Origin of the sequence: Streptococcus oralis (genome assembly GCF_016127915.1) — a bacterium.
GTDB lineage: Bacteria > Bacillota > Bacilli > Lactobacillales > Streptococcaceae > Streptococcus > Streptococcus oralis_BO.
Map to the genome: position 1 here is coordinate 173014 of NZ_CP066059.1, position 461373 is coordinate 634386.

Here is a 461373-nt window from a genome sequence, read left to right on the forward strand (position 1 = left end):
GCTACTTTTAGTTTATTCGAGTAATTGTGACTATTTTCGTCTGCACAGAAATCCTTTAGAAATTGGTTCCATTGACAAATTGAATGATCATACTTGGTATAATCTGAATTTCCATAATAAACTTTTAGCATATCCTGTATTGTGAAACTCAAATCATTGTCGCTTTTTACTTTTCTCCAAGCAGTAGCCATATCAGCAGTAAATTTAAACGGTGAAACTTCTGTTAAAGTTGAGAAATATTCTCTAAAGTATGCATTAAAAGAGAATCCACATTCAAGTAAGGGAGTATTTAAGGTGAGGACTTCTACTCGTTTCTTATTCCTTTTTATTGATGATTTTTTAATCAAATTCCCCTTAAAGTACTGCTCAATTATATCATTAAGTTCCTGTTTTGTACCTCTATATTCAAGTCCTAATGACTTGCATATCTTTGAAAGTTCATCACGGTACCAGTAGTATTTATTAAACTCAGCAAACGATGCGATTTCGTCAAACTCAGGTCTGCTTTTTATCAAAAAAACACCTCCATAAAAACAGTTTAGTATGATATCTCTAAATAATGGAGTTTTACTCTCTATGTTTTGAGAATTATCCACGTTTCACTAACAAACTCACACATTCGACATGTGGTGCTAGCAAACTTCTATATTGTAGAATGAAAGTGAATGAATCAACATTTAAATAACACTTTTGAACGAAAAGTATACTGTCTTATTCCAAACACCCTAATAAAAATGAGTAAAACTGTTTGAAAGTTATTTCATAGTTTCTTATACAACTTACTACCAATTCTCCCGCTGGGGTTCAATTTTGATATCGCCATAGTTGCTTGGCGAGTACTTGCTGTCATAAATGCTACACCAATCTTTCAAGACTTTCTGGTTGACGACTTCGTCGTAGTAAGAATCCAAGTCCTTTTAAAACACTCTTGACGCTAAAATCATTTAGCGCTTTATAGGATATCGAAGATAGAGTATAGGATTTAACCATTATTTCATCCCTATGAAGAGAGATGTAAGATTTCAACTTACTAAATAGCTCATTATAAAAAGTTTTTTCAATAAATGACTCAAGGAATTTATCACTCATAAATAGAACTCCTACATTATATTTTGTGCATTACTCTTAACATATACTCAAAAGCATGATTCCGTAACCAAATACTAGCTATTTGCAATATCATCTTCAGAATATAGCATTCCTAAAAACTCTTCAAATGTATCTGAAACAAACTCTACACTAGGATGCCATTCGTATGAATCCTCACGCTTCCAATAACATACCTTGGGGTTCTGGGTCCCTTCTCTATAATCTAAACATATAAAATCACCACCGAACAGTGTTGCTACTGGTAATAGTTCTACACCAACAGAATCTGGATCCACACTTAAAATTTCTAGTATTGGACTCCATATAACATCAATATCGTACATTCCTAGGGAATTCTCTTCAAAATCATCTAAAATACAAAGGAATCTTTCTATAACATACTCTTTATCATCACTGATTTTAAAAAGATTCTTTTTAGGAATTATCCCATTATATCTGATTATGAATTCCTTAAAGGAACTCGGTAACTCAATGCACCATTCTTCCTCCTTTTCCTTAACCAATTCAATACTAGGCAAAGGGAGGATTACCGTTCTAATATCTTCCACTTTCTAATTTTTTCCTTTCTTTTTGTATTTAGAATGAATACCACATTCAATATATATTAGCAGCGCTATACAAGAATTACATACACCTCATTAAAAATCAATATCAGAATCATCTTGGTGCATATGCCCAAAGACCCGCTGATCGGCCACCATTATGCAATGTTATATTATGTATGCCATAGGGAACTAGCTCCATTTTTCCTGGTACTTCTGTGTGATGCCAAGTCATCCCTTCTCTAAATCCACCGATCTTTTCATTTAACCACTTAAATTGATCTCTATCAGTCTTCTTCCATAATTCTTTGGGGAGCTGAACAGTTTCTTGCACTAGATTTGCTCCCTCAAAATCTGCAAATCCATACCTCATTCCTTCAGCCGGTGTTACTTTTACTTTAGGTATATAACCTTCCTGTATAGCAAGATTTTTAATTAATTGCTTTTGTCCTTTAGTAATTTTATTGCTATTAACAAAGTTTTTAGACCAGGTCCATTTTTCATTATTATTTACTAATTCAGCATACAATTTAGCATAGTCTGATAAGACATCATCAAAGGATAATTCTCCTTTTCCAAATGCTTCAAATCTCTTATTTTTAGCAATGCCTTCAAAGAAGTCCTTTTCTTTAGCCACATACTCTTTAAAGTTTGATGATTCTCTCGCCAGTCGACTTTGCCTAATATTTTCAAGAATCCGCTCTTTATCAAAGGGCTTCTCTGCCACTCTCACTACATCATCCGAATGTTTGCTAGAAAAGCGCATCACATCACGCAGAGTCTTACTCTCAACGCTGAAGGTAGGCATTGAGCCCATACCTCCCGCAAAGGCAACTGCCTCTTTACGAATGCCGACTGGGATTCGGGTATCTAATAGTTTCTCCCCAAATTTCCCAATGACATTATTGCTCTTCGCTAGGATATTGTCAACCTTTGATCCCCATTTTTCGACATTTGCGAGAATTCTTGCTTTGGTGCTGTTCTTGGCTAACTGAATCATCTCAGCTGCCTTAGCTCCTAACTTGGTCCCCTTAGCCATCTTACCTACAGCTGCTGGGCCGACAAAAAGACTGGCAATCTCAAAGGTCAAGCCTCCTGCATCATAGGCATCCATATGGGTGACCTTATCCCAGAGGGCTTTCCCCGTCTCCTGAGCACGATAAGCTGCCTTATCCGCATAGCTGGCATTGGGATCCTGGCCACGCATAGCTGCTCCTGGATCCGTCAGAGCAGTGTAAGTTCCTACTCCTAACTCCGCAAGGCTAGACAGGTTATCTGCCGTCCCTTGCAAGTCCCGCTTCATCCACTCTGGAGTTCGACCTCCTGTTAAGCGATTGACGCCATCAATACTAGCAATGCCAATGATCTGAGTCAAATCTACAGCTCCGATGGCAGTATCTGAAACCATACTTCCAGCTGAACCAATAAAACCTTCCGCAAACAGGAGTGTATCTTTCAAGTCCTGTGGAATAGGCAGATTTCGTGTTCCCTCAACAACATTGCCCCACCAGGAACCAATCCCATTCGAGCGATCCTTCAGCCAGGCTTGGATGGGGTGATGACGGCGATAAGAAGCTTCTCGCTCAGCGGCTTCTTGTTCTGCCTTGCGTTTAGCAGCCTCAATCGCTTCTGCCTTGGCTTTCGCATACTGCTGATCCATCTCATAAATCGCTTTACCGAGATCTTCATGCGCCACAAAGTTGGTTAAAATAGGATCACTATAACTCAGACTCTTCACTCTTCCAGCAGCCGTCATCTGGCTACTTAAAGCACTAAAAAGTTGCTCCGCACTGCTGGTTGTCGTCATCTTATCAAAGGCATTGACCTTATTCTTCGTATCCTGAACATACTTCCGAGCTGTCTGGGTATTAGTATAGAAGGTGCTGCTTAAGGGAGCACTCAGGTGATAGAGACTCGAAATACCATCATAGATACTCTTGAAATTGGTATCCATCACCTTATGCTTTTCATCGGCTTCATTTAGCTTCTTGACCGCATCATCCAAAGTTTCTTCTGCTAAAACTGCTGTTGCAGAGGTTTCGCCAACAAGATTCTGAAAGTCCGTGATCGTCTTGGAAAACTCAGAACCTAGAAATTCTAAGCCATTCTTTAAGCCAACAATCACGGGGTTATGAACATTATTGATTTCATTCGTAATCGCTTTCCCAACTTCTCCATGCATGGAATTACTGGTGATGATGGCATTCATCCCATTTTTAGCAGTATCCAACTGACTCTGAGCAGTTGCGACCATCTTCATATAGGCCTCTTGGGCTTTCTGAAGTTCCGCAATATCGACATAAAATCCCATTAGCCTTCCTCCTAGTGAACATAAAAAGCGAGGAATCAATATCTATTCTTCAATCTCCAAATTCATTTTCTTCGTCATCCAAGACTACTTCCCCTGAACTTTCCCATTCTTCTTTTGTGATTTCGCCACTTTGATACATGAAGTTTTTATTCAATTCAACTAAAATATCATCAAAGTCATCAAAACAATCGATTATCCCCCTAATTCCAGTTAATAGATTATAGAAAGCAATAGTATAATCTGAATTCTCTGAAGAGGAAATTGTAGTAATGTCTATCTTGTTAAACAATCTTAATCCTTCATAAAAACGATCTTCATATTTTTTTAGAAAGATATTTATCGTATTGTCTATATCTCTGATACTTTCTTCTCTAAGTAGCACACCTTTATTGTTCTCATTAAGAATAGTCAATCGTTTCATTACATCTTTTAACTCTGAACTAATCATTTTAATCTCCTTCCAGAAGCTAAATTAAATTTTTTACTATTAGAAGTCCCATCAAGATTAAGAACATCCTTTACTTTACCTCTTTTATTGAATACCTCAAAATGATCTTTATGCAGACCATCTAAGTACAATTTATCTCCTTTTTTCAAAATATCATCTATATCTTTAGTCACCTCATAAACACTCTGCCCGTCATACTTCTTCTTAGTCTTTCTAAGGCTTCCCACAATCTTTTGTCCAAATTCTGTTTCAAAAAACTCCGACATATTATTGACAGCTTGTGTGACTCTCTCCGCCTTCCCAGAACCACCTAAACCTCTCACAACATCATCCGCATGTTTGCTTGAGAAGTGCATCACATCACGCAGAGTCTTACTCTCAACGCTGAAGGTAGGCATGGTTCCCATACCTCCCGCAAAGGCAACTGCCTCTTTACGAATGCCGACTGGGATTCGAGTATCTAATAATTTCTCGCCAAATTTCCCAATGACATTATTGCTCTTCGCTAGGATATTGTCAACCTTTGAACCCCATTTTTCGACATTTGCGAGAATTCTTGCTTTGGTGCTGTTCTTGGCTAACTGAATCATCTCAGCTGCCTTAGCTCCTAACTTGGTCCCCTTAGCCATCTTACCTACAGCTGCTGGGCCGACAAAAAGACTGGCAATCTCAAAGGTCAAGCCTCCTGCATCATAGGCATCCATATGGGTAACTTTATCCCAGAGGGCTTTTCCGGTCTGCTGAGCACGATAAGCTGCCTTATCCGCATAGCTGGCATTAGGGTCTTGACCGCGCATAGCCGCACCTGGATCCGTCAGAGCAGTATAAGTTCCCACTCCTAACTCCGCAAGGCTAGACAGGTTATCTGCCGTTCCTTGCAAGTCCCGCTTCATCCACTCTGGAGTTTGACCTCCTGTTAAGCGATTGACGCCATCAATACTGGCAATACCAATGATCTGAGTCAAATCTACAGCTCCGATGGTAGTCTCTGAAACCATACTTCCAGCTGCACCAATAAAACCTTCCGCAAACAGGAGTGTATCTTTCATCCCTTGAGGAAGCGGTAGATTCCGTGTTCCCTCAACGACCTATTCACTAATTTTCTACCATACTTAAAAACTCACTAAATGAGTTTGCCAAAAAATAGGCATTCACATCATCAGTAGACGATTCAAATTCATATGTATCATCATAGTAATAAATTCCAGCATTATCATCATTGCTCAGCCAGAACACTATGAAGCCATGTTGAATAGTATCCCCAATAATGATTGAATTTGGGAATAAATCATCCCGATACTCACTAGTCCACTGTTCGATATCTGCATTTTTCATATTCGTTTCAACACCGAACATTACATCAATATTAATTTCTTCACTAATTTGAGAAATTCTTACTAAATTTTTATATTTATAAGCTGTATTTCTACCACCATTTTCTTGTAATAAAAATCTTTTATAATCTTCTGGTAAAACTACTTCAAATTTATTTTCTAATATTGAAATTGCTTCTTCATTGGCGAATCCAAACCTATCAAGCTTCATTGTCATTTTTATTTATTTCCTTTCATAATTGATATACCACCTCGATGAGTAAATTGCCTATGCATAGCCCTATCAACCGCTTGCAACGTTTTTCCATCTTGGTGATGATGCCAAGTATTACCAATACCTGCATCTCCTGCCTTGGAAAAGTCTTTCGACCTTCCCTCAAAGCCACCCTCTATCACAAACTCTTTTTTAACTTGTGGTGGAATACCGTTTTTAAAATCAGGAAATCCATCAATATATTTTATTGTAATACCCTCAGAATTTGTATATACCCAAGTACCGTCTTCAAGTATTTCAATTTTCCCACCTTTATCCATCCATTTTTGTGGTGTCGGAGAGTTTTTAGGTTTAGTTTGTAATAATTCTTTTGTTATATTCTCTGCAGTAAGTTCACCTTTAAAAGTGGCCGTAGCTTTCCCAGAACCACCTAGACCTCTTGCTACATCATCCGCATGTTTACTAAAGAACTGTCTAACCTCACGTAGTGTCTTACTCTCAACGCTGAAGGTAGGCATTGAGCCCATACCTCCCGCAAAGGCAAATGCCTTTTTACGAATGCCAACCGGGATTCGGGTGTCTAATAATTTCTCGCCAAATTTTCCAATGACATTATTGCTCTTCGCTAGGATATTGTCAACCTTTGAACCCCATTTTTCGACATTTGCGAGAATTCTTGCCTTGGTACTGTTCTTGGCTAACTGAATCATCTCAGCTGCCTTAGCTCCGAGTTTCGTGCCCTTAGCCATCTTACCTACAGCTGCTGGACCGACAAAAAGACTGGCAATCTCAAAGGTCAAGCCTCCTGCATCATAGGCATCCATATGGGTAACTTTATCCCAGAGGGCTTTCCCTGTCTCCTGAGCACGATAAGCTGCCTTATCCGCATAACTAGCATTGGGATCCTGACCACGCTGAGCCGCTCCTGGATCCGTCAGAGCAGTGTAAGTTCCTACTCCTAACTCCGCAAGGCTAGACAGGTTATCTGCCGTTCCTTGCAAGTCCCGCTTCATCCACTCTGGAGTTCGACCTCCTGTTAAGCGATTGACGCCATCAATACTAGCAATGCCAATGATCTGAGTCAAATCTACAGCTCCGATGGCAGTATCTGAAACCATACTTCCAGCTGAACCAATAAAACCTTCCGCAAACAGGAGTGTATCTTTCAAGTCCTGTGGAATAGGCAGATTTCGTGTTCCCTCAACAACATCGCCCCACCAGGAACCAATCCCATTCGAGCGATCCTTCAGCCAGGCTTGGACGGGGTGATGACGGCGATAAGAAGCTTCTCGCTCAGCGGCTTCTTGTTCTGCCTTGCGTTTAGCAGCCTCAATCGCTTCTGCCTTGGCTTTCGCATACTGCTGATCCATCTCATAAATCGCTTTACCGAGATCTTCATGCGCCACAAAGTCGGTCAAAATAGGATCACTATAACTCAGACTCTTCACTCTTCCAGCAGCTGCCATCTGGCTACTTAAAGCACTAAAAAGTTGCTCCGTACTGCTGGTTGTCGTCATCTTATCAAAGGCATTGACCTTATTCTTCGTATCTTGAACATACTTCCGGGCTGTCTGGGTATTGGTATAGAAGGTGCTGCTTAAGGGAGCACTCAGACGATAGAGACTCGAAATACCATCATAGATACTCTTGAAATTGGTATCCATCACCTTATGCTTTTCATCGGCTTCATTTAGCTTCTTGACCGCATCATCCAAAGTTTCTTCTGCTAAAACTGCTGTTGCAGAGGTTTCGCCAACAAGATTCTGAAAATCCGTGATCGTCTTGGAGAACTCAGAACCTAGAAATTCTAAGCCATTCTTTAAGCCAACAATCACGGGGTTATGAACATTATTGATTTCATTCGTAATCGCTTTCCCAACTTCTCCATGCATGGAATTACTGGTGATGATGGCATTCATCCCATTTTTAGCGGTATCCAACTGACTCTGAGCAGTTGCGACCATCTTCATATAGGCCTCTTGGGCTTTCTGAAGCTCCGCAATATCGACATAAAATCCCATTAGTCTTCCTCCGTGTTTAAATACGGCTCATAATACCGAACAAAATCCTCACTGCGCATAAAGGCAGTCGATACTTGTTGCTGGGAGAGCTGAGTCGCACGTAAAACATCCTCTGTAAACTGACTTTCCCAGTCGTCACTGTAACCTTCAAAACGAAGTCGCTCAATCATCATGTTACTTACGAAAAAAGCATCCATTCCAGGCATCTCACCCAAGGGCCAGATGCGAGCCAAGTAGTCTACCACATAGTCATCAAATCCTTCTTGAAGAGATGGTACTATAGATTAGTATAAAAAGGAGAAACATCTTTAATGATTTCTTTTGAAAAAGCTGTCTGTAGGGGAAGAATATCAATAGCTTCAGAATACTGCTGATGATTTAAATAATCAACAATAGCAAGACAATCTTTTTCTTCACCATCTACAACGAGCGTTGCTACTGGTTGATTCTCTCTAACAACCATCAATAGGTAGACCGTCCGAACACCCGTATTCTGTTGTAAGAATGAAATTAAAGGAGTTGTCAGCCAAGAATAATCTTTACTTGGAACCCCAAATGATACTTGCTTTTCCGTCGTATTCTGTCCGTAGAATAATGCCGATGGAAGGACTACATTATCAGACATAGGGTTTAGAACAATTCCAGCTATTTGATGATTAGACAGAAGTAACTGTATACAATCAGATAGGCGAACAGATTCCAAAAGAATTGAATTATTATCACTTATAGGCGGCAGTTGCTCTTCTTGACTCGTTAAAATCGGCAGATAAAAATTTTCTGTTCCATCCTGAATATGGAGAATGCGGAACGTCTGCTTATCTATCCATCTTATAGGGGCGAACAGCGTCCATTTCTCCATATCTGAAAGAAGTTTCGACCTATTCTCTTCTGTTCGATTCGATGAAAAATGTTGTAAACTATCTTTTATGTTCATTCTTTTTCAATTCCTTATCTAAATCTTGAAGTAGGTAGATGATTTCTAAATTATAATTAGCAGTTGCATCTATCAACATACGTGCATGATCCTTAAGATGAACATTCGATGGGATAGTTTCTGTTTCCTTTATTGATCTAATAATGGTATAAAGAGTGTTAATTGCTCCTTTCTCCTGTATTTCTGAAGGATACTGTTCATCCATTATTTCTAAAATTTTATTGGCTATCTCTATTGATTTCATACTCATAATCTACTCCTTAATTAGGGACAGTCCTTACATTCACAACCCAATCCTGCGACCATCCCTGTGGTAATAATATTTGGTCCGCACCGCCTTTTAGAACAGTCCCTGATGAAGAAATCTTCTGTGGCGCAACTTTTCCAATACTCAGTTTTTCTCCTTTAGGAATTCGAATCTCTACTTCATACATTCGAGTATTTTTCCATTCGGGAAGTAATGCAGTATCAATCTTCGCTTGAATTCTATTTTTTGCAGGGCTGGAAGTTACAAAACTTCCCTCTTGTTTTGCATTCCCTCCAAATGTACGATAAACAGTTACTTCTTCTGTTGTCACTACCGTCCGATATTGTCCATCCTGAAATGAATCCACAATCCATGATGGAAGGTCAGCCTTCTCTATTATTTTTACACTACCATCAATACCTGTAGGGTATTTAATTTGATTTTCTTTTCTTAAATACTCCCCAAACTTCGAACTTTCCCGTGCAAGTCGACTTTGCCTAATATTTTCAAGAATCCGCTCTTTATCAAAGGGCTTCTCTGCCACTCTCACTACATCATCCGCATGTTTGCTTGAGAAGTGCATCACATCACGCAGAGTCTTACTCTCGACGCTGAAGGTAGGCATTGAGCCCATACCTCCCGCAAAGGCAAATGCCTTTTTACGAATGCCGACTGGGATTCGGGTATCTAATAATTTCTCGCCAAATTTTCCAATGACATTATTGCTCTTCGCAAGAATCTTGTCAACCTTTGAACCCCATTTTTCGACATTTGCGAGAATTCTTGCCTTGGTGCTGTTCTTGGCTAACTGAATCATCTCAGCTGCCTTAGCTCCTAGCTTGGTCCCCTTAGCCATCTTACCTACAGCTGCTGGACCGACAAAAAGACTGGCAATCTCAAAGGTCAAGCCTCCTGCATCATAGGCATCCATATGGGTAACTTTATCCCAGAGGGCTTTCCCTGTCTCCTGAGCACGATAAGCTGCCTTATCCGCATAACTAGCATTGGGATCCTGGCCACGCATAGCTGCTCCTGGATCCGTCAGAGCAGTGTAAGTTCCTACTCCTAACTCCGCAAGGCTAGACAGGTTATCTGCCGTTCCTTGCAAGTCCCGCTTCATCCACTCTGGAGTTCGACCTCCTGTTAAGCGATTGACGCCATCAATACTAGCAATGCCAATGATCTGAGTCAAATCTACAGCTCCGATGGCAGTATCTGAAACCATACTTCCAGCTGAACCAATAAAACCTTCCGCAAACAGGAGTGTATCTTTCAAGTCCTGTGGAATAGGCAGATTTCGTGTTCCCTCAACAACATCGCCCCACCAGGAACCAATCCCATTCGAGCGATCCTTCAGCCAGGCTTGGATGGGGTGATGACGGCGATAAGAAGCTTCTCGCTCAGCGGCTTCTTGTTCTGCCTTGCGTTTAGCAGCCTCAATCGCTTCTGCCTTGGCTTTCGCATACTGCTGATCCATCTCATAAATCGCTTTACCGAGATCTTCATGCGCCACAAAGTTGGTTAAAATAGGATCACTATAACTCAGACTCTTCACTCTTCCAGCAGCCACCATCTGGCTACTTAAAGCACTAAAAAGTTGCTCTGCACTGCTGGTTGTCGTCATCTTATCAAAGGCATTGACCTTATTCTTCGTATCCTGAACATACTTCCGAGCTGTCTGGGTATTAGTATAGAAGGTGCTGCTTAAGGGAGCACTCAGGTGATAGAGACTCGAAATACCATCATAGATACTCTTGAAATTGGTATCCATCACCTTATGCTTTTCATCGGCTTCATTTAGCTTCTTGACCGCATCATCCAAAGTTTCTTCTGCTAAAACTGCTGTTGCAGAGGTTTCGCCAACAAGATTCTGAAAATCCGTGATCGTCTTGGAAAACTCAGAACCTAGAAATTCTAAGCCATTCTTTAAGCCAACAATCACGGGGTTATGAACATTATTGATTTCATTCGTAATCGCTTTCCCAACTTCTCCATGCATGGAATTACTGGTGATGATGGCATTCATCCCATTTTTAGCGGTATCCAACTGACTCTGAGCAGTTGCGACCATCTTCATATAGGCCTCTTGGGCTTTCTGAAGCTCCGCAATATCGACATAAAATCCCATTAGTCTTCCTCCGTGTTTAAATACGGCTCATAATACCGAACAAAATCCTCACTGCGCATAAAGGCAGTCGATACTTGTTGCTGGGAGAGCTGAGTCGCACGTAAAACATCCTCTGTAAACTGACTTTCCCAGTCGTCACTGTAACCTTCAAAACGAAGTCGCTCAATCATCATGTTACTTACGAAAAAAGCATCCATTCCAGGCATCTCACCCAAGGGCCAGATGCGAGCCAAGTAGTCTACCACATAGTCATCAAATCCTTCTTGAAGAGGCATCTTACGGCCTGAAATCGTAACGAGTGGTCCTGGCCCCTCCGCTAAGCTCTTCTGGAGTTCCTCTGGTAAGAGCTCCAAATCTAGCTCAACAACAGAACCTAAAGGATAAATAGGACTGTAGACACTGTCCACAATCCCCATAAAATCCTGTAAATCCGTGATGGAAAATAGTTGATCTAGTTGATTATAATGGATCTGAGCTTCCTGGTTCTCATAATCAAAATGACAAGTAAAAGTTGCACCGAAACTTGGCACATACTCATAGATATCCTCCAGTTTTCTCAGAGCCTTATAGAGTCCCTTCAAAATCTGCGGACGCATTCCTAATTGTTGACCAAGTTGAATCAAAGTATCATCTACTTCGAATGTCTCTCTCGTACGGCTAGTAATAATACTTGTAAAAATCTTATTCTTATCGTATTGAACCATTACTTAAACCTCACATTGGCTGTATTCTTATCAAACTGACCGGCCATAGCTTTATCATCAGCCACAATCTTCTCACCAACCGTAATCATTTGAGAAGTACGCTCCATTTCAAAATCCTTATAATCACTCAGAATTTTTTTCGCTTGTTCTTGAAGGGTCTCAAAAGATTTCATCCGATTCAAGGTAGTTTTTCCAATCTTTGTCACTTGAATGTCTGATACAGATGCGACCTTAGTCCGTGCTGAGGTAACAACACGTTGCCAAGAAGCCGAACTGATTCCTATTTTATCCATCTATCCTACTCCCTAAAAAATAGCTGCCAAGAAGCTTTCAACCGCATTCCAAGCACTTCCAATAGCACCACCTAAATCGCCTAGCTCCAATTTTCGCTTTGCGATCTCTGCATCCAACTTCGCCAAATTCATTTCATGATCATTTTGATGCGTATTCATCGTCGTCGCAATTTTCGATAAAGTCTTATCAAATGTATCACGTCTTGTCCCTTTAAAGGTATCTGTAGAAATAGTTGTAGAGTATTGAGAAACTGTATTGCGGAACTCACTATAGGATTGAATTTGCTTAGAAAGTTCTTTTCTAGCAGATTCTAACTTCTCAATCTCTGCTTTTTTCTTATCGTATGCTTTCTGGTACTGATTCGCCAAACTTTCATAGCGACTCGCTTGCGCTCGATTATAAGCATTACTAGCAAGCCGCTTTTCTTCAAAATCACTCATCTTTATACCTCTTTTGACTAAATCTTACAGTTAATAGAATTATATCAAAAATTCTGATGTTTTACCATAAGGAATGGAAAATAAAAGCAAGTCAAATGACTCGCTTTTATTCACTGATAAGCTTAATACGATAGCCTTCTCGGCTGGTGAAGTAGTTGTACTCATCCACTCCGACAACGGACTCTGTAAAGCTACTCTGGTAAAAATAATAGTATAAAAATGATACTATTTCGTTCTTCCTTTTACCACTTTCTCCTTGTTTTCCTCCAACCACTGTAGATAAAGCTTTGCATAGCGTTCTTCTTCATCGTTACGGTAACCTTCAAATATGACTTCGTCAATATCTTCTTCGTTAAAATAATAAATCTCTTCTGGATTGAGACCGTCTGGAAAAACAGAGCCTGTATAGTCAAAAACAACATCTGTTCCCTCCTGATTAACAATCATTCCACGACCAATAATAACAACTTTCTGGTTACCATCTGCTAGGTAAACAATACTTCCTAATGGTAATAACATTTTATGCCTCCTATGTATTTTTAATAATATGAAATTTAAAACGATTTAAATTATATTGTATTGACATAGCATAGATAAATAAAATTGAATAACCTCCAATAAAGGTAAATAATAGCAGAGTGAGATAATTTGAATTGAAAATCCCAATGAAAAGACACCCTGAGAAAAGCAATATAAAAGTTATTAAATGTTGAATAACCTTAAAAAATGAGGAATTAGATCCTTTCTTATTTTCTTTTATTGTAGCTCGTAATAATAATGCATCCTGAAAATTAAATTTAAGAGTTTTATCCATTCCTAAATTTAAAACTAGAAAAATTAGCAAAGCTCCTATAAAAAATAAAATAAGAATAATTCGCCATGAAGAAAAAATCATGGGATTATTTGCGAATTTTGGAGGAAAGAATAAGAGCCAAAATACCAAAGCAATAGACACAATATCAAATACTTTCCTAAAATTTTCTAACCATATATTAAATGGCTTTACTTCATACTGTTCAACTTGTTCCGTCACATCATAAATTAAGTATTCCGTATTATTATACGCATTAAATCTCCACAAATAATTCCGGATGTCCTTTGGATTAAAATAATCTATTACATAAAGACGGTTATGGACTTCTATTAGATAATAACGGTTATCCAGCCGCCCCACTACACGGGCTACATAGTTAGCTTTTTTCTCCATTATCCAAAAACTCCTTTAATTGCTTTGAGTGGATTGCTAAATGATTTTCCGATATTAGATATTCCTTTTCCTATTCCGTTTAAAAGATCTCCTGCACCATCAACTACAGCTCTAAATGGTTTTACATTTTTATACAGAGCTTTTACACCTACAGAAACAGCAGAACCAACCACAACAGCTCCAACTAGACCAACAACAACTGGAGCTCCAGCCAAAGCTGAACCCACAGCAAGACCGGCTACCCAGCCAGCTGTTCCAGCCGTTAAGCCATAACTAACTGCTCTACCAACATTATGGTATTCTTTATAATGGTCACTTCCTTCTGACCACATTCCTAGAGCAACAAGTCCTCTTCCACCCCATTTAGCAACATTTCCAAGAACTTTACTGGTAGAATTCGGTATTTTTTTCAGCGTGCTAGTTAGCCAATTTCTAATTTTTGAACTATCTTTTATAAATCTTCCTGCGGCATCACGCGGTTGCAAAGTCGCCGCCAGTGAACGACCTATATTTTTAGATTCCTCAATAACTTTCCCTTTAACATGATCCAAAAAAGCTCCTATAGTTTCTTTAGAAAATTCGCTTGGCGTCAAGCCTTCAGCGAAATCTTTCACGGCTTCCTCTAACGTGTAAGTTTGATTTTTTCCTTCCCCTCCATACTCCGCCTTCTTAGTCACCTCCCTCGAAAGAGCCTGCAATTCCTCAATCCCTGCCTTGTCCTTGTCAAATGCAACGCCTGGATGATTCTTCTGGAAGTAAGCCCTTGCTAGACTATCCACTTTCTGGTGATAACGGTTTACCGCCTTCTTGAAATGAGGATTACGATAGATAGCTAGCGCTTCAGGATTACGATAAGGGCTGGCCATGGTAACCGTCCCACTCACCTTCGTTAAGCCCTTATTTTGATTGTTTAAAATCTCATCTAACTCACTTGTGGCCTGCTTGTCATTGAAGGCAGTCAGGCGCTTCTCCGTCTCTGAGAGCGACTGTTTCGACGCCTCAATAGCCCGACTCAACTTATCCTTACTGGGAGCTTTCAGTGAGATCAAGTCAGAAATTTCCGTATAATATTTATTCGTCGCATCCATATCCCGGACAATGGAGGAATGGAGACCATCCACACTCTGCTTCAAGCTAGTTAAGGCCTCACTGTTGATTACAGCTGTTGCGCTTTTCTCACCGACTGTTGATTCAAAGTCAGAAATCAGATTGTCAAACTCAGTATAAAGCAGATTAGAATAATCCACATAACCCTGAAGGAGAGGGAGGTTATAATAGTTCAACTCATGGTTAATCGCAGTCTTGACATCACCACGCAGCGCTTGACTCGAGGCAAGACTCTGCGCAGTCGACTGTGCCTCAGCCAAATCAGACTCGAAAGCTTGGGTCTGCTTATAGAGAAAATCCTTTAAACTTTCCAACTCACTACGCTTGATTTTCATCGTCTAACTCCTCCTGTAATCGTAGATAAAAGTGGGAAGGAATAGCTGTTTTCATTAATATTTCCCGTAATTGACCCACATAGGAACTTTCTTTTTCTGATTCCGCATAACCCTGAGCGATGATTCGTTTGATCATGGTCTTATGAATAGCCATCGGTGGAAGCTCTGCTTGAAGACCAAGAGGCCAGAACTGTGCTAAATAATCCACATAAGCTCCGTCGAAAACGACTTTTCGCCCCATAATCATGACATAAAGTGGCTCATCGCCTAAAAGTGACACTACTAGCTCTTGAGATAACTGCTCCTTATCAATCTCAACCAATGTGCCCAAGGGAAGAATATCGCTATAAACCTTATCAACCCCATCTAAAAAATGGACAAACTCACTTTTAGATAACGTAATCTCTGTCTCGTTCCGACAAATATACACTTCTTTCGGTAAAAAAGTCACTTCAATATCAGCACCAATCCGCGGATGATAAATATAGTTTGGTTTTTTATCCAAAAAAGCTTTTACGATTGCGCCCAATACCTCTGGACGATTTTTTAAAATAAAAGCTATCTGATGTAAAAAATCTGTAGTGGGAAATGCCGTATTACCGTCACAATACTCTTTCCAAATTTGTTCTGCTGTCTTCATTTTAATCGAATCCCATCTTGAAATCCATCTGCTCCTGAACGATCATCCAACAACTTATTCTCAGAAACCCTAAGCATATTAGAGGATTGAGAATTCACATAAGTTCGATATTTTATGACAGATGTATTTAAATTCTGAATGGCTTGATTAAAGTTCTTAAAAGGAGACAAATCTGTATAGGAAAAAGGAAGAGTAGATAGTGGACGAACAGAGGCAACACCCGAATGATAATGTCCGACCTGTCCAGCCCATTCTTCTGTTTGGACATATATTTCTGCTTGACCTGACATACTAGTCCTCCTCCCTATTCAAGCGATGATAGTATTCAATCTGGCTATTCAGACTATTAATTTTGGTCTGGCAATCTTCAATATTCCCATTATATTCTGATATTTTAAAGCGAATACTCTTACGATTCATTTCTGTATCTGTCAACCAAGTTGTAATCGCATCGGAAATTCCTGCTAACGTTTTATTAAAATCTTCCCGACGAGTCCCTTGAAAATCAGTTGTAGAGTGCTTATTCAAATCACTCGCAGAAGTCTTGTTTTTACTAACAACATCCATCTGACTCTGGATACAATCATTCGCAGATTCCAACCGTCTTATCTTATTCTCATAAGTACGTATATCCAAACGAATCCAACGGATTTGTGCATGACAATTCGCAATAGCACTATCGTATCGTCCCATACATAAACTCCTCCACTTTTTCTCTAATTATATCAAAAATTCCAATGTTTTACCATAAGGAATGAAAAATAAAAGCAAGCCAAATGACTCGCTTTTATTCACTGATAAGTTTGATTCGATAACCATCTCGGCTGGTGAAGTAGTTGTACTCATCCACTCCGACAACCGATTCTGTGAAGCTACTCTTGATAGATACAACATTCTGGTCTTGGAAACGAATACCGATACAGCCTGCAGGCACATTGACCTTCAGAATCTTATCCACTTCCATATAGCCGTTAACGATCTGACGAAGCTCACCCATAAAGATGAAGTGGAGCCCAACTGTCCCTCCTTTGTGCAGGAGAGCCTTAAAGGCATCTTCTGTCATCTTAAGATTCATAAGCTTGCTGAGGGCTTGTGCTTCTGGAATCAAGATGTAGATAGGATAATCCAAATCAGCTGGCGTGCGCGCATCCACTTCAGACTGCATATCCATAAAGAAACCAGGGATCTCCTCGCCCACAAATACTTCGTCGAACAGCCCTTCCGACTGATGGTAGTTTCCTGTTGGATCCACCAAGAACTTTTTAATGTGACTAGGCACTTTTTCTAAGCCTGTCAGAAGCGCTGCTTCGCCATATTCTAGCTGTTGCATGGTATCATAGAGAAGCTCAAAGTAGCCGTCTCGTTTTGGCACAAAGCCAACCGGGTGTGTGCTTTCTTTGTCAAAACCAATTGGCAACTCGCCTCTTTGCCACATATCCTGAACTTCCTCGTGATCTTCAAAGAAACTCGTAGAAATATTACTTGGCAACATAGGTACTGCTTCTGGACGTAAGCCTTGCCAGTCCTGATTCATCGATTGGATTTCTGCTGTTAAGTGAGAAAGACGGTCGATATCGTCTTTTCCTTCTATCGGCAGATAGACTTGTAACTCTAGAACTTCTTCCTGTGTCACCTGAGCACGGCCGACAATTTCCTGGCCTGGCAGGGCATCACGTCCCATAACCGTCCGAAGCGCTCCTTCTTCTACTAAGTAAAAGCTCAAAGCATTGGGAATCGTCGAGCTCATCCGTAAACGCAAGCTACTAGCGCTGAGTACGGTTATCAGAGTATAAATACCCAGACTAGCTCCTTCACGTAGGAGCTGGTTGACAGCTGACTCGATGATCTCCTCTAATGGGCTTTCCCGTACTGAGTCATAGCCATCAAAGAAGTTGAGAAGAACAGGGAGTGCTTGACCCGTCTTTTGCTCATACTGTGACAGACTAGACACGCCAGCCTCTGTAAAGAGGGCTTTCCGCTCTTTCATAAGACTATCCAGACGTTTCAGATACTTGAGGAGCTTTTCTTCCTCATCTAGTCGAACCAGATCCGCCACATGTGGCAACTCTCTAATTGGTAAGAGACCATTCGTCCCAAAATCAAAAAGGTTAAACTGAACTTGCTCAGGCGTATTTCTACGAGCCAGATTCATGAGGATAGTTTGAAGAGCTGTTGATTTTCCAAAGCCTGGGGACCCATATAAGACGGTATTGCCTAACTCCTCAATATCAAAGTGGTAGACCTCTTGCTTTTGAGCACTTGGCAGATCCAGCATGCCTAGTGGAATGGAGAGTTGACGTGGGGTTGTCCACTCTGCTTGGCGGTCAATTGCCGCTCCTACTAGCTCCTCTCCAAGAGGTGGTAACCATGGCTTTTCAGGGAGGATGACTTGCAGACGCTCCGTTTCCTTATTGATATAATCAATCACAGCTTCAAGCTCTGTCTCCTGCTCTTGTGTCTCTTCAACCGAGTAATCCCCGTCATTTCCGTCAATCAAGAGTTCGCTCTGCCCTAGTTGATTCACTAACCAAATCCGTTCATCTACTTGATTACCTTCATCACTATAAGGCTGATAATCCGCTCCACTCCATGCTGACTGGAAGAGTTCATAGATTTCATTGTTTCCGACCTGAAGATAAGCACGACCAGGCTGAGTGATACTAGCCGCATCTGGGGTTTTGATAATCTCATTTGAGTCTGAAGGATCGGCAACCTTGAGCGCCAGCTTAAAGCGAGAATTAGACCAGATCTGCTCATCTACCACTCCAGATGGCTTTTGAGTCGCAAGGATCAGGTGAACCCCTAGGGAACGTCCGATACGTGCCGTGGAGACGAGTTCTGCCATAAACTCTGGTTCATTTTGCTTCAACTCCGCAAACTCATCTGAGATCAGGAAAAGATGAGGTAAAGGCTCTGTCGGATAGGTCTTTTTCTCCTCTGGATCGCTAAGTGCCTTCCCTTTTTTATAGAGCTTGGTATAGCCATTGATATGGTTGACACCGAATTTCCCAAAGAGACGCTGACGCTTTTGAAGTTCCGCACGAATACTCTTCAGCGCACGAGCCGTCCCAGCTCCATCCAAGTTAGTAATAGCACCCATCAAGTGAGGCAGCTTGGCAAAGAGATTGGCCATTCCTCCCCCTTTGAAGTCAATCGGAAGAAATCCAACATCTTCTGGCGCAAAGTTAACAGCTAGAGACAGAATATAGCTCTGCACAATCTCAGACTTACCAGAGCCGGTAGTCCCTGCAACTAGTCCGTGTGGACCATGGGCACGCTCATGAAGGTTGAGCAGCACAATATCATCCTTCCCTCGAACACCTAGAGGTACAGCGAGAGACTTAGATGCATCCGCCGCCTGCCAGCGTTTCTCCACATCCAATTCCTCGACCTGCTTAACACCGTAGAGTTCCATAAAGGAAATCGTATCTGGAATCGAGTTTTTCTCCACTTCGATATGATTGAGATTGGCCAAACGGTAAATCGCTTCTTCAAGTTTTCCATTTTGAGGCAGACGATTAGGCTTAAAGTCTTGGTTGACATAGATATGATGATTATTGACGAGCTTGGCTGTCTCTCCATTTTGGTAATCAACCACTGCCGTCACCGTCTCAGGCAACATATTGAGACTTTCCTTACCCCAGATAACCGTCACCCCATACTGGGTCATATCCTCTGCCAGAAATTCATTGAGCCCATGTCCTGACAGCCATGACTCATCCAAAATCGTCAAGACATAGTGCGGCGAGAAGATTTGCTCCTGCTTTTGTTCCCGAACAACCTGACGACGCTTGACTAACATCTGGTAAAAAGAGGTCAAGACCATGTCCCTGGTCTGGTCATCGTGAATAAGTCCCCGTAGATTGAGACTCCGCATTTGCGCATGAGGCAACCAGCGCCATTCTCGCCAGTGATTCTCGTATTCCTCTTGGGAGACCAAGGTCACAAACTCTACATCATGGTAGGAATGGAGCGCCGCAATCTGAAACAATAGTGTTTGAACTGCTACTCGTAAGACAGGAGCTGCTCCCGCTAATCCCAAAGCCTGATCACGTAGAGAGAGAACAATAGGCGCATCCTCTAATTTTATATGCGGTTGTACCAGTTTTTTCTCGACAAAGCGGCTCCAGTCTTCCTTGCGATTGGTTGGTTGAAAACGTAAGGAATAACTAGAATCAATCGCTCCAGTTCCTAAATGAACCTTTAGAAAGTCATCATTTGTCACCATCTTCTCATAAATCCGTGGGTTGTAACTTTCTACTAAATCCACTAATTCATCAACCGATGGAAAATTATATGTCAAGGCTTTCTTTTGTTCCGCCTTTAGACGACTCAATTGGCTTCCTGTCTCTAAGAGATACTCTTGATAATCATCGTTTCTTTTCTGATTCTTCTCTTTGACTTCCTTTTTGTTGGTAAAATAGCTCGATACTGAAAATCCAGCTGTCAAGAGACTGGCACTGGCCATTCCCATCATAAGCAAGGCATTTCCCTGCATAAAGACACTAGAGGCTCCGCTAATCACCACCATTCCAACAGGCGGTACGATCGCACGCCATAGCTCACCACGTCTAAGTTTTTCTTCTGGCGCTGGTGAATTGATTTCCACCTTGTCCTCAGGCTCTTTTAGATAAATGCGTGGACTTCTACGATAATTAGGAAACTCATGTGGGAACTCAGCTTGATAAGGTTCTTCAAACAAATGATCAGATTGGATAGTGTACTGTCCGCTCAAGGGCAGGAAATGGATCTGATGTTCTCGAAATGAGAAAAGAAAGCAGTCCACCACCAAAACATCCCCTACCTGAATAGAGGCATCAACTTCCTCTAGAATTTGTCCATTTAGATAAACCTTAGCTCCATTAGATGATCCAGAGAGATGATAGGTATTCTCCTTAACCTTCAGGTAAAGGAGAGCTTGACTTTCAAGGCAAACATCTGCTTTCTTCTCCTTAGAAAAGAGTAAGTCCAGCTTAGGATAGGTAAAGGAATGGATCTGAATCTGTTCATGTGGAATGGCTACCAGACTTTCCTCCTCCTGACCAGCCCAAGGGATTCCGTCCTTTTCAAGACCACTTTCAGTAATTGAGATATGACTTTCTCCAATATTGATTGAGGAGGCCCTTTCGGTCAACTCTTTGTACTCAAAGCATTCTTTAAACGAAAACACATGCCAAAGAACCTCTTCATCTGACAGCTTTTGACTCCAAGTCGCTTGTTTGCCCTTAGTTGCCATTTTTAGTCTCCTTTGATGTAATATTTGCCTTTGAACTTCCGTTTAATTGTTCCTGTAACTTATCAATTTCTTTTTGATACTTTTCAAGGAGTTCTCGCTTTTTCGCTCCGCTCATCGTACTGTCTGTATTGACCTGATCATAGAGCTTCGTATAAGCATGAAGGATATACTGAATGTCCCCAATATTTTGAGCAATATCAAGTGCTTTTTCAAGTTCCCCACGGCCGATATAGATCCAATAAGAAAGAGTATTCTCACTAGATTTCTGTGACAAGTTTCTAGATACAGCTTCCTTTTGTTCTTGAGTCAGATTGTCTAACTCTAACGAGCTAGCCGCAAGTGTGTACTGGACTCCCTTCGGAAGACTATTTGGAGCTTCTGACTTAAGACCTTCTACCACTGCCGTATAATCCTTAGCAATGTAACTCGTCTCAGCCTGAATGATTTTATCCTGCTTAGGCACCACATAAAAAGCATAAATACCTGTTGCAATCCCCATCGCAACTGTTACAATTGCGAGTCCTAAAGAACCCCATTTAAACAATTGATAGTTCCTTTTCGAGACAAACAGTTTTTCCTTTTGACGCTTCTCTTCTTGAATACGAACCTGCTCACTAATGAGATGGTCTACTTCATCAAAAGTCTCCGCTTTAAAAAGAATTTCCGCAAAAGCATTTTTTACCGTCGTAAGACTATCAATTAACTCTTCAAAGTTGAGCTTAGGTTGTAAAATGAACACAGCTAAAGCCTTATATTGCTTTAACAAGTCCTCTTTCATGAGTGAAAAAGGAACAACACTATCTGTCATCCCTCTATGTCCTAAAAGGACACTTTCCCCGCTTACAAACAGATTATCTGGGTGAATAAAGGGTTTCATAGGCTGATCGACAGTTTCTTTTAAGAATTGTAACTTTTGAAAAAGATGAAGGCGCTCTAAGATTTCTTTATTTTCAACAGCTTCTCGAATCGACTGATAACCTGCTGGAATTTGGTAAGAAAGACGGACGACCTCTTCTGCCTCTTCTTTCACTGCTCCTTGAGCTAAATGTGCCGTGCTTTCTAAAAAAAATCGATACTGCTTCATCCGATTCAGTTGAAATTGATTAGCGGATAACTTAATCTCTAATTCACCAGCCTCTTTCGACCACTTGGATTGGATACTTGTCTCTTGTACTTTCATTTCTTTCTCCCTACAATTTCTAATTGATCTCCGTTTCCTAAAGGAAAGTCCGCTATCTGGTCATCATCATAAAAGACAATTGATTTATTAGTCACTTGAAGATCAAAGTGACTTGGTAGCTCTTGGTTCATCATTGAAAATGACTCACATATCAGCTCTTTTACTCTCTTGAATGAAACCTGTGTTGGAAGTTTCAAATCATATATTTGCTCTCTCCATTTTATACCAACCGTAATTATCTTCATCACACACTCTCCTTCTTAAAACGAAGCACTTTTGAGTACTTCCTACCTAGCCAAACACCTAGATAGGTCACTCCAAGTAGACCTATCCCAAATCCCAAAATAGATAGCCAAGTAGGTAGCGAAGTGTTAGAGGTGCTCTCTCCAGTCAAAATTGTTTCATCTGCTCTATAATCTGCTTGAAACAAGCCACGCGTCACCTTATCCTGACTCTGAAAACTATTCGTATCTTTAGTCCCGGTAAAAAGAGAGGACTGCGCTTGATGAATATTCTCTTGCTGTGCTTTTTGTAGCTGTTTTTCTTTCTTCACACTATCTTCTAAAAATAATTCAGGAATATTCTTAGACTTAGTAGTCTGAGGACTGTTCCCTTGATCATAGATGGTTTGATTATTAATTTCAAAACTTCCATCATCTGCTCGGACATCACCTGAGTTAAGAAAAAGACACAACAATAATAGACTAAAAATGACTTGAACCTTCTTCATAAATCTCCTCCCCCACTTGGTAAAGATAGCTTTATTATACTACAAATCACACCATCTCACAAGAAGACAAAAAGGATCCTTACGGATCCTTACCTTGATTATTTCTTTCTTGTAAAGAGATTAAGACTAACTCCGATTCCTACAAATAATAAGAGTAGAAGAATCGTTACAATGCTTAAGCTACCACCAACCAAGAGATAACTAAAGCCATTTTCAATATTTTGTAACGGAGACATTCGATATAAGAAATTAAGGAAACTTCCTGATTGAGTTGCTACTCCCAAAATAGGAGTTAGTAGGAGATAAAAACCTAAGAGGGATGCGGATACAATATAAGTCGGATACGGAGCTTTCTTCAAGCCGTAAGATAGCATCAAAATCAAACTTGCCATTAACATAAAGCTATAAATGAACCATAAGAATCCATTGGCTGCTGTTGCTACTCCTATTGTAACTCCTGAAAACAAAATCGAACCAACAGCAACTGTTATGATTGTCGGTAAGAAACTTTGAAGTTTCAAGTCCCACTTTTTCGTTGTCAAAAGATCAGTTTCTTCCCTTTCCTGTCTATCTTTAACAAAGCGTCCGATCGTCATAGCTATCACAAAAGAAATAACCGATAACAACAAGGTCATATAATAGGGGATGATGGAAATGTGACTAGCTGCCTGTGTCTTACCTTCTGTAACTTTTGTAGTAATTGGATCGGATAAGAAATTAAACACTTGCTTGTTATCAGCACCTCCACTTTTCGCATTGGCAAGCACCTTTCCAAACTGTTCTGCATAAGAGGTATTTTTCTCAACTGTACCACTTGTTTCCTTCACACTCTGATTCAGACTGGAAAGAACACCATCTGCAGACTTTTGAACCGACTCTGTTGTCTCGTTTAACTGTTGGATTTGTGGTGAGATATCTCGTACCTGAGCAGCTCCATCAGCTGTAGCTTGTGCAGCTTTTTTAGAACTATCTCGTAAGCTATCGTATTGAGACAAAAGTGACTTCACATCTTCTTCCAGCTTAGAGGTATTCATCTTCTCTGGTTGTGGATTTTGATCATTGACAACTGATTCATAAGCAAGTTTCTCAGAATCTTTCCACTGATTATGAGCCTCATCTAAGACCTTCTGCATTTCCCCATACCAGGTATTTAAGGCAGAAGCTTGCTTAACAAGCAAATCTGAGTCTGGGAGAGACTGATACACTTGATGAAGGGTGCCTTCTTTAGGATTCTCTTTTTCACCTAGAATATCTGTCACATCCTTTAATTGCTGATCTACCTGTTTGTATAAATTATCTCCTGCAAGTCGATACTTCGTAACTAAAACATCCGATATTTCTGAAGCCCGTTCATCGTCAGTTAGATTATTGTAGAGACTATATACAGAATCTGGACTAGCCTTTTGTACGAGAGTACCACTTGATAGCGTGCCTGCAAATTGATTGATATCTAAACTTGCCCCTGGTGATGCAAATAAAGTAACGATTTGTTGGGCAGTAAGGTCTAGGTTTTGGAAGTTTTTCAGAATCGCAGGTAAATCCTCAGCCAAAGTGTCATACTTACCATTAAAGACAGATAATTGAGCACTAGCTTGAACTGAACTTCCATCTGTCCAACTATAACCTACTTGGTTATAGGAATTCTTTTTCACATCATCAGATAAATTCCACTTTATCTGACCACTAATCGTGACACTCACCTTTTTAGGAAGTGTCGCATAGCTTGGTTGACTGACTTCTGATGAAGTAGTTGGCGTTGCTGCCGTTCTTTCACTTGTAGAAGTGGAATTTGTAGATGTTGCTGCATCACTTGCACCCGCATTTGAAGTACTTGATCCCCCTGAGCCCGAAGAGGCGACAGGAGTAGTTGACGCCGTTCTTTCATTGACAAATGTGACTTGAATTGTATTTCCTGATACTGCAGCTGTCACATGATAGCCTGTATCTTTTAACTGTTGACGGATAGAGGCTTCAATTGAATCTTTCGTCACACCTTCCAGTTCAAGATTCCCCATCTTTGCATCATCGATGTTCAATTGGACTGTCTGACTACCAGTTGACGGATCAAATTCTAGAGTTTGGTGAATGGGATAGGTCACTGGACTAGTAACAGTAGCCGCTGAGGACAGATACTTAAAGGTTGTATTTTGTCCTAAAGAGCCACCCAACTCGCTACTGTAGTTAGACACAATTTTCAGTGCATTACGATAAGTTGTAGCCTCATCTGATGAGATCAATTTATCTTGCTCTAATTTAGCAATGAGAGCACTCAAATCTCCAGATGAAATCATCGGTAAGTGACTAGCAATTGCCTCAATATACTGCTTAGGGAGTTTGCTTCGATTTTCTGGCTTCGTCATTAAGTTCAAAATAGCCGAGCGAATATCTTTATCAGTAGCTGTCTGATCACTTAAATCCTTAGAGCCATAATAAGTCTCTGCAATGGTCTCCCTGAGTGCTCTAAGCTCCGCTACTTCTTTTTCTAAAGAAGTGATTTGTGCCTCTAAGTTCCCCTTGACCTTACTTTGTGCAGTTTTATACTCCCCCGCCTTAGCCTTGAAATCTGCCATAAAGGAACCGGTTGCCGTATCGGAAGACTGCAATTCTTTTAATTTAGCATTCCCGACAGTGTAAAGGGCATTATACAAGTCAAAATAATGTTTCTGATCATCTGTCCATTGTTTTTCCAAGGTAGCCTTATCTTTTTCAGATTGCTCCTTATATTGGTCGGTTGACTTTTCAAGACGAGTATTAGCTTCTTTTGAAAACTCATTCACAGAGTTTGTTGTAGACTCAAGGGCTTTCCCAGAAACATCTAAAGAGTTGTTGTTCGCTTCCATGCTGCTTGCGACTGATTTAACAAAAGCTTCTTGTTGGGTCTTAAAGAGTTCATTATCCGTCTTCAGACTATTTGCAATGGATTGAGTACTTCTAAATGAATCTGGTAGGGTCGAAAATGGAGCTTGAATATTTGAAATGATGAACGTATTTTGAGACAACTCTGTAGATGCCATCTGATTCACATTCGTCTGTGCATCTGAAAGATTCCGAATGATGCTCGAAAAATACATCCGAACCACCCGTTGGTTAAATCCTTGTAAGACTGTATTAACTTGACTGTGGACAGCCTGATTAGCTTGTTCGTTTTGCCCTTCGCGAATCTGGTAAGAAACAGTGGCTTTTTCTGGAGAAACACTCTCTAAGCTCAACAATTTCTCAGAAAAGTCTGACGGAAGAGTAATAACTGCATCAAACTGACCAGACTTCAATCCTGCTTCAGCCACGCTACGATTAGTTGTCTCCCAGTTATTCTCTGTATCCTGATTAATTAAAGTGACAAAATCCGAGCCTAAATTATAATCAGTATTTTCAAACCTTGCACCTTTATCTTCATTCACAAGCGCATATTGAACCTTAGCAGTTTGCTTGATCTCACTTGAATAGTGAAGGCTCTGATCCTTTAATGCAAAATAAACAAGAGAACCTGATAACAGGGATACGCATGCTACTGCAGTTAAAATTTTTAAGTATCGTTTTTCTTTATGAGGACTATTCATTATTCCCTTTTCCACTTATAACTAGCAAAAAACGACGCCCCTTTCGAAGCACCGTTCACCGATGATTAATTCAAACCAAATGAAGTTGCATCCTGACGGTCACGATCAGCAACAGTATCTGCGTATTGATTCAATTGTGCATGGATACTTTCAAGAAGTTGTTCCATTTGAGTTACGCTTACTGATAATTGTTGGAATTGTTCCAAGTAAGATTGGAAAGCCGCACCCTGCCATTGTCCTTGAAGACGACCATTTGCGCCTGAAACTTTGTTAATGGCATCTTTCAATTGTTCAGAAGCATTGGTATAAGTTTGTGCTTCAGACTTTAACTGTTCTGGGGTCAACGAAATTGCTGGCATATCATTATTCTCCTTTTTTGACTTGGTCATCTTCCCGATAACCTTATAGTCAATATTGTATCACAAACTCGTCAAATTGCAAGTGTTTTTTAGAATTTTGATTCAACTTTATAAATCGATTGAATACTTCCCACTATTTGATGTATGCAATCAAGCATGTCACATCTTTCAATATAGAAATACTAGGTTATAAAGCATTTCATTGTAGACTATTGTATCAATTACTGAACTCCTACTTCCATCGACCATCTTGGTGATATCAAAAAAAGGGGGTGCAAAACAATTCCCACAGACACCCTACCTGCTGGAACATTTTGCACCCCCTCTGCGTATGTGGGAATAAATTTCATACTTTACCACTACCAATCCTACTACATCACTTTAGACTGTTAGATTTATACTTCACTCAAAAATTCAAAAAAAACCGAATATCAAGTCTTTTGTAAACCCTGAAACGGTGGGCTTTATCCCTTTCTCTCCAGCAGTCCTACAACCTCGATATGGTGCGTTTGAGGAAATAGATCCACCGGCTGGATTTTCTTCAATTCATAGCCCAACTCTTGGTAGAGTTTGATATCACGCGCCATGGTTGCAACATTGCAGGAGATATAGGCAATGCGGTCTGCTCCTGTTTGACTACCTGCCTTGATAAAGCTTTCTGTGAGGCCTTTTCTTGGTGGGTCGACTAGGATAGCGGTTGGTTGGATACCTTCCTTGAGCCAATTCTTCATAGCATTTTCAGCTGTATCACATACATAGTGGGCATTAGTGATGCCATTTATACTAGCATTTTTCTGGCTATTCTCCACGGCTTCTGGAATCACTTCAACACCGTAGACTTCCTTTACATGTTTCGCAACAGACAATCCAATCGTTCCAATTCCTGAGTAAGCATCAATCACCACATCATCTCCTTTTAACTCTGCAAAGTCAATGGCTGTTTGATAGAGTTTCTCAGCCATTTCTGTATTGACCTGATAGAAGGCTGGTCCAGATATTTGGAAGTCATTTCCCAACATTTGGTCGGTAATGTAGTCTTGACCATAAAGTGTTCGCCAGTCCTTACCGAAAATAGCATTGGTATTCTGGTCGTTGATATTTTGCACGACAGAGACAATCTCTGGAAATTGCTTGATTAGTTGTTCGATCAATTGGTCAACACGGAAAACTTTCGGACGAGTGGTTACCAAAATGACCATGATTTGTCCTGAATAGTGCCCACGACGCACAACGAGGTTTCGAATCAAGCCAGACTGTTCCTTTTCATCATAAGGTTTCAAATCATAACGACGGAGCAAGTCGCGTAGGGCCACTACTACCTCATCAATCATAGGATCTTGGATAAAGAAATCTTCCAGTGGCATGAGATCATGCGAATTTTTACGGAAAAAACCTGTTTCCAAGACACCATTCACTCGACGAACGGGCACCTGTGCCTTATTTCGGTACTTGACTGGATGTTCCATACCCAGCGTTTCAGCGACCTCTACATCTCTAATGCCAGCAATTTTGTAGAGACTGTCTTTGACTTGCTTGGTTTTAAACTTGAGCTGTTCTGGGTAGGCAAGATGCCCCAAGTCAGCAATTCCTGAACGCAGGTAAGCCAAATCTAAATCTTGGTTACGATGAGGTGATTGAACAAGGTATTCTTCAACTTTCCCAAAGCCAATTTTTTTATTGACTTTAAGGACACGCATAAGAATTTTCTCAGTCGGAAGAGCATTCTCTACAAAAAAGACCAAGCCTTCTACCTTGGCAACTCCTGCCCCTTCATGGGTCAAATCAACAATTTCAACTTCTACAATATCATTTTTCTTTAACATATTCTTCACTTTCTATCGGTCTAAAAAAAGACGGCAACATTTCTGTTACCATCTATTATATCATGAAATGACCTAAGCACCAAAACTCTTGAAGAAGTTGACAATGGCTTGCCAAAGGGAGCTAAAGAAGTTGCCCCCGTCTTCCAGCGCTTTATTGGCATCAAAGTTGAGATTGATATTTTTAAAACTATCTCCAGCTTGGGAAACAATACTTTCCTTGAGGTCATTTAGGGTTTTAGTGAAATCAGCATTGTTCAAAATGTCACTCTTTGAAAGGTTGAGTGCAAAATTGATGATGATATTGACCTGGTTTCCTGTTATAACCTGATCGAGTTTGTAGTTTTTTAGTGTGTCTTCTACAATTTTGCGAACATCTTCTTCTGTCAGATTGCCTTTGGCTTCTTTTGCCTTTGCGATTCCTGCCTTGATATCTGCCAAAGCGACATTGAGTTTATTGGCATCGTAGCCTGACTTGTCCTTGTTTTCAGCATTGATATCTGATAAGGCTTTTAGCTCCTCTTGGGCCAAGTCTTTATTGGCTTGCGGTACTTTAGCACCATTGGCCTCTAACGAGTAGTAAATCCCTGCAAGGGCGCTCTCACCTGTAACTGGAATAGGAGCTGCAACTGTGATTTTGGCATGCTCCACTCCCAGCGTCACTGCTGCGTTACGGTACATATCCTGCGTCACCTTGGTGATATTTTCAGGCGTTTCAATCTTGACCTCTAGAGGCGACTTATCTCCTAGCTTTTGAATCTTAGCTGAAGAATAGAGCTGTAGACTAGCATCATTAGCCACATTCATAATTTTCGAATAGATATCAGGTGTCATAGTTTTGATATCTTTGGTGTCTTTTGATGCGTCATAGCCAAGTTTGCTAAGAGTTTGATTTTTCTGGTCTTCAGATAGAGAAGAACCTAGGACATATTCGGGTTGTACATAGGTTTCATCGATTACTTTTTGAACATCTGTTGCTGCGTGGACACTCGTCATAGCTGTTGCAGCCCACAATATTGCAGCACTTGTTAGAAAGAATTTCTTTCTCATGGGGTATTCCCTCCTTTACCTTTCTAGGGTAATAAAACAATCTTAAAGAAAACTTATAGTGAAAAACACCTGGTCAAACCAGATGTTTAGAAGAAATTAAAGAATTTCATGATATAGAGATTAAAGCGAACCTGTCTCGAGTAGTAATAATTTCCACCATTTTCATAGAGTTCGGCACCGTGAAAGATAGAAATAGGGTTAATATAGGTGTAGGTCTTCCCTGTAGTATTACCAAGGATTGGAGCGACCGTTTCTCGGGAGTAACGCTTGGCTAATGCCAGAGTATTTTCCTTGCCATTTTGAGCGATAAAGTCGATATAGGCAGGTCCAAAATTATAGGCTTGAACGGCGGTCCAGACATCTACTCCTTTGCTCTGTGCCAAATAGAGGTTATCTGTTAGTGTTTGTATCCCTTGGCGAATACTAGAGGCATCGTCATTGATGGTATTGGTAGCGCCACTAGCAGACTCACTAGACTGCATGACATCCCGCTCTTTTCCCTTCGTTTCGGTATAAATCATGGCGAGCACCAACTCTTCATTGGCTGGAGTATCTCTTTCGCTCAAGATTTCTCGAACCATGGGTTGGTAGGTCATGACTTGTTTAACATCCTGATGGATATGATAAGCTTTGTATCCTGCTAAAAGGAAGACTGCTAGCACAAGCACTCTTCTTATAAATTTAAACATTATTTACTTTGAATATCCTCGATATTTTTGATTAAGATAGAATAGGTTCCATTGTCATTTTGGATAAACTCGACCGATTCCGCATCTTGATAGACGTTATTGGGAACGATGAGCTCAATTCCATTTGACAAGGAGAGTTTTTGGTTTTCAAATTTCTTGAGCTGACGACTGGCATCAATCTCATCAAACTGGACTGGTTCTGGTACGGCTTCCTTTACTTGGTCGATAAAGCTCAAACGAGCTGTCAGATTGTTGTCAAAAAGGTCATTAGCCAATTTCTCAGGAGACAACTCATTGTTTTCTTCAAGATTGTTGAAAATCGCTGATTTGACCTTGGATTGGAATTGAAAATCATCTGTGTTAAAAGTCTCAGCAATTCTCTGAGCCGTTTTTTCCAATTCCTTGATGGATTTCTTTGGTGAAATCTTGGGAGCAACGGCTAGGAGATTATCTGAAAAATAGTTCAGGAAAGTCCCATTGTACTTGATCCGTTTCTCGATGAGATGGTACTTGCGACTTTGAAGATTGACCACCAAGGCCTCGTCAGCTCCCGTTCCAAATCCAGGAAGATTATTCTGAGTTAGCTTGATTGGATTATCAACTTCTCCTCCAAGGTGAATCAAGGTTTCCCGCAGGGCAATTCGCAAGAAAGCGAAATGCTCAACGCCTTCTTTAGAAAACTGAACAAAAATCAAGTCATTGGTCTTGAGATTTTCAGAAATGCTAAACTCCTCTTTCCAGAGATTAGCCAGTGTTACTGATGTCTCCAACAAATCATCCGTGATATGATTGAAGAAGGGATTTTCTTCTTCGAAAATCCCAGTCTTAGCTTCATCTGAATACACACGTTCGATTTTTTTGCGCAGGTATTCTTCGATTTTTGGAGTGATATTGAGAAATTTATCCGCTAGAAACAGCTCGGTATCATCTGGGCTGAACTGATGGATAATAGCTTTCTTAATATAAATGTCCATAAAAGTATTAGTCCTCGTATAGTGGGAAGGCATCTGTCAACGCTTTAACTTCACTTCTCACTTCTTCTAAGACAGCTTCATTTTCTGCATTTTTAAGGGTTTTGATAATGAGTTCAGCCACTTTACGGCTTTCTTTTTCACCAAATCCACGCGCAGTGATGGCTGCAGAACCGATACGAATCCCACTTGTCTTGAATGGTGACAAGGTTTCGTAAGGGATTGAGTTTTTATTTAGGGTAATATTAACCTCATCCAGCAAGTTTTGAGCAACTTTTCCGTTCTCTACAACCTTAGTTACATCCACTAGGAAGAGGTGGTTTTCAGTTCCACCGGAGATGATACGGAAATCAGAGTCTTGCAAGAAGACTTCAACCATAGCCTTGCTGTTTTTGATGACATTAGAAGCATATTCCTTAAAGGCTGGATCCAAAACTTCTTTGAAGGAAACTGCCTTAGCCGCCACAACATGCTCTAAAGGACCACCCTGAATACCAGGGAAAATAGCTGAGTTGATTTTCTTAGCTAGGTCCTCATCATTTGTCAAAATCAAACCACCACGAGGTCCACGAAGGGTTTTGTGGGTTGTTGTTGTAGTGATATGAGCGTATGGCACTGGGCTTGGATGAAGACCAGCTGCAACCAAACCAGCGATATGAGCCATGTCAACCATGAGCTTAGCTCCAACAGCATCTGCGATTTCACGGAATTTTGAGAAGTCGATAATTTGAGAATAGGCTGAAGCACCTGCTACGATCAATTTTGGTTTTACTTCTTGGGCTTGTTTTAAGATGGCATCAAAGTCCAAGAGTTCCGTTTCAGGATCCACACTATAAGAAACAAAGTTGTAGGTTTGACCTGAGAAACTAACAGGAGCTCCGTGAGTCAAGTGTCCACCTGCTGCCAAATCCATCCCCATAACGGTATCACCTGGCTCAATCAAGGCCATATAAGCCGCACAGTTGGCTTGGCTTCCTGAGTGAGGTTGGACATTGGCGAATTTAGCACCGAAAATTTCTTTTGCACGTTCAATGGCTAGAGTTTCTACCACGTCTACTACATCAGTTCCACCATAATAACGGCGTCCTGGGTAACCCTCGGCATATTTGTTTGTCAAGATAGACCCTTGAGCTGCCATAACAGCCTTGGAAACCACGTTTTCCGAAGCAATCAACTCAATGTTGTTTTGTTGGCGTTCTTCTTCTTTGGCAATAGCATTCCAGAGATCAGCATCGTATGCTTTAAAATCGTCTTTGTCAAAAATCATAGGTCTTCTCCTTTATAGTGTGACTGGTCCTTTAGTTAGTTTTTACAATAAGTAAAGAAACTAAAAGATGCGAATAAACCGTTTCTGCACTTTATCACAAGTATAACCAACTTTTTCATAAAATGCATGAGCTCCCAGACGATGATCAGCAGAGTTTAAGCGGATAAACCCATAACCCCGTCTTTTTGCTTCTTGATCCAACCCTTGCAGTAAGCTTTTACCGATACCTTGCCCTTGTGCTTTAGGCGAAACCGCTAAACCTAAGATATTAAATCCTGCTTTGGAATAGAGGGATTCATAAACTTCAGCATGGACATATCCAAGTAGGACACGGCTGGCTTCATCCTCATAGCCAAGTAGGAAATGATGGGAATCCTGAGACAGTCTAGCTAGTTGACTAGCTGTGTCCTCTGGACTAAAAGAGTAGCCCAAAGCCTCTTGGTTAATCTCACATATAGCATTCACATCTGTTTCTTGCAAATCTCTTAGCATCTCATTCCTCCTCAAAAGAAATCTCTGGCAACCGAGCAAGAATATCTTCTCGCTTAATAGCCCCTTGGCGTAAGATTTTCACCTTGTCTCCAGACAAATCCAAAATAGTTGAATCCCGTCCAGTTAGAAAAGCGTCGTCCTCCAGACCCAGAACCTCTTGGTCAAAATCCTCTAAAATTTGAGCAAAGGTCACTCCACTTGCCTGACCTGAGATATTGGCAGACGGCCCAATCAAGGGACCTGTCTCTCTAATCAAATCAAGTGTAATGGGGTGACTCGGCATCCGAAATCCAACCGTAGCAAGACCGGAATTGACCCAATAGGGAACTCTGTCATTGGCTTCGAGGATAATGGTCAAGGGACCTGGTAAAAAGGTCTCTACAAGCTTTTGTAGATAAGTTGGCTGATTCTTTGAAAAGTGCAAGATGTCCTCTAGAGAAGCGACATTAAGATTGAGCGCCTTATCTCTAGGACGATGTTTGAGTTGGTAAACATGGTCAACAGCTTTTTCGTCTAAGGCCTTAGAAAAAAGACCATAAACTGTCTCGGTTGGTAGAACAACAGCTCCGCCCTTTTCCAACTCTTGTCTAATCCTGTCCATCATCAACTACAACCATCCTATCTTGACCAAATTGGTCCTTGAGTGTTCGTACCCGTTTTTCAGGAAGATGTTTCCTAAAAAGCGCAGGAACACTTTGACCTTGCTTGTATCCAATTTCAAGGTAAATCTTACCACCATCTGCGAGATAGTCTTTTGCATCTTCCGCAATTCTACGGTAAATAGCTAGGCCATCCTCATCTGCAAAGAGAGCTAGATGAGGTTCTGAATGCAAAACATTCAAACCAACCTCTGACTCATCTTCACGAGAGATATAGGGTGGATTGGATACAATTATATCATATTTTTCAGAAATTTCTGCAAAACAATCCGATTTTTTAAAAAATATATTAAGATTTTGATTTCCAGCATTCTCTGATGCAAGCTGCAAGGCGTCTTGTGAAATATCTGCTGCTGTCACTGACCAATCTGGTCTATTTTTAGCTAATGCAAGAGCTATGGCGCCACTACCTGTTCCAATATCCAGAACCGATAGATTCATCTCAGGATTTTCTGTGAGGATGAGCTCCACCAACTCTTCTGTCTCTGGCCGAGGAATCAAAACCCGCTCATCCACTTTTAACTGTATTCCAAAGAAATCTGCCTGTCCGATGATATACTGAGCTGGTTTGTGAGTTGCTAACTGCTGGTAAATATCTTCTACAAATTGTTTTTCTTCCTCTGTCATCTCTTGCTGGAGGGCAAAGACAAAGTCCGTAAAAGAGAGATTTTTTAAGCTACGATAGACAAAAGAGAGGCTTTCTGCTTCCTCTCCTTGTCTCATCAACTCTTCTTCAAAATCTGAAAATAATTGAGCTAATTTCATTATTTGTTTAATTCTTCTAATTTTTGTGTTTGGTCATAGAGCACCAAGGCATCCACAACTTCATCCAATTTACCAGACAAAATGGTATCTAGTTTTTGGAGGGTCAAGCCGATACGGTGGTCTGTGACACGGTTTTGTGGGAAATTGTAAGTACGGATGCGCTCTGAACGATCCCCAGTACCGATAGTAGACTTACGCTCAGCGTCTTGTTCATCTTGAGCAATCTGAGCAAAATGGTCAGCAACACGCGCACGGATGATTTTCATGGCTTTCTCACGGTTCTTCTGCTGGGTACGTTCTTCCTGCATTTCAACCTTGATATTGGTTGGCAAGTGAACGATACGCACGGCAGTTGCAACCTTATTGACGTTCTGTCCACCAGCACCAGATGCGTGGTAAATGTCAACACGAAGGTCTTTTGGATCAATATCGTATTCTACTTCTTCCACTTCAGGCATGACAAGGACTGTGGCAGTTGAGGTATGAACACGGCCTTGGCTTTCTGTCACAGGGACACGTTGCACACGGTGGGCACCTGATTCGTACTTAAGCTTAGAATATACAGACTGACCCGAAACCATGGCAACCACTTCTTTGAAACCACCGACACCGTTCATAGAAGCTTCCATGACTTCAAAGCGCCATCCTTGGGCTTCTGCATACTTTTGGTACATGGTTAGAAGGTCTCCAGCAAAAAGTGCTGCTTCATCTCCACCAGCTGCTCCACGGATTTCAAGGATGATGTTCTTGTCATCGTTTGGATCCTTTGGAAGGAGCAAGATTTTCAATTTTTCTTCATACTCTTCTTTTTCAGCCTTGGCATCTTTGAGCTCTTGCTTGGCCATTTCTTCCAAGTCCGCATCTCCGCCTGATTCTTTAATCATCTCTTCGGCATCGACGATATTTTGAAGGACTTGTTTGTACTCACGGTAGGCTGTTACGGTGTCACGAGTAGAAGCTTCTTCTTTTGAAAGCTCCATGAAACGCTTGGTGTCTGAAACGACATCAGGGTCACTGAGCAATTCTCCCAGTTCTTCATAACGGTCTTCTACAGCTTGTAGTTGATCATAAATGTTCATTTTTTCTCCTCATTTCTCAATTGTTAAATCATAGATTGCTACTACTTCGTTCTCAAATATTTCCCCAGTTTCTTTAAATCCATAACTGAGGTAACAAGATCTTGCATGTTCATTTTCTGGTTCATAAGACAACCAAAGTTTATTGCCTAAACCTACCGGCGCTGTCCGAACATAGTCTAGCACTTTATCCATAATTGGTTTAAAATATCCTTGGTTTTGAAAATTCTTATCAATCATAAAACGAAATAGTAAATAATTTCCACTACTAATTCCGATCTTTTTATCATAAGCTATCATCACAAAACCTATAATTGCATCATTATCATAAACTGCCAATGGAGCTACAAAATCTCCATTTTTAGTGTAGACATATGCTTCAGCTAAACTAATTGCGTTGGTCGCAATGAATTGTTTTTGATATTCCTTGACATCCAAATTCAAAACATCAAAATAATTTTCCATTGTAACATCTCTTAGTTCAATTGTCATAGTTGTGCTCCTTGTTAGATGTTATCATTGGCGCAAAATAATGTTTTCGGCAGACTGAGATATAGGTTTCATTGCCACCGATTTGAATTTGTTCGCCATCATAGACTGGCACACCATCGTGCGTGCGCAACACCATAGTCGCCTTTTTCTTACAGTATTGACAGATGGTCTTGATTTCGTCGATCTTGTCTGCTAAAAGCAAGAGGTCTTTGGAACCTTCGAACAATTCATTGCGAAAGTCATTCTTCAAACCAAAAGCCATGACAGGTATGTCTAACTCATCCACCACACGAGCTAGGTCATAAACATGGTGACGCTTGAGAAACTGGGCCTCATCGACCAACACACAGTATGGTTTCTCAGGTAAGTCTCGGATATAACCGAAGATATCCGTCGTTTCCTCAATCGCAATGGCTGGGCGTTTCATGCCGATTCGACTCGACACATAGCCGACACCGTCACGCGTATCCAGAGCCGAAGTCATAATCACAACTCCCTTTCCTTGCTCCTCGTAGTTATAGGCCACCTTGAGAATCTCAATCGTCTTACCAGAGTTCATGGTCCCATAACGATAATACAACTGTGCCATGCTATTATTTCACGTCCATTTCTAAATTTTTGCTACATTCTAGTATATCATAATTTTCTGAAGCTTTAAACGGCAAAATGTGGTAAAATAGAAGAAATCAAAAACTAGTGGAGGAAGCTATTATGCCATTTGTACGCATCGATTTATTTGAAGGTCGCACGCTCGAGCAAAAGAAAGCTCTTGCTAAGGAAGTAACGGAAGCTGTTGTCCGCAACACTGGAGCCCCTCAATCAGCCGTTCATGTCATCATCAACGACATGCCAGAAGGAACCTACTTCCCTCAAGGGGAAATGCGCACCAAATAATCCAGCTTAAGCAGAATTGCTTAGGCTTTTTCAATCTCCAAGTAGCATCCATTGAAGAAATAGTCTAATTTTGTTACAATTTGAAGAGATGCTTGGATACCTATCCTAAGAAAAGAAACACAAAAGGAAATAGTATGATTACACGTGAATTTGATACCATTGCGGCTATCTCCACTCCACTAGGTGAAGGGGCCATTGGTATTGTCCGCTTGAGCGGAACAGATAGTTTTGCGATTGCGCAAAAGATTTTTAAAGGAAAAGACTTGAGCAAGGTTTCTAGCCACACTCTTAACTACGGTCACATTATTGACCCGCAGACAGGGAAGGTCATGGACGAAGTTATGGTTGGAGCTATGAAGTCTCCAAAGACCTTCACTCGTGAGGATATTATCGAGATTAACACCCACGGCGGTATTGCGGTAACCAATGAAATTCTCCAACTAACTATTCGTGAAGGAGCTCGGTTGGCAGAACCTGGTGAATTTACCAAGCGCGCCTTTCTAAACGGTCGTGTGGATTTGACACAGGCTGAGGCGGTGATGGACATCATCCGTGCCAAGACAGATAAGGCCATGAATATCGCAGTCAAACAATTGGACGGTTCTCTTTCTGATCTTATCAATAATACCCGCCAAGAAATCCTCAATACGCTTGCCCAAGTAGAGGTCAATATCGACTATCCTGAGTATGACGATGTTGAAGAAGCCACTACTGCAGTCGTCCGTGAGAAAACTATGGAGTTTGAACAATTGCTAACCAATCTCCTTAGAACAGCTCGTCGCGGTAAAATCCTCCGTGAGGGAATTTCAACTGCCATCATCGGTCGTCCCAACGTTGGGAAATCCAGCCTCCTCAACAACCTCTTGCGTGAAGAAAAGGCCATCGTTACAGACATCGCTGGAACCACCCGTGATGTCATCGAAGAATACGTCAACATTAATGGTGTTCCGCTTAAATTGATTGATACAGCTGGTATTCGGGAAACAGATGACATCGTGGAGCAAATCGGTGTCGAGCGTTCGAGAAAAGCCCTCAAGGAAGCTGACTTGGTATTACTAGTGCTAAATGCTAGTGAGCCACTAACAGCACAAGACAGACAACTCTTAGAAATCAGTCAGGATACCAACCGCATTATTCTACTCAATAAAACTGACCTACCAGAAACAATTGAAACTTCGGAACTCCCTGAAGATGTTATCCGTATTTCAGTTCTTAAAAACCAAAATATCGATAAGATTGAAGAGCGTATTAACAACCTCTTCTTTGAAAATGCTGGTTTGGTTGAGCAAGATGCTACTTACTTGTCAAATGCCCGTCATATTTCCTTGATTGAAAAGGCCGTTGAAAGCCTACAGGCTGTTAATGAAGGGCTGGAACTGGGTATGCCAGTTGATCTTCTTCAAGTAGATTTGACCCGTACTTGGGAAATCCTCGGAGAAATCACTGGAGATGCTGCTCCTGATGAACTCATTACCCAACTCTTTAGCCAATTCTGTTTAGGAAAATAAGAAAAATCCATGATCATTCTTGCGGTCATGGATTTTATTATAGTTATTAGTAATCTGGTCTTAAAACACCAGTTACAGTTGCCTTAGTTGCTTCGTAGTCGCCATCTACGACAACTTTGATAATTCGTTTGGCATCTTCTTCTGGTGCTGGAACTAGAGGTAATCGAGTTGGACCAGCTTCAAATCCCATGTAGTTCAAAACTGCTTTAACAGGTGCAGGACTTGGATAAGAGAAGAGAGCATTGACCTTAGGAATGAATTTACGCTGAATAGCTGCAGCTTTCTTCATGTCGCTTTCTGCAATGGCAGTGAACATTTCGTGCATTTCGTCCCCATTTGTATGAGAGGCAACAGAAATAACCCCATCTGCACCAAGGTTCATGGCATGGAAGGCATCTCCATCTTCACCTGTATAAATCAAGAACTCTTCTGGCTTGTGCTCAATCAAGTAAGCCATATTAGCCAAGCTAGTACATTCTTTGACACCAATGATATTTGGATGGTCAGCCAAACGAAGCATGGTTTCTGGAGTTAATTCCACTACTACGCGTCCTGGAATGTTATAAATGATAATAGGTAAATCTGATGCATCCGCAATAGCTTTAAAGTGCTGGTACATCCCTTCTTGAGAAGGTTTGTTGTAGTACGGTACGATAGCAAGTCCAGCAGCGAAGCCACCAAAGTCTGCGACTTCTTTGACAAATTCGATCGAGTCACGTGTATCATTGGTACCTACACCTGCAATCAAAGGAACACGTCCATTGACAATCTTTTGTACAGCCGCAAATAGCTCCAACTCTTCATCGTGGGTCAGAGTCGGACTCTCAGCAGTCGTTCCAGCTAGAAGAATTCCATCTGTGTGATGGGTCAATAAATGCTCAATCAAGGCTGGAATGGCATCAAAGTTGATGGAACCATCCTCATGGAAAGGGGTAATAAAGGCTGTGATGATTTTACACTCTTTTAAATCTTGATAAGACATGAGAAACACCTCTCTATTTCAAAGAAGGAGTTCATATGAACTCCTAAACGATATGACTATTTTAATTCAAATTTCAATTTAGCTGTTGGACGAACCAATCCACGTTCGTGAAGAGTTTCTGCAATCTGAACTGAGTTCCAAGCAGCACCTTTGAGGAGGTTATCTGAAACAACCCACATGTGGATTCCTTTTTCAGCATCCAAGTCTTTACGGATACGACCAACAAAGGTATCACGTGAACCAACTGCATTGATGGCTTGCGGATAGATTTGATGAGCTACATCATCTTCAAGAACTGCACCTGGAAAGGCTGCGATAGCTGCTTTCACTTCTTCGATTGGAGCCACTTCTTTTGTTTCAATGTAAACAGACTCAGAGTGAGCTGACAAGACAGGAATACGCACACATGTTGCAGACACTGCGATGCTATCATCTTCCATGATTTTCTTCGTTTCCTTAGTCATCTTCATCTCTTCGTAAGTGTAATCATTGTCCGTGAAGACATCGATTTGCGGAAGAGCGTTAAAAGCGATAGGATAGTGTTTCTTATCACCACCTGAAGGCAAGATTTCCGCTTGCAAATCACGTGGATTCACACCGTCATTCAAGACTTCACGAAGTTCACGTTGTGTTTCAAGAATCGCTCCCATACCAGCACCTGAAACCGCTTGGTAAGTTGAAACGATGATACGGTCCAAGCCCCATTTTTGACGAACAGGTTCAAGAGCCACCATCATTTGGATTGTGGAACAGTTAGGGCAGGCAATGATTCCATTGTGGGCATCAAGTGCGTGAGCATTGACCTCTGGGACAACCAATGGTACGTCTGGATTTTGACGGAAATAAGATGTGTTATCTACTACTACCGCTCCAGCTTGAACTGCGTATGGTGCATACTTAGCTGATGTCGAACCACCTGCTGAGAAGAGTGCAATATCAACACCTTCAAAGGCTGTCTCAGTTGTTTCTTCAATCGTAATATCTTGGTCTTTAAACTTCAAAGTCTTGCCTGCTGAACGTGCAGAAGCAAGGTAACGAATTTTATCAATAGGAAGTGATGATTCTTCCAACATTTTTATCATCTGAGCTCCGACAGCACCTGTCGCGCCGACTACAGCAACTGTATATCCCATAAATAACCTCTTTCGGAATTTTCTAAAAATTTCTATAATAGATGTATTATACTACTTTTTCCAAAAATTGAAAAGCATTTTTGGGTTATATTTTCTGAAAATTAAAAATCCCTAGTCATTGACCAGGGACTAAGAGGCATCTTCATGTGATGAGCAGGTTCACACAACTCATCAAGGTCCGCTCCTGCGTTATGACCTCCTTATGCTCAATAGTAGTCCGAAGACTACCTATCGACTCATCGCATCTACTATTCTACTAGATAGAGTCACTTTTGTCAACAGCCAAAACGTTTTAACTTCATTTATACATGCAGATAAGAAAAACCTTGGTCTCCCAAGGTCATTTTGTTTCTATCATGCTAATTGCCGGGATTGAACCGGCGACCTCATCCTTACCATGGATGCGCTCTGCCAACTGAGCTAAATCAGCTTACCTAAAAAGTATACTATAGTTCTATGTTCTTGTCAAGCGCTCTCTTTTAATTTTATGGAATGAAAAAAGCTAGATTTAGCAAGAATCCAGCTTATAAACTTCTTATTTTGTTAGATCGATTCGCTGTCCCAGTTTACCAATCAAAATCGCACCTACGATAAGTGATGCAAACTCACCAATTCCAGTAGAGAACCATGTGAAGAAGAAGGGAGCTTCTGTCAAGATATGGAGTTCAGCTGCAATGGTAATCATTGAAATGGAGAAGAGGATTGAAAAGAAGAAATGGTCTTTTCGAATCAATCCGTTAAAGAGGTAATCTTTGCTGTATTTTGCAAAAAGCCATACACCTAGACTAAGGAAAACTAAGGTAGAACCTCCACCAACAAAGACATCTATTGGCCCAAAACTACTAAATAAATTAGCAATCATACATCCAATTGTCACACCGATGATGTATTTAGGATTGTAGAATGCCAAGAAATTCAACATTTCTGAAATACGGAACTGATATGCCCCAAAACTAAGAACATTTATTGGTGGCGTAATAGTCAAAACTACATAGATCGCAGCAACGATAGCAATATCTGCCATGTCACGAACAGTTAATTTTTTCATGTTTTCTCCTTTAACGGTTTCCCGCGTAAAATATGCTTGGTGAAAGAAGCTAAGCACCAAGGGTTGAGATTATCAACCTTTCCAGTATAGCACATTAGCCAGCTTTATGCTATACTAAAATCATGAAAAAACTAATAAAAGCTTTCTTTGATAACGAGATTCTATCCTACCTATTTTTTGGTGGTGCTACTACTCTGGTTTCTATTGTTTCACGTTTGCTTATTTACCATATCAGCCACCAGGAAATCCTCGCTACTGCACTCGCAAATCTTATCGGGATTCTCTTTGCCTTTCTCACAAATGATACAATCGTCTTTAAACAAGAGAGAAGAAATTGGCCGACTCGCCTGGCTAAGTTTTTCTTAGCTCGTCTCTCTACTCTTGGTCTTGACATCCTTTTAACTTATATCTTTGTTACAACCTTTCCTGATCTTATTGGCCAGTTTGTTGAATTTAATATAGATAGGGTTAATACGATTGAAACTATCCTAGCACAAATTTTGATCATCATTTTAAACTATATTTTCAGTAAAATCTATATTTTTAAAGGGGGTAACTGACCACTTTGAGCGTTCAAGTTGCTTTTTGTCACATTTTAGGATATAATAAATTAGAAAATTAGGAAAGGAATTTATGAAAATGTTAAAGGATCTTAAAGAATTCTTGCTTCGTGGTAATGTCGTTGACCTTGCTGTCGGTGTGATCATTGCCTCTGCATTTGGTGCTATCGTTACTTCATTTGTTAATGATATCATCACTCCACTACTATTGAATCCAGCCTTGGAAGCTGCGCAAGTACAAAACATCGCTGAGCTTGCATGGAATGGTGTTACATATGGTAAATTCTTGAGCGCTGTTATCAACTTCCTTGTTGTGGGTACAGTTCTCTTCTTCGTTATCAAAGGTATTGAAAAAGCTCAAAACCTTCGTAAGAAAGAGGAAGTGGTTGAGGAAGCACCTGCTGCTCCAACTGAACTTGAAGTTCTTCAAGAAATCAAAGCTCTTCTTGAGAAAAAATAAAACAGATAAAGGATTTAGCTTAAAGCTAAATCCTTTTTTCTTTACTCTTTTGGTAACTTCCCAGCTTTTTCGAGCATTTTCTTAATTAAGTAAGGCATCTTGACATTTTCACGGCCTTTTTTCTCAATGAGCTTTTTGACAAATTCTGGCATCTGAAGGTCGTCTGTCTCCTCCATGATGTCCTTGGTAGTTGCCGAAGGCGCTAACTCATCGAAGGTTTCTTCTTCTGGGAGAAAAGCTTTAAATTCCTTGTTTTCGCTGTCTCGTACAGTAGCAACTAAAGCGTCAATTAAACGGCTATCCGTATTGGGCATAGGTGGACGATGGTAGGTGACACCTAATTCTTGACACAAATCATAACATTCCACATCATTATCAAACAAGACTTCGATGTGCTCACTGATAAAGCTAATCGGGACAAAAATATAATGCTCTGGATGTTGCTTTTGTTCTCGTAAATATTCTAAGACATCTGGCTTGATCCAAGGAATTCCAATATCGCTTTCGCTCTGCCAAGTATTGGTATACTGGTCGGCTGTTAGGCCGAGTTGTTCAGCAATTAGCTTGCTATTATCGAAAATCTGATTGATATAAGGATCTCCAAAGTCCAAGGCAAAAACGGGGACGCTATGGGCTGAAAAGATTACCTTGAAAGACTCTTCTCCCACATGGTTTCGTAAAATTTTGTTAATCTCATCTGTCCAGAAGTCCAGCAAATGCTGTTGTTGATACCAGTCCTTAATAACTAAAAATCGGATCTGCTGGCTTTCCAAAAACTTTTCATATCCCATGACTGAGTAAAAAGAATAATGAGGTTCCAAAATCAAGCAAATACATTCTTCAACACCATCAGTTTCCATCTGCTTGATCACGTCTGGGATAAAGGGGCGAGAAAATTTGTTGGCAAAGTAGATACCGTACTCCTCCCCTATACGTTCTCTTACTAAAGCAACTTCTTCCCTTGTAATCCGCTGCAAAGGCGTCCCACCGATACGGACATAGTTGTCATAGAGGATCTGAATTTCGTGGTCTTGGGGTCTAACTCCACGACGAATATTTGTAAAGAATTCTGCTACTCCTTCAAAACTAATCTCCTCTGGAGATCCAAAGGTCATCATTAATAGGGCTCTTTTCATGTTATCATCCTTATGATATTGTTTTCACTATCTATTCTATCATGAAAGAAAAAAATAGTAAACGCTTCCGCCGCCTACTATTTTTTTTGTTCTTTTGTTTTTCTATCTCGTCTCATGATTAGGATGATAACGACAAGGAGTAAGACGACGATAATCAGGAGAAGAAAGGCAAGGATATAAATCCAATGCGTTGGAATTCCTTGGTCAAAATAGCGCGTCCCTACTGCTTCTCCACTTTTATCCTGGGATGCTTTTACTGGTGCATCCGTTATTTTAGCTAAGAGGATATGTCGTCCGTTTGTAATGTTAAGGAAACAGGTGCTTAACAAAACAATCTTGTCTGTTGAGGTCAAGGAAACATCTCGCTTGTACTTGGCTTTACTTAGCAGATATTGATAGTAGGCCTGGTGTTCCTCATCGTTAGAACTCAAAGTCCGGTAAATCTCCGTGTCATAGGCATCCACTTCTAAAATCCCAAAAATCTCAAGACCACGTTCTCGACCATTGTAGTAGATAGAGCCATAGCGATGATTTTCAAAAAAATCTTGATTCGCAAATTTTTGAATCTCCCCAAACATAGCTCCAGAAGCCATGGAGTGACCATAAATGATGGTGTTAAAGTCAGTAAAGTTTGGGTTAAAACGATAGTCTAGGAATATAGAGCCTGACACAGTATAATCACCAAAAGCATTGCGGTCAAGGTATTTGACATTGTCCTGACTCTGCAAGAGGGGATAGTCTACCTTGGTCCCATCGAGGCTAATCCAACCACAGACATCCTTGTTGAGGTGCTGCAAGGTTTCAAAGCCCGTACTGCTGGCATCCTTTTCAATGGGATTGTAATGATCATAGTCGCTCGCAAGAGCTCTATCAGCTGTAAAAAGACAGAAAAAAGCTAGAAAGAGGGATAGAATGACCTTTATGGCTTTGCGACTTGTACTTGTTTTCATATTTCCTTCTTTCTCCTTTCTAGCCTTGAAAATAAAAGAGCAAGAGAGGCTGTCCCTTTCTCTTTTATTGGTAGTTTAGTCAGTAATGGTATCTGCTCCTTCTTCCTTTTCTTCTCTTCTACGACGCAAGATCAAGTAGAGGATGATGAGCAAGAAGATCAATAGCAAGAGCAAGATAAACAAGATGATGCACCATATCCACAAAGGAATCGATGAGAGAAATCGTCCGAGCGACGAATCATCAAAGACACTGTAAGGGAATGGTTTTGATTTTTTCGTATGGAAGGTGTTCTTTGGAACTGTATCTGTAATCTTGGCAACTACGATATGTCTCCCATTTGTTACGTCTAGGAAACAGGTACTGAGAAGAATGATATGGTCATTTGGCCCCAGTGTAATATCTCGTTTGTGGATGGCAACCGAGAGTAAGTGATCGATATATTCTTGGCGCCGACCATCTCCATTAATACCTGGATCGTAGATGTTAAAGTCATAGGCGTCCACCTCGAGCATCTCAAAGATCTCAAGACCTTTTTCAACGCCATTATAGTAAATACTACCGTAGCGATGCTGGTCAAAAAATTCCTTATCAGAAAACTTTGCTACATCTCCAAACATAACCCCATTTTCTACATGGTGTCCGTAGATGATGGTATTAAAGTCTTCGAACTTGGATTCATTTCGAGCCTCAAGGAAAATAGCTCCTGTAGCTGCAAATTCTCCTTTTGAGTCCTTGTTCAGGTACTTTTCATTGTCTTTGGCTTGAACTAAGGGATAGTCGATATTGGTGCCATAGACATTGATCCAACCGAGAACCTCTGGATTGACTTGCTGTAGTTTATGAAAGCCAGAAAAACTAGCAAGCTCATCCTTCTCAGTAGTACTCACTGGTTTATAGGCCTCATACTCACTTGATGAAGCCTGAGAATAGACCTGATTGGCATCCCAAAGGGCGTAGAAACCAAAGAGAAAGACTAAAGCTGCCAAGAGGAGCAGGATATGATTCATCAATGCATCTACAGCAAGGACCAGACGCCTAGACAAACTCCTTTTTGGTTTCTCACGCTTGATTTTCATCGGTCAAACCACTTGCTTAAGCTTGTCTGCGTTTTTTAGACAAAACAACAAATCCAGCCAAACCAAGACCAATCATCAAAATGAAAGGAAGGTTGTCAATCAAGAGACCAGTAGGGGTAACGTCTGGTAAGCTATTTGTGATAGTGTTATCGTTTGTTTTTTCACCAACAAGAATGCTGTTTTGAGTGAAATCAACTGAAACTGTACCCGGTTGATTTTTAGATAATCCATTTTCCCAATATACAGCTGAAGCTGTGTAACCTTGAGATCCGGTTTCAACCAATTTATAACGAGTACCTGCTGGGATTGTATCAAACACTAAGGATTGATCGTGGTGTAGTTTAATTATTGTTTCTTTTCCATATTCGAAAGTTTTAGAATCATTACCAATCTTTCCTACAATGGAAGTTTTATCTTCTGTAGATGCTTTTGTGAAAGTAAGCTTGAAAGTGAAGTCTTTCGTTTTATCTGCAGTCGCTCCAGACACAACTTTTTTAATTACTAATGATTTAGCATTAGGATCGTATTTCCCAAGGTGAGGATCATTAGGGTGTGGATCGTTAGGATCTGTTATCTTACCAGCATTTTTACGATAGATATTTGTAAACAAATCATATTTAAACATAGTCCCTTTTTCAGATGGCTTCACTTTAGCAGTAGATCCTGTTGTATCTTGTTTAAAATATACAGAAGATATATACACACCAGTCGTTGATTTATTTTTTACAATAACGTGCATTTCATAGCTACTGTTATCATATGTCATTGAGTCAATTGCAACATCACCTTTTTGCATTGCTGTCCAACCATCATTTTGTTTTTCAGCTACAGTGTAAACATATTCTCCAGCGTGAGTGTAGGTTACATTTGCAAAAATATTTCCAGTGTTTTTCTTAATACTTGTTTCACCAGATACCAAAGTATCTGTTCCTGAATAGGATACTGTTTTATCTGCTATTTGACCGTTTGAGACAGTGACTGTTTCATATGGTACTCCGTTATTCAAGTTACCGCTTTTAGGTGTGAAAGTAAAGGTGAAGCGAGCTAGTGGTGTAGTGATTCCTTCTGCAATATTCAATACCTTGTTAATGGATACTTGTGCACTTGTTTCACCATTGGACATTGCGGTTGCATCAGAGTTTTCATCCGCAAATGTTGGTACTCCTCTCAAGACCGACAAGGCGGTTACAGCTGCAATACTTGCAGTAACTAATTTTTTCAAAAATGTTTTTTTCATGATTATTCCTTTTATTTTTAAATTTCTTTTTTCATAAATTGTCATCAAAAGCCCCGTCGCCTTAGGACTGTTACCACCTTGCCATGGGTATCCTGTATAGGAATGGTTCCAAAAGCACGGCTATCTACAGCCGTTGTTCGATTGTCTCCGAGGACAAATAGTTGTCCTGCTGGGACTTTCATCGGGAAGGTAGCCCCTTCCATATAGAGCAGCGTTTCTTTGTAGATATCCTGCTCTTGTTGAGGAGAACCGTTGATGATGAGACCATTTTCGTTTATATCGATCGTACTTCCTTCGGTTGCAATGACACGCGCCACTCTTTCCTTACCCTTATAACTATAGACGAGCAGATCACCAATCGAATAACGTTTATCCAACCTATAGTAGACAACCAAGTCGCCATCTTTTAAGGCTGGCTTCATGCCATCGTCATTGTATCTCAATAGTCCAAAGACAAAAAAGTAAAGTGTGGCCAGTACAACCCCAACCATCAGAAGCTTACTGACTAAGTAGAGGATATCTCCCCATACACTCGGCGGAGACTTATCCCGATTGACTTGTGTTACTGTTTCCTTGTATTTCTTTTTAAGTAGCATTATTTTCTCCTATGTACCACTAGATAGCCGAGTAGGATTGTAAAGAAGATACCCCCTAGAGGAAGGATTATTCCTAACACGAGTGTACTGCTGAGGAAGTCAACTCCGGTTTCAGGTACATTATTCTTATTATTCGTGACTGTCGCGGACTTATCCCCATCCAGTTTGCCTTCTTGATTTTCATAAGATACCTGATATCCACGAGAAGAGTTTGATTCCTCTTCAATAGTGTAGTGACTATCGAGTGGAAGTCCATCAATTTTTATGGTTTGATCTTTGTTTAGATCTATAGACGCTCGACCATTCGTAAATTGCAGAGGGGTTCTTTTATTATTCACCGTTGCATTATAGGTTCCATTCAATGGACTGTTCTGAGCATCCCTGATGTTAATGGTAATCTTGAAGGATTTTAATAGATTGGCAAATACACCTGTAACCTTTTTTGTAACGGATAAACTTGGAAGCCTGTGATTCGTGACAGTGCTGGTCTCGTCTTTATTCAGATCGCCCTCTTGATTCTCATATGTAACGTGGTAACCATTCGTTGATGCCGCTTCTTCTTCAACCTTGTAATGGGTTCCCCGAGGAAGATAGCTTAGAATACCTTTCCAACGCTTTCGTTTTTCGACACGGATCTCCGCTTCTCCATTCACAACAGTTATCTCGCCAAAAGTTCCATTCAATGGCGTAGAATCAGGAGAGGTTAGTTTTACCTTAATCCTAAACTCTTTGTTCAAGTTACTTTCAGCTTCCAACACTTTCTTAATCGTCAGACTTGGCAATTGTTTATAGATTACCTTAAAGGATGGTTTAGTTTCTGTACCAACATTTTTTATTTCTTTGGTAAAGGCTGGGACGTCCGGTGCAATTAAATCGTATTGATATCCTTTGGCAACTTTTTCAAAGTTCCTCGTTTCATTAAATACGTTTTTACTGACATTCACATTGGTCTTTCGATAGTCTTGATTATCAGAACCACCGTTCTTGTTCTTTTGAACCAGTTTCAGATCAACATCAGTTGGTTGGTTAGCTGTTATAACAGTATTCTTACCCGTCACACCTTGCCATTCAACTTCCACTGGTACCGTTAATGGATCTGAAGGCTTAAAGGTTGGGTTGTCAGAGTATTCTTTGGTCTTGGTTTGAGAGGTGCCTATTCCATAGGAATAGGTGACACTGGCACCTTTATTGGAGTAGAGTTTATTGACATCAGAACCCTCAGCATCACCAGCCTCTATCTTCTTATCACCAGCAATAGCATCTAAGGCATCTTGACTAGATGTAACAGTAAATTTAAGGACATATCTAGCTCCATCTTCTAAGGAATAATTCGGAGAAAATTTAGCCGTAACTTCCACTAATCCTTCTGACGTTGTCTTGGAATCAAAAGTTACTTGATTTTCGGTTAATGTTTCACTACTACCAGCCTTTTCTTTCACTACACGAAACTCTGACGATCCGTTTGGTAATAGCTGGACATACTTAGAAAGAACATCCTTGATAGTCACGTGGTGGACTCCCAGTGGCAGAATCTTATCAGTGATATCTTTGAAACTGTCTTGTAACTGGTCCTCATCATTTGCAGAGAATATTTCATTTGGAATGGAGGCATTATGTTGCCTCATATAATATTGCAGACTGGTAATACTGTCGACATTGTTTGAATAACGAAATTTAATCGAATAGAAACCATCAAGTGTTGGAGCCAAGCTATATGATAGACTATTTAGATTATTATTTAATCTATCCCAAAACCACTGGGGAGCTGTTTCGATATTAGGATCCTCGTTATTGTAGTTATATATAGTGTAACCATTGGCATCGTAGACCATATTCGCAAAGCCATCTGAAAGCAAAATAACGACTTTCTTAGCATTAGATCTTGCACTTCCCATTAACTGGTTGGCCAAGGTTAATCCAGCCCCAATATTGGTCCCGGTACCAATACCTGACTCAGTACCAATGGAATTACCTCCTGCAATACTCATGTTGTATACCGCTGTTTTAGCAGCACGAGCATTGTTACTCCATCCTAAAATCGTGTTAGCATCATCCCATGGTGAAACGCCATCATAGTATTTTGTCATCCGTTCATAGGGCCAGTATGGTCTAAAAAATCTCCATTTATTTCCATCCCAATACTGATCATTCTTTTTATTGTCAATTTTCCCACCAAATCCTACCATAGATAAGCGGTTATTGGAATTGGATAGAATAGTATCAATTAAGCCTTTACGACCATTTGTTCCTCTTAGAGTATTTTTCAATGCGTCAATCCGACTGATCGTCCGTCCATCAAAAGATTGGACATCCTGATTCTGCATACTTCCTGAGAGGTCTGCTACTAAAACAACATCCAAGGGATCCGTTTGGGTCTCCGTTCCCAGTTTGGACGTGATATCCAATGACAACTCATACTTGTCATCCTGTCCTGATATCGGAGTAATTGTTTTATGAAGGGTTGTCTGAGGTTCTGTAGTAGAATCAGCATTTAACAGACTTATCGGAGCACACAAAAAGAGAATAGCTAACAGTGTAACTAAACGGCGCGCAATAATTTGAACTTTCTTAAAATCGAAGCGAATGTTCATTTTATTCTCCTTAACTAGAATGTACTAATATTGTTACTATATCAATCTAGGACATTTACAAGATAATTGTACAATAAAGTTCACGCAGTGTCAATTAATATAGTTAATTTTATATTATGTTAATTAATAAAAGAGTATGATTCTTCTTTGTCTTTCAAACTATTCTATGGTAAAATGAAAAAAGAATAAAAAAATCTCATAAAATATCAATGCATATATTTTATTCTAAAATATCCAAGATTTTATTTGAAAGTCTAATGAATTTGAATTATTATATTTTTTCAAAATTCATGAAATTTTCATAATCGGGCTTTTTTCGAAGTTTGCATTCTATTTTATGATTGTTAAAGGAGTTTTTATGACTTATCCGAACCTTTTAGATCGTTTTTTGACCTACGTTAAGGTTAATACGCGTTCTGATGAACACTCTACTACTACTCCAAGTACGCAAAGTCAGGTAGATTTTGCGACCAATGTTCTTATTCCCGAAATGAAACGTGTCGGTCTGCAAAATGTTTACTACCTTCCAAATGGTTTTGCTATTGGGACCTTACCAGCAAACGCTCCAAACTTGACACGCAAAATTGGCTTCATCTCCCACATGGACACAGCTGACTTTAATGCTGAGGGAGTTAGTCCGCAAGTCATCGAAAATTACGATGGTGGAGTTATCGACTTGGGTGATTCTGGATTTAAACTCGATCCTGCTGATTTCAAGAGTCTGGAGAAATATCCAGGCCAAACACTCATCACAACCGATGGCACGACCTTGCTAGGTGCTGATGACAAGTCTGGGATTGCTGAAATTATGACTGCTATCGAATACCTGACTGCTCATCCCGAAATCAAACACTGTGAGATTCGAGTTGGTTTTGGTCCAGATGAAGAAATCGGTATTGGTGCCAATAAATTTGATGCAGAAGATTTTGACGTTGACTTTGCCTATACTGTTGATGGTGGCCCACTAGGTGAACTTCAGTACGAGACTTTTTCAGCCGCTGCTGCTGAGCTTCATTTCCAAGGGCGCAATGTCCACCCTGGTACTGCAAAAGGTCAGATGGTTAATGCTCTACAGTTAGCAATTGATTTTCATAATCAACTGCCAGAGAACGACCGACCAGAGCTTACAGACGGTTACCAAGGTTTCTATCATCTTATGGATGTGTCAGGTAGTGTCGAGGAGGCGCGTGCAAGCTACATCATCCGTGACTTTGAAAAGGATGCCTTTGAAGCGCGTAAAGCAGCTATGCAAGCCATCGCAGACAAGATGAATCAAGAGATTGGGAATGATCGCGTGACCTTAACTCTGACAGACCAGTACTACAATATGAAGGAAGTCATTGAGAAAGACATGACACCTATTACTATTGCTAAGGCTGTTATGGAAGATTTAGGTATCACGCCTATTATCGAACCAATTCGTGGTGGAACAGATGGCTCTAAGATTTCCTTTATGGGCATTCCAACTCCAAATATCTTTGCTGGTGGTGAAAACATGCATGGACGTTTTGAATACGTCAGCCTTCAGACTATGGAGCGTGCGGTGGATACCATCATTGGCATTGTATCTTATAAAGACTAAAAAAGACGAGGTAGCTCAGCTACTTCGCCTTTCTTTTTATTCATTTTGTTGAGCACTTGGCTCAGACTCACTTTGCGCTTGCTTTTCTGTTGGTTGAGAAGCAGCTGTTTCACTGTCTTTCTCAGACTTAGATTGGCTATCAGTTTCACCTGCTTTTGAACGAAGTTCCTGGTTCAAGCTAATGATTTCTTTAGCTAGAGTGAGGAGACCTTCTTTATCACTGCTTTTGGCTGCAAGTTGATCAAAAAGGGCATCGACACGTTCAAAGTCAGCTTCGGATCCTTTGTTATCCTCTAAGTACTTGTGAAGAGAGAGCAAGACATTATAGAGTTTTTGGTAGATGATCACCGTTTGTGGATCTTGTTCTGCTTCTTTTTTCTCTCGTTGGATAGTCGCTGCAATACGATTTAAAAGATCCTCAAGTTGTGTTTTAGCTTCGTCAAGGTCTGCATTTTCCTTTTCAGTAGCCGCTTTGATATTAGCTGCTTCTTCATCTAGGGATTGTTTGACACCATCTTCTTTGACACGTGCTAGGAGTTGAGCAGCTTTAGTTAGGAGAGCATCCACTTCTTCCTTCTTAACATGGCTAACCCGCTCTTCTGGCATAAAATCACCATAGAGTTCTTTTAGGAATTCATAGATGGCGGTCTTAGCAGTTTGACTATCTACTTTTTCCGTATCTAGAATAGTCTTACCAGCTTTTGTAGAAACGGGTTCTTCTTTGAGAGCTTCTTCTACTTCTAGCTTAGTTTGGTAAATAGTTGGGAATAGCTTGTTCAAGTCGGTTGCTTTGAGGAAAGATTGTGACTGGTAAAGTTCCCATGTCAACTGGGCAACACGGTTCCGAAGTTCTTCTCTCAAACGACCATCAGACACATGTTCATAGAAATACTTGATGTACTCTACTGTTGTAACCCCTGTTCGATCTCGGAAATCTTGCAAGGCCTGCAGTTTTGCTTCAATGGCAGCCAACTCTGTCTCATCTTGTGCTAGTTTTGCTTCTTGCAAATGTACCAAAAGATCTTTCTTAGGCAAGCCATAAGTATCTGTATCCAGTGTATTGATCTTATCTACTAGAACTTGATACTTCTTATCTAAAGGTGAAGTTTCAACTGGTGCCACACTTTGATCCACATGGATATATTGCTTGTCAAAGAGATCCAAGGCTGCTAGGTATCCAGCAGTTGAGTTTGTTGCCAGTTTTTTCATATTTTCGGTGAACTGCCCCAAAGCAAGTTCAACACGTCTCTGCATGATTGGCTGGTCTTTGTAAATATTTCTGCTATCTGCTAACAGTTGATCCACTTTAGATAGAACAGTTCGTTCATCAAAAGCCCCAGGTTGATAGGCTGATTGCAGGGCCGGAATCTTATTTTTCAAAGCCACTTCATAGCCCTTGGTTTGAACCTTGATGTAGTGATTGTGGTCGCCGTGAGGAATCACAAAACTACCATTTTCTACTTGCAAACTATAAGGAGACACCCCATCACGTAGGGCAGTCGTATAAAGTTCATTTAGGAAATCCAGTTCTGGGTTTCCAGTTTGGAGAGGAATACGAACATGTTCTTTTCGAACAGCATAGGGATGGATATGGGTTGGATCATAGGCTTGATCCGGATTTCCAAAGACAAAGAATCCATTTGAAATGCGAATCGCTTCGAGCGGTACTCCGTAGGTCTGTGAGATATACTTGATTTTTTCTTCATCGCTAGCATCTCTTGAGAAACTTTCCACAGTCTTTGCAAGTGGTTGAACGTGCTGCGACTGATGATTTTCTTTCAAGTGATCTTGGGCAGCTTTGATTTGGGCTGCAGTCAAGTCCTTCTTAAAGAAATAATGAGCGTGATCTCCATGAGAAACTACAAACCCTTGCTCATCTTCACTAATAACACGGTCAGCTGCAAAACCATAATCATGTTCTTCACCGTGGTGATGGTCATGATCCTCTCCATCATGGTCATGATCTTCATGGTTGATATCCTGACTTCCATGGTTACCATATTGGTCATGAGGATGATCTGGTTGAGCTGGATGTTCTGCTGGTTTGCTTGGATTTTCCAAAGGTGTTGGCTTCCCACTGTCGCTAGATAAAGGAATCATACGCGCAATCTTTTCTTCCAAGGCAGAAAGTTTTGTATATGGGATGAAATGATAGTGATTTCCGTGAGGAATCGCCACGCCACTCGGCGTTCTACTTGAAATCTTAGCAGGATCAAAAATCAAGCCATCTGATTCAGCATAACGTTGACTCCTTGGAAGAGCATAGAGTTGCTGCAACAGACTCTGTAAGCTCTCTTCTGGATTACTTGGTCTTTCAGCTTCTTGACTCGGATTGCTAGTTTGACTAGTTGTGTTTGGACTCGGACGATAGTCAGTCACACTTGCTTGTTTTCTAGTTCCAGAGAGGTAGGCTTGGGCAGCAGCTAATTCGCTAGCAGACAAGGAGCTCTTTGGAATGTAGTGGTAATGTCCACCATGAGGGACAATATAGGCATCTCCAGTATCCTCTATAATATCAGACGGATTAAAGATGTAGCCATCATCTGTAGTATAACGACCTTGAGATTGCGCAAGCGCCACTGCACTGTTAGAAGTTGGTGCATCGTGAGTATGACCTTGTTTTTGGCGCTCAATTTCGTCCTTCGTACGAATGTTATCAGCATGAGCCGCATCTTTAAGGTAGACATAATACTTACCATCCACCTTGATAATGTAGCCACCTTTGATTTCATTGACAATATCAGCGTCTTTCAGTTGATAATTGACATCTTTCATCAACAGTTCTTCGCTGAAAATCGCGTCAAAAGGAACTTTACCATTGTAATAATGGAAATGATCACCGTGTGAAGTCACATAACCTTGATCGGTAATTTTCACAACAATTTGTTCAGCCTGAATATCTTCTTTTTTGTTAACTTGATCTGGTGTCTGGGTCTCTGTTTTTTGAGAATCTTGCTTCCCGTCGACATAAGACACACGGTTATTATCTTTGTTTCCTTCTACCTGGTGTTGGTTCAATGCATAGATGCAAAGGCTTAGGGAAAGGACAAGAGCCAATCCTGCTGCAAGGTATTTCTTCTTCATTTTTATCATCTCCTCATTATACTTCCTTAACCATAGCGTAGATAGGATAGAAACTGGTCACAATTTTCATCCCTTTACCTGTCTGACTTTCCTTTTGACCACAAGCAGCTAATACTAGAACCAATACACTGATCATCAATACTAAAATCGTTCTCTTTTTCACCATAACTCCTTAACTAGTGTTTAACCATTTAATTAACTAGTAAATAGTTTATCTTTTTTTATTTAATAAGTCAAGATTTTAATCGTCAAAAATTAAATCACTGTTTAGGACTCTTTGATTCATTTTTTAAGACAGTAAACCCCAGCTTTTTTAATAAAGAAAAGGACATTATTCTATCAAAAATAGAACAATATCCTTTCGAATAGATTATAACTAATAAAAATCTTTTAAGGTTTTATTGGTTTTAGTGTCTTAATGTCATACATCACTAATTCACCGTTTTTATTGTAAAACTGAACCCCATCTGGTTGAAAGATTAGAAACTTAGGATCGATTTGGGCAATTTTCGCTAACTTTTCTATATGTTCATTTAAAGTTACTTTATCTAACCCATAGTCTGGTAAATCATCATCATTTTCTTCTTTGGAAATTTCTTTATTTTCTGAAGGAATTTCGTTGTTTGTACCAGTCTCATTCTCCCCTATATTTTTCTTCGGTTGCTCCTCAGTTTTATCTACAGTAGTCTTATTCTTATCACTATTTTCAGTATTGTTTGAATCAGGTTTTAATTCTTCATTAGGATGTGTAGACGTTTCAGTTTTAGATTCCTTTTCTTTCATTCTTTTGGCTATTAAGTCCTGCGCTTGTTTCCATTCTACTTCTGATAAGTCGGATTTAGTGATACTTCTCAATGAACCACCTCCAGCTCTTGGAATACTAAATGATTTGTCTTCCCATACAAAAGTTTCTTTTGCCAATACATCTTTCGGATCAAAAATATAACCATCTGGAGTTGCAAATCGACCTTCTGCTAGAGCTTTCTGAACTTCTTCAGCAGAATGGATAATTTGCCAATTCTGCATTCCAGCGCGTTTTTCAAGAGGAGTCACATTAGCGATAACGGAACCTGAGTCCTCGTGACCCGGCTTAGACCAAACTTCAGGACGAACCTCAGGGTGTTGCATGACATATTTAATAGTCGCAATTTGATCAGGCTCTAACCATGAGTAAGGAACAACATGAATATGATCAATGTGTGGAATAATGAATGAACTTCCAGTATCATAGGTAGTATTCGCTGCATGCATCGGCAAACTTGAGACATCTACAGCTAATCTTGGTTTGATCCCTGTGTCTACTATATCATAACGATAATGATCTCGATCCTTAAGCATGAGTTCTTGTTCAGAAAAAGCAATTTGAGTAAGATCAAGTTCATCTCGAGAGTAGAAGTATTCTTTTCCGTTCTCTTTAAGAACATAGCCTACTTTACCATCTTTAGTCACTTTACCAGTCACTTTTTTTGAATCAAATTTTGGTTTTTCTTTGTTATCCATATTCTCTGAAGGAATAACACTCTCATTAGGTTGGCCTTTTTCCTTCATCCACTTGCTAACTTCATCTAATTCGAACTGTTCTAACTCTCCAAATCCCACATAATGGAAATGATTTCCATGTCTCGCTATAATGCCTGATTTATCAACTGAATAGATAGAATCTTTACTGAATACATATCCATCACTAGTATCGTATGGTTTGCCATCCAGACCTTTACCATAAGCCTTAATTGAATTTCCTAAAAATGTATGCTCAACTGTACTGTTTGTTGACTTTTGAGTATTTACTGGCCTGTTGTTTCCGTTATTTTGTCCTTTTACAGAAATCATTCTCGCAATCTTCTGCTCTAAGTCAGACATTTGAGAATAAGGGATGAAGTGATAATGATCTCCGTGTGGCACTGCAACACCATTCGCAGTTTTTCTTGTAATCTGCGCTGGATCAAAGACAAGTCCATCTGATTCCACGTGTCGTTGACTGAGCGGCAAGGCATAAAGTTGTTTCAAGAGACTAGATACATCTTCACTTGGACTTGCTTGATAACTATTATCCACTTGTGAGCTAACACTTGGAGCCCATCCTCTAATATTTGTCTCAACTTTACTATGATTTATTTGTCCATATGAACTACTATTCGATGCCTCTGATGAGCTACTAGAAGAATTTGTAGACGGACGATAGCCAACTGAGCTTGTTTGGCCACCTTTACCAGATAAGAAGGCTCGAGCAGCAGCTAATTCACTGGCAGACAAGTCACTCTTAGGAATATAGTGGAAGTGATTACCATGAGGAACGATATAAGCATCGCCCGTATCTTCGATGATATCAGATGCATTAAAGATATAACCATCATCTGTTGTATAGCGTCCTTGAGCTCTGGCTACAACTACTGCCTGATCGTTAGAACCTCCTCCGTGATTATTACTATGTTCTTGCTTCTGACGAGTGATTTCTTCTTTTGTTCGAATATTATCCGCATGAGCCGCATCTTTCAGGTAAACATAGTATTTCCCGTCTACCTTAATCACATAACCACCCTTGATTTCATTGACAATATCTGAATCTTTCAACTGATAATTCGGATCTTTCATCAGCAACTCTTCACTGATGATAGCATCATAAGGAACCTTCCCATTGTAATAATGATAGTGGTCACCGTGTGAAGTGACATAGCCTTGATCAGTAATTTTGATGACAATCTGCTCAGCATTTATACCTTCTTTTTTACTGACTTCATCAGGTGTCAAAGTCTCTGCCTTTTGACTCGGTTGTTTACCATCTATATAGGAAACACGATTATTTTCCTTGACTGTTCTAGCTTGATACAGTCCCAACTCGTAAGAACAAACACTTAAAATTAAAGCTGCCGCAGAACCTGCTAGATATTTTTTATTGATTTTCATAATTTCCTCATTTTAATTCTTCTGCTAAAATACTCATATTTTCTTCTAGATTTTCTAAGTAAGTTTTATCATTTTCAGGATCTGCTTCTAAAGGATTGAGTGTCTTTAGGCTAACTCCTGTTGATTTGACCAAGGTCTCAGCGACTTTAGAAGAAGCATTGCTCTCAGTAAAGATGGTTTTAACCTTATAGGTCTTAACGAATTCTTGAATTTCTGTTAGTTGTCTCGGACTTGGCTCTTGTTCAGGGGAAATCCCTGCTATACCAAGTTGTTTCAAACCAAAGCGTTTAGCGAGATAAGAAAAGGCTGTGTGTTGTGTAACAAAAGTCTTTTGACTCGCTTTTTCAAAAATAGGCTGGTATTTCTTAGTCAATTCTTGGGCTTTAGCGATAAAGTTTTTAGCATTTTTTTGATACGTTTCCTTATTGGCACTATCAATCTCCGAAAGTTTGTCAGCGATAATCTGAGCTTCTTCACCTGCTTTTTCTGGATCTAACCAAGTATGTGGATCATAGAGTGTTTTTTCATCGATGCCTTCGCCAGCTTCTACATCTTCTAAACCAGGTACACGCTCCAACGTCATCCCTTCAGAAGCTTCTAAAACCTTAACTTTTGAGTTTTTCAAGTTAGGATCTAGACTTCCCGCCCAAGATTCGAGCGTATGAGAGTGGTAGACAAAGACATCCGCATCATAAATGGCAGCAATATCATTTGCTGACGGTTCAAAGGAGTGAATCCCACTACTTGACTGAATCATCCGTACATCATTCAAGTCTCCCGATACCTCTTTGACCATGGCATAGATTGGGTAAAAGCTTGTTACAATCTTCATTCCTTTTGCTTCTTGATTTTCTTTTTGACTACATGCTCCTAAGACAAGAACCAAGAGACCTGCCATTAATAATAGAAATGTTCTTTTTTTCATCATTACTCCTTAACTAGTATTTAACCGTTTAATTAACTAGTAAATAGTTTATCTTTATTTACACTATATGTCAAGATATTTTACATATTTTCATGAAAAAAATGAGAACTAGAACTTATATTCTGTTCTCATTTTCGATTTTAACTTTTCTAGTTCTCCTATCCTGTTTTTAGGAGCTAGAAAATGCTACTACCTTTACTTACTCTCCTTTAATAAAGCCAATAACTTTTCAGCTTCAGCCATAATGGTATTGTTGTCCTGGGCACCAAATAGCAGGTTATTTTTTAAACCAGTGAGAGTTTCTTTGGCATTTGACTTGATGATGGGGTCTTGAAACTTTGCAAGTAGCTCTTCAGCCTCTCTTAACTTCTCTTCAACCTTTTCAGTCTCAACCTGAGGTTCTTCTGGCTCCTCTGGTGATTCTTCTTCCGATTCCTCTGTTGGTTTTGGAGATTCTGGTTTCTCACTTTGCGGTTTCTCTTCGCGTGGCTTTTCCTCCTCAGGTTTGTCTGTCCGAGGTTTCTCCTCTGATGGATTTTCCGTTTGATTGCTATCAGCTTGACCATTTTGGTTTCTTTGAACATGGTCGCTTGCATTGCCCCAACCACTATCTGAATGCGGACGTTCGTTTGGATGTTCGACATAGTACTTCACAGTCGCAAAGAGATCCTCAAGAGTGTACCACTTAGGTGCCTCATACAGTCCTTCGTCAAACCATTCAAACTTAATGTTATGGTAATGATTATAATGAGGAATAATCAAGCTTCCGTTTTTAACTTCAACGGTATGTTGGAGATTGTATGGCATACGTTCAAGTGGAACCTTCTTAGCTGCTTTCACGCGGTTGTAGATAGCTTCTGCTCCTTTAGCCTCCGTATTTCCTGGATTCTGATGGTCTGTTGAAGGAGGGGTCAAACCTTTCTCTTTAGCATAAGCCTGGGCTGCCGCTCTTTCGGCTTCAGACAAACTATCTTTTTTAATCCAATGGCTATGGGTCATATGTGGAGTTACATAGGCATCCCCCTCATCACTGGTGATATCACGAGAATCAAAGATATAGCCATCTTCTGTTGTATACTTGCCTGCCAACTTGGCTACCTGAATCTCATCATCAGTGTAGGCAATTTGCGCATTTGGTTTTCCTAAACGTTCTGGATGACGAATCGGTGCTAGAAATGCAAGTATATCTTCAACCAACTTAACTTTATCACTGCTTTCATCATTTAAACGTTCCAACAGTTTATCCAAAGCGTCAAAATCAACTTTACGCCCTTTATTATCAAGTAAGTTTTGATGAACTGCTGCTAATAAATCATAAGCCTTATTGTAAAATCCTTGATCACCAGATGAGAGGTTGGTTTTCTTAGCTCCTAGCTTATGAGCTAAACTTTCTTGCTTGGCTAGTTTACCATCAATGGCTGCTGCTGTTTCTGCTGAAAGTTCCTTGGCAGGAATATAACGTGAGATTCCATTCTCCTCAAATACATAGCCATCAGCTACTTTTCTAACCGCCTGTTTGACCAATTTTTCGTCAATTGGATTGCTTGGAGCTGGTTGAGGATTTGGTGCAGGTTGCGGGCTTGGACTAGGTTCCGGAGTCGGTTGTGGACTTGGTTGTTCTGGTCTTGAATCCGGTACCCAATGGTTCGAACGATAGCGAAGTGGGATGATGCGAGCGATTCGTTCTTCCAATTCAGACATCTGTGAATAAGGGATGAAATGGTAATGGTTCCCATGAGGCACAGCAACTCCTCTGGCTGTTCGACTTGTGATTTGTGCCGGGTCAAAAACAAGGCCATCAGATTCTACGTGTCGTCGACTGAGTGGCAAGGCATAAAGTTGTTTCAGAAGGCCATCAATATCCTCATCACTTTGATTGACTTGACTGTTAGTGTTGCTGTTGTTGGTTGTGTTCGTATAGCTATAGCTGTTGCCTTGATTATTATAGGATGGGGTCCATCTATCTACATCGCTGCTAGCACTGTTGTTATTGGTACGGCGATAAGTAGGCGTATTTGATTGACCACTTCTACCAGATAGGAAGGCTTCTGCTGCAGCCAATTCGCTGGCTGATAACTCACTCTTAGGAATGTAATGGTAATGGTTCCCATGAGGGACGATATAAGCATCACCAGTATCCTCAATGATATCAGAGGCATTAAAGATATAACCATCATCTGTGGTGTAGCGTCCCTGTGAACGTGCCAAGGCTACCGCACCATCGTTTGCTGAAGTTCCTCCTTCACGATACTGACTATGTTCTTGTTTTTGCCGATTGATTTCTTCTTTTGTACGGACATTATCCGCATGGGCTGCATCCTTAAGGTAAACATAGTATTTTCCATCTACCTTGATAACATAACCACCCTTGATTTCACTGACAATATCCTCGTCCTTGAGCTGGTAGTTTGGATCCTTCATCAGCAACTCTTCACTGATGATAGCGTCGTAAGGAACCTTGCCATTGTAATAATGATAGTGGTCGCCGTGTGAAGTGACATAGCCCTGGTCTGTTATCTTGATGACGATTTGTTCGGCATTGATACCTTCTTTTTTACTAACCTCATCAGGAGTCAGATTTTCCGTTTTTTGCGCAGCCTGTTTACCATCAACATAAGACACACGGTTATTTTCCTTGACTGTTCTGGCTTGATACAGTCCCAACTCGTAAGAACAAACACTTAAAATTAAAGCTGCCGCAGAACCAGCAAGGTATTTTTTGTTAATTTTCATCGAAACTCTCTTTCTTTTTGATATTCCTAGTTGCAATTCATTTCTAAATTGTAGAAACTCCTCTCTAATACTTAACTGGTTAATAGTTTACTCCTAAATTTGCAACTTGTCAAGAATTTTATGAACTGGTTAAGTATTTTTTATTCTCCACTACTTTTTCAAGATTGGACTTTCTATAAGAAAGATTTTTTTGAAAATTCTTTAAAAAAATCCCTGCAACTGGGTTGCAAGGACTTTTCGATTAATCAAAATTAACGTATTCTTTTTGAAGTTCAAGAACTTCTTCCATTGTTGAGCATTCTGTAAGGGCACGGTTTGCGTACTCTTCCATCTTAGCTGTATCGAGTTTCTTCATCAAGCTACGTGTACGAAGTACTGATGTTGCAGACATAGAGAACTCATCCAAGCCCATTCCGACAAGAAGCGGAACAGCTTGTTGGTCACCAGCCATCTCACCACACATACCAGCCCATTTACCTTCAGCGTGAGCTGCTTTGATAACGTTGTTAATCAAACGTAGGATTGATGGGTTGTATGGTTGGTAAAGGTATGAAACTTGTTCGTTCATACGGTCTGCTGCCATTGTGTATTGGATCAAGTCGTTTGTACCAATTGAGAAGAAGTCAACTTCTTTAGCAAATTGGTCTGCAAGCATTGCTGCTGCTGGGATTTCGATCATGATACCAACTTGGATATTATCCGCAACTGCAACACCTTCAGCAAGAAGATTTGCTTTTTCTTCGTCAAAGACTGCTTTCGCTGCACGGAATTCTTTCAAGAGCGCAACCATTGGGAACATGATACGCAATTGACCGTGAACAGACGCACGAAGAAGGGCACGGATTTGTGTACGGAACATAGCATCTCCAGTCTCAGATATAGAGATACGAAGTGCACGGAATCCAAGGAATGGGTTCATTTCGTGAGGCATATCGAAGTAAGGAAGTTCCTTATCTCCACCGATATCCATTGTACGAACGACAACAGGTTTACCGTTCATTCCTTCAAGTACAGCCTTGTAAGCTTCGTACTGCTCGTCTTCTGTTGGGAAGTCTTGAGAATCCATGTACAAGAACTCTGTACGGTAAAGACCAACAGCTTCAGCACCGTTGGCATTGACACCTTCAACGTCTTTTGGAGTACCGATATTAGCAGCCAATTCAAAGTGTTTACCATCAGCAGTCACTGTTTGAGCATCTTTCAAAAGTGCCCATTCAGCTTTTTGCTTCGCATAAGCTTCACCAGCAGCCTTGAATTCTGCCGCTTGCTCATCAGTTGGGTTGATAATCACTTCACCAGTGATACCGTTAACAGCAAGGATATCACCATCTTTAACAATTTCAGTGATGTTGTTTGTACCTAATACTGCCGCGATTTCAAGTGTACGCGCCATGATAGCTGAGTGGCTTGTACGTCCACCAATGTTGGTTACAAAAGCTTTTACAAAGTTTTTGTCCAATTGAGCTGTATCTGAAGGAGTCAAGTCATGCGCAATCACGATCACTTCTTCATTGATAGAAGCTGGGTTTGGCAATTTTTTACCAAGGAGATTTGCCAATACACGTTTTGTTACGTCGCGGATATCCGCTGCACGTTCTTGCATGTATGGGTTGTCTTCCATGCCTTCAAAGATAGTGATAAACATGTCTGTCACTTCTTTCAGACCTGCTTCTGCATTCACTTTCTTCGCACGGATTGTTTCCTTGATTTGACTGATCATTTCTGGGTCAGCAAGAACCATTAAGTGAGCGTCAAAAACTTGAGCTGCTTCTTCACCGAGCGTACCTACTGCTTTCTCACGAATAACAGAAAGCTCGTCTTGTGATGCTTTTAGAGCGGCATCAAGGCGAGCTTCTTCTGCGTTTGTATCTTCGACTGTAACAGTCTCAAATGACAAATCCGGTTGAACGAGTAGATATGCTTTTGCAACTGCAACACCGTCAGATGCTGCGATTCCTTTAAGCATTTCTGTCATTTTCCTTATGCCAATCCTTCTTTTTCCATAGTTTCAGTGATAGCAACGATTGCGTCGTCAGCATCTGCACCTTCAGCTGAAATTGTAACATCAGCACCTTGGCCAACACCAAGACTCATAACACCCATGATTGATTTAAGGTTTACTGATTTACCTTTGTACTCAAGAGTGATATCTGAAGCAAATTTGCTAGCTGTTTGAACCAACAATGTTGCTGGACGTGCGTGGATACCTGTTTCTGCCACTACGTGGAAATCTTTAGAAGCCATAGTTTGACTCTCCTTTAATTGTTTCTTATTTGGATTATATGTGATAACCCTTACAAGACTGTATTATATCACCTTCTAGATAATTTTTCAAGTATTTTATGGACTTTTACTGAAAATGAACTTGCTTCTTTTTCTATCATACAGGTACTATGGGAAATTTGGGCACTAATTATTAAAAGAATATTACCTTCAACAGTAGAGAATTTATCCAATTTGCTACTTAAAGTAAAATAAGTTTGTAGCCCCTAACAGTAAAAAGGTAGATATATCTAAGTGGTATAAGTAGAACTAAAACTTTGATTGATTCCATTCAAATAAAGTGTCCAACCAATCAAAAACGATATTATGGGCGAGTCTTAAATTATTGACTTGACAATGAGCATCTGCACCGCTTTCGGACTCAAAAACCTGAAGTTTAGTTTGCGGATTTTTAGATTTAAGCGCTTCATAAATTACCTTAGTTTGTCGTTGCAGCTCAGTACCTTCTCCCTTTCCCATTATAAACAGGCAAGGACATTGAATTTTTTGATAATCTACAATCTTTGCATAGTTAAATACATCATCAATAGCACTCTTAAAATCAGAAGTACCAAACTGCCATGCATACTTTTTAAGATTCAAATTTGCTGATTCATTCAAATTTCCAGCTAATTTTAAAATGGCATTTATTAACCAACTAGGTGCTTTCAAACTTGATCCAAATTCTTTTCTGAAAAGTTCTGCAACGTCGTAAATAGGGGTACTAGCAATCCAAGCATGAATTCTTGGATCCTTTTCAACAGCTTGTGCGGTAAAATATCCCCCTCCGCTGACACCATAAATGGCTAAATAATTTAGTTTAGGATTTCTATTTTCCAACCAGTCTATGCATAATGAAATTGGAATAGAGGCATCCACATCAAAGACCAGCCCTCTACTAGGATTGCTCCCTTGACCGGGAAGGTCAACCATTAAAACATTATAATTTCGTATCCATCCAGGATATCCTGCAAAGTAAAATAAATCTTCGCGATAAGTATCACCTCCACCAATCATGATTAGCGTTGGGCAATTATCGCCGCTATGCAGATAATACCCAGGCAAGTAAGAACCCTGATAGGGAATAGTTAATTTTTCAATCGGTGCACCTAGTGAATGAATTGCACTAGAAAACACCTTCTCCATTTGACGAACGGTCGATAAATACTCTTCAGAAAATGGATCGGTAAACTGGATTGCCGAGCGAAGTGAGTAGGTCTGTGCAAGATAATACTGCGCCTTTGTTTGTTCACTCAATCCTGAATTACTTGCTGCTTGTTCAAGATAGTTTACATGCGATAAAAATACATTTTTCCAGTCATCAGGCTTTGGTGAATTACCTAACTTTTGAGCAAGATAATACAGCTCTCCATGAGAGAAGCCAAAAACTTCACCGATTCCTAGCAACCAATTAAAGAAAAAATCCGTATCCCCATTCTTAAAAAATACGCGAGTAGATTGCCGCTTTAAAATAACCTTGTTTTCTTTCACCACGAACCTCCTGATTTGCGTTCTTTCATTTATTAATCCCATTTCCCTAACAACATTATACTATATATATCCACAATATATCCACAGTAAGTATAAGTTTCTAAAGTGAATAACTCTATTCTAATAGTTTTTGCATATTCAACATTTATCTAACTCATCTACTGTCTTTTATGTTTTTTAAATAGTCTACATACCTAAATATCGTAATCGCTATAAACTCTTTTCATAGCTTCATTTTTAAATTTATACCTATCTATAAGTTCTATGGTCACTACTAGTATACCACATAAATCGAATACTTCCCAAAAATTACAGTCATATACTCTCTATCAAGAATACGAAATTCATAATCTATTTGGATGAATGCAGTATAATCCAACATCTTCATTTTAGTTATCTTTTAAATATTTTAACACAAAATATAGGGACATCTTGTGCAGAGAATTTCTTTTTCATTAATATTACAGTTTCTGTTTTGTTAAAGCATTGTCTCAGCTAGACTTATTCCTGTTCTTACGATTTTTGCTATTTTCTTCGTTTTCCTTTCTGATAGCTTGCTGAAAATCTTCTATTTATATTGCCAATATACAGTATGTAGTTTTTTTATTTTGAGAAACTTTGACAGTTCAACGGAAATCAAAATTTATGTTTTCAAAAACACTATATCTTGTGTTTTGATTTCAAAACCGTAACTTTTTAGCACAAGATTTAGTTTAAAAAGTTTGACAAAGTTTTTTTTTCTGATATACTAAGAAAGTAATCTATTTTGAAAGAGGAGTTACGAAAATGGTAACCGTTTATTCTAAAAACAACTGTGTCCAATGTAAGATGACCAAGCGTTTCTTGGACAGCAACAATGTCGCTTATCGTGAGATCAATCTTGACGAGCAACCAGAGTACATCGATCAAGTTAAAGAGCTCGGTTTCAGCGCTGCTCCTGTTATCCAAACACCAACTGAAGTCTTTTCAGGCTTCCAACCAGGAAAACTGAAACAATTAGCATAATCTTAGTACATCATCCAGAAGAGATTGCTTCTAGGGCTAACTTAGAGGCCTTTCTTTTGTAATTAGATAAAGGAAATTTTATGGGATTAAAACATCTTGAGGACGTAACTTACTTCCGTCTCAATAACGAAATCAACCGTCCTGTCAATGGACAAATCATGCTTCATAAAGATAAGGAAGCCTTGGATGCCTTCTTTAAAGAAAATGTAGTTCCAAATACCATGGTTTTTGATTCAATTACTGATAAAATCAACTACCTCATTGAACACAACTACATTGAAACTGCATTTCTTAAGAAATACCGTCCAGAGTTTTTGGAAGAATTGCATCAATTTATCAAGGACCAAAACTTCCAATTCAAATCATTCATGGCTGCCTATAAGTTTTACAACCAGTATGCCTTGAAGACTAATGACGGTGAATATTATCTTGAAAGTATGGAAGACCGTGTCTTCTTTAACGCACTTTACTTTGCAGACGGGGATGAAGCGATTGCGACTGATATTGCCAATGAAATCATCCACCAACGCTACCAACCTGCTACTCCTTCCTTCTTGAATGCTGGTCGTGCTCGTCGTGGGGAGTTGGTATCTTGCTTCTTGATTCAAGTAACCGATGATATGAACTCTATCGGCCGTTCTATCAACTCAGCTCTCCAACTTTCACGTATCGGTGGTGGTGTGGGAATTTCCCTCAGCAACCTTCGTGAAGCTGGAGCTCCTATCAAAGGTTATGAAGGAGCAGCCTCTGGTGTCGTACCAGTTATGAAGCTTTTTGAAGACAGCTTCTCTTACTCAAACCAACTCGGGCAACGTCAAGGTGCTGGGGTTGTCTATCTCAACGTCTTTCACCCAGATATCATCGCTTTCCTTTCCACTAAGAAAGAAAATGCCGATGAAAAAGTTCGTGTTAAGACTCTTTCACTCGGTGTTGTAGTACCCGATAAGTTCTACGAATTGGCTCGTAAAAATGAAGAAATGTACCTCTTCAGCCCGTACTCTGTAGAACTTGAGTATGGTGTGCCATTCAACTACATCGATATCACAGAAAAATACGATGAATTAGTCGCAAATCCAAATATCCGCAAGACAAAAATCAAGGCGCGTGATTTGGAAACTGAAATCTCTAAATTGCAACAAGAATCTGGTTACCCTTATGTAGTCAACATTGATACGGCTAACCGTGCAAATCCTGTTGATGGAAAGATTATCATGAGTAACTTGTGTTCTGAGATTCTTCAAGTTCAAGAACCAAGCTTGATCAACGATGCTCAGGAATTCCTTCAAATGGGAACGGACGTTTCATGTAACCTTGGATCAACAAACGTGGTCAACATGATGGCTTCACCTGACTTTGGTCGTTCTATTCGCGCTATGGTTCGTGCCCTTACTTTCGTTACAGATAGTTCACACATCGTAGCTGTCCCTACTATCGACCACGGAAACAGTTTAGCTCACACCTTTGGTCTTGGTGCTATGGGGCTTCATAGTTACCTTGCCCAACAACTCATCGAATACGGATCTCCTGAGTCAATTGAATTTACAAGCATCTACTTTATGCTTATGAACTACTGGACCTTGGTTGAGTCAAACAATATCGCCCGCGAACGTGGTATCACCTTCCACAACTTTGAAAAATCAGACTATGCTAACGGAAGCTACTTCGACAAGTATGTAACTGGTGAATTTGTTCCAAAATCAGACCGTGTTAAAGAACTCTTCAAAGACGTCTTTATCCCAAGTGCTGCCGACTGGGCTGAACTTCGCGAAAAGGTTCAAGCAGATGGTCTTTACCACCAAAACCGTCTAGCTGTTGCCCCAAATGGTTCTATCAGTTACATCAACGATGTTTCTGCATCTATCCACCCGATTACGCAACGTATTGAAGAACGTCAAGAGAAGAAAATCGGTAAGATCTACTATCCTGCTGCAGGCTTGTCAACAGATACTATCCCTTACTACACTTCTGCTTACGATATGGATATGCGTAAGGTGATTGATGTTTACGCTGCTGCAACAGAGCACGTGGACCAAGGACTTTCACTCACCCTCTTCATGCGTAGTGATATTCCAAAAGGTCTTTACGAATGGAAGAAAGAAAATAAACAAACCACACGTGACTTGTCTATCCTTCGTAACTATGCCTTTAATAAGGGTATCAAGTCTATCTACTACGTCCGTACCTTTACAGACGACGGTGGGGAAGTCGGTGCAAACCAATGTGAAAGCTGTGTGATTTAATTGCAATCTGAGCCAACCAAATTCCCTCAGACTACTGATTAAAGGATTACACTAGAATAAACTTGGACAAGCATCTAAAATACTAGGAAAAATGAAAAGTCGGTCTTCCGACTTTTTGTGCGATACTCTTCTCAGACTATGATAAAATAGAGAAGATTCTATCATCGCATTATTATATACAGAAAGAGATTTCAAATGGAAACTTACTACAAAGCCATTAACTGGAATGCCATCGAAGATGTCATCGACAAATCAACTTGGGAAAAACTGACGGAGCAATTCTGGCTCGACACTCGTATCCCCTTGTCAAATGACCTTGATGACTGGAGAAAACTTTCAAACAAGGAAAAAGACTTAGTAGGAAAAGTCTTTGGTGGTTTGACACTTCTTGATACCATGCAATCTGAAACAGGGGTCCAGGCTCTTCGCGCAGACATCCGTACACCGCATGAGGAAGCTGTTTTCAACAACATCCAATTTATGGAATCTGTCCACGCTAAATCTTATTCATCAATCTTTTCTACCTTGAACACCAAGGCTGAGATTGAAGAAATTTTCGAATGGACTAACACCAACCCTTACCTACAAAGAAAAGCAGAAATTATCAATGAAATCTACCTCAATGGTAGCCCTCTTGAGAAGAAGGTTGCCAGTGTCTTCCTTGAAACTTTCCTCTTCTACTCTGGTTTCTTTACACCACTTTACTATCTCGGAAATAACAAACTTGCCAATGTTGCGGAAATCATCAAACTGATTATCCGTGATGAGTCTGTTCATGGAACCTACATTGGTTACAAGTTCCAACTTGGTTTTAATGAACTACCTGAAGAAGAGCAAGAAAAACTCAAAGAATGGATGTACGACTTGCTCTATACCCTCTATGAGAATGAAGAAGGTTACACTGAAAGTCTCTATGACGGTGTTGGTTGGACTGAAGAAGTTAAAACCTTCCTTCGCTACAATGCTAATAAGGCTCTGATGAATCTTGGACAAGATCCACTCTTCCCAGATTCGGCTGATGATGTCAATCCTATCGTCATGAACGGAATCTCAACTGGAACATCCAATCACGACTTCTTCTCCCAAGTCGGAAATGGTTACCTCCTTGGTGAAGTTGAAGCTATGCAAGACGAGGATTACAACTACGGTTTAGATTAAAAATAAGCTTTAATCCATACTTCTCACAGTTTGTTTAAACAGACTGTGAGATTTTTGTTTTTGTTTTATTTTGTTTTTTTCTATTTGATTGATTGAGCATTTTATGGTAAGATAATAATAGTAGAAATCGAGGTGATAAGGATGCTGAAGCAAGAAAAACTAGATAGTATTCTAGAAGCAGTAAACACAAAAGGCACTATTACTGTAAAAGAGATTATGGAGAGTCTTGATGTGTCAGATATGACAGCTCGCCGCTACTTACAAGAACTAGCAGATAAGGATTTGCTGGTCCGTGTGCATGGTGGGGCTGAAAAACTTCGTACAGGTTCTCTCTTAAACAACGAACGGTCAAACGTTGAAAAACAAGGCTTGCAGATTGCTGAAAAACAAGAAATCAGTCGTTTTGCTGGTCATTTGATTGACGAAGGAGAAACCATTTTTATTGGGCCAGGAACAACCTTAGAATGTTTTGCTCGTGAGCTCCCAATTGATAATATTCGTGTTGTAACAAACAGTCTTCCTGTTTTTCTCATTCTAAACGAACGAAAACTAACAGATTTGATCTTGATTGGCGGAAATTATCGCTCTATCACTGGTGCTTTTGTAGGGACACTCACCTTACAGGATTTGACCAATCTTCAGTTTTCTAAAGCTTTTGTAAGCTGTAATGGTATTAAGGATAAGGCAATTGCTACTTTCAGTGAAGAAGAGGGCGAGGTACAACGAATCGCCTTGAACAATGCCAATAAAAAATACTTACTGGCAGACCACAGCAAGTTTAATAAGTTTGATTTTTACACTTTCTACAATATCTCAGAGATTGATACTATCGTTTCAGATGCCAAACTGAGTCAGGAGACATTTGAAGATCTGTCGAAACAAACAACCATTCTTTTATCAAAACCATAAAAATTCCCCTGCCTTTTGGTGGGGAATTTTTGTTGAATTTTAATCAATAAGCTGTGTCTCAGCTAGTTTCTTGTACCAGTGAGCCGATTTCTTTGGATAGCGCTCCTGGGTCTCAAAATCAACATAGAAGAGGCCGTAACGCTTTTCATAGCCATTTGACCAAGAAAAGACATCCATCAGCGACCAGATAAAGTAGCCTTTGACATTGGCTCCATCAGAGATTGCATCTGCAATCACTTTCATATGTTTCTTAACATAATCAATCCGCCCATCATCGTAAACAGTGTTATCGACGAACTCATCTTTATAACCAAGTCCATTTTCAGTGATGTAAATCTTCTTGTAGTTAGGATAATCTTTCTTCACGCGCATAATTTGATCATACAAACCTTGAGGATAGATAATCCAGTCCCAATCCGTACGTGGCACATAATCTGGAGCTACACGGCGTCCGACTCCCTTAATCTGATATTTAGAGCTTCCTTTTTCACCCTTACCATTGTGGATGATTTCCGTCTCTCCGTCAAAAGCTTGCATCCAATCACTCATATAGTAGTTAATACCGAGGAAGTCGTTCAAATCTTTTGCAGCTTCTAGGACTGCGAAGTCTTCTTCACGTAAATCTAAGCTTCCGCCATTGACTGCTAAGATATGGTTGACACCTTCCATTGTTTCTTCGGAATATCGTCCTAGATAAGTCGCATCCAGAATAAATTTATTGTGAATGATATCTTCTAACTCAGCTGCACGAACATCTGCTGGATTATCTGGATCCAGAGGATACTTAGTAGGCAGTGCATGAACCACACCAATTTCACCCTTATATCCCTTATCCTTGAAAAGTTTTACTGCACGCGCATGCGACACCATCATATTGTGATGAGATTGGAAGACTTTGGCAAGGTCGTACTGAATACCTGGAGGGAATTTCCCAACCAAATACTGGCCATCCCCTATCGGCCCAATTTCATTAAAGGTTGTCCAAAAGTTAACTTCAGGAAATTCTTCAAAACAGAAGGCTGCATAATCCACAAAGTGATTAATGTTTTCTCTATTCAGGAAATCTCCGTTTGAATGAAGTGCTTCTGGCGTGTCAAAGTGATGAAGAGTCACGAAGGGCTCAACATGCCGTTTGTGGCACTCTGCAAATAGATTATGATAGAACTCAACACCCTTGTCATTAACCTTCCCATAACCCGTTGGAAAGATACGTGACCAAGCGATTGAAATACGGATACCATTTACACCATACTCTTCTGCAAGTTTGAGGTCAACTGGGTATTTGTGATAGAAATCACTGGCTGGTTCAGCAGTGTACCAGTAGTTATCTTTGAGGTATTTGTCCCAGGCGACTGGCCCTTTACCATCAGTATGTGTAGCACCTTCTGCTTGGTAGGCTGCTGTTGCCCCGCCAAAAATAAAGTCTTTTGGAAGTGTTTTTGTCATTTGATTCACCTTTCAAGAAATAGAAATGAGATGGGGGTATAGTTGGGAGGAGTTCCTCCATCTCACTTCTTCGCTATTTACATTTTATTCTTCGAACTGCGCTTGAACAAAGGCAAGAGCGCCTTTTCCATCGCGAGTCAATTTAATGTATTGGCCACCTTCTGTCTTAGCAAGTTTGATACCAAGTTTGTCGGTTTCGGCCTTCATGTCTTCAAAGTTTGAAGCAACTTGAGGAGCAAGGATAACCAGATCAAACTCAGGCAACATTTCACGGTGAGCACCATAGCCACCAGCTGCTGCTTTAACAAGAACTTTGTATTCTGCTGCTGCTTTGTTTAGAGCATTTGCAAGGAGACCACTTGTACCTCCTCCTGCACAGAGAACGAGAACATTTGTTTCTTCTGTGATTGTGTTTTGTGCTGCTTCTACACCTGCTTTTTCAAGAATAGCATCTGCTTTGGCAGTATTGAAGTTTGCTGCTACTTTTTCTTTCAATTCATCATTGGCTTTACCAGAACGCTCTTCTTCTAGAATTTGTTCATCATAAACCTTGAGGAATGGATAGTAAATGGCTACGTCAACAAGGATTAACAAAGCAGCAAGTACAAATGACAAGAATTGGAAGTTTGTACCGAGAACAATACCGAGCGGACCTGGTGTTGTCCAAGGAAGGTTGGCAGTAAATGAGTTCATGCCAAGCGTCTCAATAAAGAATTTAAAGATCCATACGTTAGCAATTGGCGCAAAGATAAATGGAATAAAGAAAATCGGGTTCAAAACAAGTGGTGCACCAAACAAGATTGGTTCGTTTACTCCAAAGAATGTTGGTACTACTGACGCGCGTCCGATTGCACGATTTCGTTTCGATTTGGTCAACCACATGAACATGAATGGAACAACCAGTGTCGCACCCGTACCACCCATGGTAACGATAAACATTTGTGTACCAGAAGTAAGAATCTTGTCAGCGTGCATACCTTGTTGGAGAAGGTTCAAGTTGACCTCAGCATTTGCATAGGTAATAGCTGCGATTGCTGGTTCAACGATAGATGGACCATGGATACCAACAAACCAGAAGAAGGCAAAGGCCCCAAAGATAATCGTAATACCTAGATAACCATCAGCGGCAGAGAATAATGGTGCAAAGAATTTACCGATTGATTCTGCTACGCTTACACCAACAAAATGACGAGCTAGTAAATCAAGAGCATAAAGAGAAACCACTGATAGAGTGAATGGAATCACATCTTTAAAGACTTGTGAGATATTTGGTGGAACTTCGTCAGGCATACGAATAGTGACGTTGTTCTTAACACAAACCTTATAGATGGCTACAGTAACAAAGGCAGCAAGGAAGGCTGAAAGCAAACCTTTTGTCCCCAAGAATCCAGTAGCTAGGCCATTTTCGATAGGATCAGCTGCCAACATCAACAAACCAACAATTGCTGCCAACAATGTTGACATATAGTTGATTTGATTGGTTTTCTCCATGCTACGGTTTACTGAGTCGGTCAATGACTTAGCTGTTGTACCAGCTACCAAGAGAGCTAGGATCCCCATTGAATAGCTATAAGGTTTCATTAGGAGATTAACAACATCATCAGACCATTTAAAACCCCATGAGTTAGGAACAAAGGCAATCAAGATAAAGATACTTGAGAAGAGAATAACTGGCATCCCTGCAATGAAACCATCACGAATAGCACGAAGGTAGATATTACGAGACAGTTTTTCAAAGAAAGGCTTTCCTTTCTCGATAAAAGCAATTAGTTTGTTCATTACTTAACTCCTCTCTTGTAAAGTTCGATTAAATGGTGCATCAAATCTTTGAGCAAGATAGTTGTCATCAAGTGATCCTGACCATGCATCATGGTCACACTATAAGCCAAATCCTCACCAGCTGCCTCCTTAGTCAAAAGGCTTGTTTGCGCGTGATGTGCTTCAGCAATGCAAGAACCAGCTTCCTCAACTAAGCTATCCGCTTTCGCGAAATCACCAGCTTCAGCGGCCTTCAAGGCTTCCAATAGTTTTGAACGAGCATCGCCAGCATAGGCTACGATTTCAAAACCTAACAATGTTACTTCTTCTCTATTCATGATAGAATTCTCCTTATGTATTTTTAATTAAATTTTTATGACAATAAACGTTGGATATGTAGAACTAGATAAACTCGTTCACTTTTATACAAATCAAGACCCGTATGTTGCGTAATCACATCATAGATCTTGGAACCAATCTCGAACGCTTTTGGATAGGATTGTTTAATATGATCTTCCATATCCAGAAGTGATTGGTTATCATCTCTAGATCTGTCTAAATAATCCAAGAAATAATTCAAATGAATCATAAAACGATCATAGAAATGATTATTCTCTTTGGTTCGTTGAATTGCATAACCCTTTAGCACTTCTTCGACATTCCTGAGAATTTCTTTCCTCTTATCAATCGACTCAACCACTTGAACTTCATGCTCCCCTTCGGCATTGATGAAATGATAAGCGATCCGAATAATTTCATCCTCAGGGAAATGATCTGTCAACTTCTGACGATAGATTTCAAAGGCTTCCTTTGCGATTTGAAAAGCGACAGGATACTTAGTGGAAATATCTGGCAGATTACTATCCTTGTACCTTCCTTGTGCTAGAGCTTGGTAAGAGCAGTAAATATGATCTGTCAAGGTTACGTAGAGATACTCTTGAATCGGATAATGATATTTCTTTGATAGCTTATCAATAATCTCATAGGTCACTGTGATAAAATCAAGCGGAACATCTTTGAGCAGAGCCATAAAGTTTTCTCTTGACTCCTCGGTCTTCATCCGAAAGATTTTCTCAACCTGATTTTCAGCAATTAAGTCCCCTTTCTTCTTTCCAAATGTAATCCCCTTACCAATTACAATCACTTCTTCTCCTTTGTCATTTCTGACAAGTGAGACGTTGTGATTCATTGGGTTTAGAATTCGATACATGGCAACCTCCTTTTATCTCTTAAAGGTATATGAGTATAAAAAATGACCACAAATGAACTAGAAAATCAGCCGATTTCTAATTCACCTGTGATCATGCCTAATATTACTTAGTAACACTCACCTTGTATTAACTTGTGATTTAAGTATAGCACAAGTAAGTTTTTTTGTAAACCTTTACATTCAACTTTTTTTAAATTTTTTTAGATCAATGTTCCTAAGATTAGGGGGGAAAACTTATACACGTTCAGTCCATGAAGTCGCTGTGGTTTGGAGAACTTTGTTCAGTTCATCAATGTTCTCAAATCCAGTTGTGCGAAGCCATTCACGAGCTGCTGCCTCACCGTCTTTGATGTAGGCTTCAACTGATCCAGCCCAAGTTGCACGTCCACAAAGAACTCCATTGAAGTTTGCACCTGATTCGTGGGCAAAGACAAGGGTTTCTTGGAAGAGTTTGGCTGATACACCCGCACTCAAGTAGATGTAAGGAAGGTTAGTCGCTTCATCTTGTGCTTTAAAGAAGGCTGCAGCTTCTTCGCGTGTATACACGATTTCACCATCGCCAAATCCTTCAACGTATTTGACGTTGACTGGAACTTCCACTTTCAAGACGTCGATGTTGAAGCGTGAGTCTGAGAAGACCTTCATGGCACCGATAACCTTGTGTGGTTTCACTTTGGCGTATTCTGCAGAACCTGCGTCAGCGATTTTTTCATCGTAAGCGAGGATTTCAAGGAAAAACGGAATGTCTTCCGCCACACACTCAGAACCGATGCGTTCGATGTAAGCTTGTTTTTGTTGGTTGAGTTCGTCAGAGCTGTCTACATCATAGTAAAGCAAGAATTTGACAGCATCTGCACCTTGTTCTTTGATGCGTTTGGCAGACCAAACATCCAAACAGTCAGGCAAGCGTTTGGTGCTTGTTGTGTCGTAGCCAGTTTTCTCATAAGCTAGGAGAAGACCAGCATTTGGATCAAGCGCTTTTGTAGCCGGAAGTCCATACTCTGGGTCTAGAAGCATAGAGGATGCGTATTTAGTCAATTCATCCGCTACCAAGACTTTAAGTTCTTCCATTTGAGCCACTGTTGGTTCCTCTGTTTGGTATTGAGCCATGAGGCGTTTTAAAGCACCACGTTGGTCAAAGGCAAGAGCTGAGATAATGCCATTTTCATCTGAAAGTTTTTCTAAGCGTGCACGTTTTTGTTCTGTTAAAGCCATTTTATACCTCTTTTACTATTAATTGATCATATAAAGCTTGATAGTTGGCCATATTGACATGACCTGTCATCTTTTCTTGAGCGTTAAGCATACCAAGGACATTGGCCTTGATGAGGAGTTCTGCATCCGATTCCTTATGAAGAAGTCCTGATGAAATTCCTGCCACAGTAGAATCTCCAGACCCGACAGGATTGACTACCTGAATTCTTGGAATATCTACTTTATAGAAAGTGTCACCATGTTTTGCAAAAGCGCCATTTGCACCAAGTGAAACAATTATCCACTCAATCCCTGCAAATAGAGGCTCTTGTAGAACTTCTTTTAATTCATCCAAATCCTCAGAAACTTCTTTTCCAAGAAGCTGAGACAATTCTTCGTTATTTGGTTTGATTACTGTTGGTTTGTGGGGTGATTCAAGAACTGCCTGAAGGGCAGCACCTGAGCAGTCTAGAACAACTGGTTTGCCTGCGCGATTAGCAAGTTCTACTAAGCTTGCATAGTAGTCAACTGGAAGACCTGCTGGAAGACTACCTGAGATGGCTACTACTTCTACAGTGTCAAGAAGATTTTCGAAATGAGCCAAGAAATCTTGCCCTTCTTGTTCAAGAACTTCGGGACCTTTTTCAAGGATTTCTGTTTGGTTTTCACCGTGTAGAATAGCGATACAGTTACGAGTCTCTCCTTGAATGGAGAAGAAACGTTTCGTTACGTTATTGTCGATATGTTCTACTAAAAACTCACCAAGTTTACCACCGACCAAACCAGTAGCAACAACAGAATCACCAAATTCTGAAAGAACTCGTGTAACATTGAGCCCTTTACCACCAGCTGTCTTGGTCACGTCCACCACACGGTTGACAGTGTCAATTTTCAATTCATCCAAAGGATAAGAAATATCAATGGATGGATTCATTGTGACTGTTAAAATCATGCGTCACCTCTTAGTCGTGGTATTCACCGCGATCCCATTTTTCAAGGAATTCTGTAAAGAAGTTTGCATCTGCTTGATGAGCATTGTGAGTTTCAACGTGCTCAATTTTCGCAATCAATTTTTTGTTTTCTTCTGATGGTTTGTATTCAGCTTTGATGAAAGCTTCAATGATATCGCACATGAGCAATTCACCAGTGATTTTACCACCAAAACCAATAACGTTGGCATTCAATTGTTCTTTTGCATAAAGAGCTGTTGTCATATCACGAACCAAGGCAGAACGAACTCCTGGAACTTTATTTACAGCGTTGTTGATACCAACACCAGTACCACAGATACATACCCCAAGATCAGCTTGACCGCTTGTAACGGCTTCACCAACTTTTTTACCAAAGATTGGGTAGTGAGTACGTGTGTGGTCATATGTACCAAAGTCGATGACTTCATATCCTTTTGATTTCAAAAATTCTGAAACCGCCATTTTTTCATCTGTTACGATGTGGTCACATCCAATTGCAATTCTCATTAGTTATTCCCTCCGATTAATTATATAAATCTAATATCATTTATCCTTACTCAAGAAAAATCAAGATTAGCTTAGGAAGCGAGCTGCAAGCATAACTGAAGTTAGCTAAAGTGAGCTGACGACAGATTATCTTGATTTTTGAAGAGTATTAGCACATTTTGTTCAACATGTCGACCCTGATTTGGTGACGACCACCGTCATATTTGCCGTTAACAAATCCTTTAGCAATATTTTTAGCCAATTCATCACCAACAAGTTGTGCACCCATAGTGATCATACGTGAGTTGTTGTGTCCACGAGTCATATAAGCTGAACGTTCATCTGAAACTTCTGCAGCAACCATTCCTTTAATTTTAGTTGCGACCATAAATGGACCAGCACCATAAGCATCAATCACGATACCAAGATTTTGTTCTTCTTTGTTTACTTCTGCAGCAACAGCAAGAGTCACATCAACAAAGTCTTGACCTTCAGCTGTAACATCCACAACGTGGAAGTTTTCTTTTTCCAAGAAGTCTTTCACAACTTCTTTCAATCTCAAACCTGCAGCATCTGCACCGATAACAATAGACATATTGTATACTCCTTTTTATTTTTCTAGGCTAGTAAAGACTTTTATAGTTAGCAGTTTACCTACAAAAGATTTTCTAGCAGTTTATTGACAAATTTGATTGAATGAGATGAATATCACCTTATCCAAGTCCAGGAAATCAAGTTCCTAGAAACAAACTTTCTCCTCGAAAGAGAATATAACAAGTGATTATTTGTTTGTTGCAAACATCATTTGTTGCTTACAAAACATAATATACTCCTATTTTTATAAAAAGTCAACAGTAAATGTTTGTTTTTTTGTGGTTTTTTAACTAAAATATTTCAATATCAAAGCCAATCTGATCTACTTGACCAGGTTCTAGGAGACGAACATTCTTCTTATCTTCTAAATGATCTCCTTCTTCAAGAGATGTTGACAAGCCAGACCATGGTTCAAAGGCAATGAAAGGTCCCTTATTCAAAGTTGACCAGATGATGAGATTTGAAAACTCTTGGAAATGTACTTTTAATCCCTTCTCATGTTTATGAGAACGAAGGGCAATTGTTCTGGATTGCAACTCATCCAAAGTCACTGCATCTGTGCTAAACAAATCATAGCTAAGGTCTAATTCTTTTTGCCCATCCAACCATGGACTTCTATCTTGGAAGTCTAACATTCCTGTTTCTGGGAAAGGACGGGGAACAGAGCAAGTCTCTTCTTTCTCAAACTCTAAATAGTAATCTTCATAAGTTTCGCCATCTAGCAGAGGACAATTAAATCCTGGATGTCCTCCTATAAAGAATGGCATTACTTTATTAGTTTCTCTATTGAAAACTTTGTATTGAGTACGGACAGTCTTGCCATTCACTAGATAAGTGATTTCAAGGCGGAAATGATAAGGGTAGTTCTGATAAGTATTCTCATCATCTTCAATAGCAAAGGTTACGCTGTTTTCTGTTTGTTCAACTAATTCAAATTCTTTTTTACGGACCAAACCATGACGAGGAATCTTTCCTTTCGTCTCCGTTCCATCTGCGTGACTGTAGAAGGCTGTATCTTCTCTTAAAGAGCCACAGATTGGGAAAAGTACTGGAGCTTGTCCACTCCAGTAAGTGGCATCTCCTTGCCACAGATACTCAATGCCTTCTCGATCCTTGATCGACGACAAGGCGCCACCTAAGGTTTTAAACTGGACCGTTAACTGGTCTGATTTGATTTCAATTACCATAATATTCTCCAACTATTTTTAGATCTTTATATAAAAAACTAGGTTGCCACTCCCAATGTAGGAAATTAACAACCTAGTTTTCACAATTTACATTTTATAGGAGCGAATTATTTAGCATTTGCTGCGTATTCTTCGTTACGTTTGATCATTTGTTTTCTATACCAAGCAAAGATACCTACATAGAATACAAGGAAGACTGCTGCACCAAGGATTGCTTTGATATCACCTGTTGTAGCATTACCGATTGCCCAACCAAATAGTTTTTCAATTGGTCCTTCAAGAGTTGAGTGAGTAATCAATTGAGATTGGTTCACACCTTCTGGGAAGGCACCTACACCTTTAGCAAGTTCTGTTGCGAATGGTGCGATAAGAGTACCAGAAAGAAGGAAGAGAGGCAACAAGAGTGTTCCGAAGATAATCATACGGAGCAATTTACCACGTGTAACAACCAAGAGAGCTGGAGTCACACCCATGGCGATGATACCTGCAAGTGGCAAGATACCATTTCCTACGTTTGAAAGAAGCACAGCTTCTACTAGCATGATTGGTGCAAGTACGTTGGCACAAGCCCAGATTTCAGCACGACCAGCGATGAAAGGCCAGTCAAGACCGATGTTGAATTTACGTCCTTGAAGACGTTTAGTAGCAACGTTTGTAATACCTTGTGAAAGTGGTTCTACAGCTGCGATGAACCAAGATCCGATAAGTGAGAAGAGCTCCAAGCAGACACCGGCAGTCAAACCAAGGCTCAACCAACCTTTAATAACAAGTTCCCAAGATGCTGCTTCTTCTACTCCAGCAACTGGATGTGGAGTTCCCATCAAACCGATAACAATACCAAGGATGAATCCGATGAAGAATTTAGATCCCCAGAAACCGATTTTTTTGTTCAATTTTGCAGCGTCAAAGTCATATTTATCAAGACCAGGCAATATTTTATCAAAGATCTTATCCAAGACCATGATAACTGGGTTCATCATGTAGTTCATGTGAGTTGAAGTCATTGGTGATGAACTTGGTGCGTTAAGAAGATCGTCGAATGTTGGTTTCATCAGGTCAGAGTTGATGATTTTCAAAATACCAACAAGGACAACTGCTGCAGTTGCGATAAAGAGTGAAACCCCTTGGCTTACACCGTTGTTGTCTGCATACCATTTGATCAAAAGACCAGTGATTGACAAGTGCCAGATATCGAAGATATCGACGTCAAGTGTATCTGTTTTCTTCATTGCAAGCATCACAACGTTGACAATCAACATTACAAGCAAGAAGTAAAGTGTCCAAGCAGATCCCCAAGTGATCGTAGCAAGCGGTGCCCAACCAACATCAGTGATGTTCAATTGGATACCAGTGTTTTCAACGAACTTCGCAAGGGATGCTGAGAAAGCTCCGTTGAGCATACCGATGATAGCACCGATACCTGTAAGGGCGATGGCAAGTTTGATACCGCCTTCAAGCGCTTTGGAGAATTTCACTCCAAAAAGTAGGGCCAAAACTGTCAAAATGATCAGCATGATGATAGGGCCACCCATAGCCAAGATAGGTTTGAAGATATCGTTGGCCAGATTGATAATGACATCCATAATAGTTCCTCCCGTTTTTCTAAGTTATATGAATGTTAACAAGATAAAGAATAAATTAGCTTAGTCCATGTTCTTTGATAGCTGCTTCAATATTGTCAAATACTGGAGCACTCATCGCTGGAATACGGAACAAGATTGGTCCAGCTTCAATTACTGGAATACCTGGTTCAAAACCAAGGTCAGTTGCAGCGATTGGTGTGAAGATATCGTAGCCCTTGATAAGGTCTTCATTTACATCTTTCACCATGACTGCATCACAGTGAACATCATAACCACGGTTTGAAAGTTCTTCTTCTAGAGCACTTTTAATTTGGTGACTTGAGTTAACACCTGCACCGCAGGCAGCAAGAATTTTAATCATTTGGATTTCCTCCGATTTTATATTTAAATTGACAAGATTAAGCTGTTGCTTCAGCAATGTAAGCATAAAGTTTTTCTGGTTCGGAAATTTTTGATAAATCTTCCAGATGTCCATTTCCTGTGAAAAAGTCCATCAACTGAGCCAGAATATTTGTTTGACTTGAACTTGAGTTGTTAATGATAAAGAAGAGTAGGGATACTTCTACTTCCTTATCAGGAGCTATCATATTGTGAAAAGTTACTGGTTTTTCTAATCGAACAACCACCACTTTCTCAGCTAGATTATGAACAATATCTGTATGAGGAATCGCTACATTTGGCAAGTCCTTTCCTAGAAATTCCATATCTAAACCAGTTGGAAATGACTTTTCACGCGTGATCAAGGCTTCACGATAGGTTGGAGTGACAATTTCTCGTTCTTCCAACAAGCTTGCTACCTGATCAAAGAGTTGTTCTTGATTATCCGCCTCTAAGCAAAACACCAGGTTTTTGTCAAAGAAATGATCTAATCCCATAACATTTTCCCTTCTTTCAATTATCTTTTATGCTATAAGTATAACACTATATGAAATCGTTGTCAATAATTTTTGTTTTATTTTGTTCATTTTTTTGTAATTTTTGTTTCATTTAAAGAATACAATCAATATCAAACATTCTTGTTATAAAATCCACAAAAAAAGAAGGCCCAAGCCTTCTTCTCTTCCTTACTTAATAGTAGATAAAATCTCTTCTAACTTATGGTAGTCTTTTACACTATCAATTTCATAAATGCTATTTCCTTCTAATTCTTCGACATAGACATCCAATTCTTTGATATTATCCTTAACCATGTTGTCCCAGTAGAGATCAACAAATTCACCACTTTCGTAAGCTTTGTCAATAAAGCCAACAATCTTCTCAGCAGTTGGTGCATCCCAGAATGAAACTCCGCTCAGAATGCGACCAGCCTTGCTGTCAACAATAATGTCTTGAACCTTGTAATCATCACCGTAAACCAAGAACCACTCGTTCGTACAGTCTTCACGATAAACGCTAAAATAGGTAGAACGTTTAAGATCGTTTCGAAACATATTTTTGAAAAGATAGTTATCTGCATCGATGACGTAGCTATTTGCCAAATCTTCTTTTACTAGATAAAGTGAGTAAAAGTTATTGTAATCAGCATACTTGTCGTTAAAGACTAAACGAACACCATATTTTTCTTTTAGGTAGTCAAATTGTTCCTTGAGGTAACCGACAACGATGATAATCTCATCAATTCCTCTCTCTTTCAAAAACTCGATTTGGTATTCTACCAAGGGTTTTTGATTAACCTTAACCAAAGCTTTTGGGGTATTTTCAGTCATAGGGCGCAGACGAGTTCCTAAGCCCGCTGCTAAAATAATCGCTTTCACACGAATCTCCTTTATTCTTTAATAATAATATAAACACCAGCCATAACAATAAGTGAAGTGATGATTGTCAGCATATCTAGCGGTGCACCCAAGAAAATAACTGCAAATAAGACAGTCCAAACTACATAGCTCACATTCAAACCTGTTGCTTTCGCAGGTTGCAAACGATTAATAGCGATATAATAAGCTAAGTAGGAAATCATATCAAAGGCCGCAAAGACAAGCAAGAGGCCGAGTAATTGCCCATCTGCTACTTCTGCAAATGAATGGTGAGAAAAGAGCACAATCACAAGATAGGACAAGAATGAGGTTACTTGTCGGATTAACAAGGCTTCAATTTCACTTAAATCACTTTCCATAGCATAGGAGCTGAGAACACTTTCACTCCCCCAGGCAATGGCACAGATAAGGGCACAAAGAATCCCAATGTAAAACGAGTTAACTTGTTCAACCTTGTAGGTTTGAGCAATAATCGCTGCAATAATCAAGAAAACACCAAATACTGTATTCTTTGAAACCTTGTGTTTCAAAATGAAGAAGGCAAGCAAAACTGAAATTGCTGGGTAAATAGCCGATACAGATGAAGCTAGAGAACTACCAATATATTTAACTGCATAAAGATTGGCCTGCATACCTATAGGTCCTGCTAGCAAAGCACCGATTATAACACTCACATTTCGAATATTTAAGAAAATCGAGAGGCGAACTTTTCCTTCTTTTACCAAAAGAAAAGCTAACAAGATAAAGATACTCAAGAAATCATGAGCGGCAGCCACCACAAAAGGCGAAAGATTTGTAAAAATTGAAAAGATATAAGCACTAATCGTTAGACCTAATCCCCAGAAGATACCTGAGAGCAGACCAAAAGAAACGCCATTTTTATTCTTCATCCTAACCTCCATAATAAGTCAAACCTTCGACAGCTCTTTGGTAACGATTGACACCGTAATCTCCAAAATCAGCCCCTTGAGCTTCTTTGTACACTGTCCACAAACTCCAAATGGTATCTTGCAAGATTTTATAGATACGAATCTTCTCACGTGATACAGGCGTTTTGTCACTTTCATAGTAGGAAAGGAAATCATCTTCCTCTTGCTTTGTAAATTCAGACTCTAAGAAAAGAGCTGCCAAATCCCACATCGGGTCATTCATAGAAGAGTATTCCCAGTCAATCAAATACAAACGACCTTGTGGTGACTCGATAAAGTTTTCTGGTACCAAATCGATATGACAGGACTTTCTATCAACACCCAAATCAGCCAATCTCTTTTCTAGTGAAAATACATCTTTTCTAACAGCTTCATAATTTTCATAAGGAATAGCTCCCTCAATCAAGGATTCATATTTTCTGATTTCCTCAAATGGAGCAAACTCTCCTCTTAATTCTTTCCCTGAAGCATGGATGGTTTGTAAAATTGGTGCAATCTTTTCAAACTTGGACTTAATAGATGTCGAATCTAGAGTTACTGCTGATTCGATGTACTCATTTACTTTGATCCCTGACTCAATATCAAAAAGGTAATTTTTGACATCTAAATCTAAATCCTCTAAAAGTTCAAGATTGTACTTTTCATTTTGACGATTGATGAGTTTTTCAGTCCCTTTACCAAAAAATTTCACAATATACTGTTTGTTGGTTGTTTTGACCAAATAGTTTTGGTTGGTCATGCCTCCCAGCTGTTCAACACTGAGTACTTCCTCTTCATTAGATAGTAAAGAAGAAATTTTTTCTTTGATGAGTTTCTCCACAATTAACCTCCATCTTCTACACTTCCCACTTAAATACTGTTTTGAAAGCAGTATTAAGGTCTGTAGCAAAGACACGGTGAATGTCCTTGATTTCTCTCACAGGCTCTTCAACATAAAGGATATTCTTCAGACGATTCGCAAACTTTTTGACTTCCATCATTTGAATAGCCTTCTCAAAATCGACGCGTCCTGAGCGAGACGAGCCTACTAATAACAATCCTTTTTCCAAAGCATCTCGTGTATTGATATTAACCTTGTATTCACTCACTCCCATCATGAGAATCGTTCCCTGTGGACGAATATAGCGAATCAGGTCATTGATAGCTGGTCCTGTACCATCACCACCGCAACACTCAAATCCATGATCAAAGGTCAAATCCTCTGGGATATTATCCGTGATATAGCACTCTTTTGCAAAAGAGAAGAGCTCCAGTTTTTCCCAATGGCGACCAATCACGATAATCTCTGCTTCTGGTAGAGTGTAATTGATAATATTTGCAACCACAAAGGCCAAACTACCATCTCCGATAACAGCGATGCGCGCTCTCTTGCTATGAGCAAGATGCAGGAAGCGATCCATAGCATGCATGCCAACACTGACAAACTCAGTTATGGCTGCAACTGTGTCCTCAATGTCATTATAAGACACAACACGATCTTTTGGAAGAGAGACAAATTCTCGCATAAAGCCGTCATAGCCACTAGATAGGAAGTAGGTCCCTGTCATGTAGTTCTCGTAGAACTCCTTGTCACTCTGCATAGGCGGTTGATTGGGAATCATAACTACCTTTTGACCAACTTCATAAGTACCAGTTGGATCTGAGATAACAGTTCCACAAGACTCGTGAATCATGGCCATAGGAAGCTTTTTAGCCAATATCTTTGGATCGCGTTTCCCTTGATAGTAACGTTGATCCGCATGACAAACCGCCATATAATTTGGACGAATAAGGATATGATTCTCCTGATCAATGTCTTCTTCTTGATATTTTACATTGATAAACTTTGGTTTGGTCAGTTGATAAATTTGATTAATCATAGCCTTAGTCTTTCTCAATCATGCTTTTCGCGATTTTCAAGTCTGTCACAGTTGTGATTTTAAGATTTGAATATTCCCCTTTAGCTAGGGCAACGTCTTTTCCTTTGATAACAAAAATCTTACATGCATCCGTCAGGATTTCCTTTTCTTGGTCAGATAGGGAACCATACAAATCCATGAAATCCTTGCAGCGGAATGTCTGAGGTGTTTGACCTTGATAGAGGTGAGCACGATTTGGAATATCCGTGATAAACTGACCATTAGTACTTTCAACAATGGTATCAACTGCTTCTACTACTGTGTCAACCGCATCATGATTTTGCGCCAGTTTGATATTGTCCTGAATCATGCGAAGTGTGATAAAAGGACGAACAGAGTCGTGGGTAATCACAATATCTTCTGGAGTGATTGGACGATAGGCATCAATAGCTTCTATAATCTTCTCGATACTGGTATTGCGATCAGCACCACCCTTTGTAATGATGATACGATCCTTGTGGAGAGAAAGATACTTGTCAACTAGGTCCTCAGCGTGTGACACCCAGTCTCCATGAACTCCAACTACAATTTTTTCAATACTTGGTTCCAAAACAAATTTTTCAATTGTGTGGATCAAAATAGGTCGATCACCCAGCTCCAAGAATTGTTTTGGTAAATTACTGATTCCCATGCGTGTGCCAGTTCCTCCGGCTAGGATTCCTGCATAGATCATTTATATTCTCCTTTAGTTTATTCTAAAAAACTCATTACCATCTATTATATCACAATCTGCCTCCATCATGAAGAAAAGACAGAGCGTCATTTAGTCTAATCAACACACCATTTAAGCTAAAAAGTGAACAATGTCTTACTAAATCTGGAAAGAACATAACAAATTAAGAAATATAATTAGGTTATCCTCTATATTCTCTGTTTAACGTTCGGTTAACATAGAGTTCTTTAGAATATAACACAAACCTTAAAAAAAGCTTAAACAAAATTATTTGTTTAGCAAAGAATACTAGGTGTGCATAGTAAATTTCTTAAAAGTTGTTTGAGGGATTCATTATTAAAGCTCATATATCTCATGAATTAAACAAATAATAGACTTTTCCACCTAAAATTGTTAAAATAAAAAGGAAAATAATAGAAAAAGGAAACTATAAACCGCCATGATGAACATGCAAAACATGATGCGCCAAGCACAAAAACTTCAAAAACAAATGGAACAAAGTCAAGCAGAACTCGCTGCCATGGAATTTGTTGGAAAATCTGCTCAAGACCTTGTCCAAGCAACTCTGACTGGAGACAAAAAAGTTGTCAGCATTGACTTCAACCCAGCAGTTGTAGATCCAGAAGATCTCGAAACCCTTTCTGACATGACTGCGCAAGCGATTAACGCAGCACTTGAACAAATTGATGAAACGACTAAGAAGAAACTAGGAGCTTTCGCTGGAAAATTGCCGTTCTGATCCACAAAAAAAGAGAAACATCTGTTTCTCTTTTTTTTTTCTTAGAAATCAAAGAATTCCATTGCTTTCTTTAAAAGTAATTCCGTATATTCCGGATCGTCTTGAGCCATTGTGACTTGTGACTGGACCATTTCAAGATCATCCGTTATCATGCCATCTGCGCCGAGGCGAACGGCTTTATCAAATGCCTCAGAACCATTTACGGTCCAAACATAGAGCCTCTGATCAGTTGTCCAGAGTTTATTGACAAAGTATTCATCCAAAGTTGAGTACTCCATAGTGTAACCAGTTGCCTTGGTTCTTGGGAAGATACTGTTATAAGGCAGAATGAAGTAAACTGGAATTTCAGAATCATAAGTCAACACTTTATCAATCACATGATAGTCTAGTGATTGCATCTGATGTCCATATTTCTTGATAGTCGCCCCATACTTTTCAAGGAAATGGTCCATCATTTGCGGACTATCTTTTTTACTGGTTTTAATCTCAATCAGCAATTTTTGGTTTAAAGCATTTGCACGCTCTAAATAGGCATCAAAGCTTGAAATCTTTGTTTGATAACCATTCTCGTAAATATCTGTATTTGTTAATTCATCCAGAGTCAAATCTTGCGGTGTAGCATTAATACCTGTTAAAGTTTTGAGGTTGGCATCGTGCATCATCACGAACTGACCGTCTTTCGTTTCCTGCACATCCATTTCTATAAGATCTGGTTTTAGTTGAGCTGTTTTTTCTAAAGACTGCACAGTATTTTGAACACCGTTTTTATTACTTACTCCTCTGTGCGAAATCACTAAAGGTGTATTGGTATCCGGAGATTCCAGATAAACGTAGCCTTCTATGGCAAAGATGATGCTTGCACACCCCATGACACCCCATCTCATCAGATGATCTTTCTTTCGCCTTGGCATGATCTCCAACTCCTCTCCTGTAAGGAAGGAAACAAACTTCACTAGGAAATAAGTCAGGGTCATGTAATGGAAATTTTTAATCAAGACAAAATTAATCACACCGAGAATCAAGGACTCTTTTTGAGTTAGATTATCCATCACTGCTTGCGCAAAAAGCAAAGGAATTAACAAACCAAAGAAGAAGAGATACGTTTTAATGATAATGAGTAAGAGATGCCAAGAGAAGAAAAGGACATTTTTCTTTGTCTTTTGGAGACTATATTTCACACTTTCTCTTACGGTCTTTCTTTCAAAGAGAATCTTAGGAAGGGCAAACATAAATCGGACAGAGATGTAGAGAAAGATCCAAGCGGATGCTATGATCATCAGACCTACCAGCCAATGCTTACCTTCCCAATAATTCACAATAAAATCAGGGATAATAATTTTGTTGAGGTAGTAGATTTTTAAAATCTTACGGATGAACGGGAAAAGCAAAGCAATGTAAAAAAAGACAAAGGCCATCTTACAAAAGCTCAATCGCTTAACGAATAGAAAGCTCTGTTGAAATACTTTTCTACTATACTCAATTAAAGTTCTCTTTTCATGATAGAGAAGGTGACGAGCCCCGATAAACAAAAGACAAATCTGGAAATAGGCAACCAAGAGATTGATTGCAATTAAGATGAGAAAGGCTAAACTGATAAAAGGCGAGCCTTGTATAATCGCCCAAAAGTTATTGTAGGAGATAAACAAATAACCAGTTTGTCTCAGAAGGATGCCAGCAATCCATGAATTTAATGGTAGCCAGACAAACTCAACCATCATAAATATCAAGAAAAATAGAAATAAAATCTTATCTAGGTTATAGTATATCTTCCTAAAACCTAGCTTTTTAGGTTTTTCAGGTTTCATAGGCACTCCTAGTCTAAAAATTGGGATAAATCTAAGCCACCAAAAGGATTATTCATCGAAAAACTACTCTGGTCTTCTATTAATAGCTTTCCTTCATCCGATTCCAAAAAAGCTTCGTAAACACGCGCCGTCATGCGGGCGTCTTCTAAACTGTTATGAGACTTCCCGTGAAAGCCTAAAAAATTCGCTACAGTTTGTAATTTAAGATTGGCTATGCCGTGTAGGTCAGAACTACGGCGTTCAAAAGCCTCCTCATATAGATCAACCTTATACTGGTCACGATAATCAATACCATGCTCCAAAAGAATAGGCAAATCACTCTTAGCCGCATTGTAACCAACAATAGGTAAGTCGCCAACAAATGCTTGAAAGTTCTTTAAAACTTGCTCTACTTTTGGCGCATCTTTTAAGGTTTCAGCTGTGATTCCAGTCAAACCATTGATAAAACTCTTTAAAGGGGCTGTAGTATAAACATAAGAATCAAAAGCAGCACATTCTTGTCCATCTTGAAAACGGACTGCTGATACTTGAATTAAATGGGTAACGCCCTCGTGTTGATTGAATTCCAAATCAAAGGCGATATAATCTCTTAATTTTTCCATTATTTACCTCAATTACTACCCAAACTAAACTATAAACAATAAAAGAAGCCATTAGGTTAGTGAGTAACCCAAACAGCTTCTTTATTTTCCTCCAAAAAGACGAGCAAAAAAGCCTTTTTTGGTTGCTTGGACTTCTTCTTTTGCTTGGTCCAACTCGAGTTTCAAGGTTTCTTGATCCTTCATGGCTTGAAGAGTTAACTGTTGCTGTTGGTCCAACTGTTTGTCCTTTTCAGCAATCTGTCGGTCTTTGATACGCATCTGTTCATCTTTTTCTGATAACTGGCGGTCTTTTGCCTTGAGCTGCTCGTACAAACGAAGAATTTCAGCATTTTTCTCATCAACCAAGATTTCCATCAGTTCACGTTGTTTGACATCATCACTGACAGGCTCATCTTCAAAAATTGTTTTTTTATAGATTTCTTCTAGCTTGATCAAGCCACTTCGAGTAACTACAGTTACACCTTTGTCATTCTTTTTCGTGTCCTCTTCTGGAAGTTCTTTGACACGATTGTTGATTGCTTGACGAGATAGTCCTAAGACCTCTGCAATCTCACTGACGGTCATTTCAATACTCATAATATCCTCTGAAACGTTTTCTAGCTTTTCTTTATTTAAATCTTATCATAAGCTAGATAAACTGTCAAATTTCCGCTTAATCCAAGGCCTTTAAAAAGGCTAGTAAGACTTGGGCAGAACGACGTCCAGCTTCGATAATAAACTCATCAAAAGAGACAGAGGCTTCGTGATTGGCATTGTCACTCATAGCACGAATGACTAGGAACGGTAAATTAAGAGACTGAGCCGCTTGTGCAATAGCAGCCCCTTCCATTTCAACTGCTAAAACATCAGGGAAGTGGGATTTGATACTAGCAATCTTATCATCTCCAGCTATAAAACTGTCCCCTGTGGCAATCAAGCCTAGGTGCCATGTCTGCTCTAACTGAAATAAGTTTTCTTTAATCCTAGCGATAAATTTCTTATCTGATTCAAAGTACAGAGGTTGACCAGCCATTTGGCCATAAGCATAACCAAAAGCAGTCACATCCACATCATGATAAGCCAACTTATCCGCAATCACTACATCTCCAACAGCAATCCCTTCAGCAAGAGCACCTGCTGATCCTGTATTGATGATAGCTTCTACCTGAAAATGGTCAGCTAGAATAGCTACACTCATAGCTGACATGACCTTTCCAATCCCACTCTGAACTAGAACGACTTCAGTATTGCCAACAGAGCCTGTGTAGTAGGTATTTCCTAAGACTTGGACTTCTTGAGGTTTATCCAAATTCTGAGTCAAATATACAAGTTCTTCTGGCATGGCAGCAATGATTCCAATTTTCATTTCAAGTCCTTTCAATTACAAGAGTTTCATCGCTAAAATTAACAAAATCAAAAGTAGGATGACTGCAAACAAGATACGATTGAGTTTCGAATTAAAAACATTTCTCTTGGTATTCTCAATGCGGCGACTCTTATGAATCGTTGGTTCTACTTCGATTGTAAGTGTATCTTGACTAAAACCGTGGTCTCTAGAACGTGAATAACCAAGATGTTGTGAAGACGTTGGTAGGATTTTTGTTTCCTCATCATCTTGAAGAGGTGGTCCTGAGATTTTCTCACCACGATTGGCACGTTCAATCATTTCGTCTGTTAATAAAGGTTTTCCCATGGGTTTCTCCTCTATTTCTTTTGTAGTTCCCAGTACTGGATCGCCATAATGGTCTTGGCATCACAGATATGACCTGACTGGATCAGGTTCTTGGCTTCCTCTAGACTTACTTCTAAAACTTCCAAGGTTTCATCATCATCTTGTGGACGAGGATTTTCCACCTTAACCAAATCTCTGGCGAGATAAAGTTTTAGTTTTTCGTTACAAAATCCAATCGCAGAATAGAAATCGTACAACAGTTCTAACTTACCAGTATAGGCAACTTCTTCTTCCAATTCACGAAGGGCCGCCGCCATTGGATCAGCATTTTCACCAAGTTCTAGTTTACCAGCAGGAATCTCATAAGAAACCGCCTCGATAGCCTTTCGGTATTGCTTAACGAGAACGATTTTATCCTCGGCTGTCACAGCTAGTACACAAACAGCTCCATTGTGAAAAATCAAGTCACGTTGGGCAGTCCCCTTTCCTTCTGGTAGTTCCACCTGGTCTTGTACTAGTTTGAAAATAGGACCTTGATAGATTTCCTTCCGACTAATCGTTTTTTCTTCAAATTCCATGACAAACTCCTACTGGTTCTTTGGATGATGAGGTAAGCGTGTTGCGTACTCGTCTTTGTTAACTTGTCGTCCACGGCCGATAGCAATGGCATCAGCAGGAACATTCTTGGTAATGGTTGAACCCGCTCCAACCAGAGAATTATCCCCAAGTTCTACAGGAGCAATAATAGTTGAGTTTGATCCAACAAAGACATTATTGCCAATGACAGTTTTGTATTTATTTTTGCCATCGTAGTTGACTGTAATAGTTCCTGCACCAAAATTAACGTTGCTACCCACTTCACAGTTTCCAATATAAGTCAAATGACCTGCCTTGGTATTTTCACCGATTGAAGAGCCTTTTACTTCAACAAAATTTCCAATGTGAACTTGAGCAGCCAGACTTGAACCTGGACGGATATGGGCATAAGGACCAACTGTCACACCGTCCGCAACACTACTTTCCTCAATCATAGAGTTGGTAATCACAGCTCCAGATCCAATGGTGCTATCTACAATACAAGTTCCATTTGTTAAAATAGTCTCCGCACCAATCTTCGTTTGACCTTTTAAGGTAACGTTGGCTTCGATTTGGACTTCGGGAGCAATCTCAACATCAATATCAACGTAAGTTGCTTCCGGATTAACAAAGCTAACACCATTAACCATGTGCTTTTGATTGATACGGCGACGCATCACTGATTCCGCAGTCGCAAGAGCTACACGGTCATTTACGCCAAGACTTTCATCAAAATCCTTGAGAGTATAGGCACCAACCTTCTCACCCGCATTACGGAAAATACCAATCACGTCAGTAATATAATACTCACCTTGTGCATTGTTAGTGTTGATGTTTTTAAGGGCTTCAAAAAGACGTTCATTGTCAAATACATAAGTTCCTGTATTGATTTCCTTAATTTGCTTTTCAAAGTCTGTAGCATCTTTCTGCTCAACAATACGAAGAACTTCAGCATTATCGTTACGGACAATACGACCATATCCAAAAGGATCAGCTGCTTCAGCTGTTAAAATCGTCGCCACATTTTTGTGATTGATATGGAAATCCAGGAGGTTTTTCAAGCTTTCACCTGTAATCAGAGGAGTATCCCCAGCAATAACCAAGGTGTGGCCGGTACGATTTTGGAGAATAGGCTCTGCCATCATGACAGCATGCCCAGTTCCTAGTTGTTCTGATTGGGTAACAAAGTCTGTCTGGCCAGCCAAGACTTGCTCAACTAGCTCTGCCTTGTGACCAACTACAGTAACTGTTTTTTCAGGTTGAATAGCACCAACACTACGAAAAACATGTTCCAACATCGAAATTCCAGCTACTTTATGAAGTACCTTTGGAAGATCTGATTTCATGCGAGTACCTTTACCCGCTGCTAGAATAATGGCATAATTTGACATAATCTTCTCTTTTCTCTAGAAATTCCCTTATATTATACCATAATTTAGTTTCTTAGGAGTAAACAAACAGAAAAATAGGGAAAAGACGCCCATTTATTCACTTTTGCCGATGTTTTCTTTGATTTTTTTATCTATTTACGTTAAACTATTTAGATATGAGAAAAAAGATTCATCCAGCTATTATTTTTACTTTATTTACTATATTTATAGCTATTTTGATCCTCAATAGACCAACTTATGAAGACCATCCTGTCAAGTCAAAACCCAATGCAGTCCAGGTTGAAAATCAGGCCTTGCATAACCTTGACAAACCTATTATTGACGTCTCTGGCTGGCAAAGACCTGAGGAAATCAACTACGATACCTTATCTCAAAATATTTCTGGTGTTATTGTTCGTGTCCACAATGGGGCTCAACATACTGAAACAAATAATGCCGCCTATGCCAATGGTGTCGATAAAGCCTATATAAGTCATATTTCAGAATTTCAAAAACGCAATGTTCCAGTTGCTGTTTATGCCTATCTAGCAGGTACTAGTAAGGAAGAAATGGAAAAAGCTGCTGAGGTTTTCTACAATGCTGCTTCTCCATACAACCCTAGTTACTATTGGTTAGACGTCGAAGAAAAGACAATGTCTGATATGAACGAAGGTGTTGAAGCTTTTCGAGCTAAACTAGAAGCGCTTGGCGCCAAAAATATCGGAATTTACATCGGTGTTTATTTCATGCAAGAGCATAGTATCAATACAGACAAGTTCACTGCTGTCTGGATTCCATCTTATGGAACGGATTCAGGTTACTTTGAAACCACGCCTAATACAGATTTAGACTATGACCTCCATCAGTATACTTCAAAAGGAAGAATTGCTGGATTTGAACACCATTTAGATATTAATCTTATTTCTACCTTGAAGGAAAAAGAAGAAACCTTCAGAAAACTATTTTTAAGACCATAAAACAAGTGAAAATTGCTCTCTTTTTCACTTGTTTTTTCATTTTCTTCTCGTCTGTGTTATAATTGATAGAATAGAGAAAGAATTTTATGAAATTGAGGATTTTATGATGTTTTCATGGATTGCAAGAGTTATTAAAGGAATAGTCATCGCCTTAGGGTTTATCCTACCTGGAATTTCTGGTGGTGTTCTGGCAGCTATTTTGGGAATTTACGAGCGAATGATTTCTTTTCTGGCTCATCCCTTTAAGGATTTTAAAGCGAATGTCCTATACTTTATCCCAGTAGCAATTGGGATGTTGCTAGGCATTGGTTTGTTTTCTTATCCAATCGAGTATCTGCTACAAAATTACCAAGTCTATGTTTTATGGAATTTTGCTGGAGCTATCATCGGTACAGTGCCTAGCCTCCTTAAAGAATCTACTCGAGAATCTGATCGGGATAAGATTGACCTAGTCTGGTTCTGGACCACCTTTATCCTTTCAGGACTAGGGCTCTACGCGCTAAATTTTGTTGTCGGCTCTCTCAGCGCTAGTTTTGCTAGTTTCATCTTAGCGGGTGCTCTTTTAGCGCTTGGTGTCTTGGTGCCTGGTTTAAGTCCGTCAAATCTACTCTTGATTTTAGGACTGTACGCTCCAATGCTCACTGGTTTTAAAACCTTTGATTTATTTGGAACCTTCCTTCCAATCGGTATTGGTGCAGGTGCAACCCTCATCATTTTTTCAAAATTAATGGACTACGCCTTGAACAACTACCACTCCCGTGTTTATCACTTTATTATTGGGATTGTGCTATCAAGCACTCTCTTGATCTTGATTCCAAATGCTGGAAATGCTGAAAGTATCCAATACAGTGGACTTTCTATTGTGGGCTATGTTCTCATCGCCTTCTTCTTTGCACTTGGCATTTGGCTTGGTATCTGGATGAGTCAATTGGAGGATAAGTATAAATAATGGCAAAGAAAGTTAAGATTAAAAAAACCTTGGTCGAACAAATCTTGACCAAGGCGGGTGTTGACCATACTGGTATTCAAATCAACGCGCTTGAGGGTGAACTTCCTCCGGAATATGATCGAACTCATATCTTTAAAACCTTGGCTCTATTAGGGGACAAAACAGGGCCAATCATCGGAATCGTTCCCATAACAGAACACCTCGCTGAGAAAAAACTAGCAAAGGTTTCTGGTAATAAAAAAGTGAGCATGATTCCTCAAAAAGACCTAGAAAAAACGACAGGCTATATTCATGGGGCTAATAACCCCGTCGGCATTCGCCAAAAACATAATTATCCTATTTTTATTGATCAGACTGCTTTGGATTTAGACCAAATGATTGTCTCTGCTGGAGAAGTCGGGCACAGTATCATCATCCGACCTCAAGACTTAGCCGACTTTGTAAAAGCGGATTTTGCTGATATCTTGGAGGAAATCAACTGATGAAACTCTATTTTGTCCGTCATGGTCGGACTGTCTGGAATCTTGAAGGACGTTTTCAAGGTGCTAGCGGTGATTCTCCCCTTCTGCCAGAGTCCATTGACACACTAAAACAATTAGGGCAGTATCTTAAGGAAATTCCTTTTGATACGATTTATTCTAGTGATTTACCCAGAGCAGTTAAATCTGCTGAAATTATCCAAAGTCAACTCCAGGCCCCTTGTCCTTTAAAGAGCATTCCTGACCTACGTGAATGGCAACTTGGCAAACTAGAGGGATTAAAAATCGCTACGCTCAATGCCATCTACCCACAACAAATCAAGGCCTTTCGCTCTAATCTGGCTCAGTTTGATACGAGGATGTTTGAAGCCGAATCTCTCTACTCTACGACTCAGCGTACTATCCGATTTATCAAATCTCTGAAAGAAAGTCCGGTTAAAAGAGTTCTGATAGTCGGGCATGGAGCAAATCTCACTGCTAGCCTACGTACTCTCTTAGGCTATAAAGAAGCTCATCTCCGCAAAGATGGAGGCTTGTCCAATGCTAGTCTGACAGTTTTAGAGACCGATGATTTTGAAACCTTTACTCTAGAAAAATGGAATGACACTTCCTATCAAGAAAAATAATGGAACTTGATCTTAATAGTCAAGTTCTTTTTAGTTTTCAAAGAATATCCGTGAATTTCTCTGCTATTTATGATAAAATGGGAGTATCGCAAAAAATGACTCATCGTATCAAATTTTGAGTAAAATTAGGAGGAACCCATGTCTACAGAACATATGGAAGAACTAAATGACCAGCAGATCGTTCGCCGTGAAAAAATGGCTGCGCTCCGTGAACAAGGAATCGATCCCTTCGGAAAACGTTTTGAACGTACTGCTAACTCTCAAGAACTAAAAGACAAATTTGCAGAACTTGATAAAGAACAATTACATGAATTAAATGAAACTGCTACTATCGCTGGACGCTTAGTAACCAAACGTGGAAAAGGGAAAGTCGGCTTTGCCCATCTTCAAGACCGAGAAGGTCAAATCCAAATCTACGTTCGTAAAGATGCTGTTGGTGAAGAAAATTACGAAATCTTCAAAAAGGCTGACCTTGGTGACTTCCTTGGTGTCGAAGGAGAAGTCATGCGTACTGATATGGGAGAGCTCTCTATCAAGGCAACTCACATTACACACTTGTCTAAAGCACTTCGCCCACTTCCAGAGAAATTCCACGGTTTGACAGACGTTGAAACGATTTACCGTAAACGTTACCTTGACTTGATTTCTAACCGTGAAAGCTTTGAACGCTTTGTCACTCGTTCAAAAATCATCTCTGAAATCCGTCGTTATCTAGATCAAAAAGGCTTCCTTGAAGTGGAAACACCTGTCCTTCACAACGAAGCTGGTGGTGCTGCTGCTCGTCCATTTATCACTCATCACAATGCACAGAACATTGACATGGTGCTTCGTATCGCGACCGAGCTTCACTTGAAACGTCTTATCGTTGGTGGTATGGAACGTGTCTATGAAATTGGCCGTATCTTCCGTAACGAAGGAATGGACGCCACTCATAACCCTGAATTCACTTCTATCGAAGTTTACCAAGCTTATGCGGACTTCCAAGATATCATGGACTTGACGGAAGGTATTATCCAACACGCTGCTAAATCAGTTAAGGGTGATGGTCCAGTTAACTACCAAGGAACTGAAATCAAGATTAACGAACCATTTAAACGTGTTCACATGGTGGATGCTATCAAAGAAATTACTGGTGTAGATTTCTGGCAAGACATGACTTTCGAGGAAGCTAAAGCTATCGCTGCTGAGAAGAAAGTTCCAGTTGAAAAACATTACACTGAAGTTGGTCACATCATCAATGCCTTCTTTGAAGAATTTGTCGAAGAAACCTTAATCCAACCAACTTTTGTCTACGGACATCCAGTAGCTGTGTCTCCACTCGCTAAGAAAAATCCTGAAGACGACCGCTTTACTGACCGTTTTGAGCTCTTCATCATGACCAAAGAATACGGTAATGCCTTTACTGAGTTAAACGACCCAATCGACCAACTTAGCCGTTTCCAAGCCCAAGCCAAAGCTAAAGAACTTGGTGACGATGAAGCAACAGGTATCGATTACGACTACATTGAAGCTCTTGAATACGGTATGCCACCAACAGGTGGTTTGGGTATCGGTATCGACCGTCTCTGCATGCTCCTCACTGATACAACTACTATCCGTGATGTATTGCTCTTCCCAACAATGAAATAATACTCTTCGAAAATCTCTTCAAACCACGTCAGAGTTACCTTGTCGTATGTATGGTTACTGACTTCGTCAGTTCTATCTACAACCTCAAAGCAGTGCTTTGAGCAGCCTGCGGCTAGCTTCATAGTTTGCTCTTTGATTTTCATTGAGTATAAGCTCTTATCCTCTGGTACTTGCCAGAGGATTTTTCGATACAAAAAGAGACTGAGAAAAAACTCAATCTCTTTTCTTATTCTTGATTTTTAACTTGACTGGTGGCTACATCTTCCCCAAACCATTTCTGGCTGATTTCCTGGAATTTTCCTTCTTGGTATAGTGAGATAAAGGCTTGATTCAGAGCATCTAGCAAAGTTTTATCAGCAGGTCTAACACCCACTGCAAAAGCTTCACTTTCAAATCCAGCTGAAAAGACATTGTAGTCATTTAATATTCCTTCAGACTGGAGATAATAATTGGCATATACCCGGTCAATCAACAAGGCATCAATCCGGTCATTTTTCAAATCAATCAAGGCTTCATTGAAACTTTGGTATTGATTGGCCTTCTGATCTTTCACTCGATTCTTGAGTAGTTCTGGTTGTCCTTCAAAATTCAAATAGCCAGAAGATCCTGCCTGGGCCCCTAAAACTTTGTCAGTCATATCCTGAATTGAGTGGATATTTTGAGACTTTTTAGAGACCAAAACTTGTTGATTTTCCATATAAGGAATGGTAAAAGCAACCTTCTCTTTCCGTTCATTTGTTGCTGTATAGCCATTCCAGATGGCATCAATAGTACCATTTTGTAGTTCGGTTTCTTTCATATCCCAGTCGATGGGTTGAAATTTAATCTGAATTCCTAGCTTCTCAGAAACAGCTTGGGCTAGGTCAATATCAAAACCTGCATACTGGCCATTCTTCTCCTCAAATCCCATGGGAACAAAGGTATTGTCAAAGCCAATAGTAATGCTACCCTGCTTTTGATATTTGGCCCAATTATCCTGATTTGGATCACTTGCCTTCTGAGTACAAGCCGTCAGGAAGAAGCTAAAGAACAGAGCAAGTACAAGGGCAATTTTCTTTCTCTTCATAGGCACCTCATACTCCTACTTTGGATCAACCTTAAGAATCTGATCAGCAATGTTTTCTGCAAACTGAAGATCGTGGGTCACAACAATCTGAGTCATCCCATGCTCTTTATTTTGAAGGATAAGTTTTTCTACTTCTAATCGCAATTCTGGGTCTAAGGCTGATGTAGGCTCATCATATCCAATAATTTCTGGGTTTATCATCATAGCACGCGCTAAGGCCACCCGTTGTTTTTGCCCACCTGAAAGTGAGAATGGAAAGGCATCTGCATGCCCTGCTAACCCAAGTTGTTCTAACAAACCACGCGCCTTCTTCTCAGCAACTTCCTTCTCCATGCTCATGGTTTTTATAGGCGACAGAGTTAAGTTATCTAGAACTGACAAATGCGGAAAGAGTTGAAAATCTTGGAAAACAAATCCCAGAAGATTGCGCTTTTCTAGTTCGTCTATAGCTAGCGATTCGCCGTTATAGTAGATTTCCCCTGAATCGATGGTTTCCAGTCCAGCTAGCATACGTAATAGGGTTGTCTTGCCTCCTCCTGATGGACCTACGATTGCAAGGATTTGCTTTTCAGGAATAGATAGGCTAAAGTTGGTTAAGATTTGTTTGCCAGCAAAGGCTTTGTTGATGTTTCGTAATTCTAACATAGCAATCCTCCTATCTGTAATAACTGTACTTCTTCTCAAGTTTTTTCGCTACAATGGTTACAAGACCAATCATAATCAAATAAATTGCTCCAGCTAAAAACATAGGAACAAGACTGGCATCTCGATTGGCTGCTGTTCGACTAGCTAAAATCAAATCTGAGATCCCAAGGGCATAAACCAAAGAAGTATCCTTGACCAAACTCATAATTTCATTAAAAACACTCGGTAAGACAATCTTTGTCACTTGAGGAAGGATGATATAGCGAACTGTAGCAAAGGGGCTAAATTTTAACACTTTTGCAGCCTCATACTGCCCTTTTGGAATGGTTTCAATCCCACCACGAAAGATTTCAGCAAAGTAGGCTGCATAGTTCAATACAAAAGCAATCACAGCAGCAGGCAAACGATCTAAACGTATCCCAATGCTAGGGAGAACATAGTAAATAAAGATTAATTGCAAGAGCAAGGGAGTCCCTCGCATCACCCAAATATAAAGGTCAATCAGATAATGGAGGGGTTTCCAGCGGACTTGTAAAGCAAAGGCAACGACAATACCTAAAGGAATTGAAAAGATTAAGACCAGAGCAAAGACATGAAGAGTCATACTTGCACCGTTCAATAAACTTGGTAATATCTCAAACATATAAGACATACTGCACCTCCTAAAAATTATTGTTCTCATTATAGCATAAATAAACAATTTAGCAAGAGTTTTTGTAAAAAAATTCTATAATTCTTGAACTATACACCTTTTTCTGAGAAATAAGAGCAAAATATTATCTTAAAGAATTCGGAGAATTATAAGGATTCTAGACAAGAATATAGGTTTAACTTCTAATTCTGAGAGAACAATGATCAAAATTTTTTTATTAAATATCTATAAATATTTCATTGATATAGAACTCTGTTTACTCTCATTCACTTCATACCTCTAGAGAAATAAAAAAGAACCACTTTATAAGGATAGTATCATTTCTACTATCCATACAAGTGACTCTTTGATGATGCCATAGCAAAGGCATCAAGATTTTTCAACTAGATTATTTAACTTTTTTGAAACGGAATAAGAGAATGGAACCAAATGCAAGTACTACTCCTACAACAGTAAACAGCATAGTCATTTCAGATGTACCAGTATTTGGTAGTTCTTTAGTTCCTTCTGGTTGTTTAGGTTTGTTATCAGAAGATCCTGGAGTCTCAGCAGCATAAGTATTTGTGAAGGTTGGATTATTACCTGTAACTGTTGCTACAAGTTGACCTTGACCATTGTCTGCAACTTTTACTGTTACTGTATAAGCATTTTTATCATAAGTTACACCAGTTTCACCACCATCTTTTTCAGTGATTGTGTATGTGTAAGTTCCTGCAGCAGTGTATTCAATCGCTGGGAAAGCAACTGTTCCGTCCGCAGCATTTTTAGCTGTAGCTACAAGTTTGTCGCCTTCTTTCAATGCAAATTCATATTTATCTGCCTCAAGAGTTTTACCATTTAGGACTTTTATAGCAGTAATTGAAGTTGTTGCAGATTTAACAGAATACGAATTTACAAAAACTTTATTGTCATATTTAACACTTGCAAATTTCTCACCATAAACATCTGTTACAGTAACTTCAGCGTTAATAGTCTTATCATCGTAAACAAAACCTGGTTTTTGATCATTAACTTCTTTGATCTGATACTTATAAGTACCCACTGTAGAGAATTTAACGGCTTTAAATTTCACTTTGCCATCTTTATCGTTCTTAACAGTTTCAATAACTGATCCGTTTGGATCAAGCAGTTGGAAGCTAAATTCTTCAGCAGTTAAGCCTTTTCCTTTTAACTGCTTAGAAACTTCAAATGAAACTTCTGTAGAACGTGAACCAGAACTAATACCTTCAGTTGTGGTTAATGGTGCAAAACCTTCTACATCAAAGTTTTCAGTCGAAGTCGTAATTTTAACGTTATTGAAAGCTTTCTTTGTTGTATTATCAACTGGATCGGTGATACGAGTCTTATAAACTACATACAAACCTTGGTTAGTTAGATCACCATTACCATTTGGAGTAATAGTGAAGTGATTAGAATCTTGAACAACAATGTGACTTGGATTCAAAAGAGGATGATGCTCATCCTTACTCCATTCAGTAAAGTAGTAACCTGTAATCTCACTAGCTAATACTTGCCCTTCAGGGATTGTATCTTGAATCGAAACACCTTCATAAGGATTAGCATATTTGTTTACGCGAATATACCAATTAATATAATTTGGATCGTTCTTATCTTGAACTCCCCATTTAGTAAATCCTGTTGGATCCTCATCTGGAACAATACGAGTCAAATTGTATACTCCTGCTCCAGGAATGTCGATTGGATATGATTTATTGAGTTCAACATTATCAGCCCATACAACAGTAAATAATGCCGAAATTTGTTTCTCTTCAGGTAAGTTAGCAAAATAATCTTCGTTACTTACCGTCACAGTCGCTGTATTTGCAGACTTATTTGTCGTTAACTCAGCAACCTTAGTGACTCCATCATTACCAAAGATTTCTGTAGTTGAATCTGATTCAATTTTGAATTCATTTGGCACTTTATAAACCATAAAGTCACCATTCTTCAACGTTGTTGAGTTGTCGAACTTGTAAGTGGTTTGAAGGTAAAATTTCCCTTCACCATACTCTGCACCGTCAACTAACTTATTATTGTTAATTGTCGGTACTGTCGTTAGCGTATAGCTACTAGATGGTAGTTCAGCAGCTTTAACCACATTGCTAGTTCTTAGTACTGGGATAAATACTGAAGCTACTAACAATAGCGCCATGAATGCATGAGAAAGTTTTTTATTAATCTTTTTCACAACATTGCCTCCTTTATTTTTGGGGATAGACTCCCTTATTTATTATTATATATTCTTATATAAATTTGTCAAGTATTTCATAGTAGTTCGATGTTCAAATCATGTCTTTAAGCTCTTATTTAATAGGGTATAACAGACTTTCATCGTTCAACACCTCATCTAAATTATCTATAAGGAATTATAACATTTATATTATATTAGTAAAAAAGAAAAGACCTCTGAGGTCTTTCAAATCATTCATTTAAAGTCATTCGTTTCTGTTAACAAGATGTTACAAAAATTAGAAATCCTTAAAGTGTCTCTAAGAGTTCTTGCATTTGAACATCATCTGGAACGAGTTTTAAATATGTTTCAGCTTGTACTTTGGCTTCTTCAAAATACCCCAATTCACGCAGGAGATAAGTATACTGCTCCAGAAACTCAGGATTATCCTTGAGATCAGACGATAGTTGTTGATAGAGTTCATAGGCCTTATCTAAATCCTCGATTTCCTGGTAAGAACGTGCAATCATCCACTTGGTCAAGAGGTTTTCAGGTTCTTGATTTTGGAGAGCTATAATGTCCTCAAACCTCTCTTGTTCCATATAAATGGTTGCAAGGCGAAGGAATATTTCTTCTGTATCCTCTGCATCTTCTTTGGCAGTAAGAAGAAACTGCTCAGCACCACTAGTATCATGCAATTCATACGAAAACTGTGAAGCAGCTAGCAAGAGCCGAGTTTCAAACGGATTTTTCTCCAAACCTTGTTTAGCAATACGAAGGGCCTCTTCCACCTGATGTTCCTTATGCAAAGCTTGACTGTAGCCATATTCATATCCTTCAAAATCTGGTGAAATGGTATCAATCTGCTTAAAGTAAAGAACAGATTTTTGATACTCTTCTTGGTCAAAGTAAAGACTAGCTAGTTCAAAGGCAGTTTGCTCATCGTATTCTAATTCTAAAGCTTTTTCTAAGAATTCAGTTGCCGCTTCAAACTTACCTAACTGGGCATAAGCGTAGCCAATTCGCTGATAGGTTGAGACACCCGTTTGCTCATAGATAGAGCGATTGTCTAACTGAGCATAGCCCTGAATAGCTTCCTGATAATTTCCCAACTCGCTATCCAACTCAGCCAAACCAAAAACTAATAAGGGATCGTCTGAGTAATTTAAGGCTTCCAGTAACTTTTCACGCGCTACATCTGTCAATCCTTCCAACTGATAGAGGTCAGCCTTCAAGGCCAAGGCCGATACATACCAGTCACTTTCAGGTTTGATTTCCTCAAGGTAAGCAAAGGCTTCTTCAACATTGCCATCCTCGCTAGCAATGCTGGCTAAGTTCAGATTCACTTCTGGAAATTCTGTAACGATATTTTGGTAAATTTCTTTTGCTTGAGGATAAAAGCCAATTCCCTCTAGATAGCTTGCTAGTTCGTAAAGAACTTCACTTGAATCTGTTTCGAGGGCTTTGTGAAAATATTGATCCGCCTTGGTTAAATCCTGTTCATCCAAAGCCTGAAGCATGCGTTGACTATTGTTCACTCTTGATTTCCTCCCCTTCTTCTTCATACAGACCGCTAACTTTTTTATACCAGTTAAAGATAGCTGAGATAACAACCTTGGCAGAAGCATAGACAGGAATTCCCAGCAAGACTCCCCAAATACCAAACATAGAACCTGAAGTTAGGAGAACAAAGAGGACATTGATAGGATGGATGTTTAGCTGACTACCTAAAATAAGCGGAGAAACGAAGCGACCTTCAATCGTTTGTTCAACAATAAAGACAATAATCACTTTCAAAAGCATGACAGGTCCTGCAATCAAGCCCAAAACCAAAGCAGGCAACATCGCTAGAAAACTACCCAGGTAAGGGACTAGATTGAGGATACCAGCCGTAATACCAAGAGTCACAGCATATCTGAGACCAATAATCTTAAAGAAGATAATAAACATAATTGCCACGATAATAGCAACTGTAACCTGCCCTCTAACGTAGTTTGATAACTGCTTATTAACATCTGACAAAACTTGTCCGACAGGTTCTTTTAACTTGTTTGGGATGAATTTAGTCAGGTAATCTCGCAAGCCTTTCCCATCTCTCAAAAGATAAAAGAGCATGAAGGGTACGATAATAACCGCAACAATGACCTGGGAAACGCTACTGATAAAGGCGCTAACCCAGTTAACAGCTTGAGAAGAGATTTTGCTGGCCCACATGGTCGCCTCACTAGAAACATTTGCAAGAACCTGCTCCAACTGTGGTCTAAAATCATCTGGCAAGCGTTTGGTTACAAGGTCATTGATCACCTTATCAGCATCTTCCAGGTATGTCGGCACATTCTTCGCAAAATTTAAGACTTGACGTTGCAGATTAGGAATTGCGACTGCCAGCCCCCAAATGATAAAGAGTCCAATAATAACAAAAACAATACTAATGGCAAGGACACGATTGATCTTGCGCTTCTCCATCCAGTCCACAATTGGATTGAGGAGGTAATAAAGTAAACCAGATAAAATAACTGGCAACATGACAACTCCTAGAAAATCCAAAACTGGTAAAAAGATAAAACTAATCTTACTTAGAATAAAAATATTTAGTCCCAGTAACAAGGTTACTAAAAATACAGTGATGGCTTTATTATCTAAAAACCACTTAAAAAACCAAGATAAGCTAAAATGTTTCTCTTTATGTTCCATAAATACATCCTTTCTGTCGTTCTCTCATTATACCATTTTTAAACTAAAATAACTCTTTTTTAAAGTGCTTACATGAATGAATCTAGTGCTTCATGACTGCCATTTTGTGGTATAATGAACTTATCACTATTAAGAGGTATGGACATGAAAGAAACTGTTTATTTTGGAACTTACACTCGTCGCTTATCTAAAGGGATTTACAAGGCAGATTTTGATACAGAAACAGGCCAGCTTGCAAATCTTGAACTCTTTGCTGCTGAACCAAGTCCGACCTACCTTGCCTTTGACCAACAGCAACACTTATACACCGTAGGGAGCCAGGATGGCTTAGGTGGAATCGCTGCATACAAGACAGATGGCGCTTTGCTAAATCATGTGGTTGAAGAAGGCGCTCCCCATTGTTATGTGGCAGTGGATGAAAAGCGTGGTCTCGTTTATGGGGCCAACTATCATAAAGGTCAAGTTCTGGTTTATAAACGTCAAACGGATGGTAGCCTCATCCAAACGGATCTAGATCAGCATAGCGGACAAGGTCCTCATGAAAACCAAACTTCCCCACATGTACACTTTACAGATCTAACACCTGACCAGTACCTCGTCACCTGTGATCTAGGAACAGATGAGGTAACAACCTATGATGTTAGTCCAGAAGGAAAACTAAATAAACTCTACACTTATCACAGCCAAGCTGGAGCAGGTGCACGCCACATCGTTTTCCACCACCACTATAAGATTGCCTATCTCATCTGCGAACTTAATAGCACTATAGAGGTCTTGATTTATGATGGGGTTGGTGAATTTGAACGAATGCAAGTTATTTCAACCTTACCAGATGGATACGAAGGCTTTAATGCTACTGCTGCAATTCGTCTTTCAAAAGATGGCAAATACCTCTATGCATCCAACCGAGGTCATGATTCCATTGCAGTCTATACAATTCTAGGTGATGGTAGTTTAGAATTATTAGAGATTGTACCAAGCCATGGTAAAAATCCACGTGATTTCGACCTAAGTCCTGATCAAGAGTTTCTCATTGCTGTTCATCAAGATTCTGATAACGCAACCGTCTTTAAGCGCAATCCTAAAAGTGGTCGTCTTGCAGAGCTTTCTAACGACTTCCATGTCCCAGAAGCAGTCTGCATCAACTTTCCACATTAAAAAAAAATGAACTTGAGTTTCAAGTTCATTTTTTATAGTCTATTTCCGACATTGATACGGTTGATAGCACGTTGCAATGCGATTTTTGCACGACGTTCTTGGTCAATCAAATGCTTGTCATGGGCTTCTTCGATTTCTCGTTCAGCGCGAAGTTTCGCACGTTCTGCCCGACTGATGTCAATATCACGAGCACGCTCTGCTGAGTCTGCTACAATGGTAATGATATCATTAGCAATCTCGATAATTCCTCCGTTCACTGCTATCCAGTTCACATGAGTATCATCATCGATACGTTTTACCTTTACTTCATCAACCGCTAGAACCGCAATCATATTTTCATGTCGTGGCAAGATCCCCATCTCACCATCCAGAGTTCGTACCGATACAAAGCTGGCATGGTGATCATAGACGAGGCCATCTGGTGTCACGATCTGGACAGTTAAATGAGCCATAGATCACCTCTTAAAATCCCATTTTCTCAGCCTTAGCAATGACGTCTTCGATTGAACCGACACCACGGAAGGCATCTTCTGGTAACTGGTCATGTTTTCCTTCAAGGATTTCCTTAAAGCCGCGAACTGTTTCCGCTACTGGCACATAAGAACCAGGTTGACCAGTAAATTGTTCGGCAACGTTGAAGTTCTGAGACAAGAAGAACTGAATACGACGGGCACGGGCAACCAAGGTCTTTTCTTCATCAGAAAGTTCATCCATACCAAGGATAGCAATGATATCTTGCAATTCATGGTAACGTTGAAGGACACGTTTAACCTCAGCAGCAACTGCGTAGTGCTCCTCACCAACAATCTCAGGTGCCAAGGCACGAGAGCTTGAAGCAAGTGGGTCAACGGCCGGGTAGATACCCAACTGTACCAACTTACGTTCCAAGTTTGTAGTTGAATCCAAGTGAGCGAAAGCTGTTGCTGGCGCAGGGTCAGTGTAGTCATCCGCTGGCACATAGATAGCCTGGATAGAGGTTACAGAACCCTTCTTAGTTGATGTGATACGTTCTTGTAATTGACCCATTTCCGTAGCAAGTGTTGGTTGGTAACCAACGGCTGAAGGCATCCGACCCAAAAGGGCAGATACTTCTGAACCAGCTTGAGTGAAACGGAAGATATTGTCGATAAAGAGAAGCACATCTTGGCCTTCTACATCACGGAAGTATTCGGCGATTGTCAAACCAGTAAGGGCAACACGCATACGTGCTCCTGGTGGTTCATTCATCTGACCAAATACCATGGCTGTTTTCTCGATAACGCCTGATTCTTTCATTTCCCAGTAAAGGTCGTTCCCCTCACGAGTACGTTCCCCAACACCGGTAAATACTGAAATACCACCGTGTTCTTGGGCAATGTTGTGAATCAATTCTTGGATCAAGACAGTTTTACCAACTCCGGCACCACCGAAAAGTCCAACTTTACCACCTTTTAGGTAAGGGGCAAGAAGGTCGATAACCTTAATCCCTGTTTCCAAGATTTCAGATGAGGTAGACAATTCATCAAAAGTTGGAGCTTTCTTATGAATTGGCTGACGCTCAGCGTCTTCAGCGAAAGGAGCATCCAAGTCAATGGTATCTCCCAAAACGTTGAAGACACGTCCCAAAGTTTCTTTACCTACTGGTACAGAGATTGGACGACCTGTGTCCAAAACTTCCATACCACGAGTTAAACCATCTGTTGATTCCATGGCGATCGTACGGACCATACCATCACCCAACTCCAAGGCTACTTCAAGGACGATTTTTGTTTTTCTTTCGTCATTTTTGTAGACGACAAGTGCATTATTAATCTCAGGAAGTGTTTCCCCAGCTGCAAACAAGACGTCTACAACGGGTCCGATAACCTGAGCAATTTTACCTGAACTCATCTCCTTCTCCTATTCTATATAAGATACTGTCGGTTCCTAGCTCAACTAGGGCCTAAGTTCATTTTGATACGAGGGAGGCAAAGCCTTATTCTAAGGCACTAGCCCCCGCTACGATTTCTGTAATTTCTTGTGTAATCGCCGCCTGTCTAGCACGGTTATACTGGATTGTCAAATCATTGATGACCTTCTTAGCATTATCAGTCGCCGTTTGCATGGCTGTCATACCTGCAGCATTCTCAGCTGTCTTGGCATCGATAATAGCACCGTAAATCATACTTTCTGCAAACTGAGGTAACAACTGCTCTAGAATCTCATCACGACTCGTTTCCAACTCAAATGTCAAGCTATACTCTTCATCCGCTTCATTCGGATCTAAGTCAACGATTGGAAGCATTTGTTCCACACGCATTTGACTAGTGAGAGTATTGACATGATGGTTGTAGCAGACGTACAATTCATCAAAAAGTTCGTTTTGGTACATCTCAATCGTTTTTGAAATAATTTTACGAACTTCATCAAAACTAGGTTGATCTGCCAAGCCACGTAGTTCATAGATTGGCTGAATACCACGAGCCTTAAAGAAATCAGCCCCCATACCACCGATACAGATGATTTCAAAACCTGTACCATCTGGATGGTATTCTTCTTTCAACTCCATAACGGCTTTAAGGATGGAAGCATTATAACCTCCAACCAATCCACGGTCTGAAGTGATAACGATATAACCTGTTTTCTTAACAGGGCGACTAATGAGCATCGGATTGGTTGAACCACCAGATCCGTTACCATGCAGAATATCCGTTAAAAGCTTACGAACTTTCTGAGCGTAAACTTGGAAGTTGCGAGCTGCTTCTTCAGAGCGACCTAGTTTAGCAGCCGACACCATTTGCATGGCATTGGTGATTTGACTCGTATTTTTGGTTGAGGCGATTTTTGTTTTAATATCATTTAGAGATACTGCCATCTGACACCTCTATTCTTATTGGAAGCTGGATTGATTGAGAAACTCTGTAATCGCAGCATCCAAGACTGCTTCTTCTGGCAAGTCTTTTGTTTCACGAATGGTTTCCAAAATCTCTGGATAATGAGCATCAAAGAAAGTATGGAACTCTTCCTCAAAACGAACAATGTCATCTACAGGAATCGTATCTAAGAAACCATGTGTCAAAGCATAGAGAATGGTTACTTGTTTCTCAACAGGTAGTGGTTTATGAACAGGTTGTTTCAATACTTCCACAGTACGACGTCCACGATTTAACTTAGCCTGTGTTGCTGCATCCAAGTCAGATCCAAACTTGGTGAAGGCTTCCAACTCACGGTATGAAGCAAGGTCGATACGAAGTGTACCAGCAACTTTCTTCATGGCTTTAATCTGTGCCGAACCACCTACACGGGATACAGATGAACCCGCATCAATGGCTGGACGAATACCCGCATTGAAGAGACCATCACCAAGGAAGATTTGTCCGTCAGTGATAGAGATCACGTTGGTTGCGATATAGGCAGAGATATCTCCCGCTTGTGTCTCGATAAATGGTAGGGCTGTAATAGATCCACCACCAAGTTCATCAGAAACTTTAGCTGAGCGCTCAAGCAAACGACTGTGAAGGTAGAAAACATCCCCTGGGAAGGCTTCACGACCTGGTGGACGACGAAGCAAGAGGGAAAGTTCACGATAAGCGACCGCTTGTTTTGAAAGATCATCGTAAACGATCAAAACATGCTTGCCTTGGTACATAAATTCTTCCGCCATAGCAACTCCGGCATAAGGAGCTAGGAAGAGCAATGGAGATGGTTGTGAAGCAGAGGCTGTCACAACGATTGTGTAGTCCAAGGCACCGTACTGACGAAGTGTTTCTACTTGCGTACGAACTGTTGATTCTTTTTGTCCAATCGCTACATAGATACAGATCATATCTTGCCCTTTTTGGTTCAAGATAGTATCAATTGCAATAGTTGTTTTCCCTGTCTGACGGTCACCGATAATCAACTCACGTTGACCACGACCAATCGGTACAAGGGCGTCAATAGCTTTCAAACCTGTTTGCAATGGTTCTGATACAGACTTACGTTGCATAACACCAGGAGCTGGCGCTTCTACTGGACGAGTCTTGTCAGTATGGATATCACCAAGACCGTCAACTGGACGACCAAGTGGGTCGACAACACGTCCGATTAGGCTATCCCCCACAGGTACTTCCATGATTTTACCTGTACGGCGAATGGTATCACCCTCACGAATATCTGTAAAGTCTCCAAGGATGATAATCCCAACGTCTGTAGACTCCAAGTTTTGCGCCATCCCATAAGAGCCGTTTTCAAAGATCAACAACTCTCCACTCATGGCATTTTCAAGACCGTGAGCACGCGCAATTCCATCCCCGATATAGGTTACAACACCTGTTTCAGACACATCAAAATTGGGTTTGAAATTTTCAATTTGTTGCTTAATTAAAGCGCTGATTTCTTGTGCGTTAATTGCCAAAAGAACACCACTTTCTATTTCAAATTTTCTTTAACAACTCGAAGTTGTTGTTTTATACTCACATCAATTGTCTTGTGATTAGCAAAAATGACAAAACCACCAATGAGTCCTTCATCAATTTGTTCTTTAATACTCCGTACTTTCAGAGACATTTTTTTCTCTATCAAGGGAAGCAAACGTTCCTTCTGTTCGTCCGTTAAAGGATGAGCTGAAGAAATCGTGACTACAAATTGATTGGTTTCTCTTTCAAGACGATTCAAACAATCAACAATAATATCATAAAAAAGATTTGCTCTGTGATTGTAAATCAGAACCTGAATAAAGTTTTGCATTAAAGGTGAGACAGAGTCTTGAAAGAAACCAACTGTTTTTTCCTTATCAGACTCATCAACTGCCACCTGAGCTAAAAAAGAAGGTAAGCCCGTTTTCTCTGCGACTTGCTTGATTTGATCCAAATCTGAAAAAATCCGGTCCTCTTCTCCTTTTTCAATCACTAATTGGACAAAAGGCATGCTGTACTTTTCAATTACCTTTGCTGTTTTCTTGTCCATTAGGCTTCTCCTAGCTGATCGATATACTGATCAATGAGTTCCTTATGAGCATGACTGTCAAGGTTTTTTGAGATGATTTTACCAGCGAGACTAATCGTCAAATCTGCCACCTCGCCCTTAACACTTTGCAAAGCTTCAGCTTTATTCTGAGCAATTTCTTGATTCGCCTTCTCTTTTAAGCGACCTGCTTCTACTTTAGCATCTGCCAGAATATTTGCTTTACTCTTCTCTGCAGTCTCTTTAGCATTTTCAATGATTGTTTTGGCCTCGTTGCGACTTCCAGCCAATTCATCTTCACGTTTTTGAGCAAGAGTTTCTGCTTTTTGACGAGCTTGTTCAGCTCCATCAATATCAGCAGCAATTTTATTTGCCCTTTCTTCGAAGACACTTGTCAAGTTTGACCACGCATATTTCTTAACTAAGACAATCAAAAGGATAAAAGAGCCAGCGATTAAAATAAAGTTACCAATTAATTCACCTACTGTTACGTGCATCTGTTACTCCTTTCTACTCTTCTCCATCATTTATCTTATTTCCTAAGTACATAGAAGACAACATGGTAAACACATAGGCTTGGATGCAGGAAATAAAGACAGAAAAGGCTGTCCAAGCCAAGTTAGCACCAAAAGCAACTGGATACCAATATAGAGCTTGATGAGATAGAGTGATTAGCAAACTAGCCATCACTTCTCCAGCAAAGATATTTCCGAACACCCGCAAGGCAAGTGATAAAAAGTTGGTAAACTCTTCTAAGATATTCATGGGAGTCATAAAGCCAGGTGTGATATAGGCTTTTAGATATTTTTTAATCCCACGGCGACGAATCCCTTCAATATGGGTCATCAGGATAATTCCAAATGACAAGGCCAAGTCAAACTGGAGATTTGCAGTTGGCGATGTCCAAAGGTTTGTCCCATCTGTAGTTTGAAGTTTCGCCATCAAACCGAGGTTATTTGCCAGTACCATAAATAGAAATAGACAAAGGAAAAAGAGCGAGTAGTCTTTCATGTAGCTTTTACCAATGTTAGGTTCTGTAAATCCAATAACGAAGTCATAGAAATACTCAAGTACATTTTGCTTTCCTTTGGGTTTCAAAGTCATATTGCGACTTGCCCAATAGATAAAGCCAAAAACAACTCCCACAATCAACAAGGTCATGGCTAACATGGTTAAATCAAAGGTAACAGGACCAATATTGATGGTTGGATTGATACTTTCTTCCATCTAGAATCCTCCCTTTTCTTCTCGTTCCATTTGTCTATTTGATGACGAATGAAAAGACGAGGGTAACCAAGAACGTTCCTTCAATAAAGGCAATCCCCATGATCATTAAGCTACGTAATTGTGGGATGATGTCTGGTTGGCGAGCAGCTGATTTGAACAAACCGTTCATCAACATACCTTCTGCAAGAGATACACCCATACAGGCAAGACAAAGACCGAAAAATGTTAAATTCATGATGAATTCTCCTTTTATTTAAAATTTACTTACTTAGTTTAGTCCTAAAATTTTGATTTGTCAACTTTTTACTTACGTTGAAAGCGTTTCATATGATTTATTTCTATTTTTGCTGTTTTTACCCCATTCTATAGGAAGTTTTTCCATTTTAGATTGCGAGTTTTTCTTGATTTTACTCTATTTTCTGAAACAAACTGAAAAATCCAAGTAAGAACTTGGATCGATTCATTTTATTTAAAATAGTAGGAATAGTGTTGTTTACAACCTGGATTAAATGGTGCACTGCAGTAAGGACAAGCCATCTGCTTTTGGTAATCTTGGAAAGTCATTGTCCTCTTACAACCCCCACATAAGATCGGTCGATCCTCAGAAAGCACCAAGGGATAGGGCGAAAACAAATGCGTTTCCATAGCATTGTGGCACTGATAACAAGCATAGTATTTTTTACACTCATAACACTGGAGGGAAACGATGTCCTTTTCACCATGGTAATGAATACATCTGCCTTCATTATCAACTAACAAACCTTGTGCTTGATTCATTCATATTTCCTTCTCTAGGCACGAACTGTAACGCTAGTTCCATCTTCCTTATAAAGATTGATAAGACCTTCCTTGAGAGCGCGGACCATGTCCCCTGCTTGAACAGGTTGTGGAACCTTGATTGTCAAGAGTTCCATTGGATTTGGAGCACGGTCGATTTTATTGCCCTTGGCATCATGAAGATCTTCGATATAAGTCTCAAAATGACGGAAACCTGGTCCATAAAACTCCACTTGATCTCCTTCATTGATAACATTCCGTTGACGAATGGTTGCCGTTTGAGTCGCATCATCGTACGCAACCACTTCAGCGACAAACTTGTATTCAGGAATTTTACGACGAGCGCCAAATAACTGTTCGTTTTCTGTAGGTGTACCATAGTAGAAACCTGTTGCCAGTTCACGCTGAGCAACCTTCCACATCTCGTCTACCAAGTCCTGTTTGATGGCTTCAAATTTCTCGGGACTTTCGAGATAAGCATCTACAGCCGCCTTGTAACAGTTGGTCACAGTTGAAACATAGTGAATAGACTTCATACGGCCTTCAATCTTGAGACTGTCTACACCGTTTTCAATCATATCTGGAATATGGTCAATCATGGACATGTCAACAGCTGACATTGAAAATTCTTCTGGAATTTCACCTTTAAGACTTTTACGTTCTTGACCAAATGGCATGTCGTAGAGGTCGTATTTCCAACGGCAAGACTGTGAACAACCACCACGGTTGGCATCACGCATACTCATGTGGTTTGAGAGCGTACAGCGACCTGAGTAGGAAATACACATGGCTCCATGGACAAAGGCCTCAATTTCTACATCAGTGCGTTTGCGAATCTCTGCCAATTCTTCCATTGAAACTTCACGAGCCAAAACCACGCGAGTTAGACCAAGTTCTTTCCAGAACTCAAGAGTTTCATAGTTGGTCGCACTGGCTTGGGTTGAAAGGTGGATTTCAAGACCTGGTGCTTCGGTTGCTGCAATCATAATCAAAGCCGGATCTGACACAATAACTGCGGCAATCCCGATGTCACGCAACTTGCGGAACCATTCTCCAGCACCAGCTTCGTTTCCTTCGTGCATAACCATGTTAGCAGCCACATAGACCTTGGCACCGTACTTAGCTGCAAACTGGACTCCTTCTTCCATCTGTTCAAAAGTGAAGTTTCCAGCACGGCTACGAAGACCATAGGCTTGCCCACCGATAAAGACTGCGTCCGCACCATATTGAACAGCTACTTTCAGCTTCTCTAAAGTTCCTGCAGGTGATAAAACCTCAGGACGTTTTAATGTTTTTGTCATTTTTTCTCCTATTTGCAATATAAAAGTTTGACGTTTTTCCTTCTCATTTTATAGTAAATAAGCAATAAAATCAAGCCTAGACAGATTGTTTTGACAATTCTAATCTTTTAAGAAAACAAAAAACCAGCCTTTCTAGACTAGTTATTTTCAAGATAAAATTCAAATCGTTCGCCCACGTATTGACTCTTTACATACTCGAAAGCCGTCCCATCTTCAAGATAAGAGACCTGAGTCAAGGCTAAAATGGCATGCCCCTTTTCGACTTCTAGATAGTGAGCAATTTTTTCCTTAGCCAATCTCGCATAAATGGTCTGTTGGGATTTGCCAATCCGGTAGCCATGTTGCTGCAAGGTTTGAAAGAAGTGGCTGGTGATTTCTTCTTTTTTGAAATCCTTAATGAATTTCTCAGGAATGGATGCGACTTCATAGACTAGCGGAACTTGGTCAGCGTAACGCACCCGTTCCATGCGGATAATATTCTCTGTCGGAGTAATCCCTAGCTTTGCGACCTCTTGCTCATTTGGAATGGTTCTTCTGTAAGAAATGAGTTGGCTAGAAGGGACTTTCCCCTGAGATTTGACAATCTCCGTAAAACTAGTCGTTCCCCGCATTTTTTCTTGGACACGAGTGCTAGAGACAAAAGTCCCACTTCCTACACGACGTTCCAAAACTCCTTCCTCAACCAAGAGAGAGATAGCTTGGCGTAATGTCATCCGGCTAACCTGAAACTGTTCAGCTAAATCTCGCTCACTTGGAAGTCTCTCTCCGATTTTCCAATGATGCTCATCTATATCCTTTTTGATCTGATCGTGGATTTTCATATAAGCTGGCAACATGATTCTCACTTCTTTTCTTTATTTTCTCCATTGTACCGTATTTGCTAAGAAAAAGTCAAACTTTGCCTTGTTTAGTTGGTAATTCGCCCCTATTTGTGATAGAATATTGAAAAAGATATTTCTTTTGAGAAAGGAAAAAGATGAGCAACATTTCAACTGATTTGCAAGATGTCGAAAAAATCATCGTGCTGGACTATGGTAGCCAATACAACCAGCTGATTTCACGCCGTATTCGTGAAATTGGTGTTTTTTCAGAGCTAAAAAGTCATAAAATCTCAGCCGCAGAGGTTCGTGCGATTAACCCTGTAGGGATCATCCTCTCTGGTGGACCAAACTCTGTATACGAAGATGGTTCATTTGATATTGACTCAGAAATTTTTGAACTTGGCATTCCAATTTTGGGAATCTGCTATGGTATGCAACTTTTAACTCATAAACTTGGAGGAAAAGTTGTCCCTGCAGGTGATGCTGGTAACCGCGAGTATGGCCAATCACCACTTACCCATACCACTTCTGCCCTCTTTGAAGGAACTCCTGAAGAACAGATTGTTTTGATGAGCCATGGCGATGCTGTAACAGAAATTCCTGCTGATTTTGTTCGTACTGGAACTTCTGCTGACTGTCCTTATGCAGCTATTGAAAATCCAGACAAACATATCTACGGTATCCAATTCCACCCAGAGGTTCGCCATTCTGTCTATGGAAATGATATCCTTCGCAACTTTGCTCTTAATATCTGTAAGGCTAAAGGCGACTGGTCAATGGACAACTTTATCGATATGCAGATCAAGAAAATCCGTGAAACTGTAGGTGACAAGCGTGTTCTTCTCGGTCTATCAGGTGGTGTTGACTCTTCTGTTGTTGGAGTTCTTCTCCAAAAAGCGATCGGTGATCAATTAATCTGTATCTTTGTAGACCACGGTCTTCTCCGTAAAGGGGAAGCTGACCAAGTTATGGACATGCTTGGTGGTAAGTTTGGTTTGAATATCGTCAAAGCAGACGCTGCAAAACGCTTCCTTGACAAACTTGCAGGTGTTTCTGATCCTGAGCAAAAACGTAAAATTATCGGTAACGAATTTGTTTATGTCTTTGATGACGAAGCAAGCAAGCTAAAAGATGTAAAATTCCTTGCTCAAGGAACGCTTTACACTGACGTGATTGAGTCTGGTACAGATACTGCTCAAACCATCAAATCACACCACAATGTTGGTGGTCTTCCAGAAGACATGCAGTTTGAATTAATTGAACCATTGAACACTCTTTATAAAGACGAAGTCCGTGCCCTTGGTACAGAACTTGGTATGCCAGACCACATTGTATGGCGCCAACCATTCCCAGGACCAGGACTTGCTATCCGTGTCATGGGTGAAATCACTGAAGAAAAACTAGAAACTGTTCGTGAGTCTGATGCTATCCTTCGTGAAGAAATCGCTAAAGCTGGTCTTGACCGCGATATCTGGCAATACTTCACTGTCAACACAGGCGTTCGTTCAGTCGGTGTTATGGGTGATGGTCGTACTTATGACTACACCATCGCCATTCGTGCCATCACCTCTATCGATGGTATGACAGCTGACTTTGCCAAGATTCCTTGGGAAGTCCTTCAAAAGATTTCTGTACGGATCGTAAACGAAGTGGACCACGTTAACCGCATCGTCTACGATATTACAAGTAAACCACCAGCAACCGTTGAGTGGGAATAGACCACAATCAAACACAAAAGAACTCTGAATCGGATTCAGAGTTCTTTTTATTAATAAGGAAAGCACTTCTGCTTTCCTTTTTTATTTGCGTTTTTTCTTCGCTTTTTTCATTTTGTTGGCCATGCGTTTCATAGACTGTTTCATAGCAAATTCACCGATTTTACCTTTGAGTCCGCCACCAAACATCTGGCTCATATCTGGCATGCCTGCGCCTCCAAGAGCTGACATATCTGGCATGCCACCTTGTCCCATCATGCCTTCAAGGGCAGACATATCCATTCCTCCCATATTTGGCATATTTTTAGGAAGGTTATTCGGATTAATTCCCATTTGCTTCATCATCTTGTTCATATCCCCAGACATGACACCTTGCATGAGCTGTTTGGCCTGGTTAAAGTCCTTGATAAATTTATTGACTTCAACAAAGGTATTTCCAGAACCTGCAGCGATACGACGGCGACGACTTGGATTTAACAAATCAGGATTTTCACGCTCCTCAGGAGTCATCGAAGACACGATGGCACGTTTACGCGCAATCTGACGTTCATCCACCTTCATGTTTTGAAGTGCTGGATTGTTAGCCATACCTGGAATCATCTTGAGCAAGTCTTCCATTGGTCCCATATTTTGCACCTGATCCAATTGATCAATGAAATCATTGAAATCAAAGGTGTTTTCGCGCATCTTCTCAGCCATTTCAAGAGCTTTTTGCTCATCGTATTCTTGAGAGGCTTTCTCGATCAAGGTCAGCATATCCCCCATACCAAGGATACGGCTAGACATACGGTCTGGGTGGAAGGTTTCAATATCTGTAATCTTTTCACCCGTACCAGTGAACTTGATAGGTTTACCAGTGATGTGGCGAACAGACAAAGCCGCACCACCACGAGTGTCCCCATCAATCTTGGTAAGGATGACACCAGTTACTTCCAACTGAGCATTAAACTCACGGGCAACATTAGCCGCTTCCTGACCGATCATGGCATCAATGACAAGGAGGATTTCGTTTGGTTGAGCCAGTGCTTTAACATCACGAAGCTCATTCATGAGAAGTTCATCGATTTGTAAACGCCCTGCCGTATCAATCAAGACATAGTCGTTGTGATTGGCCTGTGCTTGCTCCAAACCTTGGCGAACAATCTCAACAGCTGGTACTTCTGTTCCAAGCGCAAAGACAGGAACATCAATTTGTTTTCCAAGTGTTTTCAACTGATCGATGGCTGCTGGACGATAGATATCCGCTGCAATCATCAAAGGACGTGCATTTTCTTCCTTCTTGAGTTTATTAGCCAGCTTACCTGCAAAGGTGGTTTTACCAGCCCCTTGCAAACCGACCATCATGATAATGGTTGGAATTTTTGGTGACTTGATAATTTCTGCCGTATCGGAACCTAAAACAGCTGTCAATTCCTCATCAACGATTTTGATAATCTGTTGGGCTGGATTGAGGGTATCAATGACCTCGTGTCCGACTGCACGTTCACGAACCTTCTTGATAAAGTCCTTTACAACAGGCAAAGCAACGTCGGCTTCTAGCAAGGCCAAACGAATCTCTTTGGTTGCTTCCTGGACATCAGCCTCAGAAATTTTTCCTTTTTTACGTAGATTTTTAAAGACGTTCTGTAAACGTTCTGTTAAACTTTCAAATGCCATTTTTTTCTCCTATGTTTCATTAATTCGGTGGAAAACGTCCAAAATCTTGTAAACAAACAAGTTCTTCTGGAGTGACTTCTTTCATTATCTCATTTGGATATCCCCAACAGCTAAATCCCTCTTGAAGAGCTCGAGAGATAGAATCAGACGAGAGGATTTGTAGCCTTGTTGGAAAAGGAGTCTCAGCAGCTAATAGTTTACAGGGTATACCTTTGTAGATGACTATACTCCCCATACTTACTCTCTATTATCAATGCTTGTTAAAATTTCTATCTGCTCCTGCAGAAAGTCATCCTTGGGATAACGCTCCAAGATCTGGTCAAAAATCTGACTTCGGACAATGTAGTCCGAATACATGTGCAGTTTCATCTCATAATCTTCTAGAATCTTTTCCGTACGCTTGATATTATCATAAACAGCCTGACGACTGACACCGAACTCCTCAGCAATCTCAGCAAGACTATAATCATCAGCATAATAGAGTTCAATATAGTTCATCTGCTTGTCTGTCAAAAGCGCCGCATAAAATTCAAAAAGGGCGTTCATACGATTGGTTTTTTCGATTTCCATAACCTTTATTATACCAAAAAAACGATTATACTGCTAGAGTAGAAGCACTTCAAATAGACTAAGAAGAAAAAAAGAACCTTGCAAGGCAAGATTCTTTTAGTGTCTGACTTAAATAATTGTTCTTCTGGGAACTTAATCGAATTAAGCTTCGATTTCTGTAACCATACCTGAACCAACAGTACGTCCACCCTCACGGATAGAGAATGTAGTACCTTGTTCTACGGCGATTGGGTGGATCAACTCAACGTCGATAGTCACGTTATCACCAGGCATTACCATTTCAGTACCTGCTGGAAGTTCGATTGAACCTGTAACGTCAGTAGTACGGAAGTAGAATTGTGGGCGGTAGTTGTTGAAGAATGGAGTGTGACGTCCACCTTCTTCTTTAGTAAGGATGTAGACTTCACCTTTAAATTTAGTGTGTGGGTTGATTGAACCTGGTTTAGCGATAACTTGTCCACGTTCGATTTCGTCACGTTGAATACCACGAAGAAGGACACCTACGTTATCTCCGGCAAGACCTTCATCAAGTTGTTTACGGAACATTTCAACACCAGTAACAACTGCTTTTTGAGTTTCTTCTTTGATACCAACGATTTCGATTTCGTCGTTGACACGAACAGTACCACGGTCGATACGTCCTGAAGCAACTGTACCACGTCCAGTGATTGAGAATACGTCTTCGACTGGAAGAAGCAATGGTTTTTCAGTGTCACGTTCTGGTTCTGGGATGTACTCATCAACAGTGTTCATCAATTCCATGATGATGTCTTCGTATTTAGAGTCACCTTCAAGGGCTTTAAGAGCTGAACCTTGGATAACTGGAAGATCGTCACCTGGGAAGTCGTATTCTGACAAGAGGTCACGGATTTCCATTTCAACCAATTCAAGCAATTCTTCGTCGTCTACCAAGTCAATTTTGTTCATGAAGACGATAAGGTGTTTAACACCAACCTGACGTGAAAGAAGGATGTGCTCACGAGTTTGTGGCATTGGTCCGTCAGTTGAAGCTACTACAAGGATAGCTCCGTCCATTTGAGCGGCACCAGTGATCATGTTTTTAACGTAGTCCGCGTGTCCTGGAGCGTCGATGTGAGCGTAGTGACGTTTTTCAGTTTCGTACTCAACGTGCGCAGTGTTGATAGTGATACCGCGTTCGCGTTCTTCTGGAGCAGCATCGATAGACGCATAGTCTTTTGGTTGGTTAACTGCTGAAGGCAAGCGACGTGCCAATACAGTTGTGATAGCTGCAGTCAAAGTAGTTTTACCGTGGTCAACGTGTCCGATAGTACCAATGTTAACGTGTGGTTTACTACGATCGTATTTTTCTTTTGCCATTTGAGTAAAAGCCTCCAATAAAATATATTTTATAGATAGACAGTAGGCAATACAGTCTAACTTTCCTTACTATTTTATCAAATTTCTGCTAAATTGCAAGTGTTTTACACATATTTTGTGAATTAATCTAAATCTTATCAAATCCTCTTCTTTTGCTTCTTTATGGCAATATGAAATCAAACTTCTCTTTGTTTGGAAGATAATATTTTCATCAAAAAAATCAGGTTTCCCTGATTTTAATTTGATTCTGTTTTTTCCAGTTCCTTAGCTTCTTTATGGTTTTCATACAATTTCGCTAGGAACTTAGTAATTTCTTTAAAAATAGAGTAAGTAGGTACTGCTACGACCATTCCTATAACACCGTAGATATTACTTGACAGTAAGAGGAGCACTAAGATCGTAATCGGGTGTACCTTCATAACTCCTCCAACGATACGTGGATAGAGAACATTTCCATCAATCTGCTGAATAATAAGCATATAAGCAACCGCAATCAACATGCGATGAGGATCCGTGAACACATTCGCAATCACCATTGGAATCAAGCCAATACTTGGACCAACATAAGGAATCAAATTTGCGATTCCAGAGAAAATAGCAAAAACAAGGGCATACTTTAATCCGATAACACTATAGCCAATATAGGCTAAACATCCAATAATAACCGCATCAATCGCAATTCCACTGATATAGCGCGCTATGGTTGTATTGAGATTGGTTAAAAGGCTAGAAAGATTCAATTTGTCATGTTTTAAGACGGTACGTTCCAACATTGGTAGCAATTTATGACCATCCAACAAGAAATAAATCAAGAATACAGGAGTCATAATGAGAATCAGCACCGTACTAAACAAGGCTGAAAGAACGCTTCCTAAACTGTTGCTGACGCTATTAAGGATATTCTGGAGGATATCCACATAGGAGAGATTCAGTTGTTGAATTGTTTGTTGAATATCAATATTTTGGAAGACGGGATTCATGGACAAATCGATGATCAAATCTTGTAGTCTACTATAGATGTTTTGACTAGAAATAATCAAGCTGGTCAACTGATTAATCAAAATCGGCAAGAGATAAACGACCCCTACAACGATAGCACCAATCAAGGCACAAAGAGTGACCAAGACACCAATTAGACGATTGATCTTACATCTCTTTTCTAAGAAAGTCACGACTGGATTTGTAATGTAGTAAAAAAATCCACCAAGTAAAAATGGAATCATAATGGTATTCACAACCGTCACGAAGGGAGTAATGATGGCTCCCATTTCTCTCCAAAGATAGAAAATCAATGTTAACAATAAAATTTCAGCTGTCCAAAAAAATAATTTGTTTCTACGGAACATAGGTATCCTCCTTCTCTCTATTTTACCATATTTCTGAAAAAGATAAGATGGCTTTAGTAAAAAAGCGAGAATATTTTTTTTCTTTATGATAAAATAAAGCTAATATGAAAAAAATAATTTTATCTTTTATGACACTGTTGGTTTTTGGAACAACTTCTACTGTTTCTGCTCAGGAGTTTGATGTTGCTGCTAAACATGCCATTGCCGTCGAGGCTACAACTGGAAAAATCCTCTATGAAAAAGATGCAAATCAGCCTGTAGAAATTGCTTCTATTACCAAACTGGTTACAGTTTATTTGGTCTATGAAGCCTTGGAACAAGGAACTATCAGCCTGTCTACACCTGTTGATATTTCGGACTATCCTTACAAACTTACAACTAATTCTGAGGCGAGTAACGTCCCTATGGAAGCTCGAAATTATACTGTTGAACAACTATTAGAGGCTACAATGGTATCCAGCGCGAACAGTGCTGCGATTGCGCTAGCAGAAAAGATTGCTGGTTCTGAGAAAGACTTTGTAGACAAGATGAGGGCTAAACTTCTTGAATGGGGAATTCAAGATGCAACTATTGTAAACACTACTGGTTTAAATAATGAGACCCTTGGCGATAATATCTATCCTGGTTCAAAGAAAGACGATGAAAACAAGTTGAGTGCCTACGATGTTGCAATCGTCGCTCGTAACCTCATCCGAGATTATCCTCAAGTTTTGGAAATCACCAAAAAGCCAACTTCTACCTTTGCAGGGCTTGAAATCCACTCAACCAACTATATGTTGGAGGGAATGCCTGCCTATCGTGGTGGTATCGATGGACTAAAGACAGGTACTACTGATAAAGCTGGCGCTTCATTCGTTGGAACAACTGTTGAGAAAGGGATGCGTATTATTACGGTTGTTTTGAATGCAGATCAACAAGATACCAACCCTTATGCGCGTTTTACTGCAACTTCTGCACTTTTAGATTATATTTCTGCAAACTTTGCCTTAAAAACTGTCGTTCAGAAAGGTGAAGCCTACAACGATAGTAAAGTAACAGTTCTGGATGGTAAAGAAGATAATGTGACAGCTGTCGCTAAGTCAGATATTTCCATCGTCCAACGCATCGGAAGCGGTACTACACCAGCCCTCCAATTCACACCGAAATCAACATCAGAAATGGCTCCATTGGAAGAAGGCAAGGTTGTTGGTACTCTGACCTATGATGATCAGGATTTGGTCGGCCAGGGCTATCTCACTTCCGACAAACCATCTTTTGAAATGGTTTCTGAAAAGAAAGTAGAAAAAGCCTTCTTTTTGAAGGTTTGGTGGAATCAATTTATCCGCTTTATCAATGAAAAACTATAAAAAAATCGCGAATAATCGCGATTTTTTCTTTATTTCATTTCTTTAAATGCTGCTTCTGCATCAGCGTTGCTAATAGCACCAAATTGGATTTTTCCGATTTTACCTTGACTGTCAATCAAGTATTCCGTTGGAATACTACGAATTTGGTAGGCTTGGAAGGTAGTTGCTTGCGTATCATATAGAACTGGAATATCCTTGTATCCTTGTTCTTGATACCATTTTGGAAAGTCTTGAACTGTTTTTTCACCTTGTAGACCTGGTGCAATGACACTCAATATTTCAAAGTCTCGATCTTGTTTGGCAGCTAATTCCATCAGCTCGGGCATGCTTTTTTTACATGGTCCGCACCAAGAGGCCCAGAATTTCAAATAGACCTTTTTCCCTTTATAGTCTGATAACTTCACTTCTTTACCATCCATAGACTGCAAGGTGAAGTCTGGCGCATCCTTACCAACTGCGATTTGTTGTACTGCAGGTTGTTTTGGACTGCTTGTCTGTTTGGTTTCTTTTTCACCACAGGCAATCAACAAGAATAGAGACATGAGGCTCAATCCAGCAAAAATAACTTTTTTCATTTTTTCTCCTTTTATCCAATTATCCAAGAATTCCTGACAAGGCATTTAATTGCCCTAGCATTAATAATAATCCCATCAAAACAATCAAAGCTCCCCCGATTTTTTTTAGTAGGATCATATGGGGTTTTAATTTACTAAAATAGGGCATAATCCAGCCCGAAGCCAAGGCCAAAACAATGAAAGGAAGGGCCATTCCCAATGTGTAAACTAAGGTTAGTAAGGCTCCTTGCCAAGCACCACTGCCACCTGAAGCTGCTAGGGCCAATACTGAACTTAAGACTGGTCCGATACAAGGGGTCCAACCAAAACTAAAGGTTATCCCAAGTAAAAAGGCTGACAGATAGTGATTAGACTTGGATTGTTTGAAGGTGACTGTCTTTTGAACCTCCAGTTTATTGAAATGCAAGATTTCCATCTGGTGAAGCCCTAAAAGAATAATGACTATGCCCATAGCATAACGAAACCAGTCTGCATAGAGCATGTGCCCTAGGAATCCAGCTCCAAATCCTAAAATAAAGAAAATGAGGGAGATTCCTGCAATAAAGCACAAGGTCCGAATTAAGCCTGACCATGCAACGTCTCTTCCAAAAAAGCGAAAGCTTTTCGAATTTCCCTGATCATCCAGTAAAATACCAGCATAGACAGGTAGCAAAGGAAAGATGCAGGGTGAAAAGAAGGACAGGATACCTGCAAAAAAAACAGATACTAGAAATATAATCGACTCCAACGAATTACCTACTTTCTCAAAATTCTAATCCTATTTTACTACAAAAGGATAAATTTGTAAGAAGTCTGCTACGCTTGTTTATTTTGACTAAATTTGACACAAAAAAAGGAGCTAAGCTCCCTTTTTTTTAATACGTTCCTTCTTCGCCTTGGCTAGTCAAGATAACTGGACCGTCTTTGGTAATCACGAACTGGTGTTCATATTGGCAAGACAGGCCGCCATCTATAGTCTTATGAGCCCAGCCAGTCTTCATATCTGTATCAATTTCCCAGTCTCCAGTATTGATCATGGGTTCAATGGTTAGTACCATTCCTTCACGGAGACGGAGTCCACGGCCTGCAATACCGTAGTTAGGAACCATTGGCTCTTCGTGCATAGTTGGACCAACACCATGACCAACCAAATCACGAACGACACCGTAACCGCGACTTTCAGCGTATTCTTGAATGGCTGCACCGATATCACCGATACGATTGCCAACAACTGCTTGCTCAATTCCTACATACATAGCTTCCTTGGTTACGTCCATAAGGTTTTTCACTTCTTCAGACGGTGTACCAACCGCATAAGCCCAACATGAGTCAGCTAAACCACCAGTATAACTTTGGGTGTATTTTTTCATTTGCTCAACATTGTTGAAGTTGAGTTTAGAGACATTGAGGTCGGATTTGGCAATCGGACCACCCAGTACCATGTCAACCTTGAGCAAATCGCCATCTTTCAAGATGTAATGACGTGGAAAAGCATGAGCTACTTCGTCGTTGAGAGAGCAACAAGTGGCATAGGGGTAATCCATGACAGCACCATCCACACCAATCTGTAAAGGAAGGAAATTCTCCTCTTTACAACGTCGACGAACGTACTCTTCAACTTCCCACATATCCACGCCTGGCTTAATCAAATCACGTAAGCCGATATGGATACTTGCTAGGAAATCACCAGCCTTGTCCATGGCTTCGATTTCACGTGCTGATTTTAAAGTTATCATTTTTTCTCCTAGATTCTAATTAATTTTAACCGTAACATTTGCTTTTGAAACAATCTGATGACCATGATAAATATCATAATCAATAATAGCTGAGCGTCTCGTGTGGTGAATAATACGAGCCTGAATCCGCAGAGTATCATCTATCTGTACAGCCTGCAAGAAATAAATCAACATCTGTTCAATGATGAGATTACGTCCGCTATTGACAACGAGGTCTTGGGTCATATGGTTGAGGATTTCAGCCAAGACTCCATTAGCAAGGACCCCATTTTTCTCCAACATGAAAGGCTCAACAGTAATGACGACTTCATCATGATGATAAGAGAGTTTTTGCCCAATTTGCTCGGAGAAAGTCGGCAAAGCAGAAACTTGGGAACGGCTCATCTTTTCCATTACATCTCGTCGTGTTACGACACCGAGTAGAGTTTGGTTACTTCTGACAACGGGAACCATCTCAAAGTCTTCTGCAATCATTCGTTGACTGACATTGGCAATATTGGTCGCTAATCCTGTTACGAAGATACTTCGTGTCATCACCTTGTCAATCGTTGTACTGGGAGACTTGTCTCCTGCGTCACGCATGGTAACAACCCCAACAACCACTTGGTGTTGGTTAATGACTGGGAAACGACTACTTCTGTTCTTACGGACCAAGTCTAGATAATCTTTGACCGTATCCGTTTCTCTCAAAAAACCATACTCATGACTGGGACGATAGAGCTTTTCGACTGTCAGAATATCGGTTTTGATTTGAACATTTGAGAGGGCTTTGTTAATCATGGTCGCTACTGTAAAAGTGTCATGTTTACTCCTCAGAACTGGAATCCCTTTTTTATTAGCCAACTCAAGAACATCGTCCTGGACATGAAAACCACCCGTAACGAGGACTGCATTTTCATTTTCCAGCGCTAAAAGTTGAATGCGAGTACGGTCACCTACGATCAAAAGACCACCATCATGGAGATAGGACAGGATATTTTGCTCTGTCATAGCCCCAATGGAGAATTTGCTAAACTCTCTCTCCAACCCTTCCTGACCAGCTAAAACTTCAGATGAGGTGACTTCAGCAATTTCAGCATAGGTTAGCCTCTCAATAGCCACTTTCTGGGACTTGACTCGAATGGTTCCACTACGTGGCCGAGTTTCAACGATGCCACGATTTTCAGCTTCTTTGATAGCTCGGTAGGCTGTTCCGTCACTAACACCTAGGTGATTGGAAATACTGCGTACACTAACTCTCTTCCCAATTGGCAACTCTTCCAGATAGGACAAAATTTCCTGGTGTTTACTCATTGAATTCTCCTTTTATGTATCGAAATTCAAGATAGTCCCTCATTTTTCGTGTATAGCGATCACTCCCCTTAAACTGTCGTACGAGGCTAAAGCCCGATTTTAAGGCTACTTTTTGACTAGCTTGATTCTCCAAATGAGTGATAATGGATAATTGTTTTAAACCAAATTCATCAAATGAAAGCTGGCATAGCTTGGTAACCACTTCTGTCATAAAACCTTGTGACCAAGAATCCTTTTTTAAGAAGTAACCAATTTCTGCTTCTTTTTTGATTTCATCGATTTTTTCAAATTTAATAGAGCCAATCATTTCCTGATTTCCTTGGAGACAAATAGCCCAAACCCCTAGAGGATTCTTCATAAAATAGTTAGCAAGGGCGTACTGACTTTCTTCCAAACTTGCTTGACTGGGAAAAATAAACTGTAAATTCTCAGGGTTTGAAGCAATCTCGAAAAACGCTTGACTGTCACTAAAAAAGAAAGGACGCAAATACAAGCGCTCCGTTTCAAAAAAAGAAAACATTGCTAATTTGGTCCAAATATTCATAATCACCTCAACGGCTTAGTCTTCAACGAGTGTAATATCCGCTCCAAGACTACGCAATTTTTCAATAATATCTGAGTAGCCACGAAGGATAAACTCAATATTCGTAATTTCAGTCTGGCCTTGAGCCATCAAGCCAGCGATGACAAGTGCAGCACCAGCTCGCAAGTCTGTAGCCTTTACACTTGCCCCGTGTAACTTACGACCACCGTTATAAATAATGTGATCATTTGTAGTCGTAATATCTGCATCCATTTTCGCTAACTCAAAAACATGATTGACACGTTTCTCATAAATCGTATCAATAATGGTTCCACGACCTTGCGCAGTCAGTAATAGCGGAGTTATAGGCTGTTGCAAATCGGTTGCGAACCCTGGATAGGGAGCTGTTTTGATATTGATGGCCTTCAAACCAGACTGTTCTTCAACGAAGATACTGTCTTCTGAGACCGTCATACGAACGCCCATTTCCTCGAGTTTGGCTATAAAGCCTTCAAGATGCTCATAAAGAACGTTGTTAATACGAATTCCTTTACCAACCGCAGCAGCAAGCGAAATATAAGTCCCAGCTTCAATACGGTCTGGAATGACTTGGTGACGAGTCCCATGAAGTGTCTCAACACCATCAATAATGATAATATCAGTCCCGGCACCACGAATGTGTGCCCCCATGTTGTTCAAAAGGGTAGCCACATCAATGATTTCTGGTTCACGGGCCGCATTTTCAATGACCGTACGTCCCTTTGCTTTGACCGCGGCAATCATAGTGTTAATCGTTGCACCAACGCTAACAGTGTCCATGTAAATACTTGCGCCATGAAGCCCCTTACCTTGGGCAGATAAATTCATATTATCTCCCTCGTAGCTGACCTTAGCACCCATGGCTTCAAAGGCTTTTAAGTGAAGATCAATCGGACGAGGTCCCAGATCACATCCACCAGGAAGTCCAACTGTAGCTTCACCAAAGCGACCTAAAAGACTTCCGTAGAAATAATAAGAAGCACGCAAGCTATTAATCTTGCCATAAGGCATCGGAATGTTTTGAACACCTCTTGGATCAATCTCCAAGACATCATCATAACGCTTAACAGTCGCCCCCATAATTTCCATGATTTCGACAAGACTAGCAACGTCTGAAATATCTGGAACACAATCTAAAGTGACAATATCATCTGATAAGATAATAGCTGGAATAAGCGCTACAACACTATTTTTAGCACCACTAATGGTGATCTCACCTTGCAATGGACGTCCACCATTGATGACAATTTTTCTCATGTTTTACTCTTTCAAAATTTACTAAAAAGGTCTTTTCGTTCTATTATATCATAATTTTCAGTTTTTTCCCATTCCTATTTACTAAATACCATCTCATTTTGATAAAAAAAGACCTATCACTCAAGCTTTTCAACCTGAAATGATAGGTTTTAATGTTAGATTAACGTACTGTACGGATACGCATTGTGTTTGTACGAACAGCTTCGCCAAGTGGCACACCTGCAACGATAACAATATCGTCACCAGATTCTACAAGGCCTGCTTCAACTGCTTTACGTTCAGCGATTTCGAACATATCATCTGTTGATGATGGAGCTTCAGTCAACATTGGGATAACACCCCAGTTCAACATCAATCCACGCTCTGTCAATTCGTCGAATGTCAATGCCAAGATATCAGCATTTGGACGGTATTTAGAAATCAAACGAGCTGTGTGACCAGTCTTAGTAAGGGTAACAACCAATTTGATATTCATTGAGTTAGTAGCGTCTTTAACAGCTGAAGCCATAACTTCTGTCTTAGAGTTTCGTTCGAAAGTATCTGAGTTCAAACGTCCGTATTCGTTAAGAAGAGTTTGTGCATTCTTGTCAATTGTAGCCATTGTTGTTACTGACTCAAGTGGGTATTTACCGTTTGCAGACTCACCTGAAAGCATTGTAGCGTCAGTTCCGTCGATAACAGCGTTAAATACGTCTGATACTTCTGAACGTGTTGCACGTGGTTTTTCAGTCATTGTTTCAAGCATGTTTGTTGCTGTGATAACAACTTTACCTGCTGCGTTCACTTTAGTGATGATCATTTTTTGGTAAACTGGAACCATTTCGAATGGTACTTCGATACCCATGTCACCACGAGCGATCATGATACCGTCAGCAGCTTCAATGATTTCATCCAAGTTATCGATACCTTGTTGGTTTTCGATTTTCGCAAACAATTGAACGTGACCGTTACCAGTTTCTTCACAGATTGCACGAACTTCGTTAACGTCTTTCGCAGTACGTACAAATGAAATTGCGATGAAGTTGATACCTTGTTCCAAACCGAAACGGATATCATCGTTATCGCGTTCAGCAAGAGCTGGGAAAGGAATTTTAGTGTTAGGGATGTTTACACCTTTTTGCTTAGCAATGATACCGTCATTCTCAACTTCAACTTCAAATTCACGAGTTGCATCGTCTTTTGCAACAACGCGAAGACCAAGTTTACCATCGTCAACCAATACTTGACGACCAACTTCAACATCGTCGTAGATATCAAGAGCACCAGCAACGTTCAAAGCAATCACTTCACGAGTTGATTTGATTCCTTGTTTAGTTGCAACACGGATTTTTTCACCAGTTTTGTAAGAGTACTCTTTTGCGTCACCTTCAAACAATTCTGTACGGATTTCAGGTCCTTTAGTATCAAGAAGGAAACCAACTTTTTTACCTGCAAGTTTTTCAGCAAGTTTAACAGTTGCCATACGCTCACCTTGTTCTTGGTGGTCACCGTGTGAGAAGTTGAAACGGAAAGTGTTTGCTCCTGCTTCAATCAGTTTAGCAATGTTTTTAGCTGAAGCTTCAACGTCAAGTTTTTCACCCCAGTATCCGTCTTCACCGAATTTTTTACCACCACGGATTTCAACCGCAGGACCCAAAGTTGCAACGATTTTTACACGTTTGTTCATGATTTTTGTGACTCCTTTATATAATTCGACCTTTTATGGTCATGTTACCAAATTAATGAAAGTTGATTAGGACAAGCTCTTGTTCAAATCAGAAAGTTCAAGATCAGCTTTATGAGGGTTGTTAACAACGATCTTACCATCAGCTGTTAAGCTAAACAAAGCTCCTTCTTCTGCTGTTCCAAGAATTGGATTCTCAACCATTTTCTCGTTACGGATACCAACAGCGACACCACCGATTCCTTGTTTAAGGAGTTTAACAGCGTGTGCACCCATGCGTGATGCTAATACACGGTCACGAGCAGTTGGTGATCCACCACGTTGGATGTGTCCAAGTTCAGTTACACGAAGGTCACTTGTATCCCCAGCTTCTTTTAGTTTTTGACCAAATTCAGCTGCCGACATAACACCTTCTGCCAAAACGATAATGTTGTGTTTTTTACCGTGCTCATAACCAGCTTTGATGCTTGCTACGATTTCTTCCATTTTGAAGCCTTCTTCAGGGATGATGATTTCGTCAGCACCAGTTGCGATACCCGCCCAAAGAGCGATATCACCAGCATTACGTCCCATTACTTCAACAACGAAAGTACGACGGTGACTTGATGATGTATCACGAATCTTATCGATCGCATCCATTGCAGTAGTAACTGCAGTATCAAATCCAATTGTGAAATCAGTACCTACGATATCGTTATCAATAGTTCCTGGAAGTCCGATAGCAGGGAATCCATGCTCAGTCAAGCGCATAGCTCCGTGATAAGAACCGTCTCCACCGATAACTACGACTCCTTCGATACCGTGTTTTTTCAATTGCTCAATCCCTTTAAGTTGGCCTTCAAGTTGTGCAAACTCAGGGTAACGAGCAGAGTGAAGGAAAGTACCACCACGTGAAATGATGTCTCCTACTGAAGCAGCATCAAGTGGATAAATTTCACCGGCAACCATACCTGCATATCCATCGTAGATACCAAAAACTTCCATTCCTTCTGAGATTGCTTGGCGAACTACTGCACGGATGGCAGCATTCATACCAGGGGCGTCTCCACCACTGGTCAAAACAGCAATACGTTTCATTTGGTTTATGCTCCTTTTTCTTTTAACATTCTTACTGATTATACCACATTTAATTGGAAAATTCTTCTATTTTCCGTATTTTTAGCGATAAATCGTTTTCATAGCAATTCCCTCTAATTTTTCCTCTAGAGCAGAATCTTTTTTTACAAAATATTGAGTAGAAACAACCGTTTTTTGTTCCTCTTCATACCTGATAATGACAGGGATTGGGCCTTTGTATTGTTCTAGAATATTTGAAATCTCTTTATCATTTTCATGATTTTTAACTTGAATCCAGAATCGTTCCGCTACTGCTTCTTTCAAATCTTGTGCAATCATTTGCAGACGACCATCTCGAGATTGAACTTTACCATTGATGTAGTAAAATTTCCCTTCGGATAAAATGGAAGCAAATTTTCTATATTGGTCTGAAAATACAGTTACATCCATCCGAGACTTACTATCATGAACCTGTAGAAAGGCCATACTCTCTCCTTTCTTGGTTCGAATCACTTTAATCTTTTGAACTTCAACTAGAAGTGTTGCTTGACTCCCCTCAGTGAGAGTAGCAATGGGTGCCGTTGGATAAAGGGCTTGTTTGGCAAGTGTTTGCAAAGGATGAGCACTGATACCAACCCCGATTAGTTCCTGCTCCTTGTAAAATTTCTCCGCCTCAGTAAAATCATCAGCTTCGGTCCAACTATAATTTGTATCCGCAAAGAGACCTCCCAACTCCTCAACAAAGACAAATAAGTTTGGTAGGTTCACTAAGATTTTCTGACGGTTCTTGTCAAATTCATCAAAAAGCCCTAGTTCAACCAAAGGAGTCAAAAGCGACAGTTTCTTGTAATTCTTGGGAAGACGTGTGACAAAATCTTCAATGCTTAAGAAGGGACGATTTTCAATAATCCAGTAAGACAAATCTCTTGGCATGCCCTTAATGGCTTTTAGACCAAGATAAATTTTCTTCTGAGCAATTTTATCATGATAGGGAATGCTGTTGATTGCTAAAGGAGCTACTTCAAAGCCCATCTGCAATGCATCTACAATGTAATCGCTACTAGAATAATTCAACATAACTTGAAAGAAAATAGCAGGATAATGTGCCTTGAAATAAGCTAGCTGGAAAGCCAGAGCTGAGTAGGCATAGGCGTGGGATCTGTTAAATCCATAGCCTGCAAACTTTTCCATCACTTCAAAAACTTGGTTGGCCTTTTCTTCTGAATGTCCAAGTTTTACTGCACCAGAGATAAAATCTTCCTTCATCAAATGCATCTCTTTAGCGTTTTTCTTACCCATGGCACGTCTGAGGATGTCAGCTTTACCAAGACTGAATCCTCCAAAGCGCTGAGCTACCTGCATGACTTGCTCTTGGTAGAGCACAATGCCATAGGTTGATGACAGAATGTCCTCCAAGGCAGGATCTAGTACCGTCACCTTTTCTTTACCATGCTTCCGAGCCACAAAGTTATCAATATAATCGCTAGCCCCTGGTCTATTGAGGGATGTCGTTGCTACCACTTCTTCAAAGACTTGCGGCTGAACTCGTTTTAAGAGTCGAATGGCGCCAGGTTGTTCAAATTGGAAAATCCCTTTCGTATTTCCAGATGCAAAGAGGGCCAAGGTTTCTTTATCTTCTAGATCAATCTCTTCGATTTTCAAATGAATACCTTCTGACTCGGCTAGTAATTCCTGCATTTTTTGGACAAAAGTTAGGTTACGCAGACCTAAGAAATCCATTTTTAGAAGCCCATTAGCTTCAACACCATGAGCATCATACTGGGTGATCAGCATATCCTCACCGTATTTGAGCGGGATATAGTCTGTCAGATCTTGGTCACTCATAACAACCCCAGCTGCATGGATAGAGGTCTGACGAGGATACCCTTCAATCTTTCGAGCAATCTCAAAAGCTTTTTGATATTCCATTTTGCTATTGATGACCTGCCTAAACTGTAAATTCTTTTCATAGGCCGTCGTTAGCGTATCTCGGAAACTGATTTTTTTCGTAATATTTGTTAATTCGTACTCTGGAACACCATAGCGTTTGAAAACATCACGAATTGCTTGTTTGGCTCCAAAGGTCGAATAAGTGACAATCTGCGCCACATGTTGACTACCATACCGATCACGAACATAGCGAATGAACTCTGGTCTATAGAGGTCAGGAATGTCGATATCGATATCAGGCATGGTGTAGCGCTCACGATTTAAAAAGCGCTCGAAAATCAAGTTCTTTTCAACCGGGTCAATTCCTGTAATATCCAGTGAGTAAGCTACTAGACTACCAACCGCAGAACCGCGCCCCATTCCCATATAGTAGCCTTGGGAACGTCCAAAACGCAACAAATCCCAAACGACTAGGAAATAGTCATCAAAGCCCATATCATGAATCACAGCTAATTCTTCATTCAAACGCTCGCGATAGATAGCTGAGGTTATCCCCTTGTCAATCAAGCCTTGCTCGGCCCTCTCTCTAAGTTCTTCTACCGCTGGTCTTTCAGCATTAAAACGAGGGAGTTTTAAACTTGGATCAAGTTGGTAGCTAACATTCTCTATCAAGCCTTGGAGATTGGCAAGCGCCTGAGGGAAGCGATTTTTAAACCGTGCTTCCAAGTCTGAGGCAGGTAGAAAGATTCCTTGTTGTGAATGCAGATCCACTTCTCTCAGACTGACATTATCCTTGACTGCTGACAAGATTTGTAAAACTTGAATATCTTCTTTTTCAAAAGAATTGACTTGATAGAGTGGAAAAATGGGTCTAGTAAAGGCTTCTTGAGGAGTATCTGGACTGACACCGATAAAATAATCAACCCCCAAATCCAACTGTTCGACCCCATTAAAATAGGGAACAATAATGGCCACATCTTCGAGGTGGGAGGTGAAGTCAGACCAATTTTTCCGTCCAGTCATTTTTAAAGTGGATAACTTCATCAACTCTTGATAACCTTTAGTTGATAGGGCTAGAAAACGTAGAGAAAGATTCTCCTCATCTTTGACCAAGGTCATTTCTAAACCAATTAAAGGTTGAATGCCATGCTTACGAGTTGCTTCTAGAAAATGATAGGCTCCATAAAGATTATCCACATCCATGATAGCAAGGTGAGAATAGCCATAATCTTTAGCTGTATGTACATATTTTTCAACCGAAACCACACTTTCCATAAAACTATAAACAGTCTTGGTGTCGAGCTGTGCAATCATTTCTTCTCCTCCTTGCTTTCTTTTTACTACTATTATACCATTTTAAGTTGGATATTGAAGCAACTCGGACGCTTTCTTTTCAATATCATCAGTTACAAACTTCTTCTCTTCTTACTGTTAAATTCTTCATTTCCCCGAGGAAAGAAATGAAAAATTAATATTATATAATAGTTTTAAATGTAAATTTAGATATATTTATACTAAACGAAGTATAATAAAGATAGGAGTTATATGCAGTTTTACATATAAAAAACTCTAGAAAAAGGCTTACTTCTATGGAATTTATTCAGTATTTTATAATAACTTACCAAATTGATATGCTGGTTTAAGAAATTTATTTCATTTAAGTTTATTTATTCCATTTTTCCCTCTTTTTTGATATAATAAATTTAGTTTGTTTTCAAAGGAGAGAAACATGCGTTTTAATCAATTCAGCTATCAACCAACCACTAGTTCTCAACGATTTGAGGAATTAGAAAATCTTGGTCTAAAGCTGTCACCCCAACTGTCCTTAAAAAGACAGTTTGAAAACTTCATTCGTTGGAGTTTTTTCACTTATTCTAACACGAATTATGCCTTGTCCACATTGGCCGTGGATAAAGAAACAGATTTAGTAACCTTTTTCCAGTCAGACCGTGAGTTAACTGAGGAGATTTTCTACACAGTAGCTTTTCAACTTTTAGGATTTAGCTATCTTATTGACTTTGAGGATGCCGAACAGTTCCGTAAAGAAACTGGTTTTCCTATTGTTTATGGAGATCTCATTGAAAATCTTTATCAGTTACTCAATACGCGAACGAAAAAAGGAAATACGCTCATCGATCAGCTTGTTAGTGATGGACTCATTTCAGAAGATAATCACTACCACTACTTTAACGGTAAGAGCTTGGCAACCTTCTCTACTCATGATGTCATCCGTGAAGTCGTCTATGTCGAGAGCCGTGTGGATACTGATAAAGATGGGCTGCCTGATTTAGTCAAAGTCAGCGTTATTCGCCCACGTTACGATGGTCAAGTACCTACTCTTATGACTGCCAGTCCTTATCACCAAGGGACCAACGACAAAGCCAGTGACAAAGCTCTCTACAAAATGGAGGGAGAGCTTGAGGTCAAACCGCCCCACACCATTGAACTTGAGGAACCTAAGCTAAATTTAGTCGAACCTCATGGTCAAGCAGAAGTCGTCTCAGAAGCTGAAGAAAAGCTATCTCATATCAATAGCTCATACACTCTCAACGACTACTTCCTCCCACGTGGATTTGCCAATCTATATGTTTCGGGTCTTGGAACCAAAGATTCTCAAGGTCTCATGACCAATGGGGACTACCAGCAGATTGAGGCCTATAAAAATGTCATTGATTGGCTCAATGGCCGTTGCCGTGCTTTCACGGACCACACGCGCAATCGTCAAGTCAAGGCTGACTGGTCAAACGGGAAAGTCGCAACAACAGGAATTTCCTATCTCGGCACCATGTCTAATGGTCTCGCCACCACTGGTGTTGATGGCTTGGAAGTGATCATCGCAGAAGCAGGTATTTCCTCTTGGTACAACTACTATCGGGAAAATGGTCTAGTGACCAGCCCAGGTGGTTATCCGGGTGAGGATTTTGACTCACTTGCTGAATTGACCTACTCCCGCAACCTCCAAGCTGGTGACTATATTCGTGGCAATGAAGCTCATCAAGTAGACATAGAAATGGTTAAAGAGAAACTCGATCGCAAAACTGGTGACTACAATCAGTTTTGGCATGACCGCAACTATCTGCTCAATGCTCATAAGGTTCAAGCTGAGGTTGTCTTTACGCATGGTTCCCAGGATTGGAACGTCAAACCTCTTCATGTTTACCAGATGTTTCATGCCCTTCCTAGCCATATAAATAAGCACCTCTTTTTTCATCATGGTGCTCATGTTTATATGAACAACTGGCAGTCGATTGACTTCCGAGAGTCCATGAATGCCTTGTTAAGTAAGAAATTGTTAGGACTTGACTCAGGCTATCAACTTCCGACTGTTATCTGGCAGGACAATACCGAATCGCAAACATGGCAGAGTCTTGATGACTTTGGCAAGCAAGATGAACTGCATACCTTCTCTCTTGGTAATGATGAAAAAGTGATTCAAAACCAGTATGATCAAAAAGATTTTGATCGTTATGGAAAAACTTACCAGACCTTCAACACCGAACTTTACCAAGGAAAAGCTAATCAGATCACCATTGACCTTCCAGTAAGTCAAGACATTCACTTAAATGGGCGAGTGGAGCTGAAGCTTCGTGTCAAATCAAGTACGAACAAGGGCTTATTATCAGCCCAACTGTTAGAACTTGGACAAAAGAAATATCTACAGCCTTATCCAGCTGTTTTAAGTGCTAGAACCATTGATAATGGTCGTTACCACATGTTAGAAAATCTCTGTGAACTGCCATTCAACCCAAGTGCCCAACGTGTCATCACCAAAGGCTACCTTAATCTTCAAAATCGAACCAATCTCTTGACGATTGAAGAAATCCAACCAAATGAATGGGTGGACTTCAAGCTAGAGCTTCAACCAACTATCTACAAACTTAAAGAAGGAGATACTCTCCGTTTGGTTCTCTACACAACAGACTTTGAGATTACAATTCGAGATAATACAGACTATCAGTTGACTATTGATTTAGCACAGTCTAGTCTTATCCTACCTTGTCAAAAGGTATAATCTACCAGACTTTCAATATGGAAGGATTCAAAGGAAAAGTCAATGAATTTGACCATTGAACTTCCTATAACCAAAGTTTTCCACTTGAACAGTCGAATCAAACATAAACTTTGTATCAAATTCAGTTCATCTAAAAGCATTTTAGAACCCCTAGATAGAACTTGGACAAAAGATACTCCCTCTAACCAACATGTGTAACCATTTATCATACACGCTACCAGACCACATGTTGGAAATCTCTGTGAATTACATTTAGAGTAAATTCACAAAACGCCGTGACAAAAAGCTACCCAAATTGAATGATTCACTGTCATTAAAGAACATCAATGTAGATGAACGGATTGCTACCCAGTTTATCTGCACGCAACTAGTGACAAGTTAAAAGAAGGAGAATCTCTCCATCTAGTTCTTTATCTTACTAACTTTGAAATCATCATACGTGACAATACCGCCTACCACCCGACTGACGTTATCGTTCAGTCCACGCTACTGTACCTTGTAAAAGGAGTACTTACTTTATGAACAAATCCGAACACAGACACCAACTTATCCGCGCCCTCGTTTCAAAAAACAAAATCCATACACAAGCTGAATTACAAGCCTTATTAGCGGAAAATGATATCCAAGTTACTCAGGCTACCTTATCACGCGATATCAAAACCATGAACCTTTCAAAAGTGCGCGAAGAGGATAATTCTTATTATGTGCTAAATACAGGCTCTATCTCCAAGTGGGAAAAACGTCTTGAAAACTATATGGAAGACGCTCTTGTTATGCTGCGTCCTGTGCAACACCAGGTTATTTTGAAAACTTTACCCGGTTTAGCCCAATCATTTGGATCTGTAATTGATTCCTTGGCCTTTCCTGATGTCGTTGCAACCCTTTGTGGAGACGATGTCTGCATGATTATCTGTGAAGATGCTGCAAAAGCGCAGGCTTGTTTTGAGAGTCTTAAAAAATATGCGCCGCCATTTTTCTTTAGTGAATAAAACAAATCCCGTGATTAAAAGATCACGGGAATTTTTTATTTCTTTGACTGTGTTTCTTCTTTCTTTGTACGTGCCAATCGAAGATCACGTTTTGGATTGAGACGATTAAACAATTCTTCTAGTTTCTTTTCATTCCACACATCTGCTGCAGAAACAAAATTTCCATCTGCATCTCGGAATGATATCGGTTTATCTCCCATATCAATCTCCTAATCTACAAATTCAAATTCAAATTTACCGATGCGAACCAAGTCGCCATCTTTAGCTCCGCGCGCACGAAGTGCTTCGTCAACCCCCATACCACGAAGCTGACGGGCAAACTTCATGACCGATTCGTCACGGTCAAAGTTGGTCATGTTAAAGAGTTTCATGAGTTTTTCACCAGAAAGTACCCATGTCGCATCATCATCACGACTAATCTCAAAGGCTTTTTCTTCCTCGTCAAAGCCATAGTACGCCTCTTCTTCCATATCGGATTCATCATAAATCGGGAATTCTGGAGTCTTGTCTAACAACTCGGCTGTCGCGTCCAAAAGTGTAGCCAACCCTTGCTTGGTCAATCCAGAAATAGGGAAGATAGCTGGAAGTTCCTCAAACTCGTCGTAGTTTGCTGCCAACTTTTCCTTGAAAGTTTTCAGATTTTCCTGACTTTCAGGCATATCCATCTTATTGGCTACGATGATCTGCGGACGTTCCATGAGACGAAGGTTGTAGGATTCTAATTCCTTATTGATAGCAAGGTAATCCTCATAAGGATCACGTCCTTCGCTAGCTGACATATCGATGACATGGAGGATAACTCGAGTACGTTCGATATGACGAAGAAACTGGGTTCCAAGACCAACCCCTTGACTAGCCCCTTCAATCAAACCTGGAAGGTCAGCTACTGCAAAAGATTCACCTGACTGCGTACGGACCATCCCTAGATTAGGCACAATGGTCGTAAAGTGGTAAGCACCGATTTTTGGCTTAGCTGAAGTGATGACACTAAGCAAAGTTGACTTGCCGACAGATGGGAAACCGACTAGACCAACATCTGCTAAGATTTTCAATTCCAGTTGCAACTCACGTTCTTGCCCTGGTTCTCCATTCTCAGAGATTTCAGGTGCAGGATTTTTGGGAGTGGCAAAACGGATATTCCCACGACCACCTCGACCGCCATGAGCCACGATAAATTCTTGACCATGTTCAATCAAGTCTGTAATGACTTTACCTGTTTCCGCATCACGTACAGTGGTCCCCTGTGGCACGCGAACACGAAGATCTTCCGCACCACGACCGTGCATTCCTTTGGTCATTCCTTTTTCACCGGAATCAGCCTTGAAATGACGGTTATAGCGGAAATCCATCAAGGTACGCAAGCCTTCGTCTACAACGAAAACAATGTTACCGCCACGTCCACCATCACCACCCCAAGGACCGCCATTAGGGACATATTTTTCACGGCGAAAGGCAACCATGCCATCGCCACCATTACCAGCCTTGACCTTAATCTTAGCTGTATCTAAAAACATACTCATATTTTCTTCTCACTTTAAAAAGGCTGGGGAGAACCCAGTCATTAGTTATTGTTTCTATCCTCGTAGCTTGCTTAGAATCTGCTAAAAGCTCCAAGCGCAGTTGCAAAGATACCAGCAAGGGTTACAAACAACATGATGAGCACGACAACAAGCGTCACCTTTTCAAACAAAGTTTTTTTACGTTTTCCGTTATCTCCAAAAGCCATAACTTCTCCTTTTTCTATATAATTCTAATTTAATATTCTGTCGAAACTGGTGCAACCACCCATAAAATGATGTAAGCAAGGATTCCTGCTCCATAACAAAATGCAAGAACACCCCAAACAACACGAACAATTGTTGGGTCAATATCAAAATAATGGGCAACTCCTGCACATACTCCACCAATTTTTTGATCTTTCCCGCTTCTCATTAATTTTTTCATTTTTTCTTCCTCTTATTCTATTATTTGAATTCGTCTCTCCAATAATCTCTGATGCTAGACAATTGTTTTCGAGACGCTCTTAAAATACGCTTGGATTCTTTTACTGGGCTTGTAATAGCCTGTTGAGGTAGATAGAGAATCGTTTTTAAGAAGCGTTGACTGACAGGTTGTCCATCATGTAACTCATGTTCAAAGTTATTTGAGATAATAGCATCAAGGTAAAACTCATGAACTCGTTTCCCAAAATTTTCAGCCGAAATCTCGTACAACTTATTCGCCAACTTTTGTTCAGACATATCAGGAGTAGCGATCAAGGCTTCAAGGATAGCTCCTGCAAGCTCTCGTTCCCCATAGTAGAGGGTCCCAAACATTTTATCATTGATCAGATTTTCAAGATAGGGGTTGCCATGAGCAATAACAGGTGTTCCACTGGCTAGACTTTCTAGATAGGTTAAGCCCTGAGTTTCACTCGTAGAGGCTGAAATAAAGAAATCAGCTGCCTTATAGTACAAGGCTGTTTCACTTGGAGCAATCATACCTGTAAAAATCACATGTTTTTGTATGTTTAATTTCCCTGCTTGTTCTTTCAGACTGTCCAGATAAGGTCCGTCTCCAGCAACAACCAACTTTACCTTGTCTTCTTCTTTCAAAACCTGCGCAAAGGCAGCTAAGACTGCTTGGATATTCTTCTCATAAGAAATACGCGAAAGACTCAGCAGCATTTTCTCACCTTCCTGAATACCTAACTTCGAACGAAGCTCTTGTAAGTTTTCCTCTTTGATCTCAGGTCGTTCAAACTTAGCCAACTCAATTCCAGTTGGGATGACACGCTTTTCAACCTTGACTTTGTATTTAGATAAAAGGTCACGAACAATTTCACTAGGGCAAATCACGCCATCTACATCATGAAGGAAGCCACGCACCAAATATTTCACCATACTCGGACGAATTAGCATGCCCTTAGCAATGTAATGCACATAGTCTTCATACTGAGTATGGTAGGTATGAATAACTGGAATTTTCAATTCTCTCGCAATCCAAATCCCTAACAAACCAAGCGAAAATTCTGTCTGGGTATGAATGATATCGAGTTGATACTGCTTGGCAATTTCAAGCGCCTTTGTAAAACCACGGTAGGCAAATCGTCGATCCTTAAATGCAAAGAAAGGGACACTCGGAATGCGAATAATTTGCCAATCCTCGTATCGGTTTACGTCTTTATCAGTTGTTGTAAAGATAAAAACTGCATGCCCCTGCTTTTCAAGCTCAGTTTTCAAAGTCCGAATACTAGTCGCGACCCCGGAAACCTGAGGGAAATAGGTATCTGTAAATAAACCAATTCGCATAAATTACCTCACTTTTTGCCCAAAGCGGCCTGTTCTCGATAAAATTTTAACCAGATTTCCAACAAATGCTCCTCAGAGTACTCTTTGGAGATCTCGCGAGCTTTTTCTTTCAAGTCTTTTAAGGCTTCAGGATCATTCTTGTATTCTAAGATTGCTTCTCTCATCTCGGAAACATCACTTGTAGCACGATAATTCCCATCAAGAATAACCTTATAGAGATCTAAATCCCTTAGCATAATCGGTGCTTCACAACTAGCTGCCTCTAAGATGGTCATAGGGAATAATTCATTATAACTTGGTAGCAAGAACAGATCCGCCATAGCGTAAAGTTCCCGCATCCGTTCTGGTGACACAATTCCAGGGAAAATAAGATTTTTTGGTGGATTGTCCATAATCTTCTTGTAGCGTTCATAACCATCTGTCATCCCACCAAATGAAAAACCACCTGCCCAGATAAATGTAATTTCTGGCAATTCTTCAGCAAGACGAATAAAATCATCAATTCCTTTACGTTTCTGAACCTGACCCGCACCGATTACGACAAACTGATCTTCCGCGAGATCCATTTCCTTCCGGAGTTGTGCAACTTGTTCAGCTGGTAATGGATGCCATTTTTCTTTGTTTACAAAATTTGGAATATAAGTTACTTTTTCACGCGGAATACCAGCAGCCACTAAATCCTCGATAAACATGGGATTGACCACCACCAAGTGTTCCATTCGATTGTAAAAAGAAAAAACATAGCGTTTGACAATTCCTTTTAGGAAAAATGGAATCTTCAAACTCCCCTCAAGCGTATCAGGCAAAAAATGCACATAGCCAATTTTTCTCCCAGAGCGTTTCTTTTGGAAAGTAGATAAATAATAGGGGAAATCAATGGTATGAAAGTGAGTTACATCCGCTTCTACAGGAAGATTCTCTGTAACAATCAACTGGTCTTTGGCATCACGGTGAAGGAGACTAACCAATTCTCGATAAGCTCCTGACACTCCTTGACCAGCTACTTTTTCACTTGAACTCAGCATATTAATACGCAATTTTTCGTTTTCCATACCTTCCATTATACCATTTTATTTCCAGAAAATCAGCAAAAGAAAGAAGAGACCAAAGGAAAAAGGATAAAATTACCTTATTTTCCAATCGTCTCTCTCATTTTTCTTAGTCTTTATTTAATTCCTAGGGCGATACGCGCGTATCGGCTCATTTTTTCAACCGTCCAAGCTGGATACCAGACCAATTTAACTTCGGTATTGGTTACCTCAGGCACATCTGTCATCGCATCATGTATCTGATCTGTCAAAAGGTCAGCCAGCGGGCAGCCCATAGTTGTCAAGGTCATATCAATTTCAGTGTGACCTGTCTCACCATCAAAACGAATTTCATAAATCAAACCTAGGTTGACAATATCAATCCCCAACTCAGGGTCGATGACTTCTTCCAAAGCATTTAAAATGCGTGTTTTGATCGTTTCAATTTGCTCTTCTGTATAAGCCATGTTCATCCTCACTCTTAATCTTCAATAAAATCACGAAGCGGTTTGCTGCGACTTGGTTGGCGCAATTTTCTCAAAGCCTTGGCCTCGATCTGACGGATACGCTCACGAGTCACGTTAAAGACTTTCCCAACATCTTCAAGAGTACGCATTTTCCCATCATCTAGTCCGAAACGCAAGCGCAAGACGTTTTCTTCACGGTCTGTAAGAGTATCCAAAACTTCATCCAACTGCTCACGCAAAACGATACGAGTTGTGTAGTCTACTGGATTTTCAATCACTTCGTCTTCGATAAAGTCTCCAAGATGGCTATCGTCCTCTTCACCAATTGGTGTTTCAAGCGATACAGGCTCTTGGGCGATTTTCAAGATTTCACGCACCTTGTCAGGTGTCATATCCATACGCTCAGCGATTTGTTCAGGTGTTGGATCTTGCCCCAATTCTTGAAGGAGATTCCGCTGTTCACGGACAAGCTTGTTAATGGTTTCAACCATGTGAACAGGGATACGAATAGTGCGGGCCTGGTCAGCGATGGCACGAGTGATTGCCTGACGAATCCACCAAGTTGCATAAGTTGAGAACTTAAATCCTTTAGAGTAGTCAAACTTATCCACTGCCTTCATCAAGCCCATGTTGCCTTCTTGGATCAAGTCAAGAAATTGCATACCACGCCCTACGTAGCGCTTAGCAATCGAAACCACCAAACGAAGGTTGGCTTCTGCAAGACGTTGTTTGGCTTCGATATCACCTGCTTCAACTGCTAATGCCAATTCTTTTTCCTCTTCATTGGTCAAGAGAGGAACGACCCCGATTTCCTTCAAATACATACGGACAGGGTCATTGACCTTGGCAGAAGTTGAGCCAATCAAGTCCTCATCACTGAGTTCTGGTTCTTCTTCTGCACTAAGAACACGCGCGCTTGGATTTCCTTCGTTATCTGTGATAGAAATTCCAGCATCCTGAATCCGTTGCAAAAGGTCTTCAATGCCGTCTGCATCAAGGGCAAACGGAATAACCAGACTTGAATTGATTTCGTCATCTGTTGCTGTTCCTGTTTTTTTGTGGTTACGGATAAAGTCTGCTACTTGCACATCAAATGTCGTTACTTCTTTTTGTTTTGTTGCCATTATTACTCCATTCTTCTCTTTTGGGAAATCAATCGTTGCAATTCTTCCAAGGCTGTGTCTGTATCTCCTACATGACTAGCTTCCTGCACTTTCTTTTTAATCCTTAAATTGTCCTTGCTGAGGAGGGCACGGTTTCGAGTCGCTTCGACTTCCGCTAGCTCTTGAGGCGACATCTCAACTGGCAAATCCAAGCTAAGCACGTGGTACCAAGCATTTTCAACCTCAGGCGTCTGATGAGAAAGCTCCTCTGAGCCGATTTCTCCCTGCTCACTTAATAATTCGTAAAGAATTTGAAATTCTGGGGTATCAAAGAAAAAATCTTCTCTTAATCGGTAGTCATTTAGAACAACTGGATTCTCAGCCATCCTATAGAGGAGATGCGCCTCTGCTCTCATGACTGCTGTCAGTTGCCGCGTTACAGGTAAACTAATCGCTGCTGTAGGTTGCTCCTCTTTGGATCTTTCCTGTCTTTGAACAATGCGACTTTCATTTACAATCTGCTCCACCTGCTGGTAATCAAAGGAAGGTAGGTTATCCGCCAGAATGTGGATATAAGAATTCTGGGCAGTGATAGACTTTTCTTTGGCGATTAGGGGCGCAATCTTTTCAATGAACTCGATTTGCGCCTGCAAGTTATCACTATTTTCTGGCTTGAGCTGGTGAATATAGAACTCTATAGGACTGATCCGAGTCTTGGTTAAAAGGTAAGCCAGGTCTTCAGCAGAATTCTTTTGTAGATACTCATCTGGGTCCATGGCATCAGGTACTCGAACAACCTCAACTGAGAAGTCTTTTAACTCCTCCAGAGCCTTGGCTGTTGCTGCCTGCCCTGCCTTGTCGCCATCATAGCTGAGAACTATCTTTTTGGTAAAACGTTCGAGATGATCAACATGCTCCTTGCTCAGAGCTGTCCCCATGGAAGCCACAGCATTTTCTATACCAGCACGGTAGGCCGCAATCACATCCATAAAGCCTTCCATCAGGTAGAGCTCTGTAATCTTACCTGTTCCCTTTTTTGCCTTGTCCAAATGATACAATTCGTAACTCTTGTTAAAAATTGCAGTCGAACGACTATTTTTATACTTAGCAGTCTGAGTATCCGTTTCTTGCCAAATACGACCTGAAAAGGCAATAACCTGCCCCTTGTCATTGGTCAATGGAAAGATGATCCGTCCGAAAAAGGTATCATAAAATTGATTACCATCTGACAGGTAAAACAGGCCAGAATCCAATAAATCCTTTTCCTCAAACTTGTCAGCCAAACGTTGATAGAGATAGGTTCTCTCTGCTGGAGCCAGTCCAATCTGGAAGTGCTTCAGAACATCATCTGTCAATCCGCGTTTGTAGAGATAAGCCCTTGCTTCTTCTCCCATCTTAGTCGTCATGAGGATGGCATGGTAAAAACGGGCAGCTTCTTCATGCATATCATATAGAGCTTGATGAGGGGAAGCTTGTTGGGGACGAGACTGAACAGGCATAGCTAGTTGAATACCGACACGCTCTCCTAAGAGCTGAACGGCTTCCATGAAAGACACGCCTTGGTATTCTTCGATAAACTTAAAGACATCTCCTGAACGCCCACATCCAAAACAGTGATAAAACTGCTTGTCTTCCACAACGTTGAAAGAGGGGGTCTTTTCACCATGAAAAGGACAGAGCCCTAAATAGTTCCGTCCAGCCTTCTGTAAAGAAATCACATCACCTATGACTTCCACAATGTTGGCATTGTTTTTGATTTCTTCAATGACTTGCTTGTCAACCATACACAATACCTCCATCTTATCATAGTTTCACGTAAACTAGTATAGCTTATTTCTGAAAAAAAGTAAACCATTTCATACGCTTTCCGTAATTCTCTTTGCCTTATTTTTCTAGATAGAAAGAGGAGATAAAAAACTCAGAAACACTTCCATGTTTCTAAGTTAATCTTCACTATTTTTTGATGAAATACAGGCCCATCTATTCAAATAATTGATAGTAGTCCGAGATCTTCATCTTAGCTTTTTCCTCTTTATTGAGGTCTTGGATGATACGCCCCTCCTTCATGACAAGCAGACGATTTCCATACTTCAGTGCATCTTCCATATGGTGGGTAATCATCAAGGCTGTTAGATGATCCTTGCTAACAAAGTCATCTGTTAATTCCATCAAGGCCACACTTGTTTTTGGGTCAAGGGCTGCTGTGTGTTCATCCAACAAGAGCAACTCTGGTCGCTTTATGGTAGCCATCAAGAGACTCAGTGCCTGACGCTGACCGCCTGAAAGAAACTCAATCGGAGTATCCAGATGCTTTTCAAGCCCATTTCCCACTTTTTCAATGGTAGCCTGAAACTCTTCCCTATGGTTTGAAAGTCTCCTAGGAAGGAGTCCTCTCTTCTCACCACGAAACTTGGCAATCAAGAGATTTTCCGCCACTGTCATACGGGGAGCCGTACCCATCTTAGGATCCTGAAAGACACGAGACAGGTACTTAGCCCGCTTTTCAGGTGAAAAATGCGTCACATCCTCCCCCATGATACGGATACTTCCGCTTGTTAGAGGTAAGGTACCTGCAATAGTGTTAAAAAGCGTTGACTTCCCTGCTCCATTTCCACCTAGGATGGTAATGAAATCATGTTCAAAAATTTCAAGAGAAACATCATTCAGAATGATCTTTTCCTCGTCAAAGCCATTCGTGATGACTTTGGTAGCATTTTTTAATTCTACAATTGCTGTCATTTGCTAAACTTGACTCCTTTCAGGTATTTGCTTTTGAAGGTTGGAATCATGAGGCAAACTGCCAAAATCAAGGCGCTGTATAAACGAAGATAACTTGTATTAAACCCAAGAGCAATCACTCCCCAAACGAGGAACTGATAAGCGATAGAGCCTACAACGATGGTCATGAGTCGCTCTGCCAAGGTCAAACTTTTAAACAAAACCTCACCAATAATCAAGCTAGCAAGCCCTACAACAATCACCCCGATTCCTCGTGAAACATCTGCGTATCCTTCTTGTTGAGCAATTAAGGCCCCTGCAAGGGCGATAATCCCATTTGAGAGAACCAAGCCCATGAGTTCCATACGTCCTGTATTGATACCAAAGCTACGAGCCATATCAGGATTGTCACCTGTAGCGATGTATGCCTGACCTAGTTTGGTATCTAGGAAAAAGAGCATAAGGCCAATAACAAGAGCAACAAAGATAAATCCAGTCAGGAGTTGGTTAAGGTCTGAATCAAAAGGTAAGACATCCTGGATTTGTTTAGTTCCAAGAAGCCCCAGATTGGCACGTCCCATGATCATGAGCATGATGGAATGGCAGGAAGTCATTACTAAAATTCCTGATAAGAGGGTTGGTATTTTTCCTTTGGTACATAAGAGACCTGTTGCCATTCCAGCTAGACAGCCTGCTCCTACCGCAGCCAATGTCGCTAAAAATGGATTGACTCCCTGCGTTATCAAGGTTACAGCTACTGCTCCCCCAAGAGGAAAAGAACCCTCAGTAGTCATATCTGGGAAATTCAAAATTCGAAAAGTCATAAAGATTCCCAAACCTAAAATCGCCCAGACCATCCCCTGAGAAATAATGGATACTATCATAATCTTTCACTCATTTCTTTCTTTAGTAAAAATGGGAGGAGATGTGCCCAGCTCCTCCTTTATCTTTATTCAATCACTTGTCCTGCTTCTTTTAGAACGGACTCAGGAATGGTGATACCAAGTTCCTGCGCTAGTTTTTTGTTAATCACTGACTTACCAGTTGAAAAGACATTAACTGGCGTATCAGCTGGTTTTTCACCTTTCAAAACTTTGGCAATCATCTTACCAGTAGCCACTCCAAGATCGTGTTGGTCAACTACTACAGATGCTAATCCACCTGCTTCTACCATGGCAGTGGCACTTGGGTAGATTGGCTTTTTAGCTGTTTGGTTGCTTGAAACAACTGTTGAGAATGCGGATGCGATGGTGTTGTCAATTGGAACCCAAATCGCATCAACCTTACTTGTCATGACATTAACTGTTGAAGCAATTTCATTGGTTGATGGAACGGCAAATGTTTCGACTGTCAAACCTGCTTTTTCAGCATAAGCCTTGAATTCTTCAACTTGTGATTTTGAGTTATCTTCACTGCTTGAGTAGAGAGCGCCGATTGTTTTGACATTTGGTGTCAAAGTTTTAATCAATTCCACTTGTTGTTCAGCAGGGTTATGGTCTGATACCCCTGTGATGTTGCCACCTGGTTTTTTCAAATCTTTAACCAAGTTAGCACCGATTGGGTCTGTAATAGCAGCCATGATAACAGGTAGGTCTTTTGTAGCACTAGCAAGTCCTTGAGCAGCTGGTGTCGCAATCCCAACAACAACGTCGTTTCCATTTGCTACCAATTGTTTACTCATGGTTGCAACCTTGCTCTGATCGCCTTCAGAGTTCATAAAGTCGATTTTTACTTGGTCGTCCTTATAGCCTTCTTCAGCTAATCCATCTTGAATCCCTTGGTAAATCAAGTCCAAGGATGGGTGACTAACAAATTGAAGGACACCAACCTTAGCAACCTTTTGCTCTTCCTTAGCTACCGGCTTGTTCATAGATGAATAAATCAAGCTGGCCACTACCAATACTGCTAATCCAGCGACAATTCCAATCAAACGTTTATTTTTCATTTTTCTTTCTCCTTAATTCTTTTACCTTAACTTGTTAAATCACATCATCAAGCGATGCCATCGTTTAAATTCCAATATCTTTCCTCCCCATAGAAAAAGTCCTCACACAAAAAACTTGTGTGAGGACGTCGATGCGCGGTGCCACCTCAATTATAGGAAATATTCCTATCGCTCTTTCTCGCAATAACGAGTTGCACTGTAAGGTGTGCTCACCGAATTTTTATGATTTCAAATTCTTAAGTACATTCAGCCCAATTTCATCAATTTCATCTATCTGCTTTCACCAACCACAGACTCTCTAAAAAACTTCAATGATTACTTTCTGAATGTTTAAATTATATCATTTTTCAACTACTTGTCAAGGCTATTTTTAGAATTTTTTAAACAATTCAAAAACTTCCCCTTTATAAAAGAGGAAGTTTGTAGAATATCAGCCTGAATTACGTAAACCAGTTGCAATTCCGTTAATAGTTGTATGGATCAGTTTTTCTTCGTCAGCTGACAATTCGCCGCGACGTTGACGTTTAATCAACTCCAACTGGATGTAGTTAAGGATATTAAAGTAAGGCATACGATAGTTTAGACTGTCTTTTAGGTAAGAGTTTTCTGCCAAGAGTTCATCATAACCTTCGATAGCTAAAATAACGTCCTTAGTCAACTGCCATTCATCTAAAATAGTGTAGTAGATAGCTTGTACTTCTTCGTCTTCACAGAGCTTGGCATATTCAAAAGCAATGTTCATATTAGACTTAGACAAGACCATGTCTACATTGGAAAGTAAAGATTGGAAGAAAGGCCAGTTTTGATACATATCTCGAAGAAACTCGATATTCTTCGGATCTTGATCAATAAATTCTTTAAAGCTTGATCCCACTCCGTACCAGCCAGGGAACATGACACGGCTTTGTGACCATGAGAAGACCCAAGGAATGGCACGTAAACCACCGATTTCAGTGATGGTCTTACGAGCTGCTGGACGCGAACCGATATTGAAGCTTGAAATAGCCTTGATTGGACTTGATTCAAAGAAATAGTCATAGAAATGTTCATTTCCAAAGACCAAATCACGATAGATATCGTAACTACGGTCTACTACTTGGTCCATAATAGCTTCGTAACGATTTGACGTATTGGTATCACTCTTCTTCTTGGTAATCATACGGTTAATGGCTGCAGAAACCAGCATTTCAAGGTTATAATAGGCAGCGTCTTTGTTACCGTATTTGTTTCCGATAACTTCTCCTTGCTCAGTCAGACGGATACGGTCCTTAATAGATTTAAGCGGTTGAGATGTAATGGCTTCATATGTTGGTCCACCACCACGACCCACAGTACCACCACGACCGTGGAAGAAAGTGACTTTAACGCCAAATTCATCCCCGATAGCAGTCAGTTGTTGTTGAGCCTTGTAGAGGGTCCAACATGATGATAAATAACCACCGTCTTTGTTACTATCAGAGTAACCAAGCATGATTTCTTGGTAGTTGTCTTTTGAAGCAATCCATTTTTTAGCCAAAGGAAGAGAGAAATATCTTCTCATAGTCTCTTCTGAGTGATCCAAGTCTTCGATTGTTTCAAAGAGGGGAACAATCTGAACGCGGGCTTTTTGAGCATCTACCAAGCCGACTTCCTTAAGCATAATGGCTAGTTCGAGCATATCAGATACACTTGTTGCGTGAGAAATGATGGTTTGACGGATGACGTTTTCACCTAGTTTGTCCTTCAACTTGCGCGCAGCTTTAAAGATAGATAGTTCTTTTTCAAGCAGTTCTGACTTTTCAGCATGAGTCGCTGAGAGGATACGAGGGTCTTCTTCCAACTCTTTTAAGAGGAGGGCGCATTTTTCGTCTTCAGACAGATCGCTATAGTGGTCGTTGATACCAGCAGATGCAAGCAATTCTGCTACACAGGCTTCATGAACACTAGAGTCTTGGCGCATATCAATAGAAGCAAGGTAGAAACCAAAAATTTCGACAGCTTGCATCAACTCGACAAATTCTCCTGAAATCAGGTATTCCCCTTTGTTCTCAAGGAGAGAGTCGCGAATGGCCAACAAATCTTGATAGAATTCATCTGCAGTGGCATATCTAGGTTGAAGATCCTTGTCTTCAATCAAATAAGCCTTGGTTGCCAGCATCTTAGCTTGGATATCAAAAAGGGCACGACGATAGAGTTCTTTTTCACGGTAAATCGAGTTATCTTGTGACTTCAGCGCCATCTCACGGACCTTGTCGCTGACATTCACGATGCTGGTTGACAGTGAAAATTCACGGTAAAGATTATAAATCTTTTCATCATAGTAGTTCATGATGACTTCGCACTGAGTCAAGGCTGATTTATTGAGGGTTTCCGCTGTTACGAAAGGATTTCCATCACGGTCTCCTCCGATCCACATCCCCATAGTAATTGGTTTTGGATGTTGGAGCTCAATAGCTTGTTCTTTGGCTAATTTTTTATACTCAGCCGTCAAACGGGGAACAGCATTCAGGAAAGAACTTTGGTAATACTCCATCACGTTGGTGATTTCGTTGGTTACTTTCAATTTCTTCTCTCGAATCATGTCCGTTTGCATGATAATTTCAATGTAACGACGGAGATCCGTGTGCCATTTTTCTTTATTAATCAAGCCGAGTTTGACATCACGGTACTTGCGCAAGAGAGTATGGATGTGGTTAGTCAAATCCAGCATACTCTTGCGCTGTACTTGCGTTGGATGGGCAGTCAGGACAGGAACGACATTTAACTTTTCTAAAATTTCGGCTGCATTTTCTTTTTCAGCTACCATCTTAATCGTTGTAGATAGTTTTCCTAGATAGTCTTGGTCCACATTGTTTTGGTGATTGATTTCATAGGCCAAATCCACATCCTCAGAGATATTAATCAAAAGTGGAAGGATAGAGAAATAGCGTGAAATGTAAATCATTTCTTCATTCGAAAGACTGGTCACTAGGTCATTGAGCCCTTGATAATCCTCGCTAGTTGATAATTCCTTCAACTGGATAATCTTTTCAAAGGTTTCTGGCGCCAGCATATTTTTTGTGATATCTTCTAATAGCTCAGTCAGAATCAAGACTTCTTCTTGGACAACTGCTTTATTACTATAGTTTTCTAATTTTTGAAGAGACATATACTTTCCTTTCCATTCAATCCTTACAGACTTTCATCGGTTTGATTCTCGTATTCTCTGATAAGTTTGGCACGTTTTTCGCTGGCATCAATGTTTAGTACAAGCGCGATGGCTACTGATAATACCAGGAGACTGTTCCCACCTTGTGAAAGGAAGGGGAAGGTTACCCCTGTAGAAGGAATCAATCCTGAAATCCCACCGATATTGACAAATACCTGAACAAGGATCATCCCTCCGACACCAATAGCAACCATGGAGTTAAAGGGATCCTTTGCTCGAATACCAACCAAGATGATTCGCAAAATCAAGAAGAAGAGTAAAGCCAAAATCATACTGGCTCCTACGAATCCAAACTCCTCGATAACAATCGAAAAGACGAAATCCGTATGGGCTTCTGGCAGATAACCACGCTTCTCGATAGAATTCCCTAGTCCCAGTCCGAACCAGCCACCATTAACCATGGCATAGTAGGAATTTGCGAGCTGGTGTCCTGCACCCGCCAAGTCATTAAAAGGATTAAAGAAGGCACTAAAACGTTTAGCAACGTAACCAAATACAGGAATTTTAGAGAACTTTTCAACCCCAACAAAGCGAATGACAGACAAGACTAACATTGAGCTCCCTGCCAAGAGAGCCAGAATGGTTGAGAACCAACGATAGGCGATTCCACTTACGGTATACATGATGAGCGCCACCAAGACCAAGATGGTCGCATTTCCCAAGTCTGGAAAAATTCCCAAGCTACCAATCAGAACTAGCAGAACAAAACGCCAGTCGTTAAAAGCTCGAGGTAGCCACTGATTCTGTGTCAAAACCTGGAAGTCATAAACCGCAATCTCATCTTGTTGTTTTGAAAATCGATGTGCCAGGTACCAGATAATGATAATCTTAAGGTACTCAGCAGGCTGAATCGTTACAGGTCCTACAGAGATCCATCCGTATGCTCCATTGACAGGTGTTCCGACCAGTCGCGCCAGAGCTAAAAGAACCATCTCCACAATCATTACGATAAAGATGAGACGTCCGTTTCTTAGGAAACCTAATTTTAATTTATAGATTAAGGCAATCAGAATCAAACTAGCTATCCAGAAGATCCCCTGGTTACGCACCAATTGAAAGGCGCTTTTCCCTTCTTCGATCAAGGTTGCACTCGTTGTCGAGTACACCACAATCAGCCCCAAAATCGATAAAAGGAAGTAAGGAATCAAAATGGAATAGTTTAGTAGGTGCCTTTTGCTAATTTTCATATTTCACCACTCTAATAGGAACAGACGCTTCTGTTCCCAATTCCGTTTTATTTTCTAGTTTTGATTGCTATTATACCACTTTTTCAGAAAGAAAAAAACTCTTATCCTTTAATCCTTCGAATTTTACTCATTTTATAGTATTAGGTATAAAAAAACAAATCTCAAAAGAGATTTGTTTTTTGCCTTCTTAGTTAGATGAAGAACTGCTACTTGAGCTTGAGTCACCACCACCGATGTATTGGGTGAAGATGTTTTGGAATGATTGGTCTTTAACCTTGATGTTTGCTGCTTGCAATTCTTTACCAATTACTCCTTGAACAAAGGCTGAATCATTTTGTTTTTGAGTCAAGATGATGGTCTTCAATTTTTCTTTGTAATCCTCTATATTAGAAGATTTTTCTGTTTTCTTCGTTACTTTGATGATGTAGAACTGACTGCTGTAGGCTTGTGTTCCAGTAGCTGTAATCACATCAGAAACCCCGTTCACATCCAAGGCAAAGGCTGCTTTCTTGACTTGTTCTGGAAGTTCTGTTGAAGCAGAATCAAAAGTGATTTCTCCACCATTTTCTTTTGTTTTGTCGTCGTTAGAGTTGTCTTTTGCCAACTGAGCAAAATCTGCACCTTCTGCTTTAGCTTTCTCAAGTACTTCTTTTGCCTTGTCTTCATTATCCAAACGGATGATTTGAGCTGTTACATCTGGTGTGTAAGACTCAAAAGCTTTTTGGTAGGCTTCGTCTGTCAACTCACTCTCAGCAGCCTTCTTAACTGCCAATTCAACCAATTTGCTAGTACGGATTTGAGCTTTACGAGTCTCAGGTGTCATACCTGCACGTTGAAGCACGCTGTTGTAGCTATCGCCGTATTTCTTTTGTTCTTCAGCAACGGCGTCATCCACATCTTTATCCGTTACCTCTGATCCATATTGTTGTTCAAATACTTTTTGGATGGTCATATTGAGCAAGACTTGTTGTGCAGTTGGATTGTTCTTTACTTCTTCAAAGAATTGATGTTCTGTAATCACATCGCCCTTCATGCTGATCAAATCTTTTCCTTCAGAACTGTTTGAACAAGCTGCAAGTGTTGCTACTGATAAAAGTGTGATGGCTCCTGCCATAAGTTTTTTCTTCATTTTTACTCCTTTTACGGTAAGTGTTACCTTATCTATTTTACTATAATTTCTTAAATTTTTCTGAAAATCATTCGCTCTCAGGAAGCACTACTTCTACTAGATTCTTTCGTAGCATAAGAATACCGTCTCCAAGTGGAACTAGAGTTGCTGTTAGACCTGGATTGTCCAACGTTGCGTCGAAAAGCCTTTGCAAACCACGGTAAATGGTACGTTGACCTCGGCGGACTTCCATGATGTCCTTGGCAACATCTCCTCCTTGGAAAATATCATCCAAGACGACTACTCCACCAACTTCCAAATGTTTAAGGATTTCAGGCAGAAAGACGATGTACTTTGACTTGGCCGAATCCATAAAGACAAAATCATATGTTTCTGTCAAAGTAGATAAAACATCAACAGCATCACCTTCAAGTAAGGTGATTTGCTTACGACTGTCAAACTGGGCAAAGTTTTCCTTGGCAAAGCCTATCATTTCTGGATTACGGTCAATGGTTGTAATCTTGGCATTTGGCGCATGTTCCGCCATCAGGAGGGCAGAAAAGCCAATTGCCGTTCCGATCTCTAGAATATTCTTGGGTTGTATGGTCTCCATGAGAAAACGGAAATAAGCAACTGTCTCATGAGGAATGATTGGAATGTTTTCCTTGCGAGCGAAGGTCTCCAATTCTTTCAAAGAACCTGTCACCTGCTTTTGACGCTGGCGCATGAGTTCTACGATTTCTTCCTTGACGACAGGCCGACGCATATTGTGATTGGCATTTTTACTATAAGACTCTACCATCTTAAGCTAGTCCCAATTTTTCAACAAGGGCTTCAAACTCGTTCAAGCGACGTTCAAAGACTGCAAAAGCGTCGTTAAGATAGTCTTCTTTTTCCATATCCACTCCCGCTTTTCTCATAACATTGAGTGGATAGTCAGACTTACCTGCCTTGAGGTAGTCGATATAGAGGTCACGATCTTCTTGACTTCCATGGACAATCTTCTCAGCCAAGGCTGAAGCAGCTGCAAAACCAGTTGAATATTGATAAACATAGTAGTTATAGTAGAAGTGTGGAATGCGTGCCCACTCATATTGGATCTGAGGATTATCTTCCTTGCTGAGTCCATAATACTCTTGGTTCAAGTCAGCGTAGAGTTTATTTAGGAAATCACTTGTCAAGACTTCTCCATTCTGGTCTGCTTGGTGGATGGCATGTTCAAACTCAGCGAATTGAGTTTGACGGAAGACTGTTCCACGGAAACCATCTAGGAAGTTATTGAGGATAGCAAAGCGTGTTGCGTCGTCTTCTACTTCTTCCAATAATTTCTCCGTCAAGATATTTTCATTAGTAGTTGAGGCAATCTCTGCCAAGAAGATAGAGTAATCTCCATAAACATAAGGCTGAGTTTCACGAGTATAGCTTGAATGCATACTGTGACCTGTTTCATGAACAAGAGTAAAAAGATTATCTAGATTATCCTGCCAGTTGAGAAGCATAAAGGCATTGGTATCATAAGAACCACCAGAGTAGGCACCAGAGCGCTTGCCTTGGTTTTCATAGACATCAATCCAACGCTCACTGAAGGCACGTTTGACACGGCTCAAGTAGTCGTCACCTAAAACTGCCAAAGCTTCTTCTGCCTTTTTCAAGGCTTCTTCGTAGGTAAAGCTGTATTCTACTGAAGATAGTGGTGTGTAGACATCGTACATCTTGAGGTCGGAAATACCCAAGATTTTAGAACGAAGGTTAAGGTATCGATGCAAGAGTGGCAAGTGCTTGCGAACTGCTGCTACTAGATTGTCATAGACACTTTCTGGAACAACATTTGCTGCGAGGGCTGCATGGCGAGCACTCTTATAGTTGCGAACTTTGGCACGGTAGTTTTGCACCTTAACATTTGTCTGCAAGGTCTTAGCATAAGTGTGTTGGAATTGCTCGTAAGTCGCATAGAGGGCTTCATAAGCACCACGGCGCACTTCACGGTTTTTAGACTCCATCAAACGGATGTAAGTACCGTGTGAGAGTTGCACTTCCTTGCCTTCGTCATCAAGCACGTATGGAAAGCTAATATCCGCATTGTCCAAAATAGCGAAGGTTTCACTAGCAGCGCCAAAGATTTCTCCTGCTCCAGCAAGCAATTCTTCCTCACGTTGCGAAAGAACATGGTCTTTCTTTTGCAAAAGCTTGTCAAAAAAGTGCTTGTAAACTCGGAGTTTTGGTTGAGCTTCTAGGAAGGCCGCATACTGCTCTTCGCTAATCTCCATAAACTCAGGTTCATAGAATGAAAAGGCTTGTTCTAACTGACTGTATAGGGTCATTGCCTTAGCATAGTACTCTTGATACTTGGCTTCACGCGTGTCCTGGTCATTTTTCATATGCGCATAGACATAAAGCTTTTCAACTTGGCGTTCCAAGTCGAGTGAGAATTCTGTGATCTCAAGCAAACTGTCTGCGCTGTCCAAGAGATGTCCCTCATACTGAGATGCTGTTTGTACTTTTTCAGTTAAATCTTTCAAGGCTTCTTCCCAAGCCTGGTCTGTTGGGTAGATTGTCGAAAGATCCCATGTATCTTTTTCATTTATTTCATGTCGTTGTAATACCATAAGATTCCTCCATCCTTTCTATTTTACCACATTTTTTGAGAAATATAAGTGATAAAAGGCTGGTGGATAGAGCTTTTAGCGATTATTTTTCGGATTTTTTTGATAGTAAGCCTGAAAATTTCTATAATAGCTAGTCAAATCCGTTTCAATCTGCAAAAAATCACCTGATTCTATCGGCTTGACTTGAGGATACCAGTCGTCTAGTTGACGGTTTAATAGATTGTCTCCTTGCTGATAGGCTGCCTCCTGTTTTTTCATCCAGTAAGGCGTTTGGTAGTACAACTGCTGGCGAATGTAGTGACAAATAGTGGAATCTTGCACAACTGCAAAACGAGGCAGTTTTTGTTTTTGATAAGGAAATCGTAGAATTTCCAAGAGATTTCCTTGGCCATAGGGGAATTCCTTGACCTGAAAATGAAGCTTGCCACGTAGATCCTGATGCAGAAGATATTTCAGTCTCAAAACTTGCTTTTTGAGATCTAGTTCCCAAGCATAGAAACCCATATTTTGACTATAATAGAGAAATCCCCTTTGCAATTGTGTTAATCGCTCTTTTAACCAGAGTTTTTCTCCCAGTAGCCAGATAACCTGATATCCTTGGCTACGGTATCCTTGGCTTCTATCACCTAAAAGCTTTTGAGACAAGGGGCTGCACTGAACCTCCAGAGCTAGTTTCTCATTGACAAGAACATCCGCTATCTGCTGGATCTCGGGAAGAGCGTACTCTAGGGCAACCTGACAGTCTTTCTTGGCCCAGTGATAAAGGGCCTCTTTGTTGCCCAAGTGTTCTGGACTTTCATTCTCGAATATAGCGATGCAATCTCTTAACCTTTCATGGGCAAAGTGCGTTCGAATGCTCTGTCCTTGGCGTAACCGTAGTCCGCCTCCACAGGCTGGACAAGTATAAGCTTGCTTGGTCACATCTTTTTCGAGGGCATTTACCAAATTCCCCTTGGCATCTCTGGCTACAAACATGGACTACCTCCTTTTCTCATTTATTCGAAAAAAAACTAAAAAAGACTGGAATTTCAGCCTTTCATATTACTTTTCTACCTTTTAAACCTCTTAGAGTATTTTTTCAACATGGGAATGAGATTGGGAATCTGCTCACTTCTAATGACCAGCACGCCGTATTCTTGGCAGCGATTGGCATAAGCTGGATTGATTTTTCCAGTACAAACAATCAACTTGAGGCAACTCTCCCCAGCAAAATGATTGGCGTAGACTTCTAGTTCGTTGATGGCTTCAACAGATAAATCTGTCATTTTGCAGGAGATAAAGGTAATCGACCGGCCCTTTCTCAGAATGACATCAATCTCATTTTGAACATTGTCTGCCTCTGGAAAGATACCATTCCAATCAATCTCACCACCTATCATGCACTCATCAAACAACTGAGATTCAAGCGCCAAGAGATAGAGATATACCTCTAAAATATGTCCCTTGTTGCGGCAAAAGACTTGAGCTTCTTGACTTGGAAAGCTGTAGGCTACTCGTTTCTTGTCTTCGCTTTCAATACAAAGCATCCCTGCTTCCACAAGTAAAGGGATGAGGGATTCTGGATAGTGATAATACTTGCCGTTGTTTTCCAGTATTTTTTTGGTCTCAGCATGCAGGTCATTGGTCTTAGCTAGAGAGAAAAATTGGGTCACTTGATACCAGTGGGCAGGATTGGCAATGGCAGAACTGGCTAGTTTTTTGATGGCTGCAATTTGCTGAGCTGAGTGGATAGGGCGTTTTGATTTGAGCATTTTTCCGCCACGCAAGGCGATCAGCTGTTGGATGCTTAGGGTTGGAATGTCTAGGTCTTCTTTTTCTAACTGACCAGCCACCCACTTGTATTGTTTTCCTCGCTCGACATCCATGGCAACGATGGAGAGGTGGCGATCCAAGCCGTATTGATAGAGAGATAAGGCTAGTAGCGAATCCCCACCAAAAACATCAAGAAGAACCTGGTCATAGCCTGCTAGACAATAATCTAACTGGTCTGCTAGTTGTTCTAAGGATAACTGACGAAAGGTCACTCGTTGAATATGAGGTACCTCTTCCATGATAAACTGACGGAGAGAGAGCTTCTCTTCATTGCTTATTTTCGTCAAAGATAGAAAAAGAATCTCGTCACAATCACTGATAAAGGCTTGGCAGACATTCTTTTCCAATACATGCCGATCATACAATTCCACCAAAAGACTCGTCATTCGACCACCTCCATCATAAAGACTTTCTTGCGCTGAGAGTATCGGCAATACAGCCCTACTCCTCAGATTTCCTACTTCTAGTATAGCATAAAATCCTGCTTGCCCCAATCAACCAACGCAAACAAAAACGAATAGAAACCTTGCAAAGTAGTTTCTATTCGCTGGTATAGGTTTGATTTACTTGATCTTTTTAGCTAACATGGTCGCAAAGCGTAGTTGAATACGATTGCCATTTTCATCACGACGGTGCAGATGTCCTGGGTTTTCATTATACTTGACCAATTCCCAATCCTTGTAGTAGTCCGCCAACTCCCCTTCTTTAAAGGTGAATGGGAAATTAACCGAGCAAGGATAATCCTCTGTATCCATGGCACAGACGATAAGATTGTAACCACCGACCGTGGTGTGCTCCTGCATATTTTGGATAATAGCTGGAATGCGGTCCGCTTGTAGGAACATCAGAACAACTGTCGATACGATGAAATCATAGTCTTGTCTAATGCTGGCTGAATTGATATCATAAAGTCCGACAGGCATGTCTAGATCCTCTTGCTCTACGATGCTTTGCAAGATTTCAAGGGACAATTCATTTTGATCAACAGCTGTCACATCAAAACCATTCTGTGCGAGAAAGAGAGAGTTACGGCCTTGACCACAACCCAAATCCAAGGCTCTTCCAGGTTTCACTGTCTGCATAGCCTCTAGGACCTCTGAATGGACTGGATTGGTCTGGTATTTCTTAGGGAAATAATCCTCAGGTTTACAATAAAATTCCAAGTACCATTCTACATCATCAGTGGCAGCCTCTACTCGGTGCCAAGCTTGCGGTTGTGCCATAGGATTGTCAGCTCCTGCCTCAAAGAGGTGCTCAGCTAGAACCTCACCATCTTCAGTCAGCTCAATAAACTTGAGAGCACCCTTCAAGACAGTAATTTTTCCCCAAGTGCCGACTTTAGTATTGTGCTTTTGCTGGACAGCTTCAGGCATGGTTTGTTTATTCCACAAGGGCATCCGTTTATAGGCAATTAATTTTTCCATTTTACTTCCTCTTCTTAACGCTGGTTGACAGCTTTCATCACACGCGCGATGTCGCGGTTTTGTTCACGACGCTTGATCGACTCCCGTTTGTCATAGTCATGTTTCCCTTTAGCAAGTCCTAAAAGAAGCTTGGCATAACCATCTTTGATATAGACTTTAAGGGGAACAAGGGTCATTCCTGTCCCTTTGGTCTCTTGTTCCAAATTTTGAATTTGCTTCTTATGGAGCAGGAGTTTACGACGGCGTTCTGGTTCCTGGTTCCAGATATTACCCTCTTCGTAAGGGGCAATATGAACATTGCTCAGCCAGACTTCCCCATTTTTTACTTGGGCAAAGCCATCCTTGAGATTGATTCGAGCAGCTCGAACGCTCTTGATTTCCGTTCCTGTCAGGACCATTCCTGCCTCTAGCGTATCTACGATTGTATAGTCGTGGTGCGCCTTTTTATTTTGTGCGACGACCTTTCCCTCGCCCTTTGCCATGCTTGGCTCCTTTCTTAGCTACTTCTTTGTAAAAAGGTTTCTTTCCCTTTTTCTTCTTGTCTTTTTGTGAATGCTTGTGCTTATCATTTGAGCGCCCTGATTTTCTCTTGTCTTCCTTCTTGTCTGAACGGCGATTTGAACCACGACCTCTGTCTTTGCGCCCAACTTGTTTCAAGCCTTTTTCGATGACATCAAACTCACTTGGAATATAAGAGAAATCAATCTCACCTGTCATCTTATCCGCTCTTTCTACACGAATACGAATTTGCTGTCCCACACGGAAAGTTATTCCTGATTTCTCTCCACGGAGTGTCAAGTCACGCTCGTTGAAATGATAAAATTCAGGCAAATTGGTAATGTGAATCAAGCCTTCAACTGTATTTGGCAATTCGACAAAGAGACCGAATTTGACAATGCTGGATACAACTGCGTCGTACTCTTCACCCACGTATTCTTCCATGTACTCAGCCTTTTTCATGGCTTCGACTTCACGCTCCGCCTCGATGGCACGACGCTCACGGTTGGAAGACTGGGTTGCAATCTCTGGAATCACTTGTTCAAAATGCTCTGCTATTTCCTTAGAACGGCCGTAATCCCGAATCATTCGATGGACTAGAAGGTCCGGATAACGGCGAATAGGGCTGGTAAAGTGAGTGTAATAATCAGCAGCAAGACCATAGTGACCGTGATTGTGTTCAGAATAGCGAGCCTGCTGCATGGAACGAAGAAGCATCATGGACAATACATCCGCATAGGGTTCTCCCTCAACAGCACGCATGATGTCTTGAAGGGCCTCCTGGCTAATCTCACTGGCAGTCCCATAAATCCGCAAACCAAAGCTTGAAGCATAATCAATAAACTTCTGAACTTTTTCAGCCTTGGGCTCCTCGTGAATCCGATAAATGAAAGGTAGGTCCAGCTTGCTAAAGTGCTCGGCAACCGTTTCATTAGCAATCAACATGAAGGACTCGATCATCCGCTCAGCAACACCACGCTGACGAAGAACGATATCCACAGGCTTACCTTTTTTATCCACCAAGATCTTAGCTTCACTGGTATCAAAATTGAGAGCTCCACGTTTCTCACGCATGCTTTCTAGCCTTTCATGGAGCTTGGCCATGAGTTCGATACTTGGAACAATTTTCTTAAACTCTTGTCTCTTTTCCTCATCGCCAGCTAGGATGTCATTGACAGCGCTATAGGTCATACGAAAACTAGTTTTGATAACTGTTTGTGTAATGGTGTAATTAACCACACGACCATGTTTATCAATCTCCAAAATAGCAGACTGGGTCAAGCGATCTACTTGAGGATTGAGAGAGCAGATACCATTTGACAGACGCTCTGGAAGCATTGGTACCACACGGTCTGTCACATAGACAGAAGTAGCGCGGTTAAGAGCTTCCTTGTCGAGGGCAGAACCCTCGGTCACATAGTAGGAAACATCTGCGATGTGAACTCCGAGTTCGATATTGCCATTTTTTAAAGACTTGATGTGTACTGCGTCGTCCAAGTCCTTGGCATCCGCACCGTCAATGGTAAAGGTGATTTCATCTCTCAGGTCCAGACGCCCTTCCATATCCTTTTGAGACGGAGCTTCTGGTACACTTTCTGCCTCCTTGAGAACAGCTTCTGGAAATTCTGAAACAATATCCATGGATTCCAAGACTTCAAGAACGTCAATCCCAGCATCAGTCGAGTGCCCCACCACGTCCAGCACACTAGCGACAAAGAAATCATGTTTCTTGCTTGGGTATTTATCGATAAAGACCTTAAGAACTTCAGTACCTTCCAACTTGATAGCTGGTTTCTTCACATAGATCGGTTGGCTGATTTTCTGATTTTTCGAACGGATGTAGCCCGCATACTTGGGCTTTTCCTGATCCAGAACGATTTGCCCGACAACTGTCGTCAGGCTATGCTCTAGGATATCGATAATTTTTGCTTCTGCAGCAGTTCCCTTGTTACGGTCAGCGACTTTCTTAATCACGACCTCAACGGTATCACCATCAATGGCATAGTTGACATCGTTTTTTCCTACAAAAAGATCGTCCTCTTCGCCTTCTAGACTGACAAAGCCAAAGCCATTCTTATGGGCATGAAAAATCCCTTTGAGGGTAATTTCATGTTTCTTCTTTTGGTCCAGACATAAACTACCATCATCTTCAAAACGAATCTGGTGCTTTCTTTCCATCAGGGACAGGGTTTTAATCAACTCACGGAAATCCTTGGACCCATCCTTTCCGAGAGCCTGAGCTAGATCATTTACCGTCACTCGCCCCTTCTCTTGCAAATATTCTTTAATTTTATCTTTCATGTTTTCTTTCTAGATTTTTATAATTTTTTTGACTGATAACTTTCTAAGTTTCATTAAAAATAAAATAGGCTAAGACCTAGTCTCGCCCATTTCTTATCTACTTGATAATACTGTCAATGCTAAGGCAATGGCTAGCCAGAAAAAGACTAAAATACCTGTCAAACGTTGCATCACAGCTTCAAAACCACGCGCTTTACTACGTTCAAACAAATCACCTGAACTGGCATCAAATACATTGCTGGATTGGTTCTTAGTTGGTTGCATGAAAATCGCAATCACAATCACAACAGATAATACTAATAAAATGGTTAATAATAGGTTATACATATCAAACTCCTTAAAATCCCTATTATTTTACCATAAATTCTACTTAGATTCAAGATGTAAAGTTACTTTTCTTTCCTTTGGACAATATTTTAACACCTCAATCTTGTCTGGATGGGTTTTGGAGTTCTTACTGGTTAGATAATTCATGCTGCCACAAGAGGAGCATTTGAGATTGATTTTTACTCGCACTAGATTTCCTTTACTTTTAATAATGATCTAAATTGCACTAAGTTACATAAACAACTGAAAGCCACACAGGCTGCTGTCGCATAAAAGACAGCATGGTAGCCCAAATATCCTGCAACTGCGGATCCCGCCATAGGTCCAATCACTCCACCAAGGTAAAAAAAGACTTGATTGAAGGCGAAAATCCGTGAAATACCTGATTTTGGAGTCATTTTGCTAAGAAGGGCATTAACTCCCGGTATGAGAGCGCCCGTTCCCAAACCAAAGAGAAAACGATACAAGCCAAGTTGAAGGGGGCTGGTTGCATGGGCACAAAGAAGGTAAATGATGACGGAATAAATCTGCGCCGCGACCAACAATCTATGATTCCCTACCTTATCGCCAAGTTTTCCTAGAATTCCAGCACTCATCATACTAGAAAATCCCATGCTGGATACAATCAATCCTGATACAAAGAGGAGATTCTCAGTCTGCCCTAAGTCCCGCACATAGAGAGCTAGAATGGGGCCAATTGATTGAGCTGAAAATTGAATGACAAAGCTCGTCAAAAATAGATTCACTAAAAGCCTAGGATACTTGAAAGAAGAAAATACTTCTTTCGTTGGGATAGCCTTCTCCTTAGCCACTGGCTGAAAATCTTCCTTGATAAAGAAAATGGTTAGGATTGCAGCTAAAAATAGGAAAGCGCCTACCAATAAAAAGACATTGCGAATGCCAAAAATTTCAGCAATAAAGCCTCCAACAAAGGGGCCCGTCAGTGTTCCCGCAACTACACCTGTAGATAGAGTCCCCAGAGCCGCTCCAGACTTATCTTTAGGTACCTGACTAGCAATCAAGGCTGTTGCATTGGGGACAAAACCAGTAAATACACCATTGAGCAAGCGCAAAAAGAGTAGCCAATAGATATTTGGCACGAAGGCCAACCCTCCCATAGTGATGGTCATGGCAAGCCCAGCTCGAATCATCATGGGCTTTCGACCGTACTTGTCAGCAAGAATACCCCAGATGGGAGAAACTAGAGCTGCTGAAACAGCGGAAACTGAGATGGCTAATCCAGCATAAAAAGCAACTTGGTCCCCTTCAATTCCCAACTGTTCTACAAAGATAGGCATGAAAGGAACGACTAAGGAAATGCTGGCGCCCGTTAGAAAACTGCCAAACCAGGCGACACGAAGATTCTCTTTCCAACTAATCTCTTGCACAGCTATCGCCTCCTTCAAGTAACTTCACTACTTGAGCCACAAGCTGATCACGACTGCCATTATTATCTAGTATATGACTCGCTAATTTTTTCTTTTCTTCTAAAGACCACTGGGCGGTCAAACGAGACTCTGCTACCTCCTTAGAAAGATGATCCCGTTTCATGAAACGTTCCACCTGAACATCTCGGTCCACATAGACCAGCCATGTCTCATCAAACCAGGCACTGTAGTCCTGTTCAAAAAGTAGGGGAATATCCATGAAAAAAATCGTTTCTGTCTGAGCTAACTGGTCTCTCAGTGCAGCCAATTTCTCACGAATAATCTCTCCTTGGGTTTGTTTAGACCATTCCTGCTCCTCAGGATTTGAAAAGATGAGACTAGCTAGGAGAGGGCGATTGAGTTCTCCATTTTCGAGGATGATTTCCTGCCCAAAGTGCTGAACTAAGAGCTGATAAAGACGACCCCCGGGTTTTTGTAGATCATGGACGACTGCGTCAGCATCGACCACTTGGAAGCCTTTTTGTCTTAGAAAATTTGTCACAGTTGACTTACCAGAAGCAATTCCTCCTGTGATTCCGATGATTTTTCCCATCAGCCCCTCCTTTGACACTGAGGACAAAAATGAGTTCCTCGTCCACCGAGCTGGAATTTCTCAATCACTGTCCCACAGCGGGAACATGCTTGTCCAGTCTTATCATAGACCTGATGGAAGTTCTGCATGGTTCCGTCTTCCCCAAAGGCATTGGTATAGGTCCGAATAGTCGAGCCACCCTTTTCAACTGCCTGTCCCAAAACAGCAATGGTCTGGTCATGAATAGCTGACGCTTCTTCTGCCGTCAAAGTCTGGGAAGGTCTAGCTGGATGGACCTGAGCTCGCCAGAGGACCTCATCCACATAGATATTGCCAAGGCCAGCTACCAAGGTTTGGTCTAGGAGATGGGATTTGATAGGCTTTTTAGACTTGGCTAGGGCAGCTTGAAAGACCTGCAAATCAAAGTCCTGCTCTCTTGGCTCAGGCCCTAGTTTTTTGGAAACAAAGTAGGCATCCAAAAGATCTGGCGCCAAGAGTTCCATGGTACCAAACTTGCGTACATCCTCATATACAAGAGTGCCACCATCTTCAAACAGAATGAAAACATGGGCATGCTTGCGTTCAGAAACCTGATCTGGATAATAAAAATACTTGCCCTCCATCCGCAGATGAGAAATCAATACCTTGTCTGTCAGATAGAAAAGTAAATATTTGCCACGACGCCCCATGGACTCAATTACTTGACCAGGCACTTCCTTTCGAAATTGGTCCAAATCCGTTTTAATCATCTTGGGATAACGAATCTCTACACTCGAAATCTTCTTTCCCAAGATCAATTTTTCTAAGCCACGACGAACCGTTTCAACCTCAGGTAGTTCAGGCATAAGTCCTCCTTCTGTAAAAACAAGAAGCAGGCATGAGCCCACCTCTACTTAATATTCTTTTTCATTATAGCCAAAGTCAGCCAAATCTAGCTTTTTATCACGCCAGTTTTTCTTGACCTTGACCCAAGTTTCTAGAAAGACCTTGTCTCCTAGCATGAGTTCGATATCACGACGGGCCAGGCTACCAATTTTTTTGAGCATGGCGCCACCTTTTCCGATGATAATCCCTTTTTGGCTATCTCGCTCCACCATGATGGTTGCACGGATGTGAACCTTGTCTGTCTCTTCATCCCGTTTCATAGAGTCAACCACTACGGCAACTGAGTGTGGAATCTCTTCACGTGTCAAATGAAGAACCTTCTCACGAATCATTTCTGAAACCAAGAAACGCTCAGGATGATCTGTGATTTGATCAGCTGGGAAATACTGGAAACCTTCCTCTAGATTTTCACTCAAAATATCGATTAGTCGAGAAACGTTATTTCCCTGAAGGGCTGAGATAGGAACAATTTCCTTAAAGTCCATCTGGTTGCGGAAGTCATCAATCTGAGACAAAAGCTGGTCTGGATGAACCTTGTCAATCTTATTCACCACCAGAATCACAGGAACCTTGGCAGCTTTCAGACGCTCGATAATCATGTCGTCGCCCTTACCACGCGCTTCGTCAGCTGGCACCATGAATAGAACAGTATCCACCTCACGCAGGGTACTGTAGGCAGATTCCACCATAAAATCCCCAAGAGCTGTTTTGGGCTTGTGAATTCCTGGTGTGTCGATAAAGACGATTTGCTCCTTATCTGTGGTGTAAATCCCCATGATTTTATTGCGCGTTGTCTGCGCCTTGTCACTCATAATGGCAATCTTTTGCCCCATGACGTGATTTAAAAAGGTTGACTTCCCAACATTGGGACGCCCTAAAATGGCTACAAAGCCTGATTTAAATGTCATAATTTCCTCTTATTGTTTAAAATAGTATATCCCAAATGCGTGGGATAAAGATAAGTGCACCAATCACCGCAGCAAGAAGGGAAACCACAAGCACGGCTCCTGCTGCCATGTCCTTGGCTTTCTTTGCCAACATAGAAAAGTGATAGTGACTGGCTAGATCCACCACATTTTCGATAGCGGAGTTCATAATCTCAAACGCTACTACTAAGAAAATGCTCATTAGGAGAAAGAGCCATTCGATCCGTGACACCTGAAAAGCAAAACCTGCAAGGACGACTACCAGAGCCGTCACTGCATGTTTTCGCATATTGCGTTCGTCCTTGATAGCGGTAAAAATACCTGTCAAAGCAAATTCTAAACTAGATACCAGGTCACGATTTTTCCATTTTCGTTTATTGTCTTGTGAGTCCATAGGCTGTCAAAATTTCTTCTTGTAAACCGAACATCTCCGCTTCTTCTTCCGGAGTGTAGTGATCATAGCCGTTAATGTGTAGAAAGCCGTGTACTGCCAAGAAGCCCATCTCACGCTCAAAGCTGTGACCGTATTCCTCAGCCTGCTCATGCGCTTTATCGATAGAGATAAAAAGCTCCCCAATATAGGCATCAAACTCAGACATCATCTCTGCCAATTCAGGATTTTCAAGCAAATCTTCCTCATCAAAGGAGATATCCAACTCTGGTTTATACTCAAGGCTAATGACATCTGTCGGGCGATCTGTATCACGGTACTCAAGGTTGAGTTCATGGCTACGCTCATTGGTCACAAAAGTAACTGCCATCTCCTTGTCTTCTTTGCCTAATTTTTGGGCAGCAAATTCCAAAATCTCTTGGGTTTGTTGCAAGATTTCTTGTGAAACTTGACCAGTTTCATCTACCATTTCAATATACATGTGCTTCTCGATTCTCTTTACTTGGCTTTATTATACCATATTTCCATGATTTTATTCTACCTTTTTGATATAATACTATGGAATACAATCACAAGGAGAGAACGATGTCATTTGACGGATTTTTTTTACACCACATGGTTGAGGAATTGCGAAGCGAGTTGGTCAATGGTCGCATTCAGAAGATCAATCAACCTTTTGAACAAGAGTTGGTCTTGCAAATCCGCAGCAATCGCCAAAGTCATCGCCTGCTCCTTTCTGCTCATCCCGTTTTTGGACGCATTCAGCTGACTCAAACGACTTTTGAAAATCCAGCCCAACCTTCTACTTTTATCATGGTTTTGAGAAAGTATTTGCAAGGTGCCCTGATTGAGTCAATTGAGCAAGTGGAAAATGACCGTATCGTGGAAATTACCGTTTCCAATAAAAACGAGATTGGAGACCATATCCAGGCTACCTTGATTATCGAAATCATGGGCAAACACAGTAATATTCTCCTCGTAGATAAAAGTAGCCATAAAATCCTCGAAGTCATCAAACACGTCGGCTTTTCACAAAATAGCTACCGCACCTTACTTCCAGGATCTACCTATATCGCTCCGCCGAGTACCGAGTCTCTCAATCCATTTACTGTCAAGGATGAAAAACTCTTTGAAATCCTACAAACACAGGAACTAACAGCAAAAAATCTTCAAAGTCTCTTTCAAGGTCTAGGACGTGATACGGCAAATGAATTGGAAAACATTCTTGTCAGTGATAAACTGTCTACTTTCCGAAACTTCTTCGGGCAAGTAACCAAGCCCTACCTAACGGAGACTTCCTTCAGTCCAGTTCCTTTTGCGAATCGTGTAGGAGAGCCTTTTGCCAGTCTTTCTGATCTTCTGGATACCTACTACAAAGACAAGGCAGAGCGCGATCGCGTCAAACAGCAGGCCAGCGAACTCATTCGCCGCGTTGAAAACGAGCTTCAGAAAAATCGCCACAAACTCAAAAAACAAGAAAAAGAATTACTGGCGACAGACAATGCTGAGGAGTTTCGCCAAAAAGGAGAGTTGCTGACAACTTTCCTCCACCAAGTTCCCAATGACCAAGATCAGGTTGTTTTGGACAATTACTACACCAACCAGCCTATCACCATCACGCTTGATAAGGCCTTGACTCCCAGCCAGAATGCCCAGCGCTACTTTAAACGCTATCAGAAGCTTAAAGAAGCTGTCAAATATCTGACTGAGCTGATTGAAGAAACAAAGTCAACCATTCTCTATCTGGAAAGTGTCGAGACCGTCCTCAACCAAGCTGGACTGGAAGAAATCGCTGAAATCCGTGAAGAATTGATCCAAACAGGCTTCATTAGAAGACGCCAACGTGAAAAAATCCAGAAACGCAAAAAACCAGAACAGTATCTGGCGAGCGATGGCAAAACCATTATCTATGTCGGTCGAAACAATCTTCAAAACGAAGAATTGACCTTTAAAATGGCCCGCAAGGAAGAACTTTGGTTCCATGCCAAGGACATTCCAGGAAGCCATGTCGTCATCTCAGGAAATCTTAATCCTTCTGACGAAGTTAAGACAGATGCAGCGGAGCTAGCTGCCTACTTCTCCAAGGGACGTCTGTCAAATCTGGTGCAGGTTGATATGATAGAAGTCAAAAAACTCAACAAACCAACAGGTGGCAAACCCGGTTTTGTTACTTATACTGGACAAAAGACCCTCCGTGTCACACCAGATCCAGAAAAAATCGCATCCATGAAAAAATCCTGATTTCAAATGAAATCAGGATTTTCTATTACAAATTTACTCTGCAATCAAGGTTTCCAAGCCGACTTTCATCATATCAGTGAAGGTGTTTTGGCGTTCTTCTGCAGTAGTGTCTTCATCAGGATTGACCAAGCTATCAGAAATAGTCATAATAGCGAGTGCATCAACATGGTGTTGGGCAGCAAGATAGTAAAGAGCTGCCGCTTCCATTTCCACAGCCTTAACTCCCCATTTACCAAGCTCGATGTTCTTTTCAAAGTAGTTTGAGTAAAAGACATCTGACGACAAAACGTTCCCAACGTGGGTGGTCATACCGAGTTCTTTGGCGATATGGTAGGCCTTATCTAGCAAATCAAAGCTAGCGATTTGTGGGAAATCGTACTGTGGCCAGTCATTGCGGATGATGTTTGAGTTGGTTGCAGCAGCCTGTGCCAAGACCAATTCACGGACGTGAACATCTTCATTCAAAGAACCAGCAGTTCCCACACGAATCAATTTCTTCACACCGTAGTCCACAATCAACTCACGCGCATAAATCGAAATCGATGGCATCCCCATCCCAGTTCCCATGACAGATACACGGTGACCCTTGTAAGTACCAGTGTAGCCAAACATGTTACGAACCTCGTTAAAACAAACAGCATCTTCAAGGAAGTTCTCCGCAATAAATTTCGCACGAAGAGGATCCCCCGGAAGAAGAATTTTATCAGCAATTTCACCCTGCTGAGCAGCAATATGGATAGACATAGTTAAGATATAAAGGGCGACAGAGAACAAAGTAAAAATAGGAAACTAACGACGCATCGCAGATGCTAGACAGTTTATCTTTTTTACATAGTTCTCCGCCCGTATTCAGTTCAGCGAATACGGTTTACCCATCCTTTCTTTCTTGATTTTAAATTTAAATATTTCGCAGAATAGTTAGCCCGAGTTTGACTATAACTCAGATACTCTGCCTTTCTGTAGTTCCTATTTTACCAATGAATCTAAAAATGCATACAGTTTTGCATTCATTTCGGAATAATCATTTCCACGTAATTCTTCTGGTGTTTGAACAAAAGGTAACTTTTCACTTTGCTCTCTTAATTGCTCTTCACCATCCGCAGCAATCAATAATTCTACTGCTTCTGCATCAAATTCCAAATGAGCCTGAAAGGCATAATGTTTCGGACTGAAGCGAATAATTTGGCGTGGACAACCTTGACTGGTCGCCAAGACGACAGCTTCATCTGTCAGCCCTGGCATATCACCGTGCCAGTGGCCGGTTTCTATGGTTTCTCCGAACAAGCTGACATGAGGATCTGTTAGACCTTGCATCGTCAATGTCACAGGATAAACGCCGATCTCGCGCTCTGGACTATGTTCATACTTCGCACCATAGGCAACAGATAGGAGTTGCGCACCAAGACAGACACCAACAATATAGATATCTGCAGCAATCGCTTCTTTCATAAAAGCAAGCTCAGCCTTTGGATCATAGTATGGGAAGTTTTCTCTATCCTCATCAGGTGATTGAGGACCACCCATAACAATCAGAAAATCAATCCCGTCAATTGTTTCAGGAAGAGGTTCTTTTTCATAAACCTTTGTTGATGTAATGTGATGTCCTCGTTCTAGAGCCCATTTTAGATAAACACCCGGAACCTCAAATGTTTCATGCAGTACAAAGTGTACCTTCATTGTCCTTTCTCCCATCTCTTTCGAACCATGTAAGACATTCCTGCCGCTAGTACAAGCGGTATTGTCAAACTCCAATCCTGACCTGTAAATCCAAGGCTTAGGGCAATAGCCGTCAGAGGAGCTTGTAAGGTCGTCCCTAAAAAGACTGTTGCTCCTAGTAACATTCCTAGAGCTGGATCCAGGTGGACGCCAACTACTGTCAAAAGCAAGGTCACTAAGTAACCAGACCCAATCCCCAAGGCAAATGATGGTGTCAAGGTTCCCCCATAGGTACCATTGCGTAAGAGGAGATAAACCAAAAGCCCCTTCATTGCAAGAGTCAGTGGAAGATAGGGAACCGGCTGGCGAGATAACAAGGCCTGCGCTAGTACCTGACCATTTCCCATAAAGATAGGGAAAAAGGATACAAGGCTCCCCAACACTAGAAAGGCTAGAGGAAGAGCCCAGAGGATCGTCTCATCCTTGCGGCGTTTGCGATTAGCTTGCTTGGCTAAGGATCGAAAAACCAGTGCTAGAGGAGTGACCAATAACGCAATCAGAATAGCTTGTAAGAAACCGCTGACCGACCATGAGACCGCAGATAGGTGATAAATAGCATCCTGACCAACAATGGGCTGAGCCACCCAAGTTGCCAGATAAGTACTAGCCAAAACCATCAAAAAGTTCTGCCAACTATAGGCAAGTCCTAAGGTCTCAAAAACAAACAAGCTACTAGCAAAGGGAACCTGATAAACCGCAGCTAGAGCAGCTCCTGCCCCACAGGCAACCAATACCTTCCGTTCTTTAAGGGCTAGAGAGAACCCCTTTGACAAGCGACCAGCTAGAAGAACCCCGACCTCGCGTGGTGCTCCTTCTTTTCCGACCGATGCACCTGCTCCGACAATCGCAACCTGCATACCTGCATGAAGGAGGTGGGCTAAGAGTGCTGGATTTCTGGCTCCAGCTAGGTCAATTTGCTGGCGAATAGAGAAGATTTTATAGCGCCTTTGCAGGATATACCAGAAGCCAGCTGCCGAGCATCCTGTCATACATATGACTAGGAATCTACGGAGATTCCCAGCTTCTTGGAATAGTTGGAGCAAATCCGAACTAGCTTGGCCAAAAGCCAGCCTTTGCACACCTTCAAGTAGATAATGGCAGGCAATGCCGACTAGCCCAGCCCCTATTCCCAATGATAAGGTGGCTAGAAGTAATCTTAGTCCGTAGGGCAGAGTTTGGAGTCGTGCTTTCATAGGATTACAATTCAGCAAGAATCGCTTTCAGCAAGCCTTTAAAGTCACCTTTGACACGCTCTGTCACTTCCACAACTTCTTCGTGGTTGAGTTCTTCTTGGAAACCTGCAGCATGGTTAGTAATACATGAAATACCGAGAACTTTCAATCCTGAGTGGGCGGCCACAATAACTTCAGGAACAGTGGACATACCAACTGCATCTGCTCCCAATGTCTTATAGGCACGAATTTCTGCAGGTGTTTCATAAGTCGGACCAGTTACACCGATATAGACACCTTCATCAAGCTTGATACCAAGTTTTTTTGCCACTTCATGGGCAGTAGCACGGTATTCTGGTGTGTAGGCTTTAGACATATCTGGGAAACGTGGACCAAAGTCATCCAAGTTTTCACCCATCAATGGATTTTGCCCGGTCATGTTGATATGGTCTGAGATAGCCATCAAAGTACCAGGACCATAGCCAATACCACCAGCTGCATTGGTTACAATGACACCTTCACATCCGAGGACTTTCATTACACGAACTGGGAAAGTCACGACTTCAAGAGGGTTGCCTTCGTAGAAATGGAAGCGACCTTGAAGGGCCAAGACCTTGCGACCTGCAAGTTCACCATATACCAATTTCCCAGCGTGTCCGACTACTGTAGAGCGGCCCCAGTTTGGGATATCTGCATAATCTACTACAACTGGATTTTCGATTTCTTCTGCCAATTCTCCAAGTCCTGATCCAAGGATTAGACCGAACTCAGGTGCTAGTATTCCCTTTTCTTTCAGGAAAGCAGCTGTTTCCTTGATCTTATCTAAAAATGTCATTGTGTGTCTCCTTTATTATTTTTTAGCATTTGACCGATTTTGTCAAAGGTTTTTGCATTGCGAATGGTGATGTGGCGATAAAAAGGCATTTTGAGCAAGTACTTGTGATAGGCAGTTGCATAGTAGGATTCCTCAGAGAATTTCCCCCAGAAAATACCAAGTCTTCCAAAATGAACGATTTCATCTTTCAATTCCAAACTTTCAACTGTCTCAATGACTTGAGCCACATTCAAGCCCTCGGTGTAAAAGAGGACATCCTTTCGTGCCAAATCTTTGGTCCACCATTCAGGCAGATTTTCAAGTTCCGCTTCAAAGTCCTCAAGACTCAGCAAGGAAAAGCTCTGAATAAATGGATAATGGATTTCAAAGAAAGACTCTAACTTTTCAACCAATCGGGCTTTGGAGTCTGTCGAAGTAAAGAAAATATTGCCACTGTTGATGTAGGTTTCAACCTTTTCCAGTCCCAACTCTGTCAGTTCTTGACGAAGTTGCGCCATGACAACTTTATTTTTCCCACCTACATTAATGCCCCGAACAAGTATAGCATATCGCGTCATCTTATACCAATTTATCTAAGAAACTTTCACCAATCATGGCAGTTTCAACACCAAAGTTATCCGCAACTGTTGCTGAGATATCTGCAAAATGCCCAACTGGAATGACACCATTTCCTTTAAAGGCAGGACTGTAAGCTAAAAGTGGAATATATTCACGAGTGTGGTCTGTTCCAGCATAGGTTGGGTCATTTCCATGGTCAGCAGTAATCAAGAGAAGATCATTTTCTCTCATGGCAGCGATAATTTCAGGCAAACGCTCATCGAACTCATGCAAGCAATCACGGTAACCATGAGCATTGCGACGGTGTCCATAAAGGGCATCAAAGTCAACTAAGTTTGTGAAGGAGAATCCTTTTTCAAACTCAGCAAGTCCCATGGTCTTCAATAATGTATCAATTCCATGGCTGTTTGACTTGTTGTGGCCCATGTCATGGTTGATACCAGCGCCGTTAAAGATATCGTTGATTTTACCAACAGCGTACGTATCGATACCAGCTTCGTTCAATTTATCCAAAACAGTTGGTGCAAATGGAGATACTGCCAAGTCACGACGATTTGCTGTACGAGTGAAGTTACCTGGTTCACCAACATATGGACGGGCAATGATACGACCTAAAAGGGCAGGACGCTCAAGGGTAATCGAACGAGCGTATTCACAGATACGGTACAATTCATCCAAAGGAATGATGTCTTCGTGGGCAGCAATCTGCAAAACTGGGTCAGCTGAAGTATAGATAATCAACTCCCCAGTTTCCATTTGACGTGGTCCGAAATCGTCGATAATAGCTGTTCCTGAGTAAGGTTTGTTGGCTTCACGAATGACCTTACGTCCTGAAAATTCTTCGATTTTTGTCAGGATTTCTTCTGGAAATCCGTTCCAGAAAGTATCGAAAGGCTCGGTAATGTTGAGTCCCATGATTTCCCAGTGACCAGTCATGGTATCCTTACCAAGGGAAACTTCTTCCAATTTTGTTGCATATCCTGTTGGATTGCTTTCAGCTGGTACAGTCTTTAGAGGAGTTTCACGAGGAATATTTCCTAGACCGATTTTAGCCATGTTTGGCACATTCAAACCAACTGTTTTAGAAATGTGTCCTAGTGTGTCAGATGCACCATCTGGAACCCCTGCATTGACAAAGTTATTAGCATCTGGAGCAGCACCGATTCCCACAGAATCCAGTACCACCAAGTGAATACGATTAAATTTTGACATAGTCTGTCTCCTTACTATCTTAGTTATCTTGCTTTTGTTGAAGTTAAAATCTGAACCCCGTCTCGTCCAGCAACGATGACCTTATCCACCATTTGGTTGAACAAGCCATGCTCTACGACACCAACGACATGGTCCAATTCTTGCCCGAAAGTAATCGGATCTTCAATGACATCCAAGGCTAGGTCAATGATAAAGTTCTGCATATCGGTCACAAAACGTCGACCGTCTTTTTCACGGAAACTTGGTTTGTAGCCAGCTCGCTCAAACCGACGAAAGACCTGTTCTGCACCATACTGAACCACTTCTACTGGCAATTTAAAAGCACCTAGTTTCTCTACCAGTTTGCTTTCATCTACCACCCAAATATATTCTTTTGAGGGCGTTGCGACAACCTTCTCCATCAGAAGGGCACCACCACCGCCTTTGATCCCGTTAAACTGGCTATCTACTTCATCCGCCCCATCAACCGTCACATCGACAAAGTCTACTTGATCAATCGACTTGAGCGGGATGTTAAGACCTTCAGCCTGTTTACTGGTCACACTGGAAGTCGTTACAGCAGTAATCTGCAAACCTTCTTCCTTGATCCGACGACCTACTTCCTCTACGAAATAGTAGGCAGTTGATCCAGTACCGAGTCCAACAACCATACCATCCTTGACAAACTCAGCAGCCTTGATACCTGCCATCTTTTTCAGATTCTCCACTTAAATACCTCCATTAAAGAGCTATTTTTATTATAACATGTATCCGTTTTTATTTCATGGATACACTGGAAAAACCCGAACATTTTTATTTCGGGTTTTGGTGTCCTATTTAACCATATCAGGATCGTAATCATAGAATCCTGTGTCGAGGAAACGGTTTTTAGGGTGTAACTTGCGCACTTCCTCATCTAACAAGAAGGCTTGGTCATGGCTGAAATTCCCCTCTTGGATCAAGCCACGCGCTTGAATAAAGAGTTTAGCAATTTCTACAAAATTCTGACCAGGTGTGTAGAGCCCCTCTAGCTTCCAGTGAGTGAAACCATGTTCTACTAATTCTGTCAATTTGGTCATCAAATCAAGGTCGTTATTTGCAAAGATGTGGGTACCATGATTATCTTCAAAGATAGAGTAATGGCTCTCAGGGTCACTCGGTTCTGCTAAGAAGAGGTCACGTTTACGTGTCTTTTCATCATCGATGTGCGTGAAGTTATAGTAGTTTTGTAAGAGCGGACGCTTAGAATGGTGAATGACACTAGCTCCATAAACCAACACTTCAGCAGGAATTTCCAAAATCTCAGGCATCTTGAAGAGTTCAGCAGATGGAATTTCACGCGCCAAAACCGCCTCAGATGCGCCAGCCTTTTGACCCCAGAAGTTAATCTGACGACTGCTTGTCACCATGGTTGAAGCATCGTAGATAGTCTTGAAGGAATAGCCATCGCGATTGACTACATAAAAGACACCTGCATCCCCAACTGTGATGTAGTCTGTCTTAATTTCTTCCAAGAAGTCTAGGAAAGGCTTGATACGGTCCATCATATCTTGATGCATGAGGGCATTAACCGCGACAATCAGTTCCTTGCCTGCTTCATGAACCAACTTAGCGATGGTGCGTAAGTCTTCATAACTAAAAGTCGTTGGCAGACGAAGGCCAAAATCTTTCTCACCGACGTAGATACGGTCTACGCCGGCTTCGAGTAACTGTTCAACTTGTTCAATACTTTCAGCAGTTGCTGTAATGATAATCTTTTCCATAAGAAAAATTATACCACATTTCTCAAAAATCAGCTATGGTTACTGAGAGTTTCACAAAAGGTTAAACTGATTTCTATCTTTCCCAATCAAAAAAGTGAACAGTAACTTGTACTATTCACTCTATTTTATGCATGTGTTTCTTCAACTAGGTGGCCATCGTTCATGACATAAATACGGTCAACCTTATCAAGAAGACGAGTATCATGAGTAATCATAACAACTCCTCTACCTTGTTCATGGGCAATGGCAGCCAACATCTCCGTTACTTGGTAGGCACGCTGGGTATCTAGACTGGCTGTCGGCTCATCTGCAAGCACAATGCTTGGATTGTTATAGAGCGCTCTAGCAATCGCCGCACGTTGACGTTCGCCACCCGATAGAGCTTTGGGATAATGATTTTGAACTTTTTCCAAATCCAACAAGTCAAACAGCTCTTTTCGGTCACTTTTACTATTTTCCCCCTTATCCAGTCTGTCAATCAAATCCAGCTGTTCCTTAACCGTTAGAAAAGGAATTAGGTTTGAAGCCTGGAGAATGAAACCAAACTCTCTAAAACGGAGGTCTGTTTTCTCCTTCTCCGTCAAACTGCCTGTTTCCTTCCCCTTTACTAGAATCTTTCCACTCGAAGCTTCCTGTAGTTGTCCTAGAGTTGTTAGAAAGGTTGTCTTGCCAGAGCCAGAAGGCCCAACAATAGCTACGAACTCTCCTGCATTTAGCTGAAAATTTGTCTCATGCAGGGCAACGACTTTCATCTTTCCTTCCCCGTAGGTTTTTGTCACTTGAGTCATTTCAATCAATGCTGTCATACTATTCTCCTTATCATTCTGCAATCGCAGTAATCGGATCCACCTTTAGCAAGCGTGGAAGTGAAATGACACCACCTAGAAGGGCCATCAAGGAAATTACCAAACTTAGGACAGAGTAAGCTATCCAACTCGGATAGAAAAAGAAGGTAGCTGGTAAGACTAAAATCACTCCTCCGATTGCCAGCAAGGCTAAAGCAATCCCCATACCAGCTAGGAGGAAGATTTGACAGAACAGAGACCATACAATGGTTTTGATCTGTATTCCTTGAGCTCGCATTATTCCATAAAGTCCTAGTTTTTGGATGGTAATGATATAGACAAAAATACCCACAATCAAGCCTGTAATGACAATCATAGCAAGAATCATCCCTGAAAATACATTAACCTGAGGTGTGTAACCAGGAATTTTTGATATCATTTTTGGAATGGAAATCTGTTTTAGACCATCGCCAGTCACTTCTATGTCATTTTTCAATACTAAGGCAGAGATGGAACGATTGGCTTTCAAGGTTCCTTGTAAGGTCCAATAAGTTGTCAGACTCGTAAAGACAACAGGCTCGGTGAAAAATTTATTTCCTTGTGTCAGGCCTACGATCTTGTAACTTGCCTCGCTTCCATTGAGCTGAATGGCATCACCTAGCTTCATCCCATAGTTCTCAAAAGACTGATCCACGACAACCTCATCATCTCCTTCAGGATAACGACCCTCCGTCAAACTCGGAGAGATAAAAGAATCCCACTCTTGAGCAAAAATGGAAACATTGACCTTTTCACTACCATCGACTAGATTGGTTACAGCAAACATATAACCCAATGGAGCAGCCTCTTCAGAACTCTTATCCTTGTAGTCCTTTTCAGGAATAAAGGATGCTGTCAAATTATCATTTGCGTAATCGGATAAAACGACACCCGTTGCTTGCCAATTATCAATAGCTGCTCGGTTGTTTCGCACAAGACCAAGAGCTAGACTGGTCATAAAAAAGACCATAAAAGCGATAAGAAAAATGGTAGTTAGAATCAAACTATATCGAAGTTTGTTTCGTACTATTTCTTTGATAGCAAGATACATGCTTATCTCCTTTAACATTTCCCAGAGGTAGTTTAAAAGCCACCCAGACCAATAGACAGAATCTCTGTCCTTCCATCCATTCAAAACAACTCCTACCAATACTCTTCAAAAGTATCCAGGTAGCAACTCAACAAATCATCTTAGGAAAAAGCCTCAGCTTGCTATCAATTTATATAAGTTATCCTTTCCTTTCTCAGTATATTTATAATAGAGAAGGTTAGGTCATCTGTTTTAAGTGTAACATCCATGCTACCATTTTCCCTAGTGGGTGTCAAGAAGAGCTACTTAGAAGATGATAAGAGACTTTAGTAGTTTTGTAACAATTCTGTAATAATTCTCTGCATAAAAAATGATAAAATAGTTATGTATTGTTAAGGAGAGAATCATGTCCGCAAGAAAACTAGAAGCTTATGAGTTTGAACAAGCTCCCGAATCGAAACAAACTCCGCTTTACCAAGATTACACACCTGAAGCCCCAGTCGGCCCTAACCTAAAAGAGATTTTATTTTTTGTAAATATCGCTTGTTTCTGTATTTTTATGGCACTATTTAGTTTTATCTTTTTAGCTATAAAATTAAATACAGCTTTATCCTTTGTCGCTGCTATGGCAACAAGCTTCGCACTTTTACAACTTCAACGAAAGATTATTAAACGAAAACTTTCAAAATAAAGGTTGGTAGTAGTACCAACCTCTTTTCTAGTTATCAAAAAAGACAGTTATCTAACTGTCTTTTTTATTTATTCTTACGTTTTGAAGGAGATTGGATGGCAATCTTAACTTCAAAAATTGTTCCTCTGGGTTTGTTATCTTTTACGCTAATCGTTCCTCGTAAGGCATCTACGATTTGCTTGGCCAAAGAAAGTCCCAAACCAAAGCCACCTTTCTGACGGGTTCTCGCCTTGTCTACACGATAAAATCGGTCAAAGATTTTCTTCTTATCGGCAGCTGAGATTCCAATCCCATTATCTGTTACTGTTAGATAGAGATGGCGATCTGTAGCATGGACCACAAACTCAATCTTGCCATCTTCTTCAGTATACTTGATGGCATTGTCAAATAAGATGGTCATGAGCTGTTTTAGGAGCAACTGATCGGTCATGAAGGGACGATAAATCTGATTTTCATACTCAAAAATACGATCATTTTCAGAAGCAATCAACTCATAGTTAGCAAAGGTCGTCTTAAAGAACTGTGGTGATACTTCTGCTATTTCTGGTTTAATTCCATCATCGCGACGTGCAAGGTTGAGAAGATTGGTCGTGAGGAAGCGCATGTTACGAACTTCTTCAAGACTGGAAGCAATACTTTCGCTGGATTCCATAATCGTTGCCTCTGGTTTGCGAAAGAGATTTTCTAAACGATTTTGTAAAACGGCCAAAGGCGTTCTCAGTTCGTGACTGGCATTTTCGACAAAGGACTTCTGCTTTTGCATACTTTCCAGCAAGGGTTTGACACTGACACGTGCCAAATAAACACTGGCAATTAAAGACAGGAGCCAGAAACTAGCCATGACTACAACAATTAAATGCTCGTGGTTTTGGCTGATTTGCTCGAGCTGGCTGGTATTGATTAAAACCGCCGCATATTTGACATTGCTTGACACGGATGAAGAATTGGTTTCCATCAAGATCATCCGATAGGTTTCTTCCTGACCGTAGCTATTGACAACTTGGATTTGGCGAATATGATTCAACTCTTTCTTGTCCAGTTTGATCTTGTCCAAGCCTAAAAAGCGATTGCCCAGTAAGAGTTGGTTAAAATCCTTGTCAAAGAGCAAGACTTCCGTATTGGAGCTGACATTGGGTTTGATTTCAGCCTTGCTAGCATCCGCTGTTGCTGGTTGAATATCCTTGACTTCCTCAGTTGCCCGATTCAGGGCTAACTGTATAACCGCTTGGGGACTGCTACTAAGGGCTTGGAGTTTTTCATCAACAGAAGTGTAGAGACTCGAGTGCATGACCTGGAGGATAATCAAGGTCATCGCAGAGAAGATCAGGGTGAACACTCCAAAGTTTCGAATGAAATAGCTGAAATCATCTGCATACCATGTTTTTTTTAGTTTATTGAACATCTTTTAAAATATACCCGACACTACGCAAGGTTTGAAGATTTTCAGCAAAGGCTGTTCCCTTCAATTTCTTACGAACTTTTGAGACATAGACTTCTACAACAGAAATCGTCGTATCGCTATCAAACCCCCATAGACGGTCAAAAATTTGCGTCTTGGGAAGAATAACATTTTGGTTTTGAAGGAAATAAACCAATAACTCAAACTCTTTTCCGAGTAGTTCCACAGGCGTGTCTTCCACCTTCACTTCATTCGTTGAAAGGTTGACGACAATATCTCCATAGGTCAAGGTGTTTTCGTTAAACTTACCTGAACGTTTGAGAAGAGCTTGAATCCGCATTTTGAGTTCTTCTAGATAGAAAGGTTTGGTGAGGTAGTCATCCGCTCCCAACTCAAAACCATGTCCCTTGTCATCCAAACTTTCTTTGGCCGTCATGATAAGGACTGGTGTGGTAATTCCTTTTTCGCGCAACTCTTTCAAGACTTGGAAGCCATTTTTTTCAGGTAACATCAGGTCAAGCAAAATCAAATCATAGACGCCACTTTCAGCTTCGTAGAGACCTTCTTCTCCATCAAAAACCTGCATGACATCTGCAAAATCATCTAAAAAGTCAAATACTGAGTTTGACAGACCTAGGTCATCTTCTACTAATAAGATTTTTATCATCAGAAACTCCTCCTTGTTATGATTATTATACCAAAATTGCCTTAAAAAAAACTCAACTCTCTCTCGTTTTCAGATAGAAAGTTGAGTTTTTGTTTACATTTCGAGTGAATTAAGCTTTGGCATATTGGGTTACAACAGCTTCGACTGCTGCTTTCTCACGCTTAATCAAGTCAACACGCGCTGCGATATCTTTGATACCCATACGAATGTTACGGCTAAGAGCAAGGTCAGAGAGTTGTGGCTCAAAGAATTCCTTGTACTCTGCCAAGCGTTGCTCAGTCTTAAATACATGGGCAGGTAGGATAACAAAGCTATCAAAGCTCATATCCCCACCAAGAGCTGCCTTGATCCAATCCCAGTTTTTACGCGCCCATACCCAAACAGTTTCTTGAGTTGTTTGATGATCTAGGAACTGGTAATACCAAGCAGACAAGTCTTGTGGTTTCACCACAAATTTATCCTTCCATGAACTAATCAAGGTTTGGATATTATCAGCATCTGTACTGTAGGCTAGAGCAGCTGCCAACTGGCGTTTGAAGACAGCATCTGTCGCATGAGTGTAGAGGTCCAGATAAGTTGCGACCAAGTCCTTGGTCTCATGGTGTTTCATTTCATTGATAAGAACTTGAGCACGGATGGCTGCTGGAAGTCCTGCAAGGTTCTCCTTGTGAGTTGCAAAGATTTGGCTAGCGACTTGACTAGCTTCTGCATCATTGGAGCGAATCATCATAGAAACGGCCAACTGACGAACCAATTCATCCTCATCTGATTCCCCGTCTTTGGCTTCAAAACCAAGACGGTCATAGTTATGACGAGCCAATTTAGCAATCAGTACTTTGAAGGCTACTTCAGCATCTGTTCCTTCATCGATAAAGCGCTCAAGGGCTGAAATCACTTGAGAAACAGCTGAAACCACAAGGTAGGACTCTTCCTTAGCAAGTTTATCAAGGACTGGGAGCAAGTCTGCATAAGAAATGTGCCCTGCTTCAGCAAGCAGACGACGTTCTTGAACGATTTGCAGTTTGCTTGTATTATCAAGTGTCTCTAGCTCAGCAAGAACGGCATCTAACAAGTCTCCTTGATAGTCTGTAATGTAGTGGGCAGTATTTTCAGTATTGAGGCGAAGTGCTCCTTTGTTTTCAGCAAGAAGAGCGGCATAGCCAGGGATTTCGATACTTTCAGTTTCAAGTGTGTCAGGCAAACCTTTCCAGTTGCTGTTGAGTGGTACAACCCAGAGACGGTTCTTGTCTTCATGCTCACCGATGAAGAATTGTTTTTGCGAAATCTTCAAGACATCATTTTCAACTTTGACAGTGAGAACTGGATAGCCAGGCTGTTCCAACCAAGAATCCATGAAGGCTGCGACATCACGACCTGATGCTTGTCCGAGAGCATTCCAAAGGTCTCGACCGATGGTGTTGCTGTACTGATGTTTTTCAAAGTAGGCATGCAAACCTTCAGCGAAATCAGCATCTCCTAGCCAACGGCGAAGCATGTGCATGAGACGGCTTCCTTTTGCATAGACAATAGCGCCATCAAAGAGCGTATTGATTTCATCTGGGTGTTTGACTTCGACATGGACAGACTGAACGCCATCCGTCGCATCGCGTTTAAGCGCAGCTGGAACTCCACCTGTTTGGAAATCTTCAAAGATATTCCAAGTTGGCTCGATGGCATCCACACAGACGTATTCCATCATGTTAGCGAAGCTTTCATTAAGCCAAAGATCATCCCACCATTTCATAGTCACGAGGTTCCCAAACCATTGGTGAGCAAGCTCGTGGGCGATGACAAGGGCTACCTGTTGACGACTGGCAAAGGTTGAGTTCTCATCCACGACCAAGTAAACTTCACGATAAGTCACTAGACCCCAGTTTTCCATGGCACCTGCTGAGAAGTCAGGAAGGGCGATGTGGAGCGATTGAGGAATTGGATACTTAACTCCGTAGTAATCTTCGTAAAACTCAATCGAACGAACAGCGATATCCAAAGAGAAATCAAGGTTAGATAGTGGATGAGCTTTTGTAGAGTAGACACCAACGAGGGTACCATTTTTAGTTTTAGCGGTCACCCCTTGCAAATCACCAGCTACAAAGGCCAACAAGTAAGATGACATGCGAGGTGTTGTCGCAAACTTCCAGATACCTGTTTCTTTGCGGTTTTCAACATCAATCTCAGGCATGTTTGACAAGGCCACTTCACCTTCGGCTTGATCAAAACGGAGAGCGAGATCAAAGGTTGCTTTAGCTTCAGGCTCATCCACACATGGGAAGGCTTCGCGTGCGAAATGGCTCTCGAACTGGGTAGACAAGACTTCCTTCTTGACACCATCCACTGTGTAATAAGAAGGGTAAATACCTGTCATGTTGTCTGTAATTTTTCCTGAAAAGGCGATGACCAATTCAACTTGACCAGCCTCAGCCAATTCGACATGAAGGGCTTCATTTTCATGATCAACTGTAAATGGACGAGCTTGACCCGCAACTTCTAAAGAAGTGATTTCCAAGTCTTTTTGGTGAAGGGAAATACGGTCACTCTGTGCTTGACCAGTAATGGTCACCTTCCCAGAAAAGGTCTTGGTCTCACGACTCAAGTCTAAAAATAAATCATAATGTTCAGGAACAAATTGGGTAATAAAATGTTCAACTGCTTGCATAGTTTTCTCCTATTCTAAGTTTAAAAGTTTTACTCTTCTTCAAACAAACTTATTATATCATGTTTTGCTTCAGAAAAAAGGATTGGACGGCGATTTCCAAAACTTTCTTCCTTCTGCAGTCTAGAGTGGGTAGACCTTGCGAAATTCTTCCAAAACAACCTTGCTGTCAGGGGTAAAAGTCAGTCCGGCTTCCCTCATCCACTCGGTGAAAAAGTCCTCATGAACCTGGCGCCAATAGGCTAAAGATTTGTCTCCCTCCCCTTCCTTGTAGGCATGGTTAGCAGAAACTTGATGAAAAGGCTGAACGGAAACCTTTGTAATTTCGACAATGCAGACAGCCTGATCTTGACTGTCTAAAATGACATCGAAGGTCCCTTCTTGTGGAAGTGGTTCGTCTTCTAGTGCGTAGAGGTCGTAGGCTGAGGCGGTTGCTGTCTTTTCGCCTTTTAAAACCAAACCTGCCAAGGTATCGGCTTCCACTCCAAAAGCCCAGGCATCTATCTCATCTCCAATCGCGGGGTTAATTTGCTTGTATGCATTCCACATTTCTTGCGGTGTCATGGGTTTCTCCTTTGTAATTTTTTACTTACTTCTTTTACACGTTTGAGGTGGTCTGGATGGTCAATCTCTAAATTAAAAATCTCTGGAATAGAACTGTAGTGGATAATGCATTTGATACCCATCTGATTCATTTTTTGTATAAAAGAATCATTCAGATAGCCTGCTACAGCAAAGTCAATCTTTTTAATCCTTGCTTTATTCTGCATATCTTTTAGCATATCTAACATTATTTGACTTTCCATATCATGCCATTGACTGTTTCTCACAGTCGCAAAAACAAAAGAAGTCAAATCATTCATTCCAACTATAATCTTTGAAATACCCGTTTCCAGTATCCTGTCCAAGTCAAAATAAGCTGACGGTAATTCAATCATTGTGCCGACTTTTCCAGTAAAACCATGCTCACGCAATACTCTAATAGCTTGCTTTAACTGCTCAGAATTATTGACAAAAGGAAAAATAACAGACAGATTGGGATTTGTTTGATAAACTTCTGTAACGACATGTGCCTCAGCCTGAAATTCATCAGGACACGCCAGCAAACGCCTAGTTCCTCTATATCCAAACAAGGGATGATTTTCATCAAAATGCTCTTTAGTCCCCTCTAAACAATTAGCTTCTGTATTTGTTAACTCTGAAAAACGATACCAAACCTCTTCATCTGAGTACAAGGAGCAAATGGTGTCTAGATAATCTTTTACAAATTGCTGACAACTTGATAAGAGAATATTTTGATTGAGCTCTCTCAGTAAGTATTCTCCACGAATCATGCCAACATGATGAAATAGTTGTGGGTAAACTTTTTCAGCAATTTGTTCGCCACTAAGGGCAAGTTGGTTTCTCATTATTCACCTTCCAATTCATGTAGGAAGTCTTGTCCAGTTCCGGAAATCCTAATAATTCAGACTTGACCTTCAAGACTAATGGCGATGCATTTTCTTCTGTGATTTTCTGAATATCTATCCAAATATATCCAAGTGAATCATTCGCACCATCAGAGACAGCTTCCGAAATCGTAACCTGAGGTTCCTTCTCGTTGACCTCAATATCATAAAATGCCATGATATGGTGAACCATAAAATTTTTTAACTCTTCCCTGACGAAAACATCGTAGATTCGAGGATTAGAGTAGCTTCTAACAGTATATCCCGTCTCTTCCATAACTTCTCTAATCAGCGTTTCCGTCAATCCTTCCCCAAGTTGCTGACTACCACCGGGTAAATCATAACGATGTTGATAAGGGCCCCTCGTTTTTTCAATGCAGAGTAACTTCCCATTTTCAAAGCAAACAGCATAGACTCCAAAGTGTTTTTTGATTTCCATCCAACTCCTCCTACTTCAAAGACCAGCCACCATCAATGGTCAGGATTTGTCCTTGCATAGCGCTCGCTTTTCCACTTGCTAAGAAAAGGCTAATCTCTGCTACTTCCTCTGGCTCGATCCAGCGCTTGATTGGCGTTTCACTAGCCACCCAGTCAGCCAATCCACCTGGCTCAAAGTCGGCAGCAGTCATGGCTGTCTTGACTGCCCCTGGAGCAATCCCAAAGATCTGAATACCAGCCTCAGCATAGTCTAGAGCCAACTGCTTGGTAAAGCCAGCTAAGGCGTGCTTAGACGAGGTATAGGCGTGACCACCTCCGCCAGCTAGACTTGAAGCAATCGAACACATATTGATGATGATTCCTTTTTTATTTTCCAACATTTGTGTCAAATAATGCCGAGTCAACTCAACAGGAGTCACGTAGTTGATTTCAAAAATCTCTTGAATTTCCTGCGCTGTTTGATCCAAAAGGGGTTTGTAATCATCCAAAACTCCAGCAGTATTGCACAAGACATCCACCTGAGTACACCAGTCAAAAATTGGCTCCAAGTCCAAGGTCAAATCTCTCTGTAAAAAGTGAAAATCACGCTCTAAGAGTGGATTTTCGCCTTGGTCAACTCCATAAACTTGATAGCCATTCTCTAAAAAGAGTCGTGCTTGAGCCAGACCAATCCCTGAACTTACTCCCGTAATCAATACACGTCTAGTCATACACTTCTACCCAATCCGTCGCCAAAACATCACAAGGTGTCGGGCTCCACATGGAAAAACCTTCCCCTTCTCCAGACACGTTGATTAGGAAATAAGGCGTCACTTCAAGTGCAACCCCGTTTTGTTCGATAGTGTCAAAGAGTTGGACATAGTTTTCAGCCCCTCCCCAACCAGTTCGTACATATTTTTTCTTGGCCTTTAATCCAGGCAGGATCTCTTCAAATGTCATGTTTTTCTCCTTTAATATCAATAATTCTCCCCTTCATTATAACAAAAAAACCGCTTTACAACGGCTTTTTGACTGTGATTTATTTAAATCTGCTTCTACTTACGGCAAATTATTCCCTGCTGCAAGATAAATTTCATACCATTCTTTTCTTGTTAAGCTAAAGTTTGCCGCTTGGCTAACTTCTCTCAAATGCTTAGGATTTGTTGTACCTACGACTGCCTGCATTTTTGCTGGATAACGCAATATCCAAGAAATGGCAATAGTTGAAGGGGTTACTCCATATTTAAAAGCTAGACGATCAAGTACTTGATTCAAAGCTTGAAATTTCTCATTACCAACAAAGTTCCCTTTAAAATACCCGAATTGTAAGACAGACCATGCTTGAATGACCACATCGTGTAATTTGCAATATTCAAAAACGCTGCCATCTCGCATAGTTGCTTGACTATCTTCCATATTAACATGAAAACCTGATTCGAATCCTGGAGTAAAAGCCGCACTCAATTGTAGCTGATTAACAGCTAACGGCTGCTTGACATCTTTTTTAAGCAACTCCATCATCATAGGATTTTGATTAGAAACTCCAAAATCTCGGACCTTACCTTGTTTATAAAGAAGATCAAAGGCTTCTGCTACTTGGTCAGATTCCATCAAAGCATCTGGTCGATGAAGAAGCAAGCTATCTAGATGATCAATCTTCAATCTTTGCAAAATTCCGTCGACTGATTTTATAATATAGTCCTTAGAAAAATCAAAATAGGTAAATTCTTCAATGCGAATGCCACATTTGGACTGAATCCACATCTTTTCTCTTAAATCTGGACGATTTTTTAGGACAATACCTAACAGTTCTTCACAACGACCACGACCATAAATATCAGCCAAGTCAAAAGCATTGATTCCAACAGAAAGTGCTGTTTCCACAAGCTCTTCAACTTCTTTTACAGACTTATCTTTTATTCTCATCATTCCGAGAACAATTTCTGATAATTCTTTGTCATCTTGACCAAGAGTTATGTATCTCATCAAATTTTTCTCCTTCAATTCTAAATTCTTCATTTAATTATAACAAAAAACCGTTTTCCAACGGCTTTTTGACTGTATATCTACTAAATTCATCCTACCACTGCAATCCGGCTTCTCTGATTTCTTTCTTGGAAGCAAATTTACCATTTGGTCTGTGCCATCTTCCGTTTTTATCTCTAAAGTAGCCACCTGAATTTGTTGATTGCGAGTTTGATTCCTGGCTTTCTTCCTGTTCTTGTGCGGCTTGACGAGCTTTTTCCTGCTCTTCTTCTTTTGCTTTCTTTTCAGCTGCTTCTTTTTCTTCAGCCTCTTTCTTGGCTTTTTCCTCAGCTTCCTTCTTAGCCTTTTCTTCAGCTTCTTTTTTAGCTTTTTCTTCTTTGTTTTCAACTGTATTTTTAGCCGTACCGTCCAAGTAATTGATTTCAGCATTAGCTGAAACATTGTCTAAAACGACATGCGTCACTGAATACTGATCAACCTTTTCTTTACTACCACCCAACTTGATCTCCAAGAGTTTGCCATTTTCATCTATTCCCACATACTGCAATTCAATTTGTCTCGGAATTAATTCATCTTTCTGATAGATTGGGGTTACCTTGTAGTCAAGATAATAGTTTGGGTGATTGGCCAACCAAGAGTCCAATCGATTTTCATAGTAAAGCATGCTACTTTGGTTTTGGTCATCTGTTCCAGAATAATTTCCAGCATTTAGCCAGTTAGTCATTGGAACCAGATTCCTCTTTTCATCGTTTAATCCACTAAACTGGTACCCGATCAGATGGCCTCGACTCATCAACCAAGCTTCTTTTTTACCATCACCATAAAAGAATTTATAATTGTGCCATCCAACTGGATCATAAGTCAACTTGGACTCTCTCTTCTCAGTTGGCTCATCGCTGTCCTTAAGTTGAATATGAGCACCCGTTGCGCGTGATTTAGAATCCAATTCCCCAAGTTCTAGTTGTTTCTCATTTTTAAAAGGCAAGAGTCCAGCTTCTTTAAACAACTTCTCATCAAACTTGATTTGCTTCTGTTCAATTTTTTCTTCTGGGACCTTTGATTCCGCCTTATGTCCAGAACAAGCAACTAGTGTTGTGATTGAAAGCAAGGCAATTGAGAAGGATAGTAACTTTTTCATAAAATTCTCCTTTTTTATATAGTAATTAGATTAATATCTCCTATTACATTTTACTATCATTTTGTTAATTGTTCAAGAATAAAGAGACTGTTATTATACTATTTCTCCTCCAATGTTTAAAACAAAAACGATAACCACTTTTTCAGTAGTTACCGTTGATTTCTTTTGATTAGTCTTTCCCACCAAGTCTACTATTGATGGTCATCATGATGCTGGCTATTTTCTCACCCCAGTATGGATCAGAAGCATAGCGAACATTCATTCCGGTTGCTTTATTTCCAAGGTGGTCTCTGCCATAGTCGATGTAGTTCTCACGGATCCACTTGGCGGCTCCAAGGATTCCTTTATCCACATTATCAAAGCTCTTGGCTGAGAGATATGGGCTCGTATCATAAGCAGCAATACCAAAGAAGTTGTTCTTATCTCTGGCAATTTGACTGCGTCCCCAAGCACTTTCAAGGGCACTATGGGCCATCAAGTAAAGGGCATTGACACCGTAGCGTTCCTCAGCTTCTTTGAAAGTCGCTCCTTTACCTGCGAGAGGACTATCCTGCAAGTTCATCATCGAATACAGTTTATCCAATTCAGCTGCACTATAATTACTTGGTTCTCTCAAGTTTTTATAGAGGAAAGGATTTTTAATGGTAAAGCCATCAAAATGCTCTCCATCAGTTGAGTAGTACTTCTTACCAATAACCATGGCAGATGTGTGTGGAGCTACTTTGATACTCGTATAAGGAGAGAGTTCATGGTAGAGGAATTTCCCATCACTAGTATAATGAGGGATAAACTCGCTACCTTCATCTACTGCTGTCAAATCACTTTGATTCATATAGCCAGATAAGCCAGAAATCGAAACTGCAAGTCGGCCACCTTTTCGAGTCGAACTATCCAGTGAAACAATGCTTCCTTGGTTAATGTAACTCAAGATTTCTCCAGATGCACTATAGACATAGGCTGTGATTGGTTTAACTTTGTAATATTTGGTTTTATCCGCAACATGCCATCTACCAGAAGCATCCAAGGTATGACCATCCACAGTCTCATTTTTTGCCATATAACCGCCGGATTTAAGGTAATACCATGATTGGTCGGATGAATCGTAGATTAATTCTTTCTCAGCCATCTTTCCATTTGACTTGAGGTAGAACCAATTGTTCTTGTACCATACCCACTCACTTGCAGCCATATAACCGCCAGATTTGAGATAGTAGTAACCATTATCCCAGAGCCATTCTTTATCAGCATAATTTCCATCAGAGTTAATATAGAACCATGAGTTATAATTCTTATCAAAGAGCCAACCTTTACCTGCTTTTGCTCCACTGCTCGTCACATAGGTGCGGTCAATCCAAGTTTCTGTGGAGAGGTAGCCACCGGATTTGAAATGGTAATCCTTGCCTTTGATCGTTTCCCAGCCTTTTTCAGCATAGGTTCCGTCTGCTTTCAAGTAAAACCACGAGTTATAATTTTTGTCAAAGAGCCATTCGGATTTCAGTTTAGCTCCACTCTTTGCAACATAGAAGCGGTCAATCCAACGTTCAGTAGAAAGATAGCCTCCAAATTTGAAATGGTAATCTTTACCTTTAATCGTTTCCCAGCCTTTTTCGGCATAGCTACCGTCTGCTTTCAAGTAAAACCAAGAATCGTAATTCTTATCAAAGAGCCATTCCGATTTCAGTTTGGCTCCACTCTTTGCAACATAGAAGCGGCCAATCCAGCGCTCGGTAGAAAGATAGCCTCCAAATTTGAAATGGTAGTCCTTTCCATCTATGGTTTGCCAGCCATTTTCAGCATAGGTACCATCTTGTTGAATGTAGAACCAACTGCTATAGTTGTCATCATAAATCCAACCTTGTTTGACCTTATTACCATTTTCTGACAAATAGTTCTTACCAAGCCAAGTACCTCTCAGCATTTTACCTTGAGAATTAACGTAGTACTCGTTTCCACCTTGAGTGACCCACTCATCTTTGGCCATTTTCCCATCTTCTTTAAGGTAATATTTTTCCTGACCTTGTTGAATCCACTCATTTTGAGCTTTTTGACCATCCGACTTGAGATAATACCAGGATTGTTTTTCTTGGTCAAACACCCATTGATTCTTGACCCTAGCACCACTTTCAGCCACATAGTACTGGTTGATCCAAGTTTTTGTGGCTAATTTTCCGGTCTCGTTAAAATAGTAATCCTTACCACCAACAGTCAGCCAGCCGTTTTCTGCACGTTGTCCATCAGCCTTAAGATAAAACCAATTCTGATACGTTTGGTCAAAGATCCACTGGTTGGTTACTTGTTTTCCATCAGCTTTGAGGTAGGTCTTTCCTTTCCAAGTCCCTTCATCTGCTTTAGCTGTTTCTAGTATAGTAAAAAAACACCCCAATAAGCCAGCACTTACTAGGGCCACTTTCCATCGTTTCATTTAAATGCTCCAATAACGTTTTCTAAGCCTTATTGTAACATAGTTAATCGACGGAAATATTACAAATTGATGAAGATTCTGTGTCTTGTTGAGGATAAGGAAGTTCTAGCTTATCTCAGACTGGCTTTGACTTCCTGACGGAGATCTTCCAAGCTGCTAATGCCATATTTATCCATGACTTTTGGTAAATTTTCGATGATATCAGGGCAAGCATAAGGATTGGTAAAGTTAGCTGTTCCAACTCCGATGGCAGACGCTCCAGCCAGATACATTTCTAAAGCAGCTTCTGCCGAATCTACTCCTCCCATTCCAATGATGGGCAGGTCTGTTGTTTGGGCGACTTGACGGATGAGTTTGAGCGCTACTGGAAAGACTGCTGGACCAGACATCCCACCTGTTCCATTGACTAAGATTGGTTTTCTGGTTTTAAGGTCAAAGCGCATACCGACTAGAGTATTGATCATGGTTAAGCCACTTGCCCCTGCATACTCTGCGGCTTTTGCGACGGTGACAATATCTGCTACACTAGGAGTAAGCTTGACATAGACTGGCACATCAGAGGCTTCCACAGCCGCTTTTACCACTTCATAAGCCAAGTCAGGATCTTGCCCAATCAGAAGTCCATGATTGCCGTGATCTACATTCGGGCAGGAGATATTAAGCTCGATAGCTTTTACATTTGCTGCCTTGGAAATTCCTCGAGAAACGGCAGCGTACTCTTGTTTTGAAAAGCCAGCTACATTAGCGATGATAGGAAGATTTGGATATTCTCTTTCCAACCAAGGAAGTTTTTCAGCCAAAACAGCTTCTAAACCAGGATTTTGTAAACCGATTGCATTGAGCATACCAGCAGGTGTCTCAGCTACTCTCGGAGTAGGATTACCAAAACGGGGTTCAAGTGTCGTTGCCTTGATCATAATGGAGCCTAAAAGGTCTAAATCATAGTACTTGGCATACTCTTGACCAAAACCAAAACAGCCTGAGGCTGGGATAATCGGATTCTTCAAATCCAAGCCCGGTAGAGAAACTTGTAAACGATTTGTAGTCATGACTTTCTCCTTATAATACAACTGTTCCTGTTCGGAAAACAGGACCATCTTCACAGACGCGTTGGCTAACCGTCTCACTTTCTGGCACTTTTAGAACGCAGGCATAGCAGGCCCCCATCCCGCAAGCCATACGAGATTCCAGAGATAGATAGGCTCTTGGATGATCATAAAATCTTTGATTGATATACTTCATCATTCCAGGTGCCCCACATGAGTAAACAGCATCAAATGAACTGTCTAAGTCATTGATGACAACCGATACATTTCCCTTAATGCCATAAGAACCATCATCTGTCGTTACAAAAACCTGCCCATATTGGGCCAATTCCTTTTCGAGAATAACAGCATCCTTAGTCGCAAAACCGAGGACTGTCACTACTGTCACCCCACGCGCATGCAATTCCTTGGCTACTTCTAGCAAGGGTGGAACACCAATCCCACCACCAACGAGGAGGACTTGACTCTGATTGTCTAAATCAGACAAGTCAAAACCATTCCCCTGAGGCCCCATCACATCAAGAGTATCTCCCTGCCTTAAGGTTGAGAAAATAGCTGTCCCAGCCCCCTCAACCCGATAAATGAGGTGACACTGCTTGTTTGCCTTGTCGATAGACGAAATTGAAATAGGACGGCGCAAGAGATGGGCATCATCAGGCACGCGCAGATGGAGAAATTGGCCTGCTCGCATGGCTTCAACCATTTCTCCTTCTAGGACTAATTCATAGATTGCTGGCGCAATTTCCTCTTGTACAACCACCTTCATGGTTTCCAAACGAATGGCACCCAAACGTTTCTTACATGTGGGATTCATGATTTTCCTCCTTAAATTTTAAGGGGACCAGATAAAGAAAAGACCTTGCGATTGCAAGGCCTCAGTTGGGTTAGGCTAGAACTCATGCGCACACTTAAAAAGTCCCCACAGAGAGCCCCCCTTATCCCTTTTATCTGACACCTTGTGAGTCTCTCTGGACTCCCCTTAAAGGTTAAATTTGTATTAGTATACTCTTTCAAAGAAAAAAAGTCAAGTAGAAAACGAACATTCTACTTGACTTCGCTGAGTTATTTTTCACGAATGACTTCGACCTTGTAGCCATCAGGATCCTTGACAAAGTAATAGTTTGGTTGAGTTCCTGGAAGTCCATTAGGGGCTGTCACCTCATAGCCTTTAGCGCTATGTTCTTGATGTAGGCCCTCAAGGTCAGGTGTACTGAGGGCGATATGGGCGAAGCCATCTCCTACCACGTAAGGACCGTGATCATAGTTATAGGTCAACTCTAACTCGTAGTCATCACCCTCAAGTCCTAGATAGACAATGGTGAAAGCATGATCTGGAAAATCTTTGCGACGCAATTCTTTAAATCCAAAAGCATCTTGATAAAAGGCGATTGATTTTTCAAGGTTTTCTACTCGCAAGCAAGTGTGTAACATTTTTGAAGCCATTTTCATTACCTCTTTCATTTTAATAGTTCTATTATACCTTTATTCAGGAAAATTTACTAGAAACTTGAACTAGAGTCCTCTTCTCTACTCTTTCATTCTAAGTAGCACTTTTACGATTTTCCTTGCGTATATTGCGAATAAGGAAAAGCATGATAAGGACAAAAAGTCCCTCAAGGAAGTAGAAGGTAAATTCGCTGTTCATGATTAGTAAGTCTTTGTAATGATAGTTATTACCGAAAACTGAATTTGGTGCAAATAGGATTCGCAACAGTCTTCTTAGGAAAATAAAGATCTGCAATCCATAAATCATAAAGACCTTCTTCACACCAATCGTTAAGCCTTGTTCCTTTGTAAAATAGGATAAGGCGATTCCATTTAACAAGAGTATAACCGTTATGGCCAGAGTTTCATTTCGTAGAATCTTTGGATCAAAGATATCTAAACGGCTGTGAATATATGGCAACGTTTGAAAGAGTAGGATCCCCAAGATTGCTGGGAGGAGAATTTTCTTCAGAGACGGTGGAAATCCAGGGCTAAATCTTGTAAAAGACAAGCAAATCACAAGGACTGCAAAAATATGGAAGTAAGCTATTGCAACTCCTGAAATAGTCTGGCTTTGATTTACCAAAGCAGAAAGAAAACCAGCAGAAAGAAAGATACCGATAGGAATCAGCTTATCCAAAGAATAATCCCACTTCAGCCCCTCACTAACTTGGAAACCATCAATGAAGCTGAAAAATGTAATAAACATAAGAGCACCGATGAGACCAAACGGTAAGGATGGAATGACGAGGGTTAATAATAAGATTAGTAGGAACCATGGATGGGGACTGTAGTAGAATTTCCGTTTTTCTCCTCTAGCAGTCACTCCCTCCTCAATCGGTGTTTTCCTCAATTTTAGCATATAGACGTAAAAGAGTGAAAACATACCAGCATGAACCCATGAATTATAACCAGGTCGCTCTATAATACTGAGTAGCAAACTCACAATCGTAAAGAGGCCAGAGAAAATCTGAAGAAACTTATTATTAAATACCTGTCTTTTTTTCCAATCCAAATAAGAGAGCTTGGCCTTTGGATGACAAAGTTCATAGGCATAAGCTGTCATCTCTTCTAGTTTCTGGTCTGTCTCCTCCGTCATCATTTGGGGAGCCATTTTAGAAGTAGGAAATGGTGCTAAAACATATCTCAGGAGCTTGCCATCTGTAAACCGATGGTACTCCTTATAGATCTGTTGAAGTAAAATCGTTAGAATGCGTGGTCTTCCTTTAAAGTAGCTTCTCCACTTTTCCCAATCATTGATATCTTCATCGCTCTTGGTGAGCTTATCCATATAAAGATAACCTTCATTGTACCAGTAATCAAAATTTTCCTTTTTGTCTAGTTCATACTCCTCTACCACTGAAGGGTAGGAATGGATACTCTTCCAGAAATGGAGTTTTTTCAGGTAAGGATTTGATTCCTCATCGCTGTAATGCTCCACAAATTGGAGAACGAGAGCTAACACTTTCGCATTGGTTAAAGGATAGACGTCCACCTTTTCTAATAAATCAAGTAGGAGTGTGTGATCTTTGACTGATTCAAAAAGGTATTGCCAATCACGTAACAGTTTGTACTCGTCTTCATACTGAGCATGGAGCAACTCATAGAAGGCTGCCTCAACTTCATCTGGATTATCTAGAGAGTAGTGACTAAAGTCAACGTTTTCTCCCCGCTCCCCTTTTACTTCCTCTAAGTAATCAGCCAAGTCATTCAAGAGTGGATAATCCTCTTCAAATATGACTTGTCGGTTTTTTTCCAGAATATAGGTTAAAACGGGCACACTCTTGATTATCTGGCGATTTTTATTTACTTGATCTAAGACCATAAAGCTCAGATAGGGGTGCTTGAAAAACTCTATCCAAGAGCTCAATTGATTTGCTTTGTTAAAATCTTGGAGAATTTCTTGGCAAAGTTGATAAGAATAATAGAATTCTTCAGTGGCTTCATGGGCGCTTTCAAGCGAACTGCCTTCCTCTTCTACTATATCTCTTTTAACTTTCCAATACTTCAGTTTATAGTAATATCCCCAGTACTTAAAGTCAGGTATATAATCTTCCAGCAAGGGAATGAGGATAGAGAATTGCTCCGGTTTATTAAAAATATAAACATCCATTTCCTCTAAAACGGATTGAACAATGTCCATATCATACTGATACTGATGAAAGAACTGACGCCATAGATGTTCTTGTTCCTCTTGGTTATAGCCGTCGTTTCCAACAATACTTTCAATCGCATTTCGGATCAGATAGGTTTCTTCATTATAACCGCTAAAGTCAAGAGTAGACCTTGTTGTTCCTTCTTGCCCACGGTTCTCTTCGTCACCAAACGTTTCAAAGTTGAGGGGATTCTTAGCTCTTTCTTCAGAATCTCCATTTAGCTGAACTTCCTCATCATAGTCACTAAAGTCAAGGGTGGACTTTTGCTCATCCTCTTCTGCTTTAAAGGTTTCAAAGTTAAAGGAATTGCTTGTTTTATCAGTTGATTGCTGATAATCACTAAAATCAAGACTAGATCTTTCAGACTCTTCGTTCTCAGTCTTCGTTTCTTCAGTCAAGTTTTCAAAGTTGAGACTTGAGTTAGGTTTTTCATTCGCCTCTTCTTCAAGTTCAGTAGCTTCTTGAGAGTCACTCGCTTTTCTTAGACTATTTTCTGGTCTTGTGTTTCTAGATCTCGCATAAGTCAAGGCTTTTTGGTAAGCTTCAACAATTTCTTGGTAAATTTCTGGTTGGTCTTCTGGGTGATAGAACCGAACCAGTTCAGCATAACGCCTTCTAATAAGCTTGACGTCAGTCGTTGGCTCTATCCCTAAAGTTTCCCATATATTCATAAGGTCTCCTCTTTTACAGTCCTCGCTCTAGGAAGTCTAGATAGTTTGAAAATGATTGATAGAGTTTTGGCAAATGATACACAGATGCTTGACTGACCTCTTCTTCAAATCGTCTAGTTTCAGCCATTAGCTCATCTCTTCTTCTCCCCAAGAGCATACTGTACACGCGATTCGCTTTTTCAATCAAGAAACGATAAACCTCTGTTTCTTGAGCATTGATCTTATAGCGAGTCAACTCTGCTTGCTTAGCCTTGATTTCCTGTTCTGTCAGAGTAACACTATCTTGGAGAATAACATGACTAAAGACTTCCTGTGTTGAATCAATTTTCACTTCGACATCCAAAATTCCATTTAAATCATAGGTAAATCGAACTGTGAAACTTTCATTTACTCTAGTATTAACAGGGACGGGAACTTCTAATTCTCCTAGGAACAGGTTTTGTGATGCCTTCATCATCTCACCTTGATAGACCTTTATCTTGACCTGACTCTGTCCCAATTCAGCCGTATAGTACTGCTCGATGCGTGAAGCAGGTAGGGTAGAATTTCGCTCAATAATCGGTGAAAAACGGTCTCCAACTATCTCAATCCCCAGTGTAAAGGGACAAATATCAGATAGCAGCAAATCTCGTATCTCACCTTGCCGTTCTTTTATTCCTGCTAAAAGGGCACAACCTCTCGCAATCATCCGATCGGGATCATCCGAAACCTGCACCACTTGATTGATACAGTAAGATAAAAAGTCCTGAACCAAGCGGAGTTTCGAAGTCCCCCCAACAAGAACAAAGTTATCAGATGATACATAGCTATAACGTGCATCCATTAAGGCACGGTCCAAAACAGCCTTAACACGAGCCAGCAACGGTTGACAGAGCTCATAAAAACGCTGGTAGCTCAAGTCTAAAGTGTATTCCTGTTCTTGGTCCAGAACCGTCATCTTCACTTCTTCTTTATCATTGAGTTCTAGCTTTGTCTTTTCAGCTTGTACCAGAATTTTGCTATAAAATTCACGGGAAATCGTATCCTTGGTTAATTGATTGGAAACTAAAAATTCCTCAGCAATAGCCGCAGTGAAGTCTTCTCCTCCCAAACGATTGTCCCCTGCAATCGACACGATTTCGACAATATTATCAAAAAGCTCTACAACTGAAATGTCTAGAGTTCCACCACCAAAATCGACTACAATAAAAGATTGATCTTCTTGGTTTACCATAGATCTTTTAGCAAGAGCCGCTGCGGAAGGTTCATTGATAATCCGATCAATCTGAACGCCTGCAAATTTCCCTGCTAGTTTAGTCGCATAGCGTTGAGCATCGTTGAAATAGGCTGGTACACTGACAATCACTTCCTCGACCTTTTCTCCAAGATAGGTCTCTGCATCGTCTACCAACTTTCGAATGATAAAAGAGCTTAATTCTTCAGCCTTATATGCTCGATTTCCTAGCGTCAACTCATGCTTGGTCCCCATAAAACGCTTGAACTGAGAAACCGTCTTGTCTGGATGGGTCACCAAACGTTCCTTGGCAATTTTTCCAACTATGATTTCATCATTGTCATCCAAAGCCACAACAGAAGGAGTCAAATATTCACCAAAAGCATTGGGAATCAGCTTGACCTGGCCATCCTGGTATACCCCTACTAAAGAATTAGTCGTTCCTAAATCAATACCTACTATCATCTTCTTCTAACTCCAAATCTTTTTTAGATATTCCTATTATACAAGAAATATCCTATTTTCTTTAAAAAAATCTGTTATTTACTCTCTAAAATAGAAAATCGTTTAAGGAAAATAAAAAAGTTTCACCCTACTCTTGCGGTAAAAACCACGAGAGTAAGAATGAAACAGTTTGTCATTATTTACCAAGTTTTGCTTTAGCTGCATCTGCAAGAGCTGTGAAAGCTGCTGCATCGTTAACAGCCAAGTCAGCAAGCATTTTACGGTTAACTTCGATTTCAGCCAATTTCAAACCATGCATCAATTGTGAGTATGAAAGTCCGTTCAAACGAGCTGCCGCATTGATACGAGTGATCCACAATTTACGGAAGTCACGTTTTTTCTGACGACGGTCACGGTATGCATAGTAGTAAGAGTTCATTACTTGTTCTTTTGCAGTACGGAACAAGATGTGTTTAGCTCCATAGTAACCTTTTGCTAATTTAAGAATACGTTTACGACGTTTGCGTGATACAACGCCACCTTTAACACGTGCCATGTTTTATTTCCTCCAAATATTTCCTAGAATTGTTTACTTACTGTTAGGCTATTATTTCAAGCGAGTAAGCATTGCTTTGATACGTTTGAAATCTCCTGAGTGCACCATAGATGCTTTACGAAGATGACGACGTTGTTTCTTAGTTTTTCCGTGGAAACGGTGAGAAGTGTAAGCACGGAAACGTTTAAGTCCACCAGAACCTGTACGTTTGAAACGTTTAGCTGATGCGCGGTGTGTTTTTTGTTTTGGCATGATTTTTTCTCCTTTATTTAACTTTCTGACAATTATTTTTTGTCAGTTGCTGGCGCCAACTGCATGAACATTTGGCGTCCATCCATCTTAGCTCGTTGTTCGATGATTGCAATATCTTGTGTTGCTTCAGCAAACTCGGCTAAAACTTTTGCACCAATCTCTTTATGGGTGATCATACGCCCTTTAAAGCGAATGGATACCTTAACTTTATTTCCTTTTTCAAGGAACTTGCGTGCATTGCGAAGTTTTGTGTCAAAGTCACCCTTGTCAATAGTTGGACTCAGACGAACTTCTTTCACAGTAACAACACTTTGTTTTTTCCGTTGTTCTTTTTGCTTTTTCTGATACTCAAATTTGAACTTACCGTAGTCCATAATTTTAGCAACAGGTGGTTTTGCTTGGGGTTGAATCAATACTAAGTCAACATTTGCACTATCAGCCAATGCTTGCGCTTCGCTGAGTGGCTTGATACCTAGCTGTTCTCCCTCAAGACCGATCAAGCGAACTTCACGTACACGAATTTCATCATTGATGAATAAGTCTTGCTTTGCTATGGTTTTCACCTCTTTTTTATTATTAGAGAAAAACAATAGCGGACTCGTAATAATACAAGCCCGCACGTTATGATAGCGTTTCTTAGAAACTTTTCATCCGTAGGGCCAGGCAACTTGATGTCACAAGGCGAGAAGCTCTCACTTCTGCTTTTCTCAACTTTTATATGATACCAAGTTTTCTATCCCTTGTCAAGATAAAAAGTCATTTTTTCGAAAAACTTTCTGTTTTCTTCTTGATTTTTCCGCATCAAAAAGAGAGAACCATTCCGGTTCCCTCCCTGTGTTAGTTTTTTCCTTAGCTTCCCTATAGGAATGCTAAGATCTATTAACAACTTCCTTTTTACGTGAACTTCCCCATCTTTCAATAAATAGAATCCCCACTAACAAAAGGATAATCAGGCAAGGAAGTAAGATCATCCCCATGCTCCAATTTAGATTGACATTATCAATTTGTTTAGGTAATCTTCCAGATAAAATCTCTACTGAACGCAAGTAAGTAAAGGGAATCAGATGGGCAATACTCTGAAGAGGCTGAATCGTTTGAATGCCAAACAATAAGCCAACAATTCCAATGAGTGAAAGAAAGAGGACAGGCATTTTTTGCTTAAAAAAGTAAGCAATCAAATACACAACTTCTACAATGACGATAAAGGCTAAGAAAACTAATAACAAGCCAGGAAATAATACATCTTGTATCTTTCCAATAGTTACCTCTTGATTCGTTAAGCTATAAATCGGGTAGGGATAATCTAACTGCCCAAAACCACCTATCAGACTTCCCACTAGAAAAGAAAAGCCGCTGATTCCGATAAATAGCACGGTTACGTAGCTCACCCCAACTCCCAGAGAGGACATGGCAAATGTCACTTTTGAAAAAGGATATAACTGAGCTGTATCGAGATTATTTTGATATCTTTCTGCGAACAGTTGTGTTAGCATAAAAATAATACCAATCACAAACAAGGTTGGGATGATAGCCTCTAAAATCCAGACAATCTGATCAATCCCGTGGGTCGGATATTCTAAATTGTGGGCTTTTATGTTCAAGGGATACAGGGCTTGGTAAGTCTTTCGTTCGCGGTCAACCGCCATTTTTAAGTCAGAGCTAGAAGTCGGTTCCTTCGATACAATTTCATAACTCTTTTCCTCAGCTTGCCACTGCAAATAGTAGGCTTCTTTCCAGCGTCCTTCTTTTAACAAAGCCAGAATTTCTTTCTTTTGAGTCAAAAGATTTTTTTGTAAGTCTAAATTTTCTTTAGCAAATTGGTATTCCTCCGAGCTGGTGTCAGACATTTGGGAGAGTTTCGCTTCATTTTCATTGATAGCTCTCTCGTTGGCTGCAATACGAGTTTCCAACCGACTCTCCAAGCTGACTGAGTTTGCAGTCCGACTATTGAAATAAAAGGTAACACCGAGTACAGATGCAAATAAAAGTAAGATAATCCAGTTTAAGCGACTTTTGAAAACTTTTTTCAATAAAAATAGACCAACATCTTTCATAAACTAAACCTCTTCTATCTGTCCCTGACGAATGGTTACGATGCGATCGCAAATCTCCACTAACTCCTCTTTGTAGTGGGAACTCAAAAGAACCAGCTGCTCTTGTCTATTGATTTGTGCCAGCCTATCAAAAAACTTCTGTCGATAATACTCATCTAAGCCATTTGTAATCTCATCCATGAGCCAGCATTTCGCCTGACTGAGGAAATACATAGCAATCACTAAGCGTTGCTTCATCCCTAAGGAATACTTGCGGATAGGAAGGCTGATATAGTCAGACATTTCCCAGTAGGCGATTTCATCCCTCAAGTTCAGGTCTGACTTCCAGATGTTTTTTATAAGACGAAGGTAGTCCATCCCACTTAAGTTTCCATCCAGCCATTCAACGCTCTCATAATAAAACAAAGAAGGAGGGGCTGCGATATGTCCACTACTAAGGGGAAGCAACTTGCTAATAGCTCGGAACAGGGTCGTCTTTCCAGAGCCATTGATAGCAAGAAGGCCATAAATCTTACCTTTTTTAAAGGTGAAATCCGCATCTTGCAAGATGACTTGTCGCGTTTTTAAGGTAACATGAGTAAGATTTAACATATTCAGCCCTCCTTTTTCTCACTCTTTAACGATTAATAACCTCCGCTGTAGTAGTTTATGACTTCATAACGATCGTAATTCCAACCACTATCAACTTTATACTCAGAATAGCCTTCATAACGAGACCATGACGGAATCCAAGCATATTGATGGTCGTGATAGTTGGTACTATATTCCCAAACAGTATTCCAATCATACCTGTAACTTTTAGTGACTGTCACAGCAGATACACTGGACTGAAAAAGACCAATAGATAACAAACTAGCTAATAAAGCGACTTTTGCTGATTTTTTCATGGTTTTCACCTCATTAATATATTTACTTTCGAAAGCGCTTTAATTATATCATTTTTCCCTGTATTATGCAACAGATTTTGAGTCTATTTCACTAATATTTAACATTTTTCTTCCTAACGAACACTTTCCATTCGCCAACTATTCCACCCTTTAAAGCGGATAGCCCCTTGCTGGTCAGTTCGGTAAATCTTACTCTTGATGGTTTCTAGTCGAGTCAAGGTTTCCTGATGGGGGAGTTTCGCAAGATTGTTTTTTCCAACTGAGATGAGAGTAATTTCTGGTTTGAGGTTTTCTAGGAAAGCTGGATTGGATGAGGTTTTAGCACCATGCTGGCCTGCTTTCAAGACCTCCACCTCTAGGTCAGGGTATTGCTTCAGCAAGTCTTTCTCTCCCTTCTCTTTCAAATTTCCTGTGAAGAGAAAGTGCTTATCCAAAAGTTTTCCATAAAGAACCAGGGAACCATCACGATCATCATCTCCAATCTGCCTTGGAGATAGGACTTCTAACTGACTCCCAAAAATCGGCAAGTTCTCCCCTACTGTTACACTGCGCACCTTGGTTTGGCTTGCTTCTAATTCTGCTACAAATTCCTTCTGTGTCAGACTTCCTTTTGATACTAAAATCTCCCCAACATGGAAAGCCTTGGTCACCTCTAGTAAATCTCCAACATGCTCCTTGTCTGTATTGGTCAAAATCAGCTGGTCAATCTTGTCTACTCCTCGACTTTTAAGATAGGGAATCAAGGTTCTCTGAGCATTGCTGGTCGTCACCTTTTCTTGCCAAACCCCGATTTTCTTACTAGCTTCTACCTTACCACCAACATCTATGAGAATAGTTTTACTAGTTACATCCCGTAGGAAAATACTTTCTCCTTGCCCAACATCCAGCATGGTAATTTCATTTTCAAGTGGATGCTTGGTCAGGAAAAAGAGACACACAATAAAGAGACTAAATCCTGCTAGTCTTTTAATGTTTTTCCTCATGTCATAGACTAAGGCTAATGAAACTAACAGTAGAATCAACAGCCATGCGTTGGGTTGACCAAAGACCAGAGGCCTGCTTGCCAGCTGCGATACCAAGCGAATGACGCCCTCTAACCACTCAAAGACAAAGTTAAACTGAGTGACTGGGTAAACAAAAGACAGAATGAATAAGATGGACAAAAGCGGTAAGAATACCACATCAAACAGAAAGGAAAAAACAAAGGTCAAAAGAATAGACCAAGGCTGAAATTCTGCAAAATAGAAGGATAGAATGGGCAATATTCCCAAAGAAATGACCAAACTTTCTCTGGCAACAGCCTTGAGCCCCTCCCCTTCTTTGCTTGTCATGGTCAAGATAAAAGCATAGGCGCAGGACAAGACTCCTCCTGCAGTTAGGAAAAAGTTGGGCATAATGATAAAAAGGACAAGGATCGTCAAGGCAAAATTATCCAAACCTTTAACACCATGTTGGGCTAGTAACTTTTGCAAGAGACTGCGAATGACCGAAGCTGAAAATCCTGTCAGACCTGCATAGATAAGGGAAAAGGGATAGGTCAGCCACTTCAACTTTTCTTGGGTCAAGCCCAATCGTAAGAGGAGTTTCTTAAAGGCATCCATAAAGAAGCCCACCTGCATACCCGACAAGGCAAAGAGATGGATAATTCCAAGACTGGAATAGAGCTCATTCATCTCCTCAAAGTCCGTGTCCAAATGTCCTAAAAGAAGACCTGTCATATAGTTGCGCATAGGATCTGGAAAGTGCGTCTTTATCCAAACTACAGCCTTTCGACGTAAACTGGACAGATTTTCTCCTATATCCCAACTGCTAACCTGTTTAAGTGACTGGATGTTCTTGATAGTCAATGTCTGGTAAATCCCTTGAGTCTTTAGATAGGCTTGATAGTCAAATCCACCAAAATTCCTCTGACCTTCAGGCTCTGAAAGTTTTCCTTCTAGTTCTATCTCATGAAGGTCTGTCAAGGCTTGAAATTGCTCTTTCTCCTCCTCGGACTGGAGTTTATAGTAAACTTGGAAGGTGCGGCCGTCAGCCTTGCCCCGAAAGGACAGACTATCTCCATTGACTTTGATAGTATCTGGTAAAATCCGTACCTTCTCAACAGAATCCACTAACTTTTGACTAACTTGTGTCTGTTGCCAATTTTGAAACAGAAACCAAAATCCAAAAACTCCACAAATCGCTAGAACTTTTCCAGCCGATTTCCAAGGAAATTGGAAAAAGAGACAGACAAGCAAAAAAACAAAACCTAGCAGTGCGAGATAGGACGCTCCAAAAATGGCATAGTAAAGCCAGAGTAACAGAAAACTCAGATAGATTAGGGGGATAGGGGAATTCTTAATCCACTGTGACATAATCTTTTAGCTTTTCTATGGTCTTAGCGCCAATACCAGAGACTTTCTTTAATTCATCTACCGACTTGAATTTGCCATTTGCCTCACGATGATCAATAATATCCTGGGCTCGTTTGCCACCCAGTCCCTTGACCTGCTTGAGTTCTTCCAGACTAGCTTTATTGAGGTTGACCTTCTTTTCTTTACTTGTCGAGGGAGTCGTTCCAGAGGCAACCTGCTGACTAGCTGATTCTTCCCCCTTAGTTTGAACATAGACAAGAGCCTCGTCACTGACTTTCTGAGCGAGATTGAGCGACTTACTATCTGCCTCCTCTGTCAAGCCACCAGCTTTCTGAACGGCATCATGAACACGACTGCCTACTGGCAAATCATAAATCCCTGGCGATTTAACGGCACCTTTGACATCCACTGTAATTAGATCTTGTTCAGGAGATTCTTCTTTTTCCTCCTTCTTCACTTCTTTTTCAGACGATGAATCCTTTGAAACGGCTGCAACTTCAGCCTGCAAATTCGTTTCTTTCACAGATGTTTGTGAACTTGGCTTTAGCAGGAAAAAGCCACCTAAGGCCAGACCCAAACAAGCACAGATGACAATGATTTTATACTCTTTGATTTTCTCGATAATTGCTTCCATATTTTCTCCTCTCTTAAGTTATTCGCAAGAGAAAGAAAAAACAGTCGAAAATTTCTTTTCAACTGCTTATTTATTTGCAAAATAGTCTTCCTTAGTCAAGACATAATGAACTCTTGTGACAATTCGACCTGGTTCTTTATTATCCATTCTGGCATATGGTTCTTGGTGGGAAAAGCGCATACCTGATTTCTCCATGACCTTGCCAGATGCGGGATTGTCTTTGTCGTGAAGAGCAGTCAACTTGTTCATTCCAATCTTCTCAAAAGCCAGTTCAATCACGGCACGATTGGCTTCTGTCGTCAATCCTTGATTCCAATACTTTTGGTTGATAATGTAACCAATAGCTGCTTTTTTGAGAATGGGGTCAATCTTGTGCAAATCAATAGTTCCGATAAACTGACCATTGCTTTTTAGTTCGATTCCCCACCGTCCCAAGGGATTGGTTAAGTAGAACTGAGCGATGTTGTTCTTGGTTTCTTCTAAGCTTTGATTTGTTGGAAAAGTGTAGCGTGTCTTTTCTCTGTCTGAAGCATACTCAAACATAGCTTCTGCATCATCCAAGGTTACAGGTCGGAGCAATAAACGCTTCGTTTCTATAGATGGATACTGGGTAAATATCACAAATATTGATTCCATACTTTTCCCTCCATTAGAGCTTGATTCTCACTAGTCTAGCATAAATAAATTTGGATGACAAGTTTTTCTTGATTTTTGAAGCGGTTTCATATACAATAAAACCATCACATTTTTGATTTATGAACCGAAATGTGACAACTAAAACAATCCCGTCAATTGAAAGGTAGGTTATCTCTATGTTAATCGGAATCCCAAAAGAAATTAAAAATAACGAAAACCGCGTTGCCCTAACTCCTGCTGGCGTCCATAGTTTAGTCAGCCGTGGACATCGTGTCCTCATCGAAACAAATGCTGGTCTCGGTTCAGGATTTACTGATGCTGACTATCAAAAGCAAGGAGCTGAGATTGTCGTAACTGCTGCTGAAGCCTGGGCTGCCGAGTTGGTCGTGAAAGTAAAAGAACCACTAGCTTCTGAATATGCTTATTTGCGCGACGATCTTCTCCTCTTCACCTACTTGCACATGGCTGCTGCTCCAGAATTAGCAGATGCTATGCTAGTAGCCAAAACAACAGGAATTGCCTATGAAACTGTCCGTGATAATCAAGGTCAGTTACCACTCCTCGTTCCTATGAGTGAAGTTGCTGGTCGTATGGCGGTTCAAATCGGAGCTCACTTCCTTACCAAACAAGCTGGTGGCTCTGGTGTTCTACTTGGTGGTGTACCAGGTGTTCCAAAAGGAAAAGTAACCATCATCGGTGGCGGTGTCGTCGGGACACATGCTGCCCGCATCGCCCTTGGACTTGGTGCCCAAGTAACTATTTTAGATATCAGTGCTAAACGTCTCTCAGTGTTAGAGGAAATCTTTGGGAACCAAATCCAAACTCTTATGTCAAATTCTTTCAACATTGAGGCAAGCGTGAGAGATGCTGATGTGGTAATTGGAGCGGTTCTCATCCCAGGTGCCAAAGCACCAAAATTGGTGACAGATGAGATGGTCAAACAAATGCGTCCAGGATCTGTCATCGTTGACGTTGCTGTTGACCAAGGTGGTGTTATCGAGACAGCTGACCGTGTGACAACGCACGATGAACCTGTCTATGAAAAACATGGTGTTCTCCACTATGCCGTTGCCAATATTCCTGGTGCGGTCGCCCGTACTTCTACTATCGCCCTAACCAATGTCACTCTTCCTTATATCGAAGCATTGGCTGACAAAGGATTCGCACAAGCAATTGCTGAAGATGAGGGCTTGCGTCAAGGGGTGACCACTTATCAAGGTTACTTGACCAGCCTCCCAGTTGCTCAAGGTCTCGATAAAGATCACACGTCAATCGACGAACTTGTTTAACAACAATCAGTCATTAAATCATAACCACCCGTCTAACGGGTGGTTTGCACTAGGGCTATAAGCCCAAATCACCAGCCAGCGCCTAAAGACGCTGGCTTTCACGTTGTTCAAGCCTTATTGCTCTTGACTCGTCACTTGCCTCTCAAAGAGCCTTTAGTATTACTTACCACTATCCCTAAAGGGATCCTCATATTCTTTTACACTCAATTTATCCAACGCTATATCATGCCTTTCCTGCTCTTGAATATATTTCTTAATTGTGGCTTCATTGAGCCCTACTGTACTTACATAATAACCTTCCGCCCAAAAATGTCGGTTCCCAAACTTATATTTTAGATTGGCGTGCTTATCAAACATCATGAGAGCACTTTTGCCTTTTAAATACCCCATGAAACTTGAAACACTTATCCTTGGTGGAATACTTACTAACATATGTACATGATCAGGCATTAAATGGCCTTCGATAATCTCAACACCTTTATAACTACATAATCGACGAAATATTTCTCCCAAACTGCTTCGATATTGATTATAAATGACTTTTCGTCTATACTTAGGGGTGACACAATGTGATATTTACACATCCACTTTGTGTGTGATAAACTATGTGCCTTTTGTGCCATATTTTTCTCCTTTCGCTTTACAATTGGCTTGAACACCTTTATTGTATCGCGTTTGGAGTTTTTGGTATAACCTTTGACGCGCACCCGCTTAGCGGGTGGTTTATTTGTCTCGCACCTTACGGAGCGAGACAGACTAATAGTCACATAAATCAGAAAAAGAGCAGTTCAAATGGAACTGCTCTTTTTTTGCTATTCTGTCTCTTCCTTCTTTTCTTCATTTTTAACTGGAGCTGGTTCATAAGCTCGGATGATTTGAGCGACAACTGGATGACGAACCACATCCTTAGCTGAAAAATGAACAAAGTCGATTTGGTGAATATTCTTGAGCTTTTCTTGGGCATCAATCAAACCGGACTTAACATTGCGTGGCAGGTCAATCTGGCTGATATCTCCATTGACAATCATCTTCGAATTAAAGCCTAAACGAGTCAGGAACATCTTCATCTGCATGATAGTCGTATTTTGCGCCTCATCGAGAATGACAAAGGCATCGTCCAAGGTCCGTCCACGCATGTAGGCAAGGGGCGCGATTTCTATAATTTCACGCTCCATGAGGCGGGTGGTTTGGTCTTTACCAAGAATCTGATACAAGGCATCGTAAACAGGTCGAAGGTAAGGATCCACCTTCTCCTTGAGATCACCCGGAAGAAATCCAAGACTCTCTCCTGCTTCAACGGCTGGACGAGTAAGGATAATCCGCTTGACCTGCCCACGTTTAAGGGCCGTCACCGCCAAGGTCACTGCAAGAAAGGTCTTCCCTGTCCCTGCAGGCCCGATTCCAAAGGTCACATCATGCTGTTTGACACTGTCCACATAAAGTTTTTGACCCAGTGTTTTGACACGGATAGGCTTCCCTGTATTGTCCTTAATAATTTCTTCTTCGTAAAGGGCGACAAACTTATCGATTTCATCGTTCTTGACCATGCTAATCGCAGTCACCACATCTGGCGTGCCAACCGTCATTCCTCGATTCACCAAGACCATCAAAGCCTGAATAACCTGACGGGCTTCCTCACAGGCAGTCTCTTCGCCCAAAACCTGGACAATCTCCGTACGGGCATGAATCACCACATCGAGCTCTTCTTCCATCAAACGAAGATGGCGCTCATTGGAACCAAAAAGATGAAACAAGTCATCTGGATGACTCAGTTGAATGTCTATTGAATGTTCCTTCAAATAAAGAACCTCTCTAATCCGTTTATTTCTTTTTATTATAGCAAAGAGAACAATAAAATACTAGCCTCATCTCATTGTCTCTAGTGTTCTAAGTATTCTTGCCAGATGGCGTCAAAGTCTCCTAAGTTAAAAGAGAAACTGGCATGTTCCTCCAAAAAGCGACTCACCTCATCAAAATCATCCGTGTGTTTTGGAAAGGCCGACTCTTCAAAAGCGAGGTCTGCCAAGATAGACTTGGGACTGTTACTTTTAGGATTGCGCTCAGTCATGAGCCAAGTGTAAAATGATTTTCTCAATTCTTTCTCCTATCAAGACTTTTTTTGATGACACTTTTCTGATTCTTGAAAATTACTGGACTTAGCCTCTGAAACGTAGTGGTTTATAAAATCCGTTTTCGCATCTGTATAGGCGTCTCGATTGTGTTCAAATTGTTTCCACAAACTTAGTTTTAATTCCTGATACGCTTGGGCGATATCTGGATGCTGGCAGAGATAATCTCTAAAATAAATCTCGTCATGATCTCCCGTCATTCGCAAATGTAAATGAAAAACTTTCTCAGCAAATCCCTGCTCTGTATATCCTTTATTTAGCGAAATCCTGTTAGGACTCTCCGACATCACTAGCCACCCATTCTTCACCAATAAATCCCTAACTCTCGCTAAATCCTCTATTCTACCTACTTCTAACAGAATATCAACGATATTTTTGGCCCAAATATTAGGGATAGCAGTGCTACCGATATGTTCTATTCTTTTAATAACATTTGCACCCAATATTTTTTTCAGATTTGCTTTTTCCGATTCATACCAGTCTTTCCACTCTGACTTGTGCTCTACTAGAAAAATAGGAAAAAGTTGCCAGAGTTCCTCTAAACTCATTTCTTCAAGTTTCTTTTTCATGTCTATAAGACCTAAATCAACTCTGTACCAAACTGGTCTTGCTTGATTTTGCCAGCCTTCATCAAGCCACCGAGTGCTTTCTTGAACTGACCTTTAGAGATACCAAAGGTTGCCTTGATATCCTCAGGAGACGACTTATCATTCAAGGTCATGAAACCGCCATTGCTTTCCAAGTAGGTCAAAATCATCTGAGCATCATTTTCCAACATTTCAAAGGAACGTGGTTTGAGGGATAGGTTCAAGGTACGATCCACTTCACGGAAACCGATGACACGCGCATCTAGCACTTGCCCCAAACGTGGCTCTGCGTAACGTTCACTTGGGTGAATGAAACCAAGCATGTTATTCTCTGGTAGGTAAACAAATGTTCCTGACAGCTTGAGACGGTAAACAATGGCTGGCCAGTTTTGGTTCTGCATGTTGTTGTAGGCAGGACGAGCCAGACGTTGGAAGTCTTCCTGATAAGCCAAGAGTCCCCAGATTCGGTCTTTCTTGTCTACTTCTAGACGAATATAAAGTTTATCGCCCTTCTTGGGCCAGAGCTCTTTTAGTTCAGGTAGGATATCCAGTGACACTACGATTTCCTTGTCAGGAAGTCCTGTATCAACAAAGACACCCAAATCCTTACGCACTTCTGTTACAGTTCCCCAACCAAATTGGTCCTGAGTTGCAGTCACTTCTAGAGTTGTCAAGCGTAATTTTTGCTTCATATCCGTGTAGGCAAAACCTTTGACCGTATCCCCTACTGTATGTTGGCCTTCTTCCTTGGCAAGGGCGTAGGTCTGACCATCCTTTTGTACAAAGTAAAAACGGTCATTTTCATCGATGATGAGTCCAACGATAAAACTTGCAAGATTTGTATTCATATTTCCTTCTTTCGAATAAAACTCAGCCAGCAATGCCAACTGAGTTTTTCTGTTTATTTCTTAGACTTCCAAGATTTCTTTTTCTTTATTGGCAGTCATGTCGTCGATGTGTTTCACAGCATCGTCTGTTACTTTTTGAATATCTTTTTCAAGAGTCTTCAATTCGTCTTCAGTGATTTCTTTTGCTTTTTCTTGCTTTTTAGCTTCGTCCATAGCGTCGCGGCGGATGTTGCGAACAGCCACTTTAGCATTCTCACCGACCTTCTTCACTTCTTTGGCAAGGTCACGACGAGTCTCTTCTGTAAGAGCTGGGATAACCAAGCGGATCACAGAGCCGTCATTAGCTGGTGTGATACCTAGATCAGAAGCGTTCAAGGCACGTTCGACGTCTTTCAATGAAGACTTGTCAAATGGTGTCACTAACAAGACACGCGCTTCTGGAATAGTAATAGAAGCGATTTGGTTAAGAGGAGTTTCGACTCCATAGTACTCTACGTGGATACGGTCTAGCAAGCTCGCGTTGGCACGACCGGCACGGATACCACCAAATTCACGAGCGAGTGATTGGTGAGACTGGGTCATTCTCTCTTTAGCTTTTTCTACAATTGCGTTAGCCATAATTTTCTTATTCCTTTTCTTCGATATTGTTTGAAACTGTTGTTCCGATATTTTCACCAAATACGACACGTTTGATATTGCCTGGTTGGTTCATGTTAAAGACAACCAAGTCAATGTCGTTGTCCATAGAGAGGGTTGAAGCTGTTGAATCCATGATACGAAGACCTTTGTTGATAACATCACGGTGAGTCAATTCTTCAAACTTAACGGCAGTCTTGTCTTTCTTAGGATCAGCATTGTAAACACCATCTACGCCATTTTTAGCCATAAGAATGGCATCCGCTTCGATTTCAGCTGCACGAAGGGCTGCTGTTGTATCTGTTGAGAAGTAAGGTGAACCAATCCCAGCACCAAAGATAACGATACGGCCTTTTTCAAGGTGGCGAAGGGCACGTCCACGTACATAAGGTTCTGCCACTTGTTGCATGGCAATGGCTGTTTGTACACGCGTATCGACACCAACTTGTTGCAATGAATCTGCCATCACAAGAGCATTCATAACAGTCCCAAGCATTCCAGTGTAATCTGCCTGAACGCGGTCCATTCCTGCTTCTGCAGCAGGTTCCCCACGCCAGAGATTTCCTCCACCAATAACAAGGGCAATTTCGATACCTAAGCTATGAACTTCTTGAATCTCTTTTGCGATTGTTTGAACTGTTTGGATATCAATCCCTACGCCACGTTCACCGGCAAGGGCTTCACCTGATAACTTGATTAAAATACGTTTATACTTGGGATTCGCCATTTTTACTCTCCTTTTTTTATCCTACCTATTTTATCACAATTTCTAAGATTTTTATAGTATCATGAGCAATTCTTTCAAAAAAATTAGACAGTTAAAAATTCCTCTAAGTCGGTAAGAGCACGCTCTGCAATTTTTTCATAACGAGCCTTCTTATCACGGATACGCTCGCCATCCAATTCCTTGATAATCCCAAAATTGACATTCATTGGTTGGAAATGTTTGCTATCAGCGTGAGTGATGTAATGAGCTAGACTTCCGATCGCTGTGGTCTCTGGGAAGATAGCTTCACTTTCACCCTTGAAGAGTCGAGCAGCGTTAATACCTGCAACCAAGCCTGAGGCTGCTGACTCAACATAGCCTTCCACACCCGTCATTTGACCAGCAAAGAAGAGGTTGGGTTGTTTCTTAGAACGGTAAGTCTGTTCAAGAAGATTTGGTGAATCCATGTAAGAATTGCGGTGCATGACCCCATAACGGACAAACTCAGCATTTTCAAGACCTGGAATCATTTGGAAAACACGCTTTTGCTCCCCCCATTTGAGGTGGGTTTGGAAACCAACGATATTGTAGAGGCTACCAGCCGCATTGTCCTGACGAAGTTGAACAACTGCATAAGGGGTTTTAAATTCGCCATCACGAGGTCCTGTGTAGTCGTCTGGATACTCCAGACCAACTGGTTTCATAGGACCATAAAGCATGGTTTTAATGCCACGCTTAGCCATGACTTCGATAGGCATACAACCTTCAAAGTACTTTTCTTTTTCAAAGGAATTGAGCGGTGCTTCTTCCGCATTGACCAAGGCTTCATGGAAATCCATAAACTCTTGCTTGGTCATTGGAGCATTGAGGTAGGCCGCCTCTCCCTTGTCATAACGAGACTTGAGATAGACCTTGCTCATATCAATGGTGTTGACATCGATAATCGGCGCCGCCGCGTCGTAGAAATAGAAACCATCGCCGTCATTAAGGGCATGAATCTTTTCAGCTAGGGCATCGCTGGTTAAAGGACCAGTAGCGACAACTGTAATAACATCGGTCGGCAATTCTGTAATTTCATCACGAACCACCTCAATCAAGGGGTGGTTGGCCACTTTCTCAGTCACCATTTGGGAGAAACCGTCACGGTCCACCGCAAGGGCACCGCCCGCAGGAACACGTGTAGCTTCAGCAGATTCCAAGATAACAGAACCCAAGCGACGCATTTCTTCCTTGAGAAGCCCAACTGCATTGGTCAAAGCATCCCCACGTAAGGAATTGGAACAAACCAATTCAGCAAAATTGTCTGTTTTGTGTTGGGGTGTTGACTTGACACCACGCATTTCATAGAGTTTAACTGGAATACCACGTTCTGCGATTTGGTAGGCTGCTTCAGAACCTGCCAAACCTGCTCCGATAACATTGATATAAGATTGAGACATGACACTAATACCTCTTTGGGTGGGACCTAAGTTCATATCAAAACAAGCTACTAGACTGTTTGACACCCACAAATCTTTCTAAATTTTCTTTTACTAGTATAACAAAAAAAGGGAAGAAGGCAAACTTCCCTGTTTAATCATTTTCTTGATTTTCTTCCCAGTCGTGGTAGGCAGCGTAGAGCTGGCTTTTATTCCACTGGTAGAGTTTCGCAACTTCCTTAATGGCTTGATTTTTCTTCATGCCTTGCTGGATACGAGATTGGATTTCTGAAAACAAGTCCTCCTCGTCCTTTTTCTCCACATCCTGACTGGCACCTTCAACGATGAGAAGGCACTCGCCCTTGAGTGGCGTTTCAGCGATGCTTTCTAGCAATTCAGAGATCTTTCCTCTTTGGTATTCTTCATAGATTTTGGTTAATTCTCTAACCAAGACCACCGAGCGGTCACCATAGACTTCTAGCATATTTTCCAGCGTATCGGCCACACGGTGGGGCGATTCATAGAAAATCTGAGTTTCTGGATAATCTTTTTTCAAGTCGAAAAATTGCTTTTGCTGGCCTGATTTTCTCGGTAAGAAACCGTAAAAGATATGTGGCTGTGGCGCCAATCCGCTAGCAATCAAGGCAGAAATCCCTGCAGAGGCACCTGGAACTGTGACAACAGCAATATCTTCTTCGATGGCTGCCTTGACCAAATCATGACCAGGGTCCGAGATGCTAGGTAAACCCGCATCAGAAACCTGAGCAATACTCTGTCCTGCTTTCAGGAAACCAATCAAATCAGGAATTTTTTCCTTGGCATTGTGCTCATGAAAGCTGATTTGCTTGGTCGAAATGTCAAAATGCTTGAGTAAGAGACCCGTATTGCGCGTGTCCTCCGCAGCAATCCAGTCCACCTCTTTCAAGGTCTGAATGGCACGAAAAGTCATATCATCTAGATTGCCAATCGGCGTTGCCACTAGGTAAAGCTTGCCATAGGGAGATTGCCCCTTAAAACTTTTTTGAATCTGCATGCTTACTCCCTGTATAACAACTCGTCACAGAACATACATTCCTCGTCCTGCTCTCGGCGTTGTCCATAAAAATCATTACATACGTGAAACCCGTCTTTATAGATTCGGCGGACGCTTTCACGAACATGCTTGGCCTTAACGGGAGTATCTGCTTCCACCTCACCTAAGCGTTCGCGCAACTTACTATTTTCCAACCGAAGAGCTGTATTTTCCTCTACCAAGCTCTTGAGATTTTTCTTGATGGCTTCCACATCAGCCAAGGTCACCAATAACTGTTGGGAAAAATCGTCCAGCGCATCAAATAATTCTTTCTTATCCATAACCCAGCCCTTTCCTTTCTTTATCCTTCATTGAGTTTATATTTCTTTCAAGACCAGATATTCCATGGCATTTTGAAAGCTGACATTGGCTTGCCACATTTTTCTAGCTTCTAGTAGATTTTGTAAAATCTGTCGAATCCTTACTTGCAAGAGGTCCTGTCCACAGAGAACTTCGAGGATTCGCAAGACCTGATCTTGTTTTTCCTTGTCATCTGCCAAGCCGGCTAATTTCGCAACTTGCAAATAACTCTCTTTTTTCTTAGCTAGTAACCAGGTCAGCAAGCGTTCGCTCTCATCCACCAAGGTCCAAAAACTAGCCTGATTGACCAACTTTTCAGCTTCAGCACGCGATTGACTAAACTGAGCTAAAAGAGTCGCTTTTTTCTTAACGAGACCTGCTTGTTCTAATTGATGGATGAGCTTTTCTTCTTGCTTTTTAAAGTGGAAAATCTGGGTCCGACTACGGATTGTCGGCAAGATTTTTTCCTCATCACTAGTTAAGAAGAAAATATAAACTTCACTCTGAGGTTCTTCGATGACCTTGAGCAGAGAGTTGGCTGCGTTGGGATGCATTTTTTCGGCCTGCTCGATGATAAAGACCTGTTGCTGGCTTTCAATCCCTGCTTGGGAAAACTGAGCCACCAATTCCCGAATGCGTTCTGTCTTGATGACCTGATTGACTGGCTTAATCAAGGTAACATCGGGAAATTCTCCCTGTTCAATCAGCTTGCAGTTTCGGCATTTCTCACATGGTAGAACGCCTACTTTATCCCTACAAAAGAGGCTTTTAGCTAAAAACTGCGCCATTTCCAAGCTTCCAAAGAAACCTGAAAAGAGATAGGCGTGATTGAGCTGGTCTTGTTCTAGGATACGGACAAAGCGGTCAAACTGGTCTGGCTGCCAAGCCTTTAGTTGATCTTGTTTCATTTATCCAAGCCCATTCTGTCAAATAAGACAGCCTTGGTCGTTTCCACAACTTGCTCCAAAGGAAGACTGGCATCAATCTTGACCATGCGATTTCCTTCTTTTTCCAGGAGAGAAAGGTAACCTTGACGAACTTTCTTGTGCAAGTCTAAACCTTCCATGTCCAAACGATTGACCTCACGGTCACTATTAGCAGTAATGCGAGCCAGCCCCTCTTCCACCTCAATGTCAAAATAGAGGGTCAAATCGGGTTTGAGGCCATCTGTCGCAAAGTGATTGAGCCAATCAATGGCATCAATATCCAAGCCACGGCCAAATCCCTGATAAGCAACAGAACTATCGATGAAGCGGTCCATAATGACCAACTTGCCAGCTTCAAGTGCTGGAAGAACTTTTTCCACCAAGTGCTGTCTACGACTGGCAATATAGAGAAGGAGTTCCGTTTTAGGATCCATCTGCGTATGACTTGGGTCCAAAATCACTTGACGAATCTTCTCCCCAATCAAGACTCCACCTGGCTCACGGGTCGTCAGCACCTCTACTCCTTTTTCCTCTAAAATTGGTAGCAGAGCCTCTAAAACACTGGTCTTTCCTGCTCCCTCTGGTCCCTCAAGAGAGACTAAAAATCCTTTTGACATGTCTAACTCATTTCTTTTTTTCTACCTTCTATTCTATCAAAAAAATAGATTTTTGTGACAATCTTTTTGTGTCTTCTCCATTCAATCGACCATAAAAGAGGCTGGGAGTCATCCAACCTCTTATTTACCTAGTTCTTGTGTTCGTTTATAAGCTTGCTGAACTGCGTCCATGACGGTACCTCTAAAGGCATGTTCTTCCAGACTTGCTACACCCGCGATAGTCGAACCTCCTGGGCTGCAAACTTGGTCTTTCAAAACTCCAGGATGTTGCTGGCTTTCCAGAACCATTTGTCCAGCTCCAACTACTGTTTGGGCTGCCATTTTCAAGGCCATTTCTCGTGGCAATCCTGTCTGTACACCCGCATCTGCCAAAGCCTCGATAAAGAGATAGACAAAAGCTGGTCCACAACCTGCGAGACCTGTCGCCGCATCGATTAAGCCATCTCCCAGCTCAACCAAAAGACCAGCCTTGGCTAAAAGCTGACAAAAGAGCTCACTGTCCTCAGCACGACAATTTGCTGACATGGCATAACTAATCACTCCTTGGCCAATAGCCACTGGAGTATTGGGCATGATGCGAATAATCCGATGTTGACTTGACAGAAGACCCGCTAGTTTTTCCAAGGTCAATCCAGCTGCCATAGAAATCAAAAGAAGACTCTCTCGTTTTTCAAGGATGGTCTGGTATTGAGCAAGTAGTTCAGAAAACTGAGCAGGCTTAACTCCTAGAAAGATTACATCTGCTTCTGCAAAAATTTCTTCATTGCTGGAAGCCTGACCACCAAAGTCGGCAATAAAAGCATCTACTTTCGCTTGACTGCGATTGGCAAGGAGAAGGTCATCACCCGTCTTGGCCTGCAGGACAGCCTTAGCCAGACTAGCTCCCATATTCCCCAAACCGATAAATCCAATCTTCATCTCTTACTCCCTTATCTGTCCGTCACCAGTAACCACATACTTGTAGCTGGTTAACTCTTTCAAGCCCATTGGTCCACGCGCGTGCAGTTTCTGAGTAGAAATTCCCATCTCACATCCAAGACCAAACTGCCCACCATCAGTGAAACGCGTTGAGGCATTGACATAAACCGCTGCTGAGTCCACTTGATCTGTAAAGAAAGCCGCAGTTTCAACATTTTCCGTCACAATCGCATCCGAATGATGGGTACTGTGGGCTTCAATATGGGCAACTGCTTCTTCTAAACTGCTCACAATCTTAACTGCTAGGATATAGTCTAAAAACTCGGTGTCAAAGTCTTGTGCCTCGGCTGCTCGACCTGAAACAAACTGACTTGCTGTGCTATCTAGGCGGAATTGAATTGGTTCCAGTCCAGCTTCTTTCCGACTTGTAACCAGCACTTTCTCCAAGCGAGGAAGAAAACGTGCTGCCTTGTCTTCATGAACCAGCAAGACCTCCATGGCATTGCAGACAGAAGGACGACTGGTTTTAGCATTGTTGATGATAGATAGAGCCTTGTCTTCATCGGCATCCTTATCCACATAGACATGAACAATTCCAGTTCCTGTCTCGATAACAGGTACGATAGCATTTTCAACCACAGCATTGATCAAGCCAGCCCCTCCACGAGGAATGAGAAGGTCTAGATAGCCCTTAGCCTTCATCATAGCATAGCTACTTTCTCGACGGGTATCTTCCACCAGTTGAATCACATCAGGATGAATAGTAGTCGTCTCCAAGCCCTTCTTCAAAGCTGTGACAATAGCATGAGCAGTTCGGTAGGCATCCTTCCCACTACGAAGAACGACCGCATTCCCACTCTTGAGAGCCAAAGCAGCCGCATCAGACGTCACATTTGGACGGCTTTCATAGATAATCCCAATAACCCCCATGGCCACACGTTTCTTGGTAATAACCAAGCCATTTTCAAGCTGACTTGTTTCTAGAACTTCACCGATAGGATCTGGTAAAGCAACCACTTCACGAATCCCTCTTGCCATCGCTTCTATACGTCCCTCATCCAAATAAAGACGGTCTAGCATGACATCTGAAATTTTCCCCTTGGCCACTGCCATATCGAGGGCATTGGCCTCTAGAATCTCCTCAGTAGCTGCCAATAACTGATCAGCCATGGCTAGCAAGGCTTGGTTTTTCACTACTTCACTAGCAGTATTGATTGATTTCTTAACAGCTTGTACCTGTTCAAATTGTTCTTGTGTACTTACCATCGTTCACCTCTAAAATTCTGTAAAGAGCAACTGGATTTCAGGAGTGATGGAAATCCAGTCATCACGGTGAATCAAGACTCCCTTAGCTTTTTGAGAACGGAGCATATCTTCTAGGGCTGAGACACCAAATTGGACACGTCCCTTTCCAAGAGATTGACCTGTTTCTTTATCTGCTACTGTGACAATATCATGGTAAGAGAAGTTTCCTTCCACTTCTACCACACCTGATAAAAGGAGACTTTTTCCGTTTTTTGAAAGTGCTTCTGCAGCTCCACCATCTACCCAAATCGTTCCCTGACTTTGAGCATAGAAGGCCAGCCATTGTTTCTGAGTACGAAGTCCCTTCTCTTGCGCAACAAAGAAAGAACCATCCTTTGTCTCCTCCGCTGCCTCAATCAGGGCATCTGATTTCAAGGAGGAGCAAATATAGACTGGCACCCCTGACTCCGTTGCGATTGTAGCCGCCTTGATTTTGGTCAGCATGCCCCCAGTACCGTTTGACGAACCTGCTCCACCAGCCATATCAATAATCTCACGATTGATAGTCTCAATTTTGTCCAAGCGTTTGGCTGTTGGATCTGAGTTGGGATTTCCAGTATAGAGACCGTCCACATCAGTCAAGAGAACCAGGAGATCCGCCTGAACCATCGCCGCTACCTGGGCACTTAGAGTGTCATTGTCCCCAACCTTGAGCTCATCAATGACGACACTGTCATTCTCGTTGATGATGGGAATGGCACCACGATGAAGCAATACAGACAAGGCCTGGTGGGCATTCTTATAGCGACGTTTATCTACAAAATCATCCTGTGTCAGCAAGATTTGTGCAGAAACGATCTGGCGCATGAGGAGGTTGGTTGTATATTCCTCCAACAAAAGTCCCTGACCAACTGCAGCCGAAGCTTGTTTATCTGCAATCTTGGTCGGACGTTTTTTAAAACCCAAAGCTCCAAATCCAGCGGCAACTGCCCCAGATGACACTAAAATCAACTCATGTCCAGCCTCATGCAGCATAGCCAATTGCTGGGTAATTGCCTTTACTTTGCTTCTTGATAAACTCCCGTCTTCATTTGTCAAGGAGGAAGTCCCTACCTTAAAGACGATTCGTTTGTATTTCATATTCTCACTCCGATTCTTCATATTTATCCATTATAACATGAATGCTTTAAAATAGAAAAGACTTGAAATAAAAAGGTTGAGACAGTCATCTCAACTCTTTTATCTATTCTCATTTTTTCGCAATCTTTCCAGCGTTTCTTTAAAAATCTCTGGAATATCTGCTGTGAATTCCAAGGTTTCACCTGTTCTCGGATGGGTAAATCCTAGAGTTTTAGCATGGAGGAATTGTCCATGTCCTTTCAAAGTCTTACGAGGACCATAGACTTCATCACCAGCGACTGGATGGCCAATATAAGCCATATGAACACGGATTTGGTGGGTACGTCCTGTTTCCAGTTGCAACTCCACTAAGCTATAATCACCAAAACGTTCCAAGACGTGAAAACGGGTCACTGCAGGCTTCCCTTTAGCAGTTACAGCCTGTTTCTTACGGTCTTTTTCACTACGACCAATCGGAGCTTCAATCACACCACGATCATTGGGAAGATTGCCATGAACAATCGCCCAGTATTTACGTAGAGACTTCTTATCCTTGAGTTCTTGGGCAAGTGCCAAGTGTGCCTCGTCATTCTTAGCAATCATAAGGAGACCAGACGTGTCCTTGTCAATGCGGTGAACGATACCCGGTCGGAGAACACCATTGATACCTGACAAGTCCTTGATATGGTACATGAGGGCATTGACCAAGGTTCCACTTGTATGACCGGCGCTGGGATGGACCACCATGCCTTGAGGTTTGTTAACAACGGCTACATCCTCATCTTGGTAGATAATCTCGAGCGGCAGATTCTCAGCCACATATTCTAAAACCTCCGGTTCTGGCACATGATAAGTGACCACATCCCCCTCTTGGACAGTGTATTTGGCTTTCTTGGCTTGCCCATTCACCAAGACTTGTCCAGCCTTGATTTGTTCATTCGCGAGACTGCGTGACAATTCTGTCAGGTCCGACAGAGCCTTGTCTAGACGTTGCCCACCAGTTTCAATTTTTATTTCCATTTACTTCCTCTTTAAACATTGCAATCAATAAAACAATGACACCAACTGTCAAATAACTGTCAGCAACATTGAAAATCGCAAAGTTGATAAAGTCTAGGTGAAACATATCCACCACAAAACCTTGACTCATTCTGTCGATAAAGTTGCCCAGACCTCCCGCTATTATCAAAGTCAGTCCAAAAACTAACCAGAGAGAATCCTCCATGTGTTTATGTAGATACCAAATGGCACCTACCATGACGACCAGTGTAATGACAGCAAATAACCACTGCTGATCTTGCAGCATAGAGAAGGCTGCCCCTCTATTTTGCAGGTAGGTCAAGCTAACGAGATTGGGGATCCACGAACGCACTTCACCCAGTGGAATCTGCTGGACAACATAGGCTTTAACCCACTGATCCAGCCCAATCAAAAGCAGTACAATGACTGCTACTATTCCTCTTTTTTTCATGATTTCCTCTTTTGATCAAAATATTCTTGCATAACCTCAACGAAAAGAGTCCCAGCTTGGCTAAGCTCCACTTCTTCCCGTTTGACATAGACCATGCGGTTATCTAGATTATCCTTGAGACAAATGACTGTGATGCCATTAACACTGTCACTATCTAAAAACCCTGAACCTGTCGCATAGGCATCCGTCCGCTCCAAAATACCATTCAAAGTAGCACGGTCCGTCACATTGAACATCTGGGAGCTCGCGCTTGTGTCGACAAAGTTCTCTGAATAGTATAGATACTCATCTTTTTCCTGAGTAAACCGAACCGTTGGCAGATCCGCTAGATCCTCCATTACCAATTCCTCTTTCTGTGCTAAAGGATGCCCTTCACGAAGATAAATGTGAGTCTGGAAAGGAATTAGTTCAATAACTTCTAAACCAAGCTTTTCAACCCGTTGCATGATGCCCTTTTTATTTTGGTTGTTGAGGTAGATAATCCCAATCTCACTGTGTCCTTGCGCCACTTCGTCTAAGATTTGAACTGTAGTAGACTCAAAAATACGAAAGTTCTTATAATCAGGATAACGTTCTGAAAAGGCCGTAATGGTTGGTGGCAAGAAGTCATAGTGCTGACTGGCAATAGAAAATTCATCCTTTTCTTCCTCAGGATTGGCATACTGATTTTGAAAAACATCAAAGCCTTTAACTAACTCCTGCGCTTTCTCATAAAATTCCATACCACGACGGGTTAAGAAAGTCCCCGAACTCGTCCGACGAAAAATCTTAAAGCCTAGCTCTTTTTCCAAATCGCGCACAGAAATAGACAGACTCGGCTGACTAACATACATCTTTTCAGCAGCTTCACGGAAAGTACCACTATTGGCAATGGCCACAACATAGCGTAATTGTTGAATGTTCATCTTTTACCCCCAACTTCTCTATCTGTTCATTATACCATATTTCAGAATTTTTCCAAAAAAGAAAAAAGTACCCATCGCAAGTTTAAATCTAACTATTCTCTATTAAATTCAAAATGGGTATCAAAACAAAAAAACAGGCTCTCCGAAAACTCGGAAAGCCTTATTTAATGCTACTTAGAGCGATTATTTAGCGATTGGGTAAACAGAAACTTGTTTTTTATCGCGACCTTTACGTTCAAAGCGTACTACGCCTTCAACTTTAGCGAACAAAGTATCGTCTCCACCACGTCCAACGTTTACACCTGGATAGATGTGTGTACCACGTTGACGGTAAAGGATTGATCCACCTGTTACAGTTTGTCCGTCAGCTGCTTTAGCTCCAAGACGTTTCGCTTGTGAATCACGTCCGTTTGATGTAGAACCTCCACCTTTTTTGTGGGCGAAAAGTTGCAAGTTGTTAAGAGTCATTTTTAACATAATGTTTTCCTCCGTGTTAGTTTTCTGTGATAACTCTGGTTTGGACGAACTCAGAAGAGTTCTCCGATAAGTTTGCCATACCTAAGAAAAATGATTCGAAGAATAACTGAGTCATTTCTCTCTGGTGTGAAGGAAGATCCGCTGGTATTTCAACCTTTAGATAGCCACCTTCATCTTCGTTTAATTCTAAGATTGGTTCATAGCCTGCAAATTTCTCAATGGAATTGATAAAGTTAATGGCAAGCGTAGAAACCGATGCACACACGACATCTAAGCCGTATTCGCCACTTTCGGCGTGTCCAGTAATTTCCGCACTCCTCAGCTCGCCATCTTCGGCTCTCTCAAAGACTGCTTGTATCATGTGTTCTCCTTAAAATTAAGCGTTGATCGCGTTGATGACAACTTTTGTATATGGTTGACGGTGACCTTGTTTACGGTGGCTACCTTTTTTAGGTTTGTACTTGTAAGTAACAACTTTCTTTTGTTTTCCTTGTTTTTCAACAGTTCCAACTACAGTAGCTCCAGCAACAAGTGGAGTTCCGACAACAGTGTTTTCACCACCAACAAGAACAACTTCGTTAAAAGTAACTTCTTGACCAGCTTCAACGTTCAATTTTTCAACGTAAACTGCTTGACCAACTTCAACTTTAACTTGTTTTCCGCCAGTTTTGATAATTGCGTATGTGCTCATTATGCACCTCCTATGATTTTTAGGGTTTCCCCGTATTTTTGTGAAGACTCGCCTAGCATCGTGGGACGAACCACTTAAAAGAAAATCTCTAAGTATAACAAAGTTTAAATTTTGTATACGACGAGCAAACGATGTTCGTGCGGTTGCACAGGATTGTGCATAGTCAACTCTTCGATTATAGCATATCTTCTTTTTTCTTACAAGTAAAATCAATTAAAATTAAGCTTTTTCTTTCCCTTTTTTTCTCCAAGAAGCAAAAAGCATGCTGAAGTAAAAGATACTCATCATAAGAGGAATACCTAGAATTGTCTTTTCCTGATAATAAATCGTCAAATAAGCTGAAAAAACAACTCCGAAGACAAAACTGCTAAGCAAGCTAACAAAAATCAAGCCCTCTCGCAGAAAAGGCGTATGCTTGGTCCGGAAATAATCTCCAAAAGCTAACATAGTACGTTTGATATTCCCTGTCATAAAAGCATTATTATAGGCAATACCTGACACTTCTCCAAAGGCTGTTGTCACCAGTCCCATACAAAAGGCCAAGGGCGGTACGAGATAGATATTATCAACCGTTCGTGGCACAAAACCTATAATTAGGGACAGGACTGCAAGAGGAATCAAGGACAAAATCGGCTTTTTAACAATTCGTAGTTTTTCCTTATACAATGTCAGTAAAAAGACCCCCATCATAAAAGCTAGCAAGGTCATTACTTTGGCACTGGCATCTGACACATTGTGTTGAATGAGTCCTACTGATAGAAAAACCACATTTCCAGTCTGTCCTGCCACAAGGGTATTTCCTCGCACGATAAAGGTATAGGCATCTACATATCCTGCGCAAAAAGTCAAAAAAAGCGCTAGCCTCTTAGACTGACGTGATATTTTTCTTATTGGTAATAATCTCATTTTCTCCCCCTTTTCATTTTATCTACCTATCTAAATATTGTACCACTTTCTCCAAGAAATGCGTAGTCCATTTGAAAATTTTTACCATCTGTTGGATAGTCCTTCTTTTCTGTGTTATAATGAAGGAAGGATTTAAAATCGGAAAAGGAGTATCCATGCTTAAATTAGGTGTCATCGGAACAGGCGCTATCAGCCATCATTTCATAGAAGCAGCCCATACTAGTGGAGAATACCAACTGGTCGCAGTCTATTCTAGAAAACGAGAAACTGCCGCAACCTTTGCTTCCCACTATCAAAATGTCCAACTGTTTGATCAATTAGAAGACTTCTTTAAGTCTTCCTTTGATGTAGTCTATATTGCTAGTCCAAACTCCTTGCATTTTGCTCAGGCACAAGCTGCCTTGTCTGCGGGTAAGCACGTCATTCTTGAAAAGCCAGCTGTCACTCAGCCACATGAATGGCTAGATTTGAGGCAAACAGCTGAGAAAAATCACTGTTTTATCTTTGAAGCGGCACGAAACTACCACGAGGAAGCTTTTACTACTATCAAAAACTTTTTAGCAGACAAGCAAGTATTGGGAGCTGATTTCAACTATGCCAAGTATTCTTCCAAGATGCCGGACTTGTTGGCTGGGCAGACGCCAAATGTCTTTTCAGACCGTTTTGCTGGCGGAGCTCTTATGGACTTGGGGATTTATCCTCTCTACGCTGCCGTTCGCCTCTTTGGAAAAGCTCAGGACGCGACCTATCAGGCTCAACAGCTTGACAATAGCATTGACCTAAATGGCGATGGTATCCTCTTCTACCCTGACTTTCAAGTTCACATTAAGGCTGGGAAAAACATCACTTCCAATCTTCCTTGCGAGATTTACACAGCAGATGGAACCTTGACCCTTAACACGATTGAGCATGTCAGCTCAGCTATTTTTACCGACCACCAAGGAAATCAAGTTCAACTCCCTATCCAACAGGCTCCTCATACGATGACTGAGGAAGTCGCAACATTTGCACACATGATCCAGCAACCAGACAAGACACGTTACCAGAACTGGCTAGATGATGCAGGCTCTGTTCATGAGCTACTATATACTATGCGCCAGATTGCTGGCATTAGATTTGAGGCAGAAAAATGAAAACCAAACTACCTACTGAATGGCAAGAACTAAGTGACCAACTCGGTTTCCAAGAATTCACCCCCATTCAAACTCAACTATTTGAGCCCATTCTTGCTGGAGAAAACCTCCTAGGAGTGAGCCCAACAGGAACTGGTAAGACCCTCGCTTACCTCCTGCCAAGCCTTCTCAGGCTACAAAAGAAAAAAGCCCAACAACTCTTGATTCTAGCACCAAATACAGAACTTGCTGGACAAATTTTTGATGTGTGTAGAACGTGGGCAGAGGCTATCGGCTTGACTGCTCAGCTCTTCCTATCAGGTTCCAGTCAGAAGCGCCAGATTGAACGCCTTAAAAAAGGACCAGAAATTCTAATTGGAACCCCTGGCCGTATCTTTGAGTTGATTAAATTGAAAAAAATCAAGATGATGAATGTGGAAACCATCATCCTGGATGAATTTGACCAATTGCTCGATGATTCTCAGATTCACTTTGTCGATAAAATCACTCACTACGCACCTCGTGACCACCAACTCATCTACATGAGTGCGACGACCAAGTTTGACCAAGAAAAGATTGCACCAAACACGCGCACCATCGACCTTTCTGACCAAAAGTTAGACAACATCCAACATTGCTATATGCAGGTAGACCAACGTCATCGAGTGGACATGCTACGAAAATTAGCTCATGTAGAGGATTTCCGCGGTCTAGTCTTCTTTAACAGCCTATCAGATCTTGGAAGTGCGGAGGAAAAACTACAGTATCGCGATGTCTTGGCCGTTTCCCTCGCTAGCGATGTCAATGTTAAGTTTCGAAAAGTCATCTTAGAACAGTTCAAAGACAAGCAACTAACTCTGCTCCTTGCAACTGACCTTCTGGCACGTGGGATTGATATTGATAGCCTAGAATGTGTCGTAAACTTTGATGTTCCTAGAGACATGGAAACTTACACTCACCGCGCTGGCCGTACAGGTCGCATGGGCAAAGAGGGCTATGTGATCACTCTCGTAACCCATCCTGAAGAACTTAAAAAACTCAAGAAATTCGCCAGTGTAGGTGAAATTGTTCTAAAAAACCAAGAACTCTATATCAAATAAGGTTGGCATTCGCCAACCTTTTTCTTATCCCCAAGTAATTTCTAATTGATAACTGGCAAAAGGATGTCCCTCTTGGTTTTGCAGTTGATAGGCGAGCTCAATCTTTTGCCCATCCAATTTGTAGTGATTCGTTTGAATGATAAACTCCTGCATCCCCATTGGAGTAGGAATATAGGCCAAACTATCACTATCTTTTAGAAAACGCATGATGGTTTTGGGACTCGAGAAACGGGTCATCACCAGTTCTTGACTATGAAACTTGAGAACCACTTTTTCCTTTTCCTCATTGTAGAAAAGCAGATAGCTATAATCTCCCTTTTCACGCACTTCCACGTTATAGAGCTGGTCAATCACTTCCAACTGTTCATCAAACTGAATTCTATTTCGCATCCGAATCTTCACATCAAATCCTCTTTCTTGTCTCTTGTCCTACTATTTTACCAAAAAGAGCAGGAATTTGCTATAATGGTCATATGAACGAAAAAGTATTCCGTGACCCAGTTCACAACTATATCCATGTCAATAATCAGGTCATCTATGACTTGATCAATACAAAAGAATTTCAACGTCTGCGCCGTATTAAGCAACTAGGAACTTCCAGCTATACTTTCCATGGTGGGGAGCACAGTCGCTTCTCTCACTGTCTAGGAGTCTATGAGATTGCACGACGTATAACGGAGATTTTTGAAGAAAAATATCCTGAAGAATGGGATCCTGCTGAGTCTCTCTTGACCATGACCGCTGCGCTCCTTCATGACCTCGGGCATGGTGCCTACTCCCATACTTTTGAGCATCTCTTTGATACAGATCATGAAGCCATTACCCAGGGAATCATTCAAAGTCCTGAGACAGAGATTCACCAAGTTCTGCTACAAGTGGCACCCGATTTTCCGGAGAAGGTAGCCAGTGTCATCGACCATACCTATCCTAACAAGCAGGTCGTGCAGCTCATTTCTAGCCAGATTGATGCGGACCGCATGGACTATCTCTTGCGCGACTCTTATTTTACAGGAGCATCTTATGGGGAATTTGACCTGACTCGAATCCTCCGAGTGATTCGTCCTGTCGAAAATGGGATCGCCTTTCAGCGCAATGGCATGCACGCTATTGAAGACTATGTCCTCAGTCGCTACCAGATGTATATGCAGGTTTATTTCCACCCAGCAACTCGGGCCATGGAAGTCCTCCTACAGAATCTTCTCAAGCGCGCCAAGGAACTCTATCCTGAAGACAAGGACTTCTTTGCACGCACTTCTCCTCATTTGCTACCTTTTTTTGAAAAGAAAGTTACTCTATCTGACTATCTGGCACTTGATGACGGCGTGATGAATACCTACTTCCAACTCTGGATGACCAGTCCTGACAAGATACTAGCCGACTTGTCGCAACGTTTTGTCAACCGCAAGGTCTTTAAATCCATTACTTTTTCACAAGAAGACCAAGACCAACTCGCAACCATGAGACAACTGGTTGAAGAAATCGGTTTTGATCCAGACTACTATACTGCTATTCATAAGAACTTTGACCTCCCTTATGATATCTATCGTCCCGAATCTGAAAACCCACGGACACAGATTGAGATTCTACAGAAAAATGGAGAACTAGCAGAACTCTCTAGCCTGTCTCCTATCGTCCAATCCCTTGCTGGCAGTCGCCACGGAGATAATCGTTTTTATTTCCCAAAAGAAATGTTGGACCAAAACAGCATCTTCGCAAGCATTACCCAGCAATTTTTACACTTGATTGAGAACGATCATTTTACCCCAAATAAGAACAAATAGAGGAAATGTATGAGTATTAAACTAATTGCCGTCGATATCGATGGTACCCTAGTCAACAGTCAAAAGGAAATCACTCCGGAAGTCTTTTCTGCCATCCAAGATGCCAAACAAGCTGGCGTCAAAGTCGTGATTGCAACAGGTCGTCCCATTGCAGGCGTTGCAAAACTTCTGGACGACTTGCAGTTGAGAGACAAGGGCGACTATGTGGTAACCTTCAACGGTGCCCTTGTCCAAGAGACTGCTACTGGCCATGAGATTATCAGCGAATCCTTGACCTATGAGGATTATCTAGATATGGAATTTCTCAGTCGCAAGCTCGGTGTTCACATGCACGCTATTACCAAGGACGGTATCTATACTGCCAATCGCAATATCGGAAAATACACGGTGCACGAATCAACCCTCGTCAGCATGCCTATTTTCTACCGCACTCCAGAAGAAATGGCTGACAAGGAAATCGTCAAATGTATGTTTATTGATGAACCAGAAATTCTCGACGCTGCGATTGAAAAAATTCCAGCAGAATTTTACGAACGATACTCTATTAACAAATCTGCTCCTTTCTACCTCGAACTCCTTAAAAAGAATGTGGACAAGGGTTCAGCCATCACTCACTTAGCTGAAAAACTAGGATTGACCAAAGATGAAACCATGGCGATCGGTGACGAAGAAAATGACCGCGCCATGCTCGAGGTCGTTGGAAATCCCGTTGTTATGGAAAATGGAAATCCTGAACTCAAAAAAATCGCCAAATACATCACCAAAACAAATGATGAATCCGGCGTTGCCCATGCTATCCGAACGTGGGTACTGTAAAATGCTTAACTATAAAAAATAAACGACACCCCAAAAGGTAGAGATGAAACTCTAACTTCCGGGGTGTTCTTTTTGATTTTTCGCCAAATCATCTAAGTAATCCTAGTCTATCTAGTTCTTTTAGGGCAGATTCTCTTGATGGGTATGGATTTTTATTGATGAAAATTTTTACTGTTTCGACGTGATGATAAAGATCCATGCTAATCTCTTTTAAATTATCAATAAAGACATCAAGTAGTTCCGGTTCAATGTTTTCCAAGGGAGAAGGAAGCTCCTTCTTATTTTCAAACTCAAAAGCTTCTTTAGCAGTCACACCTATTGCATAACTAATGTTGTCCCACAAGAGACCATTCGCTTCATTTTCATCTAACTGCATGTAGATAAATATTCCACTGAAGTCTGTCCCATCATCTAAAAGGCGATAAAGTTCCTCTCCCCTTTTATCTCTATTCTCCAAAAAACTCCAACATGCATCCAAGGCAGTTCGAATTTGAGAATTGTATCGTGTTTTCATACGGTTTACAATTGCTTCAGCAAAAATCAACATAAAATAACTCGTAAGCATATCCTCTCCTGATCTATACTTGAACGAATAGCCTATTCATTCTCATCTGATAAAAATAGTGAACCAAAATAGTTTTTAACGAGCTCATCCTTTAAATATCCTTCTATTTCTGGACCAGTTATTTGTGAAATAAGCTCCCTATTTTCAGCTAGGATTTGTTTGTAACTTGAAGAAAGAGCCTCAAGTATGTCCTCGTCGGCACTTTCAATCGTTTGTGGCAGGTAAACCTCCTCAGAAGCAATATATGAGTAGTGACAAACTAGGACAAAGAAATTAGCGATACAGTTCCATACTAGTGGATTGGTTTTCTTATCCAACACCTGAAATGTCAAGATATCCAGCTCGTCCATATTTTCCAGTCGATTGTATAAAATATCTGGACAAAAACCACTCTCTTTATCAAGTTCCTGTTTAGAAAGTTTTAAGGATTCTACAACAAACTCCTGATATTCTTTCTCACTGACAAGATCTACAAGACCGTATAACAACTCCTGTAGGAAGCACAATAAATTTCTATTATCATTCATCGATTTTCCTTCTATTACTAAAAAACTAACTTGGTAATCCACTGGAAAACGTAGCACTCACTCTTCCTCCTCAAACATCAGGGCATCCAGTTCTTCTCTTTCAGCCACAATCTCTTCAAAGGTGGAAATAAGATTATTTACTATTTCTAAGGTGATAATACCAGTCGAATCCCTCATCGTAACCTTGGTTCCAATGACATTCAACTCATGAATGAGTTCTCGAACCTTTCTTAATCCATCCAAATCTAACATGTCAACTTCGATCACCGTGTCATGATTTTTGATTCTAGATTGGATTAAAGAAAAAGGCAAGGATGAATGGCTTCTTAACAACTTATAGGTCCCTGACTTGTCACCTATAGAATCAATAAAAATAGCTAGCATCACTTCCGCTCCCTTCCTCTCTGGTCGCTACTATATGACATTATACCATACAGGTGAGCTGATTCTTAAGAAACTAAAGAGGGCGTTCCCGTTCCGATTACTGAGTTAGATCTAATTCAGATCGTTGTACAGTTACTTAAATCTTGAGAGTACAAAAACTACGTCCTTAACCAAGAGCACAACGTAACGGTTGTACAGTTACTTAAATCTTGAGAGTACAAAAACTAGACTTTAACCAGTCTTTAATCAACTTGGTTGTACAGTTACTTAAATCTTGAGAGTACAAAAACGAGTGAAGTGAAGCGATTCTTACTTGACCTGTTGTACAGTTACTTAAATCTTGAGAGTACAAAAACATGATGTGAGTCAGATGAAAGAAGACTTAGTTGTACAGTTACTTAAATCTTGAGAGTACAAAAACGGTTTGGATAGTGGTCTGCGCATCACCGTCGTTGTACAGTTACTTAAATCTTGAGAGTACAAAAACTTCCCAAATTGGTTAACTCCGAGAATGATGTTGTACAGTTACTTAAATCTTGAGAGTACAAAAACTGATTGCGTAATGAGAAACCCATGCCTTGTGTTGTACAGTTACTTAAATCTTGAGAGTACAAAAACGCAGTAGCTGGATTGTCTTTCTCTGGATTTGTTGTACAGTTACTTAAATCTTGAGAGTACAAAAACAGGTATAGCCATTCTCTTTCAAAAAGAAGGGTTGTACAGTTACTTAAATCTTGAGAGTACAAAAACCTATTCCTGAAACCAATAACGCCTTTAATTGTTGTACAGTTACTTAAATCTTGAGAGTACAAAAACGTATAGGTATTTCTAGTTTCAAATACCTGAGTTGTACAGTTACTTAAATCTTGAGAGTACAAAAACTAGGGCTATAACCACCTTGAACGCTACCTAGTTGTACAGTTACTTAAATCTTGAGAGTACAAAAACTAGTCAGTTACTTATTATTTTCAATTATGAGTTGTACAGTTACTTAAATCTTGAGAGTACAAAAACAGTGTTAAAGATCTATAATTTCGAAAAATCGTTGTACAGTTACTTAAATCTTGAGAGTACAAAAACTAGACCCGCTTGGTTCCGTTTGGTGTGTCGGTTGTACAGTTACTTAAATCTTGAGAGTACAAAAACAGTGACAGGGGAGACAGACGATAAGTTCGAGTTGTACAGTTACTTAAATCTTGAGAGTACAAAAACAAGGTCAATATCTATGGACTCGAACAATTTGTTGTACAGTTACTTAAATCTTGAGAGTACAAAAACTCGTACACGCCCACGTCAAAGCCAAATTCAGTTGTACAGTTACTTAAATCTTGAGAGTACAAAAACAGAATCAGAAGTCAAAGAACTATGGGAAGAGTTGTACAGTTACTTAAATCTTGAGAGTACAAAAACCTCAAATTCGTCAATTTTAATTTTTGTTCCCCTCAAAAACATTATAAAGCCTTAAATCTCACCCGTCAATACTATTCTTCCAAATATTTCAATAACATAGGATTGATCGATCCAATACAGAATTTTGTTTTCATTTTGTACTGATACAAATTATTCAAAATTTTTAATGCTACTTGATCTTCTACAGATAAACTCATGTGGAGAATGTCCGAGCTAAATAAATAGGATCCAATTTTTCTTAAAGAAGTTAAAAATTCTTGTTCATCAGGTATTTGATTTATTGGATACTGATTGATAAAGCGATCATACATGAATTCTAGCGAATAAAAATGATCAACATAATCAGAAACAATATTGATTTCCTCTAAAACTTCTTTCGTGACATGAAGATAACCTTCATTGGAAGGAAATAAAACAATATATAATGAATCGCTATGATTAGTCAGAAACTCCATTTTCTCGCAACATTCAACAAAATCATTATAGGATAGAAAATCGTCCAAATTTCGTAAGACAAGCAAAAACTTTTCAGAACTGTTTGTCGCCATAATTTCTAACATGGAAAGAAATAATAAAAACTTTATCTTATTGTCTACAAACTCAAAGGATATATTTTTATCATTTGCTCCAAAGTATGGTAAAAAATTTTTTTGAATTAATTGATCAGCATTAAAATATTTTGCTTCGCTATGATAAACGATATCATCAATTTGAAGATTCAACTTCTGATTCAATAGAAGTGAAATCCTATCCAAATTATCATTGATATTTTCAATTTGCTCCATTATCTCAATAGAAGTAATTTTTTTCTTTATATAACCATAAGCTACTGTCCCTTTTTTATATTCCATTTGTTCAATCAAATCATTGATATTGGATATTTGAATAACACTAAATTCTGAACGGGAAAAAACTGTATCATCTATTAGTATTTTAGGCTCATTTTGTTCAAATAGAACCAAATCTTCCTCACTATATTTTTTTCCTCCAAAATACCATAATAGTATCTGCCAAATATAGTACTTTAGTTGCTGATCTTGACCTACAATTTGAGTAAATTGACCAAAACTTAATGAAATATTATCCTTATACGGATGACTAATGTTCATTTTCATATAACTACCAACTTATTATCGCTGACTACTTCTTCTTGCTTTGTTTTTCCACCAATTATTAAAACCATTTCAGAAAATTGTTTCTCTGTTACTGCAAGTAAACGGACATTCCCACTTGGTAAATTACTCTGGCTTAATTTTTTATAGAATTTACTTGCAAAACTTCGATTAGGACAGGTTCGATAATAAACAGAAAACTGCAACATTTCAAAACCATTGGCAATTAAATCTTTCCGAAAGTTACGATAGACCCTTTTTTCTTGATTTGTTTCCATTGGTAAATCAAAAAAACACAATAATCTCAATGCTTCATACCTCATTTCTTTAACTCCATTCTACACTCGAAACCACCGGACAGTAAAATTTACTAGTATCCTTATCAGAGATACATTTTAGAAAACCTTTGACATATTTATCCATTGCTACCGTTACAGAACACGTTTCTTTCCCATAACGAATCTTTGCGTTCAGTGTATCTGTCAACGCAAGACGAAATTCATATTTCAAATACTCTTCATCTCGTAAATTTTGATAAACCCAGACATCGATAATCTGCCGAAAAGGTTCCATTAGATCATCAACCAGGTTAAATTGGTTATATTCATTCTTATGAAAAATTCCTATTAAGGGATTCAAACCATACCCAGAAATAATACGTGCCATTTGCGCTCTCATGATTGCATAACCATAATTTAGACCAGCATTGATGACATCCGTTTCCTGTTGTGTAAGACGTACGAATTTTTTTCCAAAGAGTTCGTTAAAATAGACTTTTGCAGCATGACCTTCGCGGTTGGTTTTATCTCCATATTCAATATGATCTTTATAGTCTGCTAATAATTGAATGCAATCAATATTCTTCTCAAACATTGCAAGAACATCTTGCTGATTGTTTATTTTGAAATAAGTAACTATCTGCCATAATTTATCTTTCTGTTCCTGCGTCCACAATAATTGCTCCTGTAATTTTTTATAGGCTCTAAAATGGCCATTTTGAGAATGATAAATTCCTGTAGGCAAGTGCTCATTATCACAGACAATTAAAGCAATATTATACTTACTTAAAGCACTTAATAACCTTAAAGTTACAACAGTCTCCCCTCCTTCTGCTACAATTATCGAAATATCACTCAGTGGGATAACATAGTCTTGACCCATTTTCTTAATCAGAAGATTATCTAACTTCAATTGCATTTTTTCACTCTGACAGACATGCACAATTCTCCAAGTCATCGTATTTTCCTCTTTCACAAAACGAAAACACCCAGCCATAAATGACAGGGTGTTGAATTCGGCATGAAGCCTTATCTTTGTAGCTTCTGCAAGATTTAAGTAACTGTGTAAGGCGTCCCTTACGGTTACTATTATAATACATTGTACAAGCGTTTGCAACTCTTTTTTAAATATTTTTTAAAATTTGAGTTTTGGTTCGTCACCCTCTTTTTTAATGATATGTTTTTTACCCAAAACATCTGTTTTTACTTTAAAAATGGATATATTTGACTTATTTAGTCCTTTCAGACACTGTCCTCCTTTTGCAACTTTACCAAATAAACTTATCAATGGCTGCTCACCATCAAATTTAGCTTTATCATAAGGTTTCAATTCAACATAATGTTTTACATTTGGCATAGTTCTAGATAAAAATCTAAAAAATTGCTCTTCATTTGTTTGATTATCTTTTATTAAAATTAAGTCATTTTTATAAAGAGTAAATTTAAATTCCGCCTGAGAGTCCACTCCTTCTCTATCCTTAATTGATAAGTACTTTTCAATGGATATAGAGTAAGCACCACTACCCTTTTCAAATTGCAAATCTGCATACTTTAATCCAAGTAATTCATATTTCCCTGTTTTATGATTATAATAAACGTCTGTACGCCATGGGGCTATTGATTGAAGCACAACTTGATTATCACTACCATCTGGTGTGATATCAATGTGATTACCTAGTTTATTATCATAGTATTTAAGACTTTTAATTTCTGGTCCATTACCTTTTTTACTGTACTTTCGAATAGGTCCATTTTCTTGTCTATATTTCTCAAAAGGATTGCAAGGAATCTCTTTATTTTTATCGTTCAATTCTTTAGAAGGATAGGTTCTTAAAATTTCTTCAATCACTTTTTCAAATGTTTGTGGATCTTTGTGATACATCAAGAATTTACTCTTATCTTTATTATAAATTTTAATGAAAGCATCATATCCTGCTTGACTATAAATATCTTTAATCTTACCTAAAACATAAGTTTCTTCAGACTTATCTTTATCCAATTTCGCTTTTCTTGTTGCGTAAATGGTTGCATCTGAAATTTTTCGATTGTATTTTGAATCTACTTGATAAGAAAACAGTATACTATCCTCAAATGTCTTGCTACGCAATGTATCGACAAAATGGTCATAAGGCGCTTTAAACACTAACTCTTTATATTCATCATCAGCCAATGGAATAATTTCTCCAGTCTCTGAATCAACAAACTGCCCTTCTTTATAAGTAATCAGAGGATTATTCTGTTTTTTCCATAATCTTAATTGACTCGAAGCAGCAATAATTAAGGCATCCACAGCATGGTGGTGATAGGTTTCACGAGATTTTTCAAGTCCCCACTTTCTTCTTAGCTGAGAGGTAAATTGTCCACGTACTACTGAAATAGTTGTATCGAAATTATGATTTTTATAAAAATCTTGTAGAGCATTTAAAACAACTCGAGAAGAATATCGAGTGTCAACTAAATTTCGTTCGATAAATTTCTGTTTTACTTCAATTTTACTAATGTCTTCTTCCGTTAAAAGGTACTCTTTCTTTTTATTACTTAATAATTTAGACTCTTTTACATAAGATTTAAACTCACGGTAGGACCAACCATCATCCATACTATCTAAAGCCTGAAACGGTGTTCGCTGTCCCTTCTCTTGGTTTGCTGTAGCTAGGACCAATACTTTATTAGATAGACTATCATCAAACGATAAAGAAAGAGGTAAAATATGGTCAATTTCGTACTTGTACTGATTGTGAATTAAATCTGAAATTGGAATGTTCTTCCCAGTATAGAGACACTTTTCTCCCTGTTGATGCCATAAACGAATCTTAGTAGCTAATTCCTTATGCCCATGAAAAATGTTATCCGGCAGCTCTTTTTTCCCATTGTATTGAAACGCCGCTTTTTCCATAGCTGCATTTTTCTCATCTTGGTTTGCCTTTTGACGTTTTATATAATCTTTCTTAGCGTCTTCTTCGTTATTTTCACGCGCCATTTCGATAACGATATTATCAAAGATACCATGTTTTTTAGTTGCTTCGTTGATTATTTTTATAGCTTGTCTGACAGATTTTGCTACTACAGGGTTATAGATTTCTTCTGTTACTTCTTTTTCATCAATATACTTAGTTCGTTTTGAAGTCTCTTTAGATTTTTGTTTCCCCAATCGTGTGAGAATTGTCATTTGCTCTTCTGAAGTTTCATAAAGTTCTGGTATCAACTCCATCATGAGTTTAAGAGAAAAATTATGCCATCCCTTACTAAATAGACTGCTATTATTTTTTCTAAATTGAACTAATTCAAGTACTTGATCTTGACTAAATACACCCATTAACTTCGAGTTAATTGCTTCTTCTATACCTTCTCGTTCAGTATTTAGAGTTAAAATATGGGCAAGCTCATCTAGAACATTTCTAGACAATTCCCCAACTGAAATTGTTTCTAGCGATTGCATTTTTCGATAGACTTCAAAAGTATGCATTTCAGGTTTATTGTTTAAATCAACTCGATAACCACGTATCTGATCTACTGAAGCATCAATCATTTTAGCAATGTACTTCAATAAGGTTGAGGCTCCTAATGTTTTCGCTAATTTCGCATATTCAATGATTGTTTTCTTTTGTTCCTCACTAAGTTTCTTTGTTTCTGTAGGAACTGTTAAATTATTTAAATCATTTAGTAAGTTAAACTCTTGAGCAGTATAGGAAGCTTTAGAAGCTCTGTATTCCTCAGGATAAAATGTACATTTACCGATTAAAACACCAAAAATATTATCTAAGGTAGTACCATCTGTTCGAAAACGTCCATAATCCGTCCGAGATTTTTCATTTCCTGGTCCATGATAATATTTTCTTTTCCCTGTAAGGATTTTTAGATAATCCTCGATAAACTCATCCGTAATTTTACTATTGAATTCCTGCTGTTTTCTAAGAATTCTTTCAGCTTCCTTTTTATACGCAGATGTTGAAAAAACATTGATCAATCGGCATTTCTCACCATTTTCTTCAACAGTAAAATCTCCCCTTAATTGACCATATTTTTCAAAACGCTCTAGTTGGATTTGACCTGGTGTTTGTTCAGCAAGTAATTTTCTATTTTCCTCAACTGCCTTACCATAATCAGACGATACTGTACCCCCATCCTCAGAAGCATCATCTAAATAGCTAATACCACGTCTCTTAACAATGTTCTTTAAAGCTATGAACAGTTCTTCATTCGTTAGTTGCTGATTCAAGCCATCTACACGAAGTCGATATGGATTAAGATTAATGGATACCTTAGAAAAATCAGTTAACAAACCATAGTCTTCAAATAAATCTTGGAAGCGAACACCACGATGTTTTTTCCGACGATTTAATCGTCTAGCCTGTCTATTTTTTCTTCTTTCAACATTATTATCAGCTGTTGCAGCTGGAAAAAGTCGTGAATTCACATGAATAATCTTTCCAGAATTTTTTTCTAGAATTCCCACTCCTACGGATGCAATACCAATATCCAATCCTAAAACTAAACCGTTCATAGTCAAACTCCTAACTCATTATAATATTAATCAAATTTTACTCCTTACTTTCTAAAAAATCAAATCATTATATGCAATTAACTAAAATATCCTGTCTTTTTATAATTATATGCAAATTCTCCCGTTTTCATCATTGATAAAAAACAAAAAAGCGTGATCTCACGCTTTTGGAGTTCTATTTTAACTTGAGTAATTTCTGTTTAAAATTACTCGTTTACTGCTCCCTGCAGGAATCGAACCTGCAACTACTCCTTAGGAGGGAGTTGTTATATCCATTGAACTAAGGGAGCTAGATAAAAACCCTGCTGGGTGAGCAGAGTTTTTTAGTCGAATTAACGACGGATTTCTTTGATACGAGCCGCTTTACCTTGAAGTGCACGCAAGTAGTACAATTTCGCACGACGTACTTTACCGTAACGAACAACTTCGATCTTTTCAACACGTGGAGTGTGGATTGGGAAGATACGTTCAACACCTACACCGTTAGAGATTTTACGAACTGTGTAGTTTTCTGAGATGCCAGCACCTTTACGTGCAATAACAACACCTTCAAAAATCTGGATACGTTCACGGTTACCTTCGACAACTTTCGCGTGTACACGAACAGTGTCACCAGGACGGAATGATGGGATATCTGTACGAAGTTGACCTTCAGTCAAGCTTTGGATTAATGGATTCATTTTATTCTCCTATCTTTGTCAATCTTGAGGAACCTTCCTCAGCGGATAAACTGTATTTTTGTGCGTCCATTACACACAAGATACAGTTTACCAAATTTCCACCTAAAAGTAAAGAAATTTATAGCAGAATTCCTAAAAAAATCGCTAGAAAACCGCCTAGGTATGTTAAGACAAAATAGCTATAAAATACCTTTTTATCACTTAATAGTTTTTGCAGTTCGTCATTCAAGGTTGAAAAGGTCGTTAACCCTCCACAAAAGCCTGTCGCTAGGATGGCATAGATTTCCTTGGACTCCACATGATTGTAGAGCAAGCTAATCAAAAAACAGCCTAGAAGATTGGCTATGAGAGTTCCTAAAGGAATTTTGGAAGCTTGATTATAGCGGGAAAAGAAATACCGCACTAGGGCTCCGAACCCGCAGGCGATTGCAAGATAAACGATTACCATTTCTTCCTCCCTAGAACATAAGCCAAGAGCAGACCTCCACCAATGCTCAAAAATAAGTAGATGCCTAAACTAAGATAACGCCCGGTATCAAGCAGTTTTACTGCATCAAGCATTAGACTAGAAAAGGTTGTTAAACCTCCGCAAAAACCCGTCCCCAGCGCCAAAACCAAGCCTTTACTACTTCCTTTATAAACCAGATAACCTTTCACCAGATAGACTAAGCAGAAAATACCCAGATAGTTGACAAGGAGGGTACCCCAAGGAAAGTCGGGACTGGCTGGTAACCAAGTAGAAACCAGGTAGCGGACAAGACCTCCCAACATAGCAGCCAGAAAAATCCCGAGCGGATAAAATTGTTCCTTTTTCATTTGATGTTTTGATCCTGATAATCACGCGAACGTTTGAGAATGTCTGAAAAAGTCGCAACAATGGTCTCCTGGTAGCGCTTATCTTCTACTCGATTTTTGACCTTTTCAAAAATAACTTCTTCTCTCTTAGAATCTAAGATTGGCTTACCAGATGCTTTCTTATAAGCGACAACCCCTTCAACTAGGTGCATCCGTTCTTCTAGGAGCTTGACGATTTGGTCGTCGATTTGATCAATTTCTTGGCGAATAATATCTAAGTTCATACAGTCTCCTCCTTTATTTGAATTATTGTATCAAAAAGCTTCTAAATAGGCTAGTAAAATCCCAAAATAACTAATAAAAAAACGCACTGACTTCTTCCAGTCAGCGCAGTTTGATTCTTATCCTACTTTTGCAGCCAATTCTTCTGCGAATTGTTCCAAACGTTCGATGTCTTCTTCTTCGGCAGAAAGGTCTACTTTAACACACTCTGAACCTTTTTCAGCTCCTGTCGCTACAAATACACGATCAAAGTCATCAACAGCCTTACAGAATTCGTCGTAGAAGGTATCTCCTGAACCGACCACTCCGTAAATTTTGCCATTCAAGTTGAGATCAGCTAGGTCTTCGTAGAAGTCCATCATCTCATCTGGCAATTCTCCATCTCCGTAAGTGTAAGTCGCAACGATTGCGATATCCGCTTCCAAGAAGTCTGAAGCGTCAACAGTCGTACATTCATCAACATCGACATTCAAGCCCAAGTCACGCAATTTATCTGCTACAATATCTGCAATTTCTTCGGTATTACCGGTCATACTGGCAAATACAATTTTTGCTAATGCCATATCGTCCTCCTCAATTTATCTTTCTCCATTATATCATATCTTTTTCATTTTAAAAATAAAAATTCTTGTGCTACAATGAAATGAGAAAGAATTGAGGTTATTTATGGAAATTTGCCAGCAAATATTAGAGAAAATCAAAGAATACGATACCATTATCATTCATCGTCATATGAAACCAGATCCGGATGCCTTAGGGAGTCAAGTGGGATTGAAAGCTCTTCTCACACACCATTTTCCAGAAAAGACTATCAAAGCAGTCGGTTTTAACGAACCAACTCTAACCTGGATGGCGGAAATGGATACTGTCCAAGACAGTGTCTACCAAGGAGCTCTTGCTATTATTTGTGATACAGCGAATCGCCCTCGTATCGATGACAAACGCTACGAACAAGCTGCTTTCACCATTAAAATCGATCACCATCCAAATGATGATATCTATGGTGACCTATCATGGGTGGATACAAGTTCAAGCAGTGCTAGTGAGATGATTGCATTATTTGCTCAAGAAAATCAGCTAGCTTTGTCTAGTGAAGCGGCACGACTTCTCTATGCAGGAATTGTCGGGGACACAGGGCGTTTTCTCTACCCGTCAACTAGTGCCCGTACCTTTAGAATAGCTAGCCAGCTCCGAGAAATTGATTTTGACTTTGCTGGATTGTCTCGTCAAATGGATACCATGAGCTTCAAGATTGCAAAACTGCAAGGCTTTGTCTATGATCATTTAGAAGTTGATGAAGACGGGGCTGCACGCGTTCTGCTTACTCAAGACATCTTGGAAAAATATAAGGTTACGGATGCTGAAACAGCGGCAATTGTCGGAGCACCTGGCCGAATCGATACCGTTAAGGCTTGGGCTATCTTTGTTGAACAAACTGATGGCCACTTCCGCGTGCGAATGCGCAGTAAAATCACTCCTATCAATGAAATTGCCAAACGACATGACGGTGGAGGGCATCCATTAGCCAGTGGCGCTAATTCCTATAGTCTAGAAGAAAACGAACAAATATACCAAGAGCTGAAAGAAGTTCTACAGATTCACCAAGGCTAAGAAAGAATTTTCTTGGCCTTTTAAATGCTATATTCTTAAAATATACGGTTTCTTTGTCCCTCAGTTTATGGTATAATAAATCAAACCGAATAAAAGGAGACTTAATAATGGAAAAAAATCGTTTGTTTATCCTCATTTCTGCTGGAGTAGCAATCCTTGGTTCACTCTTGCCATGGGCCAGTTTAAATGCAGGTGCTTTTGGTTCCTATAGTGTGAATGGTTACCAAGGAGATGGGTGGTTTGTCATTATCGCAGCTATTGTATCTATTGTTCTTGCATGCCTAAATAATATGAATAAAGCAATGCCTAAAGGGTTCTCAATTGGTGTCATTGTTGCAGGTGCAATTGCAACTCTCGTCACACTAATTAATCTTTTTAGTGTAAACAAGTACGTGTCTAACTTTGGTGGATATGGCGTTTCAATCGGCTTTGGTTTGATCTTGGCTCTTCTTGCTAGCATTGCACTTGTTGTAACTGGTCTCTTGGCAATGTCAGGTGGTAAAATTACAAAAGAGTCATTTACTGAATTAGCTGAGTCTGGTAAAGATTTTGCTCAAACTGTCGGACGTGTAACAAGCTCTACCGTTAAAACTGCAGTAGAAGAAATCAAAAAAGAATCTCAAGAACGTAAAAAAGAAGAAACTACTGCTGAGAAAACAGAGACTGCTAAAGAGGAAACCGAGCAAAAAGAAGAAGCTAAGGAACCAACTAATGTGGAGGCTGAATCAGCAGCAGAAAATGCAGAACCAGTAAAAGAAGAAACTACTGAATCTGAAACAAAAACAGAAGCTGAACCAGTAGCCGAACCAACTGAAACAGAGGCTGAAGCTGAAACTGTAACAGAATCAACAGAAACAGAAACTACTGAAACTGAAAAAGAAGCAAAATTAGCAGAAGAAAACGCAGAACCAGTAAAAGAAACAGAAGTAAAAAATTAACAAGAAGAAAAAGCTCCAAATCAAGAGAACTAATCATTCTTCTACCGTCACTCCAGTAAACACTGGAGTGATTTTTTATCAAGATTTTTAATAAAATCAGGGAAAAGACTTGCCAAACTTACCAGAATCTGATAGACTAGTAAGGTAACAATCTATGGCTCGCAAAGAGACCATGGCAGAAAGGAAATATTGCAAAATGAAAAAAGATATCCATCCAGAATATCGCCCAGTTGTCTTCATGGACACAACTACTGGTTACAAATTCCTTAGCGGTTCAACAAAACGCTCTAACGAAACTGTTGAGTTCGAAGGCGAAACTTACCCATTGATCCGTGTGGAAATTTCATCAGACTCACACCCATTCTACACTGGACGTCAAAAGTTCACTCAAGCAGATGGACGCGTGGATCGTTTCAACAAAAAATACGGTCTCAAATAATGATAAAAAAGAACAGTTACCACTGTTCTTTTTTTTGTACTTCTTTTTATGAACCAATCACTACTACTTTCTCTTTATCAACCTTCACGCTGACACTATAAATGATTTCAAACGAGGTTAAAAAATATCGAAAAGAAGCTTGATATTGAGAATGGTCAAGATGATTGAAACTGCGTAACCTAGGATGGTGTTCCACTTAGCATTGGTAAATTCTCCCATCAGTGACTTCTTAGAGGTCAGATAGATTAAGGGGAAGATTGAAAACGGAAGAGCAATTGACAGAAAGACCTGTGAATAGACCAATAACTGATCCAAGGTTTTTTCTTGATGCCCAAACAAGACGGCAACAATAATCACAGGGAGTAAGGCAAAAATCCGTGTACCGATACGGATAATCCACTGAGGCAATTTCAGATGCAAGAAACCTTCCATGACAATCTGTCCTGTTAAAGTACCTGTAATGGTCGAATTTTGTCCACTTGCTAAGAGGGCTAGGGCAAATAAAGTTGACAGAGTTGAGCTGGCTATCGCTCCTGCTATTGTCGAATCCTGTAAAGCATTGTACATTTGGGAGAATGCCGAAATTTCAGATGCATGACCAAAAAAGAGAGATGCCCCTAAAATAAGAAGCAAGGAATTGACAATAAAGGCTAGGGACAACTGAAGATTTGAATCCCAGGTCATAAAACGCACGGCTTTTCGAACATCCTTCTTATCTTTGTGATTGATTTTCCTTGTTTGGGATAGAGAGGAATGGAGATAGAGATTATGGGGCATGACTGTCGCACCTACAATCCCTAAAGCCAAGGTCAATTGACTTTCATGGCCTGGTAACGGTGTTTCAAATAAAGTTGAAGTTGGTAAATAACCACCAATAATCCCCTGGATACTTGGATTAGATAAGGCCACCAGATAGGTAAAGATGGCTAATATGGTTAAAATAAGAGTCGTAACAATGGCTTCAATTTTTTTGAAGCCAAATTTCATTAACAACAACAAAAGAAATACATCTAAAACGGTTAAGAGGATAGCGACCATAATCGGTATTTTAAATAAAAGATTTAAGGCAATCGCTGAGCCTAAAACCTCGGCTAAGTCGGTCGCCATTAAAGCTAATTCTAAAATCACCCATAAACTATAACGAAGCCACTTGGGAGCATGATGTGCAGTCGCCTGTGCTAGGTCCATCTTAGTTACGATACCGAGCTTTCCAGCCATCTGTTGTAGCTGCATGGCGATGATGGATGAAATCAAAATAACAAATAAGAGACTGTACTTGTAGGAGGCACCACCAACCACACTGGTAATCCAGTTTCCAGGATCCATATAACCAACTGCTACAAGGGCTCCAGGTCCTAAGAATGCTTTTAGATTTTGCCAAAAATGATTGTTATTGGGAGTTTCAATAGATTGGTTAATCTCAGAAAGAGAGACTTTTTTGTAAGAAGACATAGGAATTTTACACTTTCTAATCTGTCTTTACTTTTTTAAATGGAATTTTTGAAAATATCATAAAAATAGTTTCCCATTTCCAATTCTTCCTTATTATATCACAATTTAGAATGATTCTTAAGGAAAGAATGATGGTTGAAATAGACAATAGCTGTATTGCAAAAGCCAGCGTCAGAAAACGCTGGCTTTAAAACTGTGAAAATTCTGTATCAACTAGATCGCTTCTGTGACAAAACTACGACTTTCTAGCACCTTGAGCATGGCATTTGCTGTGTCTAGGGCTGTGAAGAGGGGCACACCGTGTTCAATGGCTGAACGGCGAATTTGCTCACCATCTTCGTCAGCAGTTCGTTTGGTTCCGACAGTATTGATAATCGCTTGGATTTTTCCTTTGCGAACAAAGCTTGGGATATCCTGTTCATCGTCACCAATCTTACCAACAGGTTGAGCTTGAAGTCCATGACTAGCAAAGAAGGCTGCTGTCCCTTCTGTCGCGAGAATACCATAACCGATATTTTGGAAACGACAAGCCAAATCCAGGGCTTCATCTTTGGCATCATCAGCGATGGTAAAGACAACATTTCCAAAGGTTGGCAAGTGTAGGTAGGAAGCTTCAAAAGCCTTGTAGAGAGCTTTTTCCAAAGTAGTATCAGAACCCATAACTTCCCCTGTTGACTTCATTTCAGGCCCGAGCAAGCTATCTACCTTAGCTAGTTTCGTAAAGGAGAAGACAGGCGCCTTGATATGAACGCGAGTACTTTCTGGATAAAGTCCATCTTGGTAGCCAAGTTCTTCAAGACTTTGACCAAGAATGAGCTTAGTTGCTACCTGAGCCATAGGGATATTGGTTACCTTAGAAAGGAATGGCACCGTACGGCTGGCACGTGGATTGACCTCAATAACGTAGACTTTTTCATCCTTGATGACAAACTGGATGTTCATCATTCCAAGACAGTTAAGGCCAATTGCTAGACGTTTAGTATAGTCAGCGATGGTTTCCTGCACCTTTTGCGACAAGGTTTGTGGAGGATAAACGGCCATGGAGTCACCTGAGTGGACACCGGCTCGTTCGATATGCTCCATGATACCAGGGATAAGGACATTTTCTCCATCTGAGATAGCATCAACTTCACACTCTTGCCCAACGATGTAAGAGTCAACGAGAACTGGATGGTCTGGACTTGCCTTAACAGCGGTACGCATATAAGAGCGAAGGTCTTCTTCGTTTTCTACGATTTCCATAGCACGTCCACCCAAAACATAAGATGGGCGAACGAGGACTGGGAAACCAATCTTGCGAGCTGCCAGCACTGCTTCTTCTTCGTTGGTAGCTGTTTGTCCTGGTGGCTGCGGAATATCTAAATCTTTGAGGGCTTGCTCAAAGAGGTCGCGGTCTTCCGCACGGTCTAGGTCAGCAACTTGTGTACCAAGAATGGTCACTCCTGCTTTTGCCAAGGGCTCTGCAAGGTTGATAGCTGTTTGACCACCGAACTGAACGATGACGCCTTTTGGTTGCTCAAGGTCAATGACATTCATGACATCTTCAAACGTCAATGGTTCAAAGTAAAGCTTGTCAGACACAGAGAAGTCCGTTGAAACAGTCTCTGGGTTTGAGTTCATGATGATTGCTTCGTAGCCAGCAGCCTGAATCGCCTTAACAGAGTGAACGGTTGCGTAGTCAAACTCAACCCCTTGTCCGATACGGATTGGACCTGAACCTAAGACAAGCACAGATTCCTTATCAGACTTGATAGACTCGTTTTCCCAGCCATAGGTTGAATAGAAATATGGTGTTTCAGAGTCAAACTCTGCCGCACAGGTATCGACCATTTTATAGACTGGGACAATTTTGTTTTCCAAGCGAAGTTGGCGAACTTTCTCAGCTGTCGTTTTCCAGAGTTCAGCAATCTTACGGTCTGAGAAACCATTAAGTTTAGCTGTTTTTAAGACTTCTAGATCTTGTGGATGGGCACCCAATTCTTGCTCGATTTCAAAGATATGCAAGAGTTTATCCAGATAGAAGATATCAATCTTAGTCAATTCAGCAATTTCCTCTGGTGTGTAACCACGGCGAATGGCTTCTGACACGTAGAAGAGACGATCATCTTGGGCTTTCACAACCTTTTCAATCAAGGCATCATCAGAAACGGTTGCTAGTTCAGGCATTTCATTATGGTGAACCCCAATTTCAAGTGAACGACAGGCTTTTAGAAGAGACTCCTCAATGTTACGACCGATGGCCATAACTTCTCCAGTCGCCTTCATCTGAGTACCAAGACGACGTTCCCCTTTTTCAAACTTGTCAAATGGGAAACGTGGAATCTTAGCAACGACGTAGTCAAGGGCTGGTTCAAACATAGCATAGGTTGAACCTGTGACTGGGTTGATGACCTCATCCAAGGTCAAACCGACAGCAATCTTGGCAGCCAATTTGGCAATCGGGTAACCCGTCGCCTTAGAAGCAAGGGCTGACGAACGTGATACACGGGGGTTTACTTCGATGACATAGTACTTGAAGCTGTGCGGATCAAGGGCTAGTTGAACATTACATCCACCTTCAATTTTGAGGGCACGAATAATGCTCAAGCTAGCGTCACGAAGCATTTGGTTTTCATAGTCTGACATGGTTTGGGCAGGGGCAAATACGATAGAATCTCCTGTATGAATCCCAACTGGGTCAAAGTTTTCCATGTTACAAACAACCAAAGCATTATCAGCTGAGTCGCGCATGACTTCGTACTCGATTTCCTTGAAACCTGCAATCGAACGCTCAATCAAACATTGGGTAACAGGTGACAGTTTCAACCCATTTTCAGCGATTTCACGTAGTTCTTCTTCGTTGGCACACATACCACCACCAGTACCACCAAGGGTAAAGGCTGGACGGACAATGACTGGGTATCCAATTGTCGCTGCAAAGGCAACTGCTTCTTCTACTGTGTTGACAATTTCAGATTCAGGAATTGGTTGCTCAAGCTCTTCCATCAATTGTTTAAAGAGGTCACGGTCCTCTGCTTGGTCAATGGCAGACAATTTAGTTCCGAGAAGTTCTACTCCCAATTCATCTAGAATACCGTTTTTAGACAATTCCATGGCCATATTGAGCCCTGTTTGACCACCAAGAGTTGGAAGCAAGGCATCTGGACGTTCCTTACGAAGAATACGTGTCACAAACTCCAGTGTAATCGGTTCGATGTAGACCTTGTCCGCAATCTCCTTGTCCGTCATGATAGTCGCAGGGTTTGAGTTCACCAAGACAACCTCATAACCTTCCTCTTTCAAAGACAAGCAGGCCTGGGTCCCAGCATAGTCAAACTCAGCAGCCTGACCAATAATAATCGGACCAGAACCAATCACCATAATTTTTTGAATATCAGTACGTTTAGGCATTTATAAGATATTAAGGGCGTCAAGCGGACAAAGCTAAAATAGGAGTTATGACGAAGAACTATCAGTTCTAGGAATAACTATCTTTTTAGCACCGTCCGTAGCCCGTATTCAGTTCAGCAAATACGGAGCACCCTTCTCCTTTCTATTCGGCAACTCTCGGGTTGCCATTAAATAAATTCTCCGACGATTTTTTAGAGAAACGATATTTTTCGATAAAAAATCTAGTGCAGGGAGTTTTTAGTTCGCCTGATAGCGACTAAAAGAAACGACCTGCCTTTCTATTCGTCGCCTCACAGAGCGACATTAAATAAGATACAAAGTACGAATAGAAAGCGATTGAATTTTAGGAAACCAAGGATAGCAATCCTTCCTTGGTTTCTCTAAATTCCGAGCTTTCCGTCCGTGTTCAGTTACATAAATTCTCCGACGAGCTTTTGCTCGTTCTTAATTTGATTGTTTAAAGGCTTCCATCATCTCAATAAACTCGTCAAATAGGTAGCTAGCGTCGTGTGGACCAGGAGCTGCATCTGGGTGGAATTGAACAGAGAAACCTGGTTGGTATCTGTGGCGAACTCCTTCAACTGATTTGTCATTGATTTCTTCGTGGGTGATAATCAAATGCTCTGGCAAATCCTCACGGCTGACTGCGTAACCATGGTTCTGGCTAGTAAAGTCTACGCGTCCTGTTGCAATTTCACGTACCGCGTGGTTAAATCCTCGGTGACCAAATTTCATCTTGTAGGTCTTAGCCCCGTTTGCCATAGCAAAGAGTTGGTGTCCCATACAAATTCCGAAGATTGGAATTTTTCCTTGCACACCACGAATCATCTCCAGTGCTTCTGGAACGTCTTCTGGGTTACCTGGTCCATTTGACAACATAACTCCGTCAGGATTAAGGTGGAGAATTTCTTCTGCTGTTGTTGAATAAGGAACAACCGTAACGTTACAGTTACGCTTAGAAAGTTCACGTAAGATTGAGTGCTTGAGACCAAAGTCTACTAAGACCACACTCAAACCAACTCCTGGAGCTGGATAGGAAGTTTTAGTAGAAACCTGCTTGATATTATCTGTCGGCAAGACTGTTGCTTGGAGCTGGTCCGTCACATGGTCCATACTGTCTCCAACATGGGTCAAGGTTGCACGCATAGTACCATTCTTACGGATAATCTTGGTAAGTGCACGCGTATCAATCCCTGAGATACCTGGAATTTTCTTGGCTTTCAAGAATTCGTCCAAGGTCATTTGGTTGCGCCAGTTACTAGCTCTACGTGCTTCTTCGAAAACAACGACTCCCTTACAAGTTGGAATAATGGATTCGTAATCATCACGGTTGATTCCATAATTTCCCACCAAAGGATAAGTAAAGGTCAAGATTTGTCCATTATAAGACTGGTCTGTAATGGATTCTTGGTAACCAGTCATCCCTGTGTTAAAGACGATTTCGCCTGTTACATCAATGTCTGCTCCGAAGGCCTTGCCTTCAAAAACTGTGCCATCTTCTAATACTAGAAGTCTTTTTGTCATATTTTCACCTCTCGTGGACGCTCACTGGCGTCTTTTAACGTCTTGTGTTTTAGTTGGCGTTTCTACTCGCCAATACGGATTCTAAGATTGCCATTCGAACAAAGACACCGTTGGTCATTTGTCGGACAATGCGTGATTTTGGTGCTTCAACCAAGTGGTCAGCAATTTCCACATCTCGATTCACTGGAGCAGGATGCATAATGATTGCTGTTTCTTTTAAGCGATTATAGCGCTCTTGGTTCAAACCGTGTTGAGCATGGTAGTCTTCTTTTGAAAAGACCGCTCCACTTTCGTGGCGTTCATGTTGAACGCGGAGTAACATCAAAACATCCACCTGATCAACAATCTCATCAATAGTTACAAACTGTCCATAGTCCGCAAACTCTTGACTTCTCCATTCCTCAGGTCCTGCAAAGAACAGTTCAGCTCCCAAGCGTTTCAAAATCTGCATATTGGATTTGGCAACGCGTGAGTGGTCCAAGTCGCCTGCAATAGCGACCTTGAGCCCCTCAAAGTGACCAAATTCCTCATAAATGGTCATCAAATCAAGCAAGCTCTGACTAGGATGTTGACCCGAGCCGTCTCCACCATTGATGATGGAAGTCGTAATCGACGGACTCGCAATCAACTCTCTGTAGTAATCGACCTCTGGGTGGCGAATCACACAGACATCCACTCCTAGAGCAGATAGAGTCAAAATGGTGTCATAAAGTGTCTCACCCTTATTGACCGAACTAGTCTTCACATCAAAGTCCAGTCGCTCCAAGCCTAGCTTAATCTCTGCCACTTCAAAAGACTTATGTGTTCGTGTAGAATCTTCAAAGAAGAGATTCGATACAATAGGTTTGTTCTCGTAGGGAAGTTGGGCTCCGTTTTTAAACTCAATCCCTCGTTTGATCAATTTCATCACTTGATCAACTGTAAGGTCTTCCATGGAAACCACATGGTTCAATGCTTGTTGATTTTCTGACATGGCTACTCCTTCAGCTTTCTAAGCTTCTTCAGTAATCAGAACTCTGTCTTGGCCATCAAGTTCTGTCATCTCTACGATGATTTCTTCAGAACGACTGGTTGGGATATTTTTCCCAACGTAATCTGGACGGATAGGCAATTCTCTATGTCCACGGTCAACTAGCACCGCAAGACTCACGCGCGCAGGACGACCATGGCCAACAATATTATCAATAGCAGCACGGATAGTACGGCCTGTATAGAGTACATCATCCACCAAGATAACTTCACGGTCTGTCACATCAACAGAAATCAAAGAAGTATCTTCTCCGCTTTTAACATCGTCACGGAAAGGCTTGGTGTCCAATTCCACAACAGGAACAGTGATATTTTCCAACTGCTCCAAGCGTTCTTTGATACGATGAGCGATGAAAACACCACGCGTTTTTATCCCTGCTAGGATAATTTTATTCAAATCCTTATTGCGCTCGATAATCTCATAAGTAATTCGCGTAATCGCTCGTTTGACAGTCAATTCGTCTACAACTTCTTTTGTCTTCATGACAAACCTCCAAAAAGAAAAGTCTCCTTCTACAAGGAGACTTGAAATGTACAGCCAAGCGAGCCCTACTGTATACAGTATAGACTTCACCCTTCTACTTTATCATCGCGCTCCTTGCCTGCCTCACGGGACAGGTTTAAAGGACTATTTAGTTACCATTTACTATAGCACAAAGCACCCTTAAAATCAAGCAAAAACTTTTTCCGAGTCCCCTTAAACATTACTAAAATCATATAATTGGGGATAGTGATCGCATTCTGGATTTTTGGGATGACAGATAGCTCGTCCAAAGTAAATCATGGCCTGGTGGGCTGCTAACCACTCTTCTGGTGGTAGGACGTCCATGACACGTTTTTCTACTTCAAGTGGTGTAGCTGATTTTTTAACGATATCGTGATGCTTACAGATACGCTCCACATGAGTATCCACTGCAAAAGCAGGAATTCCAAACCCCACACTCATGACGACATTTGCTGTTTTGCGACCAACACCCGCTAGACTTTCTAATTCCTCTCGTGTCTGAGGCACTTGACCGTCAAAATCGTCTAGTAACTGTTGGGCACATTTTTTAAGGAATTTAGCCTTATTTCGATACAGTCCCAAGCGAGAAATGTGTGAAGCAATTTCACTCTCTGTTGCTACAGACATGGCTTGTGGTGTCGGAAAGGTAGCAAAGAGACCTGGTGTGGCCTTATTTACCGCTGCATCTGTGGTCTGGGCTGACAGCATCACTGCAACCAAGAGTTCAAAATGATTGGTAAAATCAAGACTAGGCTTAGCATCTGGAAAAAGGGCAATAATTTCCTCTATGACATGACGGGCACGTTTCTTGGATAAAACCATCTACTCGTCTCCATCAAACAGTCCTTGCAAGCCAGCAAATGGACTGTTTTCTTCTTTCTTGACTGCTTGTTGAGCTTGATATTCGTCTTCAGTCATGATTTGCCAGTCATTTCCTGACACAAAACCTTGGCCCGCCTCTTCTTCTGCCGTCAAGACCTTGATAGGGATATTGAGCAGAATATTATCTGCTACGCTCTCAGCAAGGTCGATTTCTCCATTGTCGATAGGCAAGACCAAATCATCATCTAGAACTTCCTGGTCCAGTTGGTTGGTCGCTCCTTCCATGAAAACTTCTGTGACTGGATAAGACTCAGCCAACTCAACTGGCTCCATACTGCGGCTGGAAGCAAGGACAATGGTATATGACAACTGATAGTCTAAGAAATACAGACGGTCTTCGTACTGTACCTTCCCCACTGCAAGGATATCTTTGACATCTAAAATCTCTTGGTTCCGTTTACGCAAGTCTGCAGCCAGGTCTAAAGTTTGTTCAAAGTGTAGGCCTTCAGGCTGCTTACGAATTTCTTGAATATTTAACTTCATATTTCCTCCATAAAGATGTACTCACTTGATTATACCATGAAAAGGCTATAAGTCAGCTTTCCAAACTTTGATATTAAAATCTCATTTTTCAACATATTTACTATGACAAATTTTTCTATAAGTGCTATACTATAGGCAAGAATACATCAGAGCAAGGAGGATACTCATATGGAAGACAAAGCACTCATCACTGAAACTTACCAACTCCTTTCCGAGTTAAATAAAAGCTACCAAAGTTGCAAACAAGGAACAGCCGATGATCTTCGACTACAAGAGCTGCTGAACACTACTCTTAAGGAACTAAAAAAAGCAGAAAAGCTGGACAACAGTATCTTAATCGACCTTGAGAAATTTTACCAACGTACCAGTCTTCTTATTGGACTGGGTAGCCTAAAACTGAATGATCAAGCACGCGCCGCTTGGCGCAACTATGACAAGTTCCACTACGAACATGTCAAACACGTACTGACTCTCTATGGACCTGTTTTTGGATTTTAGAGTTTAGAATTTTGGATTTTCTATTGACAAAATTTCCTGAAAGGTATAGGATAGAGGTACTAATACTCGGAGGTAAGGGAGACATGAACAACTAATCTATCAAATAAAGAACCTTTATTTAGTAGATCTTGTTTTTGTCTCTTTTTGTGTGCTCTTTTAATACTAGATTTTCTAGTATCTTGTCCCCATTGAAAATCAAAAAACTAGAAAGCTAACCGTCTGCTCCTCCTGGGTTGGGTTAGGCAACTCCAAGCTAGTTTGACGAGTTTTTCAACGAGGATAATAGAGTTTTGACAGTGACTTTGGGCTCTACTAGATAAAGTAGAGCTTTTTGTTATGCACTATCGACATTCTAGAAAGGGCAACAATATGATAAAAATCAATCATCTAACTATCACGCAAAACAAAGATCTACGAGATCTTGTATTTGACCTAACCATGACTATCCAAGACGGAGAAAAGGTTGCTATTATTGGTGAAGAAGGAAATGGCAAATCAACCTTGCTACGAGCTTTAATGGGGGAAGCTTTGCCTGATTTCACTATCAAGGGAGACATCCAGTCTGACCTTCAGTCACTGGCCTACATTCCTCAAAAGTTAGCTGAGGACCTGAAAAAAAGATCTCTACACGACTACTTCTTTTTAGATTCAGCTGATTTAGACTACAGCATTCTTTATCGTTTGGCGGAGGAGTTGCACTTTGATAGCGACCGTTTTGCTAGCGACCAAGAAATTGGCAGTCTATCAGGGGGCGAAGCTTTGAAAATTCAGCTCATTCACGAGTTAGCCAAACCTTTTGAGATTCTATTTTTAGATGAACCTTCAAACGACCTAGACCTTGAGACGGTTGATTGGCTAAAAGGTCAAATTCGAAAGATTAGGCAAACCGTTATTTTCATTTCCCATGATGAAGACTTTCTTTCTCAAACGGCAGATACTATTGTCCACTTGCGACTGGTCAAGCATCGGAAAGAAGCAGAAACGCTAGTCGAGCATTTAGACTATAATCGCTATAGTGACCAGAGAAAGGCTAATTTTGCCAGACAAAGCCAGCAAGCTGCTAACGACCAGAGAGCCTATAATAAAACCATGGAAAAACATCGTCGCGTTAAGCAGAATGTAGAAAATGCTTTGCGAAATACTAAAAATGATGTTGTTGGGCGCCTATTGGCTAAAAAGATGAAAAATGTACTCTCTCAAGAAAAACGCTTTGAAAAGGAAGCCCAGTCCATGACCCAAAAGCCACTTGACGAGGAACAAATCCAACTTTTCTTTTCAGATATCCAACCATTACCGGCTTCTAAAGTCTTAATCCAACTGGAAAAGGAAAATTTGTCCATTGGAGAGCGCGTTTTAGCTCAGGGGTTACAACTAACGGTCCGTGGCCAAGATAAAATCGGTATCATTGGGCCAAATGGTGTTGGGAAATCAACTCTGTTAGCCAAGTTGCAACAACTGCTCAGCGTCAAAAGAGAAATTTCGCTTGGTTTTATGCCACAAGATTACCACAAAAAACTGCAATTGAATTTATCTCCAGTAGCCTATCTCAGCCAGACAGGGCAAAAAGAGGAACTACAGAAAATCCAATCCCACCTAGCCAGTCTCAATTTCAGTTACCCAGAGATGCACCACCAAATCCGCTCCCTATCTGGCGGGCAACAAGGTAAACTCCTACTTTTGGATTTAGTGTTGCGCAAACCAAACTTCCTCCTTCTGGATGAGCCTACACGTAATTTTTCTCCCACTTCTCAACCTGAAATCAGAAAACTATTTGGCTCCTATCCCGGCGGTCTGATCACTGTTTCACATGACAGACGCTTCTTAAAAGAGGTCTGTACGAGTATCTATCGTTTGACAGAAAATGGTTTGGAAGTCGTCGATTTACAAGACTTATAAATGTTGAACATAGCAAAAATCCAGAGACACTTCTCTGGATTTTTTTACATACGCCTTTCTTAAGATCATTGATATAAAGAGCGCTGCTGGCATCGTCGATCTGACAGATTATGGAGACTGGCTTTTGTTTCAATTGTATAAGCTAGAAATCATTTTTTTACAGCTCAAAGCATTCTAATATGACATTATCTCATATACAAAAAGCAAAATGCAACCAGATTATTGAGGACATGCAAAAGAATGGAATTCCATAGGTTGTCAGAAGTCTTATACCTTATCCCAAATGCAAATCCCATACCTAAATAGGTGATAAAGCTAGGAATGGTATAGGGACCATGCAGATAAGCAAAGAGAAGCGATGTGGCAAACAAGCCAAAATATGTATTCTTAAATACTATCCCCTGTAACATACCTCTCATAAAGATTTCTTCCGTGACAGGTGCCAAAACACAGAGATCCACAAAAAGTACAGACCATAAAAGTGATAAACTGTGCACAGCTTGAGTTGTGTCTGATTGGGTAGGGCCTAAAAAATTGACCAAAATATAAAATAGGAAAAGCAAGGCGTATGAAAGAAAACATTTTAAAATATCTTTTAGACAGATTTTTCGAATGTGAAACAAGTCATACTTTTTTCCTACATATAAAAATATTGCAAGTTCAACAAGTGTAAAAAGGATAGATAGCGTTAATGAATTTATTCGCATGATTTTCTCTGCTATACTCAAATGAATTGGCATAAAAATCAAAATCAAGAAAGACGTCATCCAGCGCTTATACATCATTCACCTCAATTATATAGAATTACATATATTATACTATTTTTTAGTGAGATAACAAGTTAAAAGCGAGATACTAAAAGTAAAAATCCAGAGACGACCTCTGGATTTTTTTACATTTGTTTCAAGCGTTCGATTCGTTCTGAGATAGGTGGGTGGGTATAAAAGAGTTTTTGAAGTCCGCCACCTTTCTTGGGATCATTGATATAAAGTGCGCTGCTGGCATCGTCAACATGTTGATGCATCGGCTCGCTATTGTCCAATTTAAGCAGTGCATTGATCATCCCTTGAGGATTGCGGGTCAGCTCCACACTGGATGCATCCGCCAGGAATTCCCTCTGACGGGAAATAGCTAATTGCACCAAGGTTGCTGCGAGAGGTGCTAGAACAATGGCTAAGAGAGAGATGATAAGCATGATAATCTCCAAACCATTTCCATCACGATCATTATCGCTCCGTCTTCGACCAGGGCCACCCCACCACATCATCCGTCCTGCCATACTAGACAGAAGGGTGATGGCACTGGCAAGGGCGACCGCAATAGTCGAAATGCGGATATCGTAGTTTCGGATATGACTGACCTCATGCCCCATAACAGCTTCTAGCTCCTCACGATTCATGATAGCCAGGAGACCCGAAGTTGCTGCGACAGCTGCATTCTGCGGGTTTGAACCTGTTGCAAAGGCATTTAAAGATGAATCCTCAATGATGAAAACACGCGGCATGGGAATCTGAGCGACCATGGTCATATCTTCTACTACATGGTAGAGGTCTGGTGCTGTTTGCTCATCAACCTCACGCGCCCCATTCATAGACATGACAATCTCTGTCGATTGAAAGATCATGGTCAGAGCGTAGATAAGGCCGATAATCAAGGCAATAATCATGCCACCAAGACCTGAGCGCATAAAGAGATAGCCAACCGCATAACCAACCAAGGCCAAGAGTAGGAAGAAAACCAGCAACAAAATCCAGGTTTTTCGTTTATTGCTCGCAATTTGATCAAACAACATCTTAGTCACCTAAACCGCTAAAGTCAACTTTAGGAACTGCCTTTTCCTCTTCAGGTGTTTGAAGGAAGTCTGCAGCTTTAAAGCCAAATAGTCCTGCGATGATGTTACTTGGGAAGCTTTCAAGTTTTACATTGTAGTTGCTGACAACACTGTTGTAGAGTTGGCGTGAATAAGAAATTTTATTTTCTGTATTGGTCAACTCTTCTTGCAATTTGATAAAGTTAGCACTAGCTTTCAAGTCTGGGTAATTCTCTGCTACTGCAAAGATACCAGAAATCTGGCGGGTAAGGGCATCACTGGCCTTCATAGCTTCTGCCGGTGAAGTGGCTGCGGCTACTTGTCTACGAAGTTCTGTTACTTTTTCCAAGGTAGAACCTTCATATTTCGCATAGCCTTTGACTGTTTCAATCAAGTTTGGGAGGAGATCATTACGACGCTTCAACTGAACATCGATCTGGCTCCAAGCCTCCTTGGTCTGCATACGATTTTTAACCAAACCGTTATAGCTAACAATCACAAAAATAACAATCAGAGCCAAAACTCCAAGAATAATCCAAGTCATAATCTTATTCCTTTCTTCTTTTAGATTACTACCAGTATATCAAATTTTTAATGAATATGGTAAAATAAGATGATACTAGAGAAGGAAACTACTATGAAACCAGAAACATTTTACAGCCTACTAGCTGAGCAAAATCTTCCACTTTCTGACCAGCAAAAGAACCAATTTGAACGCTATTTTGAGCTCTTGGTCGAGTGGAATGAAAAGATTAACCTGACCGCTATTACAGATAAAGAGGAAGTTTACCTTAAGCACTTTTATGATTCGATTGCCCCCATCCTGCAAGGTTTGATTTCAAATGAAACTATCAAACTTCTTGATATCGGGGCTGGGGCAGGATTTCCTAGTCTACCCATGAAAATCCTCTATCCTCAGTTAGATGTGACCATCATTGATTCGCTCAATAAGCGCATCAACTTCCTCCAACTATTGGCTCAAGAACTGGATTTGGACGGAGTTCATTTCTACCATGGACGTGCAGAAGACTTTGCCCAAGACAAGAACTTCCGTGCCCAGTTTGATGTGGTGACGGCTCGTGCGGTTGCCCGTATGCAGGTCTTGTCTGAGCTGACCATTCCCTATCTTAAAGTCGGTGGCAAACTATTGGCACTCAAGGCCAGCAATGCTCCTGAGGAATTGCTAGAAGCCAAGAATGCCCTCAACCTCCTCTTTAGTAAGGTAGAGGATAACCTCAGCTATGCCCTACCAAATGGAGATCCGCGCTACATCACTGTGGTCGAAAAGAAAAAGGAAACACCTAACAAGTATCCAAGAAAGGCTGGCATGCCCAACAAACGCCCACTTTAAACAATTTACAAAATCATACCTCGCTCTCGCATTTCCGGGCTTGGGAAAAATTCGTTTACAAAATCAACCTCGCTTTCTATCTCTAGGCTCGGGAAAAAATGATTTACAAAATCAACCTCGCTTTCTATCTCTAGGCTCGGGAAAAAATGATTTACAAAATCAACCTCGCTTTTTTGTTTCTCGGCTCGGGAAAAAATGATTTACAAAATCATTTTTTTCTGCTATACTATCACAAGCAAAGGTTTTTAATGTCATCCTGTGAGGTGACGAAGGCGCAGATTTATATAAATTTTTAAAAGATAGCTATTTTTTAAAAAGTCTTACTCTGAGGGCCTATTGCTGCAAAATAATGGGCTCTTTTTTGGTGCCCAAAAGTGAGGTTTTTATGAAACAGGAATCAACTGTTGACTTGTTACTAGACGTTGATCAACGTCCTTCTGCTGGTAAAGGCATTCTTCTAAGCTTTCAGCACGTGTTTGCCATGTTTGGTGCAACCATTCTCGTTCCCTTAATTTTGGGAATGCCCGTATCGGTTGCTCTCTTCGCTTCCGGTATTGGAACACTTATCTACATGATTTCTACTGGCTTTAAGGTTCCAGTTTACCTAGGTTCTTCATTTGCCTTTATCACGGCTATGTCTCTAGCCATGAAAGAAATGGGAGGAGATGTATCTGCTGCTCAAACGGGGGTAATCTTGACTGGTTTGGTCTATGTCCTTGTAGCAGCAAGTGTTCGTTTTGCAGGTACGAAATGGATTGATAAACTCTTGCCACCAATCATTATCGGACCTATGATTATCGTTATCGGTCTTGGTCTTGCTGGTTCTGCTGTAACGAATGCTGGACTTGTAGCAGACGGAAACTGGAAAAACGCTCTTGTAGCTGTCGTGACGTTCTTGATTGCCGCCTTTATCAATACAAAAGGAAAAGGTTTCCTTCGTATCATTCCTTTCCTCTTCGCCATCATCGGTGGGTATATCTTCGCTATGATGCTTGGTTTGGTTGACTTTACCCCAGTCCTTCAAGCCAATTGGTTTGAAATTCCTGGTTTTTACTTGCCATTTAGTACAGGTGGAGCCTTTAAAGAGTACAACTTGTACTTCGGTCCTGAAACAATCGCCATCTTGCCAATCGCTATTGTAACCATTTCAGAACACATCGGAGACCACACGGTCTTGAGCCAAATCTGTGGCCGTCAATTCCTGAAAGAACCAGGACTTCACCGTACGCTTCTTGGTGATGGTATCGCGACATCTGTATCAGCCTTCCTAGGTGGACCAGCTAATACGACCTACGGAGAAAATACAGGGGTTATCGGGATGACTCGTATCGCTTCTGTCTCTGTTATCCGTAACGCAGCCTTTATCGCCATTGCTCTTAGCTTCCTAGGTAAATTCACTGCCTTGATTTCAACCATTCCAAATGCTGTGCTTGGTGGCATGTCCATCCTTCTCTACGGAGTTATCGCCAGCAACGGTCTAAAAGTTTTGATTAAAGAACGCGTTGACTTCAGTCAAATGCGTAACCTCATCATTGCCAGTGCCATGTTGGTACTTGGACTTGGTGGGGCTATCCTCAAACTTGGCCCAGTTACACTTTCAGGTACTGCTCTATCAGCTATGACAGGAATCATCTTGAACTTGATCTTGCCACACGAACATAAAGACTAATCATCTATACACAAAAAATCCACTCGATTGAGTGGATTTTTTAATTACTTACTCTTTATTTCCAACAGTAAATCTTTCAATGAAATAATGGTCACGGCTAGTAAAATCATGGCCATACCGACAAAATCAATCGCATAAAACTGTTCCTTCATAATCAGAAAGGCAAAGAAAACGGCAGAAATTGGCTCTATGGAAGCCAATAAACTAGACTTAACAGGACCTATCAGACTAGCTCCCTTTAGGAAAGCTGTATAGGCAAAGACCGTTCCGATGATGATAATCCCAGCAAATGCAAAGAGAAAATCTAGGCTAGTCGGTATGCTAGCCCGTAAGACTCCTGTAAAGGGAAGAGCCACTACACCAGAAATAACCATCCCGACACCAATCACCAAAATACTGCCCCACTTCTTAATCAAAGCGATAGGAAGGATAATATAGAGGGCATAGGTCAAGGCTGAAAAGAGGCCCCAGAACAGACCTAAGGGCGTGACAGACAACTGGTCGACTTTCCCATGCGTCGCGATCAGAAAAGTTCCTCCTATAGCCAATCCAATCGAAATAATCTCAGCTAGAGTCGGAGCTACCTTGTCCTTGATACAAGTATAAACTAAAATCCCAACGGGGCATACATACTGGAGAACTGTCGCCGTTCCAGCATTGGTTTCCTGAATGGCAGAAAGATAGGCAAACTGGTTTAAGAAAAGTCCAAACAGGGCAAATAGCAACAGAGATAGTAGACTTTTTCTGTCTTTTAAAAAAGATAGGAGTTTACCCTGTGAAGTCGCATAGGATAAGATTACTAGTGCCAAGCCTGCAATGATAAGTCGTAAATTGGTCAAGACTAGAGCGGAAATCCCGTGTGCCATTAGGTATTGGCCACTGGTTCCAGACAAGCCCCAAGCAATCCCTGCAACAATAGTATATATTGTTCCCTTTAAAAGTCTTGACATCAGCTTAGTTCCTATCCTCCTGACGAATCAAATCCATGAGTTGATGACGGTCTAATCTCCACTGAGCACGTTCATCCCTCTCATAAGTCCGATTGGATAGAAAGATAACAGCTTCTTGTTTATTACGATTCCACATGATAAAAGTTCCCGTATAACCCGTATGATCCAACCAATCACCTTCCAAATTCCAGGCCAAAGAGCGTTCCCTATCATCTAAGTCTGAAAAATTCTGTGTTAACTCTTCTGCAAATGAATCTTTTAAATAGTGCTCCAAAAAGAGTTTCAAATCAGCCACTGTAGAAAATAAACCTGCACTTCCAGCGTGCTTTCCAAGCACACGAGCCTTAGGATCATGAACGACTCCTGCTTTCTGTCCACGAACAGTTGGAACAGCACTGGTAACTGGTCCAAATCGGGTTTCTCCCATCTTCCATGGATCCAAAACTTGTTCTTCTATAATCTGATCCAAATCTTGGTTAAAGATTTTTTCCAAAAGAAAGCCCAAGAGTAAAAAGTGAACGTCCGAGTATAGGAAGGCCGGCTGACTTCGTCTGTTGAGGTGAAACATGGCTTTTCTCAATTCCTCTGCACTTAACTTGTCCCGATTAGGAATAAAGGGGTCCAGGTCTGTAGCATGGGTCAGAAGTTGTCGTATAGTGATATCGGGATAATCACACTCCGGTAAAAAATCCGTTACCGGTCGATCAATATCTAATTTGCCCTGCTGCCACAAGAAGATGAGAACCGTCCCCACTCCCACGACCTTACTCACACTAGCCAGATCATAAACCAAACCACTCTCGGTCTTCAAGCCCCGTTCTGGATCACTCAATCCTAGATAAGACTCTTTCCATTCACCATCCTTATAATACGCAAAAGAGGCCCCGGGATAAATCCCTGCCTCGATTTGATTTTCTATTTTTCTTAGAATTTTTTCCAACTTCATGCTTCTTCAAACCACAATTCAATGTTATTGGTATCTTTACCAAGGAAGAATTTTTCAGACTTAGGGACAAAGTAGCCTGTCTTTTCAAATTTCTGACGAAGACTGGTTAGATCAAAATTCTTGACTAAAAATTTCAACATCGTCAAGTCCCAAGTGACATTGTTTTCAACAGCCAAATCTGGTCCTTGCCCTTTAGTAAAGGTGATTGCTGGCGCTACTCCTTCAGGATCAAGTAAACTCTCGGTCCCTTCAGGTAAACGCAACTCCATCGAAACCTCAAATTGGCTCAAGTATTTTATACTTGTATTTGAATAAAATTCAGGAACAGTTTCCAGTGGAACCAAATCTCTTATATCATTTTCTGCATGAACAAGGATCACATCCTCTTCAGGAGAAGCAATCTCAAAAGCATACCCTCGATTTCCTTTAAATAAGCGAGGAAGAAACTTCATCTGAGAAAGAAGGGCCTCGATTTCAGAAGGTTTTTCAACCTTTATCAAGAGTCTAGCTAGCTTCTTAAGTCCTTCAACCCTGCGTGTTCGCATGCTTGGAGCCTCTTCTAAAATCAATCTCTCCGTAGCTGTCTGGTCGCCTAGGGAAAGAAAGGCAGACTCTTCCAGCAAAGGTTTCATCCCCAGGGTTTCAATGTAAAATCTTTCATTTAATTTTCGATTATTAACTTTCAAAGTCGGAATGATCCGAACAATCTCATTCACGTTCATAAATTCCTCCAACTCTTTTATTTTAAAGGATTTTAGAATATTTTACAAGCCATATTTGTTTAAATTAGAAAATTTTCCAAGAAAAAAACTGGGATTCCCCAGTTTCATTTCTTATAGGTAAAGTAGTTTGAATAGTGCTACTGCTGCAATACCCGCTGCAATTGGAGCTACAACTGGAACCCATGCATACCACCATTTTGAATCACCCTTGTGTTGACCAAGAACTGATTTTGGAAGGAGTTCGTGAAGAAGACGTGGTCCAAAGTCACGAGCTGGGTTCAAACCAGGTCCAGTAGGTCCACCAAGTGAAGTTACCAAGGCCATTACTAGGAAACCAAGTGCCAAGTGTGCAACTGAGAGACCAGCAGCTGTATGTGGAGCTACTTGAGCTTTCACTGCCAATTCACTTAAATCAACAGTTTGTCCAGCTTGAGTAGCCATTTGTTTCATGTATTGAAGAACCTCAGCACCAAAGAAGTTTTTAGTCAAACCAAGTGCTGCAAAGAAAAGAACAAATGAACCTACAAACTCATTGAGGAAACCGTTAACAGTAGCTGCAAAACGTGATTCTTTTGTACCGTGGTCGATGCTTGAAATTGTTGAGAAGGTACCCAAGATGTTGTTAGGATTTTCTGTCTTCAAGTAGTAAGGACGGTGAGTTGCTACAACCAAAGCTTGACCAAAAATCGCTCCTAAAACTTGCGCAAGGATATAATATGGCACTTGTTCCCAAGGGAAAAGTCCACTCACAGCAAGTCCAAGTGTGAAGGCTGGGTTGATGTGGTTACCAGATACATTACCGAACATCAAGGCTGGGATCATAACCCCCATACCGTAACCAACCGCGATAACGAGCCAGCCACTTTGATGACCTTTCGTACCTTTAAGTTCAACGTTAGCAACTGCACCATTACCAAGAATGATCAAAATAGCAGTTCCCAAGAATTCTGTGGCATATTTAATAGCCCATGTAAAATCCATTTGATAGATTCTCCTTCAATTTTTTTAGACAATCCTTATTCTATCAATTTTTAGGCCTTTTAGCAATATCTTTTCTAAAAGAATCTATGGAAAACGCTTTATTTAACTTATCTTTAAGAAAAGAACAAAAGAAGTCAAACTCCTTTTGTCCTAATCGTTATTCTTGACGCTGACAAAAATCTGCAATCATCTGCTCCATATCTTGGCGACTCGGAGTGGTCAGCATATAAAGGTAGTCCCCTTGTAGCTCTGCAAAGGCTGCTGGCATGATTTTTTTGACCTTGAATTGCTGGCTGTATTTGGCAAGAAGGTCCTCTTCTGAATAAACATAGTTGGCATTGGCACGACGTGAAGTTGCCAAGCAATACTGGGGCTCAAACTCTGATGTTGGAAACACCTCACCTGCGACGATAGCTGCATAGCCACGATAGAGGTCCAAGGAATGAGCAAAGTTATAAACATCAATGGTAAAACCACCTGCAGGACGGTTATTGTACTCAATCGCAATGTAGTCGTCCCCGTCACGGAAGAACTCGATATGGAAAAAGCGTTCTCTCATTCCAAATTCCTTGACTATGGCCTCGCCATACTTGCGCAGTTTGGGATCCATATCCTTAAGCACATAGTAGGAATTGTCCATCTTATAAATCATGAGATCAAGTGGTGTATGGGCATAATCAAAAGTCGTTGAAAAGACGATGTTGCCATCCTTGTCCACAAGCCCGTCAAAGGTACAGATTTCACTAGAAGTGACAAATTTCTCAAAAAAATAAACGGTTGAATGGTCCCATTCTTGCTTGAAGTGATGGATATCATCTTCTGTCTCAAGCTTAAAGGTTGCTGCCGCTCCCACTCCATTATCAGGTTTGGCAATCATTGGTAGACCAATTTCTTGCACTGCTTTATCCACATCTGCTTCCGTCTGGATAACAGCACCAGGTACCACAGGGACGCCTGCTTTTTTGAAAAGTTTCTTCATCTCAGACTTATATTTCGTCTTTTTGAGATCCTCCGGTTTGGCACCAAAGACATTGAATTGTTCTCTGAGTGTTGCGTCTAGCTCAAGCCAATATTCATTGTGGGACTCAATGCGGTCGATAGGACCATGCTTGTAGAAAAGAAAGGCAACCGCACGCTTGACTTCGTCTATGTTCTCAAGATTGTCTACCCGGAAATACTCGGTCAGACTATTACGCAAAGGTTCATCTAGTTGCTCGTAAGGCTCCTGACCAATCCCCAAAACGGTGATGCCTTTATTGGCTAGCTCGATGGTAAACTGTTGGAAGTTTTGCGGATAGTAGGGAGAAATAACAAGGTAATTCATAGGCAACTCCTTTTATAGATACAGGTGTCCAAGAAAATAGGGCATTTGTTTACGCCACCATTCCCAGTCGTGGGCGACATCGTGTCCCCATTCAGCAAACCAGGCTGGAATTTGTTTCTGGTCAAAGGCTTCTTTAAGCTTGTAGAAAGATGGTAGACCGTCTTGTTCCCAGGCACCAAGGCCCGTACAAACGACGATTTCTGCCTGACGGTAACGATCGATAAACCATCCGTCGTTTTGATTCCAGATATAATCTACAGGCGAGTTTTGGTAAATAGCATCATCATTGTAGTAATCGCCAACAAAGAAACGCGCGTCGTAAACACCACTGAGGGCAATCACCTTGGTAAAGACATCTGGATGCTGGAGGAAGAAATTAAGTGCATGGTAGGCCCCCATCGAGCAACCAGTCGTCATCATGCCATCAAACCAACCTGTCTTATGCTTGATAAAAGGAATGGCCTCCTCAATCACATAGCGTTCATAAGCACGATGCATCTCCGCCTGGTCATGACCATTTTTCCAAGTGGCCAACCAGCTCTCACTGTCCACACTGGAGAGAGTAAAGAACTGGACGCGCCCTTCTTCGATAAAGGAAGCACAGGCATCAATCATACCAAAATCATAGTATTCGTTGTGACTACCACCAGATGAAGCAAAAACAACAACTGGAATCCCAGCATGTCCATAACGGTTGAGGTACATTTCACGATTAAGATTGCCACTCCAGTGGCTAAGGTTTTCAATATGCATTGGCTTTCTCCTTTCTTAACTTACCATTTCTCTGCAAAAAATCGGAGACAGTCTGGTAAATTTTCCGACCATGGAATCTCACTATGGATAGCACCAGACTGAACTTTCAAGACAAGATTATCCAAGTGTACTCCACCTGCAATCAAATCACGGTAATAACGAAGCGACGAGTCGATATAGGCTTGCTTGATATTGCCAGCCATTAGGGTCTTGTCCGTATCGTCTGCTTCTTCTGTTCCTACATAGATGAAAATGCGCTGTTCAGGCGACAATTTCTTGCGCTCGATATAGCGGTTAAAGGCTTCTTGGTGAAGCCAGTTGGCAGATGAAAAGACACCTAGACAACCAATTCGATCTTGGTACTCTAGTCCAATAAACTGGGTAATATTGCCTCCTAGTGACGAACCAATCATAGCCGTGTGCTGGCGATCAGCTTTGGTACGATAGGTTTCATCGATAAAAGGCTTGACCACCTCCATGACAAACTCGGCATACTCCACACCCTTACCGCCAAACTGCTGCCCTGGGATAGGAGATTCTTGAAACTTCCAAGCCGCATACTCATTCATCCGCCCCATGCCGTCATTATCTATAGCAACAACAATCATGCGACTGATGTCAGGATTCCGCTTAATGGCTGGAATAATCTTCCAAGAGTGTCCGATATAAGACTCCTTGCTGTAAAAGACATTTTGCCCATCATGAAAGTAAACAACAGGGTAAAAACGGTCTGTGTCTTTCTCGTAGTCCTTAGGCAGGAGCACACGCACACGACGCTCCTTTCCAGTATAAGGAACCTTGAGTTTGTGTTCTTTCATTTTTAAGTAAAAGTAGGAATGATTCATTGTCAGAAAACTCTCTATATTCAAAATTTTATCTCATTATACCATAAAAATAGAAAAAAAGTCAGTTAATGTCCATTTTAAGGATAAATAACTAACTTTTTTCATTTGTTTTTCTGAATTCTTCTGGATTTTCTGATTAGAGGAGATTGTCAATTAACTCATCGACAGTATCTTTTTCAACCTGGGGAGTGATTTCAGTAATCATAATCCCAGCCACTGCTCGCTCAACCAAGCCTTCAACATCCATGCGTTTTTCATACTGCTCTGCATTCTCTATCTTAGGATTGGTCTTAGGACGGTCAGGCGCAAAAATAGTACAGCAGTCTTCAAAAGGCTGGATAGAAATGTCAAAGGTATCGATTTCCTGCGCGATGTCAATGATTTCCAACTTGTCCATCGTAACCACGGGACGAATGACTGGAGTGCTAGTCACAGCGTTAATAGTCTGCATGCTTTCCAAGGTTTGACTAGCTACTTGACCAAGACTTTCCCCATTAATGATAACTAAACCATTTCGTACCTCACGGATACGGTCGGTAATCCGCATCATAAAACGACGGGTCAAGGTCATGAGGTAGGCTTCTGGCGCTTTAGCCTTGATTTCTTCTTGAATCTCTGTGAAAGGCACCTCGATAAACTGGATATTCCCACCAAACTTGGTCAATTTTCGAGTCAAATCGTGTGCTTTCTTGAGGGCACCAGGACTAGTATATGGCGGGCTGGCAAAGTGAACCGCCTCAATATCTACCCCACGTTTAAGAGCTAGATAACCTGCTACAGGTGAGTCAATCCCTCCTGACAACATGAGCATACCTTTACCAGAACTTCCCACAGGTAATCCTCCTGCTCCACGAAAGGTTTCATAGGAAAGATAGGCAGCCTCTTCACGAATCTCAACCTGAAGATTAATATCTGGATTTTTCATCTGAGCTTGCACGTTTGGAATGGCCTCGAAAACAGCTCCACCAAGAGTTTGATTCAGTTCACGACTGTCGAGTTCAAAGTTGTGGTCGCTTCGCTTACTAGTGATTTTAAAGGTCATGCCCTCCTTGTAAATAGCTTTCATAATCTCTTGGACAGCAGACTTCAGAACGTCCACTGACTTTTCAACCTTATACACAGGAGAAAAATTTTGAATTCCAAAGACTTGTTTGAGCGATTCTGCAACTGCTGTGTAATCTGCTCCATTGAGGTAAGCGTGGGCACGGTCGCGATCTGCGGTTACCTTAACTTGAGGATAGATAGACAAAACGTCTGAAATATTATTACGAAGTTTATTGATGAAACGCATACGATTTTTGTGCTTGGTTGACAATTCTCCGTAACGAATCATAATTTCTGAATACTGCATAAATGCTCCTATCTTACTTTTCTAGTTTGATTGTAAATTAATTTTAGCTTGGTCAAAAACTGCTCGACTTGACTCATATCATTTTCCAAGTCTAGGCTTAGGCGAACAGCTGACTGGGCCTTATCCTTGTCCACTCCCATGGCAATCAAGGTCCCTGCGGGTTTTCCTGCCTTGGACGAACAAGCAGAGGTTGTCGAAATGAAAATGTCATAGTCTTCAAAAGCGTGAACAATGACTTCACCACGAACACCCTTAATCCCAAAAGTCAGGATATGAGGGACAAAGTCTGCCTCATCTGAAAAGACAAAAATATCTGGATAATCCAGAAGGGCTTGACGAATGACTGCCTTCATTTGCCCTGTCTTACTAGCAAAGATAGCTAACTTTTCCATAGATAAACGGAGAGCTTTGGCTGTCGCTGCAATCCCTGCCACATTTTCAGTTGTCGAACGATAATCACGTTCTTGGGCACCACCTGTTAAAAGAGGCGTAATCTTCTTGCCAGACTTGATATAGACAAAACCAACACCACGAACTCCGTGGAACTTGTGACTAGAGAAGGTCGCGAAATCCACTCGTTCTGTCAGATACTTTTCGGTCGGAATCTTGGCAAGCGCCTGAACCGCATCAACGTGGAAGGAAATAGTCGGCTTGTCTGCTAACAGTTCTGAAATAGCTTGAATAGGTTGAATAGAGCCAATTTCATTGTTCACAGCCATGACGGAGACGAGGGTCGTATCAGGACGTATCAAACCTGCTAACGCCTCAACATCCACAAACCCTTTCTCATCAACTGGAGCAAAATCTATCTCAAAACCTTGACTTTTCAGCCAGAGGGCTGACTCTTTGACTGCTGGATGTTCAATGGCTGATACAATGATGTGCTTGCCAAACTGGGCTTTTTCAAAGGCCACACCCTTGATGACCCAGTTATCTCCTTCTGTACCACCAGAAGTAAAGAAGATTTCATCACTTTTCTTCCCAATCAAATCTGCAATTTGCTGCCGGGAAGCATCTAAAATTCGTGTTGCCTGATCTCCCAAACGATGGAGACTAGACGGATTTCCTACAATTTTTGAAGCGACCTGCATGTAAGTTTCAAGTGCTTCAGGATAAGGCTTGGTTGTCGCCGAATTATCAAAGTAGATCATGTTTTCTCACGCTTTCTAAAATCACTCCTTCTATTGTATCACGAAAAGAGACCTGCGACAAGAAAGGGCAATGTTTGCATTAATCTGAATAACATAAAATACTCTTGATGCCATCACCAAGAGTATTATTATTCATTCTATCTAACTTTGATTATCTCTGTTAAAAATCTAAAGAAAAGTAATATTGTCCGCCCCAGAGATTAACCGCTCCCCAAGGCGAATTTACTCCAACACCTATCTGGACTGTACCATTTGCACGTTGACCATAGGGAATCGAACTTTTCCAAGTGGAACGATTGCTTATCGTATTAGGAAACCAAGCCCAGTCAGTGAAATACATATTTGACACACTGCCACTATAACTATAAGAATAGCCAGAAGCATGAAAAGTCACATTAAGAACATTCAAGCCTACCAAGCTATAACCTTCTAAAGAACTAGACTTACTTACATAATCTGCATGTACTTGACTTGAGAATGTTAACAATAGGATAGTAAACACTACCGCTACTATTTTCTTCATTATCTTATGTTTCATGATATCACCTCATCCATTCTTTCGAATAGTATCTACAACTGTTTGCCTACAAGTTGTGTATATAGGGAGTAAGCCACTTATTATCAGTACTGAAACTGATAATCCAATTAAGGTGAAAACGGAAGTTAGATAGAATTGAAAAACATCAGAAACTTCCAATTTAAGCACTTGAATTGCTAAAATGGAAAGAATGACGAGTAAACAACTTGCTAATATCGAAATCGTTTTACCATAACCAATTAATTCTTTTAAGAAAAGCCAAACAATATTTTGAGTACTGTATCCCAAAGATTTTAAAATCCCTACTTCAAAGCGTCGAGGACGATTGAGCAAAAAGAAAACAAAGGACAATACTGCGATGACAAGGATGAGTAAGACTAGGGATAGCAACATTAAAAATTGCCTGATATAGGTGAGTCCTTTATTAAATTCTTCGTAGTTTTCATATGAGGATAAAATAGTGATTTGTGAAGAGATAGCTCTTATCCTACTCAATTCTTCAGGAATAGCACTGCTATCCTTTAGTAACACATGAATCGCACTCGGCATCCATGATTTCAAAGGAAAGCCATCTAAAGCCATCTTCATCATGGGATGCTGTTGAATTGCTTCATTTTGTAATTCTTCCATTTCAGCAATATTCATAAATAGGGTGTTCCCATGAGGGGAATATTCAAACGGATAACTTTTTTTAACAATCCCTAAAACAGGATATGTTTTATCCACTTTGACAAATAAATCGCCATCTCCTTTCAATACATTCCCCTCTTTCTCTATACTTGATTCATATAAAGAAATTGGAATATAAAAAGTCAGTGTCACGGTAGATCCCGAAACTATATTCGGTAATTTTTGATCTGAAACGAATTGTTCAGATAGATAAATCCCTTTTTCATTGCTCCTATCAAAATACTCTATCTGCCTCTGTGTTGTATTTGTCTGATACAAGGGTTGAATTGAAAAATTTCTTGTCAAACTTCTGGTCTGACCATCAATCGTCAAAGTTGGCTGAAAGTTCTTTTGAAGTTTTGAATAGTCTTTTGAATTATCAAACGTCATCCCTAAAGAGAGAAACTCTATATAAGGCTTTATAGTTTGAATATTCTGACTTGTGCTAATTGAGGTGATTTCCTCCTTATCAAAACTGAGAAAATCATCCAATACTTTTGTAGTTTGTAAATGAAGCGAATCATTAATCACCAAGAAGCCATTTTCGAGTGAGTTGTTCACCAGTTGGTGATACTTATCTGCAAATAAGGACTGAAAGTTGATAGAAGTTACTGCTATAGCAACTACAAATGCGATAAAAAACGCTAATAATCTAGGTAAAAAAGGCCTTCTATGTTTCAAAACAGATAACTTCGTATGAGAAGACGACAAATAGGAGGTCCACTTCTTAGAATCCTTTATCCCTTCATCAGAATTCAAAATAAGACAATTTCCAACTAATTGATGGTCTTTAAAATGAAGCTGAACATCTCCTCTTGCAATCATCGCCTCATCATGCGAAACAATTAATACAATTTTATGATATTTGTGAGCTAAATCAATTAACAAGGAGGAGACTTTTTCTCTATTTTCTTTATCCAAGGAACTTGTTGGTTCATCAGCTAAGATGAGAGTCTTTTCTGTAACTAAGGCTCTTGCGATTGCCACTCGTTGCTCTTCACCACCGGATAAATCTTCTGGGTAAGCGTGCTTTAAAGAAGAAATCTCTAAATCCGCCAATACTGTGTCAATTTTACTTTCTATTTCATCTGGATTCAAGCCATAAAAGTTTAAAGCCAGTTTTAAATTTTCAAATACGGTCAAATCATTTATTAGATTTTGACCCTGAAATACAAAGGCCACTTCTTCAGCTATAAAGGCAGAGACTGATTTCTTATTTTCGGTATCAATCTCTTTTCCATCAAAGAAATAAGAAACACTAGGATCCGTAGCAGAGATTAAGCCAATTTTATTTAGTAAAGAAGACTTTCCTACGCCTGACTTCCCATATATTGTATATACTTTTCCCCTTTCAAATATCAAATCTGTTGGCTCTAGCAACCGCCTGCCTGCAAAAGAGAGGCTCAAATTTCTAATTTCGAACATATAACACCCTCCTTTTTTTGAAAACGCTTTCTCAATTTTATTTTATCATAAGTCATATTTTATTTCAACTAAGACTACTGAAGTTCGTGTAGAAAAATCTTCTCTTTTTTTAAGATTTTTTTAAAGAAATGAGGTATAATAAATCATAATTAAAGGAGAGTATCATGTCTAACTATCGTAGAACTTCAAAACCAAAAACAGAACACATCAAAAAGGGATTTACTGTCTTTCAAAAAACGATTGCTACCATCGGTAGTATCCTTGGCCTAATTACCGCTACAATCACCATCATGAACGCCATGGACAATAACAAAAACAACAAAAAAGAACCGACGACAACCCAAACAACTGTTGTCAAGGAAATTCAAAAAGAAGCCCCTCAGGAAAATACTACACCTAACAAGGACAACACTTCCACTAAAGAAAATACCTTGCAGGAAGAAACTCCTCAATCCAATAAAAAGGAAGAGAAAAAAGAAGAACAGAAAACAACAACTCAGGACTCTTCTACACCTGCTACAAATAAAGAAACAAGCGATAACGGAACACAGTCAAATACGACGAGTTCTGAAACTAAAACGAATCAGTGAGCACAAAATAGCTTCCTTCCAACTTTGGAAAGAAGCTATTTTTTATTGTTGCAATACTTTTCGTGGTTTGGTTCCTTCCGCTGGACCGATGACACCTGCCATTTCGAGTTCTTCCATCAGGCGGGTTGCACGGTTAAATCCAACTGACAAACGACGCTGAATCATAGAGGCACTGGCTTTCTGCGTCTCAATAACCAGAGCCTTAGCTTCTTCAAAAAGCGGATCGCCACCAGCTTCACCATCAGAAAAATCTCCTTCATTTTCAGGAACATCTCCTGGGTCAAAGCTGTCATCGTAGTCCGCATCTGCCTGAGCCTTGATGAAGTTTACGATACGTTCAACATCATCATCCGAGATAAAGGATCCTTGCAGACGGACTGGATGATTTTCATCAATTGGTTTAAAGAGCATATCTCCTCGACCAAGCAGTTTTTCTGCTCCATTCTCATCCAAGATGGTTCGTGAGTCTGTACCTGATGAAACTGCAAAAGCTACACGAGATGGGACATTGGCCTTGATGAGACCAGAGATAACATCAACTGATGGACGTTGCGTTGCGAGAATCATGTGAATCCCTGCAGCACGCGCCTTCTGTCCGAGACGAATGATAGCATCTTCCACTTCCTTGCTAGCCACCATCATAAGGTCTGCCAACTCATCCACAATGACAACAATCAAAGGCAGCGGTACTTGTTTGTACTCAGATTGGCTATTAAATTCCTCGACCTTGGCATTGTAGCCAGCGATATTCCGTACTCCAACTTTAGCGAAGAGTTCATAACGGTTTTCCATCTCATCCACCACCTTTTGCAGAGCCTTGCTGGCCTTGCGTGGATTGGTCACAACTGGAATCAAGAGGTGAGGAATGTCATTGTAAACGGATAACTCAACCATCTTTGGATCCACCATCATAAACTTGACCTGGTCGGGTCTTGCTTTCATCAGAATGCTGGCGATAATACCGTTAACTGCGACTGACTTCCCTGATCCCGTCGAACCTGCAACAAGTAGGTGGGGCATCTTGGAAAGATCAAAGGTTCGAGCCGTTCCATTAACAGCCTTACCTAGAGGAATTTCGAGGAGATTTTCTGGTTTAGTCTGAGACTGTTCCCAGAGTTCACGGAAGGAGACGGTTGCAATCTCAGAGTTAGGCACTTCGATTCCGACTAGGGATTTACCAGGGATTGGAGCCTCAATCCGAACATCCTTAGCTGCTAGAGCTAGCGCTAGGTCGTCTGCCAGATTGGAAATGCGGTTAACCCGTACACCGACTGCTGGTTTGACTTCATACTTGGTAACTGATGGTCCAATTTCAGCCCGTTCTACCGTCACCTTGATACCAAAGCTGGCAAAGGTTTCTTCTAGGATTTTGATATTTTCTCGAACAATCTTCTTTTCCTTGGACTGATCTTTGGGTTTATCTGGCGCAAAGAGTTGCAAGCTTGGTAGCTTGTATTCAAGGGCTTCTTTGGCAGAAAAATCAACCTGCACCTCTTCATCCTCAAAGTCTTCTTCCACATCTGGAACTTCAACGTCAGTTTGAGGGAGGATAATCTCCGGTTCGATCCATTCCTCCTCAGGAATTGGAGGAAGATCGTAGTCTGGTGCTTCCGATAAGATTTCTCCCGTTTCAGGATCTACAGGAGGAAACGGTAATGCATCCTGTTCTTCTTGTTCTCTCTGAATTCTGGCTGCTTCTTCAGCTTCTTGACGAGCCTTCTCTTCTTCTCTCTTGATGAAGCGTTCCTGTTTTCTCTGTTCCTGTTTTTCCATGAAGGATTTGAACTGAGCTCCAATAAAGGCTGCAACATCATAAATAGACCAAGGACTAACTAAGAGTGCCCCAACTAGAATCAAGAGAACACCAATAAAGTAAGAGCCGATATTGGAAAAAAGAAAGGCTATAGGGATATAAAGTCCGACACCAAGCAGGCCTCCACCAGCGAAGCTAGTCACCCGCATACCAGTCAAGTCCGTCATAACTTGAGACAGGGTCCCTTTTAGAACTGATTGCTCCAAACCATATTTCCAAACCAAGTAGGCCTCAAAAATCAAGAGCAAGCCAGCGAAGATACAAAGAAATCCTGACAGAAGTCCCTCTTGCTTGCGGATCCATTTAAATAAAAAGAGATAAATGAGGAGGGCACCAATGGCCACATAGGCCAAACTTCCGACCACCAGTCGAATGAGATTGTAAAGTGTGACACCTGCCGCGCCGAGTTTGAGGGCTGCAATAATCAATAACAAGACAATTCCTAAAGAGATCAACATCCTCTGGATAGCCTGTTTTCTTTCAAGTTCTGCTTTAGACGGTCTCCGTCTTGTTTTTGTAGTATTCTTGTTTGCCATTCTTTTATTATACCATATTTCACAGCCATTTCGAATAGAGAAAAAGATTGCACCAAATGGTAACAATCTTTCTATTCTAATCCTTTTTATGCTTGTGGTTTGCGTAGGTAACCATAAACCACACCACTTACAATTGCACCAACCAAAACAAAGGCAAGGTAGAGAAGGGCATTTGAAGTAAGGGCGATGACGAAGATTCCTCCGTGTGGTGCCATGAGTTTGATACCTGCAAGACCAACGAGTCCGCCTGCTACTGCTGAACCAAGGATGAAGCTTGGGATCGCACGAGCTGGGTCAGCAGCACCAAATGGGATTGCTCCCTCAGTGATAAATGACAAGCCCATGATGATGTTTGTCAAACCAGAGTTGCGTTCTTCTTTGGTAAATTTATCTTTGAAAAGAAGGGTTGCGACAAAGATTGCAAGTGGTGGAACCATTCCTCCAGCCATAACTGCTGCCATGGCTACAGAACCACCTGAAGAAACAGTCGCTGCAAGCGTACCTGTACCAAAGACATAAGCAGCTTTGTTGACTGGTCCACCCATATCAACAGCCATCATGCCTCCAAGAACGATACCAAGAAGGACAGCTGAACCTCCTCCAAGACCGCCTAGGAAGTCATTCATAGCAGTGTTGATTGCTGCCATCGGGATGTTAACAGCCAACATGACAAATCCTGTCAAGATTGTTCCAAGAAGTGGCAAGAGAAGAATTGATTTAGCCCCCTCAAGTGAACGAGGAACTTTAACGTATTTCTTGATAGCAAGAACCAAGGCACCTGCGATAAATCCACCAACAAGGGCACCTAGAAAACCAGATGAGACACCTGCAAGAGTTGAAGTTGCTTCACCTCCTGAGGCATAAGGAATTTTACCAAAGGCAAAACCTTCTTTGGCAATAGCACCAGCCACGAAACCAGCTACCAAACCTGGTTTTTCAGCGATAGAGTAGGCAACATAACCTGCAAAGACTGGAAGCATCAAACCAAAGGCTGCACCACCGATTTTCATGAACATAGAAGCTAGCTCATGGTAGGATCCGAGATTGCCAAGACTATCCTGTGGCACACCAAAAGCTCCGTCGATCAAGAAAGCAAGGGCAATCATGATACCACCACCGATAACGAATGGCAACATTTGAGATACACCACTCATCAAGTGCTTGTAGAAAGCACCACCAACACTTTGTTTTTCATTAGATGCTGTTGAAGCTTTTGCTCCATTAGCAGCACGATAAACTTCAGCATCCCCAGAAAGAGCCAAGTTGATCAACTCTTCTGTCTTGCGGATACCGTCTGCTACTGGACGATTTACCAATGGTTTGCCATCGAAACGATCCATATCAACTGCTTTATCTGCAGCGATAATAACAGCTTTAGCCTTGCGGATATCCTCCGCTGTCAATTGATTACCGACACCACTAGCACCGTTGGTTTCAACCTTGATACCAACACCCATCTCAGCAGCCACTTTTTGAAGGGCTTCTTGGGCCATATAAGTGTGGGCGATACCTGTTGTACAAGCTGTAACTGCTACGATAAAGTCACCAGATTCATTGGCAGGTGCTTGAACAGGCTCCTCAGCTTTTTCTGAAGCTTGGTTAAAGAGTTCAATAACTTGATCTGCAGATGTTACTTGACGAAGTTTGTCAGCGAAACCGTCTTTCATCAAGTATTGTGACAATTCTGCCAAGGCTGCCAAGTGAGTATCATTGGCACCTTCCGGAGCTGCAATCATGAAGAAGAGATCTGTTGGTTGTCCATCCAAGCTCTCATAGTCAACACCCTTGTTTGACTTAGCAAAGAGAACTGTCGCCTCTTTGACAGCAGAGTTTTTACTGTGGGGCATAGCAATTCCGTCACCCAGACCAGTAGAAGTCAGAGCTTCACGCGCCAAAATGCCTTCTTTAAAGGTTTCAAAATCCGTCACATAACCGTGATCTACCAAGCTATGAATCATCTCTTCGATGACAGCTGTTTTTTCAGTTGCCTGCAAATCCAGCAACATGACATCTTTTCTCAATAGGTCTTGAATTTTCATCGTTTTTCTACCTCAACTTTTTCATATGTTTCTTTAATAAATTCCGCTGTTGCCAAGTCATCCGAGAAGGTCGTTGCTGTTCCACAAGCTACTCCCCATTTGAAGGCTTCTACTGCGTCTTTAGATTTTACAAATTCACCGGTAAATCCAGCGACCATAGAGTCACCAGCCCCGACTGAATTTTTGACTGTTCCCTTGATAGGTTTTGCGAAGTAAGCTCCCTCAGATGTGACAAGAAGTGCACCGTCCCCAGCCATGGAGATAATGACGTTTTGAGCTCCCTTGGCCAGTAACTGACGAGCATAGTTCTCGATTTCATCTAAACTTTCGAGTTTCACTCCAAAGATAGCTCCAAGCTCGTGATTGTTTGGTTTAACCAAAAGTGGTTGGTAGTCCAAACTATCAATCAAGGTCTGTCCTTCAAAGTCACAAACCACTTGCGCACCAGTCTGGCGTGTCAAGGCAATCAAATCTTTGTAAATAACATTACCTAGGTTCTTAGCACTCGAACCCGCAAACACAACCGTATCATCTGCTGTCAGACTAGACAAAATAGCTTTCAATTCTTCTAGCTGAGCCGGTTCAACATTAGGACCCGTTCCGTTGATTTCTGTTTCTTGGTCTGCTTTGATTTTAACATTAATACGAGTATCTTCTGCTACTTGGACAAAACGAGTCTCGATTTCTTCCTCTGCCAAAGTATCTGTGATAAATTTACCAGTAAATCCTCCAATAAATCCAGTCGCAGTATTAGGAATATCCAAGCGTTTCAAAACACGACTGACATTGATTCCTTTCCCACCAGCAAACTTATCATCACTGTCCATACGATTGACACTACCGACTTGAACTTGGTCCAAGCGCACGATATAGTCAATGGATGGATTGAGTGTGACTGTATAAATCATACTTCTATTACCTCCGTTTTCTCCTTAATAGCCTGCAAGAGCTCATGCCCTTGACTTGTGATAACAATAGCGCGTTTGAGAGGTGCTACCTTGGCAAAGCAAGTTTGTCCAATCTTTGACGAATCCACCAAGACATAGGTTTGTTTGGCATTCTCTAAAATAGCACGCTTAACGGCTCCCTCCTCCATATCAGGAGTTGTATAATAACCATCGTCCACACCATTCATCCCGATAAAGGCACGGTCAAAGTGCAATTGATTGATTTGGTTAAGAGCAACACCACCGATACATGCATCTGTTGCCATCTTGACACTTCCTCCAACCATGACTGTTGGAATCTGTTTTTCAACCAACTGAACCGCATGGTGAATGGAGTTGGTCACAACTGTAATATTCTTATTAACCAATTCCTTGATTAAAAAAGCAGTTGTCGTTCCAGCATCGATAAAGATAACATCTTGTTCCTTGATAAGAGAGGCTGCTTTCTGAGCCAGTAGCTTCTTCTCTTGAAGGTTTTTGACAGATTTTTCTTGGATGGTTTCTTCTTCCTGCAAGGAGTGGGGCAATTCTGCTCCACCATGCACACGGCGAAGCTTGTTCTCCGCCTCCAACTCGTCCAAATCTCTTCGTACTGTCGATTCTGATGTTTCTAATAGACTAACCAATTTTTCTAAGGAAACTACATGATGTTGATTTAACTCCTCTAAAATCAGTTGCTTCCGCTCAGTTTTTAACACCAAATCACCTCCTGTTATCGTTTACACTATTCATTCTAGCACATTCTTTACCAAAGTCAAGCATTTTTTATCATTTTCTTTCAATTTCTATCATTTTTCTTATTTCCAAAATTTTTATTGCAAGATAAGGGGCTTTATGGTAGACTATTTGAGTAAGTATTGGAAGATTACTCAAGAGGCTTAAGAGGCCGTGTTGGAAACGCGGTAGGCGTGTAACAGCGTGCGTGGGTTCGAATCCCATGTCTTCCGTAGAAAAAAGAAAAACTGCACCTCAATGCAGTTTTTTTATCGTTCTAAGAACAATATCTAGAAATGAAAGGCTGAGTTACTCTAACTATCACATCACATTTTTCTGTATCCTTCCCTATCCTAATTCATAAAAAAACAAGTAGTTTATTAAGACTACTTGTTTTTCTTTTAAATCTTAGGATTAAATATTACTTTTATCTTTTTTATCTGAAGATTTGTCTGTTGATTTATCAGTGGATTTATCTGAAGATTTATCAGAAGACTTGTCTGTTGATTTGCTCTTAGATTTTGTAGAGTTCTTACGATCAATCTTATCATATCCCTCAGTAGTATCCATTAACTCAGTTGATAAAGTACGATAATCTTCTTGAGAAATCAGCCAGTTTCCATCCTTATCCTTGGTTAGTTTGATTTCTGTATCAAAATCTCCAGTAGTAAGGGGTGTAAGAGCAGCTTCAGCATCTACATCACTATAGGTAGCAAAATCTTTTCTAAAGAGGTGTTCGTAAATCCAATATGTTACCAAAGTTTGGTAACGCTTGATATCAACATTTGATCCAGCTTGATTGTACTTACCTAGGTTATCAATACCCCCAATGAGAATCGTTAGAACTTCTCTGACTGATGAAGTCAAACCTTTAGAATGCAATTTTTTAGAGTTAAAAGTTACAGTTGCAGTATTGCCAGATTCATCAACCTTCACATCCTTAACAGTATAAGAACCGATATCCTGGATTAACTTGCGTTTCATCTTCAAGAAACCTGAAATGGTTTCTTCTGGTGTTTCTACAGGGAAATCTTTGTGCCATTGTACTGAGTAGGTAGACGCAGGTGAAAGACCTTCTTCTTTGATTTTTTCACTTGTTTGAACTGCAAATATGGCTTCAGTCCATTTTTCATAGGTTTCGCCATAAATCTTCTTAAATCGACTAGAGTCGCTAGTGAGAACTGAGTCTAAGAGAATTTCAGCATCTTTTGTAACTTTTTCTTTAACTTCTGCTGCTTCATCTTTTTTCTCAACTTGTTCCGTATTCTCCTTGTTATCAGAAGAAGCTTCAGATGACTGATTAGAAAATACCGAACATGCACCCAAGACAACTGTTGAAAGTGCTAAGATACTTAGTAACTTGATCTTTTTCATGTTTCACCTCATTATGAAAATTTACTCTTGGAGACTACCTCCAAGGATAGTTGTTTAGAAAAACACTGGGTTTATCTAACGGAGAATGGGGGATTCGAACCCCCGCGCCAGTTACCCGACCTAACGATTTAGCAAACCGTCCTCTTCAGCCTCTTGAGTAATTCTCCACTAACACACTAGAATAAATAGGATACAACGAAGGATACAATTTGGAAAAAATCTACTGTATACCTGTTCATAATGGAGCCGGTGGGAGTCGAACCCACGTCCAAACACCTGCCAACATATTTGTCTACAACCATAGGTTATGTATTGTTTTAACAGTCCCTCGACACATAACTCAAGCCTAGGAACTGCGAGTCTATTAATCTCTTATCAAACCACTAGACAAGGCTTGATCGTATCTCGCTAATCATAAGACCTGTCATTGAACACGAGCAATCCAAATCAGGTCACGCCTGCTGGTTTTTAGGCAGCTAGAGCGTAAGAAGTGTTATTTTTTGCAGTTATATTTAACTGAGCGTTTACGTCGCCACACGGGTTGCAAAATATGCCTCATAATGCCTGTCGAATCCGTAACGACCCCAGGATGTTAGAACTATTATAACCTATCTTCAAAAAAAATGCAAAATCAAGCCAATTCTTTAGAACAGATACGTTTTCAAAGCATCTGATAATGCTTGATAACCGGCTACACTTAGATGGAGACCATCCGTTGTATAGGCTGATTTAAGTTGTCCCTCTGCATCAGTCAAACTATCATAAATTGGTAGAAAATCTACTTGCATATAGGCTGATACTAGAGCCTCATAGGCTTGATTCCATTCTCTAATCTTTTCATTGGTTCGGATATAAACAGTCTGCTTGTATTTCTCTCCCTCATTGACTGGCAAAATGGAAAGGAGCTTTATTTGTGACAGCGGATAATCTCGGGCAATCGATTGGATTACACGCTCAAGATTATCCAAAGCATCATTCATGGGAATATCTTTTCCAATATCATTTGTCCCAATTAAGAGAACAATTTGATCCACAGCATCACCATACAGATGTGCATCAAGATTGTCTAGTAGAAGCCCCGTCTGGTAACCTCGAATGCCTCGATTAACAATCGTCTTGGCAGTCCCGAGTAACTCTTGCAAAGGGTAGTATTCTACAATCGAATCACCAATAAAGATGATATCTGGCTCTAGAACAGATACTTGATTCAATTCACGATACTTGGTTTGAATCTTTGCCTGCTCCTTTAAGAGCCAATTTTCTAATAACTGTACTGCCACCCTATCCCTCTTTCTCTAACCAATTCTCTAGAACTTGATACACACCCGCCTGGCTGTTGGCTGGTGCCAGGGCAGTTGCAACTGCCTTGGCCTCATCATCAGCATTTTCCATCGCATAGGCAATTCCAGCCAGCTCTAACATTTCGACATCATTTTCGCTATCACCAAAGGCCATGATTTGTTCAGATTTCAAATTCCAGCGCTTGAGTAATTCTTCCAATCCCCAAGCCTTGTGAACCCCAGCCTGCAGGATATCGATACAGCCATAACCGCTAGAAACAGCCCTTACACGACCATCAAAGAGGTCATTGATTTCCTGCAAAACTGAACTAGAACGTTCTTCACCAACGACCATGCTCATCTTTAGAACTCCTCCAAAGAGGTCTGAGTTTAGCTCATCCACAAAATTTGTCCTTTGGTAAAGTTTTTCAATCATCTCTGGAGTCATAAATTTTTCCAGGTCTGTAAAAACCGTTCCTTCCTTGACAAAACTCCCATTCATACTGGTAACGACGAACTGATCTCGACACTCTCTCCCTTTAAAATGAAGGAGAGCCTTGTCAACCATAGCATCATCCCAGGTCTGAGCTTGAAGTAATGTATCATACTCAAATATCCGAGCACCGTTAGCAACAACCAAGATCACTCGACTCGCCAAGTGTTCTAATAATTGCCTCATTCGATGAACCTCATTTCCCGTCGCAATGACAAAACGGATACCTCGTTCATCAAATTGGTCTAAAATCTTTTCTAAACGTGGCAAGTCCAGTTGCCCTCTTGGATCCAACAAGGTTCCATCCATATCTGTTGCAATCAATTTAATCGTCATCATATCTCCTTCAGGGTGAGCGTCTACCACTTCAACCCTACATGTTCATTCATTTCTTTATAGGCCGTGTCAATTCGTTCCTTAGTCGCCTCGTCCAACTGATCACGGTGACTGCCCCCCTCAATGAAGTCCTCTAGGATATAGGTCTGATAGAGGAAAAGCGGATAGCCTTCTGGAGAATAAGTCCCTTTGGGTGTTCGATTGACCCAAGTCGGATGCGCTTTGGCCGTTTCAATCCTAGTCTTGCCATCTTTTTTCTTAATGGTCACATCCATGAGAACACCGCGCTCCGTCCACTTGGCATTTTCCTCATCTTGCATGGTTTCAATGCGCTGGTTTGAGAGGAAATTTCCCATGGAGTAGATGATCAGTTTTTTGTCACCATCTTTTTCAACTGTTTCAGCAGGTTCAACGACGTGAGGGTGCCCTCCAAAGATAATATCGGCTCCCCAGTCAATCATCTTATGGTACAGTGTTTTCTGTTCTTCCGTTGGTTCTAGCTGGTACTCAATTCCCATCTGAGGCATAATAACAGTAATATCTGCTTCCTTCTCAGCACGCTCGATTTCTGCCTTCATCTTATCTTCATTCAGATCAGAAAAATAGCGATTATAGTCCTCTTGAGAGATATACTGCTCAATGCCATTAAAACCGTAGGAATAGGCCAGGAGAGCTACCTTGATACCATTGACTTCCTTGATGACTATAGGTGCTTGGTCTCGGGATTCATGTGTGTAGACTCCGATGGGTGTCATTCCAGCCTTTTCAATAGCTTGAGCTGTTGAAACTACTCCCTCAATTTGAGAATCCAAAATATGATTATGAGCCAAATCTAGAACTTGGTAACCTGCATCCTTGATCGCATCCATGACTTCTCCTGGTGCATTAAAGAGAGGATAACCTGCCAAGTAGTGGTCCTTGTTCACTGTTCCTTCAAAGTCACCAATTACCAAATCCGCTTGCTTGAGCCAGGGTTTTACATACTCAAAATTTTCATGGAAATCATAGGTCCCATCTTCTTTAAGAGCTGTTCGGTAGATAGGGATATGGTAGAGAAGGTCGCCATTTGCCATGATACGCGCCGTCGTTTCGCCAGACTGATTTTCCTTGGATGGACCAGATGTACTAGCAGAATCAAGAGTTTGACTACTAGGACTTGTTGCCTTGTTGCCTTGTACTGCTCGAACTAATAAGTTTACCCCCATGGATAAGGAAACTGCAAGCAATAACACAATAATAAACTGGGCATTGGTCCAGGATTTATAATTCCGAAAGAAATCCACACTAGTTCTCCACACCCCATAAAGAGTTCCCTGAGACCATCTATCTTGTCGCTTTTCCATCTTTATTCCCCCTTGCCTTTTGGTGCAAGTCTTTTCTTTTATTATACCACAGACAAAAGAGGAATACCGTTTATTATATTATTTTTTAGGAACTTCTGCGACTTTCTTTCTCGCCTATTTTGTGTTATCATGTAGAGGTAATGAAAGGAGAGAAAATGTCTGCTATAGAACGTATTACAAAAGCTGCTCACTTAATTGATATGAACGATATTATCCGCGAGGGGAATCCAACTCTACGCGCAGTTGCTGAGGAGGTTACTTTTCCACTGTCTGACCAGGAAATCATCCTTGGTGAAAAGATGATGCAATTCCTCAAACATTCCCAAGATCCTGTTATGGCTGAAAAGATGGGGCTCCGCGGTGGTGTTGGACTTGCTGCTCCCCAACTCGATATCTCAAAACGCGTTATTGCTGTTTTAGTGCCCAATATTGTGGAAGAAGGTGAAACTCCACAGGAAGCCTACGACCTGCAAGCTGTTATGTACAATCCAAAAATCATCTCTCACTCTGTTCAAGATGCTGCTCTTGGCGAAGGAGAAGGTTGCCTATCTGTTGACCGTAACGTGCCAGGCTATGTTGTTCGTCATGCTCGTGTCACTGTTGATTATTTTGACAAGGACGGCGAAAAACACCGTATCAAGCTCAAAGGCTACAACTCTATCGTTGTCCAACACGAAATTGATCATCTAAACGGAATCATGTTTTACGATCGTATCAATGAAAAAGACCCATTTGCTGTCAAAGATGGACTCCTCATCCTCGAATAAAGAAAATCCCGTTGCAAGACGGGGTTTTGTGTTATAATAGAGGCATGAAAACAAATGATATTGTCTATGGCGTCCACGCCGTTACCGAAGCCCTCCTGGCAAATACTGGAAACAAACTCTACCTCCAAGAAGATCTTCGAGGTAAGAATGTTGAGAAAGTCAAGGAACTGGCTACAGAAAAGAAGGTCTCCATTTCTTGGACTTCAAAAAAATCCCTCTATGAAATGACCGAAGGCGCTGTTCACCAAGGTTTTGTTCTACGAGTGTCCGAATTTGCCTATAGCGAGTTGGAACACATCCTTGCAAAAACACGTCAAGAGGAAAATCCACTTCTGTTGATTCTGGATGGTCTAACTGACCCCCATAATCTAGGTTCTATCTTAAGGACTGCTGATGCGACCAATGTTTCAGGCGTCATCATTCCCAAGCACCGTGCTGTCGGTGTAACTCCTGTCGTTGCCAAAACAGCCACAGGTGCTATTGAACACGTACCGATTGCGCGAGTGACCAACCTCAGTCAAACCCTAGACAAACTCAAGGATGAGGGATTCTGGACCTTTGGAACGGATATGAACGGTACTCCTTGCCACAAGTGGAATACAAAAGGGAAAATTGCCCTCATCATCGGAAATGAAGGAAAAGGCATCTCCAGCAACATCAAAAAACAGGTTGATGAAATGATTACCATTCCGATGAATGGGCATGTTCAAAGCCTTAATGCCAGTGTCGCTGCAGCCATTCTCATGTACGAAGTTTTCCGAAACAGACTATAAAAAAGTTTCCAGTCATCTGATTGGAAACTTTTTTATGATTATACTCAATGAAAATCAAAGAGCAAACTAGGAAGCTAGCTGTAGACAGCTCAAAGCACTGCTTTGAAGTTGTAGATAAGACTGACGAAGTCAGCTCAAAACACTGTTTTGAGGTTGTGGATAGAACTGACGAAGTCAGTACCCATACCTACGGCAAGGTGAAGCTGACGTGGTTTGAAGAGATTTTCGAAGTGTATTAACTATGTTCTGTAATAAATTTATAGGCTTCTTGACCAGCGATAGCCCCATCCCCAACTGCTGTTGTTACTTGGCGAAGGTCTTTTTGGCGAACATCCCCAACCGCAAATATACCATCAACGCTAGTTTTCATATGATTGTCTGTTACAATCCAGCCTGCCTGGTCTTGAATATTCAATTCTTTAACAAAATCACTAACAGGGTCCAAACCAACATAGATAAAGACACCTCCGAAGGCTTGCTCTGTTATTTGACCTGTTTTTACATTTTCAAAAATGACAGATTCTACTCGATTTTCACCTTTGATTTCCTTGACTACAGAGTCCCAGATAAAGTTGACTTTCTCATTTGCAAAGGCACGGTCTTGCAAAACCTTTTGGGCACGAAGTTGGTCGCGACGGTGAACAATGGTAACAGTCTTGGCAAAGCGAGTCAAGAATAGGGCTTCTTCTACCGCTGAATCTCCACCACCGACTACGAGCAAGTCTTGGTCACGGAAGAAAGCTCCGTCACAGACTGCACAGTAAGAAACTCCTCGGCTATTTAGTTCTTCTTCTCCGGGAACTCCCAAGAGACGGTGTTTTGACCCAGTTGCCACGATGACAGTACGGGTTTCGTAAACTTGATCATCAGTGATTACCTTCTTATAGTCACCCTTGTCTTCAATATTTTCAACATAGCCATAAAGATGCTCAACTCCAAGGTTTTCAAGTGGTTCAAACATCTTTTCAGCCAATTCAGGTCCACTGATGTTGGCATAACCTGGATAGTTTTCAATATCAGATGTGTTGTTCATTTGCCCGCCTGGCAGACCACCTTCAATCAAAGCCACTTTCAGATTGCTTCGAGCGGCATATAAGGCAGCGGTCATTCCCGCAGGTCCAGCACCGATAATAATCGTATCGTACATTTCAATTCCTTCTTTCTTGTTGTAACTATCTTTATTCTAACTCATTCTTGCTAATCACGCAAGGATTATGCCTTGAAAACCAAGAGCAAACTCATGACGGCAAAGGATAACACCGGAACGACCAAAACTCCAATCATAATCATATCATAGAGATGAGCTTGACGAGCCTTGGCTGTCTTGTCCACACCAGACATGGCTCTCAATCCAATCCAAATCCCCAAAAAAATCACAACCAGGATGGTCGTTAAGATCAAACTCTCGAAATATAAAGAAAACAGTTGCAGCAGCATGATCTCTCTCGTTTCTATCTTTTTTAAAGAGTAAACTCAGCTAGTCCAACTAACTGAGTTTTCCTTTTTCTATTATATCAAATATAAGTCCGTTTGTAACTAGCAAAGAATTCTTTTGTTCGTTCTTCTTTCGGATGATTGATGATTTCATCCGGTGTGCCAGACTCGATGATTTTCCCTTTATCTAGGAATAAAACCTTATCTGCCACTTGGGTTACAAAAGACATATCGTGACTGACCAAAATCATGGTTTGACCTGACTTGGCAGCGTCTGCAATAGACTTTTCTACTTCACCGACCAACTCTGGATCAAGGGCTGAAGTGGGCTCATCCAAGAGCAAGACATCTGGTTTCATAGCAAGCGCACGCGCGAGGGCAACCCGTTGCTTTTGTCCACCTGATAAATGGCGAGGATAATGGTTTTCACGGTCAGAAAGACCAACCTTGGCCAACTCTTCCTTAGCGATTTTTGTTGCTTCACCGTCCGATAATTTTTTAACGACGACCAAACCTTCCTTGACATTGTCAAGAGCAGTTCGGCGTTCAAACAAATTAAACTGTTGGAAAACCATAGATAACTTGCGACGAAGGGTTAGGATCTCTTCTTGGCTAATCTGAGAAAAATCAACTTTAAAATTGTCAATCTGAATCGTTCCACTATCTGGAGTTTCAAGGTAGTTCAAACTACGAAGAAAGGTTGATTTCCCAGCTCCAGATGAACCAATCAAAGCCACTACCTCGCCTTTTTGGATATCCAAGTTCAGATGATTCAAGACTGTCTGTCCTGAAAAGGATTTGCTTAAATTCGAAATCTTAATCATTAACGAAGGTCTCCTTTCACATCTGTAGACACTGTATCCGGCGCTGAGATAGCCATTTTTCTCTCGATGAAACGTCCGAGGCTTTCAATTCCGATATTGACTACCCAATAAACAAGGGCTACGGAGATGAAACGCTCAAAATAGCGATAATCGGCTCCACCTAAAATCTGAGCTTGGGCAAAGACCTCCACAACACCCGCACTAAAGGCTAGAGATGTTCCCTTGGTCAAACCAATAAGGGAATTAATCAAGGTTGGAGTCGCCACAACGGCCGCATTTGGAATAATCACGCGACGGTAAACTTGAGCTCGCGTCATACCCAGACTACGTGCCGCCTCAATTTCACCTGGATTAACAGAAAGGATGGCCGCACGAATGGTTTCACTTGCATAAGCCGCCTCATTAAAAGCAAAGGCCACAATCGCAAAAAGTGCCGCTGGAATCGCATTGATATTGAAACCAGTTCCCCATTGTTGGTTGATAGCTTTCAGTGCTAAAGGAATTCCGTAGTAGGTCAACATAAGTTGAACTAGGATTGGGGTACCTTTTAAGAAGCTGACGAAAAAGGCCTGCAAGGGATATAGAATTTTAACACGATTGATCTTAACAATGGCAAAAATCAAGGCAAGCAGCAAACCAAAGAGTGCACCTCCAAGCGTCAACATCAAGGTTGTAGGCAATTGTTGGACAATCCTTGGAATTCCATCAAAGACCGAACGCAAACTAAAGAGCTTACCATCCGGAATGAGTTGCATCAAACTTTGGTACCAATCTGATGCTAAAAATGTTGTAACAGTCATAAAAACATCCTCTCCTGATAATGATTCATTCTATCATACTTCTGCTCGCAAGCAAATTATTTGCTACGGGCTGCTCAGACTTTGTCTATCTTCTAGTTTATCACACTTTAAAACAGGGATGCTATATATTTTACCTATCAAGGAGATAAATAAAAACTATCTCAAACCTAAGTCCTCATAGGTTTTTCTATAGCCAATTTGTTTAACAGCACCATTCTCCACCAAAATTGGACGTTTCAATAACATACCATCACTCGCTAGAAGCTTGGCTGCTTCTTGTTTTGACAAACTTCCCACCTTATCTTTCAAGCCCAGTTCGCGGTATTTGATCCCGCTGGTATTGAAAAATTGTTTCACTTCAAAACCGGAAGTTTCCAACCAGTTCAAAATCACGTCTTCACTTGGTGTTTCTTCTACGATGTGGACAGCTTTATAGTTCACACCGAGTTGGTCTAGTTCATTTTTTGCTTTCTTACAAGTTGAACATTTTGGGTATTCGATAAATTCTAACATCTTCTTTTCTTTCTATTTTTTATTTTCTTGAAATGCTGCACCTTCATGTTGCAAGAGCCAGGCTTTCTTTTCGACTCCAGATGCATAGCCTGTCAAGCGATTGCCTGATCCCAGCACACGATGACAGGGTACGAGGATGGACCAAGGATTGCGCCCCACTGCTCCACCAATCGCTTGGGCAGAAGCTACTTGCAGGTCCTGCGCTATTTGTCCGTAAGTCACTGTTTGACCATAAGGAATGGCCTGTAAGTATGCCCAGACTCTCTTTTCAAAATCTGTTCCAATAGGAGCCAAAGGTAAGTCAGATAGATCCTCACCACTGCCTTCGAAATAGGTATCTAAATAGGAAATAACTTGCTCTAATACAGGATGGCTAGTAATTTCTTCTATCGTTTCGTCTCCTAATCCCCTCTCAAAATGAGTTTGGTCCTGTACCCAAATTCCATACAGATATTGCTTGTCAGCAACTAAGGATAAGGTTCCAATTGGCGACGGGTAGAGCATTTTTGCGTACTTATTCTGCTTCATTTTTTTAATTTCTGATAGGCCAAACGTTCCCCATCAACTGGAACCTTACCAACCTGTTGGAAGCCTAGTTTTTCAAAGATATGCTGCATGGCCTTGTTTTGTGCATGCGTATCTGAACGAAAATCTAGATAATCAAAACCTTCAATCAAGCCTTCTAGGAAAGTCTGAGCAACACCTTGTCCTTGGACATCTGCTGCCACAGCGATACGGTGAAAGACCAGATATTCTGATGCTCCCCCCTGCCAACTCCCTTCATAAATGGCTTCATAGGCTTCCTCTGGGCTCTTGGTCACAGCAGCATAAGCTAGCAGTTCTCCTTCTTCCAAGGCCACATAAGCTTGACCTGAAATAATATCATCGATAAGAACCTTGGCATTTGGATAGCCATTTTGCCACTGGTCGCTACCAGACTTGGCTAAGCACTTTTTGGCATCCTCCATCACCTGCATAATCGCATCAACTTCGTTTGGAAAAGCTAAACGAATCTCCATCTTTTCCCCTCATTTCTAACTAGTTTCTCTCATCATAGCATAATTTAAAGCTTTCTACAAGCAGTTGAAACTTGACTTTTGTTTTTTATTATTTTATAATCTAGTTATTAAAACTAGATAAAAAGGAGTTGGAAATGAATTCTAACTTTTCCTACCCAAAATGGGAAGACATTCCAAACATTGACCTCTATCTGGATCAGGTTTTACTCTATGTCAATCAGGTCTGTGACCCTATCTCTCCAGATAAGGACAAGGGTCTAACAGCATCCATGGTCAATAACTATGTCAAACATGGTTACCTGACAAAGCCAGACAAGAAAAAATACCAACGCAAACAGATTGCACGTTTGATTGCCATCACCACTCTCAAGTCTGTCTTTTCAATCCAAGAAATCGCTCAGACCCTCAATACTCTGCAAACTCAAGCGAGCTCAGACCAACTCTACGATACTTTTGTGGACTGTATGAACCATGGGATTGATCCAAAAAACCCTATTATCCAAACCAGCTGTCAAACGGTTAAACTCTATCATCAAACTCTAGACTTAATCCTTATCAAAGAAGAGGAGGAAATCCAATGAACACCAGCCTAAAGCTCAGTAAAAAACTCAGTTTTGGAGAGGAGATTGCTAATAGCGTGACCCATGCTGTGGGTGCGGTTATCATGCTCATCTTACTCCCCATTTCATCCACCTATAGTTATGAAGCACACGGATTTTTATCATCTTTTGGTGTTTCTATCTTTGTTATCAGTCTCTTTCTCATGTTCCTCTCATCAACCATTTACCATTCTATGGCCTATGGTTCGACCCACAAATACGTCTTGCGAATCATCGACCATTCTATGATTTACGTGGCTATCGCAGGCTCTTATACGCCGGTCGTATTGACTTTGATGAATAACTGGTTTGGCTATCTGATCATTGCCATTCAGTGGGGAACGACCATCTTTGGCATCCTCTATAAAATCTTCGCTAAAAAGGTCAATGAGAAATTCAGCCTTGCCCTTTACCTGATTATGGGCTGGTTGGTTCTGGCTATCATTCCTGCCATTATCAGTCAAACAACGCCAATTTTCTGGAGTCTTATGGTAACTGGCGGACTTTGTTATACAGTTGGAGCTGGTTTTTACGCTAAGAAAAAACCTTATTTCCACATGATTTGGCATCTCTTTATCCTAGCAGCATCTGCACTTCAGTACATCGCCATTGTTTATTATATGTAAAAAAGTTGAGAGTCTTTTCTCAACTTTTTTATTTACACATATTGATAAAGTACTGGTGCAAACCAACATCATCTGTTAATTCTGGATGAAAAGAGGTTACCAGCATATTCTGTTCTTGAGCTGCAACGATTTGATTATTCACTACTGCCAGAACATCAACATCCTTACCAACTTCACTAATAATCGGTCCACGAATAAAGGTCATGGGAATCTGACCGACTCCCTTGCATTCTGCTTCTGTATAAAAACTTCCTAGTTGGCGTCCATAGGCATTGCGCTCAACCACTATATCCATGGTTCCAAGATGACTTTCTTCCTGAGAAGTGATTTCCTTAGCTAGCAAGATTAAGCCCGCACAGGTTCCAAAAACTGGTAGTCCAGATAGAATAGCTTCTCGGATGGGAAGCAGCATGTTCTGGTCACGCAAGAGCTTGCCCATGGTTGTAGACTCCCCACCAGGTAAAATCAAACCCGCCAAATCACTCTGATGGTGTTGAAAATCATCTAGATTTCTTATTTCGACACTAGCGACTCCTAATTTATCTAACACTTTTGCATGTTCTGCAAAGGCACCTTGCAAGGCCAATATTCCAATTTTCATCTATTTTCCTCGCTCAGCCATGAGAATTTGGATTTCATTCTCATTGATACCAACCATGGCTTCCCCTAGGTCTTCAGAGATTTGAGCCAGAATTTGAGGATTTTGGTAGTTGGTTACGGCCTTAACAATAGCACTTGCTCGTTTAACAGGATCTCCTGACTTGAAAATACCTGAACCGACAAAAACGCCCTCTGCTCCCAATTGCATCATAAGCGCAGCATCTGCTGGTGTTGCCACACCTCCGGCTGCGAAGTTAACAACTGGTAATTTTCCATGTTCATGAACGTATTGGACCAATTCAACAGGGACTTGTAAGTCCTTGGCAGCAACATAAAGTTCATCCTCACGGAGATTTTGAATGCGGCGAATTTCTTGATTCATCATGCGCATATGACGAACGGCTTGAACGATGTCTCCTGTCCCCGGTTCTCCTTTTGTCCGAATCATGGAAGCTCCCTCAGCGATACGACGCAAGGCTTCGCCCAAATCCTTAGCTCCACAGACAAAAGGAACTTGGAATTCCTTCTTATCCACATGGAAACGGTCGTCAGCTGGAGACAGCACTTCACTCTCATCGATATAGTCAATCTCAATAGCCTCTAAAATCTGAGCTTCAACAAAATGCCCAATTCTGACCTTGGCCATCACTGGAATACTGACCGCTTCTTGAATTTCCTTAATCATCTTTGGATCACTCATGCGGGAAACTCCACCAGCTGCACGAATATCAGCTGGAATCCGCTCCAAGGCCATCACAGCTGCCGCACCAGCAGCCTCTGCGATACGAGCCTGTTCAGGATTCTGAACGTCCATGATAACTCCACCTTTGAGCATCTGCGCCAAATTTTTATTTAGTTCATAACGATTTTCAGTCATTTCTTTATCCTCATCATTTGTATTGGTAGCTACCATTTTATTTTATGTCAGATTAGAATGAAGTACAAGATAGAAAAACAACAACTGTCTGGGTACAGAAACATAAAAAAACTATCTGACCTTAATTTAAGGCCAGATAGTTTAACTATTGTTATTTTTCAGCTGTAAGTGCAGCCATTGTGATGTAGTTGTATGGTTTGTTGAAATGTGGCAAGAAGAATAGGTCTGTCAAGGCCAATTTATCGATTGTTACATGCTCTTGGATAGCAAGTGAGAACATGTGGATTCCCATACTGATAGCAGCATCATGTGAAACCATTTGTGCACCAAGGATTTCGCGGCTGTCTTTGTCAAAGACAATCTTGATGGCAACTTCGTGATTGTCATGTTTGATAAATTCTGGTTTTTGAAGATCGTTAAAGCCAGTTTCAGTTGCATTATAGCCTGCAGCTTTGGCTTTTTCAAGAGTCAAACCAGTCGAAACCATGTGAAGACCGTAGATAGAGATACCGTTTGATCCTTGAACTCCGATCCCTTCCAATTCATGACCACAAGCGTTATAAGCACCAACGATACCAGTACGTACAGCGTTAGATGCAAGAGCGATGTAGCTTGTATCTTTACGAGCATTGTCATAAACAGTTGCACAGTCACCAACAGCGTATACACCTGGGATAGATGTTTCTTGTTTCTTATCTACAAGGAAGGCACCGTTGCGGAAGAGTTCAATCTTACCGTCAGCAAGAGCTGTGTTTGGACGGAAACCAACAGCAAGAACTACCATATCTACATCAAATGTTTCTTTGTCTGTTACCAAGCGTTCAACTTTTCCATCACCTTGGATGGCTTTAACTGTTTGACCAAGAGCCAAGCGGATGTTGTGGTCTTCCAAGTTCTTCGCCATCATTTGTGTGAAATCTTTATCATAGTAGCCGTTCAAGACAGTGTCTACGATATCGACAAGCACTACTTCTTTTCCAAGACGCTCGAAAGCTTCGGCAAGTTCTACACCGATGTAACCACCACCAACAACGGCAATGCGCTCAAGGTGCTTGCTCTTATCTTCAAGTTTTTCAATAACTTCTTCAGCGTTTTGGTACAATTTAACAAATTGTACATTTTCAAGAGTTGCTTTGAATTCGCGGTTGCCCTTAACGATTTCAACACCTTCGATTGGAGGCAAGATTGGAGTTGAACCAGTTGCAAAGATCAATTTGTCATAAGATTCTTTGTGCTCTTTTCCTTCAACTTCTGCAGTCACAACTTTGTTATCGTAGTCAATTGAAAGAACTGGTGAGTTCATGTAAACTTTAGCACCTTTTGCTTCCAATTTTTCTTTATCAGAGTAGAAGAGACCTTCTGGGCCGTCAATTTGTTCCCCGATCCAAAGCGCCATTCCACAACCAAGGAATGAAATATTTGAGTTTTGGTCAAATACTACGATTTCGTTCTCATGTCCAAAGTTGTCCAACATCGTATTAATACAAGCTGTACCAGCGTGGTTAGCACCAACTACAACGATTTTACTCATAGAAAAATTCCTGCCTTTAATTTTTGATTTACCTTTCTAGTATATCATTTACTGTTAGCGTTTACAAGATATTTGCTCAGAATTTTCTTTTTTTCAGAAAAAAATACACCTAACATTGATAAATCTAATTTTTCTATCATTTTCATATTAATTTTGAGCATATTTCTTGACTTTTTGTCAAAATTTATTTGTGAAAACGCTGACTTTATGATATGCTAGATACATGGAAAGAAAATGTAAGGGGTTTAATTTTTCTTTAACGACCTTATATTGAATGATTTCCTATAAAGAGAAAGGAGCTGGTAGCTTGCCTCTTCATTCACGTTCTGAACGGCTAATGGGAACAACTATCACAATTTCATTAGTAGATGAACAGGCTGATTGCCTACTTCAAGGAGCCTTTGATTTACTCAAGGAACTCGAATACCGCTTTAACGCCAACAGTCAAGAATCCGAACTGATGGAAATCAACTACCAGGCTGGAATCGCACCTGTTAAGGTTCATCCTGACCTATTTGAGCTGATTGCTCTTGGACTTGAGCATAGCCTAGCTCCGTCTAGCCATCTAAATATCAGTATTGGTCCCTTGATTCAAACCTGGCGAATCGGATTTGCAGATGCACGGCTTCCAGACTCTAAAGAAATCGAAGCTGTCTTGCCACTAGTTGACCCGCATTTTATCAAGTTGGATCCGACTAGCTCTACTGTCTTTTTAGAGAAGAAAGGAATGAAGCTTGATTTAGGTTGTTTAGCCAAGGGCTATAGTGCAGATAAGGTTGCCCAGTATTTAAAAGCACACGGTGTTACCTCTGCCTTGATTAATCTCGGAGGAAATATCCTCACCATCGGGAATAACCAAGCCAAAGAAGGGAATGCCTGGCAGATTGGGATTCAAGATCCGCGAAATCCTCGTGGCAATCATCTCCTAACTATCCCTGCTTCTAACAAATCCGTTGTCACTTCAGGTATCTATGAACGCCACCTGACAGTAGATGGAAAAGACTATCACCATATCTTTGATAGTAAGACAGGATTCCCTGTCGAAACTGATCTCGCTAGCCTGACGATTGTCTCTGATAAATCCGTTGATGGTGAGATTTGGACAACTCGCCTATTCGGAGAGCGAAGCGCTTCTATCCTCTGGCAAGTCGAAAGTATAGATGGTATTGAAGCCATCCTCATCGACAAAGAGGGACGCCTTGCATGTTCTTCAGGCCTTCAAAATTGTATTATGTAAAAAGAGAAAGGAAATCTCATGCTAAAACTTATTGCCATTGTTGGAACGAACTCTAAACGTTCTACAAACCGCCAATTGCTCCAATACATGCAAAAACACTTTGCTGATAAAGCTGAAATTGAACTCGTTGAAATCAAGGATATCCCTGTTTTCAACAAACCTGCAGATAAACTTCTTCCCGCTGAAATTCTTGAAATTGCAGCTAAAATTGAAGAAGCTGATGGTGTGATTATCGGTACTCCTGAGTACGACCACTCTATCCCTGCAGTTTTGATGAGCGCTCTTGCTTGGCTATCTTACGGTATCTACCCACTTTTGAACAAACCAATCATGATCACTGGTGCTTCCTATGGTACACTTGGTTCATCTCGTGCCCAATTGCAACTTCGTCAAATCTTGAACGCTCCTGAAATTAAGGCAAATGTTCTTCCAGATGAATTCTTGCTTTCACACTCTCTTCAAGCATTTAACCCAAGTGGTGACTTGGTTGACCTTGATGTCATCAAGAAATTGGATGCCATCTTTGATGACTTCCGTATCTTCGTGAAAATTACTGAAAAATTGCGCAATGCACAAGAATTGCTTCGCAAAGATGCAGAAGAATTTGACTGGGAAAATTTGTAAGATAGGAGACCGAAAGAATGAAATTTGTTGGACTTGTTGGATCAAACTACGATCAATCATATAACCGCAAACTCTTGGAATTTATCCGTCGCAATTTCAAATTCAAATTTGAATTAGAAGTTCTTGAAATTGACGAAGTTCCAATGTTTAACCAAGACGAAAAATGGGACGAAAGCTTCCAATTGCGTTTCTTGTATAACAAGATTACACGTGCTGATGGTGTCATTATCGCCACTCCTGAGCACAACCACACTATCTCAGCTTCACTCAAATCTGTACTTGAATGGCTTTCATACGAAGTTCATCCATTTGAAAACAAGCCTGTTATGATTGTGGGTGCATCATACTATGACCAAGGAACATCACGTGCCCAAGTTCACCTTCGTAAAATCCTTGATGCTCCAGGTGTCAATGCCTACACGCTTCCAGGTAACGAATTCCTTCTTGGTAAAGCTAAGGAAGCTTTTGATAACAACGGAAATATCACCAACGAAGGAACTGTTAAATTCCTTGAAACTTGCTTAGATAACTTTGTAAAATACGTAGGAGTCGTTTCGAAATTGAAAAAACCAAAACCAATCGAACCAGAAGACTTGGATTGTGGAAAACCAATTGCTACAACCATTACAGAAGTTGACCCTGACGATCCAGAATGGGTAGAAAAAGTTGCAGCAATCACTGGTGCTGTTTCTGGTGATACCTATGTCAAATTAGACCACGGTATCCTGACAGTTAACCAAATTGATATGTTCTTGAAAGCTATGCCATTTGAATTGACATACGCTGACGACAACAACCAATTCCTCTACTACAACAACGCTCACCAAGATCCAGACACCATGTTTGCTAAACGTGTACCACCTCAATCAGGTAGCCGTATGTCGACTGTTCATGGTTCTCTTCCACCAGCACGTATGAAGAACGTAGAGTGGGTTATCGGAACACTTCGCAACGGAAACCAAGAATACGTCCGTACGATCGTTCCAGGTTCTCCTGCAGGTGTCATCAACACACACAACTACCAAGCAATGTACTATCCTGATGGATCATACGCTGGAATCAATGAAATCGTCTTTAACTTCCAACCATGGCTTGACTGGTACCTAAAAGAAACTGGTCAACGTTTGGTAGGTGGTAGTGGACCTTTCGCTCCTGCTGCTGGAGGTCATGGAGACGCTGATGCTACTTCAGGCGCTTCTGATTCAGGGGATGCTGGAGGCCACGGTGGTGACGCTGACGCTACTTCTGGCGCAAGCAACTAAGAAACCAAAAAGGAGCCATTTGGCTCCTCTTTTTTATTGCAAACGAAAAGGGGATTGTAAATCTTCTACATCCCCCTTTCATTTTATGAGTTAGGATCATCTAAACTGCGGCCGTGCAAACCTTTTTCACGTTGTACTTGGCGTAGTTTTTCTGGTGTGACATCATTTCCTTCCTCGTCCACAATTTTAATTCCTTCAATATGGTGGCGAACAGAGCGACGATAGCCTTCGATGTATTCCTCACGAAGTTTAGCTTGTTCCACTTTTTCAGCAGAAGTTAAGCCTTCTGTCTTTTTCTTTTTGGCAAGCTCGTTAATACGATCAATTTTTTTAGGATCCATGTTTCTCTCCTTTATGATAAGGTTTAATCCGTTTAACAGATTTTATTTGGTATTGATTTGGTTGAAACGTGCAAGTTTAGCTGCTTTCTTGGTTAGTTGAGTCAAGATTGCCAAGCGATTTTGTCGGACAGCCTGATCTTCAGCCATTACCATAGTATTTTCAAAGAAAGCATCAATAACTGGGCTAAGCGCAAAGAGTTGTTCTAATTGCTGACTTGCAGTTCCTGACAAAACGAGTGATTCTACTGTTTCTGCCAAGGCTTTCTCTTCTTCATTCTCAAAGAGAGCAGGATCAACAGTATCTGTTCCTTCGGCTTTTTCAGCCAAGTTGAAAGCACGTGATAGGGATTCGACAGACGATTTGAAATCTTCTTTCTTGCCTGCTTCTACGAGAGCACTTGCCGCTTCTAGCATATCTGCCACAACAAAGTTCGAACTTGCAAGGACCGCTTCCTTGATATCTTTTGGAGTAGAACCCATCATCTTATCGACACGAGCCTTAATAAAGTCCATGACCTCTGCTTTATTTTCATAAGTCAAGCTGTCAAATTTCAAATTATAAAGGCTATCGATCAGCTCATCCATAGCAATGTGCCAACCAAAGGCATCCAAGATACGAACCACACCTTGTGTCGCACGACGAAGGGCATAAGGGTCATTAGAACCTGATGGAATCAAGCCTACTGAGAAGAAACTCAAAATCGTATCTAATTTGTCTGCAATGGCTAGAATAGCTCCAACTTTGCTCTCTGGAAGCTCTCCGTCAGCTGATGTAGGCATGTAGTGTTCACGAATAGCAGCTGCAACTGCTGGAGTTTCACCAGCAAGAAGAGCATATTTCTCACCCATAATTCCTTGGAGTTCGTCAAATTCACCAACCATACCTGTCAACAAGTCAAACTTGTAAATCGCTGCTGCACGAGCAAGGTCAACTGTTTCATCCACTGACAAACCAGCTTTTTCTGCCAAGAGAATAGCAATCTGCCCCGTACGAATCATATGTTCACGAAGGGAACCAATCTTTTCATGGAAGGTCACCTGGTTCAATTTTTCAACAAGATCTGAAATGATCAATTTTTGGTCTTCACGCCAGAAGAATTCTCCGTCCTCCAAGCGGGCAACTAAGACTTTTTCATTACCCTTGATGACATTTTCCAAATGCTCTGCGTTTCCATTACGAACAGAAATGAAGTTTGGCAAGAGTTTACCATCTTGATCACGAACAACAAAGTAACGTTGGTGTTCCTTCATCGAAGTCACCAAGACCTCTTCTGGAACTTCTAGGTATTTGGCATCAAAACTTCCCATGAAGGCAGTTGGGTATTCAACCAAGTTCAAGACTTCATTGAGCAAGTCAGCATCAATTTCGATACGTACACCATGTTCAGCTTCGATTGCCTTGATTTGGTCAACAATCATTTGCTCACGTTCACGAGGATCCACGATTACAAACTGTGCACGAAGGTCTTCTTCATAGCTCAATGCTGACTGAATCTTGGTTTCTTGTCCCAAGAAACGATGACCACGGCTCACACGACCACCCTTGATATCAAGGAAATCCAAATCAAACTCTTGCTCGTCCAAGAGAACTGTCAAAGTGTGTACAGGGCGGATATACTCAAAAGTGTTGTTAGCCCAGTGCATGCTAACAGGGAAAGTCAAGGACTTCAAGACGTCTACTACACCTGGAACAATGTTCTCAACTGGTTGGCCCACTTCTTCCTTGGTAACATAGACATATTCTTCACCCTTGATTTCACGGAATTCAATATCTTCAACTGTCAAGCCTTTCCCACGGACAAATCCTTGAGCTGCTTTGGTGAAGTTTCCATCACCATCCAAGGCAATTTTCTTTGCTGGTCCCTTGAAATCTTCTGTCAAATCAGACTGTTTGTCTGCAAGACCAGTCACACGAACAGCCAAACGGCGTGGTGTTGAGAAAGTTTGAATGGCTTCAAAAGACAGGCGATTCTCTTTGAGGAAGGCCGCCGTTTTTTCACCTAGTTGTTTTTCGCTTGGAGTTACTACGTAGGCTGGTAACTCTTCAAGACCGAGTTCTACTAATAAGTTTTTTGTCATATTTTTTCTCCGAAAAGTATCTTTTTATTTTCCAGTTTGCCTTATGTGATTGGCACACAAGCAACCAACTTCGTTGTTTCATTGCTAAAATTGGAGTCGAAAGTCTCCAATTTTGCCTAGTATCCTTAGCTTCACTAAGGATACCTTCATCACTGCGGCAACTGGATCAGGGCTCACTCTGTTCGCCCATTTTCGTAATTTGTCACTCTCTTTATTCTGCGTCTTCTGCTAAGAGTTTAGCTCGTGTTTCTTCATCCAAAAGTGGGTAGCCTAGGCGTTTGCGCTCTGCGACAAAGGTTTTGGCTACGACACGGGCCAAGTTACGGATACGAGCGATATAGCCTGCGCGCTCAGTTACGGATACGGCACCACGCGCGTCAAGCAGGTTAAAGGTATGTGAACATTTGAGAACATAGTCATAAGCAGGGTGAACCAAACCCTCTCCCAAGGCACGACCAGCTTCTTTTTCAAACTTATCAAAATTTTCAAGCAACATTTCTTGATCAGAAATTTCAAACGAATATTTTGAGTGCTCGTACTCAGGCTGGATGAAGATTTCTCCGTATTTTACACCATCGGCCCACTCGATATCATAGACAGAATCAACTTCTTGAATATAAGAAGCCAAGCGTTCTAAACCATAGGTAACTTCCGCAGTCACAGGGCCAGTTGCCAATCCACCAACTTGTTGGAAATAAGTGAACTGAGTGATTTCCATCCCATCAAGCCAAACTTCCCATCCAAGACCAGCCGAACCAGTTGATGGGTTTTCCCAGTTGTCCTCAACAAAACGAATATCGTGTTCCAAAGGATTGATTCCCAATTTTTCTAAAGACTCAAGATAAAGTTCTTGGATATTTGATGGAGAAGGTTTCATGACCACTTGGAATTGGTGGTGTTGGTAAAGACGGTTAGGGTTTTCCCCATAACGACCGTCAGCAGGACGACGTGATGGCTCTACATAAGCCGCATTCCATGGCTCAGGTCCGATAGCGCGAAGGAAAGTGTAAGGACTCATTGTCCCTGCACCTTTTTCATTATCATAAGCCTGCATAAGCATACAACCTTGATCATTCCAAAATTGTTGCAAAGTCAAAATAATTTCTTGAAATGTTAATTTCTTAGACATTGAATACTCCTTTAATTTATATTATCTTTTTAGATTTATTCATCAAGCAACCAAGAAAAAGCTGGGTCCTGAAAAATATGACGTTTGGGTACAGTTTGTAAATTCTGATCGCATTCGTCTATTGTACCTAATTTCAAAGCACAGACTTCTGGTATATTTTCTTGAGCAGTGAAAATTTGACTATGACAGTTCTGGCAGTAATAGCGTTGCTTCCCTGGAGATGAACTATAGGTAACCAACTGTTCTTTTCCATACAATACTAGGTTTTTACTGCTAACTTTGGCATTCACTGTATAGGCAGACGCAGTTGCTTTCCGACAGAATGAGCAATGGCAAAAAACTAATTCCGACAATTCCTCATCTAAAGTGTAGGTCACTGCTTTGCATAAACAAGATCCTTTAAGCATTATGCTCCTTTCTACTTAGGCATTAGACGGAATTTAAAAAGAACCGAATTTCAACACCCAAGCCTTACGACTAGGGGCGTCTGAAACGCGGTTCCACCCTAATTTATTACTTCATTGTTTTTGAAAATACGACAGAAAGCGCCAGTTCCTTATTTTGCCCTACTTGGCTCCCACTATCCCAAGCTCGCTGAAGAACGCCATAAGACTTTCTTTCCTAGCTAGTATTATAGCAGATTTTCTAGCTAGTGTAAACCAAAAATGAGTCTGAAAACAAAGTTCCAAACTCATTTAATAGTAAAGCTTCAGAAAGTCCTGTTTAAGGATGTCTTTTCGCTTTTGGTTTTTTGCCATGTAAATTTCTCTTGGCTTGTTTCAATGCTGTAATGGCATCTTTGACATCTTCTTGGCTCGCTCCTGGATCATTAAGGAGTTCCTGTGCTTCTTTAAAGACTAGAAGATAAGCTGCTTTTTCTTTCTTGTCAGCATAGATAAATCTCGCGTTCTTTTCTTGGAAAAGGCGTTCATCTTTGACCAGTTTCTTCAGACTAGAGAAGTCAGTAGCTTTGCCATTTAGTTTGCTTTTAGCTGTTGCTAGGGCAATGAGAGATTGGTCAATTTGATCCTGTTTAACTTTAGGATCTACAGCTAGTAAGGCAATTTCTTGGAAGGCACGATCATAAGCTCGACGTACTTTTTCCTTGGCATTAGCATATCGTCCAGTTTTAGTCGTTGCATAGTAAGCTTTCATAGCTTCTTTCAAGGCTGTAACGTTCGAATCTTTTCCATCCAAAGCTTTACCAGCAGCTTCAAGACTAGCGAGAACGCCATCAATCAATTCTTGTTTCAACTTGCTTGACAAGGCTGACTGCGCCACTTGGAAAGCTTGGTCATAAGTTTTTCTCTTATCTGCACTACTATTAAAGTAACGAGACGTTTCTACCAGTTCTTTTTGTTGATTTACCGCAGCAATCAAGGCCAACTTAGACACAACAGATAGACGCAAAGCATTATTTCGACCTGGCTGAACGAGCAAGGAAACGAGATCTTCAAGGAGTTCATATCCAGTTGGCAAGGTGACTTGTACAGTATAACGACCTGTAGCAACTTTCTTACCAAAGGCGTATTGACCGTATTTTTCAGCAGGAAGAGTGATACTTGTCCCATCTTCTCCTTTCAAAACTACTGTAGTCGTCTTTGGAACTGCTCGATTGAAGGAAACAGACACAGGTGCATATTCTAGGAGATTTGCTAGGAAGGTAATGGTTTGGAAACTATTCTCTTCCGTCAAGTCAAACTCTTGGGACAAGGCACTGATAAATTTCAATTCTGTTCGATCATAACTGAAAATTTCTGCTGTATAATGACCAAACTGTAAGAAATGAATCGCTTTTGTCTTGTCAACATCAACATATTCCCCCTTGCTATTTTTGATTCGATAGACGTAGAGGGTATCAATATCCTGGTTTGTTTTTGCGTCCTTCAAGGCAATTTTCACTCGACCACTATTTTGATCGCGCACCAGTTCAGCAAGTGAGATATAGTCTACATTTCCTGCATAGTCCTCAACAAGATAGTAAATATTAGCCTTGTCAACATTCTTAGGAAGTGTATAACTACCGTCAGCATTGGCCTTAATCAGATGGGTGTTCTCAAGCGCACGAGTTCCAGACTGGTCTTTCCCAGTTAGAACCATGGTCCCTTTCTGGTCAAATGGTGTGAGGTAGAAGACTTTTTCTGAAAGGATACCGCCTTGACCCACATCTTTTGGTTTGCGAGCTACGAATTCTTGGTTTCCACCTTTAAAGCGAATATAACCACTTGTGATGACAGGTTTTTGAGTATCAATTTGAATTTTAAAGGTCGTGTATTGTTCTTTGGCTCCTGGAACATCTGGTGTGTAACTAATAACATAGTCATATAAACCATCTGCAACGGTATTGCCATCAAAATCCTGACCTCTCCAAGCAGTATTATCTAGAATATAACTCTTCAGATTTCTACTGTCACCATCAAAATAATTCTTACGAAGATCCTTTGCATCGCCCTCCCAAATAGGATGTTCATGCTTAGTATCCGTAGCCGCATAAACTGTAGCCCGAAGATTTACAAGATTTCTCAAAGCAACCGTCTTGTATTCAACTAGGTCTTTGTTTCCATCATCATTTGGAGAAATGGCAATACGGACATTCCCTTTTTCGTCCAACTGAAGAACATGCTTACCTTCAGCATTTTGTTCAATCCCAAGAACAGTAATTCGGCGTCCTTGGCGTTGACCTTTAGAAACAAGAAGGTCATTTTGTAAGGTTGCTAGATAGGTTGCATCATTAGAGTAGTTAACGGCAGGATTTTCCTTGTCTACCTCTGTATAAAATCCATTTTTCCCTTCTCGAACAAGGTTGTAAATTGGTTTTTCGACAGCGGGGAGATTTTGAAATTCACCTCGGAAGCCCATAAATGCAAGACTCACAATATCCCCATCATCTGCTGGATCTACAAAGCGAACAAAACCTTCAAGGAAATAGCCATTTGGCATTTGTTTGCTGAGTTCAGCAGCAAATTTTCGAGCATCTACTTTAACAGTGACTGTTTGACTGCTGTGGGCTTTGACCGTCACTTCTGGCCAGACTATCTCCGTTAGTTTTCGAGGTCGAAGGGTGAATTTTCCATCTTGGACTTCGTCTGTATTGGTATTCACTACCATCTTGAGAGTACGGTCAGTATCTGAAATATTGTGTACAGTGACCTTGAAAGTAAATTGATCTCCAACATTTCCTAAAGTCACACTTGGATAACCATTTTCACCCGTTACATAGAGGTCGGTTGAAACTGCAGCAGCTGTATCCACAATACCAGAACCTTGCTGACGAGGAGAGGTATAAGTGCCTGTGTCCTTATTCACATGTGGTTTTGCAGTTGACATGATCAAGGCCTTGACAGTCTCTGATACTTGCTCAGGAGTCAATTCTGGATGATATTTTTGAAGGTATTCCTTAACCAAAACTGCAACACCCGTAACATGAGGAGCCGCCATACTGGTTCCGCTGATACTACCGTAGGTATTGTCATTAAAGGATGAGTAGATATTGCCACCAGGAGCTGTCACGTCTGGTTTCAATTGTCCATCAGTAGTCACGCCCCAACTTGAAAAGTCAGATAGTTGATTGGCTACATCAGAAGGGCGATTATCCATCTTACCATTAAAAACAATCTTGTAGTTTCCTGATTTTAAGGCTTCGCCATACTGTTTAGAAATAAATACAGAAGGAATTTTCTTTGCTTCATCATCAATAGCCATATTGATGTTTGCACCCTCTACATTATTGTAGATCAAAGCACCAACTGCACCGTGTTTTCGTGCATTTTTGATCTTCTCCGAAAAGTTCATAGCTCCACGCTGAATGAGGGCAAGTTTCCCAGTTAAATCCAACTTCGCAAAGTCTTCTTCACGACCTAAGCCTGCTTCGACGTATTCATACTCTTTTCCTTTTTCAAAGTCCTTATCTGCTTCAGGTTGATTATAATCAAATTTGCCGTTATGAAGGCCGGCATTTCCCTCTAGACCTTTGACTTCAAAAACCGCTGTTGTCAATGTTTTATTGTTGACAGAAGCAACTGAAATCGAATCTTCAACAGTGGATGGATTTCCAACCAAGCCATAGTCTGGATTTTCGGCTAGTGGTTTTGAATAACCATTTCCGAATGTATTGCTATTTCCTGCTGAGATAAGAACAGATACTCCCTTGGCACGGGCTCGTTTGATGGCATCCACGATATCAGAACCAGCATCCACCATCGAACCAGTGCTAGATCCCAAACTCATATTGATGGCATCTGCTCCCAAGGCAACTGCGTCATCAATCGCTTTTACATAAAGGGCCGAACTTGTCGTTTTTTGGCGGTCTGAAAAGACACGCATAAACATGACTTGGGCTTCTGGCGCCACACCATAGACCTTTTCACCATTCGGTGCTTCTTTATCAGGGTTTCCAGCTGCAATCCCTGTTACGTGCATCCCATGAGAAGTTCTTTCTGCTTCTTTGATCTTATCTGTTCCGTCAAAGTAGTCATAGGCATAGACAACCTTATCGCTATACCATTTACCGTAGTCGATTCCAGCAGCCTTTTTAGCTGCTTCGATAGCTTCCTTGTTTTTAAATTTTGCTTTTGACGGATCCGAAATTCGAAGTACCTCATGATTCAAATCAAGCCCAGAGTCAATTATGGCAACAACCGTCCCTGTCCCCTTGTAACCAGCCTTCCAAGTTTTCGGTACTGTGATGATATCATTGCTTGAAAGACTATTGGGTTTTGGAGACTCAGCTTTTTCTTGTTCTTTTTCAGTAGTTGCTGTTTCTCCAGTAGTTTTCGGAGCTGTCGTTACTTGAGCCTCTTTTTTCTCAAAGTCAGAAGCCTTCTCAGTAGCAGGCGCTGGACTGGTATCTACGGTTGTTTCTTTCTGAACGACACCTTGATTTTCTTCTTTTGCAACTGTGCTATCTTTTCCTGATTCTTGGGCTTCAGCAGTTTTATCAACTGGAGCTTCTACCTTAGCATCTTGTTTACTAGCATCCTCTTTAGAAGTTTCAGCTTCTTGTTTCTCTCCAACTACTGGAGCTATACCATTAGTATTGGTTTGGTCAGTCGCAGAGTTTGAGTGTTTATCGTCTTTTAGCTCTGTCTTGTTTGCCTGAGTTTGAGCTTGATTTTCACCTGTACTCTGCTCATTGGCACTGACTTGACTTGCTCCAAAAACCAATGCAGTTCCCAATAAAACTGAAGCAAGACCAAATTTGTATTTCCGTAATGAAAAACGTTGTCGTCTATTCATAAATAATCTCCTTTTTCTTTAAAGTATACCTATTATAACGCAAATAATCATAAATTTTCATAAAAATCTGAATTGTCACAAAAATGTAATATTTACGTATATATTTTTCTTGTTTAATTTTATCATTCGTGTTATTTGCTTTATCAAACCAATATTTTCTAAGTTCGTTCCTATATTTCAATCCATAAAATTATTTCATTATACAAACAATTTAGATTTTTTATACACAAAAAGACTAGGATTTAAAATTCCTAGTCTTTGTTATTTCGGTATAAATCGATTTTACAAACTAAAAATCCATCTCATCCACACGAGGTGCGCCAGAAGTCACCGAGATTTTCTTTAAGATTTCTCGTTCTTCTTTGCTGAGTTCAATCCCAAAACAGTCAAGATTGCTCTGGATACGAGAGGCTGTCACTGACTTAGGTAGGGGTAAAAAACTTTCTGCCAAACTCCAAGCCAAGGCAATTTGAGCCACTGATTTCCCATGCTTAGCAGCAATTTCTTGGACTTCTTTCTGTTCAAACAGCTCTCCTTGCCCAAATGGTCCCCAAGCCTCTAAGAGAATTCCTTTCTCTCTACAGTAGTCAACCACTTCCTCTTGATAAACTCCTGGTGCCAAGCGCACCTGATTGACCGCTGGAATGATTCTTGCTGTCTCAAGTAAGGCATCCAAATGATGGGGAAGGAAATTACTAACGCCGATAGCACGAATTTTACCTTCTTGGTACAGGTCCTCCATCGCTCTCCAGACTTCAGCATTGCGAGTTTTCCATTGATCATTTTCTCTTAGTGGTTTTGGATTTGGCCAATGGATAAGGTACAAATCTAGATAATCCAATCCCAGTTTTTCCATTGATTCTTCAAATGCTTGGCGAGCTTCATCATAGCTGTGATTGATATTCCAGAGTTTGGCCGTTACAAAGATTTCTTGTCGTGGAATACCGCTATCTCGAATAGCACGACCAACGCTCTCCTCATTTTTATAGATAGCTGCAGTATCGATATGATGATAGCCGGTCTTTAAAGCTTCTAAAACGGCTTGGTAGGCTACCTCTCCATTTTCAGCTTTCCATGTTCCAAATCCTAGTACGGGAATTGAAACTCCATTATTAAGGGTGTATGATTTCATCGTTTTTCCTTTCTATGTGAAGAAAATCTAAAGAAACAAAATTCTGATTATCAGAACACTTGCTCCTTTAGATTTTAACAATTATTGATCACGATCGTAATAGATCTCGTGAGCTTTCAAGCGAGAATTGAGCAATTCAGGAACAGTCACAAAGGTATATCCTTCACCCTTTAAATACTCAATAACACTTGGTAGAGAATTAACAGAAGGACCATGGATATCATGCATAAGAATGATAGAACCATTGCGAACTTGGTGCTGAATCTCTGTCAAAATAGCAGCTTCATTCTTACTCTTCCAGTCCAAACTATCCACATCCCACATGATAAAGCTTAAGTCAAGGCCGTTTCGAATATCATCAGTGATGGCACCATAAGGTGGGCGCATCAGTTTAGAGCTTGATCCTAAAACTTGAGTTAGCAAATCTTCTGTATCGGTGATTTGCTTTTTAGCATCTTCGAGGGATAATTTAGAAAGGACAGGATGATCCCAGCTATGATTTCCCACAACATGGCCTTCTGATTTCATTCGTTTCAGAAGATTTTCATTACCTGAAATGTTTTTTCCAAGTACAAAGAAGGTTGCCTTTACACCGTACTTAGCCAAGGTATCCAAGGCTTGTGGAGTTGTAGTCGGATTTGGACCATCGTCAAAGGTCAAGGCTACAACCTTTTTATTTTTCTTTGCAAAGTAAGCTTGGTAGAGTTCAGCATCCTTTTCTAATAGATAAGAGGACTCAATGACATCAAAGAAACTGGATATTGGTAAAGCAATTTCCTCAACAGTCTCTCCAGGGTTAGCAGGATAAAGGATAATTTGACTATCTTTATAATCAAAACTCCAAGATGCCAAATCCTGATCTGTGAAGTTTTTGACAACCTGATCAATTTTTGTCTGGTCAAGTTTCTTATCTTCTAGAGTTGTTTTGATTTGACTCAGCAAGAGTTCCTTAGCCTTGCTTGCATCCTTGAAGAGTTTACTGAGGTTAAAATCTTTCCCATCTTCGGTCAAGAAAATTTTCCCTAAGGAGGTCTTTTCTTTTTCTTCAACCTTTGATGCAGACAAATCGTAGATTTGCTTGCTGATATTACGAGCAACAACTCCCTTTAAGACAGGATCCAACTGCTCAGTATAATAAAAGACCAAATCCTCTTTATCTTCCAGCTTTTCTTTGATATCCTGGTTGATTTTTTCTCTAACAGACGCAATGACTTCCTCTCCTTGCAGAGGGTAGTAGGCAATCACCTCAGCTTGACCTTTTCGGAAATGGTCCTTCTGACTACCTGAGTTGAATTGCTGGTCCTTTTCGCTTTTTAGCGCTTCAATTTTTTGTTCGTAAGATTGCTTTTGTAACAGCTTATAACCAATAGCACTCCCTAATAGAATCGTAGCAATTCCTAAGATTCCAACAAGGGAAAGCAATAGCCTTCTCGTTTTATCGTGAGAAACACGTTTCGCTCTATTTTTTTTCATATTTCCATCATATCAAATCAAGGCTATTATTTCAATGATAAACAGGGATTCTGTCTTCTTTTTAGGGAAATAAAAAAGCTTAGAAATCTCTAAGCTTCTATTTTAAAAACGAATCGCTTCACGTGTTTTTTCATATGAAGTTACAAAACGGTTTGTAACCCCTGGTTCAGCAACTTCCAATGCTTGTGAAATTTTTTCAAATGATGCCTGGTAGTCAAACTCTTTTTCAAAAATTTCAAGCGCTTCGTTAAAGGCCTCTTGGATACGCTCATCGAATGAACGGTAACGGTTTGAGTATTGCAAGAGTTGCTCCGTCAAGGTCGCATATTGAACGATATCATAGGTTTCTGTTTCAAGTGCTTCCATATCATTTGTTGCAATTTCAAGAACGCGTTTAACCGATTCAATATTGACTTGTGGTTGTTCTAACTCTGCCATCAAATCTTCAGTGTTATGACTTGCAGTAAAGAAAAGTTTCAAGAAACTTTGAGGGATTCCTGGCAAGTTTCTCTTCTCCATGTAACGTTTGATCGTATGCAAACGGTTCACATAGACATTTGCTCTTTGGCGAGCATTGAGGTCGTCTTTTTCGATTTGCGCAAGTCGTTCGCTAACAGAGATTTGCTCATCCTCAATATCCTTGAGGTTGCTTTGAAGCATTTCCAACTGTTCTTCAAGAGCAGAGTAGGCTTGTGTTGACTCACCTTGATCCTCTGTCACTTCCATGATTGCCTTATCAAGTGCAGCCAATTCTGCTTGAAGACGACGAACATGATTGCCATCACTTTCAGGAAGAAGGTAGGTTTTAGTCAAGCGTTCAAGGTCTTGAACAAGCACCTGATTATTTTCTTTCAAATGATTGAGATAAGTTGGTAATGTCGAAAGAAGACTTTCAACCACTTTTTGAGCTGCAATTTCACGAGTGAAGATATTGTAAAGTGCGTTGATTTCTTCTTGAATACGATTATTTTCATACTCTGCATTGTCCAATTCCAACTGACGAATATTTTCTTGATTATTTTTCAAAGATTCATGCAAAAGTTGGAAACGAGACTCGATATCTGTTTCTGTAAAATGATAGTTGGCATCCAACAGCTTGCGATAGCCTTCTTCCAAATCTGCTAATTGGTCTGGCAGTTCTTTTGTCAAGGCTTCAACAAGAGCTGGAATTCGCTCAACGATGTGTGTTAAAGCAAGAATATGATTTTCTGTTGAATCAAGAATTGCTGCCGCTTCAACTGGGTCACCTGATGAGTTCAAGGTAACGAATTGAGAGAATTCAGATTGGATGTTTTCCAATTGCTTCTCAATCTCAGGAAGGGCCTTACCATATTTCTCCGAATCTTCTGCAACGGTATGTTGAAGGGATTCAAACAAGTCCAAGGCATGAAGGACACGGCCACTATTCTTAGATTCTTGCTTTTCAAGTTCTGAGAGAGCATTACGAATAGCAGCAATGTCTTCTTCAATCAAGCCGATTTGGCTCTCAATTTGATCAAGTTTGTGTGTTGCCTTAAAGAAACGGAAAGAATTGTTGTAGCTTTCAGCTTCAAAGAGGTGATTTTCAATATCAGCAAATGAGTTCAGAGATAAATCAACCCATTTTTGGTTCCATTCACGGAAGGTTACCTGACTTTGACCAATCAAGTGCATATTTTTAACGGCTTCAACCTCATCATTTACAGGAAGGTTGTAGAGTTCTTCTTTTCTTTCTTCAAGGGCCGTTAATCTGCTTACATTACGCTTACGTAAAAAGATGGCTATTACATAAGCTAAGATCAGAATGACTGCAATCGCAACCATTAGATAAATTAGTTGTCCATTAGACATATCAAACTCCTTTTATACTAGAAACAATCGTAATGATTATATCATATTTTTTAAACCAAGGGAACTATTTCCCACAATTTTTAGACGTCAAGTGTACTATAAACCGCGTTTTCTTCGATAAATTCGCGACGAGGTTCTACTCGATCTCCCATCAACATATCAAAGATTTTATCTGCTTCGGCAGCATCATCTACCGAAACACGCGCCATCAAGCGATGTTCAGGATCCATGGTTGTTTCCCACAATTGGTGGTCATCCATTTCTCCCAAACCTTTATAACGTTGGATGGTTGGTTTTGAACGCCCTTCACTATGAAGTGCTAAGGCTTCTTGGAGTTTAATTTCTTGATCTGCACCTGGTTGAATGTATTCTTTGATCTCACTTCCAACTTTAACCCCATAAATCGGTGGTTGGGCAATATAAACATAACCAGCTTCTAGGATTGGTTTCATGTAACGGTAAATCAAGGTTAGCAAGAGAGTTCGAATGTGGGCTCCATCAACATCGGCATCGGTCATCAAAACGAGTTTTTGGTAACGAGCCTTAGTAACATCAAATTCTGCACCAAATCCTGTTCCCATGGCTGTGAAAAGGCTCCGAATTTCTTCGTTGGAAAGAATTTTATCCATGCTAGCCTTTTCAACGTTCAAAATTTTACCACGAATTGGTAAGATAGCTTGGAACTCACGGTTACGACCAGATTTAGCTGATCCACCAGCCGAGTCTCCTTCGACGATGAAGAGTTCGGTTTCAGCAGGATTATTTGAAGAACAGTCTGCTAGTTTTCCTGGAAGATTGGAAATTTCCAAACCAGATTTCTTGCGAGTGACTTCACGCGCACGCTTGGCAGCCACACGAGCCTTGGCAGCCAAAATTCCTTTTTCCACGATACGCTTGGCAATCTGTGGATTTTCCATGAGAAAATCAGAGAAGGCATCGCTGAAGAGGCGATTGGTAATCTTGACTACTTCGCTATTGCCCAGTTTGGTCTTGGTTTGTCCTTCAAACTGCGGATTTGGATGCTTAACAGAGATAACTGCAGTCAATCCTTCACGGACATCTTCCCCTGTTAGGTTGTCTTCATTGTCTTTTAGTAGCTTATTTTTGCGAGCATAATCATTGATAACACGTGTCAGTGCTGTACGGAAACCTTGCTCATGCGTACCACCTTCATGGGTGTGAATGTTATTGGCGAAACTCATGACGTTTTCGTGGTAACCAGTTGTGTACTGCATAGCTACTTCAACTGTGATATCATCCATCTCACCGTCTGTGTAGATTGGTGTATCAAAGATCACATCCTTGTTCTCGTTGATATATTCAACATAGCTAGCAATCCCGCCCTCATAGTGATAATGTTTAGTCTGTTCGAGACCTTCACGCTTATCTGTGATGGAGATTCGAAGACCTCGGTTCAAAAAGGCTAGTTCTTGAATACGTTTGTTTAATTTTTCAAAATCAAAGGTCGTTGTTTCTGTAAAAATCTCTGGATCCGGTGTGAAGTGAACTGTTGTTCCAGTTTTATCTGTATCTCCAACGACCTCAAGATCAGCAACTACATGACCACGACGGTATTCTTGGTAATGAATCTTACCGTTTTTGTGGACATGAACATCTAGTTGAGTTGAAAGAGCGTTTACTACTGATGAACCTACACCGTGCAATCCACCTGAAACCTTGTATCCGCCACCGCCGAATTTCCCTCCAGCGTGAAGGACTGTAAAGACGGTCTCAACAGCGGGACGTCCTGTCTTTTCCTGAATATCAACAGGAATTCCACGCCCATCATCCACAACGGTGATGGAGTTATCTGGCTCTATAAAGACTTGGATGTGACTGGCAAATCCAGCTAGAGCCTCGTCAATTGAGTTATCAACGATTTCCCATACTAGATGGTGAAGGCCTTCTTTTGAAGTCGATCCAATATACATACCTGGACGCATACGAACAGCTTCAAGTCCCTCCAAAACTTGAATTTGACTGGCATCATAATCCTGTGCCTGTTGATTTTTGATTTCTTCTGTCATTTTTTCCCTTTTCTTACATGTCTATTGCTTGTCTCAATGTCGCAACGTTATTAAAAAGATAAGCATCTAAGCCAGCAGCTTTACCTGCTTCTACATCAATATTTCTATCACCAATGACCAAACCAGATGTAATATGATATTTATCACGTAAATAAATCATGGACTCAGGATCTGGTTTTCGTTTAAAGCCAGAACTGGCAGTCACCACCTCGGTGAAGTAGTTCGCTATCTGGGTCTTAGCAAGAAGTTCTAGCACTTGGTCATTTCGATGAGAAACCAAGAAATGGCGACCACCCTTGTCCGAAATGTCTTTGAGTAATTCTGGAATTCCCTCAAACAAAACTGGATGCTCTAGCTCACGCGCTTCATTTTCTTTGTAGTTCTCTAAAAACCCCTCGATATCTGGTGCAAACTTCTCGATGGCAAAAGCTGTCGAAACCTTCAAGGCTTCGTAGACACAGTCGTGTTCTTGATCTATTCCGTATTGGGCTAAGGTTTCTACAAAGGCTGCTGTAGAAGTCTCATAATTATCCAATAGGGTACCACCTAAATCCCATATATAGTCGTGATATTTCATACCCTTCATTATACCATTTTTTTATGAAAAAAGCGATGATTTCCTAGATTTTTCGGCTCTATAATTTATATAGAGAGTAAAACACTATTGCATCTATGGAGCCTTTTTGTGAAGAAAAGCTCCTCTGTGAATGATCAAGCAAAATCTTTCTTATCTCAAATGTACAAATTAAAAAAATAGAAACTACTAACAACCGCGACATTGTTCTCAAACGAAACGCTTTGGGATTTCAAAACTTTAAAAATAGAATCCTCATTGCTTTGAATATCACAAGAGAGCAGAAAAAGATTATTCCAATATGGAATCTCTTGTTAATTCATCACAGTTTCCAATGATTCCTTCCTTCTTTTCAATTATAATTTATTTTTCAAACATACAAAAAACGATAACGTCCATTTAAGGAGTTATCGTTTTTGTATATCATTAGCTAAAGTTTAATTTTTATTGAGCTAAATTCGCTTAGTTTCTTCCGAAGTTTTGACCTCTGCCATCGCGGTCAAAATACATCCAACTTCCATCTTCAAGTTGAATCCATTTGCTTCGAGCCATATCTCCTGAATTGGCATCGAAATATCGACTAACCCCATTCACATCAACAACTTTTCCTTTGACTTGCTTGCCGTCTTGCGTGAAATAGAGAGTCTGTTGACCAACCTGCTGCAAGCCTGTCACTGCTTTTCCAGCTTGGTCAAAATAGTACCACTCATTTTGGGAACCTTCGACAAACTTGTTGGTTGCCATCTCTCCTGAGTTAGCATCAAAGTAACGGATACTCTTATCTGAAAGTGTCACGATTTTACCCTTGACTTGCTTGCCATCTTGGTCGAAGTAAAGTGTTTGTTTGCCAATCTTTTGAAGGCCTGTCACTGCTTTTCCAGTTTGGTCAAAGTAATACCATTCGTTCTTGGCACCTTCTGCAAACTTGCCGACTGCCATTTCTCCTGAGTTGGCATCAAAGTAACGGATGGATTTATCAGCCAAAGTTACTACTTTACCCTTGACTTGCTTACCATCTTGGTCAAAGTAAAGTGTTTGTTTGCCAATCTTTTGAAGACCTGTTACTGCTTTACCAGTTTGGTCAAAGTAATACCATTCGTTCTTGGCACCTTCTGCAAACTTGCCGACTGCCATTTCCCCTGAGTTGGCATCAAAGTAACGGATACTCTTATCTGAAAGTGTCACGATTTTACCCTTGACTTGCTTGCCATCTTGGTCAAAGTAAAGTGTTTGTTGACCAATCTTTTGAAGACCTGTCACAGCAACTCCATCTGCTCCGAAATAGTACCAATCACTTGGGTTATCACCCTGAGCAAAACGATTAATAACAGCATTTCCTGAATCCTTGTCAAAGTAACGAAGTTTGCCATCCTTAGCACTCACAATCTTGCCCTTAACCTGATAGCCGTTTTCATCAAAGAATTGCTGTCCATCTCCTATCTTGACAAGACCTCGAGCCATAATGCCCTTGGCATCAAAGTAACGCCAGTTTTCACCATCAGTAGTGTAGTAACGGTTGAGAACTTGGGCACCAGTTTGATCATAGTAGTACTGATTACCTTTTTTATCTTCACGGATAGAATCACGAAGTTGAATACCATTCTTCAAGAAATAAACGCGCTTGCCATCAATTTCATGAGCACCTGTTACAAGATAGCCTCGTTTATCGAAGTAATACCAATTTCCATTTTCATCTTGGATAAAGGAATTTTTAGCTTGATAACCACTAGTTGAATAGAACTTAGTACCATTAGCATCACTAACAAATCCTGTGTAAGCATTCTTATTAACTAATTGCTTAGGCAATACTATCTCGCCATTTTTGTTAGTGAGATAGTCGTTGCTAGCCCAGTCTTTAAGAACATAGTAAGCACCACGACCTAAGATATTGGTACCATTAAAGTACTTAGCCGACCACTTGGTAATCTTCTCATCTGTTGTCATCTTTTGACCATTGGAAATCTGTACTCGTTCAAAGATCTCTGGATATTTAGCTTTAAGCTCATCCAAGTAGGCTCCACCGTACTTACCTTGGAAATCAGTCCCATTGGTCTTACTATTAGCTACATAGAGTTTTTCCTTGATTTCTGCACCTTCACGGTAGGTTCCATAGTTGTTGACACGTGTTGCTGTTACTACTTCCTTACCTGGTAGGTTATAGATTTGGTCTGGTACCCAGTCCGCAATGGCTTGGATATTGACACTGTGAAGCGCACGAAGAGCATTGAGCAAATCTTTTAAAGAACCATATTTATTGTTCTTGCTCATGGCCATATCGTAGCGGTCTTCAAAGGCATAACCATTCTGAATGATAGAATCTAAGAAAGTACCGTCTTGGCTAGATACATACTGAGGTGGTAGCTCAAATGAAGTTACTCCCCATTCCTTGAAGAGGTTGACATTTTTAGCAATGACTTTATTGGTATATTGGTCATCGCGGGTTGCAAAGTCTTGGAAGTTAGAGAAGCCTTCGTAAATCAACTGAGAATCAAGAGCTGCGCTAGATTCGTAAACTTGACCACTAGCATTTTTCTTCTTGCTTGCTGTTGTACGAGCATCCTGATCTGCCTTAGCGCCAACTGGTACCCAAACAGCCAGATATCCAGAAACCTGTACATTGCTGTAGCCTGCAATATCATTCATATCAAAGGTTAAAATACCATTATCATCTGTCTTCTTCCAGAGCGATTGCGGCACTTCTTCGTCAGTTAGATAGCGGGAAATACCATCTTTGGTCGTCAAAAGCACAGGGCGATAGTATTGATTCTTATGGGCTGCTCCCATATTGACTTGCAGTTTATCCCATACATTTAACTTGAGGTTAGGGTTGTTTGAAGCAATAACTGCCATCCCTTGAGTACGAGTTTCTGCTGTTCCTTCATCTGTTGCTTCATTGGCACCAGTACCATAGCGGACAGAAGTCAAAATACCATTGTAAGACCATTTATCAGCCTCACGAGGTACACCCATATAAGTGACTTTCATGTCTTGTCCACCTGCTACATACTTAATACGAGCACGCAGCAAGGCATCAATAGCATCGTGGTAAGGAGATTTTTTCTCCATGTATTGACCATCATCGGTATAGAGGTCACCATAGTAGATCCGAGTGATAGAGTCTTTATTGGAGAGCATGAGAGCATGAGCAGTTGGGATGTTGAACTGCGTATACTTCTTGTCTGCCTTGCGCATATCTTCGTTGTAGATCTTGAAGGCTTGCTTGAGTTCATCCATGGTAAAGGTCAAACCATCCGTATTTGGATTGATATTTTCCCGGATGATGTCGGCAATAACGGTTTGTACTTCACTGTCATGAGCCCGCACAAAGATATAGTTAGCCATTCGTTCGCCATTTTTCTTTTCAGAAGAACGGTCATTTAGACTATTTGTAATCGTAGGCTCTACTCCGCTACGGATAGATAGATTACGCATGAATGAATAAAGCAAGGACAAGCGTAGCTTGTTGTCAATTGCTAGTTGAGCACCTTTAGTATCTTTGTTGTAGTCAGGATCGTTATCAGACCAAGCTTCCAAGATAGACAAATGCTTAATGGCTTCTTCTTCACTTTCTCCCACCTTGTAGCGAGACTTGAAGTAGTCAGATGCGATTTGGAGCAAGTCTGCGTTGACATTGTCCACCGCATCGACACGAACTCCATCAAAATTAGCAGTCGGATCATTGGCTACAATGCTTCCAAAGTTCATCATAAAATGCAACCAGTTGAGTTGTTCGGCCTGAACAGCTGGATTAGAGTTGTCAAAGTCGTTAGCGAGCAAGAACTCATAACCACCGTTTGACTTGTCAATAAAGTACTTAGGTGTCCCTGTTTGACTAGTAGGGGTACGGTTAAGCAAACGGAATTTAGAGTTAGCATGTGAGCTCTTCTCATTATTGGTATAAAGCAAAGCTCCACCCTGCAAGTGGTCCTTTTTAGTACCAGTTGTTTCAGACTCTGACTTGATATTCCAGTTTGGCTGGGTTTTGACAAAGGCACCCATCAGCGTTCTCAACCATTTGGTATCGCCTTCTTTACCAATTTTTTCCTCAATTTTGCGCTGAACCTGCTGAGAAGCACCTGTCAGGAGAGCTTGTTCTACTTTGTTTTCAAAAGCACCTGCTCCCAGACCTTGCTGGTTCATATAGTTGAGGTAATTAATCTGAGTACGTTTATCAGGCCACCAAGCCATCAAAAGAGGACGTAAGTCTGTTTCTGTCGATGCCGTCCATGTTTTTCCATCTTTTAAGATGAACTTTGGACGATACCAGCTATCTGCTGTCAAATAACCGTCTACAGTTTCAATATCCTTGTCAGTCGTACCATAGAAAGCATTCTTTTGGGAGAATTCATTATTGAGACTGCTGGTTCCTTGTTGGAACTGATATTCATTTGAATCAACTAAGGCACCCGTTTCTGCATCAAAATAAAGTATTCTCCCATTAAGTTCAACTGCAAAATTCTTTTTAACTGTACCATCGTCCTGAACATAGTAATTTTTACCATCAATGGTCTTGATGTGAGATAGGACATTATCATCGTGGTCAGCATTTACAGGTGCAGGTTGAGCCTGATCTGCCACCATTCTTTCAGCTACTGCTCCTTGTTTTTGAGCAGGTTCGGGAAAGCGATCTTTCTTTGCAACCTTTGGATTTGCAACAATCTTGTCTGCAACAGCCGTTTTTTCTCGTTTGTTGTCATCTTGCTCTTGGGCAGTTGTTGGCCTTGCTTGTTTATCCTGGTCTGCTACTTCTGTTTTAGGAGTTTCTGTGATTGCATTAGCAGCTTTAACTTCTTCAGCAACAGCAGCCTTTTCTGTAGATGCTTCTTTCGTACCTGCTGGTTTAGCAGGCTCTTGAGCATTGGTTTGAACTGTTGCTTCTGTATTTTCTGCTGGTTTAGCAAACTTATCACTAGCAGCAGCATCGCCTGTCACCTTGTCTGCAGGGGTTGCTTTTTCTGCTTCTTGCTCAGATGCTATTTTAGCTTGGGCTGGAGTTTGCTGACCCGGACCACTAGTCTGAGCTGTAGCAGGTTCTTGAACTACAACCTGCTTTACATCATCCGCATGGACAACGCCTGGTTCTAGACCAAGTACCTTTGGTGCTACAATAAGGGCCAAGGTAGTCAAAGCAATGGCTACCCAGTTTTTCTTAACTTTATGCATCTTATAATGAATCTTTTTCTCCATCATAAAGCCTCCTTCTGAATTTAGTATAAAGTTATGCCCTTATTCTAGTATATTTTTCAAAATGATCATTTTTTGTTGCACATCTACAACTATGAAAGGCAAATTCTTTCAAACTGTTCTTTAAGCTTTTGGGCAACACCAAAGGAATCTAAAAATTCAAAAAAAGATAGGCATTGCTCGATGTCACTGAGAGCATTAGTATTCCCAACCTTGTAGGCATACAGAGCCCTATGATACTTAATCAGCGTTCGATCATATAGATCTGTTTCAGGAATTTTAGAGTGATCAAGATAATTGAGAAACCTCATAGCAACTAGCAGATGGTTTCCTTCTATACAGACGCTAATGACATTAAGTAGCATCTTGATAATACGGCGGCGATTTTCCGGTAGGTTGTTATAAAACTGGGTACGATTGATCATCTCACTAGCGAAGGTTTCCAACGTTTCCAAGGCCATCAAATCAACGCTGTTTGTAAAGAGCCAGAGTTCATAACGTCCCCACTCCTCAACAGAAAAGAGATGATCCGTCAGAAATTCTATATCCTTCTTGCTAATCTGAAAATCTGAGCAACAGGAAGACAGAAGGGCTCTGACAATGATCGTATTGAGTTTATAGTTCTTCTTCTCAGGAAACTGTTCGGTCAAAGCTTCTGAGCTTGACAAAATATTTTGGAGCTTGACAACATTGTTTTCCTGATATGCATCAGCTACTTTTTTTGAGAACAGCACATCATCTGAATCAATGTAATTATGGTAAACATACTGAAACTCCTCTAGGGAAACGGCCATATTTTTTAAACAGAAATAAAAAGAATCAAGTGTGATCCCATTGACTCCCCGTTCAAAACGGGATAGCTGAGCCACGGAAATATCACCAGCAGCTACCTCTTTCAGGGACATTTTTTTTGATTCTCTAATGACTTTGAATATTTTTCCGAAAGTTTCCAACATATCACTCCCCCAGTTTCGTATATGCAAAAAATTCTTACTAATTTTAATATACTAGTAACACGTTTCAATTATATTACAGAGAAAGTACTTTATATTTCAAATTAATACAAGCAGATTAATTCGCATGATAAGACCGTTTAATATAGCATTTATTGAATATTATATCTTTTTCATGAATCTATTGATTTCAGTAACAATCTGAAGTATTCTATCTAACAACTTGAAAACACTAACATTTCTAGAGATAGATTTCCTTCTTATACTAGACGAAGCTTGATTGATTTATAAAAGTTTGATATAAAATCGCAAGACAATCATATGAAACATTTTTTAGAAAGGGAGTCAATAAAAAAAACGAGAGCCGAACTCTCGTCTTACAGTTGATTTCCAAAGACATCTCGATAGAGCATGCCGTCTCGTAAACTTTCGGCGTCTCCTCCTAATTGCTCTACGAGCTTATAGGCAAAGGCAAGTGCGGTTGACGGTCCTCGGCTAGTTGTTAGATTGCCATCTACAACCACTGTTTGCTTTTGATAAATTCCGTCAGTAATTTGCTCCTTAACTCCGTCATAACAAGTAAAGTGCTTGTCTTTCAGGACACCTGCTTGTTGAAGAGCGATTGGGGCTGCACAGATGGCAGCAATATTCTTTCCTGCTTGGTCAAAGGCTTTAATCTGTGAAATGAGGCTCTGATTATCTCGTAGGTGAGCTGATCCTGGCATACCACCTGGAAGAACTACCAAGTCATAGTCGGACAAATTGCCATCAAAAACATAATCGGCTTTTACCTGAATGCCATGCGATCCTGTCACCTGCTCTTCAAATCCTACCATATCACATGAAATGTTTGCTCGACGCAAGACATCAACTACTGTCAAGGCTTCGATTTCTTCAAAACCCTGGGCTAAGATAACTGCTACTTTTGCCATAGTGGCCTCCTTATTTGATTTGTTTTAGGACGACTTTCTTTCGTTTGAACGGAACTTTTCCACTTTTCTCTTCTGCTAGATTGGTCTGGTAACTCATAGACAAGAGGAGACCGACACCGATGAGGTTACTAATAATAGCGGAGCCCCCTTGAGAAATAAATGGTAGAGGAATCCCTGTCAAAGGAAGTAAGCCTGTCACGGCACCGATATTTTCAAAGATATGGAAGAGCAACATCATGATAAAACCAGTCGAGATATAGGTGTAGAACTGGTTGTTTGACTTAAGTGTAATCTTCAACATCCGATAAATAAGAAGCAAGTACAGGGCAACTACAAAGACTGAACCAATGAAGCCAAAGTCTTCAGCAATTACGGTGAAAATCATATCGCTCTCGCGTACTGGAATGAGGAGATTGGACACATTGAAACCTTGTCCAAACAAGCCACCACTTCCAATCGCAATTTGTCCCTGCGCCTGTTGGTAAGTCGTTGTTTGCGCAAAGTCAAAGGGATTGAGCCAAGCCAAAATGCGGTTAATCTGGTATGTTGGCATCCCAATCTGATGCAAGAAGGCGCGTCCATCCTTGCTTATAAAGATGGCCATGAAGCCTACAACTGCCGTCACTCCTGTCGCAAAAACTGGAATGATAATCTTCCACGAAACACCTGAAAGGAGAACCATACCAGAAAAAATAGCTACGAAGACCAAGGCAGTCCCTAGGTCACTTTGTAGGGCTAAGAGGATCAAGACTGGGATGGTAAAGGCGATCATCCAACCAATCAATAGGAAATCCAAGGGAATAGTTCGTCGCCATTCCTTGTGTTTTTGAGTGAATCTTACAATGGCTCGAGCCAACATCAAGATATAGGAAATCTTCATGAATTCCGATGGCTGAAAAAGTGTCGTTCCACCAATCGATACCCAGTTCTTGGCACCTGTTGACGCTACAAGATTTGGATTGTAGAAAACAAGAGGTAGGACCATCAAAGCTAGCCCTAGACCATAAAGATAGGGAGTCACCTTCCATAAAAACTCGGTATTAAAGAACATGACCACAAAACCAATGACAAGTCCCAAGGCAATCCAAGCGATTTGCTGACCTAGAATTGGTAATACATTGTTTGGATAGTCATGACTAACTGCTATATAAATGGCCACTACTCCAATCACCAGTAAACAAAACACTGGTAGGAGGAGGCTATAATCGACTCGAGAGTCGAAGGAACGTTTCATATTTTTTACCTTTTCTCTTTCTGGGATTTTTCTTTCATTCTATTGCGACGAGATTGGAGAAAATCAGCTACAGCAGGCTCTAGCTGGTCTCTAGAAAGAACCTGAACAGTCCTTTCTTTTGACAAGGCCTGAGCGATTTGTTTGCCGTAACGCTTGCTGACGACTCGGCTGTCTAAAAGCACAGCAACCGAACCTTGGTTGGGCCGTCTAACAGTACGACCAAGGGCTTGTTTTAGCCGAATGATCGCCATCGGCAACTGATAATCATAGAAAGGATTTTTCCCTTCTTGACGCAGTTCTTGGTTTAATTTTTTGGTTAAAGGCTCTTGGGGATTTTGGAAAGGCAATCTCGGAATCACTTGGATCACGCAAGGATGGGTTGAAAAATCAACTCCTTCCCAGAAACTACCTGTTCCAAGCAAGATCTGCCGTTCGCCTTTTTCAAAACGTTTTTTCAGTTGGCTTGGCTCCCCATTTTTATACTGAGCCAGATGCGGTTGGTCTAGCAGGTCTGAGACTGCCAGCAACATCTCTTTTGAGGTAAACAAGACCAGTATGGGTTCTTGAAAGGCTTGTAACCTTCGGATAACAGAAGCCACCTCACTAGCATAATCAACAGGTGAAACTTCTGTCACAAGAGGAAAATCATTGACTAGAAAGACTTCTTGTTGCTCCTGTTTTGCTACATCAAGCCTAACAAGTGGAGCATCTGGAAATCCCAATAAATCTGCTAAGGAAACCCGATTGCTGATTTCAAGAGTGGCCGATACTCCTAGGAGTCTACAATCTTCTGGCAATAAATCCGCTAGTATAAAGCGGCCTTTTTTACTTGAACAAATCAAGACATCCCTGCTCGATTTCTCTGCTGTAGCAAGCCAAAATTCACGGTCCGAGGTGAAAAAGTTTGCAATCTCTCTATACTCTGGGAGAGCTAACTCCGAAAAATGCTGGCGCAACTGTTCAAGAGAATCCAACCACTTTCCATTCTTCAGACCTGACTGATAGTGCTCCATCAAGTAACGACATTCAAAGCCGATACTCTCAAGCAAACGTTTCTGAACCAAATCTTCCTCTGACTCCAAGGACTTTTCAATTTGAGTTACAAGTTCCTCAAGGCGGTAAGCCTGCTGGGCTAGATTTTCAAGGGCTAGCAGCATTTTTTGAGCTTCATCCAAGATCACCAAACGGTTGTCGACAAACTCTGGATTGTCTTCCAAACGAGTGACCAGATAGGCATGATTAGTCAAGAGAACGCGACTGGTCTTGGCCTTTTCCTGCCCTCGTTTCCAAAAATCCTCTGTAGCAAATAAACTTTTCTTTGAAAGCTTGCCATCGTGGACTAGTTCTGGCAGAAAATGCTGGTAGCGATAAAGCTGCCCGATTTCGTCCAAGTCACCTGTCTCTGTCTCTGTTAGCCAGATGAGCAGTTGCATTTTAAAGCGTGTGAAGAGGCGATTGGACTCCGGTCGATGGAGGACTTGGTGAAAAGCATCCAATTTCAAGTAATTTTGAGGCCCCTTGAGACTATGAATCTCCATATGGAAGACCTCTTTTAAGCGCTGACCTTCTTCTTGCATGATTTGATTTTGAAGAATTTTGGTCGGAACACTCACTAGGATACCTGCTTGACTCTCCAAGTTCAAAGCAGGGAGGAGATAACCATAAGTCTTGCCCAGTCCCGTTTGAGCTTGGATAAAGGAAGTCTGGTGTTCTTCCAATAATTGCTCAATCTTCTCCGCAAATTCCAGCTGTTGTGGACGCTCCTCCAGCCCCAATAAAGAAATGTTTTTAGCAAAGTCTTTGGATAACTTTCGTGGGACTAAGGCTTTGCTTTCCTTTCTGAGGAAAAGCCCATGAAGCTCCATCAAGTCTGGCGAAGATAAGAGAGATTGTTGCTGATAGACCTCCTCAATCACCAGATAACTTTCATAGAGAAGGTTGTCTGCAAGTTTTAGCAAGCTTTCTAAGAGCCCTTTTGGTAACTCAAATAGTTTTTGACGCATGTAGAGCAAGAGTTCAGCTGTTGCCTGAGCATCTGACAGAGCAGTATGGGCATGTTCCAGCTCAATGCCCAACTCTTGACAAAGGATACCTAAGTTATACTTTTCAAACTGAGGATATAGAACTTGGGCAAGCTCAACTGTATCCACCCGCGGTGTACGCAATTCATATCCTTCAAAAAAGAGAAATTCTGCAAGAAGGTTGGCATCAAACTGTACATTGTGCGCAACAAAAATACCGTCCTTAACCAATTCAAAAATTTTTCCAGCCACCTGAGAAAACTCTGGTGCCGCAGCCAAACGCTGATCGGTCAGACCTGTTAATTCTTTGATATGAGAATCCAAGGGTTCGTGAGGATTGACATCAGTCGCATACTGATCGATGATTTCACCATTCTCAATCACCACAATGCCTACTTGAATAATTTTTGCCTTGCTTCCAGTGCTGGTCGCCTCTAAATCAACGACCACATACCGATGATCATTTCTCGCATTCATCATTAAAAATTATATCAAAAAAAGCATGATTTGACACCCCTCAACTTTGATAACAATCTCACTTTCCTTGTGAGTTTGAGTAAAAACCCAGACCTTAAAAGTGAGAATTTCACGCAAGTTCAGCAGTTGGTTCCTGGTTCTGAGGTATTTAAAAACCTTATCAACAAAGCTACATCAACATAAAAAGGCAACCAAGATATTAGCTGCCTTTTTGAGATATTTTTTTCATTGTTTTTGGGAGTAGCTTGCTAATCTCTGTTGGCAAAACAAGGTAGTTTTCTTGAGCTAGTTCTTGCGCGATAGCTGAATGAAGATAGGTCACTACCACCACTCTTTCATAGAGGCTGACTTGGTGAAACTGACCTGCAAAACCTGCAATCATCCCAGCCAGAGTATCTCCCATCCCACCTGTTGCTTGATAGGGACCTCCAACCTCTAACTGATAATATTCAGACTGACCAGCTTGCCAGATACGAGTTGCTGGACCCTTCTCAACTAGAATCGTTCCTTGAGGAAAAGTAGAAAGAGCCCTAGCAGTCGTCTCTTTATTTTGATGGTCAAGAACTATACCAGATAATCTTTCCCATTCCTTTTGGTGGGGAGTTAGAATGAGCTGACTAGATGGGAATGGCAAATGAGCTTTTGCTAAGATGCCCAAAGCACCGCCGTCTGCAATCAAAATCTGGTCTTTTCTAAGGCTGTCACAGACCCGTTTTACAAGTTCTTCTCCGAATGCATTCTCTCGCAAACCCGGACCTAACAAGACAACTTCTGCCTTCTCCAACTGCTCTTTTAACAATTGCTGGTCTTGAAGAGAAAAAGCCATGGCCTCAGGTAAATGACTGTGCAAAGCCGGAATATTCTCCTTATCCGTACCAACAGTCACCAACCCTGCCCCACTTTTAACAGCTGCAATGGCTGACATGATGATAGCTCCCCCATAAGGATAGGTCCCTCCTAGTAAGAGCAGGTGACCGTAATCTCCCTTATGACTGTGACGAGAACGTTCCATAATGACTTTTTCTAGTAAAGTTCGATCAATCACTTTCATCGTTTTTTCCTCTCACTCCATTATACTACAAAAGGAGGGCAAACCTCCTTCTACACTATTTTCCCTTAAATTCCGCAAAGGTCTGTAATATTTTAGCTGCTACTGCTGGAGAAGGTTCTCCTTTTAGCTCTAACGTTTCATCTGCATATGGAGTAAGGCCTGCAAAATCTCCTATCTGGACAGAATAGAGCGACGTTTTAAACAGTTCAATATCGTTTTGGTCATTTCCAAAAGCGATGAAGTTCTCCCCACATAATTTTTCAACAGTTGTTGCCTTATGAGTATCCAAGGGATTAACATAAAGGCACTTTTCATGCGCATGATAGGAGAGATGAGCCTGTCCTAGTCTTTCTAGCTGATCAAGCAGATCATCAAGCAAATCCTCGTGGTCACCCATATAAACGACTACCTTAATCGGAGTCCCCAAGTCCTCGAGTTTCTGATGACGAGCCACCTTTAGGGGATCCACACTGGAGAAAAATGGAATCTTCTCCACAATCTGACCGCTATAGTCAAAGCAATCATCTGCAAAGAAAGGGAGATTATAAGTCTGACAATAATCCACTAGCGCCTGATAAACTCTAGCATCGAGATTCCTTTCGAAAACAGTCTTCCCTAGATGATAGGCTACGCCACCATTCAACCCTATAACCAAGCGCTGACTGAGTTCAGGACCTAATAAACCCAAACAATCCCGATAAGAGCGGGCTGAGGCAAACACAAGCTCATGCCCATAATCTTCAGCCTTTAACAGAACCTGCTTAATCTCCTCATCTATGGTCATGTAGTCAAAAGACAGTGTCCCATCCAGATCAAATACGAATTTCATCTTCCTAGTCCTTGTTTAGTGTTCGAAGCGCTGCCTGATAGGTTTGCTCCATCAGCATGGTAATGGTCATAGGTCCAACTCCACCCGGTACAGGTGTGATATGGCTGGCAAGTGGTGCAACAGCATCATAGTCAACATCTCCACAAAGCTTGCCATTTTCATCGCGGTTCATCCCAACGTCAATGACAACCGCTCCTGGTTTGACAAAGTCAGCAGTCACAAACTTAGCGCGACCGATTGCAACCACAAGAATATCTGCCTTAGCAGCCACCTTGGCAAGATGATGGGTGCGTGAGTGGGTCAAGGTCACAGTCGCATTTTTAGCCAAAAGAAGCTGAGCCATGGGCTTTCCAACAATGTTTGAGCGACCGATAACAACCGCATTTTTACCTTCTAGATCAATCCCATACTCATGAAACATTTCCATAATTCCTGCAGGTGTCGAAGGAATCATAACTGGGTGACCAGACCAGAGGCGACCCATGTTTAGCGGGTGGAAACCATCCACATCTTTTTCGGGGTCAATAGCTAACAAAACTGCCTCTTCATCAATATGTTTTGGTAGGGGCAACTGGACCAAAATTCCATGCCAAGCTGGATCTTGGTTGTATTTGGCAATCAAGTCTAACAATTCCGGTTGGGTAATGGTCTCTGGAACTCGTACTACTTCACTACGGAATCCAGCAGCGAGAGCTGACCGTTCCTTGTTACGAACGTAGACTTGGCTGGCGGGATTGTCCCCCACCAAAATCACCACCAATCCTGGAACTAGACCTGTTTCTTCTTTTAGTTTGGCCGTCTTTTCAGCCAACTGTCCTTGTAACTTAGCTGCAAGAGCCTTCCCATCGATAATCTGTGCCATATCTCTTCTCTTTTCTATCAGATATCCTCTATTATAACAAAAAACGCCTTGTCATTCTAACATTTCTTGACTAATGGACCTTATAGTCAAAAACTATAAGAAAAAGCCCTTATCGAGCTTTTTTACCTGTTTATATTAGGCGAATCTGTCATGCTTTCTTTTTGACTTTTGGAGCCGGTAAGACTTCATACATATCCTTGATTAATCTCATCAGAACTGACTTATCTTCAATGTCTTCTATCAAAATCATCTCCTTGGCTCCTTCATAAGGACGTTCAAGCCTAGTCTGTCCCAGTTGATCCATGACTACCTTCACAGACTTCAGTAACAAACGATTATCATAGATTCCCCCAATAATCTTCCCACGATAATAAAGGATATACTCTCCCATCATTGGACGATAACTCATCTCCTCTAGCTCTGATAGCTGTTCGAGAATAAAATCTAAATATTCTTTACTGGAAGCCATGATGCCTACTCCATTTCTTCTAAAAATGAGGTCTTACAAAACCTTACTCAAAAATTCCTTGGTCCGTTGTTCTTTTGTTTGATTGAAAATCTCCTCTGGCGTTCCATCTTCGACAACAACTCCATCCGCCATAAAGATAACACGGTCTGCTACCTCACGCGCAAAGCCCATTTCATGCGTCACAATCACCATGGTCATCCCTGACTTGGCAAGGTCTTGCATAACAGCTAGAACTTCTCCAACCATCTCAGGGTCTAGGGCTGAAGTCGGCTCATCAAAGAGCAGAACATCTGGCTCCATTGCTAGTCCACGTGCAATGGCAATCCGTTGCTGCTGACCACCTGACAAACTCTGAGGATAGGCCGTTGCCTTATCTGGCAAGCCAACTTTTTCTAACAGTTCCTGTGCTCTTTTCTCCGCAACTTCCTTGCTTTCACCTTTGGTTTTAATTGGTGACAAAGTGATATTTTCCATCACTGTCATATTGGGAAAGAGGTTGAATTGTTGGAATACCATGCCCATCTTTTCACGCATAGCAAAAAGGTCATTTTTCTTATCAGTGATATCAACTCCTTCAAAGATAACCTTACCTTTACTTGCTTCTTCAAGGAGATTCATCGAACGAAGGAGGGTTGATTTCCCGCTCCCTGACGGACCGATAATGACCACAACTTCTCCTCGTTTAATCTCAAGGTTGATGCCTTTTAAAACTTCATTTTTCCCAAAAGACTTATGTAGTTCTTCAATTTTAATCAAGGTTTCTGTCATTATTTCTTGTCTCCTTGTCCAATATGTTTTTCAAATGCTTTCAACGCCACTGTCAAAACAGAGGTCATAATCAAATAGTAAAAGGCTGCAAATAAAAGTGGAGTCAATGGTAAATAAGTTGTTGTTGCTACTGTCGTTGCACCATTCCACAACTCCATCACCCCAATTGCCGACAAGAGGGAACTATCCTTGATAATGGTGATAAATTCATTTCCCAGAGCTGGAAGAATATTCTTGATAGCTTGTGGCAAAATGACATAACGCATGGCATTTTTCGGACGAATACCTAGAGAATATGCGGCCTCTAACTGTCCTTTAGGAACCGCATTGATCCCCGCACGAACAGTTTCTGAAACGTAAGCTCCACTATTCATAGAAATAATCAGAATACCAGGAATCAGACGAGAAAGATCAACTCCTAAAATTCCCACTTGGATAGTCGGAGCGTTGATATGCATAAGGGCAAAAGCAATCATTATTTGAACCATCATTGGCGTTCCACGGAAAATCCAAACATATACATTTGCAAACCAAACGAGCGGTTTAAAGCGTGAACGTTGGGCAAAGGCCAGTAACACACCTATAATGGTCCCTAAGCAGACAACAAGGATGGAAATCAATACGGTAATCAGAGCACCATAGTTAAAATACGGTAAATACTTTGGTAAAAAAGAAAAATTCATATTCAATCAACTTTCTATGTATTGGATTGTATGATTATAACATTAATTGAATTAAAATGCAATCCTTTTTCCCCTAATTTTAACAATTAACTTGATAGAATAGAGAAATAGAGAGAAATCACAGTTTTTTTCTAGTCAACTACCTCTTGTTTATGGTAAAATAGAAACGATAAGAAATGGAGGAGAATCAAAATGGAATCACATTTGGTTAGAATCATTAACCGCTTAGAAGCAATGACAAAAGATGGTGGAAATCTAAAACGTAATTTTGAACGTGAAGGTGTTGTTGTCGCAGAAGTTGCATACAGTCACGACGAAGAAAACGGATCACTCTTCACCCTTCGTGATGTAGAGGCTCGTGAAACTTATACCTTTGATAGCATTGATTTGATTGCAATGGAGATCTACGAACTCCTTTACTAATATAAAAACAGCGGGCAGTAAGGCCCGATGAATGAGAATCCTTTTTGTCACCACAAATGGGATTTTTTCTTACCTTCAATGTCGCTTAATTCTCCATAAATCCTTCTTTTAAAAACGATCACTTCCCAATCTTTTTACTTGCTTTACACCTTAATCATGCTATAATGAAAGTATAAAACTTTGACTATTCTTGACCTTTTTCTTAGGCCGAGAATAAGAATGAAATGAGGTAGATGTATGCTCTGTCAAAACTGTAAAATAAACGACTCAACAATTCATCTGTATACCAACATCAATGGACAGCAAAAGCAAATTGATCTCTGTCAAAATTGCTATAAAATTATCAAAACAGATCCAAATAATACCCTCTTTAAAGGAATGACTGACTTAAATAATCATGACTTTGATCCTTTTGGTGACTTTTTCAATGATTTGAACAATTTCAAACCTTCTTCTAATAACGTCCCTCCAACTCAATCTGGTGGGGGATATGGAGGAAACGGTGGTTATGGACCTCAAAACCGAGGCCCGCTTCAAACACCACCTAGCCAAGAAAGAGGACTCCTAGAGGAATATGGTATCAATATTACTGAGATTGCTCGTCGGGGAGATATTGACCCTGTTATAGGTCGAGATGAGGAGATTATCCGCGTTATCGAAATCCTCAACCGTCGAACCAAGAACAATCCTGTCCTTATCGGAGAGCCAGGTGTTGGTAAAACAGCCGTTGTTGAAGGTCTAGCTCAGAAGATTGTCGACGGCGATGTTCCCCACAAACTCCAAGGCAAGCAGGTCATCCGTCTGGATGTGGTTAGTCTAGTTCAAGGAACAGGTATCCGAGGCCAATTTGAAGAACGTATGCAAAAGCTCATGGAAGAAATTCGCAAACGCGAGGACATCATCCTCTTTATCGACGAAATCCATGAAATTGTTGGTGCAGGATCTGCTGGCGATGGCAATATGGATGCAGGAAATATCCTCAAACCAGCCCTTGCCCGTGGTGAATTGCAACTGGTCGGTGCCACTACTCTCAATGAATACCGCATCATTGAAAAAGATGCTGCTCTAGAGCGCCGTATGCAACCTGTCAAGGTAGATGAACCAACTGTCGAAGAAACCATTATCATCCTTAAAGGGGTTCAAAAGAAATACGAAGACTACCATCACGTCAAGTATACTGATGCTGCCATCGAAGCTGCTGCAAATCTTTCCAACCGCTATATCCAAGACCGCTTCTTGCCAGACAAGGCTATTGACCTGTTGGACGAAGCTGGTTCAAAGATGAATCTGACGCTGAACTTTGTTGATCCTAAAGTGATTGATCAGCGCTTGATTGAGGCTGAAAATCTCAAGGCTCAAGCTACACGAGAGGAAGATTTTGAAAAGGCTGCTTATTTCCGCGATCAGATTGCCAAGTACAAGGAAATGCAGAAAAACAAGGTGACCGATCAGGATACTCCTATCATCAGTGAGAAAACCATCGAACATATCATTGAGCAGAAAACCAATATTCCTGTTGGGGAACTCAAAGAAAAAGAACAGTCTCAGCTTATCCATCTAGCAGACGACCTCAAAGCTCATGTCATTGGTCAAGATGAAGCTGTCGATAAGATTGCTAAGGCCATCCGTCGTAATCGTGTTGGACTTGGAACTCCTAACCGCCCAATCGGAAGCTTCCTCTTTGTCGGACCAACTGGTGTCGGTAAGACAGAACTTTCCAAACAACTAGCCATTGAGCTCTTTGGTTCTGCTGACAGCATGATTCGCTTTGACATGAGTGAATACATGGAAAAACACAGCGTGGCTAAATTAGTCGGAGCCCCTCCAGGTTATGTCGGCTACGACGAAGCTGGTCAGTTAACGGAAAAAGTTCGTCGCAATCCCTACTCTCTCATCCTTCTCGATGAAGTCGAAAAAGCCCATCCAGATGTGATGCACATGTTCCTTCAAGTCTTGGATGATGGTCGTTTGACTGATGGGCAAGGACGTACAGTTAGCTTCAAGGATGCCATCATTATCATGACCTCAAATGCAGGTACGGGTAAGGCCGAAGCTAGCGTTGGTTTTGGGGCAGCTCGTGAAGGTCGAACCAACTCTGTTCTCGGTGAACTCGGCAACTTCTTTAGTCCAGAGTTTATGAACCGTTTTGATGGCATCATCGAATTTAAACCTCTCAGCAAGGACAACCTTCTCCAAATCGTCGAACTCATGCTAGCGGATGTCAACAAACGCCTCTCTAGTAACAATATCCACCTCGATGTGACAGACAAGGTCAAGGAAAAGTTGGTTGACTTGGGATATGATCCAAAAATGGGAGCACGGCCACTCCGTCGCACCATTCAAGACCATATCGAGGATGCCATCACTGACTTCTACCTTGAAAATCCAAGCGAAAAAGACCTCAAGGCAGTCATGACAAGCAATGGCAATATTCAAATCAAATCTGCCAAAAAAACTGAGAAAACAGAAGAGATTGCTTCTGAAAGAGAAGAATAAACCTCATAAAAAGAACAGGAAACAAGATTTCCTGTTCTTTTTTTAATTCTCTTCTTGAACTTGATAGCGAAGAATTGTTTTTAATTTGCTTGGCTCCGTTCGATGAAGGTTAGTGAGATAAATTTCTCGGTGGACTTCCGAAGTTCTTTTGAGCTTATGAAGTTGACAAAAATGCTCCATCTCTGCAAAAGTCTCATTTTCAGTATCAAAAGGTCCTACATGAAGCATAGCAAGGCTTTGGCCTTCTTCTATCTTTTCAAAACGAACAGCCTCATAAAGAAGATTTGGCTTCTTGATTTTGACCTCGTTCAGAGCTACCTCAAATAGTTCTCTCGTAATAAAATCGGGTTGCCCAATCATAATGCTATAAGAAAGCTCACTTTTTACCAGTTCTCCCTCCTTCTCCTTTTTCCATACACCTTCTAAAGGAAAGACAGTAAAATCAGTGTAAACCTCATCCAGAGGAGCTTTTTTATACTTCATCTTTATCGCATAGGCTAAGGCATATAAGGCCCCTACTCGTTCTGAAAAATCTTCTTGATTTGGATCACCTTTACCATCAATCACGATATAGGATTGACCTGGTACCTGCAGGATGCTGGGCCTAGCTTTCACTTGATAAAGATCTTTTGCTTCTTTTCTCCATTCGTATTTCATTTGGTTCTTCTCCTTTCTATCTCTAGTATAGCACCAAAACCCTGACATCTTTTGTCAAGGTTTGTAAAGTTTTTGGATTTTTTCTAATCTAGAAAGCAATTCCTTCTTCAGATGATTGGGGGCGAGTATTTCTACCCCATCTAGATAAGACAGGAGGTAAGTATACAGACTTTCATGCTCTGGTAGGACTGTCTTGACATAATAACACCCATCTTTCCCCAAGCTAATCTCATCTTCTGAAAAATCTTCATAAACCCGGAAAGCAAGCTTGGGACTAAACTTCAAGGAAACTTTGATTTGATGTGCCACTTGATCTGAACCATCAACCCAATCCTCCACATTTTTCTGCTTCACAGTTTCAGTTGTTAGGTGATATTTCCTAATTCTAGACAATTTGAAAAAACGCCACTCTTCCTTCAAACAACAGTAGGCATGAAGGTACCAATCTCTCTTTTTAAATACGAGTTTAAAGGGCTCGACTGTACGAATCGTTTTCTGACCACACCCACCTAGATAAGTAATCACCAGTTGCCTTTTCTCTAGAATAGCATATTTGATGTTATCAAATAATTCTTTTTGACCTTCTCGCTTCCTCCAGTCAGTCAAGTCTACCTCTATCCAAGGGCTGGGAGAAACTTGAAAAATAGATTCCAACTTTTCAAGTAACAGATCTTGCTTGTCATTTGTCAGAGCTCGAATCCCTTGCAAAGCTGATAGAAGTTCTAATTTTTCATCCTCAGAAACTAGAGTGCGATCCAGAACAAAGTCTTTCAATAAAAAGATCCCGCCCGCCTTTCCAGGTATCGAATACAGAGGAATCCCTGCCATACTCAACCGCTCAATATCGCGATAAATCGTTCGTACAGATACTTCAAATAATCGGGCTAATTCAGGAGCCGTTGTACTGCCTTTTTCTAAAAGTAGGTATAGGATACGAAATAGTCTTGATTCTGCCATAAAATCACCTCTCTTTTATTATACCAGTTATAGTGCTAGGGTTGGAAAGTTTAACTAGACAAATATTGATCCAGACAAACTAGCTTTTTCTGCACAAGTTCGTTGGTTTATTCTTGACAGCTAGCCCCTCGTCCATTATGATAATAATAAAGATACTAGAGAATGAGGAAAATGCAATGGCAAACCCAACTTTTGGTGATAAAAAAGAGAATGTGACCTACCAGCCCCGCTATGGTGTGTACGCAGTTATTCCTGATGCGGAGAAAAAACAAATTGTCCTAGTTCAAGCTCCCAATGGTGCTTGGTTCTTGCCAGGTGGAGAGATTGAAGCAGGCGAAGACCATCAAGAAGCTCTGAAGAGAGAACTAATCGAAGAACTTGGCTTTACAGCTGAAATCGGAACTTATTATGGGCAAGCTGATGAGTATTTCTACTCTCGCCACCGTGATAGCTACTACTACAATCCAGCTTATCTCTATGAAGCTACTTCTTTCCAAGAAGTACAAAAACCATTAGAAGATTTTAATCATATTGCTTGGTTCCCTATTGATGAAGCAATTGAAAAACTCAAACGTGGTAGCCATAAATGGGGAATAGAAGCTTGGAAAATCCAACATGAAATTGACTAAAATACACGATTTTATCCAAAAAGTGCTATAATAGAGTTAGAAAATCGGAGGAACTGTTATGAAGCTTATCAATACGACAAACTCACACTCGCAACTTGTTAAAAGCCAATTAGAAAGCACAGACGCAACTCTTGTCGAGGTCTATTCTGCTGGAAACACAGATGTGGTTTTCACACAAGCCCCGCTTCACTATGAAATCCTCATTTCCAACAAACACCGTGCTATTCGTGAACCTGAAATTGAAACCATCCAAGACTTCTTCTTAAAGCGTAAAATCGGCAAAGGAAGCATTGACGAAGCCAATATCAAGACCCTCTATTCGGATAAATTGATTGAGATTTCAATCCCTATAAAATAGGAAGACCAGCCAAAAGCTGGTTTTCTTTTGCAAAAAAGATTGGTAGTGCACAGCTACCAATCTTTTAGTTTTATTTCACCGCTTCTTTCAAAGCATCTACCTTGTCCAAACGTTCCCATGGAAGGTCAATATCTGTACGTCCCATGTGTCCATAAGCCGCTGTTTGACGGTAAATTGGACGTTTGAGGTCTAGCATTTGGATAATTCCTGCAGGGCGAAGGTCGAAGATTTGACGCGCTGCTTTTTCAAGCTTGCTTTCAGCTACTGTTCCTGTACCAAAAGTATCGATACGAACAGAAACAGGCTGTGCCACCCCAATAGCATAAGCCAATTGCACTTCTGCCTTCTTAGCAAGACCTGCTGCAACAATATTCTTAGCAATGTAGCGAGCCGCATAAGAGGCTGAACGGTCCACCTTCGTCGCATCCTTACCAGAGAAGGCACCACCACCATGGCGAGAGTAGCCACCATAGGTATCCACGATAATCTTACGACCAGTCAAACCTGAGTCTCCTTGAGGTCCACCGATTACAAAGCGACCAGTTGGATTGATGAAGAATTTTGTCTGTTCATCCAAGTAAGAAGCCGGAATAACCTCTTTGATAACCTTGTTAATCACATCGTTGTGAATTTGTTCATTGCTAACTTCCGGGTCGTGCTGAGTTGAAATAACGACTGTATCCACACGTACTGGACGATCATTTTCATCATACTCAACCGTAACTTGTGATTTAGCATCTGGACGAAGATAGCTGATTTCACCAGACTTACGAAGTTCTGCCAAACGACGAACCAACCTGTGGCTGAGTGAGATTGGCAATGGCATGAGTTCTTCTGTCTCATCCACCGCAAATCCAAACATAAGACCTTGGTCACCAGCACCAATCAAGTCCAGCGGATCTTGATCTACATTCCCACGAACCTCCAAGGCTTCGTTAACACCTTGGGCGATATCTGGTGACTGCTCAACAAGTGACGGATGAACTCCCACCGTCTCCGCAGAAAAACCATACTCTGTATTGGTATAACCAATCTCTGCAATGGTATCACGAACCACTCGGTTAATATCTACATAAGCATGTGTAGAAATTTCACCAAAAACATGGACCGAACCTGTGTATACAGCTGTCTCGGCAGCAACGTGCGCATCTGGATCTTTAGCTAAAATAGCATCCAAAATCGCATCTGAAATTTGGTCTGCAATCTTATCTGGATGCCCCTCAGATACAGATTCAGACGTGAATAATTTACGTTCTGACATAAAAATGTCCCCCCTTAAAAAATATTGTTATAGAGTTACAAAGTACTGATAGGTATTTCTATCGTCTAAGAGTTACGACGCGAAAGAAATAAAAACGATACTTTTTTATTTCTGAAGCTAGTAAGGCGCATAGGGTGATCGCGTTATAGCGGCAACCGTAGAAGGACGAGCGACTTTGGAGCCGTCATTCTTTGCGAGTTACAAAGTACTGATAGAAATTTCTACCATCTTATCGGGACTATATAACCTTATCATTATACCACTTTTTGCTATTTTTTGCATTCTTTTCGATAATTTATAAAACAAAGTTACAAAAAGGAGCCATTCAGCTCCAATTTTGTTTTTAAAATGTTTGGCGTTTGGCTTTTCGCTCTGCACGGCCACGTGCGCGATTTTCAGCACGCTTGGTTTTGCGACGTTTTTCATCCACTGCCCATTGAATCTTCTTCTTATAGCCTGGTTTGACTTTTTTCTTTTTCTTTTTAACCAAGCCAATCATTTCAATATCAAGCTTATCCTGCTTCTTTTCACGATTAGCACGACGATCACGGTCATAGGTATCTTGAAACTCTCCATCTTTAACCATTTTCGGAGAAAACTTAATTCCTAATTTCTCCAACTCACGGATATCCGAGTCATCACTTGGTTGATAAAGGGTAATAGCTGTACCTGGTAGACCGTTTCGTCCGGTTCGACCAACACGGTGCACAAAGAAGGACAAGTCTTGCGGAATGGCGTCATTGATCACATGGCTGACACCTTCAATGTCAATTCCACGCGCTGCCAAATCCGTTGCGACAATGTACTCAAAATCAAGGTTCTTCACCTGATTCATGATCCGCTTGCGTTCACGAGGAGCAATATCTCCATGAATCTTAGCCACCTTCAATCCTTGAGCAGTCAAGTAGGCATGTAACTCATCAGCACGCGTTTTGGTGTTAACAAAAATCATTGCCAAATAAGGCTGCATCAACTGAGTCAGCTGGTAAATTTGAGCATTCTTGTCGCGGCCCTTGGTCGAAATCAACCAATTATCGATCGTATCTGAGATAACTGTTTTAGTCTTGATTTTTTCCATGACAGGATTTGACAAGTATTTTTTCAAGAACGGTTGCAATTTTTGTGGAATAGTTGCTGAAAAAACCATGAATTGCAAGTCTTTTGGAAGGCTTCCTGCAATCTTATCAACAGTTTCCAAGAATCCCATATCCAAGGTCATATCGGCTTCATCGATAACAAAGGTCTTAGCCTTGTGAATAGCCAAATCACCAGATTTGACCAAATCATAGATACGACCTGGAGTCCCGATGACAATGTGGGGCTGGCTACTCGCTAATTTATCAATCTGACGCGCCTTATCCGTCCCCCCCACATAATTAACCACACGGACTTCAACATCTGAGTGGGCCGCAATCTGACGTGCTGCTTGATAGATTTGAGTAGCTAACTCACGACTTGGAGCAGTAATGACTGCTTGCACACTATCGCTAGTTTCATCTAATTGCTGGAAAATGGGTAACAAGAAAGTATGAGTCTTTCCTGAACCAGTTTTTGACTCGCCCACCAAATCACGACCTGCCAGTACAATAGGAATTAATTTTTCTTGTACCTCTGTTGGAGTCGTAAACTTTAACTCCTCCAAGGCTTCTACTATATAATTTTTAAATTGAAATTTCTTAAATGACATACTATCCTCGATTCTATCCTTTCAATTATACCATATTTTATCCTATTGCAGTAGTCCCATTTGAGTCTCAGTCCTGTAGTAAAGATTCGAATAGATTAAAAGGTTGGAACCTCTGATTCCAACCTCTTTCATTATTTCCAGGTCAATACAGCATTCAAACCATAGTGATCACTGACTTGTGGACTATTTTGTCCATCAAAAACTACTTGTAAACTCTCTACTTCTAACTCTTTGGTCGTAAAGACGTAGTCGATTCGTAATGGCTCGGTATTGCCTTTCCAACCATCAATTTCTGGTGGAACGGTGTAGCTACCACTTCTTTCTTTCGCAACTTCAAACGCGTCTTGCAATCCTAATGGGCTAGCTAAAATCGCTTGATAGCCTTCCTGACCAGCTGGATTATTAAAATCACCTGCTAAAATCAGAGGTTTGTTCAACTCTTTTAGTACAGCCTCAAATCGTGCCCATTCTTCTTGGAAACCTTTATCCCACCAAGAGAGATGAACGCTTGCAAGAGCAAGTTCCTTGCCTTCAACCTCTGTCTCAGCCAAGGCAACACGGCGAGTATGGTAGTCCGTTGGATCATCTACATCTGATACTAAAATCTCACGCGCCTTAATAGGTGTTTTGGATAAGATTGCTACGCCTTCATGGTAGCGGTCATATCCAATATGATTGTAAGCCCAAGTCCAGTAGTAGTTTTTCCCTTTCTCAGCCAATTTTTCAACCAGAAGTCGGACATAGTGATCCTGATGAATGGGTTCTGCTGATGGTAAAGCTTGATAGTGAGTGTTAACCTCTCCCTCAGGCGAAGTCATTTCTTGATTGATCTCTTGGAAACAAATCAAATCATAGTCCTTATCAAGAATGTCTTGGAGTAAGATTTGGAATTTTTCCTCCGCTTCCTTCTCCATCCAACTGTGGGTATTGAGTGTTAGAAATTTCATGCTTTTCTCCTAAAACAAGAGGTTGGAAAACAGCTTCCAACCCCAAGTATATTACAATTCTACTTTAGCAACTGCTGTTTTAGCTGCAAGAGAACCTGTTTGTTCTAATTTAACTGATTTGAGGACATCACCATTTGTGAAGACAACCACTGTTGATGTTTTGCGTCCTGCTTCTCGAATAGCATCCAAGTCAGCTGTGACAAGAAGATCACCAGCAACCACTTTTTGTCCTTCAGAGACATGAACAGTAAATGGTTTTCCTTCAAGACTTACTGTATCCAAACCAATATGAACAAGCACTTCAAGACCTGAGTCAGTGACAAGACCAAGAGCGTGTTTTGTTGGGAAGATACTTGATACAGTACCAGTAACTGGAGATACAATGTTGCCATTTGCTGGCTCTACTGCAAATCCATCACCCATCATTTTTTGAGCAAAAACTGGATCTTCCACTTGTTCCAAGGCAACAACTTGACCGTCAGCTACTGAGTAAATATCCTCAGTTACACCCTTGTAATGTACAGTATTTTGTTGAGTTTCTGTCATTTGACTTGGAAGAGTTTCAGGAATTACTTCACCTGAGTCAAGGATATCTTGGATATCAGATTTCAATACGTCAGCTTTTGGTCCGTAGATAGCTTGAACACCTTGTCCTTTCATGACAAGACCCATAGCTCCTTCTGCTTTCCATTGTTCCTCAGTACCAACGCGATCTGCATCTTTAACAGTTACACGAAGACGAGTCATACATGCATCCACATCTACGATATTTGCACGACCACCAAGAAGGTTAATGATATTTACGGCTTGAGAAGCTGCTGCAACTTTTGGAGTTCCAGGAGCTGCTTCTTCTGATGCTCCTTCAGCAGTTTCGTAGTTTCCGTTACGTCCTGGAGTTGCGTAGTTGAATTTCTTGATCATGAAGTTGGCAATGAAGTACATGATAACCGCAAAGAGAACAGTTACCCAGATAAAGTTAACGATATCCATACCAATACCAGCATTAATTGCCAATGGTGTACGAGTCAAGAATTCAATTGAACCGAATGAGTGGACACGAAGGTGAACAATATCTGCCATAGCAAAGGCAGCACCTTGAACTACTGCATAAACAAGGTAAAGAGGCGTTGCGATGAACATGAACATATACTCAATAGGTTCAGTAACCCCTGTCAAGAATGTTGCAAGAGCTGTCGCAATCATCATACCCTTGTATTGGTGTTTCTTGTCAGCATCAACATTGCGGTAGATAGCAACGATGATACCCATCAAGATACCAAATGAACCAATCATTTGTCCAACTTTGAAACGAGCTGGAGTGACTGTTGTAAGAAGGTGTTGGTATTGGTCAGCATTTGAACCCTTAAGGTTAACAAGGTCAGTTACCCATGCAAGCCAAAGTGGATCTTGACCAAATACTTGTGTTCCTTTTGCTGCACCAGTTAACACTTCGTATGTTCCACCAAGAGCTGTGTAGTTCATTGGGATTGTCAACATGTGGTGAAGACCGAATGGCAAAAGCAAACGTTCCAAAGTACCATACAAGAATGGTGCAAGAACTGGAGCAGTTTCTTGTGAGTTGGCAATCCAAATACCGAAGTTGTTGATACCTGTTTGAACTACTGGCCAAAAGGCAGCAAGTAAAATTGCAGCAATAGTTGAACGAAGAATAACGACGAATGGTACGAAACGTTTACCATTGAAGAATGAAAGGGCATCAGGAAGTTTACGGAAGTTGTAGTATTTGTTATAAGCTGTTGCCCCAACAAAACCAGAGATAATCCCTACGAAAACCCCCATGTTAAGCGCTGGTGCCTCAAGAACGCTGATAAAGTAGTCAGCAACCTTGATTGAACCACCAAAGAAAGTAGTAACCATTGCTTCAGGGTTTTTCAACATATCGCCTGTAACACCAAAGATAGCACCTGTAATACGGTTAATCAAGATAAAGGCAAGTCCGGCTGCAAATGCACCACCTGCACGTTCTTTTGCCCAGCTTCCCCCAATAGCAAGGGCAAACAAGATATGAAGGTTACCGATAACCCCCCAACCAATTTGCTCAAGGATTCCACCTGTAATCACTAGAGGAGCAAGGTTTGGGTCGATCATCACGATTGATTTACCGATTGAGATCATCAATCCCGCCGCTGGCATAACGGCGATAACCACCATTAAAGCCTTACCGAATTTTTGCCAAAATTCGAAAGACAAGACATTTTTGAATGTAGCTTTCATCATTCAAATCTCCTTTATTTTATTTAGGCAAACGTTTTACGAAAACGTTTGCATTTGGTTATGTATTAATTATACCACTTTTATTTTTTTTGTAAAGGCTTTTATAAAAAAATTGTCTATTTTTTCAATTTTTAAAAAGGAAAAAGAGAAGTTTACGAAAACTTCTCTTTTAAAAATGTATTATTTTTCTGATTTGTACTGCAATTTGCATTTAAACCCTACTAGATCTTCAAGAATCGACGCATCGAAATTCCTGAACCAATTGAACCGATGAAAATTCCGATTATAAATAGTAGGACTGTCATCAGAGGGATAAACACATCAGGTGTAATCATTGACAAGTTTTGACCTACCAAGGATTTATTGACAGATTGATAAACCATATTGTAAACAAAGAATACAAGGACAGAAGGAATCGCTGCACCAAGCAAGCCAATAAAAGCACCTTCTAGCAAGAATGGACCACGGATATAGCCATTTCTCGCTCCTACAAGACGCATGATCTGAATCTCACGACTACGTGAAATAATGGTGATACGAATGGTGTTGGAAATGAGGAAGACTGCGATAAAAATCAAGAGCCCTGCGATAACCAATCCCCAAACACGGATAAAGGAAGCCAGTTCGAAAAGTCGTTGAGTGTTGGCTCCACCGTCTTGAACCTCTGATACTCCCTCAATTTTCTTAGCTTCTTCGGCTACTGTTTTAACATCACTCGGAGAATTTGTATCAACGATATAAGCATCATAGAGAGGGTTTGCATCCCCTTCAAAGACCTTCCAATCGTCACCCATTGTTTCCGTCAGTTTTTCATACTGTTCTTCTTTACTTGAGAAGGTAACACTCTTAACAGCAGGCATAGCTTTCAAGGCATCATAGACCTTGTGGTAGTCATTATTGGTAACTGTCTGACCTTCTTTTTCAATCGTTTCACTGTTATCAGCTACATCCTTACGAATGTAAACCATGACCCGAACATTATTTTCAATATCGGTAGCCAGTTTTGCTGTATTAAAAATTACAGATGCAAACAGGGCAACGAGTGTTAAGGTAATCATAACCGAACTCACTGCTGCTACTGTCATCCAGCCATTTCGTTTTAAACTTTTTAATGATTCAAATAAATGGCGAAAAAATCTACTAATCATCGTATCCATATTCTCCTTTAGCTTCGTCACGAACGACACGGCCATTTTCAATGGCAATGACACGGTGGCGCAAGGTATTTACAATCTGGCTATTGTGAGTCGCCATCAAGACAGTAGTACCTTGGAGATTGATGCGTTCCAACAGATTCATAATTTCCCATGAGTTATCAGGGTCCAAGTTTCCTGTTGGTTCATCGGCAATCAATACTTTAGGATTGTTGACAATCGCACGAGCAATAGCAATCCGTTGCTGTTCTCCACCTGAGAGTTCATTCGGGAAAGAACGAACCTTATGTTTCAAACCAACCAGGTCCAATACTTCCATAACACGTTTTTTGATGTTGCGACGGCTCTCACCGATTACTTCCATTGCATAGGCAATATTCTCATAAACGGTCTTCTTAGGCAAAAGTTTGTAATCCTGGAAGACTACCCCAACACTACGACGTAGCAGTGGGACATCTTTCTTCTTAATTTTAACTAAATTAAAGCCTGCAACTGTTAGGCTTCCTTTTTCGATCTTTACTTCTCGGTATAAAGCTCGAATAAAGGTTGACTTACCTGCACCAGAAGGTCCTACGATATAGGCAAACTCTCCTGGTTCAATGGTGACAGAGACACCACGCAGGGCAGTCGTTCCATTGTCATACTTTTTGACAACATCTCTCATTTCAATGATTGACATATGAGTTCCTTTCTATCTTAGCTGATTCGCCACTTGAGGTAGGCATCGATGAAACCATCAAGGTCTCCATCCATGACCTTATCTACCTGAGCAACTTCAAAGCTTGTACGGTGATCTTTTACCATGGTATAAGGCGTGAAAACATATGAACGGATTTGACTTCCCCAAGTGATTTCTTTTTTCTCACCTTTAAGAGAATCGACTTCCGCAGCTTTCTTTTCTTGCTCCATTTGATAAAGCTTAGCCTGCAACATCTTCATGGCACGATCTCTATTTCCATACTGGGTACGATCGACCGTTGATTGGACGACAGTTCCTGTAGGAATGTGTGTCAAACGCACACCTGTTGAAACCTTATTGACATTTTGTCCACCAGCACCACCTGAACGGAAGGTATCCATTTTGATATCATCTTCACGAATCTCCACTTCGATGGTATCATCCAACTCAGGCATAACCTCTACGGATGTAAATGAAGTATGGCGACGTTTGGCAGAGTCAAATGGCGAAATACGGACCAAACGGTGAACACCCATTTCTGATTTAAGTAGACCGTATGCATTGGGTCCTTCAAAAGACAAGGTCACAGATTTGATACCCGCTTCATCACCAGCCTGGTAATCCAATACTTCTACTTTAAAGCCTTTGGCATTTCCATAACGAGTATACATACGAAGCAACATATCGCCCCAGTCCTGTGCCTCAGTACCACCAGATCCTGGATGGATTTCCAAGATTGCATTATTATGGTCATAAGGTTCTGACAAGAGAAGGGTCATCTCGTAGCTGGTCATCATCTTATCCAGTTCTGTCAACTGTTCGACCAGTTCATCATGGACTGACTCGTCTTCTGCTAAAAAGTCCAATAAAATCTCAACTTCATCCTGCAACTCTTCCATTTTACGGAAGGTGTTGTAGGTGTTTTTTAATTCATTCAATTCTTGCGACGTTTTTTGGGCCGCGATATTATCGTTCCAAAAATCAGGTTCTGTCATCTTGTTTTCCAAGATGGCAATCTCTTCCTCTAAGCCTTCGAGGTCAAAGAGACCCCCTAAAAGAAGCTAATTTTTCACGATTTGCGTCAATTTTTTGACGAATTTCTGAAATGTCCATAGATACTCCTTTTCATATCGTTTTATTATACCATAATCTCTCATTTCTTTCCATATTTTGCTTTTCACCGCTTTTGATGGCAGAAGAAAAGAGGCTCTAAGGCCTCTTGTTTAAAGGACTTTAGCAGAGGTATGAGTGATCTCCTCCACTTGAATTCCTTCTTTTTCAAACTTATCCTTTAATGAAGTCAAATCGATTTTTCCATCAATTTGAACTTCGATGACGACCTTGCCATCCTTACGTGGAATGTTGACAGTATGGGAAATATTTAAATCCTCTTCTACAATTAGAGCTACAATTTTCCCCAGTACTCCGACTTCATTTTCTGTAATGAAACGAACACGAATCCCCTCTTCTCCGTATCCGGCGATTTCCAAGAAAGCCTGAAAAACATCGCGATCTGTAATGACACCGTAGACCTGATGATTGTCTACGACTGGTAATATCCCAATTTTATTTTTCAGCATCAGGTAGGTCGCATCTTCTAGACTAGCATAGCCAGAAACCGTCACGACATCTCGAATCATTACATCTTTTACTTTGGTTTTATTCAGAAGATAATTCATCTCATAGATAGAGAGACTGGTTGCTTTAGATGGGCTGGCTTCCGCAACGGTTCCTTCTGTTACCAATCCGACTAATTGATCGTTTTCGATAACAGGTAAACGGTGCAAACCTTGCTCGCGCATCAAATCTGCTGCGTGTGCTACAGTCGTATCTGGACTGATATAAACTACCTTACGGGTCATGAAATCTTTAACTGCCATGAGACTTCTCCTTCTATATTGCTACTTTTATTATACACTTTCTTAGAAAATCTATCAAACGCTTTCATCTCTTTTTCAAGATTTTGAATAATCTGAGTCTTTTACAAAAAAGAGCTCTAATCCAGAGCTCTATATGTGCAAGTTAGCAAACATTATTTAGATTTCTTTCAGTTGTTAAGGATACTAGCAACTAGTATTGAAAACCTATTATCATCTCCATCCGCAACCTAAACTAGGCTCCCAGACTAGAGGAGAATTTCTTGCGCAATCCTTATCTGACGACTAAAACAATCCACTGGATTGTTTTAGCCACCTAGATATGCTTTTCTGACTTCATCTGATGCTGCGAGTTCTTTTCCTGTTCCTGATAGGACAATCTTTCCTGTTTCAAGTACATAACCACGGTCAGAGATAGCAAGAGCCTTGTTAGCGTTCTGTTCAATTAGGAGAACCGTTGTTCCTTGCTTCTGAATATCTTGAATGATATCAAAAATTTCTTGGATAAAGATTGGGGCAAGTCCCATTGACGGCTCATCCAAGAGAAGGAGCTTAGGTGTAGACATGAGAGCACGTCCCATAGCCAACATCTGCTGTTCACCACCTGAAAGAGTTGCCGCATCTTGGTTTTTGCGTTCTTCCAGACGAGGGAAACGTGAAAAGACTTTTTTCAAGTTAGCTTGATTTTCTTCACGATTTTTCTTTAAAAAGGCTCCCATTTCTAAGTTTTCCATAACAGTCAAACCTGGGAAAACATGGCGTCCCTCAGGAACTTGTGAAAGGCCACCTGCCACAATTTTTTGCGCTGGCAACTTTTGAATTTCTTTTCCTAAAAACTGAATTTTACCAGCACTTGGACGAACCAAACCTGAAAGGGTACGAAGAATGGTTGTTTTACCAGCACCATTGGCACCAATCAAGGAAACAACTTCACCTTCATTAACCTCGAAACTTACATCACGAACTGCTTGGATCATACCGTAATGTACAGAGAGGTTTTCAACTTTTAACATAGACATTAGGCCTCACCTCCTAGATAAGCTTCGATAACGCGTTTGTTGTTCTTGATCTCATCCGGAGTCCCATGAGCAATCAACCGACCATATTCAAGAACATAGATACGCTCAGTGACTTCCATAACCAAATTCATGTCGTGTTCGATGAGCATGATAGTAATTTTAAATTCATCTTTGATACGACGAATCAATTCTGTCAATTCAGCTGTTTCTTGAGGATTCATCCCAGCTGCAGGTTCATCCAAAAAGAGAATTTTAGGTTCAGTTGCTAGAGCACGAACGATTTCTAATCGACGTTGTTGACCATAGGCTAGATTCTTCGCAAGAGTATCTGCGTCGCCATCCAAATCAAAAATCTTCAGCAAGTCCAAAGCTTTGCTTTTTAATTCTTCCTCATTCTTATAAAAAGCTGGTAGGCGAAGGAAGCTCGCAAGGACATGTTGTTTATGATGATTGCTAAATGCAATCAAAACATTTTCCAAAACTGTCAAGTCCTTGAACAAACGAATATTTTGGAAAGTACGACTGAGACCAAGTGAGGCAATCTTATAGGGAGTTTTCCCATTTAGGAGGTGACCATCTAGTGTCACAGTACCTTCGCTTGGTTCATAAACGCCGGTCAAGAGATTGAAAAGGGTTGTTTTACCAGCCCCGTTTGGTCCAATCAGACCAACCAACTCTCCCTCGTTCAATTCAAGAGTGACATCTCCAACAGCTGTTAGACCGCCAAAATGTTTGGTTAACTGTTTAACTTCAAGTAATGCCATTAATTTTGTCCCTCCTTCTTAGATTTTTTAAAGAAACGTGATAGACTCAATTCCCATGTCCCAAGAAGTCCACCTGGTCTGAAAATCATCACCAATACAAGAGCCAAGGCGTAGATGATCATACGTACGCTAGCTACATCTTGAAGGAGCATATTTAAAATTCCTAAAACAATCGCTGAAACGATGGTACCAGTAATCGATCCAAGTCCACCAAATACAACGATAATCAACACATTGATGGAATTAATAAAGGTGTAATCTTTTGGCACAACAGATCCGATAAAACCGGCCTGAAGTGAACCAGCAATACTTGCTGTAATGGCACCAAAGACAAAAGCGATAATTTTGATCTTTGTAGTGTTTACCCCAACGGACTCTGCAGCAATTTCATCCTCACGAACAGATAGAGTAGAGCGTCCAATTGGACTACGTAAGAAGTTGAGGGTTGCAATAGTTGTGATCACTACAAAAAGATACACCATTTGCCAGTTGGTAAAGTTTGGAATACCCAAGATACCAGCGGCACCGTTGGTCAAACTACCACCATTAATGATAAAGATACGAATGATTTCTGAAACACCTAGTGTCGCAACAGCCAGATAGTCACCCTTCAAACGGAGTGTTGGAATCCCAACGAGCAAAGCGACTGCACCAGAAATCAAGGCGCCCAAGACCATTGCTCCAAAGAAGGCACCATAAGTTGGTGATTTTGAACCAATAATCGCTGCTGCATAAGCCCCAATCGCCATAAAACCCGCATGACCGAGTGAGAATTGTCCTGAAAAACCAACGATTAAGTTCAGACCTACTGCAAGGATGATATTAATCCCAATTTGTTCTAAAATTTGGACATGGAATAGATTGAGAACACCAGCAGAAACCAGTACACCAATCAATCCATAACCCGCTAACAGAAGGAATAACCAGAGAATATTTACTTTAAGATTTGTCTTCATTGTTTACACCTTCTCTTTCACATTCTTACCAAGGATACCTGCAGGACGAACAATCAGAATCAGAAGCAAGATTCCATATACGATAGCATCACGGAAATCAGACATACCAAAGGCAGTAGCAAATGTTTCCAACAAACCAATCACAAATCCCCCTAGAGCTGCACCAGGAATAATCCCGATACCACCCAGTACGGCCGCAACAAATGATTTTAGACCTGGAGTCACACCCATCAAAGGTTCAAGAGAGTTGTAGTAAAGGGCAATGAGGACACCTGCTGCACCAGCAAGGGCTGAACCCAAAGCAAAGGTAAAACTGATTGTACGATTTACATTAATTCCCATCAATTGAGCTGCGTCACTATCAACTGATACCGCACGCATGGCTTTCCCCATTTTTGTTTTTTGGACGATCAATTGTAATAAAACCATCAAGAATACAGAAACTGCTAAAATCATCAATTGAACATTTGTCAAGCTAATTGGTCCCAAGTCAAAGCGGACTGTTTCAATTGCTTGAGGGAAGGCACGAGTATTGGCACCTACTAGATAAACCATTCCGTATTCCAGTAGGAAAGACACTCCGATGGCAGTAATCAAAACAGCAATACGTGTAGAATGTCGCAAAGGACGGTAGGCAAGAAACTCAATTACAACACCAAGTAGTGCAGTTCCAGCCATTGAAATAATTAAAGCTAAAAAGAAATCCATTTGGAAAGAATTAATCAAAAAGTAACCAATAAAGGCACCCATCATGTAAATATCGCCATGGGCGAAGTTGATGAGTTTGATAATTCCATAAACCATGGTATAACCCAGAGCCAAAAGTGCATAAATACTACCCAGAATTAGACCATTCACAAGTTGTTGGAGCATAGCATTCACTCTTTTCTATCGTTATTTTTTAGAAAATTTCATTATTTTCACAAGTTCATAAACACCGAAACAGGGAGTGAGTCAAAGGCTCATTCCCCATTTCAATTACTATTCTAATGTTATGGTTTTACAACTTCTGCTTCTTCAACTTTACCATTGTTCATGGTCATCATGTAAGCAGTTTTCACAGTATTGTGGTCAGCATCAAAGCTTGTTTGACCAGTTACACCATCAAAATCTTTGGTTTTAGCAAGGTTGTCCTTGATCTCACCTGAGTTTTTAGCACCTTTTGCAGCATTGGCTACTAGGTAAACTGAGTCATAGGCTAAAGCTGAGAATGTTGAAGGCTCTTCGTTGTATTTAGCACGGTATGCTTCAAGGAAAGCTTTAGCTTTTGCAGAAACATCAACAGTAGTTGAGAATCCTGAGATGAAGTAAATGTTTGATGCTCTTTCAGCAGTTGCTTGTTGAACAAATTCTTCACCGTTAAATCCATCACCACCAATGATTGGTTTATCAATTCCCATACCACGTGCTTGGTTTACAATTTTACCAGCTTCTGTGTAGTAACCTGGAACTACGATAGCGTCAAACTCTTTGTCTTTCATTTTAGTAAGGGCTGCTTGGAAGTCAGTATCACCTGCTACGAATGTTTCATCGGCTACAATCTCACCCTTGTAGGCTTCGCGGAATGATTTAGCAATACCTTTAGCATAGTCACTAGCGTTGTCAGTATAAAGAACAACCTTCTTAGCATTCAATTTGTTTGTTACATAGTTAGAAATAATCTTCCCTTGGAAGCTATCTTGGAATGTTCCGATAAATAGGTAATCTTGACCTTTAGTCAAACCGTCTTGAGTAGCACTTGGTGAAATCAATGGCACTCCAGCTTTAGTAGCGTTAGCTACAGCTGCAGCAGTTGCACCAGATGTCGCAGGTCCTACAATAGCTGCTACTTTTGATTGGGTAACAAGGTTTGTTGTAACAGAAGCTGCTTCAGCAGTTTCTGACTTGTTGTCTTTGTCTACAACTTCGATTTGTTTCCCATCAATTCCACCTGCAGCGTTGATTTCGTCTACGGCAAGTTGGGCACCTTTTTGTTCAGCTGTACCGTAAGCTGCCACAGCACCTGTCTCTTCAAAGTTAAAACCGATCTTAATCGTTTTTTCGTCCACTGGATTTCCAGTTGTGTTTGACGCACCTGACTTGACCTCTCCACAGGCAGCAAGAAGAGCCACACTAGCAAGAGCCACAAAAGATAGGGCAAATTTTTTCTTCATTTTTAATCTCCTTATAGTTGTTTCAAAAATTGTATGTTAAGAATATACCGAATTATCAGAAAATTGTCAATGTATTTATTTAACTTTTTAAATGATAACGTTTTCTTCGGTCCGATAGAGATTCCCAACGAAGGGAGTTTCTAGCTCTTGAATATGGCAACGTCTAATTTTCTTGATATATCTTTCCTTACCTAATCTCTCAACTAAGTCATCTAACTCCTCAGTTGGAACATAGAGCTGCAAGTAACGATGTTTTTTGGAATGGTAACAGATATCACCGTATTCCTGAATCTTTTTTGCATCTCGATTATAGTAGAGATAGATGATTAATCCTGATCGATTTGTTTTTTCAAACATGAGGAAGCCTCTTTCTAAGAAATCTTATCCTATTATATCAAAAAAAGCAAACTCCGTCGAGTTTGCTTTCATGCATTATTAGTTCAAAGAATTGTTAGCCATGATTTCATCAATGAAACCATACTCAAGTGTTTCTTGGGCACTCATCCAGTAATCACGTTCAGCGTCAGCATGAATTTGCTCAACTGATTTATCAGAGTTATCTGCAAGGATTTTTTCCAAGGTCTTACGGGTTTTAAGCAAGTGTTCTGCAGCAATTGCCATATCTGTCTGTTGGGTTCCACCACCTGTACCACCCATTGGTTGGTGAATCATGTACTCTGCATTTGGAAGCATGAAACGTTTGCCTTTTGCGCCACTTGATGCAATGACAGTCCCCATGGATGCAGCCATCCCCATAACGATTGTTTGGACATCTGCCTTGATAAAGTTCATTGTATCAACGATTGCCAAACCAGCTGAAACAGATCCTCCAGGTGTATTGACATAAAGGTAAATATCTTTTGTGCTGTCTTGGGCATCCAAGAAGAGCAACTGGGCGATAACGGAGTTGGCCATGTTGTCTTCAACTGGACCTGTTAGCATGATGATGCGGTCTTTCAGAAGGCGAGAGTAAATGTCATAGGAACGTTCTCCACGGCTTGTTTGTTCAATAACTACAGGAATCATTCATTTCTCCTTTTAATTTTTAATGTTGAATTTTCTTAGTCTTACGACTCAATACAGAACTATTATATCTTTTTGGTCAAAAAAGGTCAAATTTTTGCTCTATTCTCTAAACAGAAACAAAAACTCAACCTCCTTTCAAGTCAAAAACGAACTTCTAATTTCACTATTTACTTTGGGATTTTATTTAGTACCGAACAAGCGATCTCCAGCATCTCCAAGACCTGGAACGATATAACCGTGTTCGTTCAAGCGTTCATCCAAGGCTGCTGTAAAGATCTCTACATCTGGGTGTGCTTCTTGAAGAGCTTTCACTCCTTCCGGAGCGGATACCAGGCAGACAAACTTGATATTGGATGCGCCACGTTTTTTAAGGGAATCTACTGCCAAGATTGCTGAGCCACCTGTTGCCAACATTGGATCAACGACAAAGATTTGACGTTGGTCAATATCCTCAGGTAATTTCACCAAGTATTCAACTGGTTGAAGGGTTTCTTCATCACGGTACATACCGATATGACCAACTTTGGCTGCTGGAACCAAGCTCAAGAGCCCATCTACCATCCCAATACCTGCACGCAAGATTGGGACAATCGCCAATTTTTTCCCAGCCAATTGTTTTTGAACGGTCTTTGTGATAGGTGTTTCGATTTCCACGTCTTCAAGTGGAAGATCACGAAGTACTTCATATCCCATCAACATTGCAATCTCGTCTACTAGTTCACGAAAAGCTTTTGTAGAAGTGTCTGTACGACGCAAGATTGACAATTTGTGTTGAATGAGTGGATGATTAATGACTTCAATTTTTCCCATTTTCTGAGTTCCTTCTTTCAATTTATTCTTCTTATTATATCAAAAAACGGTCTAAAAAGCTTTCTAAACCATTTCTTTTTATTAATTTTTAAATCAAATCTGCCTCTTGGAGAGCTGTCTGAACAGTCTCTAATGGTAAATGGGTCAACTCGGTGCCTTTTTCATGATAAAGGTACTGGGCATAGTCATCCATTCGGTACTGGTTGATATAAACCACGCGCTTACAACCAACTTGTAGCAGTTGTTTGGTGCAGTTCAGACACGGAAAATGGGTCACATAGGCTGTAAACCCTCTTGGAACCCCTCGTTCGGCTCCTTGCAAGATGGCATTAACCTCGGCGTGAAGGGTTCGAACACAGTGACCTTCAATGACCAGACATTCGTGGTCAATACAGTGCTCCGTTCCTGATACGGAACCATTGTAGCCTGTTGAAATGACTTTATTGTCCTTGACTAGGACAGCTCCCACCTTGGCACGTTTGCAGGTCGAACGATTGGCAATCAGTAAAGCCTGGGCTGCAAAGTACTCATCCCAAGCCAGTCTTTTTTCTGTCATAAGTCTTCTCCTTGTCCTCTATTTTTTGAAAAATGGCAAGCGTAAATCCGCAATTTTTTCAGCTGGAACCTTCATGCCATCCTTAATCCATTTGAGCAGAACCGATACGATGGCAGAGCTCCAAAAGGAATGAAGGTAGCTGCTAACGCCTTTTGATTTTCCGTGGTATTTTTCTAGAAATTCCTGCATGGCTTGGACAAAAATCTTTTCCAAATGGTAGTCCAGAGCAAGTTGGATAACCTTGGCTTCTTTCTTGGCTGCGCGGAAAAGGTGAACCCAGACCAGATAAAGATCGGTTTTGACATCGTAGTGGCTCAACTGTTCCATAATGTTATGGACACTGCGTTTAAAGACACTTTCCAAAATCTCTTCTTTGGAGCCATAGTTACGATAGAAGGCAGCACGAGAGACGCCCGCTCGTTTGACCAGCTCCGAAATGCTGATCTTGGCCAAGTCTTTTTTCTCTAGAAGTTGCAAAAGAGCCGTCTCGATTGCTTCTCTAGTTAAAAAATTGGATTCTTGATTTGATTTTCTGAGATTCTCAAGAGATTTTTCAGATATTTTACGTTCAGACATAACAATTTCTTTCTACTTGTGACAACAGAGAGGTGGTACTTTTGTTTCAAGGGCTTTCATGATATAATTGTAAAAAAAGACAGAACCTTTGTCAATGTATAAGTGACAAAGATGGAGAATTTCTATGACTTGGAAGATTGTAGCTGACTCTGGTTGTGATTATCGTCAACTGGCAATTCCTGCTATTGATACGGAATTTGTTAGTGTTCCTTTAACCATTCAAGTAGCTGATCAGGTCTTTATCGATGATGCCAATCTTAACATTGACCACATGATGGAAACCATGTATGCGACTTCTGAGGCTTCAAAATCAGCTTGTCCTAGCCCTGATGATTACTTGCGTGCATTTGAAGGTGCTAAGCATATCTTTGTCGTTACTATCACTGGTACTCTTTCAGGTAGCCATAATAGTGCACAGCTCGCTAAGAATATCTATCTGGAAGAACATCCTGACACTCAGATTCATGTGATCGATACATTGTCAGCAGGTGGTGAGGTTGACTTGATTGTCGAAAAAATCAATAGTTTGATTGATCAAGGACTTTCTTATGAGGAAATTGTTGAAGCTATTACAGCCTACCAAGAAAAAACGAAGTTGCTTTTTGTACTCGCTAAGGTTGATAACTTGGTAAAAAATGGTCGTTTAAGCAAGCTGATCGGTACAGTTGTCGGTCTTCTCAACATGCGTATGGTTGGGGAAGCAAGTGAAACTGGAACCCTAGAACTACTCCAAAAAGCGCGTGGACCAAAAAAATCCCTTCAAGCAGCCTATGAAGAACTCATCAAGGCTGGCTACGCTGGTGGCCGTATCGTCATGGCTCATCGCAGCAATGAAAAATTCTGTCAGCAATTGTCAGAACGCTTGCTGGAAACCTTCCCACAAGCCAATATCAAAATCATCCCGACGTCTGGTCTCTGCAGTTTCTATGCAGAAGATGGCGGTTTGTTGATGGGATATGAAATCAACTAAGATTATGAGCAACAAGAGATGCCAAGCATCTCTTGTTTTTTGTGGTACAATAGAGCTATGAAACATTTTGATACTATTGTTATCGGTGGTGGACCTGCAGGCATGATGGCTACGATTTCCAGTAGTTTTTATGGTCAGAAAACTCTTCTCATCGAAAAAAATCGCAAACTCGGAAAAAAATTAGCTGGTACCGGTGGTGGTCGTTGCAATGTAACTAACAACGGAAGCTTAGATGACCTTCTGGCTGGAATTCCTGGAAATGGACGCTTTCTGTACAGTGTCTTTTCCCAGTTTGATAACCATGATATCATCAACTTTTTTACGGAAAATGGTGTTAAACTCAAGGTCGAGGACCACGGACGCGTCTTTCCTGCTAGTGACAAGTCTCGGACCATTATCGAGGCGCTAGAAAAGAAAATCACTGAACTCGGTGGTCAAGTTGCTACTCAAACAGAAATTGTTTCGGTTAAAAAGATAGACGACCAGTTTGTCCTCACGTCCGCAGACCAAACCTTCACTTGTGAAAAACTCATTGTCACAACTGGCGGAAAATCCTATCCTTCTACTGGTTCGACTGGTTTTGGTCATGAGATTGCCCGTCATTTTAAACATACCATTACTGAGCTTGAAGCCGCTGAAAGTCCTTTATTGACAGATTTCCCCCATAAGGCCTTGCAGGGAATTTCACTAGACGATGTGACCCTAAGCTACGGCAAGCATGTCATCACTCATGATTTGCTTTTTACCCACTTTGGTTTGTCAGGTCCTGCTGCCCTACGTATGTCTAGCTTTGTCAAGGGCGGAGAGGTTCTCTCACTCGATGTTTTGCCTCAACTTTCTGAGAAGGACTTGATTACATTTCTAGAAGAAAATCGGGAAAAATCCTTGAAAAATGCTTTAAAAACTTTGCTTCCAGAACGCTTGGCAGAATTGCTTGTTCAAGAATATCCTGACAAAGTTAAACGGCTAACTGAAAAGGAACGCGAACAACTTCTCCAGTCCATCAAGGCCCTCAAAATTCCTGTCACTGGTAAAATGTCATTGGCTAAGTCATTTGTAACTAAAGGCGGTGTCAGTCTCAAGGAAATCAATCCCAAAACTCTGGAAAGCAAACTCGTTCCTGGGCTCCACTTTGCTGGTGAGGTACTGGATATCAATGCCCACACGGGTGGCTTTAACATCACTTCTGCCCTCTGTACTGGCTGGGTAGCAGGCTCAAATCCAATAAATACCAAATAAGAAAGGAAGTCCTTTGGAACATATTATTTTACTAAGAGGTGTTACTCCTAATGGAAAGAATGCTATCCCGAAAATGTCTTATTTGGTAGATATTCTGACAGAAGCTGGTTTTCAACACGTTCGAACCTATATTCAAAGTGGGAATATCATTCTTGAAAGTGACTTAGATTTAGAAGAAATACGAGAACGCGTTCATACTCTGATAAAGGAAAAAATTGGGGCCGACTTAAAAATGGTTATCAAGAATAAGAACGATTTTGAAAAGATTGTTCACGAGAATCCATTTAGAGAAGACTATCTTTACGATCGTATACATGTGATTTTTTATCAGGGATTTATCCAAAGTCTGCCACTAGAAAAATTGAAAGCTGACTACGGTGAAGAAGAAATTTGTGTAGGTGATCACTGTCTCTACCTCTATCTCCCTAGAACTGCAAAACAAAAAAAGCTCAATACCAACTATCTTGAAAAATTGTTTGGCCTGGATCTGACCATGCGGAAGTTAAACGTAGTGGAAAAGTTACTAACAAAATAGGAGAACAAGATGAACAGAAAAGAAACAGTCGAATTTGTCAATATGTGTATGATTAAAAACGGAGACCAAGTTCTGGTCCAAGATCGAGTTAATCCTGACTGGCCTGGCATTACTTTTCCTGGTGGTCATGTTGAACATGGCGAATCCTTTGTCGATGCTGTCATTCGTGAAGTGAAAGAAGAAACTGGTCTAACCATTTCCAAACCCCAACTCTGTGGTATCAAAAACTGGTACGATGACAAGGATTATCGTTATGTCGTCCTCTTTTACAAAACAGAACACTTTACTGGTGAACTCCAGTCTTCAGACGAAGGGAAGGTTTGGTGGGAAGAATTTGACAATCTATCTCATCTAAAACTTGCAACCGATGATATGTCTGATATGCTTCGTGTGTTTCTAGAAGAAGATCTCAGTGAATTCTTTTACTACAAAGACGGTGACGACTGGCTTTATGACTTGAAGTAAAAAATAGGCTAGGAAATTCCTAGCCTATTTATTCTGCATTTGTCTGAACGTAAGTTGCAATGACATCTGATGTGTACTGGGCTGTTCCAGAACCAAACTTATCAATGTTTTCCTTAAACTCTGGGTTGTAGACGTAGCCTTTACCGATATGACCGAATACCTCAATAGAGCAGTCAAATCCATAAGTACGAAGGGCTTGCAAGAGCTTAGCTGCTTGCTCTTGGTTTTCGGTTGCTTTTGCAGGTAAACCAGCTTGAAGATTTTGTGACAAGGCTCGAAAGACTTGATTGAAGGCAGCCGTAGCTTCGTCTTCGTGACCTTTTTGGCGCTCGAGCGCTTGGTCCATGACTTCTTGTCCATATTTCTCTACCGCCTCTTGGTGGTATTTTTGATGGTCTTGGTAGTTAAATCCAGCAAATTTCTCTTGAATGCTCATTTCTCTTTCTCCTTTTTGTTCTTGAATGGTTTTTTGTAAGGTTGAAATCAAGGTATCCAGATGTTGCCTTTCGCGAGTTAGATAGTCCAACTGCCTAGTCAAATGGGGCAATAAATCTGTCCTTTCTTCCTTTAACAGCTCTGCTATTTTCTCTAAAGAAAAGCCTAGGTATTTGTAGTAAAGAATGACCTGAAGGCGTTCCAAATCCTCTTGACTATAGGTTCGATAGCCGTTTTCCGACTTTAAGGGAACCAGAAGTCCTATCTTATCATAGTGGTACAGGGTCTTGACAGAGACACCTGAAAGCTGCGCAGCTTCTTTTATATGGTACATGATTTCCTCCTTACAAGAAATAGTATAACCCCTCCCCTTAGGTCAGAGTCAAGCGTTTTTGCGAAAAATTTTTAACTTTTTGAGAAAGGTGTGAAAACTTGAAAATGGTTTTCTTGACAGACCTTTGAAAACATGATAGGATAGTCAAGTCTATCAATCAAACAGAAGGCTCATGAAGAGCCATTGAGAGAAGGCTATTTGACAACTCAAGTAGCCTTTTCTTATTTTAAAAAAGGAGATCGGAGTTTCAACTATGTCAGAAAAATCACAATGGGGTTCAAAACTAGGCTTTATTCTAGCATCTGCTGGTTCAGCCATCGGACTTGGTGCCGTTTGGAAATTTCCCTATATGACTGCTGCAAATGGTGGTGGAGGCTTTTTACTGGTCTTTCTCATTTCCACTATTTTAATCGGTTTCCCGCTCCTGCTGGCTGAGTTTGCCCTTGGCCGTAGTGCTGGCGTTTCCGCTATCAAAACCTTTGGAAAACTGGGCAAGAATAACAAGTACAACTTTATCGGTTGGATTGGTGCCTTTGCCCTCTTTATCCTTCTCTCCTTTTACAGTGTCATTGGAGGATGGATTCTAGTCTATCTGGGTATTGAGTTTGGGAAATTGTTCCAACTTGGTGGAACGGGTGATTATGCTCAGTTATTTACTTCAATCATTTCAAATCCAGCCATTGCACTAGGAGCTCAAGCTGCCTTTATCTTATTGAATATCTTTATTGTATCACGTGGGGTTCAAAAAGGGATCGAAAGAGCTTCGAAAGTCATGATGCCCCTGCTCTTTATCATCTTTGTCGTGATCATTGGGCGCTCTCTCAGCTTGCCAAATGCCATGGAAGGCGTTCTCTACTTCCTCAAACCAGACTTTTCAAAACTGACCAGTACTGGCCTCCTCTATGCTCTGGGACAATCTTTCTTTGCCCTCTCACTAGGGGTGACAGCCATGCTGACCTATGCATCCTACTTGGACAAGAAAACCAATCTGGTCCAGTCAGGTATTTCCATCGTAGCCATGAACATCTCAGTATCCATCATGGCGGGACTAGCTATTTTCCCAGCCATGTCAGCCTTCAATATCCAGTCTGAAGGGGGACCAAGCCTGCTCTTTATCGTCTTGCCTCAACTCTTTGACAAGATGCCTTTTGGAACCATTTTCTACATCCTCTTCCTCTTGCTCTTCCTTTTTGCGACGGTTACTTCTTCTGTCGTGATGCTGGAGATCAATGTGAGCAATATCACCAATCAGGACAACCGCAAGCGGGCTAAGTGGAGTGCCATTTTAGGAATCTTGACCTTTGTCTTTGGCATTCCTTCAGCCCTATCTTACGGTGTTATGGCAGATGTTCACATCTTTGGAAAGACCTTCTTTGATGCTATGGACTTCTTGGTTTCCAATCTCCTCATGCCATTTGGAGCTCTCTGCCTTTCTCTCTTTACTGGCTACATCTTCAAAAATGCCCTTGCCATGGAGGAACTCCATCTTGATGAAAGACCATGGAAACAGGGACTTTTCCAAGTCTGGCTCTTCCTTCTTCGTTTTATCATTCCTATCATCATCATTGTGGTTTTTATCGCCCAATTTATGTAATCAAAAAGGACTTGAGTAATGAACTCAGGCCCTTTCTTTTTTATGGATGACTGACAATCAATTCTAAAGCTTGTCCTTCCAGAGTCCAAGATTCAACATCACTTGGTAGGATAAAGTGGCTGCCTTTTTGGATTGGATAGTTTTTTTCGTCAACAGTAAGCTGACCTTGACCAGCCAAGACGCTATACAAGCTGTAGTCAGCTGTCTTTTCAAAATCAACTTTTCCAGTAATTTCCCATTTGTAAACTGCGAAGAAATCATTAGAAACAAGGAGAGTGGAACGTAAATCATCAGCTTTGATAGTGACAGGTCGGCTATTGGCAGGTTCTCCAATGTTTAAAACATCGATGGATTTTTCAAGGTGAAGTTCACGCAAGTTGCCCTTGTCATCCTTACGGTCAAAGTCATAGACACGATAGGTGGTATCGCTAGACTGCTGGGTTTCAAGAATCAAGATACCTGCGCCGATAGCGTGCATAGTTCCGCTTGGTACATAGAAGAAATCACCAGCCTTGACAGGAACTTTTGTTAATAGACCATCCCAGTTCTTGTCCTCGATTTGCTGGCGAAGTTCTTCTTTTGATTTGGCATTATGACCATAGATAATCTCTGATCCCTCATCCGCTGCAATGATGTACCAGCACTCTGTTTTTCCAAGTTCGCCTTCGTGTTCTAGTCCATAGGCATCGTCTGGGTGAACTTGGACGCTGAGCCAGTCATTGGCATCGAGAATCTTGGTCAAAAGTGGAAATACAGGCTCTGGACGGTTGCCAAACAACTCACGGTGTTCCGCATACAAAGTAGCAAGGTCTGTTCCCTCGTAGCGACCATTTGCAACCTTAGAAACTCCATTTGGGTGAGCTGAGATAGCCCAGTATTCTCCTATTTTTTCACTTGGGATGTCGTAGCCAAACTCATCACGTAGCTTGGTTCCACCCCAGATTTTTTCTTGCATAACTGATTGTAAAAATAATGGTTCTGACATCTTCTTCTCCTGTCTGATTTTTCTTCCCTCATTATAGCAAAAAGCCTGGTCTAATTGAACTCTTTTTCACATCTTATAAAGTAGGGAGAAGATTTTGTAAAAATAGTAACGAAATAATCTTTTACTTGATGGAGGAACCTCTAAAGCAGCACTCAGAAAACTCGTTATCAACGGCTATTCTCCTCAGCTCTCATTAGACTTTCTTTACTTGAGAATCTATTTTTATGTACAAAAAAAGACTGAAACCAGACTTCTTTTTAAATCAATGCCGTGATAGCCGTTACTAGACCAAAAACGATACCTGGTGCATTAGCAGCCGCAAGTGGAATATCTCTTTCTTTCTTGAAAAGACCGTAGTATACCCAAAGACTACAGTTAATAGCTGCGACCAAGGGTTGGATGAAATTTCCTTTTTGACCAGCCAAGTTGTTCATGATTTGTGGGAAGTAAGAGACATACATCATAACGGACATAAAGGTCGCTACCCAAACCAAAATTTTCATTTGTTTTTCAGACATTTCCAAATCCTCTTTCATTTTTTATGAATCATATTTTATAATCTTTTTTCAAAATAATCAAGACTTTGAAGCTTTTGTTATGAAGATGTAAACTATCACAATCTTGTGATAAGAAAGAGAAAACAGAAAAAGACCGGATTGCTCCGATCTTTTCAATAGTTCATATTCTCAATTTCTGTTTTAAAAATAGCTAAGGTTAACGTCAAATGACTACGCGCCCTATTTCATACGATAAAAGTCAATCACTAGGCCAGCAGGGCCTTTAACTAGTAGCGATTCCGTTCCCCAATCAGTTACAGCCGGACCGTGTAAAATCTCGACACCAATTTCTTTCAACCGTTGATAGTTCTGGTCTAGATCCTCAACCTCAATGTGAAGAATGATTCCTGACTGAAAATTGTTCAAAGGAATCAAATGATTTTGGGACAACATAAGACAATGACTGCCAATCGTAAACTGAGCAAAAGCATCATCAGCATAATCAGCCTTTTTATCCAAAATACGCTCCAAGTCAGCACAGACTTGGGGAACATCTGAAACGATGATATCTAATTGATTTAAATTCATTTACTATCCTCCATAAAAAGACCGGATTGCTCCGATCTTTTCAAGTTCCGCTCTATGAAAATCAAAGAATAAACAAGGAATCGAACCGCAGGCAGTACTGGGGTACGGCAAGGTGAAGATGACACAGTTTACATTTGATTTTCGACGAGAGGAATTATTTAATTGCGCGTGATTGCAATCCTTCTTCTTCCAAGAAGAGGCGGAATGGTACGAGTTCTTCTGCTTCGTATTTTTCCTTGAAGGCTTTGATTGATTCTTCTGAGTGAAGTTTTGGATCGAGTTCAAGTACTTCTACTGGAAGTGGACGATGTTGAGAGATGCGAGCATCAATCACAACAGTTTTACCTTCTTTGTTGAGTTTCACAGCTTCTGCAACAACTGCATCGATGTCTTCGATACGGTCAACTGTAAATCCTACAGCACCTTGCGCTTCAGCGATTTTCGCATAGTCAGCATTAGGGAAGTCACAACCAAACAAGTGTTTGTTTGTGTCTTCATATTTGTCCTTGATGAAGGCATATTTACCATTTGAGAAGACAACGTTGATAACTGGAAGGTCGTATTGAACGTTTGTGATCACGTCTGGGTAGCACATGTTGAATGCACCGTCACCCATGATGTTCCATACTTGGCGATCTGGATTGTCTTTCTTAGCAGCGATACCACCAGGAAGGGCAATACCCATTGTCGCAAAGAGTGGAGATGTACGCCACATGTTCTTAGGTGTCATGTGAAGGTGACGAGTAGATGTTTGAGTAGTGTCACCTACGTCTATTGAGTAGATAGCGTCTTGATCAGCATGTTTGTTGATTGCATTGTAAACTTGGTACAATTGCAATTCACCCTCAGTTTTACCTTCGAGTTTGTTCATGTAATCACGCCAGTTTTGGTTGTTCTTAACGTTTGCACGCCACCATGGAGTAGATTCTACTGGGTTTACTTTGTCAAGGATAGCTTTCGCTGCTTGACCTGCGTCACCAAGGATTGAAGCGTCAAGGGCATGACGTTTACCAAGTTTGTAAGGGTCGATATCGACTTGGATGAATTTTTCAGTGTTCTTGAAGGCTTCGTAAACTTCAGCAAATGGGAAGTTTGAACCAAGGAAAAGAACTGTGTCTGCTTCAAAGACCACTTCGTTGGCTGGTTTCCAACCAACACGGTAAGCAGAACCTGTCAAACCTTCGTAGTTCCATTCGAAAGCTTCAAAGTTTTTACCAGTTGTGATGATTGGTGCTTTGATTTTACGTGACAATTCAGTAATCACTTCACCTGCTTTAACACCACCGTAACCAGCGTAGATAACTGGGCGTTCAGCATTGTTCAAGATTTCAACAGCTTTGTCGATTTCAACTTCGTTCAAGGCAGGAGCGATGAAGGAACGTTCGTATGAACCTGAACCGTAGTATGAGTTTTCGTCGATTTCTTGGAAACCGAAGTTTACTGGAATTTCAACAACAGCTGGACCTTTTTTAGAAACTGCAGCACGGCAAGCTTCGTCGATTACTTTTGGCAATTGCTCAGCGTAAGCGACACGTTTGTTGTAGACAGCGATACCGTTGTACATTGGGTTTTGGTTCAATTCTTGGAAGGCATCCATGTTGAGTTCGTTAACTGGACGTGATCCAAGGATAGCAAGGAATGGAGTGTTATCCATAGCTGCATCGTAAACACCGTTAATCAAGTGAGTCGCACCTGGACCACCTGAACCACCTGAACCAACTGCAACCCCGATTGAGCCGCCGAATTTAGCTTGCATGACCGCTGCAAGAGCACCTGTTTCTTCGTGGCGAACTTGCAAGAAGCGGATATCTTTGTCTTCAGCCAAAGCATCCATGAGTGAGCTGAGTGTTCCTGATGGGATACCGTAGATAGTGTCTACGCCCCATGTTTTCAATACGTTGAGCATTGCTGCAGATGCAGTAATTTTCCCTTGAGTCATAATGATAACTCTCCTTCAAATATTTTTAAAACTTGATAAATCCGTTTTCATATACTAATTGGAAACGTTTCAGCAAATTTTTACTCTACTACTTTACCACATTTGTTTTGGGTCTCCTAAGAATGTGCTCAGAAGTTTTTATTCTCTATTACAGTACAGTTTGAAAACGTTTTTAAAATCTGTGTTAGAATAGCAAAAAAGCGGTTAAGACCGCCTTTTTAATCGACTTTAGTAAAATTAAGCATGAGAGAGCTGATCAGAACAGAGACTGAACTAAAGGCCATGGCCAATCCTGCAAGTTCTGGATTGAGCACCAAACCAATACCTGAAAAGACTCCTGCTGCAATCGGAATACCAATGAGGTTATAGATAGAAGCCCAGAAAAGATTGAGTAGAATACGATTAAAGGTCTTCTTACTCATATCAAAAGCACGTGCCAATCCTAGTAAATTGTTGGTTGTAAGGACAAGATCTGCTGATTCAATGGCAATATCTGTCCCAGAGCCCATGGCAATTCCGACATCCGCTACACTGAGGGCCGGCGCATCATTGATACCATCTCCAACAAAGGCCAATTTCCCATTCTTTTGAAGCTTGTGAATTTCATGTGCCTTTTCCTCTGGCAAGACATTTGCGATTACTTCTTCGATACCAATTTGCTCTGCAATCGCATGGGCTACTCCAGCATTATCTCCAGTAAGCATGACCGTTCTAAGACCACGTTTTTTCAATTTAGCAATAGCTTCTTTGGCATTTTCCTTAGGGACATCCTGCAAGGCAATTAAGCCTTTTAACTGACCATCCACGGATAGGAAGACAACTGTTTTTGCTTCTTTCTCAAGCAAATCAAATCGTTCTTGATAATCATGTGGAATAGCAAGGTCAGCTAAGAGCTTAGCATTCCCCAGCGAGACTTGCTTACCATTAATAATCCCAGTCACACCTTTTCCATGCAAGGCTTGGAAGTTTTCCACTGGGTAAAGGCTAATTCCTAGTTCAGATGCACGATTAACAATAGCTTGAGCTAGCGGGTGTTGAGATACATCTTCCAGTGAAGCAGCCAAACTTAGCACTTCTCCTTCATCTCCGATAACATCTGTCACTACTGGCTTCCCTTCGGTCAAGGTTCCTGTCTTATCAAAAACAACCGTTTGAACTTTTTGGATTTCCTGTAGAACTGTACCATTTTTGAGAAGAATCCCCATCTTGGCACTTCGTCCTGTTCCAACCATGAGGGCCGTTGGTGTTGCAAGACCTAGGGCACAAGGACAGGCGATAATCAAGACTGCAACACCATAGAGAAGCGACGTTACAAAACTTTCACCAAGAAAAACAAACCAGATCCAAAAAGTAAGGAGTCCTAAAATGACAACTGCTGGTACGAAAATTCCAGAAATCTTGTCTGTCAAATCTTGAATAGGAGCACGACTGGTTTGAGCTTTCTTCACAAAGTCTACAATCTGAGCCAACATGGTTTCAGAACCTACTTTTTCAGCTCTAAAAATGATCGTACCACTATTATTGATGGTTGAACCAATGACAGCATCTCCAACTGATTTATCGACTGGAATACTTTCCCCAGTTACCATTGATTCATCAATACTAGTTTCTCCTTCTATTACAGTCCCATCAACGGCAATTTTTTCACCTGGTCGAACGCGAATGAGATCCCCAACTTTGACTTGTTCTAGAGGTATTTGAACATAAACATCATCACGCAAAACCTCTGCTGTTTTTGCTTGTAGGTCTAATAATTTTTCGACTGCCTGCGAAGTATTTTTTCGCATTTTTTCCTCAAAAACTGCTCCCAAAAGAATGAAGAAGAGGATAAATGCAGCACTTTCAAAGTAAACGGGCAGACCAGTGAAGAGGGCAACTAAGCTATAGAAATAGGCCACTAGGGTTCCCAGAGCAACCAAGGTATCCATGTTGGAATTGTGCTTTTTAAAACTAGCCCAGGCGCTTCTGATATATGGAACTCCAGCTACCAGCATAATGGGGGTTGTGGCTAAAAAGGTGCCCCAACGCATGACTTGGTGACTAATTCCTCCTGTAGACATCCCAATCATAAGAATCACAAGAGGCACAGTAAAGACACTAGTAATCCAAAAACGTTGTAAAAGTGATAGAGATTTTCGAGTCTTCTCAACTACGGTATAACTCCCCTTTTGCATCTTCATGCCACATGAAAATTCATGCTCACCCAATTCTTGAGGAGTAAAGCGAATGACTTTCTCCTCATCTACGCCGATTGGTTCTAGGATCCCTTCTTCTTCGAAGAGAACTTCTTTATAACAGTTTGATGGTGTCACACGATGAAAGGTAATCTCAGCAGGAATCCCTTTTTGCAGTTGAATGTGGGCTGGATGGTAACCTTTGTCTGCCGTGATACGGATTTTTTGAACACCATTTTCAAGACTTGCTTTTACAATTTCAGTCATAATATTCTCCTATTCTACAATCATCTTACCGTGCATCATATTCATGCCACAAGAGAAACCATACTCACCTGCTTCTTCAGGTGTGATTTCAACCACATATTGGTCTCCCATAGGCAGATCTGCATGCACTCCAAAGTCTGGAAAAACGATTTGATCCAAGCAAGGTGAAGGATCTTTTCGATCAAAAATAATGCGAGCAGGTTGCGATTTTTTGAGGATAATGGTTTCTGGAGTATATCCTCCCATGACCTCCACTCGAATTTCTTGATAGCCATTCTTTTGCTGAGCTCTCTTAGCATCTTCTTGCGGTTTTTTGAAAAACCAAAAGAGGATAAAAGCAATCATTCCTAAAACAACAATAGATACAAATAGATTTAACATGACGTCTCCTTTACATACAATTACATCTTACTTCTGTTACAGCGCTTGATTTCTTCTTAGAAATCACAGCTTCTAAGTCTTCCAAGTCAGCCTGAGTAAAATCACATTCCACAATCAATTCAGCCAACAAGTTCTTAATCCTACGAGAACAAACCTTGTCTTTGATATCTTGGACAAGCAAGTCTCGGCTTTGGTCCAAAGTTAAAAGGGCTGAATAGACAAAGGACTTGTCCTCTTTTTTCCGAGTTAAACACTCTTTCTCAACCAGACGAGCCAAAAGGGTCTGAACTGTAGACTTGGACCAGTCAAAACGCTCCGCCAGAACCCTGACCAAATCCGTACTGGTCTGCTCTCCTTGCATCCAAATAATCTTCATGACCTGCCATTCTGCATCTGAAATCTGCATAATCACACCTCCTAAATCTACATTTGTCGATTACAGTTATTAGTATACTCTAAAAATCTACATTTGTCAATTATAAATTTTCTTATTTCTTCGAAAAATAGAATTCTAATCATGTAACGAGAGATTTGCAGTCAAATTTTACTATATAAACTATAAAAATATGCTATACTGTAGAAAAAAGAAAACAACCACTAGGGGTGCGTAAAGCTGAGATTAACGACTGTTAGATCCCTTTGACTCAATCTAGGTAATGCTAGCTGATGGAAGTGGAAATGATAATGAGGATTAGCTGGTCTTCTATTGCTTTCCTGAAACAGGCTAGCTTGTTCTTAAGAATACAAACTTCAGTTGGTTGGGAGGTTTTAGATGACTTATTTACCCGTTGCTCTAACCATTGCAGGGACTGACCCTAGTGGCGGTGCTGGCATTATGGCTGATTTAAAGTCATTCCAAGCTAGAGATGTCTATGGAATGGCCGTTGTCACCAGCCTTGTCGCTCAAAATACCAGAGGCGTTCAATTAATCGAGCACGTCTCCAACCAAATGCTGGAAGCTCAATTGGAAAGTGTCTTTTCGGATATCAAGCCTCAGGCTGTAAAAACAGGGATGTTGGCAACTACTGAGATCATGGAAATCATCCAACCCTATCTTAAAAAACTGGACTGCCCCTATGTTCTTGACCCTGTTATGGTCGCTACGAGTGGGGACACCCTGATTGATTCTAGTGCCAGAGACTACCTAAAAACAAATCTGCTTCCCCTTGCAACCATTATCACTCCGAATCTTCCTGAGGCAGAAGAGATTGTTGGCTTTTCGATTCATGATCCAGAAGACATGCAGCGTGCTGGTCGCCTGATTATAAAAGAATTTGGTCCTCAGTCCGTTGTTATCAAAGGTGGCCATCTTGAAGGTGGTGCCAAGGATTTCCTTTTTACCAAGGATGAACAATTTGTCTGGGAAAGTCCAAGAATTCAAACTTGTCACACCCATGGTACTGGATGTACCTTTGCTGCTGTGATTACGGCTGAACTAGCCAAGGGCAGAAGTCTTTACCAGGCAGTTGATAAGGCCAAGGCCTTTATCACAAAAGCCATCCAAGACGCTCCTCAACTCGGACATGGTTCTGGACCAGTCAATCATACAACTTTTAAAGATTAAGAAAAAAACTCTCTAGCTCCTACTTTAAGGGAATTAGAGAGTTTTTGATTAGGAAATCATGTCATCCAGCTTTGTTAAAAAGGCGTGCGCTTTTGCCTTAATATCTTCTGCCTGCATCAGATCACGTACAACAGCTACTCCAGCTATACCCGTGCCGCTAAGTTGGTCAATGTTCTCTGACGTTAGGCCTCCAATAGCAACTACTGGAATGGCGACCGTTTGGCAAATTGTTTTCAAGGTTAAAATCAGGGTGATGGGTGCATTTTCTTTAGTCGTAGTCGGGAAAATGGCTCCTGTCCCCAAGTAATCCGCACCCCATGTTTCTGCTTCGAGAGCTCTTTTAACCGTTTTAGCAGTGACACCGAGGATTTTTTCAGGACCCAAGACTTTTCGGGCAACCGAAACTGGTAGTTCATCGTCTCCGATATGCAGACCTGCTGCATCGACTGCTAGACAAACATCCAACCGATCATCGATTATCAAGGGTACTTGATAGGCATCTGTTATTTCCTTGACTTGTTTTGCCAGTTGATAGTATTGATTGGTGGTGAGATTTTTTTCTCGTAGTTGGATGATGGTAACACCTGAACGGCAGGCCGTCTCGACTTTTTCAAGAAAGTTTTCCAAGGAATCTTGGTAGCGATTGGTTACTAGATACAGTCTAAGTGCTTCTCTATTCATAAAAGTCTCCTTTGATGGCTTCTAGCCAGTTTTCGTCTCTTTTTAGGAGAGAGAGTTGATTGAGAACTTGGTAACGAAAATCTTCCAATCCCATTCCTTGAACAACTATTCTCTCAGCAGCGATATTGAGATAAGAAACTGCTAGGCAAGAAGCTTCAAAGGCAGTCTTTCCTTGGCTGAGAAAAACAGCTGTCAAGGCTCCAACCAGGTCTCCTGTCCCTGTTATCCAGTCCAATTCGTCACAGCCATTTCCCAATATTGCAACCTGATTCTCCGAAACGATGAGGTCCTTGGGGCCAGTGACTAAAAATGACATACCAGGATAAAGCTGACACCAGTCTTTCAAGACTTGAAGCAAATCCTCAGTTTCTTGATCTTTATGGCTAGCATCAACTCCAACTCCGTGGTGCTTTAAGCCAACAAGACTTCGAATTTCTGACATATTTCCTTTAAGGACCGTGGGCTTGTATTCTAAAAGATCTCTGACTAGTCCCTTACGAATGGGTGACGCTGATACACCAACCGCATCTACTACCATTAGGAGAGAAGCTTGGTTTGCATAAGTGGCTGCCAGACGGATTGCTTTCTCCTTCTCAGCTGACAAATGCCCCAAATTGATGAAGAGAGCCTGACTTTGCTTAGTAAAATCAAGAACCTCACGAGGGTCATCTGCCATGACTGGTTTAGATCCCAGAGCTAAAATCCCATTTGCCAGCATCTCACAAGAAATCTCATTGGTGATGCAGTGAATCAAGGAACTGGTTGCCAGAGGGAAAGGATTTGTCAATTTCTGCATCAGTCTATCCTTTCTCCAAAGAAATATCCTTGTACTTTTTTAAAGAATTCCTGCTTGATTAAAAATCGAAAGGCAAGAAAAGCTATGGCTGTACCGATCAAGGTCGCTCCGAAAAATCTCGGAGTATAGATAAACCAGCTGAGCTTGGCCGCAGATCCCGTAAAGAGAACCATGACAGGATAGGAAACAATGGAACCGATAATCCCTGTTCCCAAGATTTCTCCTAGGGCAGAATAGTGAAATTTTCGACCGTACTTATAAAAGAGACCTGCAAGGAGGGCTCCAAAAGTAGCTCCTGTTAGGGCCAAAGGAGGAATTCCCTGAGTTGACATACGGATAAAGGCTGTGGCTGTAGCCATGACCAAGGCATAAACAGGTCCCATCAAGATTCCTGCTAGGATATTGACTACACTGGACATCGGTGCCATTCCTTCAATTCGAAAGATGGGTGTAAGGACTACATCAAGAGCAATCATCATAGATAAAATGGTTAATTTGTGAACTTGTAGTTGGTGGTTTCTCATTTTCTATTTCTTCTCTTTTTCTAAGGACTGCAAATCACTCGTCCAGGTTTGATGTTGGTAAGCCATCTCCCAAAACTTAGCTTCCATGTGGACACTTCGGTGGAAGGCCTCTAGCATTTTTTGTTTGTCCGTCTCGTCACTTTCGCGATAGAGCTGATTGACCAGGGCTTCTTCCTCTTTAATCTGCTGTTCTAACTCATCGGTGATATAGGTTTCAATCCACTGTTGATAAAGAGGATTCGGGGATGGTTTGCGATTAAGTGCCTTGCCCAAATCATGGTATAACCAAGGACATGGAAGCAAACTAGCAAAAGCAATGCCCAAGTTTGGCTCTGCAAACTGGCGATAAATATGAGAAATGTAATGATAACAGGTTGGAGCAATCGGTTGCTCGTCCATTTCCTGGTCGCTGATTCCTAATTCCTTAAAAAATTGTTGGCGGATAAACAACTCACCCTCCACTAGACTCTGGGCATTTTGTTTCAAGAGTCTTTTCATCTCCTCGTTGGAAGTCTTATCAGCCAAGAGGTGATAGGCTTCTGAGAAGGCTTTCAGATAGTAGGCATCCTGAATCAGGTAATAGCGGAAAATAGAAGGTTCTAACGTTCCCTCTTGTAACTGTAAAACAAAGGGATGCTGAAAGGAAGCCTGCCAAGCTTCCTTGGATAATTCCATCGCAATATCTGTAAATTCCATAATAACTCCTTTATAAAAATAAACTGGTTTGAAGCAATAAAAAGAAAAGTAGGTAGATCAATTTTGTCCTCTGGGAAATGTAAAAAGTCCGATAGCTATTCTCCAACTGTGCATGCTCGTCATATCCGTGCGCAGATAGAGCTCTCAGGTAGAGATGGCGCCATCTAAAGACCGTCATCAGAACCTTGCTGTAAATCAAGGGAGACCAAACATGCAGTTTTTGGCCACGCAGTAAGCATGCTTCCTTGAGAGACTTGATTTCCTGCTGAATGAGGGGAAAGGCATTGAATACCACAATTAAGGCATAGGCCCAAGAACGCGATAACCCCTTTTGAGCCAAGTACAAGAGAAGCTCTTTTAGAGAAATACTGGAAACAAAGACAAGACCGATACAAACCGTCACAAAGGCCCTCGTTCCAAGCATGATTGCCTGCGAAGCATCCCCATGTAACTGAATTGCCCAGTAATTAGCCAAAGATGGTAAAATGGCGAGCACAATCATCCAAGCCAACATTTTAAATCGACGGTGATAGAGCAAAAAGAGTATGCAAAATGCGGCTACCGAAAGATTAAGAGCAATCGAAGGAATGAAGGATGTTTCCAAAGATAAAATTAGAAAGAAGAGGCTGATAACTGGTGTCTTGGTTGCTACTTTGATCATACTACCTCACCTCCCCTAGAGTATCATTATTCAGAGATGGGAGAGGTTTGCTGATAGTCACTTCTTGAAGGTGGCTGAGCCCCTCACTAGTCATCTCGATCCAATAATCGACCACAGAAATCAAAGGATCTAAACGATGGCTAATAATCAAAAAACTTCTTCCCTGATTTCTATCCTCCAACATCCACTGACAAAAATAATGGCAAGCTCTATCATCCAAACCAGCAAAGGGTTCATCTAGCAAGATCACAGAAGCCTTACTGGTCAAGATGGTCAATAGCTGAAGAATCTTTTGTTGGCCACCACTTAATTGATAGGGACTCTTATCAAGCGCTTTCTCCAGATTAAAATATCGTAAAGCTTGGAGAATCCGCTGATTTCTTTCAGAGTCTGGACTATCTAATTGCAGTTCCTCTCTCAGACTGACTCGGATAAATTGCTTTTCAGCTTCCTGAACAACACCGGTCAGATCACGATACAAACTCTTTTTCTTTTTCAGGACTGTCCCCTTCCAAGTAATTCGCCCCTTATACTTTTGAAATTGAAGAATAGAGCGAAAGAGGGTTGATTTCCCGACACCATTGTCACCCAAGATACAGGAAATTCCTTGGTAGATAGTAAAATCCGCAAGCGAAAAGAGGGGGCGATTCCCCAGCTCACAGGTCACACGGTCCATATGGAATAATTCTGGACTAGAGGCAACTTCTTTTGAAGAAACCTGTGTCATCTCAGAGGTTGGGATTTTATTTATTTCCCTTAGTTGCTCGTCTCTCAGCTCCACCATATGGTCAATGTAGGCTCCATAGTCCGTTAAATCATGATCGCACAGGATGACTATCTTCCCATCAAGAGCCAACTCTTTTAGAATCTCCAATATCTCGATTCTGCTCTTGCGGTCAATGGAAGCGAAGGGCTCATCCAAGAGATAGACCCTAGGATTCATGGCAAAGAGAACAGCCAGAGCAGCCTTTTGCTTTTCCCCACCTGATAGGTGATGAATAGGACGGTGCAAGATTGGCTCGCAACGACATTGCCCAACCACCTCTGCTATTTTAGAATCAATTTCCTGAAAGGGATGCCCGACATTCTCCAAGGTAAAAACCAGTTCCTCAAACAAGTTCTCCATGGTAAATTGATGATTGGGATTTTGAAAGAGAATCCCAACTGTCTGGACACGTTCGACGATAGAAAGCTGACTGACCTCACTCCCATCTATCAGGACTTGACCACTATAGGGAAGAGAACTAACTTGAGCAATGACTTGAAAGAGGCTGGATTTTCCTGAACCACTGCTCCCAACTAACAAGGTAAAAGCTTGCCCATGAAAAGTAAAATCAATCGGTTCCGAAAATATTGGGGATTGAATCCCTCTTAATTCCAGGCCCATCTATGCCTTTCCTCCAGCTGCAAACTGATGATAGAGTTTGACAATGGCACGAACCAAGATGGTACAGAAGAAAAAGACGGAAATAAAACGCACCACCAGCAAGGAAAGGACAAAAGGAAGAGAAAAGGCATAGTAACCTAATTTAATGTATTCATAGACAAAGCTAAAAAGGGTAATCCCAATACTATTAGCAGTTAGAGAAAGCCAACTTTTATAACGATTCTTGGTCACAAGAAAGCCAAATTCACTTCCCAAACCTTGAACCAAGCCAGACAAAAGAGCGCCTAGACCGAATTGGCTACCATATAGGACTTCAGCAAGCGCAGCGAGTATTTCTCCAATCGTTGCACTTCCGACTCTTGGAACAAAGATAGCTGCAATGGGCGCAGCCATACACCAGAGGCCAAAGAGGATTTCATTGGCAAAGGCCTGCAAACCAAGAGGGGCTAAAATCAGGGTGAGGATATCAAACAGATAGCCTGAACCCACAAAAACGCCACCAAAAAAGATAGACAAGAAAGCAAGCAAGATAACATCTTTTAATTGCCATTTTTTCAACATAAAAAACTCCTTTTTTAAAGAAAATCAAGGGCATTCAAGGAGAGATACCAAAAGGCTTGCCGTCAAGCCTATCCTCTTTTGATAAACAAAAAAACTCCAATTACAAACGAGAATTAGAGTTTACCTTACAAGATTTGACAGTTTCTTTCGACATACGAAAAAAACCTTTTCACATTTCCCTTCGCCAGTATTAACTGTATCAGGTTCAATGGGTATCATCTCAGCCTAAAGCACCCCAAATGTCTTTATTATTTAATTACTGGACCAGTATAACAAAATTTGAAAGCCCTAGCAAGATATTTGACTGGAAAATATATTTATATAGTTTCTAATAACGATTTATTCTTTCTATACACAAAGAAAAACCTCCACATCAGGTGGAGGCCTTCTACTTTATCAATACAATTTCAAATCACGAGGATCGACTGGGAAGGTTGGGTTGTATGGGTTATGACGGAGTTTGAAGTGTTTGACATCCTCAATAGTCTGAGTTCCAGATAATTGCATGACTGTCTTCAATTCTGCATTCAAGTGCTCAAAGACTTGACGCACACCAACACTACCACCGAGAGCCAAACCATAGATCACAGGGCGGCCAATAGCTACCAAGTCTGCTCCTGAAGCCAAGGCTTTAAAGACGTGTTGACCGCGACGAACACCAGAGTCAAAGACAATTGGCACACGTTTATCAACTGCTTCAGCCACTTCTTGAAGTGAGTCAAAGGATGCTGGTCCACCGTCGATTTGGCGGCCACCGTGATTGGTTACCCAGATACCAGAAGCTCCCGCAGCAAGAGAGCGCTCAACGTCTTCACGGCATTGTGGCCCCTTGACATACACAGGAAGACCTGAGTATGCAGCGATAAATTCGACATCACGTGGAGACAAGCGTTGTTTAGCTGACTTGTAAACAAAGTCCATTGATTTTCCAGCACCTTCTGGAAGGTATTCTTCAACAATCGGCATGCCAACTGGGAAGACGAATCCATTGCGCTTATCAACCTCACGATTGCCTCCTACAGTTGCATCCGCCGTCAAGACAATCGCTTTGTAGCCTTCAGCCTTCACACGGTCCATGATGTGGCGATTGATCCCGTCATCTTTACTAAAGTAAAATTGGAACCAATGAGGTGTTCCTTGAAGGGCTTCTGTAATTTCTGGAAGGTCGACAGTAGAGTAAGAGCTGGTTGTATAAAGAGAACCAAATTCATGCACACCACGCGCAGTAGCTACTTCCCCCTGCTCATTTGCCAATTTATGAGCCGCAACAGGCGCCATAATAATTGGTGAAGATAATTTTTCACCTGCAAATTCAATCTCTGTACTTGGATTTTCAACATCACAAAGCGTATGAGGAACGATGAGTTTATGGTTAAAGGCACGGATGTTCTCGCGTAAAGTGAAAGTATCCTCTGCTCCACTAGCGATATAACCAAAGGCAGCTTTAGGAATGACTTGTTGAGCCATTGGCTCCAAATCATAAGCGTTAATAAAATCTACAGGTCCTTCTGCATTGCTTGTTTTATATGACATAAAGTGTCCTCCTTATTAAGTAAGCGTTTACTTTGTCTTACATTAACTATCTTACTTCTTTTTCAGAATTTTTTCAAAAATTTTGTCTGGAAATTTCAAACTGATTATCTGAATATGCCGACAAAAAAGAAGGTCTCTCATTCTACCATTATCCTATATTCATCTTTACCTTTAGGAATCATAGTTTGATTGCCTATATGCAAAAAATCAGGTAATCATAAGGACTACCTGATTTTCTATGTTTTAGGCATTTTGCCAATTTTCTTGGTCTTCTTTAAAGCGTTTTAGGAGGTCGAGTCCTTCTGGTGTGATGTATCCTTCTTCTTGGGCTAGGTGGATTAGTTCACTGTAGTTAGAAAGCGTCACAAGTTTGACACCAGCATCTGAGAAGTTCTTGTCAGCTTTTGGCAACTGATAACTGAAAATCGCTACAACTCCAAGCACATCGGCTCCTTCGCGTTTAGCTGCTGCTACGGCTTCAAGAACAGACCCACCAGTTGAAATCAAATCTTCAACAACTACCATCTTTTGCCCCTGAGCTACACGGCCTTCGATTTGATTACCAGCTCCGTGGTCTTTTGGTTTGCTGCGGATGTAGGCAAAAGGCAAGTTCATCTTGTCAGCAATGATAGCTCCGTGTGGAATTCCTGCTGTCGCAGTTCCTGCAATCACTTCTACTTCTGGAAATTCTGCTTTAATAGCTTCCACAAAACCATTCTCAATCAAGGTACGAGTTTCTGGGTAAGCAAGCGTCACACGGTTGTCAGTATAAATCGGTGACTTGATACCTGATGCCCAAGTGAAAGGTTCCTCTGGTTTGAGGTAAACGGCTTGGATTTTCAAGAGGTGGCTAGCGATATCTTTAGCAAGTGTCATAGTATTCTCCTTTTGTTTTTATAATCTATTTCTTTAATTTGAGTCTTGGTTCCATTCATTCTTGATAGCATGATAAGCTGCAACAGGATCTTCAGCTTGGGTAATAGGACGTCCCACTACGATATAATCACTACCGATTTGATAGGCGTCAGCAGGTGTCATGACACGTTTTTGGTCCCCAACCGCAGCTCCCGCTGGACGGATTCCCGGTGTCAAACAGATAAAATCTGAATTGGTGGCCTGCTTGATGAGTTGCACTTCCTGAGCCGAGCAAACGACACCATCCAAGCCCGCTTCAGCTGTCTTCTTGGCATAGTGAATAACCGATTCTTGAAGACTGGTTTGGATATTTTGAAAATCCTGCATCTGGCTTTCCGACGTTGATGTAAGCTGGGTCACAGCAATCAATTTTGCTTCTTTTCCAAGACCTTCACGCGCAGCCTTCATCATCTCCACACCACCAGCAGCATGAACATTGGTCATGTCTACACCAGGCTGAGATAAGACCTTCATAGCCGATTTAACTGTATTTGGAATATCATGTAGCTTGAGGTCCAAAAAGACACTATGCCCCAGTGACTTCAAATAACGGACAACTTCTGGACCTTCCGCATAATAAAGCTCCATCCCTACTTTTAAATAAAGACTTTCTTCAGCTGGGAAAAGAGATAAAAATTCCTTGACTGCCTCAAAACTAGGAAAATCAAGAGCAATAACTGGACGATGTTCACGCATACTTTTCTCCTTTTACCTTTACGAACAAGAGAGGATGGTCAAAAATAAACCACAAAAAAAGGAACCTGCCAACAGCAAGGTTCCACGAAAAATGGGTAGTCTCCACCCTTTCACCGTCTAACCTTAGCTGCCTCTCTGGACTGCTTTAAAGGTTTTTTTCTATTCTATTATTTATAGTAGGACTTGTCAAGCAAAAACTCGAAACTGGATTTCTATACCATTCAAAATCAAGAGGAAAAATTGGTCTAACGACTCTGTGATTGCTGGCTCGTTTGGCTTTGATTTCCTTGTTCTTCTTGTTTTTTCTTTTCTTCTTCCTGTTTTTTCTTCTCAGCTTCCTTGGCCTCTTGCTTGGCTTTTTCTTCTGCTTCTTCTATCAGCTTATCCGCTATAGTATAGCTGTATACTCCAGCTTCCATATCGACTACACTCGGTTCTGACAATTGTGGCTTGATTTTGCTGTAATAAGGCAATTTCTTGCTCAATTCTGACAAGGGAACCAAAACCTCATCTGTATCCAGCATAGTAATTTTTAAAAGATCTGCTGTTGCCTTGCTTGGCGCTAATTCGATTTTCTGGATTTGACTCTTGATATCCTCACTGATGGTAGACAATCCCGTTATCAGCTCTTTCACCTGCTGCTCATCGTTAAAGGTAACTGTCAGATAAGTCTCAGGCAAGTTTAAGCGATCAACAGGAGTTGACTCTACTGTACCACTAGACAGAATAGGATAATGTTCTTCACCAGACACATAATAACCGACAATATCGAATTCCTTGACCTCAATCGTAAAGTTAGTCGGAAATTGATAGTTAATCTTCGCTGATTCTATCCAATGATTGGACTTGATTCGCTCAGCGTATGTTTCCTTATCCAACAATAGAGCTAAAGTATAGTCGCTATCTTGAATTCCAGAAGCCTGTTTGATATCATCCGCCTGAGTGTTACTATTTCCCTTAACCTCGATATTTTTGATGGTCGACAGTGGAGTCAATAGATAGACTGAAAGAAGAAGGACCAGGACACTGGGTACCAAGATACTCACAGCTCGCCAAATATGAACAGGCGCAATTTTAGGCTTGGCAGGTTTTTCTGATTTCTCTGGTTTTTCTTTTTTCTTCTTCTCTTTTTCCTCTTTGACTTTCCGGTCACCCTTTTGAGATTTTTCTTCTTTTTCGGATGGTTCCTTGCTTGGACTTGAGGCTTCCTCATCTAACTCACTCGATGATTTCTTGGATTCCTCCAGTAGTTTCGAGTTGGCTTCCTTACGAGCTTGTTTTTCCTTTTCCTTCTCTTCAGCTAGGGCAGCTTCTTCCTCAGCCTTCTTCTTCAGGTATTCCTGGTTTCGTTTCTGCCATTCAGACAATTCTTGCTTCTGGTTTGATTCTTTTTTCTTATCCTTTGACATTGATATTCCTTATGCTAGGTCTTTTCTTAGTAGATCGTAAAAATCTGCAAGAGATTTCAATTCAGTCGAAGCTTTCATGCTAGCTTGGTATTGGTCCTTGTGACTAAGCAAGTGACTGAGTTTCTCCTCTAAGCTTTCCAAGGTCAGGTCACTTTCTTGAAGTTCTTCTGCGTAGCCTTTCTTAACAAAGTAGGCTGCATTTTCAATCTGATCTCCTCGACTTGCTTCACGACCCAATGGTACGATGAGATGGAGTTTCGCCATGGCCAAGAGTTCAAAAATCGTATTAGCACCGCCACGCGTTACCACCACATCTGCCATCTCCATCAAGGGTTGATAGAGATCCGTCACATAATCAACACGAAAGAGATTTTGACTCAACTCATTTAGGCTAGAATCTCCAGTGAGATTGATAATATTGTAGCGTTCGGTCAGTTCTTGCTTATGATCAGTCACCAATTGGTTAAATACACGAGCTCCTGCAGAACCACCAACAAACAATACCGTTGGCAATTTAGGATTAAAGTGGGTTTGGATATCCACCAACTCGTCTGGTTCTGGCGTCTCTTGACCTGTTACCTTTGTCACTGCTCCCACATGCTCGACTTTTGCGAGACCAGCAGCTTGCTCAAAGGTTGAATACATCTTAGTCGCAAATTTATAGGCGATTTTATTGGCCAAGCCCATAGACAGGTCCGATTCGTGAATAAAGACAGGCACTCCTGACACTCGCGCTGCGATAACCGGCGGTACAGAGACAAATCCTCCCTTAGAAAAAAGAGCCTGTGGACGCAGTCGTAACATGATAAAGAGGGATTGAACAATTCCCCAACCAACTTTGAAGACATCCAGCATATTTTGCCAAGAGAAATAGCGACGCAACTTCCCAGTCGCAATAGAGTGGAAGGTCACATTCAAACCTGACTTGAGGATTTCTTGGTGTTCGATTCCGTGTTTATCACCAATATAGTGAACTTCCCAGCCGTCTTCGATGAACTTGGGCATTAACAAAAGGTTGAGGGTGACATGTCCAACCGTCCCCCCACCTGTAAAGACAATTTTTTTCATATTATTCCTTTAACTCCGCTACTGTGTCGATGAAAAGATCTCCACGTACTTCAAAGTTAGCATACATATCCCAGCTAGCATTGGCAGGACTGAGGAGAACCACATCTCCTTGAGTCGCGAGCTCATAAGCCTTGCGGGTCGCATCAGCAATATCTGTCGCATCTACATAAGCCACACCAGCCTTATCCGCTGCCCGTTTGACACGTTCTGCAGATTGACCGAGGATAACCATCTTCTTGAGCCCAATAATATCTGGCACCAATTCGTCAAACTCATTGCCGCGGTCCAAACCACCTGCGATTAAGATAACCTTACTGTTGTCAAATCCTGACAAGGCTTTTTGAGTAGCCAAGATATTGGTTGACTTACTATCGTTATAGAATTTGACACCCTGAATTTCATCCACAAATTGGAGACGATGTTTGACACCTCCAAAGGCTGATAGAGTTTCCTTGATGGTTTGATTGTCCACGCCACGGAGCTTGGCTACAGCAATAGTCGCAAGGGCATTTTCTACATTGTGGCTACCTGGAACACCGATTTCACTAGCTGCCATGACCACTTCCCCACGGAAGTAGAGTTGACCATCTTCCAGATAAGCCCCATCAACCTTTTCCTTTGTTGAAAATGGTACAACGGTAGCTTGTGTTTTGCTAGCCAATTCTTTTGCCAAATCTTGGTTAAAGTTCAATACAAGGAAATCATCCGCTGTCATCTTGTTCTGGATATTCCACTTAGCTGCCACATACTCCTCAAAAGAACCATGATAGTCGATATGAGTTGGCATGAGGTTGGTAATAACCGCAATCTCAGGATGGAATTCTTGGACACCCATCAGTTGGAAAGAAGAAAGTTCCATGACGAGCGTGTCCTTGGCTGTCGCAGTTTGAGCCACTTGACTAGCAGGATAGCCGATGTTCCCTGACAAGAGACCGCGTTGACCAGCAGCAGTTAAAACTTCCCCAATCATCGTCGTTGTGGTTGTTTTCCCATTTGAACCAGTGATACCGATAATTGGCGCTTCCGAAATTAAATAAGCCAATTCCACCTCAGTCAAGACTGGAATTCCCTTTGCCAATGCCTTTTCAATCATGGGATTGCTATACGGGATACCTGGATTTTTCACCATCAGAGCGAAATCTTCATCCAAGAGTTCCAAAGGATGCCCACCAGTGACAACCTTGATTCCCTCTTCTAGCAAGCTTTGAGCAGCAGGATTTTCCTCAAAAGGCTTGCCGTCATTTACTGTTACAATAGCACCCAGCTTGTCTAGCAAACGGGCCGCAGACTCACCAGACTTAGCCAAACCTAAAACAAGTACTTTCTTATTTTTAAATTGATCGATTACTTTCATGTCTCAAACTCCATTTCTACTCCTACTATTTTACCATTTTTATGGAAATAATACTAAACGAAAATGCTCTAGTCCTCATTTCTACCATAGAAAAAGAGAGCCGTAGCTCTCTTTCTATTTATCTTCTTTTGCTATTTTTTACAGACATGAGTGTAATGTCTCTCAAGCTAAAGTAAGCTAGGGCCAACATGGCGATTGTGACAAAGAATTCTGTCGGTAATTGGAAGATTTGCAAGATGGACAACATCAGCAAAATCAAGAGTGCAACAACTACAAAGACCAAGATAACGATGTTGACTGTTCCTTTGATACTTTGGGGTGTCGCAAATACATAGAGTAGTAATAAGAGGATTCCTATGATTAAATAGACCATCTTTATCTCTTTCTAGCTCTTATTCAGCTGATTTTTTCTTTTTGTTGGCTTTCTCACGCTCTGCCTTGTTAAGGATTTGCTTACGCAAACGGATAGACTCAGGCGTTACTTCCATGTACTCATCGTCATTCAAGAACTCAAGAGACTCTTCAAGTGTCAAGATACGAGGTGTCTTGATAACCGCTGTTTGGTCCTTAGTAGCTGAACGGACGTTGGTCATTTGTTTAGCCTTAGTGATGTTAACTGTCAAGTCGTTTTCACGAGAGTTTTCACCGATAATCATTCCTTCGTAAACCTCAGTACCTGGGTTGACAAAGATAGTACCACGTTCTTCGATAGACATGATTGAGTAAGTTGTAGCCTTACCAGCATCGATGGAAACAAGGGCACCACGGTGACGTCCACCAATTTCCCCTGGAATCAATGGCAAGTATTGGTCAAAGGTATGGTTCATGATACCGTAACCACGAGTCATTGACAAGAATTCAGTTGAGTAACCGATCAAACCACGCGCTGGAACAAGGAAGACCAAACGAGTTTGACCATTACCAGTTGAAATCATATCCAACATTTCACCCTTACGTTCAGAAAGGCTTTGAATAACAGATCCTTGGTATTCTTCTGGAGTATCGATTTGCACACGTTCAAATGGCTCACATTTAACACCGTCAATCTCTTTTACGATAACTTCTGGACGAGATACTTGAAGTTCATAGCCCTCACGACGCATAGTTTCGATCAGGATTGACAAGTGCAATTCTCCACGACCTGAGACAGTCCATTTATCTGGGGAATCCGTTGGGTCAACACGAAGGGAAACGTCTGTTTGCAATTCGGCCTGCAAGCGTTCTTCCACCTTACGAGAAGTCACCCATTTACCTTCTTTACCAGCAAATGGTGAGTTGTTGACCAAGAAGGTCATTTGAAGCGTTGGCTCATCGATGTGAAGGATTGGAAGAGGCTCAACTGCATCTGTCGGTGTAATCGTCTCACCAACAAAGATATCTTCCATACCGGAAACGGCAATCAAGTCACCTGCTTTGGCCTCTTGGATTTCACGACGTTCCAAACCAAAGAAACCGAAAAGTTTTGTAACACGGAAGTTCTTCGTTGTACCATCTAGTTTAGAAAGGGTAACTTGGTCTCCAACTTTTACACTACCACGGAAGACACGACCGATACCAATACGTCCAACGAAATCATTATAGTCCAAAAGTGACACTTGGAATTGCAAAGGCTCATCTGAGTTATCTACTGGAGCTGGGATATGGTCGATAATCGTGTCAAAGATTGGTGCCATTGTTTTTTCTTGATCAGCTGGATCATCTGACAATGAAGAAGTCCCGTTGATAGCTGAAGCATACACCACTGGGAAATCAAGCTGGTCATCGTCTGCACCAAGCTCAATGAAGAGCTCCAAGACTTCGTCTACTACTTCTGCTGGACGAGCCGATGGTTTGTCGATTTTGTTAACAACCACGATTGGGACAAGGTCTTGTTCCAAGGCTTTTTTCAATACGAAACGAGTTTGTGGCATGGTTCCTTCGTAGGCATCCACGACCAAGACAACACCGTCAACCATTTTCATGATACGCTCAACTTCTCCACCGAAGTCCGCGTGTCCTGGTGTGTCCATGATGTTGATACGAGTTCCGTTGTAGGCAACGGCAGTGTTTTTCGCAAGGATGGTAATTCCACGCTCTTTTTCGATATCGTTTGAGTCCATAGCGCGCTCTGCCAATTCAGTACGTGCATCAAGAGTTTCAGATTGTTTCAATAATTCGTCAACGAGGGTTGTTTTACCGTGGTCAACGTGGGCGATAATCGCAATGTTACGGATATCTTCTCTTAATTTTGTCATGATTTCCTCTAATAATTAAATTTTTATTTCTAACTGAACAATTATACCACAGTCTCATTCAAAAATCACAGTTCAGCTAAGTGTAAATGTTTTCACTCTGCTTTTCTAGTCAAGACAACTCTTTTCAAAGTCAGAGACTTATGATAAGATAAGCTGGTATGCGTTTAGATAGATTATTAGCCCAAGAAAAGGTCAGTCGCAAGGCTATGAAACAGGCTCTATTAAAAAAAGAAATCCTAGTAGATGACTGTCCAGCTAGCTCACTCGCTCAAAATGTCGACACTGGGTTGCAGAAATTAGTCTTTCAAGGACGGCAAATCCAAGGCTACGAGCACAACTACCTCATGCTTCATAAGCCAAACGGAAGCGTTACAGCTAGCAAGGATAAGGGCCTACCAACCGTCATGGACCTCCTTCCTCCGGACATCCAGTCTGACCAACTCTATGCTATCGGCAGACTAGACCGCGATACGACGGGACTACTGCTTTTGACAGACAATGGACCTCTTGGTTTTCAACTCCTTCATCCCCAGTACCATGTCGATAAATCCTATCAAGTGGTAGTAAACGGACCGCTCACGTCAGACCATATCCAAAAATTCAAAGACGGAATTGTCTTTTTAGATGGGACCACTTGTAAACCAGCAAAGCTAGAGATTCTAGCCGCAAGCCCAACAGAGAGCCGGGCCTCCATCACTATCTCAGAGGGGAAGTTTCATCAGGTCAAGAAGATGTTTCTCTCAGTTGGTGTCAAAGTGACTGCCCTAAAACGAGTTCAATTCGGTGACTTTACATTAGACCCAGAACTAGCAGAAGGGCAATACCGTCCCTTGAATCCAGAGGAATTGGAAATTATTAAAAACTATTTAGAAAAAAGTGGATAAAAGAAAAAAGCTTTAAATTTAAAGCTTTTTTTGTTTTTACTTATCTAAAAAATAATGCGATGGCTGCAATCCAGTTAAGAACAGAAACTACAAGTCCTACGATATTGAGAATCTTTTCTGTTTTATAGTCTAGTCCAGATTCTTTTTGGTATGAAAAAGCCAAGACCAATCCTATGATCCCCAAAATCAGACCTACTATTGGAAATAGCAAACCAAGGACGATAGATAAGATACCTAAAATAAGTGAAGGTTTTTTCTTTTGTTGTGAATTCATATTATAAATTCTCCTTAAAATTAATATAAATGATGATACCATAAAATGCTAGCTTTATCTATCATTCGACAGTTTTTAACAGAATGTTAGCTAGTCTTGACCTTCCCGTTCCAAGAATCCAACCCATAAGAAAGAATATAAATCTCAGAGAAATCTTGTTTTTTCAGGTAAAGTGCTGCATTGGTCACTCGTTGTCCACGTTGGTTTTCGTAGAGAAGGACAGGTCTATCCTTGCGAAGGGCTGCAAGGCTTGACTTCAACTGATTTGAAGGAATATTACGGGCTCCGAGGATATGTTTTCTGTGAAATTCTGCTGGGTCACGCAAATCAATCAACTGCCCTTTCCGAATCAAGGCTTCAAATTCTGCATTGTCCACAATCTTAGCCGCACGACGAATACGAAGGTAGTTATACCCCATCCATGCAGCCATCGCTAGTACGATTCCCCACAAAACCCAAATTGTCATAAGTTCTTCTCTCCATTTTTATCTATGTAGTCTAATTCTATCTTGTGCTCTCTACGAAGAACAGCTTCCGCCTCTAGATAGTCTAGTTTGTCCATCAGACCTGCATCATAGATCCGAGAGAGTTCGAGCTTCATCAGTTCAATATCATACAAGCGCTTCCCCATGTAAACAATAATGCCAAACTGTTTGAGAAATTGCTGCACATCATAGAATGTTTTCATAGCTTCCATTTTAGCAGATTCTAGACTTTTTTTCAATACTGGACATGCTCTTTCCCCCTATTTTCTTCGTCTTCATTGCCCATTCTTCCGCAAGTGTGGTACAATAAAAACATGAGAATTCAACAACTACACTATATTATCAAAATCGTCGAAACTGGCTCTATGAATGAGGCAGCCAAGCAACTCTTTATCACCCAACCTAGTCTCTCTAATGCTGTTCGAGACTTGGAAAATGAAATGGGCATTGAAATCTTTATCCGCAATCCCAAGGGCATTACCTTGACTCGTGATGGGATGGAGTTTCTCTCCTACGCTCGACAGGTTGTCGAGCAGACCCAGCTTCTGGAGGAACGCTATAAAAATCCTGTCGCCCACCGCGAACTTTTCAGCGTTTCCTCTCAGCACTATGCCTTTGTAGTCAATGCCTTTGTCTCCTTGCTCAAGAAAAGTGATATGGAGAAATACGAACTTTTCCTTCGTGAAACTCGGACTTGGGAGATTATCGATGACGTCAAGAACTTCCGTAGCGAGGTCGGTGTCCTCTTCCTAAACAGCTACAACCGCGATGTTTTAACGAAAATGCTAGATGACAATCACCTGCTAGCTCACCACCTCTTCACAGCCCAACCCCATATCTTTGTCAGCAAGACCAACCCTCTAGCTAAAAAAGACAAGGTCAAACTGGCTGATTTGGAAGACTTCCCTTATCTGAGTTATGACCAGGGGACGCACAACTCCTTCTACTTTTCAGAGGAGATTCTTTCACAAGAGCATCACAAGAAATCCATCGTAGTCAGTGACCGCGCCACTCTCTTTAACCTCTTGATTGGTTTGGATGGTTACACCATTGCAACAGGGATTTTGAACAGCAACCTCAATGGAGACAATATCGTTTCCATTCCACTGGACATTGACGACCCGATTGAACTGGTCTATATCCAGCATGAAAAAACCAGCCTGTCTAAGATGGGCGAACGCTTTATCGAATACTTACTAGAAGAAGTTCAATTCGATAATTAATAGGAAAAATGAAAAAGGGAAAAAGAAAAAGTTAGGAAATAGAAAGTGAAAAAGATACTACTGACCTGTGCTTTAATCCTTTCAATCGTAGGATTAGCACCCGCATCCGTCTTAGGAGAAGAAAACACAACTCAATCCACATCTGCTGTCAAGGAAGCAATTGTCAAAGAAGAAAAGAAAGAATCGAGTGTTGAGGAAAACTCTAAATCAGAAACTCTTCCGAAAGTAGATGTGCAAGAAGACAAGCCCCAAAAAGAAGGGTGGTACCAAGAAAATCACCACTGGCGTTTTTACCAAGATGATAAACCTGCTTTGAACTGGAAACAAATCCAAGGCAAATGGTACTACTTCGATCAAGATGGTAATCGTCTTCATTCTACTGTCTACAAAGGTTATGCCTTTGACCAAGATGGTGTCATGATAGAAAATAGCTGGACCAAACTGGACAATCAATGGTATTATGCTGATTCCTCTGGACGACTAGCTCAGAACACCTGGAAAAAAATTAACGGCTCCTGGTACTATTTTGACCAAACTGGAAGCATGCTCAGCAACACCGCCGTTGACGGCTATCTTCTCACAAAAAGCGGAGCTATGGCAGAAAAGGGCTGGACTAAATTAGACCAAATTTGGTATTATGTCGCTCCTTCTGGAAAGATCTCACAGGATAAATGGGAGAAAATCAACGGTTCTTGGTATTACTTTGACAAAGACGGTGGAATGCTGAGTGCGACAACCTTCAAGGGCTACCTCTTTGACCAGAGTGGAGCTATGGCAGAAAACAACTGGGTCAAAATCAAGGATACTTGGTTCTATGCGAACGGGTCAGGGAGATATGTCCAAGAAAATTGGCAAAAGATTCAGGGTTCCTGGTACTCATTTGACCAGAATGGTGGGATGCTAGCAGACAAATGGAAAGGAAGCTACTACCTCAAAGCCAGTGGAGCCATGGCGGAAAAAGAGTGGATCTTTGATAAAACCTATAAGAGCTGGTTCTATCTAAAAGCGGATGGCCGTTATGCAAATCAGGAGTGGATTGGAGCATACTACCTCAAGTCAGGTGGTTACATGGCAAAGAGCGAATGGATTTACGATAACTCTGACAAAGCACGCTACTACCTGGATGATAATGGGCATTATGTTTCAGGAACTTACAAAATAAACGGAAAGGAACACTTGTTCCAAAAATACGGCCAATGGATCTCTGAAGTTTCAACTGAAGGCGGATTTACAAAAGGACTATACAGCAATACCATTTTCCTAGATCCTGGGCATGGTGGTCGAGATTCAGGAGCTTTTTACTACAATGTAGCTGAAAAAGATCTCAACATGCAGGTTTACCGTAAGCTTCGTACTAAGTTGGAAGAACTGGGCTACAAGGTCCTCACTTCTCGTGATAGTGATATTGACGTTGACTTTGTTACTGAACGTTCTCGTATGGTTAATAAAACCAACTCTGATATTTTTATCAGTATTCACTTCAACGCTACTGGTAATACCTACTCAAAAGCGAGCGGTATTCAAACCTACTCCTATAGCGATGAACCTGATTATCCAAGTAAGATTAATAAATACTGGCACAATCACCCTGATCGTATGAGTGAAAGCAAACGCCTCGCCGCTGCCATCCACTCCTCTCTTCTAGCAGAAACAGGAGCTAAGGACGCTGGCTTATTGGAGAGCAGCTATGCTGTACTACGCGAAACAGCCAAACCAGCTGTCCTCCTAGAGCTTGGTTATATGAATAATTTCACTGAAAGCCAACAAATCAGAGATAGCCGCTACCAAGATAAACTGGTCGCAGGCATTGTGAAAGGAATCCAAAAATATTACGCTGGTCAGTAAAAAAAGTCTCGAGAAATCTCGAGACTTTTCTATTTGCCTTCTTTTTTATCTTTATCAGGAAAGAGGTAGCCAAGTCCTACACAAGCTAGCACACCGGCACCAATCACCAAACCACTTGAAATGGGCAAAAGATCAAAAATAGCATTTGCAATGATAAAGGCGATGATCAAGCACATCAGACTAGCCTTGTAGTCTCTTTTCAAAAAGTTTTCTAGCGTGAAATAGAGGAACAATCCTACCGGGATGAGTGACCAGAGGTTAACATCCAAACTTGGCCATCCAACAGAACCGAAATACAATACTAGCGCTGCTGCTACTAAAAATACAAGTCCCAATAATTTTTTCATTTTTTTGTCTCCATTTTCTTTTTTGGTTCTTGAGTTGTCTGATACTGACCCCTCACATCCCTTACATGAACCATTATAGCAGAGGAATTTTTCAAGAACAAGCCCTTTTGCCTATCTGGTCAATATCTCTGTCTAAGTGGTTGAGTATTTGTAACAAAAGAAAAAGAAGCCCTAATGGGCTTCTTGATTCTGCCGATTGCAGGGCTTGAACCTGTGACCTACGCGTTACGAGTGCGTTGCTCTACCAACTGAGCTAAATCGGCGATTACCCTTTTAGTATAGCACTCTGAGAAGAGATGTCAAGAAATTTTCATCACGATTAAAAAAGCCCGTCCTGAGACAAGGCTTTGAGTTTCTGCCTTTTACGAACCCGCACTTTCGTAGGCATCCAAGCCCTTGTCCCATAGTTTCAAAGAAATGACAAAGAAGATAAGGGAAATTAGTATCAAACCACCGATATTAAAGAGCCCATCCTTGTCCTGCAAGAAATAGCTGGCAGGATAGTAGGCCGTAAAAGCGAAAGGGATGATAAAGCTAATCAACCAACGAAGGACCGAATTGTAAATGGAAATCGGATACTTGGCAAAGTCATTAAACATATAAAAAATGTAAATCATGGCGCCTGACTGCTTGGTCCAAAAAGCGATACTGGCAGTCGCGATTTTCAAGGAAGTATAGATCAAGGTCGCAAAAGGAATGCAGACTAGAAAAATCAGGAATTTTGGAAGAGTCCAAGCAATACTAGATACCGTTGTCGCTAGCAAAATACCTCCGACCAAAAGTTCGCCCAAGGCATCAATCTGAAAGGTCTCAACCAGAATGTGAAAAAGAGGATTGATAGGACGAGTCAGATACTTGTCAAACTCTCCCTTTCGCACCAAGCGCTGCCCTAGTGCCCAGAGATTGTCAAAAAAGAGATGGTCCAATCCCTTGGGAATCAAGGAAAATCCATAGATAAAAGCGATTTCTTGAAAGGTCCAGCCTTCAAGCGAGGGGATGTGTTGAAAGATGACATTGAGAAACAAGAGGTTCAAGCCTTGGGTCAGAAAAACTCCTAGCACACCAACCACAAAATCCACCTTGTATTCCATGATTTGCTTGATGTATTGTCTGATAAAAATCAGATGCATGCGTTGATATTTTTTCATACTAACCTCCTTGAATGGTGATGAAAGACTGGACCCGTTTCCAAATCAACTGAGATAAGCCCACCATCACTATGAGCCAGAAGAACTGTAGCAAGATAGCTTGAAGAATCTGACTAGCATCATATTTCCCAACGATAATCATGACCGGAGTGTAGATCAAGGATGAGAAAGGCAAGAAGGAGAGAATATCTGAAACAAGCTTTGGAAAGAAAGCCAAGGGAATCAGACTTCCAGACATAAAGGCCACTATGGAAGTCTTGAGTAGATTGGAACCCCATAGATTTTTAAATACAAAGGCTGAAAATCCAAAGCAGATATTAAAGAAAAAGTTAATCAGATAGGCCAGCGTTAAGCTAAAAAGATAAAGGGTAGTTAGTCCCAGCACTTCTACAATCCCTTGCCCAGATAAGATTTTCATCAAGACAATAACACTCAAGAAAGGAAGTCCGACACTGACAAAAATCAACCACTTAGAACCAAGCTCGGTAAAGAGATAAGATGCCGCAAAATGCACTGGTCGCAGCAAGCGCATGATAATGGAGCCATCCTTGACCTCCTCCCCAATCATAAAAGAGCTATCTGACTTGGTCAAAAGATTGGTCACAAAACTCATGATGATGTAGAGGGTGATATCTGCCATACTAAAGCCTTGAATCAAGGACTCCTGCGAGGAATCAAAGACAGCCTTCCAGAGATAGAAAGCCACAAAAGCCCCCATCACATCGCCAATCCGATAAAGAAGAAAGTTGACTCGATAGGTGATCAACTCCTGAATTCCTGCATTGATAAAGGGTTTATAACGTCTCCACAATTTGACCATCTTAGAGCTCCTTTCGGTAGAAGCGACGGATAATATCCTCAATATCCGTATCCACCATCTTCAAATCGCGGATTTCAAAATCAGACAGGGTTTGCTTGATAATATCAGCTGACTGGTAGCGGGAACTATCGAATTCAATATTGAGGCTATTTCCTTGTCTATCAATAGTCATATCAGGTAGGCCTTCATAGTAAGAGACAAGATGACTTTGACCTGGCACCAGTTCAAAGGAAAGAGTCTTCATCTTGCCAAAGGCATCCTTGAGTTGACTCACCGTTCCATCAAAAATCTCCTGCCCCTTATCAATCATGAAAATTCGATCACAAAGTTGCTCAATATCACTCAAGTCGTGAGTGGTTAAGAGAATGGTGGTCTCTTCCTCTTGATTGATCTGAGTAATGGCGCGACGAATGTTATCCTTGACTGACACATCCAGACCAATGGTCGGCTCATCTAAAAAGAGAACCTTAGGATTGTGGAGCAAGGAAGCCGCAATATCCGCCCGCATCCGTTGACCAAGTGAAAGAGTCCGCACGGGGTCCTTGATAAATTCCTTCAAATCCAAGACTTCATTTAAAAAGTCCATGCGCTTATGAAAGAGCGAGTCTGGCACATCGTAAATCTCTTTCAAGACCGTGTAGGTCTCTTGCAGAGCCAAATCCCACCATAGCTGGGTGCGTTGTCCAAAGACCACACCAATATCCTTGACATAGTCTTGGCGATTGTCCTGTGGAATCTTGCCATTAATCCGACAAAAACCAGATGTCGGTTTCAAAATCCCGGTCAGCATTTTGATGGTTGTCGACTTCCCAGCACCATTAGCCCCGATAAAGCCTAAAATTTGGCCCCTGGGTACCTCAAAAGTCAAATCCTTGACCGCTTCAAAGGTCTGCTTTTCAGGATGAATAAAGGAGCGCAAAGCTCCCTTTAACCCCGGCTCCTTTACTGTCTTCACAAAATTTTTCTGAAGATGTTCCACTTCTATCATTGCCATATCTATCTCCCTGTCGCAAGGAATAGCAACATTGTATTTTTGACTACAAATATTCTAAATCCTTACTTTTTACACCTTCTACATTTTATCATTACAGAAGGCTTTATACCAACCTATTATAGTCCAATAAAAAACGGAATGCAAGCGTTTGCCTGAAGATTATGAAATCAGAGATTTTACTCTTAAAATAATAGTTTTAATCAAAAATCATGGTTTGATAATTTCCCTAGAACACCAAAAAACCTGCCCAATGGCAGGTTTCTCTTTCTGTATTGTTCAGCTAAATTAAGCTTTACCTTCTGAACATAAATCATTTATTTACTATACTTCCTCATACACTAAAAAGGGCTATATTCAGGTATTCTTCCACCCACACTGTATTAGAAATATACTTCATTATTCCCTTTAGTTCTTAAAAAAGTGTGGCAAAATAGGGGCAAAATCTTAGGTTGAATTTGCCATAAATCCTAGTATAGACAGAAGAAATTTGGAGAATGTTGAATAAGCTTCTTTTGCAGTGAATATGAATCATACTAACAAACTGGAACTCTCCCTATAAAACAGAATTTTATAAGATCTTTAAATATCTTTTGTTCTTCAGTGCTAGATAAATAAAGATCTAAATCATGCTTTTTATATTCGGCTACAGCTTCTTCGAAATCTCTATAATAACCATGTGATGACAATTGGACATCAGTGTTATTCAGAACAGATACTAATAGACTATAACAATTAGAATGATTTCTTAGCTTAAGAGGTAAAACATTCTGAGAAAAATTCTCCTCATATTCGATAATTTCAGATTCTGAAGGATAAATTACATCTTGAAGAAATTTACTATTATTATATAGCCAAAATCTAGCTTCATCAATCCCTCTAGCCTTAACGATAGACAAAAGAAACTTGTCTAGAAGTTGAATATTATCATACCCTATGATATCAATTATTTTTTTCAAAGTTCGATATCTAATTTCAGGAGGTAAAACAGAGAACAATGTCAAGATATTTTTGTCTGTTTTTAAATTCAGACCATATTTCAAAAAATATTGTACAAATAAATAAGAAAATAAATCCCAAATGGAGTCTTCGGCTATACTCAATTCATCTACATTAGCATCCGATATATTTGCTGTATGAGTGTATTTATTGCCTAATTTTCTTAACCTATCTATAGTTTTTTCAAAATCCTTGACTAATCGTTTATCTACCTTTTTATACCTTTCTGTTACTTTAAACTTTTCATTTTTTTCATGAGTAGTTATATCTCCCAGATTCATGGGTTCTCCTGCTCCCAAATTCAAAAATTTGCGAGCTAATAACTCTGTCAATTTTCTGAGTAATATTATCCTACTTCCCATACTGATAGTTGAATAATATATATCTGCAATTAAATCAGATAAAACTAATTCATAATCGTAATTTTTAAAAGGAGCAATTGCCATAATTCGACCTCTCTAAAATGGGATATAGTAACACTCTAATACCATAAAATTGCAGAAGGATGTGCTTATTTTTTCTTACTGACTCAGACTCCTTTTGACAAGCTTATTGGCTTGATATCTAATAATACTTTATCTATGGATAGACAAAAGATATATCATACTTAATTATTTGTAATTTAATACGAGAAATTTGTTCTCAAAGAGTATATTTTTTTCAATTAATTTATTAAACTAGAGGGCATTTAATCGTGTTAAGAGAAATTTATTTATCAACAGGAAGCTCGTTACCATTTTTAAATAAAAATTTATTATATTTATTTCCCCATCTATTCATCTCAACTACTACTGGTTCTAAAGTTCTTCCAAGTTCAGTTAGTGTATACTCTGTTATCGGAGGCATGATAGAGTAAATATCTTTATGAATAATTTTGTCCAACTCCAATTCTTTAAGTTGCAACGCTAACATCCTTCTAGAACAACCAGGCATTAATTTTTCTAATTCGCCAAATCGACAAATTTCATTATTTAATAAGTGAAATAATATTACGCATTTCCATTTGCCAGAAATTACTTGGAGAGTGGTTTCTACTGGACATCCATTGGCACAATCATAAATTTTTCTTACCATAATCTACCCATCTTTCTATCTTAAGTTACTAAAATATCACTAGTTACAAAAACTTCAATATTGTTATCTTGCAGTATTTGTCTATAATTAACATTATACTAAATAAAATAACGAAAGGAAATTGAACTATGGCAACTATGAAAGGGGTCGGATTATACAGATATTTACCTATTGATGATAAGAGAAGTTTTGAAGACGTTGAGTTAGATAAACCTTTTGCTAAAGGAAAGAACTTACTTGTTGAGGTTAAAGCTATTTCAGTAAATCCAGTAGATTATAAAGTTAGATCTCCAAAAAGTAAAGTCGAAGAATCCCCGAGAATCTTAGGATGGGATGCTTCCGGAATTGTCTCAGAGGTAGGGGAAGATTGCGAGTTGTTTTCTGTTGGCGATGAGGTATTCTATGCGGGAGATTTAACAAAATCGGGGTCCTATGCTGAATATCAACTTGTAGATGAGCGTATTGTTGGGAAAAAACCAAATACTTTATCTTTTGAAGATTCTGCGGCCTTACCCTTAACTTCCTTAACAGCATATGAGGGTTTATTTGAAAAATTAAAAATCCCATTTGATAAAAGCAAAAATTATACTAAGAGTATATTAATCATCGGAGCAAGTGGTGGAGTAGGATCAATAGCTTGTCAGTTAGCTCATAATGTAGGGTTAACTGTTATTGGAACTGCTTCCAGATATGAAAGTAAAAAGTGGGTTTTGGAGCATGGAGCTGAATTTGTAATTAATCATTTTGAAGATATGGATAAAGAGCTTAATGAAATTGGATTCTCAACAGTTGATTACATTTTCTGTTTAAATAATACTGAAAAGCATTGGGATTTTATGGTAAAAGCTATTAAACCTCAAGGAAAAATCTGTTCTATTGACGAAACTAAAGAAAAAGTCAATTTGTCTGCACTACAGTCTAAAGCAGTTAGTTTTTCATGGGAATTTATGTTTGCAAAATCAATGTGGCAAACAGAAGATTTGATTAGTCAACATTATATTCTTAATCAAATTGCAGATATGATTGATAATGGAGAGCTAAAAACGACTGTTACAAAAAGATTATCTCCAATGAATTCAATAAACATTAAAGAGGCTCACAGGCTTCTAGAAACCGGTCGAACCATAGGAAAAATTGTTATCAGCAATCCAAAAGAGTAAAAAATTAGAATTAATTAATGGAGAAAGAAAGAATAAATAGGTATAATGAGTCTCGTGTAATTAAAGATAGCATAGTAAAGCAATAGGTCTGTGAATTTTTTTCAAGAACAGATTCGACTTTTATTTCATAGAAAGGGATATTCCCCGAAAAAGTAAAATGATTGTCAGTACTACCTGTCTTAAACTTGTAAAATTACTTTGATATAATAAAAATGGAGTAAGCAAATGTAAGAATTTGCCACATTATTTTTAGTGCCTCTATCTGCAATTTTATTAATTGCCTGTTCTAACCAATCAAGTAATTCTTTAGATGGTGAATACTACCGTCAATTGAAACAAGAACAAGACAAAAGAGCCTAGAAAAAAGGTATTACAACTTGGTAATACCTTTTTGGGGTGCTATTTGATACGAGCCCATGTTTTCTCAATAAGATTGTACTCAGGTGAGTAGGGAGGAAGTGGTAAAGGTTTATGCCCAAACTCTTCATAAGAGCTCTAGCTTACCCATTCTATGGAATCTTGCATTATCCATAATAATAACTAATGGTGTATTTAATATTGGTAGGAGAAACTTCTGAAACCAAGCTTCAAAAAAGTCGCTCGTCATCGTCTCTTCGTAAGTCATTGGAGCGATTAACTTACTATTTGTTAGACCTGCAACCAAAGAAATCCTCTGATATCTTCTTCCAGATACTTTACCTCCTATTAACTGACCTTATAATGAGCGACCGTATTCTCGACAAAAATAAGTATCGAATCCCGTTTCATCAATATAAACAGGTGCTAAGCGCTTTAAACTATTAATTTTTTTGAAAGTTCTATCATTCATTTAGCTACTCAGCATTCCTAAAAAATTAGATGTTCCAATTTACTTTGGGAAAGACAGTGATTTCCTTTGAAAACAGGCGTAAAGTTATTATATTCGTTCGCCAAGGGTAGTCTTAGAATAATTACATTAATTTAGCAACTTTGGATATAGTAGTCTTAAGTATATTCTCTATAAAAGAAAACACAAAAACCCACCCAATGGGCAGGTTCTTTCTGTATTGTTCAGCTAGATTAAGCTTTACCTTCTGAACCGAATACGTCGATACGTTCTTCAACTGATGCTTGGATAGCTTTTACACCGTCAGCCAAGAATTTACGTGGGTCGAAGAGTTTTTTCTTGTCGTATTCTGCTTCGTTTGCTTCGTAGTCACGAGCAAATTTACGAGTTGCGTTAGCGAATGCGATTTGGCATTCAGTGTTAACGTTAACTTTCGCAACACCAAGTTTGATAGCTGCTTGGATTTGGTCATCAGGAATACCTGAACCACCGTGCAATACGATTGGGAATCCTGGTACAGCTTCAGTCAATTTTTGCAAGTGGTCAAGGTGAAGACCTTTCCAGTTTGCAGGGTAAGGACCGTGGATGTTACCGATACCAGCTGCCAAGAAGTCGATACCAGTTGCAACCATTGCTTTAGCATCTTCGATTGGAGCCAATTCACCATCGCCGATGATTCCGTCTTCTTCACCACCGATAGTTCCAACTTCAGCTTCTACTGACACACCATTTGCGTGAGCAAATTCTACAACTTTACGAGCTTTTTCAAGGTTTTCTTCAACTGGAAGGTGTGAACCGTCAAACATAACTGAAGTATAACCAACTTGAATACACTCAAGTGCATCTTCGTAGTGACCGTGGTCAAGGTGGATAGCTACTGGTACAGTGATACCCATTGATTCAACAAGGTTAGCGATCAAGTTGCGAGCAACTTTGTAACCACCCATGTATTTAGCAGCACCCATTGAAGTTTGGATCAAAACTGGAGCTTTTTTAGCTTCTGCTGCGCGCAAGATAGCTTGAGTCCACTCAAGGTTGTTTGTGTTAAATCCACCAACTGCATAACCGTTGTCACGAGCTGCTTGGACAAATTTTTCTGCTGAAACGATTGCCATTTGTCAGGCCTCCTATATATTTTTTGGGACATCCCATTTACATTGTTCATTTTATCACTTTTTGATAAAAAAAGCTAGTTTTTCCCATACTTTAGATTGAATTTCTTCCAATCCAATCAATGTAAACCCTTTCTTTCCCTTAGTCCTGAGCGACTTTGGGATAACGTATGAAGAAGGTCAAACGATCGCCCTGCATCTCAAAATGATAAGGTAATTTCTCATGTTCTAATAGACTTTTGACCACAAAGAGTCCCATCCCCGAACCCTTGGCCTTGCGACTAGCATTTTCAGAAAAAGATTGGGCCAATTTTTCTTGTTCTTCAGGACTACAGCTATTCTCGATAGAGAGCTCCCCTTCTCTTTCTCCAATGCTGACCAGCCCGCCTGGAGTGGAGTGCTTGATAGCATTACTGATGAGATTCGATAGGATTAATTTCATGACAGATGGGTTTATGTAAGCTTGCTGATGGGTTAGGCTAATGTCTACCTGAAGTTCTCTCTCCTTGGCAAGCAAAGCATAATCCTTGACCAGACTTTGCGTCATCTGAAGGAGGTCAACCTCTTCTTTCTCGTCTCGTAATTCCTGAACAGAAGAAAGTGACAATATCTGGAGAACGTGGTGACTGAGGTCATCCACAATCCCCAAGGCAACTCCAAGATAATGGTCTCTATCCTTATAACGACCGACATTTTCTTTCATATTTTCAATCAGAATTTTCAAGCTAGCCAGAGGTGTTTTCAATTCATGAGAAGCCCCTCGTAGGAACTCAACCTTCATCTTCTCCAGCTGGAGAATAGCTTCATTCTTGTCATGCAAGTCCGCAATAACTGTCAAAAGGTGCTGGTAAAGGCTATTGATTTGTTCCTTGAGATCACCAATCTCATCCTTAGAATCCACACGCAACCGTACTTGAGCATCCAGATCCATCATCCGACGGGTCACCCGCTTGATTTCCAAAATCGGTGCAACAATGGTCCGAGCATAGATGTAGGCCACTAAAAGTGAAATCAGAAAGGATGCCAACAAGGTATAGGGGAGAAATTGGAGACTAATCTGCTCTGCTTCCTTTTGCAGGTCCATGGAAGCTAGAAATTGGAGAGTCATCGTGCTACCATCTTGCGTTTTCACCTCACGCTCCTCGATAAAGAGGGAAGTTGTCTGGCGGTCCGTATCCAGAGGAAGATTGTCCTTGACCTCTAACTTGTCCTCAGTCATTTCTCCCTTGACAGCTCCTTTGATATCACTGCTCTGGGAATACAAATCTAACACTTGCTCGATACTCTGCCTATCCTTTCCTTCTAGGGACTGGGCAATGGCTGTCGCTTTCTGGCCAATGGTTTCCTGACGATGGCTCAGATAAGTTGACGGAAAGAGAAAATAAATGGCTAAATGAAGACAAATAACCAGAACACTAAAAATCGAGAAGGTATAGATAAATATCTTTGTAAATAGACCTGTTCGTTTCATTTTCTCTCCAATTTATAACCAACATTGCGCACAGTGAGGATACAATCCAAGTCTAGCTTTTTCCGCAGTTCTTTGATATAGACATCAATAACACGGTCAAAGGGAACCTCATCTGTCGCCTTCCAGACAGCATCAATTATCTGAGAACGAGTCAAGGCCCGGCCTTCATTTTTCACCAGATAGTCCAGAATTTCCAACTCTTTGGCATTGATGGCCACTTCTTGACCTGCGAGGCTTGCACTATAACTCTCAAAGTCCACCTTGGTATCCTTATAAGAGAAGACTCGTCCCGTATCGTAGTAGCGCTTGAAAATTGCATCTACCCTCACTTTTAGAAGGGAGAGAGAGAAGGGCTTTTCCAGATAACCATCTGCTAGAGAAGCAAAAGCACTCATCTTGTATTCCTCATCCTGAAAGGCGGTCAGCATCAAGACAGGAACCTGACTGGTCTTGCGTATCTCAGCTAGTACTTCCAGACCATTGAGCTTAGGCATCTGGATATCCAGTAGTACTAGAGCTACTTGATAGCTGGAAAATTTTTCTAGAGCTTCTTGTCCATCTGCCGCCTCAATGGTTTCATAGCCACAATCCGCCAAATAGTCACTGATCCCCTCACGGATCATCTCTTCATCTTCTACAATTAAAATTTTCATAGAAAAACGTTTCACATTCCTTTAAATTTCTTGTAAATCTTCTCTGTTTCATCCTGATAGGAAGAAGCCTTATCAGGATGAAATAGATAAAAATGCTACCTATATTATACCCCATTTAGGGGAGAATAGGTAGCAAGTTTTTTATTCGCTATCGAGCAAGAGCTCTTTTGGTTGTTTTCTAAGGAGATTGCTTGAGGCAAGCGCCATAACGAGAACCACTAGAACCAAGGCAAGGACAAAGACGATGATAAAGTCTGATGTCTGAATGGAAATGTCTAGGCTCGACAAGGTCTTGCTAAAGCCATCTACTTCTGCACCACCACCAAGGTTAGAAGCTTGAGCAGCCTTGCTGGCTTGCTTGGCAACACCTGAAGTGACATTGGCAAGAACAGTGTTTCCGATGGCACGAGCTGTGTAGTTGGCTAGGAAGTATGCAGAAACAAGAGCAGGGATGGCAATCAAGATGGATTCGGTGATGAATTGACCCAAGATACTTGCCTGCTTGAGACCGATAGAGAGGAGAATTCCCACTTCCTTGCGACGAGCATTGATCCAAAGACTAAGCAAGAGAGCAAGGAGAAGAACTGAGAAGCTCAAGCTACCCCAGAAGAGGAGGTTGGCCATCTTGTACATACCAGAGATGGATTGCTCAAGAGCTGGGTAGTTAGAGGAGCTCTTCACAAGTGTGTAGCTCTTCCAGTTGATACCACTGATACCGTTCAACTCTTTCATGACATCATCCAAGTTCTTGTCTGCTGTTACAAAGAAGGTTGCGTCCCCATAAATAGCTGTGTCTTCTGTGTATCCATAAAGTTTTGCAGCAGTGTGAATGTCTGTGATAGCTGTGTTTTCGTAGAGTTCTTGTGAGTAGGTTACTGCTGACTTATTGTGACCATCAAAGAGCCCCTTGATTGTGACTTCAACTGTTTCCTTGGCCCCTTTTTCATTGTCTGCATCATAGACATTAGAGTCTAGTTTGACCTTATCTCCGACTTTCCAGCCGTGTTTGGCTGCCAAGTCCTTATGCATGAGGATCTTGTCCTTGTCATCGTTGGTTAGGTGCTCACCTTCGACTAATTTATAAGATCCAGAGACAAACTTGTCTTCTTTGGAAGAGTCATTGACACCTGTAATCATCAAACTGCTTCCAAAACGCTTGGCACGGTCAGCAGTGAGATTTTTCTTGGTTTCTGGCGTTTCGATGAGGTCGTATCCAGTCAAATCTCCGATAGCGTTGATGCGTTTAACATAAGACTCGATGGCCTTATTTTCGGTGATTTTTTTGATATCCTCACCCTTAATATTTCCAGAACCACGTGGCGTTCCTTGATTGACGCGACGATTGATTTGCATGGAGAAGCTATTGGTGATATTTTTAAAAGTCTCCTGAGAAGCCTTGGCAGTAGCTCCCTTGATTGACAAGCCGACCAAACTTAAGCTCGCCATGAGGAGAATAATCAGGAAGATAACAATCGATTTGAAAAACTTCCTTGTAACATAGGCAAATGCGTTGTGTAACATAGGTTCCCTTTCTAGATTTGATTTAATAATTCTATCAAAACAAGCTCATCTTATTTTGTAGTATTGCGAGTTTCAGTTAGTTTCTTATTCTTCAATTCAAGTGTAATATCTGACGCTTGTGCCACTTCTTTACTGTGGGTGACGACGATCACACATTTACCTGTTTTCTGGGCAAGTGACTTGAGCAGTTCGATAATATCTCCAGCAGTTTTAGGGTCCAGATTTCCTGTTGGCTCATCAGCTAGAATAACTGGAGCTTCTGATACCAAACTGCGAGCGATGGCCACACGTTGCTGTTGACCACCTGATAACCGGAGAACGTTCCGCTTGATCTGACTTTCATCCAAACCAAGTTCAAGAAATGTATCCTTGCTTGCTTTTTTGTTGACCAAGCGGATATTTTCCAGCGGAGAAAGATAATCTATCAAGTTATAATTTTGAAAGACCAGGGAAATATGGTGCATGCGATGGTAAGAATATCCCTTATTCCGAATGTCCTCTCCTTGGAAAAGGATAGAACCCTCGACAGGACTATCTAGACCAGCCAGTAGGGACAAGAGAGTGGATTTTCCAGCTCCTGACTCACCAATGATACTATAAAATTTTCCGGGTTCAAAATTATACTTGATCTGATATAAAACTGCCTCAGCAGTGTTCTTATAACGGTAGGTAACATCTTGCAATTGTAATAAAGTCATGATTTCTCCTTCTTATACTCAATGAAAATCAAAGATTAAACTAGGAAGCTAGCCGCAGGCTGCTCAAAGCACAGCTTTGAGGTTGCAGATAAGACTGACACGGTTTAAAGAGATTTTCGAAGAGTATTAACTAATAGATGATAAAATTTCTTTCGGTGATTTTCTAAATAGAAATACGAAACAAAGGGCTACAGACAAGCAACCAATCAGGAGCAGAAAGACATAGGATTCTGCAAAGGATAGGAGACTGGTCGATAGACCACTTGCTTTGGCCAGCGTGTCCTGTAAGGTTGCCTGATCTCCACTGGCTAGTACAGTTTGGAGTAGATAGGATGTAATGGCATTTCCAGCGATAAAGGATGGAAGCAAAGCTCCGAGAGATACCAAAACTACCTCTAAACAGAATTGTAGGAAGATTGAGATCTTGCTTTTTCCAAGTGCGAGTAGAATCCCCACTTCGTAGACCCTTTCTCTCAACCAGAGGGACAAGACCAAAATTAAGGCTCCTGCTCCTGCTATCAACATCCCATAAAGGAAGATGGTGAGGAAGGTTTGGAAGGTTGCCACTGAGTCTTTGATTTGTTCAAAGGCCTTGTTTTCCTTCTCGACTTGGTAACCTTGACTTTCCAAAGCCAAGTTTTCCACCTGCTTCATGAGTCCGTCCATTTCCTTAGGATTTTCAACATAGAAGCGTGCTGCACTGACTTGAGGTTCACTATTTCCCAGAAGGGTCTGGCTACTTTCATAGTCTGTAAAGACCTGGTTTTCACTGAAGTCAGAGGACAAGCCTGTGAATTTTTCTTGTTTCTTACCAGAAAAGATGCCGACAATCTCAAACTCTACTGTTTGCCCTTTTCCAGATTCGGACTGACCAGCGTCCAAGCGAATCTTGTCATGAAGCGAAAGACCGTTCTTCTTGGCCAACTCTTCGTGAATCAGGATTTTCTTGGAATCCCCTTTTTGAAGGTGTCGCCCTTCTTTTAGATTGAAAGCCGAACTGGTAAAGGTGACATCCTTGGAGGAATCCTCAAGAGCCGTTAAGCTAACCAAGTTCTTGTCCGCGGCTGACAAATCATCTCGTTCTACGCTCTGCTCACCACTCACCGCTTCCTTGTCTTTCAGTTTTGCGATCGTCTCGAGTTCAGGAGAGACATTTTCCAGTCCCTTAATCTTGCTCACGGATGCTAGGTCTGACAACTTGAAGGTCTGTCCATTTTCTATCTTTTTGATAGAAAAAGATGTATTGAGTGATTTGTAAAGATTGCTTTCTACTGTTTTGTTGGACTTCATAAGAGTCAAACAGGCTGAAATTCCTGCTAAAAGGACAAATAAAATAAGAAATAAAATAAAACTTCTCAGTCGTTTTCTGCTGACATAAGCCCAAGCTCTTTGGATTGGATTCATTTGTCACCTCCATATTTGTAAGACTATTATAAAATCTAAATATGAAATGTTTATGAAATCAAAAAATTTTTTTGATTTATTTTGAAAAAAAGCTGGTATTTCTACCAGCTCCATTTTTATAACTTTATCCACTCAAAGCAAAGAAAATGCAGAAACTAAACCAGAGAGGATGTTGGCTGTGGCATGCATTAGCCAACTTGGTAAAATTGATTCTCCTGCTATCTTTTCATTAACAAAACCAAGATAAGCTGCTATTGCTCCAGTAAAGAATATAATGAAAAAAGTGACTTCCAAACTTACTACTGAAGCAAACAATACTCCATGAAGCAATCCAAAAGTGAAGGCCTGTATGGTATTTGCAAAGACAAACGGCATGTGATTTGCCATTCGTTTGAGTAGAAAACCTCTAAATAGTAGTTCCTCTGGCAAAGATGTTTGCAAAATACTGTAAATTAGAATACTTGGTAAAGCCTTAAAGCCCATAGCTGAAAAAGCCGAAGTGGCTGTTTCTAGACTACGCGTAAGAGGAAAGATAAGGATAGAAAAAATAGTAAATAAGGAAAATCCCCCTACCATCCATAAAATCAGCTGCAAAGTTTTTGCTGTTTTGATAGCTTTTAGCCCTATCCATTCCATAAATGGGACTTTTCCCCTCACAGTCAGAAACCACCAGATAGAAGGTAGTAAAATAATAAAGAGAATTTGAATAAAGGCGCTCATTATTCGTTGAAGTTCATTAACCATCGTAATCCTCCTTTACATTTTTGAAATACTCATTTCAAATACCAAATGACTATCTAGTCCTCCTTTCCTAACTTATATATCCGTTTTAACTAAACCTATTAGTATCCATTACTCGATGATCTTTCATATAAGACTTTTTACTGTTACTTTCTATCTATATTATAGCACTATTTAAAAGAAAAGAAAAAAACAAGAAAGGTAGACCTCTCTTGTTGAATAGTCACTATATAAGCTAACAAAAAAGAGCTAGCCAAAGCTAACTCTTACCCTATGCGGAGAGAGGGACTTGAACCCTCACGACCTAAAGCGGTCACAGGATCCTTAGTCCTGCGCGTCTGCCAATTCCGCCATCCCCGCGTCGATTACTTTACTAGTATATCAACTTTCAAAATCTTTGTCAACACTTTTTTCAGATTTTTTTCATTTTTCCAACAGGCTTATAGTTCGATTGTAGCAAGGTTTTCATCCAGCAATTTGGCTCCCAATGTGTTCTTAAAATGCCCAAGAGCAAACTGATGATTTTCTGGCCAAATAGAGGCAACCGCAGACTTGACAATCTCTATTTGATAACCTAAATTATAGGCATCAATAGCCGTATGAAGGACACAAATGTCAGTAAGCACTCCAGTTAGGATGACTGTATCTACCCGACGTTCCCGCAAGCGGATATCTAAGTCCGTTCCAGAAAATGCTGAATAGTGACGTTTGTCCATCCAAAAGACACGGCTATCCGCCTCATGGTCAGCATAAAAGTCAGCTAGGGGTCCATAAAGGTTACGCCCATTAGTTCCAATGATGTTGTGTGGTGGAAAGAGCTTGCTTTCTGGGTGGAATGCATCCTTCTCCTCATGAGCATCAATGGTAAAAAAGATATAGTCTCCACGATCAAAAGCTAATCGGGTTACCTGATCAATGGCTTTTGATATTGCTTGAGCAGGTGCGCCAGCAGTTAGCTTTCCATGGTCTGCTACGAAATCCTCTGTATAATCAATCGAGATTAAAGCCTTTGCCATTAGTAGTCCCTCTTTTTCACTTCCTCAAAAATATCACCAATTAGAACTTTGAGATAAGTCCCCTTCATTCCAAGTGAACGACTCTCAATAATTCCCGCTGACTCCAGTTTACGAAGCGCATTGACAATCACTGAGCGTGTAATGCCAATACGGTCTGCAATAACAGACGCAGTCAGCTGACCTTCATTTCCATCCAATTCAGCTAAAATAGCTGATACGGCACGAAGTTCTGAATAGGAAAGGGTGTTGACCGCCATGGTAACAGCCGTACGACGGCGAATATTCTTTTCATCTTCTTCACGTTGGAAGTTCAATAGTTGAATTCCCACAACCGTGCTCGCAATCTCGACAAGGATCAAATCTTCATCTTCAAACTTCTTATCATTGCGCCAAATAATCAACGAACCTAGGCGAATCCCTGATACATGAATCGGAGCAATAGTTGTCAACCCATCTGGAAAGTCCGCACGGCTCTCCACAGGGAAAATGGTCAAATCATGTTCAACAGGAAGGTTGGCTTCCGTATCATAGATCATGTTTGCGCCTTGTACATAGACCTCAGGGAAGGTTTTGGTTTGAAAGAATTGTTCTACACGGTCATTATTGGTCTTATAACGCATAAAGTAGCCCAAGAGACGGCCCTTGTTATTCACAATACAAGCGTTACAATCAATAATATCTGCTAACTGGCGTGTGATCGCATTGTAAGGAAGTTCATCTTGGAGTTGCTCCTCAGAGCGCTTTAGAATAGACGTTATTTTTCTTGTTTTTTCTAATAAATGTGCCATTTTTTACCTCGCATATAATCGCTTCCATTATAACATAGAAAAGTCTTTATTTCAACAATTATCTGAAAATTGCTTATTTAATTGCAATTTTGAACAGCAAAAATATTTTAGAAAAAAAAGCGATTTTTTTATTGACATCCTATTTTATTTTTGATATTATGACATTATAAGAAGATGACATGATAAATCCCTTTCCGTTCCACCTATCCTTTACTATCACCATCTTCTTTTACTATCGGTCTCCTTATATATAAAAGCGATTCACAATGTGAATCGCTTTTTTCTATTTGTCTCCTTTGTTACGAATAACAAAGCCTGTCTTCTTTTCGCTTGAAGTGTTGCGAGGTTTTTTATTGTCTTTATTACGGTAACGTCTGTCTTTATCAAAACGATCGTTTCCACGACTGCCTTTCTTAAAGTCATCACGGCGACCATTGCCACGGCGATCACGATCTCGACGGTCGTCTCCACGACGGCCTCCTCGACCTCCCTTACCTTTGCTACCAAAGCCATTACCTGATGGTTTAAATGGCAGTGGTTTTTCACGCGCAATCTCCACTTCTGGAAGGCTGTCTGGATCTTGGACTGTCAGACTCAAAACATACATAGCCAATTCTTCTGGACTAAATTCAGCAGCTAACTTACGAGCATCTTTAGCAAATTTCTCAAAGTTCCCACGAATGGCTTCATCCGCAAAATCACGTTCTATTTTCTTGAGAGCTACTTGTTTCTTAGCTTGGAAGGCTTCTTCAGCTGTCGCTGATTTCAAGCCTTTCATGCGTTTCTTAGTCAAGTTTTCGATGATTTGAAGGTAGCCCATTTCATTTGGTGCTACGAAAGTAATAGATTGACCTGACTTACCAGCACGACCTGTACGACCGATACGGTGAACATAACTTTCAGGATCTTGTGGAATATCGTAGTTGTAGACATGGGTCACACCTGAAATATCCAAACCACGTGCTGCCACGTCAGTCGCAACCAAAACATCAAGATTCCCATTTTTAAAATCACGAAGGACACGAAGACGTTTATTTTGGTCTAGGTCTCCATGAATTCCTTCAGCACGGAAACCACGGATTTTCAGACCACGAGTCAATTCATCTACACGGCGTTTGGTACGACCAAATACAATAGCAAGTTCTGGTTGTTCTACATCCATGAGACGTGTCATGGTATCAAATTTTTCTTGTTCCTTAACACGGATATAGTATTGGTCAACTAGTTCTGTTGTTAATTCCTTGGCAACAATCTTGACATGCTCAGGGTCTTTCATAAACTGAACACCGATACGTTTGATCGCATCTGGCATGGTTGCTGAAAAGAGCAAGGTTTGACGATTTTCAGGGACACGGGAAATGATGGCTTCGATGTCTTCAAGGAAGCCCATGTTGAGCATTTCGTCCGCTTCATCAAGGATCAGAGTTTCAATGTCTTGTAATTTCAAGGCCTTGCGTTTAATCAAGTCCAAGAGACGACCTGGTGTTCCTACCACAATGTGAGCACCAGATTTAAGGGCTTTGATTTGTTTTTCAATGCTGGAACCACCGTAAACTGAGCGAACTTTCACACCCTTGCTACGACCAAAGCGAAAGAGTTCCTCTTGGCTTTGGACAGCGAGTTCACGAGTTGGAGCGATAACCAAGGCTTGGATGGTCGCTTCTTCTGTACGGATTTTTTCAAGGGTTGGCAAGCCAAAGGCTGCAGTTTTTCCTGTACCAGTCTGAGCTTGACCGATAACGTCTTTTCCTTCGAGAGCCAAGGGAATGGTCTGTTCTTGGATAGGACTGGCTTCTACAAATCCAGCTTTTTCAATCTCTGCTAGCAATTCAGCAGACAAGTTAAATTCATTAAATTTCACGTTATTCTTCTTTCTAAAGGTGGTGCGAAGCCACCCTATAGGGCTTTAGTTTATACTTTTCTTTTCATGACGTATCTTCTTTAAAACGAGATACCGTGTTGCTTCTTTTCCACGAAAGAAAAGTACGAGTTTCTTTGCAACTTATCTAGTATAACACAAGAGAGAAGCAAAAGATAGTAGAATCCATTAGGAATATCATGTAAACGATTTTCTAGCTGTAAAGTAACCTGAAACTTGTTTTTCAGAGGATTTGAAGAGACCATTTCAAACTCACTTCATTTCCCGTAGCAGATTTGTGCAAAAAGTGTTTTCTTATGCTAGAATGAAAACCGAATAGGAGGACTATAAATGTTAACATATGATTTAATCGTTATTGGATTCGGTAAAGCTGGGAAAACACTAGCTGGTAAATTGGCTTCAGCTGGCAAAAAAGTTGCCCTCGTTGAACGTAGCAAAGCTATGTACGGTGGAACTTGTATCAACATCGGATGTATTCCAACTAAAACCTTGCTAGTTGCTGCTGAGAAAGACTTGTCTTTTGAAGAAGTGATTGCTACCAAAAATACTATCACTAGTCGCCTCAACGGTAAAAACTATGCTACTGTTGCGGGTACAGGCGTGGATATCTTTGATGCGGAAGCGCACTTCCTTTCAAATAAGGTCATTGAAATCCAAGCTGTTGACGAAAAACAAGAACTAACTGCTGAAACTATCGTCATCAATACTGGTGCCGTTTCAAACGTCTTGCCAATCCCAGGACTTGCTACAAGCAAGAATGTCTTTGACTCAACAGGTATCCAAAACTTGGACAAATTGCCTGAAAAACTTGGTGTCCTTGGTGGCGGAAATATCGGTCTTGAATTTGCAGGCCTTTACAATAAACTTGGAAGCAAGGTTACAGTTCTAGATGCCTTGGATACATTCTTACCTCGTGCCGAACCTTCCATCGCAGCTCTTGCTAAGCAATACATGGAAGAAGACGGTATTGAATTGCTTCAAAACATCCGTACCACTGAAATCAAAAACGACGGTGACCAAGTCCTTGTCGTAACTGAAAACGAAACTTACCGTTTCGACGCCCTTCTCTACGCAACTGGACGTAAACCGAATGTAGAACCACTTCAACTTGAAAACACAGATATTGAACTAACAGAGCGTGGGGCTATCAAGGTAGACAAACATTGTCAAACAAACGTTCCTGGTGTCTTTGCAGTTGGAGACGTCAACGGTGGACCTCAATTTACCTACATTTCACTTGATGACTTCCGTGTTGTCTACAGCTACCTTGCTGGAGATGGCAGCTACACTCTTGAAGACCGTCTCAATGTACCAAACACTATGTTCATCACACCTGCACTTTCACAAGTTGGTTTGACTGAAAGCCAAGCAGCTGATTTGAAACTTCCATACGCAGTTAAGGAAATCCCTGTTGCAGCCATGCCTCGTGGTCACGTAAATGGAGACCTTCGCGGAGCCTTCAAAGCTGTTGTCAATACTGAAACAAAAGAAATTATTGGTGCAACTATCTTCTCAGAAGGTTCACAAGAAATCATCAACATCATCACTGTTGCGATGGACAACAAGATTCCTTACACTTACTTCACAAAACAAATCTTCACTCACCCAACCTTGGCTGAGAACTTGAATGACCTGTTTGCGATTTAAGTTGAGACTACATCGTATCTAACAGCCCTCTTTGGGCTGTTTTTGTTTCTGCGAAATCTCAAATCTGTCTTTTCCCTCTTTTATGATATAATGTCCAAACTTTACTTAGCAGTCCTAATTATATATTGAGTCTCAGGTTACTCTTTCAAATATCAGCAATACATATGACTTTGAATAACTCGCTTCAGCTCATCGTTTTATGGGTAATTTAAAAAATATATTTTGCAATGATTGTTTCATGCCTAATTAGTAAATTATCCACTCTTTGCGCGGATCGTATGTGTATTTTCATCGTTTGTGGAAAGGTTTTACCGTTTGCAAATTGATGGCTAAGTCGATATATTTTTTCTTCTTAAATATTTTCCAAATTATTTAATCTTTTTAAAGATAAGAATCACTTTCTAATCAATCAAAGGATACTTCAAATTTCTTCATTCTTGATAATATGAGCAATACCCTGCAAAATGTTTAAACTTTATCATTGTAAAAAATATCGAAAGAAATCCTATATTACATTAATATATATTTGGTATGGGATGAAATTGACTTTCGAAAACATTAACTATATAATGTCTGTAAACAAGAAATAATGAGGTAACGATTATGAATAAAACAGAATTACTGTTACAAAGACTAGATGATATTGGTCAGTCTCTAAAAGATTCTAGACAATCACTAGCTTTGCTGGCACTTGGTTCTTGCGGAGCAGAAAGAGAACGATTGGATCAGTACTCAGATTTGGATTTTTTTGTTATTGTAAAAGATGGCTACAAGCAGGCCTATATACAGGATCTAACTTGGTTAAGTAATCTAGAACCAATTGCATTTCACTACCAAAATACAGTGGACGGACATAAAGTTCTATTTGAAGATGATGTTTTTTGTGAATTTGCTGTCTTTGAAGCTCATGAACTAGTAAACATTCCCTTCGCTGAAGGCAAGATTGTCTGGAAGGAGGTCGGTTTTGATGAAACAATCTGCCGGCCACAAAGATTGCCATCAAAAGAAAATAGAGACCGTGAATGGCTGTTGGGAGAAATTTTATGCAATCTATATATAGGACTAGGTCGCTATCAACGAGGCGAAAAATTGGCTGCTTATGATTTCATCCAAAACAGATCCGTCAAGCTTTGGACCGAACTAATCAATTTGGAAAAAACTTCTAAATCTGATTTTATAGATATTTTTAACAGCAACAGAAGATTTGAAAAAGGTTATCCAAACGAAGCCAAACAATTACCCTACTTTTTGCAAGGTTACGAACGAATTTCTGAATCTGCTCAGGCACTCCTAGAATATCTTGATAAACACTATCCTCTTAACGCATTTATAAAAGAAAAAATTCGTAATTTATTATAAAAGAGACTTTCCAAAAAATAATCTAAATCCCAAAAGTAGGTATCTCTGTCAGTTATAATAGATTAATGAAATTTTAAAACCTGTAGAGGATAATCGATGTCCTCTCCTTTCTTATATTCATAGTGAGAAAGATTTATTTCTTAAAGTTGCCAAAGTTATCAAATTCAAAGATATTGTATTTGATTGGTTTGGTTTAATCAGAACCTAAAAAGCACTTCTAAGGTTACTTCTTTAGTTGATCTTAGAGGTCACTTTAGTTATTGGACTGCTGGGCGCAGTATGATATAATAGAAACATGAAATTAAAAACTACTTTGGGCCTTCTTGCTGGACGCTCTTCTCACTTCATTTTGAGCCGTCTTGGCCGTGGAAGTACTCTCCCAGGAAAACTTGCCCTTCAATTTGATAAAGATATTTTACAACATCTAGCTAAGAACTACGAGATTGTCGTGGTCACTGGAACCAACGGGAAAACCCTGACAACTGCCCTCACTGTCGGCATTTTAAAAGAGGTTTATGGTCAGGTTCTGACCAATCCAAGCGGTGCCAATATGATCACAGGGATTACGACAACTTTCTTGACTGCCAAATCTTCTAAAACTGGGAAAAACATTGCTGTCCTCGAAATTGACGAGGCCAGTCTATCTCGTATTTGTGACTACATCCATCCTAGTCTTTTCGTCATCACCAATATCTTCCGCGATCAGATGGACCGCTACGGTGAGATTTACACAACTTATAAGATGATTTTGGATGCTATCCGTAAGGTGCCTACGGCTACTGTTCTTCTAAATGGTGACAGTCCGCTTTTCTACAAGCCAGCTATTCCAAATCCAGTACAGTATTTTGGTTTTGACTTAGAAAAAGGTCCAGCCCAACTGGCTCACTACAATACCGAAGGTATTCTCTGCCCTGACTGTCAAGGCATCCTCAAATATGAGCACAATACCTATGCTAACTTGGGGGCCTATATCTGTGAAAATTGTGGTTGCAAACGTCCTGACTTGGACTACCGTCTGACAGACTTGGTTGAATTGACCAACAATCGCTCCCGCTTTGTCATTGACGGCCAGGAATACGGCATCCAAATCGGTGGACTCTACAACATCTACAATGCTCTAGCTGCAGTTGCCATCGCCCGTTTCCTCGGTGCAGATTCGCAACGGATCAAGCAAGGATTTGACAAGAGTCGCGCTGTCTTTGGACGTCAGGAGACCTTCCATATCGGTGATAAGGAATGCACCCTTGTCTTGATTAAAAATCCAGTCGGTGCAACTCAGGCTATCGAGATGATCAAACTAGCGCCTTATCCATTTAGCCTATCTGTCCTTCTCAACGCCAACTATGCTGATGGGATTGACACTAGCTGGATCTGGGATGCTGACTTTGAACAAATTGCTGACATGGACATTCCTGAAATCAACGCTGGTGGTGTTCGTCATTCTGAAATCGCGCGTCGTCTACGAGTGACAGGCTATCCAGCTGAGAAAATCACTGAAACAAGCAATCTGGAACAAGTTCTCAAGACCATTGAGAACCAAGATTGTAAGCATGCCTATATCCTAGCTACCTATACTGCTATGCTAGAATTCCGTGAACTGCTGGCTAGTCGTCAGATTGTTAGAAAGGAGATGAACTAATGGTTTATACTTCACTTTCCTCAAAAGCTGGCAACTACGCTTATCAGCTCAACATCGCCCACCTCTATGGAAACCTCATGAATACCTACGGGGACAACGGCAACATCCTCATGCTCAAGTATGTGGCTGAAAAACTGGGGGCTCATGTGACAGTTGACATCGTTTCTCTCCATGATGACTTTGATGAAAACCACTACGACATCGCCTTTTTCGGTGGTGGTCAAGACTTTGAACAAAGCATCATCGCAGGCGATCTACCTGCTAAAAAAGAGAGCATTGACAACTACATCCAAAACAATGGTGTTGTTCTAGCCATCTGCGGTGGTTTCCAACTTTTGGGCCAATATTATGTTGAAGCCTCAGGCAAACGCATCGAAGGACTAGGTGTCATGGGCCACTACACCCTCAACCAGACCAATAACCGCTTTATCGGTGACATCAAGATTCACAATGAAGATTTCAATGAAACCTACTATGGCTTTGAAAATCACCAGGGACGTACCTTCCTTTCTGATGACCAAAAACCACTGGGTCAGGTTGTCTATGGAAATGGAAATAACGAAGAAAAGATCGGCGAAGGGGTTCATTATAAGAATGTCTTTGGTTCCTACTTCCACGGACCTATCCTCTCTCGTAATGCCAATCTAGCTTATCGTCTAGTCACTACTGCTCTCAAGAAGAAATACGGTCAGGACATCCAACTCCCTGCCTATGAGGACATCCTCAGCCAAGAAATCGCTGAAGAATACAGTGACGTGAAAAGCAAGGCTGACTTTTCTTAAACTAAGGAAAATTAGATAAAAGAACTCCACTATCTTGTCGGAGTTCTTTTTGCCTGTTCTTTTACCCTTCTCCCTTGCATTTTCTCTCTTTTTTTGCCAAAATAGAGGGGTAGAAAGAAGGTAGCATATGTCTAAATTACAACAAATCCTAACATATCTTGAATCAGAAAAACTAGACGTCGCTGTCGTATCTGACCCCGTCACTATTAATTACCTCACTGGCTTTTACAGTGATCCCCATGAACGTCAAATGTTTCTCTTTGTCCTAGCGGATCAGGAACCACTCCTCTTTGTTCCAGCCCTTGAAGTGGAACGTGCAAGTAGCACCGTTTCCTTCCCAGTTGTGGGCTATGTGGATTCTGAAAATCCATGGCAAAAAATCAAAAATGCCTTACCACAGCACGATTTCAAACGTGTTGCTGTTGAGTTTGACAATCTCATCTTGACCAAATACCATGGTTTGAAAACCGTCTTTGAAACTGCTGAGTTTGAAAACCTCACTCCTCGTATCCAACGCATGCGCCTCATCAAATCGGCTGATGAAGTCCAAAAAATGATGGTTGCAGGTCTCTATGCCGACAAGGCGGTCAAAGTTGGTTTCGACAATATCTCTCTTGATAAAACAGAGACAGATATCATCGCCCAAATCGACTTCGCCTTAAAGCGTGAAGGCTATGAAATGAGTTTTGATACCATGGTCTTGACTGGTGACAATGCTGCAAATCCACACGGAATTCCTGGTGCAAACAAGGTCGAAAAAGACGCCCTTCTCCTCTTTGACCTGGGTGTCATGGTTAATGGCTACGCATCAGATATGACTCGTACGGTCGCTGTCGGCAAACCAGACCAATTCAAAAAGGATATCTACAACTTGACCCTTGAAGCCCAACAAGCTGCCCTTGACTTTATCAAACCAGGTGTGACTGCTCATGAAGTAGATCGCGCTGCTCGCGAAGTCATTGAAAAAGCTGGTTATGGAGAGTACTTCAACCACCGTCTCGGTCACGGTATCGGTATGGATGTCCACGAATTCCCTTCTATCATGGAAGGAAACGACATGGTCATCGAAGAAGGTATGTGCTTCTCTGTTGAACCTGGTATCTATATCCCTGGTAAAGTTGGTGTTCGTATCGAGGACTGCGGTGTTGTCACTAAGGAAGGGTTTGACCTCTTTACCAGCACCAGCAAGGACTTGCTTTATTTTGATTAAACTAGACAAACAAAAAGTCAGCTATTGAAGCTGACTTTTTTATTTTATCTTCTTGACACTCTGAAAGACTACAAACCCTACAATCATACCCAGAGTATTTTGCAGGAAGTTTGGTATGATTTCTGGTAAGGCTGCTGACCAGCCATTCATTAGGGTTGAGCCCAGAGCGTAGCCACTTACCATGACGATAGTAGCTAAGACTAAGCCCAGCCATTGCCATTTCCCTTTAAAACCTGCAAAAAATCCTTGCAAGCCATGGTTTATCAAGCTAAAGAACATCCACTGTGGAAAGCCTGATAAAAGGTCAATCAGGAATCCTGCTAGTCCTCCAACGACAGCTCCTTCTTTACTACCAAAGTAAAAGGCAGTAAAGAAAATACCTGCATCCAAGAGAGTCAACATTCCTGTTGGCGTTCCAATTTTCAAGTAATAGCCTAGGACTACTGAAAGGGCGGTTAAAAGGGATACAAGGGCGATTTTAGTTGTTTTGGTTTGCTTCATATTGTCTTACTCCATATTGATCTGCTTGTGCAATGGCACGGTAAACGAAAGCTTTAGAACTTTCTACTGCTTGTAAAAGTTCATCACCTTTAACCAAGTGACTAGCGATGCTTGAGGCAAAGGTACAACCTGCGCCAGCATTTTGGCCTTGGATAACGGGATTCTCTAGAACTGTAAAAGTTTGTCCATCATAAAAGACATCTACAGCCTTGTCCTGACTGAGGCGATTGCCTCCCTTGATAATAACTGCTGGCGCTCCTAAATCATGCAATTTCTGCGCTGCTGCTTTCATGTCTTCCAAGGTTTTAATTTCCTGATCAGCCAATAATTCTGCTTCAGGAAGATTTGGCGTAACCACACTGACATGAGGGAAAAAGCGAATCAACTCTTGACAGAGTTGGCTGACCGCTACATCATGCGTTTCCTTGCAGACCAAGACGGGATCCAATACAACAGGCACTCCTGGACGTTGCTTGATAAAGTCCAAGGCCTTCTCAGCCACACTGACAGTAGGAAGAAGGCCAATCTTAATCCCTGCAAACTCGACATCACGTAAGCTATTCAACTCATGTTGGAAAATAGTATCATCCGTAGGGAAGACTCCAAAGCCCTTTTCGGTCAAGGCCGTCAAACAAGTGACAGCTACAAAGCCATGCAAGCCGTTCAAGGTATAGGTAGCCAAATCAGCTGACAAACCACCACCACTAAAAATATCATTCCCAGAAAGGGCTAAAATACGATTATTCTTCATAACGAATCTCCTTTAAATACAAGCCATTCGGTGCAGCCGTTGGACCTGCTAGCTGTCTATCTTTTTTTTCTAAGATCAAGTCAATCTGCTCAACTGGCATTCGATTATTTCCGATTTTTAGCAGTGTCCCCACCATATTGCGAATCTGCTTATACAAGAAACCATTCCCTGAAAAGGTAAAGGTCAAAAACTGCCCTGTCTCATCAACACTAAGACTGGCTTCTGTAATGGTTCGAACCTTGTCCTCTACACTGGTTCCAGATGCTGTAAACCCGGTAAAATCATGAGTTCCCTCTAGCTTTTTGATTGCCATCTGCATCCGCTCCACGTCGAGCGGATAGGGAAAGTGAGTAGCGTAGTGACGACGCATAGGATTTTTGGGACGTCCTCTATCCACGATAAACTCATAGGTCTTGCTGTGCTTGGCATAACGGCAATGAAAATCATCTGCCACAATCTCAATTGAAATCACATCAATATCTTCTGGAGACTGGGTATCCAGAGCAAAACGGAGTTTTTCCTCATCCATCTGATAGGGCAGGTCAAAATGAATAACCTGACCAAGAGCATGAACCCCACTATCCGTCCTACCAGCACCGTGAACAGTGATGGCTTGCCCCTTATTGAGTCTCGTTAAGGTTTTCTCAATTTCCTCTTGAACGCTCCTCGCATGAGGCTGGCGCTGAAAACCGGCAAAGCCATAACCATCATAGGAAATGATTGCTTTATATCTTGTCATAACTTCTATTTTATCAGGAAATAAAAGTGTAAACAAGTTTAAAAACCAATAATTGTCTGGGTACAAAATTCCCAGAAAGAAAAACTTAGGAAATTAATCCTAAGCTCTCTTTTGAAGTGCGTACATAACAAAGATAGAAGTGACAATCAACCAACATCCTAAAATGGTGAAGACCAACATACCGTTTTGAGTCACCAAGCCAATCGCCCCAAGAATGAAAGGTGTCGTAAAGGCTCCAAAACTGCATCCTAGCACTGCAAAAGATGTTGCCTGATTAAGGAGCTTAGCTGGTATTCTTTCAGAAAGAAGCTGAAAGACAGTGGTCAAGGCCACACTGTAAGAAAAACCTGCCACAACACTTCCAACTACCATCACACCCAATGACGGAGACAAGGCAATCACAATTTGCCCCAATCCAAAGGTGATACCTGACCAAAGGAGCAACCTTTCTTTAAACAGAGAGATAAAGAAAGAAAAACTCACACCTGCCAAGATACCAATCAACTGCATGATACTTAAAACCAAACTCGATAACTGGGCATCCCCTAGACCTCTTTCCACCATCAGACTAGGAATACGAATGGTGATAGCTGTATTGGTGCAGACAACAACTGCTGCTTCGACAGCCAATAGAAAAATCAAGCCTTTCATCTGTCCTGTCAAACGAGTCGTTTCGGTCTCTTTTTTCTTTGTTTCTTTCTTCTCTTTCCCATAAGGGACAAAGAGCAGATAAAGGATCAATACTAAAAATCCCGCACTGTAGGCCAAGAAGGTCACTGTCCATCCCAAGGATAAGAGTTGACCGACCACTAGAGTCAAAATCGATGCCCCGACAACTTCTGCTGATCCGCGAAGACCCAACATCTGAATCCGTGTCTTTCCATGATAGCGTTCGCTGATGATAGAAATAGCCTTGGCATTGATCATCCCAACACCCAAGCCAAATAAAATCCGCATCGCAAAGACAAAGTTGTACTCCTGATACCAGAAAGGAGCTGTTCCACCGATAGAGAGGATGAGAAGTCCTAGACTAATCTGAAGACGCTCAGGAAACAACCGCTCCAAGAACCCATTTAAAACCAGCATAATCATGATCCCAAATGAAGGAAGACTGACCAGAAGCTCGATTTGTTCTTTGGGGTAGCCTTGATAGTAGTCAAACATGGCTGGCAGAGCACTTGAGATGGAGAAGGAGGTAATCAAAACGAGGGAGAGGGCCAAAATACTAGCCCGTTCTAAATATTGTTTCATGAATTTTCTTTCTGTATATTTCTCACTGTTGATCCTTTTAAAAGGAAGATGGCAAGAAAAGAAGGAGCCCGATTGAACTAGAGACTCCGTCCTAACTTTCCTAATAGGAAGACTATTTTCGCTTGATTTGCTTGATCAGATAGAAGATGAAGCCTGCAACCATATACGCCGCAAAAATGATCAAACACCATTTGATAACCACGTCCCAACCCTTGTTCACATTTAAAAAGAAATAAGGGAAGGGATTGTCCTTGGAATTCGGAATATTGAGTTTTAAGACCAAGCCATTAAACAAGGCAAAAATCATATAAACCAAGGGCAAGATAGTCCACAAGACTGGATCCCAGATCTTGTATTGACCCCGTTTATCAAAGAAAAGGGTGTCGGCTAAAAACCAGAGTGGAACGATATAGTGGCAAAGGAAATTTTCCACACGGTAAAAGTCTGTCGCAATCGGAGCAAGCATAAAATGATAAATCACACAGGTAATCATAATACTCATGGTAACACCACCCTTGAGACGAAGCAAGGTCGGACTTTGCCAATTTTCACCTGAACGGCTCATCACACGGAGCAGATAGCCCGTGAAAATCGTTACCAAAAGATTGGACAACACTGTGTAGTAAAGGAGCATACCAAAACCACCGTGCTTGGTAATCTCCAAATAAACTCCTGTAAATGCTGCTAAGAACAAGAGCACACGACTATAAAAAATAAATTTATAATTCAGTTTCATGGCTAGATTTTCTTAACAAATTCTGACTTGAGTTTCATAGCTCCAAAACCATCAATCTTACAGTCGATGTTGTGGTCACCTTCTACGATACGGATATTTTTAACGCGAGTTCCTTGTTTCAAATCCTTTGGCGCACCTTTTACTTTCAAGTCCTTGATTAAGGTTACAGTATCGCCGTCAGCCAATTTATTTCCATTGGCATCAATAGCAACAACACCTTCTTCTACTTCTGCAACTTCTGCAGGATTCCACTCATAGGCACACTCTGGGCAGACCAAGAGACTTCCGTCTTCGTAGACATATTCTGAATTACATTTTGGGCAATTTGGTAAGTTGTTCATAAGTCCTCCTTAAACTAACAATTATTCTTTAAAATTCATATGTTATTGAACAGCAACTATTATACCGTAAAATCCTACTTTTGACAATGTGTCCTAAGTCCAGCAGACAAAAAAATCATGCAACTGTTTACAGTTACATGACTTTTAAAAGATGATTGGTCATGGGCACTTATCAGGCACCTCATGATAAAAGGGGTAGCAACTATATCTTACAAACCAGGAGCTTGTCCAAGTTCTGCTGTAAGCATCCAAACTGTTTTCTCAAGTTCAGCCTTAGCCCCAACAAAGATATCGTTTGTAACATCATCACCTTCTTCGTCAGTTACATCCAAAGCTTTTTGGAAAAGAGTGATGAGGTAGCGATAAATTGCTAGAACACGTTCCAAGCTTTCTTCAACGTTACGGAATTCTCCTTCTTCTTCTTCGATTTCACTGTGTTGAAGGAATTCTGTCAAAGTTGAGTAAGGTTTGCCACCAAGAGTGATCAAACGTTCACTGATTTCGTCAAGATAGCCATCAAGGCTGTCCATGTATTCATCCATTTTTGGATGCCATACGAGGAAACCACGACCACGCATATACCAGTGAACTTGGTGAAGGGCAATGTGAGCCACATACAAGTCTGCTACTGCTTGGTTCAATACTTCCTTTGTTTTTGCCAATGCTACTGGCGCTGTTTTAGATAATGTTGTTACGTCTTTTACTGCTTCTTTTTTCAATTCAACCATATTGATCACCTCATAATATTATTTTTGCAACCATATTTATTGATTACTATCTCAGTATACTACTCCTAGTAGACAAAAGCAAGAAAATTAACCCATATTAAAAAAGTTGTAATTGACTGATAATTTAAGAAAAATATACAGTCTTTAAAAAAAAGACAGTCTTAGCAGACTGTCTGGAATAACTGAGATTATTTTACAAAATCAAGCAATGCCAAGAAGCTTTCAGCTTCAAGTGACGCACCACCAACAAGGGCACCGTCAACGTCTGGGCAAGCCATGTATGAAGCAACGTTTTCAGGTTTAACAGAACCACCGTATTGAACACGAACTTTGTCCGCAACTTCTTGACCGAAGTCTGCAGCTACAACGTCACGAACAACTTTACACATTTTTTGTGCATCGTCTTGTGAAGCTGATTTACCAGTACCGATAGCCCAGATTGGCTCATAAGCGATAACTGATGCAGCAACTTGTTCTGCAGTCAATCCAGCCAATGCAGCAGATACTTGAGCACCTACGAATTCAGCAGCTTTACCAGCTTCGTAAGTTTCAAGTGACTCACCACAACAGATGATTGGAAGCATGCCGTTTGCAAAGATTGCTTTTGCTTTTTTGTTGATATCTTCGTCAGTTTCATGGAAGTAGTCACGACGTTCTGAGTGCCCGATAACAACGTAGTCAGTACCGATTTCTTTCAAAACTTGTGGGCTAGTTTCACCAGTGAACGCACCTGCATTTTCAAAGTAGCAGTTTTGAGCAGCAACTTTAAGGTTTGAACCTTTAGCAGCAGCAAGAACAGCTGTCAAATCAACTGCAGGAGCTGCGATACCTGCTTCAACAAGGTCTGATGAAGGAAGTTTTGATGCAACGGCTTCAACGAATGCTTTTGCTTCTTCTGGATTTTTGTTCATTTTCCAGTTACCAGCGATAAATGGTTTACGTGACATTTCACATACCTCTTTTTTCATTTTATTCACTATTATTCTATCATATTTATAAGGAGCTTGCAAACCTTACTCTAATTTTCAAGATTTTTCAAGCGACTAATCTTGCCACAAATTCATGGCATCAAGGAAATCAGCCGAAGCCTGAACTTGTTTGGGATTGTTGGCTTCTCGCTCTGCTCGTTTGGCCTCTACTTGGGCAACAGACTGGATGCCTTCATGGCGCCAGTTTCGTAGGATTGCCTGAATATATTTCCAGTTTGGCTTGCCATTGAGAACGGCCTCTCGGAGAGCTTCCTTGATCAAATCCGCCTTAACTCCATCTTCTTTGACAGTCTTAGAAAGATCCTCGATTTCAAATGGTGTTAATAAGCGTCCCAATTCCTGCTGAAAAGTTTCAACCAGATCCTTCAACTGATTCTGCGGGTTTGGGGCTGTTGTAGCTGGAGTTTGGCTATCTAGTAAGCTATCCAAGCGTTCAAAAGCCAAACTAGCATCAAAAATCAGCTCAATTTCCCCATTTAGTTCAATGGTCCGATATTGTAGCAAACCATTTTCAGTCAAATTCGAAATGGATTGGTTGACATCTGCCACCTCTTTCCCAATGATTTCAGCAATCTGACTAGGTGAAACATCTCCTAAGGCTGTGGTATTTTGTAAATAGAAAAATTGCCAGACCAGAAAATCTTCGCTGGAAGGAAAGAGTTCCTTAAAATGCAAGAGCAGGGCACTTGGCAAAACCAAGTTCCCTGATTTAAAAGCGTCAAAATATGTCATAATTCCTCTTATAGATATCCAAATGCAGCCGCATCATCCTCTACCTTTCTCCAGTCAAAAGGGGTTTCTTGATAAACTGCATAGTTTACCCAATTGCTGAAAAAGAGGGCAGCTGATGAAGACCAACAGAGACAGGGAGTCTCATTTACATCATCATTTTTAAAGTAGTTCTCTGGGATATGAGGGTTGAGTCCCGCCTCATAATCACGAAAATACTCTCTTGCCAAAGTGTCACGATCGTACTCCAAATGACCAAAACTATAAATCTCACGCAAATCTCGACTAGCTAGGATAGAAACCCCAACCTCAGGACCTTCTGACAGAATCTCCAGATTGGTCTTGTTTAAGATTTCTTCTTTTAAAATCTCAGTATGACGAGAATGAGGAGCTACATAGCGATCATCAAAACCTCTAAAAAGAAGGTGCCCCTCTTTTAAGGTGTCCTGTGGATAAATGCCTGATAGTTTCCGATCCATCTGGTGCTTTTCAACGCCATAGCGAACATAAAGACCTGCTTGTGCTCCCCAACAGATATGAAGGGTTGAAAAAACATGCGTCTTGGACCATTCGATGACCTGCTTGAATTCTTCCCAGTAATCTACCTCCTCAAAAGGCAAATGCTCCACTGGTGCTCCTGTGATAATCATTCCATCAAAAAAGTCATCCTTGACCTCTGGAAAGGTCTTATAGAAGGTTTCCATATGTTCGGCACGAGTTGTCTTGGAACGATGTGTTTCCATATATAAGAAATCAATATCTAATTGCAAAGGGGTATTAGCCAAATGCCGTAAGAGTTGCGTTTCTGTTACCATCTTTTGAGGCATGAGATTTAAAATCAAAATCTTCAAGGGGCGAATATCCTGATGAGCAGCCCTTTGGTCGTCCATAACAAAGATATTTTCTGTCCTTAAAATCTCCACAGCTGGTAATTTTTTATCAATTCGAATCGGCATAATACCCTCCTAACAGTTCTCTATTTCGGGAATGATGTTGTCTGTTTGAAAGCAAAAACCTCCAAATACTTCTTCCCTTTATTATACTGTATGAAGATATAGTTTTCAATTATAGTTTTTCTCTAACTAGCTATAGTTAATTTATATAGCAGATGAAGAGAAAACAGCCCCAAGGACTGTTTTTCATTAATAATGCATAAGTACCTTGTAATCGTAATCTCCGATTTTTTCACGGCCTCTAAGCTCATCCAGCTCAATCAAGAAAGCACAACCGGCTACAACTCCACCAAGTCTTTCAATCATCTCAATCGTTGCTTTGACAGTTCCACCTGTTGCCAAGAGATCATCTACGATGAGAACACGTTGGCCTGGCTTAATCGCATCAGCATGCATGGTCAAGGTATCAATACCGTACTCTTTCTCATAGTCAGCAGAAATGACTTCACGTGGCAATTTCCCAGGTTTACGAACAGGAGCAAAGCCAATTCCTAACTCAAAAGCAACTGGGCAGCCAACAATAAATCCTCGAGCCTCTGGCCCCACGATCATGTCGATCTTCTTGTCTGTTGCATACTGAACAATTTCACGAACAGCATAGCTATAAGCATTTCCATCTGCCATCAAAGGGCTGATATCACGGAAGGTGATGCCTTCCTTAGGATAGTTTTCAATCGTTGCGATATAATCTTTTAAATTCATCTTTTTCTTTCTTTCAAAGTTTTTACTCTCTATTATACCACATTTTTTGTGAAAGAAGAAGAAAAGCACTATTCTATTACTCCATCAGGCTATTAATGGAGTTATTTCCCCTAGTGTGAACTTATCATCAAAAAAACGAGCACATTCGTACTCGTTTTTAAAAATCTGTTAATTAAAGTGAGTTCACGTCAACCTTGATACCAACACCTTGAGTAGTCGTGATTGTCAAGTTTGTTACGTAAGTTCCTTTAGCTGTGGCTGGTTTTGCTTTTTGGATTGTTTCGTTGAAAGCTTTGAAGTTTTCAACCAATTTTTCAGCTTCAAATGATACTTTACCGATGATTGCTTGAACGTTACCTGCACGGTCAGCACGGTAAGTAATCTTACCACCTTTAGACTCTTCAACTGCTTTAGCAACATCCATTGTTACAGTACCAGTCTTAGGGTTTGGCATCAAGTTACGTGGTCCAAGGACACGTCCAAGACGTCCAACAAGAGCCATCATGTCAGGTGTAGCGATAACTACGTCGAAGTCCAACCAACCGTCGTTGATTTTCGCAACAAGGTCATCTTCACCAACAAAGTCTGCACCAGCAGCTTTTGCTTCTTCAGCTTTTGCACCACGTGCGAAAACAAGAACGCGCGAAGTTTTACCAGTACCGTTTGGCAATACCATTGCTCCACGGATTTGTTGGTCAGCTTTTTTAACATCGATGTTCAAGTTGTAAGCAACTTCTACAGTTGCGTCAAATTTTGCAAAGTTAGTTTCTTTTGCAAGTGCTACAGCTTCTTCTACACTGTATGCTTTTGTGCTGTCGATTTTTTCAAGAGCAGCACGAAGTTGTTTGCTTTTTTTAGCCATTTTCTATTCTCCTTGTAAGTGGTTCAATCGATTTTCATCTCCCACGTCACTTCTCGAAATGATGAAGTCTTGCGGGTTATATTGGGGGTGTTATTGATTAGTCAACAACAGTGAATCCCATAGAACGAGCAGTACCTTCGATCATACGCATTGCAGACTCAATGTTTGCTGCGTTCAAATCTGGCATCTTAGTTTCTGCAATTTCTTGTACTTGTGCACGAGTAACTGTAGCAACTTTAGTTTTGTTAGGTGTACCTGATCCTTTTTCAACACCTGCAGCTTTTTTCAAAAGAACAGCAGCTGGTGGTGTTTTTGTAACGAAAGTAAATGATTTGTCTTCGTATACTGAGATAACAACTGGAATGATCATACCAGCTTGGTCAGCTGTACGAGCGTTGAACTCTTTTGTGAATCCCATGATGTTGATACCAGCTTGACCAAGAGCAGGTCCAACTGGTGGAGCTGGTGTAGCTTTACCAGCAGGGATTTGCAATTTTACAAGTTTTTCGACTTTTTTAGCCATTTTTAAATCCTCCTTTGTGGTTTTGGCGGTAATTAGAGATTTTTACCTCCCACAAGTATGCTTTACACATACCTTTCCATTATACACTATTTATCTAAAAATGCAAGAGAAAAATTACTTTTTTAATCGACGTAATCTCCGCCTTCAAAGCCATAGTACTCTTCCAAACTGAGACCACTTGCAGCAATTTCTTTGGCTTCTTTTCCAACGTAGCGAAGATGCCATTCTTCTGCCATGTAGCCAGTCTCTTTTTCTTTGCCTTTGAGATAGCGAACGACAAAGCCATAGTCAGCCGCATGATCCAATAGCCACTGGGCTGCCTTCTCCTCTGTTACCAATTCTCCGTTAGTCCCGATCAAATCAAAAGCAAGACCCGTTTGGTGTTCACTGTAACCTGGGCGTGCTGAGTAGCGATCTGCTGCTTCCTTACCGTCTTGATTCACATAGTCTTGATAAAGTTTGGTTTGAGTTTCATAACTTCTAAAACCACTGTAGTGATCGCTGATTGGGTAGCCAGCTGCTTGCATTGCTGCAATGAGTTTCAGCAACTCTGCTTTAGCTGTTGGATTTTCTCCTGGGTTATAGTCTTTTGACAAAGGATAGTGCTTATTAGCTATGACGATTTCATCGTATTTCCCTTGAATACTATAGTAGTCTCCCTTATTGACAACTTCTGCCTTCTTCTGACTAGAAGCTTGGGATTTGCTCCCTACAGTTCCTTCAGGTTGACTAGTTTGTTCTGTTTTTTGAGTATTTTCTTCATTTTTAGGTTTTTCTTGAGAACATGCTGCTAGGGTTACTGCCAGCAAACCAGATAAAACAATGTATCTTTTTTTCATTTTTTCTTCCTCTCTTAGACCAAGTGCTTCTCTAATTCATCGGATAAGGCTTTAATCATTTGTTCCAACTCATGGGATTTCGCTTGGCAATCTTCTGCCGCCATTTCTTCCCAGGGCACCCACCAGACTGGACCACGACCATTAAGACCATAACCATTCATATCACCTGACCGTCTTGGAAAGAGATGCCAATGAGTGTGGGCATCTCCATTTCCTAGAAGTTCAATGTTCATCTTTTCAGCTTTAAACGTTTTGGCAACAGCTTCTTGGACCAAACTCATTTCCTCTAGGAAACGAAGTTTTACAGAAGTCTCCATATGGTGTAGTTCTGTGACATGCTCTTTTGCCAGAAATAAGGTATAGCCCTTAAAGTATTGGTGGTCTCCAATAACAACATAGCCTGTTTCTAGTTCTTTTACAAAGTAGGGATTTTCCCCTGCCTTGATCCATTCAATTCTTTGACAAATCAAGCACATATTACTCCACCAAGGTGCTCTTGAGATAGACGTCTACCATACGCTCAGTCGCCACTACTGAATCAATGTGTGTGCGCTCATAAGAGTGACTGGATTCAATACCAGCTCCAAGAAGGGCATGCTTGACCTCTGCTCCAGCTGACATAGCTGCCGAAGCATCCGAACCATAAAATGGATAGATATCCAACTTAAATGGAATATCTTGCTCTTTCGCCAAAGCTACCAAGTGTTGACGGAAGTCGTAGTGATAGGGACCTGAAGCATCCTTAACACAGATAGACACTGTGTACTCATCCGTCTGCTGGTCATCGCCCATAGCTCCCATATCTACAGCTAGATATTCCACTACCTGACCTGGAATATTTGAGTTGGCACCGTGGCCCACCTCTTCAAAGACTGAAAAGGCAAAATGAGTTGTTACTGGCAATGCAACCCCCTCTTCCTTGTAAATACGAAGAAGATTGAGCAAAATCGCTGCGCTGACCTTGTCGTCCAAATGTCGAGACTTGATAAAACCAGTTTCCGTCACAACAGTTCGCGGGTCAAAGCTGATAAAATCACCGACTTCAATCCCCAAGGCGCGCGTTTCCTTTTCATTGGTCACTTTTTCGTCCAAACGCACTTCCATATTGTCCTGCGTACGTTCAGCAGTTCCTGCATCTTTGTATACATGGCAAGAAGTCTGGTGGATGAGGATGGTTCCAGATACCTTTTTACCTGTGCTAGCCACATGAACCGTACAATTCTCACCTTCAATCATGTTCCAGGGAAAACCACCGATACGGTCCAATTTGAGACGGCCATCCGGTTTGACTGCACGAACAATAGCACCCAGCGTATCTACATGGGCAGTCACATAGCGCTGTTGCTCATCATTTTGACCTTTAATAGTAACATTGACACCACCCTTGGCTGTACGGACTGGCTGGTAGCCAAGCTCTTCTAAAGTATAGACCAAGTAGTCTGAAATCTCACGAGTGAAGCCTGTCGGAGATGCAATAGCAGTTAGTTCTTTGATATAGTTTATAGTCTGATTCATTTCTTCACCTCTTTCCTACCATTATAACATTTTTCTAGTCAGACTCCTTCTCAAAAGGAGAAAAACTGTGTTTAGTTGCTTTCACTATAGATCCATGTTATAATACAAATACTTTGATTATGAAAGGAAAGTAATAGATATGAAATCATACTTGAAAGCATCGCTAGCCCTAGTGGCTTCACTTGTTCTCCTACTCGGATGTTCCAAACAAGCATCAACACCTGCAAACAGCAGTTCTAAAGAAGACACAACAACTCAGTCAAGCGAAACCAAACAAAGCACTGACCAATCATCTGAGAAAAAAGAAACAGCCAAGACACATACTTTTGTCAACAAAAGTAATTCTGGTATCACTTCTACCTTGGTTTATACTGTAGAAGGCGACAATGTTATCAAGCAAACTGCTCAGAATATTGCAGATCCTGAAATCCTTAGTGCAACTCCAGAAGATGTCAAGAGTTTTATCGAGGAAAAGTACAAAGGTTACAATGGACTCAAAGGTGTTAAACAAACCATTGAAATCAAAGATGGAAAAGTTGTTCAAAATCTAGAAGTTGATTTCTCAGTTGCAAGCATTAGCGAACTTAGAAAAGCACTTCCTGAAGAATATTCTGGTATCGGCAATCGTGTCAGTTTCTCAAACTCTAAAAAAGCACTGGAAAAAATGGGATTCACAGAAAAGACGAACTAATCTCCTAAAATTTCATATAGACTAGTGTAGGTCCACCCCAAAAGTTAGACACAACTCTAACTCTTGGGGTGTTTTATTACATCCCTAACCGATGAGTCCAATAGATTCATCGCAATTCCATAAAAAGTGCATTTGAAACTTTACCCTTTATAAAGCCATACGACAAAACATACTTGAAACAGATATAGACAAAACTTTAATCGTCATACTAGTTTCTATTCATTGTCATGTCAGTTCAGATGAAAGGGTAAGCCTAGTTGATTTTGAAGTAGAATCATGTTATAATACAAAATACTTTGATTATGAAAGGAAATTCTATGAAAACTTATGTTAAAATTTCACTAGCCCTAGTGGCTTCACTTATCCTCCTGCTCGGATGTTCAAAACAATCAACAACACCTGCTAGCAGCCGTACCAAAGAAGACACAACAACTCAGTCAAGTGAGAGCAAACAAAGCAGTCAACAATCATCTGAAAAGAAAGATGAGACAGAAACCCACACATTTGTCCACAATAGCAAACCTGGAATTCATTCTACCTTGACTTATACTGTAAAGGGAGATGACGTTGTAAAACAAACTGTTCATAATGTATTTGACCCTGAAAAACTTAATAATACCGCGGAAGGTATTAAGGAAATTGTTGACGATACTTATAAAGGTTATGAAGGGGTCAAAGGGGTTACACAAAAAGTTGAAATTCAAGACGAAAAAGTTATCCAAAACATCGAGGTTGACATGACTGTCGCAAGTCTTGACGAACTAAAAAAAGCAATGCCGAACGAATATTCTGGTATTGGAAACCGTGTAAGCTTTGCTGCTTCGAAAAAAATGCTTAAAGAGGCTGGTTATACCGAACAAACCAACTGATGACTTCTCCTCATACAAAAAATTCTTGGTCGATGACCAAGAATTTTTTTATTCCATCTCAAAAACATCACTCTCTTGCTTATTTGGTAGAACCAAGGAAAGCAAGATTCCGATAATAGCTGGCACTAGCCATGGAAGAGAGGCTGACGCAAACGGAAGGGCATTAATCAGATTTTCTAGAAACTCAATCTTAAAGGAACTTCCAAGGACGCTTGCAAGAGCAATAGCTGTAACAAGCCCAATGGTTAACTGCATGCCTGGTTTTGATAGGGCGACAAACTTATTAACAATCACGATCATCACAATGGCGATGGTGATTGGGTACAAGATTACCAGCACTGGAACTGAGTACTTGATAATTGCATCCAAACCGAGGTTTGCAATAGCAAATCCAATCAAGGTAAAGGCAGTTGCATAGACCTTGTAGCTGATTTGTGGAAAACGACCGTTAAAGAACTCCGCTGTAGACACAATCAAGCCAACCGTTGTTGTGAAGCAGGTTACTGTTACCATAACAGCAAGGAAAAGTTGAGCTGTTGAACCAAAGATTTCCTGAGTTGCTTGCGACAAAATATAAACACCTGGTGTTCCACCCTTCATCACTTCAGCTGGTACTGGGAAATGATTTCCAAGGAAACCTAAACCAATGTAAAGAGCGCTAAAGGCAAGAGCTACAACGATACCAACCACCCAAATAGTTGAAATGTATTCTTTCTTACTGGAGAAGCCAAGTTGTTTCAAGGTTTGAACTGCAATCACACTGAAGGCAACTGAGGCAAGGGCATCCAAAGTGTTATAACCTTCTAGGAAACCTGTACCAAAGGCAGAAGCTTGATAAGCAGCTGAGGCAGTTTGAGGACTTGTTCCACCATATTTGAAGGCACCTAGTACAACCAAGATAACGATCAATAAAGCAAAGACTGGCGTTAAGATACGTCCGATTCGGTCCAAAATCTTTGATGGATTGAGTGAAATCAGATAGGCTGCTGCAAAATACAACACCGTAAAGATAATCAATCCTAGACCTTTGTTTGCTTCGGATAAGAGGGGGCTAATCCCAACTTCGTAAGCTGTTGTAGCTGTACGCGGAATGGCAAAGAAAGGGCCAATCGATAGATAAAGGACTGCAAGATAAAGCGTCGCAAACCAAGGTGAGATTTTCTTAGAAACCTCGTGAATGTATCCCTTAGGGTTTAGAGTTCCAATAATAAGTGTCAAGACGGCAATACCAACACCTGAAAAGACAAAACCTGCGATGGCAGGAAGAAACTGTTCTCCAGATAAAGCACCTAGAGAAGGTGGAAAAATCAAGTTCCCCGCACCAAAAAATATTCCAAACAGGAGTAAACCTGTTAGGGCACCTTTTTTAGCCATAATAATCTCCTTCATATTTCTAAAATACTGACCTAGTATACCATGATTAAGACTCTGAAAAAAGTATCCAAAATTAATCATTGAATGTTTTCAATATTTTTAAAAATAAGAATTATCTAAAAACAAAATCCCTCACTCAGTTGGAACCGAGCAAGGAAAGATTAGGGTCTATCACCATAGAGGTTTAAAGATTTTCAAAGGCCGTCATTCCACCTTGGACATTGATAACGTCATAACCCTGTTCAGCTAGAAATTGACAAGCACGCGCTGAACGCATTCCAGATTTACAAATGACATAATGCAAGAGGTCCTTATCCAACTGATCATAGATATCAGCTAATTGACTAAGTGGTAGGTTCTGAGCACCTTCTAAATGAAGCGTCTCGAACTCTTCTACTTCTCTCACGTCCACTAGAGAAAGTTGCTCATTTTGATAAAGCTGGTAAAATTCGTAAAAGGAAATTTCTTTCATTCTTTTTCTCCTAAAATCGTTTTAATTCTTTTTTTCAAATCGGGCACTACTTCTGACTCAAACCAAGGATTTTTGGCCATCCAGATTTGATTTCGTGGTGAGGGGTGCACCAGAGGGAAAAATTCTGGTAGATAGTCTTTGTAGTGTTTTACCCGTTCTGTCACCTTGCCACTAACTTTTTCATGTAAATAATAGGCTTGGGCATATTGTCCAATCAAAAGGGTCAATCCAATATTTGGACATTCCTTGAGAAGTTGTGGGTGCCATTTTTCGGCAAAGCCTTTACGGGGTGGAAGGTCGCCTGATTTTCCATGTCCTGGGAAATAAAAGTCCATGGGAATAACTGCAAACAACCCCGAATTGTAAAAGGTATCTTCATCTACACCTAGCCACTCACGCAGACGATCACCGCTCTTATCCTTCCAATAAATCCCAGCTTCTTGTGTTTTAAGCCCAGGAGCCTGACCGACAATATTGATGCGAGCAGTCTTTGGCGCTGCAAAGAGTGGTTCGATTCCGCGTTCTGTATAGCTTGCATTCTGTGGATCCGCCATAATGGCTTGCTTGATTCTTTCGATTTGAGACATCTGTTTTCCCTCCAAAAAGAAGTCCAAGCATAAAATCTCAGACTTCTATCGTTTTATTTGATCAATTCATAAATAGCTTCTGCATAGATTGCTGCTGCTCGGAAGAGATCGTCCAAGGCGATAAATTCGTTGGCTTGGTGCATGGTGTCAATAGAGTCTGGGAACATGGCACCGTAGGCAACCCCACGTTCCAGCAAGCGACCAAAGGTTCCACCTCCGATGACTTGTTCGTGACCTTTAAGCCCAGTTTGTTTTTCATAGACATTCAACAAAGTTTGCACAAGTGGATCTTCCATTGGCACATAGTGAGGGGTGTGACCGTGTTCAGAAAGGCTAACAGAAGCAACTGGCAAGTTTTCAAGGATTGACTTGATTTGCTCTGGACTTATTCCTTTTGGATAACGGAAGTTGAGAGCAATGGTATTGTCAGCACTTGCTTCGTCAAAGCGGAAGACACCGGCATTCATAGAAAGGGCACCCATTTTTTCATCCACATGAGCAACCTTGAGATTTTCACCCTCATGGTCATTTAAGAGAATCTTACCAGCGATGTCGAGGTAGTCTTTTGCTGGCCCTGCAAAGTCAAACTGACTGAGGAAGAGGGCCAGGTAGGTCGCACCATTGACACCTGAAGCAGGCATAGCACCATGGGCTGATTTACCAATGATGGTCACCTTGTATTTGCCAGATTCTTCTTTGATTTCTCCTCTGAGTTTGTGTTCTGCAACAAAGGCATCTAGTTTAGCTTGCAAGTCAGCCAGGTCTCCTGAAACGACTGCTGTTGCTGATTCAGGTACCATGTTTTCACGCAATCCACCTGTGAAGCTGTGAAGGCGAGTAGCACCTGTATTTTCACCTGCAAAGTGGAGGTATTCCGTGATATTCCCTTTTTCACCATTGATGATAGGGAATTCAGCATCTGGTGAGAAGCCAAAGTCTGGTTTTTCAAGTCCTACATGTTCAAAGTAGTAGTCCATGTCTGCCCAACCTGATTCTTCGTCTGTTCCGACGATGAAACGAACTTTCTTAGAAGTTGGAAGTCCCAATTCTTTGATGATTTTCAAACCATAGTAACAAGCAGTTGTAGGTCCCTTATCATCTGAAGCACCACGCGCATAAAGGCGACCGTCTTTGATAGTTGGTGTATAAGGGTCCGTGTCCCAACCGCTACCAGCTGGCACCACGTCCATGTGAGCAAAGATTCCGAGAACTTCTTCTCCTTCACCAAACTCAAAATGTCCTGCGTAGTTATCAACATTTTTAGTTGGATAGCCATCGCGGTCTGCGATTTCAAGGAATTTTTCCAAGGCTTTTACCGGCCCAGGTCCAAATGGATGCTCAGCATCGGCTTTGCTGTCATCACGTTCTGAGTTGATTTCCAAAAGGCTAAACAAGTCAGCCAAGAGGTCTTCTTTGCGTTTTTCTACTTCTGCTGTAAAATCAATAACTGTCATTTTTTCTTCCTATCTCTTCTCGATAATTTCATCTACTGGCAAGCGGTAGCTTGGTTCCAATTTCTCATCTGTGTATCCAACTGTGATCAAGAGTTCTGGACGGAAACGTTCTTCGATTTCCAAAACTTCATTGGCTTTTGATTTGTCAAAACCAAGAATAATATTAGAACCGATTCCTTGGTCTGTAAGAGCGAGAACCAAGTTCATGGCTACTAATCCCGCATTAAGAGCCAAGTAGTCACTAACTTGCTGTTCACTGTAACGCGCAAACTCGGCAGGCAAATTTTTCATAAAATATTGAAGTTGCTCTTCAGAAAAGTTATTAGCACCACCAACTCGGGCAATTTTGCGAGCACGTTTAGCTAAGTCTGTATCTGTAAACAAGGCAATAGTTACAGGTGCAGAGGCTACTTGCTCAAAGTTTGAACCGTAAGCCAATTTTGCTAATTCAGCATTTCTCTCACGAACCACAACAAACTTCCAAGGCTGACTGTTGTGAGCGCTAGGTGCCAAGGTTGCGATTTCGATAGCTGTACGAACATCCTTTGGATCAACAGGTTTATCAATAAAATGCTTAGTCGCATGACGTTTTTTATTTAACTCAAGAAATTTCATAATTGATTTCCCTTTCTATTTCTATTGCTTCCATTTTACCACATTCTGAAAGAGCTTGCAGAGTTTTTTCATTGAGGATCCTGTTTCCTTTTCAACTAGGCTACCCGCCCTTCTATGGACTCAGATTATTCCGACGCAGGACTTTCTTTTTCAAAGAAGTGGCCACTAGAGTCTTGGATTTTGTTGATGATATCATCGTAGTGAGAATTTCTTTCTTCCTCATAGAGATTATTGATTTCTTGATAGTTCAACGGATTTTCAACCTTGGGCTCTGGCTTGCGACTGAGGAAATCAAGAGTCCCCAGAAGAAGCAAAATCAGGATCACTAGAGAGGTCCAGCCAGTTTCCTTCTTAGGCAGCCGAACTCCCTTGGTCGAAAGAGATTTCCAACTAGGGGACTGAGGTAAGAGCTCATAGATTCTCTTTTGAGTCGGAAAAAGGGTCAACAATGCATACAAGGTCAGAAAGAGAAATGAAAAACTATGGACAGAAATCCAACTATACTTAATTTTCATCTTAAAGGCCTTATAACCAGCTCCCCCCATATACACTTCTAGGGCGAAGACGGCGATCATCAAAAGACAGAAAATCAGGAATTGGACTTTCCATAGCTTTCTCAATCCTAAATACTCTTTTTTGAGCAATTCTTCTTTGTTCTTGGCTTGGTCTACTTCTACTGGAGCTGGGGTGCTTGGTTTTACTTCACTATTACTTTTAGTTGACCCTACTTTCGCTTCAACTGGTTCAACCTGTCTAGCAAAATAGGCTTCCGCTTCCCTGATGACCTTGCTAAGATTTTCCTCCGTCAGCAGATAAGGAAAGCCATTGATCATCCAATTGTTTTTCTTATCTACCTTATTCGGCTCCACCACATTAAGGCAAAAGTATCGCCCAATCAAGCTAATTGAAAATATCGCATCATAATATTCAGATAGAACTGAAAAATCAACCCCATAAACAGTCTGATCCTCGGTCAGTTTTTTCGTTTCCATAAAGGAAACGTCCTTTGTAAACGTCGATCGGATTATCTCTTGTGCTTGGGAAACTTTTTCTTCAACTGTAGCAGGATCAAGGGGGAGTGTTAAAGCAGAAAACGTATCGGTGGAAGCATTCCCTTCTAGACTATCTTTAAACCAATCCAAGAAAGAAGTCATATTGGATACGGTTAGATCAATAGGCTGATGAATTGGAAATGCTTGGTCCTCTATACTAGAAGGCATGGGGTCTATCTCTTCAAAAACAAACTGCTGCCCCGCTATCTCAAGGCTAAAAAAAGCTGGATAATGAGGCAAAAGACAAGTAAAGACAACCCTAAAGGGTTCATTCTTTTCGAAGGGTCTTCTCCAGAAGTCTATTATTGCTATTCCCTCAAAAGTCGATTCTATCATTCTTTTAAGAAGAAAACGCTTTTTTAAGAGATTATCAGGAGTCAGTGCTTCAGAAAACATCAGGCCTGGTTGATCCAGATAAGCTTTGATCTTTCCAAAGCTAGCTCGAAAACGATCTCGATCATACAAAAACTCCATCCCAAATCTTTCAGGCCCCCAGAGGAGTGATACATCGTTACCTTCAACCAACATATTTATTGCTGTCTTATATTCTTCAAGATGAACCTCAAGAATAAATGTCGGACCATAAGCACTCCGGGCCGTCGTTTCTATATCTACAATTTCGAAATGCTCACCAAAAACATGTTGAAGGGCTTGTCGGATATCATTTACCACAAGCTCTCTATGCTGATCAACAGTTAATCCCATTACTTTATTACTTACCCCTTATGCGTTTTTATAGACTGAAGGAAAGCATTAGCCTCCTGTAGATAATTGTGTTGTTCAATCAAGGAAGTTAGAAGCTCGATGTTATGGCCCCGATAGTTATCCTCGCGTCTCAACTCTTCATACATTTCGATAAAAGGAAGCCCCTTGGACTTGGCCAATTCTAACTCCGCTTCATAATCATAAGAAACTTTTCGGAATAGAATATTTACCAATTCCCCATCTTCTACTTCTATCACGGCATACTGGGCACGGTGATTTTTTAACGCCTCCCAATCAAAATAGGGCATGCCAATCGTACCTGGATTGATGATTTGTTGCCCTTGGCTGCCATATCGAAGCAACTGCTTGTGGACATGACCATAAACTGCCACGTCCGTTTCCTCATCTAGGAGTTGGTCAAATTTCTCTGTATCATTCCCAACAGACAGATCCCCACCATAGTTTTTTTCAGGCAAATTATGAGAAAGAGAAAAGCGCAGTCCATCAACTTCTTTCTTTTCTAGCAAAGGTAAGCTTCGTAGCCAGTCAATCGTTTCAGGATCCATTCGTTCCATCAAATACTGTGTCATACGCAAGAGCTGGACTTCCTGTGGGTCTTCTAAGCCATATTGCCCATCTAAAGCCTCAAGGACACAATCATCCCAATTGCCTCGAACACTTGCTGTGATAGGAAGTTCCTTTAACAGAACGACCAAGTCATTTGCACCTGGACCAGGGAGGAAAATGTCTCCCATGAGCCAATATTCACTGGCTCCTTGAGTTTTAGCATCTGCAATCACTGCTTCTAGCGCCGTCGCATTGCCATGAATATCTGATAAAATTGCGATTTTATGGTTCATAATAGTTTCCTTCCGTTTGGTAATCTACTCTCTCTTCCGCTACTTGAGCCAACTCCACTTCTTCCTGAGGGTTCAACTTTCTCTGAACAGCTTCTGCGACTGCTCTTGGCACCCCAACTTCGACAATTTCATCCACACTGGCTTCCTTGATTTTAGTGAGAGATTTAAAATGCTTCATGAGATTCTGTTTGCGTTTAGGTCCCAGACCGTCAATCCCATCCAATTGAGATGAAAAAGAATTTTTGGAGCGCAGTTGGCGGTGGAAAGTGATAGCAAAGCGGTGTACCTCATCTTGGATACGTTGAAGCAAGAAAAATTCCTGAGAATTGCGAGATAACTCCACCACTTCCAGTGGATCTCCAAAGAGCAGTTCATGGGTTTGGTGCTTGTCATTCTTTTGCAGACCTGCAATTGGAATGTCCAAACCTAGCTCTTCTTGAATAACCTGCTTAGCGATATTGACCTGACCTTGTCCCCCATCGATGACAATCAAATCTGGCGGGGTTAAACCCTCACGTTGAACTCGACCATAACGTCTGCGAATAACCTCACGCATACTAGCATAGTCATCTGGACCGACAACCGTTTTTATCTTGTACTTTCGGTAGTCTTTTTTACTCGGTTTACCGTTGACAAAGACCACCATAGCTGAAACAGGACTGGTTCCCATGATATTAGAGTTATCAAAGGACTCGATACGGACTGGGGTCGGGATTTGGAGCAAGCGCCCCAGATTTTCAATTGCCCCTTGAGTCTTTTCGACAGATTTTTCTAGCAGATTGAACTTCTGCTCCAGACTAACACGGGCATTTTTTATGGCTAGATTGACCAGCTGTTTTTTCTCACCACGCTGAGGTTTGAGAATCTTGGTATCCACCAAGACCTTGACTGCTTCTTCATCGATATCCTGCGGAATCAGCACTTCATTGGGAACTAGATGTGATTTTTCTTGATAAAATTGTCCCACGTAGGTCAAAAAGTCCTCATCCGGATCATTGTAGTAAGGGAAGAGGTTGACATCCCGCTCGATGAGTTTTCCCTGACGGACAAAGAAAACCTGGACACACATCCAGCCCTTGTCCACATAGTAGCCAAAGACATCACGATTTTGCAAATCTTTCGCCATGACCCGTTGCTTGGTCCGAAGTGTTCCAATGGCCTGAATCAGATCACGGTATTCCGCTGCACGTTCAAACTCCATACTTTGAGCTGCCTTTGCCATCTTACCCTTAAGGTCATCGATAATTTTATCATCCTGCCCTTTTAGGAAATCAGAAACCTCCTGAGCCATAGACTTGAAATAAGCCTCATCTTTTTTACAGATGGTATGGGCCATACACTGGCCGATATGGTAGTAAAAACAAACCTTAGAGGGCGGGTTGGTACATTTCCGAAAAGGAAAAATCCGATCCAGTAGTCGCTTGATTTCATTGGCTGCCCCCACATCTGGATAGGGACCAAAGTAGAGACCCCCATCCTTTTTGACCTGACGGGTGATAATCAAGCGAGGATAACGCTCATTGGTGATTTTGATGAAGGGATAGGACTTATCATCCTTGAGCATGATATTGTACTTGGGCTTATTTTCCTTAATCAGGTTGATTTCTAGGAGAAGTGCCTCAATATTGGACTCAGTGACGATAAATTCAAAATCCACAATTTCAGATACCAGAGCCTCAGTCTTGGTATCGTGACTTCCACGGAAATAGGAGCGCACGCGGTTGCGCAGATTTTTAGCCTTTCCAACATAGATAATGGTACCGTTTTTATCTTTGTGAATGTAACAACCAGGGCTGGTCGGCAAGAGCTCTAGTTTTGATTTGATCAAGTTATTCATACTTCCATTATAGCAAAAAGGCCGTGACAGGACGAACAAAAAGCCCCACCAATCACTTGATGGAGGAGCTTTGATTTCATTTCAGATTACACCGACTTCATCTAGTCGCTACTGGTATAGAGTTCTTGAACAGCTGTCACATCCTGAGGCTGAATTCCATAGTAAGAACCTGCTGGCTGCATGACAGAAGTTGCGTTGGTATGATCCAATCCGATGGCATGCCCCAGCTCGTGCTCCGCCGTGTGCACGATTCGTTCATAAGAATATCCATAGTTTGGATTGGATAGATAATAGTGATTCAGGCGAACCGTTACAGATATAAATTGTTTGGTTAACAAATTGGTTTGACTCTCGGCTTGACCTGCTACAGCGGTCGATCCATCATTCATCTCACTTGCCACAATATCTGCCTGGCTAGGATCCGCAACCACCTCAAAGGTAAAGGCTCCCGTTTGATTCCAGTTTTTTATGGCTTCTGCATAGGCACCTTGGAAGGTTTCATCCATTTGAGGCTCAATATAGATGCGAGCTGAGGCCTGAGCCCACTTGCCTTCTGCATGTTGGTGACTGTCTGTCTGAGACAAGACTTCCAGCGTTCCCGTCTCCTTCCATTGATTCCAGCCACCTTGACCAATCTTACTCATTTTTTCAACCTGATTGACCGCAGAATGAAAATCACCTGTCAGATACCAAACCACTCCAAAGGCAATGAGCAGTAGAATGACCACAGTCCAAACCAGACGCCAGAAGAAACGCCAAATTCCCAAAAGAAATCGGAACAATAATCGAATAATCCAGAACATGACGTCCCACCTTTCATAAAAATAAGAATCTATCTTGAAATCACATTCTCCTTGATCAAGAAAGATTCTCTATTTTACTGAAGAAAGCTGAAAGAAACCTAAAACTAAGATAAACGTTCTTCCAAGACAAAGTCAATTGGTAAGGTAGCTAAAAAACGTTCCAATTGTTTTTCCCAGTAGTACCACTCGTGCTTACCTGGACTGTGACTATAGGTCACCTCAAAACCAAGCTTTTTGAGGTTTTTCACTGCGAGATTATTGGCAGAGTAGAGATAGTCTTGCTCTCCACACCAAGCCCATAGTTTGGTCTTTTTATCCGATTTCGCAGCGATAGTTTCCAGCGAATGAGGACTAGCTGTCCAGTCTTTAATCTCTCCAAAAACTCCTCGCCAGTAGGCAAGTGATCCCAGATCCTGACTTTCAGGAGAAAATTCCTGAAAACTGAGTGCACCAGAAAAACTAGCCGCATGAGAAAAACGATTTGTCGATAGAGCGAGTTTGAAGGAGCCGTAACCACCCATGGAGAGGCCTGCTATGAAAGTTTTTTCTCGCTTGCTGGTCATATTGGGGAAGAAATGTTTCATGACCTGAGGTAACTCTTCTGCTAGAGCAGTATAGTAGTTATAGCCATACTGAGTATCTGTGTACCAGCCATTGCTAGTATTGGGCATGATAACAATGAGATTGGTTCCACGCAACAAGCGCTCGACATTGGTACGTTTGAGCCAGCTATTTTGGTTTCCTGACATTCCGTGCAAGAGGTAAAGAACAGGAATATCTGTGCAATCTGGTTCAGTCACCCGACTAGCATCTGGATAGAGTACCGTAACGCCCCACTCCATATCCAAAACTTCTGAGTAATACTCAATATTCATAACTGCCATGGTTGTCTCCTTTTACTATTCTATAAGAAAAAGCCGAATTTCGACTTTTTCTGTAGGTATTCTGCTTATTATTTTGCTTCCATCACGACTGGCAAGATTGCCGGGCGACGCTTGGTTTGATCAAAGAGGTACTTGGTCAGATTGTCGCGAACCTTTCCTTTGAGATCTGCCCAGTCAAAGTCATCACCTTGAAGATACTCTTCTACCGTTTGGTTAATCAATTCTGAACTTTCACGGAGAATATCACGGCTCTTCTTGAGGTAAACAAATCCACGCGTATGAACACGGGCCTTGGCCACAATTTTCTTCTCACGACGGTTGACAGTGATTGCCACGATAAAGATTCCATCCTCTGACAAGACCTTACGGTCACGAAGGACCACATTTCCAACATCCCCGATGGCATTTCCGTCAATCAAGACATCACCTGCAGAAACTGCTCCAGCTGGGACAAAATCTCCATGCTCATAAGACATGGTCGTTCCCTTTTTAGGGATGAAGATACGCTCTGGCAACATTCCAACTGCCATGGCAGCCTTGGCATGCGCATCCAACTCACGGTACTCCCCTTGGATAGGGAAGAGGTAATTTGGTTGCAAAAGATTGATCATCAACTGCAAATCACGCGCATTCCCATGTCCGGATACTCGCAAGCTTTGGGTAATGAGTTTCACCACACCACCAGCTTGGTAGATCATGTTTTCAACACGCGCCATGACAGCTTCTTTGGCGATAGATGGAGTCGTTACGATATAAACCAAGTCCCCATCTTTGATTTCCACATAGCGGTGGCGACCAATAGACATCTTACGAAGTCCATTAATAGGCTCACCCATACGCCCAGTCTCAAGGATAATCAACTCATGGTCTTCAAAACGAGACATTTCTTTAGGTTTAATCAAGAGACTTTCATTGGCTAGAGACAATTTTTTGAGTCGAATCGCAGTGCGAACGATATTTTCAATATCAAATCCAGTCAAAACAACTCTGCGACCTGTATCTGCTGCAGCATCAAAAACCTGCTGGATACGAGAAAGGTTGCTGGCAACTGCGGCAACGATGATACGACCTTCCCAGTCTGCAATGGTCTGGGTAATTTCGCCTCCAACTTCACTCTCGCTCGCCACCTGGATATTGCTGTCTGCATTGGCTGAATCACTGAGGAGTGCCAAGACACCATCACGGCCGATTTCGGCTAAACGCGCAAAATCCGTCGCATAGGATTCACTAGCTGTCTGGTCAAACTTGAAGTCCCCTGTATAAACGATGCTACCTTCAGCTGTTTTCAGGACTATTCCCAAACTTTCTGGGATAGAGTGAGTTGTACGGAAGAAGGAAACCACAGTCCCTCCAAAATCAATCTCCGTATCTTCATCAATCACATGGAAGTCATTGAATTTCTTAACCGTATCGTTTCCTTTGACAAAGAGTTTGGCCAACTCAATGGTCAACTCAGAACCAAACACAGGCACCTTAGCCTCTGCCAAAAGATAAGGCAGGGCACCAATGGCATCCGCATGTCCGTGGGTCAAGAAGACACCAGCGATACGATCGCTGTTTTCAAAAAGGTAGTCCATATTTGGAATGACGACATCTACCCCTAGTTGTTCATTTTCAGGGTATTTAAGCCCTGCATCCAAAACAAAAATAGAACCATCGATTTCAGCGATGTACATATTTTTCCCATTTTCTCGTACACCACCTAGTGTTGTTAAACTAATATTACTCATTTTTCCTCCGAAACTGAATTTATCTTGATTATAGGGTGAATTTTCCCTCTTATTCTAAAAGTTCTAAAACTTTCAGCCGAATCTTTTCCTACCATTATACCATTTTTTTGATTATTTTCAAAACGAAGATCAGTTTTTAACTAGAGATTAGTCACTACTGTGAATCAAATTTTTTTACTTTGACTTCTCTTTTGGAGGCTTCATCGAAGATAATAGAACGATTATACCATCAAAATTATGGACTTTCTGAATTAATTTGATTTCAGATACCTTTCTCGAACTCTAAATTTCTCTTTTAGTTCAAAACAAGTTAAATTCTTGCCCTTCACCTCTCGACTTGAAAACTATTTTCTACAAAGACATGGTTTATCTACATCCAAAAGCGAAAATTTCAAAGCGAAAATTTCCTGTTCGCTACAGAATCTAAAAAATTTTCAGCAATTAGCCACTAAGATGGAGCTTAACGATAGGAAATTTCTTCAAAAAGAAAAAAGATTTAGAAATTCTAAATCTTTTTATCATCTTTAGTTTGGATAGATATAAGTGACGTTTCCTAAAAATTCATGAGGATTAAAGAAGCCACGGTAATTCGCAATCTGCTTTTGACGTCTGTAGTTTGCTTCCAATACCTGGATAGAGTTTTCACTTTGAACATCTGTTACATAAGCAACGTGTCCATATTCACCACCGTCCCAAACGGCGATTGCTCCTACTACCGGAACACTTCCTGTCTTATAGCCTTGAGCGCTCGCGTAGATTGCCCACGTGTTGGCGTTTCCCCACCAGTTGCTAGCCCAAGGTGCCAATTCTTTCACGCCCCATGTACACTGACCAACAGGATAAGAGTTTCCATAGTTTGTCGGAGTCTTTTCGACAACATCTTCTGTATCTGATACAACGTTTGCAGTGCTAGCTGGAGCACTGTAGGTAGAGTTAGACTGAGCAGAACCACTCACTTCCAATACATCCCCAGGGTGGATAGTGTCAAAGATGGTTTTTCCATTCAAAGCTGCCAACTCATGTGGATCCATGCCGTTTGCAGTTGCAATGGCATAAAATGAATCACCGTCTTGCACAACGTAAGAGTTCGCATGAACAGTTTGAGCCCCAACTGTAGCCAAAATAGCGGTAGAAGTTAAACCAAGAGTCAGTTTCGTAACTGTTTTTTTCATAACTAGATTCCCCTTATATTTTCTTGATAAGAAAATCATACTTGATTTACATGTCAGTTAGTTTAGAGTTATATTTTAGTCATGTTACAAAAATTTATACTTTTACTACATAAGGTTTAAAAGCAGACATCGTATAAAGTGATAGAAGAGAATAAAAAATGAATCGTTTTCTCCAATTTTTACATCAGTGAACCACTCAAAAGACCGTCTTATCAACCACTCCCACATCAATCGTTTATCCGACAAAAGAGACCGAGATAGCTCATCTCAGTCCCCTTCCATCTATAACTCCATTAAAAAATCATACATTTCTTGCACTGTCCCCAACGCCATCATTTCTTGATTTTTTACAGTTTGTTTGAGATTTTGATAAATCTGACTTTCAGCAATTTCCCTTTTCGGCGCTTCTTTATTGACTGTCATGACACCATCTTTAATCGTCACAAAACCTAGCTCTTCAAAGACTTGGATCATCTTGACCAGCAAGATTTGTTGAATATTGAGATAAGCCGCCAAATCCTTTAGCTTGTAGCGAATATCAAACTCTGGGAACTGGTAAATGGTCTTGTACAATTTTGCAAACTGTTCTCTAGTTCCATAACCTGTTAGATAGTAAGCCTTGTCAATGTCATTTTTGAAATAGACAGCTGAGAAATCCTGTTCCTGAAAAATGGTCTTCAGCAAGGTAATATCCTCAGGAATAGTTTTCACAACAACCGCTTCACTATTCGCCAAATCCGGCAATTCTCCAGAGAAATCCAAAACTGGAACCCCTTCTGGCAAGACTGCATTCTTCCCACGAATGTTAAAGAGTTGAACACCCTCCACACGCGCATCCACCATCATCAACTGGAGGGCAGTTTGGCCATTCCATTGATTGACAGACAAGGTAACTGCCAACTCTAGGTTTTTTGTTTGAGCAAACTCTGTCGCCCATCTACCTTGTCCAAAGGCCACCACTTCAAAACTCGCCTCACCCTTGGAGATCTTTAGTTTGAGGTGGGCATTGCCTGCTCCCATGGTACGAGCACTTTCGACATGAAAATCCTTGATATAAAAGACAGGTTTCTGATTATCCATCCCAAAGGGTGCCAAGCGTTCAAAGCTTTTAACCGTTTCCAAGCTAAGAGTCTCCAAATCCAACTCTTCATCTAGATTTAACTTGTTCTTGCCACTAGCATCTGCACCTTTTTCACGGACATAGTCTTCTAAAACCTGAGATAAATCTGAAAGTTTCTCAACTTCCAGCGTCATTCCAGCTGCACCAGCATGGCCGCCAAAGGCGATAAAGAGGTCTCGATGGGGATCCAGAGCTTCAAAAATATCGACCGCTTCCACACTACGAGCACTACCCTTGGCGCGACCTTCTTCTATATTAAGAACGATGACTGTCTGCCCTAGTTCTTCCAACAAACGACCAGCAACGATACCCAGAACGCCAGGATTCCAGCCTTCCTTGGCCAAAACCTGGACCTTCTTCTCAGGATCCACCATGGTCTTAGCTTCTTCGTAGATTGACTGAACGATTTCCTTGCGCTCTTCGTTTTTCTGGTGAATCATGAGGGCAATCTCATGAGCTTCCTCGTCGTCAAACCCAGTCAGCAAATCAATGGCAGGATTGGGATCATCCAATCGCCCCAAGGCATTTAAACGAGGGGCAATCTGGAAGCCAACCGTTTCTTCCGTTACTTCATTAGCAGCAATCCCAGCCATATCCAGCATTTCTTGTAGACCAATACGCTGAGTATGCCCCAGCATCTCCAGACCATATTGGACCAAAATGCGATTCTCATCCGTCAAACTCACCATATCTGCAATGGTTCCGATAGCGACCAAATCGAGTAGCTCCACTTGCACTTCTTCTAAAAGAGCGCAAGCTAGCTTGAAAGCCACTCCGCATCCGGCCAACTGTTTGAAAGGATAGTCCGCATCTGGATGTTCAGGGTGAACAATCGCATAGGCATCAGGAAGGGTTTCCGGCATGGAATGGTGGTCAGTCACAATGACATCCACTCCCATAGACTGGGCCAATTCAATGGCCTCGTGACCAGCAACTCCATTATCCACTGTCACAATCAAGGAAATTCCCTCTTGCTCGATAAAGTATTTATAGACACTGGCATTGGGACCATAGCCATCGGTAAAACGATTGGGTAGGTAAACACGGCACTCGGCGCCAAGCTGTTCTAAACTTTCCTTAATAATAGAAGCCGAAGTCATGCCATCCGCATCGTAGTCTCCATAAATGAGAATATTTTCCCCTTCTTCAATGGCCTGACGAATCCGTTCCACTGCCTTATCCATATCATGGAGCAGATAGGGGTCATGTAAATCCTCTAAAGAAGGTTCTAAAAACTTCTTTAGACTTTCTTCATCCTGAATCCCTCTTTCAAATAATAACCGAGCCACCTCAGGACCCAGTCCAGCCTTCTTGGCTATCTTTGTAAAATCCGCATCTTCAACCTGTGGGGCAAACTGCCATTCATAAGTAGGTGTTATCAAAAAGACATCCACTCTTTCTAAGAATTCTATCGTTTCATTATAACATGATTTAGGCATTTTCTCTATTCAGATTGCTTTTTTATAACATTTTAGTGAATTTTTTCAGATATGATTTGACAAGAACATTCTTTTGGTGTAGAATCATGTTATAAAATCTAACACAAAGGAGATCTCTCATGACTTTAGTAGAATTTAAAAACGTCGAAAAATATTACGGAGACTATCACGCACTCCGCGACATCAATCTCCGTTTTGAAAAAGGACAAGTCGTTGTCCTGCTTGGACCTTCCGGTTCTGGGAAGTCCACTCTTATTCGTACCATCAATGGTTTGGAGGCTGTTGACAAAGGAAGTCTCCTAGTAAATGGACACCAAGTAGCAGGTGCCAGTCAGAAAGATTTAGTTCCTCTTCGTAAGGAAGTCGGCATGGTTTTTCAACATTTTAACCTTTATCCACACAAAACAGTGTTAGAAAACGTGACACTTGCGCCCGTAAAAGTTCTAGGAATTGATAAAAAAGAAGCTGAAAAAACAGCCCAAAAATATCTGGAATTTGTAAATATGTGGGACAAGAAAGATTCCTATCCAGCCATGCTGTCTGGTGGACAAAAACAGCGGATCGCCATCGCTCGTGGTCTTGCCATGCATCCGGAGCTCCTCCTCTTTGATGAGCCAACATCTGCCCTTGACCCTGAAACCATCGGAGACGTTCTAGCAGTTATGCAAAAATTGGCCCGAGATGGTATGAATATGATTGTCGTTACTCACGAAATGGGCTTTGCCCGAGAGGTTGCGGACCGCATTATCTTTATGGCCGACGGAGAGGTTTTGGTAGATACGACAGATGTTGATGACTTTTTTGACAAACCAAGCGAACCTCGTGCTCAACAATTCCTCAGCAAAATTATCAACCACGAAAGTGACAAAGTCAAATAAGGAGGCGCCTATGAAAAAGAAATTCTTTTTATCAGCATTATTGATTAGCCTTTTCAGCCTTGCTGCTGCCAAACCAGTCCAAGCTGATACTAGCGTCGCAGACATTCAAAAAAGAGGCGAACTAGTTGTCGGTGTCAAACAAGACGTTCCTAATTTTGGCTACAAGGATCCCAAGACAGGGACTTATTCTGGTATCGAAACGGACCTTGCCAAGATGATTGCAGACGAACTCAAGGTCAAGATTCGCTACGTTCCTGTTACCGCTCAAACACGTGGACCACTCCTAGACAATGAACAGGTAGACATGGATATCGCAACCTTTACCATCACAGATGAACGTAAAAAATTATACAACTTCACCAGTCCCTACTATACGGACGCTTCTGGATTTTTGGTCAATAAATCCGCCAACATCAAAAGCATTGAGGACCTAAACGGCAAAACCATTGGGGTTGCCCAAGGTTCCATCACCCAACGCCTGATTACTGAACTGGGTAAAAAGAAAGGTCTGAAGTTTAAATTCGTAGAACTTGGTTCCTATCCAGAATTGATTACTTCCCTTCACGCTCACCGTATTGATGCCTTTTCCGTTGACCGCTCTATCCTCTCTGGCTACATTAGTAAACGGACAGAACTACTAGATGATAGTTTCAAGCCATCTGACTACGGTATTGTTACCAAGAAATCAAACACCGAGCTCAACGATTATCTTGATAGCTTGGTCACTAAATGGACCAAGGACGGTAGTTTGCAGAAACTTTATGACCGTTACAAGCTCAAACCATCTAGCCATACTGCAGATTAAGGAGGACACCCCATGACAGATTTATCATCTTGGACAGCCTATTTTCAGGATTTTGGACAATTTTTCAATGGTTTCCTCTTCACCCTTGCCCTAGCAATCGGATCCTTTATCCTCGCCATGGTTTTAGGCATCTTCTTTGGAGCCATGTCAACTAGCAAGCGCCCATTCTTGCGTGTTTTGGCTCGTATCTTTGTCGAATTTTACCAAAATACTCCCCTCTTGGTGCAGTTTGTCATCGTCTTTTATGGTTTGCCTCTTATCAGTGAACACACCATCATGATTCCGATTTATTGGACAGCTGTACTTTGTGTGGGACTCTATCACGGCGCTTATATTGCTGAGGTTATTCATTCAGGGATTCAGTCTATTCCTAGCGGTCAGATGGAGGCCGCCTTGTCGCAAGGTTTTACCTATATCAGTGCCATGCGCTTGATTATCTTGCCTCAGGCCTTCCGTATCATTCTCCCTCCATTGACCAACCAAATTGTTAACCTCATCAAGAACACCTCTACAGTTGCCATCATCTCTGGAGTGGACTTGATGTTTGTGACTAAATCTTGGTCTGCTCTCAACGGAAACTACATCCCAGCCTTTCTAGGCGCTGCTCTTCTCTACTTTGCTCTATGCTTCCCTGTTGCCCAGTTTGGTCGCAAGATGGAGCAAGCCAACAAAAAAGCCTATTCACTTTAGGAGGTTACTATGGAATCTATTTTAGAAGTTTTGACCCCAGATAACCTAGTCTTTATCTTTAAAGGATTTGGCTTAACCCTTTACATCTCTTTGATTGCTATCATTCTCTCTACCCTTATCGGAACTGTGCTAGCTGTTATGAGAAATGGGAAAAATCCTGTTTTACGGATCATCTCCAGCATTTATATCGAGTTTGTACGTAACGTTCCCAACCTCCTCTGGATTTTCACCATCTTTTTGGTGTTTAAGATGAAGTCCACACCAGCTGGTATTACTGCCTTTACCCTCTTTACCTCAGCAGCCCTGGCTGAGATTATCCGAGGTGGTCTTAATGCTGTGGACAAGGGTCAGTACGAAGCAGGAATGTCGCAAGGATTCACTTCTGCGCAAATCCTCTACTATATCATTCTCCCACAAGCGATCCGCAAAATGCTGCCAGCTATCATTTCACAATTTGTAACTGTGATCAAGGATACCAGTCTTCTCTACTCTGTTATCGCCCTACAAGAACTCTTTGGCGCTAGCCAAATTCTCATGGGACGCTATTTCGAACCAGAGCAGGTCTTCAGTCTTTATATCCTGATTGCCTTGATTTACTTTATCTTTAACTTTGCTATTTCTAGCCTGTCTCACAAGCTAGCAAAACGTTGGCAACAAGCCGCAGAATAAAAAAAAGAAATGTGAACTCAAAACAAGGGTTCACATTTTTTGCTATAAATGAAAAAGAGTAACTCAATGCTATGCAAACGTTTTACTTTTTGGTAAAATGACTTTAAAACCATAAAGCAAGGAGAAAAATCATGATCCACGAACTTTGCAAAGAATTCTCTCAACTGGAACAAGTAGAAGCTATCGCTCTTGGTGGCTCTCGTGCAGGACAAAACTATGATCAAAATTCTGACTATGACGTTTATGTCTATCTCAACTCTTCTATTGATGAGGCGACTCGCCTCAAAATTTTGAGTAAATACTGCTCCTATATGGAAATTGGAAACCAGTTTTGGGAGTTAGAGGACGACTGTGTACTAAACAACGGTATCGAAATCGAGTTGATTTATCGTTCGCTGGAGTCGTTTGAACAAGAATTGAACTCAACCGTTTTTCAACACAAAGCTCAAAACGCTTATACAACCTGTATGTGGCATAATCTACTCCACAGCAAGATTCTATACGATCCGAATGGACACTATGCTTCGCTCCAAAGAACTTACCAGATTCCCTATCCACAGGAACTTAAAAAACAGATCATTGAAAGGCAACTCCTTTTGCTAGAACAAGCCATGCCTGCCTTCTCTCACCAAATAGAAAAAGCTATCAAACGCCAAGATCTTCTCAGTATGAATCATCGTACAAGTGAATTCTTTGCTTCCTACTTTGACTTGTTATTTGCACTCAATGAGCAAACCCATCCTGGTGAAAAACGAATGTTGGAGTACGCAAAGACCAATTGTACTCTCCTCCCTAAACAATTTGAAAAAACTATTCGCAAATATTTCCAACTACTCTATCAACCACAACAAGGAGAACAAGCGATCGTAACCTTGCAAACTATCCTGAAGGAACTAAAAGCCATTTTGCCATAGACCAAAAAGAAAATGTGAACCTCTGTTGCTGTTCACATTTTTATTTGTTGTTGACTGTAAAATTCTAGTCTACTCATATTCAGTTGCCTATTTTTGACTCTCTCTGAAAATCTGCAACTAGGTTAGAAATTGTTCAATTGATTGACGAGCAATCATGAAGCCGTTCCAAAAAACGCACTCACAATCACTTACCCGGCTCTTTCATTACTAGTGACAATTTTTCCCTTAGGGTTACTACAAGATTTTTTAGAGATTCTAACAAGAATTACAATATGAATTTTACATATTACCATAGAACACCTCTATAGGAGAAAATCAGAGCTAAAATTAATAAAATATAGAATGCGATAAAAAGCCATCTCATCTTCACACATAGAGCAATATATTCTCTGATAAAGGCCGATGGGATATAGTAGGCGGCTGTACGGCAACCAAGGCCATCTCCCTTCATCCCAATACGGCGAGCATAGGTACTGGTACGAAAAACATGGTAATCATTGGTCACAAAGAGAAAACGTGGACTAGCCACCAGCTTCTCACCCATTTCTTTTGAGAAGAGAAGATTCTCATAGGTCGTCGTTGAGCCTTCCTCTATGAGAATCGCTTCTCTCGGAACATCCGTCTCTTCCAACAAATAATTACAAATCGCCTGAGCTTCGGATATCTTTTCATCTCCACCTTGACCACCACTTGCGATGATTTTAACATTGGGATTAAGAGACTGGCGATAGGCTTCTACTGCCTTATCAATGCGACTCTTTAGTAAGGGAGTCACTTTTTCTCCATTCAACAAGCCTGCTCCGTGAATGATGATAAAATCATAATATTTTTTCTTAGGAATAAAAAGATACAGGATAGAATAAAGCAGAAATCCTGCAAAGGCAAAACCAAAAATCAAATACGAATAAATCAAAAAGAAAAAGATAATATTCACTAGATGATTGGTGTAAAACAAGCCCTTGGTATCGCCCACTCGAATCGCCATGATTACAAAAAAGAATAGAATCACGCAACCTAATCCTAGAGACAAATAATTCGCCTTGGATTTCCCCTCTTTCTTCAATAACACAAATCCGTTATAAATAAGGAAAAAGCCACTTAGAAAAACTAAAAAAGGGAGCAAGAGAAAAATCACTGCAAAGAAAATCATGTGCAATTCTTCTTGCCCAGCCTCATAAAAAAGATTGGCAATAGACAGGTAAGAAAAGAGCAGAGATAAAAGCAAAAGAGCCGGATTCCAGAGACTGCGATTATCCCTAAAAAATGAAATCAGAAAAAGTAGGATAAAAAATCCTGTGATAAAGTACATAGTCTCCTCCTTTGATGACTACATTGTACCATAATTATAGCAATAGAAAAAGAGAACCTTAGTCCTCTCACTTAGACAGTTTATTCTGAGCATCGGCTACAACCTGAGCCAGACTTGTCTGACGCAGTTGGTTTTCCATAGCTGCTTGAACATCGAACAGCTTTTGGTCCAAAACTGCATGGATATTCGCACCAATTGGGCAATTAGGATTTGGATTGTCATGGAAACTAAAGAGCTTACCAGATTTTCCTAAACACTCCACAGCTTGGTAGACATCCAACAAACTGATCTCTTGAAGGTCTTTTATTATCTCAGTTCCTCCCGTACCACGAACAACTGAAATCAATCCAGCTTTTTTGAGTTGCGATAAAGTCTTACGGATAATGACTGGATTGACTCCGACACTAGCCGCAAGAAAATCACTGGTTACCTTGCTGTCTGTTTCCTGCATTGCAATAATAATCATCATATGAGTCGCAATTGTAAATCGACTTGAAATTTGCATCTTCTTCTCCTTTCACTGATATTTTATTCATCTTTTCCCGTATAAACATTATACCGTTTTTGGTTTTCCTGTCAAATATTATAGACTGATTATCTTCTCCATGCAAAAAGTCCTGTATCCCTCTTGGCAACCAGAACGGCGGAAGAAATACAAAGACTTATTTTTTTATGCAATTTTACGAACAATCCCTTTTGTTTTATGACTTGACCAGACTGAGCTGATAGACACACCAGCACCAACTAAGGTAAACACAGCTAACATAGCTAGATTATAAAAATAGTTATCTGGGAAATCACCGCTAAAGATTAATTCATTCACCACTCGGAAAGCAAAGGCAAACTCAACCCCTAGTTTGGCAACGACTTCCATCGCCAAGTCAATTTGATTTACTAGAAAGACAGTAATCACCATCCAAATAGAGGAAATCACAATCCCCTTTCGAGATACCTTTCTTCCAAGGATTTCATATCCTTTAATGGTACAAATCCCCAGAACAATACCCGCTACCATAGCTACATAACCTAGACGCGCAATAAATAGGGCAACTGCTCCACCAATCAAGGCTCCTAGCAAGGCACCAACTGCTCCAAGAAGAACGTTTTCCTTCTGATTTTGATAAGAATCCACCTCAATCTGAAGATTGCTCTTCAGCAATTGATAACTTTCCTCATTGATAAGAAAAATTGAATCACCTAATTGATAGAGACCAACGGGGCCCTCCTGACCGCTATAGGCACAGACTTGGACGAAATGATGGGTTTCAAGGAAGGCAACGAGGTCTGTTATGAGCGTCTGTAGCTTTTCAATTGTTTTTGATTTGCGCATTGCACCTTTTACGACAAAAGAAACAAGGTACTGATTGATAGACAAGGTCGACAAGTTTGGAAGAGATTCACTCTTGAATTCATCCCAAACCAATTCGTTTTCTTCTGAATCCGCAGGATTGCCATTCAAACTCACACTGACACAAAGTCGAAATTGATTTTTCACGTCAGTTTCTTGCAGGAAAAGTAAATAACCTGACTGCGTGCCATAAATACTACGTGAATCTTCGTCAAATTGCAAGCCCAACTCCGAGGCAATAGCGTGTAACTCTTCTGGTTTCATTATCTGTCTCCTCTTATTTTGAATATCAATTAGTATGAGATTCAAATTAGTTTTATTCCGTTATTCTAACATAAATTTGAGAAGCCGTCAATTCGTATCCAGTTCGACTTATCGCGACACAGCAGTCACTAGACTATCTGATTTCTAGCTAGAAGTCCTCTTAAAACCAATCTTTCTTGTCTCTTTCCATCCAGAGTTCAACATCCTGGTCATAACCTTCTTGTTCACTAATCTGACCTAACAATTCGTGATTATGAGTATGGTGAATCCCATTTACCAAACTTTCATAGTAGACCTGAAAATAGGGGAGCTTCAAATCCTTAGCCAACTGCAATTCAGCTTCTACATCATAATCCACACAACGAAAATCAACATCAGACAAACCTGCCTCATCAAACTCTAAGATCATATACTGGGCCCGCAGGTCCTTACGCAACTTCGCATCTAGAAAGAAGGGTTGTCCAATGGATCCTGGATTAAGAATCAACTGTCCATCACTTCCGTAACGAAGCAACTGTTGATGAATATGACCATATACTGCGATGGAGGCATGTGGTTCCGTCACCAATCTATCAAAATCTTCTTGCTTTCCCGTATGAATCAACTCTCTACCCCAGTTTTTATCAGGGAGATGGTGAGTGATTCCTACCATCAAATCACCAAACTGACGATGAACTTGCATGGGTTGATTATTGAGGTCTTCGATTTCTTCAGGGCTGACCTCCTCTAAGATGTACTGACTTAGGCGCAGGAGATAACGATGACTTGCTTTTGTAGGATCTAACTTGCGATGCAGGCCTCGCCAGAGACTATTCTCCCAATTTCCCAGAACTCTTACTGTAATAGGCAAGCTAGCTAAGAGGTCCAATATCCTTCTACGCCCTGTTCCTGGCATGAGAATATCTCCCAAAAGCCAGTACTCGTCTACCTCTGCCGCTCTTGCATCAGCCAGAACAGCTTCCAAAGCTGTCGTATTTCCATGTATGTCTGAAAGAACTGCTATTTTGGTCATTCTTTCTCCTTACTCTCTTACTTCTTTTGTTAGTATTATAACAGAAAACACTCGAAAAGATTACTATCACTAATCACTGGATTAAATTGTAAGAGCCTCCAAATCGTGCTATAATATAAGTAGAAATTCCCCCTTCATTTAGGATTATGTAGTCTACAATATCTCTCATTTTTTGCAGATTGGAGGACTATTGCCATGCGGAATTATCTTAAGTATATCCCACACTACCTTGTCATTTTCTTTTTTTACTGGCCACTCTATGAACTCCTCTCTCTACTCATCTCTGACCCATATACACTGAAGGGACTGTACATTTACAACATCATCCTCTTTTCACCTCTGGTAACCTTTATCGTATCACTACTTTATAGCTATCGATTTCATTTCTCACTTTGGTGGCTACTCGGTATTGGTCTGCTCTATTGCTTTACCATCATCACCTTTGGTGAGTTCATTCTTCTTTATCTCGTAGCCTATGAAAGCTTTGCCCTACTTGGCTTGGCTTCTGGTGTGGGGATCAAGCATGTCTTCCAGCGAGAGAAAAATAAAAAAATTATACAAAAACCTTGAAAATTCTCGCAATCATGCTATAATAATGCATAGAGACAAGTCACTTAGTCCCTTTCTACTAGAGAGTGCGTGGTTGCTGGAAACGCATAGAGAGCCTAAACTGATACTACTCAACTGACTTTTATGAAAACATAAAACGGTGGCTACGTTAAAGCCAATCAGAGGTGTCCCTCTTTTTTGAGGAACATAAATGAAGGTGGAACCACGTTGCGACGTCCTTTTAGGATGTCGTTTTTTGTTTGGAGAGTAGAGATATTGCCAGGTTAAATGAAACATAGCTAAGAAAAGAAGATGGAGGTTGATATGAATAAATCATTGTCTTGGGTGATTCCCTGTGCCTTCCTTATCGTCTATGTATGGCTAATGAAAACTCTCAGTCTATGGGGGTTAGAGTACATTGTTGTCTTTTCATTTTTTGCATTTGTTCCTCTTTTGCCATTTCTTGCTCCTTTTCTTGGTATCTTAATGTTTTTTAAGAAAAAGAAACTTATCCTAACGGGATATTTTCTAAGCCTAACTGCTGGTATTTATTTGGTTAATGCTATAAGAAACTATCCGCTAAGGATCTACATGAGAGGCGAGATGACTGATGAACAATATCTGTCTCTAATCCTTTCCTTAGTATGCTATCTATTCATTTCTACAGCTTTCTTTGTCTTTAGAATAAGAAAGTTAAACTATCATTTGTTTAGATAATCAATCGTTATGATTCTTTGTAAATAACGAATTCTCTATTTCTTCAACCACAGCTTTTAAATATGATAATTTTTAAGGAGAAAACCATGATTAAGATTACTTTCCCAGATGGCGCTGTTCGTGAATTCGAATCTGGCGTTACTACTTTTGAAATTGCCCAATCTATCAGCAATTCCCTAGCTAAAAAAGCCTTGGCTGGTAAATTCAACGGCAAACTCATTGACACGACTCGTGCTATCACTGAAGATGGAAGCATCGAAATCGTGACACCTGATCACGAAGACGCCCTTCCAATCTTGCGTCACTCAGCGGCTCACTTGTTTGCCCAAGCAGCTCGTCGCCTCTTCCCAGATATTCACTTGGGTGTTGGTCCAGCTATTGAAGATGGCTTCTACTACGATACAGACAATACTGCTGGTCAAATCTCTAACGAAGACCTGCCTCGTATCGAAGAAGAAATGCAAAAGATCGTCAAAGAAAACTTCCCTTCTATTCGTGAGGAAGTATCGAAAGATGAAGCGCGTGAAATCTTCAAAAACGACCCTTACAAGTTGGAATTGATTGAAGAACACTCTGAAGACGAGGGTGGTTTGACTATCTACCGTCAGGGCGAATACGTGGACCTCTGCCGTGGACCTCACGTTCCGTCAACAGGCCGTATCCAAATCTTCCACCTTCTCCATGTAGCAGGTGCTTACTGGCGTGGAAATAGCGACAATGCGATGATGCAACGGATCTACGGTACAGCTTGGTTTGACAAAAAAGACTTGAAGAACTTCCTTCAAATGCGTGAAGAAGCCAAAGAACGTGACCACCGTAAACTTGGTAAAGAGCTTGATCTCTTCATGATTTCACAAGAAGTCGGACAAGGTTTACCATTCTGGTTACCAAACGGAGCCACTATCCGTCGTGAATTGGAGCGCTACATTGTTGACAAGGAAATCGCTGCAGGCTACCAACATGTTTACACTCCACCAATTGCCTCAGTGGAACTCTATAAAACTTCTGGTCACTGGGATCACTACCGTGAAGATATGTTCCCAACTATGGACATGGGAGACGGTGAAGAGTTTGTCCTCCGCCCAATGAACTGTCCTCACCATATCGAAGTTTATAAACACCATGTACACTCATACCGTGAATTACCAATCCGTATCGCTGAGATTGGCATGATGCACCGATATGAAAAATCTGGCGCCCTTACAGGCCTTCAACGTGTACGTGAAATGTCCCTAAATGATGGTCATACTTTTGTAGCTCCAGAACAAATTGAGGAAGAATTCAAGAAAATTCTTCAATTGATTATCGACGTGTATGAAGACTTTAATTTGACAGATTACCGTTTCCGCTTGTCTTATCGTGACCCAGAAGATAAACACAAATACTTTGACAACGATGAGATGTGGGAAAATGCACAACGCATGTTGAAAGCAGCTATGGATGATATGGAACTGGACTACTTTGAAGCTGAAGGTGAAGCAGCCTTCTACGGACCAAAACTAGATATCCAGGTTAAAACTGCCCTTGGAAAAGAAGAAACCCTTTCTACTATCCAGCTTGACTTCTTGCTTCCAGAACGCTTCGACCTCAAATATGTTGGAGCTGATGGCGAAGAGCACCGTCCAGTTATGATCCACCGTGGAGTTATCTCAACTATGGAACGCTTCACGGCTATCTTGATTGAGAACTACAAGGGTGCCTTCCCAACATGGCTTGCACCACACCAAGTAACCCTCATCCCAGTATCTAACGAAAAACACGTGGACTACGCTTGGGAAGTGGCTAAGAAACTCCGTGACCGCGGTGTCCGTGCAGATGTAGATGAGCGCAATGAAAAAATGCAGTTCAAGATCCGTGCTTCACAAACCAGCAAGATTCCTTACCAATTGATTGTTGGGGATAAGGAAATGGAAGACGGAACAGTCAATGTTCGTCGCTATGGCCAAAAAGAAACACAAACTGTCTCAGTTGATGACTTTGTGCAAGCTATCCTTGCTGATATCGCCAACAAATCTCGTGTTGAGAAATAAAACAATCACAGTCTGAGAAACATTTTTCAGAGCCAGAAAAAGCAACAACTATTTCAGCTGTTGCTTTTTTATATTTTATTTAACCTGAGCTAGTAGTGATTGACCAAACCACCACACAAGATTTGCTTTCATGAGTTAGATAAGGTCAATATCCTCAATCCTTATCTGCTTCATTTTCTTTTACGAGATCTTTTTGTGAATCCTTTTCAGAGAGTTTTTGATCGATATACTTGTTAATGGTTTCATAAAATTCCTTGGTCGTATCACTGTCTAATTTTGTCGAATTATGAACTTGATTGATTTTCAATTGAACAGATTGAATACCGTAAGAGGCTTGTTTTTGATGGAGCGTTTCTAATTCTTCGTCTGAAATCGGATCTCCAACAACCGTCAAGACCAATTCATTGTTCCTTGACTTGTAGACTTGATTAATGACCGTGTGATTGGCGAACTCTTTTGCTATAAACTGTTTGATTCCTTCTTTTCTCGCTTGATCTATCGTCAGAGTGACTGCTGAATAGCTGGCTGGAAGAACCAATAATACAATCAAGGATATCAACCCAATTCTCATTTTAATATTTAGCTCTTTAAATGAACTTAAGGGAGATTTCCTCATCAAAATTCTTGTTCCAACAATGTTGGTTAGCATGATAAAGACACAATTGATCAAGAAAAGATAGAGAGCTCCAAATAAAAATCGTACATTTCCATTAGCTAAACCATAGCCTGCAGTACAGATAGGTGGCATCAGAGCTGTTGCAATGGCTACTCCTGGCACGATATTGTTTGCTTCTTTTTTCCTTGATCCAATTACACCTGCTATCCCACCAGCAATAGCAATGAGAACATCCCAAATGGTTGGAGAGGTTCGTGCAATCAGTTCGCTACTTTCATAAGATAAGGGAGAAATCCAGAAATACAGAGCCGAGACAAGCAAGCTAACCAATACTTGAGTAAATAAAACCTCTAGAGATTGCTTGATTAAACGCGTATCAAAAATAGCTAAACCAAATCCGAGTCCAACAATCGATGTCATAAGAGGGGAAATCAGCATGGCTCCAATAATGACAGCTGTTGAATTCATATTTAGGCCGATAGAGGCAATAAAAATCGCACACATCAAAATCACTGTATCTCTTAATCGAACATGAAGATCATCATATAATTTCTCACGGTATTCACGTGTTGAATAGTTTCCGGTCATTGGTTACTCCTTTTATTTCATATAATCTTGTTTCTGCATGGATGATGGTAGAGAGACTTCTGTCCAATCTTACATATTTTTAATTCTCACCTGTTATTCTTTTGAAAATTATCCTTTAAATATCCGTCAGTCCATCCTTAGCATTATATCAAAAATTTTACAGTCTTTACAGGAAGGAAGAAAACTGTCAAGATTTGCTTGTTAATGGTTTGCTTAATCTGCTTTTGATCTAGACCTACCTGTTCGTTCGTGGTCTTCATATCCCTCAGAGAGTTGTTTATAGTAGATAAAATAATTTACTAGGATACACAGTTAAAGATAGAAAAGCCCAGTTGTCTTATCCTGGGCTCTTATCTACTCTTCTCACTCAAGGACTAAGTTCACTTGAGCAAACTGAATCCGCACTATCGTTCCTTTTCCAACCTCAGACTCGATACGAATTTGATGACCCAGTTCTTCAGAAATTTTCTTAGATAGATAGAGGCCAAGTCCAGATGACTGCTGGGTCAAACGCCCATTGTATCCTGAAAAGCCACGTTCAAAGACTCGGAGCACATCGCTGTTTTTAATCCCGATTCCCGTATCCTTGATACAGAGCTCCTGACCTTCCATATAAATCTCTAACCCACCTTCCTTGGTGTACTTGAGACTGTTTGAGAGGATTTGTTCAATGACGACCAACAGCCACTTCTTATCGGTCACGATAGTTTTGTCGAGATCATGTAGATTGACTGCTAGCCCCTTCTGAATAAAGAAAAGTGCGTACTTACGAACCATCTCCTTGATCAAGTCCTCCACTTGAACCTGTTCAAATACCAAATCATCGTGAAAACTCTCTAAACGTAAGTACTGCAAAACCAGATTGGTATAGGAGTCAATCTTGAAGATTTCCTGTTCCAGTTGCTGCTTGACATCCCGATCAGAAACTTCTGCTACTAAAAGGCGACTCGCTGCAATAGGGGTCTTGATTTGGTGAACCCATAAGGTGTAGTAATCAAGCAAATCCGTCAGCTTGCTCTGCGCTTCCGACTTCTTTTGGTACAATTCAGACTCACGCTCTTCGAGCTTTTCTGCTAGCGCACATTCCAGAGGAGACTTGGGATTTCTCTCAGCATAGAGTATTTCCTGCCGGTAAACCTGAGCTTCTGCAAATATATCCCAAGCCAAAAATAAGAAGGTCAAAAAACTACTGAGCAGAAAGAAATAAAGAAAATAAGTTCCTAGACTAGCAAATAAAAACTGAAAGAGAAGGACGAGAAAGCCTAATGAAAAAATATAGGCAAAAACGCGACTGCGAGAACGCAGATAGGCTAGAAAAAATGATTTCCAATCAAGCATGTTTCAGTCCGTATCCTATCCCTTTCTTGGTTTCAATAAAGCCCGCCAACCCTTGTTCCTCAAGCTTTTTGCGCAAACGAGCAACGTTGACAGATAGGGTATTGTCATCGATGAAAAAGTCGCTGTTCCAGAGTTCCCGCATCAGGTCATCACGCGCCACGATATTACCTGCATGTTCAAACAAAACCCGCAAAATTTGAAATTCATTCTTGGTTAAGCTCAGGACTTCACCCTGATAGTGCAGGTCCATAGACTTGGTATTGAGGATCACACCCGCATACTCCAGCAGACTTTCATCTCGCCCAAATTCATAGGAACGGCGCAACAAGCCCTGAACCTTGGCAAGGAGGACCTGCTGGTCAAAAGGCTTGGTTACAAAGTCATCCGCTCCCATATTGATCGCCATGACAATATCCATCGCCTGATCTCTCGAAGATAGAAACATGATAGGCACCTTGGAAATCTTACGAATTTCCTGGCACCAGTGGTAACCATTAAAGAGTGGCAGGCCAATGTCCATGAGGACCAAATGAGGCTCAGACTGGACAAATAAGCTCAACACTTCCATAAAATCCTCTACCAAAACGACCTCAAAGCCCCACTCAGAGAGCAATTTCCCAACTTGTTGCCGAATAACTTGGTCATCTTCTACTAGTAAAATCTTGTGCATGCACTCCTCCTTTGCTATTTCTCAAAGTATCAAAATCCTTCATATCAGATTTACGGATCAGTATCTCATGCTGTTTAGCAGCCTATTTCCCAAATCCAGATCAGAAAACAGATGCTAAATAGAGGACATTCCCACTGATATCATACCTTATTTTTAATTATAGTTCCAGCCTTATCCTATATTTTCCTTTTTGTGCTCATTTAGTTAGCGTTTCTTTAACTTATTTAATAGATCTAGCCTGCTTATTGACAAGCCAGCCAGGATTTGCTAGAATATGAATGAATGAATAAATATATATATTCATTCACGAAACAAAGGAGGCTAAATCATATTGGACAAAAAAAATCTTTAAAGACAGCAGCCTATGAAGTTTTTTCAAAAAAAGGTTACAAGGCAACAGGAATTTCAGAAATTGCTAGGCAAGCTGGTGTTGCAGTTGGTTCTTTTTATAACTATTACGAGAGTAAAGAAGCCATTTTTCTAGACATCTATATAGATGAAAACAACCGTGTTCGCCAAGCTATGATCGACGAACTGGATTGGGAAATTGACATGATCGACCTCATTGGTCAACTATTTTCTCATTCCAGAACTCTTGTTTCTTCCAATAAAATCCTTGCAGAATGGTACAATCCTGCCATCGCAGATGAGTTGCACAGCTACTATTCCTCGGAAGAAGGTAAAGTCGCAAATCCTTTTCATCAGTTTCTAGTTAAAACTTTTACAAATCGTATGCAGGCTGAAGGGTACTCGCCAGAAAAGATTCAAGATATTTTACAGGTTTATAATCTGTTTTACTATATGGATATGCATATCACGGAAAAAGATTTTCCAGATATTGGCAAAACTGTTGAAATACTTGCAACCAACTTCATTAAAGGAGTTCTAAAATAAAGAATGGATTTCTTTATTTTTTGAAAAGATATGAATGAATTTGTTTTTAGTTCATTCATAAAATTGAGAACAGGAGTCATAAAAAATGAAAAGAGGTAAAAAAATGTTTATTATCATTCTATCAACACTTGGAGTCTTAGGCCTTATAACTTGGGGTGCCATCGCTTATTTTGGACGAAGCCAGACATTATCGATAAAATCCATCGAAAACCCCAGCGGAGATTTGTATTTAATTCATATCACAAAGCCGAGCCATCAAACCTGGAAAGCGGGGGCTTATGCTAAGTTTACACTCCCTGGTACCTCGTCTACTGCTAAAAAATATGAAGCTAAGGGAGAGCAAACCAGTCGATGGTTAACCATTGCCTCCACACCTGATGAAGATGAAATTCTCATTTTGACTCATAATAGTGGTAGCAACTTTAAGAACACCTTGACACATTTACCAGCTGGCAGTGAGATTGAGATGAGTTGGCTGGATTCCTCTTTGACTGTTAAAGATACGAATCAGCCACTAGTTTGCTTTGCATCTGATGTTGGTATTTCTGCTCTACGCCCCCTTATCAAAGAATGGTCTGGTAAAGCTCCAATTATTCTCAACCATTTTGACAAAGGAGTTACTATTTTCGATAATGAGATGAAAGAACTGGCTCAAAAAACACCGAATTTTACTTATAAAACTAGCGATGAACTTTCTCAAAGTCAAGAATTTTTAAAATGTGCTATTGATGAATACGGCAATCAAGCCAGCTATCTCATCACAGGTCAGCCTGATGATGTAAATGAGATGAAGAATTTTTTAAAGGAAAATGGGATTGATAGCAAAAACATACAAATAAGCTCGTTTAGAGGTTTGAAATAAGAGCAATCTATCTTCTATGTATTTCAATCCAACCCTACTAGGTCATTCGAACAAGCCTACTAGCGAATTCTATGTAAATGTGGTAGGATAAACATAGAGAAAGGAGCTTTTATGGTCAATATTTTTGACTATCTTAAGGATGTAGTCTTCGATTCCTTTTATGACCTCCCCATGAACGAGTTAGATGTTCTTGCCTTGACTGAATTAACCTATCTTCCTTTTGATGATGTAGTCGCCCAAGAACCAAAGCCTCTCATAGATCTAGCACCTCAAATCCCTAGAGAAACGACGATGCTGACCAATAAGAACCGTCTCCAGTTGTTGGATCAACTCTCTCAACACAAACGGTTTAAAAATTGCAAGCTTTCAGACTTTATCAACGATATCGATCCTGAATTGCAAAAACAGTTTGCAGCTATGGCTTATCGTATCAGTCTCGATACTTATTTGCTTGTTTTTCGTGGGACGGATGATAGTATCATCGGTTGGAAAGAAGATTTCCATATGACCTATATGAAAGAAATCCCAGCTCAAAAACACGCCCTGCAGTATTTACAAGACTTTTTTGCTCAACATCCTAATCAAAAGGTTGTCATGGCAGGACACTCAAAAGGGGGCAATCTAGCTGTCTATGCTGCCAGTCAACTCGACCCACTCTTACAAAAAAACATTTTCGCTGTCTATACTTTTGATGCGCCTGGACTTCACAAGGAACTAACCGAAACAGCTGGCTATCAAAACATGATGGAAAGAACGAAAGTATTTGTCCCACAAGGTTCTATCATCGGGATGATGCTGGAAATTCCTGATAAAAAAATCGTCGTTCGAAGCACTGCCTTAAGCGGTCTTGCCCAGCATGACACCTTTAGTTGGCAGATCGAAGACAAACACTTTGTCCAACTAGACGAGACCAATAGTGACAGCCAACAAGTTGATACTACCTTCAAGGAATGGGTTGAGACGGTCCCTGATACTGAACTGCAGCTCTACTTTGACCTCTTTTTCGGAATCATTCTCGATGCAGGCATCTCCTCTATCAACGACCTCTCTTCCTTCAAGGTCATTGAACACGTTCACCATCTCTTTGTCCAAGCTCAATCCCTCACTCCCGAAGAAAGAGAAACCATGGGACGACTAACCCAACTCTTGATCGACACCCGCTACCAAGCTTGGAAAAATCGTTAAAATAAGAAAGTCAATGAATCACCGATTCGTTGGCTTTTTTAGAAAAAAGGGTCAGAAAAGTTAGCCTAAATCACAAACCTTGACGACAGATTCATTTTTTGTTAAAATGTAACAAATCTTATTACATCTAATATAAGATAAATCCATGAAAGGACTTCTACTATGAAATCATTAAAAGGTGTTTTATTTATCGGACTTAGTATGCTTCTGACTATTCTAGCTTGGCTCAGTTCAGGCGCTAGTCAGTTTCTAATCCCTGGTTTAGCTCTCACTACCCTCTCACTTACTTTTATACTAGCTAGCCGTTTACCCTTGCTTGAAGCTTGGTTTAACGGACTTGAAAAGATGTATCTAGCTCATAAATTCACTGCTTTTCTATCCATTCTCCTACTAACCCTACACAACTTTAGCATGGGCGGTCTCTGGGGTTCGCATTTGGCTGCCCAGTTTGGAAATATCGCTATCTATATCTTTATCAGCATTGTTCTGGTTGCCTATCTGGGACAATACATCCAGTATGAAGCTTGGAGATGGATTCATCGATTGGTTTATCTAGCCTATATCTTTGGCCTCTTTCATGTTTTGATGATCATGGGAAATCGTCTCCTCTCCTTTAGTTTCCTAGGTCTTATCTTTGGAATCTATGCTATTTTAGGCTTGCTTGCAGGTTTTTATATTATTTTCCTTTATCAAAAGGTCGGTTTTACCTATCTTGGAAAAATCGTAGGAATCAAACGCCTCAACCACGACACGACTGAAATTGAAATAGAACTCAGTCATCCTTTCACTTACGAATATGGGCAATTTGCCTTTCTAAAAATTTTCCAAAAAGGTTTTGAGACTGCTCCACACCCTTTCTCCATCTCAGGAGGACAAGGACGAACTCTTTATTTTACGATAAAAAACTCTGGTGACCACACCAAGAATATCTATGACAATCTTCAAGTTGGTAGCAAGGTTGCAGTTGATCGCGCCTATGGACATATGACTATGAAACATGGTCCAAAACAGCAAATCTGGATCGCAGGTGGAATTGGAATGACACCTTTCATCTCTTATATCCGGGAGCATCCTATCCTAGACAAGAGCGTCCGCTTCTACTATAGTTTCCGTGGAGAGGAAAATGCTGTCTACCTAGATCTACTTCGAGACTACGCCCGTCAAAATACTAACTTTGACCTGCAGCTGGTCGATAGCAATGAAAAAGGATACCTGACTTTGGATCAAGAAGAAATCCCTGACCAGACTACAGTCTATATGTGTGGACCTCTTCCTATGATGAAAGCCCTTGCCAAGCAAATCAAGAAAAAGAATCCCAGAGCAAGACTCATTTACGAAGGATTCAAGTTTAAATAAGATCATTGTCCCTCTAACACAAAAGAGGGACTTTCTTTTCACTTTATTTCTCTCTTCTATGCTATACTTAGTTTAGTACATTCTTTGAGAGAGGAAGATTTATGAAAATCCATAAAACCGTGAATCCCGTTGCTTATGAAAACACTTATTACCTAGAAGGGGATCAACACCTGATTGTGGTTGACCCAGGTAGCCATTGGGAAGCTATTCGCAAGGCTATTGAGAAAATCAACAAACCAGTCTGCGCGATTCTCCTGACCCACACCCACTACGACCATATTATGAGTCTGGACTTAGTTCGTGAAGCATTTGGAAATCCTCCAGTTTATGTAGCAGAGAGTGAAGCTAGCTGGCTCTATACCCCCGTTGACAATCTCTCTGGGCTACCTCGTCATGATGATATGACTGATGTCGTCTGTAAACCAGCAGAACACACCTTTGTCTTTCATGAGGAATACCAGCTTGAGGAATTTCGTTTTACAGTTCTACCAACCCCAGGGCACTCTATTGGCGGTGTTTCCCTGGTCTTTCCTGATGCCCATCTAGTCTTGACCGGAGATGCTCTATTCCGAGAAACCATTGGACGGACAGACCTTCCTACTGGTAGCACGGAACAACTCCTCCATAGCATTCAGACGCAACTCTTTACTCTTCCTAACTACGATGTCTATCCTGGGCATGGTCCAGCTACGACTATCGCTCACGAAAAGACTTTTAATCCCTTTTTCTAGCAAGCAAAAAACCAAGGAAATTATCCTTGGTTTTTGTCTTACCAAATAATCACACGGTCCTCTGGTGAACGCCACATACCATCGCCTTCTTTGACATCGTAAGTTGTAAAGAAGTCATCGAAGTTTGGCACTTGCACATTGACACGGAGTTTGGCAGGCGCGTGCACGTCGACACTGGCCATGAGTTTCATCAACTCAGGACGGCCTTTCATACGCCAGATACGAGCAAAGTTGTGGAAGAATTCTTCAGCTGAGAAGTCTGGCTCTCTCTTGGCTGCTTCGAGGGCTGCAGCAATTCCTCCCAAATCAGCAACGTTTTCAGACACGGTTAGTTTTCCGTTGATTCTTGCACCGTAAGATTCTTTCCCATCAAACTGGTCGATAACTTTCTGCGTTTTTTCTTTAAAGGCAGCATAGTCGCTTTCTGTCCACCAATCCTTAAGACTACCATTTTCATCAAAGGACGCACCATTTGTGTCAAAGGCATGAGAGATTTCATGGGCAATAACTGCACCAATACCACCGTAGTTAGCTGAAGACGACTGATGCAAATCATAGAATGGAGCCTGTAAAATGGCAGCTGGGAAGACAATCAAGTTCTTCTGAGGATTGTAGTAGGCGTTGACCATATGAGCCGGCATCCCCCACTCCTTGTAGTCAACCGGTTGGTTCCACTTGCTCCAACTGTGCTTGATTTCCACACGCGCAAAGGCTAGGGCATTCTCAAAGAGACTAGCAGTTTCATCCACTACTTTGTCCTTGTAGCGTTCTGGCAATTCCTCTGGATAACCGATATAAGGCTTGATGACATTGAGTTTGACAATGGCCTTATCTCGCGTTTCAGGCGTGAGCCAGTCGTTCTTAGCCAAGCGTTCCTTATAAACGTCAATCATCGTCTCTACTTTTTTCTCTACATCAGCCTTAGCTTCTGGGGAGAATTTTTCATGCGCATACCAAAGACCAAGAGCTTGCTTGAAAGGACCTTGAGCCAAGTGATAAGCTGCCTTGACCTTGTCCTGTGCTTCTGGCACACCTGAAAGGGCACGTCCGTAGGCACCTGACAAGATACGAATCTCATCTGTGAGATAGCTTGTTGATAGATTGACCACACCCAAAATCAAGGTTGCTTTGAGTAGAGGCCACGCTTCTTCACTATAGAATTGCTCTGCTGCTTGCCAGAAACGTTCTTCGTCTACGATAACCTTATCTGGAGTTTGTCCAAGAACTGTTTGGAAGAAATCATCCAGAGGTAGGGCAGGAGCGAATTTCTTGAAATCTTCATAAGCGTATGGATGGTAGAGTTTGGCATACTCTGAACTTTCTTCGTTAGAAAGCACCACAGCCGCAATGCGACGGTCCAATTCCAATCGTTTCTCTAGTAAGTCTGCGATTTCCTCATCTGAAAAATCATAGGCTTTGAGAAGATTCGTAGTACTTTCCTTCCAAAGAGTCAAGAGCTCCTCACGCTGAGGATGGTCTTCAGCATAGTAGGTTGTATCTGGCAAGATTGTTCCTGGTGCACTAGCCCAGAGAACATTGGTTCTGGCATCCATAAAGTCTGGTGATACACCAAATGGAAGGAAGTTTGACTTCCCTGCTAGTTCAAACTCTGCCAGTTTGCTGGTGAAATCTGCGAAACTCTTCAAGTCTTGGTATTCCTTGAGTAGAGGAAGGACGGGCTTGATCCCATCTGCTTCTCTCTTGTCAAAATCACGTACCATACGATGGTACTTAACAAAGTTTGCGAGGATGGCATCCTCTGGGACTTCTTCACCTGCCAACCACTTGTCCGTAGTTGCTAGCATTAACTCTTCAATTTCCTCGTCAAGGTCAATAAAACCACCTGTTCGAGATTTGTCAGCTGGAATGACAGCTGTTTTTTCCCATTCGCCATTGATTGCATCATAAAAATCGTCTTGATAACGTGTCATCTTGTTCTCGCTTTCATTTTTTCACTTATTCTTAGCTTAGCAAAAAACACTTGGGAATGCAATTAAAAATGGTTTCTCTTTTTTCTTCATTTTTCAGTTATTATTTTAAATTTTTCAAAAATTAACTTGACTTAATTTTTTTTTTAATGTATATTAAAAGAAAGGAGGAATACAACTGTATGATACGTATCGAAAACCTCAGTGTCTCCTACAAAGAAACGTTGGCACTAAAGGATATTTCACTAGTGCTCCAAGGACCAACTATTACCGGAATTATTGGTCCAAACGGTGCTGGAAAATCAACTTTATTAAAAAGTATGTTGGGAATTATCCCGCATGAAGGTCAGGCCTTTCTCGATGACAAAGAATTTAAGAAATCTTTACATCGAGTGGCCTATGTCGAGCAAAAAATCCATATCGACTACAATTTCCCTATCAAGGTCAAAGAATGCGTCTCACTGGGACTCTATCCATCTATCCCACTCTTTCACACCTTAAAGGCCAGCCACTGGAAAAAAGTGGCAGATGCACTTGAAATCGTTGGGCTCTCAGACTATGCTGATCGCCAAATCAGCCAGCTCTCAGGCGGACAATTTCAACGTGTGTTGATTGCTCGCTGCTTAGTGCAGGAAGCTGACTACATCTTTCTAGATGAGCCATTTGTCGGGATTGATTCGGTTAGTGAAGAGATTATCATGAACACGCTGAGAGACCTTAAAAAAGCTGGTAAAACAGTTCTCATCGTCCATCATGACCTCAGCAAAGTCCCCCATTATTTCGACCAAGTTTTGCTTCTCAATCGAGAATTAATAGACCTTGGTCCGACTAAAGAAACCTTTACCGAAGCCAATCTTAAGAAGGCCTACGGTAGCAAACTCTTTTTCAATGGAGGTGACCTATGATAGCAGAATTTATCGATGGATTGCAACATTTCCATTTCCTACAAAACGCCTTGATAACAGCTATAGTCATCGGAGTGGTTGCTGGAGCTGTGGGATGTTTTATCATCCTACGTGGGATGTCTCTCATGGGAGATGCCATCTCTCACGCAGTTTTGCCCGGCGTAGCCCTTTCCTTTATCTTGGGAATTGATTTCTTTATTGGAGCCATTATCTTTGGCTTGATGGCCTCCATCATCATTACCTATATCAAGGGAAACTCTATCATCAAGAGTGACACTGCCATTGGTATTACCTTTTCATCTTTCTTAGCCCTAGGTGTCATCTTGATTAGTGTTGCCAAGAGTTCGACAGACCTCTTCCATATCCTTTTCGGGAATATCCTCGCTGTCCAAGACATGGACATGTGGATTACCATTGGTGTGGGGGCAATCATTCTCTTGATTATCGGGATTTTCTTTAAACAACTATTGATTACATCCTTTGACGAGCTCCTGGCTAAAGCCATGGGAATGCCTGTCAATTTCTACCACTATCTGCTCATGGTGCTCTTGACCCTTGTGTCTGTCACCGCCATGCAAAGTGTTGGAACCATTCTTATCGTGGCCATGCTGATCA

General features: G+C 40.9%; 445 protein-coding genes, 6 tRNA genes, 1 other RNA gene, 6 pseudogenes, 1 CRISPR repeat array, 3 riboswitches and 3 other annotated features (2 of these 465 cut by a window edge). Of the genes and pseudogenes, 81 read left to right on the forward strand and 377 right to left on the reverse strand.

Features of this window, described 5'->3' with window-relative positions; translation table 11 throughout:
• The 38 genes and pseudogenes from I6H78_RS00810 to I6H78_RS01005 all read right to left on the reverse strand — a co-directional run.
• Window positions 1-515, reverse strand: the 5' portion of a protein-coding gene (locus I6H78_RS00810) for an SAP domain-containing protein (RefSeq protein ID WP_000597683.1). 103 nt of this gene lie to the left of the window's left edge; the window shows 515 of its 618 coding nt (coding positions 1-515); the start codon lies at window positions 513-515; its stop codon lies off the left edge, out of view.
• A gap of 267 nt (window positions 516-782) precedes the next feature.
• Window positions 783-917 (reverse strand): annotated as a pseudogene (locus I6H78_RS00815) (TipC family immunity protein); the annotation flags it as partial.
• 246 nt (window positions 918-1163) lie between these two features.
• Window positions 1164-1658, reverse strand: a complete 495-nt coding sequence (locus tag I6H78_RS00820) for an SMI1/KNR4 family protein (protein WP_000389501.1) — start codon at window positions 1656-1658, stop codon at window positions 1164-1166.
• Between the two features lie 109 nt (window positions 1659-1767).
• Complete coding sequence (locus I6H78_RS00825; protein WP_198459634.1) at window positions 1768-3963, reverse strand: T7SS effector LXG polymorphic toxin; 2196 nt, start codon at window positions 3961-3963, stop codon at window positions 1768-1770.
• Window positions 3964-4012: 49 nt separating this feature from the next.
• Window positions 4013-4411: a hypothetical protein gene (locus tag I6H78_RS00830; RefSeq protein WP_004262746.1), complete on the reverse strand. Its 399-nt coding sequence runs from the start codon at window positions 4409-4411 to the stop codon at window positions 4013-4015.
• Complete coding sequence (locus tag I6H78_RS09330; protein ID WP_232619935.1) at window positions 4408-5460, reverse strand: hypothetical protein; 1053 nt, start codon at window positions 5458-5460, stop codon at window positions 4408-4410. Before I6H78_RS09330 ends, I6H78_RS00830 begins: the two co-directional genes overlap by 4 nt.
• Window positions 5461-5506: 46 nt before the next feature.
• Entirely contained in the window at window positions 5507-5962 is a 456-nt protein-coding gene (locus I6H78_RS00840) for an SMI1/KNR4 family protein (protein ID WP_198459635.1), read from the reverse strand.
• 2 nt (window positions 5963-5964) lie between these two features.
• On the reverse strand, window positions 5965-7980 hold the full coding sequence (locus I6H78_RS00845) for a T7SS effector LXG polymorphic toxin (protein ID WP_198459636.1): 2016 nt from the start codon (window positions 7978-7980) through the stop codon (window positions 5965-5967).
• Window positions 7980-8225 carry a DUF4176 domain-containing protein gene (locus I6H78_RS00850; RefSeq protein WP_004181369.1) on the reverse strand — a complete coding sequence of 82 codons (246 nt, stop codon included), beginning with the start codon at window positions 8223-8225 and terminating at the stop codon, window positions 7980-7982. The genes I6H78_RS00845 and I6H78_RS00850 overlap by 1 nt, the downstream gene beginning before the upstream one ends.
• Before the next feature lie 32 nt (window positions 8226-8257).
• Entirely contained in the window at window positions 8258-8914 is a 657-nt protein-coding gene (locus I6H78_RS00855) for an enhanced serine sensitivity protein SseB C-terminal domain-containing protein (RefSeq protein ID WP_198459637.1), read from the reverse strand.
• Window positions 8898-9164, reverse strand: a complete 267-nt coding sequence (locus I6H78_RS00860) for a MerR family transcriptional regulator (RefSeq protein WP_198459638.1) — start codon at window positions 9162-9164, stop codon at window positions 8898-8900. The genes I6H78_RS00855 and I6H78_RS00860 overlap by 17 nt, the downstream gene beginning before the upstream one ends.
• A gap of 10 nt (window positions 9165-9174) precedes the next feature.
• Window positions 9175-11289: a T7SS effector LXG polymorphic toxin gene (locus I6H78_RS09335; RefSeq protein ID WP_232619936.1), complete on the reverse strand. Its 2115-nt coding sequence runs from the start codon at window positions 11287-11289 to the stop codon at window positions 9175-9177.
• Window positions 11289-11993, reverse strand: coding sequence for a DUF4176 domain-containing protein (locus tag I6H78_RS00880; protein ID WP_198459639.1), 705 nt, complete (start codon window positions 11991-11993; stop codon window positions 11289-11291). The genes I6H78_RS09335 and I6H78_RS00880 overlap by 1 nt, the downstream gene beginning before the upstream one ends.
• Window positions 11993-12286: a hypothetical protein gene (locus tag I6H78_RS00885; protein ID WP_000357787.1), complete on the reverse strand. Its 294-nt coding sequence runs from the start codon at window positions 12284-12286 to the stop codon at window positions 11993-11995. The genes I6H78_RS00880 and I6H78_RS00885 overlap by 1 nt, the downstream gene beginning before the upstream one ends.
• A gap of 12 nt (window positions 12287-12298) precedes the next feature.
• Window positions 12299-12727 carry a DUF5082 domain-containing protein gene (locus I6H78_RS00890; RefSeq protein ID WP_001279021.1) on the reverse strand — a complete coding sequence of 143 codons (429 nt, stop codon included), beginning with the start codon at window positions 12725-12727 and terminating at the stop codon, window positions 12299-12301.
• A gap of 225 nt (window positions 12728-12952) precedes the next feature.
• On the reverse strand, window positions 12953-13246 hold the full coding sequence (locus tag I6H78_RS00895) for a DUF4176 domain-containing protein (RefSeq protein WP_000926358.1): 294 nt from the start codon (window positions 13244-13246) through the stop codon (window positions 12953-12955).
• A gap of 10 nt (window positions 13247-13256) precedes the next feature.
• On the reverse strand, window positions 13257-13934 hold the full coding sequence (locus tag I6H78_RS00900) for a hypothetical protein (protein WP_198459640.1): 678 nt from the start codon (window positions 13932-13934) through the stop codon (window positions 13257-13259).
• Window positions 13934-15376: a T7SS effector LXG polymorphic toxin gene (locus I6H78_RS00905; RefSeq protein WP_198459641.1), complete on the reverse strand. Its 1443-nt coding sequence runs from the start codon at window positions 15374-15376 to the stop codon at window positions 13934-13936. The genes I6H78_RS00900 and I6H78_RS00905 overlap by 1 nt, the downstream gene beginning before the upstream one ends.
• Entirely contained in the window at window positions 15360-16016 is a 657-nt protein-coding gene (locus tag I6H78_RS00910; RefSeq protein WP_000844685.1) for a DUF4176 domain-containing protein, read from the reverse strand. The genes I6H78_RS00905 and I6H78_RS00910 overlap by 17 nt, the downstream gene beginning before the upstream one ends.
• Entirely contained in the window at window positions 16013-16306 is a 294-nt protein-coding gene (locus I6H78_RS00915) for a hypothetical protein (RefSeq protein ID WP_000016523.1), read from the reverse strand. The genes I6H78_RS00910 and I6H78_RS00915 overlap by 4 nt, the downstream gene beginning before the upstream one ends.
• Before the next feature lies 1 nt (window position 16307).
• Window positions 16308-16709, reverse strand: coding sequence for a YwqH-like family protein (locus I6H78_RS00920; RefSeq protein WP_000534139.1), 402 nt, complete (start codon window positions 16707-16709; stop codon window positions 16308-16310).
• Between the two features lie 94 nt (window positions 16710-16803).
• Window positions 16804-21252, reverse strand: a complete 4449-nt coding sequence (essC, locus tag I6H78_RS00925) for a type VII secretion protein EssC (RefSeq protein ID WP_198459642.1) — start codon at window positions 21250-21252, stop codon at window positions 16804-16806.
• A complete protein-coding gene (gene essB, locus I6H78_RS00930; RefSeq protein ID WP_198459643.1) occupies window positions 21242-22432 on the reverse strand; it encodes a type VII secretion protein EssB in 1191 nt (396 codons plus the stop codon). Before essB ends, essC begins: the two co-directional genes overlap by 11 nt.
• Window positions 22429-22677, reverse strand: coding sequence for an EsaB/YukD family protein (locus tag I6H78_RS00935; RefSeq protein ID WP_000692379.1), 249 nt, complete (start codon window positions 22675-22677; stop codon window positions 22429-22431). The genes essB and I6H78_RS00935 overlap by 4 nt, the downstream gene beginning before the upstream one ends.
• Window positions 22677-23162 (reverse strand): type VII secretion EssA family protein, encoded by a 486-nt coding sequence (locus I6H78_RS00940; protein WP_000757695.1) that lies wholly within the window; start codon window positions 23160-23162, stop codon window positions 22677-22679. Before I6H78_RS00940 ends, I6H78_RS00935 begins: the two co-directional genes overlap by 1 nt.
• Window positions 23163-23260: 98 nt before the next feature.
• Window positions 23261-26719 (reverse strand): type VII secretion protein EsaA, encoded by a 3459-nt coding sequence (gene esaA, locus I6H78_RS00945; RefSeq protein WP_001087830.1) that lies wholly within the window; start codon window positions 26717-26719, stop codon window positions 23261-23263.
• Between the two features lie 65 nt (window positions 26720-26784).
• Window positions 26785-27078, reverse strand: coding sequence for a WXG100 family type VII secretion target (locus tag I6H78_RS00950; RefSeq protein WP_001110967.1), 294 nt, complete (start codon window positions 27076-27078; stop codon window positions 26785-26787).
• Window positions 27079-27542: 464 nt separating this feature from the next.
• Window positions 27543-28901: a 23S rRNA (uracil(1939)-C(5))-methyltransferase RlmD gene (rlmD, locus tag I6H78_RS00955; RefSeq protein ID WP_198459644.1), complete on the reverse strand. Its 1359-nt coding sequence runs from the start codon at window positions 28899-28901 to the stop codon at window positions 27543-27545.
• 72 nt (window positions 28902-28973) lie between these two features.
• Window positions 28974-29948, reverse strand: coding sequence for a DUF1002 domain-containing protein (locus I6H78_RS00960; protein WP_001227373.1), 975 nt, complete (start codon window positions 29946-29948; stop codon window positions 28974-28976).
• Window positions 29949-30034: 86 nt separating this feature from the next.
• Complete coding sequence (locus I6H78_RS00965) at window positions 30035-30637, reverse strand: lysozyme family protein (RefSeq protein WP_002874542.1); 603 nt, start codon at window positions 30635-30637, stop codon at window positions 30035-30037.
• Window positions 30637-31611 carry a nucleoid-associated protein gene (locus I6H78_RS00970; RefSeq protein WP_162284745.1) on the reverse strand — a complete coding sequence of 325 codons (975 nt, stop codon included), beginning with the start codon at window positions 31609-31611 and terminating at the stop codon, window positions 30637-30639. The genes I6H78_RS00965 and I6H78_RS00970 overlap by 1 nt, the downstream gene beginning before the upstream one ends.
• Before the next feature lie 7 nt (window positions 31612-31618).
• Complete coding sequence (glyA, locus tag I6H78_RS00975; protein WP_198459645.1) at window positions 31619-32875, reverse strand: serine hydroxymethyltransferase; 1257 nt, start codon at window positions 32873-32875, stop codon at window positions 31619-31621.
• 60 nt (window positions 32876-32935) lie between these two features.
• Window positions 32936-33367 (reverse strand): GNAT family N-acetyltransferase, encoded by a 432-nt coding sequence (locus I6H78_RS00980; protein ID WP_198459646.1) that lies wholly within the window; start codon window positions 33365-33367, stop codon window positions 32936-32938.
• Window position 33368: 1 nt separating this feature from the next.
• Window positions 33369-33971: an L-threonylcarbamoyladenylate synthase gene (locus tag I6H78_RS00985; RefSeq protein WP_198459647.1), complete on the reverse strand. Its 603-nt coding sequence runs from the start codon at window positions 33969-33971 to the stop codon at window positions 33369-33371.
• Entirely contained in the window at window positions 33955-34791 is an 837-nt protein-coding gene (prmC, locus tag I6H78_RS00990; protein ID WP_198459648.1) for a peptide chain release factor N(5)-glutamine methyltransferase, read from the reverse strand. Before prmC ends, I6H78_RS00985 begins: the two co-directional genes overlap by 17 nt.
• Window positions 34791-35870 (reverse strand): peptide chain release factor 1, encoded by a 1080-nt coding sequence (gene prfA / locus I6H78_RS00995; protein WP_001028815.1) that lies wholly within the window; start codon window positions 35868-35870, stop codon window positions 34791-34793. Before prfA ends, prmC begins: the two co-directional genes overlap by 1 nt.
• Window positions 35871-35879: 9 nt before the next feature.
• Entirely contained in the window at window positions 35880-36359 is a 480-nt protein-coding gene (locus I6H78_RS01000; protein ID WP_198459649.1) for a GNAT family N-acetyltransferase, read from the reverse strand.
• Entirely contained in the window at window positions 36349-36948 is a 600-nt protein-coding gene (locus tag I6H78_RS01005; protein ID WP_198459650.1) for a thymidine kinase, read from the reverse strand. The genes I6H78_RS01000 and I6H78_RS01005 overlap by 11 nt, the downstream gene beginning before the upstream one ends.
• Before the next feature lie 122 nt (window positions 36949-37070).
• Between I6H78_RS01005 and I6H78_RS01010 the strand changes: the two genes are divergently transcribed.
• Complete coding sequence (locus tag I6H78_RS01010) at window positions 37071-37253, forward strand: 4-oxalocrotonate tautomerase (protein WP_001117401.1); 183 nt, start codon at window positions 37071-37073, stop codon at window positions 37251-37253.
• A 134-nt stretch (window positions 37254-37387) separates the two neighbouring features.
• The gene (gene mnmE, locus I6H78_RS01015; RefSeq protein ID WP_198459651.1) at window positions 37388-38761 is read left to right on the forward strand and encodes a tRNA uridine-5-carboxymethylaminomethyl(34) synthesis GTPase MnmE; all 1374 of its coding nucleotides are present in this window, start codon (window positions 37388-37390) and stop codon (window positions 38759-38761) included.
• Window positions 38762-38807: 46 nt separating this feature from the next.
• On the opposite strand, the gene dapA is transcribed toward mnmE, so the two are convergent.
• From dapA to I6H78_RS01035, 4 genes are all read right to left on the reverse strand, one after another.
• A complete protein-coding gene (dapA, locus tag I6H78_RS01020; RefSeq protein WP_198459652.1) occupies window positions 38808-39743 on the reverse strand; it encodes a 4-hydroxy-tetrahydrodipicolinate synthase in 936 nt (311 codons plus the stop codon).
• A gap of 56 nt (window positions 39744-39799) precedes the next feature.
• Entirely contained in the window at window positions 39800-40876 is a 1077-nt protein-coding gene (locus tag I6H78_RS01025) for an aspartate-semialdehyde dehydrogenase (protein WP_198459653.1), read from the reverse strand.
• 357 nt (window positions 40877-41233) lie between these two features.
• Window positions 41234-41306 (reverse strand) — tRNA-Thr (locus I6H78_RS01030).
• Between the two features lie 105 nt (window positions 41307-41411).
• A complete protein-coding gene (locus I6H78_RS01035; protein WP_198459654.1) occupies window positions 41412-41924 on the reverse strand; it encodes a QueT transporter family protein in 513 nt (170 codons plus the stop codon).
• A riboswitch (PreQ1 riboswitch) is annotated at window positions 41922-42018 on the reverse strand. It overlaps the preceding gene by 3 nt.
• 28 nt (window positions 42019-42046) lie before the next feature.
• On the opposite strand from I6H78_RS01035, the gene I6H78_RS01040 reads away from it, so the two are divergent.
• Entirely contained in the window at window positions 42047-42484 is a 438-nt protein-coding gene (locus I6H78_RS01040; protein WP_198459655.1) for a GtrA family protein, read from the forward strand.
• Window positions 42485-42563: 79 nt separating this feature from the next.
• Window positions 42564-42944 carry a large conductance mechanosensitive channel protein MscL gene (mscL, locus tag I6H78_RS01045; RefSeq protein WP_033629813.1) on the forward strand — a complete coding sequence of 127 codons (381 nt, stop codon included), beginning with the start codon at window positions 42564-42566 and terminating at the stop codon, window positions 42942-42944.
• 41 nt (window positions 42945-42985) lie between these two features.
• Here the strand turns inward: mscL and hemH are convergent, their stop codons facing one another.
• The 6 genes from hemH to pitA form a co-directional block, all read right to left on the reverse strand.
• Window positions 42986-44080, reverse strand: a complete 1095-nt coding sequence (gene hemH / locus I6H78_RS01050; protein ID WP_198459656.1) for a ferrochelatase — start codon at window positions 44078-44080, stop codon at window positions 42986-42988.
• A gap of 77 nt (window positions 44081-44157) precedes the next feature.
• The gene (gene srtB, locus I6H78_RS01055; protein WP_198459657.1) at window positions 44158-45030 is read right to left on the reverse strand and encodes a class B sortase; all 873 of its coding nucleotides are present in this window, start codon (window positions 45028-45030) and stop codon (window positions 44158-44160) included.
• Window positions 45031-45105: 75 nt separating this feature from the next.
• On the reverse strand, window positions 45106-46107 hold the full coding sequence (gene srtB / locus I6H78_RS01060) for a class B sortase (protein WP_198459658.1): 1002 nt from the start codon (window positions 46105-46107) through the stop codon (window positions 45106-45108).
• A 16-nt stretch (window positions 46108-46123) separates the two neighbouring features.
• Window positions 46124-47389 (reverse strand): DUF7601 domain-containing protein, encoded by a 1266-nt coding sequence (locus I6H78_RS01065; RefSeq protein ID WP_269780146.1) that lies wholly within the window; start codon window positions 47387-47389, stop codon window positions 46124-46126.
• Window positions 47389-47940 (reverse strand): PI-2 pilus system signal peptidase SipA, encoded by a 552-nt coding sequence (gene sipA / locus I6H78_RS01070; protein WP_198459663.1) that lies wholly within the window; start codon window positions 47938-47940, stop codon window positions 47389-47391. Before sipA ends, I6H78_RS01065 begins: the two co-directional genes overlap by 1 nt.
• Complete coding sequence (pitA, locus tag I6H78_RS01075; RefSeq protein ID WP_198459666.1) at window positions 47940-50531, reverse strand: PI-2 pilus tip adhesin PitA; 2592 nt, start codon at window positions 50529-50531, stop codon at window positions 47940-47942. The genes sipA and pitA overlap by 1 nt, the downstream gene beginning before the upstream one ends.
• Before the next feature lie 358 nt (window positions 50532-50889).
• Between pitA and pepT the strand changes: the two genes are divergently transcribed.
• A complete protein-coding gene (pepT, locus tag I6H78_RS01080) occupies window positions 50890-52113 on the forward strand; it encodes a peptidase T (RefSeq protein WP_198459667.1) in 1224 nt (407 codons plus the stop codon).
• Window positions 52114-52149: 36 nt separating this feature from the next.
• On the opposite strand, the gene I6H78_RS01085 is transcribed toward pepT, so the two are convergent.
• The 8 genes and pseudogenes from I6H78_RS01085 to I6H78_RS01120 form a co-directional block, all read right to left on the reverse strand.
• Window positions 52150-55197 carry a pneumococcal-type histidine triad protein gene (locus I6H78_RS01085; protein WP_269780147.1) on the reverse strand — a complete coding sequence of 1016 codons (3048 nt, stop codon included), beginning with the start codon at window positions 55195-55197 and terminating at the stop codon, window positions 52150-52152.
• Between the two features lie 19 nt (window positions 55198-55216).
• A pseudogene (locus tag I6H78_RS01090) lies at window positions 55217-55363 on the reverse strand (adhesion protein); the annotation flags it as partial.
• Between the two features lie 224 nt (window positions 55364-55587).
• Window positions 55588-58101 (reverse strand): pneumococcal-type histidine triad protein, encoded by a 2514-nt coding sequence (locus I6H78_RS01095; RefSeq protein ID WP_198459668.1) that lies wholly within the window; start codon window positions 58099-58101, stop codon window positions 55588-55590.
• Window positions 58102-58108: 7 nt separating this feature from the next.
• Entirely contained in the window at window positions 58109-59026 is a 918-nt protein-coding gene (locus I6H78_RS01100; protein ID WP_198459669.1) for a metal ABC transporter solute-binding protein, Zn/Mn family, read from the reverse strand.
• A 195-nt stretch (window positions 59027-59221) separates the two neighbouring features.
• On the reverse strand, window positions 59222-61759 hold the full coding sequence (locus I6H78_RS01105; protein ID WP_198459670.1) for a pneumococcal-type histidine triad protein: 2538 nt from the start codon (window positions 61757-61759) through the stop codon (window positions 59222-59224).
• Window positions 61760-62000: 241 nt separating this feature from the next.
• Window positions 62001-63734, reverse strand: coding sequence for a phosphoenolpyruvate--protein phosphotransferase (gene ptsP / locus I6H78_RS01110; protein WP_198459671.1), 1734 nt, complete (start codon window positions 63732-63734; stop codon window positions 62001-62003).
• A gap of 5 nt (window positions 63735-63739) precedes the next feature.
• The gene (locus tag I6H78_RS01115) at window positions 63740-64003 is read right to left on the reverse strand and encodes a phosphocarrier protein HPr (protein WP_198459672.1); all 264 of its coding nucleotides are present in this window, start codon (window positions 64001-64003) and stop codon (window positions 63740-63742) included.
• Window positions 64004-64291: 288 nt separating this feature from the next.
• On the reverse strand, window positions 64292-65512 hold the full coding sequence (locus tag I6H78_RS01120) for an alpha/beta hydrolase family protein (RefSeq protein ID WP_198459673.1): 1221 nt from the start codon (window positions 65510-65512) through the stop codon (window positions 64292-64294).
• A gap of 786 nt (window positions 65513-66298) precedes the next feature.
• Here I6H78_RS01120 and nrdH point away from each other — a divergent pair.
• From nrdH to I6H78_RS01140, 4 genes are all read left to right on the forward strand, one after another.
• On the forward strand, window positions 66299-66517 hold the full coding sequence (gene nrdH / locus I6H78_RS01125) for a glutaredoxin-like protein NrdH (protein ID WP_000259240.1): 219 nt from the start codon (window positions 66299-66301) through the stop codon (window positions 66515-66517).
• A gap of 80 nt (window positions 66518-66597) precedes the next feature.
• Window positions 66598-68757, forward strand: a complete 2160-nt coding sequence (nrdE, locus tag I6H78_RS01130; RefSeq protein ID WP_198459674.1) for a class 1b ribonucleoside-diphosphate reductase subunit alpha — start codon at window positions 66598-66600, stop codon at window positions 68755-68757.
• 195 nt (window positions 68758-68952) lie between these two features.
• On the forward strand, window positions 68953-69915 hold the full coding sequence (nrdF, locus tag I6H78_RS01135) for a class 1b ribonucleoside-diphosphate reductase subunit beta (protein WP_000451372.1): 963 nt from the start codon (window positions 68953-68955) through the stop codon (window positions 69913-69915).
• A gap of 141 nt (window positions 69916-70056) precedes the next feature.
• On the forward strand, window positions 70057-70824 hold the full coding sequence (locus tag I6H78_RS01140; protein ID WP_000917584.1) for a DeoR/GlpR family DNA-binding transcription regulator: 768 nt from the start codon (window positions 70057-70059) through the stop codon (window positions 70822-70824).
• A gap of 39 nt (window positions 70825-70863) precedes the next feature.
• Here I6H78_RS01140 and lacG read toward each other — a convergent pair whose 3' ends face one another.
• The 17 genes from lacG to I6H78_RS01225 form a co-directional block, all read right to left on the reverse strand.
• Entirely contained in the window at window positions 70864-72270 is a 1407-nt protein-coding gene (gene lacG / locus I6H78_RS01145; RefSeq protein WP_198459675.1) for a 6-phospho-beta-galactosidase, read from the reverse strand.
• Between the two features lie 84 nt (window positions 72271-72354).
• The gene (locus I6H78_RS01150; RefSeq protein ID WP_198459676.1) at window positions 72355-74049 is read right to left on the reverse strand and encodes a lactose-specific PTS transporter subunit EIIC; all 1695 of its coding nucleotides are present in this window, start codon (window positions 74047-74049) and stop codon (window positions 72355-72357) included.
• Entirely contained in the window at window positions 74049-74366 is a 318-nt protein-coding gene (locus I6H78_RS01155) for a PTS lactose/cellobiose transporter subunit IIA (RefSeq protein ID WP_001078323.1), read from the reverse strand. Before I6H78_RS01155 ends, I6H78_RS01150 begins: the two co-directional genes overlap by 1 nt.
• 35 nt (window positions 74367-74401) lie before the next feature.
• Window positions 74402-75238 carry a PRD domain-containing protein gene (locus tag I6H78_RS01160; protein ID WP_198459677.1) on the reverse strand — a complete coding sequence of 279 codons (837 nt, stop codon included), beginning with the start codon at window positions 75236-75238 and terminating at the stop codon, window positions 74402-74404.
• Window positions 75239-75472: 234 nt separating this feature from the next.
• A complete protein-coding gene (gene lacD, locus I6H78_RS01165; protein ID WP_198459678.1) occupies window positions 75473-76453 on the reverse strand; it encodes a tagatose-bisphosphate aldolase in 981 nt (326 codons plus the stop codon).
• Window position 76454: 1 nt separating this feature from the next.
• Window positions 76455-77384 carry a tagatose-6-phosphate kinase gene (locus tag I6H78_RS01170; protein WP_198459679.1) on the reverse strand — a complete coding sequence of 310 codons (930 nt, stop codon included), beginning with the start codon at window positions 77382-77384 and terminating at the stop codon, window positions 76455-76457.
• 10 nt (window positions 77385-77394) lie between these two features.
• On the reverse strand, window positions 77395-77910 hold the full coding sequence (gene lacB / locus I6H78_RS01175) for a galactose-6-phosphate isomerase subunit LacB (protein WP_001216920.1): 516 nt from the start codon (window positions 77908-77910) through the stop codon (window positions 77395-77397).
• 148 nt (window positions 77911-78058) lie between these two features.
• Window positions 78059-78484 carry a galactose-6-phosphate isomerase subunit LacA gene (gene lacA, locus I6H78_RS01180; RefSeq protein WP_000029277.1) on the reverse strand — a complete coding sequence of 142 codons (426 nt, stop codon included), beginning with the start codon at window positions 78482-78484 and terminating at the stop codon, window positions 78059-78061.
• 289 nt (window positions 78485-78773) lie between these two features.
• On the reverse strand, window positions 78774-79670 hold the full coding sequence (locus I6H78_RS01185; protein ID WP_198459680.1) for an aldose 1-epimerase family protein: 897 nt from the start codon (window positions 79668-79670) through the stop codon (window positions 78774-78776).
• Between the two features lie 107 nt (window positions 79671-79777).
• Window positions 79778-81253 carry a PTS galactitol transporter subunit IIC gene (locus I6H78_RS01190; RefSeq protein WP_198459681.1) on the reverse strand — a complete coding sequence of 492 codons (1476 nt, stop codon included), beginning with the start codon at window positions 81251-81253 and terminating at the stop codon, window positions 79778-79780.
• Window positions 81254-81308: 55 nt separating this feature from the next.
• Entirely contained in the window at window positions 81309-81614 is a 306-nt protein-coding gene (locus I6H78_RS01195; protein ID WP_000590551.1) for a PTS sugar transporter subunit IIB, read from the reverse strand.
• A gap of 37 nt (window positions 81615-81651) precedes the next feature.
• The gene (locus tag I6H78_RS01200; RefSeq protein WP_000521979.1) at window positions 81652-82128 is read right to left on the reverse strand and encodes a PTS sugar transporter subunit IIA; all 477 of its coding nucleotides are present in this window, start codon (window positions 82126-82128) and stop codon (window positions 81652-81654) included.
• A 189-nt stretch (window positions 82129-82317) separates the two neighbouring features.
• Window positions 82318-83007: a sugar phosphate nucleotidyltransferase gene (locus I6H78_RS01205; RefSeq protein WP_000643951.1), complete on the reverse strand. Its 690-nt coding sequence runs from the start codon at window positions 83005-83007 to the stop codon at window positions 82318-82320.
• 11 nt (window positions 83008-83018) lie between these two features.
• The gene (locus I6H78_RS01210) at window positions 83019-83897 is read right to left on the reverse strand and encodes a DMT family transporter (RefSeq protein WP_198459682.1); all 879 of its coding nucleotides are present in this window, start codon (window positions 83895-83897) and stop codon (window positions 83019-83021) included.
• Window position 83898: 1 nt separating this feature from the next.
• Window positions 83899-84756, reverse strand: coding sequence for a phosphotransferase family protein (locus I6H78_RS01215; RefSeq protein ID WP_198459683.1), 858 nt, complete (start codon window positions 84754-84756; stop codon window positions 83899-83901).
• A gap of 16 nt (window positions 84757-84772) precedes the next feature.
• Entirely contained in the window at window positions 84773-85795 is a 1023-nt protein-coding gene (locus tag I6H78_RS01220; protein WP_198459684.1) for a ribitol-5-phosphate dehydrogenase, read from the reverse strand.
• Between the two features lie 4 nt (window positions 85796-85799).
• The gene (locus I6H78_RS01225) at window positions 85800-86507 is read right to left on the reverse strand and encodes an IspD/TarI family cytidylyltransferase (RefSeq protein WP_000638514.1); all 708 of its coding nucleotides are present in this window, start codon (window positions 86505-86507) and stop codon (window positions 85800-85802) included.
• A gap of 439 nt (window positions 86508-86946) precedes the next feature.
• Here I6H78_RS01225 and I6H78_RS01230 point away from each other — a divergent pair, with 439 nt between their 5' ends.
• Complete coding sequence (locus I6H78_RS01230) at window positions 86947-87246, forward strand: YbaB/EbfC family nucleoid-associated protein (RefSeq protein ID WP_000981515.1); 300 nt, start codon at window positions 86947-86949, stop codon at window positions 87244-87246.
• 41 nt (window positions 87247-87287) lie between these two features.
• On the opposite strand, the gene I6H78_RS01235 is transcribed toward I6H78_RS01230, so the two are convergent.
• The 7 genes from I6H78_RS01235 to glmU all read right to left on the reverse strand — a co-directional run bounded on the left by I6H78_RS01235 (window position 87288) and on the right by glmU (window position 93271).
• Window positions 87288-89051, reverse strand: a complete 1764-nt coding sequence (locus I6H78_RS01235) for a glycerophosphoryl diester phosphodiesterase membrane domain-containing protein (protein ID WP_198459685.1) — start codon at window positions 89049-89051, stop codon at window positions 87288-87290.
• 8 nt (window positions 89052-89059) lie between these two features.
• Window positions 89060-89653 (reverse strand): 3'-5' exonuclease, encoded by a 594-nt coding sequence (locus I6H78_RS01240; protein ID WP_000413625.1) that lies wholly within the window; start codon window positions 89651-89653, stop codon window positions 89060-89062.
• An 81-nt stretch (window positions 89654-89734) separates the two neighbouring features.
• Window positions 89735-90229 carry a chromosome segregation protein RocS gene (gene rocS, locus I6H78_RS01245; RefSeq protein WP_000021252.1) on the reverse strand — a complete coding sequence of 165 codons (495 nt, stop codon included), beginning with the start codon at window positions 90227-90229 and terminating at the stop codon, window positions 89735-89737.
• A gap of 76 nt (window positions 90230-90305) precedes the next feature.
• Window positions 90306-90998 carry a 5'-methylthioadenosine/adenosylhomocysteine nucleosidase gene (locus I6H78_RS01250; protein ID WP_198459686.1) on the reverse strand — a complete coding sequence of 231 codons (693 nt, stop codon included), beginning with the start codon at window positions 90996-90998 and terminating at the stop codon, window positions 90306-90308.
• A gap of 15 nt (window positions 90999-91013) precedes the next feature.
• A complete protein-coding gene (macP, locus tag I6H78_RS01255; RefSeq protein ID WP_198459687.1) occupies window positions 91014-91325 on the reverse strand; it encodes a cell wall synthase accessory phosphoprotein MacP in 312 nt (103 codons plus the stop codon).
• Between the two features lie 11 nt (window positions 91326-91336).
• Window positions 91337-91882 (reverse strand): NUDIX hydrolase, encoded by a 546-nt coding sequence (locus I6H78_RS01260; protein WP_000393796.1) that lies wholly within the window; start codon window positions 91880-91882, stop codon window positions 91337-91339.
• 9 nt (window positions 91883-91891) lie between these two features.
• Window positions 91892-93271 carry a bifunctional UDP-N-acetylglucosamine diphosphorylase/glucosamine-1-phosphate N-acetyltransferase GlmU gene (gene glmU / locus I6H78_RS01265; protein ID WP_198459688.1) on the reverse strand — a complete coding sequence of 460 codons (1380 nt, stop codon included), beginning with the start codon at window positions 93269-93271 and terminating at the stop codon, window positions 91892-91894.
• Window positions 93272-93426: 155 nt separating this feature from the next.
• Between glmU and I6H78_RS01270 the strand changes: the two genes are divergently transcribed.
• The 5 genes from I6H78_RS01270 (at window position 93427) to lysS (ending at window position 97910) form a co-directional block, all read left to right on the forward strand.
• Window positions 93427-94227, forward strand: a complete 801-nt coding sequence (locus I6H78_RS01270; RefSeq protein ID WP_198459689.1) for a glycoside hydrolase family 25 protein — start codon at window positions 93427-93429, stop codon at window positions 94225-94227.
• Window positions 94228-94333: 106 nt separating this feature from the next.
• Window positions 94334-95176: a DUF368 domain-containing protein gene (locus I6H78_RS01275; RefSeq protein ID WP_198460212.1), complete on the forward strand. Its 843-nt coding sequence runs from the start codon at window positions 94334-94336 to the stop codon at window positions 95174-95176.
• Window positions 95176-95658 carry an aminoacyl-tRNA deacylase gene (locus I6H78_RS01280; protein ID WP_198459690.1) on the forward strand — a complete coding sequence of 161 codons (483 nt, stop codon included), beginning with the start codon at window positions 95176-95178 and terminating at the stop codon, window positions 95656-95658. Before I6H78_RS01275 ends, I6H78_RS01280 begins: the two co-directional genes overlap by 1 nt.
• Complete coding sequence (locus tag I6H78_RS01285; RefSeq protein WP_198459691.1) at window positions 95658-96281, forward strand: histidine phosphatase family protein; 624 nt, start codon at window positions 95658-95660, stop codon at window positions 96279-96281. The genes I6H78_RS01280 and I6H78_RS01285 overlap by 1 nt, the downstream gene beginning before the upstream one ends.
• Before the next feature lie 138 nt (window positions 96282-96419).
• Complete coding sequence (gene lysS / locus I6H78_RS01290) at window positions 96420-97910, forward strand: lysine--tRNA ligase (RefSeq protein ID WP_198459692.1); 1491 nt, start codon at window positions 96420-96422, stop codon at window positions 97908-97910.
• 226 nt (window positions 97911-98136) lie between these two features.
• Here lysS and I6H78_RS01295 read toward each other — a convergent pair whose 3' ends face one another.
• The 6 genes from I6H78_RS01295 to I6H78_RS01320 form a co-directional block, all read right to left on the reverse strand.
• Window positions 98137-98976, reverse strand: a complete 840-nt coding sequence (locus tag I6H78_RS01295) for an amino acid ABC transporter substrate-binding protein (protein WP_198459693.1) — start codon at window positions 98974-98976, stop codon at window positions 98137-98139.
• Between the two features lie 15 nt (window positions 98977-98991).
• Window positions 98992-99621 (reverse strand): amino acid ABC transporter ATP-binding protein, encoded by a 630-nt coding sequence (locus I6H78_RS01300; protein ID WP_198459694.1) that lies wholly within the window; start codon window positions 99619-99621, stop codon window positions 98992-98994.
• A 10-nt stretch (window positions 99622-99631) separates the two neighbouring features.
• The gene (locus I6H78_RS01305) at window positions 99632-100273 is read right to left on the reverse strand and encodes an amino acid ABC transporter permease (RefSeq protein ID WP_198459695.1); all 642 of its coding nucleotides are present in this window, start codon (window positions 100271-100273) and stop codon (window positions 99632-99634) included.
• A gap of 388 nt (window positions 100274-100661) precedes the next feature.
• Complete coding sequence (locus I6H78_RS01310) at window positions 100662-102461, reverse strand: Spy0128 family protein (protein WP_198459696.1); 1800 nt, start codon at window positions 102459-102461, stop codon at window positions 100662-100664.
• 290 nt (window positions 102462-102751) lie between these two features.
• Window positions 102752-103981, reverse strand: coding sequence for a tetratricopeptide repeat protein (locus tag I6H78_RS01315; RefSeq protein WP_198459697.1), 1230 nt, complete (start codon window positions 103979-103981; stop codon window positions 102752-102754).
• The gene (locus tag I6H78_RS01320) at window positions 103971-105137 is read right to left on the reverse strand and encodes an AI-2E family transporter (RefSeq protein ID WP_198459698.1); all 1167 of its coding nucleotides are present in this window, start codon (window positions 105135-105137) and stop codon (window positions 103971-103973) included. The genes I6H78_RS01315 and I6H78_RS01320 overlap by 11 nt, the downstream gene beginning before the upstream one ends.
• A 144-nt stretch (window positions 105138-105281) precedes the next feature.
• Here I6H78_RS01320 and I6H78_RS01325 point away from each other — a divergent pair, with 144 nt between their 5' ends.
• A complete protein-coding gene (locus I6H78_RS01325) occupies window positions 105282-106295 on the forward strand; it encodes a lactonase family protein (protein WP_198459699.1) in 1014 nt (337 codons plus the stop codon).
• 32 nt (window positions 106296-106327) lie between these two features.
• On the opposite strand, the gene I6H78_RS01330 is transcribed toward I6H78_RS01325, so the two are convergent.
• The 11 genes from I6H78_RS01330 to I6H78_RS01380 form a co-directional block, all read right to left on the reverse strand.
• Window positions 106328-106747, reverse strand: coding sequence for a F0F1 ATP synthase subunit epsilon (locus I6H78_RS01330; protein WP_000940836.1), 420 nt, complete (start codon window positions 106745-106747; stop codon window positions 106328-106330).
• A gap of 10 nt (window positions 106748-106757) precedes the next feature.
• The gene (gene atpD / locus I6H78_RS01335; RefSeq protein ID WP_000094372.1) at window positions 106758-108164 is read right to left on the reverse strand and encodes a F0F1 ATP synthase subunit beta; all 1407 of its coding nucleotides are present in this window, start codon (window positions 108162-108164) and stop codon (window positions 106758-106760) included.
• An 85-nt stretch (window positions 108165-108249) separates the two neighbouring features.
• A complete protein-coding gene (locus tag I6H78_RS01340; RefSeq protein ID WP_000301231.1) occupies window positions 108250-109128 on the reverse strand; it encodes a F0F1 ATP synthase subunit gamma in 879 nt (292 codons plus the stop codon).
• A 15-nt stretch (window positions 109129-109143) separates the two neighbouring features.
• Complete coding sequence (gene atpA, locus I6H78_RS01345) at window positions 109144-110649, reverse strand: F0F1 ATP synthase subunit alpha (protein WP_000996617.1); 1506 nt, start codon at window positions 110647-110649, stop codon at window positions 109144-109146.
• Between the two features lie 14 nt (window positions 110650-110663).
• Window positions 110664-111200 (reverse strand): F0F1 ATP synthase subunit delta, encoded by a 537-nt coding sequence (locus tag I6H78_RS01350; protein WP_198459700.1) that lies wholly within the window; start codon window positions 111198-111200, stop codon window positions 110664-110666.
• Window positions 111200-111694 (reverse strand): F0F1 ATP synthase subunit B, encoded by a 495-nt coding sequence (gene atpF / locus I6H78_RS01355; protein WP_061427227.1) that lies wholly within the window; start codon window positions 111692-111694, stop codon window positions 111200-111202. The genes I6H78_RS01350 and atpF overlap by 1 nt, the downstream gene beginning before the upstream one ends.
• 13 nt (window positions 111695-111707) lie before the next feature.
• Window positions 111708-112424 (reverse strand): F0F1 ATP synthase subunit A, encoded by a 717-nt coding sequence (gene atpB, locus I6H78_RS01360; protein WP_000392869.1) that lies wholly within the window; start codon window positions 112422-112424, stop codon window positions 111708-111710.
• A gap of 34 nt (window positions 112425-112458) precedes the next feature.
• Entirely contained in the window at window positions 112459-112659 is a 201-nt protein-coding gene (locus I6H78_RS01365; RefSeq protein ID WP_001054556.1) for a F0F1 ATP synthase subunit C, read from the reverse strand.
• Between the two features lie 230 nt (window positions 112660-112889).
• Window positions 112890-113201 (reverse strand): CHY zinc finger protein, encoded by a 312-nt coding sequence (locus I6H78_RS01370; protein WP_198459701.1) that lies wholly within the window; start codon window positions 113199-113201, stop codon window positions 112890-112892.
• A 14-nt stretch (window positions 113202-113215) separates the two neighbouring features.
• Entirely contained in the window at window positions 113216-114502 is a 1287-nt protein-coding gene (locus tag I6H78_RS01375; protein ID WP_000169101.1) for a peptidase U32 family protein, read from the reverse strand.
• A gap of 137 nt (window positions 114503-114639) precedes the next feature.
• Entirely contained in the window at window positions 114640-115338 is a 699-nt protein-coding gene (locus tag I6H78_RS01380; RefSeq protein WP_000936178.1) for a GntR family transcriptional regulator, read from the reverse strand.
• Window positions 115339-115478: 140 nt separating this feature from the next.
• Between I6H78_RS01380 and guaA the strand changes: the two genes are divergently transcribed.
• A complete protein-coding gene (guaA, locus tag I6H78_RS01385) occupies window positions 115479-117041 on the forward strand; it encodes a glutamine-hydrolyzing GMP synthase (RefSeq protein ID WP_198459702.1) in 1563 nt (520 codons plus the stop codon).
• 81 nt (window positions 117042-117122) lie between these two features.
• Here guaA and ffh read toward each other — a convergent pair whose 3' ends face one another.
• The 5 genes from ffh to I6H78_RS01405 form a co-directional block, all read right to left on the reverse strand.
• Window positions 117123-118694: a signal recognition particle protein gene (gene ffh / locus I6H78_RS01390; protein ID WP_198459703.1), complete on the reverse strand. Its 1572-nt coding sequence runs from the start codon at window positions 118692-118694 to the stop codon at window positions 117123-117125.
• 19 nt (window positions 118695-118713) lie between these two features.
• Window positions 118714-118929, reverse strand: a complete 216-nt coding sequence (locus I6H78_RS09445; protein WP_042902340.1) for a hypothetical protein — start codon at window positions 118927-118929, stop codon at window positions 118714-118716.
• Window positions 118930-118931: 2 nt separating this feature from the next.
• Window positions 118932-119264: a putative DNA-binding protein gene (locus I6H78_RS01395; RefSeq protein WP_000402066.1), complete on the reverse strand. Its 333-nt coding sequence runs from the start codon at window positions 119262-119264 to the stop codon at window positions 118932-118934.
• 141 nt (window positions 119265-119405) lie between these two features.
• A complete protein-coding gene (tuf, locus tag I6H78_RS01400) occupies window positions 119406-120602 on the reverse strand; it encodes an elongation factor Tu (protein WP_198459704.1) in 1197 nt (398 codons plus the stop codon).
• Window positions 120603-120838: 236 nt separating this feature from the next.
• Window positions 120839-121948, reverse strand: a complete 1110-nt coding sequence (locus I6H78_RS01405) for an AI-2E family transporter (protein ID WP_000489830.1) — start codon at window positions 121946-121948, stop codon at window positions 120839-120841.
• Window positions 121949-122052: 104 nt separating this feature from the next.
• On the opposite strand from I6H78_RS01405, the gene pbp3 reads away from it, so the two are divergent.
• On the forward strand, window positions 122053-123294 hold the full coding sequence (pbp3, locus tag I6H78_RS01410) for a D-alanyl-D-alanine carboxypeptidase PBP3 (protein WP_198459705.1): 1242 nt from the start codon (window positions 122053-122055) through the stop codon (window positions 123292-123294).
• Window positions 123295-123323: 29 nt separating this feature from the next.
• Here the strand turns inward: pbp3 and sdbB are convergent, their stop codons facing one another.
• The 9 genes from sdbB to I6H78_RS01455 form a co-directional block, all read right to left on the reverse strand.
• Window positions 123324-123869 (reverse strand): thiol-disulfide oxidoreductase-associated lipoprotein SdbB, encoded by a 546-nt coding sequence (sdbB, locus tag I6H78_RS01415; protein WP_000755591.1) that lies wholly within the window; start codon window positions 123867-123869, stop codon window positions 123324-123326.
• Between the two features lie 19 nt (window positions 123870-123888).
• Window positions 123889-124596 carry a thiol-disulfide oxidoreductase-associated membrane protein CcdA2 gene (gene ccdA2, locus I6H78_RS01420; RefSeq protein WP_198459706.1) on the reverse strand — a complete coding sequence of 236 codons (708 nt, stop codon included), beginning with the start codon at window positions 124594-124596 and terminating at the stop codon, window positions 123889-123891.
• A gap of 127 nt (window positions 124597-124723) precedes the next feature.
• On the reverse strand, window positions 124724-125584 hold the full coding sequence (locus I6H78_RS01425) for a methionyl aminopeptidase (protein ID WP_049485226.1): 861 nt from the start codon (window positions 125582-125584) through the stop codon (window positions 124724-124726).
• A 15-nt stretch (window positions 125585-125599) separates the two neighbouring features.
• Entirely contained in the window at window positions 125600-126877 is a 1278-nt protein-coding gene (gene spxR / locus I6H78_RS01430; RefSeq protein ID WP_000033809.1) for a CBS-HotDog domain-containing transcription factor SpxR, read from the reverse strand.
• Entirely contained in the window at window positions 126870-127421 is a 552-nt protein-coding gene (locus I6H78_RS01435) for a GNAT family N-acetyltransferase (protein WP_125840246.1), read from the reverse strand. The genes spxR and I6H78_RS01435 overlap by 8 nt, the downstream gene beginning before the upstream one ends.
• Window positions 127422-127436: 15 nt before the next feature.
• Complete coding sequence (locus I6H78_RS01440; protein ID WP_198459707.1) at window positions 127437-128696, reverse strand: UDP-N-acetylglucosamine 1-carboxyvinyltransferase; 1260 nt, start codon at window positions 128694-128696, stop codon at window positions 127437-127439.
• 160 nt (window positions 128697-128856) lie between these two features.
• Window positions 128857-130362 (reverse strand): pyruvate kinase, encoded by a 1506-nt coding sequence (gene pyk / locus I6H78_RS01445; RefSeq protein WP_125388704.1) that lies wholly within the window; start codon window positions 130360-130362, stop codon window positions 128857-128859.
• A gap of 66 nt (window positions 130363-130428) precedes the next feature.
• Complete coding sequence (gene pfkA / locus I6H78_RS01450; RefSeq protein ID WP_198459708.1) at window positions 130429-131436, reverse strand: 6-phosphofructokinase; 1008 nt, start codon at window positions 131434-131436, stop codon at window positions 130429-130431.
• 81 nt (window positions 131437-131517) lie between these two features.
• Window positions 131518-134619 carry a DNA polymerase III subunit alpha gene (locus I6H78_RS01455; RefSeq protein ID WP_198459709.1) on the reverse strand — a complete coding sequence of 1034 codons (3102 nt, stop codon included), beginning with the start codon at window positions 134617-134619 and terminating at the stop codon, window positions 131518-131520.
• Between the two features lie 415 nt (window positions 134620-135034).
• Here I6H78_RS01455 and I6H78_RS01460 point away from each other — a divergent pair, with 415 nt between their 5' ends.
• Window positions 135035-137317 carry a Xaa-Pro dipeptidyl-peptidase gene (locus I6H78_RS01460; protein ID WP_198459710.1) on the forward strand — a complete coding sequence of 761 codons (2283 nt, stop codon included), beginning with the start codon at window positions 135035-135037 and terminating at the stop codon, window positions 137315-137317.
• 518 nt (window positions 137318-137835) lie between these two features.
• Complete coding sequence (locus I6H78_RS01465) at window positions 137836-138306, forward strand: arginine repressor (RefSeq protein WP_001043019.1); 471 nt, start codon at window positions 137836-137838, stop codon at window positions 138304-138306.
• Window positions 138307-138341: 35 nt separating this feature from the next.
• Here I6H78_RS01465 and I6H78_RS01470 read toward each other — a convergent pair whose 3' ends face one another.
• From I6H78_RS01470 to ybeY, 30 genes are all read right to left on the reverse strand, one after another.
• Window positions 138342-138506, reverse strand: a complete 165-nt coding sequence (locus tag I6H78_RS01470; RefSeq protein ID WP_198459711.1) for a hypothetical protein — start codon at window positions 138504-138506, stop codon at window positions 138342-138344.
• Between the two features lie 9 nt (window positions 138507-138515).
• Entirely contained in the window at window positions 138516-139826 is a 1311-nt protein-coding gene (obgE, locus tag I6H78_RS01475; protein ID WP_198459712.1) for a GTPase ObgE, read from the reverse strand.
• A gap of 71 nt (window positions 139827-139897) precedes the next feature.
• A complete protein-coding gene (locus I6H78_RS01480) occupies window positions 139898-140032 on the reverse strand; it encodes a DUF4044 domain-containing protein (protein WP_000863851.1) in 135 nt (44 codons plus the stop codon).
• Between the two features lie 29 nt (window positions 140033-140061).
• A complete protein-coding gene (locus I6H78_RS01485; protein ID WP_232619937.1) occupies window positions 140062-140250 on the reverse strand; it encodes a PspC domain-containing protein in 189 nt (62 codons plus the stop codon).
• A gap of 20 nt (window positions 140251-140270) precedes the next feature.
• On the reverse strand, window positions 140271-141596 hold the full coding sequence (locus I6H78_RS01490; protein WP_198459713.1) for a glycosyltransferase family 4 protein: 1326 nt from the start codon (window positions 141594-141596) through the stop codon (window positions 140271-140273).
• Between the two features lie 8 nt (window positions 141597-141604).
• Window positions 141605-142648, reverse strand: coding sequence for a glycosyltransferase family 4 protein (locus I6H78_RS01495; protein WP_025171818.1), 1044 nt, complete (start codon window positions 142646-142648; stop codon window positions 141605-141607).
• Between the two features lie 113 nt (window positions 142649-142761).
• The gene (locus tag I6H78_RS01500) at window positions 142762-143091 is read right to left on the reverse strand and encodes a metal-sulfur cluster assembly factor (protein WP_000331930.1); all 330 of its coding nucleotides are present in this window, start codon (window positions 143089-143091) and stop codon (window positions 142762-142764) included.
• A gap of 14 nt (window positions 143092-143105) precedes the next feature.
• Window positions 143106-144215, reverse strand: coding sequence for an RNA polymerase sigma factor RpoD (gene rpoD / locus I6H78_RS01505; RefSeq protein ID WP_000201890.1), 1110 nt, complete (start codon window positions 144213-144215; stop codon window positions 143106-143108).
• Between the two features lie 2 nt (window positions 144216-144217).
• Window positions 144218-145978: a DNA primase gene (dnaG, locus tag I6H78_RS01510; protein ID WP_232619938.1), complete on the reverse strand. Its 1761-nt coding sequence runs from the start codon at window positions 145976-145978 to the stop codon at window positions 144218-144220.
• 196 nt (window positions 145979-146174) lie between these two features.
• On the reverse strand, window positions 146175-146933 hold the full coding sequence (locus I6H78_RS01515) for an ABC transporter ATP-binding protein (RefSeq protein WP_198459715.1): 759 nt from the start codon (window positions 146931-146933) through the stop codon (window positions 146175-146177).
• Window positions 146930-147796, reverse strand: coding sequence for an ABC transporter permease (locus I6H78_RS01520; protein WP_198459716.1), 867 nt, complete (start codon window positions 147794-147796; stop codon window positions 146930-146932). The genes I6H78_RS01515 and I6H78_RS01520 overlap by 4 nt, the downstream gene beginning before the upstream one ends.
• Window positions 147797-147861: 65 nt before the next feature.
• Complete coding sequence (gene trpX, locus I6H78_RS01525; RefSeq protein WP_198459717.1) at window positions 147862-148857, reverse strand: tryptophan ABC transporter substrate-binding protein; 996 nt, start codon at window positions 148855-148857, stop codon at window positions 147862-147864.
• A gap of 118 nt (window positions 148858-148975) precedes the next feature.
• Window positions 148976-149191 (reverse strand) — a binding site (T-box leader).
• Window positions 149192-149287: 96 nt separating this feature from the next.
• Window positions 149288-151984, reverse strand: a complete 2697-nt coding sequence (ppc, locus tag I6H78_RS01530; protein ID WP_198459718.1) for a phosphoenolpyruvate carboxylase — start codon at window positions 151982-151984, stop codon at window positions 149288-149290.
• Between the two features lie 23 nt (window positions 151985-152007).
• Window positions 152008-153231: a cell division peptidoglycan polymerase FtsW gene (gene ftsW, locus I6H78_RS01535; protein ID WP_198459719.1), complete on the reverse strand. Its 1224-nt coding sequence runs from the start codon at window positions 153229-153231 to the stop codon at window positions 152008-152010.
• Between the two features lie 187 nt (window positions 153232-153418).
• Complete coding sequence (gene prsA, locus I6H78_RS01540; protein WP_000728082.1) at window positions 153419-154360, reverse strand: peptidylprolyl isomerase PrsA; 942 nt, start codon at window positions 154358-154360, stop codon at window positions 153419-153421.
• Between the two features lie 67 nt (window positions 154361-154427).
• Window positions 154428-155141 (reverse strand): O-methyltransferase, encoded by a 714-nt coding sequence (locus tag I6H78_RS01545; RefSeq protein ID WP_198459720.1) that lies wholly within the window; start codon window positions 155139-155141, stop codon window positions 154428-154430.
• A gap of 1 nt (window position 155142) precedes the next feature.
• Window positions 155143-156945, reverse strand: coding sequence for an oligoendopeptidase F (gene pepF / locus I6H78_RS01550; protein ID WP_198459721.1), 1803 nt, complete (start codon window positions 156943-156945; stop codon window positions 155143-155145).
• A gap of 75 nt (window positions 156946-157020) precedes the next feature.
• A complete protein-coding gene (locus tag I6H78_RS01555) occupies window positions 157021-157920 on the reverse strand; it encodes a competence protein CoiA (protein ID WP_198459722.1) in 900 nt (299 codons plus the stop codon).
• Between the two features lie 74 nt (window positions 157921-157994).
• Window positions 157995-159143 carry a PDDEXK family nuclease gene (locus I6H78_RS01560; RefSeq protein WP_198460214.1) on the reverse strand — a complete coding sequence of 383 codons (1149 nt, stop codon included), beginning with the start codon at window positions 159141-159143 and terminating at the stop codon, window positions 157995-157997.
• Window positions 159144-159320: 177 nt separating this feature from the next.
• A complete protein-coding gene (gene tehB / locus I6H78_RS01565) occupies window positions 159321-160181 on the reverse strand; it encodes an SAM-dependent methyltransferase TehB (RefSeq protein ID WP_198459723.1) in 861 nt (286 codons plus the stop codon).
• Window positions 160182-160195: 14 nt separating this feature from the next.
• Window positions 160196-160663, reverse strand: a complete 468-nt coding sequence (gene smpB / locus I6H78_RS01570) for an SsrA-binding protein SmpB (protein WP_198459724.1) — start codon at window positions 160661-160663, stop codon at window positions 160196-160198.
• On the reverse strand, window positions 160626-162980 hold the full coding sequence (gene rnr, locus I6H78_RS01575; RefSeq protein ID WP_198459725.1) for a ribonuclease R: 2355 nt from the start codon (window positions 162978-162980) through the stop codon (window positions 160626-160628). Before rnr ends, smpB begins: the two co-directional genes overlap by 38 nt.
• 93 nt (window positions 162981-163073) lie before the next feature.
• Window positions 163074-163307 carry a preprotein translocase subunit SecG gene (secG, locus tag I6H78_RS01580; RefSeq protein WP_000282517.1) on the reverse strand — a complete coding sequence of 78 codons (234 nt, stop codon included), beginning with the start codon at window positions 163305-163307 and terminating at the stop codon, window positions 163074-163076.
• A 39-nt stretch (window positions 163308-163346) separates the two neighbouring features.
• Entirely contained in the window at window positions 163347-163496 is a 150-nt protein-coding gene (gene rpmG, locus I6H78_RS01585; RefSeq protein WP_007519517.1) for a 50S ribosomal protein L33, read from the reverse strand.
• Window positions 163496-164695, reverse strand: a complete 1200-nt coding sequence (locus I6H78_RS01590) for a multidrug efflux MFS transporter (protein ID WP_033584091.1) — start codon at window positions 164693-164695, stop codon at window positions 163496-163498. The genes rpmG and I6H78_RS01590 overlap by 1 nt, the downstream gene beginning before the upstream one ends.
• Window positions 164682-165287 (reverse strand): dephospho-CoA kinase, encoded by a 606-nt coding sequence (gene coaE / locus I6H78_RS01595; RefSeq protein ID WP_198459726.1) that lies wholly within the window; start codon window positions 165285-165287, stop codon window positions 164682-164684. Before coaE ends, I6H78_RS01590 begins: the two co-directional genes overlap by 14 nt.
• On the reverse strand, window positions 165287-166111 hold the full coding sequence (gene mutM, locus I6H78_RS01600) for a DNA-formamidopyrimidine glycosylase (protein WP_198459727.1): 825 nt from the start codon (window positions 166109-166111) through the stop codon (window positions 165287-165289). The genes coaE and mutM overlap by 1 nt, the downstream gene beginning before the upstream one ends.
• 48 nt (window positions 166112-166159) lie before the next feature.
• Window positions 166160-167059 (reverse strand): GTPase Era, encoded by a 900-nt coding sequence (gene era / locus I6H78_RS01605; RefSeq protein ID WP_198459728.1) that lies wholly within the window; start codon window positions 167057-167059, stop codon window positions 166160-166162.
• A gap of 16 nt (window positions 167060-167075) precedes the next feature.
• On the reverse strand, window positions 167076-167471 hold the full coding sequence (locus I6H78_RS01610; RefSeq protein WP_198459729.1) for a diacylglycerol kinase family protein: 396 nt from the start codon (window positions 167469-167471) through the stop codon (window positions 167076-167078).
• Complete coding sequence (ybeY, locus tag I6H78_RS01615; RefSeq protein ID WP_198459730.1) at window positions 167452-167949, reverse strand: rRNA maturation RNase YbeY; 498 nt, start codon at window positions 167947-167949, stop codon at window positions 167452-167454. Before ybeY ends, I6H78_RS01610 begins: the two co-directional genes overlap by 20 nt.
• 104 nt (window positions 167950-168053) lie before the next feature.
• On the opposite strand from ybeY, the gene pavA reads away from it, so the two are divergent.
• Window positions 168054-169709 carry an Rqc2 family fibronectin-binding protein PavA gene (gene pavA / locus I6H78_RS01620; RefSeq protein ID WP_198459731.1) on the forward strand — a complete coding sequence of 552 codons (1656 nt, stop codon included), beginning with the start codon at window positions 168054-168056 and terminating at the stop codon, window positions 169707-169709.
• 33 nt (window positions 169710-169742) lie between these two features.
• Here the strand turns inward: pavA and deoD are convergent, their stop codons facing one another.
• The 10 genes from deoD to I6H78_RS01670 form a co-directional block, all read right to left on the reverse strand.
• Window positions 169743-170453 carry a purine-nucleoside phosphorylase gene (gene deoD, locus I6H78_RS01625; protein WP_000022091.1) on the reverse strand — a complete coding sequence of 237 codons (711 nt, stop codon included), beginning with the start codon at window positions 170451-170453 and terminating at the stop codon, window positions 169743-169745.
• Window positions 170454-170675: 222 nt separating this feature from the next.
• Complete coding sequence (locus I6H78_RS01630; RefSeq protein WP_198459732.1) at window positions 170676-171386, reverse strand: type 1 glutamine amidotransferase; 711 nt, start codon at window positions 171384-171386, stop codon at window positions 170676-170678.
• A complete protein-coding gene (locus tag I6H78_RS01635) occupies window positions 171383-172618 on the reverse strand; it encodes a chloride channel protein (protein WP_198459733.1) in 1236 nt (411 codons plus the stop codon). Before I6H78_RS01635 ends, I6H78_RS01630 begins: the two co-directional genes overlap by 4 nt.
• Before the next feature lie 4 nt (window positions 172619-172622).
• On the reverse strand, window positions 172623-173432 hold the full coding sequence (locus I6H78_RS01640) for a purine-nucleoside phosphorylase (RefSeq protein WP_038806187.1): 810 nt from the start codon (window positions 173430-173432) through the stop codon (window positions 172623-172625).
• Window positions 173429-173989 (reverse strand): DUF1697 domain-containing protein, encoded by a 561-nt coding sequence (locus tag I6H78_RS01645; protein ID WP_198459734.1) that lies wholly within the window; start codon window positions 173987-173989, stop codon window positions 173429-173431. Before I6H78_RS01645 ends, I6H78_RS01640 begins: the two co-directional genes overlap by 4 nt.
• A gap of 1 nt (window position 173990) precedes the next feature.
• Window positions 173991-175202 carry a phosphopentomutase gene (locus tag I6H78_RS01650; RefSeq protein ID WP_049549987.1) on the reverse strand — a complete coding sequence of 404 codons (1212 nt, stop codon included), beginning with the start codon at window positions 175200-175202 and terminating at the stop codon, window positions 173991-173993.
• A 23-nt stretch (window positions 175203-175225) separates the two neighbouring features.
• Window positions 175226-175909 carry a ribose-5-phosphate isomerase RpiA gene (gene rpiA, locus I6H78_RS01655; protein ID WP_198459735.1) on the reverse strand — a complete coding sequence of 228 codons (684 nt, stop codon included), beginning with the start codon at window positions 175907-175909 and terminating at the stop codon, window positions 175226-175228.
• Between the two features lie 105 nt (window positions 175910-176014).
• The gene (locus I6H78_RS01660) at window positions 176015-176944 is read right to left on the reverse strand and encodes a peptidase U32 family protein (RefSeq protein WP_084851842.1); all 930 of its coding nucleotides are present in this window, start codon (window positions 176942-176944) and stop codon (window positions 176015-176017) included.
• A 125-nt stretch (window positions 176945-177069) separates the two neighbouring features.
• On the reverse strand, window positions 177070-177750 hold the full coding sequence (locus tag I6H78_RS01665; RefSeq protein WP_198459736.1) for an ABC transporter ATP-binding protein: 681 nt from the start codon (window positions 177748-177750) through the stop codon (window positions 177070-177072).
• Window positions 177751-177763: 13 nt separating this feature from the next.
• A complete protein-coding gene (locus I6H78_RS01670; protein ID WP_198459737.1) occupies window positions 177764-178819 on the reverse strand; it encodes an ABC transporter permease in 1056 nt (351 codons plus the stop codon).
• Between the two features lie 385 nt (window positions 178820-179204).
• On the opposite strand from I6H78_RS01670, the gene I6H78_RS01675 reads away from it, so the two are divergent.
• Complete coding sequence (locus I6H78_RS01675; RefSeq protein ID WP_198459738.1) at window positions 179205-179489, forward strand: DUF3270 domain-containing protein; 285 nt, start codon at window positions 179205-179207, stop codon at window positions 179487-179489.
• Between the two features lie 64 nt (window positions 179490-179553).
• Here the strand turns inward: I6H78_RS01675 and I6H78_RS01680 are convergent, their stop codons facing one another.
• The 25 genes from I6H78_RS01680 to I6H78_RS01800 form a co-directional block, all read right to left on the reverse strand.
• Window positions 179554-180891, reverse strand: coding sequence for a sensor histidine kinase (locus tag I6H78_RS01680; RefSeq protein WP_198459739.1), 1338 nt, complete (start codon window positions 180889-180891; stop codon window positions 179554-179556).
• On the reverse strand, window positions 180881-181555 hold the full coding sequence (gene ciaR / locus I6H78_RS01685; RefSeq protein ID WP_000590630.1) for a two-component system response regulator CiaR: 675 nt from the start codon (window positions 181553-181555) through the stop codon (window positions 180881-180883). The genes I6H78_RS01680 and ciaR overlap by 11 nt, the downstream gene beginning before the upstream one ends.
• A 109-nt stretch (window positions 181556-181664) precedes the next feature.
• The gene (locus I6H78_RS01690) at window positions 181665-184211 is read right to left on the reverse strand and encodes a M1 family metallopeptidase (RefSeq protein ID WP_198459740.1); all 2547 of its coding nucleotides are present in this window, start codon (window positions 184209-184211) and stop codon (window positions 181665-181667) included.
• Between the two features lie 120 nt (window positions 184212-184331).
• A complete protein-coding gene (locus I6H78_RS01695; RefSeq protein ID WP_198459741.1) occupies window positions 184332-184772 on the reverse strand; it encodes an ASCH domain-containing protein in 441 nt (146 codons plus the stop codon).
• On the reverse strand, window positions 184769-185617 hold the full coding sequence (locus tag I6H78_RS01700) for a putative PEP-binding protein (protein WP_198459742.1): 849 nt from the start codon (window positions 185615-185617) through the stop codon (window positions 184769-184771). Before I6H78_RS01700 ends, I6H78_RS01695 begins: the two co-directional genes overlap by 4 nt.
• On the reverse strand, window positions 185595-186095 hold the full coding sequence (locus I6H78_RS01705) for an NUDIX hydrolase (RefSeq protein ID WP_198459743.1): 501 nt from the start codon (window positions 186093-186095) through the stop codon (window positions 185595-185597). Before I6H78_RS01705 ends, I6H78_RS01700 begins: the two co-directional genes overlap by 23 nt.
• Before the next feature lie 10 nt (window positions 186096-186105).
• Window positions 186106-186804 (reverse strand): 3-oxoacyl-ACP reductase, encoded by a 699-nt coding sequence (locus tag I6H78_RS01710; protein WP_198459744.1) that lies wholly within the window; start codon window positions 186802-186804, stop codon window positions 186106-186108.
• The gene (locus I6H78_RS01715; protein ID WP_033684947.1) at window positions 186797-187033 is read right to left on the reverse strand and encodes a DUF2829 domain-containing protein; all 237 of its coding nucleotides are present in this window, start codon (window positions 187031-187033) and stop codon (window positions 186797-186799) included. Before I6H78_RS01715 ends, I6H78_RS01710 begins: the two co-directional genes overlap by 8 nt.
• A gap of 99 nt (window positions 187034-187132) precedes the next feature.
• Window positions 187133-188059 carry an aldo/keto reductase gene (locus I6H78_RS01720; protein ID WP_001269449.1) on the reverse strand — a complete coding sequence of 309 codons (927 nt, stop codon included), beginning with the start codon at window positions 188057-188059 and terminating at the stop codon, window positions 187133-187135.
• A 94-nt stretch (window positions 188060-188153) separates the two neighbouring features.
• Window positions 188154-189197 (reverse strand): DNA/RNA non-specific endonuclease, encoded by a 1044-nt coding sequence (locus I6H78_RS01725; protein ID WP_198459745.1) that lies wholly within the window; start codon window positions 189195-189197, stop codon window positions 188154-188156.
• Window positions 189198-189366: 169 nt separating this feature from the next.
• Entirely contained in the window at window positions 189367-191619 is a 2253-nt protein-coding gene (locus I6H78_RS01730; protein WP_198459746.1) for a glucosaminidase domain-containing protein, read from the reverse strand.
• Between the two features lie 110 nt (window positions 191620-191729).
• Window positions 191730-192716, reverse strand: a complete 987-nt coding sequence (locus tag I6H78_RS01735; protein WP_198459747.1) for a dihydroorotate dehydrogenase — start codon at window positions 192714-192716, stop codon at window positions 191730-191732.
• A complete protein-coding gene (locus tag I6H78_RS01740) occupies window positions 192679-193479 on the reverse strand; it encodes a dihydroorotate dehydrogenase electron transfer subunit (protein ID WP_084849550.1) in 801 nt (266 codons plus the stop codon). Before I6H78_RS01740 ends, I6H78_RS01735 begins: the two co-directional genes overlap by 38 nt.
• 248 nt (window positions 193480-193727) lie before the next feature.
• Window positions 193728-194108, reverse strand: coding sequence for a lactoylglutathione lyase (gloA, locus tag I6H78_RS01745; RefSeq protein WP_198459748.1), 381 nt, complete (start codon window positions 194106-194108; stop codon window positions 193728-193730).
• A gap of 97 nt (window positions 194109-194205) precedes the next feature.
• A complete protein-coding gene (locus I6H78_RS01750; RefSeq protein WP_198459749.1) occupies window positions 194206-196977 on the reverse strand; it encodes a J domain-containing protein in 2772 nt (923 codons plus the stop codon).
• A 13-nt stretch (window positions 196978-196990) separates the two neighbouring features.
• On the reverse strand, window positions 196991-198655 hold the full coding sequence (locus I6H78_RS01755; protein WP_198459750.1) for a molecular chaperone HscC: 1665 nt from the start codon (window positions 198653-198655) through the stop codon (window positions 196991-196993).
• Between the two features lie 175 nt (window positions 198656-198830).
• The gene (gene rplT / locus I6H78_RS01760) at window positions 198831-199190 is read right to left on the reverse strand and encodes a 50S ribosomal protein L20 (protein WP_000124830.1); all 360 of its coding nucleotides are present in this window, start codon (window positions 199188-199190) and stop codon (window positions 198831-198833) included.
• A gap of 51 nt (window positions 199191-199241) precedes the next feature.
• Entirely contained in the window at window positions 199242-199442 is a 201-nt protein-coding gene (gene rpmI / locus I6H78_RS01765; protein ID WP_001125942.1) for a 50S ribosomal protein L35, read from the reverse strand.
• A gap of 32 nt (window positions 199443-199474) precedes the next feature.
• Complete coding sequence (gene infC / locus I6H78_RS01770; protein ID WP_000848184.1) at window positions 199475-200005, reverse strand: translation initiation factor IF-3; 531 nt, start codon at window positions 200003-200005, stop codon at window positions 199475-199477.
• Window positions 200006-200020: 15 nt separating this feature from the next.
• Window positions 200021-200152, reverse strand: a sequence feature (ribosomal protein L20 leader region).
• Window positions 200153-200311: 159 nt separating this feature from the next.
• The gene (locus tag I6H78_RS01775) at window positions 200312-201496 is read right to left on the reverse strand and encodes a hypothetical protein (RefSeq protein WP_198459751.1); all 1185 of its coding nucleotides are present in this window, start codon (window positions 201494-201496) and stop codon (window positions 200312-200314) included.
• 3 nt (window positions 201497-201499) lie between these two features.
• The gene (locus I6H78_RS01780; protein WP_198459752.1) at window positions 201500-202087 is read right to left on the reverse strand and encodes an ABC transporter ATP-binding protein; all 588 of its coding nucleotides are present in this window, start codon (window positions 202085-202087) and stop codon (window positions 201500-201502) included.
• Window positions 202088-202119: 32 nt separating this feature from the next.
• Window positions 202120-202308 (reverse strand): hypothetical protein, encoded by a 189-nt coding sequence (locus tag I6H78_RS01785; RefSeq protein WP_061419442.1) that lies wholly within the window; start codon window positions 202306-202308, stop codon window positions 202120-202122.
• A gap of 188 nt (window positions 202309-202496) precedes the next feature.
• On the reverse strand, window positions 202497-204737 hold the full coding sequence (locus I6H78_RS01790; RefSeq protein WP_198459754.1) for a DNA internalization-related competence protein ComEC/Rec2: 2241 nt from the start codon (window positions 204735-204737) through the stop codon (window positions 202497-202499).
• Entirely contained in the window at window positions 204721-205371 is a 651-nt protein-coding gene (locus I6H78_RS01795; protein ID WP_198459755.1) for a helix-hairpin-helix domain-containing protein, read from the reverse strand. Before I6H78_RS01795 ends, I6H78_RS01790 begins: the two co-directional genes overlap by 17 nt.
• Before the next feature lie 66 nt (window positions 205372-205437).
• Window positions 205438-206007, reverse strand: a complete 570-nt coding sequence (locus I6H78_RS01800; protein ID WP_198459756.1) for a GNAT family N-acetyltransferase — start codon at window positions 206005-206007, stop codon at window positions 205438-205440.
• A 176-nt stretch (window positions 206008-206183) separates the two neighbouring features.
• Here I6H78_RS01800 and ald point away from each other — a divergent pair, with 176 nt between their 5' ends.
• Entirely contained in the window at window positions 206184-207296 is a 1113-nt protein-coding gene (gene ald / locus I6H78_RS01805; RefSeq protein WP_198459757.1) for an alanine dehydrogenase, read from the forward strand.
• A 159-nt stretch (window positions 207297-207455) separates the two neighbouring features.
• On the opposite strand, the pseudogene tnpA reads toward ald, so the two are convergent.
• The 18 genes and pseudogenes from tnpA to I6H78_RS01895 form a co-directional block, all read right to left on the reverse strand.
• Window positions 207456-207919 (reverse strand): annotated as a pseudogene (gene tnpA / locus I6H78_RS01810) (IS200/IS605 family transposase).
• A 189-nt stretch (window positions 207920-208108) separates the two neighbouring features.
• On the reverse strand, window positions 208109-209095 hold the full coding sequence (locus I6H78_RS01815) for a PhoH family protein (protein WP_125425819.1): 987 nt from the start codon (window positions 209093-209095) through the stop codon (window positions 208109-208111).
• An 80-nt stretch (window positions 209096-209175) separates the two neighbouring features.
• Window positions 209176-209391, reverse strand: coding sequence for a YozE family protein (locus I6H78_RS01820; protein WP_198459758.1), 216 nt, complete (start codon window positions 209389-209391; stop codon window positions 209176-209178).
• 12 nt (window positions 209392-209403) lie between these two features.
• Complete coding sequence (locus I6H78_RS01825; RefSeq protein WP_198459759.1) at window positions 209404-209994, reverse strand: GrpB family protein; 591 nt, start codon at window positions 209992-209994, stop codon at window positions 209404-209406.
• Window positions 209995-210005: 11 nt separating this feature from the next.
• Entirely contained in the window at window positions 210006-210860 is an 855-nt protein-coding gene (gene cvfB, locus I6H78_RS01830) for an RNA-binding virulence regulatory protein CvfB (protein ID WP_001095457.1), read from the reverse strand.
• 60 nt (window positions 210861-210920) lie between these two features.
• Complete coding sequence (frr, locus tag I6H78_RS01835) at window positions 210921-211478, reverse strand: ribosome recycling factor (RefSeq protein ID WP_198459760.1); 558 nt, start codon at window positions 211476-211478, stop codon at window positions 210921-210923.
• 7 nt (window positions 211479-211485) lie between these two features.
• Complete coding sequence (gene pyrH, locus I6H78_RS01840; protein WP_000002996.1) at window positions 211486-212223, reverse strand: UMP kinase; 738 nt, start codon at window positions 212221-212223, stop codon at window positions 211486-211488.
• A gap of 83 nt (window positions 212224-212306) precedes the next feature.
• Entirely contained in the window at window positions 212307-213641 is a 1335-nt protein-coding gene (gene trmFO, locus I6H78_RS01845; RefSeq protein WP_007518882.1) for a methylenetetrahydrofolate--tRNA-(uracil(54)-C(5))-methyltransferase (FADH(2)-oxidizing) TrmFO, read from the reverse strand.
• Between the two features lie 133 nt (window positions 213642-213774).
• A complete protein-coding gene (gene rsmI, locus I6H78_RS01850) occupies window positions 213775-214653 on the reverse strand; it encodes a 16S rRNA (cytidine(1402)-2'-O)-methyltransferase (protein ID WP_198459761.1) in 879 nt (292 codons plus the stop codon).
• 2 nt (window positions 214654-214655) lie between these two features.
• Window positions 214656-214973 (reverse strand): DNA replication initiation control protein YabA, encoded by a 318-nt coding sequence (gene yabA, locus I6H78_RS01855; protein WP_000358229.1) that lies wholly within the window; start codon window positions 214971-214973, stop codon window positions 214656-214658.
• A gap of 36 nt (window positions 214974-215009) precedes the next feature.
• A complete protein-coding gene (locus tag I6H78_RS01860) occupies window positions 215010-215900 on the reverse strand; it encodes a DNA polymerase III subunit delta' (protein ID WP_198459762.1) in 891 nt (296 codons plus the stop codon).
• A complete protein-coding gene (tmk, locus tag I6H78_RS01865; protein ID WP_198459763.1) occupies window positions 215897-216535 on the reverse strand; it encodes a dTMP kinase in 639 nt (212 codons plus the stop codon). Before tmk ends, I6H78_RS01860 begins: the two co-directional genes overlap by 4 nt.
• Window positions 216536-216655: 120 nt before the next feature.
• Window positions 216656-217453, reverse strand: coding sequence for a pyrroline-5-carboxylate reductase (proC, locus tag I6H78_RS01870; protein WP_198459764.1), 798 nt, complete (start codon window positions 217451-217453; stop codon window positions 216656-216658).
• A gap of 3 nt (window positions 217454-217456) precedes the next feature.
• Window positions 217457-218719 carry a glutamate-5-semialdehyde dehydrogenase gene (locus tag I6H78_RS01875; RefSeq protein WP_198459765.1) on the reverse strand — a complete coding sequence of 421 codons (1263 nt, stop codon included), beginning with the start codon at window positions 218717-218719 and terminating at the stop codon, window positions 217457-217459.
• A 9-nt stretch (window positions 218720-218728) separates the two neighbouring features.
• Window positions 218729-219838 (reverse strand): glutamate 5-kinase, encoded by a 1110-nt coding sequence (gene proB / locus I6H78_RS01880; RefSeq protein WP_232619939.1) that lies wholly within the window; start codon window positions 219836-219838, stop codon window positions 218729-218731.
• A 99-nt stretch (window positions 219839-219937) separates the two neighbouring features.
• A complete protein-coding gene (locus tag I6H78_RS01885) occupies window positions 219938-220837 on the reverse strand; it encodes an RluA family pseudouridine synthase (RefSeq protein ID WP_198459767.1) in 900 nt (299 codons plus the stop codon).
• On the reverse strand, window positions 220821-221288 hold the full coding sequence (gene lspA, locus I6H78_RS01890) for a signal peptidase II (protein ID WP_125415101.1): 468 nt from the start codon (window positions 221286-221288) through the stop codon (window positions 220821-220823). Before lspA ends, I6H78_RS01885 begins: the two co-directional genes overlap by 17 nt.
• Complete coding sequence (locus tag I6H78_RS01895; RefSeq protein ID WP_198459768.1) at window positions 221285-222193, reverse strand: LysR family transcriptional regulator; 909 nt, start codon at window positions 222191-222193, stop codon at window positions 221285-221287. Before I6H78_RS01895 ends, lspA begins: the two co-directional genes overlap by 4 nt.
• On the opposite strand from I6H78_RS01895, the pseudogene I6H78_RS09345 reads away from it, so the two are divergent.
• Window positions 222186-222260 (forward strand): annotated as a pseudogene (locus tag I6H78_RS09345) (AraC family transcriptional regulator); the annotation flags it as partial. The gene I6H78_RS01895 and the pseudogene I6H78_RS09345 sit on opposite strands and share 8 nt — an antisense overlap.
• Before the next feature lie 116 nt (window positions 222261-222376).
• Here the strand turns inward: I6H78_RS09345 and rpmA are convergent.
• From rpmA to I6H78_RS01915, 4 genes are all read right to left on the reverse strand, one after another.
• Window positions 222377-222670 (reverse strand): 50S ribosomal protein L27, encoded by a 294-nt coding sequence (gene rpmA, locus I6H78_RS01900; RefSeq protein ID WP_000916509.1) that lies wholly within the window; start codon window positions 222668-222670, stop codon window positions 222377-222379.
• A 16-nt stretch (window positions 222671-222686) separates the two neighbouring features.
• Window positions 222687-223031 carry a ribosomal-processing cysteine protease Prp gene (locus I6H78_RS01905; RefSeq protein WP_000613697.1) on the reverse strand — a complete coding sequence of 115 codons (345 nt, stop codon included), beginning with the start codon at window positions 223029-223031 and terminating at the stop codon, window positions 222687-222689.
• Window positions 223032-223046: 15 nt separating this feature from the next.
• The gene (gene rplU / locus I6H78_RS01910; RefSeq protein WP_000109141.1) at window positions 223047-223361 is read right to left on the reverse strand and encodes a 50S ribosomal protein L21; all 315 of its coding nucleotides are present in this window, start codon (window positions 223359-223361) and stop codon (window positions 223047-223049) included.
• Between the two features lie 34 nt (window positions 223362-223395).
• Window positions 223396-223516: a sequence feature (ribosomal protein L21 leader region), on the reverse strand.
• A gap of 64 nt (window positions 223517-223580) precedes the next feature.
• Window positions 223581-224267, reverse strand: coding sequence for a YoaK family protein (locus tag I6H78_RS01915; RefSeq protein ID WP_198459769.1), 687 nt, complete (start codon window positions 224265-224267; stop codon window positions 223581-223583).
• 155 nt (window positions 224268-224422) lie between these two features.
• Between I6H78_RS01915 and I6H78_RS01920 the strand changes: the two genes are divergently transcribed.
• Together I6H78_RS01920 and I6H78_RS01925 are read left to right on the forward strand one after the other, a co-directional pair.
• Window positions 224423-225400, forward strand: coding sequence for a Gfo/Idh/MocA family protein (locus tag I6H78_RS01920; RefSeq protein WP_198459770.1), 978 nt, complete (start codon window positions 224423-224425; stop codon window positions 225398-225400).
• Window positions 225397-226479, forward strand: coding sequence for a DEAD/DEAH box helicase (locus I6H78_RS01925; RefSeq protein ID WP_198459771.1), 1083 nt, complete (start codon window positions 225397-225399; stop codon window positions 226477-226479). Before I6H78_RS01920 ends, I6H78_RS01925 begins: the two co-directional genes overlap by 4 nt.
• Before the next feature lie 24 nt (window positions 226480-226503).
• Here I6H78_RS01925 and I6H78_RS01930 read toward each other — a convergent pair whose 3' ends face one another.
• Window positions 226504-226881, reverse strand: coding sequence for a YwiB family protein (locus I6H78_RS01930; RefSeq protein WP_198459772.1), 378 nt, complete (start codon window positions 226879-226881; stop codon window positions 226504-226506).
• A gap of 71 nt (window positions 226882-226952) precedes the next feature.
• Here I6H78_RS01930 and I6H78_RS01935 point away from each other — a divergent pair, with 71 nt between their 5' ends.
• The gene (locus I6H78_RS01935; protein WP_198459773.1) at window positions 226953-228260 is read left to right on the forward strand and encodes an HD domain-containing protein; all 1308 of its coding nucleotides are present in this window, start codon (window positions 226953-226955) and stop codon (window positions 228258-228260) included.
• A gap of 9 nt (window positions 228261-228269) precedes the next feature.
• A complete protein-coding gene (gene yidA, locus I6H78_RS01940) occupies window positions 228270-229076 on the forward strand; it encodes a sugar-phosphatase (protein ID WP_198459774.1) in 807 nt (268 codons plus the stop codon).
• Between the two features lie 88 nt (window positions 229077-229164).
• On the opposite strand, the gene I6H78_RS01945 is transcribed toward yidA, so the two are convergent.
• The 13 genes from I6H78_RS01945 to I6H78_RS02005 form a co-directional block, all read right to left on the reverse strand.
• Complete coding sequence (locus tag I6H78_RS01945) at window positions 229165-229641, reverse strand: Imm6 family immunity protein (RefSeq protein WP_000958203.1); 477 nt, start codon at window positions 229639-229641, stop codon at window positions 229165-229167.
• A gap of 32 nt (window positions 229642-229673) precedes the next feature.
• Window positions 229674-230225, reverse strand: coding sequence for an Imm6 family immunity protein (locus I6H78_RS01950; protein WP_232619940.1), 552 nt, complete (start codon window positions 230223-230225; stop codon window positions 229674-229676).
• Window positions 230226-230552: a hypothetical protein gene (locus tag I6H78_RS01955; protein ID WP_198459775.1), complete on the reverse strand. Its 327-nt coding sequence runs from the start codon at window positions 230550-230552 to the stop codon at window positions 230226-230228.
• A 123-nt stretch (window positions 230553-230675) separates the two neighbouring features.
• Window positions 230676-231962: direct repeats of the CRISPR family, unit length 36 nt; unit sequence GTTGTACAGTTACTTAAATCTTGAGAGTACAAAAAC.
• A 71-nt stretch (window positions 231963-232033) separates the two neighbouring features.
• Window positions 232034-233077, reverse strand: a complete 1044-nt coding sequence (gene csn2-St, locus I6H78_RS01960; RefSeq protein ID WP_198459776.1) for a CRISPR-associated protein Csn2-St — start codon at window positions 233075-233077, stop codon at window positions 232034-232036.
• Window positions 233074-233397, reverse strand: coding sequence for a CRISPR-associated endonuclease Cas2 (gene cas2 / locus I6H78_RS01965; protein WP_001268300.1), 324 nt, complete (start codon window positions 233395-233397; stop codon window positions 233074-233076). Before cas2 ends, csn2-St begins: the two co-directional genes overlap by 4 nt.
• Window positions 233398-233401: 4 nt before the next feature.
• Complete coding sequence (gene cas1 / locus I6H78_RS01970) at window positions 233402-234310, reverse strand: type II CRISPR-associated endonuclease Cas1 (RefSeq protein ID WP_000220251.1); 909 nt, start codon at window positions 234308-234310, stop codon at window positions 233402-233404.
• 177 nt (window positions 234311-234487) lie between these two features.
• Window positions 234488-237856 (reverse strand): type II CRISPR RNA-guided endonuclease Cas9, encoded by a 3369-nt coding sequence (gene cas9, locus I6H78_RS01975; protein WP_198459777.1) that lies wholly within the window; start codon window positions 237854-237856, stop codon window positions 234488-234490.
• A 218-nt stretch (window positions 237857-238074) separates the two neighbouring features.
• A tRNA-Arg gene (locus tag I6H78_RS01980) sits at window positions 238075-238146 on the reverse strand.
• 42 nt (window positions 238147-238188) lie between these two features.
• Window positions 238189-238536, reverse strand: coding sequence for a 50S ribosomal protein L19 (gene rplS, locus I6H78_RS01985; protein ID WP_001068669.1), 348 nt, complete (start codon window positions 238534-238536; stop codon window positions 238189-238191).
• 118 nt (window positions 238537-238654) lie between these two features.
• Window positions 238655-238984 carry a fluoride efflux transporter CrcB gene (crcB, locus tag I6H78_RS01990; protein ID WP_198459778.1) on the reverse strand — a complete coding sequence of 110 codons (330 nt, stop codon included), beginning with the start codon at window positions 238982-238984 and terminating at the stop codon, window positions 238655-238657.
• Window positions 238978-239352, reverse strand: a complete 375-nt coding sequence (gene crcB, locus I6H78_RS01995; RefSeq protein ID WP_042767706.1) for a fluoride efflux transporter CrcB — start codon at window positions 239350-239352, stop codon at window positions 238978-238980. Before crcB (I6H78_RS01995) ends, crcB (I6H78_RS01990) begins: the two co-directional genes overlap by 7 nt.
• Window positions 239349-239615: a chorismate mutase gene (locus I6H78_RS02000; RefSeq protein WP_001046954.1), complete on the reverse strand. Its 267-nt coding sequence runs from the start codon at window positions 239613-239615 to the stop codon at window positions 239349-239351. Before I6H78_RS02000 ends, crcB (I6H78_RS01995) begins: the two co-directional genes overlap by 4 nt.
• 117 nt (window positions 239616-239732) lie before the next feature.
• Entirely contained in the window at window positions 239733-240176 is a 444-nt protein-coding gene (locus I6H78_RS02005) for a flavodoxin (RefSeq protein WP_198459779.1), read from the reverse strand.
• Between the two features lie 103 nt (window positions 240177-240279).
• Between I6H78_RS02005 and I6H78_RS02010 the strand changes: the two genes are divergently transcribed.
• The 3 genes from I6H78_RS02010 (at window position 240280) to I6H78_RS02020 (ending at window position 242601) form a co-directional block, all read left to right on the forward strand.
• Complete coding sequence (locus I6H78_RS02010; RefSeq protein ID WP_198459780.1) at window positions 240280-241224, forward strand: DHH family phosphoesterase; 945 nt, start codon at window positions 240280-240282, stop codon at window positions 241222-241224.
• A gap of 107 nt (window positions 241225-241331) precedes the next feature.
• Window positions 241332-242162 carry a lantibiotic ABC transporter permease gene (locus I6H78_RS02015; protein ID WP_198459781.1) on the forward strand — a complete coding sequence of 277 codons (831 nt, stop codon included), beginning with the start codon at window positions 241332-241334 and terminating at the stop codon, window positions 242160-242162.
• 196 nt (window positions 242163-242358) lie between these two features.
• On the forward strand, window positions 242359-242601 hold the full coding sequence (locus tag I6H78_RS02020) for a type B 50S ribosomal protein L31 (RefSeq protein ID WP_000710762.1): 243 nt from the start codon (window positions 242359-242361) through the stop codon (window positions 242599-242601).
• Window positions 242602-242718: 117 nt separating this feature from the next.
• Here I6H78_RS02020 and I6H78_RS02025 read toward each other — a convergent pair whose 3' ends face one another.
• From I6H78_RS02025 to I6H78_RS02055, 7 genes are all read right to left on the reverse strand, one after another.
• A complete protein-coding gene (locus I6H78_RS02025; protein ID WP_198459782.1) occupies window positions 242719-244053 on the reverse strand; it encodes an Nramp family divalent metal transporter in 1335 nt (444 codons plus the stop codon).
• Between the two features lie 213 nt (window positions 244054-244266).
• Window positions 244267-247443, reverse strand: a complete 3177-nt coding sequence (gene carB / locus I6H78_RS02030) for a carbamoyl-phosphate synthase large subunit (RefSeq protein WP_198459783.1) — start codon at window positions 247441-247443, stop codon at window positions 244267-244269.
• A gap of 444 nt (window positions 247444-247887) precedes the next feature.
• Window positions 247888-248967 carry a carbamoyl phosphate synthase small subunit gene (locus I6H78_RS02035; protein WP_198459784.1) on the reverse strand — a complete coding sequence of 360 codons (1080 nt, stop codon included), beginning with the start codon at window positions 248965-248967 and terminating at the stop codon, window positions 247888-247890.
• Between the two features lie 49 nt (window positions 248968-249016).
• Complete coding sequence (locus I6H78_RS02040) at window positions 249017-249940, reverse strand: aspartate carbamoyltransferase catalytic subunit (RefSeq protein WP_198459785.1); 924 nt, start codon at window positions 249938-249940, stop codon at window positions 249017-249019.
• 18 nt (window positions 249941-249958) lie between these two features.
• Window positions 249959-250480: a bifunctional pyr operon transcriptional regulator/uracil phosphoribosyltransferase PyrR gene (gene pyrR / locus I6H78_RS02045; protein ID WP_000850018.1), complete on the reverse strand. Its 522-nt coding sequence runs from the start codon at window positions 250478-250480 to the stop codon at window positions 249959-249961.
• Between the two features lie 213 nt (window positions 250481-250693).
• Window positions 250694-251323, reverse strand: a complete 630-nt coding sequence (gene nth, locus I6H78_RS02050; RefSeq protein WP_198459786.1) for an endonuclease III — start codon at window positions 251321-251323, stop codon at window positions 250694-250696.
• A complete protein-coding gene (locus I6H78_RS02055; protein WP_198459787.1) occupies window positions 251324-251866 on the reverse strand; it encodes a YceD family protein in 543 nt (180 codons plus the stop codon). It abuts the gene before it with no gap.
• Window positions 251867-252034: 168 nt separating this feature from the next.
• On the opposite strand from I6H78_RS02055, the gene I6H78_RS02060 reads away from it, so the two are divergent.
• Together I6H78_RS02060 and I6H78_RS02065 are read left to right on the forward strand one after the other, a co-directional pair.
• On the forward strand, window positions 252035-252364 hold the full coding sequence (locus I6H78_RS02060; protein ID WP_198459788.1) for a helicase BlpT: 330 nt from the start codon (window positions 252035-252037) through the stop codon (window positions 252362-252364).
• A gap of 336 nt (window positions 252365-252700) precedes the next feature.
• Window positions 252701-254260 (forward strand): ATP-binding cassette domain-containing protein, encoded by a 1560-nt coding sequence (locus tag I6H78_RS02065; protein WP_198459789.1) that lies wholly within the window; start codon window positions 252701-252703, stop codon window positions 254258-254260.
• Window positions 254261-254445: 185 nt separating this feature from the next.
• Here I6H78_RS02065 and I6H78_RS02070 read toward each other — a convergent pair whose 3' ends face one another.
• The 3 genes from I6H78_RS02070 to I6H78_RS02080 form a co-directional block, all read right to left on the reverse strand.
• Window positions 254446-255045, reverse strand: coding sequence for a CPBP family intramembrane glutamic endopeptidase (locus I6H78_RS02070; protein WP_225905399.1), 600 nt, complete (start codon window positions 255043-255045; stop codon window positions 254446-254448).
• 107 nt (window positions 255046-255152) lie between these two features.
• Entirely contained in the window at window positions 255153-256052 is a 900-nt protein-coding gene (gene htpX, locus I6H78_RS02075; protein WP_198459790.1) for a zinc metalloprotease HtpX, read from the reverse strand.
• 1 nt (window position 256053) lies between these two features.
• On the reverse strand, window positions 256054-256614 hold the full coding sequence (locus I6H78_RS02080; RefSeq protein WP_000219838.1) for a LemA family protein: 561 nt from the start codon (window positions 256612-256614) through the stop codon (window positions 256054-256056).
• A 93-nt stretch (window positions 256615-256707) separates the two neighbouring features.
• On the opposite strand from I6H78_RS02080, the gene rsmG reads away from it, so the two are divergent.
• Both rsmG and I6H78_RS02090 read left to right on the forward strand, forming a co-directional pair.
• Complete coding sequence (gene rsmG, locus I6H78_RS02085; protein ID WP_000801953.1) at window positions 256708-257421, forward strand: 16S rRNA (guanine(527)-N(7))-methyltransferase RsmG; 714 nt, start codon at window positions 256708-256710, stop codon at window positions 257419-257421.
• A gap of 385 nt (window positions 257422-257806) precedes the next feature.
• Window positions 257807-259090, forward strand: coding sequence for a uracil-xanthine permease family protein (locus tag I6H78_RS02090; protein ID WP_198459791.1), 1284 nt, complete (start codon window positions 257807-257809; stop codon window positions 259088-259090).
• A 44-nt stretch (window positions 259091-259134) separates the two neighbouring features.
• On the opposite strand, the gene I6H78_RS02095 is transcribed toward I6H78_RS02090, so the two are convergent.
• The 11 genes from I6H78_RS02095 to I6H78_RS02145 form a co-directional block, all read right to left on the reverse strand.
• Window positions 259135-260040, reverse strand: coding sequence for a DMT family transporter (locus I6H78_RS02095; protein WP_198459792.1), 906 nt, complete (start codon window positions 260038-260040; stop codon window positions 259135-259137).
• A 4-nt stretch (window positions 260041-260044) separates the two neighbouring features.
• Window positions 260045-260986 carry a serine hydrolase domain-containing protein gene (locus tag I6H78_RS02100; protein WP_198459793.1) on the reverse strand — a complete coding sequence of 314 codons (942 nt, stop codon included), beginning with the start codon at window positions 260984-260986 and terminating at the stop codon, window positions 260045-260047.
• On the reverse strand, window positions 260983-261708 hold the full coding sequence (locus I6H78_RS02105; protein ID WP_198459794.1) for a CppA N-terminal domain-containing protein: 726 nt from the start codon (window positions 261706-261708) through the stop codon (window positions 260983-260985). The genes I6H78_RS02100 and I6H78_RS02105 overlap by 4 nt, the downstream gene beginning before the upstream one ends.
• 111 nt (window positions 261709-261819) lie before the next feature.
• Window positions 261820-262689, reverse strand: coding sequence for an aquaglyceroporin Gla (gene gla / locus I6H78_RS02110; protein WP_198459795.1), 870 nt, complete (start codon window positions 262687-262689; stop codon window positions 261820-261822).
• Between the two features lie 157 nt (window positions 262690-262846).
• The gene (locus tag I6H78_RS02115; protein ID WP_198459796.1) at window positions 262847-264013 is read right to left on the reverse strand and encodes an ATP-grasp domain-containing protein; all 1167 of its coding nucleotides are present in this window, start codon (window positions 264011-264013) and stop codon (window positions 262847-262849) included.
• A 12-nt stretch (window positions 264014-264025) separates the two neighbouring features.
• Window positions 264026-264766, reverse strand: coding sequence for an esterase family protein (locus I6H78_RS02120; RefSeq protein ID WP_000546816.1), 741 nt, complete (start codon window positions 264764-264766; stop codon window positions 264026-264028).
• 20 nt (window positions 264767-264786) lie between these two features.
• Window positions 264787-265611, reverse strand: coding sequence for an alpha/beta hydrolase (locus tag I6H78_RS02125; protein WP_001016817.1), 825 nt, complete (start codon window positions 265609-265611; stop codon window positions 264787-264789).
• A 136-nt stretch (window positions 265612-265747) separates the two neighbouring features.
• Window positions 265748-266962 (reverse strand): tRNA uracil 4-sulfurtransferase ThiI, encoded by a 1215-nt coding sequence (gene thiI / locus I6H78_RS02130; RefSeq protein WP_198459797.1) that lies wholly within the window; start codon window positions 266960-266962, stop codon window positions 265748-265750.
• Window positions 266963-266970: 8 nt separating this feature from the next.
• On the reverse strand, window positions 266971-268113 hold the full coding sequence (locus I6H78_RS02135; RefSeq protein ID WP_198459798.1) for a cysteine desulfurase family protein: 1143 nt from the start codon (window positions 268111-268113) through the stop codon (window positions 266971-266973).
• A 160-nt stretch (window positions 268114-268273) separates the two neighbouring features.
• Window positions 268274-268651 carry a hypothetical protein gene (locus I6H78_RS02140; RefSeq protein ID WP_198459799.1) on the reverse strand — a complete coding sequence of 126 codons (378 nt, stop codon included), beginning with the start codon at window positions 268649-268651 and terminating at the stop codon, window positions 268274-268276.
• 9 nt (window positions 268652-268660) lie between these two features.
• Window positions 268661-270745 (reverse strand): ABC transporter ATP-binding protein/permease, encoded by a 2085-nt coding sequence (locus I6H78_RS02145; RefSeq protein ID WP_198459800.1) that lies wholly within the window; start codon window positions 270743-270745, stop codon window positions 268661-268663.
• Between the two features lie 164 nt (window positions 270746-270909).
• Here I6H78_RS02145 and I6H78_RS02150 point away from each other — a divergent pair, with 164 nt between their 5' ends.
• Window positions 270910-271335 carry a DUF6556 family protein gene (locus tag I6H78_RS02150; protein WP_007521481.1) on the forward strand — a complete coding sequence of 142 codons (426 nt, stop codon included), beginning with the start codon at window positions 270910-270912 and terminating at the stop codon, window positions 271333-271335.
• A gap of 42 nt (window positions 271336-271377) precedes the next feature.
• On the opposite strand, the gene I6H78_RS02155 is transcribed toward I6H78_RS02150, so the two are convergent.
• The 4 genes from I6H78_RS02155 to I6H78_RS02170 all read right to left on the reverse strand — a co-directional run bounded on the left by I6H78_RS02155 (window position 271378) and on the right by I6H78_RS02170 (window position 277368).
• Window positions 271378-273684, reverse strand: a complete 2307-nt coding sequence (locus I6H78_RS02155; RefSeq protein ID WP_198459801.1) for a DNA translocase FtsK — start codon at window positions 273682-273684, stop codon at window positions 271378-271380.
• Between the two features lie 86 nt (window positions 273685-273770).
• Window positions 273771-275723: a PTS fructose transporter subunit IIABC gene (locus I6H78_RS02160; protein WP_198459802.1), complete on the reverse strand. Its 1953-nt coding sequence runs from the start codon at window positions 275721-275723 to the stop codon at window positions 273771-273773.
• On the reverse strand, window positions 275720-276631 hold the full coding sequence (gene pfkB / locus I6H78_RS02165; protein WP_000640801.1) for a 1-phosphofructokinase: 912 nt from the start codon (window positions 276629-276631) through the stop codon (window positions 275720-275722). Before pfkB ends, I6H78_RS02160 begins: the two co-directional genes overlap by 4 nt.
• On the reverse strand, window positions 276628-277368 hold the full coding sequence (locus tag I6H78_RS02170) for a DeoR/GlpR family DNA-binding transcription regulator (protein WP_042767735.1): 741 nt from the start codon (window positions 277366-277368) through the stop codon (window positions 276628-276630). Before I6H78_RS02170 ends, pfkB begins: the two co-directional genes overlap by 4 nt.
• A gap of 161 nt (window positions 277369-277529) precedes the next feature.
• On the opposite strand from I6H78_RS02170, the gene I6H78_RS02175 reads away from it, so the two are divergent.
• Window positions 277530-277617: transfer RNA gene (locus tag I6H78_RS02175), tRNA-Ser, on the forward strand.
• Window positions 277618-277798: 181 nt separating this feature from the next.
• Here the strand turns inward: I6H78_RS02175 and I6H78_RS02180 are convergent.
• The 6 genes from I6H78_RS02180 to I6H78_RS02205 form a co-directional block, all read right to left on the reverse strand.
• Window positions 277799-278758 (reverse strand): hypothetical protein, encoded by a 960-nt coding sequence (locus tag I6H78_RS02180; RefSeq protein ID WP_198459803.1) that lies wholly within the window; start codon window positions 278756-278758, stop codon window positions 277799-277801.
• 79 nt (window positions 278759-278837) lie between these two features.
• Window positions 278838-278925, reverse strand: a tRNA-Ser gene (locus I6H78_RS02185).
• Window positions 278926-278996: 71 nt separating this feature from the next.
• Window positions 278997-279344, reverse strand: a transfer-messenger RNA (tmRNA) gene (ssrA, locus tag I6H78_RS02190).
• Window positions 279345-279402: 58 nt separating this feature from the next.
• Window positions 279403-280038, reverse strand: coding sequence for an SGNH/GDSL hydrolase family protein (locus tag I6H78_RS02195; RefSeq protein WP_198459804.1), 636 nt, complete (start codon window positions 280036-280038; stop codon window positions 279403-279405).
• Window position 280039: 1 nt separating this feature from the next.
• Complete coding sequence (locus tag I6H78_RS02200; protein WP_198460217.1) at window positions 280040-280867, reverse strand: HAD family hydrolase; 828 nt, start codon at window positions 280865-280867, stop codon at window positions 280040-280042.
• A gap of 23 nt (window positions 280868-280890) precedes the next feature.
• Window positions 280891-282210 carry a CapA family protein gene (locus I6H78_RS02205; RefSeq protein WP_198459805.1) on the reverse strand — a complete coding sequence of 440 codons (1320 nt, stop codon included), beginning with the start codon at window positions 282208-282210 and terminating at the stop codon, window positions 280891-280893.
• A gap of 155 nt (window positions 282211-282365) precedes the next feature.
• On the opposite strand from I6H78_RS02205, the gene def reads away from it, so the two are divergent.
• Genes def through I6H78_RS09350 form a run of 3 tightly spaced genes read left to right on the forward strand, consistent with a single transcriptional unit; the run spans window position 282366 to window position 283989 of the window.
• Window positions 282366-282977, forward strand: a complete 612-nt coding sequence (def, locus tag I6H78_RS02210; RefSeq protein WP_198459806.1) for a peptide deformylase — start codon at window positions 282366-282368, stop codon at window positions 282975-282977.
• Window positions 282978-283021: 44 nt separating this feature from the next.
• Complete coding sequence (gene rlmB, locus I6H78_RS02215) at window positions 283022-283750, forward strand: 23S rRNA (guanosine(2251)-2'-O)-methyltransferase RlmB (protein ID WP_061852706.1); 729 nt, start codon at window positions 283022-283024, stop codon at window positions 283748-283750.
• Between the two features lie 47 nt (window positions 283751-283797).
• Window positions 283798-283989, forward strand: coding sequence for a hypothetical protein (locus I6H78_RS09350; RefSeq protein WP_084875507.1), 192 nt, complete (start codon window positions 283798-283800; stop codon window positions 283987-283989).
• Here I6H78_RS09350 and trxB read toward each other — a convergent pair.
• The 7 genes from trxB to I6H78_RS02250 form a co-directional block, all read right to left on the reverse strand.
• Complete coding sequence (trxB, locus tag I6H78_RS02220) at window positions 283986-284897, reverse strand: thioredoxin-disulfide reductase (protein WP_198459807.1); 912 nt, start codon at window positions 284895-284897, stop codon at window positions 283986-283988. The two genes, I6H78_RS09350 and trxB, sit on opposite strands and share 4 nt — an antisense overlap.
• A 65-nt stretch (window positions 284898-284962) precedes the next feature.
• Window positions 284963-285187: a DUF4059 family protein gene (locus I6H78_RS02225; protein WP_000926603.1), complete on the reverse strand. Its 225-nt coding sequence runs from the start codon at window positions 285185-285187 to the stop codon at window positions 284963-284965.
• Between the two features lie 77 nt (window positions 285188-285264).
• Window positions 285265-286008 (reverse strand): amino acid ABC transporter ATP-binding protein, encoded by a 744-nt coding sequence (locus I6H78_RS02230; RefSeq protein ID WP_198459808.1) that lies wholly within the window; start codon window positions 286006-286008, stop codon window positions 285265-285267.
• Window positions 286008-286808 (reverse strand): amino acid ABC transporter permease, encoded by an 801-nt coding sequence (locus I6H78_RS02235; protein WP_000219162.1) that lies wholly within the window; start codon window positions 286806-286808, stop codon window positions 286008-286010. The genes I6H78_RS02230 and I6H78_RS02235 overlap by 1 nt, the downstream gene beginning before the upstream one ends.
• A 156-nt stretch (window positions 286809-286964) precedes the next feature.
• On the reverse strand, window positions 286965-287321 hold the full coding sequence (locus tag I6H78_RS02240; RefSeq protein ID WP_125397926.1) for an arsenate reductase family protein: 357 nt from the start codon (window positions 287319-287321) through the stop codon (window positions 286965-286967).
• A 12-nt stretch (window positions 287322-287333) separates the two neighbouring features.
• Window positions 287334-287849 (reverse strand): methylated-DNA--[protein]-cysteine S-methyltransferase, encoded by a 516-nt coding sequence (locus I6H78_RS02245; protein WP_198459809.1) that lies wholly within the window; start codon window positions 287847-287849, stop codon window positions 287334-287336.
• Window positions 287846-288340, reverse strand: a complete 495-nt coding sequence (locus I6H78_RS02250; RefSeq protein WP_198459810.1) for a GNAT family N-acetyltransferase — start codon at window positions 288338-288340, stop codon at window positions 287846-287848. The genes I6H78_RS02245 and I6H78_RS02250 overlap by 4 nt, the downstream gene beginning before the upstream one ends.
• Before the next feature lie 134 nt (window positions 288341-288474).
• Here I6H78_RS02250 and I6H78_RS02255 point away from each other — a divergent pair, with 134 nt between their 5' ends.
• Window positions 288475-288921, forward strand: a complete 447-nt coding sequence (locus I6H78_RS02255; RefSeq protein WP_198459811.1) for a DUF1836 domain-containing protein — start codon at window positions 288475-288477, stop codon at window positions 288919-288921.
• Window positions 288918-289565: a PAQR family membrane homeostasis protein TrhA gene (trhA, locus tag I6H78_RS02260; protein ID WP_001097972.1), complete on the forward strand. Its 648-nt coding sequence runs from the start codon at window positions 288918-288920 to the stop codon at window positions 289563-289565. The genes I6H78_RS02255 and trhA overlap by 4 nt, the downstream gene beginning before the upstream one ends.
• A gap of 28 nt (window positions 289566-289593) precedes the next feature.
• Here trhA and pdxT read toward each other — a convergent pair whose 3' ends face one another.
• From pdxT to nox, 3 genes are all read right to left on the reverse strand, one after another.
• Complete coding sequence (gene pdxT, locus I6H78_RS02265) at window positions 289594-290166, reverse strand: pyridoxal 5'-phosphate synthase glutaminase subunit PdxT (RefSeq protein ID WP_198459812.1); 573 nt, start codon at window positions 290164-290166, stop codon at window positions 289594-289596.
• A complete protein-coding gene (gene pdxS, locus I6H78_RS02270) occupies window positions 290167-291042 on the reverse strand; it encodes a pyridoxal 5'-phosphate synthase lyase subunit PdxS (RefSeq protein ID WP_000138520.1) in 876 nt (291 codons plus the stop codon).
• Between the two features lie 151 nt (window positions 291043-291193).
• Entirely contained in the window at window positions 291194-292573 is a 1380-nt protein-coding gene (gene nox, locus I6H78_RS02275; protein ID WP_000036761.1) for a H2O-forming NADH oxidase, read from the reverse strand.
• Between the two features lie 307 nt (window positions 292574-292880).
• Here nox and I6H78_RS02280 point away from each other — a divergent pair, with 307 nt between their 5' ends.
• The 3 genes from I6H78_RS02280 to I6H78_RS02290 are packed head-to-tail and all read left to right on the forward strand — an operon-like array spanning window position 292881 to window position 295696.
• On the forward strand, window positions 292881-293810 hold the full coding sequence (locus I6H78_RS02280) for an FAD:protein FMN transferase (protein WP_198460218.1): 930 nt from the start codon (window positions 292881-292883) through the stop codon (window positions 293808-293810).
• A gap of 18 nt (window positions 293811-293828) precedes the next feature.
• The gene (locus tag I6H78_RS02285) at window positions 293829-294434 is read left to right on the forward strand and encodes an NADPH-dependent FMN reductase (protein ID WP_000915930.1); all 606 of its coding nucleotides are present in this window, start codon (window positions 293829-293831) and stop codon (window positions 294432-294434) included.
• Between the two features lie 17 nt (window positions 294435-294451).
• Window positions 294452-295696: an NAD(P)H-dependent oxidoreductase gene (locus tag I6H78_RS02290; protein WP_000673672.1), complete on the forward strand. Its 1245-nt coding sequence runs from the start codon at window positions 294452-294454 to the stop codon at window positions 295694-295696.
• 83 nt (window positions 295697-295779) lie between these two features.
• On the opposite strand, the gene I6H78_RS02295 is transcribed toward I6H78_RS02290, so the two are convergent.
• The 21 genes from I6H78_RS02295 to I6H78_RS02395 all read right to left on the reverse strand — a co-directional run bounded on the left by I6H78_RS02295 (window position 295780) and on the right by I6H78_RS02395 (window position 326979).
• Window positions 295780-296037, reverse strand: a complete 258-nt coding sequence (locus I6H78_RS02295; RefSeq protein WP_000371301.1) for a DUF896 family protein — start codon at window positions 296035-296037, stop codon at window positions 295780-295782.
• A gap of 42 nt (window positions 296038-296079) precedes the next feature.
• Window positions 296080-298116: a glycine--tRNA ligase subunit beta gene (glyS, locus tag I6H78_RS02300; protein ID WP_198459813.1), complete on the reverse strand. Its 2037-nt coding sequence runs from the start codon at window positions 298114-298116 to the stop codon at window positions 296080-296082.
• 211 nt (window positions 298117-298327) lie between these two features.
• Window positions 298328-299245 carry a glycine--tRNA ligase subunit alpha gene (glyQ, locus tag I6H78_RS02305; protein ID WP_198459814.1) on the reverse strand — a complete coding sequence of 306 codons (918 nt, stop codon included), beginning with the start codon at window positions 299243-299245 and terminating at the stop codon, window positions 298328-298330.
• 35 nt (window positions 299246-299280) lie between these two features.
• Window positions 299281-299652, reverse strand: coding sequence for a GFA family protein (locus tag I6H78_RS02310; RefSeq protein ID WP_198459815.1), 372 nt, complete (start codon window positions 299650-299652; stop codon window positions 299281-299283).
• Window positions 299653-299968: 316 nt separating this feature from the next.
• Window positions 299969-304480, reverse strand: coding sequence for a S8 family serine peptidase (locus tag I6H78_RS02315; protein WP_198459816.1), 4512 nt, complete (start codon window positions 304478-304480; stop codon window positions 299969-299971).
• A gap of 289 nt (window positions 304481-304769) precedes the next feature.
• A complete protein-coding gene (locus tag I6H78_RS02320) occupies window positions 304770-305612 on the reverse strand; it encodes an aldo/keto reductase (RefSeq protein ID WP_198459817.1) in 843 nt (280 codons plus the stop codon).
• Window positions 305613-305693: 81 nt separating this feature from the next.
• Complete coding sequence (pgdA, locus tag I6H78_RS02325; protein WP_198459818.1) at window positions 305694-307085, reverse strand: peptidoglycan-N-acetylglucosamine deacetylase PgdA; 1392 nt, start codon at window positions 307083-307085, stop codon at window positions 305694-305696.
• Between the two features lie 102 nt (window positions 307086-307187).
• Window positions 307188-308915 (reverse strand): septation ring formation regulator EzrA, encoded by a 1728-nt coding sequence (gene ezrA / locus I6H78_RS02330; protein WP_198459819.1) that lies wholly within the window; start codon window positions 308913-308915, stop codon window positions 307188-307190.
• Window positions 308916-308995: 80 nt separating this feature from the next.
• Entirely contained in the window at window positions 308996-310942 is a 1947-nt protein-coding gene (gyrB, locus tag I6H78_RS02335) for a DNA topoisomerase (ATP-hydrolyzing) subunit B (RefSeq protein WP_198459820.1), read from the reverse strand.
• 13 nt (window positions 310943-310955) lie between these two features.
• Window positions 310956-311519, reverse strand: a complete 564-nt coding sequence (locus I6H78_RS02340) for an HAD-IA family hydrolase (protein ID WP_308300764.1) — start codon at window positions 311517-311519, stop codon at window positions 310956-310958.
• Between the two features lie 459 nt (window positions 311520-311978).
• Entirely contained in the window at window positions 311979-316706 is a 4728-nt protein-coding gene (locus tag I6H78_RS02345; protein WP_198459821.1) for a glycoside hydrolase family 70 protein, read from the reverse strand.
• Window positions 316707-316792: 86 nt separating this feature from the next.
• Window positions 316793-317656, reverse strand: coding sequence for a helix-turn-helix domain-containing protein (locus I6H78_RS02350; protein ID WP_198459822.1), 864 nt, complete (start codon window positions 317654-317656; stop codon window positions 316793-316795).
• 374 nt (window positions 317657-318030) lie between these two features.
• Window positions 318031-318585: a DJ-1 family glyoxalase III gene (locus I6H78_RS02355; protein ID WP_198459823.1), complete on the reverse strand. Its 555-nt coding sequence runs from the start codon at window positions 318583-318585 to the stop codon at window positions 318031-318033.
• A gap of 10 nt (window positions 318586-318595) precedes the next feature.
• Window positions 318596-319819 carry an FtsW/RodA/SpoVE family cell cycle protein gene (locus tag I6H78_RS02360; protein WP_000830413.1) on the reverse strand — a complete coding sequence of 408 codons (1224 nt, stop codon included), beginning with the start codon at window positions 319817-319819 and terminating at the stop codon, window positions 318596-318598.
• A 5-nt stretch (window positions 319820-319824) separates the two neighbouring features.
• The gene (locus I6H78_RS02365; RefSeq protein WP_198459824.1) at window positions 319825-322320 is read right to left on the reverse strand and encodes a bifunctional DnaQ family exonuclease/ATP-dependent helicase; all 2496 of its coding nucleotides are present in this window, start codon (window positions 322318-322320) and stop codon (window positions 319825-319827) included.
• Between the two features lie 196 nt (window positions 322321-322516).
• Window positions 322517-323368 carry an NAD(P)H-hydrate dehydratase gene (locus I6H78_RS02370; RefSeq protein WP_198459825.1) on the reverse strand — a complete coding sequence of 284 codons (852 nt, stop codon included), beginning with the start codon at window positions 323366-323368 and terminating at the stop codon, window positions 322517-322519.
• A 55-nt stretch (window positions 323369-323423) separates the two neighbouring features.
• Complete coding sequence (locus I6H78_RS02375; RefSeq protein WP_198459826.1) at window positions 323424-324197, reverse strand: HAD hydrolase family protein; 774 nt, start codon at window positions 324195-324197, stop codon at window positions 323424-323426.
• A 4-nt stretch (window positions 324198-324201) separates the two neighbouring features.
• Window positions 324202-325059, reverse strand: a complete 858-nt coding sequence (locus I6H78_RS02380) for a bifunctional methylenetetrahydrofolate dehydrogenase/methenyltetrahydrofolate cyclohydrolase (RefSeq protein WP_198459827.1) — start codon at window positions 325057-325059, stop codon at window positions 324202-324204.
• A 148-nt stretch (window positions 325060-325207) separates the two neighbouring features.
• Window positions 325208-325528: a TfoX/Sxy family protein gene (locus I6H78_RS02385; RefSeq protein ID WP_198459828.1), complete on the reverse strand. Its 321-nt coding sequence runs from the start codon at window positions 325526-325528 to the stop codon at window positions 325208-325210.
• Between the two features lie 33 nt (window positions 325529-325561).
• Window positions 325562-326296 carry an amino acid ABC transporter ATP-binding protein gene (locus I6H78_RS02390; protein WP_000140926.1) on the reverse strand — a complete coding sequence of 245 codons (735 nt, stop codon included), beginning with the start codon at window positions 326294-326296 and terminating at the stop codon, window positions 325562-325564.
• Window positions 326296-326979 carry an amino acid ABC transporter permease gene (locus tag I6H78_RS02395; protein ID WP_001011622.1) on the reverse strand — a complete coding sequence of 228 codons (684 nt, stop codon included), beginning with the start codon at window positions 326977-326979 and terminating at the stop codon, window positions 326296-326298. Before I6H78_RS02395 ends, I6H78_RS02390 begins: the two co-directional genes overlap by 1 nt.
• A 192-nt stretch (window positions 326980-327171) precedes the next feature.
• On the opposite strand from I6H78_RS02395, the gene I6H78_RS02400 reads away from it, so the two are divergent.
• Window positions 327172-327402: a DUF1797 family protein gene (locus tag I6H78_RS02400; protein ID WP_000443577.1), complete on the forward strand. Its 231-nt coding sequence runs from the start codon at window positions 327172-327174 to the stop codon at window positions 327400-327402.
• 237 nt (window positions 327403-327639) lie between these two features.
• Entirely contained in the window at window positions 327640-329898 is a 2259-nt protein-coding gene (locus tag I6H78_RS02405; RefSeq protein ID WP_198459829.1) for an ATP-dependent Clp protease ATP-binding subunit, read from the forward strand.
• 42 nt (window positions 329899-329940) lie between these two features.
• Here the strand turns inward: I6H78_RS02405 and I6H78_RS02410 are convergent, their stop codons facing one another.
• Complete coding sequence (locus tag I6H78_RS02410; RefSeq protein ID WP_198459830.1) at window positions 329941-330555, reverse strand: GyrI-like domain-containing protein; 615 nt, start codon at window positions 330553-330555, stop codon at window positions 329941-329943.
• Between the two features lie 54 nt (window positions 330556-330609).
• Window positions 330610-331512: a helix-turn-helix transcriptional regulator gene (locus tag I6H78_RS02415; protein ID WP_198459831.1), complete on the reverse strand. Its 903-nt coding sequence runs from the start codon at window positions 331510-331512 to the stop codon at window positions 330610-330612.
• Between the two features lie 176 nt (window positions 331513-331688).
• Between I6H78_RS02415 and I6H78_RS02420 the strand changes: the two genes are divergently transcribed.
• Together I6H78_RS02420 and I6H78_RS02425 are read left to right on the forward strand one after the other, a co-directional pair.
• The gene (locus I6H78_RS02420) at window positions 331689-332141 is read left to right on the forward strand and encodes an NUDIX hydrolase (RefSeq protein ID WP_198459832.1); all 453 of its coding nucleotides are present in this window, start codon (window positions 331689-331691) and stop codon (window positions 332139-332141) included.
• 58 nt (window positions 332142-332199) lie between these two features.
• Complete coding sequence (locus I6H78_RS02425; protein ID WP_198459833.1) at window positions 332200-332499, forward strand: DUF1827 family protein; 300 nt, start codon at window positions 332200-332202, stop codon at window positions 332497-332499.
• A 70-nt stretch (window positions 332500-332569) separates the two neighbouring features.
• Here the strand turns inward: I6H78_RS02425 and metK are convergent, their stop codons facing one another.
• From metK to I6H78_RS02515, 18 genes are all read right to left on the reverse strand, one after another.
• The gene (metK, locus tag I6H78_RS02430; RefSeq protein WP_198459834.1) at window positions 332570-333760 is read right to left on the reverse strand and encodes a methionine adenosyltransferase; all 1191 of its coding nucleotides are present in this window, start codon (window positions 333758-333760) and stop codon (window positions 332570-332572) included.
• A gap of 343 nt (window positions 333761-334103) precedes the next feature.
• Window positions 334104-335447 carry a DEAD/DEAH box helicase gene (locus I6H78_RS02435; protein ID WP_198459835.1) on the reverse strand — a complete coding sequence of 448 codons (1344 nt, stop codon included), beginning with the start codon at window positions 335445-335447 and terminating at the stop codon, window positions 334104-334106.
• Between the two features lie 131 nt (window positions 335448-335578).
• Window positions 335579-336394, reverse strand: a complete 816-nt coding sequence (locus tag I6H78_RS02440) for an endonuclease/exonuclease/phosphatase family protein (RefSeq protein WP_084849431.1) — start codon at window positions 336392-336394, stop codon at window positions 335579-335581.
• 51 nt (window positions 336395-336445) lie between these two features.
• Entirely contained in the window at window positions 336446-338632 is a 2187-nt protein-coding gene (locus I6H78_RS02445) for a PTS transporter subunit IIBC (protein ID WP_198459836.1), read from the reverse strand.
• Between the two features lie 218 nt (window positions 338633-338850).
• Window positions 338851-339777 (reverse strand): permease-like cell division protein FtsX, encoded by a 927-nt coding sequence (gene ftsX, locus I6H78_RS02450; protein ID WP_198459837.1) that lies wholly within the window; start codon window positions 339775-339777, stop codon window positions 338851-338853.
• Entirely contained in the window at window positions 339770-340462 is a 693-nt protein-coding gene (ftsE, locus tag I6H78_RS02455; protein WP_000022275.1) for a cell division ATP-binding protein FtsE, read from the reverse strand. The genes ftsX and ftsE overlap by 8 nt, the downstream gene beginning before the upstream one ends.
• Window positions 340463-340479: 17 nt before the next feature.
• A protein-coding gene (gene prfB / locus I6H78_RS02460; protein ID WP_096753628.1) for a peptide chain release factor 2 occupies window positions 340480-341575 on the reverse strand; the annotation gives its coding sequence in 2 pieces (ribosomal slippage) (window positions 340480-341502 and window positions 341504-341575; 1095 coding nt in all).
• 110 nt (window positions 341576-341685) lie between these two features.
• Window positions 341686-342342 (reverse strand): CBS domain-containing protein, encoded by a 657-nt coding sequence (locus I6H78_RS02465; protein WP_198459838.1) that lies wholly within the window; start codon window positions 342340-342342, stop codon window positions 341686-341688.
• A 305-nt stretch (window positions 342343-342647) separates the two neighbouring features.
• A complete protein-coding gene (locus I6H78_RS02470; RefSeq protein WP_000062207.1) occupies window positions 342648-343358 on the reverse strand; it encodes an ABC transporter ATP-binding protein in 711 nt (236 codons plus the stop codon).
• Window positions 343358-344122, reverse strand: coding sequence for an ABC transporter ATP-binding protein (locus I6H78_RS02475; protein ID WP_001186014.1), 765 nt, complete (start codon window positions 344120-344122; stop codon window positions 343358-343360). Before I6H78_RS02475 ends, I6H78_RS02470 begins: the two co-directional genes overlap by 1 nt.
• The gene (locus I6H78_RS02480) at window positions 344122-345078 is read right to left on the reverse strand and encodes a branched-chain amino acid ABC transporter permease (protein WP_061852739.1); all 957 of its coding nucleotides are present in this window, start codon (window positions 345076-345078) and stop codon (window positions 344122-344124) included. The genes I6H78_RS02475 and I6H78_RS02480 overlap by 1 nt, the downstream gene beginning before the upstream one ends.
• A 3-nt stretch (window positions 345079-345081) precedes the next feature.
• On the reverse strand, window positions 345082-345951 hold the full coding sequence (locus tag I6H78_RS02485; protein WP_198459839.1) for a branched-chain amino acid ABC transporter permease: 870 nt from the start codon (window positions 345949-345951) through the stop codon (window positions 345082-345084).
• Window positions 345952-346070: 119 nt separating this feature from the next.
• Window positions 346071-347231: an ABC transporter substrate-binding protein gene (locus I6H78_RS02490; protein ID WP_000726128.1), complete on the reverse strand. Its 1161-nt coding sequence runs from the start codon at window positions 347229-347231 to the stop codon at window positions 346071-346073.
• Between the two features lie 87 nt (window positions 347232-347318).
• Complete coding sequence (locus tag I6H78_RS02495) at window positions 347319-347588, reverse strand: YlbG family protein (RefSeq protein WP_000462101.1); 270 nt, start codon at window positions 347586-347588, stop codon at window positions 347319-347321.
• Between the two features lie 78 nt (window positions 347589-347666).
• Window positions 347667-348257, reverse strand: coding sequence for an ATP-dependent Clp protease proteolytic subunit ClpP (clpP, locus tag I6H78_RS02500; protein WP_198459840.1), 591 nt, complete (start codon window positions 348255-348257; stop codon window positions 347667-347669).
• A 180-nt stretch (window positions 348258-348437) separates the two neighbouring features.
• The gene (upp, locus tag I6H78_RS02505) at window positions 348438-349067 is read right to left on the reverse strand and encodes a uracil phosphoribosyltransferase (protein ID WP_000515974.1); all 630 of its coding nucleotides are present in this window, start codon (window positions 349065-349067) and stop codon (window positions 348438-348440) included.
• Between the two features lie 88 nt (window positions 349068-349155).
• On the reverse strand, window positions 349156-349623 hold the full coding sequence (locus I6H78_RS02510; RefSeq protein WP_000136990.1) for a deoxycytidylate deaminase: 468 nt from the start codon (window positions 349621-349623) through the stop codon (window positions 349156-349158).
• An 18-nt stretch (window positions 349624-349641) separates the two neighbouring features.
• The gene (locus I6H78_RS02515) at window positions 349642-350199 is read right to left on the reverse strand and encodes a TetR/AcrR family transcriptional regulator (RefSeq protein ID WP_000003901.1); all 558 of its coding nucleotides are present in this window, start codon (window positions 350197-350199) and stop codon (window positions 349642-349644) included.
• Between the two features lie 124 nt (window positions 350200-350323).
• Between I6H78_RS02515 and I6H78_RS02520 the strand changes: the two genes are divergently transcribed.
• The 4 genes from I6H78_RS02520 to I6H78_RS02535 are packed head-to-tail and all read left to right on the forward strand — an operon-like array spanning window position 350324 to window position 353408.
• Entirely contained in the window at window positions 350324-351169 is an 846-nt protein-coding gene (locus I6H78_RS02520; protein WP_198459841.1) for a DegV family protein, read from the forward strand.
• 57 nt (window positions 351170-351226) lie between these two features.
• The gene (locus I6H78_RS02525) at window positions 351227-352408 is read left to right on the forward strand and encodes a BaiN/RdsA family NAD(P)/FAD-dependent oxidoreductase (RefSeq protein WP_332836292.1); all 1182 of its coding nucleotides are present in this window, start codon (window positions 351227-351229) and stop codon (window positions 352406-352408) included.
• Window positions 352409-352421: 13 nt separating this feature from the next.
• The gene (locus I6H78_RS02530) at window positions 352422-352943 is read left to right on the forward strand and encodes a DUF1697 domain-containing protein (RefSeq protein WP_061852743.1); all 522 of its coding nucleotides are present in this window, start codon (window positions 352422-352424) and stop codon (window positions 352941-352943) included.
• Window positions 352944-352952: 9 nt separating this feature from the next.
• Window positions 352953-353408, forward strand: a complete 456-nt coding sequence (locus tag I6H78_RS02535; protein ID WP_198459843.1) for an 8-oxo-dGTP diphosphatase — start codon at window positions 352953-352955, stop codon at window positions 353406-353408.
• 28 nt (window positions 353409-353436) lie between these two features.
• On the opposite strand, the gene I6H78_RS02540 is transcribed toward I6H78_RS02535, so the two are convergent.
• Window positions 353437-354177 (reverse strand): MerR family transcriptional regulator, encoded by a 741-nt coding sequence (locus I6H78_RS02540; protein ID WP_198459844.1) that lies wholly within the window; start codon window positions 354175-354177, stop codon window positions 353437-353439.
• A 253-nt stretch (window positions 354178-354430) separates the two neighbouring features.
• Between I6H78_RS02540 and I6H78_RS02545 the strand changes: the two genes are divergently transcribed.
• Window positions 354431-355771 (forward strand): sodium-dependent transporter, encoded by a 1341-nt coding sequence (locus I6H78_RS02545; protein WP_198459845.1) that lies wholly within the window; start codon window positions 354431-354433, stop codon window positions 355769-355771.
• Window positions 355772-355811: 40 nt separating this feature from the next.
• On the opposite strand, the gene manA is transcribed toward I6H78_RS02545, so the two are convergent.
• From manA to I6H78_RS02580, 7 genes are all read right to left on the reverse strand, one after another.
• Window positions 355812-356756 (reverse strand): mannose-6-phosphate isomerase, class I, encoded by a 945-nt coding sequence (gene manA / locus I6H78_RS02550; RefSeq protein ID WP_198459846.1) that lies wholly within the window; start codon window positions 356754-356756, stop codon window positions 355812-355814.
• A 257-nt stretch (window positions 356757-357013) separates the two neighbouring features.
• Complete coding sequence (locus I6H78_RS02555; RefSeq protein WP_198459847.1) at window positions 357014-357274, reverse strand: SemiSWEET family transporter; 261 nt, start codon at window positions 357272-357274, stop codon at window positions 357014-357016.
• A 219-nt stretch (window positions 357275-357493) separates the two neighbouring features.
• Entirely contained in the window at window positions 357494-357841 is a 348-nt protein-coding gene (locus I6H78_RS02560) for a VOC family protein (protein ID WP_198459848.1), read from the reverse strand.
• Between the two features lie 154 nt (window positions 357842-357995).
• Entirely contained in the window at window positions 357996-359780 is a 1785-nt protein-coding gene (gene spxB / locus I6H78_RS02565) for a pyruvate oxidase (protein ID WP_198459849.1), read from the reverse strand.
• Window positions 359781-359998: 218 nt separating this feature from the next.
• A complete protein-coding gene (locus I6H78_RS02570; RefSeq protein WP_198459850.1) occupies window positions 359999-362221 on the reverse strand; it encodes a heavy metal translocating P-type ATPase in 2223 nt (740 codons plus the stop codon).
• A gap of 9 nt (window positions 362222-362230) precedes the next feature.
• Window positions 362231-362602, reverse strand: a complete 372-nt coding sequence (locus tag I6H78_RS02575) for a cupredoxin domain-containing protein (RefSeq protein ID WP_000933322.1) — start codon at window positions 362600-362602, stop codon at window positions 362231-362233.
• 10 nt (window positions 362603-362612) lie between these two features.
• A complete protein-coding gene (locus I6H78_RS02580; RefSeq protein ID WP_198459851.1) occupies window positions 362613-363008 on the reverse strand; it encodes a CopY/TcrY family copper transport repressor in 396 nt (131 codons plus the stop codon).
• 183 nt (window positions 363009-363191) lie between these two features.
• Window positions 363192-363290, forward strand: a riboswitch (TPP riboswitch).
• 84 nt (window positions 363291-363374) lie between these two features.
• On the opposite strand from I6H78_RS02580, the gene thiD reads away from it, so the two are divergent.
• Window positions 363375-364166, forward strand: coding sequence for a bifunctional hydroxymethylpyrimidine kinase/phosphomethylpyrimidine kinase (thiD, locus tag I6H78_RS02585; RefSeq protein WP_049504922.1), 792 nt, complete (start codon window positions 363375-363377; stop codon window positions 364164-364166).
• A 48-nt stretch (window positions 364167-364214) separates the two neighbouring features.
• Here thiD and thiE read toward each other — a convergent pair whose 3' ends face one another.
• The 15 genes from thiE to typA form a co-directional block, all read right to left on the reverse strand.
• Window positions 364215-364847, reverse strand: coding sequence for a thiamine phosphate synthase (gene thiE, locus I6H78_RS02590; RefSeq protein ID WP_198459852.1), 633 nt, complete (start codon window positions 364845-364847; stop codon window positions 364215-364217).
• On the reverse strand, window positions 364840-365643 hold the full coding sequence (gene thiM, locus I6H78_RS02595) for a hydroxyethylthiazole kinase (RefSeq protein WP_198459853.1): 804 nt from the start codon (window positions 365641-365643) through the stop codon (window positions 364840-364842). Before thiM ends, thiE begins: the two co-directional genes overlap by 8 nt.
• Window positions 365643-366167: an energy coupling factor transporter S component ThiW gene (gene thiW / locus I6H78_RS02600; RefSeq protein WP_071851393.1), complete on the reverse strand. Its 525-nt coding sequence runs from the start codon at window positions 366165-366167 to the stop codon at window positions 365643-365645. Before thiW ends, thiM begins: the two co-directional genes overlap by 1 nt.
• Before the next feature lie 3 nt (window positions 366168-366170).
• Entirely contained in the window at window positions 366171-366863 is a 693-nt protein-coding gene (gene tenA / locus I6H78_RS02605; RefSeq protein WP_198459854.1) for a thiaminase II, read from the reverse strand.
• A 10-nt stretch (window positions 366864-366873) separates the two neighbouring features.
• Window positions 366874-367524, reverse strand: coding sequence for an energy-coupling factor transporter transmembrane component T (locus I6H78_RS02610; RefSeq protein WP_198459855.1), 651 nt, complete (start codon window positions 367522-367524; stop codon window positions 366874-366876).
• Between the two features lies 1 nt (window position 367525).
• Window positions 367526-368911 (reverse strand): ATP-binding cassette domain-containing protein, encoded by a 1386-nt coding sequence (locus I6H78_RS02615; protein ID WP_198459856.1) that lies wholly within the window; start codon window positions 368909-368911, stop codon window positions 367526-367528.
• Window positions 368912-369472, reverse strand: coding sequence for an ECF transporter S component (locus I6H78_RS02620; RefSeq protein WP_198459857.1), 561 nt, complete (start codon window positions 369470-369472; stop codon window positions 368912-368914). It abuts the gene before it with no gap.
• 159 nt (window positions 369473-369631) lie between these two features.
• A riboswitch (TPP riboswitch) is annotated at window positions 369632-369720 on the reverse strand.
• Window positions 369721-369868: 148 nt separating this feature from the next.
• Entirely contained in the window at window positions 369869-371005 is a 1137-nt protein-coding gene (gene lctO / locus I6H78_RS02625; protein ID WP_198459858.1) for an L-lactate oxidase, read from the reverse strand.
• A 243-nt stretch (window positions 371006-371248) separates the two neighbouring features.
• Window positions 371249-371881 (reverse strand): orotate phosphoribosyltransferase, encoded by a 633-nt coding sequence (gene pyrE, locus I6H78_RS02630; protein WP_061421231.1) that lies wholly within the window; start codon window positions 371879-371881, stop codon window positions 371249-371251.
• 33 nt (window positions 371882-371914) lie between these two features.
• Window positions 371915-372616: an orotidine-5'-phosphate decarboxylase gene (gene pyrF / locus I6H78_RS02635; protein WP_198459859.1), complete on the reverse strand. Its 702-nt coding sequence runs from the start codon at window positions 372614-372616 to the stop codon at window positions 371915-371917.
• A gap of 245 nt (window positions 372617-372861) precedes the next feature.
• Entirely contained in the window at window positions 372862-374025 is a 1164-nt protein-coding gene (locus tag I6H78_RS02640) for a cell division protein FtsQ/DivIB (RefSeq protein ID WP_198459860.1), read from the reverse strand.
• 9 nt (window positions 374026-374034) lie between these two features.
• Entirely contained in the window at window positions 374035-375093 is a 1059-nt protein-coding gene (locus tag I6H78_RS02645; RefSeq protein ID WP_049485374.1) for a UDP-N-acetylglucosamine--N-acetylmuramyl-(pentapeptide) pyrophosphoryl-undecaprenol N-acetylglucosamine transferase, read from the reverse strand.
• 1 nt (window position 375094) lies between these two features.
• Window positions 375095-376447 carry a UDP-N-acetylmuramoyl-L-alanine--D-glutamate ligase gene (gene murD / locus I6H78_RS02650; RefSeq protein WP_198459861.1) on the reverse strand — a complete coding sequence of 451 codons (1353 nt, stop codon included), beginning with the start codon at window positions 376445-376447 and terminating at the stop codon, window positions 375095-375097.
• A 118-nt stretch (window positions 376448-376565) separates the two neighbouring features.
• Window positions 376566-376820, reverse strand: coding sequence for a DUF3165 family protein (locus I6H78_RS02655; RefSeq protein WP_198459862.1), 255 nt, complete (start codon window positions 376818-376820; stop codon window positions 376566-376568).
• A 19-nt stretch (window positions 376821-376839) separates the two neighbouring features.
• Entirely contained in the window at window positions 376840-378681 is a 1842-nt protein-coding gene (typA, locus tag I6H78_RS02660) for a translational GTPase TypA (protein WP_000164119.1), read from the reverse strand.
• Window positions 378682-378839: 158 nt separating this feature from the next.
• Here typA and I6H78_RS02665 point away from each other — a divergent pair, with 158 nt between their 5' ends.
• Window positions 378840-379565 carry a 16S rRNA pseudouridine(516) synthase gene (locus tag I6H78_RS02665; RefSeq protein WP_198459863.1) on the forward strand — a complete coding sequence of 242 codons (726 nt, stop codon included), beginning with the start codon at window positions 378840-378842 and terminating at the stop codon, window positions 379563-379565.
• 40 nt (window positions 379566-379605) lie between these two features.
• Here the strand turns inward: I6H78_RS02665 and I6H78_RS02670 are convergent, their stop codons facing one another.
• From I6H78_RS02670 to I6H78_RS02680, 3 genes are all read right to left on the reverse strand, one after another.
• On the reverse strand, window positions 379606-379839 hold the full coding sequence (locus I6H78_RS02670) for a DUF4190 domain-containing protein (RefSeq protein WP_198459864.1): 234 nt from the start codon (window positions 379837-379839) through the stop codon (window positions 379606-379608).
• 86 nt (window positions 379840-379925) lie between these two features.
• On the reverse strand, window positions 379926-380306 hold the full coding sequence (locus I6H78_RS02675; RefSeq protein WP_198459865.1) for a rhodanese-like domain-containing protein: 381 nt from the start codon (window positions 380304-380306) through the stop codon (window positions 379926-379928).
• A complete protein-coding gene (locus I6H78_RS02680; protein ID WP_198460219.1) occupies window positions 380303-380536 on the reverse strand; it encodes a YqgQ family protein in 234 nt (77 codons plus the stop codon). The genes I6H78_RS02675 and I6H78_RS02680 overlap by 4 nt, the downstream gene beginning before the upstream one ends.
• Before the next feature lie 102 nt (window positions 380537-380638).
• Here I6H78_RS02680 and I6H78_RS02685 point away from each other — a divergent pair, with 102 nt between their 5' ends.
• Both I6H78_RS02685 and I6H78_RS02690 read left to right on the forward strand, forming a co-directional pair.
• Window positions 380639-381547: a LysR family transcriptional regulator gene (locus I6H78_RS02685; RefSeq protein WP_001222584.1), complete on the forward strand. Its 909-nt coding sequence runs from the start codon at window positions 380639-380641 to the stop codon at window positions 381545-381547.
• A 45-nt stretch (window positions 381548-381592) separates the two neighbouring features.
• The gene (locus tag I6H78_RS02690) at window positions 381593-383392 is read left to right on the forward strand and encodes an N-acetylmuramoyl-L-alanine amidase (protein ID WP_198459866.1); all 1800 of its coding nucleotides are present in this window, start codon (window positions 381593-381595) and stop codon (window positions 383390-383392) included.
• A 29-nt stretch (window positions 383393-383421) separates the two neighbouring features.
• Here the strand turns inward: I6H78_RS02690 and I6H78_RS02695 are convergent, their stop codons facing one another.
• The 7 genes from I6H78_RS02695 to I6H78_RS02725 form a co-directional block, all read right to left on the reverse strand.
• Window positions 383422-383739, reverse strand: coding sequence for a hypothetical protein (locus I6H78_RS02695; protein WP_198459867.1), 318 nt, complete (start codon window positions 383737-383739; stop codon window positions 383422-383424).
• Window positions 383740-383929: 190 nt separating this feature from the next.
• A tRNA-Thr gene (locus tag I6H78_RS02700) sits at window positions 383930-384002 on the reverse strand.
• 99 nt (window positions 384003-384101) lie between these two features.
• Window positions 384102-384887: an ABC transporter permease gene (locus I6H78_RS02705; RefSeq protein WP_198459868.1), complete on the reverse strand. Its 786-nt coding sequence runs from the start codon at window positions 384885-384887 to the stop codon at window positions 384102-384104.
• A 1-nt stretch (window position 384888) separates the two neighbouring features.
• The gene (locus I6H78_RS02710) at window positions 384889-385707 is read right to left on the reverse strand and encodes an ABC transporter permease (RefSeq protein ID WP_198459869.1); all 819 of its coding nucleotides are present in this window, start codon (window positions 385705-385707) and stop codon (window positions 384889-384891) included.
• Window position 385708: 1 nt separating this feature from the next.
• Window positions 385709-386701, reverse strand: coding sequence for an ABC transporter ATP-binding protein (locus tag I6H78_RS02715; protein ID WP_198459870.1), 993 nt, complete (start codon window positions 386699-386701; stop codon window positions 385709-385711).
• Between the two features lie 533 nt (window positions 386702-387234).
• Window positions 387235-388143: a hypothetical protein gene (locus I6H78_RS02720; protein WP_198459871.1), complete on the reverse strand. Its 909-nt coding sequence runs from the start codon at window positions 388141-388143 to the stop codon at window positions 387235-387237.
• Window positions 388144-388405: 262 nt separating this feature from the next.
• Window positions 388406-388771, reverse strand: coding sequence for a winged helix-turn-helix transcriptional regulator (locus I6H78_RS02725; RefSeq protein WP_198459873.1), 366 nt, complete (start codon window positions 388769-388771; stop codon window positions 388406-388408).
• Between the two features lie 128 nt (window positions 388772-388899).
• Between I6H78_RS02725 and I6H78_RS02730 the strand changes: the two genes are divergently transcribed.
• A complete protein-coding gene (locus tag I6H78_RS02730; protein ID WP_198459875.1) occupies window positions 388900-389931 on the forward strand; it encodes a zinc-binding alcohol dehydrogenase family protein in 1032 nt (343 codons plus the stop codon).
• A 326-nt stretch (window positions 389932-390257) separates the two neighbouring features.
• On the opposite strand, the pseudogene I6H78_RS02735 reads toward I6H78_RS02730, so the two are convergent.
• The 12 genes and pseudogenes from I6H78_RS02735 to I6H78_RS02790 form a co-directional block, all read right to left on the reverse strand.
• Window positions 390258-390727 (reverse strand): annotated as a pseudogene (locus I6H78_RS02735) (IS630 family transposase); the annotation flags it as partial.
• 263 nt (window positions 390728-390990) lie between these two features.
• On the reverse strand, window positions 390991-391872 hold the full coding sequence (locus I6H78_RS02740; protein ID WP_001019005.1) for a class II fructose-bisphosphate aldolase: 882 nt from the start codon (window positions 391870-391872) through the stop codon (window positions 390991-390993).
• 139 nt (window positions 391873-392011) lie between these two features.
• Entirely contained in the window at window positions 392012-393340 is a 1329-nt protein-coding gene (gene vncS, locus I6H78_RS02745) for a sensor histidine kinase VncS (RefSeq protein WP_198459877.1), read from the reverse strand.
• On the reverse strand, window positions 393337-393993 hold the full coding sequence (vncR, locus tag I6H78_RS02750; protein ID WP_198459879.1) for a response regulator transcription factor VncR: 657 nt from the start codon (window positions 393991-393993) through the stop codon (window positions 393337-393339). The genes vncS and vncR overlap by 4 nt, the downstream gene beginning before the upstream one ends.
• 141 nt (window positions 393994-394134) lie before the next feature.
• Window positions 394135-395514, reverse strand: a complete 1380-nt coding sequence (gene vex3, locus I6H78_RS02755; RefSeq protein ID WP_042902562.1) for an ABC transporter permease subunit Vex3 — start codon at window positions 395512-395514, stop codon at window positions 394135-394137.
• 50 nt (window positions 395515-395564) lie between these two features.
• Window positions 395565-396212, reverse strand: coding sequence for an ABC transporter ATP-binding subunit Vex2 (gene vex2, locus I6H78_RS02760; protein ID WP_198459885.1), 648 nt, complete (start codon window positions 396210-396212; stop codon window positions 395565-395567).
• 126 nt (window positions 396213-396338) lie between these two features.
• Window positions 396339-397616 carry an ABC transporter permease gene (locus I6H78_RS02765; RefSeq protein ID WP_198459887.1) on the reverse strand — a complete coding sequence of 426 codons (1278 nt, stop codon included), beginning with the start codon at window positions 397614-397616 and terminating at the stop codon, window positions 396339-396341.
• Between the two features lie 132 nt (window positions 397617-397748).
• The gene (locus I6H78_RS02770; protein WP_198459889.1) at window positions 397749-398360 is read right to left on the reverse strand and encodes a CPBP family intramembrane glutamic endopeptidase; all 612 of its coding nucleotides are present in this window, start codon (window positions 398358-398360) and stop codon (window positions 397749-397751) included.
• Window positions 398361-398631: 271 nt separating this feature from the next.
• Window positions 398632-398717 (reverse strand) — tRNA-Leu (locus tag I6H78_RS02775).
• Between the two features lie 80 nt (window positions 398718-398797).
• On the reverse strand, window positions 398798-399373 hold the full coding sequence (locus I6H78_RS02780) for a cysteine hydrolase family protein (RefSeq protein ID WP_198459891.1): 576 nt from the start codon (window positions 399371-399373) through the stop codon (window positions 398798-398800).
• Window positions 399373-400161 carry a GTP-sensing pleiotropic transcriptional regulator CodY gene (gene codY, locus I6H78_RS02785; protein ID WP_000940725.1) on the reverse strand — a complete coding sequence of 263 codons (789 nt, stop codon included), beginning with the start codon at window positions 400159-400161 and terminating at the stop codon, window positions 399373-399375. The genes I6H78_RS02780 and codY overlap by 1 nt, the downstream gene beginning before the upstream one ends.
• 283 nt (window positions 400162-400444) lie before the next feature.
• Window positions 400445-402022 (reverse strand): DEAD/DEAH box helicase, encoded by a 1578-nt coding sequence (locus I6H78_RS02790; protein WP_198459893.1) that lies wholly within the window; start codon window positions 402020-402022, stop codon window positions 400445-400447.
• A 348-nt stretch (window positions 402023-402370) separates the two neighbouring features.
• Between I6H78_RS02790 and I6H78_RS02795 the strand changes: the two genes are divergently transcribed.
• The 5 genes from I6H78_RS02795 to I6H78_RS02815 all read left to right on the forward strand — a co-directional run bounded on the left by I6H78_RS02795 (window position 402371) and on the right by I6H78_RS02815 (window position 408677).
• Window positions 402371-403687: an FAD-containing oxidoreductase gene (locus I6H78_RS02795; RefSeq protein ID WP_198459895.1), complete on the forward strand. Its 1317-nt coding sequence runs from the start codon at window positions 402371-402373 to the stop codon at window positions 403685-403687.
• Window positions 403688-404290: 603 nt separating this feature from the next.
• Window positions 404291-405046, forward strand: a complete 756-nt coding sequence (locus I6H78_RS02800) for a hypothetical protein (protein WP_198459897.1) — start codon at window positions 404291-404293, stop codon at window positions 405044-405046.
• A gap of 295 nt (window positions 405047-405341) precedes the next feature.
• Window positions 405342-406685, forward strand: a complete 1344-nt coding sequence (gene murT, locus I6H78_RS02805) for a lipid II isoglutaminyl synthase subunit MurT (RefSeq protein ID WP_198459899.1) — start codon at window positions 405342-405344, stop codon at window positions 406683-406685.
• Entirely contained in the window at window positions 406685-407467 is a 783-nt protein-coding gene (gatD, locus tag I6H78_RS02810; RefSeq protein WP_125389078.1) for a lipid II isoglutaminyl synthase subunit GatD, read from the forward strand. Before murT ends, gatD begins: the two co-directional genes overlap by 1 nt.
• Window positions 407468-407594: 127 nt before the next feature.
• Window positions 407595-408677 (forward strand): M24 family metallopeptidase, encoded by a 1083-nt coding sequence (locus I6H78_RS02815; RefSeq protein ID WP_125389079.1) that lies wholly within the window; start codon window positions 407595-407597, stop codon window positions 408675-408677.
• 39 nt (window positions 408678-408716) lie between these two features.
• Here the strand turns inward: I6H78_RS02815 and I6H78_RS02820 are convergent, their stop codons facing one another.
• The 16 genes from I6H78_RS02820 to I6H78_RS02895 form a co-directional block, all read right to left on the reverse strand.
• Entirely contained in the window at window positions 408717-409178 is a 462-nt protein-coding gene (locus tag I6H78_RS02820) for an ECF transporter S component (RefSeq protein WP_198459901.1), read from the reverse strand.
• Window positions 409156-409929: a bifunctional hydroxymethylpyrimidine kinase/phosphomethylpyrimidine kinase gene (locus I6H78_RS02825; RefSeq protein ID WP_198459903.1), complete on the reverse strand. Its 774-nt coding sequence runs from the start codon at window positions 409927-409929 to the stop codon at window positions 409156-409158. The genes I6H78_RS02820 and I6H78_RS02825 overlap by 23 nt, the downstream gene beginning before the upstream one ends.
• Complete coding sequence (truA, locus tag I6H78_RS02830; RefSeq protein ID WP_000199160.1) at window positions 409919-410668, reverse strand: tRNA pseudouridine(38-40) synthase TruA; 750 nt, start codon at window positions 410666-410668, stop codon at window positions 409919-409921. The genes I6H78_RS02825 and truA overlap by 11 nt, the downstream gene beginning before the upstream one ends.
• A 99-nt stretch (window positions 410669-410767) precedes the next feature.
• Window positions 410768-411919 (reverse strand): MFS transporter, encoded by a 1152-nt coding sequence (locus tag I6H78_RS02835; RefSeq protein WP_000816260.1) that lies wholly within the window; start codon window positions 411917-411919, stop codon window positions 410768-410770.
• Between the two features lie 112 nt (window positions 411920-412031).
• Window positions 412032-412655: a Pr6Pr family membrane protein gene (locus I6H78_RS02840; protein WP_000775204.1), complete on the reverse strand. Its 624-nt coding sequence runs from the start codon at window positions 412653-412655 to the stop codon at window positions 412032-412034.
• 2 nt (window positions 412656-412657) lie between these two features.
• The gene (locus I6H78_RS02845) at window positions 412658-412996 is read right to left on the reverse strand and encodes a zinc ribbon domain-containing protein YjdM (RefSeq protein WP_001061600.1); all 339 of its coding nucleotides are present in this window, start codon (window positions 412994-412996) and stop codon (window positions 412658-412660) included.
• A 209-nt stretch (window positions 412997-413205) separates the two neighbouring features.
• Window positions 413206-413724, reverse strand: coding sequence for a Dps family protein (locus I6H78_RS02850; RefSeq protein ID WP_000229894.1), 519 nt, complete (start codon window positions 413722-413724; stop codon window positions 413206-413208).
• Between the two features lie 188 nt (window positions 413725-413912).
• Window positions 413913-414671, reverse strand: a complete 759-nt coding sequence (tpiA, locus tag I6H78_RS02855; protein ID WP_000087899.1) for a triose-phosphate isomerase — start codon at window positions 414669-414671, stop codon at window positions 413913-413915.
• Between the two features lie 96 nt (window positions 414672-414767).
• Window positions 414768-415445, reverse strand: coding sequence for a DnaD domain-containing protein (locus I6H78_RS02860; RefSeq protein ID WP_049505240.1), 678 nt, complete (start codon window positions 415443-415445; stop codon window positions 414768-414770).
• 8 nt (window positions 415446-415453) lie between these two features.
• The gene (metA, locus tag I6H78_RS02865) at window positions 415454-416398 is read right to left on the reverse strand and encodes a homoserine O-acetyltransferase MetA (RefSeq protein ID WP_001122730.1); all 945 of its coding nucleotides are present in this window, start codon (window positions 416396-416398) and stop codon (window positions 415454-415456) included.
• 186 nt (window positions 416399-416584) lie between these two features.
• Entirely contained in the window at window positions 416585-417097 is a 513-nt protein-coding gene (locus I6H78_RS02870; RefSeq protein WP_198459905.1) for an adenine phosphoribosyltransferase, read from the reverse strand.
• 172 nt (window positions 417098-417269) lie between these two features.
• Window positions 417270-417959: a 50S ribosomal protein L1 gene (gene rplA / locus I6H78_RS02875; protein WP_001085675.1), complete on the reverse strand. Its 690-nt coding sequence runs from the start codon at window positions 417957-417959 to the stop codon at window positions 417270-417272.
• 97 nt (window positions 417960-418056) lie between these two features.
• The gene (gene rplK, locus I6H78_RS02880) at window positions 418057-418482 is read right to left on the reverse strand and encodes a 50S ribosomal protein L11 (RefSeq protein ID WP_001085808.1); all 426 of its coding nucleotides are present in this window, start codon (window positions 418480-418482) and stop codon (window positions 418057-418059) included.
• Window positions 418483-418604: 122 nt separating this feature from the next.
• Window positions 418605-419321, reverse strand: coding sequence for an LD-carboxypeptidase LdcB/DacB (ldcB, locus tag I6H78_RS02885; RefSeq protein WP_061453363.1), 717 nt, complete (start codon window positions 419319-419321; stop codon window positions 418605-418607).
• Between the two features lie 14 nt (window positions 419322-419335).
• A complete protein-coding gene (locus tag I6H78_RS02890) occupies window positions 419336-419797 on the reverse strand; it encodes an HIT family protein (RefSeq protein ID WP_198459907.1) in 462 nt (153 codons plus the stop codon).
• A 1-nt stretch (window position 419798) separates the two neighbouring features.
• Complete coding sequence (locus I6H78_RS02895; protein ID WP_198459909.1) at window positions 419799-420836, reverse strand: M42 family metallopeptidase; 1038 nt, start codon at window positions 420834-420836, stop codon at window positions 419799-419801.
• A 139-nt stretch (window positions 420837-420975) separates the two neighbouring features.
• On the opposite strand from I6H78_RS02895, the gene I6H78_RS02900 reads away from it, so the two are divergent.
• Window positions 420976-421527 carry a DUF1307 domain-containing protein gene (locus I6H78_RS02900; protein WP_198459911.1) on the forward strand — a complete coding sequence of 184 codons (552 nt, stop codon included), beginning with the start codon at window positions 420976-420978 and terminating at the stop codon, window positions 421525-421527.
• Window positions 421528-421844: 317 nt separating this feature from the next.
• The gene (locus I6H78_RS02905) at window positions 421845-422396 is read left to right on the forward strand and encodes a DUF1307 domain-containing protein (protein WP_198459913.1); all 552 of its coding nucleotides are present in this window, start codon (window positions 421845-421847) and stop codon (window positions 422394-422396) included.
• Window positions 422397-422444: 48 nt separating this feature from the next.
• On the opposite strand, the gene brnQ is transcribed toward I6H78_RS02905, so the two are convergent.
• The 13 genes from brnQ to recJ form a co-directional block, all read right to left on the reverse strand.
• Window positions 422445-423770, reverse strand: a complete 1326-nt coding sequence (brnQ, locus tag I6H78_RS02910) for a branched-chain amino acid transport system II carrier protein (RefSeq protein WP_198459915.1) — start codon at window positions 423768-423770, stop codon at window positions 422445-422447.
• A 184-nt stretch (window positions 423771-423954) separates the two neighbouring features.
• Window positions 423955-424242, reverse strand: a complete 288-nt coding sequence (locus I6H78_RS02915) for a rhodanese-like domain-containing protein (RefSeq protein WP_198459917.1) — start codon at window positions 424240-424242, stop codon at window positions 423955-423957.
• On the reverse strand, window positions 424239-424829 hold the full coding sequence (locus I6H78_RS02920) for a uracil-DNA glycosylase family protein (protein WP_198459919.1): 591 nt from the start codon (window positions 424827-424829) through the stop codon (window positions 424239-424241). Before I6H78_RS02920 ends, I6H78_RS02915 begins: the two co-directional genes overlap by 4 nt.
• Before the next feature lie 53 nt (window positions 424830-424882).
• A complete protein-coding gene (gene pepV / locus I6H78_RS02925) occupies window positions 424883-426283 on the reverse strand; it encodes a dipeptidase PepV (RefSeq protein WP_198459921.1) in 1401 nt (466 codons plus the stop codon).
• Between the two features lie 9 nt (window positions 426284-426292).
• Window positions 426293-426898 (reverse strand): nitroreductase family protein, encoded by a 606-nt coding sequence (locus I6H78_RS02930; RefSeq protein ID WP_198459923.1) that lies wholly within the window; start codon window positions 426896-426898, stop codon window positions 426293-426295.
• A 125-nt stretch (window positions 426899-427023) separates the two neighbouring features.
• Window positions 427024-428655, reverse strand: a complete 1632-nt coding sequence (locus I6H78_RS02935) for a hypothetical protein (RefSeq protein ID WP_198459925.1) — start codon at window positions 428653-428655, stop codon at window positions 427024-427026.
• Window positions 428656-428666: 11 nt separating this feature from the next.
• Window positions 428667-429515 (reverse strand): metallophosphoesterase family protein, encoded by an 849-nt coding sequence (locus I6H78_RS02940; RefSeq protein WP_198459927.1) that lies wholly within the window; start codon window positions 429513-429515, stop codon window positions 428667-428669.
• Window positions 429505-431352: an excinuclease ABC subunit UvrC gene (gene uvrC / locus I6H78_RS02945; protein ID WP_198459929.1), complete on the reverse strand. Its 1848-nt coding sequence runs from the start codon at window positions 431350-431352 to the stop codon at window positions 429505-429507. Before uvrC ends, I6H78_RS02940 begins: the two co-directional genes overlap by 11 nt.
• A gap of 101 nt (window positions 431353-431453) precedes the next feature.
• Window positions 431454-432155, reverse strand: a complete 702-nt coding sequence (locus I6H78_RS02950; RefSeq protein WP_198459931.1) for a M57 family metalloprotease — start codon at window positions 432153-432155, stop codon at window positions 431454-431456.
• A gap of 104 nt (window positions 432156-432259) precedes the next feature.
• Window positions 432260-433039: an alpha/beta hydrolase gene (locus I6H78_RS02955; protein ID WP_198459933.1), complete on the reverse strand. Its 780-nt coding sequence runs from the start codon at window positions 433037-433039 to the stop codon at window positions 432260-432262.
• Window positions 433040-433107: 68 nt separating this feature from the next.
• The gene (locus tag I6H78_RS02960) at window positions 433108-434769 is read right to left on the reverse strand and encodes a ribonuclease J (protein ID WP_198459935.1); all 1662 of its coding nucleotides are present in this window, start codon (window positions 434767-434769) and stop codon (window positions 433108-433110) included.
• A 524-nt stretch (window positions 434770-435293) separates the two neighbouring features.
• Window positions 435294-435941 carry a COG3942 and LysM peptidoglycan-binding domain-containing protein gene (locus I6H78_RS02965; protein WP_198459943.1) on the reverse strand — a complete coding sequence of 216 codons (648 nt, stop codon included), beginning with the start codon at window positions 435939-435941 and terminating at the stop codon, window positions 435294-435296.
• A gap of 282 nt (window positions 435942-436223) precedes the next feature.
• Window positions 436224-438443 (reverse strand): single-stranded-DNA-specific exonuclease RecJ, encoded by a 2220-nt coding sequence (gene recJ / locus I6H78_RS02970; protein ID WP_198460220.1) that lies wholly within the window; start codon window positions 438441-438443, stop codon window positions 436224-436226.
• A gap of 176 nt (window positions 438444-438619) precedes the next feature.
• On the opposite strand from recJ, the gene I6H78_RS02975 reads away from it, so the two are divergent.
• The 5 genes from I6H78_RS02975 (at window position 438620) to I6H78_RS02995 (ending at window position 442456) form a co-directional block, all read left to right on the forward strand.
• Window positions 438620-439378, forward strand: coding sequence for an amino acid ABC transporter ATP-binding protein (locus I6H78_RS02975; RefSeq protein ID WP_198459945.1), 759 nt, complete (start codon window positions 438620-438622; stop codon window positions 439376-439378).
• 10 nt (window positions 439379-439388) lie between these two features.
• Window positions 439389-440183, forward strand: coding sequence for a transporter substrate-binding domain-containing protein (locus I6H78_RS02980; RefSeq protein WP_198459947.1), 795 nt, complete (start codon window positions 439389-439391; stop codon window positions 440181-440183).
• 12 nt (window positions 440184-440195) lie between these two features.
• Window positions 440196-440873 (forward strand): amino acid ABC transporter permease, encoded by a 678-nt coding sequence (locus tag I6H78_RS02985; protein WP_198459949.1) that lies wholly within the window; start codon window positions 440196-440198, stop codon window positions 440871-440873.
• A 9-nt stretch (window positions 440874-440882) separates the two neighbouring features.
• The gene (locus tag I6H78_RS02990; protein ID WP_198459951.1) at window positions 440883-441542 is read left to right on the forward strand and encodes an amino acid ABC transporter permease; all 660 of its coding nucleotides are present in this window, start codon (window positions 440883-440885) and stop codon (window positions 441540-441542) included.
• A gap of 131 nt (window positions 441543-441673) precedes the next feature.
• Window positions 441674-442456, forward strand: coding sequence for a DUF4037 domain-containing protein (locus I6H78_RS02995; RefSeq protein WP_198459953.1), 783 nt, complete (start codon window positions 441674-441676; stop codon window positions 442454-442456).
• Between the two features lie 286 nt (window positions 442457-442742).
• On the opposite strand, the gene I6H78_RS03000 is transcribed toward I6H78_RS02995, so the two are convergent.
• The 4 genes from I6H78_RS03000 to I6H78_RS03015 all read right to left on the reverse strand — a co-directional run bounded on the left by I6H78_RS03000 (window position 442743) and on the right by I6H78_RS03015 (window position 446389).
• A complete protein-coding gene (locus tag I6H78_RS03000) occupies window positions 442743-443765 on the reverse strand; it encodes a YdcF family protein (protein ID WP_198459956.1) in 1023 nt (340 codons plus the stop codon).
• Between the two features lie 67 nt (window positions 443766-443832).
• Window positions 443833-444270 (reverse strand): Rrf2 family transcriptional regulator, encoded by a 438-nt coding sequence (locus I6H78_RS03005; protein ID WP_198459958.1) that lies wholly within the window; start codon window positions 444268-444270, stop codon window positions 443833-443835.
• A gap of 165 nt (window positions 444271-444435) precedes the next feature.
• Complete coding sequence (locus I6H78_RS03010; protein ID WP_198459960.1) at window positions 444436-445377, reverse strand: hypothetical protein; 942 nt, start codon at window positions 445375-445377, stop codon at window positions 444436-444438.
• A gap of 160 nt (window positions 445378-445537) precedes the next feature.
• The gene (locus I6H78_RS03015; RefSeq protein WP_198459962.1) at window positions 445538-446389 is read right to left on the reverse strand and encodes a metallophosphoesterase family protein; all 852 of its coding nucleotides are present in this window, start codon (window positions 446387-446389) and stop codon (window positions 445538-445540) included.
• A 195-nt stretch (window positions 446390-446584) separates the two neighbouring features.
• Here I6H78_RS03015 and I6H78_RS03020 point away from each other — a divergent pair, with 195 nt between their 5' ends.
• The 3 genes from I6H78_RS03020 to thrS all read left to right on the forward strand — a co-directional run bounded on the left by I6H78_RS03020 (window position 446585) and on the right by thrS (window position 449685).
• Window positions 446585-446959 (forward strand): hypothetical protein, encoded by a 375-nt coding sequence (locus I6H78_RS03020; protein WP_198459965.1) that lies wholly within the window; start codon window positions 446585-446587, stop codon window positions 446957-446959.
• Between the two features lie 303 nt (window positions 446960-447262).
• On the forward strand, window positions 447263-447655 hold the full coding sequence (locus I6H78_RS09365; RefSeq protein WP_232619942.1) for a hypothetical protein: 393 nt from the start codon (window positions 447263-447265) through the stop codon (window positions 447653-447655).
• Between the two features lie 86 nt (window positions 447656-447741).
• Window positions 447742-449685: a threonine--tRNA ligase gene (thrS, locus tag I6H78_RS03025; protein WP_198459967.1), complete on the forward strand. Its 1944-nt coding sequence runs from the start codon at window positions 447742-447744 to the stop codon at window positions 449683-449685.
• Between the two features lie 154 nt (window positions 449686-449839).
• On the opposite strand, the gene I6H78_RS03030 is transcribed toward thrS, so the two are convergent.
• The 4 genes and pseudogenes from I6H78_RS03030 to I6H78_RS03040 form a co-directional block, all read right to left on the reverse strand.
• Window positions 449840-450889 carry a DUF389 domain-containing protein gene (locus tag I6H78_RS03030; protein WP_198459969.1) on the reverse strand — a complete coding sequence of 350 codons (1050 nt, stop codon included), beginning with the start codon at window positions 450887-450889 and terminating at the stop codon, window positions 449840-449842.
• Between the two features lie 167 nt (window positions 450890-451056).
• Window positions 451057-451177: pseudogene (locus tag I6H78_RS09465) on the reverse strand (FtsX-like permease family protein); the annotation flags it as partial.
• A 75-nt stretch (window positions 451178-451252) separates the two neighbouring features.
• Entirely contained in the window at window positions 451253-452227 is a 975-nt protein-coding gene (locus I6H78_RS03035; RefSeq protein ID WP_198459971.1) for a HAMP domain-containing histidine kinase, read from the reverse strand.
• On the reverse strand, window positions 452220-452897 hold the full coding sequence (locus I6H78_RS03040) for a response regulator transcription factor (RefSeq protein ID WP_000548981.1): 678 nt from the start codon (window positions 452895-452897) through the stop codon (window positions 452220-452222). Before I6H78_RS03040 ends, I6H78_RS03035 begins: the two co-directional genes overlap by 8 nt.
• Window positions 452898-453179: 282 nt before the next feature.
• Here I6H78_RS03040 and I6H78_RS03045 point away from each other — a divergent pair, with 282 nt between their 5' ends.
• The 5 genes from I6H78_RS03045 (at window position 453180) to I6H78_RS03065 (ending at window position 457925) form a co-directional block, all read left to right on the forward strand.
• Window positions 453180-453791: a TetR/AcrR family transcriptional regulator gene (locus I6H78_RS03045; RefSeq protein ID WP_232619943.1), complete on the forward strand. Its 612-nt coding sequence runs from the start codon at window positions 453180-453182 to the stop codon at window positions 453789-453791.
• An 85-nt stretch (window positions 453792-453876) separates the two neighbouring features.
• Window positions 453877-454653 carry a ferredoxin reductase domain-containing protein gene (locus tag I6H78_RS03050; protein WP_198459973.1) on the forward strand — a complete coding sequence of 259 codons (777 nt, stop codon included), beginning with the start codon at window positions 453877-453879 and terminating at the stop codon, window positions 454651-454653.
• A gap of 111 nt (window positions 454654-454764) precedes the next feature.
• The gene (locus I6H78_RS03055) at window positions 454765-455838 is read left to right on the forward strand and encodes a DUF2974 domain-containing protein (RefSeq protein WP_198459975.1); all 1074 of its coding nucleotides are present in this window, start codon (window positions 454765-454767) and stop codon (window positions 455836-455838) included.
• 162 nt (window positions 455839-456000) lie between these two features.
• Window positions 456001-457194: a ferredoxin reductase family protein gene (locus tag I6H78_RS03060; protein ID WP_198459977.1), complete on the forward strand. Its 1194-nt coding sequence runs from the start codon at window positions 456001-456003 to the stop codon at window positions 457192-457194.
• 101 nt (window positions 457195-457295) lie between these two features.
• The gene (locus I6H78_RS03065; RefSeq protein WP_198459979.1) at window positions 457296-457925 is read left to right on the forward strand and encodes an MBL fold metallo-hydrolase; all 630 of its coding nucleotides are present in this window, start codon (window positions 457296-457298) and stop codon (window positions 457923-457925) included.
• A 38-nt stretch (window positions 457926-457963) separates the two neighbouring features.
• Here the strand turns inward: I6H78_RS03065 and I6H78_RS03070 are convergent, their stop codons facing one another.
• Window positions 457964-459856 carry a M13 family metallopeptidase gene (locus I6H78_RS03070; protein ID WP_198459981.1) on the reverse strand — a complete coding sequence of 631 codons (1893 nt, stop codon included), beginning with the start codon at window positions 459854-459856 and terminating at the stop codon, window positions 457964-457966.
• A 179-nt stretch (window positions 459857-460035) separates the two neighbouring features.
• On the opposite strand from I6H78_RS03070, the gene I6H78_RS03075 reads away from it, so the two are divergent.
• Both I6H78_RS03075 and I6H78_RS03080 read left to right on the forward strand, forming a co-directional pair.
• The gene (locus I6H78_RS03075) at window positions 460036-460758 is read left to right on the forward strand and encodes a metal ABC transporter ATP-binding protein (protein ID WP_000619169.1); all 723 of its coding nucleotides are present in this window, start codon (window positions 460036-460038) and stop codon (window positions 460756-460758) included.
• On the forward strand, window positions 460755-461373 hold the 5' portion of the coding sequence (locus tag I6H78_RS03080; RefSeq protein WP_198459983.1) for a metal ABC transporter permease. 230 nt of this gene lie beyond the right edge of the window; only the first 619 of its 849 coding nucleotides appear in the window; the start codon lies at window positions 460755-460757; the stop codon falls past the right edge of the window. The genes I6H78_RS03075 and I6H78_RS03080 overlap by 4 nt, the downstream gene beginning before the upstream one ends.

What these genes read in the sequence shown, in the direction of transcription:
- I6H78_RS00825 (WP_198459634.1), bottom strand. Translation starts at nt 3,963, where the DNA reads ATGGGATTTTATGTCGATATTGCGGAACTTCAGAAAGCCCAAGAGGCC.
- I6H78_RS00830 (WP_004262746.1), bottom strand. Translation starts at nt 4,411, where the DNA reads ATGATTAGTTCAGAGTTAAAAGATGTAATGAAACGATTGACTATTCTT.
- I6H78_RS09330 (WP_232619935.1), bottom strand. Translation starts at nt 5,460, where the DNA reads ATGAAAGATACACTCCTGTTTGCGGAAGGTTTTATTGGTGCAGCTGGA.
- I6H78_RS00840 (WP_198459635.1), bottom strand. Translation starts at nt 5,962, where the DNA reads ATGACAATGAAGCTTGATAGGTTTGGATTCGCCAATGAAGAAGCAATT.
- I6H78_RS00845 (WP_198459636.1), bottom strand. Translation starts at nt 7,980, where the DNA reads ATGGGATTTTATGTCGATATTGCGGAGCTTCAGAAAGCCCAAGAGGCC.
- I6H78_RS00855 (WP_198459637.1), bottom strand. Translation starts at nt 8,914, where the DNA reads ATGAACATAAAAGATAGTTTACAACATTTTTCATCGAATCGAACAGAA.
- I6H78_RS00860 (WP_198459638.1), bottom strand. Translation starts at nt 9,164, where the DNA reads ATGAGTATGAAATCAATAGAGATAGCCAATAAAATTTTAGAAATAATG.
- I6H78_RS09335 (WP_232619936.1), bottom strand. Translation starts at nt 11,289, where the DNA reads ATGGGATTTTATGTCGATATTGCGGAGCTTCAGAAAGCCCAAGAGGCC.
- I6H78_RS00880 (WP_198459639.1), bottom strand. Translation starts at nt 11,993, where the DNA reads ATGGTTCAATACGATAAGAATAAGATTTTTACAAGTATTATTACTAGC.
- I6H78_RS00885 (WP_000357787.1), bottom strand. Translation starts at nt 12,286, where the DNA reads ATGGATAAAATAGGAATCAGTTCGGCTTCTTGGCAACGTGTTGTTACC.
- I6H78_RS00890 (WP_001279021.1), bottom strand. Translation starts at nt 12,727, where the DNA reads ATGAGTGATTTTGAAGAAAAGCGGCTTGCTAGTAATGCTTATAATCGA.
- I6H78_RS00895 (WP_000926358.1), bottom strand. Translation starts at nt 13,246, where the DNA reads ATGTTATTACCATTAGGAAGTATTGTTTACCTAGCAGATGGTAACCAG.
- I6H78_RS00900 (WP_198459640.1), bottom strand. Translation starts at nt 13,934, where the DNA reads ATGGAGAAAAAAGCTAACTATGTAGCCCGTGTAGTGGGGCGGCTGGAT.
- I6H78_RS00905 (WP_198459641.1), bottom strand. Translation starts at nt 15,376, where the DNA reads ATGAAAATCAAGCGTAGTGAGTTGGAAAGTTTAAAGGATTTTCTCTAT.
- I6H78_RS00910 (WP_000844685.1), bottom strand. Translation starts at nt 16,016, where the DNA reads ATGAAGACAGCAGAACAAATTTGGAAAGAGTATTGTGACGGTAATACG.
- I6H78_RS00915 (WP_000016523.1), bottom strand. Translation starts at nt 16,306, where the DNA reads ATGTCAGGTCAAGCAGAAATATATGTCCAAACAGAAGAATGGGCTGGA.
- I6H78_RS00920 (WP_000534139.1), bottom strand. Translation starts at nt 16,709, where the DNA reads ATGGGACGATACGATAGTGCTATTGCGAATTGTCATGCACAAATCCGT.
- essC (WP_198459642.1), bottom strand. Translation starts at nt 21,252, where the DNA reads ATGGCAACTAAGGGCAAACAAGCGACTTGGAGTCAAAAGCTGTCAGAT.
- essB (WP_198459643.1), bottom strand. Translation starts at nt 22,432, where the DNA reads ATGAAAGTACAAGAGACAAGTATCCAATCCAAGTGGTCGAAAGAGGCT.
- I6H78_RS00935 (WP_000692379.1), bottom strand. Translation starts at nt 22,677, where the DNA reads ATGAAGATAATTACGGTTGGTATAAAATGGAGAGAGCAAATATATGAT.
- I6H78_RS00940 (WP_000757695.1), bottom strand. Translation starts at nt 23,162, where the DNA reads ATGAAGAAGGTTCAAGTCATTTTTAGTCTATTATTGTTGTGTCTTTTT.
- esaA (WP_001087830.1), bottom strand. Translation starts at nt 26,719, where the DNA reads ATGAATAGTCCTCATAAAGAAAAACGATACTTAAAAATTTTAACTGCA.
- I6H78_RS00950 (WP_001110967.1), bottom strand. Translation starts at nt 27,078, where the DNA reads ATGCCAGCAATTTCGTTGACCCCAGAACAGTTAAAGTCTGAAGCACAA.
- rlmD (WP_198459644.1), bottom strand. Translation starts at nt 28,901, where the DNA reads ATGTTAAAGAAAAATGATATTGTAGAAGTTGAAATTGTTGATTTGACC.
- I6H78_RS00960 (WP_001227373.1), bottom strand. Translation starts at nt 29,948, where the DNA reads ATGAGAAAGAAATTCTTTCTAACAAGTGCTGCAATATTGTGGGCTGCA.
- I6H78_RS00965 (WP_002874542.1), bottom strand. Translation starts at nt 30,637, where the DNA reads ATGTTTAAATTTATAAGAAGAGTGCTTGTGCTAGCAGTCTTCCTTTTA.
- I6H78_RS00970 (WP_162284745.1), bottom strand. Translation starts at nt 31,611, where the DNA reads ATGGACATTTATATTAAGAAAGCTATTATCCATCAGTTCAGCCCAGAT.
- glyA (WP_198459645.1), bottom strand. Translation starts at nt 32,875, where the DNA reads ATGATTTTTGACAAAGACGATTTTAAAGCATACGATGCTGATCTCTGG.
- I6H78_RS00980 (WP_198459646.1), bottom strand. Translation starts at nt 33,367, where the DNA reads ATGCTAAGAGATTTGCAAGAAACAGATGTGAATGCTATATGTGAGATT.
- I6H78_RS00985 (WP_198459647.1), bottom strand. Translation starts at nt 33,971, where the DNA reads ATGATGGACAGGATTAGACAAGAGTTGGAAAAGGGCGGAGCTGTTGTT.
- prmC (WP_198459648.1), bottom strand. Translation starts at nt 34,791, where the DNA reads ATGAAATTAGCTCAATTATTTTCAGATTTTGAAGAAGAGTTGATGAGA.
- prfA (WP_001028815.1), bottom strand. Translation starts at nt 35,870, where the DNA reads ATGAACATTTATGATCAACTACAAGCTGTAGAAGACCGTTATGAAGAA.
- I6H78_RS01000 (WP_198459649.1), bottom strand. Translation starts at nt 36,359, where the DNA reads ATGACAATTGAACTAAGAGATGTTACAATGGAAAATTATTTTGATGTT.
- I6H78_RS01005 (WP_198459650.1), bottom strand. Translation starts at nt 36,948, where the DNA reads ATGGCACAGTTGTATTATCGTTATGGGACCATGAACTCTGGTAAGACG.
- I6H78_RS01010 (WP_001117401.1), top strand. Translation starts at nt 37,071, where the DNA reads ATGCCATTTGTACGCATCGATTTATTTGAAGGTCGCACGCTCGAGCAA.
- mnmE (WP_198459651.1), top strand. Translation starts at nt 37,388, where the DNA reads ATGATTACACGTGAATTTGATACCATTGCGGCTATCTCCACTCCACTA.
- dapA (WP_198459652.1), bottom strand. Translation starts at nt 39,743, where the DNA reads ATGTCTTATCAAGATTTAAAAGAGTGTAAAATCATCACAGCCTTTATT.
- I6H78_RS01025 (WP_198459653.1), bottom strand. Translation starts at nt 40,876, where the DNA reads ATGGGATATACAGTTGCTGTAGTCGGCGCGACAGGTGCTGTCGGAGCT.
- I6H78_RS01035 (WP_198459654.1), bottom strand. Translation starts at nt 41,924, where the DNA reads ATGAAAAAATTAACTGTTCGTGACATGGCAGATATTGCTATCGTTGCT.
- I6H78_RS01040 (WP_198459655.1), top strand. Translation starts at nt 42,047, where the DNA reads ATGAAAAAACTAATAAAAGCTTTCTTTGATAACGAGATTCTATCCTAC.
- mscL (WP_033629813.1), top strand. Translation starts at nt 42,564, where the DNA reads ATGTTAAAGGATCTTAAAGAATTCTTGCTTCGTGGTAATGTCGTTGAC.
- hemH (WP_198459656.1), bottom strand. Translation starts at nt 44,080, where the DNA reads ATGAAAAGAGCCCTATTAATGATGACCTTTGGATCTCCAGAGGAGATT.
- srtB (WP_198459657.1), bottom strand. Translation starts at nt 45,030, where the DNA reads ATGAAAACAAGTACAAGTCGCAAAGCCATAAAGGTCATTCTATCCCTC.
- srtB (WP_198459658.1), bottom strand. Translation starts at nt 46,107, where the DNA reads ATGAAAATCAAGCGTGAGAAACCAAAAAGGAGTTTGTCTAGGCGTCTG.
- I6H78_RS01065 (WP_269780146.1), bottom strand. Translation starts at nt 47,389, where the DNA reads ATGACAATTTATGAAAAAAGAAATTTAAAAATAAAAGGAATAATCATG.
- sipA (WP_198459663.1), bottom strand. Translation starts at nt 47,940, where the DNA reads ATGCTACTTAAAAAGAAATACAAGGAAACAGTAACACAAGTCAATCGG.
- pitA (WP_198459666.1), bottom strand. Translation starts at nt 50,531, where the DNA reads ATGAACATTCGCTTCGATTTTAAGAAAGTTCAAATTATTGCGCGCCGT.
- pepT (WP_198459667.1), top strand. Translation starts at nt 50,890, where the DNA reads ATGACTTATCCGAACCTTTTAGATCGTTTTTTGACCTACGTTAAGGTT.
- I6H78_RS01085 (WP_269780147.1), bottom strand. Translation starts at nt 55,197, where the DNA reads ATGAAGAAGAAATACCTTGCAGCAGGATTGGCTCTTGTCCTTTCCCTA.
- I6H78_RS01095 (WP_198459668.1), bottom strand. Translation starts at nt 58,101, where the DNA reads ATGAAAATCAATAAAAAATATCTAGCAGGTTCTGCGGCAGCTTTAATT.
- I6H78_RS01100 (WP_198459669.1), bottom strand. Translation starts at nt 59,026, where the DNA reads ATGAAAAAAAGAACATTTCTATTATTAATGGCAGGTCTCTTGGTTCTT.
- I6H78_RS01105 (WP_198459670.1), bottom strand. Translation starts at nt 61,759, where the DNA reads ATGAAAATTAACAAAAAATACCTTGCTGGTTCTGCGGCAGCTTTAATT.
- ptsP (WP_198459671.1), bottom strand. Translation starts at nt 63,734, where the DNA reads ATGACAGAAATGCTTAAAGGAATCGCAGCATCTGACGGTGTTGCAGTT.
- I6H78_RS01115 (WP_198459672.1), bottom strand. Translation starts at nt 64,003, where the DNA reads ATGGCTTCTAAAGATTTCCACGTAGTGGCAGAAACAGGTATCCACGCA.
- nrdH (WP_000259240.1), top strand. Translation starts at nt 66,299, where the DNA reads ATGGTAACCGTTTATTCTAAAAACAACTGTGTCCAATGTAAGATGACC.
- nrdE (WP_198459674.1), top strand. Translation starts at nt 66,598, where the DNA reads ATGGGATTAAAACATCTTGAGGACGTAACTTACTTCCGTCTCAATAAC.
- nrdF (WP_000451372.1), top strand. Translation starts at nt 68,953, where the DNA reads ATGGAAACTTACTACAAAGCCATTAACTGGAATGCCATCGAAGATGTC.
- I6H78_RS01140 (WP_000917584.1), top strand. Translation starts at nt 70,057, where the DNA reads ATGCTGAAGCAAGAAAAACTAGATAGTATTCTAGAAGCAGTAAACACA.
- lacG (WP_198459675.1), bottom strand. Translation starts at nt 72,270, where the DNA reads ATGACAAAAACACTTCCAAAAGACTTTATTTTTGGCGGGGCAACAGCA.
- I6H78_RS01150 (WP_198459676.1), bottom strand. Translation starts at nt 74,049, where the DNA reads ATGAACAAACTAATTGCTTTTATCGAGAAAGGAAAGCCTTTCTTTGAA.
- I6H78_RS01155 (WP_001078323.1), bottom strand. Translation starts at nt 74,366, where the DNA reads ATGAATAGAGAAGAAGTAACATTGTTAGGTTTTGAAATCGTAGCCTAT.
- I6H78_RS01160 (WP_198459677.1), bottom strand. Translation starts at nt 75,238, where the DNA reads ATGTATCGAATTCTAAACCCAATGAATCACAACGTCTCACTTGTCAGA.
- lacD (WP_198459678.1), bottom strand. Translation starts at nt 76,453, where the DNA reads ATGGCTTTAACAGAACAAAAACGTGCACGCTTAGAAAAACTTTCAGAT.
- I6H78_RS01170 (WP_198459679.1), bottom strand. Translation starts at nt 77,384, where the DNA reads ATGATTTTAACAGTCACAATGAATCCATCCATTGATATTTCTTATCCT.
- lacB (WP_001216920.1), bottom strand. Translation starts at nt 77,910, where the DNA reads ATGAGAATTGCAATTGGATGTGACCACATCGTAACAGATGAAAAAATG.
- lacA (WP_000029277.1), bottom strand. Translation starts at nt 78,484, where the DNA reads ATGTCTATTGTTATCGGTGCAGATGCTGCAGGTTTGAGATTGAAAGAA.
- I6H78_RS01185 (WP_198459680.1), bottom strand. Translation starts at nt 79,670, where the DNA reads ATGGTAATTGAAATCAAATCAGACCAGTTAACGGTCCAGTTTAAAACC.
- I6H78_RS01190 (WP_198459681.1), bottom strand. Translation starts at nt 81,253, where the DNA reads ATGGATGTCATTATCAATCTGGCCAACGATATCTTCAAACCTATCTTG.
- I6H78_RS01195 (WP_000590551.1), bottom strand. Translation starts at nt 81,614, where the DNA reads ATGATTAAAATTCTTGCTGCCTGCGGTGCAGGTGTTAACTCAAGTCAC.
- I6H78_RS01200 (WP_000521979.1), bottom strand. Translation starts at nt 82,128, where the DNA reads ATGGGATTAGATCATTTCTTTGACAAAAACCTGGTGTTTTGCTTAGAG.
- I6H78_RS01210 (WP_198459682.1), bottom strand. Translation starts at nt 83,897, where the DNA reads ATGAAGAATAAAAATGGCGTTTCTTTTGGTCTGCTCTCAGGTATCTTC.
- I6H78_RS01220 (WP_198459684.1), bottom strand. Translation starts at nt 85,795, where the DNA reads ATGATTAATCAAATTTATCAACTGACCAAACCAAAGTTTATCAATGTA.
- I6H78_RS01225 (WP_000638514.1), bottom strand. Translation starts at nt 86,507, where the DNA reads ATGATCTATGCAGGAATCCTAGCCGGAGGAACTGGCACACGCATGGGA.
- I6H78_RS01230 (WP_000981515.1), top strand. Translation starts at nt 86,947, where the DNA reads ATGATGAACATGCAAAACATGATGCGCCAAGCACAAAAACTTCAAAAA.
- I6H78_RS01235 (WP_198459685.1), bottom strand. Translation starts at nt 89,051, where the DNA reads ATGAAACCTGAAAAACCTAAAAAGCTAGGTTTTAGGAAGATATACTAT.
- I6H78_RS01240 (WP_000413625.1), bottom strand. Translation starts at nt 89,653, where the DNA reads ATGGAAAAATTAAGAGATTATATCGCCTTTGATTTGGAATTCAATCAA.
- rocS (WP_000021252.1), bottom strand. Translation starts at nt 90,229, where the DNA reads ATGAGTATTGAAATGACCGTCAGTGAGATTGCAGAGGTCTTAGGACTA.
- I6H78_RS01250 (WP_198459686.1), bottom strand. Translation starts at nt 90,998, where the DNA reads ATGAAAATTGGAATCATTGCTGCCATGCCAGAAGAACTTGTATATTTG.
- macP (WP_198459687.1), bottom strand. Translation starts at nt 91,325, where the DNA reads ATGGGAAAACCTTTATTAACAGACGAAATGATTGAACGTGCCAATCGT.
- I6H78_RS01260 (WP_000393796.1), bottom strand. Translation starts at nt 91,882, where the DNA reads ATGGAATTTGAAGAAAAAACGATTAGTCGGAAGGAAATCTATCAAGGT.
- glmU (WP_198459688.1), bottom strand. Translation starts at nt 93,271, where the DNA reads ATGTCAAATTATGCCATTATTCTAGCAGCGGGTAAAGGTACTCGCATG.
- I6H78_RS01270 (WP_198459689.1), top strand. Translation starts at nt 93,427, where the DNA reads ATGAGAAAAAAGATTCATCCAGCTATTATTTTTACTTTATTTACTATA.
- I6H78_RS01275 (WP_198460212.1), top strand. Translation starts at nt 94,334, where the DNA reads ATGTTTTCATGGATTGCAAGAGTTATTAAAGGAATAGTCATCGCCTTA.
- I6H78_RS01280 (WP_198459690.1), top strand. Translation starts at nt 95,176, where the DNA reads ATGGCAAAGAAAGTTAAGATTAAAAAAACCTTGGTCGAACAAATCTTG.
- I6H78_RS01285 (WP_198459691.1), top strand. Translation starts at nt 95,658, where the DNA reads ATGAAACTCTATTTTGTCCGTCATGGTCGGACTGTCTGGAATCTTGAA.
- lysS (WP_198459692.1), top strand. Translation starts at nt 96,420, where the DNA reads ATGTCTACAGAACATATGGAAGAACTAAATGACCAGCAGATCGTTCGC.
- I6H78_RS01295 (WP_198459693.1), bottom strand. Translation starts at nt 98,976, where the DNA reads ATGAAGAGAAAGAAAATTGCCCTTGTACTTGCTCTGTTCTTTAGCTTC.
- I6H78_RS01300 (WP_198459694.1), bottom strand. Translation starts at nt 99,621, where the DNA reads ATGTTAGAATTACGAAACATCAACAAAGCCTTTGCTGGCAAACAAATC.
- I6H78_RS01305 (WP_198459695.1), bottom strand. Translation starts at nt 100,273, where the DNA reads ATGTCTTATATGTTTGAGATATTACCAAGTTTATTGAACGGTGCAAGT.
- I6H78_RS01320 (WP_198459698.1), bottom strand. Translation starts at nt 105,137, where the DNA reads ATGGAACATAAAGAGAAACATTTTAGCTTATCTTGGTTTTTTAAGTGG.
- I6H78_RS01325 (WP_198459699.1), top strand. Translation starts at nt 105,282, where the DNA reads ATGAAAGAAACTGTTTATTTTGGAACTTACACTCGTCGCTTATCTAAA.
- I6H78_RS01330 (WP_000940836.1), bottom strand. Translation starts at nt 106,747, where the DNA reads ATGGCTCATTTAACTGTCCAGATCGTGACACCAGATGGCCTCGTCTAT.
- atpD (WP_000094372.1), bottom strand. Translation starts at nt 108,164, where the DNA reads ATGAGTTCAGGTAAAATTGCTCAGGTTATCGGACCCGTTGTAGACGTC.
- I6H78_RS01340 (WP_000301231.1), bottom strand. Translation starts at nt 109,128, where the DNA reads ATGGCAGTATCTCTAAATGATATTAAAACAAAAATCGCCTCAACCAAA.
- I6H78_RS01350 (WP_198459700.1), bottom strand. Translation starts at nt 111,200, where the DNA reads ATGGACAAGAAAACAGCAAAGGTAATTGAAAAGTACAGCATGCCTTTT.
- atpF (WP_061427227.1), bottom strand. Translation starts at nt 111,694, where the DNA reads ATGCACGTAACAGTAGGTGAATTAATTGGTAACTTTATTTTAATCGCT.
- atpB (WP_000392869.1), bottom strand. Translation starts at nt 112,424, where the DNA reads ATGGAAGAAAGTATCAATCCAACCATCAATATTGGTCCTGTTACCTTT.
- I6H78_RS01365 (WP_001054556.1), bottom strand. Translation starts at nt 112,659, where the DNA reads ATGAATTTAACATTTTTCGGTCTTTGTCTTGCCTGTATGGGTGTATCT.
- I6H78_RS01370 (WP_198459701.1), bottom strand. Translation starts at nt 113,201, where the DNA reads ATGAATCAAGCACAAGGTTTGTTAGTTGATAATGAAGGCAGATGTATT.
- I6H78_RS01375 (WP_000169101.1), bottom strand. Translation starts at nt 114,502, where the DNA reads ATGACAAAAACATTAAAACGTCCTGAGGTTTTATCACCTGCAGGAACT.
- I6H78_RS01380 (WP_000936178.1), bottom strand. Translation starts at nt 115,338, where the DNA reads ATGTTGCCAGCTTATATGAAAATCCACGATCAGATCAAAAAGGATATA.
- guaA (WP_198459702.1), top strand. Translation starts at nt 115,479, where the DNA reads ATGAGCAACATTTCAACTGATTTGCAAGATGTCGAAAAAATCATCGTG.
- ffh (WP_198459703.1), bottom strand. Translation starts at nt 118,694, where the DNA reads ATGGCATTTGAAAGTTTAACAGAACGTTTACAGAACGTCTTTAAAAAT.
- I6H78_RS09445 (WP_042902340.1), bottom strand. Translation starts at nt 118,929, where the DNA reads ATGGGGAGTATAGTCATCTACAAAGGTATACCCTGTAAACTATTAGCT.
- I6H78_RS01395 (WP_000402066.1), bottom strand. Translation starts at nt 119,264, where the DNA reads ATGGAAATCGAAAAAACCAATCGTATGAACGCCCTTTTTGAATTTTAT.
- tuf (WP_198459704.1), bottom strand. Translation starts at nt 120,602, where the DNA reads ATGGCAAAAGAAAAATACGATCGTAGTAAACCACACGTTAACATTGGT.
- I6H78_RS01405 (WP_000489830.1), bottom strand. Translation starts at nt 121,948, where the DNA reads ATGTTCCGTAGAAACAAATTATTTTTTTGGACAGCTGAAATTTTATTG.
- pbp3 (WP_198459705.1), top strand. Translation starts at nt 122,053, where the DNA reads ATGAAAAAAATAATTTTATCTTTTATGACACTGTTGGTTTTTGGAACA.
- sdbB (WP_000755591.1), bottom strand. Translation starts at nt 123,869, where the DNA reads ATGAAAAAAGTTATTTTTGCTGGATTGAGCCTCATGTCTCTATTCTTG.
- I6H78_RS01425 (WP_049485226.1), bottom strand. Translation starts at nt 125,584, where the DNA reads ATGATAACTTTAAAATCAGCACGTGAAATCGAAGCCATGGACAAGGCT.
- spxR (WP_000033809.1), bottom strand. Translation starts at nt 126,877, where the DNA reads ATGAGTAAACACCAGGAAATTTTGTCCTATCTGGAAGAGTTGCCAATT.
- I6H78_RS01435 (WP_125840246.1), bottom strand. Translation starts at nt 127,421, where the DNA reads ATGAATATTTGGACCAAATTAGCAATGTTTTCTTTTTTTGAAACGGAG.
- I6H78_RS01440 (WP_198459707.1), bottom strand. Translation starts at nt 128,696, where the DNA reads ATGAGAAAAATTGTCATCAATGGTGGACGTCCATTGCAAGGTGAGATC.
- pyk (WP_125388704.1), bottom strand. Translation starts at nt 130,362, where the DNA reads ATGAACAAACGTGTAAAAATCGTTGCAACTTTGGGTCCTGCGGTTGAA.
- pfkA (WP_198459708.1), bottom strand. Translation starts at nt 131,436, where the DNA reads ATGAAACGTATTGCTGTTTTGACCAGTGGTGGAGACGCCCCTGGTATG.
- I6H78_RS01455 (WP_198459709.1), bottom strand. Translation starts at nt 134,619, where the DNA reads ATGATTGCACAGCTCGACACCAAGACTGTTTATAGTTTTATGGAAAGT.
- I6H78_RS01460 (WP_198459710.1), top strand. Translation starts at nt 135,035, where the DNA reads ATGCGTTTTAATCAATTCAGCTATCAACCAACCACTAGTTCTCAACGA.
- I6H78_RS01465 (WP_001043019.1), top strand. Translation starts at nt 137,836, where the DNA reads ATGAACAAATCCGAACACAGACACCAACTTATCCGCGCCCTCGTTTCA.
- I6H78_RS01470 (WP_198459711.1), bottom strand. Translation starts at nt 138,506, where the DNA reads ATGGGAGATAAACCGATATCATTCCGAGATGCAGATGGAAATTTTGTT.
- obgE (WP_198459712.1), bottom strand. Translation starts at nt 139,826, where the DNA reads ATGAGTATGTTTTTAGATACAGCTAAGATTAAGGTCAAGGCTGGTAAT.
- I6H78_RS01480 (WP_000863851.1), bottom strand. Translation starts at nt 140,032, where the DNA reads ATGGCTTTTGGAGATAACGGAAAACGTAAAAAAACTTTGTTTGAAAAG.
- I6H78_RS01485 (WP_232619937.1), bottom strand. Translation starts at nt 140,250, where the DNA reads ATGAAAAAATTAATGAGAAGCGGGAAAGATCAAAAAATTGGTGGAGTA.
- I6H78_RS01490 (WP_198459713.1), bottom strand. Translation starts at nt 141,596, where the DNA reads ATGCGAATTGGTTTATTTACAGATACCTATTTCCCTCAGGTTTCCGGG.
- I6H78_RS01495 (WP_025171818.1), bottom strand. Translation starts at nt 142,648, where the DNA reads ATGGAAAACGAAAAATTGCGTATTAATATGCTGAGTTCAAGTGAAAAA.
- I6H78_RS01500 (WP_000331930.1), bottom strand. Translation starts at nt 143,091, where the DNA reads ATGGCTTATACAGAAGAGCAAATTGAAACGATCAAAACACGCATTTTA.
- rpoD (WP_000201890.1), bottom strand. Translation starts at nt 144,215, where the DNA reads ATGGCAACAAAACAAAAAGAAGTAACGACATTTGATGTGCAAGTAGCA.
- dnaG (WP_232619938.1), bottom strand. Translation starts at nt 145,978, where the DNA reads ATGGTTGACAAGCAAGTCATTGAAGAAATCAAAAACAATGCCAACATT.
- I6H78_RS01515 (WP_198459715.1), bottom strand. Translation starts at nt 146,933, where the DNA reads ATGACAGCAATTGTAGAATTAAAAAATGCTACCAAAGTCATCACGAAT.
- I6H78_RS01520 (WP_198459716.1), bottom strand. Translation starts at nt 147,796, where the DNA reads ATGATAGTATCCATTATTTCTCAGGGGATGGTCTGGGCGATTTTAGGT.
- trpX (WP_198459717.1), bottom strand. Translation starts at nt 148,857, where the DNA reads ATGAAAAATAAACGTTTGATTGGAATTGTCGCTGGATTAGCAGTATTG.
- ppc (WP_198459718.1), bottom strand. Translation starts at nt 151,984, where the DNA reads ATGTCTCTTCAAAAATTAGAAAACTATAGTAATAAAGCAGTTGTCCAA.
- ftsW (WP_198459719.1), bottom strand. Translation starts at nt 153,231, where the DNA reads ATGAAAATTAGCAAAAGGCACCTACTAAACTATTCCATTTTGATTCCT.
- prsA (WP_000728082.1), bottom strand. Translation starts at nt 154,360, where the DNA reads ATGAAGAAAAAACTTATGGCAGGAGCCATCACACTTTTATCAGTAGCA.
- I6H78_RS01545 (WP_198459720.1), bottom strand. Translation starts at nt 155,141, where the DNA reads ATGGTAGAGTCTTATAGTAAAAATGCCAATCACAATATGCGTCGGCCT.
- pepF (WP_198459721.1), bottom strand. Translation starts at nt 156,945, where the DNA reads ATGGTATTACAACGACATGAAATAAATGAAAAAGATACATGGGATCTT.
- I6H78_RS01555 (WP_198459722.1), bottom strand. Translation starts at nt 157,920, where the DNA reads ATGTTTGTAGCCAGAGATGCCAAGGGGAATTTGGTAAATGCCCTCGAA.
- I6H78_RS01560 (WP_198460214.1), bottom strand. Translation starts at nt 159,143, where the DNA reads ATGACGAGTCTTTTGGTGGAATTGTATGATCGGCATGTATTGGAAAAG.
- tehB (WP_198459723.1), bottom strand. Translation starts at nt 160,181, where the DNA reads ATGGAAAAATTAATTGCCTATAAACGGATGCCCTTGTGGAATAAACAA.
- smpB (WP_198459724.1), bottom strand. Translation starts at nt 160,663, where the DNA reads ATGGCAAAGGGCGAGGGAAAGGTCGTCGCACAAAATAAAAAGGCGCAC.
- rnr (WP_198459725.1), bottom strand. Translation starts at nt 162,980, where the DNA reads ATGAAAGATAAAATTAAAGAATATTTGCAAGAGAAGGGGCGAGTGACG.
- secG (WP_000282517.1), bottom strand. Translation starts at nt 163,307, where the DNA reads ATGTATAACCTATTATTAACCATTTTATTAGTATTATCTGTTGTGATT.
- coaE (WP_198459726.1), bottom strand. Translation starts at nt 165,287, where the DNA reads ATGGGAAAAATCATCGGAATCACAGGAGGAATTGCTTCTGGTAAGTCA.
- mutM (WP_198459727.1), bottom strand. Translation starts at nt 166,111, where the DNA reads ATGCCTGAACTACCTGAGGTTGAAACGGTTCGTCGTGGCTTAGAAAAA.
- era (WP_198459728.1), bottom strand. Translation starts at nt 167,059, where the DNA reads ATGACATTTAAATCAGGCTTTGTAGCCATTTTAGGGCGTCCCAATGTT.
- I6H78_RS01610 (WP_198459729.1), bottom strand. Translation starts at nt 167,471, where the DNA reads ATGGACTCACAAGACAATAAACGAAAATGGAAAAATCGTGACCTGGTA.
- ybeY (WP_198459730.1), bottom strand. Translation starts at nt 167,949, where the DNA reads ATGTATATTGAAATGGTAGATGAAACTGGTCAAGTTTCACAAGAAATC.
- pavA (WP_198459731.1), top strand. Translation starts at nt 168,054, where the DNA reads ATGTCATTTGACGGATTTTTTTTACACCACATGGTTGAGGAATTGCGA.
- deoD (WP_000022091.1), bottom strand. Translation starts at nt 170,453, where the DNA reads ATGTCTATCCATATTGCTGCTCAGCAGGGTGAAATTGCTGATAAAATT.
- I6H78_RS01630 (WP_198459732.1), bottom strand. Translation starts at nt 171,386, where the DNA reads ATGAAGGTACACTTTGTACTGCATGAAACATTTGAGGTTCCGGGTGTT.
- I6H78_RS01635 (WP_198459733.1), bottom strand. Translation starts at nt 172,618, where the DNA reads ATGAAAGCACGACTCCAAACTCTGCCCTACGGACTAAGATTACTTCTA.
- I6H78_RS01640 (WP_038806187.1), bottom strand. Translation starts at nt 173,432, where the DNA reads ATGACATTTTTAGATAAGATCAAGGAAACAGCTGCTTTCCTGAAAGAA.
- I6H78_RS01645 (WP_198459734.1), bottom strand. Translation starts at nt 173,989, where the DNA reads ATGACGCGATATGCTATACTTGTTCGGGGCATTAATGTAGGTGGGAAA.
- I6H78_RS01650 (WP_049549987.1), bottom strand. Translation starts at nt 175,202, where the DNA reads ATGTCAAAATTTAATCGTATTCACTTGGTGGTACTGGATTCTGTGGGA.
- I6H78_RS01660 (WP_084851842.1), bottom strand. Translation starts at nt 176,944, where the DNA reads ATGGAAAAGATTATCATTACAGCAACTGCTGAAAGTATTGAACAAGTT.
- I6H78_RS01665 (WP_198459736.1), bottom strand. Translation starts at nt 177,750, where the DNA reads ATGACAGCATTGATTGAAATGACTCAAGTGACAAAAACCTACGGGGAA.
- I6H78_RS01670 (WP_198459737.1), bottom strand. Translation starts at nt 178,819, where the DNA reads ATGTATCTTGCTATCAAAGAAATAGTACGAAACAAACTTCGATATAGT.
- I6H78_RS01675 (WP_198459738.1), top strand. Translation starts at nt 179,205, where the DNA reads ATGTCCGCAAGAAAACTAGAAGCTTATGAGTTTGAACAAGCTCCCGAA.
- I6H78_RS01680 (WP_198459739.1), bottom strand. Translation starts at nt 180,891, where the DNA reads ATGTTCAATAAACTAAAAAAAACATGGTATGCAGATGATTTCAGCTAT.
- ciaR (WP_000590630.1), bottom strand. Translation starts at nt 181,555, where the DNA reads ATGATAAAAATCTTATTAGTAGAAGATGACCTAGGTCTGTCAAACTCA.
- I6H78_RS01690 (WP_198459740.1), bottom strand. Translation starts at nt 184,211, where the DNA reads ATGCAAGCAGTTGAACATTTTATTACCCAATTTGTTCCTGAACATTAT.
- I6H78_RS01695 (WP_198459741.1), bottom strand. Translation starts at nt 184,772, where the DNA reads ATGACACCGCAAGAAATGTGGAATGCATACAAGCAAATTAACCCCGCG.
- I6H78_RS01700 (WP_198459742.1), bottom strand. Translation starts at nt 185,617, where the DNA reads ATGAGAAACCAACTTGCCCTTAGTGGCGAACAAATTGCTGAAAAAGTT.
- I6H78_RS01705 (WP_198459743.1), bottom strand. Translation starts at nt 186,095, where the DNA reads ATGGAAATCAAAAAACACTTTGGAGTCTATGCTGTTTGCTTTGAAAAT.
- I6H78_RS01710 (WP_198459744.1), bottom strand. Translation starts at nt 186,804, where the DNA reads ATGACTAGACGTGTATTGATTACGGGAGTAAGTTCAGGGATTGGTCTG.
- I6H78_RS01715 (WP_033684947.1), bottom strand. Translation starts at nt 187,033, where the DNA reads ATGACATTTGAAGAGATCCTGCCTGGATTAAAGGCCAAGAAAAAATAT.
- I6H78_RS01720 (WP_001269449.1), bottom strand. Translation starts at nt 188,059, where the DNA reads ATGAGATACATAACTCTTGGTCAAGATGACAAAGAATTATCAGAAATT.
- I6H78_RS01725 (WP_198459745.1), bottom strand. Translation starts at nt 189,197, where the DNA reads ATGAAAAAGTTACTATCCTTCTCAATTGCCTTGCTTTCAATCACAACA.
- I6H78_RS01730 (WP_198459746.1), bottom strand. Translation starts at nt 191,619, where the DNA reads ATGAAACGATGGAAAGTGGCCCTAGTAAGTGCTGGCTTATTGGGGTGT.
- I6H78_RS01735 (WP_198459747.1), bottom strand. Translation starts at nt 192,716, where the DNA reads ATGGTCCTGTTTTCCGAACAGGAACAGTTGTATTATAAGGAGAAAGTC.
- I6H78_RS01740 (WP_084849550.1), bottom strand. Translation starts at nt 193,479, where the DNA reads ATGAATCCCACATGTAAGAAACGTTTGGGTGCCATTCGTTTGGAAACC.
- gloA (WP_198459748.1), bottom strand. Translation starts at nt 194,108, where the DNA reads ATGGCTTCAAAAATGTTACACACTTGCTTGCGAGTAGAAAACCTTGAA.
- I6H78_RS01750 (WP_198459749.1), bottom strand. Translation starts at nt 196,977, where the DNA reads ATGAATATATGGGAAACTTTAGGGATAGAGCCAACGACTGACGTCAAG.
- I6H78_RS01755 (WP_198459750.1), bottom strand. Translation starts at nt 198,655, where the DNA reads ATGATAGTAGGTATTGATTTAGGAACGACTAATTCTTTAGTAGGGGTA.
- rplT (WP_000124830.1), bottom strand. Translation starts at nt 199,190, where the DNA reads ATGGCACGTGTTAAAGGTGGCGTTGTATCACGCAAACGTCGTAAACGT.
- rpmI (WP_001125942.1), bottom strand. Translation starts at nt 199,442, where the DNA reads ATGCCAAAACAAAAAACACACCGCGCATCAGCTAAACGTTTCAAACGT.
- I6H78_RS01775 (WP_198459751.1), bottom strand. Translation starts at nt 201,496, where the DNA reads ATGAAAGATGTTGGTCTATTTTTATTGAAAAAAGTTTTCAAAAGTCGC.
- I6H78_RS01780 (WP_198459752.1), bottom strand. Translation starts at nt 202,087, where the DNA reads ATGTTAAATCTTACTCATGTTACCTTAAAAACGCGACAAGTCATCTTG.
- I6H78_RS01790 (WP_198459754.1), bottom strand. Translation starts at nt 204,737, where the DNA reads ATGTCACAGTGGATTAAGAATTCCCCTATCCCCCTAATCTATCTGAGT.
- I6H78_RS01795 (WP_198459755.1), bottom strand. Translation starts at nt 205,371, where the DNA reads ATGGAAGCAATTATCGAGAAAATCAAAGAGTATAAAATCATTGTCATC.
- I6H78_RS01800 (WP_198459756.1), bottom strand. Translation starts at nt 206,007, where the DNA reads ATGGAATCAATATTTGTGATATTTACCCAGTATCCATCTATAGAAACG.
- ald (WP_198459757.1), top strand. Translation starts at nt 206,184, where the DNA reads ATGTTAATCGGAATCCCAAAAGAAATTAAAAATAACGAAAACCGCGTT.
- I6H78_RS01825 (WP_198459759.1), bottom strand. Translation starts at nt 209,994, where the DNA reads ATGAAAAAGAAACTTGAAGAAATGAGTTTAGAGGAACTCTGGCAACTT.
- cvfB (WP_001095457.1), bottom strand. Translation starts at nt 210,860, where the DNA reads ATGAATACAAATCTTGCAAGTTTTATCGTTGGACTCATCATCGATGAA.
- frr (WP_198459760.1), bottom strand. Translation starts at nt 211,478, where the DNA reads ATGGCTAACGCAATTGTAGAAAAAGCTAAAGAGAGAATGACCCAGTCT.
- pyrH (WP_000002996.1), bottom strand. Translation starts at nt 212,223, where the DNA reads ATGGCGAATCCCAAGTATAAACGTATTTTAATCAAGTTATCAGGTGAA.
- trmFO (WP_007518882.1), bottom strand. Translation starts at nt 213,641, where the DNA reads ATGTCTCAATCTTATATCAATGTTATCGGAGCAGGTTTGGCAGGTTCT.
- rsmI (WP_198459761.1), bottom strand. Translation starts at nt 214,653, where the DNA reads ATGCAGATTCAAAAAAGTTTTAAGGGGCAATCTCCCTATGGCAAGCTT.
- yabA (WP_000358229.1), bottom strand. Translation starts at nt 214,973, where the DNA reads ATGGATAAGAAAGAATTATTTGATGCGCTGGACGATTTTTCCCAACAG.
- I6H78_RS01860 (WP_198459762.1), bottom strand. Translation starts at nt 215,900, where the DNA reads ATGAAACAAGATCAACTAAAGGCTTGGCAGCCAGACCAGTTTGACCGC.
- tmk (WP_198459763.1), bottom strand. Translation starts at nt 216,535, where the DNA reads ATGTCAAAAGGATTTTTAGTCTCTCTTGAGGGACCAGAGGGAGCAGGA.
- proC (WP_198459764.1), bottom strand. Translation starts at nt 217,453, where the DNA reads ATGAAGATTGGATTTATCGGTTTGGGGAATATGGGAGCTAGTCTGGCT.
- I6H78_RS01875 (WP_198459765.1), bottom strand. Translation starts at nt 218,719, where the DNA reads ATGGTAAGTACACAAGAACAATTTGAACAGGTACAAGCTGTTAAGAAA.
- proB (WP_232619939.1), bottom strand. Translation starts at nt 219,838, where the DNA reads ATGAAATACAAACGAATCGTCTTTAAGGTAGGGACTTCCTCCTTGACA.
- I6H78_RS01885 (WP_198459767.1), bottom strand. Translation starts at nt 220,837, where the DNA reads ATGGAAATAAAAATTGAAACTGGTGGGCAACGTCTAGACAAGGCTCTG.
- lspA (WP_125415101.1), bottom strand. Translation starts at nt 221,288, where the DNA reads ATGAAAAAAAGAGGAATAGTAGCAGTCATTGTACTGCTTTTGATTGGG.
- I6H78_RS01895 (WP_198459768.1), bottom strand. Translation starts at nt 222,193, where the DNA reads ATGAACATTCAACAATTACGCTATGTTGTGGCCATTGCCAATAGTGGT.
- rpmA (WP_000916509.1), bottom strand. Translation starts at nt 222,670, where the DNA reads ATGTTAAAAATGACTCTTAACAACTTGCAACTTTTCGCCCACAAAAAA.
- I6H78_RS01905 (WP_000613697.1), bottom strand. Translation starts at nt 223,031, where the DNA reads ATGATACAAGCAGTCTTTGAGAGAGCCGAAGATGGCGAGCTGAGGAGT.
- rplU (WP_000109141.1), bottom strand. Translation starts at nt 223,361, where the DNA reads ATGAGCACATACGCAATTATCAAAACTGGCGGAAAACAAGTTAAAGTT.
- I6H78_RS01915 (WP_198459769.1), bottom strand. Translation starts at nt 224,267, where the DNA reads ATGAGATTATTACCAATAAGAAAAATATCACGTCAGTCTAAGAGGCTA.
- I6H78_RS01920 (WP_198459770.1), top strand. Translation starts at nt 224,423, where the DNA reads ATGCTTAAATTAGGTGTCATCGGAACAGGCGCTATCAGCCATCATTTC.
- I6H78_RS01925 (WP_198459771.1), top strand. Translation starts at nt 225,397, where the DNA reads ATGAAAACCAAACTACCTACTGAATGGCAAGAACTAAGTGACCAACTC.
- I6H78_RS01935 (WP_198459773.1), top strand. Translation starts at nt 226,953, where the DNA reads ATGAACGAAAAAGTATTCCGTGACCCAGTTCACAACTATATCCATGTC.
- yidA (WP_198459774.1), top strand. Translation starts at nt 228,270, where the DNA reads ATGAGTATTAAACTAATTGCCGTCGATATCGATGGTACCCTAGTCAAC.
- I6H78_RS01945 (WP_000958203.1), bottom strand. Translation starts at nt 229,641, where the DNA reads ATGCTTACGAGTTATTTTATGTTGATTTTTGCTGAAGCAATTGTAAAC.
- I6H78_RS01955 (WP_198459775.1), bottom strand. Translation starts at nt 230,552, where the DNA reads ATGCTAGCTATTTTTATTGATTCTATAGGTGACAAGTCAGGGACCTAT.
- csn2-St (WP_198459776.1), bottom strand. Translation starts at nt 233,077, where the DNA reads ATGAAAATGAACATTAGTCATCCGTATAAGGATAATATTTCATTAAGT.
- cas2 (WP_001268300.1), bottom strand. Translation starts at nt 233,397, where the DNA reads ATGAGGTATGAAGCATTGAGATTATTGTGTTTTTTTGATTTACCAATG.
- cas1 (WP_000220251.1), bottom strand. Translation starts at nt 234,310, where the DNA reads ATGACTTGGAGAATTGTGCATGTCTGTCAGAGTGAAAAAATGCAATTG.
- cas9 (WP_198459777.1), bottom strand. Translation starts at nt 237,856, where the DNA reads ATGAACGGTTTAGTTTTAGGATTGGATATTGGTATTGCATCCGTAGGA.
- rplS (WP_001068669.1), bottom strand. Translation starts at nt 238,536, where the DNA reads ATGAATCCATTAATCCAAAGCTTGACTGAAGGTCAACTTCGTACAGAT.
- crcB (WP_198459778.1), bottom strand. Translation starts at nt 238,984, where the DNA reads ATGGTAATCGTTTATCTTGCAATCGCCTGCGGGTTCGGAGCCCTAGTG.
- crcB (WP_042767706.1), bottom strand. Translation starts at nt 239,352, where the DNA reads ATGAAAAAGGAACAATTTTATCCGCTCGGGATTTTTCTGGCTGCTATG.
- I6H78_RS02000 (WP_001046954.1), bottom strand. Translation starts at nt 239,615, where the DNA reads ATGAACTTAGATATTATTCGCCAAGAAATTGATCAAATCGACGACCAA.
- I6H78_RS02005 (WP_198459779.1), bottom strand. Translation starts at nt 240,176, where the DNA reads ATGGCATTAGCAAAAATTGTATTTGCCAGTATGACCGGTAATACCGAA.
- I6H78_RS02010 (WP_198459780.1), top strand. Translation starts at nt 240,280, where the DNA reads ATGGAAATTTGCCAGCAAATATTAGAGAAAATCAAAGAATACGATACC.
- I6H78_RS02015 (WP_198459781.1), top strand. Translation starts at nt 241,332, where the DNA reads ATGGAAAAAAATCGTTTGTTTATCCTCATTTCTGCTGGAGTAGCAATC.
- I6H78_RS02020 (WP_000710762.1), top strand. Translation starts at nt 242,359, where the DNA reads ATGAAAAAAGATATCCATCCAGAATATCGCCCAGTTGTCTTCATGGAC.
- I6H78_RS02025 (WP_198459782.1), bottom strand. Translation starts at nt 244,053, where the DNA reads ATGTCTTCTTACAAAAAAGTCTCTCTTTCTGAGATTAACCAATCTATT.
- carB (WP_198459783.1), bottom strand. Translation starts at nt 247,443, where the DNA reads ATGCCTAAACGTACTGATATTCAAAAAATTATGGTGATTGGTTCTGGT.
- I6H78_RS02035 (WP_198459784.1), bottom strand. Translation starts at nt 248,967, where the DNA reads ATGACAAAAAGACTTCTAGTATTAGAAGATGGCACAGTTTTTGAAGGC.
- I6H78_RS02040 (WP_198459785.1), bottom strand. Translation starts at nt 249,940, where the DNA reads ATGTCAGAAAATCAACAAGCATTGAACCATGTGGTTTCCATGGAAGAC.
- pyrR (WP_000850018.1), bottom strand. Translation starts at nt 250,480, where the DNA reads ATGAAGACAAAAGAAGTTGTAGACGAATTGACTGTCAAACGAGCGATT.
- nth (WP_198459786.1), bottom strand. Translation starts at nt 251,323, where the DNA reads ATGGTTTTATCCAAGAAACGTGCCCGTCATGTCATAGAGGAAATTATT.
- I6H78_RS02055 (WP_198459787.1), bottom strand. Translation starts at nt 251,866, where the DNA reads ATGAAGTTAAATATTCAAGAAATTCGTAAGCAGCCTGAAGGCCTACAC.
- I6H78_RS02060 (WP_198459788.1), top strand. Translation starts at nt 252,035, where the DNA reads ATGGAAGACAAAGCACTCATCACTGAAACTTACCAACTCCTTTCCGAG.
- I6H78_RS02065 (WP_198459789.1), top strand. Translation starts at nt 252,701, where the DNA reads ATGCACTATCGACATTCTAGAAAGGGCAACAATATGATAAAAATCAAT.
- I6H78_RS02070 (WP_225905399.1), bottom strand. Translation starts at nt 255,045, where the DNA reads ATGATGTATAAGCGCTGGATGACGTCTTTCTTGATTTTGATTTTTATG.
- htpX (WP_198459790.1), bottom strand. Translation starts at nt 256,052, where the DNA reads ATGTTGTTTGATCAAATTGCGAGCAATAAACGAAAAACCTGGATTTTG.
- I6H78_RS02080 (WP_000219838.1), bottom strand. Translation starts at nt 256,614, where the DNA reads ATGACTTGGATTATTCTTGGAGTTTTGGCTCTGATTGTTATTTTTGTG.
- rsmG (WP_000801953.1), top strand. Translation starts at nt 256,708, where the DNA reads ATGAAACCAGAAACATTTTACAGCCTACTAGCTGAGCAAAATCTTCCA.
- I6H78_RS02090 (WP_198459791.1), top strand. Translation starts at nt 257,807, where the DNA reads ATGAAACAGGAATCAACTGTTGACTTGTTACTAGACGTTGATCAACGT.
- I6H78_RS02095 (WP_198459792.1), bottom strand. Translation starts at nt 260,040, where the DNA reads ATGTCAAGACTTTTAAAGGGAACAATATATACTATTGTTGCAGGGATT.
- I6H78_RS02100 (WP_198459793.1), bottom strand. Translation starts at nt 260,986, where the DNA reads ATGAAGTTGGAAAAAATTCTAAGAAAAATAGAAAATCAAATCGAGGCA.
- I6H78_RS02105 (WP_198459794.1), bottom strand. Translation starts at nt 261,708, where the DNA reads ATGAACGTGAATGAGATTGTTCGGATCATTCCGACTTTGAAAGTTAAT.
- gla (WP_198459795.1), bottom strand. Translation starts at nt 262,689, where the DNA reads ATGGATTTTACATGGGCTATTAAATATGCCACAGAATTCTTGGGAACT.
- I6H78_RS02115 (WP_198459796.1), bottom strand. Translation starts at nt 264,013, where the DNA reads ATGAATTACCTTGTTATTTCTCCCTACTATCCGCAAAACTTCCAACAG.
- I6H78_RS02120 (WP_000546816.1), bottom strand. Translation starts at nt 264,766, where the DNA reads ATGCATATTGAAAACCTTAGCCACTGGAGTGGCAATCTTAATCGTGAA.
- I6H78_RS02125 (WP_001016817.1), bottom strand. Translation starts at nt 265,611, where the DNA reads ATGAATCATTCCTACTTTTACTTAAAAATGAAAGAACACAAACTCAAG.
- thiI (WP_198459797.1), bottom strand. Translation starts at nt 266,962, where the DNA reads ATGCAGTATTCAGAAATTATGATTCGTTACGGAGAATTGTCAACCAAG.
- I6H78_RS02135 (WP_198459798.1), bottom strand. Translation starts at nt 268,113, where the DNA reads ATGATCTACTTTGATAATTCGGCGACAACCAAGCCTTATCCTGAAGCA.
- I6H78_RS02140 (WP_198459799.1), bottom strand. Translation starts at nt 268,651, where the DNA reads ATGAAACATAAGATAATGAAGAAAATAGTAGCGGTAGTGTTTACTATC.
- I6H78_RS02145 (WP_198459800.1), bottom strand. Translation starts at nt 270,745, where the DNA reads ATGTTCGAAATTAGAAATTTGAGCCTCTCTTTTGCAGGCAGGCGGTTG.
- I6H78_RS02150 (WP_007521481.1), top strand. Translation starts at nt 270,910, where the DNA reads ATGTCTAACTATCGTAGAACTTCAAAACCAAAAACAGAACACATCAAA.
- I6H78_RS02155 (WP_198459801.1), bottom strand. Translation starts at nt 273,684, where the DNA reads ATGGCAAACAAGAATACTACAAAAACAAGACGGAGACCGTCTAAAGCA.
- I6H78_RS02160 (WP_198459802.1), bottom strand. Translation starts at nt 275,723, where the DNA reads ATGAAAATTCAAGACCTATTGAGAAAAGATGTCATGTTGCTGGATTTG.
- pfkB (WP_000640801.1), bottom strand. Translation starts at nt 276,631, where the DNA reads ATGATTTATACAGTCACACTCAATCCATCCATTGACTATATCGTGCGC.
- I6H78_RS02180 (WP_198459803.1), bottom strand. Translation starts at nt 278,758, where the DNA reads ATGAAAAAGATCAAGTTACTAAGTATCTTAGCACTTTCAACAGTTGTC.
- I6H78_RS02200 (WP_198460217.1), bottom strand. Translation starts at nt 280,867, where the DNA reads ATGACGATTAAATTGATTGCAACAGATATGGATGGAACCTTGTTGGAT.
- I6H78_RS02205 (WP_198459805.1), bottom strand. Translation starts at nt 282,210, where the DNA reads ATGGAAAAGCGACAAGATAGATGGTCTCAGGGAACTCTTTATGGGGTG.
- def (WP_198459806.1), top strand. Translation starts at nt 282,366, where the DNA reads ATGTCTGCTATAGAACGTATTACAAAAGCTGCTCACTTAATTGATATG.
- rlmB (WP_061852706.1), top strand. Translation starts at nt 283,022, where the DNA reads ATGAAAACAAATGATATTGTCTATGGCGTCCACGCCGTTACCGAAGCC.
- I6H78_RS09350 (WP_084875507.1), top strand. Translation starts at nt 283,798, where the DNA reads ATGAAAATCAAAGAGCAAACTAGGAAGCTAGCTGTAGACAGCTCAAAG.
- trxB (WP_198459807.1), bottom strand. Translation starts at nt 284,897, where the DNA reads ATGTACGATACGATTATTATCGGTGCTGGACCTGCGGGAATGACCGCT.
- I6H78_RS02225 (WP_000926603.1), bottom strand. Translation starts at nt 285,187, where the DNA reads ATGCTGCTGCAACTGTTTTCTTTATATTTCGAGAGTTTGATCTTAACG.
- I6H78_RS02230 (WP_198459808.1), bottom strand. Translation starts at nt 286,008, where the DNA reads ATGATTAAGATTTCGAATTTAAGCAAATCCTTTTCAGGACAGACAGTC.
- I6H78_RS02235 (WP_000219162.1), bottom strand. Translation starts at nt 286,808, where the DNA reads ATGACTGTTACAACATTTTTAGCATCAGATTGGTACCAAAGTTTGATG.
- I6H78_RS02240 (WP_125397926.1), bottom strand. Translation starts at nt 287,321, where the DNA reads ATGTTAGAATTTATCGAATACCCAAAATGTTCAACTTGTAAGAAAGCA.
- I6H78_RS02245 (WP_198459809.1), bottom strand. Translation starts at nt 287,849, where the DNA reads ATGAAGCAGAATAAGTACGCAAAAATGCTCTACCCGTCGCCAATTGGA.
- I6H78_RS02250 (WP_198459810.1), bottom strand. Translation starts at nt 288,340, where the DNA reads ATGGAGATTCGTTTAGCTTTTCCAAACGAAGTTGATGCGATTATGCAG.
- I6H78_RS02255 (WP_198459811.1), top strand. Translation starts at nt 288,475, where the DNA reads ATGAATTCTAACTTTTCCTACCCAAAATGGGAAGACATTCCAAACATT.
- trhA (WP_001097972.1), top strand. Translation starts at nt 288,918, where the DNA reads ATGAACACCAGCCTAAAGCTCAGTAAAAAACTCAGTTTTGGAGAGGAG.
- pdxT (WP_198459812.1), bottom strand. Translation starts at nt 290,166, where the DNA reads ATGAAAATTGGAATATTGGCCTTGCAAGGTGCCTTTGCAGAACATGCA.
- pdxS (WP_000138520.1), bottom strand. Translation starts at nt 291,042, where the DNA reads ATGACTGAAAATCGTTATGAACTAAATAAAAATTTGGCGCAGATGCTC.
- nox (WP_000036761.1), bottom strand. Translation starts at nt 292,573, where the DNA reads ATGAGTAAAATCGTTGTAGTTGGTGCTAACCACGCTGGTACAGCTTGT.
- I6H78_RS02285 (WP_000915930.1), top strand. Translation starts at nt 293,829, where the DNA reads ATGCTAAAACTTATTGCCATTGTTGGAACGAACTCTAAACGTTCTACA.
- I6H78_RS02290 (WP_000673672.1), top strand. Translation starts at nt 294,452, where the DNA reads ATGAAATTTGTTGGACTTGTTGGATCAAACTACGATCAATCATATAAC.
- I6H78_RS02295 (WP_000371301.1), bottom strand. Translation starts at nt 296,037, where the DNA reads ATGGATCCTAAAAAAATTGATCGTATTAACGAGCTTGCCAAAAAGAAA.
- glyS (WP_198459813.1), bottom strand. Translation starts at nt 298,116, where the DNA reads ATGACAAAAAACTTATTAGTAGAACTCGGTCTTGAAGAGTTACCAGCC.
- glyQ (WP_198459814.1), bottom strand. Translation starts at nt 299,245, where the DNA reads ATGTCTAAGAAATTAACATTTCAAGAAATTATTTTGACTTTGCAACAA.
- I6H78_RS02310 (WP_198459815.1), bottom strand. Translation starts at nt 299,652, where the DNA reads ATGCTTAAAGGATCTTGTTTATGCAAAGCAGTGACCTACACTTTAGAT.
- I6H78_RS02315 (WP_198459816.1), bottom strand. Translation starts at nt 304,480, where the DNA reads ATGAATAGACGACAACGTTTTTCATTACGGAAATACAAATTTGGTCTT.
- I6H78_RS02320 (WP_198459817.1), bottom strand. Translation starts at nt 305,612, where the DNA reads ATGAAATCATACACCCTTAATAATGGAGTTTCAATTCCCGTACTAGGA.
- pgdA (WP_198459818.1), bottom strand. Translation starts at nt 307,085, where the DNA reads ATGAAAAAAAATAGAGCGAAACGTGTTTCTCACGATAAAACGAGAAGG.
- ezrA (WP_198459819.1), bottom strand. Translation starts at nt 308,915, where the DNA reads ATGTCTAATGGACAACTAATTTATCTAATGGTTGCGATTGCAGTCATT.
- gyrB (WP_198459820.1), bottom strand. Translation starts at nt 310,942, where the DNA reads ATGACAGAAGAAATCAAAAATCAACAGGCACAGGATTATGATGCCAGT.
- I6H78_RS02340 (WP_308300764.1), bottom strand. Translation starts at nt 311,519, where the DNA reads ATGAAATATCACGACTATATATGGGATTTAGGTGGTACCCTATTGGAT.
- I6H78_RS02345 (WP_198459821.1), bottom strand. Translation starts at nt 316,706, where the DNA reads ATGATGGAGAAAAAGATTCATTATAAGATGCATAAAGTTAAGAAAAAC.
- I6H78_RS02350 (WP_198459822.1), bottom strand. Translation starts at nt 317,656, where the DNA reads ATGTTGGAAACTTTCGGAAAAATATTCAAAGTCATTAGAGAATCAAAA.
- I6H78_RS02355 (WP_198459823.1), bottom strand. Translation starts at nt 318,585, where the DNA reads ATGGCAAAAGTAGCAGTTATCTTAGCCCAGGGTTTTGAAGAAATCGAA.
- I6H78_RS02360 (WP_000830413.1), bottom strand. Translation starts at nt 319,819, where the DNA reads ATGAAACGTTCCTTCGACTCTCGAGTCGATTATAGCCTCCTCCTACCA.
- I6H78_RS02365 (WP_198459824.1), bottom strand. Translation starts at nt 322,320, where the DNA reads ATGATGAATGCGAGAAATGATCATCGGTATGTGGTCGTTGATTTAGAG.
- I6H78_RS02370 (WP_198459825.1), bottom strand. Translation starts at nt 323,368, where the DNA reads ATGAAAGTGATTGATCGAACTTTACTAGAAAAAGTCATTATGGAACGT.
- I6H78_RS02375 (WP_198459826.1), bottom strand. Translation starts at nt 324,197, where the DNA reads ATGAAATTCGTATTTGATCTGGATGGGACACTGTCTTTTGACTACATG.
- I6H78_RS02380 (WP_198459827.1), bottom strand. Translation starts at nt 325,059, where the DNA reads ATGGCACAGATTATCGATGGGAAGGCTCTTGCAGCTAAGTTACAAGGA.
- I6H78_RS02385 (WP_198459828.1), bottom strand. Translation starts at nt 325,528, where the DNA reads ATGGCTTCCAGTAAAGAATATTTAGATTTTATTCTCGAACAGCTATCA.
- I6H78_RS02390 (WP_000140926.1), bottom strand. Translation starts at nt 326,296, where the DNA reads ATGACAGAAACCTTGATTAAAATTGAAGAACTACATAAGTCTTTTGGG.
- I6H78_RS02395 (WP_001011622.1), bottom strand. Translation starts at nt 326,979, where the DNA reads ATGAATTTTTCTTTTTTACCAAAGTATTTACCGTATTTTAACTATGGT.
- I6H78_RS02400 (WP_000443577.1), top strand. Translation starts at nt 327,172, where the DNA reads ATGGAATCACATTTGGTTAGAATCATTAACCGCTTAGAAGCAATGACA.
- I6H78_RS02405 (WP_198459829.1), top strand. Translation starts at nt 327,640, where the DNA reads ATGCTCTGTCAAAACTGTAAAATAAACGACTCAACAATTCATCTGTAT.
- I6H78_RS02410 (WP_198459830.1), bottom strand. Translation starts at nt 330,555, where the DNA reads ATGAAATACGAATGGAGAAAAGAAGCAAAAGATCTTTATCAAGTGAAA.
- I6H78_RS02415 (WP_198459831.1), bottom strand. Translation starts at nt 331,512, where the DNA reads ATGGCAGAATCAAGACTATTTCGTATCCTATACCTACTTTTAGAAAAA.
- I6H78_RS02420 (WP_198459832.1), top strand. Translation starts at nt 331,689, where the DNA reads ATGGCAAACCCAACTTTTGGTGATAAAAAAGAGAATGTGACCTACCAG.
- I6H78_RS02425 (WP_198459833.1), top strand. Translation starts at nt 332,200, where the DNA reads ATGAAGCTTATCAATACGACAAACTCACACTCGCAACTTGTTAAAAGC.
- metK (WP_198459834.1), bottom strand. Translation starts at nt 333,760, where the DNA reads ATGTCAGAACGTAAATTATTCACGTCTGAATCTGTATCTGAGGGGCAT.
- I6H78_RS02435 (WP_198459835.1), bottom strand. Translation starts at nt 335,447, where the DNA reads ATGTCATTTAAGAAATTTCAATTTAAAAATTATATAGTAGAAGCCTTG.
- I6H78_RS02440 (WP_084849431.1), bottom strand. Translation starts at nt 336,394, where the DNA reads ATGAAATTTCTAACACTCAATACCCACAGTTGGATGGAGAAGGAAGCG.
- I6H78_RS02445 (WP_198459836.1), bottom strand. Translation starts at nt 338,632, where the DNA reads ATGATGAAAGCTACATTCAAAAATGTCTTGTCTTTCGAATTTTGGCAA.
- ftsX (WP_198459837.1), bottom strand. Translation starts at nt 339,777, where the DNA reads ATGATTAGTAGATTTTTTCGCCATTTATTTGAATCATTAAAAAGTTTA.
- ftsE (WP_000022275.1), bottom strand. Translation starts at nt 340,462, where the DNA reads ATGTCAATCATTGAAATGAGAGATGTTGTCAAAAAGTATGACAATGGA.
- I6H78_RS02465 (WP_198459838.1), bottom strand. Translation starts at nt 342,342, where the DNA reads ATGGCAGTTAAAGATTTCATGACCCGTAAGGTAGTTTATATCAGTCCA.
- I6H78_RS02470 (WP_000062207.1), bottom strand. Translation starts at nt 343,358, where the DNA reads ATGTCTATGTTAAAAGTTGAAAACCTCTCTGTACATTACGGTATGATC.
- I6H78_RS02475 (WP_001186014.1), bottom strand. Translation starts at nt 344,122, where the DNA reads ATGGCATTACTTGAAGTTAAACAGTTAACCAAACATTTTGGCGGTCTA.
- I6H78_RS02480 (WP_061852739.1), bottom strand. Translation starts at nt 345,078, where the DNA reads ATGAAGACAAATCTTAAAGTAAATATTCTCTGGTTATTCCTTCTGTTA.
- I6H78_RS02485 (WP_198459839.1), bottom strand. Translation starts at nt 345,951, where the DNA reads ATGCTCCAACAACTTGTGAATGGTCTAATTCTGGGTAGTATTTATGCA.
- I6H78_RS02490 (WP_000726128.1), bottom strand. Translation starts at nt 347,231, where the DNA reads ATGAAGAAAAAATTTGCCCTATCTTTTGTGGCTCTTGCTAGTGTGGCT.
- I6H78_RS02495 (WP_000462101.1), bottom strand. Translation starts at nt 347,588, where the DNA reads ATGTTTGAAAAAACAAATCGATCAGGATTAATCATCTATCTCTACTAT.
- clpP (WP_198459840.1), bottom strand. Translation starts at nt 348,257, where the DNA reads ATGATTCCTGTAGTTATTGAACAAACAAGCCGTGGAGAACGTTCCTAT.
- upp (WP_000515974.1), bottom strand. Translation starts at nt 349,067, where the DNA reads ATGGGAAAAATTGAAGTCATTAATCATCCACTCATTCAACACAAATTG.
- I6H78_RS02510 (WP_000136990.1), bottom strand. Translation starts at nt 349,623, where the DNA reads ATGACAGAAAAAAGACTGGCTTGGGATGAGTACTTTGCAGCCCAGGCT.
- I6H78_RS02515 (WP_000003901.1), bottom strand. Translation starts at nt 350,199, where the DNA reads ATGTCTGAACGTAAAATATCTGAAAAATCTCTTGAGAATCTCAGAAAA.
- I6H78_RS02520 (WP_198459841.1), top strand. Translation starts at nt 350,324, where the DNA reads ATGACTTGGAAGATTGTAGCTGACTCTGGTTGTGATTATCGTCAACTG.
- I6H78_RS02525 (WP_332836292.1), top strand. Translation starts at nt 351,227, where the DNA reads ATGAAACATTTTGATACTATTGTTATCGGTGGTGGACCTGCAGGCATG.
- I6H78_RS02535 (WP_198459843.1), top strand. Translation starts at nt 352,953, where the DNA reads ATGAACAGAAAAGAAACAGTCGAATTTGTCAATATGTGTATGATTAAA.
- I6H78_RS02540 (WP_198459844.1), bottom strand. Translation starts at nt 354,177, where the DNA reads ATGTACCATATAAAAGAAGCTGCGCAGCTTTCAGGTGTCTCTGTCAAG.
- I6H78_RS02545 (WP_198459845.1), top strand. Translation starts at nt 354,431, where the DNA reads ATGTCAGAAAAATCACAATGGGGTTCAAAACTAGGCTTTATTCTAGCA.
- manA (WP_198459846.1), bottom strand. Translation starts at nt 356,756, where the DNA reads ATGTCAGAACCATTATTTTTACAATCAGTTATGCAAGAAAAAATCTGG.
- I6H78_RS02555 (WP_198459847.1), bottom strand. Translation starts at nt 357,274, where the DNA reads ATGTCTGAAAAACAAATGAAAATTTTGGTTTGGGTAGCGACCTTTATG.
- I6H78_RS02560 (WP_198459848.1), bottom strand. Translation starts at nt 357,841, where the DNA reads ATGAATTTAAATCAATTAGATATCATCGTTTCAGATGTTCCCCAAGTC.
- spxB (WP_198459849.1), bottom strand. Translation starts at nt 359,780, where the DNA reads ATGACTCAAGGGAAAATTACTGCATCTGCAGCAATGCTCAACGTATTG.
- I6H78_RS02570 (WP_198459850.1), bottom strand. Translation starts at nt 362,221, where the DNA reads ATGACTGAAATTGTAAAAGCAAGTCTTGAAAATGGTGTTCAAAAAATC.
- I6H78_RS02575 (WP_000933322.1), bottom strand. Translation starts at nt 362,602, where the DNA reads ATGTTAAATCTATTTGTATCTATTGTTGTTTTAGGAATGATTGCTTTT.
- I6H78_RS02580 (WP_198459851.1), bottom strand. Translation starts at nt 363,008, where the DNA reads ATGCAGATTTCAGATGCAGAATGGCAGGTCATGAAGATTATTTGGATG.
- thiD (WP_049504922.1), top strand. Translation starts at nt 363,375, where the DNA reads ATGACTTATTTACCCGTTGCTCTAACCATTGCAGGGACTGACCCTAGT.
- thiE (WP_198459852.1), bottom strand. Translation starts at nt 364,847, where the DNA reads ATGAATAGAGAAGCACTTAGACTGTATCTAGTAACCAATCGCTACCAA.
- thiM (WP_198459853.1), bottom strand. Translation starts at nt 365,643, where the DNA reads ATGCAGAAATTGACAAATCCTTTCCCTCTGGCAACCAGTTCCTTGATT.
- thiW (WP_071851393.1), bottom strand. Translation starts at nt 366,167, where the DNA reads ATGAGAAACCACCAACTACAAGTTCACAAATTAACCATTTTATCTATG.
- tenA (WP_198459854.1), bottom strand. Translation starts at nt 366,863, where the DNA reads ATGGAATTTACAGATATTGCGATGGAATTATCCAAGGAAGCTTGGCAG.
- I6H78_RS02610 (WP_198459855.1), bottom strand. Translation starts at nt 367,524, where the DNA reads ATGATCAAAGTAGCAACCAAGACACCAGTTATCAGCCTCTTCTTTCTA.
- I6H78_RS02615 (WP_198459856.1), bottom strand. Translation starts at nt 368,911, where the DNA reads ATGGGCCTGGAATTAAGAGGGATTCAATCCCCAATATTTTCGGAACCG.
- I6H78_RS02620 (WP_198459857.1), bottom strand. Translation starts at nt 369,472, where the DNA reads ATGTTGAAAAAATGGCAATTAAAAGATGTTATCTTGCTTGCTTTCTTG.
- lctO (WP_198459858.1), bottom strand. Translation starts at nt 371,005, where the DNA reads ATGTCATATAAAACAAGCAATGCAGAAGGACCTGTAGATTTTATTAAC.
- pyrE (WP_061421231.1), bottom strand. Translation starts at nt 371,881, where the DNA reads ATGACACTTGCTAAAGATATCGCTAGCCACCTCTTGAAAATCCAAGCC.
- pyrF (WP_198459859.1), bottom strand. Translation starts at nt 372,616, where the DNA reads ATGCGTGAACATCGTCCAGTTATTGCTCTTGATTTTCCTAGTTTTGAG.
- I6H78_RS02640 (WP_198459860.1), bottom strand. Translation starts at nt 374,025, where the DNA reads ATGTCAAAGGATAAGAAAAAAGAATCAAACCAGAAGCAAGAATTGTCT.
- I6H78_RS02645 (WP_049485374.1), bottom strand. Translation starts at nt 375,093, where the DNA reads ATGAAAAAAATTGTCTTTACAGGTGGGGGGACGGTTGGACATGTCACC.
- murD (WP_198459861.1), bottom strand. Translation starts at nt 376,447, where the DNA reads ATGAAAGTAATCGATCAATTTAAAAATAAGAAAGTACTTGTTTTAGGT.
- I6H78_RS02655 (WP_198459862.1), bottom strand. Translation starts at nt 376,820, where the DNA reads ATGGTCTATTTAATCATAGGAATCCTCTTATTACTACTCTATGTATTT.
- typA (WP_000164119.1), bottom strand. Translation starts at nt 378,681, where the DNA reads ATGACAAAATTAAGAGAAGATATCCGTAACATTGCGATTATCGCCCAC.
- I6H78_RS02665 (WP_198459863.1), top strand. Translation starts at nt 378,840, where the DNA reads ATGCGTTTAGATAGATTATTAGCCCAAGAAAAGGTCAGTCGCAAGGCT.
- I6H78_RS02670 (WP_198459864.1), bottom strand. Translation starts at nt 379,839, where the DNA reads ATGAATTCACAACAAAAGAAAAAACCTTCACTTATTTTAGGTATCTTA.
- I6H78_RS02675 (WP_198459865.1), bottom strand. Translation starts at nt 380,306, where the DNA reads ATGACAATTTGGGTTTTGTGGGGAATCGTACTAGCGATGGCTGCATGG.
- I6H78_RS02680 (WP_198460219.1), bottom strand. Translation starts at nt 380,536, where the DNA reads ATGGAAGCTATGAAAACATTCTATGATGTGCAGCAATTTCTCAAACAG.
- I6H78_RS02685 (WP_001222584.1), top strand. Translation starts at nt 380,639, where the DNA reads ATGAGAATTCAACAACTACACTATATTATCAAAATCGTCGAAACTGGC.
- I6H78_RS02695 (WP_198459867.1), bottom strand. Translation starts at nt 383,739, where the DNA reads ATGAAAAAATTATTGGGACTTGTATTTTTAGTAGCAGCAGCGCTAGTA.
- I6H78_RS02705 (WP_198459868.1), bottom strand. Translation starts at nt 384,887, where the DNA reads ATGAAAAAATATCAACGCATGCATCTGATTTTTATCAGACAATACATC.
- I6H78_RS02710 (WP_198459869.1), bottom strand. Translation starts at nt 385,707, where the DNA reads ATGGTCAAATTGTGGAGACGTTATAAACCCTTTATCAATGCAGGAATT.
- I6H78_RS02715 (WP_198459870.1), bottom strand. Translation starts at nt 386,701, where the DNA reads ATGGCAATGATAGAAGTGGAACATCTTCAGAAAAATTTTGTGAAGACA.
- I6H78_RS02720 (WP_198459871.1), bottom strand. Translation starts at nt 388,143, where the DNA reads ATGGCAATTGCTCCTTTTAAAAATTACGATTATGAATTAGTTTTATCT.
- I6H78_RS02725 (WP_198459873.1), bottom strand. Translation starts at nt 388,771, where the DNA reads ATGGTAAGAAAAATTTATGATTGTGCCAATGGATGTCCAGTAGAAACC.
- I6H78_RS02730 (WP_198459875.1), top strand. Translation starts at nt 388,900, where the DNA reads ATGGCAACTATGAAAGGGGTCGGATTATACAGATATTTACCTATTGAT.
- I6H78_RS02740 (WP_001019005.1), bottom strand. Translation starts at nt 391,872, where the DNA reads ATGGCAATCGTTTCAGCAGAAAAATTTGTCCAAGCAGCTCGTGACAAC.
- vncS (WP_198459877.1), bottom strand. Translation starts at nt 393,340, where the DNA reads ATGAAACGAACAGGTCTATTTACAAAGATATTTATCTATACCTTCTCG.
- vncR (WP_198459879.1), bottom strand. Translation starts at nt 393,993, where the DNA reads ATGAAAATTTTAATTGTAGAAGATGAAGAGATGATCCGTGAGGGGATC.
- vex3 (WP_042902562.1), bottom strand. Translation starts at nt 395,514, where the DNA reads ATGTTACACAACGCATTTGCCTATGTTACAAGGAAGTTTTTCAAATCG.
- vex2 (WP_198459885.1), bottom strand. Translation starts at nt 396,212, where the DNA reads ATGACTTTATTACAATTGCAAGATGTTACCTACCGTTATAAGAACACT.
- I6H78_RS02765 (WP_198459887.1), bottom strand. Translation starts at nt 397,616, where the DNA reads ATGAATCCAATCCAAAGAGCTTGGGCTTATGTCAGCAGAAAACGACTG.
- I6H78_RS02770 (WP_198459889.1), bottom strand. Translation starts at nt 398,360, where the DNA reads ATGGTTAATGAACTTCAACGAATAATGAGCGCCTTTATTCAAATTCTC.
- I6H78_RS02780 (WP_198459891.1), bottom strand. Translation starts at nt 399,373, where the DNA reads ATGGCAAAGGCTTTAATCTCGATTGATTATACAGAGGATTTCGTAGCA.
- codY (WP_000940725.1), bottom strand. Translation starts at nt 400,161, where the DNA reads ATGGCACATTTATTAGAAAAAACAAGAAAAATAACGTCTATTCTAAAG.
- I6H78_RS02795 (WP_198459895.1), top strand. Translation starts at nt 402,371, where the DNA reads ATGTTAACATATGATTTAATCGTTATTGGATTCGGTAAAGCTGGGAAA.
- I6H78_RS02800 (WP_198459897.1), top strand. Translation starts at nt 404,291, where the DNA reads ATGAATAAAACAGAATTACTGTTACAAAGACTAGATGATATTGGTCAG.
- murT (WP_198459899.1), top strand. Translation starts at nt 405,342, where the DNA reads ATGAAATTAAAAACTACTTTGGGCCTTCTTGCTGGACGCTCTTCTCAC.
- gatD (WP_125389078.1), top strand. Translation starts at nt 406,685, where the DNA reads ATGGTTTATACTTCACTTTCCTCAAAAGCTGGCAACTACGCTTATCAG.
- I6H78_RS02815 (WP_125389079.1), top strand. Translation starts at nt 407,595, where the DNA reads ATGTCTAAATTACAACAAATCCTAACATATCTTGAATCAGAAAAACTA.
- I6H78_RS02820 (WP_198459901.1), bottom strand. Translation starts at nt 409,178, where the DNA reads ATGAAGCAAACCAAAACAACTAAAATCGCCCTTGTATCCCTTTTAACC.
- I6H78_RS02825 (WP_198459903.1), bottom strand. Translation starts at nt 409,929, where the DNA reads ATGAAGAATAATCGTATTTTAGCCCTTTCTGGGAATGATATTTTTAGT.
- truA (WP_000199160.1), bottom strand. Translation starts at nt 410,668, where the DNA reads ATGACAAGATATAAAGCAATCATTTCCTATGATGGTTATGGCTTTGCC.
- I6H78_RS02835 (WP_000816260.1), bottom strand. Translation starts at nt 411,919, where the DNA reads ATGAAACAATATTTAGAACGGGCTAGTATTTTGGCCCTCTCCCTCGTT.
- I6H78_RS02840 (WP_000775204.1), bottom strand. Translation starts at nt 412,655, where the DNA reads ATGAAACTGAATTATAAATTTATTTTTTATAGTCGTGTGCTCTTGTTC.
- I6H78_RS02845 (WP_001061600.1), bottom strand. Translation starts at nt 412,996, where the DNA reads ATGAACAACTTACCAAATTGCCCAAAATGTAATTCAGAATATGTCTAC.
- I6H78_RS02850 (WP_000229894.1), bottom strand. Translation starts at nt 413,724, where the DNA reads ATGGTTGAATTGAAAAAAGAAGCAGTAAAAGACGTAACAACATTATCT.
- tpiA (WP_000087899.1), bottom strand. Translation starts at nt 414,671, where the DNA reads ATGTCACGTAAACCATTTATCGCTGGTAACTGGAAAATGAACAAAAAT.
- I6H78_RS02860 (WP_049505240.1), bottom strand. Translation starts at nt 415,445, where the DNA reads ATGACATATTTTGACGCTTTTAAATCAGGGAACTTGGTTTTGCCAAGT.
- metA (WP_001122730.1), bottom strand. Translation starts at nt 416,398, where the DNA reads ATGCCGATTCGAATTGATAAAAAATTACCAGCTGTGGAGATTTTAAGG.
- I6H78_RS02870 (WP_198459905.1), bottom strand. Translation starts at nt 417,097, where the DNA reads ATGAATTTAAAAGATTATATCGCAACGATTGAAAACTATCCTAAGGAA.
- rplA (WP_001085675.1), bottom strand. Translation starts at nt 417,959, where the DNA reads ATGGCTAAAAAAAGCAAACAACTTCGTGCTGCTCTTGAAAAAATCGAC.
- rplK (WP_001085808.1), bottom strand. Translation starts at nt 418,482, where the DNA reads ATGGCTAAAAAAGTCGAAAAACTTGTAAAATTGCAAATCCCTGCTGGT.
- ldcB (WP_061453363.1), bottom strand. Translation starts at nt 419,321, where the DNA reads ATGAAAAAAAGATACATTGTTTTATCTGGTTTGCTGGCAGTAACCCTA.
- I6H78_RS02890 (WP_198459907.1), bottom strand. Translation starts at nt 419,797, where the DNA reads ATGTGCTTGATTTGTCAAAGAATTGAATGGATCAAGGCAGGGGAAAAT.
- I6H78_RS02895 (WP_198459909.1), bottom strand. Translation starts at nt 420,836, where the DNA reads ATGAATCAGACTATAAACTATATCAAAGAACTAACTGCTATTGCATCT.
- I6H78_RS02900 (WP_198459911.1), top strand. Translation starts at nt 420,976, where the DNA reads ATGAAATCATACTTGAAAGCATCGCTAGCCCTAGTGGCTTCACTTGTT.
- I6H78_RS02905 (WP_198459913.1), top strand. Translation starts at nt 421,845, where the DNA reads ATGAAAACTTATGTTAAAATTTCACTAGCCCTAGTGGCTTCACTTATC.
- brnQ (WP_198459915.1), bottom strand. Translation starts at nt 423,770, where the DNA reads ATGGCTAAAAAAGGTGCCCTAACAGGTTTACTCCTGTTTGGAATATTT.
- I6H78_RS02915 (WP_198459917.1), bottom strand. Translation starts at nt 424,242, where the DNA reads ATGAAAGAAATTTCCTTTTACGAATTTTACCAGCTTTATCAAAATGAG.
- I6H78_RS02920 (WP_198459919.1), bottom strand. Translation starts at nt 424,829, where the DNA reads ATGTCTCAAATCGAAAGAATCAAGCAAGCCATTATGGCGGATCCACAG.
- pepV (WP_198459921.1), bottom strand. Translation starts at nt 426,283, where the DNA reads ATGACAGTTATTGATTTTACAGCAGAAGTAGAAAAACGCAAAGAAGAC.
- I6H78_RS02930 (WP_198459923.1), bottom strand. Translation starts at nt 426,898, where the DNA reads ATGAAATTTCTTGAGTTAAATAAAAAACGTCATGCGACTAAGCATTTT.
- I6H78_RS02935 (WP_198459925.1), bottom strand. Translation starts at nt 428,655, where the DNA reads ATGGGATTAACTGTTGATCAGCATAGAGAGCTTGTGGTAAATGATATC.
- I6H78_RS02940 (WP_198459927.1), bottom strand. Translation starts at nt 429,515, where the DNA reads ATGAACCATAAAATCGCAATTTTATCAGATATTCATGGCAATGCGACG.
- uvrC (WP_198459929.1), bottom strand. Translation starts at nt 431,352, where the DNA reads ATGAATAACTTGATCAAATCAAAACTAGAGCTCTTGCCGACCAGCCCT.
- I6H78_RS02950 (WP_198459931.1), bottom strand. Translation starts at nt 432,155, where the DNA reads ATGTTCTGGATTATTCGATTATTGTTCCGATTTCTTTTGGGAATTTGG.
- I6H78_RS02955 (WP_198459933.1), bottom strand. Translation starts at nt 433,039, where the DNA reads ATGGCAGTTATGAATATTGAGTATTACTCAGAAGTTTTGGATATGGAG.
- I6H78_RS02960 (WP_198459935.1), bottom strand. Translation starts at nt 434,769, where the DNA reads ATGAGTAATATTAGTTTAACAACACTAGGTGGTGTACGAGAAAATGGG.
- I6H78_RS02965 (WP_198459943.1), bottom strand. Translation starts at nt 435,941, where the DNA reads ATGAAAAAAACAGTTACGAAACTGACTCTTGGTTTAACTTCTACCGCT.
- I6H78_RS02975 (WP_198459945.1), top strand. Translation starts at nt 438,620, where the DNA reads ATGACTTTAGTAGAATTTAAAAACGTCGAAAAATATTACGGAGACTAT.
- I6H78_RS02980 (WP_198459947.1), top strand. Translation starts at nt 439,389, where the DNA reads ATGAAAAAGAAATTCTTTTTATCAGCATTATTGATTAGCCTTTTCAGC.
- I6H78_RS02985 (WP_198459949.1), top strand. Translation starts at nt 440,196, where the DNA reads ATGACAGATTTATCATCTTGGACAGCCTATTTTCAGGATTTTGGACAA.
- I6H78_RS02990 (WP_198459951.1), top strand. Translation starts at nt 440,883, where the DNA reads ATGGAATCTATTTTAGAAGTTTTGACCCCAGATAACCTAGTCTTTATC.
- I6H78_RS02995 (WP_198459953.1), top strand. Translation starts at nt 441,674, where the DNA reads ATGATCCACGAACTTTGCAAAGAATTCTCTCAACTGGAACAAGTAGAA.
- I6H78_RS03000 (WP_198459956.1), bottom strand. Translation starts at nt 443,765, where the DNA reads ATGTACTTTATCACAGGATTTTTTATCCTACTTTTTCTGATTTCATTT.
- I6H78_RS03005 (WP_198459958.1), bottom strand. Translation starts at nt 444,270, where the DNA reads ATGCAAATTTCAAGTCGATTTACAATTGCGACTCATATGATGATTATT.
- I6H78_RS03010 (WP_198459960.1), bottom strand. Translation starts at nt 445,377, where the DNA reads ATGAAACCAGAAGAGTTACACGCTATTGCCTCGGAGTTGGGCTTGCAA.
- I6H78_RS03015 (WP_198459962.1), bottom strand. Translation starts at nt 446,389, where the DNA reads ATGACCAAAATAGCAGTTCTTTCAGACATACATGGAAATACGACAGCT.
- I6H78_RS03020 (WP_198459965.1), top strand. Translation starts at nt 446,585, where the DNA reads ATGCGGAATTATCTTAAGTATATCCCACACTACCTTGTCATTTTCTTT.
- I6H78_RS09365 (WP_232619942.1), top strand. Translation starts at nt 447,263, where the DNA reads ATGAATAAATCATTGTCTTGGGTGATTCCCTGTGCCTTCCTTATCGTC.
- thrS (WP_198459967.1), top strand. Translation starts at nt 447,742, where the DNA reads ATGATTAAGATTACTTTCCCAGATGGCGCTGTTCGTGAATTCGAATCT.
- I6H78_RS03030 (WP_198459969.1), bottom strand. Translation starts at nt 450,889, where the DNA reads ATGACCGGAAACTATTCAACACGTGAATACCGTGAGAAATTATATGAT.
- I6H78_RS03035 (WP_198459971.1), bottom strand. Translation starts at nt 452,227, where the DNA reads ATGCTTGATTGGAAATCATTTTTTCTAGCCTATCTGCGTTCTCGCAGT.
- I6H78_RS03040 (WP_000548981.1), bottom strand. Translation starts at nt 452,897, where the DNA reads ATGCACAAGATTTTACTAGTAGAAGATGACCAAGTTATTCGGCAACAA.
- I6H78_RS03045 (WP_232619943.1), top strand. Translation starts at nt 453,180, where the DNA reads ATGAATAAATATATATATTCATTCACGAAACAAAGGAGGCTAAATCAT.
- I6H78_RS03050 (WP_198459973.1), top strand. Translation starts at nt 453,877, where the DNA reads ATGAAAAGAGGTAAAAAAATGTTTATTATCATTCTATCAACACTTGGA.
- I6H78_RS03055 (WP_198459975.1), top strand. Translation starts at nt 454,765, where the DNA reads ATGGTCAATATTTTTGACTATCTTAAGGATGTAGTCTTCGATTCCTTT.
- I6H78_RS03060 (WP_198459977.1), top strand. Translation starts at nt 456,001, where the DNA reads ATGAAATCATTAAAAGGTGTTTTATTTATCGGACTTAGTATGCTTCTG.
- I6H78_RS03065 (WP_198459979.1), top strand. Translation starts at nt 457,296, where the DNA reads ATGAAAATCCATAAAACCGTGAATCCCGTTGCTTATGAAAACACTTAT.
- I6H78_RS03070 (WP_198459981.1), bottom strand. Translation starts at nt 459,856, where the DNA reads ATGACACGTTATCAAGACGATTTTTATGATGCAATCAATGGCGAATGG.
- I6H78_RS03075 (WP_000619169.1), top strand. Translation starts at nt 460,036, where the DNA reads ATGATACGTATCGAAAACCTCAGTGTCTCCTACAAAGAAACGTTGGCA.